The 384,162-nt window shown below is 68.0% G+C and carries 349 protein-coding genes, 6 tRNA genes, 1 pseudogene and 1 riboswitch (1 of these 357 cut by a window edge); of the genes and pseudogenes, 200 read left to right on the top strand and 156 right to left on the bottom strand.

Annotated features, from left to right (window positions below; translation table 11 throughout):
• The first annotated feature begins 140 nt into the window (after nucleotides 1–140).
• Both QTI68_RS25460 and QTI68_RS25455 read left to right on the top strand, forming a co-directional pair.
• Complete coding sequence (locus QTI68_RS25460; RefSeq protein ID WP_286525560.1) at nucleotides 141–1,187, top strand: histone deacetylase family protein; 1,047 nt, start codon at nucleotides 141–143, stop codon at nucleotides 1,185–1,187.
• 94 nt (nucleotides 1,188–1,281) lie between these two features.
• A complete protein-coding gene (locus tag QTI68_RS25455; RefSeq protein WP_286525558.1) occupies nucleotides 1,282–2,238 on the top strand; it encodes a Bug family tripartite tricarboxylate transporter substrate binding protein in 957 nt (318 codons plus the stop codon).
• A 6-nt stretch (nucleotides 2,239–2,244) separates the two neighbouring features.
• Here the strand turns inward: QTI68_RS25455 and QTI68_RS25450 are convergent, their stop codons facing one another.
• Nucleotides 2,245–3,087: a GNAT family N-acetyltransferase gene (locus QTI68_RS25450; protein ID WP_286525556.1), complete on the bottom strand. Its 843-nt coding sequence runs from the start codon at nucleotides 3,085–3,087 to the stop codon at nucleotides 2,245–2,247.
• A 48-nt stretch (nucleotides 3,088–3,135) separates the two neighbouring features.
• Between QTI68_RS25450 and QTI68_RS25445 the strand changes: the two genes are divergently transcribed.
• Nucleotides 3,136–3,354, top strand: coding sequence for a SlyX family protein (locus QTI68_RS25445; RefSeq protein WP_286525555.1), 219 nt, complete (start codon nucleotides 3,136–3,138; stop codon nucleotides 3,352–3,354).
• A gap of 87 nt (nucleotides 3,355–3,441) precedes the next feature.
• Nucleotides 3,442–4,299, top strand: a complete 858-nt coding sequence (locus QTI68_RS25440) for a DUF4399 domain-containing protein (protein WP_286525554.1) — start codon at nucleotides 3,442–3,444, stop codon at nucleotides 4,297–4,299.
• Here the strand turns inward: QTI68_RS25440 and QTI68_RS25435 are convergent.
• From QTI68_RS25435 to QTI68_RS25425, 3 genes are all read right to left on the bottom strand, one after another.
• Nucleotides 4,286–5,074 carry an HAD-IIB family hydrolase gene (locus QTI68_RS25435; RefSeq protein WP_286525553.1) on the bottom strand — a complete coding sequence of 263 codons (789 nt, stop codon included), beginning with the start codon at nucleotides 5,072–5,074 and terminating at the stop codon, nucleotides 4,286–4,288. The two genes, QTI68_RS25440 and QTI68_RS25435, sit on opposite strands and share 14 nt — an antisense overlap.
• Nucleotides 5,074–6,702 carry a peptide chain release factor 3 gene (locus QTI68_RS25430; RefSeq protein ID WP_286525551.1) on the bottom strand — a complete coding sequence of 543 codons (1,629 nt, stop codon included), beginning with the start codon at nucleotides 6,700–6,702 and terminating at the stop codon, nucleotides 5,074–5,076. Before QTI68_RS25430 ends, QTI68_RS25435 begins: the two co-directional genes overlap by 1 nt.
• Nucleotides 6,703–6,764: 62 nt before the next feature.
• Entirely contained in the window at nucleotides 6,765–7,409 is a 645-nt protein-coding gene (locus QTI68_RS25425) for a hypothetical protein (RefSeq protein ID WP_286525550.1), read from the bottom strand.
• Nucleotides 7,410–7,504: 95 nt separating this feature from the next.
• Nucleotides 7,505–7,574, top strand: a riboswitch (S-adenosyl-L-homocysteine riboswitch).
• 64 nt (nucleotides 7,575–7,638) lie between these two features.
• Between QTI68_RS25425 and ahcY the strand changes: the two genes are divergently transcribed.
• Genes ahcY through QTI68_RS25405 form a run of 4 tightly spaced genes read left to right on the top strand, consistent with a single transcriptional unit; the run spans nucleotide 7,639 to nucleotide 11,380 of the window.
• Nucleotides 7,639–9,078, top strand: coding sequence for an adenosylhomocysteinase (gene ahcY, locus QTI68_RS25420; RefSeq protein ID WP_286525549.1), 1,440 nt, complete (start codon nucleotides 7,639–7,641; stop codon nucleotides 9,076–9,078).
• Between the two features lie 10 nt (nucleotides 9,079–9,088).
• Nucleotides 9,089–9,901 carry a TlyA family RNA methyltransferase gene (locus tag QTI68_RS25415; protein WP_286525547.1) on the top strand — a complete coding sequence of 271 codons (813 nt, stop codon included), beginning with the start codon at nucleotides 9,089–9,091 and terminating at the stop codon, nucleotides 9,899–9,901.
• Nucleotides 9,879–10,712, top strand: coding sequence for a methylenetetrahydrofolate reductase [NAD(P)H] (metF, locus tag QTI68_RS25410; protein ID WP_286525546.1), 834 nt, complete (start codon nucleotides 9,879–9,881; stop codon nucleotides 10,710–10,712). The genes QTI68_RS25415 and metF overlap by 23 nt, the downstream gene beginning before the upstream one ends.
• On the top strand, nucleotides 10,709–11,380 hold the full coding sequence (locus tag QTI68_RS25405; RefSeq protein ID WP_286525544.1) for a septal ring lytic transglycosylase RlpA family protein: 672 nt from the start codon (nucleotides 10,709–10,711) through the stop codon (nucleotides 11,378–11,380). Before metF ends, QTI68_RS25405 begins: the two co-directional genes overlap by 4 nt.
• An 18-nt stretch (nucleotides 11,381–11,398) precedes the next feature.
• Here QTI68_RS25405 and QTI68_RS25400 read toward each other — a convergent pair whose 3' ends face one another.
• On the bottom strand, nucleotides 11,399–12,325 hold the full coding sequence (locus tag QTI68_RS25400; RefSeq protein WP_286525542.1) for a 23S rRNA (adenine(2030)-N(6))-methyltransferase RlmJ: 927 nt from the start codon (nucleotides 12,323–12,325) through the stop codon (nucleotides 11,399–11,401).
• 135 nt (nucleotides 12,326–12,460) lie between these two features.
• Between QTI68_RS25400 and QTI68_RS25395 the strand changes: the two genes are divergently transcribed.
• From QTI68_RS25395 to mdtD, 6 genes are all read left to right on the top strand, one after another.
• A complete protein-coding gene (locus tag QTI68_RS25395; RefSeq protein WP_286525541.1) occupies nucleotides 12,461–13,090 on the top strand; it encodes a hypothetical protein in 630 nt (209 codons plus the stop codon).
• Nucleotides 13,091–13,098: 8 nt separating this feature from the next.
• Nucleotides 13,099–14,346, top strand: coding sequence for a S1 family peptidase (locus QTI68_RS25390; RefSeq protein WP_286525539.1), 1,248 nt, complete (start codon nucleotides 13,099–13,101; stop codon nucleotides 14,344–14,346).
• A 181-nt stretch (nucleotides 14,347–14,527) separates the two neighbouring features.
• Nucleotides 14,528–14,959 (top strand): 50S ribosomal protein L13, encoded by a 432-nt coding sequence (gene rplM / locus QTI68_RS25385; protein WP_286370103.1) that lies wholly within the window; start codon nucleotides 14,528–14,530, stop codon nucleotides 14,957–14,959.
• Between the two features lie 12 nt (nucleotides 14,960–14,971).
• A complete protein-coding gene (gene rpsI / locus QTI68_RS25380; protein WP_183027376.1) occupies nucleotides 14,972–15,364 on the top strand; it encodes a 30S ribosomal protein S9 in 393 nt (130 codons plus the stop codon).
• 116 nt (nucleotides 15,365–15,480) lie between these two features.
• On the top strand, nucleotides 15,481–15,852 hold the full coding sequence (gene erpA, locus QTI68_RS25375) for an iron-sulfur cluster insertion protein ErpA (protein WP_286370102.1): 372 nt from the start codon (nucleotides 15,481–15,483) through the stop codon (nucleotides 15,850–15,852).
• A 74-nt stretch (nucleotides 15,853–15,926) separates the two neighbouring features.
• The gene (mdtD, locus tag QTI68_RS25370) at nucleotides 15,927–17,345 is read left to right on the top strand and encodes a multidrug transporter subunit MdtD (RefSeq protein ID WP_286525537.1); all 1,419 of its coding nucleotides are present in this window, start codon (nucleotides 15,927–15,929) and stop codon (nucleotides 17,343–17,345) included.
• Here the strand turns inward: mdtD and QTI68_RS25365 are convergent, their stop codons facing one another.
• Nucleotides 17,346–18,455, bottom strand: coding sequence for an anhydro-N-acetylmuramic acid kinase (locus QTI68_RS25365; RefSeq protein ID WP_286525536.1), 1,110 nt, complete (start codon nucleotides 18,453–18,455; stop codon nucleotides 17,346–17,348).
• A 39-nt stretch (nucleotides 18,456–18,494) separates the two neighbouring features.
• Complete coding sequence (locus tag QTI68_RS25360) at nucleotides 18,495–19,847, bottom strand: M23 family metallopeptidase (protein WP_286525534.1); 1,353 nt, start codon at nucleotides 19,845–19,847, stop codon at nucleotides 18,495–18,497.
• Between the two features lie 157 nt (nucleotides 19,848–20,004).
• Here QTI68_RS25360 and tyrS point away from each other — a divergent pair, with 157 nt between their 5' ends.
• Nucleotides 20,005–21,237 (top strand): tyrosine--tRNA ligase, encoded by a 1,233-nt coding sequence (gene tyrS, locus QTI68_RS25355; RefSeq protein WP_286525532.1) that lies wholly within the window; start codon nucleotides 20,005–20,007, stop codon nucleotides 21,235–21,237.
• A 21-nt stretch (nucleotides 21,238–21,258) separates the two neighbouring features.
• Here the strand turns inward: tyrS and QTI68_RS25350 are convergent, their stop codons facing one another.
• A complete protein-coding gene (locus tag QTI68_RS25350; RefSeq protein ID WP_286525530.1) occupies nucleotides 21,259–21,870 on the bottom strand; it encodes an OmpA family protein in 612 nt (203 codons plus the stop codon).
• Nucleotides 21,867–22,373, bottom strand: a complete 507-nt coding sequence (locus tag QTI68_RS25345) for a FecR family protein (RefSeq protein WP_286525528.1) — start codon at nucleotides 22,371–22,373, stop codon at nucleotides 21,867–21,869. Before QTI68_RS25345 ends, QTI68_RS25350 begins: the two co-directional genes overlap by 4 nt.
• 135 nt (nucleotides 22,374–22,508) lie before the next feature.
• Between QTI68_RS25345 and QTI68_RS25340 the strand changes: the two genes are divergently transcribed.
• Nucleotides 22,509–23,429 carry a cation diffusion facilitator family transporter gene (locus tag QTI68_RS25340; RefSeq protein WP_286525527.1) on the top strand — a complete coding sequence of 307 codons (921 nt, stop codon included), beginning with the start codon at nucleotides 22,509–22,511 and terminating at the stop codon, nucleotides 23,427–23,429.
• On the top strand, nucleotides 23,426–23,866 hold the full coding sequence (dtd, locus tag QTI68_RS25335) for a D-aminoacyl-tRNA deacylase (protein ID WP_286525525.1): 441 nt from the start codon (nucleotides 23,426–23,428) through the stop codon (nucleotides 23,864–23,866). Before QTI68_RS25340 ends, dtd begins: the two co-directional genes overlap by 4 nt.
• Before the next feature lie 24 nt (nucleotides 23,867–23,890).
• On the opposite strand, the gene ybeY is transcribed toward dtd, so the two are convergent.
• Both ybeY and QTI68_RS25325 read right to left on the bottom strand, forming a co-directional pair.
• Nucleotides 23,891–24,343 carry an rRNA maturation RNase YbeY gene (gene ybeY, locus QTI68_RS25330; protein WP_286525523.1) on the bottom strand — a complete coding sequence of 151 codons (453 nt, stop codon included), beginning with the start codon at nucleotides 24,341–24,343 and terminating at the stop codon, nucleotides 23,891–23,893.
• Between the two features lies 1 nt (nucleotide 24,344).
• Nucleotides 24,345–25,286, bottom strand: a complete 942-nt coding sequence (locus QTI68_RS25325) for a PhoH family protein (protein ID WP_286525521.1) — start codon at nucleotides 25,284–25,286, stop codon at nucleotides 24,345–24,347.
• Nucleotides 25,287–25,319: 33 nt separating this feature from the next.
• Here QTI68_RS25325 and ruvA point away from each other — a divergent pair, with 33 nt between their 5' ends.
• Nucleotides 25,320–25,892, top strand: a complete 573-nt coding sequence (ruvA, locus tag QTI68_RS25320) for a Holliday junction branch migration protein RuvA (RefSeq protein WP_286525520.1) — start codon at nucleotides 25,320–25,322, stop codon at nucleotides 25,890–25,892.
• Between the two features lie 9 nt (nucleotides 25,893–25,901).
• Here the strand turns inward: ruvA and QTI68_RS25315 are convergent, their stop codons facing one another.
• Nucleotides 25,902–26,336, bottom strand: coding sequence for a hypothetical protein (locus QTI68_RS25315; RefSeq protein ID WP_286525517.1), 435 nt, complete (start codon nucleotides 26,334–26,336; stop codon nucleotides 25,902–25,904).
• Nucleotides 26,337–26,423: 87 nt separating this feature from the next.
• Between QTI68_RS25315 and ruvB the strand changes: the two genes are divergently transcribed.
• Entirely contained in the window at nucleotides 26,424–27,479 is a 1,056-nt protein-coding gene (ruvB, locus tag QTI68_RS25310) for a Holliday junction branch migration DNA helicase RuvB (RefSeq protein WP_286525515.1), read from the top strand.
• Nucleotides 27,480–27,491: 12 nt separating this feature from the next.
• Here the strand turns inward: ruvB and QTI68_RS25305 are convergent, their stop codons facing one another.
• Complete coding sequence (locus QTI68_RS25305; protein ID WP_286525514.1) at nucleotides 27,492–29,213, bottom strand: lysoplasmalogenase family protein; 1,722 nt, start codon at nucleotides 29,211–29,213, stop codon at nucleotides 27,492–27,494.
• A gap of 112 nt (nucleotides 29,214–29,325) precedes the next feature.
• Here QTI68_RS25305 and QTI68_RS25300 point away from each other — a divergent pair, with 112 nt between their 5' ends.
• Nucleotides 29,326–30,207 carry a UDP-2,3-diacylglucosamine diphosphatase gene (locus QTI68_RS25300; RefSeq protein ID WP_286525512.1) on the top strand — a complete coding sequence of 294 codons (882 nt, stop codon included), beginning with the start codon at nucleotides 29,326–29,328 and terminating at the stop codon, nucleotides 30,205–30,207.
• Nucleotides 30,204–31,376 carry a glycosyltransferase gene (locus QTI68_RS25295; RefSeq protein ID WP_286525511.1) on the top strand — a complete coding sequence of 391 codons (1,173 nt, stop codon included), beginning with the start codon at nucleotides 30,204–30,206 and terminating at the stop codon, nucleotides 31,374–31,376. Before QTI68_RS25300 ends, QTI68_RS25295 begins: the two co-directional genes overlap by 4 nt.
• A gap of 15 nt (nucleotides 31,377–31,391) precedes the next feature.
• Here the strand turns inward: QTI68_RS25295 and QTI68_RS25290 are convergent.
• A tRNA-Met gene (locus QTI68_RS25290) sits at nucleotides 31,392–31,468 on the bottom strand.
• Between the two features lie 106 nt (nucleotides 31,469–31,574).
• Here QTI68_RS25290 and QTI68_RS25285 point away from each other — a divergent pair.
• Complete coding sequence (locus tag QTI68_RS25285; RefSeq protein WP_286525510.1) at nucleotides 31,575–32,249, top strand: RNA polymerase sigma factor; 675 nt, start codon at nucleotides 31,575–31,577, stop codon at nucleotides 32,247–32,249.
• On the top strand, nucleotides 32,246–33,280 hold the full coding sequence (locus QTI68_RS25280) for a hypothetical protein (RefSeq protein ID WP_286525508.1): 1,035 nt from the start codon (nucleotides 32,246–32,248) through the stop codon (nucleotides 33,278–33,280). The genes QTI68_RS25285 and QTI68_RS25280 overlap by 4 nt, the downstream gene beginning before the upstream one ends.
• Before the next feature lie 3 nt (nucleotides 33,281–33,283).
• Here the strand turns inward: QTI68_RS25280 and QTI68_RS25275 are convergent, their stop codons facing one another.
• From QTI68_RS25275 to QTI68_RS25260, 4 genes are all read right to left on the bottom strand, one after another.
• A complete protein-coding gene (locus QTI68_RS25275; RefSeq protein ID WP_286525507.1) occupies nucleotides 33,284–34,063 on the bottom strand; it encodes an enoyl-CoA hydratase in 780 nt (259 codons plus the stop codon).
• A gap of 41 nt (nucleotides 34,064–34,104) precedes the next feature.
• Nucleotides 34,105–35,898, bottom strand: a complete 1,794-nt coding sequence (locus tag QTI68_RS25270) for a M61 family metallopeptidase (RefSeq protein ID WP_286525505.1) — start codon at nucleotides 35,896–35,898, stop codon at nucleotides 34,105–34,107.
• The gene (locus tag QTI68_RS25265) at nucleotides 35,898–36,575 is read right to left on the bottom strand and encodes a DsbC family protein (RefSeq protein ID WP_286525588.1); all 678 of its coding nucleotides are present in this window, start codon (nucleotides 36,573–36,575) and stop codon (nucleotides 35,898–35,900) included. Before QTI68_RS25265 ends, QTI68_RS25270 begins: the two co-directional genes overlap by 1 nt.
• A 61-nt stretch (nucleotides 36,576–36,636) precedes the next feature.
• The gene (locus QTI68_RS25260; RefSeq protein WP_286525504.1) at nucleotides 36,637–37,752 is read right to left on the bottom strand and encodes an FAD-dependent monooxygenase; all 1,116 of its coding nucleotides are present in this window, start codon (nucleotides 37,750–37,752) and stop codon (nucleotides 36,637–36,639) included.
• A gap of 141 nt (nucleotides 37,753–37,893) precedes the next feature.
• Here QTI68_RS25260 and QTI68_RS25255 point away from each other — a divergent pair, with 141 nt between their 5' ends.
• The 3 genes from QTI68_RS25255 (at nucleotide 37,894) to QTI68_RS25245 (ending at nucleotide 40,620) form a co-directional block, all read left to right on the top strand.
• Complete coding sequence (locus QTI68_RS25255) at nucleotides 37,894–38,775, top strand: MOSC domain-containing protein (RefSeq protein ID WP_286525503.1); 882 nt, start codon at nucleotides 37,894–37,896, stop codon at nucleotides 38,773–38,775.
• Between the two features lie 70 nt (nucleotides 38,776–38,845).
• Complete coding sequence (ychF, locus tag QTI68_RS25250; protein WP_286525502.1) at nucleotides 38,846–39,937, top strand: redox-regulated ATPase YchF; 1,092 nt, start codon at nucleotides 38,846–38,848, stop codon at nucleotides 39,935–39,937.
• 8 nt (nucleotides 39,938–39,945) lie between these two features.
• Nucleotides 39,946–40,620 (top strand): glutathione S-transferase, encoded by a 675-nt coding sequence (locus QTI68_RS25245; RefSeq protein WP_286525500.1) that lies wholly within the window; start codon nucleotides 39,946–39,948, stop codon nucleotides 40,618–40,620.
• A gap of 7 nt (nucleotides 40,621–40,627) precedes the next feature.
• On the opposite strand, the gene QTI68_RS25240 is transcribed toward QTI68_RS25245, so the two are convergent.
• Nucleotides 40,628–41,101: a YqaA family protein gene (locus QTI68_RS25240; protein ID WP_286525499.1), complete on the bottom strand. Its 474-nt coding sequence runs from the start codon at nucleotides 41,099–41,101 to the stop codon at nucleotides 40,628–40,630.
• A 171-nt stretch (nucleotides 41,102–41,272) separates the two neighbouring features.
• Between QTI68_RS25240 and dusB the strand changes: the two genes are divergently transcribed.
• Genes dusB through purH form a run of 3 tightly spaced genes read left to right on the top strand, consistent with a single transcriptional unit; the run spans nucleotide 41,273 to nucleotide 44,180 of the window.
• Entirely contained in the window at nucleotides 41,273–42,331 is a 1,059-nt protein-coding gene (gene dusB / locus QTI68_RS25235; protein WP_286525497.1) for a tRNA dihydrouridine synthase DusB, read from the top strand.
• Between the two features lie 34 nt (nucleotides 42,332–42,365).
• Complete coding sequence (locus QTI68_RS25230; RefSeq protein WP_028249493.1) at nucleotides 42,366–42,602, top strand: Fis family transcriptional regulator; 237 nt, start codon at nucleotides 42,366–42,368, stop codon at nucleotides 42,600–42,602.
• Between the two features lie 6 nt (nucleotides 42,603–42,608).
• Nucleotides 42,609–44,180, top strand: a complete 1,572-nt coding sequence (gene purH, locus QTI68_RS25225) for a bifunctional phosphoribosylaminoimidazolecarboxamide formyltransferase/IMP cyclohydrolase (RefSeq protein WP_286525495.1) — start codon at nucleotides 42,609–42,611, stop codon at nucleotides 44,178–44,180.
• Here the strand turns inward: purH and QTI68_RS25220 are convergent.
• Genes QTI68_RS25220 through thiD form a run of 3 tightly spaced genes read right to left on the bottom strand, consistent with a single transcriptional unit; the run spans nucleotide 44,177 to nucleotide 46,904 of the window.
• Complete coding sequence (locus QTI68_RS25220) at nucleotides 44,177–44,650, bottom strand: hypothetical protein (RefSeq protein ID WP_286525493.1); 474 nt, start codon at nucleotides 44,648–44,650, stop codon at nucleotides 44,177–44,179. The two genes, purH and QTI68_RS25220, sit on opposite strands and share 4 nt — an antisense overlap.
• Before the next feature lie 5 nt (nucleotides 44,651–44,655).
• Nucleotides 44,656–45,945 carry a glutamate-1-semialdehyde 2,1-aminomutase gene (hemL, locus tag QTI68_RS25215; RefSeq protein ID WP_286525492.1) on the bottom strand — a complete coding sequence of 430 codons (1,290 nt, stop codon included), beginning with the start codon at nucleotides 45,943–45,945 and terminating at the stop codon, nucleotides 44,656–44,658.
• Nucleotides 45,945–46,904, bottom strand: a complete 960-nt coding sequence (thiD, locus tag QTI68_RS25210) for a bifunctional hydroxymethylpyrimidine kinase/phosphomethylpyrimidine kinase (RefSeq protein ID WP_286525491.1) — start codon at nucleotides 46,902–46,904, stop codon at nucleotides 45,945–45,947. The genes hemL and thiD overlap by 1 nt, the downstream gene beginning before the upstream one ends.
• Before the next feature lie 111 nt (nucleotides 46,905–47,015).
• On the opposite strand from thiD, the gene QTI68_RS25205 reads away from it, so the two are divergent.
• The 6 genes from QTI68_RS25205 (at nucleotide 47,016) to QTI68_RS25180 (ending at nucleotide 57,069) form a co-directional block, all read left to right on the top strand.
• Nucleotides 47,016–47,186 (top strand): rubredoxin, encoded by a 171-nt coding sequence (locus tag QTI68_RS25205; RefSeq protein WP_007838397.1) that lies wholly within the window; start codon nucleotides 47,016–47,018, stop codon nucleotides 47,184–47,186.
• 80 nt (nucleotides 47,187–47,266) lie between these two features.
• Nucleotides 47,267–47,662 (top strand): response regulator, encoded by a 396-nt coding sequence (locus tag QTI68_RS25200; protein WP_286505950.1) that lies wholly within the window; start codon nucleotides 47,267–47,269, stop codon nucleotides 47,660–47,662.
• A complete protein-coding gene (locus QTI68_RS25195) occupies nucleotides 47,662–48,027 on the top strand; it encodes a response regulator (RefSeq protein WP_286525490.1) in 366 nt (121 codons plus the stop codon). Before QTI68_RS25200 ends, QTI68_RS25195 begins: the two co-directional genes overlap by 1 nt.
• A gap of 32 nt (nucleotides 48,028–48,059) precedes the next feature.
• Nucleotides 48,060–48,593 carry a chemotaxis protein CheW gene (locus QTI68_RS25190; protein WP_286525489.1) on the top strand — a complete coding sequence of 178 codons (534 nt, stop codon included), beginning with the start codon at nucleotides 48,060–48,062 and terminating at the stop codon, nucleotides 48,591–48,593.
• A gap of 72 nt (nucleotides 48,594–48,665) precedes the next feature.
• The gene (locus tag QTI68_RS25185) at nucleotides 48,666–50,945 is read left to right on the top strand and encodes a methyl-accepting chemotaxis protein (RefSeq protein WP_503011733.1); all 2,280 of its coding nucleotides are present in this window, start codon (nucleotides 48,666–48,668) and stop codon (nucleotides 50,943–50,945) included.
• 16 nt (nucleotides 50,946–50,961) lie between these two features.
• Nucleotides 50,962–57,069 carry a hybrid sensor histidine kinase/response regulator gene (locus tag QTI68_RS25180; RefSeq protein WP_286525487.1) on the top strand — a complete coding sequence of 2,036 codons (6,108 nt, stop codon included), beginning with the start codon at nucleotides 50,962–50,964 and terminating at the stop codon, nucleotides 57,067–57,069.
• Nucleotides 57,070–57,090: 21 nt separating this feature from the next.
• Here the strand turns inward: QTI68_RS25180 and QTI68_RS25175 are convergent, their stop codons facing one another.
• Entirely contained in the window at nucleotides 57,091–58,596 is a 1,506-nt protein-coding gene (locus QTI68_RS25175) for a cryptochrome/photolyase family protein (RefSeq protein WP_286525486.1), read from the bottom strand.
• Between QTI68_RS25175 and QTI68_RS25170 the strand changes: the two genes are divergently transcribed.
• The 6 genes from QTI68_RS25170 to QTI68_RS25145 are packed head-to-tail and all read left to right on the top strand — an operon-like array spanning nucleotide 58,595 to nucleotide 63,098.
• Entirely contained in the window at nucleotides 58,595–59,194 is a 600-nt protein-coding gene (locus QTI68_RS25170) for a YqgE/AlgH family protein (RefSeq protein WP_286525485.1), read from the top strand. The two genes, QTI68_RS25175 and QTI68_RS25170, sit on opposite strands and share 2 nt — an antisense overlap.
• Nucleotides 59,191–59,628 carry a Holliday junction resolvase RuvX gene (gene ruvX, locus QTI68_RS25165; protein ID WP_286525484.1) on the top strand — a complete coding sequence of 146 codons (438 nt, stop codon included), beginning with the start codon at nucleotides 59,191–59,193 and terminating at the stop codon, nucleotides 59,626–59,628. The genes QTI68_RS25170 and ruvX overlap by 4 nt, the downstream gene beginning before the upstream one ends.
• Nucleotides 59,625–60,122 (top strand): bifunctional pyr operon transcriptional regulator/uracil phosphoribosyltransferase PyrR, encoded by a 498-nt coding sequence (gene pyrR / locus QTI68_RS25160; protein WP_286525483.1) that lies wholly within the window; start codon nucleotides 59,625–59,627, stop codon nucleotides 60,120–60,122. Before ruvX ends, pyrR begins: the two co-directional genes overlap by 4 nt.
• Nucleotides 60,122–61,084 (top strand): aspartate carbamoyltransferase catalytic subunit, encoded by a 963-nt coding sequence (locus QTI68_RS25155; RefSeq protein WP_286525482.1) that lies wholly within the window; start codon nucleotides 60,122–60,124, stop codon nucleotides 61,082–61,084. The genes pyrR and QTI68_RS25155 overlap by 1 nt, the downstream gene beginning before the upstream one ends.
• Complete coding sequence (locus QTI68_RS25150) at nucleotides 61,081–62,355, top strand: dihydroorotase (protein WP_286525481.1); 1,275 nt, start codon at nucleotides 61,081–61,083, stop codon at nucleotides 62,353–62,355. The genes QTI68_RS25155 and QTI68_RS25150 overlap by 4 nt, the downstream gene beginning before the upstream one ends.
• The gene (locus tag QTI68_RS25145; RefSeq protein WP_286525586.1) at nucleotides 62,352–63,098 is read left to right on the top strand and encodes a lysophospholipid acyltransferase family protein; all 747 of its coding nucleotides are present in this window, start codon (nucleotides 62,352–62,354) and stop codon (nucleotides 63,096–63,098) included. The genes QTI68_RS25150 and QTI68_RS25145 overlap by 4 nt, the downstream gene beginning before the upstream one ends.
• Nucleotides 63,099–63,354: 256 nt before the next feature.
• Here QTI68_RS25145 and QTI68_RS25140 read toward each other — a convergent pair whose 3' ends face one another.
• From QTI68_RS25140 to QTI68_RS25105, 8 genes are all read right to left on the bottom strand, one after another.
• Nucleotides 63,355–64,419 (bottom strand): NUDIX domain-containing protein, encoded by a 1,065-nt coding sequence (locus QTI68_RS25140; RefSeq protein ID WP_286525480.1) that lies wholly within the window; start codon nucleotides 64,417–64,419, stop codon nucleotides 63,355–63,357.
• A gap of 205 nt (nucleotides 64,420–64,624) precedes the next feature.
• Nucleotides 64,625–64,699: transfer RNA gene (locus tag QTI68_RS25135), tRNA-Arg, on the bottom strand.
• Nucleotides 64,700–64,726: 27 nt separating this feature from the next.
• Nucleotides 64,727–68,797: a translocation/assembly module TamB domain-containing protein gene (locus tag QTI68_RS25130; RefSeq protein ID WP_286525479.1), complete on the bottom strand. Its 4,071-nt coding sequence runs from the start codon at nucleotides 68,795–68,797 to the stop codon at nucleotides 64,727–64,729.
• On the bottom strand, nucleotides 68,798–70,684 hold the full coding sequence (locus QTI68_RS25125) for an autotransporter assembly complex protein TamA (RefSeq protein ID WP_286525478.1): 1,887 nt from the start codon (nucleotides 70,682–70,684) through the stop codon (nucleotides 68,798–68,800).
• 60 nt (nucleotides 70,685–70,744) lie between these two features.
• On the bottom strand, nucleotides 70,745–71,932 hold the full coding sequence (locus QTI68_RS25120; protein ID WP_286525477.1) for a vWA domain-containing protein: 1,188 nt from the start codon (nucleotides 71,930–71,932) through the stop codon (nucleotides 70,745–70,747).
• 6 nt (nucleotides 71,933–71,938) lie between these two features.
• Nucleotides 71,939–72,559, bottom strand: a complete 621-nt coding sequence (locus QTI68_RS25115) for a GNAT family N-acetyltransferase (protein WP_286525476.1) — start codon at nucleotides 72,557–72,559, stop codon at nucleotides 71,939–71,941.
• 2 nt (nucleotides 72,560–72,561) lie between these two features.
• Entirely contained in the window at nucleotides 72,562–72,822 is a 261-nt protein-coding gene (locus QTI68_RS25110) for a hypothetical protein (RefSeq protein WP_286525475.1), read from the bottom strand.
• Nucleotides 72,819–73,661 carry an AAA family ATPase gene (locus QTI68_RS25105; RefSeq protein ID WP_286525473.1) on the bottom strand — a complete coding sequence of 281 codons (843 nt, stop codon included), beginning with the start codon at nucleotides 73,659–73,661 and terminating at the stop codon, nucleotides 72,819–72,821. The genes QTI68_RS25110 and QTI68_RS25105 overlap by 4 nt, the downstream gene beginning before the upstream one ends.
• A gap of 130 nt (nucleotides 73,662–73,791) precedes the next feature.
• Between QTI68_RS25105 and QTI68_RS25100 the strand changes: the two genes are divergently transcribed.
• On the top strand, nucleotides 73,792–74,469 hold the full coding sequence (locus QTI68_RS25100; RefSeq protein ID WP_286525470.1) for a c-type cytochrome: 678 nt from the start codon (nucleotides 73,792–73,794) through the stop codon (nucleotides 74,467–74,469).
• 146 nt (nucleotides 74,470–74,615) lie between these two features.
• Here QTI68_RS25100 and QTI68_RS25095 read toward each other — a convergent pair whose 3' ends face one another.
• The gene (locus QTI68_RS25095) at nucleotides 74,616–75,050 is read right to left on the bottom strand and encodes a DUF1841 family protein (RefSeq protein WP_286525469.1); all 435 of its coding nucleotides are present in this window, start codon (nucleotides 75,048–75,050) and stop codon (nucleotides 74,616–74,618) included.
• Nucleotides 75,051–75,108: 58 nt separating this feature from the next.
• Here QTI68_RS25095 and QTI68_RS25090 point away from each other — a divergent pair, with 58 nt between their 5' ends.
• From QTI68_RS25090 to QTI68_RS25025, 14 genes are all read left to right on the top strand, one after another.
• Nucleotides 75,109–76,059: a LysR family transcriptional regulator gene (locus QTI68_RS25090; protein WP_286525468.1), complete on the top strand. Its 951-nt coding sequence runs from the start codon at nucleotides 75,109–75,111 to the stop codon at nucleotides 76,057–76,059.
• Between the two features lie 12 nt (nucleotides 76,060–76,071).
• Entirely contained in the window at nucleotides 76,072–76,443 is a 372-nt protein-coding gene (locus QTI68_RS25085) for a hypothetical protein (RefSeq protein ID WP_286525465.1), read from the top strand.
• A gap of 156 nt (nucleotides 76,444–76,599) precedes the next feature.
• A complete protein-coding gene (locus QTI68_RS25080; protein WP_286525464.1) occupies nucleotides 76,600–77,109 on the top strand; it encodes a cupin domain-containing protein in 510 nt (169 codons plus the stop codon).
• A 19-nt stretch (nucleotides 77,110–77,128) separates the two neighbouring features.
• Nucleotides 77,129–78,136 carry a hydroxyquinol 1,2-dioxygenase gene (locus tag QTI68_RS25075; RefSeq protein WP_286525463.1) on the top strand — a complete coding sequence of 336 codons (1,008 nt, stop codon included), beginning with the start codon at nucleotides 77,129–77,131 and terminating at the stop codon, nucleotides 78,134–78,136.
• A gap of 121 nt (nucleotides 78,137–78,257) precedes the next feature.
• Entirely contained in the window at nucleotides 78,258–78,719 is a 462-nt protein-coding gene (locus tag QTI68_RS25070; RefSeq protein ID WP_286525461.1) for a nuclear transport factor 2 family protein, read from the top strand.
• Nucleotides 78,720–78,772: 53 nt separating this feature from the next.
• On the top strand, nucleotides 78,773–80,236 hold the full coding sequence (locus QTI68_RS25065; protein ID WP_286525584.1) for an aldehyde dehydrogenase family protein: 1,464 nt from the start codon (nucleotides 78,773–78,775) through the stop codon (nucleotides 80,234–80,236).
• Between the two features lie 24 nt (nucleotides 80,237–80,260).
• Entirely contained in the window at nucleotides 80,261–81,520 is a 1,260-nt protein-coding gene (locus QTI68_RS25060) for an ABC transporter substrate-binding protein (RefSeq protein ID WP_286525459.1), read from the top strand.
• 4 nt (nucleotides 81,521–81,524) lie between these two features.
• The gene (locus QTI68_RS25055; protein WP_286525458.1) at nucleotides 81,525–82,244 is read left to right on the top strand and encodes an ABC transporter ATP-binding protein; all 720 of its coding nucleotides are present in this window, start codon (nucleotides 81,525–81,527) and stop codon (nucleotides 82,242–82,244) included.
• Nucleotides 82,241–82,972, top strand: a complete 732-nt coding sequence (locus QTI68_RS25050) for an ABC transporter ATP-binding protein (RefSeq protein WP_286525457.1) — start codon at nucleotides 82,241–82,243, stop codon at nucleotides 82,970–82,972. Before QTI68_RS25055 ends, QTI68_RS25050 begins: the two co-directional genes overlap by 4 nt.
• Entirely contained in the window at nucleotides 82,969–83,829 is an 861-nt protein-coding gene (locus QTI68_RS25045) for a branched-chain amino acid ABC transporter permease (protein WP_286525455.1), read from the top strand. The genes QTI68_RS25050 and QTI68_RS25045 overlap by 4 nt, the downstream gene beginning before the upstream one ends.
• Before the next feature lie 23 nt (nucleotides 83,830–83,852).
• Nucleotides 83,853–84,929 (top strand): branched-chain amino acid ABC transporter permease, encoded by a 1,077-nt coding sequence (locus tag QTI68_RS25040; RefSeq protein ID WP_286525452.1) that lies wholly within the window; start codon nucleotides 83,853–83,855, stop codon nucleotides 84,927–84,929.
• Nucleotides 84,913–85,785 carry an intradiol ring-cleavage dioxygenase gene (locus QTI68_RS25035; RefSeq protein WP_286525451.1) on the top strand — a complete coding sequence of 291 codons (873 nt, stop codon included), beginning with the start codon at nucleotides 84,913–84,915 and terminating at the stop codon, nucleotides 85,783–85,785. The genes QTI68_RS25040 and QTI68_RS25035 overlap by 17 nt, the downstream gene beginning before the upstream one ends.
• A 17-nt stretch (nucleotides 85,786–85,802) precedes the next feature.
• A complete protein-coding gene (locus QTI68_RS25030; protein WP_286525449.1) occupies nucleotides 85,803–86,570 on the top strand; it encodes a class I SAM-dependent methyltransferase in 768 nt (255 codons plus the stop codon).
• Nucleotides 86,571–86,743: 173 nt separating this feature from the next.
• Nucleotides 86,744–89,314 (top strand): ATP-binding protein, encoded by a 2,571-nt coding sequence (locus tag QTI68_RS25025; RefSeq protein WP_286525448.1) that lies wholly within the window; start codon nucleotides 86,744–86,746, stop codon nucleotides 89,312–89,314.
• Here the strand turns inward: QTI68_RS25025 and QTI68_RS25020 are convergent.
• On the bottom strand, nucleotides 89,295–92,975 hold the full coding sequence (locus QTI68_RS25020) for an alpha/beta fold hydrolase (protein WP_286525447.1): 3,681 nt from the start codon (nucleotides 92,973–92,975) through the stop codon (nucleotides 89,295–89,297). The two genes, QTI68_RS25025 and QTI68_RS25020, sit on opposite strands and share 20 nt — an antisense overlap.
• On the bottom strand, nucleotides 92,972–94,447 hold the full coding sequence (locus QTI68_RS25015; protein ID WP_286525445.1) for a metallophosphoesterase family protein: 1,476 nt from the start codon (nucleotides 94,445–94,447) through the stop codon (nucleotides 92,972–92,974). The genes QTI68_RS25020 and QTI68_RS25015 overlap by 4 nt, the downstream gene beginning before the upstream one ends.
• Nucleotides 94,448–94,643: 196 nt before the next feature.
• On the opposite strand from QTI68_RS25015, the gene QTI68_RS25010 reads away from it, so the two are divergent.
• On the top strand, nucleotides 94,644–95,291 hold the full coding sequence (locus tag QTI68_RS25010) for a GNAT family N-acetyltransferase (RefSeq protein WP_286525443.1): 648 nt from the start codon (nucleotides 94,644–94,646) through the stop codon (nucleotides 95,289–95,291).
• Nucleotides 95,292–95,301: 10 nt separating this feature from the next.
• Here the strand turns inward: QTI68_RS25010 and QTI68_RS25005 are convergent, their stop codons facing one another.
• The gene (locus tag QTI68_RS25005) at nucleotides 95,302–96,528 is read right to left on the bottom strand and encodes an ABC transporter substrate-binding protein (protein WP_286525441.1); all 1,227 of its coding nucleotides are present in this window, start codon (nucleotides 96,526–96,528) and stop codon (nucleotides 95,302–95,304) included.
• Nucleotides 96,529–96,696: 168 nt separating this feature from the next.
• Here QTI68_RS25005 and QTI68_RS25000 point away from each other — a divergent pair, with 168 nt between their 5' ends.
• Nucleotides 96,697–98,046, top strand: a complete 1,350-nt coding sequence (locus QTI68_RS25000; RefSeq protein WP_286525439.1) for a TAXI family TRAP transporter solute-binding subunit — start codon at nucleotides 96,697–96,699, stop codon at nucleotides 98,044–98,046.
• Between the two features lie 130 nt (nucleotides 98,047–98,176).
• Nucleotides 98,177–99,061, top strand: a complete 885-nt coding sequence (locus QTI68_RS24995) for a CsgG/HfaB family protein (protein ID WP_286525437.1) — start codon at nucleotides 98,177–98,179, stop codon at nucleotides 99,059–99,061.
• A 22-nt stretch (nucleotides 99,062–99,083) separates the two neighbouring features.
• On the opposite strand, the gene QTI68_RS24990 is transcribed toward QTI68_RS24995, so the two are convergent.
• Complete coding sequence (locus QTI68_RS24990) at nucleotides 99,084–99,869, bottom strand: IclR family transcriptional regulator (RefSeq protein WP_286525435.1); 786 nt, start codon at nucleotides 99,867–99,869, stop codon at nucleotides 99,084–99,086.
• Nucleotides 99,870–99,992: 123 nt separating this feature from the next.
• Here QTI68_RS24990 and QTI68_RS24985 point away from each other — a divergent pair, with 123 nt between their 5' ends.
• Genes QTI68_RS24985 through QTI68_RS24965 form a run of 5 tightly spaced genes read left to right on the top strand, consistent with a single transcriptional unit; the run spans nucleotide 99,993 to nucleotide 104,416 of the window.
• Nucleotides 99,993–100,694, top strand: coding sequence for a 3-oxoacid CoA-transferase subunit A (locus QTI68_RS24985; protein WP_286525433.1), 702 nt, complete (start codon nucleotides 99,993–99,995; stop codon nucleotides 100,692–100,694).
• Nucleotides 100,691–101,341 carry a 3-oxoacid CoA-transferase subunit B gene (locus tag QTI68_RS24980; RefSeq protein WP_286525432.1) on the top strand — a complete coding sequence of 217 codons (651 nt, stop codon included), beginning with the start codon at nucleotides 100,691–100,693 and terminating at the stop codon, nucleotides 101,339–101,341. Before QTI68_RS24985 ends, QTI68_RS24980 begins: the two co-directional genes overlap by 4 nt.
• Before the next feature lie 21 nt (nucleotides 101,342–101,362).
• Complete coding sequence (gene pcaF, locus QTI68_RS24975; protein ID WP_286525431.1) at nucleotides 101,363–102,568, top strand: 3-oxoadipyl-CoA thiolase; 1,206 nt, start codon at nucleotides 101,363–101,365, stop codon at nucleotides 102,566–102,568.
• Nucleotides 102,569–102,626: 58 nt separating this feature from the next.
• On the top strand, nucleotides 102,627–103,355 hold the full coding sequence (locus QTI68_RS24970; protein WP_286525429.1) for an SDR family NAD(P)-dependent oxidoreductase: 729 nt from the start codon (nucleotides 102,627–102,629) through the stop codon (nucleotides 103,353–103,355).
• A gap of 53 nt (nucleotides 103,356–103,408) precedes the next feature.
• Nucleotides 103,409–104,416 carry a Bug family tripartite tricarboxylate transporter substrate binding protein gene (locus QTI68_RS24965; protein WP_286525428.1) on the top strand — a complete coding sequence of 336 codons (1,008 nt, stop codon included), beginning with the start codon at nucleotides 103,409–103,411 and terminating at the stop codon, nucleotides 104,414–104,416.
• Between the two features lie 15 nt (nucleotides 104,417–104,431).
• Here QTI68_RS24965 and lhpI read toward each other — a convergent pair whose 3' ends face one another.
• On the bottom strand, nucleotides 104,432–105,358 hold the full coding sequence (lhpI, locus tag QTI68_RS24960) for a bifunctional Delta(1)-pyrroline-2-carboxylate/Delta(1)-piperideine-2-carboxylate reductase (protein ID WP_286525426.1): 927 nt from the start codon (nucleotides 105,356–105,358) through the stop codon (nucleotides 104,432–104,434).
• Between the two features lie 65 nt (nucleotides 105,359–105,423).
• Between lhpI and QTI68_RS24955 the strand changes: the two genes are divergently transcribed.
• Together QTI68_RS24955 and QTI68_RS24950 are read left to right on the top strand one after the other, a co-directional pair.
• The gene (locus tag QTI68_RS24955; RefSeq protein ID WP_286525582.1) at nucleotides 105,424–106,182 is read left to right on the top strand and encodes a sulfite exporter TauE/SafE family protein; all 759 of its coding nucleotides are present in this window, start codon (nucleotides 105,424–105,426) and stop codon (nucleotides 106,180–106,182) included.
• 55 nt (nucleotides 106,183–106,237) lie between these two features.
• Nucleotides 106,238–106,456 carry a hypothetical protein gene (locus QTI68_RS24950; RefSeq protein ID WP_286525424.1) on the top strand — a complete coding sequence of 73 codons (219 nt, stop codon included), beginning with the start codon at nucleotides 106,238–106,240 and terminating at the stop codon, nucleotides 106,454–106,456.
• 24 nt (nucleotides 106,457–106,480) lie between these two features.
• On the opposite strand, the gene QTI68_RS24945 is transcribed toward QTI68_RS24950, so the two are convergent.
• From QTI68_RS24945 to QTI68_RS24900, 10 genes are read right to left on the bottom strand one after another with little or no spacing between them, the layout of a single operon-like run.
• Entirely contained in the window at nucleotides 106,481–106,963 is a 483-nt protein-coding gene (locus QTI68_RS24945) for a MarR family winged helix-turn-helix transcriptional regulator (RefSeq protein ID WP_286525422.1), read from the bottom strand.
• 40 nt (nucleotides 106,964–107,003) lie between these two features.
• Nucleotides 107,004–108,734 carry an acyl-CoA dehydrogenase family protein gene (locus QTI68_RS24940; RefSeq protein ID WP_286525420.1) on the bottom strand — a complete coding sequence of 577 codons (1,731 nt, stop codon included), beginning with the start codon at nucleotides 108,732–108,734 and terminating at the stop codon, nucleotides 107,004–107,006.
• 10 nt (nucleotides 108,735–108,744) lie between these two features.
• Nucleotides 108,745–110,472, bottom strand: coding sequence for a tannase/feruloyl esterase family alpha/beta hydrolase (locus tag QTI68_RS24935; protein WP_286525418.1), 1,728 nt, complete (start codon nucleotides 110,470–110,472; stop codon nucleotides 108,745–108,747).
• Between the two features lie 23 nt (nucleotides 110,473–110,495).
• Nucleotides 110,496–111,224 carry an ABC transporter ATP-binding protein gene (locus QTI68_RS24930; RefSeq protein ID WP_286525416.1) on the bottom strand — a complete coding sequence of 243 codons (729 nt, stop codon included), beginning with the start codon at nucleotides 111,222–111,224 and terminating at the stop codon, nucleotides 110,496–110,498.
• Between the two features lies 1 nt (nucleotide 111,225).
• The gene (locus tag QTI68_RS24925; RefSeq protein WP_286525415.1) at nucleotides 111,226–113,037 is read right to left on the bottom strand and encodes a branched-chain amino acid ABC transporter ATP-binding protein/permease; all 1,812 of its coding nucleotides are present in this window, start codon (nucleotides 113,035–113,037) and stop codon (nucleotides 111,226–111,228) included.
• 1 nt (nucleotide 113,038) lies between these two features.
• Nucleotides 113,039–114,079: a branched-chain amino acid ABC transporter permease gene (locus tag QTI68_RS24920; RefSeq protein WP_286525414.1), complete on the bottom strand. Its 1,041-nt coding sequence runs from the start codon at nucleotides 114,077–114,079 to the stop codon at nucleotides 113,039–113,041.
• Between the two features lie 27 nt (nucleotides 114,080–114,106).
• Nucleotides 114,107–115,249 (bottom strand): ABC transporter substrate-binding protein, encoded by a 1,143-nt coding sequence (locus QTI68_RS24915; protein ID WP_286525412.1) that lies wholly within the window; start codon nucleotides 115,247–115,249, stop codon nucleotides 114,107–114,109.
• A 45-nt stretch (nucleotides 115,250–115,294) separates the two neighbouring features.
• Complete coding sequence (locus QTI68_RS24910) at nucleotides 115,295–116,059, bottom strand: SDR family NAD(P)-dependent oxidoreductase (protein WP_286525411.1); 765 nt, start codon at nucleotides 116,057–116,059, stop codon at nucleotides 115,295–115,297.
• 26 nt (nucleotides 116,060–116,085) lie between these two features.
• Nucleotides 116,086–117,996 carry a feruloyl-CoA synthase gene (locus tag QTI68_RS24905; RefSeq protein ID WP_286525409.1) on the bottom strand — a complete coding sequence of 637 codons (1,911 nt, stop codon included), beginning with the start codon at nucleotides 117,994–117,996 and terminating at the stop codon, nucleotides 116,086–116,088.
• A gap of 20 nt (nucleotides 117,997–118,016) precedes the next feature.
• Nucleotides 118,017–118,790, bottom strand: coding sequence for a crotonase/enoyl-CoA hydratase family protein (locus tag QTI68_RS24900; RefSeq protein ID WP_286525407.1), 774 nt, complete (start codon nucleotides 118,788–118,790; stop codon nucleotides 118,017–118,019).
• Between the two features lie 116 nt (nucleotides 118,791–118,906).
• Between QTI68_RS24900 and QTI68_RS24895 the strand changes: the two genes are divergently transcribed.
• On the top strand, nucleotides 118,907–119,773 hold the full coding sequence (locus QTI68_RS24895; RefSeq protein WP_286525405.1) for an amidohydrolase family protein: 867 nt from the start codon (nucleotides 118,907–118,909) through the stop codon (nucleotides 119,771–119,773).
• A gap of 9 nt (nucleotides 119,774–119,782) precedes the next feature.
• Here the strand turns inward: QTI68_RS24895 and kefC are convergent, their stop codons facing one another.
• Together kefC and kefF are read right to left on the bottom strand one after the other, a co-directional pair.
• Entirely contained in the window at nucleotides 119,783–121,636 is a 1,854-nt protein-coding gene (gene kefC / locus QTI68_RS24890; RefSeq protein WP_286525403.1) for a glutathione-regulated potassium-efflux system protein KefC, read from the bottom strand.
• Nucleotides 121,637–121,638: 2 nt separating this feature from the next.
• Nucleotides 121,639–122,277 carry a glutathione-regulated potassium-efflux system oxidoreductase KefF gene (gene kefF / locus QTI68_RS24885; protein WP_286525401.1) on the bottom strand — a complete coding sequence of 213 codons (639 nt, stop codon included), beginning with the start codon at nucleotides 122,275–122,277 and terminating at the stop codon, nucleotides 121,639–121,641.
• Nucleotides 122,278–122,355: 78 nt separating this feature from the next.
• Between kefF and QTI68_RS24880 the strand changes: the two genes are divergently transcribed.
• Nucleotides 122,356–122,997, top strand: coding sequence for a ParA family protein (locus QTI68_RS24880; protein WP_286525400.1), 642 nt, complete (start codon nucleotides 122,356–122,358; stop codon nucleotides 122,995–122,997).
• Between the two features lie 73 nt (nucleotides 122,998–123,070).
• Entirely contained in the window at nucleotides 123,071–123,529 is a 459-nt protein-coding gene (locus QTI68_RS24875; RefSeq protein ID WP_286525399.1) for a MaoC family dehydratase, read from the top strand.
• A 1-nt stretch (nucleotide 123,530) separates the two neighbouring features.
• Here QTI68_RS24875 and QTI68_RS24870 read toward each other — a convergent pair whose 3' ends face one another.
• Nucleotides 123,531–123,992 carry a tRNA (cytidine(34)-2'-O)-methyltransferase gene (locus QTI68_RS24870; RefSeq protein ID WP_286525398.1) on the bottom strand — a complete coding sequence of 154 codons (462 nt, stop codon included), beginning with the start codon at nucleotides 123,990–123,992 and terminating at the stop codon, nucleotides 123,531–123,533.
• Between the two features lie 26 nt (nucleotides 123,993–124,018).
• Nucleotides 124,019–124,735, bottom strand: coding sequence for a ComF family protein (locus tag QTI68_RS24865; protein ID WP_286525397.1), 717 nt, complete (start codon nucleotides 124,733–124,735; stop codon nucleotides 124,019–124,021).
• Between the two features lie 22 nt (nucleotides 124,736–124,757).
• Between QTI68_RS24865 and QTI68_RS24860 the strand changes: the two genes are divergently transcribed.
• The 8 genes from QTI68_RS24860 to QTI68_RS24825 all read left to right on the top strand — a co-directional run bounded on the left by QTI68_RS24860 (nucleotide 124,758) and on the right by QTI68_RS24825 (nucleotide 131,111).
• The gene (locus QTI68_RS24860; RefSeq protein WP_286525395.1) at nucleotides 124,758–125,672 is read left to right on the top strand and encodes a methyltransferase domain-containing protein; all 915 of its coding nucleotides are present in this window, start codon (nucleotides 124,758–124,760) and stop codon (nucleotides 125,670–125,672) included.
• Between the two features lie 123 nt (nucleotides 125,673–125,795).
• Entirely contained in the window at nucleotides 125,796–126,272 is a 477-nt protein-coding gene (locus QTI68_RS24855) for a DUF2244 domain-containing protein (protein WP_286506034.1), read from the top strand.
• Nucleotides 126,273–126,339: 67 nt separating this feature from the next.
• Entirely contained in the window at nucleotides 126,340–127,524 is a 1,185-nt protein-coding gene (gene coxB, locus QTI68_RS24850; protein WP_286525393.1) for a cytochrome c oxidase subunit II, read from the top strand.
• 36 nt (nucleotides 127,525–127,560) lie between these two features.
• Nucleotides 127,561–129,198, top strand: a complete 1,638-nt coding sequence (gene ctaD, locus QTI68_RS24845; protein WP_286525391.1) for a cytochrome c oxidase subunit I — start codon at nucleotides 127,561–127,563, stop codon at nucleotides 129,196–129,198.
• Nucleotides 129,199–129,211: 13 nt separating this feature from the next.
• Nucleotides 129,212–129,322 carry a cytochrome oxidase small assembly protein gene (locus QTI68_RS24840; protein WP_286525389.1) on the top strand — a complete coding sequence of 37 codons (111 nt, stop codon included), beginning with the start codon at nucleotides 129,212–129,214 and terminating at the stop codon, nucleotides 129,320–129,322.
• A gap of 19 nt (nucleotides 129,323–129,341) precedes the next feature.
• Nucleotides 129,342–129,974 (top strand): cytochrome c oxidase assembly protein, encoded by a 633-nt coding sequence (locus tag QTI68_RS24835; RefSeq protein WP_286525388.1) that lies wholly within the window; start codon nucleotides 129,342–129,344, stop codon nucleotides 129,972–129,974.
• Nucleotides 129,971–130,180: a DUF2970 domain-containing protein gene (locus QTI68_RS24830; RefSeq protein WP_286525386.1), complete on the top strand. Its 210-nt coding sequence runs from the start codon at nucleotides 129,971–129,973 to the stop codon at nucleotides 130,178–130,180. The genes QTI68_RS24835 and QTI68_RS24830 overlap by 4 nt, the downstream gene beginning before the upstream one ends.
• Nucleotides 130,181–130,229: 49 nt before the next feature.
• Entirely contained in the window at nucleotides 130,230–131,111 is an 882-nt protein-coding gene (locus tag QTI68_RS24825) for a cytochrome c oxidase subunit 3 (protein ID WP_286525384.1), read from the top strand.
• Between the two features lie 71 nt (nucleotides 131,112–131,182).
• Here QTI68_RS24825 and QTI68_RS24820 read toward each other — a convergent pair whose 3' ends face one another.
• On the bottom strand, nucleotides 131,183–131,404 hold the full coding sequence (locus QTI68_RS24820) for a twin transmembrane helix small protein (RefSeq protein ID WP_286525382.1): 222 nt from the start codon (nucleotides 131,402–131,404) through the stop codon (nucleotides 131,183–131,185).
• Nucleotides 131,405–131,440: 36 nt separating this feature from the next.
• Here QTI68_RS24820 and QTI68_RS24815 point away from each other — a divergent pair, with 36 nt between their 5' ends.
• Genes QTI68_RS24815 through QTI68_RS24790 form a run of 6 tightly spaced genes read left to right on the top strand, consistent with a single transcriptional unit; the run spans nucleotide 131,441 to nucleotide 136,501 of the window.
• Nucleotides 131,441–132,280, top strand: coding sequence for an SURF1 family protein (locus QTI68_RS24815; protein WP_286525381.1), 840 nt, complete (start codon nucleotides 131,441–131,443; stop codon nucleotides 132,278–132,280).
• Nucleotides 132,222–132,947: a redox-active disulfide-containing membrane protein gene (locus QTI68_RS24810; RefSeq protein WP_286525379.1), complete on the top strand. Its 726-nt coding sequence runs from the start codon at nucleotides 132,222–132,224 to the stop codon at nucleotides 132,945–132,947. Before QTI68_RS24815 ends, QTI68_RS24810 begins: the two co-directional genes overlap by 59 nt.
• An 8-nt stretch (nucleotides 132,948–132,955) precedes the next feature.
• Nucleotides 132,956–134,143 (top strand): COX15/CtaA family protein, encoded by a 1,188-nt coding sequence (locus QTI68_RS24805; protein WP_286525377.1) that lies wholly within the window; start codon nucleotides 132,956–132,958, stop codon nucleotides 134,141–134,143.
• Nucleotides 134,140–135,045: a heme o synthase gene (cyoE, locus tag QTI68_RS24800; protein ID WP_286525375.1), complete on the top strand. Its 906-nt coding sequence runs from the start codon at nucleotides 134,140–134,142 to the stop codon at nucleotides 135,043–135,045. Before QTI68_RS24805 ends, cyoE begins: the two co-directional genes overlap by 4 nt.
• A gap of 8 nt (nucleotides 135,046–135,053) precedes the next feature.
• A complete protein-coding gene (locus QTI68_RS24795) occupies nucleotides 135,054–135,659 on the top strand; it encodes an SCO family protein (RefSeq protein ID WP_286525373.1) in 606 nt (201 codons plus the stop codon).
• Nucleotides 135,660–135,664: 5 nt separating this feature from the next.
• On the top strand, nucleotides 135,665–136,501 hold the full coding sequence (locus tag QTI68_RS24790) for a DNA alkylation repair protein (RefSeq protein WP_286525372.1): 837 nt from the start codon (nucleotides 135,665–135,667) through the stop codon (nucleotides 136,499–136,501).
• Nucleotides 136,502–136,551: 50 nt separating this feature from the next.
• Here QTI68_RS24790 and rpoH read toward each other — a convergent pair whose 3' ends face one another.
• The 3 genes from rpoH to ftsY form a co-directional block, all read right to left on the bottom strand.
• Complete coding sequence (gene rpoH, locus QTI68_RS24785) at nucleotides 136,552–137,493, bottom strand: RNA polymerase sigma factor RpoH (protein WP_286506051.1); 942 nt, start codon at nucleotides 137,491–137,493, stop codon at nucleotides 136,552–136,554.
• 105 nt (nucleotides 137,494–137,598) lie between these two features.
• The gene (locus QTI68_RS24780; protein WP_286525371.1) at nucleotides 137,599–138,060 is read right to left on the bottom strand and encodes an Mpo1 family 2-hydroxy fatty acid dioxygenase; all 462 of its coding nucleotides are present in this window, start codon (nucleotides 138,058–138,060) and stop codon (nucleotides 137,599–137,601) included.
• A gap of 84 nt (nucleotides 138,061–138,144) precedes the next feature.
• Nucleotides 138,145–139,371: a signal recognition particle-docking protein FtsY gene (gene ftsY / locus QTI68_RS24775; RefSeq protein WP_286525370.1), complete on the bottom strand. Its 1,227-nt coding sequence runs from the start codon at nucleotides 139,369–139,371 to the stop codon at nucleotides 138,145–138,147.
• A gap of 29 nt (nucleotides 139,372–139,400) precedes the next feature.
• Here ftsY and QTI68_RS24770 point away from each other — a divergent pair, with 29 nt between their 5' ends.
• From QTI68_RS24770 to pcp, 8 genes are read left to right on the top strand one after another with little or no spacing between them, the layout of a single operon-like run.
• Nucleotides 139,401–140,864, top strand: coding sequence for a M16 family metallopeptidase (locus QTI68_RS24770; RefSeq protein ID WP_286525366.1), 1,464 nt, complete (start codon nucleotides 139,401–139,403; stop codon nucleotides 140,862–140,864).
• 17 nt (nucleotides 140,865–140,881) lie between these two features.
• Nucleotides 140,882–142,225 (top strand): M16 family metallopeptidase, encoded by a 1,344-nt coding sequence (locus QTI68_RS24765; RefSeq protein WP_286525365.1) that lies wholly within the window; start codon nucleotides 140,882–140,884, stop codon nucleotides 142,223–142,225.
• A 37-nt stretch (nucleotides 142,226–142,262) separates the two neighbouring features.
• Complete coding sequence (locus QTI68_RS24760) at nucleotides 142,263–142,916, top strand: RsmD family RNA methyltransferase (protein WP_286525364.1); 654 nt, start codon at nucleotides 142,263–142,265, stop codon at nucleotides 142,914–142,916.
• A gap of 45 nt (nucleotides 142,917–142,961) precedes the next feature.
• Complete coding sequence (gene coaD, locus QTI68_RS24755; RefSeq protein ID WP_286525363.1) at nucleotides 142,962–143,465, top strand: pantetheine-phosphate adenylyltransferase; 504 nt, start codon at nucleotides 142,962–142,964, stop codon at nucleotides 143,463–143,465.
• On the top strand, nucleotides 143,462–144,121 hold the full coding sequence (gene pxpB, locus QTI68_RS24750; protein WP_286525362.1) for a 5-oxoprolinase subunit PxpB: 660 nt from the start codon (nucleotides 143,462–143,464) through the stop codon (nucleotides 144,119–144,121). The genes coaD and pxpB overlap by 4 nt, the downstream gene beginning before the upstream one ends.
• Nucleotides 144,121–145,161: a 5-oxoprolinase subunit C family protein gene (locus tag QTI68_RS24745; protein ID WP_286525360.1), complete on the top strand. Its 1,041-nt coding sequence runs from the start codon at nucleotides 144,121–144,123 to the stop codon at nucleotides 145,159–145,161. Before pxpB ends, QTI68_RS24745 begins: the two co-directional genes overlap by 1 nt.
• On the top strand, nucleotides 145,151–145,888 hold the full coding sequence (gene pxpA, locus QTI68_RS24740) for a 5-oxoprolinase subunit PxpA (protein ID WP_286525359.1): 738 nt from the start codon (nucleotides 145,151–145,153) through the stop codon (nucleotides 145,886–145,888). Before QTI68_RS24745 ends, pxpA begins: the two co-directional genes overlap by 11 nt.
• A complete protein-coding gene (pcp, locus tag QTI68_RS24735; RefSeq protein ID WP_286525357.1) occupies nucleotides 145,885–146,532 on the top strand; it encodes a pyroglutamyl-peptidase I in 648 nt (215 codons plus the stop codon). Before pxpA ends, pcp begins: the two co-directional genes overlap by 4 nt.
• 2 nt (nucleotides 146,533–146,534) lie before the next feature.
• Here the strand turns inward: pcp and QTI68_RS24730 are convergent, their stop codons facing one another.
• On the bottom strand, nucleotides 146,535–147,245 hold the full coding sequence (locus tag QTI68_RS24730; protein ID WP_286525356.1) for an alpha/beta fold hydrolase: 711 nt from the start codon (nucleotides 147,243–147,245) through the stop codon (nucleotides 146,535–146,537).
• 72 nt (nucleotides 147,246–147,317) lie between these two features.
• Between QTI68_RS24730 and QTI68_RS24725 the strand changes: the two genes are divergently transcribed.
• From QTI68_RS24725 to glxR, 8 genes are all read left to right on the top strand, one after another.
• On the top strand, nucleotides 147,318–147,992 hold the full coding sequence (locus QTI68_RS24725; protein ID WP_286525354.1) for a histidine phosphatase family protein: 675 nt from the start codon (nucleotides 147,318–147,320) through the stop codon (nucleotides 147,990–147,992).
• Between the two features lie 134 nt (nucleotides 147,993–148,126).
• Complete coding sequence (locus QTI68_RS24720; RefSeq protein ID WP_286525353.1) at nucleotides 148,127–149,509, top strand: amidase family protein; 1,383 nt, start codon at nucleotides 148,127–148,129, stop codon at nucleotides 149,507–149,509.
• A gap of 35 nt (nucleotides 149,510–149,544) precedes the next feature.
• On the top strand, nucleotides 149,545–150,363 hold the full coding sequence (locus tag QTI68_RS24715; RefSeq protein ID WP_286525350.1) for a phytanoyl-CoA dioxygenase family protein: 819 nt from the start codon (nucleotides 149,545–149,547) through the stop codon (nucleotides 150,361–150,363).
• A 27-nt stretch (nucleotides 150,364–150,390) separates the two neighbouring features.
• Nucleotides 150,391–151,422, top strand: coding sequence for a LacI family DNA-binding transcriptional regulator (locus tag QTI68_RS24710; protein WP_286525349.1), 1,032 nt, complete (start codon nucleotides 150,391–150,393; stop codon nucleotides 151,420–151,422).
• 97 nt (nucleotides 151,423–151,519) lie between these two features.
• Complete coding sequence (locus QTI68_RS24705; RefSeq protein ID WP_286525347.1) at nucleotides 151,520–152,479, top strand: Bug family tripartite tricarboxylate transporter substrate binding protein; 960 nt, start codon at nucleotides 151,520–151,522, stop codon at nucleotides 152,477–152,479.
• 10 nt (nucleotides 152,480–152,489) lie between these two features.
• Entirely contained in the window at nucleotides 152,490–153,821 is a 1,332-nt protein-coding gene (gene gudD, locus QTI68_RS24700) for a glucarate dehydratase (RefSeq protein ID WP_286525343.1), read from the top strand.
• Between the two features lie 74 nt (nucleotides 153,822–153,895).
• Nucleotides 153,896–154,684, top strand: a complete 789-nt coding sequence (locus QTI68_RS24695) for an HpcH/HpaI aldolase family protein (RefSeq protein ID WP_286525341.1) — start codon at nucleotides 153,896–153,898, stop codon at nucleotides 154,682–154,684.
• Between the two features lie 13 nt (nucleotides 154,685–154,697).
• Nucleotides 154,698–155,576, top strand: coding sequence for a 2-hydroxy-3-oxopropionate reductase (glxR, locus tag QTI68_RS24690; protein WP_286525339.1), 879 nt, complete (start codon nucleotides 154,698–154,700; stop codon nucleotides 155,574–155,576).
• Here the strand turns inward: glxR and QTI68_RS24685 are convergent, their stop codons facing one another.
• The 7 genes from QTI68_RS24685 to QTI68_RS24655 form a co-directional block, all read right to left on the bottom strand.
• A complete protein-coding gene (locus QTI68_RS24685; protein ID WP_286525337.1) occupies nucleotides 155,577–156,911 on the bottom strand; it encodes a tetratricopeptide repeat protein in 1,335 nt (444 codons plus the stop codon).
• 13 nt (nucleotides 156,912–156,924) lie between these two features.
• A complete protein-coding gene (locus tag QTI68_RS24680; RefSeq protein WP_286525335.1) occupies nucleotides 156,925–158,331 on the bottom strand; it encodes an amidase in 1,407 nt (468 codons plus the stop codon).
• A complete protein-coding gene (locus QTI68_RS24675; protein WP_286525334.1) occupies nucleotides 158,328–159,821 on the bottom strand; it encodes an ABC transporter substrate-binding protein in 1,494 nt (497 codons plus the stop codon). The genes QTI68_RS24680 and QTI68_RS24675 overlap by 4 nt, the downstream gene beginning before the upstream one ends.
• A gap of 91 nt (nucleotides 159,822–159,912) precedes the next feature.
• Nucleotides 159,913–160,743: an ATP-binding cassette domain-containing protein gene (locus QTI68_RS24670; RefSeq protein WP_286525332.1), complete on the bottom strand. Its 831-nt coding sequence runs from the start codon at nucleotides 160,741–160,743 to the stop codon at nucleotides 159,913–159,915.
• Nucleotides 160,740–161,729, bottom strand: a complete 990-nt coding sequence (locus tag QTI68_RS24665) for an ABC transporter ATP-binding protein (RefSeq protein ID WP_286525330.1) — start codon at nucleotides 161,727–161,729, stop codon at nucleotides 160,740–160,742. The genes QTI68_RS24670 and QTI68_RS24665 overlap by 4 nt, the downstream gene beginning before the upstream one ends.
• A gap of 7 nt (nucleotides 161,730–161,736) precedes the next feature.
• Nucleotides 161,737–162,618, bottom strand: a complete 882-nt coding sequence (locus QTI68_RS24660) for an ABC transporter permease (RefSeq protein WP_286525328.1) — start codon at nucleotides 162,616–162,618, stop codon at nucleotides 161,737–161,739.
• The gene (locus tag QTI68_RS24655; RefSeq protein ID WP_286525326.1) at nucleotides 162,615–163,565 is read right to left on the bottom strand and encodes an ABC transporter permease; all 951 of its coding nucleotides are present in this window, start codon (nucleotides 163,563–163,565) and stop codon (nucleotides 162,615–162,617) included. The genes QTI68_RS24660 and QTI68_RS24655 overlap by 4 nt, the downstream gene beginning before the upstream one ends.
• A 63-nt stretch (nucleotides 163,566–163,628) precedes the next feature.
• On the opposite strand from QTI68_RS24655, the gene QTI68_RS24650 reads away from it, so the two are divergent.
• Nucleotides 163,629–163,922 (top strand): YfhL family 4Fe-4S dicluster ferredoxin, encoded by a 294-nt coding sequence (locus QTI68_RS24650; protein WP_286525324.1) that lies wholly within the window; start codon nucleotides 163,629–163,631, stop codon nucleotides 163,920–163,922.
• Here the strand turns inward: QTI68_RS24650 and QTI68_RS24645 are convergent.
• From QTI68_RS24645 to QTI68_RS24610, 8 genes are all read right to left on the bottom strand, one after another.
• Nucleotides 163,919–164,356 (bottom strand): hypothetical protein, encoded by a 438-nt coding sequence (locus QTI68_RS24645; protein ID WP_286525322.1) that lies wholly within the window; start codon nucleotides 164,354–164,356, stop codon nucleotides 163,919–163,921. The two genes, QTI68_RS24650 and QTI68_RS24645, sit on opposite strands and share 4 nt — an antisense overlap.
• A gap of 39 nt (nucleotides 164,357–164,395) precedes the next feature.
• Nucleotides 164,396–165,028: an aminoacyl-tRNA hydrolase gene (gene pth, locus QTI68_RS24640; RefSeq protein WP_286525321.1), complete on the bottom strand. Its 633-nt coding sequence runs from the start codon at nucleotides 165,026–165,028 to the stop codon at nucleotides 164,396–164,398.
• Nucleotides 165,029–165,106: 78 nt separating this feature from the next.
• Complete coding sequence (locus tag QTI68_RS24635; protein ID WP_286525319.1) at nucleotides 165,107–165,766, bottom strand: 50S ribosomal protein L25/general stress protein Ctc; 660 nt, start codon at nucleotides 165,764–165,766, stop codon at nucleotides 165,107–165,109.
• 85 nt (nucleotides 165,767–165,851) lie between these two features.
• Nucleotides 165,852–166,826 carry a ribose-phosphate pyrophosphokinase gene (locus QTI68_RS24630; RefSeq protein WP_286506086.1) on the bottom strand — a complete coding sequence of 325 codons (975 nt, stop codon included), beginning with the start codon at nucleotides 166,824–166,826 and terminating at the stop codon, nucleotides 165,852–165,854.
• A gap of 65 nt (nucleotides 166,827–166,891) precedes the next feature.
• A tRNA-Gln gene (locus QTI68_RS24625) sits at nucleotides 166,892–166,968 on the bottom strand.
• Nucleotides 166,969–167,040: 72 nt separating this feature from the next.
• Nucleotides 167,041–167,907, bottom strand: a complete 867-nt coding sequence (gene ispE / locus QTI68_RS24620; RefSeq protein ID WP_286525316.1) for a 4-(cytidine 5'-diphospho)-2-C-methyl-D-erythritol kinase — start codon at nucleotides 167,905–167,907, stop codon at nucleotides 167,041–167,043.
• Nucleotides 167,904–168,398, bottom strand: coding sequence for a lipoprotein insertase outer membrane protein LolB (locus tag QTI68_RS24615; RefSeq protein ID WP_286525314.1), 495 nt, complete (start codon nucleotides 168,396–168,398; stop codon nucleotides 167,904–167,906). The genes ispE and QTI68_RS24615 overlap by 4 nt, the downstream gene beginning before the upstream one ends.
• Nucleotides 168,395–170,185, bottom strand: a complete 1,791-nt coding sequence (locus QTI68_RS24610; RefSeq protein WP_286525312.1) for a tetratricopeptide repeat protein — start codon at nucleotides 170,183–170,185, stop codon at nucleotides 168,395–168,397. The genes QTI68_RS24615 and QTI68_RS24610 overlap by 4 nt, the downstream gene beginning before the upstream one ends.
• An 83-nt stretch (nucleotides 170,186–170,268) precedes the next feature.
• Here QTI68_RS24610 and mutM point away from each other — a divergent pair, with 83 nt between their 5' ends.
• From mutM to mutY, 3 genes are all read left to right on the top strand, one after another.
• Nucleotides 170,269–171,084, top strand: coding sequence for a bifunctional DNA-formamidopyrimidine glycosylase/DNA-(apurinic or apyrimidinic site) lyase (gene mutM / locus QTI68_RS24605; protein WP_286525310.1), 816 nt, complete (start codon nucleotides 170,269–170,271; stop codon nucleotides 171,082–171,084).
• 72 nt (nucleotides 171,085–171,156) lie between these two features.
• Nucleotides 171,157–173,115 (top strand): dynamin family protein, encoded by a 1,959-nt coding sequence (locus QTI68_RS24600; protein WP_286525309.1) that lies wholly within the window; start codon nucleotides 171,157–171,159, stop codon nucleotides 173,113–173,115.
• Entirely contained in the window at nucleotides 173,105–174,169 is a 1,065-nt protein-coding gene (gene mutY, locus QTI68_RS24595) for an A/G-specific adenine glycosylase (protein ID WP_286525308.1), read from the top strand. The genes QTI68_RS24600 and mutY overlap by 11 nt, the downstream gene beginning before the upstream one ends.
• A gap of 10 nt (nucleotides 174,170–174,179) precedes the next feature.
• On the opposite strand, the gene rapZ is transcribed toward mutY, so the two are convergent.
• From rapZ to QTI68_RS24580, 3 genes are read right to left on the bottom strand one after another with little or no spacing between them, the layout of a single operon-like run.
• Nucleotides 174,180–175,055 (bottom strand): RNase adapter RapZ, encoded by an 876-nt coding sequence (gene rapZ, locus QTI68_RS24590; RefSeq protein ID WP_286525307.1) that lies wholly within the window; start codon nucleotides 175,053–175,055, stop codon nucleotides 174,180–174,182.
• Entirely contained in the window at nucleotides 175,052–176,734 is a 1,683-nt protein-coding gene (gene recN, locus QTI68_RS24585; RefSeq protein ID WP_286525305.1) for a DNA repair protein RecN, read from the bottom strand. Before recN ends, rapZ begins: the two co-directional genes overlap by 4 nt.
• A 1-nt stretch (nucleotide 176,735) precedes the next feature.
• Nucleotides 176,736–177,632, bottom strand: a complete 897-nt coding sequence (locus QTI68_RS24580; RefSeq protein WP_286525303.1) for an NAD kinase — start codon at nucleotides 177,630–177,632, stop codon at nucleotides 176,736–176,738.
• Between the two features lie 28 nt (nucleotides 177,633–177,660).
• Here QTI68_RS24580 and hrcA point away from each other — a divergent pair, with 28 nt between their 5' ends.
• The 4 genes from hrcA to QTI68_RS24560 all read left to right on the top strand — a co-directional run bounded on the left by hrcA (nucleotide 177,661) and on the right by QTI68_RS24560 (nucleotide 179,739).
• On the top strand, nucleotides 177,661–178,668 hold the full coding sequence (gene hrcA, locus QTI68_RS24575) for a heat-inducible transcriptional repressor HrcA (RefSeq protein WP_286525301.1): 1,008 nt from the start codon (nucleotides 177,661–177,663) through the stop codon (nucleotides 178,666–178,668).
• Nucleotides 178,669–178,704: 36 nt separating this feature from the next.
• Nucleotides 178,705–178,781, top strand: a tRNA-Ile gene (locus tag QTI68_RS24570).
• 167 nt (nucleotides 178,782–178,948) lie between these two features.
• A tRNA-Arg gene (locus tag QTI68_RS24565) sits at nucleotides 178,949–179,025 on the top strand.
• Nucleotides 179,026–179,106: 81 nt separating this feature from the next.
• Complete coding sequence (locus QTI68_RS24560; protein ID WP_286525298.1) at nucleotides 179,107–179,739, top strand: DUF6538 domain-containing protein; 633 nt, start codon at nucleotides 179,107–179,109, stop codon at nucleotides 179,737–179,739.
• On the opposite strand, the gene QTI68_RS24555 is transcribed toward QTI68_RS24560, so the two are convergent.
• Nucleotides 179,734–179,901: a hypothetical protein gene (locus tag QTI68_RS24555; RefSeq protein ID WP_286525590.1), complete on the bottom strand. Its 168-nt coding sequence runs from the start codon at nucleotides 179,899–179,901 to the stop codon at nucleotides 179,734–179,736. The two genes, QTI68_RS24560 and QTI68_RS24555, sit on opposite strands and share 6 nt — an antisense overlap.
• Nucleotides 179,902–180,084: 183 nt before the next feature.
• Between QTI68_RS24555 and QTI68_RS24550 the strand changes: the two genes are divergently transcribed.
• The 5 genes from QTI68_RS24550 to QTI68_RS24530 all read left to right on the top strand — a co-directional run bounded on the left by QTI68_RS24550 (nucleotide 180,085) and on the right by QTI68_RS24530 (nucleotide 182,804).
• The gene (locus QTI68_RS24550) at nucleotides 180,085–180,900 is read left to right on the top strand and encodes a galactosyl transferase (protein ID WP_286525297.1); all 816 of its coding nucleotides are present in this window, start codon (nucleotides 180,085–180,087) and stop codon (nucleotides 180,898–180,900) included.
• A gap of 272 nt (nucleotides 180,901–181,172) precedes the next feature.
• The gene (locus QTI68_RS24545; protein WP_286525295.1) at nucleotides 181,173–181,508 is read left to right on the top strand and encodes a hypothetical protein; all 336 of its coding nucleotides are present in this window, start codon (nucleotides 181,173–181,175) and stop codon (nucleotides 181,506–181,508) included.
• 193 nt (nucleotides 181,509–181,701) lie between these two features.
• Nucleotides 181,702–181,893 carry a hypothetical protein gene (locus QTI68_RS24540; protein WP_286525293.1) on the top strand — a complete coding sequence of 64 codons (192 nt, stop codon included), beginning with the start codon at nucleotides 181,702–181,704 and terminating at the stop codon, nucleotides 181,891–181,893.
• Between the two features lie 87 nt (nucleotides 181,894–181,980).
• Nucleotides 181,981–182,337, top strand: coding sequence for a hypothetical protein (locus QTI68_RS24535; RefSeq protein WP_286525292.1), 357 nt, complete (start codon nucleotides 181,981–181,983; stop codon nucleotides 182,335–182,337).
• Nucleotides 182,338–182,390: 53 nt separating this feature from the next.
• Nucleotides 182,391–182,804 carry a VOC family protein gene (locus tag QTI68_RS24530; RefSeq protein WP_286525290.1) on the top strand — a complete coding sequence of 138 codons (414 nt, stop codon included), beginning with the start codon at nucleotides 182,391–182,393 and terminating at the stop codon, nucleotides 182,802–182,804.
• A gap of 5 nt (nucleotides 182,805–182,809) precedes the next feature.
• Here the strand turns inward: QTI68_RS24530 and QTI68_RS24525 are convergent, their stop codons facing one another.
• The 11 genes from QTI68_RS24525 to QTI68_RS24475 all read right to left on the bottom strand — a co-directional run bounded on the left by QTI68_RS24525 (nucleotide 182,810) and on the right by QTI68_RS24475 (nucleotide 191,029).
• The gene (locus QTI68_RS24525; protein ID WP_286525288.1) at nucleotides 182,810–183,271 is read right to left on the bottom strand and encodes a DUF6790 family protein; all 462 of its coding nucleotides are present in this window, start codon (nucleotides 183,269–183,271) and stop codon (nucleotides 182,810–182,812) included.
• A gap of 8 nt (nucleotides 183,272–183,279) precedes the next feature.
• Nucleotides 183,280–183,861: a transcription elongation factor GreB gene (greB, locus tag QTI68_RS24520; protein ID WP_286525286.1), complete on the bottom strand. Its 582-nt coding sequence runs from the start codon at nucleotides 183,859–183,861 to the stop codon at nucleotides 183,280–183,282.
• Nucleotides 183,862–183,984: 123 nt separating this feature from the next.
• Nucleotides 183,985–184,197: a hypothetical protein gene (locus QTI68_RS24515; RefSeq protein WP_286525284.1), complete on the bottom strand. Its 213-nt coding sequence runs from the start codon at nucleotides 184,195–184,197 to the stop codon at nucleotides 183,985–183,987.
• A gap of 152 nt (nucleotides 184,198–184,349) precedes the next feature.
• Complete coding sequence (locus QTI68_RS24510) at nucleotides 184,350–184,928, bottom strand: SRPBCC family protein (RefSeq protein WP_286525282.1); 579 nt, start codon at nucleotides 184,926–184,928, stop codon at nucleotides 184,350–184,352.
• On the bottom strand, nucleotides 184,925–185,641 hold the full coding sequence (locus QTI68_RS24505) for a YceI family protein (RefSeq protein WP_286525281.1): 717 nt from the start codon (nucleotides 185,639–185,641) through the stop codon (nucleotides 184,925–184,927). Before QTI68_RS24505 ends, QTI68_RS24510 begins: the two co-directional genes overlap by 4 nt.
• Before the next feature lies 1 nt (nucleotide 185,642).
• Nucleotides 185,643–186,218: a YceI family protein gene (locus QTI68_RS24500; RefSeq protein WP_286525280.1), complete on the bottom strand. Its 576-nt coding sequence runs from the start codon at nucleotides 186,216–186,218 to the stop codon at nucleotides 185,643–185,645.
• Complete coding sequence (locus tag QTI68_RS24495; protein WP_286525279.1) at nucleotides 186,215–186,778, bottom strand: cytochrome b; 564 nt, start codon at nucleotides 186,776–186,778, stop codon at nucleotides 186,215–186,217. The genes QTI68_RS24500 and QTI68_RS24495 overlap by 4 nt, the downstream gene beginning before the upstream one ends.
• Nucleotides 186,779–186,830: 52 nt before the next feature.
• A complete protein-coding gene (locus QTI68_RS24490) occupies nucleotides 186,831–189,083 on the bottom strand; it encodes a RelA/SpoT family protein (protein ID WP_286525278.1) in 2,253 nt (750 codons plus the stop codon).
• Between the two features lie 95 nt (nucleotides 189,084–189,178).
• Nucleotides 189,179–189,382: a DNA-directed RNA polymerase subunit omega gene (gene rpoZ / locus QTI68_RS24485; protein ID WP_019656435.1), complete on the bottom strand. Its 204-nt coding sequence runs from the start codon at nucleotides 189,380–189,382 to the stop codon at nucleotides 189,179–189,181.
• 32 nt (nucleotides 189,383–189,414) lie between these two features.
• Nucleotides 189,415–190,035, bottom strand: a complete 621-nt coding sequence (gmk, locus tag QTI68_RS24480; RefSeq protein WP_286369933.1) for a guanylate kinase — start codon at nucleotides 190,033–190,035, stop codon at nucleotides 189,415–189,417.
• A 55-nt stretch (nucleotides 190,036–190,090) separates the two neighbouring features.
• Complete coding sequence (locus tag QTI68_RS24475) at nucleotides 190,091–191,029, bottom strand: WYL domain-containing protein (RefSeq protein WP_286525277.1); 939 nt, start codon at nucleotides 191,027–191,029, stop codon at nucleotides 190,091–190,093.
• Between the two features lie 95 nt (nucleotides 191,030–191,124).
• Here QTI68_RS24475 and QTI68_RS24470 point away from each other — a divergent pair, with 95 nt between their 5' ends.
• Genes QTI68_RS24470 through recD form a run of 5 tightly spaced genes read left to right on the top strand, consistent with a single transcriptional unit; the run spans nucleotide 191,125 to nucleotide 204,312 of the window.
• Entirely contained in the window at nucleotides 191,125–192,276 is a 1,152-nt protein-coding gene (locus QTI68_RS24470; RefSeq protein ID WP_286525276.1) for a metallophosphoesterase family protein, read from the top strand.
• Nucleotides 192,273–194,933: an AAA family ATPase gene (locus tag QTI68_RS24465; protein WP_286525274.1), complete on the top strand. Its 2,661-nt coding sequence runs from the start codon at nucleotides 192,273–192,275 to the stop codon at nucleotides 194,931–194,933. Before QTI68_RS24470 ends, QTI68_RS24465 begins: the two co-directional genes overlap by 4 nt.
• Nucleotides 194,934–194,942: 9 nt before the next feature.
• Nucleotides 194,943–198,461: an exodeoxyribonuclease V subunit gamma gene (gene recC, locus QTI68_RS24460; RefSeq protein WP_286525272.1), complete on the top strand. Its 3,519-nt coding sequence runs from the start codon at nucleotides 194,943–194,945 to the stop codon at nucleotides 198,459–198,461.
• On the top strand, nucleotides 198,458–202,195 hold the full coding sequence (gene recB, locus QTI68_RS24455) for an exodeoxyribonuclease V subunit beta (RefSeq protein WP_286525270.1): 3,738 nt from the start codon (nucleotides 198,458–198,460) through the stop codon (nucleotides 202,193–202,195). Before recC ends, recB begins: the two co-directional genes overlap by 4 nt.
• A complete protein-coding gene (gene recD, locus QTI68_RS24450) occupies nucleotides 202,192–204,312 on the top strand; it encodes an exodeoxyribonuclease V subunit alpha (RefSeq protein WP_286525269.1) in 2,121 nt (706 codons plus the stop codon). Before recB ends, recD begins: the two co-directional genes overlap by 4 nt.
• 5 nt (nucleotides 204,313–204,317) lie before the next feature.
• Here the strand turns inward: recD and QTI68_RS24445 are convergent, their stop codons facing one another.
• From QTI68_RS24445 to QTI68_RS24430, 4 genes are all read right to left on the bottom strand, one after another.
• Nucleotides 204,318–205,076, bottom strand: coding sequence for an SDR family oxidoreductase (locus tag QTI68_RS24445; protein WP_286525268.1), 759 nt, complete (start codon nucleotides 205,074–205,076; stop codon nucleotides 204,318–204,320).
• Nucleotides 205,077–205,078: 2 nt separating this feature from the next.
• Nucleotides 205,079–205,558 carry a carboxymuconolactone decarboxylase family protein gene (locus QTI68_RS24440; RefSeq protein WP_286525267.1) on the bottom strand — a complete coding sequence of 160 codons (480 nt, stop codon included), beginning with the start codon at nucleotides 205,556–205,558 and terminating at the stop codon, nucleotides 205,079–205,081.
• 124 nt (nucleotides 205,559–205,682) lie between these two features.
• Nucleotides 205,683–206,564 carry an RNA polymerase sigma-70 factor gene (locus tag QTI68_RS24435; RefSeq protein ID WP_286525266.1) on the bottom strand — a complete coding sequence of 294 codons (882 nt, stop codon included), beginning with the start codon at nucleotides 206,562–206,564 and terminating at the stop codon, nucleotides 205,683–205,685.
• Nucleotides 206,565–206,607: 43 nt separating this feature from the next.
• Nucleotides 206,608–207,525 (bottom strand): YicC/YloC family endoribonuclease, encoded by a 918-nt coding sequence (locus QTI68_RS24430; protein ID WP_286525264.1) that lies wholly within the window; start codon nucleotides 207,523–207,525, stop codon nucleotides 206,608–206,610.
• A gap of 91 nt (nucleotides 207,526–207,616) precedes the next feature.
• Here QTI68_RS24430 and QTI68_RS24425 point away from each other — a divergent pair, with 91 nt between their 5' ends.
• From QTI68_RS24425 to QTI68_RS24390, 8 genes are all read left to right on the top strand, one after another.
• On the top strand, nucleotides 207,617–208,624 hold the full coding sequence (locus QTI68_RS24425; RefSeq protein WP_286525262.1) for a serine/threonine protein kinase: 1,008 nt from the start codon (nucleotides 207,617–207,619) through the stop codon (nucleotides 208,622–208,624).
• Nucleotides 208,621–209,526 carry a PP2C family protein-serine/threonine phosphatase gene (locus tag QTI68_RS24420; protein WP_286525260.1) on the top strand — a complete coding sequence of 302 codons (906 nt, stop codon included), beginning with the start codon at nucleotides 208,621–208,623 and terminating at the stop codon, nucleotides 209,524–209,526. Before QTI68_RS24425 ends, QTI68_RS24420 begins: the two co-directional genes overlap by 4 nt.
• 38 nt (nucleotides 209,527–209,564) lie before the next feature.
• Nucleotides 209,565–210,293: a ribonuclease PH gene (gene rph, locus QTI68_RS24415; protein ID WP_286525258.1), complete on the top strand. Its 729-nt coding sequence runs from the start codon at nucleotides 209,565–209,567 to the stop codon at nucleotides 210,291–210,293.
• A gap of 31 nt (nucleotides 210,294–210,324) precedes the next feature.
• Nucleotides 210,325–210,930, top strand: coding sequence for an RdgB/HAM1 family non-canonical purine NTP pyrophosphatase (rdgB, locus tag QTI68_RS24410; RefSeq protein ID WP_286525256.1), 606 nt, complete (start codon nucleotides 210,325–210,327; stop codon nucleotides 210,928–210,930).
• Complete coding sequence (hemW, locus tag QTI68_RS24405) at nucleotides 210,927–212,186, top strand: radical SAM family heme chaperone HemW (protein WP_503011732.1); 1,260 nt, start codon at nucleotides 210,927–210,929, stop codon at nucleotides 212,184–212,186. Before rdgB ends, hemW begins: the two co-directional genes overlap by 4 nt.
• Before the next feature lie 20 nt (nucleotides 212,187–212,206).
• A complete protein-coding gene (locus QTI68_RS24400) occupies nucleotides 212,207–212,881 on the top strand; it encodes a TetR/AcrR family transcriptional regulator (protein WP_286525255.1) in 675 nt (224 codons plus the stop codon).
• Between the two features lie 39 nt (nucleotides 212,882–212,920).
• Nucleotides 212,921–213,005, top strand: a tRNA-Ser gene (locus tag QTI68_RS24395).
• A gap of 470 nt (nucleotides 213,006–213,475) precedes the next feature.
• Nucleotides 213,476–215,443 carry an acyltransferase family protein gene (locus tag QTI68_RS24390; RefSeq protein ID WP_286525254.1) on the top strand — a complete coding sequence of 656 codons (1,968 nt, stop codon included), beginning with the start codon at nucleotides 213,476–213,478 and terminating at the stop codon, nucleotides 215,441–215,443.
• 251 nt (nucleotides 215,444–215,694) lie between these two features.
• Here the strand turns inward: QTI68_RS24390 and QTI68_RS24385 are convergent, their stop codons facing one another.
• Both QTI68_RS24385 and QTI68_RS24380 read right to left on the bottom strand, forming a co-directional pair.
• Nucleotides 215,695–216,168: a glycine zipper 2TM domain-containing protein gene (locus QTI68_RS24385; protein ID WP_286525253.1), complete on the bottom strand. Its 474-nt coding sequence runs from the start codon at nucleotides 216,166–216,168 to the stop codon at nucleotides 215,695–215,697.
• Between the two features lie 337 nt (nucleotides 216,169–216,505).
• Nucleotides 216,506–217,003, bottom strand: coding sequence for a GNAT family N-acetyltransferase (locus QTI68_RS24380; RefSeq protein WP_286525251.1), 498 nt, complete (start codon nucleotides 217,001–217,003; stop codon nucleotides 216,506–216,508).
• Between the two features lie 283 nt (nucleotides 217,004–217,286).
• Here QTI68_RS24380 and QTI68_RS24375 point away from each other — a divergent pair, with 283 nt between their 5' ends.
• Complete coding sequence (locus QTI68_RS24375; protein WP_286525250.1) at nucleotides 217,287–217,433, top strand: hypothetical protein; 147 nt, start codon at nucleotides 217,287–217,289, stop codon at nucleotides 217,431–217,433.
• 16 nt (nucleotides 217,434–217,449) lie between these two features.
• Here QTI68_RS24375 and QTI68_RS24370 read toward each other — a convergent pair whose 3' ends face one another.
• Genes QTI68_RS24370 through QTI68_RS24340 form a run of 7 tightly spaced genes read right to left on the bottom strand, consistent with a single transcriptional unit; the run spans nucleotide 217,450 to nucleotide 224,250 of the window.
• Nucleotides 217,450–218,412, bottom strand: a complete 963-nt coding sequence (locus tag QTI68_RS24370; protein ID WP_353506441.1) for a PDR/VanB family oxidoreductase — start codon at nucleotides 218,410–218,412, stop codon at nucleotides 217,450–217,452.
• Between the two features lie 2 nt (nucleotides 218,413–218,414).
• Nucleotides 218,415–219,143 carry an ABC transporter ATP-binding protein gene (locus QTI68_RS24365; protein WP_286525249.1) on the bottom strand — a complete coding sequence of 243 codons (729 nt, stop codon included), beginning with the start codon at nucleotides 219,141–219,143 and terminating at the stop codon, nucleotides 218,415–218,417.
• Nucleotides 219,130–219,891, bottom strand: a complete 762-nt coding sequence (locus QTI68_RS24360; protein WP_286525248.1) for an ABC transporter ATP-binding protein — start codon at nucleotides 219,889–219,891, stop codon at nucleotides 219,130–219,132. Before QTI68_RS24360 ends, QTI68_RS24365 begins: the two co-directional genes overlap by 14 nt.
• Nucleotides 219,888–220,925 carry a branched-chain amino acid ABC transporter permease gene (locus QTI68_RS24355; RefSeq protein ID WP_286525246.1) on the bottom strand — a complete coding sequence of 346 codons (1,038 nt, stop codon included), beginning with the start codon at nucleotides 220,923–220,925 and terminating at the stop codon, nucleotides 219,888–219,890. The genes QTI68_RS24360 and QTI68_RS24355 overlap by 4 nt, the downstream gene beginning before the upstream one ends.
• Entirely contained in the window at nucleotides 220,922–221,791 is an 870-nt protein-coding gene (locus QTI68_RS24350) for a branched-chain amino acid ABC transporter permease (RefSeq protein ID WP_286525245.1), read from the bottom strand. The genes QTI68_RS24355 and QTI68_RS24350 overlap by 4 nt, the downstream gene beginning before the upstream one ends.
• 16 nt (nucleotides 221,792–221,807) lie before the next feature.
• Nucleotides 221,808–222,992, bottom strand: a complete 1,185-nt coding sequence (locus tag QTI68_RS24345) for an ABC transporter substrate-binding protein (RefSeq protein WP_286525243.1) — start codon at nucleotides 222,990–222,992, stop codon at nucleotides 221,808–221,810.
• Between the two features lie 28 nt (nucleotides 222,993–223,020).
• Nucleotides 223,021–224,250, bottom strand: a complete 1,230-nt coding sequence (locus tag QTI68_RS24340; protein ID WP_286525242.1) for a Rieske 2Fe-2S domain-containing protein — start codon at nucleotides 224,248–224,250, stop codon at nucleotides 223,021–223,023.
• A 118-nt stretch (nucleotides 224,251–224,368) separates the two neighbouring features.
• Here QTI68_RS24340 and QTI68_RS24335 point away from each other — a divergent pair, with 118 nt between their 5' ends.
• Nucleotides 224,369–224,989, top strand: coding sequence for a MarR family winged helix-turn-helix transcriptional regulator (locus QTI68_RS24335; RefSeq protein WP_286525241.1), 621 nt, complete (start codon nucleotides 224,369–224,371; stop codon nucleotides 224,987–224,989).
• Nucleotides 224,990–225,019: 30 nt separating this feature from the next.
• Here the strand turns inward: QTI68_RS24335 and QTI68_RS24330 are convergent, their stop codons facing one another.
• On the bottom strand, nucleotides 225,020–226,183 hold the full coding sequence (locus QTI68_RS24330) for a citrate/2-methylcitrate synthase (RefSeq protein ID WP_286525239.1): 1,164 nt from the start codon (nucleotides 226,181–226,183) through the stop codon (nucleotides 225,020–225,022).
• A gap of 83 nt (nucleotides 226,184–226,266) precedes the next feature.
• Here QTI68_RS24330 and QTI68_RS24325 point away from each other — a divergent pair, with 83 nt between their 5' ends.
• The 6 genes from QTI68_RS24325 (at nucleotide 226,267) to QTI68_RS24300 (ending at nucleotide 231,778) form a co-directional block, all read left to right on the top strand.
• Complete coding sequence (locus QTI68_RS24325) at nucleotides 226,267–227,220, top strand: 2-hydroxyacid dehydrogenase (RefSeq protein WP_286525237.1); 954 nt, start codon at nucleotides 226,267–226,269, stop codon at nucleotides 227,218–227,220.
• A 5-nt stretch (nucleotides 227,221–227,225) separates the two neighbouring features.
• Nucleotides 227,226–227,948: a fumarylacetoacetate hydrolase family protein gene (locus QTI68_RS24320; RefSeq protein ID WP_286525236.1), complete on the top strand. Its 723-nt coding sequence runs from the start codon at nucleotides 227,226–227,228 to the stop codon at nucleotides 227,946–227,948.
• Nucleotides 227,949–227,953: 5 nt separating this feature from the next.
• Nucleotides 227,954–228,709 carry an SDR family oxidoreductase gene (locus QTI68_RS24315; protein WP_286525576.1) on the top strand — a complete coding sequence of 252 codons (756 nt, stop codon included), beginning with the start codon at nucleotides 227,954–227,956 and terminating at the stop codon, nucleotides 228,707–228,709.
• A 36-nt stretch (nucleotides 228,710–228,745) separates the two neighbouring features.
• Nucleotides 228,746–229,723, top strand: a complete 978-nt coding sequence (locus QTI68_RS24310; RefSeq protein ID WP_286525234.1) for a Bug family tripartite tricarboxylate transporter substrate binding protein — start codon at nucleotides 228,746–228,748, stop codon at nucleotides 229,721–229,723.
• 101 nt (nucleotides 229,724–229,824) lie between these two features.
• The gene (locus tag QTI68_RS24305; RefSeq protein WP_286525233.1) at nucleotides 229,825–230,964 is read left to right on the top strand and encodes a TIR domain-containing protein; all 1,140 of its coding nucleotides are present in this window, start codon (nucleotides 229,825–229,827) and stop codon (nucleotides 230,962–230,964) included.
• A 4-nt stretch (nucleotides 230,965–230,968) separates the two neighbouring features.
• Complete coding sequence (locus QTI68_RS24300) at nucleotides 230,969–231,778, top strand: N-acetylmuramoyl-L-alanine amidase family protein (protein ID WP_286525229.1); 810 nt, start codon at nucleotides 230,969–230,971, stop codon at nucleotides 231,776–231,778.
• On the opposite strand, the gene QTI68_RS24295 is transcribed toward QTI68_RS24300, so the two are convergent.
• The gene (locus QTI68_RS24295) at nucleotides 231,729–237,215 is read right to left on the bottom strand and encodes a DUF7379 domain-containing protein (protein WP_286525228.1); all 5,487 of its coding nucleotides are present in this window, start codon (nucleotides 237,213–237,215) and stop codon (nucleotides 231,729–231,731) included. The two genes, QTI68_RS24300 and QTI68_RS24295, sit on opposite strands and share 50 nt — an antisense overlap.
• Before the next feature lie 168 nt (nucleotides 237,216–237,383).
• Between QTI68_RS24295 and QTI68_RS24290 the strand changes: the two genes are divergently transcribed.
• From QTI68_RS24290 to QTI68_RS24275, 4 genes are all read left to right on the top strand, one after another.
• Nucleotides 237,384–239,342, top strand: coding sequence for a putative Ig domain-containing protein (locus QTI68_RS24290; protein ID WP_286525227.1), 1,959 nt, complete (start codon nucleotides 237,384–237,386; stop codon nucleotides 239,340–239,342).
• 127 nt (nucleotides 239,343–239,469) lie between these two features.
• Nucleotides 239,470–241,026: an aryl-sulfate sulfotransferase gene (locus QTI68_RS24285; protein WP_286525226.1), complete on the top strand. Its 1,557-nt coding sequence runs from the start codon at nucleotides 239,470–239,472 to the stop codon at nucleotides 241,024–241,026.
• Between the two features lie 52 nt (nucleotides 241,027–241,078).
• Nucleotides 241,079–241,531: an FHA domain-containing protein gene (locus QTI68_RS24280; RefSeq protein WP_286525224.1), complete on the top strand. Its 453-nt coding sequence runs from the start codon at nucleotides 241,079–241,081 to the stop codon at nucleotides 241,529–241,531.
• An 89-nt stretch (nucleotides 241,532–241,620) separates the two neighbouring features.
• Nucleotides 241,621–242,010 carry an FHA domain-containing protein gene (locus QTI68_RS24275; protein ID WP_286525222.1) on the top strand — a complete coding sequence of 130 codons (390 nt, stop codon included), beginning with the start codon at nucleotides 241,621–241,623 and terminating at the stop codon, nucleotides 242,008–242,010.
• A gap of 8 nt (nucleotides 242,011–242,018) precedes the next feature.
• On the opposite strand, the gene QTI68_RS24270 is transcribed toward QTI68_RS24275, so the two are convergent.
• From QTI68_RS24270 to QTI68_RS24260, 3 genes are all read right to left on the bottom strand, one after another.
• The gene (locus QTI68_RS24270; protein ID WP_286525220.1) at nucleotides 242,019–242,486 is read right to left on the bottom strand and encodes a hypothetical protein; all 468 of its coding nucleotides are present in this window, start codon (nucleotides 242,484–242,486) and stop codon (nucleotides 242,019–242,021) included.
• Complete coding sequence (locus QTI68_RS24265) at nucleotides 242,483–243,085, bottom strand: hypothetical protein (protein WP_286525218.1); 603 nt, start codon at nucleotides 243,083–243,085, stop codon at nucleotides 242,483–242,485. The genes QTI68_RS24270 and QTI68_RS24265 overlap by 4 nt, the downstream gene beginning before the upstream one ends.
• Before the next feature lie 174 nt (nucleotides 243,086–243,259).
• Nucleotides 243,260–244,267: an AraC family transcriptional regulator gene (locus QTI68_RS24260; RefSeq protein WP_286525217.1), complete on the bottom strand. Its 1,008-nt coding sequence runs from the start codon at nucleotides 244,265–244,267 to the stop codon at nucleotides 243,260–243,262.
• Nucleotides 244,268–244,446: 179 nt separating this feature from the next.
• Here QTI68_RS24260 and QTI68_RS24255 point away from each other — a divergent pair, with 179 nt between their 5' ends.
• The 13 genes and pseudogenes from QTI68_RS24255 to QTI68_RS24195 all read left to right on the top strand — a co-directional run bounded on the left by QTI68_RS24255 (nucleotide 244,447) and on the right by QTI68_RS24195 (nucleotide 255,911).
• Nucleotides 244,447–245,238, top strand: coding sequence for an SDR family oxidoreductase (locus QTI68_RS24255; RefSeq protein WP_286525215.1), 792 nt, complete (start codon nucleotides 244,447–244,449; stop codon nucleotides 245,236–245,238).
• Between the two features lie 19 nt (nucleotides 245,239–245,257).
• Nucleotides 245,258–246,496, top strand: coding sequence for a styrene monooxygenase/indole monooxygenase family protein (locus tag QTI68_RS24250; RefSeq protein ID WP_286525214.1), 1,239 nt, complete (start codon nucleotides 245,258–245,260; stop codon nucleotides 246,494–246,496).
• Nucleotides 246,497–246,510: 14 nt separating this feature from the next.
• Nucleotides 246,511–247,746, top strand: a pseudogene (locus tag QTI68_RS40180) (styrene monooxygenase/indole monooxygenase family protein); the annotation flags it as partial.
• Nucleotides 247,720–248,244, top strand: a complete 525-nt coding sequence (locus QTI68_RS24240; protein WP_286525574.1) for a flavin reductase family protein — start codon at nucleotides 247,720–247,722, stop codon at nucleotides 248,242–248,244. The pseudogene QTI68_RS40180 and the gene QTI68_RS24240, both read left to right, overlap by 27 nt.
• Before the next feature lie 46 nt (nucleotides 248,245–248,290).
• On the top strand, nucleotides 248,291–249,526 hold the full coding sequence (locus QTI68_RS24235; RefSeq protein ID WP_286525212.1) for a dienelactone hydrolase family protein: 1,236 nt from the start codon (nucleotides 248,291–248,293) through the stop codon (nucleotides 249,524–249,526).
• Between the two features lie 156 nt (nucleotides 249,527–249,682).
• Nucleotides 249,683–251,173, top strand: coding sequence for a DUF1254 domain-containing protein (locus QTI68_RS24230; RefSeq protein ID WP_286525210.1), 1,491 nt, complete (start codon nucleotides 249,683–249,685; stop codon nucleotides 251,171–251,173).
• Nucleotides 251,174–251,224: 51 nt separating this feature from the next.
• Nucleotides 251,225–251,458: a hypothetical protein gene (locus QTI68_RS24225; protein WP_286525209.1), complete on the top strand. Its 234-nt coding sequence runs from the start codon at nucleotides 251,225–251,227 to the stop codon at nucleotides 251,456–251,458.
• Nucleotides 251,459–251,481: 23 nt separating this feature from the next.
• Nucleotides 251,482–252,033 (top strand): OmpA/MotB family protein, encoded by a 552-nt coding sequence (locus QTI68_RS24220; protein ID WP_286525207.1) that lies wholly within the window; start codon nucleotides 251,482–251,484, stop codon nucleotides 252,031–252,033.
• Nucleotides 252,034–252,043: 10 nt separating this feature from the next.
• The gene (locus QTI68_RS24215) at nucleotides 252,044–252,868 is read left to right on the top strand and encodes a transporter family protein (protein WP_286525206.1); all 825 of its coding nucleotides are present in this window, start codon (nucleotides 252,044–252,046) and stop codon (nucleotides 252,866–252,868) included.
• A gap of 25 nt (nucleotides 252,869–252,893) precedes the next feature.
• A complete protein-coding gene (locus QTI68_RS24210; RefSeq protein ID WP_286525205.1) occupies nucleotides 252,894–253,739 on the top strand; it encodes a DUF2092 domain-containing protein in 846 nt (281 codons plus the stop codon).
• Nucleotides 253,740–253,750: 11 nt separating this feature from the next.
• Nucleotides 253,751–254,338, top strand: coding sequence for a hypothetical protein (locus QTI68_RS24205; RefSeq protein ID WP_286525204.1), 588 nt, complete (start codon nucleotides 253,751–253,753; stop codon nucleotides 254,336–254,338).
• Between the two features lie 8 nt (nucleotides 254,339–254,346).
• Nucleotides 254,347–255,141, top strand: a complete 795-nt coding sequence (locus QTI68_RS24200) for a DUF3313 domain-containing protein (protein WP_286525203.1) — start codon at nucleotides 254,347–254,349, stop codon at nucleotides 255,139–255,141.
• Nucleotides 255,138–255,911, top strand: coding sequence for a YfaZ family protein (locus tag QTI68_RS24195; RefSeq protein ID WP_286525201.1), 774 nt, complete (start codon nucleotides 255,138–255,140; stop codon nucleotides 255,909–255,911). The genes QTI68_RS24200 and QTI68_RS24195 overlap by 4 nt, the downstream gene beginning before the upstream one ends.
• Here QTI68_RS24195 and QTI68_RS24190 read toward each other — a convergent pair.
• Complete coding sequence (locus QTI68_RS24190) at nucleotides 255,901–257,724, bottom strand: two-component system sensor histidine kinase NtrB (protein ID WP_286525200.1); 1,824 nt, start codon at nucleotides 257,722–257,724, stop codon at nucleotides 255,901–255,903. The two genes, QTI68_RS24195 and QTI68_RS24190, sit on opposite strands and share 11 nt — an antisense overlap.
• 89 nt (nucleotides 257,725–257,813) lie before the next feature.
• On the opposite strand from QTI68_RS24190, the gene QTI68_RS24185 reads away from it, so the two are divergent.
• Nucleotides 257,814–258,473: a response regulator transcription factor gene (locus QTI68_RS24185; protein WP_286525199.1), complete on the top strand. Its 660-nt coding sequence runs from the start codon at nucleotides 257,814–257,816 to the stop codon at nucleotides 258,471–258,473.
• A gap of 3 nt (nucleotides 258,474–258,476) precedes the next feature.
• Here QTI68_RS24185 and QTI68_RS24180 read toward each other — a convergent pair whose 3' ends face one another.
• The 3 genes from QTI68_RS24180 to QTI68_RS24170 form a co-directional block, all read right to left on the bottom strand.
• The gene (locus tag QTI68_RS24180) at nucleotides 258,477–258,887 is read right to left on the bottom strand and encodes a response regulator transcription factor (protein WP_286525197.1); all 411 of its coding nucleotides are present in this window, start codon (nucleotides 258,885–258,887) and stop codon (nucleotides 258,477–258,479) included.
• A gap of 102 nt (nucleotides 258,888–258,989) precedes the next feature.
• Nucleotides 258,990–260,129, bottom strand: coding sequence for a BMP family ABC transporter substrate-binding protein (locus QTI68_RS24175; RefSeq protein WP_286525195.1), 1,140 nt, complete (start codon nucleotides 260,127–260,129; stop codon nucleotides 258,990–258,992).
• Between the two features lie 65 nt (nucleotides 260,130–260,194).
• A complete protein-coding gene (locus QTI68_RS24170) occupies nucleotides 260,195–260,923 on the bottom strand; it encodes a GntR family transcriptional regulator (RefSeq protein ID WP_286525193.1) in 729 nt (242 codons plus the stop codon).
• 247 nt (nucleotides 260,924–261,170) lie between these two features.
• Here QTI68_RS24170 and QTI68_RS24165 point away from each other — a divergent pair, with 247 nt between their 5' ends.
• Complete coding sequence (locus QTI68_RS24165) at nucleotides 261,171–262,253, top strand: DUF1989 domain-containing protein (protein ID WP_286525192.1); 1,083 nt, start codon at nucleotides 261,171–261,173, stop codon at nucleotides 262,251–262,253.
• A gap of 55 nt (nucleotides 262,254–262,308) precedes the next feature.
• Here QTI68_RS24165 and QTI68_RS24160 read toward each other — a convergent pair whose 3' ends face one another.
• The gene (locus tag QTI68_RS24160) at nucleotides 262,309–264,216 is read right to left on the bottom strand and encodes a hypothetical protein (protein WP_286525190.1); all 1,908 of its coding nucleotides are present in this window, start codon (nucleotides 264,214–264,216) and stop codon (nucleotides 262,309–262,311) included.
• A gap of 170 nt (nucleotides 264,217–264,386) precedes the next feature.
• On the opposite strand from QTI68_RS24160, the gene QTI68_RS24155 reads away from it, so the two are divergent.
• The 4 genes from QTI68_RS24155 to QTI68_RS24140 all read left to right on the top strand — a co-directional run bounded on the left by QTI68_RS24155 (nucleotide 264,387) and on the right by QTI68_RS24140 (nucleotide 269,045).
• Nucleotides 264,387–265,382, top strand: coding sequence for a 2-hydroxyacid dehydrogenase (locus QTI68_RS24155; protein WP_286525185.1), 996 nt, complete (start codon nucleotides 264,387–264,389; stop codon nucleotides 265,380–265,382).
• A 94-nt stretch (nucleotides 265,383–265,476) separates the two neighbouring features.
• On the top strand, nucleotides 265,477–267,240 hold the full coding sequence (locus tag QTI68_RS24150) for an esterase/lipase family protein (RefSeq protein WP_286525183.1): 1,764 nt from the start codon (nucleotides 265,477–265,479) through the stop codon (nucleotides 267,238–267,240).
• 204 nt (nucleotides 267,241–267,444) lie between these two features.
• Nucleotides 267,445–267,726, top strand: a complete 282-nt coding sequence (locus QTI68_RS24145) for a helix-turn-helix domain-containing protein (protein ID WP_286525181.1) — start codon at nucleotides 267,445–267,447, stop codon at nucleotides 267,724–267,726.
• A complete protein-coding gene (locus tag QTI68_RS24140; protein WP_286525179.1) occupies nucleotides 267,723–269,045 on the top strand; it encodes a type II toxin-antitoxin system HipA family toxin in 1,323 nt (440 codons plus the stop codon). The genes QTI68_RS24145 and QTI68_RS24140 overlap by 4 nt, the downstream gene beginning before the upstream one ends.
• A 74-nt stretch (nucleotides 269,046–269,119) precedes the next feature.
• On the opposite strand, the gene QTI68_RS24135 is transcribed toward QTI68_RS24140, so the two are convergent.
• Entirely contained in the window at nucleotides 269,120–269,584 is a 465-nt protein-coding gene (locus QTI68_RS24135) for a GNAT family N-acetyltransferase (RefSeq protein WP_286525177.1), read from the bottom strand.
• A gap of 152 nt (nucleotides 269,585–269,736) precedes the next feature.
• Here QTI68_RS24135 and QTI68_RS24130 point away from each other — a divergent pair, with 152 nt between their 5' ends.
• Nucleotides 269,737–273,468 (top strand): AsmA family protein, encoded by a 3,732-nt coding sequence (locus QTI68_RS24130; RefSeq protein ID WP_286525175.1) that lies wholly within the window; start codon nucleotides 269,737–269,739, stop codon nucleotides 273,466–273,468.
• A 2-nt stretch (nucleotides 273,469–273,470) separates the two neighbouring features.
• Here QTI68_RS24130 and QTI68_RS24125 read toward each other — a convergent pair whose 3' ends face one another.
• The 5 genes from QTI68_RS24125 to QTI68_RS24105 form a co-directional block, all read right to left on the bottom strand.
• Nucleotides 273,471–273,632, bottom strand: a complete 162-nt coding sequence (locus QTI68_RS24125) for a hypothetical protein (protein WP_286525173.1) — start codon at nucleotides 273,630–273,632, stop codon at nucleotides 273,471–273,473.
• A 182-nt stretch (nucleotides 273,633–273,814) separates the two neighbouring features.
• Nucleotides 273,815–274,150 (bottom strand): hypothetical protein, encoded by a 336-nt coding sequence (locus QTI68_RS24120; RefSeq protein WP_286525172.1) that lies wholly within the window; start codon nucleotides 274,148–274,150, stop codon nucleotides 273,815–273,817.
• A 65-nt stretch (nucleotides 274,151–274,215) separates the two neighbouring features.
• Complete coding sequence (locus QTI68_RS24115; protein ID WP_286525170.1) at nucleotides 274,216–275,460, bottom strand: hypothetical protein; 1,245 nt, start codon at nucleotides 275,458–275,460, stop codon at nucleotides 274,216–274,218.
• A 19-nt stretch (nucleotides 275,461–275,479) separates the two neighbouring features.
• Nucleotides 275,480–275,974: a hypothetical protein gene (locus QTI68_RS24110; protein ID WP_286525168.1), complete on the bottom strand. Its 495-nt coding sequence runs from the start codon at nucleotides 275,972–275,974 to the stop codon at nucleotides 275,480–275,482.
• Nucleotides 275,975–275,979: 5 nt separating this feature from the next.
• Complete coding sequence (locus tag QTI68_RS24105) at nucleotides 275,980–276,273, bottom strand: hypothetical protein (protein ID WP_286525166.1); 294 nt, start codon at nucleotides 276,271–276,273, stop codon at nucleotides 275,980–275,982.
• Nucleotides 276,274–276,902: 629 nt separating this feature from the next.
• Between QTI68_RS24105 and QTI68_RS24095 the strand changes: the two genes are divergently transcribed.
• Nucleotides 276,903–278,666, top strand: coding sequence for a winged helix-turn-helix domain-containing tetratricopeptide repeat protein (locus QTI68_RS24095; RefSeq protein ID WP_286525164.1), 1,764 nt, complete (start codon nucleotides 276,903–276,905; stop codon nucleotides 278,664–278,666).
• Between the two features lie 163 nt (nucleotides 278,667–278,829).
• On the opposite strand, the gene QTI68_RS24090 is transcribed toward QTI68_RS24095, so the two are convergent.
• Both QTI68_RS24090 and QTI68_RS24085 read right to left on the bottom strand, forming a co-directional pair.
• Nucleotides 278,830–278,988 (bottom strand): alpha/beta hydrolase, encoded by a 159-nt coding sequence (locus QTI68_RS24090; RefSeq protein WP_286525162.1) that lies wholly within the window; start codon nucleotides 278,986–278,988, stop codon nucleotides 278,830–278,832.
• A 52-nt stretch (nucleotides 278,989–279,040) separates the two neighbouring features.
• The gene (locus QTI68_RS24085) at nucleotides 279,041–279,367 is read right to left on the bottom strand and encodes an NIPSNAP family protein (protein ID WP_286525160.1); all 327 of its coding nucleotides are present in this window, start codon (nucleotides 279,365–279,367) and stop codon (nucleotides 279,041–279,043) included.
• Nucleotides 279,368–279,539: 172 nt separating this feature from the next.
• Between QTI68_RS24085 and QTI68_RS24080 the strand changes: the two genes are divergently transcribed.
• A complete protein-coding gene (locus QTI68_RS24080; RefSeq protein WP_286525158.1) occupies nucleotides 279,540–279,998 on the top strand; it encodes a hypothetical protein in 459 nt (152 codons plus the stop codon).
• 323 nt (nucleotides 279,999–280,321) lie between these two features.
• On the opposite strand, the gene QTI68_RS24075 is transcribed toward QTI68_RS24080, so the two are convergent.
• Nucleotides 280,322–280,609, bottom strand: a complete 288-nt coding sequence (locus QTI68_RS24075) for a DUF1330 domain-containing protein (protein ID WP_286525157.1) — start codon at nucleotides 280,607–280,609, stop codon at nucleotides 280,322–280,324.
• A 160-nt stretch (nucleotides 280,610–280,769) separates the two neighbouring features.
• Here QTI68_RS24075 and QTI68_RS24070 point away from each other — a divergent pair, with 160 nt between their 5' ends.
• Entirely contained in the window at nucleotides 280,770–281,081 is a 312-nt protein-coding gene (locus QTI68_RS24070; protein WP_286525156.1) for a hypothetical protein, read from the top strand.
• A gap of 112 nt (nucleotides 281,082–281,193) precedes the next feature.
• Here the strand turns inward: QTI68_RS24070 and QTI68_RS24065 are convergent, their stop codons facing one another.
• The 4 genes from QTI68_RS24065 to QTI68_RS24050 all read right to left on the bottom strand — a co-directional run bounded on the left by QTI68_RS24065 (nucleotide 281,194) and on the right by QTI68_RS24050 (nucleotide 283,888).
• Nucleotides 281,194–281,583, bottom strand: coding sequence for a thiol-disulfide oxidoreductase DCC family protein (locus tag QTI68_RS24065; protein WP_286525155.1), 390 nt, complete (start codon nucleotides 281,581–281,583; stop codon nucleotides 281,194–281,196).
• A complete protein-coding gene (locus tag QTI68_RS24060; protein WP_286525154.1) occupies nucleotides 281,580–282,125 on the bottom strand; it encodes a DUF4166 domain-containing protein in 546 nt (181 codons plus the stop codon). The genes QTI68_RS24065 and QTI68_RS24060 overlap by 4 nt, the downstream gene beginning before the upstream one ends.
• Nucleotides 282,122–283,249, bottom strand: a complete 1,128-nt coding sequence (locus QTI68_RS24055) for a saccharopine dehydrogenase family protein (protein WP_286525153.1) — start codon at nucleotides 283,247–283,249, stop codon at nucleotides 282,122–282,124. Before QTI68_RS24055 ends, QTI68_RS24060 begins: the two co-directional genes overlap by 4 nt.
• A 270-nt stretch (nucleotides 283,250–283,519) precedes the next feature.
• Complete coding sequence (locus tag QTI68_RS24050) at nucleotides 283,520–283,888, bottom strand: hypothetical protein (RefSeq protein WP_286525151.1); 369 nt, start codon at nucleotides 283,886–283,888, stop codon at nucleotides 283,520–283,522.
• Between the two features lie 992 nt (nucleotides 283,889–284,880).
• Between QTI68_RS24050 and QTI68_RS24045 the strand changes: the two genes are divergently transcribed.
• Both QTI68_RS24045 and QTI68_RS24040 read left to right on the top strand, forming a co-directional pair.
• On the top strand, nucleotides 284,881–285,240 hold the full coding sequence (locus QTI68_RS24045; protein WP_286525150.1) for a hypothetical protein: 360 nt from the start codon (nucleotides 284,881–284,883) through the stop codon (nucleotides 285,238–285,240).
• Nucleotides 285,237–285,848, top strand: a complete 612-nt coding sequence (locus QTI68_RS24040; protein ID WP_286525149.1) for a response regulator transcription factor — start codon at nucleotides 285,237–285,239, stop codon at nucleotides 285,846–285,848. Before QTI68_RS24045 ends, QTI68_RS24040 begins: the two co-directional genes overlap by 4 nt.
• A 138-nt stretch (nucleotides 285,849–285,986) precedes the next feature.
• Here the strand turns inward: QTI68_RS24040 and QTI68_RS24035 are convergent, their stop codons facing one another.
• The 8 genes from QTI68_RS24035 to QTI68_RS24000 all read right to left on the bottom strand — a co-directional run bounded on the left by QTI68_RS24035 (nucleotide 285,987) and on the right by QTI68_RS24000 (nucleotide 294,828).
• A complete protein-coding gene (locus QTI68_RS24035; protein WP_286525147.1) occupies nucleotides 285,987–287,231 on the bottom strand; it encodes a formylglycine-generating enzyme family protein in 1,245 nt (414 codons plus the stop codon).
• Entirely contained in the window at nucleotides 287,228–288,658 is a 1,431-nt protein-coding gene (locus QTI68_RS24030) for a DUF2252 domain-containing protein (RefSeq protein ID WP_286525146.1), read from the bottom strand. The genes QTI68_RS24035 and QTI68_RS24030 overlap by 4 nt, the downstream gene beginning before the upstream one ends.
• 32 nt (nucleotides 288,659–288,690) lie before the next feature.
• Entirely contained in the window at nucleotides 288,691–289,902 is a 1,212-nt protein-coding gene (locus tag QTI68_RS24025) for a hypothetical protein (RefSeq protein ID WP_286525144.1), read from the bottom strand.
• A gap of 23 nt (nucleotides 289,903–289,925) precedes the next feature.
• On the bottom strand, nucleotides 289,926–290,456 hold the full coding sequence (locus tag QTI68_RS24020) for a hypothetical protein (protein WP_286525143.1): 531 nt from the start codon (nucleotides 290,454–290,456) through the stop codon (nucleotides 289,926–289,928).
• Between the two features lie 230 nt (nucleotides 290,457–290,686).
• Complete coding sequence (locus QTI68_RS24015) at nucleotides 290,687–291,076, bottom strand: hypothetical protein (RefSeq protein ID WP_286525142.1); 390 nt, start codon at nucleotides 291,074–291,076, stop codon at nucleotides 290,687–290,689.
• Nucleotides 291,077–291,107: 31 nt separating this feature from the next.
• Nucleotides 291,108–293,600, bottom strand: a complete 2,493-nt coding sequence (locus tag QTI68_RS24010; protein WP_286525140.1) for an arylsulfatase — start codon at nucleotides 293,598–293,600, stop codon at nucleotides 291,108–291,110.
• A gap of 181 nt (nucleotides 293,601–293,781) precedes the next feature.
• Nucleotides 293,782–294,162 (bottom strand): response regulator transcription factor, encoded by a 381-nt coding sequence (locus tag QTI68_RS24005; protein ID WP_286525138.1) that lies wholly within the window; start codon nucleotides 294,160–294,162, stop codon nucleotides 293,782–293,784.
• A 21-nt stretch (nucleotides 294,163–294,183) separates the two neighbouring features.
• On the bottom strand, nucleotides 294,184–294,828 hold the full coding sequence (locus tag QTI68_RS24000) for an OmpA/MotB family protein (protein ID WP_286525136.1): 645 nt from the start codon (nucleotides 294,826–294,828) through the stop codon (nucleotides 294,184–294,186).
• Nucleotides 294,829–294,941: 113 nt separating this feature from the next.
• On the opposite strand from QTI68_RS24000, the gene QTI68_RS23995 reads away from it, so the two are divergent.
• Entirely contained in the window at nucleotides 294,942–295,505 is a 564-nt protein-coding gene (locus QTI68_RS23995) for a lipid-binding SYLF domain-containing protein (RefSeq protein WP_286525134.1), read from the top strand.
• Here the strand turns inward: QTI68_RS23995 and QTI68_RS23990 are convergent.
• Nucleotides 295,497–297,887, bottom strand: coding sequence for a response regulator (locus QTI68_RS23990; protein ID WP_286525132.1), 2,391 nt, complete (start codon nucleotides 297,885–297,887; stop codon nucleotides 295,497–295,499). The genes QTI68_RS23995 and QTI68_RS23990 overlap by 9 nt on opposite strands.
• A 94-nt stretch (nucleotides 297,888–297,981) precedes the next feature.
• Here QTI68_RS23990 and QTI68_RS23985 point away from each other — a divergent pair, with 94 nt between their 5' ends.
• Entirely contained in the window at nucleotides 297,982–298,962 is a 981-nt protein-coding gene (locus QTI68_RS23985; protein ID WP_286525131.1) for a Bug family tripartite tricarboxylate transporter substrate binding protein, read from the top strand.
• 1,187 nt (nucleotides 298,963–300,149) lie between these two features.
• Here QTI68_RS23985 and QTI68_RS23980 read toward each other — a convergent pair.
• Nucleotides 300,150–300,872 (bottom strand): response regulator transcription factor, encoded by a 723-nt coding sequence (locus QTI68_RS23980; RefSeq protein WP_286525128.1) that lies wholly within the window; start codon nucleotides 300,870–300,872, stop codon nucleotides 300,150–300,152.
• A 315-nt stretch (nucleotides 300,873–301,187) separates the two neighbouring features.
• On the opposite strand from QTI68_RS23980, the gene QTI68_RS23975 reads away from it, so the two are divergent.
• From QTI68_RS23975 to QTI68_RS23945, 7 genes are all read left to right on the top strand, one after another.
• Nucleotides 301,188–301,577 (top strand): hypothetical protein, encoded by a 390-nt coding sequence (locus QTI68_RS23975; protein WP_286525126.1) that lies wholly within the window; start codon nucleotides 301,188–301,190, stop codon nucleotides 301,575–301,577.
• 76 nt (nucleotides 301,578–301,653) lie between these two features.
• Nucleotides 301,654–309,573, top strand: coding sequence for a SpvB/TcaC N-terminal domain-containing protein (locus QTI68_RS23970; RefSeq protein ID WP_286525125.1), 7,920 nt, complete (start codon nucleotides 301,654–301,656; stop codon nucleotides 309,571–309,573).
• A gap of 7 nt (nucleotides 309,574–309,580) precedes the next feature.
• Nucleotides 309,581–310,213 carry a hypothetical protein gene (locus QTI68_RS23965; RefSeq protein WP_286525124.1) on the top strand — a complete coding sequence of 211 codons (633 nt, stop codon included), beginning with the start codon at nucleotides 309,581–309,583 and terminating at the stop codon, nucleotides 310,211–310,213.
• A gap of 43 nt (nucleotides 310,214–310,256) precedes the next feature.
• Nucleotides 310,257–310,454: a hypothetical protein gene (locus QTI68_RS23960; RefSeq protein ID WP_286525123.1), complete on the top strand. Its 198-nt coding sequence runs from the start codon at nucleotides 310,257–310,259 to the stop codon at nucleotides 310,452–310,454.
• A 35-nt stretch (nucleotides 310,455–310,489) separates the two neighbouring features.
• A complete protein-coding gene (locus QTI68_RS23955; RefSeq protein WP_286525120.1) occupies nucleotides 310,490–320,869 on the top strand; it encodes a Tc toxin subunit A-related protein in 10,380 nt (3,459 codons plus the stop codon).
• A gap of 78 nt (nucleotides 320,870–320,947) precedes the next feature.
• Nucleotides 320,948–321,259: a hypothetical protein gene (locus QTI68_RS23950; protein ID WP_286525119.1), complete on the top strand. Its 312-nt coding sequence runs from the start codon at nucleotides 320,948–320,950 to the stop codon at nucleotides 321,257–321,259.
• Nucleotides 321,260–321,840: 581 nt separating this feature from the next.
• Nucleotides 321,841–322,038: an AAA family ATPase gene (locus QTI68_RS23945; protein ID WP_286525117.1), complete on the top strand. Its 198-nt coding sequence runs from the start codon at nucleotides 321,841–321,843 to the stop codon at nucleotides 322,036–322,038.
• Nucleotides 322,039–322,078: 40 nt separating this feature from the next.
• On the opposite strand, the gene QTI68_RS23940 is transcribed toward QTI68_RS23945, so the two are convergent.
• A complete protein-coding gene (locus QTI68_RS23940; protein ID WP_286525115.1) occupies nucleotides 322,079–323,230 on the bottom strand; it encodes an NUDIX domain-containing protein in 1,152 nt (383 codons plus the stop codon).
• Nucleotides 323,231–324,060: 830 nt separating this feature from the next.
• Between QTI68_RS23940 and QTI68_RS23935 the strand changes: the two genes are divergently transcribed.
• On the top strand, nucleotides 324,061–326,424 hold the full coding sequence (locus QTI68_RS23935) for an arylsulfatase (RefSeq protein WP_286525113.1): 2,364 nt from the start codon (nucleotides 324,061–324,063) through the stop codon (nucleotides 326,422–326,424).
• A 119-nt stretch (nucleotides 326,425–326,543) separates the two neighbouring features.
• On the opposite strand, the gene QTI68_RS23930 is transcribed toward QTI68_RS23935, so the two are convergent.
• The 4 genes from QTI68_RS23930 to QTI68_RS23915 form a co-directional block, all read right to left on the bottom strand.
• The gene (locus QTI68_RS23930; RefSeq protein WP_286525111.1) at nucleotides 326,544–327,200 is read right to left on the bottom strand and encodes a YceK/YidQ family lipoprotein; all 657 of its coding nucleotides are present in this window, start codon (nucleotides 327,198–327,200) and stop codon (nucleotides 326,544–326,546) included.
• A 435-nt stretch (nucleotides 327,201–327,635) separates the two neighbouring features.
• Nucleotides 327,636–328,205 carry a GAF domain-containing protein gene (locus tag QTI68_RS23925; protein ID WP_286525109.1) on the bottom strand — a complete coding sequence of 190 codons (570 nt, stop codon included), beginning with the start codon at nucleotides 328,203–328,205 and terminating at the stop codon, nucleotides 327,636–327,638.
• Between the two features lie 37 nt (nucleotides 328,206–328,242).
• The gene (locus QTI68_RS23920; protein ID WP_286525108.1) at nucleotides 328,243–328,875 is read right to left on the bottom strand and encodes an ankyrin repeat domain-containing protein; all 633 of its coding nucleotides are present in this window, start codon (nucleotides 328,873–328,875) and stop codon (nucleotides 328,243–328,245) included.
• Between the two features lie 289 nt (nucleotides 328,876–329,164).
• Nucleotides 329,165–330,055: a helix-turn-helix transcriptional regulator gene (locus tag QTI68_RS23915; RefSeq protein WP_286525106.1), complete on the bottom strand. Its 891-nt coding sequence runs from the start codon at nucleotides 330,053–330,055 to the stop codon at nucleotides 329,165–329,167.
• Between the two features lie 94 nt (nucleotides 330,056–330,149).
• Between QTI68_RS23915 and QTI68_RS23910 the strand changes: the two genes are divergently transcribed.
• Nucleotides 330,150–331,469 (top strand): aminotransferase class V-fold PLP-dependent enzyme, encoded by a 1,320-nt coding sequence (locus tag QTI68_RS23910; RefSeq protein ID WP_286525105.1) that lies wholly within the window; start codon nucleotides 330,150–330,152, stop codon nucleotides 331,467–331,469.
• The gene (locus QTI68_RS23905; RefSeq protein WP_286525103.1) at nucleotides 331,466–331,963 is read left to right on the top strand and encodes a RidA family protein; all 498 of its coding nucleotides are present in this window, start codon (nucleotides 331,466–331,468) and stop codon (nucleotides 331,961–331,963) included. The genes QTI68_RS23910 and QTI68_RS23905 overlap by 4 nt, the downstream gene beginning before the upstream one ends.
• Before the next feature lie 315 nt (nucleotides 331,964–332,278).
• Here QTI68_RS23905 and QTI68_RS23900 read toward each other — a convergent pair whose 3' ends face one another.
• Nucleotides 332,279–333,163 carry a LysR substrate-binding domain-containing protein gene (locus QTI68_RS23900; protein ID WP_286525101.1) on the bottom strand — a complete coding sequence of 295 codons (885 nt, stop codon included), beginning with the start codon at nucleotides 333,161–333,163 and terminating at the stop codon, nucleotides 332,279–332,281.
• 185 nt (nucleotides 333,164–333,348) lie between these two features.
• Between QTI68_RS23900 and QTI68_RS23895 the strand changes: the two genes are divergently transcribed.
• From QTI68_RS23895 to QTI68_RS23865, 7 genes are all read left to right on the top strand, one after another.
• A complete protein-coding gene (locus tag QTI68_RS23895) occupies nucleotides 333,349–334,098 on the top strand; it encodes an SDR family NAD(P)-dependent oxidoreductase (protein ID WP_286525570.1) in 750 nt (249 codons plus the stop codon).
• Nucleotides 334,099–334,140: 42 nt separating this feature from the next.
• The gene (locus tag QTI68_RS23890) at nucleotides 334,141–335,172 is read left to right on the top strand and encodes a TRAP transporter substrate-binding protein (RefSeq protein WP_286525099.1); all 1,032 of its coding nucleotides are present in this window, start codon (nucleotides 334,141–334,143) and stop codon (nucleotides 335,170–335,172) included.
• A 121-nt stretch (nucleotides 335,173–335,293) separates the two neighbouring features.
• Nucleotides 335,294–337,174 (top strand): TRAP transporter large permease, encoded by a 1,881-nt coding sequence (locus QTI68_RS23885; RefSeq protein ID WP_286525096.1) that lies wholly within the window; start codon nucleotides 335,294–335,296, stop codon nucleotides 337,172–337,174.
• A 53-nt stretch (nucleotides 337,175–337,227) separates the two neighbouring features.
• Nucleotides 337,228–338,070, top strand: a complete 843-nt coding sequence (locus QTI68_RS23880; protein ID WP_286525569.1) for a transketolase — start codon at nucleotides 337,228–337,230, stop codon at nucleotides 338,068–338,070.
• Entirely contained in the window at nucleotides 338,067–339,065 is a 999-nt protein-coding gene (locus QTI68_RS23875) for a transketolase family protein (protein WP_286525094.1), read from the top strand. The genes QTI68_RS23880 and QTI68_RS23875 overlap by 4 nt, the downstream gene beginning before the upstream one ends.
• A 51-nt stretch (nucleotides 339,066–339,116) precedes the next feature.
• Nucleotides 339,117–340,007, top strand: a complete 891-nt coding sequence (locus tag QTI68_RS23870) for an NAD(P)-dependent oxidoreductase (RefSeq protein WP_286525093.1) — start codon at nucleotides 339,117–339,119, stop codon at nucleotides 340,005–340,007.
• A gap of 135 nt (nucleotides 340,008–340,142) precedes the next feature.
• Nucleotides 340,143–341,096 (top strand): AEC family transporter, encoded by a 954-nt coding sequence (locus tag QTI68_RS23865; RefSeq protein ID WP_286525091.1) that lies wholly within the window; start codon nucleotides 340,143–340,145, stop codon nucleotides 341,094–341,096.
• 339 nt (nucleotides 341,097–341,435) lie between these two features.
• Here the strand turns inward: QTI68_RS23865 and QTI68_RS23860 are convergent, their stop codons facing one another.
• From QTI68_RS23860 to QTI68_RS23835, 6 genes are all read right to left on the bottom strand, one after another.
• On the bottom strand, nucleotides 341,436–342,431 hold the full coding sequence (locus tag QTI68_RS23860; protein ID WP_286525089.1) for an ABC transporter substrate-binding protein: 996 nt from the start codon (nucleotides 342,429–342,431) through the stop codon (nucleotides 341,436–341,438).
• A gap of 617 nt (nucleotides 342,432–343,048) precedes the next feature.
• Nucleotides 343,049–344,008 (bottom strand): alpha/beta fold hydrolase, encoded by a 960-nt coding sequence (locus QTI68_RS23855; protein WP_286525087.1) that lies wholly within the window; start codon nucleotides 344,006–344,008, stop codon nucleotides 343,049–343,051.
• A gap of 23 nt (nucleotides 344,009–344,031) precedes the next feature.
• Nucleotides 344,032–344,853, bottom strand: coding sequence for an alpha/beta fold hydrolase (locus QTI68_RS23850; RefSeq protein ID WP_286525086.1), 822 nt, complete (start codon nucleotides 344,851–344,853; stop codon nucleotides 344,032–344,034).
• An 88-nt stretch (nucleotides 344,854–344,941) separates the two neighbouring features.
• A complete protein-coding gene (locus QTI68_RS23845; RefSeq protein ID WP_286525084.1) occupies nucleotides 344,942–346,009 on the bottom strand; it encodes an NHL repeat-containing protein in 1,068 nt (355 codons plus the stop codon).
• A 14-nt stretch (nucleotides 346,010–346,023) separates the two neighbouring features.
• The gene (locus QTI68_RS23840; RefSeq protein ID WP_286525082.1) at nucleotides 346,024–346,545 is read right to left on the bottom strand and encodes a DUF2306 domain-containing protein; all 522 of its coding nucleotides are present in this window, start codon (nucleotides 346,543–346,545) and stop codon (nucleotides 346,024–346,026) included.
• A 17-nt stretch (nucleotides 346,546–346,562) separates the two neighbouring features.
• On the bottom strand, nucleotides 346,563–347,384 hold the full coding sequence (locus QTI68_RS23835) for an alpha/beta fold hydrolase (RefSeq protein ID WP_286525081.1): 822 nt from the start codon (nucleotides 347,382–347,384) through the stop codon (nucleotides 346,563–346,565).
• A gap of 163 nt (nucleotides 347,385–347,547) precedes the next feature.
• Between QTI68_RS23835 and QTI68_RS23830 the strand changes: the two genes are divergently transcribed.
• A complete protein-coding gene (locus tag QTI68_RS23830) occupies nucleotides 347,548–350,406 on the top strand; it encodes an ATP-binding protein (RefSeq protein ID WP_286525079.1) in 2,859 nt (952 codons plus the stop codon).
• 62 nt (nucleotides 350,407–350,468) lie between these two features.
• Entirely contained in the window at nucleotides 350,469–350,744 is a 276-nt protein-coding gene (locus tag QTI68_RS23825; protein WP_286525078.1) for a hypothetical protein, read from the top strand.
• 683 nt (nucleotides 350,745–351,427) lie between these two features.
• On the opposite strand, the gene QTI68_RS23820 is transcribed toward QTI68_RS23825, so the two are convergent.
• Both QTI68_RS23820 and QTI68_RS23815 read right to left on the bottom strand, forming a co-directional pair.
• Nucleotides 351,428–352,588, bottom strand: coding sequence for an MFS transporter (locus tag QTI68_RS23820; RefSeq protein WP_286525077.1), 1,161 nt, complete (start codon nucleotides 352,586–352,588; stop codon nucleotides 351,428–351,430).
• A gap of 45 nt (nucleotides 352,589–352,633) precedes the next feature.
• Nucleotides 352,634–353,581 (bottom strand): AraC family transcriptional regulator, encoded by a 948-nt coding sequence (locus tag QTI68_RS23815; RefSeq protein WP_286525076.1) that lies wholly within the window; start codon nucleotides 353,579–353,581, stop codon nucleotides 352,634–352,636.
• 229 nt (nucleotides 353,582–353,810) lie between these two features.
• Here QTI68_RS23815 and QTI68_RS23810 point away from each other — a divergent pair, with 229 nt between their 5' ends.
• Both QTI68_RS23810 and QTI68_RS23805 read left to right on the top strand, forming a co-directional pair.
• Complete coding sequence (locus tag QTI68_RS23810) at nucleotides 353,811–354,143, top strand: hypothetical protein (RefSeq protein WP_286525075.1); 333 nt, start codon at nucleotides 353,811–353,813, stop codon at nucleotides 354,141–354,143.
• A gap of 125 nt (nucleotides 354,144–354,268) precedes the next feature.
• The gene (locus QTI68_RS23805) at nucleotides 354,269–354,640 is read left to right on the top strand and encodes a response regulator (protein WP_286525074.1); all 372 of its coding nucleotides are present in this window, start codon (nucleotides 354,269–354,271) and stop codon (nucleotides 354,638–354,640) included.
• A gap of 18 nt (nucleotides 354,641–354,658) precedes the next feature.
• Here QTI68_RS23805 and QTI68_RS23800 read toward each other — a convergent pair whose 3' ends face one another.
• Nucleotides 354,659–355,408, bottom strand: a complete 750-nt coding sequence (locus QTI68_RS23800) for an SDR family oxidoreductase (protein WP_286525073.1) — start codon at nucleotides 355,406–355,408, stop codon at nucleotides 354,659–354,661.
• Nucleotides 355,409–355,543: 135 nt separating this feature from the next.
• Between QTI68_RS23800 and QTI68_RS23795 the strand changes: the two genes are divergently transcribed.
• Complete coding sequence (locus tag QTI68_RS23795; RefSeq protein ID WP_286525067.1) at nucleotides 355,544–356,470, top strand: LysR family transcriptional regulator; 927 nt, start codon at nucleotides 355,544–355,546, stop codon at nucleotides 356,468–356,470.
• On the opposite strand, the gene QTI68_RS23790 is transcribed toward QTI68_RS23795, so the two are convergent.
• Nucleotides 356,454–356,633: a hypothetical protein gene (locus tag QTI68_RS23790; protein WP_286525066.1), complete on the bottom strand. Its 180-nt coding sequence runs from the start codon at nucleotides 356,631–356,633 to the stop codon at nucleotides 356,454–356,456. The genes QTI68_RS23795 and QTI68_RS23790 overlap by 17 nt on opposite strands.
• Nucleotides 356,634–356,810: 177 nt before the next feature.
• On the opposite strand from QTI68_RS23790, the gene QTI68_RS23785 reads away from it, so the two are divergent.
• From QTI68_RS23785 to QTI68_RS23735, 11 genes are all read left to right on the top strand, one after another.
• The gene (locus QTI68_RS23785) at nucleotides 356,811–357,506 is read left to right on the top strand and encodes a sigma-70 family RNA polymerase sigma factor (protein ID WP_286525065.1); all 696 of its coding nucleotides are present in this window, start codon (nucleotides 356,811–356,813) and stop codon (nucleotides 357,504–357,506) included.
• On the top strand, nucleotides 357,503–358,186 hold the full coding sequence (locus tag QTI68_RS23780) for a zf-HC2 domain-containing protein (RefSeq protein WP_286525064.1): 684 nt from the start codon (nucleotides 357,503–357,505) through the stop codon (nucleotides 358,184–358,186). The genes QTI68_RS23785 and QTI68_RS23780 overlap by 4 nt, the downstream gene beginning before the upstream one ends.
• Complete coding sequence (locus QTI68_RS23775) at nucleotides 358,183–359,424, top strand: S8 family serine peptidase (protein ID WP_286525062.1); 1,242 nt, start codon at nucleotides 358,183–358,185, stop codon at nucleotides 359,422–359,424. Before QTI68_RS23780 ends, QTI68_RS23775 begins: the two co-directional genes overlap by 4 nt.
• Nucleotide 359,425: 1 nt before the next feature.
• Nucleotides 359,426–360,121, top strand: a complete 696-nt coding sequence (locus tag QTI68_RS23770; protein WP_286525061.1) for a TorF family putative porin — start codon at nucleotides 359,426–359,428, stop codon at nucleotides 360,119–360,121.
• Nucleotides 360,122–360,190: 69 nt separating this feature from the next.
• Nucleotides 360,191–361,354: a TIGR03118 family protein gene (locus QTI68_RS23765; RefSeq protein ID WP_286525059.1), complete on the top strand. Its 1,164-nt coding sequence runs from the start codon at nucleotides 360,191–360,193 to the stop codon at nucleotides 361,352–361,354.
• Nucleotides 361,355–361,382: 28 nt separating this feature from the next.
• Nucleotides 361,383–361,922, top strand: coding sequence for a tetratricopeptide repeat protein (locus QTI68_RS23760; protein ID WP_286525058.1), 540 nt, complete (start codon nucleotides 361,383–361,385; stop codon nucleotides 361,920–361,922).
• Nucleotides 361,923–361,926: 4 nt separating this feature from the next.
• A complete protein-coding gene (locus QTI68_RS23755; RefSeq protein WP_286525056.1) occupies nucleotides 361,927–362,490 on the top strand; it encodes an SRPBCC family protein in 564 nt (187 codons plus the stop codon).
• Between the two features lie 134 nt (nucleotides 362,491–362,624).
• Nucleotides 362,625–364,721 carry a PASTA domain-containing protein gene (locus QTI68_RS23750; RefSeq protein ID WP_286525055.1) on the top strand — a complete coding sequence of 699 codons (2,097 nt, stop codon included), beginning with the start codon at nucleotides 362,625–362,627 and terminating at the stop codon, nucleotides 364,719–364,721.
• Entirely contained in the window at nucleotides 364,718–365,395 is a 678-nt protein-coding gene (locus tag QTI68_RS23745) for a hypothetical protein (protein WP_286525053.1), read from the top strand. Before QTI68_RS23750 ends, QTI68_RS23745 begins: the two co-directional genes overlap by 4 nt.
• Nucleotides 365,396–365,776: 381 nt before the next feature.
• Nucleotides 365,777–367,096, top strand: a complete 1,320-nt coding sequence (locus QTI68_RS23740) for a porin (RefSeq protein ID WP_286525052.1) — start codon at nucleotides 365,777–365,779, stop codon at nucleotides 367,094–367,096.
• Between the two features lie 135 nt (nucleotides 367,097–367,231).
• Complete coding sequence (locus QTI68_RS23735) at nucleotides 367,232–367,540, top strand: LysR family transcriptional regulator (protein ID WP_286525051.1); 309 nt, start codon at nucleotides 367,232–367,234, stop codon at nucleotides 367,538–367,540.
• A gap of 6 nt (nucleotides 367,541–367,546) precedes the next feature.
• On the opposite strand, the gene QTI68_RS23730 is transcribed toward QTI68_RS23735, so the two are convergent.
• From QTI68_RS23730 to nadB, 5 genes are all read right to left on the bottom strand, one after another.
• Entirely contained in the window at nucleotides 367,547–368,575 is a 1,029-nt protein-coding gene (locus QTI68_RS23730) for an AraC family transcriptional regulator (protein WP_286525049.1), read from the bottom strand.
• Between the two features lie 107 nt (nucleotides 368,576–368,682).
• On the bottom strand, nucleotides 368,683–369,519 hold the full coding sequence (gene panC / locus QTI68_RS23725; protein WP_286525047.1) for a pantoate--beta-alanine ligase: 837 nt from the start codon (nucleotides 369,517–369,519) through the stop codon (nucleotides 368,683–368,685).
• Nucleotides 369,520–369,530: 11 nt separating this feature from the next.
• The gene (panB, locus tag QTI68_RS23720; protein ID WP_286525045.1) at nucleotides 369,531–370,415 is read right to left on the bottom strand and encodes a 3-methyl-2-oxobutanoate hydroxymethyltransferase; all 885 of its coding nucleotides are present in this window, start codon (nucleotides 370,413–370,415) and stop codon (nucleotides 369,531–369,533) included.
• A gap of 10 nt (nucleotides 370,416–370,425) precedes the next feature.
• Nucleotides 370,426–370,827, bottom strand: a complete 402-nt coding sequence (gene panD, locus QTI68_RS23715) for an aspartate 1-decarboxylase (RefSeq protein WP_286525044.1) — start codon at nucleotides 370,825–370,827, stop codon at nucleotides 370,426–370,428.
• A gap of 48 nt (nucleotides 370,828–370,875) precedes the next feature.
• Nucleotides 370,876–372,453 (bottom strand): L-aspartate oxidase, encoded by a 1,578-nt coding sequence (gene nadB / locus QTI68_RS23710; RefSeq protein WP_286525043.1) that lies wholly within the window; start codon nucleotides 372,451–372,453, stop codon nucleotides 370,876–370,878.
• A 158-nt stretch (nucleotides 372,454–372,611) separates the two neighbouring features.
• Between nadB and nadC the strand changes: the two genes are divergently transcribed.
• Entirely contained in the window at nucleotides 372,612–373,493 is an 882-nt protein-coding gene (nadC, locus tag QTI68_RS23705) for a carboxylating nicotinate-nucleotide diphosphorylase (protein WP_286525042.1), read from the top strand.
• Nucleotides 373,490–374,614, top strand: coding sequence for a quinolinate synthase NadA (gene nadA, locus QTI68_RS23700; RefSeq protein WP_286525041.1), 1,125 nt, complete (start codon nucleotides 373,490–373,492; stop codon nucleotides 374,612–374,614). Before nadC ends, nadA begins: the two co-directional genes overlap by 4 nt.
• 92 nt (nucleotides 374,615–374,706) lie before the next feature.
• On the opposite strand, the gene QTI68_RS23695 is transcribed toward nadA, so the two are convergent.
• Nucleotides 374,707–381,117: a non-ribosomal peptide synthetase gene (locus tag QTI68_RS23695; protein ID WP_286525040.1), complete on the bottom strand. Its 6,411-nt coding sequence runs from the start codon at nucleotides 381,115–381,117 to the stop codon at nucleotides 374,707–374,709.
• Nucleotides 381,118–381,396: 279 nt separating this feature from the next.
• Between QTI68_RS23695 and QTI68_RS23690 the strand changes: the two genes are divergently transcribed.
• A complete protein-coding gene (locus tag QTI68_RS23690; protein WP_286525039.1) occupies nucleotides 381,397–381,609 on the top strand; it encodes a hypothetical protein in 213 nt (70 codons plus the stop codon).
• 83 nt (nucleotides 381,610–381,692) lie between these two features.
• On the opposite strand, the gene QTI68_RS23685 is transcribed toward QTI68_RS23690, so the two are convergent.
• Both QTI68_RS23685 and QTI68_RS23680 read right to left on the bottom strand, forming a co-directional pair.
• Complete coding sequence (locus tag QTI68_RS23685) at nucleotides 381,693–383,930, bottom strand: NADP-dependent isocitrate dehydrogenase (RefSeq protein WP_286525038.1); 2,238 nt, start codon at nucleotides 383,928–383,930, stop codon at nucleotides 381,693–381,695.
• Nucleotides 383,931–384,099: 169 nt separating this feature from the next.
• A protein-coding gene (locus QTI68_RS23680; protein ID WP_286525036.1) for a hypothetical protein crosses the window boundary here: on the bottom strand, nucleotides 384,100–384,162 show its 3' end. The gene runs 726 nt beyond the window's last position; the window shows 63 of its 789 coding nt (coding positions 727–789); its start codon lies beyond the right edge, outside the window; the stop codon is at nucleotides 384,100–384,102.

The raw sequence follows: 384,162 nt of genomic DNA, 5'->3' as shown, positions 1-384,162 counted from the left end.
TGTTTGAGCGAAGCGAGTTTGCGCGGACCCCGCGTACCGCGAGCAGCGCAGGGCAGCCGCGAAGCGGCCGGTGACGTCGGCCGGTCCAGGGCATACCGCCCGCCATCGCCGTCCCGAAACTTCAGCGTTACCCTACCGCCATGCTCACGATCTACAACCACCGCCACGCGCTTCATCACGGCAAGCTCGAGATGTTCCGCGGCGCACTCGTGCCATGCTTCGAGGTCCCTGCCCGCGCCGACTACGTCCTGCAGGAATTGCAGCAGCGCCGGCTCGGCCCCATCGAAGAACCCGCTGCATTCGACGACGCAGCGATCGCACGCGTCCATGCGAAGCGCTACCTCGACTTCCTGTCGACGGCCTGGGATGAATGGGTCGCCCTGGACCCGGCCAACGCCACACGCGATGCGCTGCCTTCCTATTGGCCGATCCGCACCTTCCGCTCGGACGTGCTGCCGGCGAGCTTCCCAGCGCGCATGGGTTTGTTCTCGTACGACGCCGGCACGCCGCTGACATCGGGCACCTGGACCGCGGCCCGCGCCGGCGCCTGCTGCGCGTTGACCGCCGCGGCGCGCGTGCTGCAGGGCGATCGTGCGGCCTTTGCGCTCACGCGCCCGCCCGGTCATCATGCGGGCGCGGACTTCTTCGGCGGCTACTGCTTCCTCAACAACGCGGCCGTCGCGGCGCAGTCGCTGCGCGATGCCGGCGTGGAGCGCGTCGCGGTGCTCGACATCGACTACCACCACGGCAACGGCACGCAAGCGATCTTCTACGAACGCGCCGACGTCCAGTTCACCAGCCTGCACGGCGATCCGCACACCGAGTATCCGTACTACCTCGGCTACGCCGACGAGCGCGGTGCCGGCGAGGGCCTGGGCTTCAACCACAACCTGCCGCTGGCGCGCGGCAGCGGCTTCGCGCTCTGGCGCGAGGCGCTGGCGACGGCGCTGCGCGGCATCGCCGCATTCAAGCCGGGCGCACTGGTGGTCTCGCTCGGGCTCGACACCTTCGCGGGCGATCCGATCGCCGGCTTCACGCTCGCCACGGCCGACTACCTGCGCGTCGGCGAAGACCTCGCCCGGGCGGGCCTGCCGACCGTGTTCGTCTTCGAGGGCGGCTATGCCGTGGCCGAGGTCGGTGCCAACGCGGTCAACGTGCTCGAAGGCTTCATGCAGCGATCCGGCTGACGCGGCGGCGACGCCACCCGGGGACATACCCGCTTGCCGCGCGAATGTCCCTGCGGCCCAATGCGGCCTTTCGAATCCGTTGCGGAGTTGCCCCATGTTTCGTCGTTCCCTCCTGTGCGCCGCGCTGCTCGGCGTCGCCGCCACCGCCGTCCACGCGCAGACCTTCCCGACCCGGCCGATCAAGCTGGTCATCGCCTTCCCGGCCGGCGGCCCGACCGACATCACGATGCGGCAACTGGCCGACAACGCGTCCAAGATCCTCGGCCAGCCGATCGTGGTCGACAACAAGCCGGGTGCCGGCGGCACGCTGCCGGCGCAGGCCCTGCAGACCGCGCCGCCCGACGGCTACACCATCGGCCAGATTCCGCTCGGCGTGTTCCGCCTGCCCTACACGACCAAGATCAACTGGGACCCGGTCAAGGACATCAGCTACGTCATCAACGTCACCGGCTACGCCTTCGGCATCGCGGTGCCGGCCGACAGCCCGTTCAAGACCTGGAACGATTTCGTCGCCTACGCCAAGGCCAATCCCGGCAAGCTCACCTACGGCTCGACCGGCAATCTCACCAGTCCGCACCTGACGACCGAGCGCATCGCCCAGCAGCTCGGCATCCAGCTGCAGCACGTGCCCTACAAGGGCAGCGCCGACCTGGCGCAGGCGGTGCTCGGCAACCACCTGATGGCGATCGCCGATTCGACCGGCTTCGCGCCGCTGGTCGAGTCGGGCAAGCTGCGCGTGCTCAATACCTGGGGCGAGAAGCGCCTCGCCAAGTTCCCGGACGCGCCGACCCTGAAGGAACTCGGACTCGACATCGTGCAGAACTCGCCTTTCGGCATCGGGGCGCCCAAGGGCACGCCGCCCGAGGTCGTGAAGAAGCTGCACGACGCCTTCAAGCAGGCCATGGAAGAGCCCAGCTACCTGGCGGCGCTCGGCCGCTACGACATGCTGCCGATCTACATGAGCTCGGCCGACTACACGAAGTTCGCGCAGACCACCTTCACCCGCGAGAAGGCGCTGATCGAGAAGCTGGGGCTGGCCAAGCCGCAGTGAGCGGGGCTATCCGAGCTCGAAGCTCGTGAGCCCATGGACCCGCTGCAGGTCGCAGGGCGGCGCGGCGCCGGCATACATGCGGGCGGTCTCGAAGACGCTGCGCATCCCTTCGGCCCGCGCCATCGCCACCGCGTCGGCGTTCGGCAGCGGGACGTCGATGTAGACCGAGTCACCGGCCGGCACCGCCGCACACAATGAGGCGAACAGCGCGCGTGCCACCTGCGGGTCGTCGGCCAGCAGCGGCGCGATCTTGTGGCCTTCGCGACAGCGGCGGATCAGCCCCCAGCCGGCGAGCCGCCCGTCCTGGAGCCAGGCCAGGCCGGTCGCATCGGGCATGCCGACCCAGGCGCGCAGAAATGCGTCGCGCGGCGCCGGGAACACGCGGCGATCGTCGGCCGCCAGGAGGCGGGGGTCGACAGTGGCCAGCGGGACGATCTGCGGCGGCGCGCTGCCGCCCCCTCGGGCAACACCGGCAAAGCGGGCGTTGTTCCAGGCCAGGGCAAAACCGCTGCGGCGATAGTTGTCCTGCTGCGCCGGGACGCCATCCAGTCCCACCACATGGCCGGCCAGCCGCGCCATGCCGGCACGCCAGAGCCTGAGCCCGACGCCCTTGCCGCGCCAGGCCGGCGCGACGATGTAGAGGCCGATGAAGCCGAAGCGGCCCGCGTACGAGACCGCGCCGATGCAGCCGATCGCTTCCCCGCGATGCTCGGCGACCAGGAAGCCGCCGGGGTCGGCGGCGTGAAAGCAGGCGCCATCGTGCAGGCCGGGGTTCCAGCCTTCGCGGGCGGCCATCTCGATGACGAGCGGCATCTCGGCGAGGCCGAGCGTTCGAATCGTCGGGTCCATTTCCGCATTCTGGACCGGCGCCGTGCCGGCTTCCTGTCCAATAGCGGCATGGACACCTCGCAAGACGCGCACCGCCGCCTGACCGAACTCGAGATCAAGGCGAGCTTCACCGAAGACCTGCTGGACCAGTTGAACCTGACGATCTACCGGCAGCAGGAACAGATCGACAGCCTGCTGCGGCAGGTGGCGCTGCTGCGGCAGCAAAGCCCCGATCCAGGCACCGGCGGCGCCCGCAACCTGCGCGACGAGTTGCCGCCGCACTACTGAAGACCTTTTTCACGCTTCCACCAGTCATGTGCGTTCACCGTTTAGTACTCTTTGATACACAATCAGATCAATACTTAAGGAGTAGATATGCGGCATCCAGAGCGTCGAGGGAGGCGGGCGATCGAGGCTGCGGCGGTGGCCGCGCTGATGCTGGGGGCGGGTGGCGTCGCCGCCCAGGCCGCTGATGCGCCGCCCGCAGCCGCGGCGCCGGCAGCCGACGGCACGGACGTCGTGGTCCACCCCTGGGTGGTGCCGCCGCCGAACTGGTCGCCCGAAGCCTACTTCACCAACCTGAAGGACGGCGCCACGACGGAGGCGCCGTTCGTCGCCCGCTTCGGCCTCTCGATGCGGGGCATCGTGCCGGCCGGCAAGACTGCGGGCTCGGCCGGCCATCACCACCTGCTGATCGATCAGCCGCTGCCGCTCGATTTCACCAAGCCGCTGCCCTTCACCGAGCACTACATCCACTTCGGCAAGGGCCAGATGGAGACCGTGGTCGACCTGCCGCCGGGCACCTACACGATGCGGCTGGTGCTGGCCGACCAGGGCCACATCCCGTATTTCGTCTACAGCAAGCCGCTCAAGTTCACGGTCAGCAAGCAGAACAAGGGCGTCACGCCGGCCAGCCTGCTGGGGACGCCGCGCGTCGAGCTGCTGAGCCCGGCCGACCGCAGCACGGTGCAATTGCCGCTGCGGGTGCAGTTCCATGCCAGCGGACTGAATGTCTCGAACGCAGCCCCCAAGGTGCCCGACACCGGGCACTTCCGGCTGGTGCTCGAACGCCCCGGGCAGAAGGCCGAGATCATCGAGCTGGAGGGCGGGCAGACCGAGCTGTGGCTCAATCCGCCCAAGGGCAGCTACAACGCGCGGCTCGAACTGATGAGCAACACGGCGGCCGGCAACGTGGTCGCACGGGCCAGGCCGGTCGCCTTCACCGTGCCCTGAGCACCGCCGCCGCGGCTTCGGCGAAGCCGGCGCCGCGCTCCCGGCTGGCGACATAGCGCGGCAGGTGGGACAGCGCGGCCTCGAAGCGGCGGACGTTGGCGACGCCGATGCTGTTGTCGAAGTGCTGGAACATCAGCGCATCGTTGGTCGAATCGCCGACGTAGGCCCAGCGCGGCATCTCCTCGTCGAGCCGGCGGCCCCACAGCTCGCGCACGATCCAGCGCGCGCCTTCGAGCTTGTTGTGGCTGCCGTACCAGCCGTTGACGTGGATGCTGCTGACGGTCGCATGCATGCCCTCGCTCTGCATCAGCGCCACCACGGCGGCGATCTGCGCATCGCCGAGCTGCGTGAACTCGCTGTGGTCGATCGCGATGTCGCATTCGCGGCCGGCCGAGTCGGTGGCGCGCCGGGCACCCGGGATCTCGCGCTCGAGGCGGTCCAGCACGGCCTGCATGCGGGCGAAGTTGCGTTCGCGCGTGGGCGCGTCCTGCTGGTAGCGCTTCTCGAGGCCGCCGCCGGGCAGCGGCAGCAGGGCGACGGCGCCGTTCTCGGCCACGATCGCGTCCACTGGCCAGACGTTCGCGAAGGGCTCGCTCCAGCCCACCGGGCGGCCGGTGATCGCCACCCGGTGCAGGCCGGCCGCGCGCAGGTCGGCCAGCGCCGCCAGCGCATCGGCGCTGATCGCGCCTTCGGTGGTCAGCGTGTCGTCGATGTCGGTGAAGACGCCGACCAGCGCCCGCCGCGCCGCCAGCGGCCACTCGCCAAGGGGAATCATCAGGAGGCGGTCTGCAGCGCCAGGCCGGCGTGCTCGCGCAGCGGGTGGAAGTGGATCTTCGGGAAGCGCTCCTGTGCCAGCCGGACGTCGTAGGGCGAGGTGCACAGGTAGGCGAGCGTGTTCGCCGCGTCGAGCGCCATGCGCTGCGGATAGGCATCGACGAAGGCGCGCAGTTCGGCCGGCGTGTCGGCCGTGATCCAGCGGGCGCCCGTGTACTGGCAGCCCTCGAGCCGGATGTCGGCGTCGTACTCGGTCTTGAGCCGGTGCTGCACCACTTCGAACTGCAGCTGTCCGACGGCGCCGAGCAGCATCGGGCCGCCGACTTCGGGCCGGAACACCTGGATCGCGCCTTCCTCGCCAAGCTGCGCCAGGCCCTGCTGCAGCTGCTTGGTCCGCAGCGGGTTCTTCAGGATCACGGTCATGAAGAGCTCGGGCGCGAAGAAGGGCAGGCCGGTGAACTGCAGCGAGGCGCCGTCCGTGATGGTGTCGCCCAACTGCACGCCGCCATGGGTCGTGAAGCCGACGATGTCGCCGGCGTAGGCTTCCTCGACCGCTTCGCGGCGCTGGCTCATGAAGGTCACGACGCTGGTCGGGCGCAGTTCCTTGGCGGTGCGCTGCACGCGCAGCTTCATGCCCGGCGTGTAGCGTCCGGAGGCCATGCGCACGAAGGCGATGCGGTCGCGGTGGTTGGCGTCCATGTTGGCCTGCACCTTGAAGACCACGCCCGCGAAATCTTTGTCCTCGGGCTGGATCTCCTTCACCACCGGCTGGCGGTTGACCATCGTGGTGCTGGTGCGCGACTGCGGCTGCGGCGCCAGGTCGACCAGCGCATCGAGCACTTCCATGACGCCGAAGTTGTTGACGCCCGAGCCGAAGAACACCGGCGTCTGCTTGCCGGCCAGGAAGGCCTCGCGGTCCCAGCTCGGCGAGGCGCCGGTGGCGAGCTCCATGCTTTCCGTCGCGTGGTCGAACTCGCGGCCGAAGCGCTTGTGGAGCGCCTCGCGGTCGGTCAGGGGAATCGTCTCGAAGTCCTGCGGCAGCTTTTCCTGGCCCGACTCGAACACCGTCATCGCCTGCGTGCGCAGGTTGATGATGCCGCCGAAGGTCTTGCCCTGGCCCACTGGCCAGGTCATCGGCACGCAGGGCATGCCGAGTTCGCGCTCGATCTCGTCGAGCAGCTCGAGCGGCTCGCGCACCTCGCGGTCCATCTTGTTGACGAAGGTGATGATCGGCGTGTCGCGCTGGCGGCAGACCTCGATCAGCCGGCGGGTCTGGGCTTCGACGCCGTTGGCGGCGTCGATCACCATCAGTGCCGAGTCGACTGCGGTCAGCACCCGGTAGGTGTCTTCGGAGAAGTCCTTGTGGCCGGGCGTGTCGAGCAGGTTGATGACGTGGTCGCGATAGACCATCTGCATCACCGACGAGGCCACCGAGATGCCGCGCTGCTTCTCGATCTCCATCCAGTCGGACGTCGCATGGCGCGAGGCCTTGCGGGCCTTGACCGAGCCGGCGATCTGGATCGCGCCCGAGAACAGCAGCAGCTTCTCGGTCAGCGTGGTCTTGCCGGCGTCCGGGTGGGAAATGATCGCAAAGGTGCGGCGGCGTTTGGTTTCGGAGGCGAAGGTCATGGTGAACGCGGTGCGCGCTCACGGGCGCGGTCTGCTGAAGGCAAAGCCCGCAATTTTACCGTTCACATCGGCGGCGTGAAGCCGTTGCGGCCCACCAGCAAGCTGGAGGCCGTCGGCTTGCCGTCCTTCAGCTGCGCCGTGACGACGACTTTCGCGCCCTGCACCACCAGCGCCTGCTGGTCGTCCTGGGCCGGCTTGAAGGTGACGATGGGCGTGCCGCGGGGCACGATCACGGTCTTTTCGCCGTCCTTGTAGCGCAGCACCAGCTTGCGGCCGCCCGGCACCGAGGACGGCGCGGCGGCGAGGGCCGAGACGGTGGCGTTGGTCATCGTGCCGTTGGGCATGTAGTCCCAGGGCCGGAAACCCTCGCCGGTGCCGCGCATGGCCTCCGGAAAGACCAGCACCTCGACCGCGCGCTGGGTGCCGTCGGGCTGGGGCAGCGAGCCGGCGCCGACGAAACTGTTGGGCTTGATCGCGTCCAGCGTGACCGGCAGCACCTCGACCACCCGCATGTCGGGCGGACGCACCATCGTGACGACCTCGCCGCTGCGGTCCTTGACGGTCAGCGAGGTGGCGTCGACATGGGCGATCACGCCGCGCACGCGCACCGGAGGCTGGGCCGCGCCCCCCTGGGCCCAAGCCGCGGTGGACAGAACGGCCGCTGCGGCGGCTGCAAGTGACAGGGCGAGGACGCTGGCTTTGGACATGGCGGAATTCGGTGCGGCAGTGGAGGGGAAGCGCAGTCTAGGCCGATCCGGCGCGCCTTGCTGGCGGCGGTCCGGCGGCTGGCGTTAAAATGCGCCGTTCCGAGGAGCGTTGCAGCGCCGTCAGGCGTGAGGCTCGGACCATCATCGCAACCACGCTCACCCGCTGTTCTCGCGGTGAGTCCGTTCCCCGAATGCAGTGGCCACTGTCAAACCCGCTTTGGAGCCCACAATGAGCGCTGTTCTCAAAACCACCCCCGTCTCGACCGCCGACCAGGCGATCGCCGACCTGTCCCTGGCCGCCTGGGGCCGCAAGGAAATCCGCATCGCCGAAACCGAGATGCCCGGCCTGATGGCGATCCGCGAGGAATTCGCCAAGGGCCAGGCGCTCAAGGGCGCGCGCATCACCGGCTCGCTGCACATGACGATCCAGACCGCCGTGCTGATCGAGACGCTGCAGGCCCTCGGTGCCACCGTGCGCTGGGCCTCGTGCAACATCTTCTCGACCCAGGACCACGCCGCCGCCGCCATCGCCGCCGCCGGCACGCCGGTGTTCGCGATCAAGGGCGAGTCGCTGACCGACTACTGGGACTACACCCACGCGATCTTCGAATTCGGCCCCAAGGGCTCGAAGGACGAAGGCCCGAACATGATCCTCGACGACGGCGGTGACGCCACCATGCTGATGCACCTGGGCCAGAAGGCCGAGAAGGACCTCGGCGTGCTGGCCAACCCGACCAGCGAAGAAGAACGCATCCTGTTCGCCGCGATCAAGGCCAAGCTGGCGGTCGATGCCACCTGGTACACCCGCAAGTCGGCCCAGATCATCGGCGTGACCGAAGAAACCACCACCGGCGTGCACCGCCTGAACGAGATGTCGGCCAAGGGCACGCTGCAGTTCCGCGCCATCAACGTCAACGACTCGGTCACCAAGAGCAAGTTCGACAACCTCTATGGCTGCCGCGAATCGCTGGTCGACGGCATCAAGCGCGCCACCGACGTGATGATCGCCGGCAAGGTCGCCTGCGTGGCCGGCTACGGCGACGTCGGCAAGGGCTCGGCCCAGGCCCTGCGCGCCCTCAGCGCCCAGGTCTGGGTGACCGAGATCGACCCGATCAACGCCCTGCAGGCCGCGATGGAAGGCTACAAGGTCGTCACGATGGAATACGCCGCCGACAAGGCCGACATCTTCGTCACCACCACCGGCAACCGCGACGTGATCCGCCACGAGCACATGGCCGCCATGAAGGACCAGGCGATCGTCTGCAACATCGGCCACTTCGACAACGAGATCGACGTCGCCTCGATCGAGAAGTACGAGTGGGAAGAGATCAAGCCGCAGGTCGACCACATCACTTTCCCCGACGGCAAGAAGATCATCCTGCTGGCCAAGGGCCGCCTCGTGAACCTGGGCTGCGGCACGGGCCACCCGAGCTTCGTGATGTCGTCCTCGTTCGCCAACCAGACCATCGCCCAGATCGAGCTCTTCACCAAGCCCGACGCCTACCAGGCCGGCAAGGTCTACGTGCTGCCCAAGCACCTGGACGAGAAGGTCGCGCGCCTGCACCTGAAGAAGGTCGGCGCGATGCTGACCACGCTGACGGACACCCAGGCCGCCTACATCGGCGTCGACAAGAACGGTCCGTACAAGCCGGACACCTACCGTTACTGAGCGCCGCGCCTTGCGTGCCGATCAGTTGCTCGTCGAACGCGGCCTGGCCGCTTCGCGCTCGCAGGCGGTTCGCCTGATCGCCGGCGGCTTGCGCTGGCGTGATGGCGCCGACTGGCGCGTCGTGGGCAAGAACCGCGACGAAATCCCCGAAGCGGCCGAGCTCGAACTGCTCGATGCCGCCGAGGCCCGCTACGTGTCGCGCGGCGGCCTCAAGCTGGAGGGCGCGCTCACCGCCACCGGCATCGACCCGACGGGCAGGCGTTGTCTCGACGTCGGCCAGTCGACCGGCGGCTTCACCGACTGCCTGCTGCAGCGCGGCGCTGCGCATGTGGTCGGCGTCGACGTCGGTCATGGCCAGCTGCACGCCCGCATCCGCGAGGATGCGCGCGTGACCGCGGTCGAGGGCGTCAACGCGCGCACCTTGACGGCCGAGGCCTGGGCCGCCGAATCCGACGCCGACGAGGCGCCGGTCGACGACAGCTTCGGCCTGATCGTCGGCGACCTGTCCTTCATCTCGCAGACGCTGGTGCTGCCCGCGCTGGTGCCGCTGCTGGCGGCCGATGGCGACCTGCTGATGCTGGTCAAGCCGCAGTTCGAGCTGCAGCCGGGCCAGGTCGGCAAGGGCGGCATCGTGCGCGACCCGGCGCTCTACGCGCTGGTCGAGCAGCGCCTGCGCGACAGCTGCGCGGCGCTCGGACTGCGCGTCGTGCGCTGGCTCGACAGCCCGATCGAGGGCGGCGACGGCAACCGCGAATTCTTCATCCATGCTGTTCCTGCGGACGGCCAACCAGGAGCCGGCCGTGCGCCTTCCGCTGAGCTTTGAGTTCTTTCCGACCAAGACGCCCGAGGGCGCGGTCAAGCTGCGCGCGGTGCGCCAGCAGCTCTACGCGCAGTCGCCCGAGTTCTGCTCCGTCACCTACGGCGCCGGTGGCTCGACCCACGACGGCACCTTCGGGGCGGTGCGCGAGATCCTCGCCGAAGGCGTGGCCGCGGCCTGCCACTTCTCCTGCATTGGCGCCACCAAGGCGACGGTGCGCGAGCAGCTCGGCGAACTCAAGGCGATGGGCGTCAAGCGCCTGGTCGCGCTGCGCGGCGACCTGCCGAGCGGCTATGGCGTGGGCGGCGAGTTCCTCTATGCGAGCGACCTGGTGGCCTTCATCCGCGCGGAGACCGGCCGCGATTTCCATATCGAGGTGGCCTGCTATCCCGAGGTGCATCCGCAGGCCCGTTCGCCCGACGCCGACCTGCAGGCCTTCGCGGCCAAGGTGCGCGCGGGGGCCGACTCGGCCATCACGCAGTACTTCTTCAGCCCCGAGGCCTACTGGCGCTTCGTCGACGACGCGCGTGCCCTGGGGCTCGACACGCCGATCGTGCCGGGCATCATGCCGATCACCAGCTCGACCCAGCTGATGCGCTTCTCGGACGCCTGCGGCGCCGAGATCCCGCGCTGGATCCGGCTGCGGCTGCAGGGCTTCGGCGACGACACGGCGTCGATCAAGGCCTTCGGCCTCGACGTGGTCGCGGCGCTGTGCGAGCGGCTGTGCGCCGGCGGCGCACCGGCGCTGCATTTCTACACGATGAACCAGTCGGTGGCCACGCTCGGCGTGCTGCAGCGGCTGGGTTGGGCCGAATGAGTTTGAGCCGCCGCATCGCGACGCTGTCGATGGCGTTGCTTGCGGCCGGGCTTGCGGCCTGTTCGCTGCAGCCCACCGCGCCGGGTGATGAGGCCGGCGGTGCAGGGTTCCGACTGCGGCCGCTGGCCCGGCAGCCGGCCTTGCCGCCCGGCGCTCCGCCGCGCTCCGCGGTGCCGTCGGTGCGCTATGACCTGGCTGTGTCGGGCGCGCGCGAACTCGGGCCCGACGACGGCATCCCGGGCGATGAGGGCGGGCGCGAGATCTTCGAGCGCGGCGGCGCGTCCTGGTACGGCATCCAGTTCCACCAGCGCAAGACCGCCAGCGGCGAGCGCTTCGACATGACGGCCCTCACGGCGGCGCACCGGACGCTGCCGTTCAACACCCGCGTCTGCGTCCGCAGCCTGGTCAACGGGCGCGAGGTGCTGGTGCGGATCAACGACCGCGGCCCCTATGCCTCGGGCCGCATCATCGACCTCAGCCGGGCCGCGGCGGAAGAAATCGGAATGCTCGGCATGGGCATCAAGACGGTGGCGCTGTCGATCGCCGACAAGGACACCGACCGCTGTGGCGGCACGGAAGTCGGCACGGTCGAGACGCCGGCCCAGGCGGCGCCGGAGCCGGCGCCGAAGCCGGCACTGAAGACCCTGCCGCTGCGCAAGCGGCGCTGATGCCAGCCGACGCCGACGCTAGCCGCCGCTGTCGAGCGAGAAGGTGGCGTTGCGGTCCTGCGCCAGCCGCTCGGCCATCTGCGGCAGGGCCGCCGCCAGCAGCGGCTTCAGCGTGTAGGGCGGATTGATCAGGAACATGCCGCTGGCTGGCAGGCCCGGCCGGTGCGTGGCACCGGTCGCATCGGTCGTGATCTTGCTCGACTTGACCGTCAGCGTGGCGTGCAGCCAGGACTTCCCGGCCTTGGTGGCCATCGTCTTGAGCCGGCGCGGCAGGTCGTGCGCTTCCGGCCGCGGGATGATCGGATACCAGACCGCATAGGTGCCGGTGGCGAAGCGCTTGAGCGCCTCGCCCACGAAGTCGAGCACCCGGGCGTAGTCGCTCTTGATCTCGTAGCTGGGGTCGCACAGCACCAGTGCCCGCCGCGAGGGCGGCGGCAGGAACTTGGTGGCGCTGCCGAAGCCGTCGTCGCGCAGCACCGTGATCTGGCGGCCGGCCTCGAGCTGGGCGATGTTGGCGTCGAGCGTCCGGGCATCGGTCGGGTGCAGCTCGAACAGCTTGAGCTTGTCGTGCTCGCGCAGCAGGTGATGGACGATGAACGGCGATCCCGGGTAGATCTTGGCGCCGCCCTTGGGATTGAAGTCGCCCACCACCTCGAGGTAGCGGGCGAGGGCGTCGGCCAGCGGGGCGTCGGGTGCGGCCTTGGCGCCCTTCGGTGGCGCCGGCTTGGCGCCGCCGCCGACCAGCCGCAGCACGCCGTCGGCGGCCTCTCCGCTGGTGCCGGCGTAGTCGCCGTCGAGCCGGTAGAGGCCGGCGCCGGCGTGGGTGTCGACCACCGTGAGGGCTGTGTCTTTCTCGAGCAGGTGTTCGAGCGTGGCAATCAGGACCGTGTGCTTGAGCACGTCGGCGTGGTTGCCGGCATGGAAGGCGTGGCGGTAACTGAACATGAGGAATAGTGCCTGGAAGATGATCGGGACGTCGCTAGACTCTCGCGCTGTAACATTAAATTACAAGGATCGAGGATGCGAGGAGCTGGATGGCGATTCTGGGGCCTGTGCGCATGCGCCGGCGTCCTCTCTATTTTGACCGGCTGTGCGTCGGTCACGCACGGTACCACCCAGTCGCTCAAGGTCGAGACCCTGACGTCCGACGGCAAGGCCATCGAGGGCGCCGAGTGCCGGCTGTCGAACGACAAGGGCGATGCACTCACGCAGTCCGGCCAGAGCGTGCTGGTGCGGCGTTCCGGCGCCAACCTGAAGGTCGAATGCACCCAGGCCGGGCTGCCGCCGGCGACCGGCCAGGCGGTGTCGCGGGTCAACGCCGGGATGGTCGGCAACATCGTGGTCGGCGGTGTGATCGGCGCCGCGATCGATGTCGGCAGCGGCGCCGGCTACAACTATCCGAGCTGGATGCAGCTCGTGTTCGGCGAGGAGCGCAGCTACGACCGCAGCGTGCAGCAGGGCGACCAGCCGGTCGCCGGCGTGGCGCTGGGCGTGACGCGGCTGGTGGCGCCTGCGCCGGTGCCTGTTGCTGCCGCGCCGGCGAAGGTCGCGGTGGCCGAAGTCGTGGCGCCAGCCCCCGCGGCACCCCCGCCGGCCCGCGTGGTCGCGGCAGCCGCGCCGCCGCCCGATCCGACGCCCGAGGCAGCGCCGAAGCCGGCCTCCCGCGTCTCGCTCGACGATCTCGGCGCCCTGCTGCCGGCCCGGAAGTGAGCCGCGCCATGACCCTCTCATGCATCGGCCGCACGGCGGCCTTCCTGGCCGGCGCCTTGGTCGCCTCGGGCGCCTTCGCGCTCGAGCCCGATGTGCTGTTCGCGCGGGTGTCGCCCGCTGTCTGGACCGTCCGCACCCTCGACGCGCAGGAGCGCCCGCTGCGCACCGGCAGTGCCGTGGTGATCGCACCGGGCCGCCTGGTGACTGCCTGCCACGTGCTCGCGAAGGCCGCCAGCTTCGTGATCCGGCAGGACAACGTGACCTACGGCGCGACGCTCGAACACCCGGACGTCGAGCGCGACCTGTGCCAGATCCGGGTCGCCAATTTCAATGCCGCGCCGGTGCCGCTGGCGCCGGCCGGGGCGGGGCGGGTGGGCCAGAAGGCCTACCTGGCCGGCAGTCCGCGCGGCGTCGAGAACACGCTGGGCGAGACCATGCTCACCGGCCTGCGTGGCGAGGACGGCGACGACCGGCAGCTGCAGCTGGCCGCGGTGCTCGCCGCGGGAGCTAGCGGCGGCGGCCTGTTCGACGCCGAAGGCCGCCTGCTGGGCATCACCAGCGCCGCCGGCCGCGACCCTGGCGCGCCCGGTTTCGCCGTGCCCGCCGATTTCGTGCCCGAAATTCCGGCCCGCGCCCAGGCCGCGCTGGCCCAGCGGCCGCGGGGGGACGTCCGAACCGCCGCGGCCGGCACCGCGCCGGCGAACGCCCTCACGGCGCCCCTGCGGCCCGGCGACGGGCTCGAATTCCAGCGCGTCGACCGCCTGACCGGCAACCGGTCGACCGTGGTCTACCGGGTCGATCGGGTCACGGGCGACGAGGTGATCTTCAACATGGGCGGGCGGGTCGAGAAGACCGACGGCCGGGTGGTCTCGGTCGCCTCGCCGGCCGGCGGCACCTACGACGCCTCGTCGCCGCCCGGCGGCTGGGGGCGCAAGGACCTCAAGCCCGGGATGCGCTGGCACCTGGACTACGTGGCGGTCACGGGCGAGAAATGGCGCCATGAACTCGATGCCACGGTGGTCGCCGAACGGACGATGCGCGTCGACGGCGTGGACCTGAACGTGGTCCAGATCGACTACGCAGGCTGGATCTACGCTTCCTACGGCACCGGCGCTTCGCCTGTCGGCACGCCCTTCAGGGCTTCGGCCTGGTATGCGCGCGACCTGGGCCGGGTGGTGCGTTTCGAGGCCGAGCACCGGCGCGGCAACGCGAGCAGCTCGAACGAATCCCTCGAACTGGTGCACGTGCTCCGATAGGGCCAGAGCCAGGGCCCAAGGGCCGGATTTGCCCTCCAGGCCCGATTCTTCATATAATGGAGGGCTTCGCAGCGCTTTTGTGGCCCCGCGGCGGAGGACAACCACCACCTAAGAGATTCCCGCAAGAGGAACGCCGACCGTGGAAAAGGGCCCGCCAAACCCTCTTCAAAAGAGAAAACTCATGACCAAAACGTTCAGCGCCAAGCCCGCTGACGTGACGCACGAGTGGTTTGTGATTGACGCGACCGACAAGGTCCTCGGACGAGTAGCCAGCGAAGTTGCTCTCCGTTTGCGCGGCAAACACAAGGCCATTTACACGCCTCACGTCGACACCGGTGACTTCATCGTCATCATCAACGCATCGCAACTCCGCGTGACCGGCGCCAAGCCGATCGACAAGGTGTACTACCGTCACTCGGGCTACCCGGGCGGTATCACGGCGACGAACTTCCGCGACATGCAAGCCAAGCACCCGGGCCGCGCCCTGGAAAAGGCCGTCAAGGGCATGCTGCCCAAGGGCCCGCTCGGCTACGCGATGATCAAGAAACTCAAGGTGTACGGTGGTGCAGAGCACCCGCATACCGCCCAACAGCCCAAAGTGCTGGAACTGTAAGGAGCCTTGAGAATGATTGGTGAATGGAACAATGGCACCGGCCGTCGCAAATCGAGCGTCGCCCGTGTGTTCATCAAGAAGGGCACCGGCAAGATCACGGTCAATGGCAAGGACATCCAGGCTTATTTCGGCCGGGAAACCTCCATCATGATCGCGAAGCAGCCGCTGTTCCTGACGAACAACGTCGAAACCTTCGACATCATGATCAACGTCGCCGGCGGCGGTGAATCGGGTCAGGCCGGCGCGGCGCGCCACGGCATCACCCGCGCGCTGATCGACTACGACGCGACGCTCAAGCCGGTGCTGAGCCAGGCTGGCTTCGTGACGCGCGATGCGCGTGAAGTCGAGCGTAAGAAGGTCGGCCTGCATTCCGCACGCCGCCGCAAGCAGTTCTCCAAGCGCTAAGGCGTTTGGGCTTACCGCTCGCAATGTCAAGAAACCGCCTTCGGGCGGTTTTTTGTTGATTGAAGTAGCATTGGTCGATCGGCCGCGAAGTTCGGCCCCACAGGAGTCCCCTCACAATGAGCGCCGTTGCAGAAACCATCCAGACCCCGGCCATGATGCCCGAGCCGATCGTCTTCACCGACAGCGCGGCCGCCAAGGTCGCCGACCTGATCGCCGAAGAAGGCAATCCCGACCTCAAGCTGCGCGTGTTCGTGCAGGGCGGCGGCTGCTCCGGCTTCCAGTACGGCTTCACCTTCGACGAGATCACCAACGAAGACGACACCACCATGACCAAGAACGGTGTCTCGCTGCTGATCGACGCCATGAGCTACCAGTACCTGGTCGGCGCCGAGATCGACTACAAGGAAGACCTGCAGGGCGCCCAGTTCGTGATCAAGAACCCGAACGCGACCAGCACCTGCGGCTGCGGCTCGAGCTTCTCGGCCTGACGTGCCGGCGCATCGCCGCCCGTGAAGAAGCCGCCTTCGGGCGGCTTTTTGCTGCCTGCCCATTTCCCTGATCGATGACTTCCCCCGAATCCCCGCGCAAGAGCCTGCTGTGGCTGGTGGCCGTCGGCTTCTTCATGCAGACGCTGGATGCCACCATCATCAACACCGCACTGCCGGCGATGGCCGCCAGCCTCGGCGAGAGCCCGCTGCGGATGCAGTCGGTGGTGGTGGCCTATGCGCTCACGATGGCGATGCTGATCCCCGCCTCGGGCTGGATCGCCGACCGCTTCGGCACCCGGCGGGTCTTCTTCTCGGCCATCGTGCTGTTCGTGATCGGCTCGGTGCTGTGCGCGCTGTCGCGCGGCATCGGCCAGCTGGTGGCGGCGCGGGTGGTGCAGGGCATGGGCGGGGCGCTGCTGCTGCCGGTCGGCCGGCTGGCGCTGCTGCGCTCGGTGCCGCGGGCCGAGTTCCTGGCGGCGATGAGCTTCGTCGCCATCCCGGGCCTCATCGGCCCGCTCCTGGGGCCGACCCTGGGCGGCTGGCTGGTGCAGTACGCCTCCTGGCACTGGATCTTCCTCATCAACGTGCCGGTGGGCCTGGCCGGCTGCGTCGCCACGCTCTACTTCATGCCCGACCTGCGGGCCGCGCTGCAGCGGCGCTTCGACGGCGTGGGCTATGCGATGCTGGCCTTCGGCATGGTGACGGTCTCGCTGGCAATCGACGGCGTGTCGGGCCTCGGGCTGCACGGCGTCGGCGTGGTGGTGCTGATGATCTTCGGCTTCGCCAGCATCACGGCCTACTGGCTGCACGCGCAGCGGCGGCCCGACCCGTTGTTCGAGCCGGCGCTGTTCGGCATCCCGACCCTGAGCATCGGGCTGCTGGGCAACCTGTTCTCGCGCCTGGGCAGCGGCTGCATGCCCTTCCTGGTGCCGCTGCTGCTGCAGGTGTCGATGAACTACTCGCCGCTGAAGGCCGGGCTCATGATGCTGCCGATCGCGCTCGCCGGCATGGCGATGAAGCGCTTCGCAACGCCGCTGATCCTGCGCTGGGGCTATCGCCGCGTGCTGGTGGTCAACACCGCGCTGGTGGGCCTGACGATGGCCAGTTTCGGGCTGGCCACGCCCGACCAGCCGGCGGTGCTGCAGCTCGCGCAGCTGCTTGTGTTCGGCGCCGTCAATTCGCTGCAGTTCACGGCCATGAACACGATCACTCTCAAGGACCTGGACGGCAGCATGGCCAGCAGCGGCAACACGCTGCTGTCGATGGTCCAGATGCTGGCCATGAGCATGGGCGTGGCGGCCGCCAGCGCGGTGCTGGGCGGCTACACCGAGGTGTTCGGCAGCGCCACCCCGCTGGCCACCCTGCATGCCTTCGAGGCCACCTTCGCGAGCATGGGACTGGTCACGCTGGCTTCGGCCCTGATCTTCTGGCACTTGCCGCCCGAAGCCCGGGCGGTGCAGCCGGCCCAGCCCGAGGTCTCGGGCCAGGGCTGATCAGGCGGGGTAGATGCCGCCCAGCGACCGCGGGCCGCGGGCGCCGGTGACGCTGGCGAGGTTGCCGGCTTCACCGTTCAGGGTGGCGCGCGCCAGCCAGGCGAAGGCCGCGGCCTCGACCTCCTGCGGCGGCAGTCCGCGCTCGGCGGACGACACCACCTCGACCGCCGGCAGCAAGGCGCGCAGCCGGGCCAGCAGGTGCTGGTTCAGCGCGCCGCCACCGCAGACGATCAGGGTCCGGCTGTCGGCGCCATGGCGCTGCAGATGCGCCGCGCAGGTGCTCGCGGTGAGCTCGGTCAGGGTCGCCTGCACGTCGGCCGGCGTCGCCTCGGAGGTGCCGAGGTGCGAGGCCAGCCAGTTCGGATGGAACAGGTCGCGCCCGGTGCTCTTCGGCGGCTGCTTGGCGAAATAGGGTTCGGCCAGCAGTCGGGCCAGCAGTTCCGGCAGCACCCGGCCGCTGGCGGCCCACTGGCCGCCGGCGTCGAAGGGCTGGCCGATGTGGGTCTGGCACCAGTGGTCGATCAACGCGTTGCCCGGACCGCAATCGAAGCCCAGCACGGTGCCTTCGCCGGCCGGCAACAGGCTCAGGTTGGAGATGCCGCCGATGTTCAGCACCGCCACCGCCTGGTCGGGCCGGGCGAACAGGGCCCGGTGGAAGCCAGGCACCAGGGGCGCCCCCTGGCCGCCCGCCGCCAGGTCGCGGCTGCGGAAGTCGGCCACCACCCGGATGCCGGTGAGCTCGGCCAGCAGCGATGGGTTGTTGATCTGCAGCGTGTAGCCGACCTCGTCGAACTCGCCCGGGCGGTGGCGGACGGTCTGGCCGTGGGCGCCGATGGCGGCAATGGCGTCGGGCGCCAGGCCGGCGTCTTCGAGCAGCTGCTGCGCCACCTGCGCGTAGACCCGGGCCAGGCCGTTGCCGGCCAGGGCGGCGCGGTGCAGTTCGTTGTTGCCGGGGGTGTTGAGCGCCATCAGCTCGGTGCGCAGCCCCACCGGGAAGGGCGCCGTCGCATAGCCCTGGACGGCGATGCCGTCGTCCGAGAGATCCGCCAGGACGCCGTCGACGCCGTCCAGCGAAGTGCCCGACATCAGGCCGATGAAGAATTCAGCCATGGGGCGGTCAGGCGGAGGATGAGGCCGCGCGGCCGGCCGTCAGTCGGCGCTGGCCTGGACGACCGAGAAGGCCGCCGACAGCTCGGTGCGCGTGGCGAGCGCCAGCCGCTCGAAGGCGGGGCGGTTGGCCGCGGTGATGGGCGCGCCGCCGTCCTGCTGGGCGATCGTGGCCGGGTCGTGGTACTCGCCATTGACCCGGAACTCGAAATGCAGGTGCGGACCGGTGGCCCAGCCGGTGGAGCCGACGGCGCCGAGCGTCTGGCTCTGGCTGACGCTCTGGCCGACCTTGACATCGACCCGGCTCAGGTGGGCGTAGGCGGTTTCCTGGTTGTTGTGGTGCTTCAGGATGACGATGTTGCCGTAGCCGTTCTGGGTGCCGGCGAACTCGACCGTGCCGTCGCCGACCGCGCGCACCGGGGTGCCGGTGGGGGCGGCGAAGTCGATGCCGTGGTGCTGGCGCCAGCTGTTGAGGATCGGGTGCAGGCGCATCGCGAAACCGCTGGTCACGCGCGAGAACTCGACCGGCGAGCTCAGGTAGGCGCGCCGCAGGCTGTCGCCGTTGGGGCGGTAGTAGCCGCCCTTCTGGCCGGGCTCCTGGTACCACAGCGCCTGGTAGAGCTTGCCGTTGCTCTCGAACTCGGCCGACAGCACGCGGCCGGTGCGCAAGGTCTGGCCGTCGGCGTCGAGCGTCTCGTAGACCACGGCGAAGCGGTCGCCCTTGCGCAGTGAGCGGAAATCGACATCGCCCGAGAAGACGTCGGCCAGCTGGCTGGCGACCGGATCGGGGATGCGGGCGTCGTCGGTGGCGGCGAACAGCGAGGTCCGGACGACGCCGCTGGCCAACCGGGTGCCAGGCGTCAGGGCATCGGTCTCGGTGCGGGCACGGAAGCCGGTCGGGGTTTTTTCGACCACCAGGCGCTTGAAGCCGCCGTCGCCATCGGGCATCCAGCGGGCGCTGAGCTTCTTCAGGGCGTTTTCCTGGGTCGCCTCGGCGGTCACGGTGCGGCCGGGACGGCTCAACAGCGCGGCCCGGGCGTCGGCGTTGCCGCGCACGAAGGCGGCGGCCGCCGGGTCGGCCAGGCCGAGGCGCTGCAGCAGGGCCTCGGCGGTATCGCTCGAGCGCGTGATTTCAGTGCGGAACAGCGTGAAGCTGTGGGCGTCGAGCGCCTCGATCTGGTCGGCGAAGGAGGTGGACGGCGCAACGGCCTCGAACACCTGCTTGACCGGGATCTCGGCCGCGTCGGGGCCGAGCGAGGCGACAGCGAAGGCACCGCCACCAGCGGACAGCAGCAACGCGGCGATCGCAGCCGTGATCTGCTTCGGGTATGTCCGAAATGTGTGAGCCACGCGCGAAGCAATCAGCTCCTCGGCGGCAAGAATGCCGTTGATCAAACTTCGAATTCCAGCTCAGGTTCTGCAAATCCGTACTGCGAGGGCCGTGTCGGACGGGCGGCAGGACGGTGCGTTCACAGCGCCGCTTAGAATCCGGCGCTTGGAAAAGTCGGGCTGAGTATAGCTTCGGCCATAGAGAAAACAGCCAAAGAGCCCCATGAACCCCGGTTTTGTTACATCCACAAGTCTGTCTGAAGTTGTAGGACAGGCCCTCGAAATTTCACTCCGTGGGACTGACGAGCTGCTCCCCCAAGACGAGTGGGTGCGCAAGCTCCAGCGCTCCGAAGCGACCGGGGCGCCGCTGCGGATCAAGCTGGGCCTCGACCCGACCGCGCCGGACATCCATATCGGCCACACCGTGGTGCTCAACAAGATGCGCCAGCTGCAGGACCTGGGCCATACGGTGATTTTCCTGATCGGCGACTTCACCACCACCATCGGCGATCCGTCGGGGCGCAACAGCACCCGGCCGCCCCTGACCCGCGAGCAGATCGAGGCCAACGCGCAAACCTACTACAAACAGGCAAGTCTCGTACTCGACCCCTCGAAGACCGAGATCCGTTACAACTCCGAGTGGAGCGATCCGCTGGGCGCCCGCGGGATGATCCAGCTCGCCGCCAAGTACACGGTGGCGCGGATGATGGAGCGCGACGACTTCAACAAGCGCTTCAAGGCCGGGCAATCGATCTCGGTGCACGAGTTCCTCTACCCGCTGATGCAGGGCTACGACTCGGTGGCGCTCAAGTCCGACCTCGAACTGGGCGGCACCGACCAGAAGTTCAACCTGCTCGTCGGCCGACATCTCCAGCAGGAATACGGCCAAGAGCCGCAGTGCATACTCACTATGCCGCTGCTGGAAGGGCTCGACGGCGTCGAGAAGATGTCGAAGAGCAAGAACAACTACATCGGCATCAGCGAGGCGCCGAACACCATGTTCGCCAAGGTGCTGTCGATCTCCGACACCTTGATGTGGCGCTGGTACACCCTGCTGAGCTTCAAGTCGCTGGCCGAGATCGCGGCCCTCAAGGCCGAGGTCGAGGCCGGGCGCAACCCGAAGGACGCCAAGGTCGCGCTGGCCAAGGAGATCACCGCGCGCTTCCACAGCGCCGCGGCGGCCGAGGCGGCCGAGCAGGACTTCATCAACCGCAGCAAGGGCGGCGTGCCCGACGAGATTCCGGAAGTCGCGCTGGGCGGCGCCCCCCTGGGCATCGCCCAGTTGCTCAAGCAGGCCGGCCTGGCGCCCTCGACCTCCGAAGGCAACCGCCTGATCGACGGCGGCGGGGTCCGGGTCGACTCGGCGGTGGTCAGCGACAAGGCGCTGAAGCTGCCCCAGGGCACCTACGTCGTCCAGGTGGGCAAGCGCAAGTTCGCCAAGGTGACCCTGAGCTGAGCCGCCAGGGCCCGTGCGGGGCTACCGGACTTCGATGGTCACGCGGCGGTTGCGCGGCTCGGCGACCTCGTCGGCCGTGCGCACCGCCAGGTCGCGCTCGCCGCGGCCCACGGCCTCGATCCGGACCGGCGGGAAGTCCCGGGCGATGAACAGCTGCCGGATTTCCAGCGCGCGGGTCAGCGACAGGTTGTCGTTGCGTGCCTGCGTGCCGACCGTGTCGGTGTGGCCCGTGACCACGATCTCGCCGCCGCTGCGCGCCAGGGCCGCCGCCAGGGCCTCGTTCATGGTGACTTGCGAGGCGGCCGTGAGCACGGTGCCGCCGACTTCGAAGTAGACGGTGAAGTTTTGTGCGGGCGGCGGCATCAGTTCGAACAGCGTCTTGTTCTGCTGCTTGACACGCTCGGGGTCGGCCTTGTCGACGTTCGGCGCCCCGTGGGCGCCCAGCTTGGCCGTCGCCCGCTCGTAGGGCTGCGACAGCGTTTCCGCGCCGTCCTCGGTGCTGACCACCACCGCGGACGGTTTGCCGTCGGCCTGGGGCAGCAGCACGACACGGGTGGTCGGCGGGGTGGAGCAGGCGGCGAGCAGGGCGGATGCCAGGAGGGTGACAAGCAGACAGAGGGAGCGAGGCGTCACGGCTGCGAATCCGCCTCGACGATGAAGTCGGTGCCGCGAATGCCGATGACCGCGCTTTGTGTCTCGACGCGCACGGCATCGGGATGGGTCTTGCCGATCAGGCCGGTGACCATGCGCAGCGTGCCGCGCAGCAGCGAGACCACCATGCCGCCGTCCTGGGTGGTCGAGTCGAAATGGAACTGCTTCAGGTCCAGCCTGGAGGACGGGCCGACCACCAGGGTCGTGCCGTCGCGCAGCACCACGCTGGCGCCGGAGTCGGCGCCGGTCTGCAGGCGGTCGATCGGCGCCACGGCGTCTCCGGCCATCGCGGCCCGCGCCTTGGCGCTGCCGCTGAGCAGCTGGACATCGCCGCGGACCGACTTGACGATGCCGGCGCGTTCCTCGGCGGCCGAGGGTTTGGACGTCTCGGCCGCGAGGGCGTTGCCGGCATGGATGATCAGGGCGCCGACGCCGGCCAGGGCGAGGACGAGGCCCCGCAGGACCTGGTTCGATTTCTTGTTCACAGGAGCTCCGCAACGATTCTGGGCGTTGCGGTCGATGGTACGCGAGGGGCGGACCGACCCCGATAATCCACCAGCGCGGCCTGCCCGGCCATTGCGCCTTTGTCCGCACTTTGCATTGTTGTTACCTTTTATCCCTTGAAATTCGCTTCGCTGACTCCCGCCCGGCTGCTGCGCGTCTCGATCGTGGTCGCCCTGGTCACGATCGTGCTGAAGGGCGCGGCCGGCTACATCACCAACTCCATGGGGCTGATCTCGGACGCCATGGAATCGTTCGTGAACCTGGCGAGCGCAACCTTCGCGCTGGCGATGGTCACGGTCGCGTCCCGCCCGGCGGACGACGAGCATCCGTACGGCCACCACAAGGCCGAGTACTTCTCCTCGGGATTCGAAGGGATCCTGATCATCGGCGCGGCGATCGCCATCATCTGGGTGGCGGTGCTGCGGCTGCTCTCGCCGCAGCCGCTCGAGCAGCTCGGCTGGGGGCTGGGGCTGTCGATCATCAGCTCGGCCTTCAACGGGTGGCTGGCCTTCGTGATGTTCAAGGCCGCGCGCGTGCATCGCTCGATCGCGCTCGAATCCGACGCGCGTCACCTGGTCACCGACGTCTGGACTTCGGCGGCGGTGGTGGTCGGCATCGTGGCGGTCCACCTGACCGGCTGGCTCTGGCTCGACCCGGTGCTGGCCATCGGCGTGGCGCTGAACATCGTGCGCGAAGGCCTGTCGCTGGTCTGGCGCTCGTCGCAGGGCCTGATGGACGAGGCGATCGAGCCCGAGTCGCTGGCCTTGCTGCAAGCCACGCTCGAACGTTTCGCGACCGGCGTGCCAGAGGGCGCGCAACTGCGCTTCGACGACATCGTCACCCGCCGGGCCGGCCAGCGGCGCTTCGCCGACCTCCACATGCACGTGCCGGGTGCCTGGTCGCTGGAGCGCGCCGCCGGCCTGCGCGACGGCCTGGAGCAGGCGCTGATCGACGCGCTGCCGGGCCTGCGCGTGACCATCCAGCTGCTGCCGCTGGGCATGGAGGCACGCGCCACGCCGAGGGCCGAGACGCTGTGAAGGCGCTGCTGCAACGCGTCGGCAGCGCGCGGGTCGACATCGCCGGGCGCACCGTGGGCGCGATCGATGCGGGGTTGCTGGTGCTGCTGTGCGCCGAGCGCGGCGACACCGATGCGGTGGCCGACCGGCTGCTGGCGAAGATCCTGAAGCTGCGCATCTTCGCGGACGACGCCGGCAAGATGAACCGCAGCGTTCAGGACGTCGGCGGCGGCCTGCTGGTGGTGAGCCAGTTCACGCTGGCGGCCGACGTCAGCGGCGGCAACCGGCCGAGCTTCACGCAGGCGGCGGCGCCTGATGAAGGGCGGCGGCTGTACGAGTACTTCGTGGGCCGGGCGCGCGATGCGCATCCGGTGGTGGCGACGGGGGAATTCGGCGCCGACATGCAGGTGCAGCTGGTGAACGATGGGCCGGTGACGATTCCACTGCAGATGCAGTAGTCAGCGCCGGGGCCGCGCGTCAGCTCAGTAGGGGTTGCGAATTCCGAGCCCCGCGAGGACCTCGATCTCGCGCGCCTCCATCTCCTCGGCATCGGCCTCGCCGGTCTCGTGGTCCCAGCCCTGCGCATGCAGCGTGCCGTGCACCAGCAGGTGGGCGTAGTGCGCGGCCAGCGTCTTGCGCTGCTCCTTCGCCTCGCGTGCGACGACCGGCGCGCACAGCACCAGGTCGGCCATCACGACCGGGGATTGCGCGTAATCGAAGGTCAGCACGTTGGTGGCGTAGTCCTTGCCGCGAAACTCGCGGTTGAGCTGCTGGCCTTCGTCGGCATCGACGATCCGCACCGTGATCTCGCCGTCGGCATCGAGTGCGTGCCGGATCCAGCGGGCGACGCTGTGGCGAGGCAGGGCGGCGCGATGGCGCTCGACGCCCTTGAAGCGGGCGAACTGGAGCGACAGCGACAGGTCCGGGAGTGCCATGTCAGTGCGCCGCGGTGCGCTTGCGCGCGTTGTCGTAGGCATCGACGATCCGCGCCACCAGCGGATGGCGCACCACGTCGGCGCTCGTGAAGCGCGTGATGGCGATCCCGTTGACGCGCTTGAGCACGCGCTCGGCGTCGATCAGCCCGCTGGGCTGGGTCTTGGGCAGGTCGATCTGGCTGACGTCGCCGGTGACCACCGCCTTGGCGCCGAAGCCGATCCGGGTCAGGAACATCTTCATCTGCTCGACCGTGGTGTTCTGCGCCTCGTCGAGGATCACGAAGGCGTTGTTGAGCGTGCGCCCGCGCATGAAGGCCAGCGGTGCGATCTCGAGCGCATTGCGTTCGAAGGCTTTCTGCACGCGCTCGAAGCCCATCAGGTCGTAGAGGGCGTCATACAGCGGCCGCAGGTAGGGGTCGACCTTTTGCGTCAGGTCGCCGGGCAGGAAGCCGAGCCGCTCGCCGGCCTCGACCGCGGGCCGGGTCAGAACGATGCGCTGCACCGCGCTGCGCTCGAGCGCGTCAACCGCGCAGGCCACCGCCAGGTAGGTCTTGCCGGTGCCCGCGGGGCCGATGCCGAGCGTGATGTCGTGGCTGGCGATGTTCTCGAGGTAGAGCGCCTGGGTCGGGGTGCGGGCGCGCAGGTCGGGGCGCCGCGTGGCGAGCACCGGGGCGTCCTCGTCGTCCATGGAACTGTCGCTGGCCAGCGTGAGTTGCACCACGGCCGGGTCGATCACGCGCTGGGCGATCTCGTAGAGCGCCTGCAGCACTTCCATGGCGCGATGGGCGTTGACCTTGGGGCCGTCGATCTTGAACTGTTCGTGGCGGTGCGCGATCTTGACATCGAGCGCTTCCTCGATGCGCCGCAAGTGCCCGTCGAGCGGGCCGCAGAGGTGGCCCAGGCGCGTGTTGTTGGGCGGGGCGAAGGTGTGTCGCAGAATCACGCGAGTTTCATTTCAAAAGCGAAAAGGGCACCCATGATAGGCAAACTCACCGGCATCCTGGCCGAACGCAATCCGCCGCAGGTGGTGGTGGACTGCAACGGCGTCGGCTATGAGGTCGATGTGCCGATGAGCACCTTCTACAACCTGCCGGGTGCCGGCGAGCGGGTTTCGCTGCTGACGCACTTCGTGGTGCGGGAAGACGCCCAGATCCTCTACGGCTTCGGCACCGCCGAGGAACGGGCTGCCTTCCGGCTGCTGATCAAGATCTCCGGCGTCGGGCCGCGCACCGCCCTGGGCGTGTTGAGCGGCATGAGCGTGGGCGAGCTGTCGCAGGCGATCACGCTGCAGGAGGCCGGCCGGCTGGTGAAGATCCCCGGCATCGGCAAGAAGACCGCCGAGCGGCTGCTGCTCGAGCTCAAGGGCAAGTTGGGCGCCGACATCGCGCTGCCCGCCCATGCCGCGACCGACGCGCAGGCCGACATCCTGCAGGCATTGGTGGCGCTGGGCTACAGCGACAAGGAGGCAGCGGCCTCGCTCAAGGCACTGCCCAAGGACGTGGCGGTGGGCGAGGGCATCAAGCTGGCGCTGCGGGCGCTGGCGAAGTAGCGGCCGGGTTCACCGGCTGTCCTGCAACGCCAGCGCGAGCGCGAACACCACGGTCTGCAGCACCACCACGATGCCGTGGCGCTGCATGGCCAGCCGCGTGCCCAGGACCCGATCGTCCAGCGCCCGCGCGACCTCGCCGCCGCGCCGCAGGCCCAGTTGCTCGAGCGTGTGGTCCAGCACCGGGAGCGAGGCGATCGTGCCCTGGGCCAGGCCCTCGAACAGGGCAGTGTCGACGCGCAGCCGCAGCGCCAGGTAGCGCTCCGGCAGGCCGGCCAGCGCGATCAACGCGAAGGTGGCCCAGGACGCTGCCGGCAGCGAGCGGCCGGTCAGGGCCAGCACCAGGCCGGCGATCAAGGCCAGCGCCAAGCCCCAGACCGCGATCACGCCGCTGGCGCGCAGCAGGCCTGCGGTGGCGGCGCAAAGCGCGCGGTCGTTGTCGTTCATGGGCGAATCGGCCTCCTTTCGCTGGCGCATTCTGCCGCAGCGGGGCCCCGAACAAGCTCTAAACTGCGTCCTCTTCCGATCCGCTCCATGACCATCCAGACCGACGACTTCGCCCCGGCCCCGCAACGCGTGGTGTCGGCCGCACCCGCTTCGCCCAACGAGGAGGCGATCGAGCGCGCGCTGCGGCCCAAGCTGCTCGACGAATACGTCGGCCAGGCCAAGGTGCGCGAGCAGCTGGAGATCTTCATCGGTGCGGCGCGCCATCGGGCCGAGGCGCTCGACCACGTGCTGCTGTTCGGCCCGCCGGGGCTCGGCAAGACCACGCTGTCGCACATCATCGCGGCGGAGCTCGGGGTGAACCTGCGCCAGACCTCGGGCCCGGTGCTCGAGAAGCCCAAGGACCTGGCCGCCTTGCTGACCAACCTCGAGCGCAACGACGTGCTCTTCATCGACGAGATCCACCGGCTGTCGCCGGTGGTCGAGGAAATCCTCTACCCGGCGCTGGAGGACTACCAGATCGACATCATGATCGGCGAGGGCCCGGCGGCGCGCAGCATCAAGCTCGACCTGCAGCCCTTCACCCTGGTCGGCGCCACCACGCGCGCCGGCATGCTGACCAATCCGCTGCGCGACCGCTTCGGCATCGTGGCGCGGCTGGAGTTCTATACGGCGGAAGAACTCGCGCGCATCGTGCGGCGCAGTGCCGGCCTGCTCGGCGTGCCGATGGACGATGAAGGCGGCCTCGAGATCGCGAAGCGCTCGCGCGGCACGCCGCGCATCGCCAACCGCCTGCTGCGACGGGTGCGCGACTATGCGCAGGTGAAGAGCGACGGTCGCATCACCATCGACGTCGCGCACAAGGCGCTGGCGATGCTCGATGTCGACCCGCAGGGCTTCGACCTGATGGACCGCAAGCTGCTCGAAGCCGTGATCCATCGCTTCGATGGCGGACCGGTCGGCCTCGACAACATCGCGGCCAGCATCGGCGAGGAGTCGGGCACGATCGAGGACGTGATCGAGCCTTACCTCATCCAGCAGGGCTACCTGCAGCGCACGCCGCGAGGGCGGATCGCGACGCTGGCGGCGTACCGGCACCTGGGTGTGGCGCCGCCGCAGCGCGATGGGGACATGTTCGGCAGCTGAGCGGGCGCCGCTTCAGCGCGCGCGCACCTTCGCCGCGATCAGCCACTGCGCCGCGTAGTAGGTGGCCAGTACCCACAGCGAAGCCACCGGCAACGGCTGCACGAAGCGGTTGGTGGCCAGCAGCGCATCGCTCAGCATGAACAGGCAGGCGCCCAGCGCCACCTGCCGCGCCCCGGCATCGCCGAGCACGGCCGCGCGGCCGAGCGCCTGCGCCGCCATGCAGGCGATCACCACCACGTACAGGCCGACCGGGATCCGCAGGCCGGCCGGCAGCCCGCCCCACCACAGGAAGGCGTACATCGAGACGCCCACCGCCAGCGTGGCGGCCAGCGCCCGACGGCGCGGAAAGAGCCCCACGCCTTCAGCGAACAGTGCGATGTAGGCCAGGTGCGCCAGCAGGAAGGCGACCAGGCCGGGAATGAAAAGCGTCGGCCACATCAACAGGACGTCGCCGGCCAGCGAGGCCGCCAGCCCCGTGAGCAGCAGCAGGACGAAGCGCCCCGGCATGGCGTCGCTGCGCGCACGCAGGCCGGCGAAGACGATCAGGATCGCGAGCGCCAGCGGCTTGGCGACGACATGCAGGCCGGCGATGCCGAGCGCGCCGCTCGCGGTCGCCAGCGCGGCGGCATCGACGAACAGCGCGCCGATCACCGGCAGCCGGCCCTGCAGCACGGCGCCCGTGGCCCAGAGCCCGGCGGTCAGCGCAGCGAGCCAGACCAGCGAGGTGGTGAAGGCGAGCGTGTCCGAGAACCACAGGAAGGCGGTGGCGCCGCCCAGCAGCGCGATGAACTGCAGCGCCGCGAAGGCCTGCACGCCGCGCGAGGCCGGCGGCTCGTAGCGCTGCACGCCGGCGATGTCGAAAGGCGGCTTCGGATCGATCGCCGCCAGGTCGGCCGGCCGCCAGCCGGGCGGCTTGAACCACAGCCGCAGCTTGTCGCTCCAGTGCCGGGTGCGCCAGCTGTCGCGCGCCAGCGATGCATAGACCTCGGCGTTGGCCCACAGCGGGTCCCAGCTGCGCAGCGGGTTGCGGGTGCCGTACACGCAGCGCTCGCCTTCTTCCTGGAAGCTGCCGAAGAGGCGGTCCCAGACGATCAGCACGCCGCCGTAGTTGCGGTCGACGTAGCGGTCGTTGACTGCGTGGTGCACGCGGTGGTTCGACGGCGAGCAGAACCAGCGGTCGAACCAGCCCAGCTTGCCGACCTGCTCGGTATGGACCCAGAACTGGTAGAGCAGGTCGACCAGCGCGACCACCCCGAAGACCAGCGGCGGCACGCCGGCGATCGCCATCGGCAGGTAGAAGATCCAGCCGAACAGCGCGCCGCTGGAGGTCTGGCGCAAGGCCGTCGACAGGTTGTAGTGCTGGCTCTGGTGATGCACCACGTGCGCCGCCCACAGCACGGCGCTCTCGTGGCCGAAGCGGTGCAGCCAGTAGTAGCAGAAGTCGTAGAAGACCAGCGCCAGCAGCCACCCGTACCAGCGGGTCCAGAAGTCGGTGTCGGGGAACAGTGCGAAGGCCGACCAGATGGCGGTGTAGATGCCGATGCGCAGCAGCCCGGTGAGGGCGGCGCTGATCTGGCTCAGCATGCCGAGGCCGATGCTGTTGAGCGTGTCGGGCAGGCGGTAGGTGTCCTGGCCGCTGCCGCGCCGCGCGCGCATCCGGCCGACGAAGAACTCGATGCCGATGAGCAGGAAGAAGAACGGTGTCGCGAGAACGATGATCTGGCCGGGTCGCATGAGCGGGATTCTCGGTCGCAATCCCACTGTCACAACCCCAGGCTTCCCCTGTCATGCGGGCGTCACCGCGGCGCCTCCGGCGCGTCACGGGCGGCTGCGATCGTGTCCGTCCATGCAACGCGACGACGCTTTCCTTCGCGCATGGCGCGACACGACCGGCCCGGCCGGTGGCACCACCGATGACGAAGAAGTCACGCGGCCGCCACAGATCTACCGAACCCTCTGGATCTCCGACCTGCACCTGGGCACCCCGGGCTGCCAGGCGCGGGCGCTGCTCGACTTCCTGAAGCACACGGAGTGTGAGACGCTGTTCCTGGTCGGCGACATCATCGACGGCTGGCAGCTGCGACGCCACTGGTACTGGCCGCAGGCGCACAACGACGTGATCCAGAAGCTGCTGCGCAAGGCCCGCAAGGGCACGCGCGTGATCTTCATCCCGGGCAACCACGACGAGTTCGCGCGCAAGTACCTGCAGCACAACTTCGGCGGCATCGACGTCGCGGAGGAGTGGATCCACGAGACCGCCGACGGCCGCAAGCTGTGGGTCATGCATGGCGACCTGTTCGACGGCGTGATCCAGTGCGCCAAGTGGCTGGCCCATGTCGGCGATTCGCTCTACGAGTTCACGCTGAAGCTGAACCGGCACCTCAACTCGCTGCGTGCGCGCATGGGGCTGCCTTACTGGTCCTTGTCGAAGTACCTGAAGCTGAAGGTCAAGCGCGCGGTCAGCTACGTCGGCGACTTCGAGAGCGCGGTGGCGCGAGAGGCCCGCCGGCGCGGCGTGCAGGGCGTGGTCTGCGGCCACATCCACCACGCGGAATTGCGCGACATCGACGGCATCCTCTATGCCAACGACGGCGACTGGGTCGAGAGCCTGACGGCGCTGGCCGAGCATGCCGACGGGTCGCTCGAGATCCTGCACTGGGCCAGCCAGTTGCCGACGCGGTCGGGCTTCGGGGCGGCGGCTTCGCGGCGCGCGGCGGTGCCCGCATGACGGCGATGTCCGGCGCGCGAACCGTCGACCTCGTCTACTTCAATGCCGGCGGCGGCCATCGCGCTTCGGCGCTGGCGCTGGAAGCGGCTATCGCGCGCGCTGGGCTGCCATGGACCGTGCGGCGGGTCAACCTGCGCGAGGTGCTGGACCCGAAGGACAGCTTCCGCAAGCTGACCGGCATGGACCCCGAGGACGTCTACAACAAGCGGCTGGCGCGCGGCTGGACGCTCGGCCTGGCGCAGGAGCTCAAGCTGCTCCAGGGCATGATCCGCTGGGGCCACGCGCCGCTGCTGCGGCAGCTGCAGCAGCACTGGCTGGCGACCGAGCCCGACATGGTCGTGTCGCTGATCCCGAACTTCAATCGCGCGCTGTGCGAGTCGCTGGGCTCGACCTTGCCGGGCGTTCCCTACGTGACCGTGCTGACCGACCTGGCCGACCATCCGCCGCATTTCTGGATCGAGCAGGGGCTGGACCAGCACCTGGTGTGCGGCTCGGCCAAGGCGGTGCAGCAGGCCCGCGCGGCCGGCTATGCGGACGCCCGGATCCATGCCAGCTCGGGCATGCTGATGCGGGCGGCGTTCCACGAGCCGCCCCGGGTCGACCGGGCGGTCGAGCGGGGGCGACTCGGCCTCGACGCCGACCGGCCGACCGGCATGGTGCTGTTCGGCGGCCAGGGCTCGAAGGCCATGCTCGGGATCGCGAAACGCCTGCCCGAGACCCCGCTCATCCTCGCCTGCGGCCACAACGCGGCGCTGGCGCGAGCCCTGCGCGCGCTGCCGGCGCGGGCGCCTCGGCTGGTGCTGGAGTTCACACCCGACATCGCGCACTACATGCGGCTGGCCGATTTCTTCATCGGCAAGCCGGGCCCGGGCTGCCTGAGCGAGGCGGTGCAGATGCAATTGCCGGTGATCGTGGTGCGCAACCGCTGGACGCTGCCGCAGGAACGCTACAACGCCCAGTGGGTGCGCGAGCAGGGGGTCGGGCTGGTCTGCAGCAGCTTCGCCAAGGTCGACCAGGCGGTCGACGCGCTGACCGGACAGCTGGACCGCTACCAGGCGGCGACGCGCAAGGTGCGCAACCGGGCGATGTTCGAACTGCCGGGGATCCTGGAGGGCATCCTGGCGCGGGCCGAGGCGCTGAATGAAGAAAGCCTGCTATCGGTGGGATAGCAGGCTTTCCGGGAGTGGTGGCTCTTCACGGACTCGAACCGCGGACCTGTGGATTATGATTCCATCGCTCTAACCGACTGAGCTAAAGAGCCGAGCCCAGGATTATAGCCTTTTCCGCGGCGTGTCGATCCAGCCCTCCAAAGTTTTATGAGCGGCGGCGATTTCGCAGGTCGCAGCGCATCAGGTCAAAATCCGCCGATGCCTTCGCCCGCCGCGATTCCCGACCCCTTCGACGCCCTGAGCGACGACCAGTTGATGCTGGCCTACGCCGGCGGCAACGTCCACGCCTTCGACGCCCTCTACGAGCGCCATGAGAGCGCGTTGTTCCGCTTCGTGCGCCGCCTGCTGGGCCTGCGGCTGGCGGCCGAGGTGGGGGAGGTGTTCGAGGAGACCTGGTCGCGCATCGTGTCGGCGCGGGACAGTTTTTCGCCCAAGCAGTCGAACTGGCGTGTCTGGGCCTTCACGATCGCCTATCGCATGGCGAACGAGCGGCTGCGGGTCAGCGGCCGCGAGGTCGCGTTCTACGCCCATGACGAGGACGGCGATGGCCTGGACGCGGCGCAGCTCTTCAGCCGCGGCCTGCTGCGCGACGGCGCCGCCGCCGCTGCTGCCAACGATGCCGCGCAGCCGTCGCCGGAGGAGATCGCCTTCTGGCAGGCGGCCGGGCGGCGCCTGCTCGCCTGCCTCGACGAACTGCCGGACGACCAGCGCGCCGCCTTCCTGCTGCACCAGGAGGAGGGCTTCACGCTGGAGGCGATGGCCGCCACCCTCGACATCGGCGCCGAGACCGTTCGCGGCCACCAGGGCCGCGCCTTGAAGAAATTGCGCGGCTGCATGGAGCGCTATCTTTCCGTATGGGTGCCCCACGCATGAGTGCCGCCAACGACGCGCCCGACGATCTGCGTGACGACCGCCTGCGCAAGGCGCTGCGCCACGCGCCCGACCAGAATGCGGCGCCCGACTGGCGGCTGCGCAAGGCGATCCTGCGCGAAGCCCACGATGCCGTCGGCGCGACCGACCCGGCCACCGACGCAGCCGAACTGGAGCGTGCCGCCCGCCCGTGGTGGCAATCGGAAGGGCGCGGTCGGCGCGGCAAACGATGGGGCGCGGTCTTCGCCATCGCCCTGGCGGCGCTCGTCGCGGGCGTGCTCTGGCAGCGCCCGCCGCCCGGTCCACGGCTCGATGCCGAGATCGCGAAAGATGCGCCCCTGGCTGCGCCACCGAAGCCGCCAGCGCCAGCATCTGCAGCCGCAGACGGGCCGGTCGCCTCGCTGTTGCCGTCGCTGGAGCCGATCCCCATGCCACCACCGCCACCTCCAGCGCCACCACCACCGGCAGCCACTGCGCCGCAGCGAACGCCGCCGCCGGCCCGGGCCGCGCCCCCAGTCGCCATGCCGCCACCCCCGCGCGGCCCTGTAGCGCTTCCCTCGATCGACGCGCGTGCGCCGGCGCAGGTCGCACCGGGCGTCGCCGCCGCGCTGCCGCCCAATCCGGCCCGCAAGCCGCCGCCCACCGTCCGCACCGACGAGACCGACCCCCCGACCTTCGACGCGCTGGCGACCTGGAGCCGCATCACGATCAGCCGGCGCGGCGGCGAGAGCCGCAGCCTGTCGCGGCCCGAGGCGCGCGAACTCAATGCGCTGCTGGGATCTGCCGCGCTGTCGGCCGTCGGGCCCCGCCCCCTCGCCGGCACGCCCGAGTGGCGGGTCACGCTGGAACGCGGTCCGGACTCGCTGGCCGTGTTCGAGATTTCCGGCGGCCAGGTGCGCTGGCGCGAAGGCCGGGCGCCGCCGGCCACGGGGGCGCCATCGCCGCAAGCGCTGGCGGCGCTGCGCCAGGCGCTGCAGGAGGCCGTGACGGCACCCGAAGCGGCCGCCGCACCGGAGCCGCCGCGCAATCCCTGACGACTATTCGTTCTTGAAGTCGGGCGTGCGCTTGGTCAGGAAGGCGTCCATGCCTTCCTTCTGGTCGGCGGTCGCGAACAGCGCGTGGAACAGCCGGCGTTCGAACATCACGCCGTCCGACAGCCCGCCCTCGAAGGCCCGGTTGACCGATTCCTTGGCCGCCATCACCGCGATCTGCGAGAAGCTGGCGATCGTCAGGGCCGCGCCGAGGGCCTCCTCGGCCAGCTTCTCGTACGGCACGATGCGGCTCACCAGTCCGGCACGCTCGGCCTCGGTGGCGTCCATCATGCGGGCCGTCAGCGCCATGTCCATGGCCTTGGACTTGCCGACCGCGCGCGGCAGCCGCTGGGTGCCGCCGGCCCCGGGAATGACGCCGATCTTGATCTCGGGCTGGCCGAACTTCGCGTTGTCGGCCGCGATGATGAAGTCGCACATCATCGCCAGCTCGCAGCCGCCGCCGAGCGCGAAGCCGCTCACCGCGGCGATCACCGGCTTGCGGATCTGGCGGATGGTCTCCCAGTTGCGCGTGATGTACTCGCCCTTGTAGACATCCTGGAAGCTGTACTTGGCCATCGCCGCGATGTCGGCGCCGGCCGCGAAGGCGCGCTCGCTGCCGGTCAGGATGATGCAGCCGATGGCCGGGTCGGCGTCGAAGGCCTTCAGCGCCTGGCCCAGCTCGGTCATCAGCGCATCGTTGAGGGCGTTCAGCGCCTTCGGGCGGTTCAGCGTGACGATGCCGACCTTCTCGGCCTCGACGCGCACTTCGATGTTTTCGTAGCTCATGGGTGTCTCCTTGAAACGAACAATCTGGGGCGGCCCTGCGGCTACTGCGGATGCAGCCAGGCGGCCATCCGGGCCGGGTCCTGCGCGAACAGGCGCCAGGTCGTGACGCCGCCCGGAAGCGTGAGCGGCAGGCGCAGCAGGCGGCGATCGCGGGCGACCAGGGCCGTCGCCTTGCGCAGCGGCCCGAGGTAGAGCGCGAGGTCGTCGAGCCGCGTCAGGCGCCAGCCCTGGGCCGGCCGGCCCTTGGCCGCCGGCAGCTCGATGCCGATCCATTCGTCGTTGGCCGAGAAGCCGGCCTGTTCGGCGGCGCCGCCGCGCAGCACCACCTTGACCTGGATGCTGCCGCCGCTCTCGGTGACGCGCAGGCCGAGCTCCTGCGCCCGCTGCGCCGGGTCGTCGAGCGCGGCCACGCCATGGGCGCGCAGCAGGTCGGCCAGGGGCAGCTCGTCGGTGGTGTGGACCCAGCGCGCGAGTTCGGCCGCGTACGACCGGCCGCCGACGGTCTCCAGCGCGGCGGCGACATCTGACTCGGCGATCGGACCGCCGTCGGTCTGCTTCCACAGCAGCCGCATCACGTCGTCGAGCGTGCCCTTGCCTTCGGCGCGCAGCGTGAGGTCGAAGCACATGGCGACCAGGGCGCCCTTGGTGTAGTAGCTCACCGTGGTGTTGGGCGTCTGCTCGTCCTGGCGGTAGTACTTGATCCAGGCGTCGAAGCTGGCCTGGGCCACCGACTGCACCAGCCGGCCCGGCGTCTGCAGGACCTGGTTGACCGTCTTGTTGACGAGGCGCAAATAGGTGGCGTCGTCGATGCGTCCGGCGCGGCGCAGCAGCAGGTCGTCGTAGTAGCTGGTGAAACCCTCGAAGAGCCACAGCAGCTCGGTGTAGTTCTCGCGGCCGTAGTCGTAGCGGGCGAACTCGACCGGCCGCAGGCGCTTCACGTTCCAGGTGTGGAAGTACTCGTGGCTGACCAGGCCGAGCAAGGTGGTGTAGCCCTCGGGCTGCTTGCGGGCACCGAGCTGCGGCAGGTCGCGCCGGGTGCAGATCAGCACCGTCGAATGGCGGTGCTCGAGACCGCCGTAGCCGTCGTCGACGGCGTTGAGCATGAACACGTAGCGGTCGTGCGGCGGTTTCGGGCCGCCGCGCTTGCCGACCCTGTCGCCATGCCAGAAGCGCATCTGCGTCTCGCAGATCGCCTGGGTGTCGGCGATCAGCCGCTCGCCGTCGAAGGAGGCCGGGGCGCCGGCGACCACGAAGCGGTGCGGCACGCCGCAGGCCTCGAATTCGGCGCTCCAGAAGGGGCCCATCTCGACCGGGCTGTCGGCCAGTTCATCGAAGTTCGCGGCCAGGTAGCTGCCGAAGCCCTGGCGGTCGACGCGGGTCGGCTGCAAGGCGGTGGCGCAGGACCAGCGCGCGCCGTCGGTGGCGGCGGGCGGCGCCACCACCTCGAGCGCATGCGGCGCGTCGACCTGGTCTTCGACCTGCAGGCACACGCTGGTGGCGTTGAAGAAGCCGCGGTCGGCGTCCAGCCAGGCGGTGCGCACCGAGTTGTCGTAGGCGCAGACCTCGTAGCGCAGCACCAGCGGCTTGCCCGGCGTGCAGTCGACTTCCCAGGCGGCCTTGTCGAGCTGGCGCACGACCAGCTTGCGGCGCCCCTGCTGGGCGCGCAGCTGCTGCAGGTTCTTCGAGAACTCGCGCAGCAGGTAGCTGCCGGGAATCCAGGCCGCGAGCGCCAGGCGCTGCAGCGCGGCCGGCTCGGCGACGGTGAGCGTGATGGCGAACAGATGCGCCTTGCGATCCGCGCACTCGACGCGGCAGTGGACGGCCGGCGTGGCCATCAATTGAGCGCGGCGAGTTGCTTCTCGACCTGCGCGGCGGGGATCGCGCCCGGTGCGCGCGTGCCGTCGCTGAAGATCAGGGTCGGCGTGCCGGTGATGTTGTATTTCTGGCCGAACTCGCGGTTGCGCGTGAGGGCCGTGGTGTCGCATTCGGCGGCCGCCGGCGCGACGCCGCGCTGCATCCAGTCGTCCCACGACTTGGCCTTGTCCTTGGCGCACCAGATGTTGCGCGACTTGACCACCGAGTCGGGTCCGAGCACCGGGTAGAGGAAGAGCTGGATCGTGACGTTGTCGACCTTGGTGAGGTCGCGCTCGAACTGCTTGCAGTAGCCGCAGTTCGGGTCGGCGAACACCGCCAGCCGGCGCTTGCCGTTGCCGCGCACGATCTTGATGGCGTCCTTGGCGGGCAGCTTGTCGAAGGCCACCTGGCTGAGCTTCTCGACGCGTTCTTCGGTGAGGTTCTTGCGTTCCTTGACGTCGATCAGGTTGCCCTGCAGCAGGTAGTTGCCCTGTTCGTCGGTATAGAAGATCTCGAAGCCGTTGACCCGCACCTCGTAGAGGCCGGGGATCGGCGCCTTCGTGACCTCGTCGATCTTGGCGAACTGCGGGATCCGCGCGGCGAGGTTCTTGCGGATCTCGGCCTCGCCGGCGGTGGCGTTCAGCGCCATGCCGAACATCAGGGCCGCCAGGGCGGCGAACAGGGGGCGGACAGGGTGCTTCATGGTGATGTTCCGGGGATCACTGCAGGCCCATGGCCTGGCGGGCGATCCAGTTCTTGACGAGCCGTGTGCGGTCGAAACCGCGCATGCCCCAGTTGCGCAGCGCCGGCAGGGGGTCGGCGCTGTGGGCGAAGAGTTGCTGCAGGCCGTCGGTGGCGAGGCTCATCGACAGCACGTCGGTGCGGCGTGCGCGTTCGTAGCGGCGCAGCAGCCGGGCGTCGCCCACGCTGCGCCAGTAGTCGCGGGTGCGGATCACCTCGGCCAGCGCGACGGCATCGCCCAGGCCCAGGTTCAGTCCCTGGCCGGCCAGCGGATGCACCGTGTGGGCGGCGTCGCCGGCCAGTGCCCAGGCGCCGCCATCGGCGAAGGCGCCGGTCCAGCGATCGGCGATGGCCCGCTGCAGCGGCCAGGCGGTGCGCTCGCTGGTGAGCCGGAACGCGCCGAGCGCGTCGTGGCTGGCTTCGCGCAGGGCGGCGGTGAAGGCATCGGCCGGCTGCGCCAGCAAGGTCGGGGCGTGGAACTGGTCGACCGACCAGACCAGCGCCAGCGAGCGGTCGGTGTCGCCGAGCGGCAGTAGCGCCAGCACCTCGCCCTTGTCGTTGAACCACTGGCGCGCGATGCCGTCGTGCGCCTGCTCGGCTTCGAGCCGGGCGGCGATCGCATGCTGGGGATAGCGCGTGACCTCGTAGCCCACGCCGAGCGCTTCGCGGGTGGCGCTGATGCGGCCTTCGCAGACCACGGTCAGGGGGGCGGCCACCGGCGCGGCGACGACCTCGACGCGGGGCTGGAAGCGCACCGCGTCGCTCAGCTGCTGTTCGAGCGCGGGCACGTCGACGATCCAGGCCAGCGCATCGACCTTCTGGCGGGCGGCGGAGAACTGGACCCGTCCGCCTTCGTCGCCATGCACCTGCATTTCGCACACCGGGGTGGCATGGGCCGCGGCGGGCCAGGCGCGCAGCGATTCGAGCAGGGTCTTCGAGGCGCTGTTGAGCGCATAGGCGCGAACATCCTGGCCGGCCGGCGGCGCAGCTGGCACGACCAGCGCCACGCGCACGCGTTCGCGGGCCAGCAGCAGCGCCAGCGTCCGGCCGACGATGCCGGCGCCGCGAATGCAAACTTCGGGGGGAAGAGCCATTCGGAGATTGTAGATGTGGCCCCCACGCTCGCCACTGCGTGTGGTTCGCTGCCCCCCGAGGGGGCCGCAGGCCACCTTGGGGCGGCCCGGCGCCGGCCTGACTCCCGCACAATCTAGTCCTTCCGAGAAGGGACCCAACCCGTGAATGCTGCCGATTTCGATCTCCAAGCCACCATCGCCCGCCTGTTCGTCTACCCGGTCAAGTCCTGCGCCGGCGTCGAGCTGGACGAAGCCCTGCTGATCGAGACCGGGCTGGAATTCGACCGCGCCTGGATGGTGGTGGACGCCCAGGGAGAATTCGTCAGCCAGCGCGAACTGCCGCGCATGGCGCTGGTCCGGCCGCAGCTCAAGCATTCCGAGATGGTGCTGCGCGCCCCCGGCATGCTGGCGCTGCACATCGCCTTCGACCGGGTCGAGCAGCCGGTCCGCGTCAAGGTCTGGAAGGACGAGGTCGCGGCCTACGACATGGGCGACATCGCGGCCCAGTGGTTCAGTGACTTCCTGTCGGAACCCGGGCGGCCGCAGAAGCTGCGCATGGTGCGCTTCGACCCCGAGCAGCGGCGCCTGTCGAGCCTGAAATGGACCGAGGGCGTCGAGGCCCTGAACCAGTTCGCGGACGGCTTCCCGTTGCTCGTCGCAAGCGAGGGCTCACTGGCGGAGCTGAACGCGAAGCTGGCGGCCGCGGGCCATCCGGCGGTCGGCATCGAGCGGTTCCGGCCCAACATCGTGCTGGCCGGCGTCGAAGCGCACGACGAGGACCGCGTCGAGACCCTGCACATCGCGACCGCCGAGGGCGAGGTGCTGATGCGACCGGTCAAGCCCTGCGCGCGCTGCCCGATCCCCGACATCGACCCCCAGACCGCCGTCAGCAGCCCCGAAGTGGGCGACATGCTGCGAACCTACCGCTCGGACCCGCGGGTCGACGGGGCGATCACTTTCGGCATGAATGCGATCGTGCTGGTGGGGCTGGAGCATGCACTCCGGGTCGGCCAGCCGGTCGGCGGCAACCTGCGCTTCGAGTAGCGCCCGGCGCCGGCCCGATGCCGGGCGCCTAAAATACCCGGTTACCCCCAGAATTCTGAAAGCACCCGCCATGAGCCTCCAGTGCGGCATCGTCGGCCTGCCCAACGTCGGCAAGTCCACCCTCTTCAATGCCTTGACCAAGGCAGGCATCGCGGCCGAGAACTATCCCTTCTGCACCATCGAGCCCAATGTGGGCGTGGTCGAAGTGCCCGATCCGCGGCTGGCGCAGCTGAGCGACATCGTCCAGCCCGAGCGCGTGGTGCCCGCCATCGTCGAGTTCGTCGACATCGCCGGCTTGGTCGCCGGTGCCAGCCAGGGCGAGGGCCTGGGCAACCAGTTCCTAGCCCACATCCGCGAGACCGACGCGATCGTCAACGTGGTGCGCTGCTTCGAGGACGACAACGTGATCCACGTGGCCGGCAAGGTCGACCCGATCTCCGACATCGAGGTGATCCAGACCGAGCTCTGCCTGGCCGACCTCTCGACGGTCGAGAAGGCGCTGCACCGCCACACCAAGACCGCCCGCTCGGGCGACAAGGAAGCCATCAAGCTGGTGGCGCTGCTCGAGAAGTGCCAGGCGGCGCTGAACGAGAACAAGCCGGTGCGCTCGATCGAGTTCAGCAAGGAAGACAAGCCGCTGGTCAAGCAGTTCTCGCTGATCACCGCCAAGCCGGCGATGTTCGTCGGCAACGTGTCCGAGGACGGCTTCGAGAACAACCCCTTCCTCGACCGACTGCGCGAGTACGCCGCGGCGCAGAACGCGCCGGTGGTGGCGATCTGCGCCAAGATCGAAGCCGAACTCGCCGACATGGACGACGAGGACCGCAAGATGTTCCTGGCCGAGATCGGCCAGGACGAGCCCGGCCTGAACCGCCTGATCCGCGCCGCCTACACGCTGCTGGGCCTGCAGACCTACTTCACGGCCGGCGTGAAGGAAGTGCGCGCCTGGACCATCCACATCGGCGACACCGGCCCGCAAGCGGCCGGCGTGATCCACACCGATTTCGAGAAGGGCTACATCCGTGCCCAGACCATCGCCTTCAACGACTTCATCGCCTTCAAGGGCGAGCAAGGTGCCAAGGACGCGGGCAAGATGCGCGCCGAAGGCAAGGACTACGTCGTCAAGGATGGCGACGTGATGAACTTCCTGTTCAGCTCCTGAGCGCCTGCATGATCACGGTCCACCACCTCAACAATTCGCGCTCGCAGCGCGTGCTCTGGCTGCTCGAGGAACTCGATCTGCCCTACGAGGTGGTGCGCTACCAGCGCGACGCCAAGACCATGCTTGCGCCGCCCGAACTCAAGCAGGTTCATCCGCTGGGAAAGTCGCCGGTGGTCACCACCGACGAGGGCATGACGCTGGCCGAGTCGGGCGCCATCATCGAGACCCTGGTCGAGCACTACGGCGATGGCCGGCTGTCGCCCGTGGCCGGGACGCCGGAGGCCCTGCGCTACCGCTACTGGCTGCACTACGCCGAAGGCTCGGCCATGCCGCCGCTGCTGCTCAAGCTGATGTTCGACCGGGTCGAGAAGGCGAGGATGCCGTTCTTCGCCAAGCCGATTGCCAAGGGCATCGCCGACAAGGCCCGCGCGGCCTTCATCCTGCCGAGCCTCAAGACCCACCTCGACTTCATGGAGGGCGAACTCGGCAAGAGCGAGTGGTTCGCCGGCGACGCCTTCACCGGCGCCGACATCCAGATGAGCTTTCCGGTCGAGGCCGCGCGGGCCCGCGGCGGCCTCGATGCCTCGCGGCCGAAGCTGATGGCGTGGCTCGAACGCATCCATGCGCGCCCGGCCTACCAGCGGGCGCTGGAGCGCGGCGGCCCCTACGGACTGTTGAGCTGACGCCGCCTCAGCTGTTCGGCCAGATGTAGAGCAGCGCCACGGTCATCGTGAGGTAGCGCGCGAACTTGCCGACCGCCATATAGAACACGCAAGGCCAGAACGACAGCTTGAGCCAGCCGGCGACCGCGCACAGCGGATCGCCGACGATCGGCAGCCAGGCCAGCAGGCAGGCCTTGGGGCCGAGCCGCTCCAGCCAGCCCAGCACCCGCAGGTGGTGCTTCGAATGCGAATACTTGTCCGCCACCTTGTGGGCGCCGTAGCCCATCCACCAGTCGACGACGCCGCCCAAGGTGTTGCCGATTGTGGCGACCGCGATGGCCTCCCAGAACATGTCCGGGTTGAGCTTGAGCAGGCCGAACAGCACCGGCTCCGATCCCACCGGCAGCAGCGTCGCCGACACGAAGGCGGCGATGAACACCGTACTGAGCCCGTACTGAGGAAGCGCCAGGAGCGCCAGGAGGGAGTCGAGCCATGCTTGCATAGGTGTGCGCGCAGTATAGAAAGTCGCGGGCCGGCCCGGGCGTAGGCGAGAACCCTCATCTCAGGGGCCCCGCCTGCGCGGCGAGGGTGCAAATCGTTTCAGCCGAAGCCGCGCCGCGCCGCTACAATCGTGCCTCATTTTTCAGCAGCCCAGCGCGCGCCAACCTCCTCCATGACCCTGCAGATCGGCCATATCGCGCTGGAAAACAGCCTGTTCGTCGCCCCCATGGCGGGCGTCACGGACCGGCCGTTCCGCATGTTGTGCCGCGAGCTCGGCGCCGGCTACGCGGTCAGCGAGATGGTCACCTCGCGCAAGGAACTCTGGGGCACGCTGAAGACCTCGCGCCGCGCCAATCACGACGGCGAACCCGGCCCCATCTCGGTGCAGATCGCCGGCACCGATGCCGACATGATGTTCGAGGCCGCGCAATACAACATCGACCGCGGTGCGCAGATCATCGACATCAACATGGGATGCCCGGCCAAGAAGGTCTGCAACAAGTGGGCCGGCTCGGCGTTGATGCGCGATGAGCCGCTGGCGCTCGAGATCGCCGAGGCGGTGGTCCGTGCCGCGCTGCCGCACGGCGTGCCGGTCACGCTCAAGATGCGCACCGGCTGGAGCGAGGACAGTCGCAACGCCGTGACACTGGCGCGCCGCTTCGAGCAGGCCGGCGTCCAGATGCTGACCGTGCACGGCCGCACGCGCGAGCAGGGCTACAAGGGCCTGGCCGAATACGACACCATCGCGGCGGTCAAGGCCGCGGTGCGCATTCCGGTTGTCGCCAACGGCGACATCACTTCACCAGAGAAAGCGCGCGACGTTCTGGCGCTGACCGGCGCGGACGCCATCATGATCGGCCGTGCAGCGCAGGGCCGGCCGTGGATCTTCCGCGAGATCGCCCACTTCCTCGATACAGGTACGCATCGGGCCCCGCCGCTGGTGGCCGAAGTGCGTCGACTGATGCTGGACCACCTGAAGGAGCACTACGCCCTCTACGGCGACTACAGCGGCGTGCGAACGGCGCGCAAGCACATCGGCTGGTATGTGCGCGCGCTTCCCGGCGGCGAGGCGTTCCGCACTGCGATGAACGCGATCGAGGATTGCGACGCGCAATGGCGCGCCGTGGCCGGGTTCTTCGACACGCTCGCGGGGCAGATGGACCGCATTCCTGCCGCAGCCGAGGGCGAACTCGATCAGCTGGACGAACAGGCAGCCGACGCATTGGCGTAAGAAAAGCAGAACAAGAGGAGAAGAAGAGAAGGCCATGAGCAAGAAACATATCGAAGACTGCGTACGCAGCAGCCTGGACAGCTATTTCCGCGACCTCCGCGGCACCGAACCCGACGGCATGTACGAGATGCTGGTGCGGGTGGTCGAGAAACCCCTGCTCGATGTCGTCATGACGCGCGCCGAGGGCAACCAATCCAAGGCCGCGCAATGGCTCGGCCTCAACCGAAACACGCTGCGCAAGAAGCTGGTCGAACACAAACTCCTGAAGTAATTCCCGATGAACGCACTGATCTCCGTATCCGACAAGACCGGCATCCTCGAATTCGCCCAGGCGCTGCACGCGCTGGGCATCCATCTGCTGTCCACCGGCGGCACCGCCAAGCTGCTGGCCGACGCCGGCCTGCCGGTCACCGAAGTGGCCGACCACACCGGCTTCCCCGAAATGCTCGACGGCCGGGTCAAGACGCTGCACCCGAAGGTGCACGGCGGCCTGCTGGCGCGGCGCGATGTGCCGGCGCACATGGCTGCCTTGAAGGAACACGGCATCGCCACCGTCGACCTGCTGGTGGTCAACCTCTACCCCTTCGAGGCCACGGTCGCCAAGCCCGGCTGCACGCTCGAGGACGCGATCGAGAACATCGACATCGGCGGCCCGGCGATGGTGCGCAGCGCGGCCAAGAACTGGAAGGACGTCGGCGTCCTGACCGATGCCTCCCAGTACCCGCTGGCGCTGGCCGAGCTCAAGGCCGACGGCAAGCTCAGCGACAAGACCAAGTTCGCCTTCTCGGTGGCTGCCTTCAACCGCATCAGCCAGTACGACGGTGCGATCAGCGACTACCTCTCCAGCATCCAGGAAGACGGCGCCCACGCGCTGTTCCCGGCCCAGAGCAACGGCCGCTTCGTCAAGCTGCAGGACCTGCGCTATGGCGAGAACCCGCACCAGCAGGCGGCGTTCTATCGCGACCTGTACCCGGCCCCGGGCTCGCTGGTCACGGCCAGGCAGCTGCAGGGCAAGGAACTCAGCTACAACAACATCGCCGATGCCGACGCGGCATGGGAATGCGTCAAGAGCTTCGACACGCCGGCCTGCGTGATCGTCAAGCACGCCAACCCCTGCGGCGTCGCCACCGGCAAGGATGCCCTCGAGTCCTACAGCAAGGCCTTCAAGACCGATCCGACCTCGGCCTTCGGCGGCATCATCGCCTTCAACCGGCCGATGGACCGGGCCGCGGCCGAAGCGGTCAGCAAGCAGTTCGTCGAAGTGCTGATGGCGCCGGGCTACTCGGCCGAAGCGCTGGAAGTCTTCAAGAGCAAGGTCAACGTGCGCATCCTCGAGATCGCGCTGCCGCCCGGCGGCAAGACCGACTGGGACAACGGCCGCAACGCGGTCGACGTCAAGCGCATCGGTTCGGGCCTCTTGATGCAGACCGCCGACAACCGCGAGCTGTCGATCGGCGAGCTCAAGGTCGTGAGCAAGAAGCAGCCGACCCCGCAACAGTTGCAGGACCTGCTGTTCGCCTGGAAGGTCGCCAAGTTCGTCAAGAGCAATGCGATCGTCTTCTGTGCCGACGGCATGACCATGGGCGTCGGCGCCGGCCAGATGAGCCGGCTCGATTCGGCGCGCATCGCCAGCATCAAGGCCCAGCACGCGAACCTGTCGCTGGCCGGCACCGCGGTCGCGAGCGACGCCTTCTTCCCGTTCCGCGACGGGCTCGACGTGGTGGTGGACGCCGGTGCGACCTCGGTGATCCAGCCCGGCGGCTCGATGCGCGACCAGGAAGTGATCGACGCCGCCGACGAGCGCGGCGTCGTGATGGTGCTATCGGGCGTGCGCCACTTTCGGCATTAATCGCTGCCGTCGGAGAAACGGTACTTCAGCTGGAAGCTGATGGCGCCGTAGAGCTTGTCCTTGATGCTGGGGATGATCGCGATGTTCAATCCCCAGTGCTTGCCCTCGATCGCCGCGGTCGGGATGAGCGCCGGGAACCAGCCGCCGTTGTTGGTCATCTGGTAGCCGTCGAAGCCGCCCACCACGGCGCCCAGCTTCACGCCGTGGAACTCGAAGGGCATCACGTAGAGGCCGATGTAGTTCGAGTAGTCGCGGTCGCTGTTGCGGAACCGGCCGGCGGTGGCCGAAAAGGTCTTGTCGATCGGCCACTCGATGCCGATGCCCGGGTTGGCGTCTTCCAGCCCCTTGTTGCGATCGAAATGCAGCGAATAGAAGCCCGGGTTGATCCAGACCTGGCTGATGTCGGCCTGGGCCAGCGCCAGGCCGGGCAGCAGCAGGCACGCGCCTGCCAGGAGCGAAGGCAGCTTCACGGCGGCTACAGCGTCTTGAAGATCTGGCGCGCCGCGTCGATGCTGGCGGCGATGTCGTCGTCGCTGTGCGCGGCGCTCACGAAGCCGGCCTCGTAGAGCGCCGGCGCGATATAGACGCCACGATCCAACAGGCCGTGGAACAGCGTGTTGAATTTCGTGCCGTCGCTCTTCATCACCGCCGTGTAGTTCTGCGGCAGCGCGTCGAGCAGGAAGAAACCGAACATGCCGCCTTCGCTGTCGGCGCTGAAGGGCACGCCCTCGGCGGCCGCGGCGGCCGTCAGGCCGTCGACCAGGGAGCGGGTCTTGGTCGACAGCGCCTCGTAGAAGCCCGGCTTGGCGATCTCCTTGAGGGTGGCCAGTCCGCAGGCGGTCGCCACCGGGTTGCCCGACAAGGTGCCGGCCTGGTAGACCGGCCCCATCGGCGCCAGCTGTTCCATGATCGCGCGCGGTCCGCCGAAGGCCGCCAGCGGCATGCCGCCGCCGATCACCTTGCCCAGCACCGTGAGGTCGGGCGTGACGCCGAGCACGCCCTGGGCGCCGCGCAGGCCGACGCGGAAGCCGGTCATCACCTCGTCGAACACCAGCAGTGCACCGTACTGCGTGCACAGTTCGCGGCAGCGCTTCGCGAAGGCCGCGCTGGCACGGACGAAATTCATGTTGCCGGCGATCGCCTCGATCATCAGGCAGGCGATCTCGTGGCCGTGCAGCGCGAAGGCTTCCTCGAGCTGGGCCAGGTTGTTGTACTCGAGCACCAGCGTGTGCTGCACCACCTCGGGCGGCACGCCGGCCGAGGTCGGGTTGCCGAAGGTCGCGAGGCCGGAGCCGGCCTTGACCAGCAGGGCATCGGCATGGCCGTGGTAGCAGCCTTCGAACTTGATGATGTATTTGCGGCCGGTGGCGCCACGGGCCAGGCGCAGCGCGCTCATCGCGGCCTCGGTGCCCGAGCTCACGAGGCGCACCATCTCCATCGACGGCACCAGCGCCAGGATGGCTTCGGCCAGCTCGATCTCGCGCTCGGTCGGGGCGCCGAACGAGAAGCCTTCGGTGACGGCGCGCTGCACCGCCTCGACCACGGCCGGATGCCCATGGCCCAGGATCATCGGGCCCCAGGAGCCGATGTAGTCGATGTAGCGCTTGTCGTCGGCATCCCAGAAGTAGGCGCCCTGGGCGCGCTTCACGAAGCGCGGCGTGCCGCCCACGGCCTTGAAGGCCCGCACCGGCGAATTGACGCCTCCGGGAATGACGGCGCGGGCGCGCTCGAAGAGGATCTCGTTCTGGTCGGTGGTGGCAGGCATCAGTGTCGGGTGTCGTGCGGGGGGAGGGCGAAGTCCGTGGGGGACGCGAGGTCGTCATTGTCCTCGTCCTCCTCGGGCTGGGCCCAGAACAGGCGGTCGGGCAGCACGTGGCCCATGCCGGGGCGGAAGCCGGCGTCGAGGCAGCGGTCCATGTAGCTGAGCGCCTCGCCGGTGGCCGCGACCAGGTCGGTCCCGCTGGCGAGCAGCGCCGCCAGCGCGGCCGACAAGGTGTCGCCGGCGCCGGCGAACACGGCGTCCAGCCGCTCGTACTTCTCGCTCGCGAGCACCGCCTGCGGCGAGGCCAGCACGTTGTCGATGAACTGGTCCGGCAGCATCAGCCCCGTGACCAGGGTGTAGGGCACGCCGAATTCCCCGGCCGCCATCGCGATGTCGCGCGCCGTCGGCGGCCGCTCGCCGCTCCAGTCGGGCAGCAGCCAGCGCCACAGCGTGCTGTGGTTGCCGACCAGCACCGTGGTCTGCGGCAGCACCAGGTCGCGGAAGGCATCCAGGTAGGCCTCGATCTGGGCGTCTTCCCACCACGAGAGGTTCGGCATGTAGGCGACCACCGGCACCTCGGGGTAGTCGGTCGCGGTCTCGGCCACCGTGCTGAGGTTCTCGGGCGATCCGACGAAGCCGACCTTGATCAGCTGCACCTCGACGTCCTCGAGGATCGAGCGCGCCTGCTCGGCCACCGCCTCTTCATCGAAGGCAAAGTGGTCGAAGATCTCGGCCGTGTCGCGCGCGTAGGCACCGGTCACGACCGCCAGCATGTGGGCGCCGACCGAGGCCATGGCCAGGGCGTCGCCGCCCAGGCCGCCGGCCCCGCTCGGATCGCTGGCATTGAAGACCAGCACGCAGGGTGGGTTCAAATCGGCGTCGTCGGCTTCGGTGTCGTCCGAGGGGTCGGTAAGATCGCTCACTTTGCGGTCGTGCTCTGGTGGTAGTAGATAAGTTTTCATACTCAAATCAGGGCTCAACAGATGGTGGCATAACTGAGACGCTTGTCACGCGAATTGTTGATACGTTTGGATACGATCGTTGCATTTGATGAACAGGGACCTTAAGCTGCGATGAATACGAAAACCTGGATGTGCCTGATTTGTGGGTGGATCTATGACGAGGCGGTCGGCGTGCCAGAGGATGGTATTGCGGCCGGCACGGCATGGGCGGATGTTCCGATGAACTGGACCTGCCCGGAATGCGGGGCACGCAAGGAAGATTTCGAGATGGTTGAGATCTGAAGCATGGCATAGGGCCGCGCTTCCTGCGATCCTGAGAGGGGGCGCAGCGGTCTGCAAGGTGTCATACAGGAGCGGTGCGAATGAGCGCGAATGGATCCGGCTACAAGGTGCTCGTCATCGACGACAGCAACACCATTCGGCGCAGCGCCGAGATCTTCCTGAAGCAGGGCGGCCATGAAGTGCTGCTCGCCGAGGACGGCTTCGACGCCCTGTCGAAGGTCAACGACCACAAGCCCCACCTGATTTTCTGCGACATCCTGATGCCGCGCCTCGACGGCTATCAGACCTGCGCCATCATCAAGCGCAACGCGACCTTCTCCAACGTCCCGGTCGTCATGCTGTCCTCCAAGGACGGCGTCTTCGACAAGGCGCGCGGCCGCATGGTCGGCTCGCAGGACTACCTCACCAAACCATTCACCAAGGACCAGCTGCTGCATGCCGTGCAGCAGTTCGGTCTCGTTCAGGAAACCCCGTAATGGCGATTCGCAAAGTGCTCGTGGTCGACGATTCGAAGACGGAACTCTTGTTCCTCACCGACCTGCTCCAGAAGAACGGCTTTTCGGTCAAGACGGCCGAGAACGCGGACGACGCGATGCGCCGGCTCGAGGAAGAGCAGCCCGACCTGATCCTGATGGACGTCGTGATGCCGGGCCAGAACGGCTTCCAGCTCACCCGCGCCATCGCCCGCAATCCGCAGTACGCTGCGGTGCCGATCATTCTCTGCACCAGCAAGAACCAGGAAACGGACCGGGTCTGGGGCATGCGCCAGGGCGCCCGCGACTACATCGTCAAGCCGGTGAATGCCACCGAGCTGATGGCCAAGATCAGCGCCCTGGCCTGATCGATCGAAACCCTCGTCCATCCAACCCGCCCATGGCCAACCGCGACGCTCTCCGTGCTTTCCAGTCCCGGCTCGCCAGCCGCCTGCAGGCCGCGCGCACCTCGGACGTTTCCGCCTCGTGGCTGGCCGTCGAGGCCGGCGAAGCGAAGTACCTGTTCCCGCTCGGGCATGCCGGCGAGATCTTTCCCTGGGTGGCGCCGCAGTCCGTGCCCTACACCGCGCCCTGGTTTCTCGGCGTGGCCAACCTGCGCGGCGGCCTGTTCGGCGTCGTGCAGCTGTCGACCTTCGCCACCGGCGCCGCCGCGCCACCGGTGCTGAACGAGGCGACCCGCGCGCAGTCCCGGCTGGTGGCGCTCAACGAGCTGCTCGAAGTCAACTGCGCCCTGCTGATCGACCGCCTGGTCGGCCTGCGCGGCGTCGACGCCTTCGTGGCCTCCGAGGCGCCGCAGGAAGAGTCCCCGCCCTGGCTCGGACATTCGTACACAGACGCCGCCGGAGGCCGCTGGCAGGAGATCAACCTGCAGGCGCTGTCCCAGCAACCCCAGTTCCTGAGCATCGGCGCCTGAGCGGCCAGCCGTGCACGTTTACAACCTGAAGGACCGACCGTGAGCTCGATCGCCGACAAGTTCAAGAAATTCATGCCGCAGGGCGGCAACCCGGTGGCGGTGGGCGGCGACAGCGCCGCCACCCTGTCGCTGGACAGCATCGAAACCGTGCAGACGGCGGAGGACAGGGTCGAGCACGTGCGACGCGACGCGGCGCCCGAGCCCGAGCCGGTGCCGCTGGAGGACACGGTGGTGCAGAGCGAAGAGGCGGCGGCGCCGGTTGAGAGTGCCGGTGCCGAGCGGCCGCCAGGCGCGCGCTCCAGGCGCTCGCAGCGCGCCAGCCCGGCGCGCCAGCAGCGGATCCTGGCGCTGGCCCTGGCCGGCGTGGTGCTGCTGCTGCTGCTGGTGGCCGGCTCCGCCATCCTGCGGGCCGAACGGCTGGCGCAGCAGGTGGCCGCCACAGGCCAGTCGCTGATGCAGTCGCAGCGGCTCGCCAAGTCGGTGTCGCAGGCGCTGGTCGGCAACGTCGGCGCCTTCACCGAAGTGCGCGACAGCGCCGACGACCTGACGCGACGCGTGCAGGGCCTGACGAACGGCGACGACGCGCTCAAGCTGGAGCGAGTGGGCAGCCAGTACGACACCGAGCTCGGCAAGATCAACCCGCTGGTCGAGCGCGCCGACAAGAGTGCCAAGGCCGTGCTGGCGCAGCAGAAGATCCTGACGCAGGTCGGCACCGCGCTGCGCGACATCAACCGCCAGTCGTCGGACCTGCTCGAGATGGCCGAGACCGTGGCGTCGCTCAAGATGCAGCAGAACGCGACCATCCCCGAGATCTCGGCCGCCGGCCAGCTCGTGATGCTGACCCAGCGCATCGGCAAGTCGGCCAACGAGTTCCTGACGGTCGAAGGCGTGAGCCCCGACGCCGTGTTCCTGCTCGGCAAGGACCTGAACAGCTTCCAGGAAATCACCCGCGGCCTGCTCGACGGCAGCCCGCAGCAACGCCTGCCGGGCACCCGCGACGCGCAGACCCGCCAGCAGCTCGAAGCGATCCTGAAGACCTACGAAACGACCCGCACGCAGGCCGGCGCCATCCTGGGCAACCTGCAGGGCCTGGTCGCCGCGCGCGAAGCGCAGGCCGCGATCCTGACCGACAGCGAACCGCTGCGCACCTCGCTCGGCGACCTGCAGGACAAGCTCTCGGCCCGCACCGGCCTGGGCGCCGGCACGGTCGTGATGCTGTTCGTGCTGTCGCTGGCCGCCCTGGCGCTGGCCGGCGCGATCGGTTTCGTGCAGGTGCGCGAAGGCCGCGAACGGGCCGCCGCGGCGGAACGCGACCGGGTCGAGGCCGAGCGCGTGAGCGAGGACGCGAGCCGCGTCAACGCCGCCAACCAGGCCGCCATTCTTCGCCTGATGAACGAACTGCAGACGGTGGCCGAAGGCGACCTGACGCAGGAAGCCACCGTGACCGAGGACATCACCGGCGCGATCGCCGACTCGGTGAACTACACGGTGGAAGAACTCCGCCTGCTGGTGGGCAACGTGCAGAACACGGCGACCCGCGTGGCGCAGACCACCTCGCAGGTGGAAAGCACCTCGACGGAGCTGCTGGCGGCCTCGACCGAACAGCTGCGCGAGATCCGCGAAACCGGCCAGTCGGTGCTGACCATGGCCGAGCGCATCAACGGCGTGTCCTCGCAGGCACAGGAATCGGCCACGGTGGCGCGGCAATCGCTGCAAGCCGCTTCGTCGGGCCTGCAGGCGGTGCAGAACGCGATCGGCGGCATGAACTCGATCCGCGACCAGATCCAGGAAACCTCCAAGCGGATCAAGCGCCTCGGCGAGTCGTCTCAGGAGATCGGCGAAATCACGGAGCTGATCTCGGACATTACCGAACAGACCAACGTGCTGGCGCTCAACGCCGCCATCCAGGCCGCATCGGCCGGTGAAGCCGGTCGCGGCTTCTCGGTGGTGGCGGAAGAAGTGCAGCGGCTGGCCGAACGCTCCGCCGACGCCACGCGCCAGATCTCGGCGCTGGTGAAGGCGATCCAGACCGACACCCAGGACGCGGTCGGCGCCATGGAGCGCTCGACCCAGGGCGTGGTCGAAGGCGCGAAGCTGTCCGACAACGCCGGCACCGCGCTGTCGGAGATCGACCGCGTGTCGCGCCGCCTTGCCGACCTGATCGAGCAGATTTCGCAGTCGGCCTCCCGCGAAGCCGATTCGGCCAACGTGGTGGCGGCCAACATCCAGCACATCTTCGCCGTGACGGAACAGACCGGCGAAGGCACGCGGACCACCGCGCAGCAGGTGCGCGAGCTCTCGCACATGGCCGAAGAGTTGCGCCAGTCCGTGTCTCGTTTCAAGATTGCCTGAACGCCGAGCGCCCAACGTGTCGATCCAAAGCCCCGCCACCGCCCAACCAGCCGGCCACGCGCCGGCCACCGAGGATCTTGGGCCGCTGGCCTGGGTATTGGGAGAAATCCAGAAGACGCTCGACGGGGTAGGCAAGACGCTGCGCCGCTTCGCCCGCGAGGCGGCCACGGCGTTGCCGGGTTCCGAGCTCGACACCGCGCCGCTGCGCCAGGCCCGCCTGCAATTGCACCAGGCGGTCGGCGCGCTCCAGATGGTGGGCCATACGGCGCCGGCCCTGGTGCTGGGGGCGATGGAGTTCGCGGTCCAGAGCTTCGCCTCCGAGCCTTTGCGCTGCAACGAGGCCGCGGTCCAGAAGATCGACCGCGCCGGCTTCGCGGTCGCCGATTTCCTCAACGCGATGATCGCCGGCAAGGTGGTCTCGTCGGTGGCGCTGTTCCCGCAGTACCGCGAGGTGCTCGAACTGGTCGGCAACGAGCGGGTCCATCCGGCCGACCTCTGGAGCATGACCTGGCGCTGGGTCGAGATCAAGCCGGCGCCCACGCAAACCGCGCTGGTCTATGACCCGGCGGTGCGCTCCAAGCTCGACCGCGAAGTGCTCAAGGTCGTCAAGAGCGGCGACGATCACGCCGCCCGCCGGCTGCAGGCGCTGTGCCTCGGTCTCGGACGCGGCGCCTCGGTGCCGCGGGTCGCGAGCTTCTGGACCCTGGCGGCCGGCTTCTTCGAAGCCCTGGCGCTGGCGCTGATCCCGGCCGATGCCCATGTGAAGCGGGCCGCCTCGCGCGTGCTGCTGCAGTACGCCACGCTGGCGCGCGGCGACAACACGGTCTCCGACCGGCTGGGCCAGGACCTGCTGTTCTTCTGCGCCCAGGCCGTGCCCGGTCCGCGCGACGAAGCCGCCACCTTGCGCGCGGTGCGCATCGCCTGGGGCGTGGCCAACGAGCAGACCGTCGACTACACGATCGAACAATTCGGCCGCTTCGACCCGCTGGTGCTGGCGCAGGCGCGCAAGCGCATCGAGTCGGCCAAGGAAATGTGGTCGGCGCTCTCGGGCGGCGACGTGAGCCGCACGCGGCAGGTGGCCGACACATTCGTGCAGCTCGGCGAATCGCTGCAGAAACTGCATCCGCCGAGCGCGCCGATGGTGCAGGCGCTCAACAATGCGGTCGAGGCTTCGCTGCGTTCGGGCCAGCCGCCGGCGACCGAGCTGGCGATGGAAGTCGCGACCTCGGTGCTCTACCTCGAGGCCGCCTTCGAAGACCTGGATCCGCACGACCGCCAGCTCACGGCGCGCACCGTCCAGCTCGCGGGCCGCATCGAGCGGGCGCGCGACGGCGGCCGCTCGGAGCCGCTCGAGCCCTGGATGGAGGAGCTCTACCGCCGCGTCAGCGACCGCCAGACCATGGGCACCGTGGTCGGGGAGCTGCGCAGCCACCTGAGCGAGCTCGAGAAGTCGCTCGACCAGTTCTTCCGCCGGCCGACCGAAAAGGGCCTGCTGCGCACAGTGCCGAGCCAGCTGCTGCAGATGCGCGGCGTGTTTTCGGTGCTCGGCCTCGACCAGGCCGCGCAGACCGTGCAGCGCATGCGCGAGAACGTCGACCAGCTGATGGCCGAGGAGTCGCCCGCCGACGAGATCCGCGCTTTCGATTCGCTCGGCAACAACCTGGGCGCGCTGGGCTTCCTGATCGACATGCTGAGCTACCAGCCGGCACTGGCCAAGCGCCTGTTCGTGTTCGATGCCGAACTCGGCGAACTCAAGCCCCTGATGGGCCGGCAAGCCGCCGAAGCCGGCGCGCCGGAGGCCGCGGCCGCGGCGCCGGCGCCGGCGCCGTCCTTCGCCTCGGCCTCCGGGCCGGTCGCCGTGACCGACACCGTGCTGAGCGTCGAGGAAGTCGACGCCCAGATCGCGGCCAAGCTGGCGGCCCTCGCCGCCCCGGGCGGGCGCAGCAAGCCGGCGCCGTCGCCGATCGAGGAGTTCAGCCGCGCGACCGCCAGCTGGACCGCGAAGATCACCGGACCGGCGCCGCTCGACGGGCTGATGCCCGACACCGAAGTCACGGAGCTCGAGGAAGACGACCTCCAGAACATCTTCCTCGACGAGGCGCGCGAAGTGCTGCACAACGGCCTGGCCGCGGTGTCCGCGCTGTCGTCGCGCCCGGACGACGATGGCGAGCTGACCGTGCTGCGCCGCGCCTTCCACACCCTCAAGGGCAGCTCCCGCATGGTCGGGCTGATGGACTTCGGCGAGGCCGCCTGGTCGTTCGAGCAGGTGCTGAACACCTGGCTGGCCGACCAGCGCCCGGCGACGCCGGAACTGATTGCCGGCACGCGCAGCGCACTGACCGATTTCGCCAAGTGGGTCGAGGCCATCGCCGCCAACCAGCCGCACGGCTGGCAATCGGCGCCGTTCCGCAGCATGGCCGAGGCCCTGCGCTCCGGCGAGCCGCTGGCGCCCACGCCGCGCGTGGCCGATGCCGACGCGCTGGTGGCCGCCGCGCGCCACATCGCGGCCGATTCGCTGGCCGAGGCGGCGCCGCCCGCTGTCGTGCCCGAGGCACCGCTGCCGCTGCTCGAGCTCCCGGAGCTTCCCGATCTCGAACTCGGACCGATCGAACTCGACCTGCCCGCGGTCGAGCAGCCGGTCGCGGCGGCACCCGTCGAGCCTGCGCCGGACGCCGAAGTGCCCACCGTCTGGTCGGGCCTGCAGGAGGCCTCCCGTGAAGAGGATGCGCCGCGGGTCCCGGACGATTTCGCGTCGACCGACTTTCTGGATTTCGACGGTACGCCGGCGCCTGAGGCGCCGCTCGAGCTGGGCACGCTGGAGGACGTCGATTTCCTGGAGACCGTCCATACTTCGCTCGAGCCCATGGCACGCCCGGCCCCGGCCGAGCCCGAAGCAGAACCGGCGCTGTCCTTCGAATTGAGGCTGGAGACCGAAGCGCCGGCCGAGCCGTCGCAGGCGGTTGAAACGATGCCCGAGCCCGAGCCGGAGGCGGAACCGGAACCGATGCCGGAACCGGAACCCGAACCGGTGCTCGAGGTCGAGCCCGTGATCGAACCGTTGTCATTGGCGCCGGTGGTGCAAGCCGCCGAGACGGAGGTCGAGCCCGAACCGGAGCCCGAACCCGAACCCGAACCCGAGCCCGAACCCGAGCCCGAGCCCGTCGTCCAGTCCGTTGCGGCCGAGGCCGAAGCGCCAGTGGCCGCGGCGCCGATCGAGATCGAACCCGAGCGCCCGGCCCTGCCGAGCGCCGAGGAGCAGGTCAAGGTCATCGGGCCGCTGCGCATCGGCATCGCGCTCTACAACGTCTATCTCAACGAAGCCGACGAATGGTCGCGGCAACTGGCCACCGAAGTCGGCGAATGGGCGCTCGAGTCGCACCAGCGGGTCGCTGACTCGACGATCGGCCTCGCGCATTCGCTGGCCGGCAGTTCGGCAACGGTCGGCTTCCAGAGCCTGTCGGGCATGGCGCGCCTGCTCGAGGCCGCCTTGCAGCATCTGCAGATGCAGGGCCGCGGCACGCCCCAGCAGGGCGCGGTGCTGGTCGGTGCGGCCGAAGAGCTGCGCCGCCTGCTGCACCAGTTCGCCGCCGGCGTCCTCAAGGATCCGGTCGAAGGCACGCTGCGCGCGCTGCGCGAAGTGGCGGCCTCGGTGCTGCCGGCCGAGCCGCTCGACACCCGTCCGGTCTATCCGCACCTGGTGCGCGACGCCATGGCCGACGTGGCGCTCGACGATTCCGAGGACGCCATCGACGTGGCCGACGCGGTCGACGTCGACCTGTTCCCGATCTTCGAGGAAGAAGCGGCCGAACTGCTGCCGCAGCTCGGCGCCGCCTTGCGCGACTGGGCGCAGCGCCCCGAGGACACGGCGCCGCGTTCGTCGACGCTGCGCACCCTGCACACGCTCAAGGGCAGTGCCCGGCTGGCGGGCGCGATGCGGCTGGGCGAGCGTGCGCACCGCATGGAATCCGAGATCGAAATGCTCGGCTCCGTGGGCGTCGACCGGGCCTCGATCGAGAAGCTGCTGACGCGCTTCGACGCCTTGCAGGCCACCTTCGACGGGCTGCGTGCCGCCGACGATGCGATCCAGACCGAACTGGTGCAGCGCGCGGTGGCCGCGCCGGCCTCGCCCCAGCCGGTCGAGCCGCCGTCGCTCGCGGCCGTGGCCGAAGCGCCGGTCGCCGTGGCCGCACCCGCGGCCGACCGCGCCGCGGTGGCGCTGCCTTCGCCGTCGGCCCTGACGCCGCTGCGCGCGGTGTCGAGCCAGGCGGTGCGCATCCGCACCCACCTGCTCGACCGCCTGGTGGCGCAGGCCGGCGAAGTCATCATCACCCGCTCGCGGCTCGAAGCCGAGATCGGCCAGCTGCGCAGCTCGCTCAGCGACCTGACCGGCAACCTCGACCGCCTGCGCCAGCAGCTGCGCGACATCGAGGTCCAGGCCGAAAGCCAGATGCAGTCGCGCCTGGCGCAGGCCAAGGATTCGCAGCAGGGCTTCGATCCGCTCGAGTTCGACCGCTTCACGCGGGTCCAGGAACTGACCCGCATGATGGCCGAGTCGGTCAACGACGTGGCGACCGTGCAGCGCACGCTGCAGAAGACGGTGCAGGCGACCGAAGACGATCTCAGCGCCCAGGCCCGCCAGACGCGCGAACTGCAGCGCGGCCTGCTGCGCACGCGCATGGTGGAGTTCGAGGGCATTTCCGACCGGCTCTACCGCGTGGTGCGCCAGGCGTCCAAGGACACCGGCAAGCAGGTGCGCCTGGACATCACCGGCGGCTCGATCGAGATGGACCGCGGCGTGCTGGACCGGATGACGCCGGCCTTCGAGCACCTGCTGCGCAACTGCGTCGCCCACGGCATCGAGGATGCGGCGGCGCGCGAGCAGGCCGGCAAGGATGCCAGCGGCCTGATCGTGATCGAGCTGCACCACGAAGGCAACGACGTCTCGGTGAGCTTCCGCGACGACGGCGCCGGACTGAACCACGAGCGGATCGTCGCCCGCGCGCAGGCGCTCGGCCTGGTGGCCCAAGGCCAGTCGCTCAGCCCCGCCGAAGCGGCCGAACTGATCTTCCAGCCGGGCTTCTCGACCGCGGAACAGGTGTCCGAGCTGGCTGGCCGCGGGATCGGCATGGACGTCGTGCGGGCCGAAGTCGCCGCCCTCGGCGGCCGCATCGAGACCCACAGCCAACCGGGCCAGGGCACCGTCTTCAAGCTGGTGCTGCCGCTGACCACTGCCGTGACGCACGTGGTCATGCTGCGCGCCGGCGGCACTTCGATCGGCGTGCCGTCCAACCTGGTCGAACTGGTGCTGCGCGCCAGCGCCTCGGACCTCGAATCCGCCTACCTCGAGCAGCGCTACGCCTTTGGCGGCGAGCAGGTCCCGTTCTACTGGGCCGGCGCGCTGCTGCAGTCCTCGGCGCGCAGCGAGCGTGCGCCGGCCAAGGCCAATACGATCGTGGTCGTGCGCAGCGCGGCGCAGCGTGTCGCGCTGCACGTGGACGAAGTGCTGGGCAACCAGGAAGTGGTGGTCAAGAACCTCGGGCCGCAGCTGTCGCGGCTGCCCGGCATGGCGGCGATCTCGGTCCTGGCCTCGGGTGCGGTCGCGCTGATCTACAACCCGGTGGCACTGGCCGCGGTGCATGGCGAGCAGGCGCGCGAATTCCAGGCCGCCGCCCGCCGCCAGCCGGCGCTGCGCGGCGCCGAGCCGGTGGCCGTGCAGGCGGCGGTGGTGCCGCAGGTGCCGCTGGTGCTGGTGGTGGACGACTCGATCACGGTGCGCCGCGTCACCCAGCGCCTGCTGCAGCGCGAAGGCTACCGCGTGGCGCTGGCGGCCGACGGCCTGCAGGCGCTCGAACGGCTGCAGCAGGAGCGGCCGGCGGTGGTGCTGTCCGACATCGAGATGCCGCGCATGGACGGCTTCGACCTGGCGCGCAACATCCGTGCCGACCAGTCGCTGGCCGACCTGCCGATCATCATGATCACCTCGCGCATCGCCGAGAAGCACCACGACCATGCACGGGCGCTGGGTGTCAACCACTACCTGGGCAAGCCGTACTCGGAAGACGAACTGCTGCGGCTGGTGCGGAGCTATACCGGGGTCGAGCTGCCGGCGGTGCTGGCGGCCTGATCTTGTCGGCCGAGGAGGGCGTCAGCGCTTCTCGCGCGGCGCCTGCGCCTTGACCACCGCATAGCGCTGCAGCGTGCGCTCGCGGGCCTCCGCATGGTCGACCACCGGCTTCGGGTAGTTCCGCCCGAGCTCGACGCCGGCGGCCACGAGCTCCACCGGGCTGGCGGTCCAGGGCGCGTGGATCGCCGCATTCGACAGCTTCGCCAGCTGCGGCAGGTAGCGGCGAATGAACTTGCCTTCGGGGTCGAAGCGCTCGCTCTGCGTGGTCGGGTTGAAGATCCGGAAGTAGGGCTGCGCGTCGCAGCCGCTGGAGCTCGCCCACTGCCAGCCGCCGTTGTTCGAGGCCAGCTCGAAGTCGTTGAGATGCAGGGCGAAGTAACGCTCGCCGCGGCGCCAGTCCAGCCCCAGGTCCTTGCAGAGAAAGCTCGCCACCACCATCCGCAGGCGGTTGTGCATGTAGCCGGTCTGGTTGATCTGCGCCATGGCGGCGTCGACCAGCGGATAACCGGTCTTGCCCTGGCACCAGGCGTCGAACAGCTGGTCGGCATGCTTGCCGTGGTGCCACTGGATACGGTCGTATTCGGGCTTGAAGCTGCGTGACTCGTCGCCTTCGGCCACGTGCGGGTGGTGGGCCAGGATCTGGAAATAGAAATCGCGCCAGATCAGCTCGCTGAGCCAGGTCGCCGCGCCGGCATCCCCCTGCAGCGACAGCTGGTGCGCCACGCCCGCCAGCTGGCGGATCGACACGGTGCCGAAGCGCAGGTGGACCCCCAGGTAGCTCGGGCCGCGCACCGACGGATAGTTGCGGGCCGCGTCGTAGCGGTCGATGCGCTGGAAGAAGTCGTCGAACAGGGCGGCGCCGCCCTGGCTGCCGGTCGGGATGTCGAGCTCGGACAGATTGCTCTTCTCGAAGCCGATGTCGGCCAGCGCCGGCACCGGCGCGCGCAGCGGGTCGGGCAGCGGCGCCAGCGCATCGGCGTGGCGGCGCACCGGGTAGGGCTTCAGGTAGAAGGCGTCGACCTTGGCCAGCCAGGCGCGCTTGTACGGCGTGAACACGCTGTAGGGTTGGCCGGTCTGGGTCAGCACCTCGTCGCGCTCGAAGATGGTCTGGTCCTTGTAGCTGTGGAAGGCCACGCCGGCATTGGCCAGCGCGCCCAGCACCCGGGCGTCGCGGGCCAGGGCCGCGGGCTCGTCGTCGCGGTTCGCGAACACCGCCTGGACGTCGAGTTGGCGCGCCAGCAAGGCGATCTCATCCTCGGCGACGGCATGCCGTACCACCAGCCCGCTGCCCAGGCCGCGCAGCTCGGCGTCGAGCTCCACCAGCGACTCCCGGATGAATTCCACCCGCCGGTCGACGCGCGGCAAAGGGTCGAGAATGGCGCGGTCGAACACGAACACGCACACCACCTGGCGACAGGACCGCAGCGCCTGGTAGAGGGCCGCGTTGTCGTCCACACGCAGGTCGCGGCGAAACCACATGAGGCCCTTGGGATAGATCTTGTCGACGGCCAGTAAAATGGGCGGCATGGCCCTTGATTCTGCACCGATGAACCTCACGCATCATTTTCTGATCGCGATGCCGGGTCTGGAAGACAAGGCCTTCAATCGCAGCGTGGTCTACCTGTGCGAGCACAGCGAACGCGGCGCGCTCGGGCTGGTGATCAACAAGCCCAGCGAAATCAACCTGGGCGTGCTGTTCGAAAAGATCGAGCTCCACCTGTCGCGTCCCGAACTCGGCAACGCGCCGGTGTTCCAGGGCGGGCCGGTGCAGACCGAGCGCGGTTTCGTGCTGCACGAGCCGGTCTTCTCCGATGCCGACAAGCCCAACGAATCGGTCTACGCCTCGACCATGACGATCCCCGGCGGCCTCGAGATGACCACCTCCAAGGACGTGCTGGAGGCCCTGGCCACCGGCGCCGGCCCGCGCAAGGTGCTGGTGTCGCTCGGCTACGCGGCCTGGGGCGAGGGCCAGCTCGAATCCGAACTGGCCGAGAACAGCTGGCTCACGGTCGGCGCCGACCCGGCCGTGATCTTCGACACCCCGGTCGAGCAGCGCTACGACAAGGCGCTGTCGCTGCTGGGCCTGGAGGCCTGGACCTTGTCGCCCGATGCGGGGCATGCATGAGCGATCCGGCGATGCCCGACCGCAACATGCCTTCCCCGCCCGTTCCCGCCCATTTCCAAAGTTTCCTGGCCTTCGACTACGGCCAGAAGCGCACCGGCGTCGCCAGCGGCAACCGGCTGCTGCGCAGCGCCACGCCACAGGCCACCATCAAGGCCGAGGGCGACGCCCGCTTCGCCCAGGTCGAGGCCCGGATCCGCGAGTGGCAGCCCGACGCGCTGGTAGTCGGCGTACCCTTTCACCCCGACGGCGCGCCGCACGACAACACCCGGGCCGCGCAGCGCTTCGCCCGCCAGCTGCACGGCCGCTTCCGCCTGCCGGTGTACGAGGTCGACGAGCGCTACAGCACCACCGAGGCGTTGGCCGGCGGCGCCCGCGACGCCGATGCCGCCTCGGCCTGCATCATCCTTGAACAGTTCCTGAGGAGTCTCCCGTGAACGCAATCCCCGACGCCGAGGCGCTCTATATCGAGCTGCTGCGCGGCGTGAAATCCCTGCTGCGACCCGACACCCGCCTGGTCGGCATCACCTCGGGCGGCGCCTGGCTGGTCGAGCGGCTGCAAAAGGACCTGGGCCTGGCCGGCGCGCCCGGCATCATCTCCTCGGCCATGCACCGCGACGATTTCGCCCGCCGCGGCCTGGCGGCCAGCGCGCAGACCACGCTGCCCTTCGACGTCAATGGCGCCGACGTGCTGCTGCTCGACGACGTGCTCTACACCGGCCGCACCATCCGCGCCGTGCTCAACGAGCTGTTCGATTTCGGCCGTCCGGCCTGCGTGCGGCTGGCGGTGATGATCGACCGCGGCGGCCGCCAGCTGCCGGTGGCGGCCGACTTCGCGGCCCAGAAGCTCGAACTGCCCGCCACCCAGCTGCTGGCCCTGGCCCGCGGCGACACCGGCGCCTTCAGCTTCAAAGTGGAGGAAAACACCTGATGCTCTACAAGCGAAACCCCCAGCTCAACAAGAACGGCGAACTGATCCACCTGCTGTCGATCGAGGGCCTGCCGAAGGACATCGTCACCCACATCCTCGACACCGCGGCCAACTTCACGAGCGTCAGCGACCGCGAGGTCAAGAAGGTGCCGCTGTTGCGCGGCAAGAGCGTGTTCAACCTGTTCTTCGAGAACTCGACCCGCACCCGCACCACCTTCGAGATCGCGGCCAAGCGGCTGTCGGCCGACGTCATCAACCTCGACATCGCGCGCTCGTCGGCCACCAAGGGCGAGTCGCTGCTCGACACCATCGCCAACCTGAGCGCGATGGCCGCCGACCTGTTCGTGGTGCGGCACAGCGAGTCGGGCGCGCCCTACCTGATCGCGCAGCACGTGGCGCCCCACGTGCACGTGGTGAACGCGGGCGACGGGCGGCATGCGCACCCGACGCAGGGCCTGCTCGACATGTACACGATCCGGCACTACAAGAAGGACTTCGCCAACCTCACGGTGGCGATCGTCGGCGACGTGCTGCATTCGCGCGTGGCGCGCTCCGACATCCACGGGCTCACCACGCTGGGCTGCGCCGAGGTCCGTGTGGTCGGCCCCAAGACGCTGGTGCCGAGCGACATGGCGCAGATGGGCGTGCGCGTGTGCCACACGCTCGAAGAGGGCATCAAGGACTGCGACGTGATCATCATGCTGCGCTTGCAGAACGAGCGCATGAGCGGCGCGCTGCTGCCGTCGTCGCAGGAGTTCTTCAAGACCTTCGGCCTCACGCCCGAGAAGCTGCAGCTCGCCAAGCCGGATGCGATCGTGATGCATCCGGGGCCGATCAACCGCGGCGTCGAGATCGACTCGGCGGTGGTCGACGGCCGGCAGAGCGTGATCCTGCCGCAGGTCACTTTCGGCATCGCGGTCCGCATGGCCGTCATGAGCATCGTCGCAGGTAACGAAGCATGAGCAACATCCTGATCATCAACGGCCGGGTGCTGGACCCGGCCTCCGGCCTCGACCGCCAGGCCGACATCGCGATCGCCGACGGCCGGGTGCAGTCCATCGGCGAGGTCTCGCCCGAGTTCCGGGCCGAGCGCACGCTCGATGCGCAGGGCTGCGTCGTCGTGCCCGGCCTGGTCGACCTCGCCGCACGGCTGCGCGAGCCCGGCTACGAGCACGAGGGCATGCTCGAGAGCGAGATGGGCGCGGCCGTGGCCGGCGGCGTCACCAGCCTGGTCTGCCCGCCCGACACCGACCCGGTGCTCGACGAGCCCGGCCTGGTCGAGATGCTCAAGTTCCGGGCCGAGAAGATGCAGCGTTCGCGCCTGTTCCCGCTCGGCGCGCTGACGCGCGGGCTGGCCGGCGAGGTGCTGACCGAGATGGCCGAGCTGACCGAGGCCGGCTGCATCGGCTTCGGCCAGGCCGAAGTGCCGCTCGGCAACACGCAGGTGCTGCAGCGCGCGCTGCTGTACGCGAGCACCTTCGGCTACACCGTCTGGCTGCGCCCGCAAGAGCGCGACCTCGGCCGCGGCGTCGCCGCCAGCGGGCCGCTGGCGACCCGGCTCGGCCTGGCGGGCGTGCCGGTGGCGGCCGAGACCATCGCGATCTTCACCATCGTCGAGCTGATGCGAAGCACCGGCGCGCGGGTCCACCTGTGCCGGCTGTCGAGCGCGGCCGGGGTGGCGCAGGTGCGAGCGGCCAAGGCCGAGGGTCTGCCGCTCACTTGCGACGTCAGTATCAATTCGCTGCACTTGGCCGACACCGACATCGGCTTCTTCGACAGCCGCGCCCGCCTCAGCCCGCCGCTGCGCCAGCAACGCGACCGCGATGCGCTGTCGGCCGGGCTGGCCGACGGCACCATCGATGCGCTGGTGTCCGACCACACGCCGGTCGAGGCCGATGCCAAGACACTGCCGTTCGCCGAGAGCGAGGCCGGGGCCACCGGCCTCGAGCTGCTGCTGCCGCTGGCGCTCAAGTGGGGCGAGCAGAGCGGCGCCGGACTGATGCGCGCGATCGAGGTCGTCACGGCGGCACCGGCGCGGCTGCTGGCTGCTCCGGGCGTCGGCAGCCTGGCCGCAGGCGGTGTCGCCGACCTCTGCGTGGTCGACCCGGTGCACGAGTGGCAGGTCACCCCCGAAGCGCTGAAGAGCCAGGGCAAGCACACGCCCTTCGGCGACTACGCCATGCGCGGACGGGCCCGCTTCACGCTCGTCGGCGGCCGGGTGGTGCACGGCTGATGCAGTCGCTCTCCGCCAGCTGGAGGCTGCTGCGTGCGATCGTGCACATGCTTTCAGGGTGGTGGACGATCCGCTTCCGATTCGAGCGCCTGTCGCCGGCCGAGCGTGCGCAGTGCGTCCAGCAATGGGCCGAGCGCCTGCTCAACATCATGGGCATCCGGCTCACGGTGCACGGCACGCCGCCCGCGCATGGGCCGGTGCTGGTGGTGTGCAACCACCTGTCGTGGCTAGACATCGTGGCGATCCACGCCGCCCGCCACGTTCGCTTCGTCTCCAAGGCCAGCGTCCGGCACTGGCCGGTGATCGGCACGCTGTCGACCGGCGCCGGCACGCTCTACATCGAGCGCGAGCGCCGGCGCGACGCGGTGCGGGTGGTGCACCACATGACCGAGGCGCTGCGCGCGGGCGACATCATTGCGGTCTTCCCCGAAGGCACGACCAGCGACGGCCACGGCTTGCTGCCCTTCCATGCCAACCTGCTGCAGGCGGCGATCTCGTCGGGGGCGCCGGTGCAGCCGGCGGCGCTGCGCTTCGCCGATGCGGCCAGTGGCCAGAACAGCGATGCGCCGCGCTATGTGGACGACGACAACCTGCTCGCTTCGCTGTGGAACACGCTGAAGGCGCCGCCGCTGCTGGCGATCGTGCATTTCGGCGAGGCCCAGCCGTCGACGGGGCGCGATCGCCGGGGGTGGGCGAAGTCCCTGCATGCCGACGTTCAGTCGCTGCGCCGCGAACTCAGATAGCCCTGGGCGACCGGCCCAAAAAAAGGCAGCACCCCGAGGGGTGCTGCGCAACGGCGCCGAGGGCGCCGGGAGGAGGAATCGTCGTTCAGAGAACCCCGAAAACCTTCAATCCGATGATCACGACGAGCGGCACGCCGCAGAGCCAGAGGACGATGCTTTTCATGAGGGGTCTCCAGTAGGTGTCAGTGCTTGCACCTTAGGGCGGCGCCTGCGCATCGGGTGCCGGAAAAAGCAACTGGAGCGCGTGGGTGCTTGCCTACAGGGCGGCCGGGGCAGGCAACAGGCCCAGGTAGTGGTCGAGCATCTGGAAGTGGTCGTCCAGGAACTGGTCTTCCAGCGCGGCCAGCGCCCCGATCGGCGTCCAGTGCGCGGCAGCGGCGTCATCGTCGGCTCGCAGCCCCGGCAGCTCGCGCTCTCCCAGGTCGAAGAAGTGACCATGGGTGATCGTGCGGCCGCGTGCGCTGCGGTCCGGGCGGTCGAACACGTCGGTGGCTCTCAGGCAGGCGCGCAGGGTGGCCGGCGGCAGCGCCAGATGGGTTTCTTCATCGAGCTCCCGCAGGGCCGCCTGCCGCGTGGTCTCGCGCTGTTCGAGGAAGCCGCCCGGCACCGCGAGCAGGCCCTTGCCGGGCGCCTGCCCGCGGCGGATCAGGAGCACGTGGCCGGCGCACCGGACGACGCAGTCGACCGTCACGAGGACCGGAGGGTAGGGCGCCGAGGCCCAGGACGCCTCGTACGCTCTCAACAGCGCCGCTTCCTGCGCCAGGGCCTCGAAATGCGGCCCGGTGCTCCAGGCGCGCAAGAAATCGATGGTGCCCGGAGGCAGTTCGCCTGCGAGCGTGGCCAGTGCCTCGTCCGGCGAGGCGAACAGCGCGTCGCGCATGCGGCTGGCACGGCGCACCGGCACTTCGTCCGCCCGCAGCAGCGTCCACGCCGGGAACGCGTCGAGGTAGTCGCGGGTGGCATCGCGGGCGTGGCCGACCAGCGTCAGCTTGGGCGCCGGGGACGCTTCGATGCTCCCCAGCGCATCCGCGACCGCATGGTGCACGTCCGCCAGCCAGCGGATCTCGTCGAAACGATCGCGCACCGGCACGCAGTGCAGCCGCGGGCGCTGCGCTTCGGGGAGCGCGAGGCGAATCATCTCGGCGCGTTCCTGCCAGGTGAAGGGAAGCTTGGGCGAGCGGGCCTGGTACGCCGAGCCGATCACCACGACCACGCGCGGCGCGGCTTCGAGTGCCCGCTCGACCAGCGACAGATGGCCGTCGTGGAAGGGCTGGAAGCGGCCAATGACGACCGCGGCGTCCGATGGATTGCGAGGGTGCACAGATGGCCTTGAAATCGGGAACGGCGCAGCCTGGCCGGCGGCGCGTCAACAGAACATGAATGCCAGGATGGCGGCATCGTCCGCCCAGTTCAGCAGCGCATAGCCGGCGAACCTGTAGGCCAGCACGGTCGCTTGGTTGATCAGGTCCTGCATGCTGGAACGGTGGCTGGCGCCGGATTTCTTCTTGTCGAATCGGTGACTTGGCTGGTGCCCTCGACAGGAATCGAACCTGTATCTGAGTCTTAGGAGGACCCCGTTCTATCCATTGAACTACGAGGACGAGCGCGCCCGAACTTTAACAGTTCGGCTAGTCGAACTGCACCGTGAAGATCAGGTCGACAGCGCTTTGCTGCCCCGCCTGTGCCCGCAAGGTCAGCCGCCGGGTCAGGTCGTAGAAGATGAACAGCGTGCCCAGCGTGCCGCCCAGGCCGCGCTCGTAGGTGACATAGAAATCCCGCGCGATGCGCTTGCCCACGGTGACTGTCGAGTCGCGGACGTCGCCGCTGCTGCCCGGACCTTTGAAGCCGATCTCGTCGAGCCCGAAGCGGCTTGCCAGCCCACCGCCGCCACTGCCGCCAAGACCTCCCAGCAGCGCCAGCGCGGCCTGCTGCAGCAGCACCGATTCGCCGCCGCTGGTGGCCGACGCCCGGCCCAGCACCAGCCAGCTGAGGGTTTCCTGGTCCGACAGCTGCGGCTCCGAATACAGCCGCACGCGCGGCGACTGCGCGGTGCCGGTGATGGCGACGCCGGCGCGCTGCGAGATGTTGGGACGGATCGCCAGGATGTCGAGCTGCGGGTTGTCGAACGGGCCGTTGAAGCGCGCGATCCCGGTCTCGATGTTGAGCGCCTGCCCGTAGGCGCGGTACTGGCCGGCGACGGTCCGGACCTCGCCGGTGATGCGCGGCGGTGCGTTCAGGGCGGTGCTGCGGATGTCCAGCTTGCCGGCCAGCCGGGTCGTGATGCCGCGGCCCTGGACCGCGAAGTCGGCGCCGAGGTCGAAGCTCAGCGCGATGTCCGGCGGCTTGGCGGTCTCCGCCCGGGCGACTTCGCTCTGGTTTTCGGCGGCCCGGCGCTTGGCCTCCTCGGCGGCTTCGCGATCGATCGCCGCCGAGCGGACCACGACGTCGCTGCCCAGGCTGGGCGCGGTCTCGTCGGGCAGGATGATGACCGCGCGGTCGGTCTTGATGTCGCCCCGCACCGTGAACTGGCCGCTTGCGAGTTGGGCCTGCAGCTTGCCCGACAGCGTGAGCTGTCGATCAGCACGCACCAGCACGCGCAGCGCCCGCAGATCGGCCTGGATCGACATCCGGATGCCGCTGCCGGCGCCGGCCACCGGTGCCGCGCCCCAGCCCAGTTCGCCGCGCGCCGACAGGGTGCCGCCGTCGCGCGCCGCCTCGCTGGCCGCGGTGCTGAGGTTGCCGCTCTGGCCCGGGATGCGCGTCTGCGCGCCGGCCCCGCCCTTGAGCGTGAATTCGGTGATCTCGACCCGGTTGCCCGCCAAGGTGGCGCGCAGCCGGCCGTCGCGCAGGTCCAGCCCTTCGACCAGCGCCCGCAGCGCCAGCTTGTCGGCGGCCAGGGTGCCGTTCCAGCGCGGCTCGCTGCGGTTGCCGGCGAGCGTGGCATCGGCGTCGAGCGTGCCGGCCATCCGCCAGCCTGGCGGCGCCAGCATCGACCAGACGCCCAGGTTCGGCATCCGCGCCGTGACGCGGCCGGCCAGCGGGGCGTCGTCGGCCCAGTGCCAGCCGCCCTGGCGCTGCTGCACCCGCGTGCTGGCCTCGATCCGGATCTCGCCCGCCCGCTCGCTGTCCCAGGCCAGGTTGGCGCGCACGGTGTCGCCTTCGGCGTCGAGGACGAACTCGGCGCGCTTCAGTCCGGCCGGCGTGCTGGCGCCGGGGCCCGCGGCATCCATGGTGCGTTCGCTGGCGGTGCCCGTGCCATGGCTGCGGATGCGCGTGACCAGCGCGGCCTCGCCGGCCTGTACCCGCAGGTCGCCGCTTTCGCGCGTCAGGCGGGCCTTGGCGCGCAGCGTGTCGCCGGCGTCGATGTCCCAGTCGCCGTTGAACAGCAGGTCGCCGCTGAAGCCGACCTGAGCCAGCGTCTCGCCGTTGCCGAGCAGCTCGGCCCAGGCCATCGGCAGGCCCTGCAGCCGGCCCTTGGACTGCAGCCGGAAGGCCCGCCCCGCCTCGGTGCCGGTGCGGCTGAAGCGCAGCGGCTGCCAGTCGATCCTGACCGTGCCCGGTGCCGGGCCCTTGAGGGTCGCTGCCGCGGCGGAGGCTTCGAGGTCGAGCCGCGGGTTGGCGCCGGAGGCCGTGCGCACCTTCAGGCTGACGGGGCTGCCGAGTTCCAGCACCCAGGGGGCGACATCCGGCCGCGCGCTGTCGAGTGCCTGCACGCGCAGGCTGGCGAGCGCCGCGCTCCACTGGTCCCGGCGCTCGATGCCGGCACTGGCCCGGGTGTCGAGCGTGATCTTGCGGCTGCCCGTCACGGCTTCGCCCTTCAGGGCCAATGTGGCCTTGGCGAGGCTGCCGGACAGCTCGGCACGCACACCGTTGAGCACGATCGGGCTCGGCGCCGCCGCCTCGGAGGGCGGCAGCCTCACCTCGAGCCTGGGGATAGCCAGCGTGGCCTGCAGCGTGGGTTCGGCGCCGCCGCGCGGCGCGGGCTCGTTGAGGGCCTGCAGCCGGCGCTGGACCGCCTGCCAGCCGCCCTTCCAGCTGGCGTCCAGCCGGGCGCTGCCCTGGAGCGCGGTGCCGCCGAAGAGGGGGCCGAGCTCGGGCAGGCCTTCGATCCAGCCCTGCAGCGCCGCCGCGTCGTCGATCCGGGCCTGGACGTCGCCGCCGCCCGTGTTCGGCGCGATCCGGCCGTCGACCAGCGCCGTGGCGCCGGGAACGGCCAGGTTCAGCCGGCCGCCAGCCGCTTGATCGTCGACCCGCACCTGCAGCCGGCCTTCGATGCTGGCGCCCCGGGCCTCGACGCGCAGGCTGCGCAGGTCGAGCACCTGGTCCTGCCACTGGCCCTTGGCGAGCGCCCGTTCGAGCCGCAGGCCCTGCAGCTCGCCCGCCCCGCCGGCGCCGCCCTCGGCCTGCAGCGCGACGTCGAACTGCAGGGCATCGCCGGTCTGGCCGGCCTGGATGCGGCCGTTGACCGGCGCGCCGTCGAGCCGGGTATGAAGTGCGCCGGGACTGACGCCGCGCACGGTGGCGTCGACTTGCCAGGGCGCCGGCGCGGGCCCCCAGCTGCCCTCGGCGTCGATGCGGCCGCCGCCGGCGCGCACGCTGAGCTGCGGCAGCGTCCAGGTGCTGCCGTCGAAACGGGCCCGGACGTCCAGCTGCTCGACCGGCAGCCTGGTCTCGTCCCATGGGCCCGGCAGCGCATTGCGAACCTGCGCGCTGGCCTGCCAAAGTGATTCGCCGGGCGCGGCGGTCGCGTCGGGACCGGCGTCGATCTCGCCGCTCAGCAGCGTGGCGGGCGCTTCGGGCCAGAGGGTGGCCAGGTCGATGTTCTGCAGCGCGGCCTTGGCGTCGATCACGGGCTGCGGCTGCCAGGGTGCCAGGGTGGCCTGCAGCTGCGCCTGCATGGGCTGGTCGGCGCTGGCGTCGACCGGATGGAGCTCGGCCGTCACCGCCAGGCGCGCGTCGGGGCCGGCGAGCTGGCCCTGGATTTTCGCCTCGGCCCGCACGTCGAGGCTGCGGTCCTGCGCCAGCAGCGCGCGCACCCGGCCGTTCAGCGTGGCGTCGAGCGCCATCGGCGCCGGCCCCTGCAGGCGCAGTTGGGCGCCGTAGTGGCCGTCGGCGATGTCGACCGCGGTGATCTCGAGCTGGTGGTGGGCGTCGCTGTAGCGATAGCTGCCTGCCAGCCCGGTCGCCTGCAGCGCCGGCGGCCCGGCCCAGCGCAGGTCGTCGATGGTGAAGGGCAGCTCGATCTCCACCGGCAGCACCAGCTGCTCGAGCGGCTCGACCGGCTTGCTTTCGGCCGGGGCGCGGCGCTCGATCAGCAGCTGCGCGGCGTGGACTTCGCCGAGCTGCACCCGGCGCCGCAGCAGGGGTGCCAGCTGCCAGCCGATGCGGGCATCCCGGACCTCGACCGCCAGGCTCTCGCTCTCCCAGCGCAGCCAGCCGATGCGGCCACCGGCGCGCAGCGACCCGCTCACGTCGCGGCTCTCCAGGGTCTGACCGGCCGGGAGGTAGCGCGCCGTGCGCGCCAGCGCGAAGGCCAGCGACTGGTCGGACCCCAGCCACCACCAGGCGCCCGCGCCCAGCAGCAGCACCAGCGCCACCAGGCCGGTCAGGCCCCACGCGAATGCGCGCAGCGCACGGCGCCCGCGCGAGCGCGGCGGCGGCGTGGCGGCAGGGGCGTCGGTGGCGTCGTCGGAGCGCATCTAGAAAGTGAAGCCGAGTCGGAGGTGAAAGCGGAACGCATGGACGTCGATGCCGTAGGCCAGGTCCATCTGGACCGGGCCGATCGGGCTGGCCCAGCGGGCCCCGACGCCGACCCCGATCTTGGCGCTCAATTCGGCCGGCCGGTCGGCCACCGCGCCGGCATCGATGAAGACCGTGCTGTCCCAGGCGGTCAGCTGGCCCTGGTAGACGAAGGGGCGCTGCCATTCGATGCTCGCCACGCCGAGGTAGCGCCCGGCGATGACCTGGCCGTCGGGCTTGACCGCGCCGATCGAGCGGTAGGCGTAGCCGCGCACCGTGGTGTCGCCGCCGGTGAGGAAGTTCAAGGTCGACGGGATCTGGGCCCGGTCCGCGGCGCTCACCACGCCGGCCTCGGCGCGCAACTGGATGCGGGCGTTGCGCCGCTGCGTGCCGTCGTCGTTGCTCACGCTGCCGGCCGGGACGAAGCCGATCCAGCGCACGTAGGTCCGGGTGAAGGGCAGCTGCTCGCCCGACAGCGTGTAGCCGCCAGCCAGTTCGAGCGCGACCCCCTGGCCGCGGGTCGGCGCCGCCGCGTTGTCGAAGTAGCGGCCGGTCCAGCCCCAGTTGAGGGACAGGGCCGAGGCCGATGGCGGCGGGTTGAAGCCTCGATTCACCGCATAGTCGTACTGCAGGAAGATGCTGCGGTCGATGTGGTCGCCGCCCTGGCTGCGGCCGCCGCGCAGGCGACCGCTGTCGACAGTGAAGCTGCCCGAGACTTCGCTCTTCAGCTGGCCCGATGTAAAGGAGCGCCAGCCGCTGTCGTCGGGGATCGCGGTCCATTCGGTGCCCAGCGATTGCATGTCGCGGTCGATTGTGAGCTTGGACACCGCGCGCCAGCCGAGCAGCGGCATGTCGTTGTGCGAATGGTCGATCGACAGCCGGGCGCCGCTGTCGGTGGTGAAGCCGACGCCGAGCACCACGCGCTGCAGCGGCGCCTCGGTCAGCTGGGCGACCACCGGGGCGGCCTGCGGATCGGTCGTGGTGTCCAGCGTCAGGAACACCGAGTTGAAGTAGCCGCTGCTGGCCAGCCGCTGCTGGGCGTCGAGCAGCAGCTGCTGGTCGTATTCGGCGCCGGTCGGCACCCGCGCCAGCCGCCGCACGTTGTCGACCGGATAGCGCTGGCTGCCGTTCACCACCAGCGGCCCGAAGCGGAACGCCGGGCCGGATTCATAGGTCGCGCCGAGCCTGGCTTCGCTGCGGTCGGCGTCGATCTCGGCCTTGCTGGCGAGGATGCTGCCGGTCGGGTAGCGCCGGGCCGTGAGCGTGCGCAGCGCCGCGGTCTTGGCGGCGTCCCAGGCCTGCTGGTTGAAGGGCTGGCCGGCGCGCAGCGCCCAGCCGGTGCGGATGGCGTCGCGCTGCGCCTCGGCGGCGGGGTTCTCGGCGATCGGCCCGCTGAAGTCGATCTGCACGCTGCTCACCCGCGTCAGCGGGCCGGGCTCGACCGTGATCCTGACCTCCCGCGGCGCCTTGCCGCCGGGCGTCTCGCGCAGCTCCAGCGTGAGGGTGGGCGTGAAGTAGCCCAGGGTGTTGAGCAGTTCGCGCGCATTGGCCTCGGCCGCCACCATCAGCCGCGAGATCTCGACCGCGCCGAGGTCGTCGAGCTCGCGAAAGCGCTGGATTTCGAGGTGGCGTTCGAGGAACTCGCGCACCGCGGCGGGGTCGGCCTGGACATCGACCGTGAACGCCGTGCCGGCGATGCCGCCTGCGCTCGCCACGGTGCTGGGGGTCGCGTCCGATTCTGCTGCGTCCTTCTGGGGCAACAGGCTGCAACCCGACAGTAGAAGAGCGGCTGCAAATAAAAACGCCGGCCACCACGCCGGCGCATGAACACGGACCACCCTAAGCATGCGGGGATTTTGACAGCATGCGCAGAGGCCCCCCGGAGGCCGGGTGCACCGGCGGGCGAGCTACTTCGAGAGCATCCGCATCGCGTCTTCGAGGCCGCGCAAAGTCAGCGGGTACATCCGGTGCGACACCAGCTGCTGGATCACCGCGATGCTCTGGCGGTACTGCCAGACGCCCTGCGGCTCGGGGTTGATCCAGGCGAACTTCGGGAACGCGTGCGTGAGGCGCTGCATCCACTCGGCGCCGGCCTCCTCGTTGTTGTATTCGACGCTGCCGCCCGGCTGCAGGATCTCGTACGGGCTCATCGTGGCGTCGCCGACGAAGATCAGCTTGTAGTCCTTGTTGTACTTGCGGATGATGTCCCAGGTCGCGAACTTCTCGGAGAAGCGACGCCGGTTGTTCTTCCACATGAAGTCGTAGACGCAGTTGTGGAAGTAATAGAACTCGAGGTGCTTGAACTCGGTCTTGACGGCCGAGAACAGCTCCTCGACGCGCTGGATGTGCTCGTCCATCGTGCCGCCGACGTCCATCAGCAGCAGCACCTTGACGTTGTTGTGGCGCTCGGGCCGCATCTTGATGTCGAGGTAGCCGGCATTGGCCGCGGTCGAGTGGATGGTGTCGTCCAGGTCCAGTTCTTCCTCGTGGCCCTCGCGCGCGAACTTGCGCAGCCGGCGCAGCGCGATCTTGATGTTGCGGGTGCCGAGCTCCTGGCTGTCGTCGTAGTCCTTGTAGGCGCGCTGGTCCCAGACCTTGACCGCGCTCTTGTTCTTGCCGGCGCCGCCGATCCGCACGCCCTGCGGGTTGTAGCCGCCGTGGCCGAAGGGCGAGGTGCCGCCGGTGCCGATCCACTTGTTGCCGCCTTCGTGGCGTTCCTTCTGCTCTTCGAAGCGCTTCTTGAGCGTCTCCATGAGCTCGTCCCAGCCCATCTTCTCGATCTTGGCCTTTTCCTCGGCCGTGAACTCGCGCTCGAGCGTCTTGCGCAGCCAGTCGAGCGGCACTTCCTTGGTGAAGTCGGCCAGCATCTCGACGCCCTTGAAGTAGGCGGCGAAGGCGCGATCGAACTTGTCGTAGTGCTTCTCGTCCTTGACCAGCGCGGTGCGCGACAGGTAGTAGAAGTCGTCGAGGCCGTAGGCGCCATCGGAGTTGGGGCCGACCACGTCGGCTTGCAGCGCCTCGAGCAGGGTCAGGTATTCCTTGACCGATACCGGCAGCTTGGCCGAGCGCAAGGTGTAGAAGAAGTCGATCAGCATCGCGAATCACTCCTTGGAGGAAGAGGGCGCGGGGGTGCGCGGCTTGTCCAGCAGGTAGAGCAGCTGGGCCTTGACCTCGGGCCATTCGCCCGAGCGCAGGCTGTACATCACGGTGTCGCGGATGGTGCCGTCGCGGCGCAGCGCATGGCCGCGGATCACGCCGTCCTTGCGGGCGCCCAGCCGCTCGATCGCCTGCTGCGAGGCGTGGTTGAAGTTGTCGGTGCGCCAGCCCACCACGTGGCAGCCCAGGGCATCGAAGGCGTGCGACATCATCAGCAGCTTGCAGGTGGTGTTGACGTGGGTGCGCTGGCAGCGCCGGGCATACCAGGTGTAGCCGATCTCTACCCGCTTCACGGCGGGCAGGATGTCGTGGAAGCTGGTCGTGCCGAGCACGGTGCCGCTGGCTTCGTCGGTGACGGCGAAGGCGAAGCGGTTGCCGTCCTCGCGCATCTTCAGGGCCGCCTCGATGTAGCTGCGGGTGTTTTCGGGCTCGGGCACCGAGGTGACGCGGATGTTCCAGAGCTCGCCGTCGGCGGCGGCGGCGCGCAGGCCGTCCTCATGGTGCAGCGACAGCGGCACCAGCGCGATGCCGCGCGACTTGAGCGTGACAGGCTCGACGAATGCCATCCTCAACTCCTGGGATTGCCGTATTTGCGGATGTACCAGGCCCGCGCGAGCTGGGCGCCCCCGCCGCCGCCGAGGCCGATCAGCAAGATGCCGAAGATCGCATTGTTGGTGTAGCCGCCGGGGCCGAAGGCGTCCAGCCCGAGCAGGAGCCCGACCCAGCGGCCCAGCAGCGCGCCGGCGATGAACAGCACCGCCTGTGCCACGCCGAGCAGCATCAACTGCTTCGTCGGGTGCTTGCCGGGTCCACCGGGCGTTGCGCTCATCGGTTGTTGCGCTGCATGAACACGAGCTTCTCGAACAAGGTCACGTCCTGCTCGTTCTTGAGCAGCGCGCCGACCAGCGGCGGCACCGCGACCTTGTCGTCCTTGCTCTGCAGCGCCTCCAGCGGGATGTCCTCGGCCACCAGCAGCTTGAGCCAGTCGAGCAGCTCGGAGGTCGACGGCTTCTTCTTGAGGCCGGGCAGGTTGCGCACGTCGTAGAAGGTCTTCATCGCGGCCGTGAGCAGTTCCTGCTTGAGGCCGGGGAAGTGCACCGCGACGATGCTCTTCATGGTCTCGGCGTCGGGGAACTTGATGTAGTGGAAGAAGCAGCGGCGCAGGAAGGCGTCGGGCAGTTCCTTCTCGTTGTTGGAGGTGATGAACACCACCGGCCGGTGCTTGGCGCGGACCAGCTCGCGCGTCTCGTAGCAGTAGAACTCCATGCGGTCGATTTCGCGCAGCAGGTCGTTCGGGAATTCGATGTCGGCCTTGTCGATCTCGTCGATCAGGAGTGCGACCGGCTGCTCGGCCGTGAAGGCCTGCCAGAGCACGCCCTTGACGATGTAGTTGTGGATGTCCTTGACGCGCTCGTCGCCCAGTTGCGAATCGCGCAGCCGGCTCACGGCGTCGTATTCGTAGAGGCCCTGCTGCGCCTTGGTGGTCGACTTGATGTGCCACTGGAGCAGCGGCAGGTCGAGCGCCTGGGCCACTTCCTCGGCCAGCATGGTCTTGCCGGTGCCGGGCTCGCCCTTGACCAGCAGCGGGCGCTTGAGCGTGATGGCCGCGTTGACCGCGAGCATCAGATCCTGAGTGGCAACGTAGTTGTCTGAACCCTTGAATTTCATGGATGGGCTTGAAGCGGAGGGTGGTTGAAAGAACACAACATCGATTCTTCGTCCGCAGGGCTCGCGAAGAGCCCCCATATAATCAAATGTTGATTTGAAACAAGTTTCTCCACGAGATTGTGCGCGCAAAATGAACAAGCTGTTGACCACGATGTTTGCCCTTGCTGTCGCCTGCGTGACGGTCTCGGCCCAGGCCCAAAAGATCACGGGGAACGCTGAGGCCGGTGCCAAGAAGACCGCCATGTGCGTGGGCTGCCACGGCATCATCGGCTACCAGGCCAGCTTCCCCGAGATCCACAAGGTGCCGATGATCGCGGGGCAGAGCGCCACCTACATCGTCTCGGCGCTCACGCAGTACAAGGGCGGCGAGCGCAAGCACCCCACCATGCGCGCCATCGCCGACTCGCTGAGCGAGCAGGACATCGCCGATCTGGCGGCCTACTACAGCCAGCTCGGCCTGAAGGAAGGCGACGCCCCCCCGGCCACCGCCAAGGCCCCCAGCGACACCGTCCACGCGCTGATCTCGCGCGACAAGGACAACGCCTGCACCAAGTGCCACGGCGCCAATTTCAACACCCCCAACGACGGCACCGTGCCCAAGCTGGCGGGCCAGTACGCCGACTACCTCTACGTCGCCCTGAAGTCGTACAAGGTCCAGAACGCCCACCTGGGCCGCGCCAACGGCGTGATGGGCGGACAGGCCAAGAAGTACTCCAACAGCGAAATCAAGGAACTCGCCGCCTACATCAGCTCGCTGCCGGGCGAACTGAAGACGGTCCCGGAGTCGCGCTTCCACCACGCCGATTGAAGGCCCCCACGCTCCCCCACTTCGTGTGGGTCGCTGCCCCCCGAGGGGGCCGCAGGCCGCCTTGGGGCGGCCCGGCGCCGGCCTGAGCCGCGCCACCATGCAAAAAGCCCGCTTCGCGCGGGCTTTTTGCATGGTGGCGGCGTGTTTCAGTCCCGGGTGGCGCGGCGCTGGACGCAGGCCACGTAGGCCTCGCCGTCCGGTGGGCGGCCGGCGCGCTGGCTCTCCCACATCATCTGGCCCAGGCATTCCATCGCCTCGTGGTGGGCGTCGAGCAGCGAGTCGCGGCGCGCCGCCAGCAGCTCGACCGCCTGGCGGATGCCGCGCGGCTGGTCGATCGAGCACTGTTCGCTGATGGACAGGTGCATCGACAGGTGGAGGAAGGGGTTCTCGCGCCCGTCCTGCCCGTCGTAGACGCGGGCCACCGCGGCATCGGCATCGGCCAGGTCGGCATGGTATTCGGGGTGCTCGTCGATCCAGCGGCTGGCGATGATCTCGAGGGCTTCCATCGGCTCGCCGCGGCGGCTCTTGGCGAAGACGCTGCAAAAGAAGCGGCGCACTTCCTCTTGGGAGGGATTGAACATCCGCCAAGATTAGCACCGCCTCGCCGGCACGGCCCCGGACCGCTACATTTGCGAAGCCATGGACCGACTGGAAAACATCGAGACCTTCGTGCGCGTCGCCCAGACCCAGAGCTTCGCCGAGGCCGCGCGCCAGATGCGGGTGGCGAAGTCGGTCGTGACCAGCCGCGTGAAGCAGCTGGAAGACCATGTCGGCGCGCCGCTGTTCCACCGCAGCACGCGGGTGGTGCGGCTGAGCGATGTCGGCCAGGCCTTCCTGCGCGACTGCACCGAGCTGGTCGGGCGGGCCAACGACATCATGGACCAGATGCGCGACGCCCGGGCCGGGCCGACCGGCACCCTGCGCATCCATGCTCTGACCGGCTTCGTGCTGGGCCATTTCGCGACACTGCTGCGGGCTTTCCAGGTCAGCTTCCCGGACATCCATCTGGAGCTGATCGTCAGCGACGCGGTGGTCGACCCGGTCAAGGCCGGCGTCGATTGCGCGCTGCAGATCTTCCCGGCGGCTTCGACGGAGCTGGTGTCGCGCCCGCTGTTCCCGGTTCGCCGCGTGTTCTGCGCCACGCCCGAGTACCTGCGCAGCCACGGCACCCCGGAAGACCCGCGCGACCTGCACAAGCACACGCTCGGCCTCTATTCGGGCTACCCGACGCGCGACCGCTGGACCTTCCACCACGCGGGCGAGCAGGTCACGCTCTACATGAGCGCCGCGCTCCTGACCAACAGCGTCCACCTGCTGCGCGAGTACGCGATGGAGCACGCCGGCATCGTCTGCCTGCCGACGCTGGTGGCCGGCGATGCGATCCTGCGCGGCGACCTGCAGGTGGTGCTGGCCGAGCACCAGCTGTCGTCGTTCTCGCTGAACGCGGTCTACGCAGGCACCTCGCGCAATGCGTTCAAGCTCAGGCTCTTCATCGAGCACCTCACCGCCGCCTTCACGCGAGTGCCGCCGTGGGACGCGGCCATGATCGACCGCGGCCTGCTGCCGGCCACGCTGATCGCGGACCCCTGAAAGGTCCAGCCCATGAACGACACCCCGACACCGCCCGAACCCGACGCCACGCCCCGGCCTGAACCGCGCGCCCGCACGCCGCTGCCGGCGGGCTACCGCGAAGGCATCATCACTGCGATCACGGTGATCATCGGCTTCTCGCTCTCCTTCGTGCGCTACTGGGCCTTCGAGGCGCCGGGCGACTGGACGGCGCGCTCCGTGGTGGCGCTGGTGGCGCTGCTGATCCCGATCGCGGCCGAGATCTACACGCTCTACCGTGCGCTGCTGGTCGAGGATGACGACGAAGCGACCTACAGGACCACCGTGAAGTGGTTCATCGGCTCGGTTTGCGGCATGCTGGTCTCGGTGTCGCTGGCGGCGATCGTCCTGTCGGGCAGGCCCTGACGCCGGGGCCGCTGGGCCCGGGTAAACCCTGCGGATTGACCGGATTCGCCGAACAATGCGGACCGGATTTGAGGCCTACCGGAGTCGCCCTCCGTTTCCTAAAGTGCAGACACCGCAGTCCACCGCTGCACCTTCCGGCACCTGAGGAGACAACCCATGACCGCTGCCTACCAGACCCGCTTCGGGTCGCTGAAGAACTACCAGAAGGGCCACGTCGAGCCGATCGCCGACGACGTCCGCCACTACGCGTTCTCGAACTGCTTCGACATCGCGAGCAAGAGCAAGCCTTATGAAAAGGTGGTGTTCGGCCAGAACCAGATCTACGTGCTGGAGACGCTGCGCGCCGAAGGCAGTTCGCCCTGGTACACCAGCGCCCACGACGAGTTCGCGCTGGTGATGGACGGCGAGATCGAGATCCACCTGGTCAAGCTCGATCCGAGCCAGGCCGTGGCCGACTCGGAGAAGAACGGCGCCGTGCTCGTCAAGGGCGAACCGAAGGGCCCGAAGATGGGCTGGATGAAGCTCTCGCGCGGCCACCAGGGGCTGCTGCCGAAGAACACCGCCTACCAGTTCCGCAGCGCCGGCGAGCCCGGCGTGATCGTGCTGCAGACCTGCAAGGGCGATCTCTCGGTCGAGAAGTGGGCCGACATCTGCCAGACGCACTGAGACATCGAGGAGCACCGCCATGAACGCACCCGCAGAACTCGCCAAGGTCATCGCGTCGCAACCCGACGCCACGCTCGGCTACAAGGATTTCTCGCTCGGCAGCTTCGGCTTCCGCCGCGACGAGTACTTCGCCCACATCACCTGGAAGACCCGCGACGGCCGGCCGATGAGCCACACGATGGACATCGGCAACTACCTGCGCGCCCTGATGCGCGACGTCGCCTGGGGCTTCTTCTACGGCTGGGTCAACTTCGACGACGTGGTCGGCACGGTCAACCACTACCAGTCGGTCGACCTCTACGCCGGCAGCTTCAACGGCACCATGAAGGACGCCGGCATCGACCTGCTGGAGAACTTCCCGACCGCCCAGATCCGCGCCACCTTCGAGGCCATGCTCGACGACTGGACCAACGAGAGCTTCGACCCGTTCTCCGCGCCGCAGGAAACCGGCTCGCCCTACGGCCGCAAGAGCGGCAACAACACGGCCAAGATCACCCGGGCACGCGAGCTGGCGACGCGCTGCGTCGGCCTCAAGGGCGACCTCGACCTGCGCAGCGACGAGCGCGGCGCGCCGGTCAACCGCGCCTTCGCCGACGTGCCGCAGGGCCAGCCCGAACTGCATCCGGAGCCAGGCTTCGAGAACGAAGTCCACGCCTTCAATCTCTTCGGCTTCCTGAGCCGCTCGCAGGTCACCTGGAACCCGAGCTTCACCTCGGTCGTGAAGCACAGCTACATGTGCCCGACCACCGAGGAGCACATCCTGCCGATCATCCACGGCAACGACCGGGTCGAATGGTTCTTCCAGATGACCGACGAGATCCACTGGGATTGCGGCGACAAGAACACCGGCCGGCCGATGGCCCGCGTGATCATGAAGGCCGGCGACATGGCCGCCATGCCGGCCTATTGCCGGCACCAGGGCTTCAGCCCGAAGCGCTCGATGCTGCTGGTCTGGGAGAACGGCTCGCCGAGTCTGGTCTACGAGATCCAGAAGGGCGAGAGCCCGGAAATCCCGGTCCAGTTCTAGGACGGATACCGAGGCCGCGCGGAAGACCGCGCGGCGCTCGCAGCGAAGCGACCTGAATCCGGCAGCCCCAACCGGCTGCGCCGGTGCGCCCTCACGTCAGCAGCGAAGAAGGAGACTCACCATGGCACTCACCCGTCAAACCATGACCGACGAGCAACGTAAGTCGGTGGCGCTCGAATACCTCAAGGCCTACGACAACGGCGGCGTCACCTCCAGCGGCGGCTCGATCCTCGATCTGTTCGCCGACGACGCCCAGGTGTACTTCCCCAAGTGGGGACTGGCGACCGGCAAGGCGCAGATCGGCCAGCTGTTCGGCGACGTCGGCAGCCGCGGCAAGTCGATCCGCCACGACTACGCGGGCTTCAACTGGATCTTCTCGGGCGGCGACCTGTTCGCCTGCGAAGGCACCAGCTTCGGCGAGCACGCGGATGGCCCGTGGCGCGCCGGCGTGCCCGAATGGGGCGCGGGCCGCTGGTGCGACGTCTTCGAGATCCGCGACTGGCTGATCCAGCGCTGCTTCATCTACCTCGACCCGGACTACGCGGGCAAGGACACCGCCCGCTACCCCTGGCTCACCAAGTGAATCATCCCATGACCCTCGCAGACATCCAGCAGGCCGCCGGCCTGAAGACGCCGATCCGCCACCAGCTCTTCATCGACGGCCGCTTCGTCGATGCCGAGTCGGGCGAGACGCTGGCGACCTTGAACCCGCACGACAACTCGACCATCGCCGAGGTCGCGCTGGCCGGCAAGGCCGACGTCGACCGCGCCGTGGCCGCCGCGAAGCGCGCCTTCCCAGCCTGGAGCCGCATGGCGGCGGCCGATCGCGGGCGCATCCTGCTCCGGCTGGCCGACTTGATCGAGGCCAACGGCGAAGAGCTCGCGCGCCTCGAGTCGCTCGACACCGGCCATCCGATCCGCGATTCGCGCAAGCTCGACGTGCCGCGCACCGCCGCCTGCTTCCGCTACTTCGGCGGCATGGCCGACAAGTTCCAGGGCGAGACGATTCCGGTCGAGGCGGGCTTCCTCAACTACACGCTGCGCGAGCCGGTCGGCGTCGTCGGCCAGATCGTGCCGTGGAATTTCCCGCTGATGTTCACCAGCTGGAAGATGGCGCCGGCGCTCGCGGCCGGCAACTGCATCGTGATGAAACCGGCCGAGATCACGCCGCTGAGCTCACTCAAGATCGTCGAGCTGATGGCCGAGGCCGGCATGCCCGATGGCGTGGTCAACATGGTGCCGGGGCTGGGCAGCGTGGTCGGCCAGTACATCGCCGAGCATCCGGAGATCGCCAAGGTCGCCTTCACCGGCAGCACCGCGACCGGCAAGCGCGTGGTGCAGGCGAGCGCGGGCAACCTCAAGAAGGTGCAGCTGGAGCTGGGCGGCAAGGGACCGAACATCGTGTTCGAGGACGCCTTCCTGCCCGCCGCGGTCAACGGCAGCGCCTGGGCCGTCTTCCACAACCAGGGCCAGGCCTGCATTGCCGGTTCGCGGCTGATGCTGCACGAGAAGATCGCCGACGCCTTCCTGGACCAGTTCATCCCGCTGGCGCAGTCGATCCGGCTCGGCAACCCGCTCGACGATGCGACCGAGATGGGGCCGCTCACGAGCGCGCAGCACCGGGAGCGCGTGCTGGGCTACGTCGAGGTCGCCAAGGGCGAGGGCGGCGAAGTGCTGGCTGGCGGCCGCTCGCCGGGCGGCGATCTGGCGCGCGGCTGCTATGTCGAGCCCACCATCGTGCGCGCCCGCTCGTACCGCGACCGCGTCGCGCAGGAAGAAGTCTTCGGCCCCTTCGTCACGGTGCTGACCTTCAAGAGCGACGAGGAGGCGATGGAGATCGCCAACGGCACCGACTACGGCCTGGGCAGCGGCCTGTGGACCCGCGACCTGCAGCGCGCCCACCGCGTGGCGCGCGACCTGCACGCCGGCATGGTCTGGGTCAACAGCTACAAGCGCGTGAACCCTGGCTCGCCCTTCGGCGGCGTCGGCCAGAGCGGCTACGGCCGCGAGATGGGCTTCGACGCGATGCGCGAGTACACGCAGGTCAAGAGCGTGTGGATCAATGTCGATGCCCAGATCCCGCCTCATTTTGTGCGCTGAAGACAACAACGAAAGGAGACTTCCATGACCCTCAATCGCAGACAGTTCACCCAGGCCGCGGCCGCCCTGGCCGCCGGCGGGGCGACGCCGCTGGTGTTCGCGGCCGACACGCTGAAGATCGGCTACGTCTCGCCCCAGACCGGGCCGCTGGCGCCCTTCGGCGAGGCCGACAAGTGGGTCATCGACCAGATGAAGACTGCCTTCAAGGACGGCATCGCCGTCGGCGGCAGGAAGTACGCGGTGCAGATCGTGCTGAAGGACAGCCAGTCGAATCCGAACCGCGCCGGCGAAGTCGCCAACGACCTGATCCTGAAAGAAAAGGTGGCGCTGGTGCTGACCGCCGGCACCCCCGAGACCGCCAACCCGGTCAGCGATGCCTGCGAGCTGAACGAGCTGCCCTGCATCTCGAGCGTGGTGCCGTGGCAGCCCTGGTTCTTCGGCCGCAAGGGCGATCCGGCCAAGGGCTTCAACTGGACCTACCACCTGTTCTGGGGGCTGGAAGACGTCATCGCCAACTTCACCAGCGGCTGGAAGACCCTGCCGACCAACAAGAAGGTCGGCGGCCTGTTCCCCAACGACGGCGACGGCAATGCCTGGGGCGACAAGGAGCTCGGTTTTCCGAAGCCGCTCTCGCAGATGGGCTTCACGCTGGTCGATCCGGGCCGCTTCCAGAACGGCACGCAGGACTTCAGCGCCCAGATCGCGGCCTTCAAGAAGGACGGCGTGGAGATCGTCACCGGCGTCGTCATTCCGCCCGACGCCAAGACCTTCCTGACGCAGGCGCGCCAGCAGGGCCTGCGGCCGAAGATCATCACGCTGGGCAAGGCGCTGCTGTTCCCGGGGGCGATCGACGCGCTCGGCGATCTGGGCGACGGGCTGTCGACCGAGGTCTGGTGGAGTCCCTCGCATCCGTTCACGTCGAGCCTGACGAAGCAGAGCGCGCAATCGCTGGCCGAGGCCTACGAGGCCGGCGCGAAGAAGCAGTGGACGCAGCCGATCGGCTTTGCGCATGCGCTGTTCGAAGTGGCGGCCGATGCCTTGTCGCGTGCCAAGTCGCCCAAGGCCGCCGACGTGCGCGACGCCGTGGCCGCGACCTCGCTGGCGACCGTGGTCGGGCCGGTCAAGTGGGGCGGACAGGGCCCCTTCCGCAACGTCAGCAAGACGCCGCTGGTGCTGGGCCAATGGGGCAAGGGCAAGAAGTACAAGTACGAGCTGACCATCGTGAACAACGAGGCGGCGCCCGCCATCCCGGTCGGCGGCGCGCTGCGCCCCATGCCCGCGTAGCCCCATGACGCTGCTCGCCCTCCATGCCGTCAGCAAGTCCTACGGCGCGCTCAAGGTCACGGACGCCATCACGCTCGCCGTGGCAGAGGGCGAGACGCTGGGCATCCTCGGGCCGAACGGTGCCGGCAAGACCACGCTGTTCAACCTGATCTCGGGCGACGTGCGGGTGGATGCGGGCCGGGTCGAGTACGCGGGGCGCGACGTGACCGGGCTCAAGCCGCACCAGCGCTGCCATGCGGGCATCGGGCGCAGCTACCAGGTGCCGCAGCCCTTCGGCCACATGAGCGTGTTCGAGAACCTCGTCACCGCCGCCTGCTTCGGCGCCCGCGAGCGAGAGCAGGAGGCCTGGCAGACCGCGCACGAGGTGCTGGCGCAGACCGGGCTGCTGGCGCGCGCCAACCAGCCGGCGGGCGGCCTCACGCTGCTCGACCGCAAGCGGCTCGAGCTGGCGCGGGCGCTGGCGACCCGGCCGAAGCTGCTGCTGCTCGACGAGATCGCCGGCGGCCTGACCGAGCCCGAGGCGCGGCAGCTGGTCGAGGAGCTGAAGCAGATCAAGGCGCGCGGCGTCACCATGATCTGGATCGAGCACGTGGTGCATGCGCTGCTGTCGCTGGCCGACCGGCTGTTCGTCATCAACTTCGGGCAGAAGCTGGCCGAGGGCGAGCCGCGCGCCGTGATGGACGACCCCGAGGTGCGGCGGGTATACATGGGGATGGAAGGATGACGACCCTTCTTTCGACCGAGGGCCTGCAGGCCTTCTACGGCGACGCGCAGGCCTTGTTCGGCATCGACTTCGAGCTGCAGGCCGGCGAGCTGCTGGCGATCATCGGTGCCAACGGCGCCGGCAAGTCGACCTTCCTGAAATGCCTGACCGGCCTGGTGCGCACGCCGCGCGAGGCGGTTCGCTTCAAGGGCGAGGCCATCGGCGGCCTCGCACCCGGGGAGATCGTGCGGCGCGGCCTGGCGATGGTGCCCGAGGGCCGGCGGCTGTTTCCCAGCCTCAGCGTCCAGGAGAACCTGCTGATGGGCGCCGCCAGCGGGCGCAGCGGCCCCTGGAACCTGGCGCGGCTTTACGAGATGTTCCCGATCCTGGCGCAGAAGCGCCACGAGCCCGGCACCTCGCTGTCGGGCGGCCAGCAGCAGATGGTGGCGCTGGGCCGCGCGCTGATGAGCAACCCCGAGCTGCTGCTGTGCGACGAGCTGTCGCTCGGCCTGGCGCCGATCGTGATCCGCGAGATCTACGCCGCCATGCCGCGCATCACGGCCGAGGGCATGACGGTGGTGATCGTCGAGCAGGACGTCGGCATGGCGCAGCAGGTCTCGCAGCGCGTCTACTGCCTGCAGGAAGGGCGGGTGTCGCTCACCGGGCGGTCCAGCGAGCTCACCCGCGCGCAGATCTCGCAGGCTTACTTCGGCCTCGAGGCACGTGCGGAGGAAGGGGCGGCGCCATGATCGAGACCCTGCTCCAGGGCCTGCTGCTCGGCGGCCTCTACACCCTGTTCGCGCTCGGCCTGTCGCTGATGTTCGGCGTCATGCGGCTGACCAACGTCGCCCAGGGCGACTTCATCATCCTGGCCGCTTTCGCCGCCATCGCCGGCGTGTCGCTCACCGGCAGCGCGCCGCTGTGGGTGGTGCTGGCGGTGCTGCCGATCGCCTTCTGCTTCGGCTACCTGCTGCAGCGCCACGTGCTCAACCGCACGCTGGGCAAGGACCCGCTGCCCTCGCTGGTCGTGACCTTCGGCCTCTCGATCGTGATCCAGAACCTGCTGCTGGAGCTGTTCTCGGCCGATCCGCGCTCGATCGAGATCGGCCCGCTGGCCACCGAGTCCGTGCGGATCGGCGATTCGCTGGCGCTCGGCCTGCTGCCGCTGGTCATCCTGGCGGTCGCGCTGGCGGCGACCGCCGCCATGCAGTGGATGTTCGCGCACACCCCGCTGGGGCGGACCTTCCGCGCCGTCTCCGACGATCGCGAGATCGCCGAGCTGATGGGGCTGAAGGCCAACCAGGTCTACGCGCTGGCCACCGGCATCGCCTTCGTGCTGATCGCGATCGCCGGCGCCCTGCAGGGCATGCGCACCACGGTCTCGCCCTCGGACGGGCCGCTGCTGCTGCTGTTCGCCTTCGAGGCCGTGATCATCGGCGGCATGGGCTCGTTCTGGGGCACGCTGGCCGGCGCCATGATCCTCGGCCTGGCGCAGCAGATCGGCTTCCGGCTCGATCCGGGCTGGGGCATCTGGGTCGGCCACCTGGTGTTCCTGGCGGTGCTGGTGCTGCGGCCGCAGGGACTGTTCCCCAAGACGCGCGGCTGAGGCCGCATGAGATGGACCCGTTCATGAACAACCCTCCGACCTTCGACGTGGTGCGCGGCACAGCCGCCAGCCGCTCTCTGCTGTGGGTCGCCGCCGTGCTGGTGATCGGCGCCGCCACGCTGCCGTTCTGGGGCGAATCGAGCTGGATGCGCGAATTCGTCGAGATCGCCTGCTACTTCATCTTCGCGATGATGTGGAACCTGCTGGCCGGCTACGGCGGCATGGTGAGCATCGGGCAGCAGGCCTTCTTCGGCTTCGGCGGCTACGTGATGCTGATGCTGGGCAACTTCGCGGGCATCAACCCCTTCGTCGCGATTCCGCTCGGTGCGCTGGCGGCCGGGCTGGTGGCGGTGCCGGTCTCCTTCGTCGCCTTCCGGCTGGCGGGCGGCTACTTCGCGATCGGCACCTGGGTGATCGCCGAAGTATTCCGGCTCAGCTTCGCCAACGTGTCGGCGGTGGGCGGCGGCTCGGGCACCTCGCTCACCGCGCTGCGCGGCATCGACAAGGCGACCCGCGAGAGCACCACCTACTGGATGGCGCTGGCCTGCGTGGTGGCGGCGATCGCGCTGGTCTACCTGTTCCTGCGCAGCAAGCGCGGGCTGGCGCTGCTGGCGATCCGCGACAACGAGGTCGCGGCCGAGTCGCAGGGCATTCCGGTGGCGCGCATGAAGCTCGCGGTGTACGTGGTCGCGGCCTTCGGCGCCGGCCTGGCGGGGGCGCTCTATTTCGTCGGCAACCTGCGCATCAGCCCCGATGCCGCCTTCAGCGTCAACTGGACCGCCTTCGCGATCTTCATGGTGGTGATCGGCGGCATCGGCCGGATCGAGGGGCCGCTGGTGGGGGCCCTCATCTTCTGGGCGCTGAACAAGTTCCTGAGCGACTACGGCACCTGGTACCTGCTCGGGCTGGGCCTGCTGGCGATCGTCGTCACCATCTTCTTCAAGCAGGGCCTGTGGGGCTATGCGCAGCAGCGCTGGGGTTGGTCGCTGTTCCCGACCCAGCGGCGGCTGGCAGTGCATGATGCGCCGGTCCCGAAGCGTTCGATGCCCGTCAGACGTCCCACCGACCTGGAGCTCCATCCCCATGCGAAACATCAATGAACACACCATCACGGCCGCCGTGCTCGAGCGCATGGCGGACTGCGAGAACCCCCGGCTGAAGGAGATCATGTCGGCGCTGGTGCGCCACATGCACGACTTCGCCCGCGAGGTGAAGCTCACCGAGGCCGAGTGGGCCGCCGGCATCGAGTTCCTGACCGCGACCGGGCAGAAGTGCGATGGCAAGCGGCAGGAGTTCATCCTGCTGTCCGACACGCTGGGCCTGTCGATGCTGACCGTGGCCATGAACCATGCCAAGAGCGCCCAGGCCACCGAGGCCACCGTGTTCGGCCCCTTCCACGTCCAGGGCGCGCCCCGGCTTCCGCTCGGCGGCGACATCTCGGGCGGCGCCGCCGGCGAGCCGCTGTTCGTGCGGGCCGTGGTGCGCGGGCGCGACGGCGAGCCGGTGGCCGATGCCGAGGTCGATGTCTGGGAGGCCGACGCCGAAGGCTTCTACGACGTCCAGCGGACGGGCCTCGACCGGCCGCAGGGCCGCGCCGTCTTCCGCACCGATGCCGAGGGCCGGCTGTGGTTCCGCGGCGTGATGCCGGTGGCCTATCCGATCCCCACCGATGGCCCGGTCGGCGTGATGCTGCGGGCCACCAAGCGCCATCCGTGGCGCCCCGCGCATGTCCACTTCATGATCCAGGCGCCGGGCTACGAAACGCTGATCACGCACGTGTTCCGCGACGGCGACCGCTACCTCGACAGCGATGCCGTGTTCGGCGTGCGCAGCTCGCTGATCGGCGACTTCGCCTCGCCCCCGGCCGGCGCCTCGCCTGACGGCAGCGTGCTGTCGACGCCGTTCCACACGCTGAATTTCGACTTCGTGCTGGAGCCCGCGGCGGTGGCCGGGTGAATGGCCATAATGGACCGATGCAAAGTCCTGGCTCGTCGCACCCTTCGTCCGAGGCGCTCGCGCCGCACACGCCGCTGCCGGCCTACTACGCCGACGAGGCGGAGCACGAGCAGTTCCTGCGCCGAATCTTCGACGACACCGCGCCCGACTACGACCGGATCGAACGGGTGCTCGCCTTCGGCTCGGGCCCCTGGTATCGGCGCTCGGCGCTGCAGCGCGGCGGCCTCGCGGCCGGCGCACAGGTGCTCGACGTCGGCATCGGCACCGGGCTGGTGGCGCGCGAGGCGCTGGCGCTGATCGGCCCAGAGGGGCAGCTGGTCGGCGTCGACCCGAGCCCCGGGATGATGGGCCAGGTGGCGCTGCCGGGCGTGACGCTGGTGCGCGGCCGGGCCGAGGCGCTGCCGCGGTCCGATGCCAGCAGCGACTTCGTCAGCATGGGCTATGCGCTGCGCCACATCGCCGATGTGAATGCCGCCTTCGCCGAATTCTTCCGGGTGCTGCGCCCGGGCGGCCGGTTGCTGGTGCTCGAGATCACCAAGCCCTCGGGCCGGGTCGGAACGGCCGTGCTCAAGGGCTACATGCGCGGCGTGGTGCCGCTGATCGCCAAGGTGGTGGCGCGCGGGCAGGACACGGCCGAACTGTGGCGCTACTACTGGGACACGATCGAGGCCTGCATTGCGCCGGAATCGGTGCTGGCCGCGCTGCGCGCCGCCGGTTTCGAGGACGTCAAGCGACACGTCGAACTCGGCATTTTTTCCGAGTACAGCGCATTCAAGCCGGCTTGAGCCAGCGCCGTCGGGCGCAGGTGCCCGGACAATGATGTGCAGGATCGCGCAATCAGTTACAAACCCAGCCTGGCGGGCGGGGCATGCGCGCCCTCGAACAGGAGCGGACATGGCAGTCGGAATCGGGATGGGCACGGTGCGCGGCACCGGAGGCGGGGTGACCGGGGTGGCGGATGCAGGCCACTGAGTCGGTCTATCGCTTCGACCATGCCGAACTGAATCCCGCCAGCCGCGAACTGCGGGTCGGCGGCGAGCCGGTCCAGCTCGGCGCCCGCGCCTTCGACGTGCTGCTGGCGCTGGTCACGCACCGCGAGCGCATGCTGACCAAGAACGAACTGCTCGACCTCGTCTGGCCCAACCTCGTGGTCGAGGAAAACAACCTCCAGGTGCAGGTCAGCGCGCTGCGCAAGCTGCTCGGCGCCAAGGCCATCGTGACGGTGCCGGGCCGCGGCTACCGCTTCGCCGCCGCGCTGGACGACGCGCCCGCCGCCGAACGGACGGCGGCCCGGGCCACGGTCGCGCCGCCGTCGGTGGCGCTGCCCTCCGAATTCGGCAACCTGCCGGTCGGCTTGCCGCCGCTGCTGGGGCGCGACCAGGACCTGGCGCAGCTGCGCGGCCTGGTGCGCGAGCATCGGCTGGTCAGCCTGCTGGGCGCGGGCGGCATCGGCAAGACCAGCCTGGCGCTGGCGCTGGCCCGCGACCTGGCGCACCGCTTCCGCGATGGCGCCTGGATGGTCGAGCTGGCCCATGTCTCGGACCCCGGCGCCGTGCCGGGCGCCGTGGCGCGCGCGCTGCGCATCGGCCTGCCCGGCCACGCCGACCCGGCGCGCGAGCTGGTCGAACGCCTGCGCGGGCGCGAACTGCTGCTGCTGGACAACTGCGAACACCTGATCGAGCCGGTCGCGGCGCTGGTCGGCCAGCTGGGAGCGGCGCTGCCCGAGCTGCACATCCTGGTCACCAGCCAGGAGCCGCTGCGGCTGGCGGCCGAGCGCTCGATGCGCCTCGGCACGCTGGCCGTGCCGGGCGACGCCGAGGTCGCCGACGCCGCGGCGCACGGCGCGGTGGCGCTGTTCGCGGCCCGGGTCGCTGCGTTGCAGCCGGGCTTCCGGCTCGACGCCTCGAACCTCGAGGCCGTGGTGGCCATCTGCCGCGCGCTCGACGGCATGCCGCTGGCCCTGGAGCTCGCGGCCGCCCGGGTGCCCCTGCTGGGCGTGCCGGGGGTGCGGCAGCACCTGGGCCAGCGCCTGCGCATCCTCAACAACGGCGCCCGGGATGCACCGTCGCGCCATCGCACCCTGCGCGCCACGCTCGACTGGAGCCATGCGCTGCTGAGCCCGCTCGAGCGCACGGTGTTCCGCCGGCTCGGCGTCTTCGTCGGCGGCTTCGGGCTCGAGCTGGCGCAGCAGGTGGCGGCCGACGACAGCATCGATGCCTGGGCCGTGGTCGACCTGCTCGGCAACCTGATCGACAAGTCGATGGTGGTGCTGGAGGCCGGTGCCACGCCACGCTACCGCCTGCTGGAGAGCGCCCGGGCCTACGCCCGGGAGCAGCTCGAGGCGGCCGGCGAATGGGAGCGCCTGCGGGCCTGGCATGCGCGCTGCATGCGGGCGGCGATCGACCGTCCGGAGCGCGCCGGGTGCATGGGCTTCGAAACCATGGACCAGTGGGTGATGGCCTGCATCCCCGAGGTCGACAACCTGCGCAGCGCGATCGAATGGGCCTGCGGCGAGCGCGGCGACCCGGCGCTGGCGCTCGAGCTGGTGAACACCGCCGCGGTGCTCATGTACCAGGCCGGCCGCTACGGCGAGGGCGTGCGCTGGATGCGCATGGCCGAACCCCTGGTCGATGCGCGCACCGCCCCTTTCGTGGTGGCGGATTTCTGCGGCGGCCTGGCCATGATCGGCCTGCACGGCGGGGTCAGCGCCCAGGAGCGGGAGAAGCTGCTCGAGCGCTCCCGCGCCATCTTCGAACAGGAGCAGGCCCACGGCCGGCTGGTGATCGCCCTGTGCATGAGCGCCTACGTGTCGGCCGTGACCGCCGACTTCGAGAGCGCCGAGCACCACCTGGCGCAGGGACGCGAGCTGATCGAAGCGCCGGCGATGCACGGCTTCCGCGGCCTCTGGCTCTACAACTGCGGCATGGTCCGGCGCTACCAGGGCCGCACCGAGGAGGCGCTGGCCGCCTTCGCCCAGGCGCTGCCGCTGGTGCGCAACGGCGGCGATGCCCGCACCCGGTTCTACGTGCTCAACAACCTGGCGGCGCTGCACCAGGAGATCGGCCACATCGACGAGGCGGTCGACCAGTTCCGTGCCGTGATCGAGCATCTGCGCCGCTCGCCCTTGACCGATGCCCAGATGCTGGCCTTCGCCCACAACTGGTACGCCCATGCCCTCACGGTGCAGGGCGCGCTGGCCGAGGCGCAGGCCCAGGTCATGCTGAGCCTGCCGCAGTGCCGGCGCACGCTCGGCATCCGGCATTTCGCCGGCATGCTGGCGCTGCTGGCGGCGCGCCAGGGACGGCTGCCCGATGCCGCGCTGCTGATCGGTTGCGACGACGCGGCGCGGGCCCGCCGCGGCGAGGTGCGCAGCCGGGCCGACACCCGCATGCTCGAGGCCACGCTGGCGCTGGTCGGCGCCGTCCACCCACCGTCCGAGTTGGCGGCGTGGCGCCTCGAAGGCGCCGGCCTCGACGAGGACGCCGCCATCGCGCTGGCCTCGGCCGGTCTCAGCGCGCTGCCGGGCTGACACTTTCGAGCTGCGCGATCAGCGTCGGGAAGACGTCGCGCGCGGCGTTGCGGCCGACGAACAGGTCCATGTGGGCATAGCCTTCGAACACATGGCGGGTGTAGAGCGACGGGTCGTTCAGGCGCGACAGCCAGGCCTGGGTCCGCAGGCTGCCCTCGGGGAAGAACAACTGGTTGTCGGCCCCGGCCACGAAGCAGATCGGCAGCGCCAGCCGCGGCGCGTTCGCCGGCGTGGCATACACATCCCGGCCCGCGCTGTCGACCGCCTTGGCGCGCTGCATGATCAGGCTCAGGTGCTCGAAGGGATGCAGCGCCACGCTGCCGAACATCTCCGCCAGCGCGGTGTGGGTGGCGTGGTTGAGCTGCGCGTGCGCATAGGAGGCGCCGAAGATCGAGAACACGCGATGGCACAGCGGGTTGTTGCACTGCTCGCCGTCCGGCACCGGCACCTTGAAGGCCAGGGTGTCGATCTCGCGGTCGAGCGCGGTGCTCCCGGGCACGCTGTCGAAGCGGCCGTCGAGCGGGGCGTAGCTTTCGAGCACGCGGGCCAGGCCGATGTCGGCCTTGGCATCGTTGAGCCAGCCCGTGACCGGGTGCAGCGTGAGCTGCGAGGACACCAGCGAGCGCACGCCGGTCATGCCGTCCAGCAGCGCCATCAGCAGGCTCATCGAGCCGACGCAGTGGGCGATCGCCTGCAGGTCGGCGGCGCCGGTGGCCTGCAGGATGAAGCGCACCGCGGCCGGCCAGTCGGTGCGCGCGATGTCGTCGATCGTGTAGGGCGCGATCGGACTGCCGGAATCGGGGCTGGCCCGGTAGTCGAACAGCCAGACGTCGTAGCCGCGCGCGCACAGCGCCTCGACCAGGTTCTGGTCCACCGTGTCGGTCGCGAACGACGAGGCCCGGACCGAGAAGCCCGGCGCCAGCACCACCGGCCCGAGCGTGCCGCCGGCGTAGCGCGTGAGCCTGATCCTGAAGCCGTCGCCGACCTCGACGCTGTGCGCCACCGGCGCGGGTGCGCGCAGGGCGCGGCGCGGCAGCTGCGCCAGGTCGAGCGCCGGGAAGTTGTGCAGGTCGGCCAGCAGCCCGCCGTAGGCCCGGAACAGCGTCATGCCGAAGAAGGCGCCGAAGCGGGCGAGGTAGGCGCTGGCGATCGCGCGCTCGGCCGCCGGCACATGGGCTTCGAGCACGCCGGGGAGGCTGGCCGGCGGCTTGACCTCGGCCGTCGAGGCCTGCCACAGCAGGTCCTCGAGGTCGAGCGTGAGGATGCCCTGGGCCACCATCCGTCCGGCCATGCCGTCGCCGTCGAAGACCCGCACGAACAGCGTGGTGGTGTCGGTCCAGGGCGATGCGCCGGGCCGCTGGTGCAGCACCTTGTGGCCCTTGAAGCGCAGCCGCGAGTCGCCGCGCCGCAGCACCATCTCGTAGGTCATGGTCCAGGTCTCGACCCGCTGCGCATCGGCCGGCAGCAGGTGGAAGACGCCGCTGGCCACCGGCATCGGCTCGCTCCACAGCGCCGGACAGGTCACGCTGCCTGAAATGGTGGCCGGGTGGGTCGGGTCCGACACCATCTGGTGGAGGTCGGCGGTGTGGATCGTGAGATCGAAGCGCATCGCCTGGCCCCGGGCCTTGCCCCAGGCGCAAGCGACCTCGTAGTCGCTTGCCAGCCGCTGCTGCGGGCCGGTGCGCGGCAGCACCGCGTCGGTACTGATCCAGCCGTGCATGGTCTCGGTGAACTGGAAGCTCGGGCTCAGCAGCGCCGGGTCCTTGCGGATGAGCGCGCCGATCGCCTCCTTGGCGAGTTCGACGGCGCCGGCCTCGACCTCGTCGACGGCCCGCCGCAGCAGGCCCGATGGCGGCGCCCCGGCGCCGGTCGACGCCGGCATGGGGCCGCGCGGCGCCATCCCGAGGTCCAGGGTCCAGCCGCGCCGGTCGCACAGCAGCTGGCAGGCACGCTCGGCCAGCGCGCTGATCGTCAGCAGCGGATTGACGCCCGCCGCGCCCGGCAGCACCGCGCCGTCGCAGACCAGCAGCCCCTCGTACACCGCCTGCCCGTCGCGCCCCGCGAACACCCGGCCCTGGTGGTCGACCACACCGTCGGCCGCGCTGTCGCCCATGCCGCAGCCGCCCAGCGGATGCACGGTGATCAGCTTGTGGCCGAGCGGCTCGCTCCACAGCGGGTTCGGAATGAACTGGCCCTGGACCGCCTCGTTGGCGGCCCGCAGCCACTGGTGGTCCTTGGCGATCACCGGGCGGGTGCCGGCGCCCGGCCAGTTGATGCGCAGCCGGTCGTCCTGCAGGCGCAGGCGGCCGCCGGCATCGTCCACGCTCATCACCAGGTAGGTCTGGGTGCGCGACACCGCGCCGCCATAGGCCGCCGCCGCGAGTTCGCCGGGGTGCTGCACCGCCTCGCCCATCGCCTGCGCATCCTGCAGGCGCGACCTGGCCTGGGCGGCGCCGTAGGCGAACTCGCCGCCGGTCATGGCGTCGGCGAAGAACAAAGCGGGCGTCAGCATCGACGCCAGGGCGCCGGGGATCACGCCTTCCTCGATCACCAGGCCGTCGCCGACCTCGGGCGCATCGCGCAGGTCGATCACGCCGGTGATGCAGGGCCCGGGCAGGTCGGCCGGGGCCAGCTTGTTGCGGCCGGTGCCGACGCCGTTGATCGGGCTGCGGACCGTGTTCCCGGCGGCGTCGGTGCTGGCCTGCCAGTCGTTGTCGTAGCCCAGCGCCAGCACGTCGCCGTTGCCCGAGAAGCGCGTGCCGAGGCGGTCCGACAGCGCCAGCCCGCGTTCCCTGGAGCGCAGCAGGATCTCGGTCGAGCCCAGCGCGCCGGCGCCGAGCATCACGATGTCGGCCGTGACGCTGCGCGGCGCGTCCGCCGCCGGCGCGCTCTCGCCGCGCAGCGCCACCGGGTCGAAGACCACGCGCCAGCGTTCGCCATCGCGCTCGACGTGGCTGACCCGGGCGCCGGTAAAGATCTCGGCGCCGTGGTTCGCCGCATCCGGCAGGTAGTTCATCAAGGTCGTGTTCTTGGCGCCGACGTTGCAGCCGCTGGTGCAGTCGCCGCACAAGGTGCAGCGCGGCTGGGGGACGCCGAAGGGATTCAGCTGGTCGGCGAAGTTGACCGCGATCGGCGGCCGCTCGAACGGGCGCTTCATCGCCCGGGCCGACTTCTCCAGCGCCTGCAGCTTGTTCAGCGGCGGGTAGTCGTCGGGGTAGGGGGAAGGGTCGAGCATCCGCCGCGCGCGCGCGATGTAGGGGTCGAGCAGGGCCGGGTCGTTGCGGAACGGCGCCGGCCAGGGCGTGGCCTCGAACAGCCGGGGGTCGATCTCGAGCGCGACGTTGGCGTTGATCAGCGAGGTGCCGCCGAGGCCGCAACCGACCATCGCGAGCATGTCGTCGTTGAGGTGCAGGTTGTAGAGCCCGTCGGCGGCGCCGAGCTTGCCGCGGGCGCCGTCGACCTGCATGTCGGCCCGGGCGCCGGCCATGTCGTCCGGGTAGTCGCCGGGCAGGATTTCGCGGCCGCGTTCGAGCACGCAGACCGACTGGCCCGCGCGCGCCAGCCGCGAGGCGGCGACGCCGGCGCCATAGCCGGAGCCGATCACGACCACCGTGTAGTGAGAGGCCAGCTGGGACAGCGGCCGGGCAATTCGCTTCATCATGGGGCGGTCGCCGGGGTGCGGCCGGGAACGTGGAAGAACTTGTCGAGCAGCCGGGTGGCGTGCGCCTCGGTGGCCGTCTGCGCCGAGCGCGAGAAGGCCTGCCAGGCCGGCGCCGTGCGTTCGATCCCGGCGGCCAGGGCGGCCAGCATCGGGTTGTCGCGGTCGCCGAAGCCGCCCACGCCCTGCGCCTGCACCGGGGCCATGCGGCCGTTGACCGGATCGTTGAAGAGCCGCAGCGAGGCCAGGTTCAGTGCCTCGTCGATGAACACCGCCGCGGCCCCCTGGGTCGAGGTCATGGTCGGCTGGTCCATGACCCAGCCGCCGGTATTGAAGACGCGCACGGGCCGGTCGAAACCCGCCACCGGCAGCTCGTCCTGGAACGGCTTGTGGGTGTGGCCGAAGACGAAGGCGAGATCGAGGCCGGACGGCTCCAGGCCGGCGCGCTCGAGCTCCAGCTTGACCGGGCCCGACAGGAACCAGCGCAGGTCGGCGACGTCGCCGGCGGTCATCAGGGCGAGGTAGCTGTCGCGCTGCGACTCGGCGCCCCGGCCCAGCGTCGCGTCGAGCAGGCCGAGCAGCAGCTGGTCGAGCGTGATGCCCTGCACCATCGGCATGCTGCCGCTGAGGCCGAAGCGCGTGCCGAGCCGGGCCACCAGCAGGGCCGACAGGCGTTGCGCGAAGCGCTGCGAGGCGCCGCCGTCGCGCATGACCTCGTACAGCGTCGTGGCCGCCGTGCCGGTGAGCCCGGCGCTGCCGAGGTCCGACCAGAGGAAATCGACCCAGGCGCCGTTGCGCGCCTCGAGCTGCGCCATCGTGGCCGGGCCGCGGCCGTGGAGACCCGGCGCCTGGGCATCGAGCGCGGAGACCAGGCGGTACATCGGGTCGACGTAGTGGCCGTGGTGCAGCACCACGCAGCGCCGGCGCTCGGCGTCGACCAGGCCGAGGTTGGGATAGGCGATCTCGACCCGGGTCTCGCTCAGCGCCGGATGGCGGTGGATCAAGCCGGTCAGCATCGGCGACGGGATGCCGCTCGCAGCGGGATCCTGGAACAGCGCCGTGTGGGCGATCAGGTCGCTCTCGATGCGGCCCTCGCGCAGGCTGTCCTGGAAGTGCTGGTCCTGGGCGATGCGCCACAGGTGGTGGTCGTGGTTGCCGGGCACGCACAGCACGCGCGGCGCGAACAGCGGCCGGTCGCCATCGAGCATCACGGCCTGGACGAAACAGTCGAAAGCGGCCGCGACGCTGCCCATCGGCGACAGGCCCATGTCGAGCACGTCGCCGAGCAGGACCAGGGTCGGCGGCGGCCCGTTGCCGAGCGCGGGCAGCAGTTGCCGCAGCGCCAGGCCCAGGGCCGTCAGCGTGGGGCTGGGCCGGGCCGGGTCGGGTTCACCGCGGGCGTCGGTGGCGGTGAGGGTGCTGTAGCCGGCGCCGAGATGCAGGTCGGAAAGGCAGACGTAGCGGGGGGTGCTCAAGGCGGGGCTCCTGATGATGTGCGACTGTGCCTGCTGGCGCGCGTGGCGTCCTGAAGCCGTCCTGAAGCGTCCTGAATCTCCCGCGCGAGCGCAAGGGCAGGCGTGCGCATTCAGCACGCTTCAGGACGCCTTAAGGACGGGCGGGCCGGCCGGCGCGAAGCTCGGGACTCCCTTTCACCAGCCCCGCCGAAACGCCATGCGCCAAGTGCCCACCTCTCCCGCCGTCGCCATCGCCGCGTCGCTGCGTGCGGTCGGCCATCCGCGCAGCGCGACCTTGCGCAACGGCGCACCGGCACGGATCCGGCCGCTGCGCACCGAAGATGCCCAGCGCTTCGGCGCCTTCGTCGGCCAGCTTTCGGAGGGGTCGCGCGGTTGCCGCTTCCATGCCGGCATCGGCGACTGCGAACCGGCCGCCCTGCAGCAACTGGTCAGCGTCGACGGCGTGCGCCAGGTGGCCCTGGTCGCCACCTTGCCGCTGGTCGACGGCGAGGCGCTCATCGGCGAGGCCCGCTATTGCGTCGGCGAGCCGCCGGGCAGCGCCGAACTGGCGATCGCCGTCGCCGATGCCTGGCAGCGCCAGGGCGTGGCCGACCACCTGATCGACTGCCTGCTCGAAGCGGCCCGCGACGCCGGCCTGCGCCGGCTGTACGGCGACGTGCTGGCGTCCCACACCGGGCTGATCGGCTTCCTGCACCGGATGGGCTTCCAGACCTGCGCCCAGGGACCCGGCGGCGGCCTGCTTCGGCTGGAGCGCGGAGTGGCGCCGCGGCCGCCGCAGCCGGAGCAGCGCCCGTTGGGCGCCCTGCGCCGCTGGCTGGCCGGCCCGTTCGCGCCGCGGCCCTAGCGCACCCGGGCTACAGCCCACCGGCCGCCTGCTTGCGCTGCACGATGCGGTTGCGGGTCGCGTCCTCCGCATGGGCGAAAGTGACCTGCCCGTTCTTCACCGTGCCGACGACCAGCATGTTGGTGCTCAGCGCTTCCTTGTCCTGGCTGCCGAAGGGCTTGTCGTAGGTGGTCACGACGCCGTAGTAGGGGCGCTTGGGCGCTTCGAGCGCCGCCTTGATGCCGGGCCCGTCGAGCCGGTCGCCGGGCAGGCTCAGCACCGCGTGGGCCAGCAGGTAAGTGGCGTCGTAGGCTTGCGCGGCGGCCATCGGCACCGGGATGCGCGGCCCTTCGAACTTGCGCGCATAGCGCGCGAGGAAGGTGGCGCGCCGCTCGTTGGTCGGCTCGGCGACGAAGCTCAGCGCCATCAGCGAGCCTTCGGCGGCCTCCTTGGCGCCGTCGATGAAGAGCGGGAACGACAAGGCCCAGGCGCCGACCTGGGGCACCTTCCAGCCCAGCGCGTGGCGGCCGTTGGCGATCACCGCGTTCTGCGGCGCGATCGTGTAGATGAAGATCACGTCGGCACCGGCCTTGCGCGCTTCCTTCAGCTGCTCGGTCACGTCGGTCACGCCGAGGTCGAAGCGCCCGACATAGGCCGGCTCCAGCTTCTTCTTCGCCAGCGCACGGCGCACGTCCTGCAGCCCGCTCTCGCCGTAGCCGGTGGTGTCGGCGAAGACCGCCACCCGGGTCCAGCCGCGGGCCACGATCTCGTCGACCATGAAGGGCGCCTGGATCGCGTCGGGCGGCGCGTTGCGGAAGATGTAGCTCTCGGCCGGCGGGAACCGGGTCGTCACCGGGGTGCCGGTGGTGCACGGAACGATCAGCGGCGTCCGGCTGGCCTGGAAGACGTCGATCGACTTCATCGCCACGCCGGTGTTGCAGAAGCCGATGGTGGCGATCACCTTCTCCCTGACCAGCTCCTGCGACAGCTTGAGCCCGAGCTCCGGGTTGGCCTGGTCGTCCTTGATCACCAGTTCGAGCGGCCGTCCCAGGTAGCCGCCGAAGGAGTTGATCTCGTCGATCGCCAGCTTCACGCCGTTGAGCATCGGCAGGCCGAAATCGGCCGAGGGGCCGCTCAGCGGACCGATCACGCCGATGCGGATGGCACCGGTGGTGCCCGGCGTGGCCTGTGCGCCGGCGGGGGCGGCCAGGGCCAGGGAGGCGAGTGCGAAGGCGATGGCGAAGACGGCGCTTTTCATGTCTCTGTCCTTTGTTCTGTGGTGGATTCGGCCGGGCGCATCGTGAGGGCCGGGTCGGCGCCGGAGGTCCGTGTTTGTCCGAGGTGCGATGCCGAGCCGGGCGCGATTCCGTGCGGTTTTGCACGGGCAGGCGGCAGAATCGGGCACCTTCACCCCCAGCTCCCCGGCATGAAGCCCCCCACCTTGCCCGTCCTGCCCACCGGCCGCCGCCTGCTGTACTGGCTCCTCGGCGTCGCCGTCCTGACCGCGCTGGGCTGGGCGATCGTGCGCGACATCAGCCCGGCCCCGCCGCGTTCGCTGGCGATGACCACCGGCGTGCCCGACGGCGCCTACCACCGCTTCGGCGAGCGCTATCAGGAGATCCTGCGCGCCAACGGCATCCGGCTCGATCTGCGGCCCTCGAGCGGTGGTGTCGAGAACCTGCAGCGGCTCAACGAAGGAACCGTGTCGGTGGGATTCGTGCAGGGCGGCACCGGCCTGCTGGCGCAGGACCCCGACGCACCGCCCGAGGCGACGCCGCTGCGATCGCTGGCCACCGTCGCCTTCGAGCCGGTCTGGATCTTCAGCACCGCCCTCGACCTGTCCAGGGGCCTCGGGCCGCTGGCCGGCAAGCGCATCGCGGTCGGCGTTCCCGGCAGCGGCAACTTCAAGGTCGCGACCGAGTTGCTGGCGGTCTACGGCGTGACCGACGGCGGCGCGCCGGCCACCCGCTTCGTCAGCGAAGGCGGCATGGCGGCGGCCGACCTGCTGACCCGCGGCGAGGTCGACGCGGCCATCATGATCGCCGCGCCGGAGGCGCCCGCGGTGCAGCGGCTGCTCGCCGACAGCAGCGTGCGGCTGGCCTCGCTGGACCATGTGCAGGGGCTTGCGCGGCGCTTTCCGTTCTTCCAGCCCGTGAGCTTGAAGCGCGGTTCAGTCGACCCAAAGCGCGACCTGCCGCCCCAGGACATCCAGCTGCTCGCCACCACCGCCAACCTGGTGGTGCGCGACGAGCTGCATCCGGCGCTCGCCTACCTGCTGCTCGAGGCGGCGCGCCAGGTGCACCGGCAACCCAGCATCATCAGCCGGCCGGGCGAATTCCCGAGCCCGACCGGCACCGATTTCCCGCTCTCGACCCAGGCCGAGCGCTACTTCAAGAACGGCCGCCCGTTCCTGCAGAACTACCTCCCGTTCTGGGCCGCGAACTATGCGCAGCGGCTGCTGCTGCTGCTGGTGCCGCTGGCGGCGATCCTGGTGCCGCTGATCCGCGTGCTGCCGGAGCTGATCAGCTGGCGCCGCCGCAGCCGCCTGTACCGCCGCTATGGCGAGCTCAAGTTCCTCGAGCAGGACCTGGCCTCGCGCAAGCTCGACGACCAGGAGCGCCGCGAGGCAAGGGCGCAACTCGACCGGATCGAGGAGGAGGTCGTCCAGACCAAGTTCCCGCTCGATTTCACCGACCGGGTCTACACGCTGCGCCAGCACGTGGACTACGTGCGGGCGCAGCTGCGGCGGCAGAGCGAGCCGGACGCGAAGGACTGAATCGGACTTGTCCTGGAGAAGATTGGGACGCTTCTCGCAGACCTGCAGGGGCTGCCTTCATAGACTGCCGAGCGCCTCAGAGGCTGGCCCTCGGCCTGTGCCTTCCCTGCATTTCGTCTCCTCCAGTTCAATGATCCTCACTCGACTTCCGCCTGCCGCCGCCATGGCCGCGCTCCTCGCACTGGCCGGCTGCCAGACCACCGACATGCAGATGGGCAGCCAGTCGGCCAAGACCGTGGCCACCGGTAGCGCCGCGGGCGGCAGCAGCAGCGGTGCCAACAGCCAGCTCCAGCGCTGCGACTCGCCGCTGGGCACGGTCTCGCTGGTCGAGAACCAGTCGGCCGGTTGGTACACCATCCTGCGCGACGAGTACAAGCTCCCGCCCACCGCCACCCTGCTGCGCCTGCTGGTACAGCAGTCGAACTGCTTCGTGGTGGTCGAGCGCGGCGGCGCCGGCATGGCGGCCATGGGCCGCGAACGCGCGCTGATGGAAGGCGGCGACATGCGCGGCGGCAGCAATTTCGGCAAAGGCCAGATGGTGGCCTCCGACTACGGCCTCTCGCCCGAGGTCATCTTCAACAACAACGATGCCGGCGGCGCCGGCGCCGCGATCGGCGGCCTGGTCGGCGGTCGCTACTCCGGCTTGATCGGGGCCATCGGCGGCAGCCTGAAGACCAAGGAAGCCTCCACCCTGCTGACCTTGATCGACAACCGCTCGGGCGTGCAGATCGCGGCCTCCGAAGGCAGCGCATCGAAGACCGATTTCGGCGGCTTCGGTGCCCTCGGCGGCATGAGCGGTGCCGGCGGCCTCGGCGGCTACACCCGGACCGCCGAAGGCAAGGTGATCGCGGCCGCCTTCATGGACGCCTTCAACCAGATGGTCGTCTCGCTGCGCGACTACAAGGCGCAGACCGTGCAGGGACAGGGCCTGGGCGGCGGCGGCCGGCTGGGCGTCGACGGCGCGGCCGCCCCTTCGCAGACATCGGCACCGGGCGTCAGGCGCCGCAGCAGGTAACCCAGCCCCGCGCGGCCCCGCTTCACAGCAGGCGAGAGATTTCCCGCGCCGCGGCCAGCAGGACCGGCAGCATGCTGTCCTGCATCACCTTGGCGCTGGTCCGGTTGGCCTGGCCGCTGATGTTGAGCGCCGCCACGGTGCGGCCGGCGCGATCGACGATCGGCGCGGCGATCGAGATCAGCCCTTCCTCCAGCTCCTGGTTCACCAGGCACCAGCCCTGCCGCCGCGCCTGCGCCACCTTGGCGAGCAGCGCGCCCACATCGGTCACCGTGTGCTTGGTGAAGGCTTCGCGCGGCGAGGCCTCGAGCCGCGCACGCCGTTCGTCTTCGTCGAGGTCGGCCAGCAGCAGCCGTCCCATCGAGGTGCAGAAGGCCGGCAGCCGCGAGCCGACGCCCAGGCTGATGCGCATGATCTTGTGGGTCGGCACCCGCATCACGTAGACGATGTCGGTGGCGTCCAGCACCGCCGCCGAACACGATTCCTGCACCTGCTGCACCAGCGCCTCCATCACCGGCTCGGCGCGGTTCCAGATCGGCATCGACGACAGGTAGGCAAAGCCCAGATCGAGGATTCGCGGCGTCAGCGCGAACAGCTTGCCGTCGCTCGCCACATAGCCGAGCGTCTGCAAGGTCAGCAGGATGCGGCGCGCGCCGGCCCGCGTCAGCCCGGTGGCGGCCGCCACCTCGCTCAGCGTCTGCCGCGGCGCGCCGGCGCTGAAGGATCGGATCACCTGCAGGCCGCGGGCAAAGGACTGCACGTAGCTGTCCCCGGGGGCCGGGACGGAGGGGGATTGCTGCTGTGTTGCCATGCGGGGTGGATTTCTCTAGAATTCATTATACGAACAGATGTTCGACATACGAACAATTTTGACGACCATCGAAGTCATTCCGGTGGCCGGGTTCGTTCTTCTTCCACTCCGGAGACAGATTCCATGATCGACAAGATCGCACGCTCGGTCGCCGACGCCATGGCCGGCATTCAGGACGGCGCCACGGTGCTGATCGGCGGCTTCGGCACCGCCGGCATTCCGAACGAACTGATCGACGGCCTGATCGAGCAGGGCGCCACCGACCTCACGGTGGTCAACAACAACGCGGGCAACGGCGAGACCGGCCTGGCGGCGCTGCTCAAGGCCGGCCGGGTGCGCAAGATCATCTGCAGCTTTCCGCGCCAGGCCGACAGCCAGGTGTTCGACGGCCTGTACCGGTCCGGCAAGATCGAACTCGAACTGGTGCCGCAGGGCAACCTGGCCGAGCGCATCCGGGCCGCCGGCGCGGGCATCGGCGCCTTCTTCTGCCCGACCGGCTTCGGCACCGAGCTGGCCGGCGACCGCGAGACCCGCGTGATCGACGGCAAGCACCATGTGCTCGAATACCCGATCCGCGGCGACGTGGCGCTGATCAAGGCCGAGCAGGGCGACCGCTGGGGCAACCTGGTCTACCGCAAGGCGGCGCGCAACTTCGGCCCGGTGATGGCGATGGCCGCGGCGCGCACCATCGCGACGGTGCACGAGATCGTCGAACTCGGCGCGCTCGACCCGGAGCACATCGTCACGCCGGGCATCTTCGTCCACCAGGTCGTCAAGATCGACCGCGTCGCCACCGAGGCCGGCGGCTTCAGGAAGGCAGCATGACCATGACCACCTACACCCGCCGCACCAAGGACCAGCTGGCCGCGCGCGTGGCCCAGGACATCTTCGACGGCGCGGTCGTCAACCTCGGCATCGGCCAGCCGACCCTGGTCGCGAACCACCTGCCGGCCGGCCGCGAGGTCATCCTGCACAGCGAGAACGGCATCCTCGGCATGGGCCCGGCACCGGCCGCCGGCGCCGAGGACTACGACCTGATCAACGCCGGCAAGCAGCCGGTCACGCTGCTCGCCGGCGGCGCCTTCTTCCACCATGCCGACAGCTTCGCGATGATGCGCGGCGGCCACCTCGACATCTGCGTGCTCGGCGCCTTCCAGGTCTCGGCCACCGGCGACCTGGCCAACTGGAGCACCGGCGAGGAGGGCGCGATCCCCGCGGTCGGCGGTGCCATGGACCTGGCCATCGGCGCCCGCCAGACCTGGGTCATGATGGACCTGCTCACCAAGAAGGGCGAGAGCAAGGTCGTCGCCCAGTGCAGCTATCCGCTGACCGGCCTCGGCTGCGTGAAACGGGTCTATTCCGACCTTGCTACGCTCGAATGCACGCCCGCCGGCCTGCGGCTGATCGACAAGGTCGACGGCCTCGGCCACGCGGAACTCGAAGAACTGGTCGGCCTGCCGATCGCCATCTGAACCCACTGCGGAGACATCACCATGAGCCAGCAAGCCTTCATCTGCGACGCCGTTCGCACCCCCTTCGGCCGCTACGGCGGCGCCCTCTCGAGCGTGCGAACCGACGACCTCGGCGCGGTGCCGCTCAAGGCCCTGATGGAACGCAACAAGAACGTCGACTGGCAGGCGGTCAGCGACGTGCTCTACGGCTGCGCCAACCAGGCCGGCGAGGACAACCGCAACGTCGCGCGCATGGCCGCGCTGCTGGCCGGCCTGCCGATCGAGGTCGGCGGCGGCACCATCAACCGCCTGTGCGGCTCGGGCCTCGATGCCGTGGGCACGGCGGCGCGTGCCATCAAGGCAGGCGAGTCCGGCCTGATGATCGCCGGCGGCGTCGAGAGCATGAGCCGCGCGCCCTTCGTGATGCCCAAGGCCGAAAGCGCCTTCAGCCGCAACAACGCGGTCTACGACACCACCATCGGCTGGCGCTTCGTCAACAAGCTCATGAAGGCGCAGTACGGCGTCGACTCGATGCCCGAGACCGCCGAGAACGTCGCCACCGACTACAAGATCGAGCGCGAGGCGCAAGACCGCATGGCGCTGGCGTCGCAGCAGCGCGCCGTGGCGGCCCAGAAGTCGGGCTTCTTCGACAGCGAGATCGTGCCGGTCAGCGTGGCGCAGAAGAAGGGCGACCCGGTCATCGTCAACAAGGACGAGCATCCGCGCGAGACCAGCCTCGAGGCGCTGGCCAAGCTCAAGGGCGTGGTGCGCCCCGACGGCACCGTCACCGCCGGCAATGCCAGCGGCGTCAACGACGGTGCGGTGGCGCTGCTGCTGGCGGATGAAGCCAGCGCCGCCAAGCACGGCCTGACGCCGCGCGCCCGCGTGGTCGGCATGGCGACCGCCGGCGTGGCGCCGCGCATCATGGGCATCGGCCCGGCGCCGGCGACGCAGAAGGTGCTGCAGCTCACCGGCCTGAAGCTCGACCAGATCGACGTCATCGAGCTCAACGAGGCCTTCGCCGCCCAGGGACTGGCCGTGCTGCGCCTGCTCGGGCTCAAGGACGACGACGCGCGCGTCAACATCAACGGCGGCGCGATCGCACTGGGCCATCCGCTGGGCGCCAGCGGTGCGCGCCTGGCCACCACCGCGATCAACCAGCTGCACAAGAGCGGCGGCCGCTATGCGCTGTGCACGATGTGCATCGGCGTCGGCCAGGGCATCGCGCTGATTCTCGAACGCGTCTGAGCGCGTTCGCCTCCGGGGCCGCCCTCGCGCGGCCCGCATTGAAAGTTCTGGAAGCAAGATGAGTCAACAAGAAGCCGCCCTGGTCACGGGCGGCAGCTCCGGCATTGGCCGGGCCACCTGCGAGGCACTGCTCGCACAAGGACGCACGGTCGTCAATCTCGACTACAAGAAGCCCGACTGGGGCCACGAGCGTCTCGTGTCCTTCCAGGCCGACCTGACGCAGGAAGCGCAGACGCAGGCGGTGGCGCACGAAATCACGTCGGCCTATGCCGTGACGGCGCTGGTCAACAACGCGGGCGCGACGCGGCCCGGCACGATCGACACGGCCTCCATGGCCGACCTCGACTACGTCGTCGGCCTGCACTTCAAGGCCAGCATGATCCTGATCCAGGCGGCGCTGCCGGCGCTGCGCGCCTCGGGCCGGGGCCGGATCGTGAACGTGTCGTCGCGTGCGGCGCTGGGCAAGCCCGAGCGCATCGTCTACTCGGCCACCAAGGCCGGCATGATCGGCCTCACGCGCACGCTCGCCATGGAGCTTGGCGGCGACGGCATCACGGTCAATGCGGTGGCGCCCGGTCCGATCGCGACCGAGCTGTTCCGCCAGAGCAACCCCGAAGGCGCACCGCAGACCCGCCGCATCATCGACAGCATCGTCGTGAAGCGGCTCGGCACCGCGGACGACGTGGCCCGCGCCACGATGTTCTTCCTGTCGCCCGACAACGGATTCGTCACCGGCCAGGTGCTGTACGTGTGCGGCGGCACCACGCTGGGCGTCGCACCGGTCTGATCCGGACGCCGTCCCTCTCGATTCTTCTTTTTCCCAGTTCTCCAAGGTTCCCCATGTCCCGTTTCCCTTCCGACGCCGCGCTCAAGCGCCGCAGCTTCGCCATGGCCGCCGCGGCCACCGCCGTCCTGGCGCTGTCGCCTCTGGCCGCCAGCGCCCAGGCCGCGTTCCCCAGCAAGCCCATCACGATCATCGTGCCGTTCTCGGCCGGTGGCACCACCGACATCCTGGCCCGCGTGGTCGGCCTGTACATGAGCCGCGATCTCGGCCAGCCGGTCGTGGTGGACAACCGGGCCGGCGCCGGCGGCAACATCGGCGGCCAGGCGGCGGCACGCTCGCCGGCCGACGGCTACACGCTGTTCATGGGCACCGTGGGCACGCACGCGATCAACCAAAGCCTCTACAAGAAGATGCCCTTCGATCCGATCAAGGACTTCGCGCCGCTCACGCGCGTGGCCATGGTGCCGAACCTGCTGGTGGCCAATCCGTCACAGCCCTTCAAGAACGTGAAGGAAATGATCGCCTACGCCAAGGCCAACCCGGGCAAGATCAACTTCGGTTCGTCGGGCAACGGCAGCTCCATCCACCTGTCGGGCGAGCTCTTCAAGCAGATGGCCGGCGTCGACATGCAGCACGTGCCGTACCGCGGCAGCGCGCCCGCGGTGTCGGATCTGCTCGGCGGCCAGATCGCGATCATGTTCGACAACATGCCTTCGGCCATTCCGCACGTGAAGGGCGGCAAGCTGCGCGCCCTGGCCGTGACCACGGCCAAGCGCTCGCCGGCGCTGCCCGACGTGCCGACCATCGCCGAAGCCGGCGTGCCGGGCTACGAAGCCACCTCGTGGTTCGGCCTGCTGGCCCCCGCGGGCACGCCTGCGCCGGTGGTCGCCAAGCTCAATGCGTCCATCCTCAAGGCACTGGCCGATCCGGAAGTGAAGAAGAAGCTGGCCGAGCAGGGCGCCGAGCCCCATGGCGAGAAGCCGGAGCAGTTCGCGGCCTTCATCGAGAGCGAGACGCTCAAGTGGGGCAAGGTCGTGAAGGAATCGGGCGCCAGCCTCGATTAGGGCCTGTTCGCACTACTAAGCCTGCCAGACGAGTGTCGCGGCGGCGAGGTCTTCCAGCGCGCTGCCGACGGCCTTGAAGACGGTGCGCTCGGCGGCCGCGCGGCGTCCCTGCCGCTCACCCCGGCACAGCTGCGCCAGCGTGCCCTGGATGGTCGCCAGCGACACCGCGCCGGCGGCGATGGCGTCGAGCAGGTCGCCGGCCTTGGTCGGGGCCTCGTCGGTGTCGACGTAGACGCGGGCGCCGGCAAAGCAGGCCGCATCGGCCTCTTTCATCGCCGGCGTGAAGCTGCCGATCAGGTCGAGATGGCTGCCCGGCGCCAGCCATTCGCCGCGCACCAGCGGCGCGGTCGCGAGCGTCGCGCAGCTGACGATGTCGGCGGCCGCCACGGCCGCCGCGAGATCGTCGACCGGCTGCGCGTCCCAGCCCGCTTGGCGCCATTCCGCGGCCAGGGCCTGCGCGCCTTCGGGGCGGTGGTTCCATACCCGGACTTCGCGGATCGGCCGCACGCTCGCGTGGGCCGCCGGCAGCAGGCGCGCCACCCGGCCGGTGCCCAGCACCAGCAGCCTCGAAGCCTCCTCGCGGGCGAGAAAGGCCGCGCCCAGCGCCGAGGCGGCCGCGGTCCGGTGGGCGGTGATCTCGTTGCCGTCGAGCTGCGCCAGCGGCACGCCCGTGTGGGCGTCGTAGAGCACGTAGGTCGCGTGCAGCCCCGGCAGGCCGCGCGTGCCGTTGCCCGGAAAGATGTTGATCGTCTTGATGCCGAGGAAGCCGGCCTCGCTCCAGGCCGGCATGATCAGCACGGTGCCGCGGTCGTCGCCCGCGGCGACCTGATGCACATGGCGCGGCGGCACCGTCGCTTCGCTGGCGAAGGCCTGGTGCAGGGCCGGCACCAGGCGCGCGAAGTCGAGTTGGCGGCGGGTCTGGTCGGCGTCGAGGATCTTCATGGCGGGCGTCGGGAGCTTGCTGCGTGGACAATGTAGCGCTCACGCACCCGACTCTCCCCCTCGACTTGAATTTCCCGATCATCACCGACCCGCAGTTCTATGCGGTCGCCGTCCCCGGCGTGCTGCTGCTCGGCGTCAGCAAGAGCGGCTTCGGCGCCGGCTTCGGCTCCCTCGCAGTCCCCTTCATGGCGCTGGTGGTCACCGTGCCGCAGGCCGCCGCCATCCTGATGCCGGTGCTGCTGCTGATGGACCTGCTGGGCCTGGCGGCCTTCCGCCGCGACTTCGATCCGCGGCTGCTGCGCTTCCTCATTCCGTGCGGGCTGCTGGGGACCGTGATCGGGGCCTTGCTCTTCAAGGCGCTGCCGGCGCACACGGTGGCGGGCATCGTCGGCGTCTTCACGCTGCTGTTCCTGGCCCAGCGCCTGCTGTTCCCGCCGCGCCCGAACGATCCCATGCCTTCGAAGCTGGGCGGCGCGCTGCTGAGCACCATCAGCGGCTTCACCAGCTTCATCGCCCATGCCGGCGGCCCGCCGGTCAACGCCTACGTGATTCCGCTGCGGCTCACGCCGGTGGTCTACACGGCGACGATGGCCTACTTCTTCTTCGTCGTGAACCTGAGCAAATGGGTGCCCTATGCCTGGCTGGGCCTGCTCGACTGGCGCAACATGGCGACCTCGGTGGTGCTGCTGCCGATCGCGCCGCTGGGCGTGTGGGTGGGCATTCGCATCGCGCGCCGCATCGATCCGGTCTGGTTCTACCGCTTCGTCTACCTCGGCATGCTGCTGACGGGCCTCAAGCTCAGCTGGGATGGCTTCCTGGCCTGATGTAAGGCAAACCTCTACGATTGCCGACCCCGCGCGCGATGGGCAGAATTTCGGCATGTCCGAACCGTCGACCGCACCCGGCACCCTGCAGGACGAGGAACTCCAGAGCCTCGCGACCGAGTGGCGCATGCGTGCGATGCAGGGCGACCAGCTGGCGCATCGCATGGCCCGGGCCCTCGAAGCCGAGCAGCGCCGCCGGATCCGCGATTCAGGCCTGCAGATCCTGGTGCCCGAGGCCTCGCGCGCCACGGCGCCCTGGTGGAAGTTCTGGTGATCTGCCGCAGCTGTCCCGCAAAGTTCAGTGATAGATTTTCTGCAGCAGCCTGATCAGCGTCTCGCGCTCGCGCTGCGTGAGGCGGGCGCTGGTGTCGGCCTCGAGCTGCATCACGGTCTGTTCGGCCTCGCGCACCAGCTGTTCGCCGGCCGGCGTCAGGTGCAGGCCGATCGCACGGCCGTCGTGCGGATGCGGCCGGCGTTCGATCAGGCCGCGGCTGTCCATCGAGGCGATCAGGCTCACCAGATTGGGCGGCAGGATGTCGAGCGTCGAGCACAGCTGGCGGGAAGTCGCGCCAGGGTTGTGCGCCAGCAGCGACAGCACCGAGAAATCGACCTGCTTGAGTCCGTAGGGCGCCATGCGTTCGGCGAAGACCTCGGTCACGACCAGCCAGGCGCGACGTGCGTTGTAGCCGACGAAGGTCTCCAGCACGCGGGTGTCGAGGCGGTCGGGGCGCGGTGCCGGGCCGTGCGTGACGGAAGGGGTTTTCTTGCGCGAAACTGCCATGGTGCAAGCGTAACCGGCTTGGCGGCCTGCGTCCTGCCGATCAGGCCGGCGCGCGCTGCGCGGTGACGGCTTCGCAGGCCCGCTTGACGATGCCGAGCCGCATCTCGAACTCGGGCAGCACCCAGCGGCGGAAGGCCGCCTCGGGCGCCGCCCAGCGGGCGTCCTGAGGCGCTTCCCGGCCGATCCGGGCCCAGGCCCATGCCAGCAGCGCGATCATCACCACGCGCAGGTAGTCGTCCGCCACCTCGTAGGGCAAGGCCGGCTCGGCCGCCGCGGCCATCGCCAGCGTGGTCGTGAGGTAGCGCAGCTGTGCCAGCCGCCGCTGCGCGTCGGCGTCGATGTCGCGCGAGGCCTCGAGCTCGTCGCGCACCTCGACCAGCAGGGCCGACATGCCGGCGCCGCCGTCGGCCAGCACCTTGCGCACCAGCAGGTCGATCGCCTGGATCTCGTTGGTGCCCTCGTAGATCATGGTCACGCGCGCATCGCGCACCACCTGCTCGATGCCCCATTCGCGCACGTAGCCATGGCCGCCGAACACCTGCAGGCATTCGCTGGCGCCATGGAAGGCCTGCTGCGTGCAGGCCGCCTTGAGCACCGGTGTGACCAGCGCGCACCAGCGCTGCGCCCGCTCGCGGGCCTTGGGGTCGGCGTCGTGGCGTGCGACGTCGAGCTGGACCGCGGTCCGGTAGGCGATCAGCCGGGCACCGTCGATCCAGGCGCGCTGGGTGTCGAGGATGCGGCGGATCGCCGGATGCTCGGCCACCAGGTCGGCGGCCTCGCTGCCGCGGCTGGCGGGGGCCGGGCCGGGCGCCCGCATCTGGCGGCGTTCGTGGGCATAGGCGTCGGCCTTCTGCCAGGCGGCGTCGAGCAGGCCGAGGCCCTGCAGCGCGACGTGCAGCCGGGCCGCGTTCATCATCACGAACATCGCTGCCAGCCCGCGGTTCGGCTCGCCGATCAGCCAGCCGGTGGCATCGTCGAAGCGCATCACGCAGGTCGAGCTGCCGTGCAGCCCCATCTTCTCTTCGATGCGCTCGCAGTGGACCGCATTGCGCGCGCCGTCGGGCAGCCGCTTGGGCACCAGCACCAGCGACAGCCCCTTGGGGCCGGCCGGTGCGTCGGGCAGGCGGCACAGCACCAGGTGGACGATGTTGTCCGTCAGGTCGTGCTCGCCGCCCGAGATGAAGACCTTGCCGCCGGCGACGCGGAAGCTGCCGTCGGCCTGCGCCGTGGCGCGGGTGCGCACCTGGCCCAGGTCGCTGCCGGCGTGGGCTTCGGTCAGGCACATGGTGGCCAGCCACTCGCCGGTGGCGATCTTCGACAGGTAGCGTTGCTTGAGTTCGTCGCTGCCGTGGTGCCGGAGGCATTCGTAGGCGCCGTGCAGCAGACCGGGCGCCATCGTGAGCCCATGGTTGGCGGCACTGAGCCATTCGTACAGCACCGCCTCGAGCACCGCGGGCAGGCCCTGGCCGCCATCCTCGGGCGCTGCCGACAGGGCGGGCCAGCCGCCGTCGACGAAGGCCCGGTAAGCGTCGCGGAAGCCCGGCGGCGCGAGCACCTCGCCATTCACGAAGCGGCAGCCGATCTCGTCGCCGTCGCGGTTCGGCGGCGCGATCACTTCGGCCACGAACTTGCCGGCCTCGTCGAGCACCTGGGCCTGCAGCGCATCGTCGACCTCCGCGAACGGTGCCAGGGCGCCCAAGCGCGCAGGTGCGCCGAGGACGGTGTTCAGCAGGAAGCGGACGTCGTCGGGGCGGGGGCTGTAGGTCGTCATCGCGGGGATCTCAAGGCGCGCGGCAGGCGAAGCTGGCCGCGGATTCGGTGTCGCCGCCGGTGTAGACAGCGACCTGCGGGTAGGGGCACAGCGGACGCGTGCGCCGGGCCGACCAGCTGGTCGGTACTTCGGGGTTGACGCTCGGCGTGCCGGGGCCGCGCGCGCTCGCCACCACCGACTCGGGCGCCCGGCCTTGCTCGACCCAGTCGACCAGCGCGCTCAGCATGTCGAACTGGTCGGTGGCGGGGCCGCCCGCGCAGTGGTTCATGCCCGGGACCGGGAAGTAGCGCGCGAACGCCGCGGCGTCGCCGCCATGGGTCGACTGCAGCCGCTCGTACCAGGCGGCGGTGTCGTCGGACGAGAACACGGGGTCGCTGGTGCCGTGGTAGACGATCAGCTTGCCGCCGCGGTCGCGCAGGGCCGTCAGCTTCGCGGCGTCGGGCGGCGACATGAACGCCATCGCCGATTCGCGATAGACCGGATCGGTGGCGTCGATCAGCGGCGCATCCCGGTCCATGTCGAAGCCGAGCGCGAAGGCCAGCCCGCCGGGCCGCGTGGCCAGTGGCGCCGAGGTGAAGATGAAGCCCACCGCGCCCGGGTCCCGGGTCTGGGAGCTCGAGAACTTCCATTCGCGCCAGTTGCTGCCGCCGATTCCGGCGTCGAAAGGGAAGCTGCTGTAGATCGGCTTGCCGGCGCTGTTGCGGGCGCCCGTGAACACGTTGGCGAGCGCGCTCTTCTGCGCCGCCGTCAGGCATTGGCCGTCGCGCGCGCCGCTGCAGCTCGGCACGTCGCGCTGCAAGTCGAAGTGCGCCTGGCAGGCCTTGACGTCGGAAACGATGCCGTCCGCCAGGCCGTCGAGCGCGTCGCAGCGCGCCAGCACGCGGTCGGACACCAGCTGCAGTTCGGCCGGCGTGAAAGCGCTTTGAAGGTCCGGCAGGCCTGCGGGCGTGGCCGCGGTCGCCACCTTGGCGTACTGCTGGGCGCCATAGAGCTGCGCCACCGCGGCGCGCGGCAGGTTGTAGCCGGGGTCGCCCGCGAGGATGCCGTCGTACTGGCTGGACGCGCGTGCGGCGGCCACCATCGCGTGCCGGCCGCCGTTGGAGCAGCCGCCGAAATAGGATCTGTCGGGGCCGCGGCCGTAGGCCTGGGCGATCAGGTTCGTGGCCATCGGCGTGAGCTGCGCGACCGCGTTGTAGCCGTAGTCGAGCCGGGCCTGCGGATCGAGGCCGAAGGCGGGCCCGAGCGCGCCGGGATGGCCGGCATCGGAACTGATCACCGCGAAGCCCATCTGCAGGGCGTTGGTCACTGGCGCACCGCCGCCGATGCCGCCGACCGCCGGCACAACCACGCCGTCGAGGCCGCCGTTGGCCTGGTAGAAGAAGCGGCCGTTCCAGGCCACCGGCAGCCGCATCTCGAAGCCGATCGCGTAGCGCTTGCCGTCGACCGGTCCGATGCGCTCGTTCATGCGGCCCTGGACCAGGCAGTGGGCCGGAACCGGCACGCTGGCGTTGCCCAGCGCGACCGTGCCGGCCGGCACCGCCACGGCCTGGGTGTACAAGGTGCCGGGCGGCGCCGCGCTGGCCGCGAGCGCGCTGCATGACAGCAGCGTGCCGGGCCGGGCCGCGGCCAGCGGCGCGGTCGGCGCAGTCCGGCCGACACCGGCACAGGCGGCGAGCAGGGAAGCGCCGGCCAGCGCCACGGCGCCGAGCTGGAGATGGCTGCGTGAGGGGGTCTTCATCGTGTCTCCTGATTGCCGGTCGCTCAGGCCCGGGCCGCGCCCAGGTAGGTATCGATCACGCGCGAATCGCCGGCCAGCTGGCGGGCCTCGCCTTCGGCGCTGACGCTGCCCATCTCGAGCACGTAGCCGTGGTCGGCGACTTCGAGGGCCGCGCGCGCATTCTGCTCGACCAGCAGGATCGTCACGCCGGTGGCGCGCAGCGCGCTCACGGTGCGGAAGATCTCCTGCACCACCAGGGGCGCGAGCCCGAGGCTGGGCTCGTCGAGCATCAGCAGCGTGGGCCGCGACATCAGCGCCCGGCCGACCGCCAGCATCTGGCGCTCGCCGCCCGACAGCGTGCCGGCCAGCTGCGTCCGGCGTTCCTTCAGGCGCGGGAACAGCGTGTAGACCTGCTCGATCTGGTCGCGCCAATCGCGGTTGCGCAGCCGCACCTGCCGGAACGCGCCGAGCACCAGGTTGTCCTCGACCGGCATGGTGGCGAACAGCTCGCGCTTTTCGGGCACCAGCGCGATGCCGAGCATCACGCGCTCCTCGAGCGACAGGCCGCCGATCGGCTGGCCGCGGAACTCGATGCCGCCCTTGGCGGGCAGTACGCCCATCAGCGCATTGAGCAGGGTCGACTTGCCGGCGCCATTGGGGCCGATCACGGTCACGACGCTGCCTTCGCCCGCCTGCAGGTCGATGCCGTGCAGCACTTCGGCACGGCCGTAGCCGGCCCGCAGGTCGTGGATTCGGAGGAGGGGAGTGCTCATGTCAGTGTTCGGTCCCAAGGTAGGCGGCGCGCACCTTCGGGCTTTGCTGCACCTCGGCCGGCGTGCCCTCCATCAAATGGGTGCCGAATTCCATCACCACGATGTGGTCGCAGATGTCCATCACCAGGTCCATGTCGTGTTCGACCAGCAGGATGCTCATGCCCGATGCGCGCAGGCTGCGCAGCACGTCGGCGAGCGCCTGCTTTTCCTTGTGGCGCAGGCCGGCGGCCGGCTCGTCGAGCAGCAGCAGGGCCGGGTCGGCGCACAGGGCGCGCGCGATCTCCAGCAGCCGCTGCTGGCCCATCGCCAGGTTGCCGGCCAGCTCGTGCACCCAGTCGCCCATGCCCACGCGCTGCAGCTGGCGCTCGGCCTCGCGCAGCAGCTCGCGCTCCTCGGCGCGGTCGGTGTGGAGCATGGCGGCGATCGCACCCTTGCGGCCGCGCAGGTGGGCGCCGAGCGCGACGTTCTCGAGCACCGTCATGTCGGGCACCATCTTCACGTGCTGGAAGGTGCGCGAGACGCCGCGCTCGGCGATGGCACGCGACGACAGCCCGCCGATCGCCTCGCCGCGAAAGCGCACGGCGCCGCCGCTCAGGCCCAGCACGCCGGTGACCAGATTGAAGGTGGTCGACTTGCCGGCGCCGTTGGGCCCGATCAGGCCGACCACCTGGCCGGCCCGGGTCTGGAAGCTGATGTCGTTGACCGCCACCAGGCCGCCGAAGGTCTTGCGGATCGCCTGCACGTCGAGCACCACCTCGCCGGCGGCCGGCTTGGCGCGCGCCGGGAGGTCGGGCGCATCGCGCCAGTCGACCGGGCGCTGCGGGCGCGGCAGCCGGCGGTCGATGAAGTCCCACAGGCCGTCGGGCAGGTACTTGAGCACCAGCACGATCAGGATGCCGAAGACGATCAGCTCGTAGCTGCCGCTGGTGCCGATCAGCTTGGGCAGCAGCACCTGCAGCTGGTCTTCGAGCAGCTTGACCACGCCGGCGCCGGCGATCGCGCCCCACACGTGGGCCGCGCCCCCGAGCACCGCCATGAACAGGTACTCGATGCCCATCTTGAGGCCGAAGGGCGAGGGGTTCACGGTGCGCTGGAAATGCGCGAACAGCCAGCCCGAGAGCGACGCCAGCAGCGCCGCCAGCACGAAGATGCCGACCTTGAAGCGCAGCGTGTTCACGCCCATCGCCTCGGCCATCTGCGAGCCGCCCGCGAGCGACCGGATGGCCCGGCCGCTGCGCGAATCGAGCAGGCGGATCACCGCGAGGCAGGCGAGCAGCGAGAAAGTCCAGACCACCGCATAGAACACCCGCTGCTGGCCGACCTCGAGGCCGAAGAGCGTAAGTCCCTTGACGCCCAGGATGCCGTCGTACTTGCCCAGCGCCTCGAGGTTGCCCATCAGGTAGTAGAGCGCCAGCGCCCAGGCGATGGTGGCGAGCGGCAGGTAGTGTCCCGACATGCGCAGCGTGATGCCGCCGATGACCGCGGCGCTGAGGCCGGTCAGCGCCAGGCCGACGAACAAGGTGAGCCATGGCGAGAGGCCGAAGTTCACGCTCAGGTAGGCGGTGGTGTAGGCGCCGATGCCCACGAACGCCGCCTGGCCGAAGGAGGTCAGCCCGCCGACGCCGGTGAGCAGCACCAGTCCCAGCACCGGCAGCGTGTAGATGCCGATGTAGTTGAGCTGGATGATCCAGAAGTTGGGCAGCGGCAGCAGCGGCAGCGCGATGAGCACCGCCACCAGCGCCAGCGGGCCCCAGGTGCGCAGGCGGCTCTTCGCGGGCGGCTTGGCCGCTGGAGGATTCAAGGTGGCTTCCATGTCAGTGCTCCTCGTCCGAGTGGGCGCTGGTCAGCGAGCGCCACAGCAGCACCGGCAGGATGATGGTGAACACGATCACCTCCTTGAACGAGCTGGCCCAGAACGAGCCGAAGGACTCGATCACGCCGACCGCCAGCGCGCCGAACAGCGCGCCCGGATAGCTCGCGAGGCCGCCGATCACGCCGGCAACGAAGCCCTTGAGGCCGATCAGGAAGCCGGAGTCGTAGAAGATCGTGGTGGTCGGCCCGATCAAGAGGCCCGACAGCGCGCCGATCAGCGCCGCCATCGCGAAGGTGAGCTGCCCCGCCGCCTGCGTGGAGATGCCCATCAGCCGCGCGCCCAGCCGGTTCACGGCCGTCGCGCGCAGTGCCTTGCCGTAGAGGGTGCGCTCGAAGTAGAGCCACAGCATCACGATCAGCGCCGCCGAGGCGAGGAAGATGATCACGGCCTGCCCGTTGACGTTCAGCGGGCCGACCGCAAAGCGGTCGTCCCAGAACGACGGGTTGCGAAAGCCCTCGGCACCGAAGAACAGCAGGCCCAGCCCGGTCATCGCGAAATGCACACCGACCGAGACGATCAGCAGCACCAGCGAACTGGCGCCGGCGAGCGACTGGTAGGCGACGCGGTAGACCAGCGGCCCGAAGGCCGTGACGATGCACAGCGTGAGGAAGGCCTGGACCGCCAGCGGCAGGTTGCGCGGCGCCGCCCACGCCGACACGGCGCAGACCACTGCCGGTAGCACAAACATGCGCGCGGCGGCCACCAGGGCCGGCGCAGCCCGGCCGCGGTGGCGCCAGGTGCTCACCAGTTCCATGAGCGCCGCCACGGCGGCGAGGATCAGCAGCAGCCAGACCGTGCCGGGCACCTTGCCGGTCTGGAAGATGGCGAGCGTGAGCGCGCCATAGGCGACGAACTCGCCCTGCGGAATGAAGATGACGCGGGTGACCGTGAACACGAGCACGATACCCATGCCCAGCAGCGCGTAGATCGCCCCGTTCGTGAGTCCGTCCAGCGTCAGGATGCTGGCGATTGAAAAATCCATGGCGGGGCTTCGGCGCTGGGTGCGCGTTTACTGCGGCTGCTCGACCTTGAACTGGCCGCCCACGACCTTCAGCATGACGCCGGTCTCGTTGGTGTAGCCCCAGTGGTTGTCGGGCGTCCAGTTCAACACACCGTGCGCGAGCACAGTGCGGCCCATGGTCTCCATCGCGTCGCGCAGCGCCGCACGGAATTCCGGCGTGCCGGGCTTGCCCTTCTTGAGGGCGATCGGCACCGCCTTCTCGAGCACCGTCAGCGCATCGGCGCCGTGGCCGGCGAACTGGTTGCGCGAGCCCGGGCCATAGGCCTTCTCGTACTGCTGCACGAAGTCGACCGCCGCCTTCTTCGACGGGTGAGCGTCGGGCAGCTGCTCGGCCACGGTGGCCGGGCCGGAGACGACGAAGGTGCCTTCGGCGTCCTTGCCGGCGGTGCGCATCAGGTCTTGCGTGGCGGCGGCGTGCGTCTGGTAGACCTTGCCCTTGAAGCCGCGCTCCATCACCGCCTTCTGCGGCATGCCGGCGCCGCTGCCCGAGGCGACGATCAGGATCGCGTCGGGGTTGGCCGAGGTGAGCTTGAGCACCTGGGCGGTGACGCTGGTGTCGGCGCGGCCGAAGCGCTCGGTGGCGACGACCTTCATGCCGTTCTTCTCGGCCTCGGCGGTCAGCGCCTTGAGCCAGAGTTCGCCGTAGGCGTCGGTGTAGCCGAGGAAGCCGATGGTCTTGACCTTCTGCGACTTCATGTGCTGGACCACGGCGTAGGCCATGACGTCGTTGGACTGCGGCAGCCGGAAGGTCCACTTGTCCTTGCCCGGCGGCAGCCCGGCCGGCGAGGCGGCGAGCTGCACGGTGCCCGATTCCGCGGCCACGTCGGCCATCGGGATCGCGACCGGCGTCGCGGCCGAGCCGATGATGACGTCGACCTTGTCCTCGGTCACCAGGCGCTGCGTGTCCTTGACGCCCGTGGTCGGGTCGGTGGCATCGTCGAGCACCACGACCTTGAGGTTCTCGCCGGCGATGGTCTTGGGCCACAGCGCGATCTGGTTCTTGACCGGGATGCCCAGGCCCGAGGCCGGGCCGGTCAGCGGCAGCACGACGCCGACCGTGAGGTCGGCATGGGCGGCGCCGAAGAGGCCGGCGGCCAAGGCGGCGGCGAGGATGCTTTTCTTGATGTTCATGATGTCTCCTGGAGGGGCGAACGAAGAAACGGGGTGGCGGCCGGCTCAGCGCGGCGCCATGCGCAGGGCGCCGTCGAGGCGGATCACCTCGCCGTTGAGGTGACCGTTGGTGACGATGTGGCAGGCCAGCGCGGCGAACTCAGCCGGATCGCCCAGCCGCGGCGGGAACGGGATCGAGGCGGCCAGCGACTGCTGGATCGGCTCCGGCAGGGTCTTCAGCAGCGGCGTCGCGAACAGGCCCGGCGCGATCGTGCAGACGCGGATGCCGTGCTGCGCGAGGTCGCGCGCCATCGGTAGCGTCATGCCCACCAGCCCGCCCTTCGAGGCGCTGTAGGCCTGCTGGCCGACCTGGCCGTCGAAGGCCGCGACCGAGGCGGTGAACAACATCACGCCGCGCTCGCCGCCTTCGTTCGGGTCCAGCCTGGCGCAGCGCGCCGCATAGAGGCGGCTGACGTTGTAGGCACCGATCAGGTTGATGTTGACCACCCGCACGAAGTCCTCGAGCGGCGCGGCGCTGCCGTCCTTGCCGACGATCCGCTTGGCGCTGCCGATGCCGGCCACGTTCATGAGGATGCGGGCCGCACCGTGCGCGGCCTCGGCCTTGTCGAGCGCGGCGTTGACGCTGTCGGTGTCGGTGATGTCGCAGACGCAGGCGACGCCGCCGATGTCGGCGGCGACCTTCTCCGCCAGGCCGGCATTGACGTCGAGCACCGCGACCTTGGCGCCGAGCCGCGCGAGCTCGCGCGCCGTGGCTTCGCCGAGGCCGGATGCGCCGCCGGTCACGAGTGCGGCTTGTCCCTGGATGTTCATGGCGTGTCTCCTTGTGGTCTGACGGTTCAACGGGGTTTGAGAGTGAATGGCAGGGTGCCGTCATGCAGGGCCTCGGCCAGCGCCGCACGGTGCTTGAGCACGGCACGCTGGTTGATCGAGCCCTTGTCGGTCACTTCGCCCCTGTCGATCGAGGGCGGCTCGGAAACGATGTGGGCACGCGCGATGCGGTTGGCGCTGCCGGTGCTGACGGCGCCGAGCCGGTCGAGCAGCTGCTGCAGCCAGGCTTGCACCGGCGCACTCTCGACCACCTGCTGCAGGCTCGCGTCGGGCGCCAGGCCGGCCAGCGTCCGGATGGCCGGGGTCGGGAAGATCAGCGCGCCGACTTCCTTCAGGTTGATGCCGGTCAGCACCGCGTCGTGCACGTAGGGCGCGCCGGCGGTGTTGATCTTCGCGCGCAGCGGGCCGACGCTCACGAAGGTGCCGGTGGCGAGCTTGAAGTCCTCGGCGATGCGGCCGTCGAAGCGCAGGCCGCGGTGGATGTCGGCGTCGTCGATCCAGCGCACGGCATCGCCGGTGCACAGGAAGCCTTCTTCGTCGAAGGCCTCGCGCGTGGCTTCCGACGAGCGCCAGTAGCCCGGCGTGACGTTGGGGCCGCGGTAGCGCACCTCGACCTTGCCGTCGACATCGATCAGCTTGAGCGTCATGCCGGGCGTCGGCACGCCGACGTCGCCGGCGCGCACGTCCGGGCTGTTGATGAACATCGCCGAGGGGCCCGACTCGGTCATGCCGAGGCCGGTCGCCATCACGATGCGCTCGCCGATCTCGGCTTCCTGGATCTGGTGCAGCAGGTCCCAGATCGGCTGCGCCAGCGCGGCGCCGGAGTAGAAGAACATGCGCACCCGCGAGAGCAGCGTCCGGCGCAGCTGCGCATCGGTCTGCATCGCTTGCGCGATGGCCTCGAAGCCGGTCGGCACGTTGAAGTAGACGGTCGGCGCGATCTCGCGCAGGTTGCGCAGCGTCTCCGCCATGCCCGCCGGCGTCGGCTTGCCGTCGTCGATGTAGAGCGTGCCGCCGTGGTAGATCGTGATGCCGACGTTGTGGTTGCTGCCGAAGGTGTGGTTCCACGGCAGCCAGTCGACCAGCACCGGCGGCTCCTCCGCGAGGGCCGGCATCGACTGCGCGATCTGCACCTGGTTGGCGCACCACATGCGCTGGGTGTTGACCACCGCCTTGGGCATCTTGGTCGAGCCCGAGGTGAACAGGAACTTGGTGATCGTGTCCGGCCCGGTGGCCGCCATGGCGGCGTCGACCGCGTGCGTGGCGGGCGTGGCGAGCAGGCTGTCGAAGGCGGTGAGGGCGCGGCCGGCCAGCTCGGGGGCGGCGGTGCCCGGGTCGCCGGCACCGCCGTGGCCGCGCTGCAGCACCACCTCGACATCGGCCGGGACCGCCGCCGCGATGGCGCGGCCGTAGCGTGCGCCGTCGCTCGCGAACACCAGCCCCGGGGTCAGCGTGTCGACGATGTGGCGCAGCTTCTCGTAGTCCTGGCTGACGGTCGAGTAGGCGGGCGAGGCCGGGCAGTAAGGAACGCCGGCGTAGATGCAGCCGAGCGCCAGCTGGGCATGCTCCAGGCTGTTCTCGCTCAGGATCATGACCGGCCGCTCGGCGTCCAGGCCGCGGTTCAGCAGCGCCTGGCCGATGCGGCGGGCGTCCTGCAGCGCCCGGGCGTAGCTCAGGTGCTGCCATTCGCCGGTGCTGCCGTCGGGAAGTTGCTCGCGGCGCGCCATGAAGCTGCGGTCGGGCTCGGTCTCGGCCCAGTGCATGAAGCGGTCGGTGATGCGTTCGGCGTAGGGGCCGAGCGGCTCGGCGGCCTCGAGGTAGCGCACGCCCGCCGCGCCCTCGCGCACGTTGACGCGGCGCACGCCGAAAGTCACGGGCCGATAGCGTGGCGTCTGGGTCGTCGGACGGGGGGCTTGCATGGGGAATTCCTCGGTGAGTCTCAGCTTTTCTGGACCTTGGCCGCCTTGCCGTCCAGGAAGGCGCGCACGCGCTCCTTGGCGTCGGGCGCGGCCTGCGCGATGCCGGCCATCAGCGCTTCGGTGAAGAAGCCGTGGTCGGCCGGCTGCTCGGCGATGCGCGGCAGCGCGTGCATCAGCGCGTAGTTGGTCAGCGGCGCGTTGGTCGCCACGCGCTTCGCGAGTTCCAGCGCCTTGTCGAAGGCCGTGCCTTCGGGCACCAGGTACTGGGCGAAGCCGGCGCGCTCGCCCTCCTCGGCGTTGTAGACCCGGCCGGTCATCATCATGTCGGTCATGCGGGCGGCGCCGATCAGCTTGGGAATGCGCACCGAGCCGCCGCCGCCGACGAAGATGCCGCGCGAGCCCTCGGGCAGCGCGTAGAAGGTGGTGCTGTCGGCCACCCGGATGTGGCAGGCGCTCGCCAGTTCGAGCCCGCCGCCGACCACCGCGCCGTGCAGCGCCGCCACCACCGGCACCGGGCCATGCTGCACCAGCTCGAGCGCCGCATGCCACATGCGCGAATGCCGCAGGCCCTGGCCGGCGTCGCGCTCCTTCAGTTCGGACAGGTCGAGGCCGGCGCAGAAATGCGGACCCTCGCCGTCGATCACCGCGGCACGCACCGTGGAGGGCAGCTTCTCGAAGGCGTCGCGCAGTGCCAGGATCAGGCCGTCGGACAGCGCATTGCGTTTGGCGCCCCGCGCGAGGCGGATGATGGCGATGTCGTCCTGGATGTCGAGGTGGAGGTCGTTGGAGGTCATGATTGCATTCCGGAGTACGATCGATTATGGTTATGAAAAATAATCAATTCAAGCCGCATGATGCTGTGTGGCGTAAGGATTTACCCTAGGCTTCAAACCGTTCGGAGACAACCCCCATGGACCACCAGAACCTGATCGCGATCGACACTCACACGCATGCCGAGGTGAGTTGCTGGAACCCCTTCGACAACTATGGCGAAGAGTACGACCGCGCCGCCGACAAATACTTCAAGTCGGGCCGCCGCCCGACCATCCAGGAAAGCATCGACTACTACCGCGAGCGCAAGATCGGGCTGGTGATGTTCATGGTCGATGCCGAGTCGAACATGGGTCGCCGCCGGATCCCGAACGAGGAGATCGCCGAGGCCGCGCAGAAGAACTCCGACATCATGATCGCCTTCGCCAGCATCGACCCGCACAAGGGCAAGATGGGTGCGCGCGAGGCCCGCCGGCTGATCGAGGAATACGGCGTCAAGGGCTTCAAGTTCCACCCGACGGTGCAGGGCTACCACCCCTACGACAAGATGGCCTGGCCGATCTACGAGGTGATTGCCGAGTACGCGCTGCCGGCCGTCTTCCACACCGGCCACAGCGGCATCGGCTCGGGCATGCGCTGCGGCGGCGGCCTGCGGCTGGAGTACAGCAACCCGATGCACCTGGACGACGTCGCGATCGACTTCCCCGACATGCAGATCGTGATGGCGCACCCGAGCTTCCCGTGGCAGGACGAGGCGCTCAGCGTCGCGACCCACAAGCCGAACGTCTGGATCGACCTCTCGGGCTGGAGCCCGAAGTATTTCCCGAAGCAGCTGGTGCAGTACGCCAACACGCTGCTCAAGGACCGGGTGCTGTTCGCCAGCGACTATCCGCTGATCACGCCCGACCGCTGGCTCAAGGACTTCGAGGACGCCGGCTTCAAGCCCGAGGTGATGCCGGGCATCCTCAAGGGCAACGCGGTGCGGCTGCTCAAGCTCGACCAGTAGGCCCCGGGTTCAGGGCAGGCGCTCTTCCTCGACCTTGTCGCGGTCCCAGTGGGCGCCGCTGCGCTGGCGCCGTTCCTCGCGCTCCCGCGCCATCTGCTCTTGGAACTGCTGGCGGCCCTTCTTGGCCACCGCGATCAGCTGGGCGCGGTCGCCCTTGTAGTGCGGGTAGGTCTCGAGCATCAGCTCGATGTTGCGGCGCCGGAAGCGCATCGCGTCTTCGCGCGCCTCGTGGGCCGGCCAGCCGATGGCCTCGAGCACCGAGCGGGCGCTGCGCAGCGACGACTCGAAGAGCTCGCGCTCGACGAACTCCACCTTGCGGTCGAGCAGCTGGTAGTAGTGCGTGACGTTGCGCGCCCGCACCACCAGCTTGGCCTGCGGAAAGTGCTTCTGCGCCAGGTCGACGATCTTGAGCGACTGCTCCATGTCGTCGACCGCGACCACCAGCACCTGGGCCGTGCCGGCGCCCGCGGTGCGCAGCAGGTCGAGCCGGGTGGCGTCGCCGTAGAACACCCGGATGCCGAATTCGCGCAGCGCCTCGATGGTGTCGGGGTCGTGGTCGAGCACCGTGATGCTCACGCTTTGCGAGTTCAGCAGCCGGCCGATGATCTGGCCATAGCGCCCGAAGCCGCAGATCACCACCTTGGCGTCCTGCTGCTCGGAGATCTCCTCCATCGTCGTTGGCTTGTGGGCGCCGAAGCGCGGCAGCACCCATTTGTCGATCGCCACCAGCAGCAGCGGCGAGACCAGCATCGAGAGCGCCACCGCGGCGATCAGGAACGAGGCCACGCCATGCGGCAGCACGTCGGGGCCGGCGGCCTGGAACACCACGAAGGCGAATTCGCCGCCCTGCGCCAGCAGCAGCGTGAACACCGGCCGCTGCTGGTAGGGCACCCCCATCGCCTTCGCCAGTGCGTAGATGACGACGAACTTGACCGCCAGGAAGGCGATCACCACCAGCGCCATCAGCGCCGGATGCTCCAGCAGCACGCCGAAATCGATGCTCATGCCGACCGCGATGAAGAACAGGCCGAGCAGGAGGCCCTTGAAAGGCTCGATGTCGGTCTCCAGCTCGCGCCGGTATTCGCTCTCCGCCAGCAGCACGCCGGCCAGGAAGGCGCCGAGCGCCATCGAGAGGCCGACGAACTGCATCAGCGCGGCGATCGCCACCACCAGCAGCAGCGAGGTGGCGGTGAAGATCTCGGGCGTGTTGCTGCGCGCGATCCAGCGCAGCAGGGGGCGCAAGGCGAGCCGGCCGCCGACCACGATGGCGGCGATCACGCCGACGATCTTCAGGCACTGGAAGGTGCGCTCCCAGCCGGTCATGTCTGGCGCAGCGGCCGAGCCGACCGCCAGCAGCGGCAGCAGCGCCAGGATCGGGATCGCCGCCACGTCCTGGAACAGCAGGATCGAGAAGCCGGCCTGGCCGCTGGGCGCGAGCAGCAGGTTGCGCTCGGCGAACACCTGCAGCGCGATCGCGGTCGACGACAGCGCCAGCCCGAGCGCCGCCACCAGCGACACGCGCCAGTCGGCGCCCGCGGCGCAGCCGACCAGGAACAGCACCGCGGCGCAGGCCAGCACCTGGGCCGAGCCCCAGCCGAAGATCGGCCGCCGCAGGCTCCACAGCCGCTTGGGCTCGAGTTCGAGGCCGACCAGGAACAGCATCAGGACGACACCGAACTCGGCGAAGTGCAGGATGTCCTCGACGTTGGTGACCAGGCCCAGGCCCCACGGCCCGATCGCGATGCCGGCCACGAGGTAGCCGATGATGGCGCCGAGCCCCAGTGCCTTCGACAGCGGCACCACGAGCACCGCGGCGCCCAGGTAGATCAGCGTGTTGATGAGCCAGGCGGGTGCGTGCTCCATGCTCAGCTTTCCTCCTGGACCGTCGGTCGGTCGATCTCCGGCACCGGGCAGCTGACGCAGACGTCGAGCCCCTCGAGTTCCGGCCAGTCCGGATAGCTCAGGAGCCGCTCCTTGAAGACCTCGACGTGGGCCGTGACCTCGGCCGCGGGCGCGCTGCGGGCGCCGTGGAACAGCAGCGGCGGCAGGAAGCGCATGCCGCACAGCGCCGCGGTCTGCTCGTAGGGCGGCAGGAAGGCGTCGAAGAAATAGCGGTTGTAGCTTTGCGGGTGGTAGCTGCCCTCGGGGCCGCCGGTGGTCGCGACCAGCCAGCAGTCCTTGCCCTCCAGCGCCCGGCCGCCGGTGCCGTAGGCCCAGCCGTAGTCGAGCACGTCGTCGATCCAGAGCTTCTGCAGCGCCGGCATCGAGTACCACTGGATCGGGTGCAGCAGCACCAGCAGGTCGGCGCGCGCCAGGCGGGCCTGCTCGACCTTGACGTCGATGGCGTAGTCGGGGTAGGTGTCGTAGAGATCGTTGACGTCGACGCCTGGCGTGGCCCGAGCGGCTTCCAGCAGACGGAGATTGACGCGCGATTCGCGCCAATGCGGATGGGCGGCAACCACGTAGATGCGCGCCGGACTGTTGTTGTTGGTGCTTGTCGACATGGCGCGAACATTAGCGCACTCCGGCGCGCTCCGCGCGCGGCTACCATGACGCCTTTGTTCAGCCTGTCGGAGTCCAACATGCCGGTAGTCCTGGTCGCCAATCCCAAGGGCGGCGTCGGAAAGTCCACCCTCGCCACCCACATCGCGGGCTACATGGCCAGCCGCGGGCATGCCGTGATGCTGGGCGACATCGACCGCCAGCAGTCGTCGCGGCTGTGGCTCGGGCTGCGGCCGCCGCAGGCGCGGCAGATCCTCAGCTGGGAGGCGTCCGAGGACGGCAGCGTGGTGCGGCCGCCGCGCGGCACCACCCACGCGGTCATCGACACCCCCGCCGGGCTGCACGGATCGCGTTTCAAGGAGGCGCTGGCGCTGGCCGACAAGGTGCTGGTGCCCTTGCAGCCGAGCATCTTCGACATCTACGCGACGCGCGATTTCCTCGACAAGCTGCTGGCCAATCGCCACGCGGGCAAGACCCAGATCGCCCTGGTGGGCATGCGGGTCGACGCCCGCACCTTGGCCGCGGACCGGCTGCGCGAGTTCGTGTCCGGCCTCGGCGTGCCGGTGCTGGGCGAGTTGCGCGACACCCAGAACTATGTCCAGCTGGCGGCCCGCGGGCTGACGCTGTTCGACATCGCGCCGGGGCGGGTGCAGCGCGACCTGGAGCAATGGCAGCCGATCATCGACTGGCTGGACGTCCGGGAGCCCGCCCGGCCGGCTTGAGCCCGTGTTTACCCCGAGCCCCGATGTCTCGGCGTGGACAGGGGCCGGGCCGGCGCGCCGCTACAGTGAAGCGATGAAAAAGACCTTCCAGACCCTCCAGGACCTTGCCGCGTGCGTCGGCCAGGAAGTCGCGGTGAGCGACTGGATCACCATCACCCAGGCGCAGGTCGACCAGTTCGCCGAGGCGACCGGCGACCACCAGTGGATCCATGTCGACGTCGAGCGCGCCAAGGCCGGCCCCTTCGGCGGCCCGATCGCGCACGGCTTCCTGACCCTGTCGCTGCTGCCGCGGCTCTATGAAGGCGCGTTCGACGTCGCCGAGTCGCGCATGGGGGTCAACTACGGACTGAACCGGGTCCGCTTCATGACGCCGGTGCCGGTCGGCGGCCGGGTGCGCGGCCGCATGAAGCTGCTGAGCTCGGAGCCGATCGCCAACGACGGGCTGCAGATGACCTGGGAAACGACCATCGAACTGGAAGGTTCGCCGAAGCCGGCCTGCGTCGCCGAGTCCGTCGTCCGGCGGTACAAGTAGCTCAGCCGAAGCCGTTCTGGCGCCAGGCCTCGAACACCGTCACCGCCACCGCGTTCGACAGGTTGAGGCTGCGCTGGCCCTCGCGCATCGGCAGCCGCAGCCGCTGCGGCGGGGCGAAGCGCTCTCGCAGCTCGGGCGCCAGGCCGCGGGTCTCCGACCCGAACACCAGCCAGTCGCCGGGCCTGAAAGCCACGTCGTGCACGCGCTGCGTGCCGCGCGTGGTGAGCGCGAACATCCGGTCCGGCGGCGGCTTCTGGCTGTCCAGCAGGGATTGCCAGTCGGCGTGGCGCAGCAGGGTCGCGTACTCGTGGTAGTCCAGCCCGGCGCGGCGCAGCAGGCGGTCATCCATCGAGAAGCCCAGCGGTTCGACCAGGTGCAGGGTGCAGCCGGTGTTGGCCGCCAGCCGGATCACGTTGCCGGTGTTCGGCGGAATCTCGGGTTCGACGAGAACGATATGGAACATGGCGCGATTGTCGGTCGCCGCCCGAATCAGTCCGGCGCGTCGGTCCGGGCCAGCACGATCGCGGTGATGCGGGCCGCGCCGGCGGCCCGCAGGACCTCGGCCGCCGCGTGCAGCGAGGCGCCGCTGGTCATCACGTCGTCGACCAGCACCAGGCGCCGGCCGTGCGCCGCCCCGGGGCGCCGCGGATCGAGCGCGAAGGCGCCGCTCAGGTTGTGCAGCCGGTCCTGTCGCGCGAGGCCGCTCTGCGGCGCGGTGTCGCGGGTGCGCAGCAGCAGCCGGGGATCGCACTTGTCCGGCGCCAGCCGCCGCGCCAGCTCGTGCGCCTGGTTGAAGCCGCGCTCGCGCAAGCGGGCCGGCGCCAGCGGCATCGGCAGCACGGTGTCCGCCTGTTCCAGCGCCGGCTCGACCCAGGGTGCGCTGCGCAGCAGCGTCGCCAGGGGTGCCGCGCGCCCGGCATCGCCACGGAACTTGAAGGCCGAGATGCATTCGGGCCACGGCCACGCATAGGCGCAGGCCGCCAGGCAGGCGTCGAGCGGCGGCGGCTGACGCTGGCAGTCACGGCAGCGGGTGTCGCCCGGGCCCAGCGGCAGCGCGCAGGTCGGGCAGCGCGCCACCGGCGCCGCGAAACGCGCCACGCAGGCCTCGCAGATCGACGCCGCGGGCCAGGCGCGGCAGACCGCGCACTGGCCCGGCAGCCGTGCCGCCAGGGCCGAGAAAGGCCGTGCGGCCCAGGGCTTGAACATCCGTCAATATACTCAGCGCCCCATGCCCACCGACTCCGCACAGCGCCCGCCGACCATCGATGCCATGGCGGCCGGTCGCTGGAGCCGGCTGGCGCCGGCTTCGCAATCCCCCTGGCTTCATGAGGAAATCGGCCGCCGGATGGAAGACCGGCTGCAATGGATCACGGCCAAGCCGCGCCACTGGGCCGACTGGTCGCCCCTGCGCGGCGGCCTGGAGGCCCACGGCCTGGTTGCGCGCCGCTACCGGGATGCCACGCCCTACGTCATCGAACCGGATCCCGTGCTGGCCGCCGCCACCGCCCGGTCGCTGAGCGCGCCGTGGTGGACCGCGCGCCGCTGGCAGGGCGCCCGGCCCAGCTTCGATCCGCCGCCCGAGGACGGCGTCGACCTGCTGTGGGCCAACATGGCGCTGCACATGGCGGCCGACCCGCAGGCGCTGATCGCGCATTGGCACCGGGGAGTCGCCACCGACGGCTTCCTGATGTTCTCCTGCTTCGGGCCCGACACCCTGCTCGAACTGCGGGCCCTGCACCGGCAGCTCGGCTGGCCGCCGGCCAGCCACGAGTTCACCGACATGCACGACTGGGGCGACATGCTGGTCGGCGCCGGATTCGCCGAACCGGTGATGGACATGGAGCGCATCGTGCTGACCTGGACCAGCGCCGACGCCGCCCTGGCCGAGCTGCGCACCCTGGGGCGCAACTTGCATCCGGCCCGCTTTCCGGCCTTGCGCGGCAGGGACTGGCGCCGCGCGCTCGGCGCCGCCCTGCCCGAGCTGGCGCCGGCCGAGGAGGGCGGCGGGCGGATCGGGCTGACCTTCGAGATCATCTACGGGCATGCCTTCAAACCGGCCCCCCGTGTCGCGCTGTCTGCGGAAAGTGCAGTTTCCTTGCGGGAAATGCGTTCCATGCTGCAGCGAGGTCGTGTAGGCAACTGAGGCCCGCTCGGTTGACCCGCTACAATTCGGCGCTGCGTGAACTCCCGGGTATTGTCCCGTGATCGAGGCCTGTCCGATTCATTTTTGACAGGGCGTCGACGCACCGATTTGCTGAACTCGCCCGTGTCGAATTCCGTGTTTCGTTTTGCCACTGTTTCTGGCCAGAGCATCCACTGGTTCCTGAAGCGCAACTGCTCGGTCACGCCGAGCCAGCTCGGCTGGCTCTACGCGTCGCTCTGCGTGGTGTCGCTCGGCATCGGGACGGTCTTCTGGCTGAACGGCGCGCGGCTCGTGTTGCCGTTCGCGTGGCTCGAACTCGCCGCGGTCGGGTTCGCGTTCGTGCTTTATGCGCGGCACGCGACCGATGGCGAGAAGATCGCCTTGCAGGGCGGCAGGCTGGTGGTCGAACTCGAGAACGGCGGGCACTACGAGCGCACGGAATTCTTGCCGCACCAGGTGCGGGTCGAGCCCCAGGACAGCGATCGTTCGCTGATCGAGGTCTCGGGTCAGGGTCGTTCGGTCAGGGTGGGGCGCTATGTGCGTCCGGAGTTGCGCGCGGCGCTGGCGCGCGAGATTCGCATGGCATTGCGGGCCGCCTGAGGGGGCGCTCGCAATGACGCACCGTGGGGACCGGTGGGGTTAACAGGAAAATGAAGAAGTGAACACGATGAAGAGCAATTGGCGGAACAAGATCTGGCCGGCGAATCTGCTGCTGGCGGCCGGCGCGGCGTTCAGCGGCGCGGCGCACGCAGTCAACGACCTGCCCGGCGGTCCGTCGGTTCGTCAGTTGAACCTGCCCATCGGCGTGACCAAGATCTCCCAGGAGCAGCACTTCCTGCACACGGTGATGATGGTGCTGTGCACGGTCATCTTCGTGGCCGTGTTCGCGGTCATGTTCTATTCGATCTGGAAGCACCGCAAGTCGGTCGGCCACAAGGCGGCCAACTTCCATGAATCGGTGGTGGTCGAGGTGATCTGGACCATCGTGCCCTTCCTGATCGTGATCCTGATGGCGCTGCCGGCGACCCGGGTGCTGGTGGCCCAGAAGGACACCACCAACTCCGACCTCACCATCAAGACCACCGGCTACCAGTGGAAGTGGGGCTACGACTACCTGAAGGGCGAGGGCGAGGGCCTGTCCTTCATCTCGACGCTCGACAGCTCGCAGCGCGCGATGTCCAACGCCGGCGCCCGCGGCGACATGCCCGACGACTACCTCCTGAAGGTCGACAACCCGCTGGTCGTGCCGGTCAACGCCAAGATCCGCATCATCACCACCGCCAATGACGTGATCCATGCCTTCGCGGTGCCTCAGCTCGGCGTCAAGCAGGATGCGATCCCCGGCTTCGTGCGCGACACCTGGTTCCGGGCCGAGAAGGTCGGCGACTACTACGGCCAGTGCCAGGAGCTCTGCGGCAAGGAACACGCCTACATGCCGATCCACGTGAAGGTGCTGGCTGCGGCCGACTACACCGCCTGGGTCGACGCCAAGCGCAAGGAAGCCGCCGCCAAGCAGGACGACCCGACCAAGGTCTGGACCCTGCCCGACATGCTGGCCCGCGGCGAGAAGGTCTACGCGGCCAACTGCGCGGCCTGCCACCAGGCCAACGGCCGCGGCGCAGGCCCGATCAAGGCGCTCGACGGTTCCCCGACCGTGCTCGACGCCGACCACCAGAAGCAGCTCCACGTGGTGCTCACCGGCCAGAACAACGGCGCCATGCCGGCCTGGAAGCAGCTGAGCGACACCGACATCGCGGCCGTGGTGAGCTTCACCAAGAACGCCTGGTCGAACAAGACCGGCCAGCTGGTGCAGCCGTCCGAAGTGCTGGCCGAGCGCGCCAAGTCCAAGTAAGCCGGCGCCCACGTAGAGTTTGCAAGGAATATCAAGATGAGCGCAGTCCTCGACCCCCACGGCCACGCACCAGGTCACGACGACCATGCCCACGACGACCACCACGGCGCACCGGCCGGCTGGCGCCGCTGGGTGTTCGCGACCAACCACAAGGACATCGGCACGCTGTACCTGCTGTTCTCGTTCACCATGCTGATGGTCGGCGGCGTGCTCGCGCTGTTGATCCGCGCCGAGCTGTTCCAGCCCGGCCTGCAGCTGGTCAACCCCGAACTGTTCAACCAGTTCACCACCATGCACGGCCTGATCATGGTGTTCGGCGCCATCATGCCGGCCTTCGTGGGCTTCGCGAACTGGATGATCCCGCTGCAGATCGGCGCATCCGACATGGCCTTCGCGCGCATGAACAACTTCAGCTTCTGGCTGCTGATCCCGGCGGCGCTGATGCTGGTCGGTTCGTTCTTCATGCCCGGCGGCGCACCGGCCGCGGGCTGGACGCTCTACGCGCCGCTCACCCTGCAGATGGGCCCCTCGATGGACGCCGGCATCTTCGCGATGCACATCATGGGCGCCTCGTCGATCATGGGCTCGATCAACATCATCGTCACCATCCTCAACATGCGCGCCCCCGGCATGACGCTGATGAAGATGCCGATGTTCTGCTGGACCTGGCTCATCACCGCCTACCTGCTGATCGCCGTGATGCCGGTGCTCGCCGGCGCCATCACGATGACGCTGACCGACCGCCACTTCGGCACCAGCTTCTTCAACCCCGCCGGCGGCGGCGACCCGGTGATGTACCAGCACATCTTCTGGTTCTTCGGCCACCCCGAGGTCTACATCATGATCTTGCCGGCCTTCGGCATCATCAGCCAGATCGTGCCGGCCTTCTCGCGCAAGAAGCTCTTCGGCTACGCCTCGATGGTGTACGCCACCTCGTCGATCGCGATCCTGTCGTTCATCGTCTGGGCGCACCACATGTTCACGACCGGCATGCCGCTCACCGGCCAGCTGTTCTTCATGTACGCGACCATGCTGATCGCCGTGCCCACGGCCGTGAAGATCTTCAACTGGGTCGCCACCATGTGGCAGGGCTCGATGACCTTCGAGACGCCGATGCTGTTCGCGGTCGGCTTCATCTTCGTGTTCACGATGGGCGGCTTCACCGGCCTGATCCTGGCGGTCGCGCCGATCGACACCCAGCTGCAAGACACCTACTACGTCGTCGCCCACTTCCACTACGTGCTGGTGGCCGGCTCGCTCTACGCGATGTTCGCCGGCTACTACTACTGGGCGCCCAAGTGGACCGGCGTGATGTACAACGAGACCCGCGGCAAGGTCCACTTCTGGTGGTCGCTGATCTCGTTCAACATCACCTTCTTCCCGATGCACTTCCTGGGCCTGGCGGGCATGCCGCGCCGCTATGCCGACTACCCGATGCAGTTCGCCGACTTCAATGCGGTGGCCAGCGTCGGCGCCTTCGCCTTCGGCCTGGCGCAGGTGTACTTCTTCTTCTTCATCGTGCTGCCGACCATGCTCGGCAAGGGCGAGAAGGCCCCGCAGAAGCCGTGGGAAGCGGCCGAAGGCCTCGAGTGGGAAGTCCCCTCGCCGGCGCCGTTCCACACCTTCGAGACCCCGCCGCGGCTGGACCCCACCGCGACCAAGGTGATCGGCTGAAGCGCGCCGCGACATGACGCCCGAGCAGAAAAGGAACAACCGCCGCATGGGGCTGACGCTGGCCTCCATCGCGCTGCTGTTCTTCGTCGGATTCATCGTCCGCATGGTCTGGATCGGCCGCTAGGCCGCAACGAGGGGACGGCATGGGCATCGGTCAACGCATCCGCCGCGAGAACGTCCGCATGGTCGGCAAGCTGGTCGTGGTCGCGGCCGGCATGTTCGGCTTCGGCTATGCACTGGTGCCGATGTACCGCGCGATCTGCGAAATGACCGGCATCAACATCCTGGCACTGTCCGAGCTCCAGGTGCCGGGCGGCGCCAGCGGCGGCGACCAGGTGCGCGTGCCCGACAACACCCAGGTCGACATGAGCCGCACCATCACGGTCGAGTTCGACGCCAACGTGCGCGGCCTCTGGGACTTCAAGCCGGCCCAGCGCTCGATGGAAGTGCACCCGGGCCAGCTCAACACCGTCATGTACGAGTTCCAGAACGTCCAGAACCGCCGGATGGCGGCGCAGGCGATCCCGAGCTACGCGCCGCAGCAGGCCGCGCCCTACTTCAACAAGCTCGAGTGCTTCTGCTTCAACCAGTACACGCTCGATCCGGGCGAGAAGAAAGAGTGGCCGGTCGCCTTCGTGATCGATCCGAAGATCTCCAAGGACGTCAAGACGATCACGCTGTCGTACACCTTCTTCGAGGTCGGCGGCAAGACCCCACCGGCCCCGGTGGCCGCCAACGGCGCGGTGGCCGTGCCTGCAACGGAGCCGCGTTCGTGAGCGTCTCGCCGTTGTCTCGCAAGGCTTCGCTGTGGCAGACCGTGAGGGCCGTCTGCTGGTCGTTCTTCGGCATCCGCAAGAACAGCGGCTATCAGGACGACCTCGCGAAGCTCAATCCCCTGCACATCATCGCGGTCGCCTTCGTCGCCGTGGCGCTGTTCGTGGCCGCGCTGATCCTGCTGGTGCGCTGGGTGGCCGCCTCCTGAATCAAGATCCCACAGAAATCGAAGCTAGAGAAGAAAACCAGGACCTGAAATGAGCTCAACCACCCACGGCACCACGCCTTACTACTTCGTGCCCGGGCCATCGGCCTTCCCGGTCATGGCCGCGACCGGCCTGCTCTTCGTCATCCTGGGCGCGGCCCAGTGGATCAACGGCCACCAGTGGGGCATGTGGTCGCTGCTGGCCGGCATGATCATCTGGCTCGGCACGCTCTACGTGTGGTTCAGCACCTCGATCCGCGAAAGCGAAGGCGGCCTGTACGGCCACAAGGTCGACCTCTCGTTCCGCTGGAGCATGAGCTGGTTCATCTTCTCGGAAGTGATGTTCTTCGGCGCCTTCTTCACCGCGCTGTGGTGGGCCCGCACCCACGCGCTGCCGGCGCTCGGCAGCCTCGACAACGCCTTGCTGTGGCCCGACTTCAAGGCCGTCTGGCCGACCACGGCGGCTGGCGTGACCGGTTCGCCCGCCGGCATCGTCGAGCCCTTCCAGACCGTTGGCCCGTTCTGGCTGCCGACCATCAACACCGCGCTGCTGCTGAGCTCCGGCGTCACGCTGACCATCGCCCATCACGCGCTGCGAGCCGGCCATCGCGCGCAGAGCGTGCGCTTCATGTGGTTGACCGTGCTGCTGGGCTTCACCTTCCTGTGCGTCCAGGGCTACGAATACCACCACCTGTACACCGAACTGAACCTCAAGCTCAGCTCCGGCGCCTACGGCTCCACGTTCTTCATGCTGACCGGCTTCCATGGCCTGCACGTGTTCATCGGCATGCTGATGCTGTTCTTCATCACCATGCGCCTGCGCCGCGGCCACTTCACGCCCGAACGCCACTTCGGCTTCGAAGGCGCCGCCTGGTACTGGCACTTCGTCGACGTGGTGTGGCTCGGCCTCTACTTCCTGGTCTATTGGCTTTGAGCATCGGCGACGGCACGACAAAAAAGCGCCGCAAGGCGCTTTTTTCATGGATCTCGTGGAACGAGCACCACCTACTTGCCGATCGGGAGGCCCCCGGGCTGGATGTAGCCGAGTTTCCACGCGAGGAGCACGCAGAGGAACAAAAGCACCGACAACCCGATCCGAACCGTGAGCGCGCGCACCATGCCGCCGCTCTTGGCGCGGCCGTTGCGCCCGTCCCTCAGCATGAAGAACAGCGCCACCGCGAGACTCGCCAGGATGCCCAGGAAGGCGAGGGCGACCAGATATTTCATGACCCCCATTATCGGCCGCCAGCGCCGCCTCCTGCCGTGAATGCGCAACCGCTCCAGACCTCTCGTCCCCGCCGTGCCGGCCGCTTCTGGTTCATCACCGCGGTCGCCCTGCTGATCCTCGCCGCCACCGTCTCGCTCGGCCGCTGGCAGTTGTCTCGCGCGGCCCAGAAAGAGGCCCTCCAGGCCGAGATCGAGGCCCAGAAGAACCTGCCGCCGCTCGATCCGCAGGCCTTCCTGGCGCTCGCCGACGCGAGCTCCGCGATGCACCGGCCGGTGCGCCTGCGCGGGCTCTGGCTGGCCCCGCACACCGTCTATCTCGACAACCGACAGATGCATGGCGTGCCGGGCTTCTACGTGCTGACGCCCTTCGCGCTCGAAGGCACCGAGCGGACGGTGCTGATCCAGCGCGGCTGGATCCAGCGCAATTTCACCGACCGGGCCAAGCTGGAGCCGATCGAGACGCCGAGCGGCCTGGTCGAGGTGACGGCCCGGATTGCGCCGCCGCCCGCCCATTTGCTGGAGCTGGGCAAGGGCGATGGTGCAGCGGTGCCCGCGCCGGCCGCTTCGGCCCCGGCCGCCCCGACAGCCGCGGCCACGCCCGATTCCGTGGGGTCTTCCCGCATCCGGCAGAATCTCGCCCTGGAAGCGTTCCGCGCCGAAACCGGCCTGCCCCTGCGGACCGACGTTTCCCTGCAGCAGACCGGTCCGGCCTCCGAGGGCTTGCAGCGCGACTGGCCGGCCCCCGCGCTGGGGGTCGAAAAGCACTACGGCTACGCATTCCAGTGGTTCGGCCTCTCGGCCCTCGTGGTACTCCTTTATGTCTGGTTCCAACTCATCGCCCCCTTCCGCCGTGCACGCCTTGCCCGCCGCGGCTGACGAGCCGCTCGGCCTGACCGTGCACTCGATGCCGTCGCCGCGCCAGGCGCTGGCGGGCGCCGAGGGCCGGCGCACGGTCCAGGGCCGCTGGAAGATGATCTTCGTGCTGCTGTGCTGCGCGGCCCCGGTCGTCGCCTCCTACTTCACCTACTACGTGGTGCGCCCCGAAAGCCGCAGCGTCTACGGCGAGCTGATCGACCCGCAGCGTCCGCTGCCCAACATCGAGGCGACGCTGCCGGACGGCACGACCCAGCGCCTGCCCTCGCTCAAGGGCCAGTGGCTGCTGCTGACCGTGGCCGATGCCGGCTGCGATGCGCTCTGCGAACAACAGCTGTACCTGCAGCGCCAGCTGCGCGAGAGCCTCGGGCGCGAAAAGGACCGGCTCGACCGCGTGTGGCTGGTCAGCGACGACAAGCCGCTGCCCGAGCGGCTCGCCAACGGCCTGCGCGGCGCCACCGTGCTGCGCCTGCCGGCGGCCGAGATCGCCAAGTGGCTGCCGGCTGCCGCCGGCCATGCGCCGGCGGAGCATCTCTTCGTGGTCGATCCGCTGGGCAACCTGATGATGCGGTTCCCGGCCCGCATGGACGCCGCCGGCGCCAGCCGCGGCAAGCGCGACCTCGACCGGCTGCTGCGCGCCTCGTCTTCGTGGGACGAAGCCGGCCGCTGATCCCCGCCATGGACACGACCTCGCTCTACGACCTCAAGCCGATCGCCTGGCTGCTGGCGGTCGGCGTCCTGCTGGCCCTCGGTCCCCTGGTCTGGGTCTGGCGCCGCAACGCCGGCGCCGCTGCCGCGCGCCGGCTGCATGCGCTGACCGTCCTGACCCTGTTCCTGACCTTCGACCTGACCCTGTTCGGCGCCTTCACCCGCCTGAGCGATTCGGGCCTGGGCTGCCCCGACTGGCCCGGCTGCTACGGCAACGCCAGCCCGGTCGGTGCCCGGCACGACATCGCGATGGCGCAGGCCGCCCAGCCGACCGGGCCGGTGACGCACAGCAAGGCCTGGGTCGAGATGGTCCACCGCTACCTGGCCACCGGGGTCGGCTTCCTGATCCTGGTGCTGGCGATCGCGACCTGGGTCGCGCGCCGCCGCCAACGCCGGCCCGACCACCGCGGCGAGCGTGCGCTCAGCGCCTGGTGGCCCGCGGCCACGCTGGCGTGGGTCTGCCTGCAGGGCGCCTTCGGTGCCCTGACCGTCACCTGGAAGCTGTTCCCGGCCATCGTGACGCTGCACCTGATGGGCGCCGTGGTGCTGCTGGCGCTGCTGTGCATCCAGGCCGTGCGCTACCAGCAGGCGGCGACGCAGCGCCTGCCGACGCCCCTGCCGTCGCCGCTGCGCAGCCTTCTTGTCGCCACCACCGCCTTGCTCGCGCTTCAGATCGCCCTGGGCGGCTGGGTCAGCACCAACTATGCGGTGCTGGCCTGCACCCAGTTCCCGACCTGCCAGGACAGCTGGTGGCCGCCGATGGACTTCGCCCAGGGCTTCCAGATCTGGCGCCACCTGGGCGAGACCGCCGCCGGCAGCCCGATCGATTTCGCCGCCCTCACCGCCATCCACTACGTGCACCGCCTGATGGCCTACCTCGTGTTCGTCGCCATCGGGCTGCTGGCCTGGCGGCTGCGCCGCATCCGGCCCTTGCGTGCCCAGTCGCGCTGGCTGGCTGGCCTGGCGCTGCTGCAGCTCGCCAGCGGCCTCGGCAACGTGCTGCTCGGCTGGCCGCTCGCGGCGGCCCTGCTCCACACCGGCGGCGCCGCCGCGCTCGCGGTGGTGCTGACCTGGACCCTCTGCGAAAGCCGTCGCGAAGGCGCGCGCAGCGCGGCCGGCGCCGGCGCCCGTGTTCCCAAAATGGAGGTGGCCCGATGAGCGCCCCCGTATCTGTCCCCGCCCCGACCACCGCCAGCGTGCTGCGCCAGTTCTATGCGCTGACCAAGCCGCGGGTGGTGCAACTGATCGTCTTCTGCGCCCTGATCGGCATGGTGCTCGCGGTGCCCGGCGTGCCGTCGCTGGCCGACCTGCAGCAAGGCGCACTCGCCTGCCTCGGGATCTGGCTGGTCGCCGGCGCGGCGGCCGCCTTCAACTGCCTGGTCGAGAAGGGCATCGACGCCAAGATGAAGCGCACGGCCTGGCGGCCGACGGCGCGCGGGCAACTGAGCGACAAGCAGGCGCTGACCTTCTCGGCCGCGCTCTGCGCCGCCGGCTCGGCGCTGCTGTGGTTCACCGTGAACCCGCTGACCATGTGGCTGACCTTCGCCACCTTCGTCGGCTACGCGGTGGTCTACACCGTCATCCTGAAGCCGTTGACGCCGCAGAACATCGTGATCGGCGGCGCCTCGGGCGCGATGCCGCCGGTGCTGGGCTGGGCCGCGATGACCGGCGACGTCGGCCCCGAGGCGCTGATCCTGTTCCTGATCATCTTCCTGTGGACCCCGCCGCACTTCTGGGCCCTGGCCCTGTACCGGGTCGAGGACTACCGCAAGGCCGGCCTGCCGATGCTGCCCGTGACGCACGGCAACGAGTTCACGCGGCTGCAGGTGCTGCTCTACACCTTCATCCTGTTCGCCGCCTGCCTGATGCCCTTCATCTACGGCATGAGCGGCTGGCTCTATCTGGTGGTCGCGATTGGCGTCAGCATCGGCTTCACCGGCTATGCCTTCGCGCTGTGGCGGAACTATTCCGACGCGCTGGCGCGCAAGACCTTTCGCTTTTCACTGATCCACCTGAGCGTGCTGTTCGCGGCGCTGCTGGTCGACCACTACCTCCAATGACCGAATCCATGAACAAGCGCCAAGCACTCCGGACCCTGGCCTGGGTCGGCGTCGCCGCGGCCGCGGGCGTCCAGCTCGCGGGCTGCACCGAGGCCAAGCCCAGCTTCAATGCGGTCGACATCACGGGCGCCGACTACGCCCGGGACTTCTCGCTGACCGATGCCGATGGCAAGGTCCGCACCCTGGCCGATTTCAAGGGCAAGGCGGTGGTGCTGTTCTTCGGCTACGCGCAGTGCCCCGACGTCTGCCCGACCACCATGAGCGAGATGGCGCAGGTCAAGCAGCAGCTGGGCGCCGATGGCGACAAGTTGCAGGTGGTGTTCGTCACGGTCGACCCGGCGCGCGACACGCCCGAGGTCATGAAGGCCTACATGGGCGCCTTCGACCCGTCGTTCGTGGCGTTGATCCCGACGCCGGACCAGCTCGCCGCGGTGGCCAAGGACTTCAAGGTCTACTTCAAGAAGGTCGACGGCAAGACGCCGACCAGCTATTCGATGGACCACTCGGCGGCCAGCTTCGTCTACGACCCGCAGGGCCGGTTGCGGCTGTACGCGCGCTACGGCGCCGGCGTCGCGCCGATGGTGTCGGACCTCAAGACCCTGCTCAAGTCCTGAACATAGTGGCGTCGGTCGACCACCTGAAGCAGCGCAAGGGCGCCTTCCGAATCGCGTTGATCCCGCCCGAGGTGCTGGACGCGCTCAACGACGGCCTGCTCGAGACCGTCAACCTCAACGAATTCATGGCACTGGAGCTGCCCCGGCTGGCGCGCAGCGTGGCGGCGCAGATCGGGCTCGACCCGGCCAGCGAACGGCTGGCCGACACCTGCGCCATGCTGCCCGCCTTCAAGCCGATGCAGCGCCACGGCCACATCGCGCGGGCGTTCTACGACCTGGCCGGCGCCCACCCCGAGCGCGACGCCGTGGCCCACCGCCTGGCCACCCATGCGAGCGACGTGGCGCGCTGCTGGGCCACGCACTGGCTCCCGATGTCGGGGCTCGCGCTGCCCGAGCAGCTGGCGGCGGTGCGCCGCTTTGCCGCCGATCCGCATTTCGGCGTCCGAGAGATGGCCTGGATGGGGGTGCGCGAGGCGACCATCCGCTCGCTCGACCAGGCGCTGGCCCTGCTCCAGCCCTGGACCGCCGATCTCGATCCGAACATCCGCCGCTTCGCCAGCGAGCTGACCCGCCCGCGCGGCGTCTGGTGCCCCCAGATCGAGAGCCTCAAGGCCGAGCCCTGGCTGGCCCTGCCGCTGCTGGAGCCGTTGCGCGCCGACCCCAGCCGCTACGTCCAGAACTCGGTCGCCAACTGGCTCAACGATGCCAGCCGGACCCAGCCGGACTGGGTCGAGGCCACCTGCGCGCGCTGGCTGGCCGACAGCGATGCCGCCGAAACCCGCTACATCGCGCGCCGGGCCTTGCGCACGCTGGCCAAGCGGCCCCCCGAAGAAGCGGACTGACAACGAAAAAGCCCGGCGCGGGCCGGGCTTGTTTCGGGGGGCGGAGGCGCTCAGGCGTATTCGGCCAGGGCCTTCTTCATCTTCTTCATGGCGGCGACCTCGATCTGGCGGATGCGCTCGGCGCTCACGCCATAGACCGCGGCCAGGTCGTGCAAGGTCATGCCGCCCGAGCCGTCGTCGTTGACCTTGAGCCAGCGCTCTTCGACGATGCGGCGGCTGCGGTCGTCCAGGGCCTCGAGCGCGGTCGAGATGCCGTCGGTCGACAGGCGGTCGCGCTGGCGCGATTCGATCTGCGCGGTCGGCTCCTGCGTGGCGTCGGCCAGGTAGGCGATCGGGCCGAAGCCTTCGTCGCCGTCGTCGGACGGGCTCGGATCGAGCAGCACGTCGCCGCCCGAGAGCCGGGTTTCCATTTCGAGCACTTCCTCGGGCTTCACGTTGAGCCGGGTGGCCATCTGCGACACCTCGTCGGGGCTCAGCGTCTCGCGGTGGGTGCCCGCATCGGCGGCGGCCGAATCGGCCTTGAAACCCTGCTTCATGGAGCGCAGATTGAAGAACAGCTTGCGCTGGGCCTTGGTCGTCGCGACCTTGACCATGCGCCAGTTCTTCAGGATGTACTCGTGGATCTCGGCCTTGATCCAGTGCATGGCGTAGCTCACCAGCCGGACGCCCTGGTCGGGATCGAAGCGCTTCACGGCCTTCATGAGGCCGACATTGCCTTCCTGGATCAGGTCGCCGTGCGGCAGCCCGTAACCCAGGTATTGGCGGGAGATAGACACAACAAGGCGCAGATGCGACAAGATAAGCGCACCGGCGGCTTCGAGATCGTTGTTGTCGCGCAATTTGCGCGCAAAGCCCTGCTCTTCTTCGAGCGTGAGCAACGGCAGGCGGTTGGCTGCCGAGATGTAGGCGTCCAAGTTACCCAGCGGCGGGACCATCGACCACGGATTGGCGACGGCGAGCTGGTTGGCAGAGGCTCCAGACAATGTTGTCATTCGGGGAACTCCTTCTTTCATGGCCATATTAGCACTCGGTTGGAGGGAGTGCTAAGCTAAGGGTTCCCACCTATTTTCTATGGGGGCGATAGCCTTTTCCCGCGCCTACCAGCGAATGCCGAGGCGAGAGAAAAGCAGCGACAGCACGAACAAAGGGCCGACCCAAAGGTATTGGATGTCCTCGAAGAAGGAAGGTTTCCGCCCTTCGATCTTGTGGCCGATGAACTGGAAGATCCAGGCCACCACGAAGATGGCGGCGGAAATCGGCAGCACAAGGTCCCCCATGGCGTGGACCAGCGCCAGTGCGGCGGCCGTGGCCGCGAGCATCGCCACCAGGAAGACCGGCGCCCGCAGCCCGACGTAGTAGACCGCGCTGGCCGCCACGAAGGTATAGGCCACCCAGGGATGGAGGGCGAACAGCAGCCCGACGATGCTGACCATGATCGCCGGGATCGCGACGACGTGGATCGCCTCGTTGGTCGGGTTGCGGTGGCTCTCGCCATAGTGGGCGAGCAGGCGGTCGACCTTGCGGTCGGCGCCGGCGAGGGGGGCGGAAGCGGTGTTCATGCGGGTCTCCGGGGCCTCTTGGCGGGCTCCGGCCATGATGCCAGAGCGCCCCGGGGCGCACAAACCAGGGCCTGTGAACAGGCCCTAGCCGAGGAGGGCCTGGGCGAACTCGCGCGCGTCGAAGGTTTCCAGGTCCTCGAGCTTCTCGCCGACGCCGATGAAATAGACCGGGATCGGCCGTTCGCGCGCGATCGCGCACAGCACGCCGCCCTTGGCCGTGCCGTCGAGCTTGGTCACGACCAGCCCGGTCAGGCCCAGCGCCTCGTCGAAGGACTTGACCTGCGCCAGCGCGTTCTGGCCGGTGTTGCCGTCGATCACCAGCAGCACCTCGTGCGGCGCCGTCGGGTCGGCCCGATTGACCACCCGCTTGATCTTCTTGAGTTCGTCCATCAGGTGGATCTGGGTCGGCAGCCGGCCGGCGGTGTCGACCAGCACCACGTCCTTGCCGCGCGCCTTGCCGGCATTGACCGCGTCGAAGCTCACGGCGGCGGGGTCGCCGCCTTCCTGGCTGACGATCTCGACCGTGTTGCGGTCGGCCCAGACCAGCAATTGCTCGCGCGCCGCGGCGCGGAAGGTGTCGGCCGCCGCCAGCAGCACCGAGGCACCCTCGTTGGCAAGGTGCTTGGTGAGCTTGCCGATCGAGGTGGTCTTGCCGGCGCCGTTGACGCCGGCGACCATGATCACGGTCGGCGTGTGCTCGCCGATGACCAGCGATTTCTCCAGCGGCCGAAGGAGGTCGGCGATGGCGTCCGCCAGCAGCAGCTTGACCTGTCCCGCGTCGCTCGCCATGGTGCTCTTGACGCGTCGGCGCAGGTCTTCGAGCAGGTGCTCGGTGGCCTTGACCCCGGTGTCGGCCACCAGCAGCGCTTCTTCGAGTTCTTCGTAGAGTGCGTCGTCGATCTGGGCGTTGACGAAGGTGGCGGCGATGCTGTTGCCGGTCTTGCGCAGGCCGTTCTTGAGCTTGCCGAGCCAGCCGCTGCGCGCGGGTTCGGCCGCGGGCGCGGGAGGGGGTGGAGGCGGGGGCGGCGGCGGTTCGGGCACCGGCGGCAACGCAGCGGGCAGGGCCGGCGCGGCCGCGGGCGGCGCAGGCACCGGGGCCGGCACCGCGACGGGGGTAGGGGCCGGTGCCGGCGCAGCCACGGGGGCTGGCGGCGGCGGCTCCACCACAGGCGCGGCCTTGCCGCCGAACCAGCTGGAGGGCGAAAAGACCGATTTGGGGGCGGGCGCGGGCGATTCGGCCGGCGGGGCCGCCGGCTCCGGAGCCGGCGCCGGGCTCTCGACCGCAGGTTTTTTCTTGAAGAAACTGAACATTGGGCGCTTTTTACAATCCGAGCCATTCTATGAAACACCCCTTGCCACGCCGCGCTGCGTCGGTCGCGGTGCTGGCTTCGGTGCTGTTGGCACTGCCGAGCCTGCCTGTGCTGGCCCAGTCCGCCCCTTCGCCCATTGCCGAGACGGCCGCGCCCACGGCGCCGGTTCCGGCCCGGCAGTTCACGCTTTCCAACGGCATGACCCTGATCGTCAAGCCCGACCGCCGGGCGCCGACCGCGGTCCAGATGCTCTGGGTCCGGGTCGGGTCGGTCGACGAGGTCGACGGCACCTCGGGCGTCGCCCACGTGCTCGAGCACATGATGTTCAAGGGCAGCAAGCAGCTCAAGCCGGGCGAGTTCTCGCGCCGCGTGGCCGCGCTCGGCGGACGCGAGAACGCCTTCACCACCCGCGACTACACCGGCTACTACCAGCAGATTCCGGCCGGCCAGCTGGAGCAGGTGATGAAGCTCGAATCCGACCGCTTCGCCAGCAACCAGTGGCCCGACGACGAATTCAAGCGCGAGATCGAGGTCGTCAAGGAGGAGCGCCGGATGCGCACCGACGACCAGCCGCGTGCGCTGCTCGGCGAACAGCAGAACGCGGCGATCTTCACCGCCTCGCCCTACCACCGCCCGGTGGTCGGCTGGATGAGCGACCTCGAAGCCATGACGCCGGCCGATGCCCGCGCCTTCTTCCAGCGCTGGTACGTGCCGTCCAATGCGGCGATCGTGGTGGCCGGCGACGTCGATGTCGACCAGGTGCGAGCCTGGGCCGAGAAATACTACGGCTCGATCCCGACCCGCGCCGTGCCGGAGCGCAAGCCGCGCACCGAGCCGGCGCAGCGCGGCGTGCGCCGGGTCGAATTCAAGGCGCCGGCCGAGCAGGCCTATGTGTCGCTGGCCTTCCGCGCGCCGCAGATCGCGACCGGCGACGCATTCGGCGCCGCGGCCGACAGCGACGCTTATGCGCTGGTGGTGCTGGCGGCTCTGCTCGACGGCTATCCCGGTGCCCGGCTCGACCGCGCCCTGACGCAAGGGCCCGACCGCGTGGCCGATTCGGCCGGCGCTTACGCAGGCTTCATCGGCCGCGGGCCGCAGATCTTCGGACTCGACGGCGTGCCCGCGGCCGGCAAGACGCCCGAGGCGGTGGAGGCGGCGCTGCGCGCCGAGGTCGCCAAGGTGGCGCGCGAGGGCGTCGGCGCGGCCGAACTGGCCCGGGTCAAGACCCAGTGGGTGGCCAGCGAGACCTACAAGCTCGACTCGGTGATGGCCCAGGCCCGCGAACTCGGCAGCAACTGGGTGCAGGGCCTGCCGCTGGACGCCAGCGAGCGGATCATCGCGAAGCTGCAGGCGGTCACGGCCGAGCAGGTGCAGGCGGTGGCGGCGAAATACTTCGGCGACGACCAGATGACGGCCGCCGTCCTGCGGCCGTTGCCGCCCGAACCCAACCGCCGCCCGCGCGGTTTTGCAGCGCCTGCGGGCGATCTGCGTTGAAACGAGGCTGCATCCCCATGTTCGACACACGACAGTTCGCGCTGCGCAGCCTGCTGGCCGGCGCCGCGCTTTTCATCGGCGCCACCGCCCAGGCCGCCATTCCGATCCAGCACTGGAGCCTCGCGAACGGTGCCAAGGTCTACCTGGCCGCCACCAACGCGCTGCCGATCGTCGATGTCCAAGTCGACTTCGACGCCGGCGGGCGGCGTGACCCGCCGGCCCAGGCCGGCCTGGCCTCGGTGACCGCGGAGATGGTCGAGAAGGGCATTCGTGCGAACGGCAGCGACCCCGCCTTGGACCAGAACGCCTTGGGCGAGGCTTGGGCCGATCTCGGCGCCAGTTTTGACGCCAGTGCCGGCTCGGACCGCACCAGCTTCACCCTGCGCACACTGTCCGACCCGGTGCTGCTCGACAAGGCGGTGCGCCTGGCCGCGCGCGAGATCGGCGAGCCGGCCTTCCCCGAGGACGTCTGGAAGCGCGAGCGCGAGCGCATCGGCGCCTCGATCCGGGAAGCCAACACCAAGCCCGCCACCCGGGTCGAGCGGGCCTTTGCGCAGGGCGTCTACGGCAGCCATCCCTACGGCCTGGAGACCACCGAGGCCACGCTGGCGCAGATCGACGTCGCCGCGATGCGCGCGCGCTATGCGCAGCTGATCGTGCCCTGCCGCGCCAAGATCAGCATCGTCGGCGCCGTCACGCGGGCACAGGCCGACGGCATTGCCGCCACGCTGCTGTCGCGGCTGCCGGCCGGGGGCGCTTGCGCCGCGCTGCCGGCGGTGCCCGAAGTGCAGCCGCTGGCGGCGCCCAAGGACGATCGCATTCCCTTCGATTCGGCCCAGGCCCATGTGCTGATCGGCCAGCCCGGCTATCGGCGCGTCGACCCCGACCACTTCGCGCTCACGCTCGGCAACTACGTGCTCGGCGGCGGTGGCTTCGTCTCGCGCCTGACCGAGCAGGTGCGCGAGAAACGCGGGCTGGCCTACAGCGTCTACAGCGGCTTCTCGCCGGGCCTGCATGCGGGCGCCTTCCGCATCGGTTTCCAGACCCGGCCCGACCAGGCCGCCGAAGCCGTCAAGGTCTCGAAGGACGTGCTGGCGAAGTTCGTCGCCGACGGCCCGACCGAGGCCGAGCTCAAGGCCGCGAAAGACAACCTGATCGGCGGCTTTCCGCTGCTGCTGGACAGCAACCGGAAGCTGCTCGGGAACGTCGCCAACATCGCCTGGAACGATCTGCCGCTCGACTACCTCGAGACCTGGACCGCGCGCGTGAACGCGATCACCGTGGCCGACGTCAAGGCGGCTTTCGCGCGCAAGCTCCAGCCGGAGAAGATGGTGACGGTGGTGGTGGGCGGCCAACCTTGAAGGCCCGGTGCAGGCGGCTGCCGTTAAGCTCCCGGGTGTGAAACCAAAGTCCCGAACACCCGCCCCCGCGGCACCGGCCAAGCCGGCCAAACTCGCCAAGGCACCGCATTTCGTCCGCATCATCGGCGGCCAGTGGAAGCGAACCCGCCTCGCGGTCGCCGACAAGCCCGGCCTGCGGCCGACACCCGACCGGGTGCGCGAAACCCTCTTCAACTGGCTCGCCAGCCTGGCCGGCGTCGGCGGCGGCGAGCTGCCCGGCTGGCAGTGCGTCGATGCCTTCGCCGGCACCGGCGCGATCGGCCTCGAAGCCGCCTCGCGCGGCGCCGCCTCGGTGCTGCTGTGCGAGCAGGACCCGGCCCTGGTCGCCCAGCTCCAGGCCCTGAAGGCCAAGCTCGGCGCCGACGCCGTGCGCGTCGAGCGCGGCAACGGCGTCACGGCGCTCGAGCGGTTGCCGGCCGGCAGCCTGCATGCGGTGTTCCTGGACCCGCCGTTCGAGAACCCTGCCTTGTACGAGCCGGCCCTGCGCGCGGCCCTGCGGGCACTGCGGGCCGAGGGCGTGGTCTACCTGGAGGCCGCCCGGCGCTGGAGCGACGACGAGCTCGCCGCGCTCGGCCTTTCGGTCTTCCGCTACCTGAAGGCCGGTGCCGTGCACGCCCACCTTCTGCAGCCCGCGGCAAGCCCCGCTGCATAATCCGCCGAACCTGGCCGACGGCGGCCGAATCAGGAGGAAACAAGCATGTCCAGCAACGTGATCGCCGTATATCCCGGCACCTTCGACCCCATGACGCTCGGTCACGAGGACGTGGTTCGGCGCGCGACCCAGCTGTTTTCGCGGGTCATCGTCGCGGTGGCAGCGGGACACCACAAGAAGGCCTTGTTCTCGCTGCAGGAGCGCATCGACATGGCGCGCGATGCCGTCAAGCCCTACAGCGACCAGGTCACGGTCGAGAGCTTCTCGGGCCTGCTGCGCGACTTCGTGGTCGCCCGCGGCGGCAAGGCGATGGTGCGCGGCCTGCGCGCCGTGACCGACTTCGACTACGAGTTCCAGCTGGCCGGCATGAACCGCTCGCTGATGCCCGAGGTCGAGACCGTGTTCCTGACGCCGAGCGACAAGTACCAGTTCATCTCCAGCACCTTCGTTCGCGAGATCGCGATGCTGGGCGGCGAAGTCGACAAGTTCGTCTCGCCCAACGTCCAGGACACCCTGCTCGCCAAGGTCCGCAGCCTCGGGCGCGAATGAGTCCCCCGCCGCTTCGGCTGCATTCGCTGGGCGAGGCCGCCTTGCTGTGCGAGCTGCCGGCGCCGGCGACGCTGGTCCAGCAGCAGCGCATCTGGGCGCTGGCCGCGGAAGCGATGCAGTGGCGCGGCGTGCAGGAGGTGCTGCCGGGCATGAACAACCTGAGCCTGCTGTTCGATCCGGCGCAGATCGATGTGGTCGAACTCGAGATGCAGGTGCTGTCGGCCTGGCCGCAACTGGCCGCGGCCGGCATCCAGGGCCGGGAGGTCGAGATTCCGGTCGCCTATGGCGGCGAGTCCGGCCCCGACCTGGCCGAGGTCGCCCGCCACACCGGCCTGTCGCCGGCCGAGGTCGTGAAGCGGCACAGCGCGGGTCACTACGTGGTGTACCTGCTCGGCTTCCTGCCGGGCTTCGCCTTCATGGGCGGCCTGCCGCCGGAGCTGGCGACGCCGCGGCGCAAGGAGCCGCGCCTGGCCGTGCCGGCGCGCTCGGTGGGCATCGGCGGCGAGCAGACCGGCATCTACCCGCTGGTCTCGCCCGGCGGCTGGCAGCTGATCGGCCGTACCTCGCTCGAGATGTTCGATCCGGGCGCGGCCGAGCCGACCCGCCTGCGGCCGGGCGACCAGGTGCGTTTCGTGGTCGAAAGCATGGAAGCCTGATGACGGCCGCTTTCGGACTCACGGTCCTGCGGCCCGGCATGCTGGCCTCGGTGCAGGACCTCGGGCGTCCGGGCCATCGCCAGCTCGGCATCTGCCCGGGCGGTGCGCTGGACACGCTGGCCCTGACCCTCGCCAACCGGCTGGCCGGCAACCCCGACGGCGCCGCCGGCCTCGAACTCACGATGGGCGGCTGCGAGATTCGCTTCGAGGTCCCGACCCGCATCGCGCTCGCCGGCGACGACTTCGGCGCCACGCTCGACGGCGTGCCGCTGTGGCCGTGCTGGAGCCTGCCGGTGGCCGCGGGGCAGGTGCTCAAGCTGGCCGGCGCCAACCGGTCGGCACTGAAGGCCGGGCTGCGCAGCTGGCTGGCGGTGGCCGGCGGGATCGATGTCCCGGTGATCCTCGGCTCGCGCAGCACCGACCTCAAGGCCGGTTTTGGCGGCCACCACGGGCGGGCCCTCAAGAAGGCCGACAAGCTGGCGCTCGGCACGACGGCACTGGACGCGCAGCAGCTGGCGCGGCGGCCCTTCGGCGTGCGCAGCCCCGATCCGGGCCGGGGCAGCGACGGCGCGACCGTGCTGCGGGTGATGCCCGGCCCCGAGTTCGAGCAGTTCACGATCGCGTCGCGCGAGGCGCTGTGGGGCGGGTCCTGGCGCCTGACGCCGCAGAGCAACCGCATGGGGAGCCGGCTCGAGGGCTTCGAGCTCAAGCGCCGGCGCGCCGTCGACATGCTGTCCTCGGGCGTGATCCCGGGCACGATCCAGGTACCGCCCTCGGGCCAGCCGATCATCCTGATGGGCGATGCCCAGACCACCGGCGGCTATCCGCGCATCGGCGTGGTGATCCGCGCCGACCTCTGGAAGCTAGCGCAGGCGCCGCTCAATGGCAGGCTGCGGCTGCAGCAGGTCGATTCGGCACAGGCGCTGGCCGCCTGGGACGAGCGCCGGCGCTACCTCTCGCAGGTGGCGCAAGGCCTGGCGTCGGCGGGGTGGATCGCACCGGCGCAGAATCCTCCCCAAGGAGAAAGCGATGCAGATTGACCTCAACGCCGACCTCGGCGAGGGATGCGACAACGACGAGGCGCTGCTCGGGCTGGTGAGCTCGGCCAACATCGCCTGCGGCTGGCACGCCGGCGACGCCCGCACCATGCAGCAGTGCGTGCGCTGGGCGATTGCCAACGGCGTCGCGATCGGCGCCCACCCGAGCTTCCCGGACCGCGAGAACTTCGGCCGCAGCACCATGCACCTGCCGCCCGAGGAGATCGTCGCCGGTGTGCTCTACCAGATCGGCGCGCTGGCCGCGATCGTCAAGGCCGAAGGCGGCCGGCTGGCCCACGTCAAGCCGCATGGCGCGCTGTACAACCAGGCGGTCAAGGAGCCGGCGCTGGCCGAGGCGATCTGCGAGGCGGTGCGCCGCTTCGATCCCTCGCTGCGCTATTTCGGGCTGGCCGGCAGCGGCATGATCGGCGCGGCCGAGCGGGCCGGCCTGCGGCCGGTCGAGGAGGTCTTCGCCGACCGCGGCTACATGCCCGACGGCAGCCTGGTGCCGCGCAGCCAGCCGGGCGCCCTGATCGACGACGAAGAAGCCTCGCTGGCGCAGACCCTGTCGCTGGTGCGCGACCGGCAGGTGCGCGCCATCGACGGCAGCCTGGTGGCGGTGAATGCGCAGACGGTCTGCCTGCATGGCGACGGCCCGCATGCGCTGGCCTTCGCGCGCCGCATCCGCGAGCGGCTGGCGGCCGAAGGCATCGGGGTCGCGGCGACGTGAACGTCCTGCTGACCGGCTTCGAGCCCTTCGACCGGGAGACGGTCAATCCGTCCTGGGAGGCCGTGCGCGCGCTCGACGGCTGGCGCCAGGGAGGTGCCGTGGTGCATGCGCGCCGCATCCCCTGCGTCTTCGGCGTCGCGCTGCGCGCGCTCGACGCGGCGATCGACGAACTGCAGCCGCAGCTGGTGCTGGCCGTCGGCCAGGCGGGCGGCCGCAGCGAGTTCACGCCCGAACGGGTGGCGATCAATGTCGACGACGGCCGCATCGGCGACAACGCCGGCCACCAGCCGATCGACCAACCGGTGGTGGCGGGCGCGCCCGCGGCCTACTTCTCGACTTTGCCGATCAAGGCCATGGTGCGCGACCTGCGGGCCGCGGGCATCCCGGCCGCGGTGTCGAACAGCGCCGGCACCTTCGTCTGCAACCACCTGTTCTTCGGGCTGATGCACCGGGCCGCGACCCGCCCGGTGCCCGGCATGCGGGCCGGCTTCATCCACGTCCCGTACCTGCCCGAGCAGGTGGCGCGACTGCCGGGGCAGCCGAGCATGGCGCTCGCCACCGTGGTCGCCGCGCTGCGCGTCTCGATCGCCACGGCGCTCGCGGTCGGTGAGGACATCCGCGAGACCGGCGGCCAACTGCACTGAACTCAGGGCGCGACCAGAAGGCGCTCCAGCCAGGGCCCCAGCGTGGCGTTGACGAGCTCCGGCCGCTCCATCGTGAGCATGTGGCCGCACTGCGGGACCCAGACCAGCTCGGCCTGCGGCACCAGGGCGGCGATCTCGCTCGAGCACTCGGGCGGCGTCAGGCGATCGCCGTCGCCGCACATCACCAGCACCGGGCAGCGCAGCGAGGGCAGGTGGGGGCGGGCGTCCGGGCGCGCCATCAGGGCCCGGTTCTGTCGCACCAGCTGCGCTGCGCCGGCATCGAGCACCAGTTCGACGTAGCGCCGCAGCAGTGGGGCATCGCCGCCGCGCGAGGTGTGGAAGGCGAAGCCGGCGTTCAGCTCGATCACGTCGCGGGCCTCGCCGTTCTCGAACAGCTCGATCGCCGAACGCCTCAGTTCGAACATCTCGGGCGTTTCGGCGCGCGCGTTGGTGCCGAGCAGGGCCAGCCCGGCGATGCGCGCGGGCGCCTGCCGCGCGACCTCCATCGCGACCATGCCGCCCATCGAGGCTCCGCAGAGGATCAGCGGGCCCGGGTGGTCGGCCAGCACGGCGGCGGCCATGGTCTCGATGCGGTCGCAGCGCATGTGGGCGTCGCTCACGCGGACATCGAGCGCCGGGGGCAGGGCCGGCCGCTGGGCCTCCCAGAGGCGTTCGTCGCAGGCGAGTCCGGGGAGCAACACGAGGCTTGGCATGCCCGGATTCTCGGTGAAGCCGCGAACGGTCGCGTGCCTGACACCGGCTGCGGGGAGAATAGACCCCTGCCTATGTCCACTCCCACCGAACTCATCCTGATCCGCCACGGCGAGACCGACTGGAACCGCGAGCTGCGTTTCCAGGGCCACATCGACGTGCCCCTCAACGACATGGGTCACGAGCAGGCGCGCCGCCTCGGACTGCGCCTGGCCGGCGAACCGGTGCAGCAGCTGATCAGCAGCGACCTGATGCGGGCGCAGCAGACCGCGGCGCCGGCCGCGCGCCAGCTCGGGCTCGAGATCCTCACCACCGTCTCGCTGCGCGAGCAGAACTTCGGCATCGTCGAGGGGATGCGCGCCGACGAGATCCAGGCCCGGCATCCGCGCGCCTGGGAGGACTGGCTGAAGTTCAGCGAGGACCATGCGATGCCCGAGGGCGAATCGCCGCGCCAGTTCCACGCCCGCATCATCGAGGCGCTGGGCCGCATCGCGACCGCGAACACGGGGCAGCGGTTGCTGGTGGTCACCCACGGCGGCGTGCTCGACATGGTCTGGCGCACCGCGCGCGGGTTGGGACTCAACGGGCCGCGACAGAGCGACATTCCCAATGCCGGCTTCAACCGCATCCGCATCGCCGAGGCCGCGAAGCCCGATCAGATCGAGATCGTCGACTGGGCCGATACCCGGCATCTGGCGGACCTGCCGGAGCAGCCGACGTACGACCAGCGACGGCATTTGAAATCCTGAGACCTTGCGGGACAGACCAAGAAACTGCGCAGCAGTTTTTGCTCTGTCCTCGACCTCCTGAGACCTTGCGGGACAGACCAACAAACTGCGCAGCAGTTTTTGCTCTGTCCTCAACTGACTAGAGGATCCGCCCCATGCACTACGCGACCACCCCCGAACTAGTCGCCGCCCTGCAGTCCGGCAAGACCTCCGCCGCCGCGCTGCTGGCAGATTCCATCGCGCGAATCGAAAAGTTCGACCCGGCGCTCAACGCCGTCGCAGTGCGCGATTTCGAGCGTGCCCGCGTGGCCGCCCTGGCCGCCGACGCCGCGCTGGCGCGGGGCGATCGCCGCCCGCTGCTGGGCGTGCCGGTCACGGTCAAGGAGGCCTTCAACGTCGAGGGCCTGCCGACCACCTGGGGCATCCCCGGCACCGGCCAGCCGCCCGCGGCCGAGGACGCGGTGCTGGTGCGCCGGCTCAAGGCGGCCGGCGCCATCGTCATCGGCAAGACCAACGTGGCGATGCAGCTGGCGGACTGGCAGTCGAGCAATCCGGTCTACGGCCGCACCAACAATCCCTGGGATCTGGCACGCACGCCCGGCGGCTCGTCGGGCGGCAGCGCGGCGGCGCTGGCGGCGGGCTACGTGTCGCTCGAGTTCGGCTCCGACCTGGTCGGCTCGCTGCGCGTGCCGGCCCATTTCTGCGGCGTCTTCGCGCACAAGCCCACGCACGGACTGGTGCCGATGCGCGGCAGCGCGCCGCCGGGCACGCCGGCCCTGTCGGCCGACCCCTGGGTCGACCTCGCGGTGGTCGGCCCGATGGCGCGCAGCGCCGCCGACCTGGGGCTGGCGCTCGATGTCGTCGCCGGCCCGGACGATGCGCAGGCGATCGCGTACCGGCTGGTGCTGCCGCCGGCGCGCCATGCCGCGCTGGCGGATTTCCGCGTGCTGTTGCTCGACACCCATCCGCTGGTGCCGACTTCCGCGGCGGTCCGTTCGGCCTTGCAGCGCCTGGCCGACGGCCTCGCGCGCGCCGGCTGCAGGGTCGAGCGCGGCAGCCCGCTGCTGCCCGACCTGGCGCGGGTGGCGTCGCTCTGGGGCCAGCTCTTGTGGGCCCAGCTCGGTGCGGACATGCCGGGCGCCGAAGCCGGCATCAGCCATCGCGACTGGATTCACGCCGACCGCATGCGCGCCGCCACGGCGCATCGGTGGCGCGCCTTGTTCGCCCAGTGGGACGTGGTGCTATGCCCGGTGTCGCCGACGCCGGCCTTCCCGCACGATACGGGCGAGATGGAAGCGCGGCGGCTGCGGATCGACGACTACGAGATCGCCTACAAGGACCAGTCGCCCTGGTCGAGCCTGGCGACGCTGACCGGGCTGCCCGCGACCGCGATGCCGATCGGCCTGAGCGAGGAGGGGCTGCCGGTCGGCATCCAGATCATCGGCCCGTACCTGGAGGACCGCACGCCCATCGCCTTCGCCGAGGCCGTGGAGCGCGCCTTCGGCGGCTTCGTCCCGCCGCCTGGCTACGGCGGCTGAACTGCCCATAATGGGCGCCTCCACGAGGTGCACACATGGCGCAATTGTCCGCACGAGAGATCGCGCAGTACCAGTCCGAAGGCTGGGTGATCCCGCAGTTCCGGCTGCCCGAGGCGCGGGTCGCGACGATGCGCGAGGCGCTCGACGAGCTGATCCGCAACAACCCCGGCGTGCGTCCCGAGAAGCTGGTCTCGGCGCATGTCGAGGGCGACAACGGCGAAGGCGTGCGCGGCAGCCGGCGCTTTCTCGAACTGGCGATGGACCCCGAGATCGTCGAACTGGTGTCGGGCGTGATCGGCGACGACGTGATCCTGTGGGGCTGCCACGTGTTCTGCAAGCCGGCGGCCGAAGGCTACGAGACCCCCTGGCACCAGGACGGCCACTACTGGCCGATCCGGCCGCTGGCCAACTGTACGGTCTGGGTGGCGCTGGAAGCGTCGACGGTCGAGAACGGCTGCCTGCGCGTCATTCCGCGCTCGCACCGCGGCCAGGTGCTGCACGCGCACCTGCATGAAGACCGCACCGACCTGACCCTCAACCAGCGCCTGGCGGCGGGCAGCTTCGACGAGGCCTCCGCGGTCGACCTCGAACTGCAGCCGGGCCAGATGTCGCTGCATGACGTCTACATGATCCACGGCGCCCAGGCCAACACCTCCGCGAAACGCCGAACCGGCGTCGCCCTGCGCTACATGCCCGCGACCTCGGTGTTCGAGCGTGATCTGCGGCCGGTCGACGGCAAGAGCGGCGTGGCGGTCGATTTCGCCCGCCGGCCGCTGTGGCTGCTGCGCGGCATCGACCGCAGCGGCCGCAACGATTTCGAGGTCGGGCACCGGGCGATGGGGCTGGATCGGTAGCGCTACCGCGGGCCTAGAATCCGGGCCATGAGCAATGAGGAGCCTCCGGTCCGACGGGCCCGCCGCGGCAGCGGCGCGGTCACGCTGCACGATGTCGCCAAGCTGGCCGGCGTCGCGCCGATCACGGCTTCGCGCGCGCTGAGCAGTCCCCGGCAGGTGTCGGCCGAGGTGCTGCAGAAGGTCACCGCGGCCGTCGAGCGCACCGGCTACGTGCGCAACGTGCTGGCCGGCGGGCTGGCGTCCACCCGCAGCCGGCTGGTGGCGGCGGTGGTGCCGACCATCGCCGGCCCGGTGTTCCTGCAGACGGTCCAGGCGCTGACCCAGGCGCTGGCCGAGCGCGGCTACCAGTTGATGCTGGGCCAGAGCGGCTACGTCGATTCGCGCGAGGACGCGCTGCTCGAGGCCATCATCGGCCGCCGTCCCGACGGCATCGTCCTGACCGGCATCATGCATTCGACCGAGGGCCGCAAGCGCCTGCTGGCGGCCGGCATCCCGGTGGTCGAGACCTGGGACCTGACGCCGACGCCGCTCGACATGCTGGTGGGCTTCTCGCATCCCGAGGTCGGCCGCGCGGTGGCCGAGTTCCTCCATGCCCGCGGCCGGCGCCGGCTGGCGGTGATCGCCGGCGACGACGAGCGCGCGTTCCGTCGGCTGCAGGCCTTCCAGGAGACCGCGCGGGCCATCGGCCTGCCCGAGGTGGCCGTGGTGCGGGTGCCGGCCCCGACCACCCTCAAGAGCGGCCGCGCGGCGCTGGCCGAGCTGCTGCGCGATGCGCCGGGCATCGACGCGGTGTTCTGCAGCTCGGACCTGCTCGCGCTCGGCGTCATGACCGAGGCGCAGGCGCGCGGCATCGCGGTGCCCGGGCAGCTGGCGGTGGTCGGCTTCGGCGACCTCGAGTTTGCCGCCGATCTCCACCCGGCCCTGACCACGGTGCGGATCGACGGCACGGCCATCGGCCGCCAGGCGGCGCAGTTCATCGTCGAGCGGGCCGAAGGCGGCCAGCGCGGCCCGCGGGTGGTGGACATCGGCTTCTCGATCATCGAGCGCGAGAGCGCCTGATCGGTACAAACCCCTAGCAGCTGTTTTGAGAAGGTAGCGCTATCATTCGGTACCAGAAGGTAGCGCTACCATTCCAATTCATCCGCAGGAGACAGACATGAAACGATTGCTCGGCACCCTCGCGCTCGGCCTCGCGGCCCTCGGCGCCCAGGCCCAGGACTGGCCCCAGAAACCCGTGACGCTGGTGGTCCCGTTCCCGGCCGGCGGATCGACCGACATGGTGGCGCGTGCCATCTCGCCCCGACTCGGCGAGAAGCTGGGCCAGTCCTTCCTGGTCGACAACAAGGCCGGGGCCACCGGCACCATCGGCGCCACCTTCGTGAAGCGGGCCGCACCCGACGGCGCCACCTTCCTCGTGACCTCGCTCGGCCCGCTGGTGATCGCACCGCACCTGATCAAGGGCATGCAGTACGACGCACTGAAGGATTTCGACCCGATCACGGTGGCGGTGCAGGCGCCCAACGTGCTGGTGGTCCCGGCCAAGTCGCCGTTCAAGACGGTGGCCGAGGTGATCGCCAACCTGAAGGCGCATCCCGGCAAGATGACCTTCGCGTCCTCGGGCAACGGCTCCAGCGACCATCTCACGGCCGAGCTGTTCTGGCAGCAGACCGGCACCAGCGGGCTGCACGTGCCCTACAAGGGCGGCGCGCCGGCGATCACCGACCTGCTCGGCGGCCAGGTCGATGCCTCGTTCCAGAACGTCAACGCGGTGGTGCAGAACATCAACGCCGGCAAGCTGCGGGCGCTCGCGGTCACCGGCGACAAGCGTTCGCCGGTCCTGCCCGACGTGCCGACCACGGCCGAGGCCGGCGTCAAGAACCTCGAGGTGTATTCGTGGCAGGCGATCGTCGCGCCCAAGGGCCTGCCGCCGGCGCTGCGCAGCAAGGCGCATGATGCGATGACCGCGGCGCTGAACGACCCCGCCGTGAAGCAGCAGTTCACCGCCATCGGCCTGGAGGTGGTCGCCAACACGCCCGAGCAGTTCGCCAAGTTCCAGCAGCAGGAGTCCGCCCGCTGGAAGAAAGTGATCGAGACAGGCAAGATCACCATCGACTGAGAGACCCGCCATGTCCCACTCCACTCCCCTCGTCACCGACTTGCGCGTGATCCCGGTCGCCGGCCGCGACAGCATGCTGCTCAACCTGAGCGGCGCCCACGGCCCCTTCTTCACCCGCAACCTGCTGATCCTCAGCGACAACGCCGGCCGCACCGGCGTCGGTGAAGTCCCTGGCGGCGAGAAGATCCGCCAGACCCTCGAGGACGCTCGCGACCTGGTGGTCGGCCAGTCGATCGGCCATTGCCAACGCGTGATGCAGCAGGTCCAGAAACAGTTCGCCGACCGCGATGCCGGCGGCCGCGGCCTGCAGACCTTCGACCTGCGCACCACGATCCATGCCGTGACCGCGATCGAGTCCGCGCTGCTCGACCTGCTGGGCCAGCACCTGGGCGTGCCGGTCGCGGCGCTGCTCGGCGAAGGTCAGCAGCGCGACGCGGTCGAGATGCTGGGCTACCTGTTCTATGTCGGCGACCGCGACAAGAGCGACCTGCCCTACGCCCGCGAGCCCGAGGCCGACAACGACTGGTTCCGCCTGCGCCACGAGAAGGCGATGACGCCCGAGGCCATCGTGCGGTTGGCCGAGGCGGCGCGCGACAAGTACGGCTTCAACGACTTCAAGCTCAAGGGCGGCGTGCTGCGCGGCGATGAGGAAGTCGATGCCATCGTCGCGCTGCACGAGCGCTTCCCCGAAGCGCGCGTGACGCTCGACCCGAACGGCGGCTGGCTGCTCAAGGATGCGATCCGCCTGGGCCAGCGGATGCGCGGCGTGGTCGCCTACGCCGAAGACCCCTGCGGCGCCGAGGAAGGCTTCTCGGGCCGCGAGGTGATGGCCGAGTTCCGGCGCGCCACCGGCCTGCCGACCGCCACCAACATGATCGCCACCGACTGGCGGCAGATGAGCCACGCGCTGGCGCTGCAGTCGGTCGACATCCCGCTGGCCGACCCGCATTTCTGGACCATGGCCGGGTCGGTGCGCGTGGCCCAGACCTGCCGCGACTGGGGCCTGACCTGGGGCTCGCATTCGAACAACCACTTCGACGTCTCGCTGGCGATGTTCACCCAGGTCGGCGCCGCCGCGCCGGGCCGTGTCACGGCGATCGATACGCATTGGATCTGGCAGGACGGCCAGCGGCTCACCAAAGAGCCGCTGCAGATCGTCGGCGGCCACGTGCAGGTGCCGAAGAAGCCTGGCCTGGGCGTCGAGCTCGACATGGTCGAGGTCGAGAAGGCCCATCAGCTCTACAAGCAGCACGGCCTGGGTTCGCGCGACGATGCGGCTGCGATGCAGGCGCTGATCCCGGGCTGGAAATTCGATCCCAAGCGGCCGGCGTTCGACCGTTGAAGACATTGCGGGACAGACCAAGAAACTGCGCAGCAGTTTTTGCTCTGTCCTCAACTGACTAGAAGGAGCTGTTCATGAGAGAAAACCGCCTGCGCACACTATGGAAATCGGGAGGCGCCGCGGTCAACGGCTGGCTCGCGATCCCGAACGGCTTTTCGGCCGAGACCATGGCCCACCAGGGCTGGGATTCGCTGACCATCGACCTGCAGCACGGCGTGGTCGACTACCAGTCGATGATCCCGATGCTGCAGGCGATCTCCACCACCGACACGGTGCCGGTGGTGCGCGTGCCCTGGCTCGACCCGAGCGCGCTCATGAAGACGCTCGATGCCGGCGCCTACGGCGTCATCTGCCCGATGATCAGCACCGCCGACGAGGCCGCCAAATTGGTGGCCTACACCCATTACGCGCCGCGCGGCACGCGCAGCTTCGGCCCGGTGCGTGCGCTGCTCTACAGCGGCGCCGATTACGCCCAGCATGCCAACGACACCATCGTCACCTTCGCGATGATCGAGACCGCGCAGGCGCTGGAGAACCTCGACGCCATCATGTCGGTCGAGGGCCTGGACGCGGTCTACATCGGGCCCTCGGACCTTTCGCTGGCGCTCGGCTGCCGGCCGGTGTTCGACGACGTCGACCCGCCGGCGGCGCAGGCGATCGACCACATCCTCGAACGCGCCAAGGCGCACGGCCTGGTGGCCGGCATCCACAACGGCACGCCCGAGGGCGCGCTGGCGCGCATCGCCAAGGGTTTCCAGTTCGTCACCGTGAGCTCGGATGCGCGCCTGATGGCCGCCGGCTCGCAGCAAGTGCTTTCGAAGATGCGCGCCGCACCGGCCGCGCCCGGCTCCACCTCCTACTGAAAGGGAACATCACATGAAGATCGGATTCATCGGCCTCGGCATCATGGGCGCGCCGATGGCGCAAAACCTCATGAAGGCCGGCCACGAGATGGTCGTGCGCACGCGCAGCAAGGTGCCCGACGCCTTGCAGGGCGCCACCGTCTGCAAGACCAACGCCGAGGTCGCGCGCGCGGCCGAGGTCGTCATCCTGATGCTGCCCGACACGCCCGACGTCGAGCAGGTGCTGTTCGGCGAGGACGGCGTGGCCGCGGGCCTCGGCAAGGGCAAGACCGTGATCGACATGAGCTCGATCTCGCCGATGGAGACCAAGCGCTTCGCCAAGAAGATCAACGAGCTCGGCTGCGACTATCTCGATGCGCCGGTGTCGGGTGGCGAGGTCGGTGCCAAGGCAGGCAGCCTGACGATCATGGTGGGCGGCGACGAGGCCGTGTTCGAGCGCGCCCGGCCGCTGTTCGAGGCCATGGGCAAGAACATCACGCTGGTCGGCGGCAACGGCGACGGCCAGACCACCAAGGTCGCGAACCAGATCATCGTGGCGCTCAACATCGCCGCGGTCGGCGAGGCGCTGCTGTTCGCGAGCAAGGCCGGCGCCGACCCGGCCAAGGTGCGGCAGGCCCTGATGGGCGGTTTCGCGGCCAGTCGCATCCTCGAGGTGCACGGCGAGCGGATGATCAAGCGGACCTTCGATCCGGGCTTTCGCATCGCGCTGCACCAGAAAGACCTGAGCCTGGCGCTCGCGGGGGCCAAGGAGATGGCTGTGTCGCTGCCGCAGACCGCTTCGGCGGCGCAGCTGATGCAGTCCTGCGCCGCCCATGGCTGGGACCAGCTCGACCATTCGGCACTGGTCAAGGCGCTGGAGCAGATGGCCGCACACCAGGTGGCGGCGGGCTGATCAGTCGAACGCGGGCAGGCCGAGCCGTGCGCAGACTGCCGCGACCTGCTTTCGCAAGCGCAGAGACTCCGGCTGGCGGTTGACCTGCTGCTGCAGGATGCCCTGGGCGCCGGCCAGCGAAGCCTCGGTGCCGAGGCGCACCAGTGCATCGAGGTACACCTGCTCGAACAGGTCGCGCTGGGCATGGCTGCCGCCGATCTCGACCAGCCGCGGCAGCGCCAGCCCCAGCCCATCGATCGCCGCCGCGAAGTCGCCGCGGGCATGGGCACGCAGCCCGTGCGCCGCCGGCACGCAGACCCGCTGCCAGGCATCGCGGCTCGAAGGCGGCGCATGCGGCGCGAAGGACTCGATGCTGCGCAGCAGCAGGTCGGCCTCGTCCCGGCCGGCACGTGCCAGGCCGTAGAGGTATTGCAGGTCCAGGAAGGGCAGCACGTGGTCGTCGAGGCGCCGTGCGAGGTGGCTGCACAGGTCCTGCCAGCGATCTCCGACCGGAATGCCCGCGAGCTCGAAGCGCGCCAGCAACGACACGGCGCCGATCTGGTCCTGCGAATAGTCCTTGACCACGCCCCAGACCTCCCGGTCGTAGACCTCGAGCGCCTCGGCGTCGCGGCCGAGGTCGATCAGGAACAGGGCCACGTGCCACCAGTTGTGCGTGACCATGAAGGAGTTGAGCCCGACCCAGGTGTCGCTGAGCGCGCGCATCACGGCCAGTCCTTCGGCCAGGCGCCCCTCGGTCAGCATCACGTGCGCGAGCGCGTGGTGCGCCCACGGCTCCTTGCGACGCATCATGATCGCGCGGCGCGCGCTGGCCTCGGCTTCGCGCATCAGGTGGCATTGCTCGTAGCCGAAGGCGGCCATGCCGTGCAGGTACGCGACGTCGCCGGCCGCCGGCAGCGCGGCCAGCGCGAGTCGCAGCATGCCGGGGCAGTCGCCGCTGTTGAAGCAGTGGTACTGGCCGAGCTTGAGCGAGGCCAGGTCGCGCGGATGCTCCCTGGCCTGCTCCTGGTGCAGCGCGATCGCGCGCGCGATGTCGCCCGCGGCCCAGGCCGCGACGGCGTCGATGTAGCGCTGCTCGCGCGGGGTGGCGCGCGACGCCCCGGCCTGGGCGCGTTCGAGGAAGGGGCGCGCATTGGCCACTGCATCCTTCGATTCGGCGAACAGGTGCAGGGTGGCGCAGTAGGCCTGCACCAGCGGGCTCGGGTCATGGGCGGCGGCCAGCGTGTCGACCGCCCGGGCCTCGCAGGCGATGAAGCCCTCGACGAAGGCATTGACCGCCGGCAGGCTCGCCGCGTCGTCCAGCGTGACCGGATTGCCGAGGCTGTCGGTGCTGCGCATGGCGTCGCGCCGCTCAGTCGCGCGGCGGTTCGGGCCAGGGCCGCTGCGGGTCGCGGATCTGCTCGAAGGCGCGCGAGACCTTCAGTACGCCCAGGTCGTCGAAACGCCTGCCGGCGATCTGCAATCCGATCGGCAGTCCGCCGCTGCTGTAGCCGCAGTTGATCGAGGCCGCCGGCTGCTCCGACATGTTGAACGGCACCGTGAAGCCGATGTGCTCCAGCGGGCGCAGCGGATCGTTGGTGGGCGACGGCGCCTCGGCCGCGGCCGGCAGGTTGGGTGCGGTCGGCGAGATCACGTAGTCGTAGCCGGCGCAGGCCGCCACAGCGGCGACGCGGGTCGCGTGGAACTGGCTGAAAGCCCGGAACACGTGTTCGCCGCTGAAGCCCTCGGCGCTGTCGGCCCACTGCCGGATATAGGGCAGCACCTTGGCGCGCTGGTCGGGGCGCAGCGCGTTCATGTCGACCCGCGAGCGCATGCGCCACAGGTGGTCCATGCCGTCGAGCATGGTTTGCGTCATGAAGGGCTGCATCGGCTCGATGATCGCGCCCGCGCGTTCGAAAAGCCGCGCCGCATGCTCGACCGCGGCGCGGATCTCGGGCTCCACCGCCAGGCCGCAGCCGGCGTCGAGCAGCAGGCCGATGCGCAGGCCGCGCAGGTGTTCGACCCCGACGTCGAAACCGGACCAGTCGATCGCCTCCGGCGGCAGGCTCATGCTGTCGCGCGCGTCGGCCAGCGACAGCGGCGCCATCATCAGCGCCGCGTCGGCCACCGTGCGCGTCATGGGGCCGGCGGCGCGCCCCATGTAGGGCGGGTCGATCGGGATCCGGCCCAGGCTGGGCTTGAGCGTGAAGATGCCGCACCAGGCGGCCGGCAGGCGCAGCGAGCCGCCGATGTCGGTGCCGATGTGCAGCGGGCCGTAGCCCGCGGCCGCCGCGGCGCCGGCGCCGGCGCTCGAACCGCCCGGCGTGCGCGACAGGTCCCAGGGATTGCGCGCCAGCGCATGGAAGCTCGACAGGCCGGAGGACAGCATGCCGTAGTCCGGCATGGTGGTCTTCGCGAGGATCACCGCGCCGGCTTCCTTGAGCCGTGCCGCGGGCGGCGCGTCGACCGCCGCCGGCCGCAGGTCGGTGGCCGCGGTGCCGGCCGGCATCGGGTCGCCGCGGGTCGCGATGTTCTCCTTGATCGTGGTCGGGACGCCGTCGAGCGGGCCCAGTGGCTCGCCGCGGGCCCAGCGCGCCTCGGCCGCGCGGGCCTGTTCCAGCGCGGCCTCGGGGCGCAGCAGCCAGGTGGCCTGCAGCCGCGGCTCCCAGCGCCCGATGTGGTCCAGCACCGACTGCGTCACCTCGACCGGGGAGAGGCGCTTGGCGCGGTAGCCGGCGATCAGTTCGCGCGCCGACAGGTCATGCAGCGCGCCGGTCACGACCAGGACAGCGCCGACAGGTCGTTGACGAAGATCGGCATGTCCTTCCACAGCCCCCGCACGCTCTTCTTCGCCACGGTCGGCCACTGGGGCTGGAACAGGAAGCCGTTGGCCGCATCGTTGGCCAGCAGGCGCTGGGCGTCGCCGAGCAGCTTGTTGCGCTCGGCCGCATTGCCGGTGGTCTTGATCTTGTCGAACAGCGCGTTGAAGTCCTTCGACTGGTAGCCCCAGTAGTAGTCGGCCTTGGCATAGTTGCCGAGGTCGAAGGGCTCGACGTGGGAGACGATCGTGAGGTCGAAGTCGTGGCCGCCGCCGTAGGTGCCGCTGAGCCACTGGGCCCACTCGACGTTCTGCACTTTCACGTTGATGCCGATCTTGGCCAGCTGGGCCACGATCATCTCGCCGCCCTGGCGCGCATACGGCGGCGGCGGCAAGGTCATCGTGAGTTCCAGCGGCGTCTTCACGCCGGCCTCGGCCAGCAGCGCCTTGGCCTTCTCGATGTTGAACGGGTTCACGCCCGTGGTGTCGACATAGCCCGCGGCGCCCGGCACGTAGTGGCTGCCGATCGGCACGCCGAAGCCGTCGACCGCGCCCTCGATCAAGGCCTTGCGGTCGATCGCCATCAAGATCGCGCGCCGCACGCGGACATCGTCCAGCGGCTTGCGCTTGTTGTTGATCGCCAGGATGGTCTTGGCCCGCGAGCCGCTCAGGATGACCTGGAACTGCGGGTTGTTCTTGAACTGCGGCACGACGCGCGTGCCGATGCGCGGGAAGGCATCGACGTCGCCGGCCAGCAGCGAGGCGGCCTGGGCTGCCGGGTCGGAGATGAAGCGGAAGCTGACCTTGTTGAGCTTGGCTGCGCCCGGGTTGCGGAAGCCGTCCCATTTGGAGAGCACCAGCGAGCTGCCCTTGTTCCAGCTGTCGAGCTTGTAGGGGCCGGTGCCGACCGGCTTGGTGGCGTTGGTGTCGGCGCTCTTGGGCTCGACGATGACGGCGGTCGCCTGGCCCAGCACGAAGGGCAGGTCGGGGTCGATTTCCTTGTTGATGATCACCACCGTGTAGTCGTCGACCACCTGGGTGCTGAAGTTGGCGAAGGTGCGCTTGTCCTTGTTGGTGCTCTTCTCGCCGCCGGCGCGGTCGAACGAGAACTTGACCGCCTGCGCATTGAAGGGCTCGCCGTTCTGGAACTTGACGCCGCGGCGCAGCTTGAAGGTGTAGGTGCGCAGGTCGGGCGAAACCTCCCAGCTCTCGGCCAGCAGCGGCGTGACGCTGCCGTCGGAATTGATCTTGGTCAGCGTCTCGAGGATGTTGTAGAGAACGATCTCGCCGATCGCCGAGGCGGCGCCTGCGGTCGGGTCCAGGCCCGGCGGTTCGAGCGCCATGCCGATCACCATCGCGTCCTTTCGGCCCTGCGCCAGTGCGGCCTGCGGCAGCGCGAGCGGCACGGTGGCGAGTGCGGCGGTGGTCAGGAGGGTACGGCGATTCAGCATGGTTCAGGGCTCCAGGGAAAGGCGGATGGGAAATACAGTGTTACATCATCGCGAACCGGCGCCCGCGCCGCAAGCATTTGCTCATGCGCGATCATGCCGAAGCCAGCGGTTCGGCGCGCGGCACCGCGTCCAGCAGCGCCCGGGTATAGGGATGCTGCGCGTGCGCGAAGAGATGCCGCGGCGCGCCGCGCTCGACCACGATGCCGCGATGCAGCACGCAGACCTCGTCGCACAGGTGGTTGACCACCGCTAGGTCGTGGCTGATCAGCAGGTAGCTGATGCCGAACTGCTGCTGCAGGTCCTGCATCAGGTTCAGCACCTGGGCCTGCACCGAGACGTCGAGCGCGCTCACCGGCTCGTCGGCCACGATCAGCTTCGGCCGCGTGATCAGGGCCCGCGCGATGGCGATCCGCTGGCGCTGGCCGCCCGAGAATTCGTGCGGGTACTTGTGCAGGTCGGTGCTGCGCAGGCCGACGGCGGCCAGCGATTCGCCGGCCCGTTCGCGTTGCTCGGCCCGGCTGGTCTCGGCCAGCGCCTCGAGCGGCTCGGCGACGATCCGCGCGACCGTCTGGCGCGGATCGAGCGAACCATAAGGGTCCTGGAACACCATCTGCACGTCGCGTCGCGCGGCGCGCAGTTCGTCTTTCGGCAAGGCGTGCAGGTCGCGTCCCATCAGCTTGACGTGACCGGAAGTCGGCCGGTCGAGCGCCATCACGAGCCGTGCGATGGTCGACTTGCCCGAGCCCGATTCACCGACGATGCCCAGGCTCTGGCCGGGCCGGACGCTGAAACTCACGCCATTGAGCGCCTTCACCATCGGCGCCGGGCCGAACAGCCGCTCGCGCGGCAGCGTGTAGTGGCGCACCAGGTCCGTGACTTCGAGCAGCGCGGCGGACTTCGGGTCCGGGTCGAACTGCGTCATGCGGCGGCTCCCGCAACGGCGGCGATCTCGTCGAGCCGTATGCAGCGCACCCGGTGGTCGCGCGGCAGCGAGACCGCCGGCGGGCGCGTGGCCTCGCAGGCGTCGACCGTGTAGCGGCAGCGGCCCGCGAACGGACAGCCCGGCGGCAGGTCGACCAGTTCCGGCACGCTGCCGCGGATGGTCGCGAGCTTGAGGCCGCGCGGCGCGCCGAGCGCCGGGCGGGCCGCGAACAAGCCTTGCGTGTACGGATGCGCCCGCTCGGCGAAGACCGCGGCGGTCGGCCCGCTCTCGACCACGCTGCCACCGTACATCACGAGCATCTTCGAGACGCTCTCGGCGATCACACCGAGGTCGTGCGAGATCAGGATCAGGGCCATCCCGCGCTCCGCGACCAGGCCGCGGATCAGCTCGAGGATCTGCTTCTGGATCGTGACGTCGAGCGCGGTGGTCGGCTCGTCGGCGATCAGCAGGTCGGGCCCGCAGGCCAGCGCCATCGCAATGCCGATGCGCTGGCGCTGGCCGCCCGAGAACTGGTGCGGATAGGCGTCGAGGCGCGAGGCCGCATCGGGGATGCCGACGCGCTCGAGCAGTGCCAGCGCCTCCCTGCGCGCGTCGGCGGCCGAGAGGCCGCGGTGCAGCCGCAGCGGCTCGCCGACCTGGCGGGCGATCGTGTGGACCGGGTTCAGCGCGGTCATCGGCTCCTGGAAGATCATGCCGATGCGATCGCCGCGCAGCTTGCACATCTCGCGCTCGGGCAGGCCGACCAGTTCGGTCCCCTCGAAGCGGATGCTGCCGCTGACCTTGGCGCTGGCCGGCAGCAGGCCCATCAGCGATTGCACCGTGATCGACTTGCCGCAGCCGGATTCGCCGACGATGCCCATCGTCTCGCCGCGCTCCAGCGTGAAGCCGATGCCGCGCACCGCCTCGGCCGGGCCGCGCTGCGTCTGCAGCTGCACATGAAGGTCGTTGACTTCGAGAAGAGGCATGGGAGGTTCAGCGGGCGCGCGCAAGGCGGGGATCGAGCAGGTCCCGCAGGCCGTCGCCCAGCAGGTTGAGGCCCAGCACCGCCAGCGCGATCGCCATGCCGGGGAACACGGCCAGCAGGGGGGCCTGGAACATCATGGTCTGGGCCTCGCTCAGCATGCGGCCCCACGAAGGCTGCGGCGGCTGCGTGCCCAGGCCGAGGTAGGACAGCGCCGCCTCGGCCAGGATCGCAACCGCGAAGCGGATCGTGATCTGCACGATCAGCACCGCCGAGATGTTGGGCAGCACGTGCTGCATCGTGATGGCGAACGCGCCCTTGCCGCAGGCGCGCGCGGCCGCCACGTACTCGCGCGACCAGATCGCGTTGGCCGAGGCCCGCGTGATGCGCGCGAAGGTCGGGATGTTGTAGATGCCGATGGCGACGATCGCATTGACGATGCCGGCGCCGAACACCGCGGTCATCATGATCGCCGACAGGATCGCCGGAAAGGCCATCGTGAAGTCGGTCAAGCGCATGATCGCTTCCTCGACCCAGCCGCGGCGAGCGGCGGCGAGCAGGCCGAGCGCGGTGCCGACCGTGAGGCCGATGCCGACGGCGATCACGCCGACCAGGATCGAGGCGCGGGCGCCCACCAGCAGCAGCGAGGCGACGTCGCGGCCGAAGGTGTCGGTGCCGAGCCAGTGCGCCCAGCTCGGCTTCTGCAGCTTGCTCGCGAGGTCCATCTCGTAGGGCGACCACGGGGTCCACACCAGCGACACGGCGGCCGCCGCAACCAGCAGCAGGCTGAGCACTGCGCCGATCGTGAAGCTGCGGTGCCGCAGCGCGCGGCGCCAGAAACCGGGCACCTTGAAGGCGGCCGCGCTGGGCACCGCAGTGGGTACTGCGCTCATATGTCGGAAGCCTTGATGCGCGGGTCGATCACGGCATACAGCACGTCGACCACGAAATTGACGATGACCACCATCGCGGCCAGCAGCATCACGCAGTTGCGCACCACGATCAGGTCGCGGTTGCTGATGGCCTGGAAGATCAGCCGGCCCAGGCCGGGCAGGTAGAACACGTTCTCGACCACGATGGTGCCGGCCAGCAGTTCGGAGAACTGCATGCCCATCACCGTGACCACCGGGATCATGGCATTGCGCAGCACGTGGCCCCAGAGCACCGCCCGCTGCGACACGCCCTTGGCGCGGGCGGTGCGCACGAAGTCCTCGCGCATCACCTCCAGCACCGCCGAGCGCGTGATGCGCGCCAGGATCGCGGCCTGCACCACGGCCAGCGACAGGGCCGGCAGCAGCAGCGACTTGAGCCCGGACAGGATGCCTTCGCCCCAGCCCTCGAAGCCGCCGGCCGAGAACCACTGCAGCTGGACCGAGAACACCAGGATCAGCAGGATCGCGAACCAGAAATTCGGGATCGCGATGCCGACCTGCGTGAGGCCCATCAGCCCGACGTCGCCGAGCTTGTTGTGGCGGGCCGCCGCCGTCACGCCGACCGCCAGCGCCAGCACGGTGGTGAAGGCCATCGCCAGCAGCGCCAGCGGCACGGTCAGGGCGAGCCGCTCGAGGATCAGGTCGAGGACTGGCGAGCTGTAGGCGTAGCTGTCGCCGAGCTGGCCGGTGAGCAGGCCGCCGATCCAGTGCCAGTAGCGGCTCCAGGCCGGCTGGTCGAGCCCCAGCTTGGCGGCCAGCGCGGCCACCGCCTCGGGCGCGGCATCCGGGCCCATGAGCATCTGCGCGGCATTGCCGGGCAGGATCTCGAGCACCAGGAAGACGATGACCGAGGCGCCGATCAAGGTGGCGATCAGGGTCAGGAAACGCTTGAACAGGAACAGACTCATAGGGCGGGGCGCAGCATAACCCGACACGCAACGTCCGTGCCCGAGAGCATCGATAATCGGGCCATGGCCTTGATGATCACCGACGAATGCATCAACTGCGACGTCTGCGAGCCGGAGTGCCCCAACGACGCGATCTACATGGGCGAGGAGATCTACGAGATCGACCCGCACAAGTGCACCGAATGCGTGGGCCACTTCGACGAACCGCAGTGCGTGCAGGTGTGCCCGGTCGCGTGCATCCCGACCAATCCCGCGCATGTCGAGACGCGCGAGACGCTGTGGCAGAAGTTCGAGCGGCTGGCGGCCGAGAAGGCGGCCAGGGCCGCGGCCGAGCCCGGGCCGGTCCCCGCGCCCTAGTCTTTCGCAGGGCGCTTTTTCTTGGGTGCTGCCGAGGGATCCCGCGGACTCAGGTACTGCGGGTCCTTGCGCGGCTTGCCCTTCTTCATCGAAACATCACGGGGTTCCGGCGCGGCCGCCCGGGCGCGCGGCGCGTTGTCGATCAGGATCGCCTGCCCGGGGCCCTGCGCGGCTTCGAGCCGCAGGCGATCGCGCTCCATGCGCTGGGCCTCGGCGCGGGCTTCGCGCGTCGCCTGGTCGGCTTCGCGTTTTCGCTCGGCACCCGGCGCCTCGTCGAGCGGCAGGGCCCGGCCGGTGTCGCAGGGCTGGTCGGTGTAGCTGTTGCCGCAGCGCCAGATGCCGCTGGCGCCCTGTGCCGTGGCGGCCCAGTGCAGGCAGGCGCCGGCCAGCAGCAGGCTGCCGCGGCTGGCGATTCGTGCTTGTGACAGACTCATTCTTGTTGTCTCCCTTTTCCTTCTTCTCGCTTGCTTCCGCTAGCCCGCGGCGGGTTCACCCCCGTCGCCGGGCTCGCGCCGCGGTGGTTTGGGGCGCGGCGGCTTGCTCGTGTGGATGAGCAGGGTCGCCTTGTCCATCTCGCCGGCCACCAGGGCCGGAAAAGCGTGCAGCGAGCGCACGATCGCGTCCTCGATCGCCTCGCGTTGTTCCTTCAGCGGCTTCTTGAGCACCCAGCTCACGACCTCGGACTTGACGCCCGGATGGCCGATGCCGAGCCGCAGCCGCCAGTAGTCGCCGGTGCCGAGTTGCGCGTGGATGTCGCGCAGGCCGTTGTGGCCTGCGTGGCTGCCGCCGAACTTGAGCTTGGCCTGCCCCGGCACCACGTCGAGTTCGTCGTGCGCGACCAGGATCTCGTTGGGCTCGATCTTGAAGAAGCGCGCCAGCGCGGCCGTCGACTTGCCCGAAAGGTTCATGAAGGTCTGCGGCTCGAGCAGCCAGAGCGGCTTGCCGCCGACCTGGGTGCGCGCCACCAGCCCGTGGTAGCTGCGCTCGGGCGCGAGCGTGAGCTTCAGGTCGCGGGCCAGCGCGTCGATCCACCAGAAACCCGCGTTGTGGCGCGTGGCCTCGTATTCAGGGCCCGGATTTCCGAGGCCTACAAACAGCTTGATCATGAGGACGGATTGTGACTTGGCGCGCCAACGAAAACGGCCCGCACTGGGCGGGCCGTTAGGGCGCGATCGCGAAGCGGATTACTTCTTCTTCGCGGGTGCCTTGGCGTCGGCCTTGGCGGCCGGTGCGGCAGCACCTTCGGCCGCAGCGCCTTCGGCGCCGGCAGCAGGCTCTTCGGCGACCAGCGGCGGCACGGCCGAGACCACAACCGGGTTGATCTTGCCGTGGCTCACGAACTTCACGCCCTTGGGCAGCTTGATGTCGTTGACGTGCACGGTGGCGTTCTTGGTCAGGCCCGACAGGTCGACTTCGATGAACTCGGGCAGGTCGGCCGGCAGGCAGCTGACTTCGAGTTCGTTCATCACGTGGTTCACGAGGTTGTGGTCGAGCTTGACGGCGGTCGACTCTTCTTCACCCTTGAAGTGCAGCGGCACCTTGACCGTCATGCGGGTGCGGGCATCGACGCGCTGGAAGTCGACGTGCTGCACGAGCTGGCGGAACGGGTGGTATTGCACGTCGCGCAGCAGCACCTTGGTGCTGGCGCCGGCGAGTTCCATCTCGAGGATCGACGAGTGGAAGGCTTCCTTCTTGAGGGCATGCCACAGCGCGTTGTGATCGATCTCGATCAGTTGCGGCTGGCCTTCGCCACCGTAGACGATGCCGGGCGTCTTGCCCGTGATGCGGAGACGGCGGCTCGCACCCGTGCCCTGCTTGGCGCGCTCAAAAGCGACGAATTTCATGGATAACTCCTGTGGAAGCCGACCGCGACCAGTGCGGCTCCGGTTTTCAAAATGGGCTTCCGCTGCGGGAAGCCCGGCTCTTTGCTCAGAACAGGTTTTCCTGGTCCGAGAACAAACTCATCACCGACTCGCCCTTGGCGATGCGCTGGATCGTTTCGGCGATCAGCGGTGCCACGGACAGTTGGCGGATCTTGGTGCAGCCGACGGCGGCGTCGGACAGCGGGATCGTGTTGGTCACGACCACTTCGTCGAGCGCCGAGCCCTGGGCGATGCGCTCGATGGCGGGGCCCGAGAAGATCGGGTGCGTGCAATACGCATAGACCTTCTTGGCGCCGCGTTCCTTCAGGACTTCGGCCGCCTTCACCAGCGTCCCGGCGGTGTCGATCATGTCGTCCATGATCACGCAGTTGCGGCCGTCGATCTCGCCGATCACGTGCATGACTTCGCTCACGTTGGCGCGCGGGCGGCGCTTGTCGATGATCGCCAGGTCGCAATTCAGTTGCTTGGCCAGCGCCCGGGCACGCACCACGCCGCCGACGTCGGGCGAGACCACGATCAGGTCTTCGTAGTTCTTCTGGCGCAGGTCGCCCAGCAGCACCGGCGAGGCATAGATGTTGTCGACCGGGATGTCGAAGAAGCCCTGGATCTGGTCGGCGTGCAGGTCCATGGTGAGCACCCGGGCCACGCCCACGGTCTCGAGCAGGTTGGCCACCACCTTGGCCGAGATCGGCACCCGGCTGGAGCGCGGACGGCGGTCCTGGCGCGCGTAGCCGAAGTAGGGGATCACGGCACTGATGCGCTCGGCCGATGCGCGCTTGAGCGCGTCGACCATGATGAGCAGTTCCATCAGGTTTTCGTTGGTCGGGGCACAGGTCGACTGGACCACGAACACGTCGCGGGCGCGGACGTTCTGGTTGATCTCGACGGTGACTTCGCCGTCGGAGAAGCGACCGACCCGCGCGGCACCCAGCGAAGTGCCCAGGTTGTGCGAGATCTCGGCGGCAAGGCCCGGATTGGCGTTGCCGGTGAAAACCATGAAGTCAGGGTGTTGAGCCTGCATGAGTGCGTCCCGGCAATGCGAATTGGCTCTTTCGGGAGAGCCGCCAAAATTCTCGTGAGTGAATTTGGCAGGGGAGAAAGGATTCGAACCTTTGCATGCTGGAATCAAAATCCAGTGCCTTAACCAGCTTGGCGACTCCCCTACACGGGTCGACGACCAATGTCGCCAACCGATATATGTCGCATCAGATCGCGTGAGCGACCTGATTATCTTCTCAGACCGCCCAACCCACGAGGGGGTGAACGGCCAGGTTGCTGCATTTGCGAACCTGCCAGCCCTCGGGGGCCTCGGCGAGTTCCGCGTCATGCGGCATCGCTGCAAACACCGAACTTCCCGAACCGGTCATCCGCGCTTCGAGTCCTTGGTGGCCGAGCCATTCGATGGCTTCGGTGACCGCGGGACAAAGCCGCTGGGCAACTGGCTGCAGGTCGTTTCTGCCAAAGCCCCATCCTTTTTCGATCTGGCCCTGACGCGATTCGCTATGTGCAGCAAAGCCCGAGATTATAGCAGTAGGAGTTGCGCGTTGCAGATCCTCTGCTGAAAAAATCTGTCGGGTATCGAGTCCCTCGGGCGGTTTCACGACCGCGAAGCAGCCCGGCGGGAGCTCGACGGGCGTGATTATCTCGCCGATTCCCTCGACCCAGGCGTTGCGTCCGCGCAAGAAGAAAGGAACGTCGGCGCCCAGTGCGAGGCCGATGCGCTCGAGCGTCGCGAGCGGCAGGTTCAGCCCCCAGAGACGATTGAGGGCCAGCAGGCAGGTGGCCGCGTCGGAAGAGCCGCCGCCCATGCCGGCCTGGGCCGGCACCTGCTTGGCGACCCCGATGTGGGCCCCCAGCGGCGTTCGCGCCTCGGCTTGCAAGGCCCTGGCCGCGCGAACGACCAGGTCGTCGGCCGGCAGCGGGGTGGTCAGGTCCTCGCGGCTGATCGCGCCATCGGCGCGGCACTCGACATGCAGCGTGTCGCACCAGTCGATCAGCATGAAGACCGACTGCAGCAGGTGGTAGCCGTCGGCGCGCCGGCCCGTGATGTGCAGGAAGAGATTGAGCTTGGCCGGTGCCGGCAGGTCGTAGAGCGCCTTCATGCGCGTTCGAAGACGATCCGCAGGTCGGCCCGGGGCGCCGGTGATTCACGCGTGGCCTGCAGGCGGCCCGCCGCCACTTGCGACAGGTCGGGCCGCCAGCCGGGCACCTGCTCGTCGCGGCCGGCCAGCCAGGCGAACAGCGCGCCGACCGGGATCGCGGCGCCGGTGGCGGCCTCGATCAGCGCGTCGACTGAGTCGTAGCGGCGGGTTTCGCTGCCGTTCCTGAGCACGGCCTCGCCGGGTGCCCAGTGGAGCTGGGCCAGGGTGCTGCCGATCGGGCTCGTGAGGATCAGGTCGCCGGCCCGCGGCGCACCGCGCAGTTCGAACAGGGCCGAGAAGCTCTGGCTGGCGTCGCCCTCGAGGCGCAGCGACAGGCGGCCGCTCCAGGCCTCGATGGCGGTGCCGGGTCCGGGCGCGCCGCCCGGACTCGCGCAGCCCGCCAGCACCAGCAGGCCGGCGCAGCCGGCCAGCAGCAACCCACGCCGGTTCAAAGCTTCACGTGCAGGCGCTTGAGCGTTTCCTGCAGCGTCTCGTTGTCCGCATCCGCGAGCGACGCTTCCTTCCAGATGCTCACCGCGCGATCGCGCTGGCCGGCGGCCCACAGCACCTCGCCCAGGTGGGCGCCGATCTCGGGGTCGGGCCGGCGCTTGTAGGCATCTTCGAGGATGCGCAGCGCCTCGGTCGTGTTGCCGAGCCGGTACTCGACCCAGCCCAGGCTGTCGGCGATGAACGGGTCTTCGGGCGCCAGCTGCACGGCCTTCTGGATCAGCGTGCGCGCCTCTTCGAGCCGCACCTTGCGATCGGCCAGCGAATAGCCGAGCGCGTTGTAGGCGTTCTGGTTGTCCGGCTTGAGTTCGATCACCCGGCGCAGCAGGCGCTCCATCTCGTCGAGGCGGTTGAGCTTCTCGGCCACCATGGCCTGGTCGTAGATCAGGTCGACGTCGGTCGGTGCCGCGGCGCTGGCCTGGGCCAGCATGTCGAAAGCGGCCTGGTATTGCTTGGCGTCGCGCAGCAGCTGCACTTCGGTGAGGAACTTCTGCTTCTTTTCGTCGGCGGTGCGTTCGGGCAGGCTGCGCACCAGTTCGCGGGCCTGCGGCAGCTTGCCCTGGCGGGCCAGCAGCGCGGCGCGGCGCGCCTGGGCGCCGACCAGGTCGTCGGTGCTGTCGATGCGGGCCAGCCAGCCGTCGGCAGCGGTGAAATCCTTGCGCCGCTCGGCCAGCTGCGCCATCAGCAGGTAGGCCTGGGTCAGGCCGCGCTCGCGCCCTTCCGGGTCGCGAATGTCGGGCGCGAGCGAGATGAAGCGGTTGAGCGAGGTTTCGGCCGCCTTGTCCTGGCGCGCCTGGGTCTGCAGGCTGCCGAGCAGCAGCCAGGGTTCGGGCAGCTCGGGGCGGGCGGCGGTGAGGGCGGCGAGCTCGCTCGAGGCCTCGGCGTAGCGGCGGCCCTCGACCAGGGCGCGGGCATAGCCCACGCGCATTTCGGGCAGGACCTTGGGGCCGGCGAGGTAGCGCTTGACGATCGGCTCGGCCAGCGGCTGGCCCGGATCCATGATCTCGAGCGCCAGCATGGCCGGGCCTTCGGAGGCTGGATCCAGCTGCTGGCCCTTGATGGCGGCGTCGAGCGCGCCGGAGGTGTCGCCGGCGGCCAGCCGCAGCCGGCCGACGGTGGCCCAGGCGGCGCCCGCGGTGGCGGGGTTCGCCAGTTCGTCGACCAGCGCCTGTTCGACCACCGAGGCGGCGAGTTTCTTGTCGGTGGCCCGCGAATAGTTGCGCGCGATCACGGCCATCAGGAACGGACGCTCGATCTGCGGCGTGGCGGCGATCTCGGCCCGCAGCGGCTCGACCGTATCGGCGATGCGGTTCAGCGCGATCAGTATCTGCAGCTCGACGCGGCGCGCCTCGCGCGACTCGGGCAGGCTGTCCTTCCAGGCCCGGGCGGCTTCGAGGGCCGAGTCCCCGGAGCGCGACTGCAGCGCGATCTCGACCGCGCGCTGGAACAGCTTGCCGTCGCGGGCGCGGCGGGCGGCGTCGAGCACCAGGCCGTAGGCGGCGCCTGGGTCGGAGCGGGCGCTGAGCTCGCCCAGCAGCACTTCGTAGAACAGGTCGGCGGTCATCGCCGAGGGCTGGGCGGGGGCGCTGGACTTGGCGGATTCCGGCGTTGCAGCAGCCTGTGCCGGATCGACGAGAGGGGCGGGGGGCGGGGTCTGGCCTTGCGCCGCAAGCGCGATCAGGGCCAGGAAAGCGGCCGCCGCAAGGCGGGATCGGCGGAGCGTGAAGGTCATCGCAGCCATAATAATCCAAGGCTTTTGCGCCATGGGACGTGGGGTCTCAACGCCGGCGTTTTTTCGTGTCAGCCTGCTCGCCCATGCCAGAACTCCCCGAAGTCGAAGTCACCCGCCGCGGATTCGCGGATCGCATCGCGGGCGCCCGGATCGAGGCGGTGCGGGTCGGCAAGCCGCTGCGCTGGGCGCTGGCGGTCGAGCCCGGCGACCTGGTGGGGCGCAGCGTGCTCGGCGTGCGCCGGCGCGGCAAGTACCTGCTGGTCGATCTCGACGCCGGCCTGCTGCTGATGCACCTGGGCATGTCGGGCAGCCTGCGCTTCGACACCGCCTTGCCGGCGCCCGGCACGCACGATCACTTCGACCTCGTCACCAGCCGCGGCACCTTGCGGCTCAACGACCCGCGCCGCTTCGGCGCCGTGGTCTACGTCGAGGACGAGGCTTCGCCGCTGGCGCGCAAGCTGCTCGGCGGACTCGGCATGGAGCCGTTGGGCGACGGCTTCGACTTCGAGGCCTTCCATGCCGGCCTGCGCCGCCGCCGGGCCCCGATCAAGCAGGTGCTGCTGGCCGGCGACGTGGTGGTGGGCGTGGGCAACATCTATGCCTCGGAAGCCCTCTTCCTGGCCGGCATCCGGCCGACCTTGTCAGCCGCGCGCATCAGCCGGCCCAGGGCGCTGCGCCTGCATGCGGCGGTGCGCGACATCCTGGCGCGAGCGGTCGAGCGCGGCGGCAGCACGCTGCGCGATTTCTCCAACGTCGACGGCCAGAGCGGCTATTTCCAGCTCGAGGCCACGGTCTACGGGCGCAAGGGCGAGCCGTGTCGGGTCTGCGCGACACCGGTGCGGATGATGCGCCAGGGCCAGCGGGCCACGTATTTCTGCCCAGTGTGCCAAAAGCACTGAATCCCAACGGCGAATGACGCGGTATGCAGCCTGCGATGCTATATTTTGTAAGTCGCCCTTACAAACCCTGCCTTGACCGATTCCTTCAATCAGCAATTCGACAAGCACGGCGCTTGGCGGCGCAACTTCGCGCACCGCCTCAAGTGGTTGTCCCGCTGGCTGAATGAAAACGACCTGCTGAACCAGAGCGTCGCCGAGCGGCTGCGCGACCTGGAGTCGCAGTTGCGCACCAGCAAGGTCATGGTGGCTTTCGTGGCCGAGTTCTCGCGCGGCAAGTCCGAGCTGATCAACGCCATCTTCTTCGCCGGCTACGGGCGCCGGATCATGCCGGCCAGCGCCGGCCGCACGACCATGTGCCCGACCGAGCTGGGCTACGACCCGGCGCTGCAGCCGAGCCTGCGCCTGCTGCCGATCGAAACCCGGCTCGAGGCCCATTCGCTCGCCCATTGGCGCGACGAGCCCGAGCGCTGGACCGAGATCGCGATCGACGTCGAGAACGCCGAACTGCTGTCGCAGGCGATGAGCAAGGTCGCCGAGGTGCGCTGGGTGCCGCTCGAGGAAGCGCGCGCGCTCGGCTTCTGGAGCGACGACGTGCCCGACGACAACCCGGTGCCCGATGCCGATGGCCGGGTCGAGATCCCGCGCTGGCGCCACGCGGTGCTGAACATGCCGCACCCGCTGCTGGAGCAGGGCCTGGTGATCCTCGACACGCCCGGACTGAACGCGATCGGCGCCGAGCCCGAACTGACGGTCAGCCTGATTCCGCAGGCCCATGCGGTGGTCTTCATCCTCGGTGCCGACACCGGCGTGACCCGCTCCGACCTGGCCATCTGGCGCCAGCACCTGGTCACCGAGGGCGACCTGAGCGAGACCCGCATCGTGGTGCTCAACAAGATCGACACGATGTGGGACATCCTGAGCACGCCGGCCCAGATCGATGCCCAGATCCAGCGCCAGCGCAAGGGCGCCGCCGAGCTGCTGGGCGTGCCGCTGGCGCAGGTGCTGCCGGTGTCGGCGCAGAAGGGGCTGCAGGCCAAGATCCGCCGCGACGTGCCGCTGCTGCAGGCGAGCCGGCTGCCGGCGCTCGAGGCGGTGCTCGGCGAAGGCCTGCTCGGCAAGCGCGAGACCATGCTGCGGCTTGCCGTCGACGCCGGCATCGTCGCGCTCAGGACCGAGGCGGCGCGCATCCTCAACGTGCGCCAACGCGACCTGTCCGAACAGGCGCTGGAGTTGCAGGGCCTGCGCGGCAAGAACGGATCGGTGATCCGCCACATGCGCAGCCGCATCGAGGCGGAGCAGACCGAGTTCGAAGGCAGCAACACCCGCATCCTGGCGCTGCGCTCGGTGCAGGGCAAGCTGCTGCGCGAGGTCTATGCGGTGCTCGGCAGCACCGCGCTCAAGGCCGACATGGGTCGCCTGTCGGCCGCGCTGAAGCGCCGCGGCATCAAGTTCAGCGTGCGCAAGGTCTATGGCGAGACCTTCGAGTCGCTGCGCAACAACCTGCGCGAAGTGCAGGCGACCAGCGCCGAGATCCAGTCGATGCTGCACGCCACCTTCCGCCAGCTCAACGCCGAACACGGCTTCACGCTGCAGGCGCCGCCCGAGCCCGACCTGTCGGGCTTCGAGCAGCAGCTCGACCAGATCGAGCGCAGCCATATCCACTACCTGGGCGTGGGCAACATGCTCAAGCTGGCGCAGCCCGACTTCTGCGACAAGCTGGTGCGTGCGCTGGCGAGCCGGCTGCGGGTGGTCAACGAGGCGGCCATGACCGAGGTGGAGCGCTGGAGCAAGGGCGCCGGCGCCCAGCTCGACGCCCAGCTCAAGGAACGGCGCCGCAATTTCACCAAGCGCATCGAGGCCGTGGAGCGCATCCAGGGCGCGGCGGGCAATCTCGACGAGCGCCTGGCCGAGCTGTCGGCGCAGGAAGCCAACCTGGGCGAGCTGCACCGGCGGCTGGCCGAACTCACCACCTTGCTCGCGAGCAACGAAGCACCGCACGCCCCCGCGGTGCGGACCGAACTTGTCGCCTGAAGTCCCGCAGCGAAGCGCCACGGGCTTTGCCGGGCGGATCGTCGCCTGGCAGGCCAGCCACGGCCGCAGCGAACTGCCGTGGCAGAACACCCGGGACCCCTATCGCGTCTGGCTGTCCGAGGTGATGCTGCAGCAGACCCAGGTGAGCACCGTGCTCGGCTACTTCGCGCGCTTTCTCGAGCGGTTTCCGAACGTGGCCGCGCTCGCCGCGGGCACCGAGGACGAGGTGTTCGGGCTCTGGAGCGGGCTCGGCTACTACAGCCGCGCGCGCAACATGCACCGCTGCGCGCAAGAGGTGGTCTCGCGCTTCGGCGGCGAATTCCCGCGCACCGCGGCCGAGTTGCAGAGCTTGCCGGGCATCGGCCGCTCCACGGCCGCGGCCATCGCGGCCTTTTGCTTCGGCGAGCGGGTCGCGATCCTGGACGGCAATGTCAAGCGGGTGCTCACGCGGCTGCTGGCATTTGACGGCGACCTGTCGTCCGCTGCCCAGGAGCGACTGCTGTGGAACGAGGCCACCGGGCTGCTGCCGCCGGCCGAGGATCGAAAGGCCATCGCTCGCTACACCCAGGGGCTGATGGACCTGGGCGCCACCGTCTGCCTGCCGCGCAAGCCGAGTTGCATGATCTGCCCGGTGAGCGACCTGTGCGCGGCGCGCAAGCAGGGTGCGCCCGAGCGCTACCCGGTCAAGACCCGCAAGCTGCGGCGCAGCGCGCAGTCGCTCTGGATGCTGCTGGCGCACGACGTCGATGGGCGCGTGTGGCTGGAAAAGCGGCCCGCGCGCGGGATCTGGGCCGGCCTCTACAGCCTGCCGGTATTCGACAGCCGCGAGGCGCTGTTGGAGACCCTGGGCGCCCGGGACCACGCCGGCGCCCGCGACGAACCGGCCTTCGTGCACGTGCTGACCCACAAGGACCTGCATCTGCATCCGGTCGCCGTCCACAGCCGTGGCGTGCGGCCGCTGGCGGACACGGGCGGCTGGTTCGCGGGCGCCGAATGGCGCGGCCTGGGACTGCCGGCGCCGGTGCGCAAGCTGCTGGGCAGCGAGCGCGGCTGAGGCCGGACGCTCAAGCCCCGTCGAGTTCGCGGTGGCGCTTGAGCGCCGCCCAGCGTTCGCCGAAGCCGCGCGCCAGCTGCTCGACCAGGAACACCGACCGGTGCTGGCCGCCGGTGCAGCCGATCGCCACCGTGACGTAGCTGCGATGGTCGCGCGCCAGCGCATCGAGCCAGCGCTGCAGGAACTGCTCGATGTCGCCGTACATGCGCGCCACGTCCTCGTGCTCGCGCAGCCACTCGATGACGGGCGTGTCGCGCCCGGTCAGGGCGCGCAGGGCCGGCACGTAGTGCGGATTGGGCAGCATGCGGACGTCGAACACGAAGTCGGCATCGAGCGGCACGCCGCGCTTGAAGGCGAAGGACTCGAACACCAGCGTCAGCGCGCTGTCGGGCGCCGAGATCAGCGCCTTGACGTAGCTCTGGAGCTGCGGCGGCCGGATGATGCTGGTGTCGACCACGTCGGCGCCGTCGCGCAGGTCGGCGAGCAGCTCCCGTTCGAGCTCGATCGCCTGCATCAGCACGCGCTGCTGCTCGGGCATGTCGGTGCGGCCTTCCTGGCGCGACAGCGGATGGCGGCGCCGCGTTTCGGAATAGCGGCGCACCAGCGCATCGGTGGTGGCGTCGAGGAACAGCGAGCGCAGCGAGACGCCCTGCTGGCGCAGCGCCTCCAGTTGCTGCGGCACCAGCGGCAGCGAGACGCCGCTGCGCACGTCCATCGCGATCGCCACCTTGGTGGCCTGCTGCTGCTGCTGCAGCGCGACGAAGGGCGACAGCAATTCGGGCGGCAGGTTGTCGACGCAGTAGTAGCCGGCGTCCTCGAGCGCGTGCAGCGCGACGGACTTGCCGGAACCGGACATCCCGGTGATGAGGACCAGTTCGAGGTTCACGATGCCGCGGCCTCCGTCTTCTGGCCCAGCATCTCGCGCGCATGGGCGAGCGAGGTGCGCGAGACGCGTTCGCCGCCGAGCATCCGTGCGACTTCCTGCGCCCGGCCCTCGGCGTCGAGCACCGCGACGCTGCTTTCGGTGCGTGCGGCGTCCTGTCCCTTGGCAGCGGTCTGCCGCTTGGCCACCACGAGATGGTGGTCGGCGCAGGCCGCCACCTGCGGCAGGTGGGTCACGGCCAGGACCTGGCGGTCGCGGCCGAGCTGCTTCATGAGCCGGCCGACGGTCTCCGCCACCGCACCGCCGACGCCGGCATCGACCTCGTCGAAGATCAGGGTCTGGGCGGCACCGAGTTCGCTGGTCGTGACTGCGATGGCCAGGGCGATGCGCGACAGCTCGCCGCCGGAGGCCACCTTGCCGATCGAGCGCGGCGTGCTGCCGGCATGGCCGCTGACCAGGAACGAGATCTCCTCGAGACCGGCGCGGCTGGGTTGCGCCAGCGGCTGCAGCGCGACCTCGAAGCGGCCGCCCTTCATGCCGAGCTCCTGCATGGCCTGCGTGACCGCCTGCGAGAGCTTCGGCGCCGCCTGCTTGCGGGCCTTGGCCAGCGCCTTGGCCTCTTTCAGGTAGGCCTGCCGCGCCGATTGTTCGGTGCGCTCGAGCGCGTCGAGGTCGCTCTGCGCATCGAGGGCCTTCAGTTCGGCCTGCCAGCCCGCCAGCAGGGCCGGCAGTTCGGCCGGCGGACGCCGGTAACGGCGCGCCAACGACATCCAGCTGCCCATGCGCTCGTCCAGTTCGGCCAGCCGCTCCGGGTCGGTGTCGGCCTGGCGCAGGTAGCTGTGCAGCGAGTGCGCGGCATCCGAGGCCTGCGCCACGCTCGAGGCCAGCACCTCGCCCAGCGCCTTGAATTCGGGTTCGATGTGCTCGCAGTTCTGCAGCAGCGCGACGGCGCGGCTCAGGGCCGCCAGGGCGCCGCTGTCGTCGTCCTCGAGGGCGCTGGCGGCGCCTTCGGCGGCATCGATCAGGGCCTGGGCATTCGAGATCCGGGTGTGGCTGGCCGACAGCTCTTCCCATTCGTCCTCGCCAGGCGCCAGCTTGGCGACCTCGGCGACCTGCCACTGGAGGCGCTCGCGCTCGCGCTGCAGCGAATCCTGGGCCGAACGGGCGGTGTCGAGCGCGCCGATCGCCTGCCGCCAGGCCTGCCAGGCGCTGTCGAGCGCGCCGGTGTCGACGCCGGCATAGGCATCCAGCAGGCCGCGCACGGCCTCGGGGCGGGTCAGGCTTTGCCAGGCGTGCTGGCCATGGATGTCGAGCAGCCGGTCGCCGAGCTCGCGCAGCTGGGTGGCCGTTGCCGGGCTGCCGTTGATCCAGCCGCGGCTGCGGCCCTGCAGGTCGACCGTGCGGCGCAGCAGCAGGGCGTCGCCGGCCTCGAAGCCGCCTTCGTCCAGCCAGCCGGCCAGGTCCGGGTCGGCGTCGAACTCGGCGCTGACGTCGAGCCGATCGGCACCCTCGCGCACCGCGCCGGCATCGGCCCGGTTGCCGAGCGCCAGCTGCAGCGCATCGATGAGGATCGACTTGCCGGCACCGGTCTCGCCGGTGAGCACCGTGAATCCGGCCGAGAAATCGAGTTCGAGGGCCCGCACGATCACGAAGTCCCGCAGCGCAATGCGCCTCAACGCCATCTCAAGATCCCCCTTCGTTCCAATGCAGTTTCTTGCGCAAGGTGTCGAAATAGCTCCAGCCCTTGGGGTGCAGGAAGCGCACCCGGTAGTCCGAGCGGCGCACCATCACCTGGTCGCCGATGGCCAGCGAGGCCAGCGACTGCATGTCGAAATTGGCGCTCGCATCGCGACCGCCCACCAGTTCCATCGTGACCTCGTCGGCGTCGGGCAGCAGCAGCGGCCGGTTCGACAGCGTGTGCGGCGCGATCGGCACCAGCACCCAGCCGCGCACCGCCGGATGCAGCAGCGGCCCGCCGGCCGACAGGGCATAGGCGGTCGAGCCGGTGGGCGTCGAGATGATCATGCCGTCGGCGCGCTGGTTGGCCACGAAGTGGCGGCCGACCGTGACCCGCAGCTCGACCATGCCCGAGGTGGCGCCCCGGTTGACCACGACGTCGTTCATGGCCAGGGTGTCGAACACCGACTGGCCGTCGCGGATCACCTTGGCCTGCATCAGGGTGCGCAGGTCTTCCTCGTACTCGCCGGCCAGCATCGGGATCAGCGTCGCCTGGTAGTTGTCGAGCGAGATGTCGGTGATGAAGCCGAGGCGGCCGCGGTTGATGCCGATCAGCGGCACGTCGTGCGGCGCCAGCTGGCGGCCGATGCCCAGCATCGTGCCGTCGCCGCCGACCACCAGGCCCAGGTCGCATTGCTGGCCGATCTCTTCGACCGTCAGCGCCGGATAGGGGCCGGTTTCGACCGGGGCGGTCTGCGACTTCTCGACGAACACCTTGCAGCCCTGCGATTCGAGGAAGGTGCCGATGCCTTCCATCACGTCGTCGTGCGCGCCGCATTGCGCCCGGGCGCCGGAGGCCTGGTATTTACCGATCAGTGCGACATGCCGAAAGCGGGAGCTCATTCACAAATTACAACATTAAAATCATTCGATGCTGGACGACCGTGCCAAGTTGCTGCTGAAGACTCTCGTCGAGCGCTATATCGCCGACGGGCAGCCGGTCGGCTCGCGCACGCTTTCCCGTGCGCCGGGCCTGGATCTCTCGCCGGCGACGATCCGCAACGTGATGTCCGACCTCGAGGTGCTGGGGCTGATCGCAAGCCCCCACACCTCCGCGGGTCGGATCCCGACCGCGCGCGGCTACCGCCTCTTCGTCGACACCATGCTGACCGCCGAGCGCGAGCAGTTCGCGTCGGCGCCGAGCCTGGCCGCCGACCAGCCGCAGAAGGTGATCGCCAATGCGGCCCACCTGCTGTCGAACCTGTCGCAGTTCGTGGGCGTCGTGATGGCGCCGCGGCGGGCCTCGGTGTTCCGGCAGATCGAGTTCCTGCGGCTGTCGGACCGCCGGCTGCTGGTGATCATCGTGGCGCCCGACGGCGACGTCCAGAACCGGGTCATCTTCCCCGAGGTCGACTACACGCAGTCGCAGCTGGTCGAGGCCGCGAACTACATCAACGCCCATTTCGCCGGGCTGTCGATCGAGCAGGTGCGCGACCGGCTGCAGTCCGAGGTCGAGCAGCTGCGCGGCGAGATCGCGGCGCTGATGCAGGCCGCGGTGCAGGTCAGCTCCGAGGTCATGACCGAGGCCCAGGACGAAGTCGTGATCGCCGGCGAGCGCAACCTGCTGGCGGTCACCGATTTCTCCAGCGACATGGGCCATCTGCGGCGCGCCTTCGAGCTGTTCGAGCAGAAGACGCAGCTGATGCGCCTGCTCGATGTCTCGAGCCAGGCCGAGGGGGTGCGCATCTTCATCGGCGGCGAAAGCCAGGTCGTGCCCTTCGATGACCTGTCGATCGTCAGCGCGAACTACGAGGTCGATGGCCAGGTCGTCGGCACGCTGGGCGTGATCGGCCCGACCCGGATGCCGTACGAGCGAATGATCCAGATCGTCGACATCACGTCGAAGCTGGTCACCAACGCGCTGAGCCACCGCAAGTAGGAAAGGGCGCCGCGCCCACTAGAATCCCTGGCGCGTGGGCCGTTAGCTCAGTTGGTTAGAGCAGCGGACTCATAATCCGTTGGTCCCTGGTTCAAGCCCAGGACGGCCTACCACCCGACTCCTCGCGACGCATGGGTTAGACTCCATGTGCGATCGAGAGTCTTCGCAGACTCGGTCTTCCCCGGTGACAGCCCGGGACGAACCGTCCGCATGTCGTTGAGCTTCATTCCGGCTTCTGGCTGGAAAGGTAGCTGAAATGCATGCTATAATCGCAAGCTGTGCGGCTGTAGCTCAGTTGGATAGAGTACTTGGCTACGAACCAAGGGGTCGTGGGTTCAATTCCTGCCAGCCGCACCAACTCTCAGTAAGCCCCTGATTTTGTTAAGAAATCAGGGGCTTTCCTGTTTCACACAGCACCCTCATACAAAGGGTGCATCCGTGCAGAATCTCTTTCGACGCCCGTCGGGCGTCTACGTCATCCGTCTGACCGTTCCGGAAAGACTGCGATCCACCGTGGGCAAGCGCGAGTTCGTGTCATCGACAGGTACTCGGGATCTCGCGGTCGCCAAGATCCTGGCGGCCACGCAGTTGGCCCAGTGGAGGCAGCAGTTTTTCGACCTGGGCCGTTTGGCCCAAAACCAGCTTCCCATGGACTACGAGAGCATCCTCACGATCAGAGATGGTCATCCCGCGCTCGCATCGACCGGATACTTGAGCCTCGACCTGGCTGCGGCCGGTTCAGGCATCAACGTTCAGCTGTTGCTCCGGGTCGTCTCGGATGGTCGCCTCCGGCTGTTCCATCGTCCGAGCGCCAAGCGCCGCGTCGAGTCTGGGATGCTGGCACTGCCCGCCGACGGTGCTCAAGCCGTCGCAAGTTGCTTCTTGGCTGGCATAGACGAGGCCGAGGTCGTCGCCTTCGATGCGGATGAGGTTGGCGTCGTCTTCGTGCCGGACGATCTCGTCAGGGTCACCCGGAGTTCCGTCGAGCTTGCCACGGTCGAGGTCGACACGTTGCGGCGCTCCATGCACGCGAGAACCACGCCCGCATCAAGTATTCGACGCGCTTTATGAAAGAATCGATCGAGGCACAGGTATAAGGCTTTCCTCGGGCGCGAATGCCGTGCAACGCGGCCAGCCGTAGCCGCCACGGGTCTCGGCATGGATGGCCTTGATGTGCACCAGCAGCGCATCGTCGCTCAGATGGCGGCGCTGCGTGCCGGTGGCTTTGCGCACGAAGTGCTATGAGATGGTATTGCCCGCCTCCAAGGCGGTGACTCAAGCATTAAGAATGTGAACTTCCGTATTGTTTCTTGAGCGCGATCGGTTATAACCGCCGCTACCGCTGTTAACGTCTCGATACGTTTCTCGTCGAAACTGCACGCGCAGTCACTTCCATATGCCCATGGGGTTCTTTCAATGCTGACCTTCATCGTGCCTGTACGACATCCGCAAAATGCGCGGGACTGGTCGAGTGTCAAACAGGTACTCAAACAGACGGCCACCTCAATCGCTGGTCAGCAGTCAGATGAGTGGCGCGCGGTCGTGGTCGCAAATACTGGCTCGGACTTGCCGCCTTTGCCGCCGCGATTCAGCGTGGCTTGGGTCGATTTCCCGCCAAATCCGGCGCATGACGTGAATGTTCCGACACCGGAGGACAAGTTCGAAATATTCAGGTACGACAAGGGCCAGCGCGTCGCAGCGGGCTTGGTACACGCCCCCGATAGTGACTACTATATGGTGGTTGATGACGACGATTTCGTGTCCTCGCGCTTGGCAGGGTTCGCTGCGCGCCATCCAGATGAACACGGGTGGTATATCGGAAACGGTTATTGCTGGTCGGAAGGCAGCCAGTGGACTTTCGCCCACCCGACGCTCCACAAGGCCTGCGGTACGACCCACATCTTGCATCGGGACTTGATGAAGATTCCACTGTCGGTGGCTGATGCGCCACGGCCACATGTGCGCTGGTTAGGGCAACACGGTCAAACTACGGAAGATCTCGTCGCTGCGGGGACACCGCTCCAACTCTTGCCGTTCCCTGGATCCGTGTATCGCATCGGGCACAGCAATGCTCACAGCTTGTCGCGTTCCATCTGGCGAACATTCATTTTGCGCAAGAATGTGCTGATGCGACCATACCTTCTGGTTCGCAATTCGCTACGCCTGAAACGCCTGACTCCAGCGCTGATCCGCGAATTCGGAATGGGCGAAGCAGTTGGCAAGAGCCGTTGACCTGAAGTATGGATTGTGGCGGAGTCGTCGGGCTGTTGAAACTGCTCATTAACTGGTGCTGTGTGCCAGGGGCGGCAGTCGTGGGTTCAATTCCTGCCAGCCGCACCACTCTCTCGAATGGCCTAGAGGATCATCTCCTCTAGGCCATTTTCTTTTGCGGGTCGTCAAGGACCCCGCCGTCGCCTCGACCCTTTGCCATCCGCCTGCCATCCGACGACACTGCGCAGCACGTCGCGCGCGACAGCCATGATGAATTCGAGGAGAGCATCCGAATGCGCATCGTCAACGACAGCGAGCACTGCCGCCGCTGGTGGGTTGGCTCCCGGGCCGGCGACGCCGTCCAGCGGGCGCTCGACGCCAACGCCGATGGCGCCATCACCCTCGGCGATTTCGTCGCCTGGGCCGTCTACATCTTCCATCTCCCCGCCTACACGGGAATGATCATCGTCGACAGCTTTCCGCTGGTGGCGCAGTTCTTTGCCGTCGACTGCAGGACCGGGTTCGGCTGGGGCGGCACGCTCTTCAGCCTCGTCGCCTGGGCCCTGCTGGCCACCAGCGTCGCAACGCCATCGAAGCCAACCGCCGCCAGGACCCGGAACCAGCCCTGAAAGTGCTGCTTTTGGAGGCACCGTGTCGCAGGCCCCGCCAGGCAACGATCTCGACCGAAGTCGGCACGGTTTTCCCCAGCATTGTCCCCAGGAATAAGGGAAAACCCGAGACTGGCCGATATGCCATCGCGGCCCGGCCGGACGGCTTATGGGCCACGCAAGGTGCCGCGGCCAGAATCAGCGGATGGAGTCGATGAGCGATGAAGAACTCGCCGCAGCGGCGTATGTGCAGCGAAAGCGGGCGGAGCTTGGCGATCCCGATGCCTTGAAGGCGGCGCATCGGCTGGAGGCGGAGTTGCGAAGGCGGCTCGGGTCGACGCCGTCGGGTCACGGGCCGCTCGAGCCGGAGGTCCGGCCGGCACGGCCCTGGTGGCGCTTCTGGTAGGCGATGCTTGCGCTCTTCGTGTGCCTTGGCAACTCGGCCGCTTGGCGGCAGACTGCGCATCCCCTATGTCCAACCGGGAGTGGCACGATGAACTCAGTCCTTCGTTCAACAGTGGGTGCGTTGCTGGCTGGCGGCGCGATGCTGGGCGCGCTGTCCGCGCAGGCCCAGTCCAACGCGCCCAATTGCGAGGATCCCCGCGTCGACCGGACCGCCTGCTATCGCGAGAAGGCGGCCGCCCAGGAAGCGAAGCGCCAAGGCCAGCTGAACAGTCCTGGCGGCTACGACCAGAATGCGCTTGCACGCTGCAAGCGGCAGCCTGCCAGTGCCCGTGAGGCCTGCGAGAAGCGCGTGCTCGGCACCGGCAACACCACGGTCAGCGGCAGCGTGCAGGGCGGTGGCAAGCTCCGCCGCACCGAAGTGCCGGTGCCGGCGCCGAAGAACTGAGCTTCGATGCGTCGCCTGCGGCTCGCCGGGGCCAACCTTCTGCCGGAGCCGCGATGTTCTCGCATGTCTTCGTGAGCGTGAGCGATTTCGAGCGCGCCCTGGGCTTCTATCGGCCGCTCATGGAGAGCCTCGGTGTCGCGATGCGCTTCTGCGAGCCCGAACGGCCCTGGGCCGGCTGGCATGCCGCGGGTGGCGCGCGGCCCTTCTTCGTGATCTGCAAGCCGCACGACGGCCGACCGCATGCGCCCGGCAATGGCCAGATGGTGGCCTTCGCCGCCGCCGACCGGGCGATGGTGCGCACCGCCCACGCGATCGCCCTCGCGCATGGCGGCCGCTGCGAAGGCCCGCCCGGCCTGAGGCCCGAGTACCACCCTCACTACTACGGCGCGTACTTCCGCGATCCCGACGGCAACAAGTTCTGCGTCGCCTGCCACGACCCCGAGTCCGGGGCGCCCGGCAGCGCCTGATCCGGTCAGTGCAGCGTCGACCAGCCGCAGAAGACGAGCAGCACCACGGCGGCGAAGAGGTCGGAGACCATCGCCAGGTTTTCCTTGGCGTTGCGGTGCCGCTGCAGGGCGTGGTTGATGCCGGCCAGGCCATAGAAGAGGCCGCCCACCAGGGCCGCCGGAACGACCCAGCCGGTGAAGAACAGGCTCAGCGTGCCGACGACGCCGATCGCGAGATTGCCGAAGCCCAGCTCGCGCACCAGCAGCAGCGCATCGTCGCCCTTGATGCCGAGGATGGTCTCGGCGGTGTAGCGCGGCTGCAGGATCTGCCGGATGCCGGCCAGCAGAAGCCGCAGGCCGACGGCCCAGAACACGTACCACTTGCCGATCAGCATGATGCCGAGGGGCGCATGTCCCGCGCTGGCCTCGATCGCGATCGAGAGCAGCGGAAACACCAGCATCAAGCCCGCGACGCTGAAGAAGTACATGGAACAGCTCAGCGCGAATCCGCGCCGGACGCGGGCGCCGGATAGCGCACCGCCAGCACCTCGACCTCGTGCACGCCGCCAGGGGTCGCGAGCTTGACCACGTCGCCTTCCCTGGCCTTGAGCAGCGCCCGTGCGATCGGCGAGATCCAGCTGACCTGGGCCTCGGCGCTGTTCGCTTCGTCGATGCCCAGGATGGTCACCTCGCGCTCGTCGCCGCTTTCGTCGGCGTAGCGCACGGTCGCCCCGAAGAAGACCTGGTCGCGGCCATGGTGCACCGAGGGATCGGTGACTTCGGCCACTTCGAGCCGTTTGGTGAGGAAGCGGATCCGCCGATCGATCTCGCGCAACCGCTTCTTGCCGTAGAGATAGTCGCCGTTCTCAGAGCGGTCGCCGTTCTTGGCCGCCCAGTGCACGGCCTCGACCACCTTCGGCCGCTCGTTGTCCATGAGATCGAGCAGTTCGGTGCGCAGGCGCGCATAGCCGGCCGGCGTCATGTAGTTCTTGCCGCCCGCGGGCAACGGCGGCAACGCGGCGCCACCGTCATCGTCGTCGCTGTCGGTGTCGCTCTCCTTCGTGAATGCCTTGCTCATGGGCCGAAGGTTGTATCACAGCCAAAATCTCGACCCACGCACCCGAGCGAGGTGCGTGCGTCAGGATGCCAATGGATACAAAAGATACCGGCGTTCGAACCCATGTCGGGGTCGGGCGAGCGCTCAGCCGGTCTGGGCCTGCGCTTCGGACGGGGTGTCGAAAGCCTGCTGTTGCACCTGAGCGGGCCCCGTCGCGAGGGCGGCCCGTTTGCCGGACGCGCCGGGCACGATGCCGCGGACCAGGTGCCTCGGCAGGCGGTGCGACTTCTGCAACAGAGCCAGGGCCTCGCTGCGTGCGGGCTCGGATGCCGGCAGGAACATTTGCAATGAGCTCATCGTGATCGCCCCATTGAGCGCCAGGATTCGGAACCGGCCCCTGGCTTGGCCGAGGGCGGATTATGGGCGTCTCGGGCGCGGCCGTCACAGGGCGTCCACCCCGGCTGTAGTGTTGATGGTTGCCGCCCGTTACAGATGGGCAGGCCGGCCCGTCAACGGGGTGCCGGCAGCGCGCCCGCGGCGGCATCGCGGCGCACGATCTCCTTGACCAGGGCGTTGAACTGCCGCGCCAACACCCGGCGCATGACCGCCCTCCCGATCACCGGCGGCAGCGGGAATTCGGGCTCCAGCAGGCCGGCATAGGAGAGCCGCACCTCGCCGCTGGCGAGCACTTCCAGGGCGTAGCGGCCCTCCATCTGACGGAGATTGCCGCTGACCGCGCGGGCGACGATGTGCTGCCGCGGCGACTCGACGACCTCCAGCCGGACGGCGACCGCCTGCTGGAAGAAGAGGAAGCCGAAGTGGCCGGCCTGGTCGACCAGCAGCCGGTCGCCGTCGCGTTGCACCACCCGCGAGCTCTGCATGTCCGGGATGAATTCGGCCAGGTGGTCGTAGTCCGAGATCACGCTCCATGCCGTGCGCGGGTCCACCTGCATGTCGGCGAACGCGGTGACCACGACCCCTTCGCCCTGGCTGGCGGACTCGATGCGCATCTGCTGCGCCTCAGCCGCCGTCCAGGTGCACGGCGCGCAGCCCAGTGCGAGGAGGGAGGCGGCGTCTCGTCGGTTCATGGCGACGGCGCGGTCGCCTGGATGCTGAAGCGCAGGCTCAGCCGATCCTGCACCTGGATGGCGCCGCCCAGGACCGAGAAGGGCGCGATGCCGAAATCGGACTGGTTGAATTCCAGCGTGCCGGCGACGCTGATCTCGCCGGGGCTCCGGGCGACCGGCGCCGGCACGGTGAAGCTGCGGCGCACGCCGTGCAGCATGATCGCGACGGCCAGCGGCCCGTCCGGCACGGGCCGGTCGACGCGGAGGGTCGCGAATGGGAAGCGCTGCACCTCGAGCACCTTGTCGAGCATGTTGGACCGGGTGCCGGCGATGTCGGACTCGCTGGGCTGGGTGTCCAGGCTCGCCTCGGCCCGCAGCGCCGGCTCGTCGACCGTGAGTTCGGCCAGCGGGATGAAGAGGTCGGCACGGCCTTCGCGCGGCGCGACATAGCCCTGCACGGCGCGGCTGGCGACGATGTGGTCGTGGCCGAGATGGCCCAGCGATCCGCCGCGCCGCACGGTGATGGCAACCAGCGACCGCGCGCTGTCGATGCGATAGACCGCCTCGCCCCGCGCGTAGTGCTCGGCGGGAAAGCCTTCAGGCACGGAGCCCTTCGCGGCCGCGGCCGGCGGCGCGGTTTCGCGCACCAGCGGCGCGCAGGCTGCGACCGCCAGTACGGCCGCGACGGCCCCCGCGGCCAGCCATGCGATGCCCGCGGTGCGCGGCGCGGCCACTTCAGCGGGCCTCGCGCAATTGAACGTGGAACTTCACGTTCACGTCGGCGCCGATGACGCTGGTCGCCGCCCACTCGCCGGTGCCGATCCCGAACAGGCTGCGCTTGACGCTGAACTCGCCGTCCAGCGTCGCGCCGCCGGCCGCCGCGGTCCAGGCGAGCGGCACCTCGAGCGGCTGCGTCACGCCCTTGAGCGCCAGCGTGCCGCGCGCGATGAAGCGCCCGGCTGGCGAGCCCGCAGGCGCGCGGCGGATCTCGGTGGCGTGGAACTCGGCCACCGGATGGCGGGCGACATCGAACCACTCGGCGCCGGCGATCGCCTTGTTGATGTCCGCGCTCGCCATGTCGGCGCTCGCGACCCGGATCGTGACGTCGAGCCGCCCGCCCGCCGGGCTGTCGCCGTCGAGCCCCAGGCGGACGTCGAAATCCTTGAAGACGCCCCGCGCCGGCGTCTTCTCGAACTGGGCGGCGAATTCGAGCCGGCTGCCGGCGGGCTCCATCTTCCAGTCGGCCGCCCGGGCGGGCTGGAGCGCGGCGAAGGCCAGCGCCAGGACGATCGAGCCGGCGATGGGGTTCATGTGCGAGGGGTCCTGGCGGGCAGCATCCGGGTCAGCACGTCGTCGCGCTTCGCGAAGTGGTGGCGCAGCGCCGCTGCGATGTGCAGCACCAGCAGCGCGACGAGGGCGATGCCGAGCGCGAAGTGCACCGCTGCGGCGAGCTCGGCGGTGTGCTCGTCGGGCGCGACGATGGCCGGCAGCGGGAGGCGCCAGAAAATGCGGAACGGGACGCCGGCGGCGGCACTGACGATCCAGCCGCTCAGCGGCAGGGCCAGCATCAGGCCGTAGAGCAGCGCATGGCTGGCGTGCGCGGCCGCGCGTTCCCAGGCCGGCATGCCGGGCGGCAGCGCCGGGGCGCGGGTCGCCAGGCGGTTCAGCAGGCGCAGCACGACCAGCGCCAGGATCAGCATGCCGACCGATTTGTGCCAGACGAAGAGATCGAGCTTGGTGGGCGACAGCCGCCAGCTGGCCGCCAGCCAGCCGAGCACGAACTGCAGCAGGATCAGCGCCGCGACACCCCAGTGGAAGGACTTGGCCGCGGCGCTCCAGGCCTGGGCGGGGGAGCTTCCTGGTCGCGCCATGCGTGCAACCCGTTGGAGGCGCTGGTCCGGCGGGGCTTCGAAGCCGCCGGCCTCAGGGCGCGGGCACCATGCGGGCCGCTGCGAGCACCGACGGGGTGCGCCGCGCCGCGCGCAGCACGGCATCGAGATGGTTGCGGTCGCGCACCGCGATCACGAAGCGCAGGTCGGTCGAATCCTGCGGCGTCTCGTCGGCCATCTCGACGTGCGTGATGTCGGCTTCGGCATCGGCCAGCGTCGCCGCCACCCGTGCCAGCACGCCCTTGTCGTTGCGCACCGTGACCACCACGCCGGTCTCGAAGGTGCGCACCGGCTCGTCGGCCCACTCGACCGCAAAGAAGCGCTCGCTGTCCTTGTAACGCAGCCGCTGGCCGACGCCGCATTCCTCGGTGTGGACCACCAGGCCCTCGCCGTGGCCCAGGTAGCCGACGATCGCATCGCCCGGGATCGGCCGGCAACAGAGCGCAAAACGCACCGAGGAGTTCTCGCTGCCGTCGAGCGTGACTGCCCCCTGCGACACGCCCTCGTGCGCCGTGAAGCGCTCGCGGCTCAGCATCAGGGCATCGGGCTTCTCGCCGCGTTCGGCCAGGAGCGCCATCAGCCGCTTGGCGACGATGCTCGCGATCCGCTTGCCCAGGCCGATGTCGGTCAGCAGTTCGGAGCGGGTGCGGTTGCCGGTGAAGCGCAGCAGCTTCTCCCACAGCGCCTGGTGCTCGGTGTCGTCGTCCGGCAGCTTGCCGAGGCCTTCGGCGCGCAGCGCCTGCGCCAGCAGCTTCTCGCCCAGGCCCTCGGATTCGGCATGCGCCAGCGTCTTCAGGTAGTGGCGGATCTTGGAGCGGGCGCGGCCGGTGCGCACGAAGCCGAGCCAGGCCGGATTGGGGGTGGACACCGGCGCCGTGATGATCTCGACCACGTCGCCGTTCTTGAGCTCGGTGCGCAGCGGGACCTGGTCGCCGTTGATGCGGGCGGCCGAGGTGTGGTCGCCGATGTTGCTGTGGATCGCGTAGGCGAAATCGACCACGGTGGCGCCGCGCGGCAGCGCCATGATCTGGCTCTTGGGCGTGAAGACGTAGACCGCGTCGGGGAACAGGTCGACCTTGACGTGGTCCCAGAATTCGGCGGCGTCGCGGGTCTCGTCCTGGATGTCGAGCAGCGACTGCAGCCACTTGGCGCCGAGCCGCTCGCTGGTGGCCGCGGCCGGCTCCTGTGCCTTGTAGAGCCAGTGCGCCGCCACGCCCGACTCGGCCACCACGTGCATCGCCTCGGTTCGCAGCTGGAACTCGACGTTGACGCCCGAAGGGCCCACCAGCGTGGTGTGCAGCGACTGGTAGCCGTTCAGCTTGGCGATGGCGATGTGGTCCTTGAACTTGCCCGGCAGCGGCTTGTACATCTGGTGCAGGATGCCCAGGCCGGTGTAGCAGGCGATCACGGTCGGCACGATCAGCCGGAAGCCGTAGATGTCGGTCACCTGGGCGAAGCTCAGGTGCTTTTCGTCCATCTTGCGGTAGATGGAATAGAGCGTCTTCTCGCGCCCGGCGATGCGCACGCTCATGCCGGCGGCGGCAAAAGAGGTCTCGACCTCCTGCTGCACCTTCTGGATCAGATCGCGGCGCCGTCCGCGGGCCTTCGCCACCGCCTTGGACAGCACCGAGTAGCGCCATGGCCGGAGGTGGCGGAACGACAGGTCCTGCAGCTCGCGGTAGGTCTGGTTCAGGCCCAGCCGGTGGGCGATCGGGGCGTAGATCTCGAGCGTCTCGCGCGAGATGCGGGCCCACTTCTCGCGGGGCGCGTCGTCCAGCGTGCGCATGTTGTGGGTGCGGTCGGCCAGCTTGACCAGGATCACCCGGACGTCGCGCGCCATGGCGAGCAGCATCTTGCGGAAGGACTCGGCCTGGTTCTCCTCGCGGGTATTGAAGCGCAGCTTGTCGAGCTTGGTCAGGCCGTCGACCAGTTCGGCCACCGGGGCGCCGAAGCGCTCGATCAGCTCGGACTTGGTGACGCCGCAGTCTTCGATCGCATCGTGCAGCAGGGCCGCCATCAGCGCCTGGGCGTCGAGCTTCCATTCAGCGCATTGCGCCGCCACGGCGATCGGGTGGGTGATGTAGGGCTCGCCGCTGTTGCGCAGTTGCCCCAGGTGGGCCTCGTCGGCGAAGCGGTAGGCGCGGCGGACCAGGTCGATGTCTTCGGCGCCGAGATAGTCGAGGCGGTCGGTCAGGGCGGCGAAACTGGCGGCGGCCGCATTCAGCGCCGCGGGACTCGGCCGCAGGACAGGGGATGCCCCGGTCAGGGGCTTGACGACCGCGCTCATGGGTACCACTTTAGCGTGGCCGCCGGATCGTCGCATTCAGCCACAAAAAAAGCACCGCGTACGGTGCTTCCTTGTTGCATGTGAGCATCAACTTCTCAGCCGGGGACCTTCTTGAGCATCTCGAGGCCGATCTTGCCTTCGGCGATTTCGCGCAGCGCGGTCACGGCCGGCTTGTTCTTGCTTTCGATCTTGGGCGCATGGCCCTGGCTCAGCATGCGCGCGCGGTAGGTGGCGGCCAGCACGAGCTGGAAGCGGTTCGGGATGTGAACGAGGCAATCTTCGACGGTGATGCGGGCCATGAGGATCTTTCGGTGCGGACTTTGGGGTCGTTTCAGGGGATGTTCAGCGCGGCGAAGGTGTCGGCGCGTGCGCGGCGCTGTGCGGAGTAGCGCAGCCGCTGAGCGTGGACGATCGCTTTCAGGTCGAAAAGTGCGCGCTCAAATACCTCGTTGATTATAACGAAGTCGAATTCCGATGCACGCGCCATCTCTTCGGCGGCATTCTGGAGGCGCAATTCGATGATCGAGGCGCTGTCTTCGCCGCGCCGTTCGAGTCGCGAGCGCAGTTCTTCCCAGCTCGGCGGCAGGATGAAGATCATCACCGCGTTGGCGAAGGTCTTGCGGATCTGCAGCGCGCCCTGGAAGTCGATCTCGAGGATCACGTCGGCGCCCTGGGCGATGCGTTCCTCGATGGCCTTCTTGGAGGTGCCGTAGCGCTGGCCGTGCACATGGGCCCATTCGACGAAGGCGTCGGCCTCGACCATGGCGTCGAATTCGGGGTGGGAGGCGAAGAAGTACTCGCGTCCGTGCTTCTCCTGGCCGCGCGGCGGGCGGGTGGTGTGGGAGACCGAGGGCTGGACGGCCGAGTCGAGCTCCATCAGCGCCTTGACCAGGCTCGATTTGCCGGCGCCGCTGGGCGCTGCGACCACGAAGATGTTGCCGGGGTAGTCCATGGATTCTTTGTTCGATGCCCAGCCGGCCCGGGCGCGAGGCCGGCCGAAGCGGGCGTCAGCGGCTGGATGCGGGGGTGTCGTCGCGTTGGCGGGAACCCGGTAGTTTATCAGCCGGGGTCGCCGGGGCCGGCGGCCGGTAGCCCGGCGCCAGCAGCGCGTTGGCCGCGCCGTAGAGCACCAGCGGGTCGCGTAGGCCGAGTGCGTACTCCGGGCCGCGCAGGCTGAGGTCGGGCGAGCAGTCGACATTCCAGCGCCGCAGCATGTAGCCGGCGTTGGCGGCCCGCACCCGGATGCGCAGCACGCCGTCGGGCATGTCGTAGTCGCGCCGGATGACGTCGGGGCGGGGGTGCGAGGGGTGGGGCAGCAGTTCGAGTTCGACGATCCGGCTCCACTGGACATCGTGCTCGGCGCTTTCCCGGGGGCCGACCGCGCTGTCGGCGAGCACCTCCGGCGACTCGATCCGGGTCAGCACGAAATCCCGGAACTCGGCCGACTTGCGGTCGAAGGCACGGACGTGCCAGCGCACGCCTGAATCGACCAGGGCGAAGGGGACCAGTTCGCGCTCGCCCGGCGGGCCGGACAGCGAGTGGTAGACCAGCCGCACGGCCTTGCCGCAGTGGATGGCGCGGGTCACGGGCGCCAGCACGTCCATGCGGGGCCGGCTGAGTGCGGTCGGGATCTCGCAGCGCAGCAGCGGCGACAGGTCTTCGGCCGCGCCCTGGCCGAAGCCCTGCGACAGGGCGCTCAGCACGCGCTGGGGCGCGTGCTCGAACAGCGGCCTGAACGTGGCGCTCGGCAGGTAGAGCTTGCGGGTGCCGTCGAAGTCGAGGTTGCCGGGGGCGGCCTCGCGGTACTGCGCGATGTCGCGGGTGGCCCCGGCCGGGCCCATGCCGAAGCGGGCGACCAGGTCGGAGCGCCGCAGTTCACCCAGGAAATAGAGCCGGAAGTCGATGTACGACAGGCGTTCGAGCTGGGCGCGGGGAATCGGCGGCATGGCCGGATGGTAACCCGATCGTCACCATAAAACATCAAAAAGCCGATTTAATGTCATCAAAATGATGATGTAATAGCGCAAAGGGACTTCGCACCATGACTCGCTTCCTTCATACCGCCGATTGGCAGATCGGCCGCCAGTTCGCCACCTTCGACCCCGAGCACGCGCCGATCCTCGCCGAAGCCCGCATCGCCGCGGTCGAGCGGCTGGCGCTGCTGGCCACCGGGCACCAGGTCGATGCCGTGCTGGTGGCCGGCGACGTCTTCGATGCCCAGACCGTGTCGGAGCGCACCGTGCGCCGCCTGTTCAACGCGCTGGCGGGCTATGCCGGGCCGTGGCTCATGATCCCCGGCAACCACGACGCCGCCCTGGCAGAGAGCGTCTGGACCCGCGCCCAGCGGCTGGGCGTGGTGCCGCCCAATGCCCATCTGCTGCTGGCGCCCGAGCTGCGGCTGTTCGAGGCGCAGGGCTTCGCGGTGCTGCCGGCGCCGCTGACGCAGCGCCACACCTACAACGACCTCACGGCCTGGTTCGACGCGGCCGAGACGCCGGCCGGCCTGCTGCGCATCGGCCTGGGCCACGGCAGCGTGCAGGGCATCCTGGCCGAAGGCATCGACTCGGCCAATCCACTGGCGCCGGACCGCGCCGCCAGCGCCAGGCTCGACTACCTGGCGCTGGGCGACTGGCACGGCTGCAAGCGCATCGACGCCCGCACCTGGTATGCCGGCACGCCCGAGCCCGACCGCTTCAAGGCGAACGACGCCGGGCAGGCGCTGCTGGTGGAGATCGCCGCGCCGGGCGCCGAGCCGCAGGTCACTCCGCTGGCGGTCGGCCAGTTCCATTGGCATCTGCTGGCGACCCACCTGCATGTCGCGAGCGACCTCGACGCACTGCTGGAAGAACTGGCCGGGCTCGGCGCGCAGGACGTGGTCGACCTGCGGGTCCAGGGGCGCATCGACCTGGCGGGCCGGCAGCGGCTGCAGGCCGCGGTCGGCAGCGCCGAGGCGCGGGCGCGCCACCTGCAGGCCGACCTGTCGGCCCTGCAGCTGGTGCCGACCGACGAGGACATCGCCGGCCTGCAGGCCGACGGCTACCTGGGCGAGGTGATCGCCGAGCTGCGCGAGGCCCAGGGCGGGGCCGAGCCCCAGGCGCGGATCGCCCAGGAGGCGCTCGCCCTGCTGACCACGGCGCTGGTGCAGCGCGCCCCGGCGGTGGCCATCGTCCCGATCGAGGCGGCGGCCGCATGAACCTCCAGATCACCCGGCTGCGCGTCGAGCAGCTGCGGCGCTTCCGCAAGCCGCTGGAACTGCGCGGCTTCGAGCCCGGACTCAACATCCTGACCGCGCCCAACGAGGCCGGCAAGAGCACGCTGGTGCGCGCCATCCGCGCCGCCTTCTTCGAGCGCCACCGCTCCACCGTGGTGGACGACCTGCGCCCCTGGGGCGAAGGCAGCGGGGCGGCACCGCAGGTCGAGCTGGACTTCGTGCTCGACGGCCAGCCGCACCAGCTGGTCAAGAGCTTCCTCGGCAAGAAGCGCTGCACCCTGCGCATCGGCGTGCGCACGCTGGACGGCACCGAGGCCGAAGACCACCTGGCCCAGCGCTTCGGCTTCGCCTTCGCCAGCAAGGGTGCCAGCAAGCCCGAGCACTGGGGCATCCCGGGCTTGCTCTGGGTGGAGCAGGGCACTGGCCAGGAACTCAGCGTAGACCCCGCGCGCGACCACTTGCACGATGCGCTGCGGGGGCAGGTCGGCGCCGCGGCGGGTGCGCTGGCGGCCACCGGCGGCGACGAGCTGCTGGACCGGTTCCGGGCCCAGCGCAACGAGCTGCTGACCAGCACCGGCAAGCCGCGCGCGGCTTACCTCGAGGCCGGCGAGTCGATCGCCGCCTGGCAGTCGCAGGCCGAGGCGCTCGACGTCCAGATCGCCAGCTATCGTCAGCAGGTCGACGAGCTGGCGGCGCTGCGGCTCCAGCATCGGGCCGACGATGCGGCGCGGCCCTGGGAAACGCTTCGCCAGGCGTTGGGCGACGCCCGGCGGCGCCAGCAGGTCCTGGAGGAGAGCCAGGCCCGGTTGCAGAACGACCGGACCCGGCTACTGCAGCTCGAAGGCACGCGCGGGCTGCTCGTCAAGGAGCTCGAAGGGCTGGCACGGCAGCAGTCCGACGCCGCCCAGCGCGAGCAGGCGCTGGCCCAGGCGGCCGAACAGCTGCAGGCGGCGGATGCCGCGGCGGCCACGGCGCGCGAGCACGCCGAATCGGCCCGCTCGCGCGCCCACGCGGCCCGCGAAGCCTCGCGCGTCGCGCGCCAGGAGGACCAGCGCGGCAACCTGCGCCAGCAGGTGGCGCAGGCCCAGGCCGAACTGGTCCGCAGCGAGGGCGCGCTGCGGCGCGCCGAGGAGGCGCAGCAGCGCCTGGCCGCGCTGCGCGATGGCGCGGCCGGGGTACCCACCATCGCCAAGGCCCAGGTGCAGCGCCTGATCGAGCTCGACCGTGCCGAACGCGACGCCTCGCTGCGGCGCCAGGCGGTCGCCACGCGGCTGCAGTTCGCGCTGCCCGAGGGCGTGGTCCTCGGCCTGAAGACGCATGCGGAAAGCGGGGAACTGCAAGCCCGCGGTGAACGCCTGCTCGACGCCCCCACCACGCTGCGACTGCCCGGCGGCGGCGAGCTGGTCATCACGCCGGGCGGCGACGACCTGGCGCAGCTGGCCCGCAGTCACGCCGAGGCGCAGCAGGAACTGCGCGCAGCCTTGCAGGCACAAGGCGTGGCCGACCTCGCCGACGCGCAGGCGCGGCTCGGCGCGGCGGCCGATCGGGAGGCCCAGCTGCGGCTGGCCGAGCAGGCGCTGGCCATCGTCGCGCCCAAGGGGCTGGAGCCTCTGCGGGGTGCGCACGCCGAGGCGCAGTCGCGCATCCGCGGCGCGCAGGAGGCGCTGGCGCGGCTGCCCGAAGTGCCGTCCGAAGCCGTGCTGCCGGCCGACCAGGCCGAAGCGGCGCAAGACGCGGCGACCGCCACCGAACAAGCCAGCGCCACCGCTTTGGCGCAGGCGCAGCGCCGCCAGGCGGCCGCGCAAAGCCTGCGTGACACCGCCCAGCAAGAGCATCTCGCGGCCCAGGCGGCACTGGCCGATCCGGCCCGCACGCAGCGCCAGTCCGAGGCGCAGGCGCAACTGCTGGCCACCGGTGCCGAGCACGCCGCGCTGGCCGCGCGGATCGAGGAAGCCAGCCTCCAGGTGCGCGAGGCCCGGCCCGACATCGTGGCCCAGGACATCGACCGCCTGCAGCGCAGCATCGAACAGATGACGCGCGGCCATCAGCAGCGCCGCGAGGACATCCTGCTGCTCGAGAACACGCTGCAGCAGGCCGGTGCCCAGGGGCTGGAAGAGCAGCGCGACACCCTGGCCGGCAAACTTGGCCAGGCCCGGCGCCGCCACGCCGAACTGCAGCGCCGCGCCGAGGCGCTCGACCTGCTCTGCAGCAAGCTCGACGCCAAGCGCCAGGCCACGCTGGCGCGCCTGCAGGCGCCCTTGCAGGCGCGGCTGCAGCACTACCTGCCGCTGCTGCTGCCGGGAGCCACGGTGCAGATCGACGCCGGCCTCGCCCCGGGCACCCTGGTGCGCTCGCAGGCCGACGGCGCGATCGAATCGGGCCAGGTGCAAGAACTGAGTTTCGGCGCCCGCGAACAACTCGGCCTGATCAGCCGCTTCGCCTATGCCGACCTGCTGCAGCAGGCTGGCCGGCCGACCCTGCTGATCCTCGACGACGCGCTGGTGCACAGCGACGCGCCGCGCCTGGCGCAGATGAAGCGCGTGCTCTTCGACGCCGCGCAGCGCCACCAGGTGCTGCTGTTCACCTGCCACCCGCAGAATTGGCAGGACATGGGCGTGGCGCTCCGCCCGCTGGCCTGACATCTCGCAATGACCGACACCGCTCTCTCTACCGGCTTCATGGCCGTGCACAGCAACCATCCGGAAGCGCTGCGCGACCTGATGCTCGCCTGGATGGCGCGCCATCCGCTGGCGCCGCTGGAGGACGAGTGGGTGCTGGTGCAGAGCAACGGCGTGGCGCAGTGGCTGCGGCTGTCGCTGGCGCGCGATCCGGCCCAGGGCGGCATCGGCATCGCCGCCGCGCTGCAGACCGAACTGCCGGCCACCTTCATCTGGCAGGCCTACCGCGCGGTGCTCGGCACGCAGGCCGTGCCCGCGGCCTCGCCCTTCGACAAGGCCCTGCTGGTGTGGCGGCTCATGCGCCTGCTGCCCGCGCTGCTCGAAGAGGAGGTGTTCGCGCCGCTGCGCCGCTTCCTGGCCGACGACGCCGACCTGCGCAAGCGCCACCAGCTGGCCGAGCGCCTGGCCGACCTGTTCGACCAGTACCAGGTCTACCGCGCCGACTGGCTGGCCGGCTGGGCCGAAGGGCACGACCGGATCGTCGCCAGCCGTTCGGGCGAGCAGCCGGTGGCTGACGAACTGCGCTGGCAGCCGCGCCTGTGGCGGGCGCTGCTGGACGACGTCGGCCCGGCCGGCGCCGCCCACGGTCGGGCCGCGGTGCACCAGCGCTTCATGGCCGCGGCCGCGGGCTGGCAGGGCGAGCGGCCGGCCGGGCTGCCGCGCCGGCTGGTGGTGTTCGGCGTCTCGTCGCTGCCGCAGCAGTCGCTCGAAGTGCTGGGCGCGCTGGCGCGCTGGATGCAGGTGCTGATGTGCGTGCACAACCCCTGCGAGCACGACTGGTCGCACATCGTGGCCGACAAGGACCTGCTGCGCGCCGAGCGCCTGCGGCAGCGCCGGCGTCCGGGCGGCGAGGGCTCCATCGCCGAAGAAAACCTGCACCTGCATGCGCAGCCGCTGCTGGCCGCCTGGGGCAAGCAGGGCCGCGACTTCATCCGCCTGCTCGACGCCCACGATGCGCAGGAGTCCTATGCACAGCACTTCGACGCCATCGGCCAGCGCATCGACTGCTTCGACCCCAACCCGCAGGACACGCTGCTGCGCCAGCTGCAGGACGACATCCGCGACCTGCGTCCGCTGGCCGAGACCCGCGGCAGATGGCCGGCGCTCGACGCGCGGGCCGACCGGTCGATCCGCTTCCACGTCACGCACGGCCCGCAGCGCGAGGTCGAGGTGCTGCACGACCAGCTGCTGTCGGCCTTCGCCGCCGATGCCACGCTGCGGCCGCGCGACGTGATCGTGATGGTGCCCGACGTCGCGGCCTACGCGCCGCACATCCAGGCCGTCTTCGGCCTGCTCGGCGCCGACGATCCGCGCCACCTGCCCTACACGCTGGCCGACCAGGGCCAGCGCCATCACGACCCGCTGCTGGGGGCGCTCGAAAAGCTGCTGGCCCTGCCGCAATCGCGCATCGCGGTGAGCGACCTGCTCGACTGGCTCGAAGTGCCGGCCCTGCGGGCCCGTTTCGGCATCGACGAGAACCAGCTGCCGCTGCTGCACCGCTGGATCTCGGCCGCCAACATCCGCTGGGGGCTGCATGCCGAGCAGCGCCGCCAGCTCGACCTGCCCGGGGCGCTGGCCCAGAACAGCTGGGACTTCGGCCTGCAGCGGATGCTGCTGGGCTACGCGGTGGGCACCGGCGAGGCCTGGGAAGAGGTCGAGCCGCTCGACGAAGTGGGCGGGCTCGACGCCGCGCTGCTCGGCCCGCTGGTGCAGCTACTGGCCGCGCTCGAATCGCATTGGCGCACGCTGGCCACGCCGGCAGCGCCCGCCGAGTGGGGCGTCCGGCTGCGGGCCCTGCTGGCCGACTTCTTCGCCGCCGACGAGGACAGCGACGGCTTCACGCTGAAGCGGCTCGAGATGTCGCTGCAGCAATGGCTCGACGCCTGCGCCAATGCGGCCATGGCCGAGCCGGTTCCGCTCTCGGTGGTCCGCGAGCACTGGCTGGCGCAGATCGACCAGCCGACGCTCAACCAGCCCTTCTTCGCCGGCGCCGTGACCTTCGCGACCCTGATGCCGATGCGCGCGATCCCGTTCCGCGTGGTGGCCCTGCTGGGCATGAACGACGGCGACTATCCACGCAGCCGCGTGCCGATGGATTTCGACCTGATGGGCCATGACTGGCGGCCCGGCGACCGCTCGCGGCGCGAGGACGACCGCTACCTGTTCCTCGAGGCCCTGCTGTCGGCACGCGAGCAGCTGCACATCAGCTGGGTCGGCCGCAGCATCCTCGACCATTCGGAGCGGCCGCCCTCGGTGCTGGTGGCCCAGCTGCGCGACCATCTCGCGGCCGGCTGGCGGCTCGCGGGCGACGAGGAAGCGCCGGCGGCGGACGCCGGCCGGCGGCTGCTGCATGCGCTGACCGTGGAGCACCGCCTGCAGCCCTTCCATCCGGCCTACTTCACGCTCGGCGGCGATGCGCGCCTGTCCAGCCATGCGCGTGAATGGCGGGCCGGCCTGGCGCCCCAGGCAACGGTGCAAGCCGATGCCGACGCACTGCCGCCCTGGCGCTTCGACGGCCCGCTCACGCTGCGGCTGCTGGCCGACTTCCTCAAGGACCCGGTGAAGAGCTTCTTCCGCCAGCGGCTGGGCATCCACTTCGAGGCCGACGATCCGGTCGGCGAGGACGAGGAGCCCTTCGCCATCGACGCCCTCGAAAACTGGCAGCTGCAGAACGAGCTGATCCAGGCCCAGCGGGTGGCCATCGAGGCCGGCGGCTCGCGCGAAGAGGCGCTGGGCACGCAGCTCGCCCGCATGGCGCGCCGCGGCGACCTGCCGGCCGGCCACTTCGCCGCCCTGGTCCAGGAGCGGCTGGCCGAGCCGATGGAAAAGATGTTCGCCGAATACGAGAAGGCGCTGGCCGAATGGCCCGAGCCCTTGCCCGATGCCGCGCTGGACTTCCTGCCCGAGGGCCTGCCCGAGCCGCTGCGCCTCGCGGACTGGCTCGGCGGCCTGCGCGCGAACCCGAATGGCGAGCGATGCCGCCTGCTGCTGGACAGCGGCAGCCTGGTCAAGGACCGGAGCTACAGGCTCGACAAGCTGGTGCCCTTCTGGATCGCGCACGTGGCGGCGCACCTGGAGGGCGGATCGATCACGAGCCGCATCGTCAGCAAGGCCGGCAGCGTGACGCTGCATCCGCTGTCCGAGTCACAGGCGCGTGCCTGGTGGTCGGTGCTGCTGGATGCCTGGCAGCAGGGCCTGGACCGGCCGTTGCCGCTGGCGCTGCGCAGCGCCCTGGCCTGGCTGGGCAAGGGCGGCACGCAGGCCGACGTCGACGCCGGCGCGCCGCGCGAAGCCGCGCGCGCCTGCTATGAAGACAGCGACCCGGCCTACGGCAAGTTCGGCGAGTGCGACGGCAACGCCTACCTGGCCCGCGCGCTCCGCGATTTCGAATCCTTGTGGGCCGACGGCGAGTTCGCCCGCTGGGCGCTGGCGCTGCTCAAGCCGATGAGCGATGCGGTCGGCCGGGCGCCGGCGAAGGAGGCCGAATGACCTTGCCTTCCTTGCTGGACCCCCTGCGTTTTCCGCTGCGCGGCAGCCGGCTGATCGAGGCCAGTGCCGGCACCGGCAAGACCTTCACGATCGCCGCGCTGTACCTGCGGCTGGTGCTGGGGCATGGCGGCGAGGCCGCCTTCACGCGGCCGCTCGCGCCGCCCGAGATCCTGGTCGTCACCTTCACCGAGGCCGCCACCAAGGAGCTGCGCGACCGCATCCGGGCCCGCCTGGCCGAGGCGGCAGAGGCCTTCCTCGCGGATCCCGCGACGGTGCCGCCGCAGCCACCGGGCCAGGACCTGCTGCACGACCTGCGCGCCGGCTATCCGACAGCGCAATGGCTGGCCTGCGCCCGCACCCTGCGGCTGGCTGCCGAGTGGATGGACGAGGCCGCGGTCTCGACCATCCACGGCTGGTGCAACCGCATGCTGCGGGAGCACGCCTTCGACAGCGGCAGCCTGTTCACGCAGACGCTCGAGACCGACCAGCGCGAGCTGCAGGCCGAGGTCATGCGCGACTACTGGCGCACTTTCTTCACGCCGCTGGCGCCCGCCGACGCCGAGCAGGTGCATGGCTGGTGGGCCACGCCCGACGCGCTGCTGAAGGCGGTCGAAAAGCTGGTCGGCCTGAGCGAGGTGCTGGGCGAGGGCATGCCGCCTGCGATGGCGCTGGAGGGCGCGCGCACCCACACCGGGCACGCGCTGTCGGGGCTGAAGGCGCCCTGGGCCGGCGACGACGGCTGGGCCGCCGGCTTGCTGGCCGGGCTCGAGGCCGCGGTCGCGGCCAGGCAGTGCAAGCTGCCCAAGCGCAAGGAATGGATGCAGAAGCTGCGCGACTGGGCCGAGGGCGATGCGCTGCTGCCGTCGTTGACCAAGACCGCGTGGGAGCGCCTCACGCCGGCCGGACTGGGCGATGGCTGGAGCGGCGACGCCGCGCTGCTGCGCCATCCGGCGCTGCACGCGCTGGCCGGCCTGCAGGACGCCGTCAGGGCCTTGCCCGACGGCCGCCAGGACCTGTTGCGCCATGCGGCCCGCTGGTCGGCCGAGCGGCTCGCCGCCGAGCAGGCGCGGCGCGCGCAGATGGGCTTCGACGAACTGCTGACCCGGCTCGACGCCGCGCTGCGGGGCCCCAACGGCGAGCGTCTCGCGGCCCTGATTCGGCGCCAGTTCCCGGTCGCGCTGATCGACGAGTTCCAGGACACCGATCCGCTCCAGTACCGCATCTTCGACGCCGTCTACGGCATCGCGGCCAACGCGCAGGACACGGCCGTGGTGCTGATCGGCGACCCCAAGCAGGCGATCTACGCCTTCCGCGGCGCCGACATCCACACCTACCTGGCGGCGCGGCGCGACACCCTGGACCGGCACGCCACGCTCGGCACCAACTTCCGTTCGACGCCGGCGATGGTCGAAGCCGTCAACCAGGTCTTCCTGCAGGCCGAGGCGCGCGAGACGGGGCAGGGCGCATTCCTGTTTCGTACCGATGGCGAGAATCCGCTGCCCTTCGTCCCGGTCCAGGCCCGGGGCCGCAGCGAGCGCTGGATCGTCGCCGGCGAGACCGCCCCGGCGCTGACCTGCTGGACGCTCGATGGCGATCCCCCGCCCGGCAATGGCGAGGCCCAGCGCCTGCTGGCCGCCGCCTGCGCCACCGAGATCGTCCGGCTGCTCGCCGACGGCCTGGCGGGCCGCACCGGCTTCGCCAAGGAAGGCGAGGCGCTGCGCCCGGTGCAGCCCGGCGACATCGCGGTGCTGGTCAACAGCGGCCGCGAAGCGAGCGCCGTGCGCCAGGCGCTGGCCACGCGCGGCGTGCGCAGCGTCTACCTGTCCGACAAGGATTCGGTGTTCCAGAGTCCGGTGGCCGCGGAGCTGCAGCGCTGGCTGGCCGCGTGCGCCGAGCCCGACGACGACCGGCCGCTGCGCGCCGCGCTCGGCAGCCCGGCACTGGCGCTCAGCTGGCCCGAACTCGACCGGCTCAACCACGACGAGCTGCAGTGGGAAGCCCGGGTGCTCCAGTTCCGCCGCTACCAGCAGACCTGGCGGCGCCAGGGCGTGCTGCCGATGCTGCGCCATCTGCTGAACGACTTCGGCGTGCCGCAGCGCCTGCTGGCGGCGGGCGACGAGCGCATGCTGACCGACCTGCTGCACCTGGCCGAACTGCTGCAGCAGGCCAGCGGGCAGCTCGACGGCGAGCACGCGCTGATCCGCTGGCTGGCCGAGCAGCGCGAGGACAGCGCGAGCGAGAACGAGGCCCGCAAGCTGCGTCTGGAAAGCGACGCCGACCTGGTCAAGGTGGTCACCGTGCACAAGTCCAAGGGGCTCGAATACCCGCTGGTCTTCCTGCCCTTCGGCACCGCCTTCCGCGCCGCCAAGGCCGACGACCTGCCGCTCAAGTGGCACGACGCGCAGGGCCGCCTGGTGGTGGCGCTGCAGGCCGACGCCGACGCGCTGGCCCGGGTCGACCACGAGCGCCTGGGTGAAGACCTGCGCAAGCTCTACGTGGCGCTGACCCGGGCCCGCCATGCCACCTGGGTCGGCGCGGCGCCGCTGGCCGGCGTCGAGCGCAGCGCGCTCGGCTACCTGCTCGGCGGCGGGGCGCCGCTCGCGGCATCGGCGCTGGCCGATGCGCTGCGCGATTGGGCGAAGACGTCCGCGGCCATCGCGGTCGAAGCCGCCCCCGAGGCCGACGATGCGCGTTACAGCCCGGTCGCCGATGCGCTGCAGCTGGCGCCCGAGCCGGCCCTGCCATCGGGTCCGCGCGAACGCTGGTGGGTGGCCAGCTATTCGGCCCTGAGCCGGGCCGGCGACCTGCTCGACGACGAGGCCGCGCTGGCCCTCGGCGAGCCAGCGACCCGGCTGGCGCTGCCGCCGACGCCGGCCAGCGCCGCCGAGGACATCTACGCCGACAGCCGCGGCGACGCCATCGCGCCCGACGACGACTTCGGCACCCCGGCGCCCAGCACCGGCAGCTTGCACGACTTCCCGCGCGGCGCCGGCCCGGGCAGCTTCCTGCATGGCCTGCTCGAATGGGTGGGCCGCCAGGGCTTCGGCCGCCTGCAGTCCGATGCGGCGGCACAGGCCGACCTGGCCGACCTGGTCGCCCGGCGCTGCAACCTGAGCGGCTGGAGCACCTGGACCGAGACCTTGCGCGGCTGGCTGCTGGGCTGGCTGGCTGCGCCGCTGGACCTCGGCGCGCTGGTGCCCGGGGCCGGCGCGGTGGCGCCGGCGGCGCTGGGCCGGGTCCAGATCGAGATGGAATTCTGGTTCGGCGTCCAGCAGGTCGACCTGCGCGCGCTCGACGCCCTGGTCTGCCGCCACACGCTCGACGGTGCGCCGCGCGCCGCGCTGCTGCCGCAGCAGCTCAACGGGATGCTCAAGGGTTTCATCGACCTGGTGTTCGAGCACGAGGGCCGCTACTACGTGGCCGATTACAAGTCGAACTGGCTGGGCCCGCGCGATGCCGACTACACGCCCGCCGCGCTGCGCGACGCGGTGCTGCAGCACCGCTACGAGTTGCAGTACGTGCTCTACGTCTTCGCGCTGCACCGGCTGCTGCGTTCGCGGCTCGCCGACTACGACTACGAGCGCCATGTCGGCGGCGCGGTCTACCTGTTCCTGCGCGGCCACGCGGCGCCGGGCCAGGGACTGCACTGCGAGCGGCCGCCGAAAGCGCTGATCGACGCGCTCGATGTCTTGTTCAGCGGCGCCGCTCTCGCTGCGGCGGAGCAGCCGTCATGAAAGCCCCGACCGTGTCCACCGACGTCTTCCTCGGGGCGCCGCCCGCGCGCCATGCGCCCTTGCTCGCCGACCTCGACCGCTGGGTCGCCGAAGGCTGGCTGCGCGCCCTCGACCGCAGCTTCGCCGCCTTCCTGGCGCAGAAGGCGCCCGAGGCCGACCCGTTGCTGGTCCTCGGCGCCGCGCTGGCCAGCCACCAGCTCGGCCGCGGCCATGCCTGCCTCGACCTGCAGGCGGCGCTGGCCGATGCGGGCCTGGCGCTGTCGATGCCGCCCGAAGGCGCGGCGCGCGCGGCCGAGGATGCCGCGCCCATCACCGCGCCCTCGGCCTTGCTGGCCGGCGTGACGCTGGCGCGCTGGACCAAGGCCTTGACGCATCCGGCGCTGGTCGGCGACGGCCCCGGCGCCACGCCGCTGGTGCGCATCGGCAGCCGGCTGTACCTGCGCCGCTATTGGCAGTACGAGCAGTCGGTGCGGGCCGCGATCGGCGAGCGCGTGGCGCGGCCCACCGCGGCGGCCGCGCCCGAGATGCGCGACACATTGGCAGCGGCACTCGACGTGCTGTTCCCGCACCGCGACGGCGCCGCGGCCGACTGGCAGAAGATCGCCTGCGCGCTGGCCGCGCGCCAGCACTTCGGCATCGTCACCGGCGGCCCGGGCACCGGCAAGACCACCACCGTGGTGCGGCTGCTGGCGGTGCTGCAGCACCTGGCGTTGGCCGGCGGAGAGGGCCGCCGGCTGCGCATCCGGCTGGCCGCGCCCACGGGCAAGGCGGCGGCGCGGCTCAATGAATCGATCGCCGGCGCGGTCGCCCGCCTGCCGCTCGAAGGGCTGGCCGATCCTGCGGCGGTGCGCGCGGCGATTCCGACCGAGGTCACGACCGTGCACCGGCTGCTCGGCAGCCGCCCCGACACGCGGCACTTCCGCCACGATGCGCGCAATCCGCTGGCGCTCGATCTGCTGGTGATCGACGAAGCCTCGATGCTCGACCTCGAGATGATGGCCGCCGTCTTCGCCGCGCTGCCGCCGCATGCGCCGCTGATCCTCCTCGGCGACAAGGACCAGCTGGCCTCGGTCGAGGCCGGCGCGGTGCTGGGCGACCTCTGCCAGCGCGCCGACGCGGGCCACTACAGCGCCGACACCGCCGCCTGGCTCGAGGCCGTCACCGGCGAGCTGCTGGAGCCCGAGCTGTGCGATGCCGCGGGCAGCCCGCTCGACCAGGCGGTGGTCAAGCTGCGCATCAGCCATCGCTTCAGTGCCGGCAGCGGCATCGGCAAGCTGGCCGAGGCGGTCAACGCGGGCGACGCCGGTGCGGTGCGGCGCGTCTTCGATCGCGGCCATGCCGACCTGGCGCAGCAACGCAGCCTGGACGACGCGGCGCTGCGCCGGCTGGTGGTCGATGGCGCGCCCGAGGGCTTCGCGGGCCAGGGAATGGGGCGCGTCGAGGGCGGCAAGGCCGTGCCGCCGCCGACCGGCTACCGCCACTACCTGGCGCGGATGGGCCAAGGCAAGCCCCGCATCGATGCCCCGCAGGCCGACTTCGACGCCTGGGCGCGCGAGGTGCTCGCGGCCTATGGCCAGTTCCAGCTGCTGTGCGCCCTGCGCAGCGGCCCGCAGGGCGTCGCGGGGCTGAACCAGCGCATCGCCGGCCTGCTGCGCTCCGAGGGCTTGCTCGAAGCCGACCATGGCGGCTGGTACCCGGGCCGCCCGGTGCTGGTCACCCGCAACGACTACGGGCTGGGCCTGATGAACGGCGACGTCGGCGTCACCTTGGCGATGCCGGCCTGGGTGCCCGGCGAGCAGCGCCCGCGCTGGACCCTGCGCGTGGCCTTCGCGGCCGGCGACGGCCAGGGCGGCATCCGCTGGGTGCTGCCGAGCCGCCTGCGCGCGGTCGAGACCGTGTTCGCGATGACGGTCCACAAGTCGCAGGGCTCCGAGTTCGCGCATGCCGCGCTGCTGCTGCCCGAGCGGGCCAGCCCGGTGCTGACGCGCGAGCTGGTCTACACCGGCATCACCCGGGCCCGCCACTGGTTCACGCTGGTGGCGGCGCCCGAGGTGATGCAGGGCGCGGTGCGCAAGCGGGTCGAGCGGGTCGGGGGGCTGGGCCTGCGCAGGCCCTGAGCCGGCTACTTCGAAGCCGCGGACTTGGCGAACCAGGCTTCGAAGCCGATCGATCCCAGCCACGGGTTCTTGCCGCTCGGCACCAGCGTGTCGTCTTCGAGCCGGGCGCCGAAGTAGCGCGCCTGCGGATCGGCCACGACCTGGCGCGGGTCTTTGGTCGCGGCCAGGTAGCGCTGCAGCAGCGCGGGCATCCGCACGCGCTCCGGCCCGGCGATCTCGACCACGCCGTTGACCGGTGCGCCCAGCGTGTACTCGGCCATCGCCGCCGCCACGTCGTCGGAGGCGATCGGCTGCACGAAGGCGGACGACAGATTCACGGTCTGGCCGTCGGCGCCCGACTGGGCGATGCCGCCGAGGAATTCGAAGAACTGCGTCGAATGGACGATCGTGTAGGGGATCGAGCCTTCGCGGATCAGCTTCTCCTGCGCGATCTTGCCGCGGAAGTAGCCGCTTTCGGCCAGCCGGTCGGTGCCGACCACCGACAGCGCGACATGGTGCTTGACGCCCGCGGCGGCCTCCGCGGCCAGCAGGTTGCGGCCCGCGGTCTCGAAGAATTCGAGCACCGCCTTGTCTTCGAACGAAGGCGAGTTCGCGACGTCGACCACCACTTGCGCGCCGGCGAGCGCTTCGGCCAGGCCTTCGCCCGTGATCGTGTTGACGCCCGAGGCCGGCGAGGCCGCGAGCACCTCATGGCCGCGCTGGCGAAGGTTGACGACGAGCTTGCTTCCGATGAGACCGGAGCCGCCGATGACGACGATCTTCATGGTCATTCCAATCCTGCCTTGTCGAGGCCGTAGGCCTTGTCGGCCGAGCCCGGCACGGTCGTGAAGGCGACGTTGAGCCGGTTCCAGGCATTGATCGCCATCACGGAGAAGGTGAGGTCGGAGAGCTCCTTTTCAGACAGTTGCGTGCGTACGCGGTCGTAGACGTCGCCCGGCACGCCGTGCTCGGGCAGGCGGGTCAGGATCTCGGTCCAGGCCAGCGCGGCGCGTTCGCGCGGGCTGAACAGGGTCGATTCGCGCCAGATCGGCAGATGGTAGAGGCGCAGTTCGCGCTCGCCGTGCAATTTGGCTTCCTTCACGTGCATGTCGAGGCAGAAGCCGCAGCCGTTGATCTGCGAGGCGCGGATGTGCACCAGGTCCAGGGTCTTCTGCTCGATGGCGCTGCTCTTCTCGAGCATGCTGAATTCGACGAACTTCTTGAACAGTTCGGGCGATTGCTGCATGGCGTTGATGCGTTGGGTCATGGTCACTTCCTGAGGGCCCCAGAACGGCTGAGGCATCCGTTTGCGAGAAGTCGCTGCATGGACGGATCTTTTGCATCCATGTCCACAAGACGCGCCAGCTCGCCGGTTTGTGACAGACCCCGCCTCAATGCCCCTGGAAAGCCGCCGCCAGCCGCGCCAGCTTCTCGGGGTTGCGCTGCACGTGGATGCGCGTGATGCGCTCGCCGTCGGTCTCGTACGACTGCGCGGATTCGAGCACCCCGTCGATGAAGCGCAGCAGCGCCCATTCGCCGTTGATCATCGCCAGCTCCACCCGCACGCCGCTGCCGAAGCGCAGGTGGGAGGCATAGAAGAGCTGCGCGATGCGCTGCCCGCCCAGCAGCGGCTTGCCGAAGCTCGGCACGATCCCGCCGCCGTCGCCGATCAGCTCGGCGTTCTCGGCCAGCATGCCGTTCATGGCCGCGAAGTCGCCGCGCGAGAGCGCCTCGGCGAAGCCGCGCATCAGCTGGTGGTGGGCGTCGCGCGAGACCGCGAAGCGCGGCCGCTGCTCGCGCAGCTGCGCCTTGGCGCGGTGCACGATCTGGCGGCAGGCGGCCTCGCTCTTGCCGACGGCCTTGGCCACTTCGTCGTAGTCGGCATCGAACACTTCGCGCAGCAGGAAGGCGGCGCGCGCCTCGGGCGCCAGCCGTTCGAGCATGAACAGGAAGGCGACCGAGACGTCGTCCGACAGCTCCTTGGTCTGCTCGGGCGTCGAAGGCGCATCGGTCAGCACCGGCTCGGGCAGCCAGTAGCCGACGTAGTGGGCGCGCTGCACCTTGGCCGCCCGCAGCCGGTCGATCGCGAGGCGGGTGGTGATGGTGACCAGCCAGGCCTCGGCGTTGTCGATGCCGGTCTGGTCCGATTCATGCCAGCGCAGCCAGGCGTCCTGCACCACGTCCTCGGCCTCGGCCACCGAGCCGAGCATGCGGTAGGCGATGCCCTGCAGGCGGGGGCGGAGGCGGTTGAAGGTGGCGGTGGGGTCGGTCATTGCGTCTCAGACGTTGGACGCCGGGCGTTTGTGACGCCCGCCCTCACTCGATGTTCTGCACCTGCTCCCGCATCTGCTCCACCAGCACCTTCATGTCGACCCCGATCCGGGTCATCTCCAGCGTGGCCGACTTCGAGCCCAGGGTGTTGGCCTCGCGGTGCAGCTCCTGGATCAGGAAATCGAGCCGTTTGCCGATCTCGCCGCCTTTTTTCACTAGCCGCTCGATCTCGTCCAGGTGCGAATCCAGCCGGGTCAGCTCTTCGGCGACGTCGATGCGGATCGCGAAAGCGGTGGCTTCCGACAGGGCCCGGTCCTGCGCCGCCTCGGGCGCGGTGGCGCCGGCGCCCAGCCCCATCGCCTCTTGCCAGCGTTCGAGGAAGCGGGTGCGCTGCTGCTCGACCAGCTTCGGCACCAGCGGCAGGGCCTGGGCTGCCAGCTTGCGCAGCTGGCCCAGGTGGTCCAGCAGCATCTTGGCCAGCCGGGCGCCTTCGCGTTCGCGCGCCGCCAGCAGGGCCTTCAGGGTCTTTTCGGTCAGTTCGGTGAGGTCCGGCCCCAGGTCGCCGCGCGGCGCCGAATCGCCGGCCGCCAGCCGCAGCACGTCGGCCACGCTCAGGTCGCGGGCGCTCGGCAGCCAGGACTTGATGTTGTCCTGGACCCCGTTCAGACGCTGCAGCAGCTTGGTCGACGGATCGGCGACGCCGGCGCTGGCGGTGTTCTCGAAGGCCACCCGCAACTCGACCTTGCCGCGCTTGAGCTGGCCCGTGAGCAGCTCGCGCAGCGCCGGTTCGTGCTGGCGCAGCTCCTCGGGAAGCTTGAAGGTGAGGTCGAGGAATCGGCTGTTGACCGAGCGGATCTCGACCCCGAGGCGGCCCGTGGGCTGGGGCCTGGCTTCGGCGTCGGAGTGGCTGCCTGTGGGGCCGTTCTGGCCGCTGGCATAGCCGGTCATGCTGTAAACTGGCATCGCGCCTCGCTGTGGTTTGTTTGCGTTTCACCGAGGCCTCGGCACTGCGTTCGCTTGCCGCACCATCGCCTTCGGGCGAAACTCCCGGATTATGTCAAAGGTCAAACCTTCGCCCCTGCTTCCCGACACGATGATCGGAGGCTACCGCGTCGTGCGGCGGCTGTCCGCCGGTGGCTTCGGCGTCGTCTACCTGGCTGTCGACACCAGCGGCCAGCAGGTCGCCATCAAGGAATACCTGCCCTCGTCCCTGGCCACCCGCGGCACCGGCGAGCTGGCACCCCAGGTGCCGCCCGAGAAGCTCTCGCTCTACCGTCTGGGCCTCAAGAGCTTCTTCGAGGAAGGCCGCTCGCTGGCCCAGATCTCGCACGCCTCGGTGGTCAGCGTGCTCAATTTCTTCCGCGAGAACGAGACCGTCTACATGGTCATGAACTACCTGGAGGGCGCCACCCTGCAGGATTTCATCGTCACCGCGCGCGACCTCAAGAAGCAGAAAGTATTCAGGGAATCGACGATCCGCTCGCTCTTCGACGAGATTCTGCGCGGCTTGCGCATCGTTCACCAGCACAAGATGCTGCACCTGGACATCAAGCCGGCCAACATCTTCGTCACCGACGACGACCGCGCCGTGATGATCGACTTCGGCGCCGCCCGCGAGGTGCTGTCCAAAGAGGGCAACTTCATCCGCCCGATGTACACCCCCGGCTTCGCCGCCCCCGAGATGTACCGGCGCGATTCGTCGATGGGCCCCTGGACCGACATCTACGCCATCGGCGCCTGCATCTACGCCTGCATGCAGGGCTATCCGCCCAACGACGCCCCCCAGCGCATCGAGAAAGACCGTCTCGGCCTGTCGCTCTCGCGCCTGCGCGGCATCTATTCCGACAACCTGATCGAGGTGGTCGAATGGTGCATGTCGCTCGACCCGCTGTCGCGTCCGCAGTCGGTGTTCGCGCTGCAGAAGGAGCTCAGCCGCGAAGGCGAGCGCCGCTACACCAAGCTCACGGTCGGCGAGAAGGTCAGGCTTTCCATCGACAACATGCGCTCCTTCGAAAAGAAGGGGCTGCCCAAGGCCGCAGCGCCCACCACACGCCCCGCATGAAATTCTCGGTATTCCAGGTCAGCCGCAAGGGTGGCCGCCTCAAGAACGAAGACCGCATGGGCTACTGCTACACGCGGGAGTCCGGATTGTTCGTGCTGGCCGACGGCATGGGCGGGCACCCCGAAGGCGAGGTGGCGGCCCAGCTCGCGCTGCAGACCATCGCGGCGCTCTACCAGCGCGAGGCGCGGCCGGTCGTCAAGGACGTCAAGGCCTTCCTGACCGCCTCGGTGATGGCCGCGCACCAGCAGATCATGCGTTATGCCGGCAACAAGGGCATGCTCGACACGCCCCGCACCACCGTTGTCGCGGCCGTCATCCAGGACAACTCCGCCAGCTGGATCCACTGCGGCGATTCGCGGCTCTACGTGATCCGCGACGGTGAGCTGCTGACCCGCACCCGCGACCATTCGCATGCCGAGCGCCCGCGCGCCAATGCTGGCCCCGAGGCCGTCAACCGCAACCTGCTGCTGACCTGCCTGGGCTCGCCGACCACGCCGCTGTTCGACGTCTCGGCGCCGCTGCAGCTGCAGCGCGGCGACCGGATCATGCTGTGCTCGGATGGCGTCTGGGGCGTGCTCGACGACAGCGTCATCGTCCACATCCTCTCGTCCGGCAAGCCGGTGTCCGACTCGGCGCCCGACCTGGCCGAGATGGCGCTGCGCAATGGCGGCGCCCACAGCGACAATGTCACCTTGATCGCCCTCGAATGGGAAACCCCCGACGCGCCGGGCCAGAAGCGCGGCGTGTCGACCGACAGCATCAGCGACGGCGTTTTCGCCTCCACCATCCAGGCCGGCATGCCTTCCGACAGCGAGCTCGACGACCTCGACGACGACGCCATCGAGCGTTCCATCGCCGAGATCAACGAGGCGATCAAGCGCTCGGCGGCTCGCAAGACCTAGTCTCCGTCTTTCATTTCCCCCTTTTCCCCATTTCCACGATGACAGTTTTCGTTCGAAGCGCCGGCCGTGCCGCCGACCAGTTGCGCCCGGTGCGCATCACCCGCGGCTACACCATCCACGCCGAGGGCTCGGTGCTGATCGAGTTCGGCCAGACCCGCGTGCTGTGCACCGCCTCGGTCGAAGAGAAGGTGCCGCCGCACAAGCGCGGCAGCGGCGAGGGCTGGGTCACGGCCGAATACGGCATGCTGCCCCGCGCCACCCACACCCGCAGCGACCGCGAAGCCGCCCGCGGCAAGCAGAGCGGCCGCACGCAGGAGATCCAGCGTCTCATCGGCCGCTCGATGCGCGCCGTGTTCAACCTGGCCGCTCTCGGCGAGCGCACCATCCACCTCGACTGCGACGTGCTGCAGGCCGACGGCGGCACCCGCACCGCGGCCATCACGGGCGCCTTCGTGGCCGCGCAGGACGCGGTCGACAAGCTGCTGGCCGCCGGCAAGATCCAGGCGACGCCGATCCTCGGCCACGTGGCGGCGATCTCGGTCGGCATCGTGCAGGGCACGCCGCTGCTCGACCTCGAATACACCGAGGACTCGGCCTGCGACACCGACATGAACGTCGTCATGACCGGTGCCGGCCACTTCGTCGAAGTGCAGGGCACGGCCGAAGGCGCGGCTTTCACGCGCGACGAGATGAACGCGCTGCTGGCCCTGGCCGAGAAGGGCATCGGCGAGCTGACCGTGCTGCAGACGCAGGCCCTGGCCGCTTGAGGATCGACCCCGCGCAGAAGCGCCCTGTGACATGAAACTGGTACTGGCATCCAACAACGCCGGCAAGCTCGCGGAGCTGCAGGCGCTGTTCGCGCCGCTCGGCGTCGAGCTGGTGCGGCAATCCGAACTCGGCGTCGGCGAGGCCGAAGAGCCCTTCCGCACCTTCGTCGAGAACGCGCTGGCCAAGGCCCGCCATGCCGCGGCGATTACCGGCCTGCCGGCGATCGCCGACGATGCCGGCCTGTGCGTCGACGCCTTCGGCGGCCTGCCGGGCGTCGACACCGCCTACTACGCGACGCAGTTCGGCTACGAGAAGGGCGACGCCAACAACGTGCGCGCCCTGCTCGAGCAGATGGCCACGGTCGACAACCGCCGCGCCGCGCTGGTCAGCACCCTGGTGGCGCTGCGCAGCGCCGACGACCCCGAGCCGCTGATCGCGGTCGGCCGTGCGCCCGGCGAGATCACGCGGGAGCGCATCGGCGACAACGGCTTCGGCTTCGACCCCGTGATGTTCCTGCCGCAGTTCGGCAAGACCTTCGCCCAGCTGCCGACCGACGTGAAAAACGCCAACAGCCATCGGGGCCAGGCCGCCCGGGCGATGCTGGCCCTGATGCGCGAACGCTGGCTGTCGCCGTGAGCATCGTCATCCCGATCGCTGCCGGCGCCGAAGAGGCGGCCGCGGGCGCGGCTGGCGCCAACGATGTGCTGCACCTGATGCGGCCCGGCCCGCTGCAGCTGGCGGCGCTGCCGCCGCTGTCGCTCTACGTGCACCTGCCGTGGTGCCTGCGCAAGTGCCCCTACTGCGACTTCAACTCGCACGAATGGCGCGGCGGCGGCAGCAGCGACGCGCTTCCCGAGCAGCGCTACATCGATGCCCTGGTGGCCGACCTCGACGCCGCGCTGCCGCTGGTGTGGGGGCGCACCGTGCACACCATCTTCATCGGCGGCGGCACGCCCAGCCTGTTCTCGCCGGCCGCCATCGACCGCCTGATCGGCGACCTGCGCGCGCGCCTCAAGCTGGCGCCCGACTGCGAGATCTCGCTCGAGGCCAATCCCGGCACCTTCGAGCGCGACCGCTTCCGCGCCTACCGCGCGGCCGGTGTCACGCGACTGTCGGTCGGCGTGCAGAGCTTCAATGACGAGCACCTGAAGGCGCTCGGCCGGGTGCACGATCGGGCCCAGGCCATTGCGGCGGTCGAAGAGGCGGCCGCCGCCTTCGACACCTTCAACCTCGACCTGATGTACGCGCTGCCGGGCCAGACCCTCGAAGGCCTCGACGCCGACCTGAGCCAGGCGCTGGCGCTGGCGCCGCCGCACCTGTCGGTGTATCACCTGACCATCGAGCCCAACACCTACTTCGCCAAGTTCCCGCCCACGATTCCCGAGGACGATGCGGCATACGAGATGCTCGACCGCATCACGGAACGCACCGCCGTCAACGGCCTCCAGCGATACGAGATATCGGCCTACGCCCGCACGGGCCATGCCTGTGCACACAATTTGAATTACTGGCAGTTCGGCGACTACCTCGGAATCGGTGCCGGCGCCCACAGCAAGTTGAGCTTTGCGCACCGGGTGGTGCGGCAGGTGCGGTTCCGGGAACCGCGCCTGTACATGGACAACGCGATCGCCGGCCGGGCGGTGGCGCAGAGCGAGGAGGTCGGGATCGCCGCGTTGCCTTTTGAATACATGCTCAATGCCCTGAGACTCAAGGATGGGTTTAGGCTTGCGGAATTCGGCGAGCGCACCGGCCTGGCCATCACCAGCATCCAGCGCGGCCTGGAGGAGGCCGAGCGCAAGGGATTGATCGAACGGGACTTAGCCCGTGTCTGGCCGACGACGCGCGGCTTCGACTTTTTGAGCGACCTGCAGTCCATCTTCCTGCCGGACTGAAGGGAATGACGACAAGCGCCATGGAACACAACGAAGACAGCATCGAACACACCGAGGCAGCGACCAAGCGCCGCTCGCGGGGCCGCCCGAGTCCCGAGCAGGCGGCTGCGCTGCGGGAGTCCTTCCTGGCGGCGGCGCTCGAGTCCTTCCTCGACAAGGGTTATTCGGCCACCAGCATCGAGGCCATCGCACGCGAAGCGGGCGTGGCGAAGATCACCATCTACCGCCAGTTCGACAACAAGGAAGCCTTGTTCCGCGAAGTGGCGCACCGGGCCGTGAGCAATGCCCGCGAGACCATGCAGAACACGCTGGTGCACCGCGGCAGCGACGAGCGCCAGACGCTGATCGACCTGGTCGAGCGCATGTACCTGAGCGCGAGCGAGCCCAAGACGCTGGCGCTGATGCGCCTGGTGATCGCCGAGGCGGTGCGCTTTCCGGAGCTGGCGAAGTCGCTCTACGCCGAGAACAGCTACGTGCTGGCGCCGGTGGTCGACTACCTGGCCGAGGCCCACCGCGCCGGCAAGCTGCGCGTGCCGTCGCCCGAACTGGCCGCCGTGCAACTGTCGACGCTGGCCTTCGGCGGCGTGCGGTTCTTCATCTCGAAACCGTTGGCCGGGCCCGACGAGCGGCGGGTCTGGGCAGAGGATATCGTCGACCTGGTGCTGCGCGGCTGGGCACCGGCCGCGAACGACTAAAATCCCGACCCTGCCGCCGTGCAACGCGACGGCAGCCCAGGAGAGTTGGGTGAGTGGTTTAAACCAGCAGTCTTGAAAACTGCCGACGGGCAACCGTCCGTGAGTTCGAATCTCACACTCTCCGCCGGAAGGGCAACCAGCGCCGTCCTCTTTCATCCAAAATTTTCACTTCGCACAGAGGGAAAACCTCTCAGCCACCGTCCAGACGCGTCCGCGCGCTCCTCGCGGTGCCTGCCGGGGCCGTGCGGGCGATCGCGCGATCAACGGCCTCAGCCGATTCGCCCGTTTCGCAAACCATGAGGCGTACATCAATCGTCGGCAAGGGCAACCCTTTATGAGCTTCTCTTGGGAGCGGTCAGGGGCCGATAGGGAGGGGGAGGTCTGGGGGCGGACCGCCGACCAAAGATGCGATACTTGGCCTCGGAGGCCGTACAGCACCGGATTGCCGATGCGACACGGGGGAATTTCCTCGTCCTACGGGAGTGAGCATGGGCAAACTTCCGGGACTTTACGGGGCAGCGCGGGAAAGACCAATTTTTGTCCGTCAAGGTTTGCCGCTCATGCTGTTGAAATAACTCTGAACGTACAACGATCTTGAGTGACTCCACTGCTGCGGCCCACTACAGGCCTGAAATAGACGCACTGCGGGCTTTAGCGGTGGTTGCGGTCATCGTCAATCACTTCAACAAAGACATCCTTCCCAGCGGGTATCTGGGTGTGGACATGTTCTTCGTCATCTCCGGGTTCGTCATCACGTCGTCGCTGGCGGGAAGATCGAGCCAGAACTTCGGTGACTTCCTCGCGGGGTTCTATGTCAGACGGATCAAACGCATCATCCCTCCGCTTGTACTGTTCGTCGTCCTGACGGGCGCTCTTCTATGCCTTTTCAATCCAGGTCCTGGCGAATCCATGCGGACCGGCGTCAGCGCTCTCTTTGGCGTGTCCAATCTCTACCTGCTGAAAGGGAGTACTGATTACTTTGCGGTGGCAGCCGAGATAAACGTGTTCACGCACACGTGGTCCCTGGGAGTGGAAGAGCAGTTCTATCTCTTGTTTCCGCTGTTGCTTTGGTGGGCAGGTGTCGGCCGGGTGACCGCCAGTAGGCCTGTGAGGTTGATGTGGGTCACCGGGGCGCTCTCCCTCGTTTCATTGGCTTCCTTCATCTACCTCTACCAGGTGAGCCAGCCCACTGCCTACTTCTCGATGCCGACCCGCTTCTGGGAACTGGCGGTCGGGAGCATGCTCTTCGTGAGCATGAAGGAATTTGGGCCGCACTTCCGCCTTCTCCAGACCGTACCGGCGTATCTTCTCGCCATTTCCTTGCTAGCTGTTCTGTTCACCCCCTTTCAGTTCGCAGTACCGGCAACCGTCGCTGTCGTCATGCTGACTGCATTGTTGATCGCACGTCTCGGCTTGCCGAATGATGCTCTCGGGATCTTCACTCAAAAGTGGGTTGTCAATATTGGGTTGATCTCCTATTCGCTCTACCTTTGGCACTGGGCGGTGCTGTCCCTCAGCCGATGGACCATTGGAATCCACTGGTGGACGGTGCCCTTCCAGGTCGCAGCCATGCTGCTCCTGGCTATTGCATCCTACAGATATGTCGAAACACCCCTGCGCCGTTCCGAGTGGTCCCCTCTACGCTGGAGGTCCATCACCTATGGAGTGAGCGCCACGGTCTGCGCCGCGGGGATCATGACTGGGATCTTTCTCGTCCGAGGCTGGCTCTATACGGGTGAGAATTACATGGGAGCCTCGCTGCAACAGGAAAACCTGATTGAGGGCACTTCCGTCGATCAGACGAACTGCATGCTCGCACCAGGCAATAGTTTCACAGAAAGCAATTTTGAAGCCTGCCACCTGACGGCGCGAGACGGTAAGCCGACGATCTTTTTCGTGGGGAGCAGCCATGCGATGCATCTGGCCGGGCTCGGGCAGGAGTTGCACGAAAGGGGATTCGGAGTGGTGTTCATGACGACGCAAGGGCACAACTTCTATCCCGAGGGGGGCGCGGACCCCGAGACCTTTGAATTCAAGTCTACCCAGGATAGAGCGATCTTCTCCATCCTTGAGAGTCATGCCGTTCCGGGCAGTGTTGTAGTCATCGGGAACAGGTATTTCCAGGATGGGTATGAGAAGGAATTCGTTGGTTCCTACTTCGAAGGCCTAAGCGCGCTCGCACGCAGGTTCGAACGAAAGGGAGTCACGGTCGTTCATATCCTTCCCCTACCTGAATTCCAGTTTCACGACATCAATCAGTGCGCCCATCAGTGGTTCAACGCGGGGATGAGACGCGCTGGGATTTGCCTGCCGAAGGACCCGCTGACTCGCCTTCGTCAGTCCAAGGATGTTGAGGCGCGGAGTCCTCGCTCCGAAAATTTCCTTCAATACGACCCGGTGAAGGTGCTGTGCCCTTCTGGAATGGCGGAATGTTACCCAGTTAATCCCACAAGCAAACTGCCTACGTTCCGGAACGGCGATCATCTCTCAAACTACGGAGCGTCCTTGCTCGTCGATGATTTCATCGAGTTCATCGGTCGTCATGGACTCCTACCGCCCTGAGTGATATCGCCTCGCGCTTCGGTGCTCGCTATCCTGCGAATCGAATCTGCCATTGGCGACCTGACTTGCGTCCGCGATCGGCAACCCCTGGCGCCAGCAATTCGGAGCGCGACACCAGGATGCCGGGCACCATCGGCGCCCAGAAGCTCAGTCCGCGAAAGAAGGGTTGTCCGACCGGCCCGTCCCTTGTCCAACAAGGATGCGTCTTGATCCACCCTGAAGAGATCGTTCGGGTGAAGATCATCGAGCCGCTACTTCGTCTTGCCCCCCGCCGGCTGCAGCACATCCCCCTTCAGCGTTACCGCCTGCCCGACTGGCGGCGCAGTGGTGCTCTTGACCGTGCGCATCGAGCCGTCCTGCATCCGCACGCTGACCTCGTAGGCCGGGTTCGTGTTTTTCTTCTTCTCGACCTTGTTGCCCGCGAAGGCGCCGGCACCGGCACCGGCGACGGTGGCGAGGGTCCGGCCCCTGCCGCTGCCGACTTGGTGGCCGACCACGCCGCCCACCACGCCGCCGGCCACGGCACCGACGCCAGAGGTCGGCTTCGTGCTTTCGAGCTTGCGCACGGATTCGACCTTGCCGCAAACGGAACAGGGCTTGGACGACGCAGCGGCAGGCGCCTGTTCCGCCCCCCAGGCCGGTTGCGCGGCCAGCATGGCGGCGAGCACGCAGATCGCTGGCACGCCGGCCGCAGCGTTCGGCCGTCTGGATGAAGTCGATGCCATGGCGGTCTCCCTTCAATCCCCCGATGCGAAGGCACCGGGCGCACTTGGAAGCATCGCCGATGCGCGGCGCCTGTCAATACGGAGTTGGTCCAGCGGGACGTGAGGAATCTATTGGAACCAGCGAAGACCGGCCCAGAATCTGTCGCCAAGGCGAGCCGCGCCCACGCCGCAGGCGACGACTGCGATGGTTACGAGCACGCACACGGCGAAGATGTCCAGGGGCCATAGCCGGACGCACAGGCCCAAGCCGACGACCAGGCCAAGCAGCGCGCCGCAGCAGAACCGCACTCTGTTCTCGAATGCGTCGGGCTGTCTGCCTGCGAGCACGGGGCCTGATTCAGTCTTCATGCGCGATGGCCGGGAGTTCATACCGCGCAAACGAAGTGGCGGCGATCTGAACAACGCTGTGCAGCGTGAAGCCGAAGCCTTCATAGAGGTTTCGCAGCCCCTGGCGGTCCGCGACGCAGTCCAGGCGAAGGTGCGCACGTCCAAGCTGTCGAGCGCGCGATCTGGCATAGGAGAGCAACTCGGTCGAAACCCCCTGCTTCGCCCACGCCCGGCGTACGGCGAGCTTGTGGACGAAGGCCGAGCTGCCCGGCAGAACCTCGGGCCAAAAGTGAGCGTCCTCCAACTCGAACTTCATGACGCCGGCCAGTTGCTCGCCATCGCGGGCCACGTGGAAGAGCCCGGCGCCCGTGTCTCGCAGAACGCGTTCATGGCTGGTCTCGGCTGTCGACCACAGCGCCCTGCCGCCGCTGGCGAGCCATTGCGCCGCCTCTTGCAGAACGGAGGCGATCATCGGCGCATCGGAGAGGCGCGCTTGCTGGATTTTCATGGCTGGCGATGAGGGTGAACGAGTGCCGTGGCGATGGTCCGGTGCTGGCCGGACTGTGCCATAGCGACGAAGACCGTCATCTGTTTCGGGGACGACAACCACAGGGCAACGGCGTACCTTGCGTCCAACGCGAAGGCTGCGCAGGGCGAAGGTTCGACAACTGGCGCTTCGCGTGCAGGAGCGTGTCATGTGCCCTCGAGTATTTCGTCCCCTGGTGATCGCATGCCTGGTCATTGCGAGTTCCGCGTGTCAGCCGCAGCGGCCGGGCATCCAGTCGAAGAACATGGGAAACGTCCTTGCGGGATACGTGGAGCCGGCAGGAGCGGGCCCGGCTGGAGCGCGCCCCGCCAGCTACCTCGGCGACATCTTCTCGGGAGAGGAAGCGGCGCTGGCGTCCAAGCCGCCGGAGATTGAATCGCCCACCTTCTGAGGCCCGCATGGGCATTTCAAATGTCCAGCACCAGCTCCCCCGACCTCGACCCCGAGCAGCAGATCATCATCGTCTGCCCCGCCGCCTTTTCTTCATCCGACAGCACCAGGTCGCGATGATCGGGCGTCCCCGAAATGACCCGCGTCTCGCAGAGGCCGCAGACGCCCTGCTGGCAGGACGAGGCCACCGCCACGCCGCAGCTGCGAAGGCTGTCGAGGATGGTTTGCCCCGGCGCGATCTCGATCACCCGGCCGCTCTTCGCCAGGCGGACCGCAAAGCCGCCCTCGGTGGCCGGCGCCTCCTTGGCGCCGAAATGTTCGAGGTGGACGCGCTCCGGCTCGATCGCCCGCGTCGCGGCTTCGAAGCCCTCGATCATCGGCTGCGGACCGCAGCAATAGAAGTGCGCGCCGGGCGGCGCCTGGCCGACGATCGACGCCAGGTCCAGGCGCGCGCCATCGCTCGCGTCGCTGAAGCTCAGGTGCACGCGGTCGGCCAGGGCGTTCTGCGACAGCTCCTCCAGCAGCGGCGCGTGCGAACGGCTGCGGGCGCGGTAGTGCAGCGTCCACGGCCGCTGCAGCGCCTGCAGTCGCTGCGCCATGCTCCACAGCGGCGTGATGCCGATGCCGCCGGCGATCAGCACGCTGTGGGGCGCCTGCTCCACCAGCCCGAAGTGATTGCGCGGGCCCGCGATGTCGATCAGCAAGCCCGCGCGGGCGCTGTCGTGCATCCAGGCGGAGCCGCCGCGGCTCGATGCCTCGCGCTTGACGCCGATGACATAGCGATGGCGCTCGACCGGATCGTTGAGCAGCGAATAACTGCGGTTGAGCCCGCCGGGCAGCTGCACGTCGACATGGGCGCCGGCCGTGAAGGGCGGCAGGGGACGGCCATCGGGTGCCCGCAGATCGAACAGCAGCACGTCCTCGCAAGCGTAGCTGACGGAGCGGATCCTGGCTTGCAGGGTGGCATCTTGAGTCATCATCTTCAGACCTTCTCGAGGCCGATGGCACTGTTCAGCAGCGCCGGATCGGCACGAAGCGCCTCGGTGCTGCCGCTGAACACCGGCAGGCCGCGTTCGAGCACCACCACCTCGTCGGCGAAATCCAGCACCACGTCGACATGCTGTTCGACCAGCAGGCAGCCGAGCCCGGTCTGGGTGGCCAACCGGTCGATGGCCTGCATCAGCTCGTCGCGAACCTTGGGTGCGAGGCCTTCGAGCGGCTCGTCGAGCAGGAGCACCCTGGGCTCCGCGACCAGCGCGCGGGCGACCGCCAGCATCTGCTGCTCGCCGCCCGAGAGCTGGTTGCCGCCATTGCCGCGGCGCTCGAACAGGCGCGGAAACAAGCCATAGGCCTTCTCGAGTGCCGGCCGGACCGCACGCCCGTGCATGGCAGCCACGAGGTTCTCCTCGACGGTCAGCGAGGCGAAGATGTCGCGCCCTTGCGGCACATAGCCCAGCCCGAGCCGGGCCCGCTCGAACGTGGGCATGGCGCCGACCGGGCGACCGCCCAGCCGCACCGCGCCGCGCTGCAGTTGGGCCAGGCCCATGGCCGTGGCCAGCGTGGTGGTCTTGCCGGCGCCGTTGCGGCCGATCAGGCCGACCCGCTGCCCCTGCCGCACGGAGAAAGACAGGCCTTGCACGACTGGCGCGCCGTTGTAGCCCGCGGTGACGTCGTCGAACACCAGTTCGAAGGATCGCTCAGTGGCTGGCATGCGTGGTTCTCCCGAAATAGATCTGCTTGACCTGGTCGTTGGCGGCGATCGCCGCCGGCGCGCCTTCGACCAGCAAGGCGCCCGCCGCCAGCACCACGATGTGGCGCGCGAACCGGAAGACCAGGTCCATGTCGTGCTCGATCAGCAGGATCGCGAGGTCGGCGGGCAGCTGCTCGATCGCATCGAAGATCCGGCCGCTCTCGCTCTGGGGCACGCCCGCGGCCGGCTCGTCGAGCAGCAGCACGCGCGGCCTCATCGCCAGCGCCAGCGCGATCTCGACCAGCCGTTGCTCGCCCAGCGCCAGGGTGCCGACGATGCGCCGGGCGATCCGCTCGAGCCCCAGCGCGCCGAGCGCAGCATGGGTGTCGTCCAGCACGCTCTGCGCCTGCGCGCCGCGTTGGAAGACACGGGCCGCCAGGCCGCGGCGATGCAGCACCGCGGTGCGGACGTTGTCCAGCACGGTCATCTCGCGGAACAGGCGGCTGATCTGGAAGGTGCGAACCAGCCCGGCGCGCACGCGGGTGTCCTGCGACAGCCGCGTCACCGGCACGCCATCCAGGAAGACGGCGCCGGACTGCGGGCGCAAGGCACCGCTCAGCAGGTTGACCAGGGTGGTCTTGCCGGCGCCGTTGGGGCCGATCAGCGCGGTGCGCGCGCCGGGCGCGAGCGACAGCGAGACGTCATCGGTCACCTTCAGGCCGCCGAAGGCCATGCGCAGGCCCTGCGCCTGCAGCCGGGGCGCGCTCATGGCGTGCTCCCGCCGTTGCCGCGCCGACGCCACCAGGCCGTGATGCCGGCGCGGAGCATGTCGACCAGCTGGATCAGGCCGCCGGGCAGCGCCACCATCGTGGCGACCAGCAGCACGCCCAGCACCAGCAGCCAATGGTGCGGGCTCAGTCCGGAGGCGACGTGCTGGATCACCATGTAGGCGATGGTCCCCATGATCGCGCCGGCCAGCCGCGAGGTGCCGCCGAGCACGACCATGATCAGGACGCCGGCGGACAGCTGGAAGTCGAGCATGCTGAGACTGGCCACCTTGGTGGTCTGCGCCGTCAACGCGCCAGCCAGGCCCGCCACCAGCCCGCCGATCGCGTATACGGCGAGCAGGTGCGGGTAGACCCGCCCGCCCAGCGCTTCGACGCGGCCTGCATCGAGGCGGATCGCGCGTGCGGTCAGGCCGAATGGCGAGGCCACGAGTTTTCGCAGGCCGAGGAACGCCACCACCAGCACGGCCAGGGTGTAGAGGTAGCCGGTGCGGCCGGCGAAGTCGAACTCGAACCGGCCGAGCAGGGGCGCCACGCTGAAGCCGGTCAGCCCGTCGTCGCCGCCCGTGATGTCGCGCGCCCAGTTGGCGAACTCGAGCAGGATCTGCGAGGTGGCGATCGTGAGCATCACCAGCGTCAGGCCCTTCGAGCGCAGCAGCACGGCGCCGCTCGCCAGCGCCACGGCCGCGCCCGCGAGCCCGCCGACCGCCAGGCCGAGCAGCGGTTCCGCCGAGACGTGCATCGCGAACAGCCCGGCCGCGTAGGCCCCCGCGCCGTAGAGCGCCGCGTGGCCGATCGATGCGATGCCGGCCTGGCCCAGCACCAGGTTGAGCGACAGCGCGAACAGTGCCATCGCGCAGATGTTGGTGAGCAGCCCGAGGTCGCTCGGAAACAGCCCGTAGGCGGCCAGGCCGAGGGCGGCCAGGCCGCATTCGGGCAGCAGTGGCCAGGGCCTGCGCGCCGCGGCCGGCGAGGCGGCGCGCGGGAGCGCGTCGAGGGTGGCGGCGGGGGGCGTCATGCGTGCCTCCCGAACAGCCCGTTCGGGCGCACCAGCAGGACCAGGAACATGGTCGCGAAGAACGCGATCGAGGAGAGTTGGGGAACCAGGTATTTCATGGTCGTGTCCACCATCCCCAGCAGCAGGGCGGCCAGGAACGAACCGAACAAGGTGCCGTGGCCGCCGACGGCGACCACCGCGAGAAAGGTCACGAGGTACTTCGATGCATAGGCCGGCTCCATCGGCAGCAGCTCGGCCCCGGCGATGCCGCCCAGCGCCGCCAGGCCCGCGCCGGCCGCGAAGGTGAAGGCATAGATGCGCGCGGTGTCGATGCCGACCGTCTGGGCGATCGGCGCGTTGTCCACCGCCGCCCGCACCTTGATGCCGAAGGAAGATCGTTCGACCGAGAACCAGAGCGCGGCCAGCACGCCCAGGCCGAGTGCGGTCACGACCAGGCGATGCACCGGCACCGAGCGGTGCCCGATGTCGACGCTGCCGGCGAGCGAGTCCGGCAGCTTGAGCGTCGTCAGGGCCGAGCCGAAGAGCAGGTCGGCCAGCGCGATCAGCACGAACATGATGCCGATCGTCACCAGCATCTGGTCGAGTTCGGGGCGGCGGTAGAAGCGCCGGATCAGCAGCCGTTCGATCGGCACCGCCGCCAGCGCGACCGCCGCCACCGCGACCACGATCGCCGCGTAGGGCGGCAGCCCGAAGCGCGCCGGCAGCGTGGCCGCGATGAAGCCCCCGAACATCGCGAAGGCCCCGTGGGCCAGGTTGGTCACCCGCATCAGCCCCATCGTCATCGACAGCCCGATGGTGATCATGAAGAGGATCATCGCGTAGGCAATCCCGTCGAGCAGGATGCTTCCCAGCAGCGTGGTCGTCACGTCAGGCCCCGGCGTGTCACTTCGCGGCCCGCAATTCGGGCGAGCGTCCGTGGTCGGGCTGCATGTCGAAGGTGAGGACCTCGCGATTCACCAGCTTGCCGGCCGCGTCCTTTTCCACCACCCGCACGTAGACGTTCTGCACCAGTTCGCGTGACACCGGGTCGATCTTGACCGGCCCGCGCGGGCTCTCCCATTGCCAGCCCTTGACGGCCGCCAGTGCCTTGGCGCCGTCGGGCCGCCCGTCGGTGGCCTCGATCATCTTGTAGATGACCGTCATGCCGTCGTAGGCGCCCACCGCGGTCGCGTTGATGATGGTCGAGGGCGAGATCTCGGCCGCCGTCTTGATGAACTGCTGGTTCTTGGCCGAGGGATGGACGGGCGAGTAGTGCAGCGCGGTCTCCAGGCCGAGCGCGGCGTCGCCGATGCCGGGCAGGTCGACCTCGCTGGTCTCGCCGGTGCCGATGAAGCGGATGCCGGCCTGCTTCAGGCCCGCTTCCGAGTACGCCTTGATGATGGCGTAGGTCGGCGGGCCGCCCGGGCCGAAGACGAAGATCGCATCGGGCTTGACCGTCTTGACCTTCTGCATGAAGGGCCCGAAGTCGGTCGTCTTCAGCGGCACCCGGATCTTCTCGACCACCTGGCCGCCGCCGGCCGCGAAGGTCCTGACGAAGGCGGTCTCGGCATCGAGGCCCGGACCGTAGTCGCTGACCAGCGTCACGACCGTCTTGACCTTCTTGTCCAGTGCGTACTTCGCCGCCGGCACCGTCACCTGCGGCAGGGTGTAGGAGGTCCGCAGCAGGAAGTCCGACTTGTCCAGGATCGACGAGGTGGCGGCATTGAAGATCACGCTCGGCACCTTGGCCTCTTGCGCAATGGCGGCGACGGCCAGCGCGTCGGGCGTGAAGAGCAGGCCGCCGAGGTACTGCACCTTGTCCTTGACGACGAGTTCCTGCGCCAGCGCCTTGGCCTGCGCCGGGTTGATGTCCGCCAGGTCCTTCCAGATCACCTCGACCTGGTGGCCGCCCGCGCTGGTGCCGTTGATCTTCTGGAAGGCCTTCACGGTGGTCTCCCACATCTTGCCGCTGACCGAGTAGGGCCCGGACAGCGGCGCGATGATGCCGACCTTGACGGTATCGGCCCGGGCGGCGGTGGCCAGGGCGACGGAAAGGGCAATGGCGCCCGCGAGCAGGTTGCGGATCATGGGGTTGTCTCCTCGGGTGGGGTGGCGGTCAGGCGGGCGTGGCTTCGCGAACGCCGGCCTCGGCGTAGAAGTTGCCCGAGCGGATCTTCACGAGCGCTTCGGATTCGTCGAAGTGCACGCCCAGCGGATCGCCGCCGGCGGCGACGATGGCGATCTGCTTCTTCATCATCCGGCGCAGCATGCCGACGCCGCGATCGCTGGTGGCCAGGTGCTCGTCCGAGTGCAGGTTGACCGGGCCCTGGCCGCCCTGGGCCTCGTAGTCGCCGGGGAAGTCCTGCTTCTCCTTTTCGGAGAGCTCCAGCCACGACTTGCCGTTGTGCATCTTGAACGGCTCGAAGCTGCCGCCCTTGCTCGTCCGCACCGCGAAGAAGCCGCGGAAGTGGGTCTCGTCGACCGCCACGTGCCAGCCGATCCAGCGTCCGCGGCCGGCCGACAGGTCGACCTCGGGAATCGCCGAGATGTTGGGCAGCAGCGCCGAGTTGACGCGGTCCATCGAGCGGCCGTCGGCGAAGTTGCGATAGGCGTGGTAGATCACGCCCGACTCGACCGGCTCGAACTCCACGCGCGGCATCACCTTGAAGCCTTCGGCGAACTGGATGCCGCTGAAGGTCGCATGCAGCACGTGCACGTGGTACGGGTCGACGACGTTTTCCCAGTTCTGCAGCCAGTGGTAGGGAATGTGGGGGTCTTCGACGCGGTCGGCGAAGCCGGCGAAGCCGTCGCCCACCACCTCGATGAACTCTCCGTCCTCGAGGTCTTCGAGGATGTCGTAGCGCGGCAGCACCGGCTTCTTCTCGGGCGGGCCCATGTAGGCAAAGACCAGGCCGTAGCGCTCTTCCACCGGATACCACGGCTGGCGGGCCGATTCGCGATGCTGGCCGCCGTCCGGCTCGCAGGGCTGGTTGAGGCAGTGGCCTTCGACGCTGAACAGCCAGCCGTGGTAGCAGCAGCGGATGCCTTCTTCTTCCACCTTGCCGAAATAGAGCGAGGTGCCGCGGTGCATGCAGCGCGGGTACAGCAGGCCCGCGCGGCCGGCCTTGTCGCGGAACAGCACGAGCTCCTCGCCCAGCACGCGGACCAGCTGCGGCCGGTCGGTCACCTCGCTCGACAGGCCCACGGGCTGCCAGTAGCGGCGCAGGTACTCGCCCGCGGCAGTGCCGCGCGAGACGCCGACGAGCGTGTCGTCGGCATGGGCGGGGGGGTGGTTGTAGGCGCTTCCCTGGAGTTGGGAGATGTCGCGGATCGGGATCGTCTTCATCGTGGGTTCCTCGCAATCAGGGGGTGGTCGAACAATCTGATGTAGGAAGAATATCAAGTATCTTGAAAATCAAGATACTTAGTTACCCCTATACTTTTGCAAAGGTCACCGATCCGCCATGCCCTCCAACACACGCAAGAAAACACCCCTTCCAGCCCCCGTCCAGGCCCATCTCGACCTGCGGGAAACGTTGGGCGGCACCCTCACGGAGCGCTCGGAAGGCCTGCAGGCCGACCCCCTCTGGGGCAATTCGGATGTGCTCATCGGGCAGTGGAGAACGCAGTTCGCGCGCGACGAGGTCGATCCGCTGACCTTCGCGATCCGCATCCGGCGCATCGCCATGCTGCTGGACGAGGCGTCCGCGCACGAATGCGACAAGGCGGGCCTGACGCTCAACGAGATGCTGTTGCTGATGGCCTTGCGGCGGGTCGGCCCGCCCTATGCGCTGCGCCCGACCGACATCCTGAAGATGCACAGCGTGACGTCCGGCACCGCCACCTACCGGATCGACCAGCTCACCAAGCAGGACCTGGCGGAGCGGATTCCCGACCCGAGCGACCGGCGCGGCTACCTGATCCGCCTCACGCCGCGCGGCCTCGAGATCATCGACGGCATCCTGCAGCGGCTGATGGTCGAGCATCGCCGGCTGCTGGCGCCGATGTCGGACATTCCCGGCGCCTTCGAAGTCTTCGAGGAGTCCTTGCGCCTCTACGAGCGCTGCATCGGGCCGCGCGACTGACGGGCCGCGCGAACACGCTGATCCGCTGAACTACGCCCTGGCCTGCTGCGGAAGCTCGGGCACCGGGCCCACGTAGCGACCGCGCGGGCGGATCACCTGGGTCCCGCCCAGTTGCTCCAGGCTGTGGGCCAGCAGTCCGACGCTGCGCGCGGTGGCGAAGAGGCCGAAGGCCGCGTCGGCGGGCAGCCGATGGTGCGCGACCAGTGCCGCCAGGGCGACGTCGATGTTGGGCCGCAAGCCGGTCTCGCGCGTCACCTTCTCGATGAAGCGCGCGATCACCTTCGGCGGCTCGAACAAGGCCAGCAGGGCGGCGGCGCGCGGATCGCCGTCGGGATAGAGGTGGTGACCGAAGCCGGCCAACGGCATGCCGGTCGACAGGTAGTGCGCCAGCACCTGGTCCTCGCCCAGCCGCTCCACTTCGCTGAACAGCGCCTGGACGCGACCCGAGGCGTCGCCGTGCAAGGGGCCCGAGAGCGTGGTCAGCCCGGCCAGCAGGCAGGCCGGCAACGACGCGCCGGTCGACGCCGCGATGCGGGCGACGAAGGCCGAGCTGGTCAACTCGTGGTCGACCAGCAGCACCATGGCCGTGCGCAGCAGCTCGGCCACCCGCGGCGTCTGCTTCCAGCCCTGCGCGAAGCGCAGGTGCAGCGGCTGGCGCCCCGGCTGGGCGCCGAAAGCGTTGGCCAGCAGACCCACCAGGCCCTGGCCTTCGGTGTGCAGCACCCGCGTCAGGCGCCCGCGGATCGAGTGCCCGCTGGCCGCCAGGCCGGCCAGGGCGGTGAAGGCTGCCACCCGCCCGGGCTTGCCCGAGCGCATCGGCGTGGCGCACGAGAAGTCGGCGGGCTGCTCGGCGTCCCACAACAGTTGCGCCACGTCTTCCAGGTGGGCCGCCCGGGCCAGTTCCACCGCATCCTGGCCGCGGTAGTACGGGCGCTCGCGAAAGAACGCGCACAGCGCGGTCGGGATGCTGGGCTCCGAGCCGAACAGCGTGTTGGCGGCCAGGGTCTCGTGCTTGCGGCCGGCCTGCTTGCGCTTGGCCAGTGCGGCCACGTCCTCGGCGCGGTACAGGCTGCGGCGCGTATCGGCCGGGTCGGGCGCGACCTCAAGCTTGCCGCGGCTGACGTAGGCGTAGACGGTCTGGGGCCGCACGCCGAGGAGGCGACAGGCCTCGTCCATCGATATCCAGGAAGCCATGGTCGGAATGCAAAGGGTCTAAATATGTTGATTATATAAATCAATATTGACGCTTATATCAAGCATTAATTAGCATGACCGGCATGAACTCCCAGGTCCTGCAACTCAATCCGATCCTGATCCCCGCGATCAACGACAAGCTCGCATCGCGCTATACCGTCCACAAGCACTTCGAGGCCGCCGACGGCGAGGCCTGGCTGCGTGCCCATGGCGCTTCCGTCGACGCCGTGATCACCGGCGGCCACACGGGCATCTCGCGCGCCATGCTGGAACAGCTGCCCGGCCTGAAGGTGGTGGCGGTCAACGGTGTCGGCACCGACGCCGTCGACCTGGCGTACTGCCGCGCGCGCGGCCTGCCCGTCACGGCGACCCTGGGTGCGCTGACCGAGGACGTGGCCGACCTGGCCATCGGCCTGCTGATCGCCGCCTGCCGCAACCTGTGCGCCGGCGACCGCTTCGTGCGCGACGGCCAGTGGGAGCGCTTCCCCCAGCCGAGCGCCATCCCGCTGGCGCGCCGGTTCAGCGGCATGCGCGTGGGCATCGTCGGCATGGGCCGGGTGGGCCGCGCCGTCGCGGTGCGGGCCGCGGCCTTCGGCTGCCCGGTCAGCTACACCGATTTGCGGGCGATGGACGACGTCGCCCATCGCTTCGTGCCGAGCCTGGTGGATCTCGCGCGCGACGCCGACGCGCTGGTCCTGTGCGCGGCGGCGGACAAGGCCGAGGGCATCGTCGACGCGGCCGTGCTCGACGCCCTCGGCCCGCGCGGCTTCCTGGTCAATGTCGCCCGTGGCCGGCTGGTCAACGAGGCCGACCTGGCGGCGGCGCTGACCGCCGGCCGCATCGCCGGTGCGGGCCTGGACGTGTTCGTCGACGAACCCCGCGTCCCCCTGGCGCTGCGCCAGTCCGACCGCGTCACGCTCCAGGCCCACCGCGCCAGCGCCACCTGGGAGACCCGGACCGCCATGGCCGAGATGGTGCTCGACAGCATCGCCCAGGCCCTCGCGGGCGAGCGGCCGGCGATGAGCCTGACCACCTGATCCGCATGACGGCCTTCGTCTTTCCGGCACCCGCGCCGGTCACGCTGCCCGTGGCGGGCCAGCCGGCGGTGTTCCCCGTCGGCCGCGTGTTCTGCATCGGCCGCAACTACCGCTGGAGCCCCGACGAGCCGGCCAGGCCGGTGGAGATGCCCGCCTGGTTCATGAAGCCGGCCGGCGCGGTGGTGCAGGCGCAGGGCCTGCTGCCCTATCCCCCGGCCACCGGCGACTTCTGCCATGAGATCGAACTGGTGGTCGCCATCGGCCGCGGCGGCTTCGACATCGACCCGGCCGAGGTCGAGTCGCAGAACGTCTGGGGCTATGCCGCAGGCCTGGACCTCACGCGGCGCGACCTCCAGCAACAGGCCAAGCGCGCCGGCGGGCCCTGGGAGGCCGCCAAGGCCTTCGATCACTCGGCGCCCTGCACGCCGTTGGTGCCGACGGCCGTCTGCGGCCACCCGCGGCAAGGCGCCGTGTGGCTCGCGGTGAACGGCGTCGAACGCCAGCGCGCCGACCTGTCCGGCCTCTTGTGGCCGGTGCCCGAGCTGGTGGCAATGCTGTCGCGCTCGGTGACGCTCGCGCCCGGCGACCTGATCTACACCGGCACGCCCGCAGGCGTGGGCCCGCTGCAGCCGGGCGATGTCGTCAGCGGGGGCGTGGCGGACATCGGCCGCTTCTCCATGACCGTGGGCGACCGTGCCGGATTCAACCCACCCAGGAGTCTCCCTTGAACGCAATGACCCCCCCGAAGATCGCGCTGGTCACCGGCGCCGGCAGCGGCATCGGTCGCACCGTGGCGCTCGGCCTGCTCGACGACGGCTGGGCCGTCGTGCTGGCCGGCCGCCGCAGCGAGCCCTTGAATGCGCTGGCGGCCGAGGCCGAGGCGCGAGGCCAGGCCGCCATGGCCGTGCCCACCGACGTGACCGAGCCCGACAGCGTGCAGGCACTGTTCGACGCCATCGAACGCCGCTTCGGCCGGCTCGACCTGCTGTTCAACAACGCCGGCGTCAACGCCCCGGCGGTGCCGATGGACGAACTGCCGCTGGACAAATGGTTCAGCGTGCTGAACACCAACGTGACCGGCGTGTTCCTGTGCGCGCGCGCGGCCTTCGGCCTGATGCGCCGCCAGCAGCCGCAGGGTGGGCGCATCATCAACAACGGCTCGGTGTCGGCGCACACGCCGCGCCCCTTCACCGCGCCGTACACCGCCAGCAAGCACGCGGTGTCGGGCCTGACCAAGGCACTGGCGCTGGACGGCCGTGCATTCGGCATCGTCGCCAGCCAGATCGACATCGGCAATGCGCTGACCGAACTGTCGGAGCGCATGACGCGCGGCGTGCTGCAGGCCAACGGCACGGTCGCGCCCGAACCCATGATGGACGCGAAGCACGTGGCCGATGCGGTGCGCCACATCGCCGCGCTGCCGCTCGGCGCCAACGTGCTGAACATGACCGTCATGGCCAGTGCCATGCCCTACGTCGGGCGCGGCTGAAGACCGGTTTCGATCCAACCCAAGAAGGAGACACACATGCCACGCACATCATCCCTGTTCAAGATCCTCGCCGTTTCGGCGACCCTGGCCGCGCTGCCGATCCTGGCATCGGCCCAGGCCTACCCGACCCATGCCATCCGGGTCATCGTGCCCGCTCCGCCGGGCGGCGCCATCGACACGATCGCGCGCGTGGTGGGCGACAAGATGGCGGCGTCGATGGGCCAGCCGGTGGTCATCGACAACCGGCCCGGCGCCTCCAACAACCTCGGCACCGAGGTGCTCGCCAAGGCGGCCCCCGACGGCTACACGATCGGCATCGTGGGCGGCAGCCACAACATCAACAAGTTCCTGTTCAAGAACCTGGGCTGGGACCCGGAGAAGAGCTTCGAGCCCATCGTCTACACCCACGTGGTGCCGCTGGTGTTCGCCATCTACCCGAAGATCCCCGCCAGGACGCTGCCCGAGTTCGTGGCCTGGATGAAGGCCAATCCGGAGCAGGCCAAGGTCGCCACCTCCGGCCGCGGCAGTGCCCAGGAAATGGCGGCCGAGATGTTCCGCATGGCGACCGGCGTGGACATGCTGCTGGTCCCGTACAAGGGATCTTCCGCTGCGCAGCCGGACCTGCTGGGCGGCCGCACCGCGCTCTACATCGACACCATCAGCGCCATCCAGACGCAGGTGAAGGCCGGCAACGCCCGGGCGGTGGCGGTGTCGACCCGCAAGCGCGCAGCGACGCTGCCGGACGTGCCGACCGCGGAAGAGCAGGGGCTCAAGGGCTACGACGCCAACACCAACGGCGGCTTCCTGGCGCCGGCCGGCACGCCCAAGGCGATCGTCGACAAGCTCAACGCCGAGATCAATGCCGCGCTCAAGCTGCCCGACGTGCGCGCCAAGCTGGAGGCCGCCGGCATCGAGATCCAGGGCGGCACGCCGCAGGAGTACGCCGCGCTGATCCAGTCCGACCTCGCCAAATGGAGCAAGGTGGTCAAGGCGGCGGGCATCCAGCCGGAGTGAGTCCGCGGGGGCATGAGGCTCCCCGCTGCATACGCCGTCCGCCAGATTGTGCCGAGGGCTTGCCGTGCGCGAAGATGCGCTGCGGGCCACGAGAGGGGCACATGCCAGACGCAACAGAAGAGGTCTTCTTCAGCTATTCGCGCAGCGATGAAGCGCTCGTGCTGAAGATCGCCTCGGCCTTGCGGCGGGACGGGCGCCGCGTCTGGGTCGACCAGATCGACATCGCCAAGGGCGCGCGCTGGGACGACGAGGTCGAGAAGGCGCTGAAGGCCTCCTCCTGCCTGCTGGCCATCCTCTCCCCGGCCGCGGTCGCCTCGCAGAACGTGATGGACGAGGTCTCGTATGCCCTCGGCGAGAAGAAGAAGGTCATCCCCGTCCTGTCGAAGCAGTGCGACATTCCCTTCCGCCTCAAGCGCCTGCAGTTCGTCGACTTCACCGGTGACTACGACAAGGGCTATCGCGAGCTCTCGTCCGCACTCGACGGTGGCGCGGCGCCGCCTCGCAAGGACGATGGCGTGCCGCCCGGCGCATCCAGCCGCCGGACGCAGCAGGCCCTGATCGGAGGCGCTGTCGTGGTGGTGGCGGCGGTCGCGGGCTATGTCGTGCTCGACCGACCGACCCCGGCGCCGGCGCCTGCGCCGGTCGTCGTCGCCCCGTCGCCGCCCGCGGTGCAGCCGGCACCCGTGGTGGTCAAGCGCGAGCCCGAGCCTGCGCCCGTGGCGCCACCGGTGCAGCCTGCGCCCGTCGCGCCGCCGCCGCCGGCGCCGCCACCGGTCATTGCGGCAGCGCCCCCACCCGCCCCGGTGTTCGTGCCCCCGCCGGCGCCCGCGCCCATGAAGCAGGCTGTGGCCTCCGACCGCCAGCTCACCGATTTCGTGCACCGCTACATCAGCACCCAGAACCGGTCGAGCCCCAACGACCTGGTGGCCTTCTATGCCGACGAGGTCGAGTACTTCAACGAGAAGCACGCCACCAGGGCCTTCATCCTGAAGGACCGGTTGAACTTCCAGCGTCGCTGGCCGGAGGTCGACAACCGGCTCGCCGGACCGATCGACATCGACCGTTCTTCAGGCGATGGAACGGCGGTGCTGTCGTACACGATCCGCTACGGCGTCCGCAGCCTGGAACGCGGCGACAGCAAGTCGGGCATGGCGCGCGACGAACTGCGGGTGCGCCCTGTAGACGGCCAGTTGCTGATCGTGGGCCAGCACCAGAAGATCCTCAACGCGCAGGCGAACTGAGGCGATGCGCACCATCCGCCGTGCGTTGGCGTGGCTCTGGCCCCTGCTGCTGGCCGCGACGCCCGCCGGGGCCTGCGACAGCGCCGGCTTCGCGATCGCCATCGATCCAGGGCACACCCGGGCCAACCCCGGGGCAACCAGCGCCCGCGGCGTGCCGGAGGTGCAGTTCAACGCGCAGCTGGCCGAGGTCGTGCTGCGCGAACTGCGGCGCGCCGGTTTCGAGCAGTCCTTCCTGACGGTCGAGGACCAGGCCCCGATCACGCTGCCCGAGCGCGCCGCCCGGGCCGAGGCGCACCACGCGCGCCTGTTCCTCTCGCTGCACCACGACGCGGTGCAGCCCCAGTACATGTCGGACTGGGAATACGAGGGCCGGCCGCAGCGCTACAGCGACCGGTTCAGCGGCTACTCGCTGTTCGTGTCGGCCAAGAATGCCGACGAGGCCCGCAGCCTGCGAATGGCGCAGCTGCTGGGTGCCGAGTTCCGGCGGCGCGCGCTGGCGCCCACGCTGCATCACGCCGAACCCATCGCCGGAGAGAACCGGCCCTTGCTCGATCCAGCGCTCGGCATCTACCGCTTCGACGACCTGGTGGTGCTCAAGCGGGCCTCGATGCCGGCGGTGCTGATCGAGGCCGGCCTGATCGTGAACCGGGCGGACGAGTTGCAGCTCGACAGCGCGTCGTTCCGGCAGACGCTCGCCGAGGCGATCACCGCGGCGGCCCGGCAGTTCTGCGACGAGGCGCCCGCTGCGCCGGCCGGCGCGGCCGTCAGGTCGAAGCTGTCTTCAGCCGCTCGAGCGTCGCCAGCAGCTCGGTGACCCGCTGGCGGACCGCCTCGGGCTGGTCCTTGCGCGACAGGCAGGGTTCGAGAACGAAGCGGGCCTGGTTCCAGACCGAATCCCACATGCGCGGCGACGGCACGCGCACCTTCAGGTCGCACAGCGTGGCGATGAGCCGGGGTGCGTCCTGGTCGAGGCGGCCGCGAACCAGCGACACCAGGATGTCGAGTTCGGTCTCGCCGACCACGGACCAGAAATCGGGCGCCTTCGCGACTGCCAGTTGCAGCGCATCGCGCACGTCCTGGATGCGCGCGTCCGCCAGCTCGGGCGGCTTCTTGCTCAGCAGCGCGGCGCGGACCTCGGCGTCGAGGTAGTTCTTGGCAGCATAGAAGCGCTTCACATTGCCACTGGTGCGGGCCGTGTCGTTGGCTTCGCGATAGTGCAGGCTGGCCTGCTTCAGCGCCGCCTTGGCATCGGCTTCCCGGCCCTGGATCGCCGACAGGGCGAGCGTCTTCCGCTTCCAGCCCGAGCCCAGCAGGGTCTCGCGTTCGTAGGTCCGCCCCACCGCCAGCACCTTCTCGAGCAGCATCAGACCTTCCTCGATCAGCGCGATGTCCCCGTTGGCCTCGCCGAGGCGGGTGAGCAAGTTGCCGAGCTGCTCGGCCGCCTTCAGCGAGGCCGTGCCGTCCTCGGATTCGACGGCCTTGCGGTACCAGTCGACCGCCTGCGCGCGGCGGCCGAGGTTCTCGTTCGCCCTGCCGAAAGCCTCCGCCACGATGCCGAGCTGGCCCCACATCGGGCCGAAGGCCTGCTCCAGGTAGAGCAGCTTGTCGCCAAGGCCCTGCGCGTCCGGCGACCGGTACTCGCCGTCGACCGCGATCCTCTCGAGCGCGAGCTCGAGCGACACCCTCGACGCCACGCCCGCGTACTCGTCCGACGGCGCGCGGCGGGGCGCCTGGGCACCCGCGTTGTCGCCGCGCCAGGTCCAGTCCGGGTCGCCATAGCACTGGTACGCGGCCCAGGTGTTGCCGTTGCGGTCGGTCTTCCAGGCGGCCTCGCGCGCGGCGCCGACGGCCTCGATGAAACGCGCGTTGTCGAGCAGCCTGGCGTAGAAGGTGGTGGCGAAGGTCGCTGCCGCCTCGTCGTCCACGGCCCAGCCGGCTGCGATCACGCAGCGCACGCCGACCTTGATCAGCGCCTCCGCGATGTTGGCCGCGAACGCGGCGCGGTCGTACGGCTTCGGGGGCGTGAGCACGGTCGATGCGTCGCGGCCCGCGAGGTGGCAGCAGTTGAGGAACACCAGCTGCGGCACCACCCGCATCGCCTCGATCTCGTTCGCACCGAGGTAGGTGTCGGTGCCCGACAACACGACGCCGCCGTTCGGCCCGAAGGCGCCGTGCCCGGCCACGTGCACCGCACGGTAGGGCCGGTCGAACAGCGCATTCACGACCGCCTGCGCATTCGGCTGGTCGAGCGCCACCACGGCGCTGGTGGTTCCGGCGGCACTCGCGGATCGCAGGAGGTTGGCGACCGCGGTGGCTTCGCGGCGTGCGCCCTCGAGGCTGGGGTACGTCGTGGGATCGCATTGCGGCTCGCCCACCACCAGGATGGCGGCCTCGGGCGTGGCGTCGCGCGGCTTGGCACGGAAGTCGTCCAGCCGCAGCTTGCGCAGCAGCTTGGTGCGGATCGCCCAGGGCCGCTGGTCGTCGGAGCTCGGGTCGGGATTGGAGTTGAGCAGCTCCCAGGGGATGCCGGCGGTCTTCGGTTCGAGCTCGATCACCATCTCGCTCTTGCCGCCGAGGAAGGGCTCCATCTCCACCGGCACCAGCAGGTTGAACAAGGTGCGGCCGATCGATGGATCGCGGTTGCCGTCGTTCGAGGCCGTGGCCACCATGTCGCGCAGCAGGTTGCCCTGGGCGCGCTGGGCACGGACTTCGGTCCGTGCCCGCCGGGTGTCGAGGGTGTAGGCGATCACCGGGTTCGCGGCGTCGCCGGCCTGCGGCGCCTGCAGCGCACTGATGAGGTCGTAGCTGGCGCCGCGATAGCCCGAGTCGACCATCCGCGTCATGGCGCCGGCGCCGGACTCGACGTGGCCGACCACCTTCAGCCGATCGGGCGTTGCGGTCTGCTGCACGTGCAGCGCGCGCCACGCGTCGCCGGCCCGGTCGAGGAACAGCTCGACCACGATCAGCCGGCTGAGCTGCGGCCAGCCGCTCTTCTGGAGCCGCTGCCTGGCCTCGGCCGCGCCCAGCGCCACCGCGATCGCGGCCCCGCCGGTCGTGATGCCCGTGCCGCCGCTGCCGATCAGCGTCGCGGCGAGTTCGAAGTCGGCCGGCGCGCCGCCCGGGTGCTCCGACAGGCGCTGGGCGTAGGCCAGCACCGCCTGGCGCACCGTGAACACCAGGTCCTTCGCCAGCAGCTTGCCCTCGGGCCCCAGCCCGCAGACGATCGCCGCGGCCGGGCTGGCCATGCGCTTCGGGTTCTCGGGGTCGCCGCGCCAGTTGCCGAAGATCTGGTGCGAGCCGACCAGGTCCGGATACAGGCCGGCATCGAGCCCCCGGCTCATGCCCTTGCCGACCAGCCGGTCGATCACGGCCTCGGCGCCGGTCAGCCGCATCGCGCTGTAGTGGCCGACCAGCAGCGCCGGCTGGACGAAGCGGATGTCGGCATTGAGCACCTGCACCTCGAGTGCCGTGGTGGGCGGCGGCCGCTGGTCCGCGGCCGACGAGACGCCGAAGACATCGGCATCCGACGACGGTGGCTGCGAGCCGAGCAGGCCGCGCGACGGCCGGCTGCGCACCACCGCGGCCAGCGGCGCCGCGCCGGCGCCGCGGGTCGGCGCGGCGAAGGCATCGAGCTGCGTGGTCTTGCCGGTCGTCAGCAGTTCGACATAGGCGGCCCATGCCTGCGACACGGCGGGCAGCTTGCCGTGCTCGGCATCGAGCTTCCAGGTGGGCACGCCCAGCTGCATCGCGCTTTCGTAGGTCACGCGGCCGTCGCCGGCGTCGGCCGAGCCGGTGTATTCGAGGCCGACGCCGCCGTCCAGCGCGTAGCCCGTGGGCGTGAACGGCGCCCGGCCCACCACCAGCACGATCTTCGACCTGGTGTCGCCGAGCGCGGCCACCTGGTCGTCGAGCTTGCGGCGCAGGCTGGTTGCCGCATCGAGCACCTGCTGCGGCGGCGGGCTCCAGTCGTACACGGCCTTCTGCGCATCGAGCTGGTGCCAGGTGCTGCGGGCCGCCAGGGCGTCCTTGTCGGCCTTGATCAACGCTTCCCATTTCTCGGCGCTGCCCAGGCCCCAGGCCGGGTCGAGCAGGCCGGCCTGCATCTCGAGCAGGCCCGGCATGCCGGCCATCATCCTGCGCGCCTCGCCGTTGTGGAACAGCGATCCGAAGGCGACCAGCGCATTGCCGAAGTTGTCGTCGCCCGAGAGGATCTGCATCGGTGCCCACGAGCCCCCGTTGGGCACGCCGAGCATCAGCAGGCGGGCGTCGGCATGCGCCATCAGGCGGTTCCAGGTCTTGGGCGACACGATCTGCATCGTGCGCGCGACCAGGCCGCCCATCGAATGCGCGACGATGCGCACCGGCTGCCCGCTGGCCGCACGCGCATCGAGCTGGGCATCGACCGCGGCCGCGAGCCGCTTCGCCTCGTCCTCGATGGGGCGCCGCCAGTCGAAGGCGAAGGGGAACACGGCATGGGTCTCGGCGAGGCGATCGATGAGGCCCTCGTAGCTGCCCTTGACCGGGCCGTCGGGCTGGACGTTGTCGGCGGTCGCCGGGTCCCAGCGCAGCTGCAGCAGCCCGTTGAGGAAGGCGAAGCCCAGCCAGACCCGCTTGTCGCCGACCTTGAGGTTCGAGCCGAGGATACCCGGCAGCACGAACACGGCCGGGCGCGCGGGATCGTTGGCCGGCACGCCGCCCCGGGTGCCCTCGGCGCTCTCGCCGCGCCACGACAGCGGGCCGATGGCGGCGAAGGCCGGCGGCGCGTTCTCCAGCAGCGCACCGACGATGCCGTCGACGGTGGTCGGATTGGCGAAGTAGTTGAAGTGGTTGACCTTGGCGCCGCGGTCGAGCAGGAAGCTGGCGCTGCCCGCCGCCGGGCCGGCGGCCCGCGGCACGCCGCCGTACATCGAGCCGGTCTGCACCACCAGGTCGTTGTCGGCCCAGTAGAACGCGTCGGCCATCAGGGTCTTGACCCAGGAGCCGATCGAGTCGCCCTGCATGTCGCCGGCCACCACGCGCAGGTCGCCCGGGATCTGGACGTTGCCCATGTCGAGCCACTTCACGAGCGCGCTCTCGGGCATCATCGCCTCGATGCCGGGCAGCTGCGTCGGATCGGCGCGGCGGCGCGCGACCTCGTGCAGGAAGTCGACCAGCTCGGGCGCGACCGGCACACTCGCCAGCTTCAGGCCCCACTGCAGCACCGACAGATAGGCGTCGAGACGGCCGGACGCCAGCGTGGTGCCGCGGGCCGGGCAGGCCACGCGCACCATGCGCTCGACGCGCAGGCCCTTGACTTGCGCCTCGGCCACCAGCGCCTTCAGGTCCTGTCGCTCATCGCCGTAGGCGTCGGCGACGAACAGCGCCAGTTCGTCGTCGCCCAGCGCGGCGCCGCCGCAGGCCCGCGCGAGCACCTCGGCCACCAGACCGCCGCGCGAGTGCGTCAGCAGGTGCAGCCGCGCGCCCGCGGGCAGCGCGCGCACCAGTGCCAGTGCGTTGCCGATCGGGCTCTTGCCCACCGTCGGATGGTCGAGCGCATAGACGCGGTTCTTGTAGCGGTCGAACAGCGTGCGCACCTTGTCAGGCTGCAGCCACAGCTTGCCGAAGGTGCTCACCGTGTCGACGAAGGTGCCGTGCACCAGCACCAGCAGCGGGCCACCGTCTTCCGCCGGCTCCACGGCGGCGGCGCGGATCGTGCCCTTCATGAAGGCGTCGGGCTGCCAGTCGGGCGGCAGCTTGTAGACCCCCTCGACGACCTTGCCATCGATCTTCTTCGTGACCATCGAGGCCACCAGCGTCGCCGCATCGGCCTGGAAGCCGGTGAGCACCTTGAAGGCCGAGAGCGCGACCTCGCCCATCCAGCCGCGGGTCGCGCTGCGGCTGGCGGCGGCTTCGAGGCCGGGCCAGCCCAGCTGCGCCTTGACGACCAGCGCGCCGGCATCCGTGGTCTCGACCGCGCCGCGGGTGCCGGCGGGCGCCTGCGCGCGCAGCAGGTCGGCCGCGCTCTGGGGACTGAGCACCAGCGTCGGGCCGTTGATGACGGTGAGCTCGACCACGTCCTCGCCGTCGCGCGCGACCACGCTGGCCATGTCGTCCTCGCCGCGTGCCGTGCCGATGCCGGGGACGGCCGTGGGCGCCACCGGCACCGCACCGCGCGAGGTGGTCGAGGCGGCCCGGTCGGCCGCCATGCCCGAGTCGGCCTTCAGCAAGCGATTCGGAACGACGAAGGTGATGTTCCTGACGGCATCGGCCAATGAGAACTCCTTGCGGCCATTCGGCGCAACGGCGGGTGGGCGACGCAGTATGTCGTCGAAGCCGGCGCGCGGCAATTATTGCTGGAGGCCTATGCCTTGGACATGACCCGTGACAGGCCGATGCACCCGCATGCATACTGCGAACCCTTCGTCGTTGAGGGGATCGGCATGCAGACGACATCTTGGTCCGGTGGCTTGCGCCTGCTGGCATGGGGCCTGGGCATCCTGGCGCTGCTGGGCCTGCATGCATGTGGCGGCGATGGCGGCAGCGGTTTCTTCGTCCCTGGCGTTGCCACGCCTCCCGCGGGCCTGCACTACCAGCGCAATGCCGTGGTCTACACCCTGGGCCGGGAGATCCGTCCGAACGCCCCGAGGAGCAGTGGCGGGCAGATCCTCCGCTACGTCGTTCGCCCCGCATTGCCCGACGGGCTCCAGATCGACCCGACCAGCGGCATCATCAGCGGCACGCCGCAGGTGGTCGCGGCCCCTGCGCTGTACACCGTCACCGGCAGCAACTTCGCGGGCGCGGTCACGACCGGCCTGCTGATCGCGGTCAGGTCCAGGACGGAGCCCCCTGCGAACCTGAGCTACGAGAACCAGAACGCGATCTACGTCATCGGCGTGCCGATCCGGCCGAACCATCCCTCGGTGGATGGCGGCGACGTCAGCAGCTTCACGGTGCAGCCGGAGCTCCCCGACGGCCTGGTGATCGACCCCGTCACCGGCATCATCTCCGGCACGCCCAGCCGGCTCGCTGCCTCGGCCAGCTTCACCGTGACCGCCGCCAACAGCGCCGGTGCGACCAGCGCCGTGCTGCAGATCGAGGTCAGCAGCCCGCCGACCAAGGGACCCAGCCTGCTGGTCTACGAGGAGCCGAAGGCCGTGTACGCCGCGGGCAGGCCGGTCATGCCCAATGTGCCGCACAGCGTCGGCGGCCCCATCGATGCCTTCGCCGTGTCGCCGGCGCTGCCGACCGGCCTGAGCGTCGATGCCTCCGACGGCGTGCTCTCGGGTACGCCGCAAGAGGTCAGCGCTGCCGCAGACTACACGGTGAGTGGCAGCAATGCGGCCGGAACGGCCTCCGCGACGCTGAACATCGAGGTGGTTCCCGCGGGTACAGGCGTGCCAACCGGCCCCATGAGCGTCGCGCGCGCCCATCCGACAGCCAGCCTGCTCGCGCTGGGCCTGGTGCTGATCGCGGGCGGCAACGACGACACCCATACGCTGGCATCGGCGGCGCTCTACACCCCCGGCACCCGCTCGTGGGCGTCGACTGGCTCGATGAACACCGCGCGCTATTTCCACACCGCGACGCTGCTGCCGGACGGCCGGGTGCTGGTCGCGGGGGGCGAGGATCTCAATGGCGTGTTCAACGCCTCGGCGGAGATCTACGACGTCGGCACCCGCCAGTGGTCGCCGACCGGCGCCATGGGCGTGGCTCGCAGCGGCCACACCGCCACCTTGTTGCCGACCGGCCAGGTGCTGGTGGCGGGCGGAACCAACGGCGGCTTTCTCGCGACCGCGGAGCTCTACGATCCCGCCACCGGCCGGTGGACGCCGACCGGCACCATGAGCACCGCCCGCAGCGTGTTCACCGCCACGCTGCTGGCGGACGGCCGCGTGCTCGTCGCCGGAGGCACCAGCGGCAGCCCGCTCGCCGCGGCGGAACTGTACGACGCGGCCACCGGCCGCTGGACGCCCACCGGGTCGATGCTCGCGGCCCGGCTGACGCACACTGCCGTGCTGCTTCCCGACGGCAAGGTCCTGGTGGCTGGCGGCAACGGCGGCGCCGCCGGCGGTGGCTCGCTCGCGACCGCGGAGCGCTACGACCCCGCCACCGGCGCCTGGTCGGCCACCGGCGCAATGAACACCGGGCGCACCGCCGCCACCGCGACCTTGCTGCCCGAGGGCCAGGTGCTGGTGGCAGGGGGCTATGACAGCAGCGGCCGCGCGCAGGCTTCGACGGAGCTCTACGAGCCCGCCAGCGGCCAGTGGACGGGCACCGGCGCCATGCGCGACGCGCGCTACTTCCACACCGCCACCCTGCTGCCCGATGGCAACGTGCTGCTCGCCGGAGGCACCAACGATGTCGCGGCGCTGGCCACGACGGAGTTGCACGTGCCGTAGCGCCGTCCGCGCACTCGTCTGAGGGTGTCACATGCATGCCTGCTTTCGTGTCAAGCCGCCGATGGGGGATGCAGGCGCCCCTCGGCGGGCTAGTCTGGGCGCTTTCGGGCCCGAGCGAGGTCGAGCAATGAAGCTGATCCTGTGCACCGCCATCGCGTTGACCCTTGCCGGCTGCGGAGGAGGAGGCGGCGGTGGCGGCGGCATCCCGGCGGTCGCTCCGGCCTCGGCGCCTGCCGCCAGCGCGGTCGTGGCCAATGCGGCGACCGTCGTCGCCGTGCGCCCGGGTGTCTCGCCCTTCATCGCCTTCGTCGACCTGCGGGTGGCGGCCGGCGAAGTGCTGAGCTCGGCCCACTACCGCATCGAGTCCAAGCCAGGCAGCGTCTCGCGCCCGGTCGATGTCGACTACGCGATGTCGTACCTGAGCCGTCGTGGCTATGCGGCCAGCCCGGGGAGCAGCGGCGGCATGGTGACGGTCCCGGTGTTCGGGCTCTATGCCAACTACGGGAACCTGGTCGACATCGAACTGCAGTTTGCCGACGGCGACGTGGAGCCGATCCAGGCCAAGGTCGACACGGCCGCATACACCGATCCGAACGGCATCTACGACCGGCCCGTCATCCTGAAGGCGCGAACGGCGGGCGCTGCGCTCGGCTTCGACTTCTTCTACATGAAGTCCGCGCTGGGCAGCCCGGTGGTGGTCGACACCGACGGCCAGATGCGCTGGGTGGTGCCGGCAACGATGTCGTCGCTCAGCTCGACAGTCCGGGGCAACGGCTTCGTCATCGGCGACCCGCAGGCGCCCCGGGTGCGGCGCCTCGAACTCGACGGCACGACGCACGACACCGCCCTGCAAGCGCCGGACGTCACCAACTTCCACCACAACATCGATCCCGGCAAGGTCGGCTTGCTCGGCGATGTGGATGCCATCCGCAACGGCGTGCAGGCCATCGAGAGCACGCTGGTCGAGTTCGACCCGGACAGCGGCGCCCTGATCAAGACCTGGGACCTGGGCGACACGCTGTCGCGCGCCATGCAGGCCGCGGGCGACGACCCGGCCGCGTTCGTGCGACCCGGCGTCGACTGGTTCCACATGAACGCCGCGACCTACGACCCGAGCGACGATTCGGTGATCGTGTCGAGCCGGGAGAACTTCGTCCTCAAGATCGACTATGCCAGTGGCGACCTGCTGTGGATCCTCGGCGATCCGGCCAAGTACTGGCATACGTTCCCCTCGCTGGCGGCCAGGAGCCTGACGCTCGGGTCCGGCGGGCTCTACCCGATCGGGCAGCACGCGGTGACGATCGCCCACGACGGTTCCCTGATGCTGATGAACGACGGCCTGGCATCTGTCAACCAGCCCGCCGGTGCGCCGGCCGGCGAGGCCCGCGGCTACAGCGCCGTGTCGGCCTACACGATCGACGTGGTGGGGCGCGGCGCGACCGAGGCCAGGCGCTTCGACTACGGGCAGTCGGTGTTTTCGTCGGTCTGCTCCAGTGCCTACGAGGCTGCGGCCGACGGCTCGGTGCTGGTGGACTATGCGGTGGCGGACAACACCACGCATGCGCGCCTGGTCGGGCTGGACCCCGGCCAGAACGTCGTGTTCGACTTCGAATACCCCACCACGGGCTGCAACACCAGCTGGAATGCGCAGCCGATCTCGTTCGAGGCGATGCGCTTCCAGTGATGCAAATGAAGCCCGAGTGCGCCGCTGGGCTGTCGAATTGAGGTGAGAATGCGTGCGCGCGCTCACGCCGCCTTTCATCACCATGCCGCTGCTCCTCATGACCACCGCCAGCGGCGAGACGCTGCAGGTCCCCCTCAAGCCTCACGACAACAAGGTCGGCCGGGGCACCACCAACGACGTGATCGTCGACTCGTCCCAGGCCAGTCGCGACCACGCCGTGATCGACGTCGAGCATGCCTTCGTCACCATCACCGACCTGGGCAGCCGCAACGGCACCTTCGTCAACGACGTCCAGATCCAGAGCCAGGTGCTCGCCGACGGCGACCTGATCCGGCTCGGCAGCTACGCGATCAAGTTCGTCGCCGCCGACCAGGAGTTCAGCCAGGTCGAGGCGCAGCGGATGATGACCATGCACGGGCTGCTGGTGAATATCGACACCGAGCGGGCCGGGCCCGAGGCGGCGACGGGCCCCGGCATGCCAAGAAGTACCCGCGGATCTATCTGATTTCCCTGCGGTTTCAGCCTCCAGTCAGGTTTCCGGCGGAGTTGATGTAACAATAAGGTGTTACACAATATTGCATCTGCCGAGGACGCATGCCGAAACTGATCTTGATGAAGGGTGTTGCCGCGACCCGGCAATTCTCCTTGCTCGCGAAGCAAACCACCATTGGCCGGGCGTCGACCAACGACGTCGTGCTCGACTCGATGCAGGTGAGCCGTCACCACGCCCTCGTGACGCTCGACGGCCCCTTCGTGACCCTCAGCGACCTCGGCAGCCGCAACGGCGTCTTCGTCAACGGCGTCAAGGTGCGGTCCCAGGTGCTGGTCGGCGGCGACGAGGTGTCGATCGGCACCTTCAAGATCCGCTTTCTTTCGGGCGACCATGATCCGTCGGGGATCGACGCGATGCGCCTCATGACGACGCCGGAACTGCTGGCAGACCTGGACCGGTCGCGCGAGACTTTGCACGCGTACGACGTCTGAGCGGGCCCCTACAGCGACAGCAGCCGTTCCAGGAACGCGCGGTCGCGTCGCAGCGCTACACGCAGTTCCTCGGTCGAGTCCGCCTGCTCGGCATGCGCCTCGATGCGGGTGCGCTCGCCGCTGAAGGAATCCGCCAGGTTGTTCAGCACCTGCTGCACCAGCTCATCCGCCTTTTTCACCGCCTGCCGGGGATCGTCGACGAAGCCGATCTGGACGGCGTCCCAGCCGCGGCGGAAGTTCTCCGCGACGTCGGCCGGGAAGAGGGGCTCCAGTGGCTCGACGTCGGTGCGCCGGCTGTCCGCTTGGCTATTGGCGGCGGCTCTCGTCGTCACCGGGTCGTCTTGGGGGTAGCCACCCCGGTCCACCCGGTCGGCTCGCACATCGAGAGCGGGCACTACTGCCGAAGGAGACTGGGCGAGAGCCTCTGATTCCACTTCGGCCTCGCTGGCCTGACGGCGCTTGGATTCGAAAATCATGATCTCACCTCCATGGGTCGGGTCGGCCGGATCGATGGCTGGGGCCTGGCCTCCGGCCTCAGCCCGCGCACTTCCAGCAATTCGTCGAAGAGCGCGCGGTAGTGCACCACGGCCTTGCGCAACTCTTCGGTCTCGACCTCGCCGCGCAGCGTCCGCCCGCGGATTTCCTGCGCTGCGCGGTAGTTGCTCACGACGGTGGGGTGATCGACCGAGATGTCCGCGGCCCGATGCTCGAAATCCGCCATCGGATAGCCACGCTTGGCCAGCAGCTCGCGCACCAGCGCATCGGCCTGGTCGACCACGCCCCGCGGGTTGTCGACGAAGTCGGCCTGCAAGGAGGTCCAGGCGGCGCTGAAGCGCGCGGCATCCGCGGCTGCCAACGGCACGATCGCCAAGTGCCCGACGCGCTCCTCGCGGCGTCGCAACTCCGCTTCGGCCCGGACACGGCTGCCGAGCGCCTCGACGGCACGGTCGTATTCAGGCCCGAAGCGCGTCCGCAGCCCCTGCGACTGCTTGCTGCGGTGGATGGCATAGGCAGCCAGCGCGATCACGATCACGGCTGCGACGATGGCGACAAGTGTCCATGTCTGAGGGGTCATTGCGTTCATTGCTCTCGTCTCCCGGGTATGAGCCACCGGCCGCACGGGGGCGTTTGGGGTCGCTGGCAATTTGATCCTGCGCCAGGGCACTGCGCCGTTGCCGCAGCCCAGGGGAGTTTCGAGAGTCGGAGAGGGCCTACGGACGCGGTGCGAATTACTCGCACGTCCTCGGGTTCAGCAGCCCCGCGCCCCGAGCGTCTCCGACGGCCTTTCCCCGAACCGCGCCCGGTACTGCGCCGCGAAGTGCCCCAGGTGCAGGAACCCGTACTTCTGCGCCACCTCGCGCACACCGCCCGCGGCAACGCCGGCGCATGCCTGGAGCTCGGCCCGCACCCGGTCCAGCCTGAGTTCGCGCAGGAACTCCATCGGCCCCTGTCCCGCATGCTGGCGGAACGCCACTTGCAAGGCCCGCGCGCTGCAGCCGACTTCGCGGCAGATATCCGCCAGCGACAGGGGCTGCTCCGCATGCGCCGCCATGTATTCCTGCGCCTTGCGCACCACGCGCGGCAGCAGGCTGCGCTGCGCCTCGCCGGCCAGCGCGCGCGAATGGTTGTGGCCCGCCGACATCAGCAGGCTCGACATCAGGTATTCCTCGGCATGCTCGCCCAGCCGCCCGCCCGATTGCAGCGCATTGCCCGCATCCAGCGTGAGCCGCAGGTAGTCGATGAAGTGCACCAGCGGCGCCAGCGCGGGGTTGTCCAGCGGCACGCCGAGGTCGAACACCAGCTGCTGCTTCACCGGCGCCTGCAGCAAGGATTCGAGCCGCGAGAGCAGGGCGGACCGGGCCAGCCGAACGATCAGATGCGGGCTGTCGTCTGACCAGCGCATCGACAGCGGCTCGGTCGGCGAGGGCAGCGACGCCAGGCTGGGTGTCGCCTCCACCTGCTGCGCGCCGCAGCGGATCTCGGCACCGCCGCGCAACGGAATCTGCAGCAGGAAAAAGTCCTGCAGGTAGCCCGGATCGATCTGCACGCCCGGCCCGTACTGCACGTAATTGAGGCTCACGTCCCGATGCAGCCGCGCACTGTGATGGCAGGCGTCGAGTTCGGTGCGCGGCCGCAGCATGACCAGCTTGTGCGGGCAGAACACGCGGGCCACGCTCTCGCGCGCCTCGTCCATGTCGTGGCTCTCGAAAAGTCGGTAGCGCTGCAGCGGCAGCCGTGAAGGGGTGGCGGTTTCCATGGGGCCAGGGCACCGTAGCAAAAACCGTCCCCGCCCACAATTCGGGCCAGCCCTCTGATGAAAGCTGCGCGCCACGGACTGCGCCTGCGTTTGCGGGACTCGCCAGCGGCCTCCCTGGCCCTAACGTTCGCTCCACAGGCCATCCCGGCCTGCCCGATCAACCGAGGAGAGCAAGCGTCATGTTCAAGGGACTCGAGGGCAAGAGCGCCATCGTCACCGGTGGCTCCACACTGATAGGCGCCGGCGTGGTGCGCGCACTGCACGCCGCTGGCGTCAAGGTCGTCATCGCCGACATCGATGCCGACAACGGCCAGCCGCTGGCCGATTCGCTCGGCGCCGGCGCGCGCTTCGTGCGCACCGACATCACCGTCGACGCCCAGGTGCAGGCCTGCGTGGCGGAGGCGGCCGCGCGGCACGGCGGCGTGCACTTCTTGGTCAACCTGGCGTGCTCCTATGTGGACGACGGCTTCAAGTCGCCGCGCGCCGACTGGCTGACCTCGTTCAACGTCAACGTGGCGAGCGCGGTCGCCATGCTGCAGGCCGTGCACCCGCACATGGTCGCGGCCGGGGGCGGGGCGGTGGTCAATTTCACCAGCATCTCGTCGCGCGTGGCGCAGACCGGGCGCTGGCTCTATCCGGTGAGCAAGGCCGCGATGGCGCAGCTCACCCGCAACATGGCGATGGACCTGGCGCCCGACCGCATCCGCGTCAACAGCGTGTCGCCAGGCTGGACCTGGTCGGCCGTGATGGACAAGCTCAGCGGCGGCGACCGCGCCAAGACCGATCGCGTGGCCGCGCCCTTCCATCTGCTGGGGCGCGTCGGCGACCCGGACGAAGTCGCGCAGGTGGTGCTGTTCCTGTGCTCGGACCACGCCAGTTTCGTGACCGGCGCCGACTACGCGGTGGACGGCGGCTATTCCGCCATGGGCCCCGAGCAGGCCGTGCCCGCCATTCCCAAGCTGATGAATTAACCGTATCCAGGAGCAAGCAATGAAACGAATCGCCATCGTCGGCGCAGGCCAGTCGGGCCTGCAACTGGGCCTGGGCCTGCTCGCCGCAGGCTACGAGGTCACGATGTACAGCAACCGCACGGGTGAGGACATCCGTTGCGGCAAGGTCATGTCGAGCCAGTGCATGTTCGGCGCCTCGCTGCAGATCGAGCGCGACCTGGGCCTGGACCACTGGGCGAGCGATTGCCCCACGGTCGACGGCATCAGCCTCGCCGTGCCCCATCCCGAGCAGAAGGGCGCCAAGGCCATCGACTGGGCCGCGCGGTTGAATGCGAGCGCGCAGTCGGTCGACCAGCGCGTCAAGATCCCGGGCTGGATGGACGAGTTCCAGAAGAAGGGCGGCGAACTCATCTTGAAGGACGCCGGCATCGACGATCTCGAAGCCTGCACCCGCAGCCACGACCTCACGCTGGTCGCCAGCGGCAAGGGCGAGATCTCGAAGCTCTTCGAGCGCGACGCCCACAAGTCCACCTACGACAAGCCGCAGCGCGCCCTGGCGCTGACCTACGTGAAGGGCATGAAGCCGCGCCAGCCCTTCTCGGCCGTGTGCTTCAACCTGATCCCCGGCGTCGGCGAATACTTCGTCTTCCCGGCGCTGACCACCACGGGCCCCTGCGAGATCATGGTGTTCGAAGGCGTGCCGGGCGGCCCCATGGATTGCTGGGCCGACGTGAAGACCCCGCAGGAGCACCTGGCGCGCAGCAAGTGGATCCTCGACACCTTCACGCCCTGGGAGGCCGAGCGCTGCCGCGACATCGAATTGACCGACGACAACGGCATCCTCGCCGGCCGCTTCGCGCCGACGGTGCGCAAGCCCGTCGCGACCCTGCCATCGGGGCGCCGTGTGCTGGGCCTGGCCGACGTGGTGGTGCTCAATGATCCGATCACCGGCCAGGGCTCCAACAACGCGGCCAAGTGCGCCGACACCTACCTGAAGAGCATCCTCGCGCGCGGCGAGGGCGCGGCCGATGCGGCGTGGATGCAGCAGACCTTCGACCGCTACTGGTTCGGCTACGCGCAGTGGGTCTCGCAGTGGACCAACATGCTGCTCGCGCCGCCGCCGCCCCATGTGCTCAATCTGCTCGGCAGCGCCGGCGCGATACCGCCGCTGGCCAGCGCCTTCGTCAACGGCTTCGACGATCCGCGCACCTTCTTCCCGTGGTTCGCGGACCCGGCGGAGGCGGAGCGCTACATCGAAACCTGCGCCGCCGTCGCTTGAGCCGGAGCCCGGGCATGAAGCGACGCGTGGCCATCGTCGGCGCCGGACAGTCCGGCATGCAGCTCGCGCTCGGCCTGCAGCGCGCGGGACACGAGGTGACGGTCTACTCGAACCGCACGGGGCAGGAGATATTCGACGGCCCGGTCATGTCGAGCCAGTGCATGTTCGAAACCGCGCTGCAGACCGAGCGCGAACTGGCGCTCGACGGGTGGGCCGGTGAATGCCCCATCGTGGAGGGCATCGGCATGGTGGTGCGCAGCCCCGAAGGCAGCAAGGCCATCGAATGGAGCGCGCGGCTCGACGGCCCCGCGCAGTCGGTCGACCAGCGCCTCAAGATCCCCGCCTGGATGGCCGAGTTCGAGCAGCGCGGCGGCCGGCTGCTGCTGCAGGACGTGGGGCTGGCCGAACTCGAAGCCTGCGCCGCCACGCACGAGCTCGTGGTCGTCGCGAGCGGCAAGGGCGAGATCTCGCAACTGTTCGAGCGCGACGCCGAGCGCTCGCCCTTCGACCAGCCCCAGCGCGCGCTGGCGCTCACCTACGTGAAGGGCATGAAGCCCGCCCAGCCGTATGCGCGGGTGTGCTTCAACCTGATCCCCGGCGTGGGCGAGTACTTCGTGTTCCCGGCGCTGACCACCACGGGGCCGTGCGAGATCATGGTGTTCGAAGGCGTGCCCGGCGGCCCGATGGATTGCTGGTCGGACGTGAAGACACCGCAGGAGCACCTGGCGCGCAGCAAGTGGATCCTGGACACCTTCCTGCCTTGGGAAGCCGAGCGCTGCGGCGACATCACCTTGACAGACGACAACGGCATCCTCGTGGGCCGCTTCGCGCCGACAGTGCGCAAGCCCGTGGCGACGCTGCCGTCGGGGCGCCGTGTGCTGGGCCTGGCCGACGCGGTGGTGCTCAACGACCCGATCACCGGCCAGGGCTCCAACAACGCGGCCAAGGCCGCCGACATCTACCTGAAGCGGATCCTCGAACACGGCGATGGGGCCTTCGACGCCGCGTGGATGCAGCAGACCTTCGACCGCTACTGGGAAGGCTATGCCCGCTGGGCCACCGACTGGACCAACAGCCTGCTCGCAGCCCCGAAGCCGCATGTGCAGAAGCTGCTGCAGAGCGCCACCCACATGCCCGCGGTCGCGAGCACCCTGGTCAACGGCTTCGACGACCCGCGTGTCTTCGCGCCCTGGTGGTTCGATGCCGCCGAGGCCGACCGCTTCCTGGAGGGCAGGGCGCGCGAGGCGGCGGCCGACCGTTTCGACCGGCGCGACTTCCGCAAGGCGCTCGGCCAGTTCACCACCGGCGTGACCGTCATCACGACCCGCGGCATCGACGGCCGCCGCGTGGGCATGACCGCCAACTCGTTCTCGTCGGTCTCGCTCGACCCGCCGCTGGTGCTGTGGAGCCTGGCCCGGCAGGCGCCGAGCGTGGCCGACTTCACCGGCGCCAGCCATTTCGCGATCAACGTGCTGGCGGCGCACCAGCATCACCTGTCGCGCCAGTTCTCGACACCCCAGCCGGACAAGTTCGGCGGCGTGGACTGCTGCGACGGCACGGCCGGCGTGCCGCTGCTGAATGGCGTCATCGCCCGCTTCATCTGCCGTAACGTGAGGCAATATGACGGCGGCGACCACCTCATCTTCATCGGCGAGGTCGAGCGCTACGACCGTTTCGACGGCGAGCCGCTGGTATTCCATTCGGGCTATTACCAAGTGACGACCCGACATCCGGAATGCGTGCAATGAGCGCGCGGCCCGCACACCCATCCACCCCCTGAACGGAGCACTTCACATGCAGGACCCAGCAGCCACCAATTCTCCGCGCCACATCCGCATCCAGGCCAGTGACGGCAGCGGCAGCTTCAACGGCTACCTGGCCGTGCCGCGCTCGGGCAGCGGGCCCGGCCTGGTGCTGGCGCAGGAAATCTTCGGCGTGAACCAGACGATGCGCGACGTGGCCGACTACTACGCCGAAGAAGGCTACGTGGTGCTCGTGCCCGACTTGTTCTGGCGCCAGCAGCCGGATGTCGAGCTCGGCTATTCACCGGACGACTGGCAGCGTGCCTTTGCCTTCTACAAGGGCTTCGACGAGGCCCGCGGCATGGAAGACATGCAGGCCGCGATCACCGCGCTGCGCGGGCGGCCCGAGGTGCAGGGCGCAAAGGTCGGCGTGCTGGGCTTTTGCCTGGGCGGCAAGCTGGCCTACTTGGCGGCCTGCCGCACCGACGCGGACGTGGCGGTGGGCTACTACGGCGTGGGCATCGACGCGGCGCTCGACGAGGCCGACCGCATCCGCTGCCGGCTCGCCCTGCACGTGGCCGAGCTCGACGGCTTCTGCCCGCCCGAGGCCCGCGAGCGCATCGTGCAGGCGCTGCGCGGCCGGCCGAACGTCGAAGTGCATGTGTACCCCGGTGTCGACCATGCGTTTGCGCGGGTGGGCGGCGAGCACTACCACCGCGCCTCGGCGCTGATGGCGCACGAGCGCAGCATCGCGGCGCTGAAGAGCGCCATCGGCCCGCACTACGACCTGGCCGCGCTGTGGGACAAGCATTGCGAGTACGAGTTCGCGACCCGCAACGTCGACGACACGATGAGCACCATGGTGGCCGAGCCCTACGTCAACCACATCCCGACCATGACCGGCGGCGTGGGCTACAAGGCGCTGCACCACTTCTACACGCACCACTTCGTCAACAGCAACCCGCCCGACACCTCGCTGGTGCCGATCTCGCGCACCGTGGGCGCGTCGCAGGTGGTCGACGAGATGCTGTTCTGCTTCACGCACACGACCGAGATCCCGTGGATGCTGCCGGGCGTGGCGCCGACGGGCAAGCGGGTGGAGATCCCTTTGCTGGCGGTGGTGAAGTTCCGGGGGGACAAGCTCTACCACGAGCACATCTACTGGGACCAGGCGAGCGTGCTGGTGCAGGTGGGGTTGCTGGATGCGGCGGGGTTGCCGGTGGCGGGGGTGGAGACGGCGCGGAAGCTGCTGGATGAAAGCTTGCCGTCGAACACGTTGATGGGCTAGGGTGAACAGGCCCTAGGCAAAGCCCCCAACAGCCGCTTGGCTATTGGCCCAAAGTCCTATTTCCCCTCCGCGCCTCGGCGGCTAGGCTCCCACCACTCGCAAAGCCGAGCACGACCTGCGCACAAGCCCGGGCGAACGACTTGAGGAAGCAATAACATGAAGAAAAACACGACGCGCCGCGACGCGGTCCTCACCATGACCCTGGGTGCGCTCGGCGCCTGGGTGCCGGGTGCGCATGCGGCCGATGGCCTTTTGATCGATGCCAAGGAGGCCGTCGAGGAAGGCCTCGCGGAGGTCGAGACCGACGTCAAGGCGCGGCAGGCGCGCGACCTCGCGATCGAGGCCTACATCTACGCCTACCCGCTGGTCACCATGGAACTGACCCGCCGCAGCCTCACCAACGTCGCGGCGCCCGATGACAGCAAGGCGCCGATGGGCCAGTTCCTCAAGCTGCGCGGCTACCCCGCCGTGGACAACCACGCAGTCACCGCGCCCAACGCCGACACGCTGTACACCATCATCTGGCTGGACGTGACCAAGGAGCCGTGGGTCATTTCGACGCCGGACATGAAGGGACGCTTCTTCCTGCTGCCGATGCTGGACGGCTGGACCAATGTCTTCGAGGTGCCGGGCAAGCGCACGACCGGCACCGGCGCCCAGAAGTTCGCCATCACCGGTCCGGGCTGGAAGGGAACCCTGCCGGCGGGAGTCAAGCAGTACAAGTCGCCCACCGGCATGGTGTGGATGCTCGGCCGCATCTACTGCACCGGCACGCCGGAAGACTACGCGGCGGTCCACGCGCTGCAGGACGAGATGACGGCCGTGCCGCTTTCCTCCTACGGCAAGTCCTTCACGCCGCCGCCCGGCACGGTCGACCCGAGCGTCGACAGCAAGACCGCCGTGCGCGAGCAAGTCAATGCAATGGATGCCGCCAGCTACTTCGCGCTGTTCGCGCAGCTGCTGAAGACCAATCCACCGGCCGCGGCCGACGCCCCGATGGTCGCCAAGCTGGCGAAGATCGGCATCGTCCCGGGCAAGGATTTCGATGCCTCGAAGCTCGACGCGTCGGTCCAGAAGGGGCTGTCGAAATCGCCCAAGCCGGCCCAGGCCAAGATCATGGGCTGGATGAAGAAGGGCCTGCTCTCCGGCGACCTGAAGCTCAAGAACGGCTGGACCTTCACCACCAAGACGGGCCTCTACGGCACCAACTACATCCAGCGCGCCTTGATCACCGCGATCGGCCTCGGCGCCAACCGACCGCAAGACGCCGTCTACCCCACGTCCACCGGTCCCGACATCCTGCAGAAGTACCACGGCTCGAAAAAGTATGTCCTGCGCTTCCCGAAGGGCCAGTTGCCTCCGGTCAACGGCTTCTGGTCGCTGACGATGTACGACACCGACTACTTCTTCGTTCCCAACCCGATCAATCGGTACACCGTCAGCCAGCGCAACCAGCTCAAGGCCAATGCCGACGGATCGGTCGACCTCTACATCCAGAACGAGTCGCCCGGCGCGGACAAGGAAGGCAACTGGCTGCCGGCGCCCAAGGAGGGCTTCATCCTCATGATGCGGCTCTATTGGCCGAAGGACACGCCGCCGAGCCTGCTCGACGGCAGCTGGACCATTCCGCGCGTCAAGCCGGTCTGAGCGGCTCGCAACGCTTCCCTGTGTCCCATCGATTTACCAGAGGAGACTGCCATGAAGCACTTCGTTTTCTCCGCATCGGCCGTGATCGCATTCGCGTGTCTCGCCCCCGCGTCGTCCTGGGCGGTGACCTGCGCGAAGGGCGTCTACCGAGAGGGCTGCGCGGGTCCCAACGGCGCCGCGGTGGTCAGGAAGCCACCGCCGCCGGCGACCGTGACCTGCGCCAAGGGCGTCTACCGCGAGGGCTGCGCCGGCCCGAACGGCGCAGTGGTACGCAGGCGCTACTAAACCGGCAACACGAGGAGAACAGCATGAAATCAACCCGATTCGTCCTGGCGCTGTGCGCCGCACTGGTGGCAGCCGGCTGCGTCACCAAGCAGACCTACAACACCGAGGTCCAGAAGGCCGACAGCTATGCCGCGCTGAGCCAGAAGCTCTCGGGCGAGCTGAGCGCCGATCAGGCGCAGATCACGCAGCTGCAGAACGAGCTCAAGGTGACCCTGGTCAACGAGATCCTGTTCCCCGAAGGCGGCTGGTCGCTGAGCCCCAAGGGCGAACAGACGCTGGACAAGATCGCGCCGACGCTGGCCAACCTGAAGGGCCAGCAGATCGTGGTTCAGGGCTTTACCGACAACGTGCCGATCGGGCCCGAACTGAGGGGCCGCTTCCCGTCCAACCTGGAGCTGTCGTCGGCCCGGGCGGACAACGTGGCGCGCTTCCTGACCTCGAAGGGGGTGCCGCAGAACACCATCTCGGCGCAGGGCTTCGGCGAAGCACGCCCGGTGGCGAGCAACGACACGCCGCAGGGCAGGGCCAAGAACCGGCGCGTGGAAATCGTGATCTCGGCGGCCAATCGGCCGTAGCGCGCCGGTCATGCGAACCAGGTTCCGACTGCCATGCGTGAGCCTGGGCGTGGCGGTCGGCATGGTGCTCGTCGCTTCGCCTCCGGCCCGCGCCGAGATGAGCGCCGAGGAACTCGCCAAGCTGGCGCAGAACCCGGTCGGCAACCTGATCAGCGTGCCGTTCCAGAACAACACCAACCTCAACTACGGGCCCGAGAAGGGAACGCAGAACATCCTCAACATCCAGCCGGTGGTCCCGATCTCGGTCAACTCCGAGTGGAACGTCATCACGCGCACCATCCTGCCGGTGATCTCGATGCCTTCGCTGGGCCCGGGCATCGACAGCCTCAGCGGGGTTGGCGACGTGGTGTTCACCGCCTTCCTGTCGCCGGCCAACCCGGGCAAGTGGATCTGGGGTGCGGGCCCCGTGGTGCAGATTCCGACCAACAGCAACTCGGAGCTCGGCAACAAGAACTGGGGCATGGGGCCGGCCTTCGTCCTGCTGCACTTGGATCACGGCAGCCCGTGGGTCTATGGCGCGCTGGTCAACAACATCTGGTCGGTGAGCAGCAGCAAGCAGGGCGGCTCGTACAACAACGGCACCTTGCAGCCCTTCGCCAACTACAACTTCCCGGGCGGCTTCTACCTGACGACGGCGCCGATCATCACGGTCGACTGGAACGCCGACAGCAGCCAGCGCTGGACCGTGCCGCTGGGCGGTGGCATCGGCAAGATCTTTCACCTGGGCAAGCTGCCGGTGAACACGCAGCTCTCGGCCTACTACAACGTCGTCAAGCCCGACAACGGTCCCAACTGGCAGATCCGCCTGCAGGCGCAGTTCATGTTTCCCAAGTGAAGCGTTCGTCAACTTGAAAGCACCCATGATCAACACCCGAATTCTCGCAAGCGCCGCGCTGCTCGCAGCGAGCCTGGCGCTCGGCCCCGGGGCGGCTGCGCAGACGCCCACAGCCACCAAGCCGGCGACCCCTTCGGCCAGCGCCGCCGCCAAGGCCGCGCCGCAGCTCGACGCCAGGGCCATGGACCTGCTGAAGGGCATGAGCGGCGCGCTCACGGCCGCGCAGTCGATGGCGTTCACGGCGGTCGTCACCTACGAAAGCCCGAGTAGCGTCGGCCCGCCGCTCGTGTATTCGACATCGTCCGAAGTGCTGCTGCAGCGTCCGAACAAGCTGCGCGTCATCACGCTGGGCGACGGCCCGGCCGCCGAGTACAGCTACGACGGCAAGACCATCACGGCGTTCGCGCCGGCCGAGAACCTGGTCGCGGTCACGGATGCGCCGCCCACCATCGACGCGATGCTCAAGGCCGCCTTCGACAAGGCGGCGATCTACTTTCCGTTCGCCGACATCGTCGGTGCCGACCCGTTCGGCAACATCGCGGACGGGCTGACCAAGGCCTTCTACATCGGCCAGTCGAAGGTGGTCGGCGGCACCACCACCGACATGATCGCGGTGGTCAGCAACACCGTCTTCATGCAGATCTGGATCGGTGCCCAGGACAAGCTGCCGCGCCGCATGCGCGCGGTGTTCCGCGGCGACCCGCTGATGCTGCGGCACGACGTCGAGTTCTCCAACTGGAAGCTCGATCCGGTGATCGCGGCCGAAGCCTTCGCGGCGGTGAACGCGGCCAATGCCAAGAAGATCGACTTCGCCGCACCGAAGCCGACGCAGCCACCGAAGGCCGCCCGGAAGCCGGCGAAGGCCAAGTGAGGAGACGAAACATGACGAACACCAAGGCCCTTCTTCCGCTGCTGGCGGCATGGCTCATCACGGCAGGCTTCCACGCACCGGCGGCCGCCTGGGCCAGCGCCAATCGATTCGGCGGCCACTCCTACGGCGGCTACGGCAGTGCCACGCATGACAACCGCTGGGGCGGCTCGACCTCCGCCAATGCCTTCGGCGGCTGGAGCCATACCAACGCCGAAGGCGGCCACAGCGAAGGGGTCGCGGGCTACGGCGCAGTGCACACCACGGCCGGCGGCTTCAGCACCTACCATCCGCCGGCCTATGGCTATGGCGGCTACGCGCCCTACCACGCACCGGTGGCGGTGCCTTACTACCACGCGGGCTGCTACGACTGCGCAGGCGCCGTGGCCGCCGGAGCGGTGGTCGGTGTCGCGGCCGGCGCGGCGGTCGCCAGTGCCGCGCGCCCGGTGTATGCGGTGGGCGTCAACTACGCGACGGTGCCGCCCGGCGCGGTGATCGTGAACCAGGCCGGCATCAACTACTACCAGGTCGGCAGCACCTGGTTCCGGCCGTACTACGGCGCCAACGGCGTGTACTACACCGTGGTGCCGGCACCCTACTGACCATGAACATGAACCCACCCCACGTCACTCCGCTCGCGCTCGCCTGCCTCGCACTCGCGGCAGTCCTCGTCACCGGCTGCGCAACGCCGGGGTCGGGCAACGCCGGCATCACGGCCTCCGAGAACAACCTGGCCAAGGTCTCCAATGTCGGCTTCCTCAGCGAGCCCGGCAAGCTCAAGGTCCAGCCCGCCAACGGCGGCTTCCTGTGCTGGCGCCAGGCCGGCGTCGACTGGCGCAGCTACGACAAGGTCATGATCGAGCGCATCAAGGTCTATGTCACGCCGGCGACCGAGCAGAGCCCGGTCGACCCGACCGACCTGAAGGCGCTGCTCGACTACTTCCACAGCGCTCTGGTCAAGAACCTGTCGCCCGAGGCGAAGATGGTCGATGTCGCCGGCCCCGGCGTGCTGCGCGTGCGGCTGGCGCTGACTTCGCTGGTGCCGACCAACACGCTGGCCAGCATGGCCGGCACGGCGGTGCCCTATGGCTTCGTCGCCGAGATGGGCTCGGGCGCGGCCACGGGCCGCCCGGTGGGCTCGACACCGTACCTGGGCAAGACCGGGCTCGAGGCGCAGTTCCGCGATGGCGCCACGGGTGCCGTGCTGGCCGAATGCGCCGACACCCAGATCGGGCTCAAGTACGCGGCCGACCTGAACAAGGGCGCGACCACCGCGGCAGAAGCCTGGATGAACGGCTACGTGAGCTCGTTCACCAGCTGGAGCTACGCCGAGGACGCCTTCAACAAGTGGTCGGCGGCATTCGCCCGCCGCTTCGCCGAGCTTCGCGCTCAACCGCCGCAATGAACGCGCCCCGCTTCACCACCCGCCGCCTAACCCGGGCCATGGCCGGCGTTGCCGCCGCGCTGGCGGGCCTGCCGGCCCTGGCGCAGACCAGCGTGGCGCCCGCCAACGAGTGGCAGTTCGAATTCGTTCCCTACCTCTGGCTGGCCGGCATCCGTTCGGACCTGAAGCTCGGGCCCCTGCCCGGGAGCACCGTCTCCGTGAGCTCGAGCAGCGTGCTCGAGGCGCTCGACTTCGGCGCCATGGGCACGCTTGAAGCGCGCAAGGGCGCCTGGGGCGGCCTGCTCGACGTCCAGTACGTCAAGCTCGGCGTCGGCAACCAGCTGGCGGGCGGGCTGCTGGGCGGCTACAACGTCAAGTTCGAGCAGACCATCGCCACCCTGGCGGGCTTCTATCGCGTGGTCGAGGCGCCGGTCGTCGTCGATGTGCTGGCCGGCGTGCGCTACGTCGATGCCGAGACCCGCGTCGACATCGCGCCCAGCCTGCGCGGGCTCGGCGGGCAGATCGAAGACTCGGCCGGCGCGGCCGACGGCATCATCGGCGTGCGCACCATCGTGCCGGTCGGCGACAAGTGGTCGCTGCTCGGCTACCTGGATGTCGGCGAAGGCGGCTCGACATCCAGCTGGCAGGCGATCGCCGGCGCCAGCTACCAGTACTCGCCCACCACCTCGCTGAAGTTCGGCTACCGCTACCTGAGCTACAAGCGCGACAACGGGCTGCTCGACAAAGTCGCGATGGGCGGCCTCTACTTCGGCGCCGGGTTCAGGTTCTGACCGCTGCGCCGTCGCCCCGGGCGGCCGGCTCGAGCGGCAGCACGACGCGGAAGGTCAGGCCGCGGCCCTGGTTGCGCTCGACGTCGAGCGTGCCGCCGTGCGCTTCCAGGATCGAGCGGCACATCGACAGGCCCATGCCGAGGCCCTTGGCCTTGGTCGTGTAGAAATGATCGAAGACCTTGTCGATGTCCTCCTCGTCGATCCCCGGGCCGCTGTCGCGGACCTCCACCCGGACCCGTCGCCCGCCGCTCGGCGCGACCGATACGTGCAGGGCGCGCGACCCCCGGGGCTGCTCCGTCATGGCCTCGTTGGCGTTCATCGCCAGGTTCAGCACCACCTGCTGGAGCTGGCCCTTGTCGCCCAGCACCACGCAACCGGGCGCCATCGACCGCGTCACATCGACGCCTCGCTCCAGGAAGTCGCTGTGCATCAGGTCGACGACCTCCTGCACGCAGGCGCCGATGTCGACCTGCTCGCGTTCGGTCTCCTGCCGCCGCAGCATGGTGCGCAGGCCGTTGATGACGGCGCTGGCGCGCTTGTCGTCGCGCACCACGTCCTGCAGGATCTCGCGCAGGTCGGCAATATCGGGCGGGTCCTGGGCCAGGAAGCGCAGCCCGGCCTGCGCGTTGCTCAGGATCGCGGTCAGCGGCTGCGACAGTTCATGTGCCAGCGATGCCGCCAGCACGGCGGTGCGCGCCACCCGGTCGGCATGCCACACCTGGCGGCGCAGCAGGTACATCTCGCGCTCGTTCCGGCGCAAATCGGTGACGTCGGTGAAGACCCCGCACATCGCATCGGCGCTGCCGTCGCGGTTCAGCAGCGGAAACTTGAGCGAAGCGAAGATGCGCGGCTCGCCGTTCCCATTCCCGCCCTTGCGTTCCTCGCTGCGCACCGTCTCGCGCTGCTGCAGCACGCGCCGGTCGCTGGCCAGCATCGCCTCGGCCTGGTCGCTCGTGAAAAGCTCGCGGTCGGTCTTGCCGATCGCCGATCCGCTGGCCAGGCCGAACAGCTCTTCGTAGACGCGGTTGGTCATCAGGTAGCGGCCGTCCTGCAGCTTGACGTAGACCGCGGCCGGGATGTTGTCCAGGATGCCGCGCACCCGGTCGCGGCTCCGGCGCCGCTCGCGCGCGAGTTCGAAGTCCAGCAGCACGACCAGTGCGAGAAAGGTGAACTCTGCGACGTGGACGCCGGGAACCCATTGGAGGTTCACGAGGTGGTTGTAGAGCACGCCGCCGATCAGCAACAGCAGGCAGGCGGCCAAGGTCAGGCTGCCGCGCCGGTTCTCGCCGGCCCGGAACCGGCGGAACGCGGCAAAGGCGCACCAGCCGAAGATGAAGTAGAAGCCCAGCACGCCGACCACGAACCAGGGCGTCGGGTGGAAGACCCGCAAGTCGGTCACGCGCTCGCCCCAGGGCAGCGTGATCTCGGCCGCGGCCGGCATGGCTGCAAAGGCCAGACCCCACGGCGACCACAGGTTGGTGAAGAACAGCAAGACGCAGGCGAGGCTCATCGCGGCCTGCAGGCGGCGAGCGCGAATGTTCAGGTAGGCGCCGACGAACCAGGGGAGCACGCCCGCGAAGACGATGCTGGCGCCGATCTCGACCCTGCGCATCCGGACCAGTTCGTCGGGCGTCGAGGCGCGATAGGCCCCGGTCTTGGCGCCGACGTATACCGTGATGGTTGCGCAGATGACCGCGAACAGCAGATGGGTGCGGTGCACCGGTCGCTGCAGGCCGACGATGCCGTTGTGCAGCGCCGCATAGGCGACGACCCCCGCCAGGGCGCACAGAGTCAAAACGAGGGGTTCGCTCATCGCCCCGAGCTTAGCCGGGCGCGGCGACATCGCGAAAAGTGCGCGGCGACGTACTATTCCGCCGTCGTCACTTCCAGAGCACGCGCCGCATGACCACCGACCGTCCTGCCGTTTTCGTCGTCGACGACGACCCCTCGGTCCGCACCAGCATGGAGCGGCTGATCCGCTCGGTCGGCTGGAAGGCCGAAACCTTCGCTTCGGCCGAAGCCTTCCTCGAACGGCTGCCCCTCGACGGCAGCTGCTGCCTGCTGCTCGATGTCCACATGCCCGGCACCACCGGCACCGAGCTGCTGGACATGGTGTGCGCCCAGGACTGGAACCTGCCGGTCGTCTTCCTGACCGGGCAGGGCGACGTCCCGACCTGCGCCGCATCGATGAAGAAGGGCGCGGTCGACTTCCTGCTCAAGCCGGTCGACGAAGAGCTGCTGCTCGACGCCCTGCGCCGCGGGCTCGAGCGCCATGCCGCGCAGGGCGAGCGCGAGGCGCGGCGCAGCAGCGTGCAGTCCCATCTCGACAGCCTCTCGCCGCGCGAGCGCCAGGTGATGGACGGCGTGCTCTGCGGCCGCCTCAACAAGCAGATCGCCGGCGACATGGACATCTCCGAGAAAACCGTCAAGGTGCACCGGGCGCGGGTCATGGAAAAGATGGGCGTGCGCTCGGTGGCCGAACTGGTGAGCCTGTGCGGCGCCGACATCGTCGCCCGCGCGGCGACCGCACAACAGCGCGGCGGCGGTGCGGAGGCTGGCTGATCGTCAACGCGGCGGGGCCGCCGGAGGCGCGGCACCGCCGCTTGCGGTGACCCAGTCGATGGCGTCCAGCAGGGCCTGGTCGTCGACCGGCTTGCGAAGAAAGAACCGGGTGCCCAGCGCGCGCGCCAGACGGCGCGTTTCGTCGTCGTCGCGCGCCGACAGCGCGATCACCGGGATGCCGACCGCGGCCTGCGTGAGCCGCTCCTGGACCTGCAGGCCGTTGATGCCGGGCATCGAGATGTCCAGCACCACGCAGCCGACAGCGCCCTGGGCCGCCTGCGCCAGGAAGGCCTCGCCGCAGTCGAAGGTCATCGCGCGATGGCCGACCGAACGCATCAGGCGGGCCAGCCCGCTGCGCACCGATGCGTCATCGTCGACCACGTACACCACCAAGTCGGCTGCGGATTTCACCATGGGGCGGAGTCCTTCGCTGTAGCCGCACACGATGCGCCCGCTGGCGGCCGAGTGGTATTGGACTTTGGTCCCATCGGGCCGGAGGCCGGCGCAGCGGCTGTGTCAGCCCAGCGTGCCGGCCACGCCCTCGACCAGGTAGTCCATCTTTTCGAGCACCGGATCGTAGTTGCCGTAGCCCTTGTCCAGCACCACCTTGCCGCTGTTGCTCTTCACGGGACCGGTCCAGATCGGCTTGCCGGCCTTCAGCTCGGCGATGGCGGCGGCGGCGGCGTTGCGCGCCTGCTCGCTCGCGCCGGCGCCGAACGGGGTGCTCAGCACCATGTCCTTGTCATAGCCGCCGAAGAACTGGTTGGGCAGCTTCTTGCCCGCACCGACGTCGGCGGCGAAGGACTTGTAGACCGTCTCCCATTTGTTCTCGGCGCCGGTGATGAAGCCCTTGGGCGCCAGTTGCGCCTGCGAGGCGTTGTGCCCAAGCGTCTTCGCGCCGGCCTTCTCGGCCGTCTCGATCACCACCTTGGGGCTGTCGACATGGCAGGCGATCACATCGTTGCCGGCGGTGATCAGGGCGTTGGTGGCCTCGCCCTCGCGCACCGGCATCGACCACTCGCCGGTGAACACCAGCTGCACCACCGCGTTCGGGTTGACCTTGCGCACGCCCATCGCGAAGCTGTTGATGTTGCGCAGCACGATGGCGATCGGCTTGGCGGCGACGTAGCCGATCTTGTTCGTCCTGGTCGACAGGCCGGCCGCGATGCCGTTCACATAGTGCGCCTGGTCGAGGTAGCAGAAGTACCCGCCCAGGTTCATCGGATGCTTGTCGGGCGACCACAGCGAGGTGGGATGCCGGAACTCGACCTTCGGGTACTTCTTCGCCATCTCGACCATGAAGGGATCGAAATAACCGAAGGAGGTGCCGAAGACCAGCGAGGCGCCGTCGCCCTGGATCATGCCCTCGATGGTCTTGCGCACGGCCACGGTCTCGGGCACGTTCTCTTCCTCGACCACCTTGACGCCGGGCACGGTCTTCAGCGCCTGCGCGGCCACGGCATGGGCCTGGTTCCAGCCGTAGTCTCCGCGCGGCCCGACATAGATCAGGCCGACCGTGACGCCCTTGCCCTGGGCCTGCGCGGCGGCCGCACCGAACAGGGCCGGCGCCACGGCGCTGCCGGCCAGTGTGCTGCCGACGGCCGAGCCGAGGGTGGTGCCGAGAAAGCGGCGGCGGTTCCAGGACGTGTTCGACATGGTGAGTTCCTTCGTCAGGTGGGGGGCGAGTGGAGTGGAGGACAGGGGAATGGGTGGTGGGGATCTCAGGCCGCCCTGGGCCGCTTCGCAGCCGCCGGGCGTCCCGCCGCATAACGGCCGAGGATGCTGCCGAGGTCTTGCGCCAACGGCTTCTTCTCGGGCGCCAGGGCGCGTTCCTGCACGCTGCACAGATGCGAATCCATCAGGCGCACGGCGGTCTTCTCGTCGCCACGGCGAAAGGCCTCGATCAGCGTCTTGTGCTCGTCGATGCCGCACTGCGAGGAATGCGGATGGCCGTAGATGGCCAGGATCAGCGAGCAACGCGACACCAGCTCCGAGACGTAGCGCTCGATCACCGGATTGCCCGCCATCTGCGCCAGCCTGATGTGGAACTCGCCGGCCAGCCGCGCGCAGACGGCCGGCGGCTGGGCGCGCGCGGCCTCTTCCTCGCTGCGCACATGCCCTTCCAGCGCAGCGCCCATGGCAGGGGTCCAGTGCGCGATGACACGGCGCACCACCTCGCGCTCCAGGCAGGCGCGCGCCTCGAACACGCTCTGCGCCTCGGCGCGCGACGGCTGGGCGACCGTCGCGGTCCGCTTGCGGCCGGCCTCGACCAGGCCTTCCGCGGCCAGCCGGGCCAGCGCCTCGCGCACCAGGGTGCGGCTGACACGCAGATGGGTGGCGAGCTGGTCCTCGGGCAGCTTGGTGCCCGGGGTCAGGGCCTGCTCGATGACGGCATGCTTGAGCGCGAGGTAGGCGGCTTCGGACTTGCCCGGTTCGGTCGGGAGGCTCATGGTGTACAGCGCTGGTATTTCTGAAGGATGACCGGCTGTATGCGAAAAGCGGGCCAGCCACTTCGCCAGCCGCCGCGTCGCCGGATGCACCGCGACCGGCCGCGAGCGCACGAAGCGCGGCCCAGACGCACCCATATGGCCCTCCGGACGATGGCCATGCACCAGGTCCGTACCGGTGTTGCCCGCGGCGATTGGCAGATATCTTGCATACCTGTGGTCGTCCATCAGGTACACAGAAGGAATCGACATGAGCGCCCAGACCCTGCGCCTTTCCCTGAACCAGCAGCAACTGGAACTCCTGGAGCGCTGCGTCGCCCGTGGCGATGCCGCCGATCTCCAGGCGCTCGCCCGGCGCGCGTTGCACGAGTGGAAGGAGGGCGTGCCCTCGGCCAGGCCGCCGTCCGCGGCCGGACCCGACCTGTCGAAGCTCTCGGACCGGCGCGAATGCCTCGCCAGCCTGGTCATCGCGCCGGGCACCGGCAAGGCGCTGGAAGTGCTGCAGGGCCACGTGGTCCGCATCTCGCAGGTCGAAGGCGGCCAGTGCGCCGACTTCAATTGCTTCAACCTTCACGACTACCGGGAGTTCATGCACGTGGGCCGCACGCGCACGCTGCATGGCTTCAACCCCGGGCCGGGCGACTTCCTGTGGTCGGCGCCGCCGCGCGAGCGCGCCATGATGTACATCCTGGCCGACACGGTGCGCGCCAACGACGTGATGTTCCCGCGCTGCAGCGCCAACCTGTACGAGTCGGTCTACGGCTTTCGCCGGCACACCAATTGCCACGACATCCAGTCCGAGGCGCAGCGCGAATACGGGCTCACGCCGGACGACGTCCATGACTCTTTCAACCTCTTCATGGTGACGCGGATCGCCGGCGAGCGCGGCCGCATCGAGCGCCAGACGTCGAAAGCCGGCGACCACGTGGAGTTTCTGGCGTTGATGGACGTGCTGGCGGTGCCCAATGTGTGCGGCGCCGACGTCATGCGCACCAGCAACTTCTCGCTCAAGCCCCTGAGGGTCGAGGTCTTCAGCGCCTCGGAGCGCGACCTCGCCAGCGTGCCGCCGCTCGCGGTCTACGAATCCAATCGCACGCCGGCGCAGTTCGCGCAGCCCCGCATCAAGGCCGACCGTGCACTGCAGCGCGACGCGGCCTACGTGCCGCAGTTCATCAACGTGCCGATCGTGCAGCGCGAGCACGACGTGCAGCTCAGCGAGGCCGAGTGCGAGTCCCTCGAGTCGTTCGGACTGCGCCAGTTCTACGGCGCCGACCGCGCGGCGCAGTTGCGCGACGTGCTCTTCAGCTGGTGGGAGAGGCGTTACATCGGTTGATGCTGTTGCAGGCGCCGCCGTTTCAAGCGTGGCTGGCTCGGCGGCGCCTCGAACATCAAGGCGTCACCATGCTGGCGCCCGCTCCATCGACCTTGAGTTGTCGCCAGAAGGTGTCCGTCGTCGTGGCACTGAAAGTCTGCCAGGTCGCCTCGAAGACCGGGAACTCGAACTTGTAGGAAGCAGTGCCATCGGGTCGAGTCGCGACATCCGCCCCCTGATTCGAGTAGGTGTGCTCGGGGTCCGACGGGCTCCAGACTGCCATGGCGAATTGCGTTGCGAAGTCCCGGTTGACGATACCGGCGACCGAAAGCGTCATGGGTCCGCCCGTGTACTGCGTGGTCGGCACGGACGGAGTGATCACAGGAAGCGGCGTCGCAACGACCTCGGCCGTCGTCAGCGGTCGACGTGGCACGCTGCGCGTGTAGACCATGTCCGCACCTTTGTACTGGACCGGTTGACCGCTTGCGTCCAATGCCCTGAAGACATAGCGGGCGTCATCGGGGATTGCCGTGATGGCGGCTTCGTCCCCCGACTTCTGGCCGATCGCCGGGTTGCTCGTGCAGTCGACTTGCATGACGTAGCCTGCGTTCGGCACCTGGGGCCAGGCGGGATCGAACCAGAACCAGTTGGTGTCGCGCAGGTTGAGGGCGGGGACAAACTTCAGGCCCGCTTGCGGGAGGCCCGGGCCGTTCACGACAACCGCTGCCACGGCGCCGCTGTTGTCGGCGTTGTGGTCCTTGATGATGATGTCGAAACCGGTTTTCGCGCAGCTTCCAGTCCCCGCCCACGAGGCCTGCGCATGGATGTCGAGTTCGAGCGGCTGTCCGTCACCGGCCAGGCGCCAGGCACCGTCCTCACCCTTCACCACGCGAACATTCTGCTGCCGGCTGAAGGCGACGCCGTTCTTGTCCCTGTGCGTGAAATCGACCACGACGCTCGACTTGTCCTTGTCGAAGCCGACCGGGGTGACGTCGGTAAAACTGCCGCCCACGAGATTGGGGTCACTCACGACTTCAGCGCTGAACTGGGTGGCGTCCTTGTCCTGGAAAAGGAAGTCGTCGGTCAAGAGCGGCAGCACGGCGGCGGCAACGGGTGCTCCGTTGGCGAATTTGGACGAGAAGTCCTCGAACACCTTGCGAATCTGCAAGATGTCGTTGCCAGCGGAGGCCATGCCCGCACCGTCCATTGGCGTCACGCCGGTCTCGGCTGCGGCTCGCGTTGCCAAGTCGTCGTCGATTTGCTGCCGGGTGACCAAGTTGAGGATGTGGGCCACGTTGCTGGCCGGGTCCACGCTGATGCGCAGCACGTCCAGCGCCGTGTCCAAGGCACTCGCGAGCGGCGTGAACGAGGTACGCAGCAGGTCGACGCTCGCATCGACGCCAAGAGCGAGGAGGGCAGGCAAGAGCTTCGCCTTGAGGCCGCTCACCTCGGCGTCCAGGGCCTCCTTGGTCAGCGTGCTGTAGTCGCCGCTTTCAAAGTACTTCGATGCCACCTGCCCGGCAATGTTGGCCACGATCAAGTCCGTGAACGGCGTGATGTTGATGTTGCCGTTGACATCGGCAGAGGTGCCGGCCGAGACGAGCGTGTACTGTGAACTGCCCGCACGCCCCTGAGCGATGAAAAGAAACGGGCCGGTCATGCCCGTGACATCGACCGAATAGCCGCCGATGGACGACAGCGGGACCGTTTTGGTCGCGCCCTTCGCATCCCGTACCATGACCGTGCCAATGAGCGGCAGGCCGGCGGCAGCGGTCCCCGAAATGGTTCCGGCTGCGATCTGTTGTGTTTGGCCGCCAGTGCCGGAACCGCCGCCTTGCGCAGGCTGGCCAGTCACAGGAAATGAACCGCCTCCGCCCCCGCCACCGCAAGCGGTGAGTGCGAGCGCGGCTGCCACTGCGCAGGCGATGCCCGAGCGCTGGAAAAGCCGCGAGGACGGGAGAGCGAAATCTGGAATGACTTTCATCTGTTGTCGATTGAATTGATATGAACGCGAAGTCCGGATGACCTCAAGTCGGTGCGCAGCACCGATTTGGGGCCCAACGCCTCTATCGGCAGCGCCGGGCAATCCTTGAGGGTCGAGTTGACAGAAACCGGCCGATGGCCCAATGCTGTGGGCCGCGCCAAGGAGATTTCATGAAGACAGCCGTGTTCAGTACAAGAAGCTACGACAAGGCCTTGCTGACCGCGGCGAACGCCCGGGCCGGGCATGAACTGACCTTCCTGCAAGACCGGTTGACGGCCAGCACGGCGTCGCTGGCCGCCGGCTGCGAGGCTGTCTGCGTGTTCGTGAACGACAACGTCGATGCCGAAGTGCTGACCCTGCTGGCCGCGCAGGGAACGCGGCTGGTTGCCACCCGTTCCACTGGCTACAACCAGATCGACGCCGCGGCTGCCGCAGGGTTGGGCATCGAGGTCGTGCGCGTCACCAACTACTCGCCGTATTCGGTGGCCGAGTTTGCGGTCGGCCTGCTGCTGGCGGTGAACCGCAAGATCGCGCGGGCCAGCGCGCGCACGCGCGACGGCAATTTCGAACTCGACGGCCTGATGGGCTTCGACCTGCACGGCAAGACGGTGGGCGTGATCGGCACCGGCAAGATCGGCACCATCTTTGCGCGCATCATGCTGGGCTTCGGGTGCACGGTGCTGGGCTATGACCAGTACCGAAACCCTGCCTTCGAGGCCATGGGCGGGAACTATGCGAGCACCGTGGACCTGGTTCACGACTGCGATGTCATCTCGTTGCATTGCCCCCTGACCGACCAGACCCGGCACATCGTGAATGCCGAGTCGCTGGCACGCGCCAAGCGCGGTGCCATCCTCATCAACACCAGTCGCGGCGCCCTGGTGGACACCGAGGCTGCGATCGCCGCGCTGAAGACCGGGCAACTCGGCGGACTGGCCATCGACGTCTACGAACAAGAGTCCAACCTGTTCTTCCAGGACCTGTCGTCGACCATCATCGAGGACGACGTCATCCAGCGGCTGGTGTCGTCTCATAACGTGATCGTGACGGGCCACCAGGCCTTTTTCACCCAGGAGGCGATCGGGCAGATCATGCAGACCACCATCGAGAGCATCAGTGCCTTCGAGTCGGGGGCCGAACTGGTCAACCGTGTTCCGGTCGGCTGACTGCCTCGAGTCCTGGATAGCTCCTTCGGCCAGTTGAGCAACCGCGCCCGGTCGAACATAGTCCCCCTGGATCATTGAATCCGGAGGAGATGCCATGGCCACAGCAGAAGCCGCCGTCGAAGCGTTGTCGACGGCGAAGCGGTACCCGATCATCTACGTGCGAGGCTTCGCCTTCAGCGCCAGCGAGCGCGATGAGACCGCTGCCGACCCGTACTGCGGCTTCAACGTCGGATCGACCGTCGCACGCGCGACCGCCGACAAGAATCGGCCCCAGGCCTACTTCTTCGAGTCGCCCATCGTGCGACTGTCGCTGGACCACAAGTACGAGGTGATGTACACCGACGGCATCCAGATCCTCGACCCGACCTGGAGCAACGGACCGATGGGCCAGGCCCGGGTCGACAAGGGCATCCCGATGAACTCGATCATCATCCATCGGTTCTACGACGCCGGGTCGAACCTGGTCGGCACCGGGAAAAGCTCTTCCATCTCCGACTACGCGAAGGAGCTGGCAAAGCTGATCGCGACGGTTCGCCTCCTCGTGCGAAACCACGAATCCCACAAGGATGGCTCCACCTACACCGATGCCGACTTCCGGTGCTACCTCGTCGCGCATTCGATGGGCGGCCTGATCGTCCGGGCACTGCTGCAGAACAAGGCCAACGAAGTCTCGAAGATCCTGGTGAGCGACGGCGAGGTCAAGGTCGCCCCGGTCCGCGACACGGTCGCGAAGGTCTTCACGTACGCCACCCCGCACAACGGCATCGAGCTGGGGGGCTTCAACGTGCCGCGGGTGCTCCCCGGCTTTCTCAAGGATGCATCGACATTCAATCGGGACGTGATGCGCGCCTACCTCGACAAGCAGCTCATCGGCGGCAACATCAACTACCTCCCGGAGGACATCTTGCCGCCGCCGTCCCACTGGTTCTGCATGGTCGGGACCAACCGCCTCGACTACGAGGTCGCCGCGGGGCTCTCCCGCAACTTCGTCGGACGCGGCAGCGATGGCCTGGTCCGCATCGACAACGCCACCCTGTGGTATCAGGAGAAGGTCGGCGACGGCGAAGACGCGCCGCTCATTGCCAAGCCGACCGCGACGGCCTACGCCTATCGCTCGCATTCGGGCAGCTTCGGAATCGTCAACTCCGAGGAGGCCTATCAGAACCTGGTGCGTTTCCTGTTCGGCAACTTCCGGATCGACCTGTGGCTCGACATCGAGAGTGCGACGCTGCCGGCGATCGTGCAGCAGCAGGAAGACGCGGGGCGCAGAGTCGATGCCGTCTACCAGATCGAGCTGACCGTAGGAACGCGAGGGAAGACCTGGGCCTTGAGCCGGCGCAAGTCGGAGGACGATTCACCCGCTTGCCGCACGTACCAGGATCTGAAGAAGCTCAAGGCAGGGCAGGTGGAATCCGTCCACTTGTCGACGGTCTTCCTCATCAAGTCCGCCAAGGTCAACAGCGACCGACCGGGCATCTCCTACTCGGTGACCCTCGGCATTCGTGCGCCGGACTACGAGGTGGACAAGGCCTTCTGGCCCGATGGCCACTACGAGGGCGTCCAGCTCTTCCGGGACTCCTTGGTGGTCACGCTCTACGACCCCGCCGACTACCAGAAGCTTCTTCTCAGCCAGGGCAACGCGGCAGCGCCGCCGGAAGGCAGCTGGATGGTCAGCTACGACTGGCTGGAAGACAAGCTGCCCCCCGACAAGCGATCGTGGTCGCAGGAGTTCAGCCCGGAGGCGATCGCCAAGCCGATGCCTGTCCTGATCGACCTGCATCAACCCGCGCCGGGCACTGTCGCCCAGAACGGCTCGGTCAAGGCCAGGCTGCGGATGGTGGCGAGCGGATGGGACTGAGCCTGTAGCGGACGCACCGTCCGCCGGGCGTCGAGTGCAGAAAGCGCCCGTCGGGGCGCTTTTTTGTTCACCGTACCCTTGCCATGCGGCGCAGCCCAATGTATGCTGTATTTGCCATAAATGAAGTATCGAAAGCCTGGATGTTTCGACAATCCACAGGAGAAAATCCGCTTGAGCCTGGAATATACATAGCAAATAGAGCATATGAATAGCTTGCCTGACCTTGGCCGTGCGCTCGCGCGCTTGCGCAAAGAGCGCGGCTTGACGCAGAAGGAACTGGCTGCCGCCTGCGGCATGGGCCAGTCCACGCTCGCGCGCTTCGAGACGGGTGGTGTCGCTGAGTTCGGGTCGCGCAAGCTGCTGCGCCTGTTGGAGGTTCTGGGTTACGAGATGAGCTACGTCCCGGTGAATCGCAGCTTCACGCTCGACGACGCGCTGGCCGAACGACAGCGTGAAATCGCCGGCGACAGCGAAGCGCGCCGATGAAACTGCACGTGTTCGTCCATGACAAGCCGGTGGCGACCCTGGAGTCCACCGACGGCTTCCGCCACGTGATGGCGTATCACCCGGACGTCGAGCCCGGGCAGTTCGCCTCGCTGCTGATGCCTGTGCGCACAGAGTCCTACGCCTATCCCGACCTGCACCCCGTCTTCCGCATGAACCTGCCGGAAGGCTTCCTGCTGTCGATCCTGCAGGAGCAGCTGGGGCCGCAGGTCGGTGCATCGCCGCTCAACCTGCTGTCGGTGGTGGGGCGCAACGCCATCGGGCGTGTCAAGGTCGCGATGCCTGGCGCAGACCCGACGCAGCCGCCCGTGCCCTTCGAGCTGGCGGGCATCCTGCGGGGCGACAACTCCGAAGCGGCCTTCGTCGACCTGGTGCGCCGCTACGCCGTGTCGGGCGTGTCTGGCGTCGTCCCCAAGTTCCTTTCGCCCAACACCCTCGCGGAACACGGCAAGGCAACGCTGGCCACCGACCGGCACATCATCAAAGGCACGACCTCCCGGCTCCCCGGCGTCGCGCTCAACGAACACCTCTGCATGGAGGTGTCGCGCCAGGCCGGCATACCCACCGCGAAGACCGAGGTCTCCGATGACGGCCAGGCGCTGGTGGTGCATCGCTTCGACTTCGAGGACGACGGCGTCACGCGCAAGGGCATGGAAGACCTCTGCAGCCTGCTGTCGCTGCGGCCCGAAGAGAAGTACCAGTCGACCTGGGAGCGCGTGGTCGGCCGCATCAAGGACGTGGTGCCCGTTGCCGCGCAGCAGAACGCAGCGCTGTCGCAGCTGGCCGACCTGCTGCTGCTGACCTACGCGCTGCGCAATGCCGACTGCCACACCAAGAACATCGCGCTGCTCTACAGCTCGCGCGAGCACATCGCGCTGGCCCCCGTCTACGACATGCTGACCATCTCGGTCTACGAAGACTATGCGAAGAATCCGCCCGGCATGCCTGTCGATGGGCGCAGCACCTGGACGCCGGGAAAGGCGCTGGAGCGCTTCCTGCAGACGCGCTGCGGCGTGCTGCCCGCGCAGACCCGGGAGCGCGTCGAGCGCATCTGCGAGGCGATCGTCCAGGTGACGCCGCAGGTGGTCGAAGCGGCTCGCCGCTACCCCGGCTTTCGCGAGACGGGCCCGCGGATGCTGCATGCATGGAATGCCGGGATGAACAGCATGCGGCTGCAGAAGAGCTGGAGCCTGCCATCGCTCGAAGGTGCCATCGCGCAGGCGGGGTTCGCGGACGTGGAGCCGGCGGTGCCGACACCGCGGGAAAAGATCGGGAGATCGCCGTTGTTGGGGAAGCGCTGAAGGTCGCCCCAGAACGGCTCGGTCAACGCCAGGCTGCGGATGGTAGCGAGCGGCTGGGAGTGAGCCTGTCGGGATCAATCGAGCGCTTTGCGCATCAGGGCATTCTGGAGGGTCACGCCCCGACGCACCGGAAATCGCCGTTCGACCACCTTGAATCCGTGGAGCGCAAAGAACGGCTCGGCGGTCATGCTCACATCCGACGTCAGCTCGCTCAGGCCAAGAAGCCTGGCCTCTTCATGGATACGGGCCATCAGCCGGGTCCCGATGCCTTGCCGCGGATGGGCGCCCGACACGAAGAAGTGGTCGATGTACCCGTCGTGCTGGACGTCCGCGTAGCCGACGATCTCGTCGCCAAGCAAGGCGACGAAGGGTTGGATTCCCTGAACCCGGCTTGCCCAAAGCGCCGGGTCGAGGTCCGCTGGCGCCCATGCGTCGAGTTGCTCGGGCGAGTAGTCACCGGAGGCAATCTCGTGGATGGCCGTGAAATACACGCGAAACAACGCAGCTTCATCACCCAGCCTGAACCGGCGAATCTCCATGAGGCCCTCATGACGCGACAAGTTGAAGCGCGAGTCTGTCACACCAGGGCGCCAGGAACTGGCGGCTGCTCCCGCACGCCTTTCGCTACGATGGCGGCACTTCGTTCGTCATCCATCCCCCCACCCGACTGCCAGCCGCGCATCGCTCCACCATGACCACACCCGGGCCGCCATGGCGTCGACGCACAACCAGGGCGCTGCTGTGGGCGGTCGGGCTGCTGCTTGCCGCGGCCCTTGGGCTGATGCTCTTCCTGAAGACACGCGACGCCGATGTCTACCAACGCGCCTTGGAGCGAGAGCTTTCATCCGTCCTGGATCGGCAGGTGTCGATAGGCAGCGTGTCGTTCGACCTCGCCCTGCGACCGACCTTGTCCGTGCGCGACCTGCGCATCGCCAACCCGCCCTGGGCATCGCGACCTGACTTCGTGACTGCCGCGAAGGGCGAGGCGCGCCTCGATCTCGTCGCCCTGTGGAAGGGTCGGGTCGAATTGCGCGACATGCGCCTGGAGGGCGTGGACCTGCTGCTCGAGCGCAATGCGGAGGGCGAGGGCAATTGGCCCTTCGGCACGCCCCGTCAGAGCACCCAGCGCGCGGTATTGCCAGACTTCGGCACCGTATCGCTGACTGATGTCCGCATCGGCTGGCGGCCAGGCGGCGGCGCCGTCGAGCAAGTTCGTCTCGATACCGCCGAGGCCACGATCAGCGACGGCGTGCCGTTCCGTATTCAAGCGCTTGCCAAATATCGAGACACTCCGATGCAGCTCAAGGTGGAGGCCGACGCCTCGCTGCAGGCTGCAATCGACGGCGCGCCCTGGCGCCTGTCCGTCGGCCTGCGACCGAAGGGGGCGGCCCTCACGCTCGACGTGCGACTGGCATCGATCGCGTCGCTCGAGGGCGTTGAACTCGGCATCGAGGCGACGGGCGAACAACTCGACGCATGGTCCGGCGTCCTGGGACGGGCATTGCCGGGATGGGGCCCCTATCGCTTGTCTGCACAGGCTCGCAACGCACAAGGCAGCCTGCAGGTCGACGGCCTGAGCCTGTCGCTCGACGGATTGCCGATGCAGCCGTCGCACCTCGAGATCGGGTCGGGCAAGGCGGTGTTCGGCGCGAGCGTGGACACGCGGCTGACGCTCGCGGGCAAGCTCGGCGATGCGGCGCTTTCGCTCGAGGCCAGCGGCGCGCCATGGCCTGAGCTGCTGAAGACCGATGGCGGCGCGCCCCTGGCGCTGCGCGCCGAGCTCGCGGGCTTCACGCTCAGCGCCGATGGAAGCATCACGCCTGCGGCCGAAGCCATGGACTTCGACCTGGCGCTGACCGCCCGGGGCGACGCGCTGGCGCCGCTGCGGCTGCTGGCGGGCCTGCGCCCGGGCCAACCCCTGCCGGTGGATCTTGCGGCTCGCGTGACGAATTCCAAGGAAGGCTATTCGGCCAAGGACATCCGTGGCCGGGTGCTCGCCACGGCGGTGTCGGGAGATCTCGCCTACGCCAGCGCGCCGCGCGCGCTGCTCAGCGGGGCGCTGAACCTCGGCCAGCTGGACTTGAATCAGCCCGAGCTCAAAGCACTCGAATCGGCCGCCCGCGAGTCCCGGCCACGGGAAGTGCCCGGTGCGGGTGCGCCGGCGTGGCTGCGCGGATTCGAAGCGGATCTTTCCCTGCGGATTGCAGGCGTCACCGGCCTGCCGGTCCCGGCCAGGAACCTGAGCAGCCGGGTGCGCTGGCGCGACGACGTGGTTCACCTGCAAGGGCTTGCCGCCACGCTGGCCGGCACGGACGTCACGGGAGACGGCACGCTTCGCTGGCGCGATGACCGGCCGCAGATCGATGGCAAGGCGAGCATTGCGGTGCTCGATTTCGCGAGGCTTGGCGGCAGCGTCACGAAACCAGGACCGCGCAGTGCATTCGACGAACCCCTGCCGCTGGCGCCGCTGCGTACCTTCGATGCCAGGCTGGATGTCGACATTGCCCGCATTGCCGGCGCACCGGTCCCGATCGGCAAGCTGGCTGCGCTCGCCAATCTGCGGGGCGGCAAGCTCGCCATCGACCTGACATCCGCCACGGTCGCCAACGCGCAGGTGCAGGGCCATGTCACGGTCGACGCGAGCGGGCGGGCATGGCGCGTCGATGCCGACGCGAAGGCCGACCGCATCGACGTGGCGGCGCTGCTGCGGACGCCGAATCGGCCGGACACGATGCGCGGCGCGATCCAGGGGCTGCAAGTCCAGTTCGGCTCGCAGGGCACGAGCGTGCGCGAACTCATGAAGCAGGCGAAGCTGTCCGCTCGCACCGCTCCCTTCACCCTTTCGGTAGGGCGCGACCGCTCCCCGGTCCAGGTGCAGCAGGCCGGCATCGAGGTCGAGCCGGGCGGCCCGGTGCGCGCGAGCGGGGCGGGCCATGCGCTCGGCGCGCCGATCGACCTGACGGTGGTCGCCGGGCCGCTGGCCGAACTGCTGCGCCCCGAGACCGCGTGGCCGAAGATCGAGGCGAACCTGGGCACCGCCCTGGACGGCGACAAACTCCACGTGCTCGCGACCAGCGGGCCACTGCAGCGGCTGATCGGCCTGCGTGACGTGCCGCTGGCGTTGCAGGCGACACTGCCCGGCGCGCGCGCCAGCCTGGAGGGCAACGTGGGCAACCTTGCGGCGCCGACGGGCACGCGGCTCGCCGCCCGGATCGAGATCGACGACCTGGCGAAGACGGCGACGAGCTTCAGCGCTTCGCGCCTGCCTGCGCTCCCGGTCAGCGCCTCGGGACAGGTCACGCTGGGAGACGGCGAGGTGGCCGTCGACGATCTCAGCGCACAGGCCGGCAAGTCGGATGCGGCCGGGCGGCTGCGAATCCGGTGGCGCGACCGGCCAAGCGTGTCCGCGAATCTCACGTCCAGGCTGATCGATACCACGCAATGGACAGAGCCCACGCCCGACGAGACGCCGGTGCTCGACCGGCCCATCCGCATGCCGTTCCTGCTGTCGCGCGACGCGCAGTTGCAGCTGCGCGCCGAGCGCCTCCTCTTGCATCGCTACGACCTGGCGCAGCTGCAAGTCGATGGCACCCTCACGAACGGACTGATCCAGCTGTCGACCGCGGCGGCCGAAGGCGAGATGCACGGGGAACTGCGCCTCGATCTGCGCCAGGAAGTGCCTGGTGCGGCGCTGCGCCTGTCACTCAAGGACGTCGATACCGAGGCGCTGTACACGGCTCGATCGGGGCCGCCGAGCGGGGCCGCCACGCCCCGGCTGTCGATCAATGCGCAGCTTGCTGGCGCCGGCACCACGATGCGCAACATGCTCACGGCCGGGCGAGGGGAGTTCCTGCTGACTGCCGGCGCGGGCACATTGCCCATCCACTCGGGCTATGGCTTCGAGAGGGTCGCCGGCAACCTCCTCCTGGCGCTGCTGCCCGGCCGCAGGGCGGCGCAGCACACCCAGCTCGAATGTGCGGCCGCGCGCTTCGCCATTGCCGACGGCGTCGCCACCTCCAGCGACGGCATCGCGCTGCGCCTGCAGCACCTGGACATCCTGGGCGGTGGCGCGGTGAACCTGAAAACGGGCGAGATCCTGTTCGGGTACCGGGCGGTGCGACGCGAGCTCTTCCAGCTCAGCTTGATCGGCCTGACGAGCGGCGTCGCGAAGGTCACTGGAACGCTCAGCAACCCGACGGTCGAACTGGACCCCAGCGGCGCGCTGCTCGTGGGCACTGCGGCCTGGGCCACCGGGGGCATGTCGCTGCTGGCGGGCGACCTGTGGCGCAAGCTGCAGTCGACCGCCGACCCCTGCGCCCGCATCGCTGCCGGCGCTCAGCTGTCGAACGATCCGCTCGATGTGCTGATTCGATCGGTGCCGTCAGTGAAGTTGCCTTCGCCCTTGCGGTCAAGCCTTGATTGAACTCACCGCTCAAACGCTGGGGCGAAGTCTTCCAGCTCGTTCGCCTTGAGCCCAACAGCGGCGGAGACAGCCACGGCCCGCCACTGCTCCACAGCGCTCGCAACCTCGGCGAGAACCTCTTCGGCCTGCTTCGCATCGAGCTCGAACCGGCTGGCTTGGCCCATGAGCTGCTCAACCGAGGTGATGGGGCCTGTGTCTTCGCTCAGCCAAGTCTTCGACTCTCTGAGGCACGCCTGCAGAGAGAGATGGCATCCATATTTGGGCACTTGCACTGCACAAGCACTCGTTTGAGAGCGTCAAGGCGCTACATTGGTGGCGTCCAAGCCCCAACCAAAGGGCAAAGCATTCAAGGCGCCTTCCCCGCCCCCCCAAGCGACACCTCCGCATCCTCCAACGCATCCGCCGCCAGCACCGGCGCCGGCAGGCCCGACAGCCCGATCACCAGCACGCAGCGGATGTCGTCGCATTCCTGCGAGACGACCTTGCCCGCGACCTGGGTCGATGCCTTCTTGAACGTGACGCTGACCGATGCGCCGCGGACGATCTGGCGCTGCTTCGCGAGGGCCGCAGGCATGCTCACCAGTGCGGCCAGCGTGTTGGCCGGCGCGGTCACCGGCTTGGTGGTGGCGGCCACGTCGGCCCGGGGCTGGCGTCCCGCGATCAGCACCAGGATGGCGATCACGAGCAACGCGTGCAGCCCCAAGAAGAACCATCGCAAGACAGAGACGTGCCGAACGCCTTTCATCATCATGGCGCCGGGTGCTGGAAGACGACATTCGTCTTGCTGTTCAGGATCGACAGCCGGCTGACCTCCGCCCACGCGTCCTTCTCTTCGTCGGTGCTGGCCGGCAGCGGATGCCGAAGCGCCGCAAGCAGTTCGAACCGGTGCAGGTCGATGGCACTGCGCACCGTCTCGGCAAAGCCCGAATAGCTCGCATGCACGATGCCGAGCCATCCGTAGGCCACGACCGGGCCCAGTCCGATCACGGCCAGGGCCGTCCACAACGAACGCCCATCGAACAACAGAAACACCGACCAGGCAAAGACCGTGGCCACGGTCAGCGTGAGCGTCAGGATCGAGAAGTCGAGCTGGATCTTGGCCATCGCCAGCGAGTCGCTGAGCTTCGCGTCCTTCTGCACGACGAGCAGGAAGCGTGGCCAGAAGAAGTCGAACTCGATGCCGTAGCGCGTCAGGCAGTAGCTGCGCAGCGCCGCCGCGTCGTTGCCGAGGCGGGTCGGCGCCAGCTCCCTTTCGCCGAACAGGCGCTCGCGCTCGGCCAGCGCCTGTTCCTCGATCTGCTCGGCCCGGTCGAGGGCATAGGGCGCCAGGTGGCGCACCATCTCTTCGTGCAGCTCGTGCAATCGCGACGCCTGCTGCTTTTCGGCGGCTTCAAGAAAAAGACCCGCGTCGGCGCAGTTCTCCTGCAAGGCCTTCGACAAGGCGCGGCGCGCGCTCTCGAAGCGCTCGGGCGAGATCACGCGGTTGAACCAGCGCTCGGTGCGCAGCCGCGCGATGTCCTTTTCTGCCGCGTCGATCGCCCGCCGGTTGCCGATCTTGCGGTGGCGGGCGCCCACGGCCCGATCGTCCTGGAGGGCCTCGATCACGGCGCCGGACTTGGGCAGGGCGGCACTCAACGCGAAATCGCGCCGGTACGCGCTCTCGAGCGCGTCGCGCCGCAGGGCATGGGTCACGATCGTGAGATGGGCGACCCATTTCCACATCGTCGCGCCTTCGAGGAAGCGCGTGACGAACTGCGCCAGCGGCGAGGTCGCATAGGCGATCACCCAGATCGCCAGCATCGCGATGACCAGGTCGAAGACGCGTCCGGCCGGGGCCGCATAGGCCTGCGCCGCGAAGGCGCGCACGGCCGGGAATTCGAGGCAGGCCAGCACCAGGTTCGCTGCCGCGAAGAGCAGCCAGGGCACATAGCGCGCGAGCAGGAAGGCGCGCCCGAAATAGGTGTCGAGCTTGTCGAGGACCTGGCCAAACATGAGGTGGCCGTTCGCGCGTTCAGCGCAGCGGTGCCTTGTGGAACGGGCACTGCCCGCCGTAGGTCTTGTAGTCCCGCTCGTCGTAGCTCTCGCCACCGACGGCGCATCGGTACTTGCTCCCGACCAGCCTCATGTCGTACTTCGCGTCGACGTACGCCATCACGATCGGCCGGCCGTCGGCGCCTTGCACCTGCTGCGTCACCAGCGCGTCCACGTGCAGGCTCTGGCACAGGTTGGCAACGCCGCGGAGCTCCGGGGCGAAGGGATCGAGGCCGGCGTTCGCCGCCATCTCGGCCGTCAGCTCTCGCGCCAGCAGACCTCCGGCGCGCACGAGGGGCAGTCCCCCGGTCCTGCCGGCCAGGCCCATGAGATCCGCGGCCCGGTGCAGCCTGTAGCCATCCGGCGCGATGGACACGACGCCGGCGAACCGGGTGAGAGCCGGGTTTTCGAACGCCGCGGAGGCGGGCGCGTCGGCGTCGAAAAGCGGCAGCGCGACGGGTCGGAAGTCCGCCATGACGCTCAGTCCTTGTCGTTGTCCGCGCGGTCGATGTCAGAAGCGATCCGGCCGATCAGCACATAGACGCTCGACTGCAGGCACTCGGCGGTGTTCGAGCGGTTCCAGTCATAGCTCAGCGACGGGGTGTCCAGCTTGAGCCGCGCCGCGACGTCCTGCAGGAAGGTGCCCATGCTCGCCTGGTCGAAGGCGAGCCCGCCAGCCGCATTCATGAGGTCGCCGTATTTCCACACGACGGCCGGCTTGTCGCGCGCCAGCTGCAGCCGCACCGCCGTATCGATTGCCGCCATGACGCTCATGCAGGCTCCTCAGGGTTGGTGCGCGCATTTTGTGGCAACTGGCACGAAAAGGAAACACTTTGGCTTACTGGCGACGCGAGCCTGCACTCATCAAGGATCGACCGGGGCGGAGTTACTCCTCGCCACCCCCTTTTCGTCATAGACGCGCAGCGTCGATACGGGAACGCCGGATTGCTGCGCCACCTCGGCAATGTCCGGGTGTCTCACCCTCTTGATCTCGAGTCGACTTGAAGTTGCACTGTCCAGCTTCCTGCTGGATGGTCGGTGACGCGGATGAACGTGACATCGGCCACTCCTTGAACCAACCTGCCTTCGAGCCAGACAAGTCAGCCGGGCAGCTTGGACTCCTTGAAAAGACAAGATCCCGGGACGGGAGATCGAAGTCGATGGGAGGATCGGTGGGCGGCCCATGCGCGGGGTCGTCGGAGATGGAAGGGATCGCCACCACGCACAAGAGCGTGCGGATCAGGCAACGGCCGATCTTCGCAGTCGTGCCGGCACCGGGGCGGGTTGCGTTTTGCATCCTCACGAAACCCCCCCATCCTGGTATGTAAAGATCAAAATGCGGTGTGGTGGCCGGTGTGTCGACGCTAGTGCTGGCGGGCACGCGGCGCCCGAGGGGTGGCCGAATGAACGACGAACGATCGACGATCAATCACCGAATCGGCGACGGGCCCCCGATGGGTGCACCCGACGCCGTCGGCGATGGCATCGCGGCCTTTGCCGGCTTCGAGTTCGATTCGCGGCGCGACGAACTGCGCAAGGATGGCGTCGCCATCTCGATGCGACCCAAGCCACGCGCCTTGCTGCGCCATCTGCTCGACCATCCGGGCCGGCTGCTCGGAAAGGAAGAACTGATCAGGGCCCTGTGGGGGTCGGTGGTCGTCGGCGACGACTCGTTGGTTCAATGCGTGGGCGAACTGCGTGCGGCGTTGGGAGATCGGGGCGTGTTGATCAAGACGCTGCCGCGCCGCGGCTACATGCTCGACACGACGGTCGAAAGGCTGGCCACCCGACCTCAGGAATTGCCACAGCCCGAGCCGGCGATGGATGGACCGAAACGCACCAGTCGGAATCCGGACCGGCGATGGTGGCTCGTCCCGTTCATCTGCGCATTGCTTCTGGGCGTCGCTGGTGCCGTCTGGAAGATCCGCCAGCCCCCGCCGTTGCGCATCGACGACGAGCTGACTGCGCGTCATGCCGTTGCGGTGCTTCCGCTGGTCGATGCCGACGCGCCTGGCGGCACTTCAGTGCTCGGGAACGCCCTGGCTGACGATATCAGCGCGCAGATCTCGCTGCGGCATGGAATGCGTGTGATCGGCCCGGCGTCGACCGCGCGCTACAACGCGCCTGCGCCCGACATCGCGCAAATCGGGCGCGAACTGGGGGTCCGCTACGTCATTGGCGGTCGCGTGACGCGCGATGGCGGCGCCATCGTCATCGATTCGACCTTGACCTCGGTCGAGACCGGCGAGGTGATCCGATTGAACCGTTCGACCTTCCCGACGCCAGCCGATGTCCAACATTCCAACCTGGACCAACGCGTTGCCAGTGCGTTTCGCATGCAGTTCTTCGAGATCGACAACGTGCGTGCCAATCGGCCCGGTCACGTGGTCGATGCCGCCGACCTGACCAGTCTGGGCTGGCGCGACCTGAATCGCTTCGCGACGCGCGACGACGTGTTGCGGGCTCGCAGCCGCTTCGAGGCGGCACTGAAAGTCGATCCCGATTCGGTGGCCGCGCTCCAAGGGGTGGGTTCCAGCTACCAGATCGAGATCGCCAGCTACTTCAGCCGCGACCCGCAGAGCCTGGTCGAACCCGGCAAGAAAGCGCTCAAGAGGGCGATGGAACTGCGTCCTGACGTGCCAGAGAACCTCCTGCCCTGGGGCAGCCTGCTCGGCCTGAGCGGACAGCTGGCCGAGGCGATGGCGATGTACAAGAAGGCATTGGAGATCAGTCCGAACTACGCCTTCGCCCACCTCTTCGTGGCGCGCCAGCTGATCTGGGAGGGCCGCTTTGCCGAAGCCCAGCAGGAAATCGACAAGGCCCGCGGGCTCAGTCCGGCGGACGCCCGCCTGTTGTATGCCGTCTATTCGCTGTCGGCGATCGCGAATTTCGTGCAGGGCAGGGACGACGAAGCCTACAGGTGGGCCATGAGGTGGGTTGCCGAATATCCGAACAGCGGGCAACCCTATGCGATGCTCGCCGCCATCGATGCGCTGCGCGGACATGACGCCGAGGCTGCTGCCCACATGGCCAGGCATCGCGAACTGCTGCCAAACGACTCGATCGCCTATGTCGTGTTCCTCAGTCCCTCGACCGACCCCGTCTTCCTCGCGCAGCGCGCGCGGCTGATCGAGGGCCTCCGCAAGGCCGGATTGCCTGATGGATGAGTCGCGGGCATCTGCGCGCACATTGGCGTAGCCGCGCGCGAATTTCCCTCGCCGAAACGCGATCCCCCTCTTGCTTCAGGGCACCTCTAGTTGGAGAACTTCCATGCCGTTCGAGCGGCGCAGCTCGCGTCGACCGGCCCGGTCGGGCTGTCGAGGAAGGCGGTCATGATGCGACCCATGCCGGCGCGGTGGCGGCGTCGAACATGCCTTCGAGGATCAGTACCGGCGCATCGCTCACGACCGGGGCGCTGACCGACGGATCCGCCGTTCCGACTTTCCAGCCGGGGCATTCGGTGAAGAGTCGTCCCTGTTTGGGCTGCACCCGAAGCACGCGCTCCGGAAAGCCGGGAAGCGCGACCTTTGCCTTCGCCAGCCTATTTCGCAGGCGAGAAAGAGGTTGGCGCCAAGAACGAGTTGTCCATCTTCGCAACAATCGGTCCGGCTGCCTCGCTCGTCTTTCTGACCTCGACCCATTCGGGATCGACGACAAACGTGCCCCACTTGGCCTCACGATCGGCCAGGCTCTCCCAGACAAGCATGTAGGTAAGCGCGTTGCTGTCAGGTCCGACTGCAGTCGTCCAATATCCGAGTTGACGAATTCCCAGCCGGTTCCAGATGCCCACGGTGTGATCGCGAAATCTGGCAAGAACTTCAGGTAGCCGGCCAGGCATTGCGGTGTAGACGCGTAGTTCGTAGATCATCGACATCAGTCCTGAAAAGGTTGTTGCGAGTTGACGGGGTGGTGGGCGTGACCGCCAAGCTCACATTGTGCTGCCCAGGCGCGGCCGGCGGAACTTTGGAAACTCGACAGGTGCAATATTGGATGCGGCGCTCGTAAGCTGTTGATTTTCCTGGATTGAGGGACGCCAAGCCATGACCGATGCAGTTTCCGCAGCCCTGCAGGCCTGTGAATCGTCTGCGCAATATGAGGCGCTGAAGTTCGCGTTTGCCTGTGAATGCGTGCAACGAGTCCGTCACTTGCTTGAGGACGAGGGTGTCGCGCGCTGCCTCGACATCCTGGAGGCGTACGTCAAGGGGGAAGCGGATCGAGGATCGCTCGATCGGGCCGCGGCTGAAGCCGCGGTCTTGGCCAATCGGCATCAAGGCTCTCGATCATTGGACGGGGTGGGTCACGCAGCTGTATCAGCAAGCTATGCCGTGGCGAATGCACTGGGCGGCCGTGTTGTTCAGGCGGCAGACTACGCCGCGTACGCTGCGGTCTACGGCGACGGCGGCTATGGCGCAGTCTGCGATCCCGAGTCATTTGTCGCTGAGAGGAATTGGCAGCTCGCAACACTGGAGCGACTTGCGAACGCTCTCGGAGTGCGATGAGCGGTACCGACGAGCGAAAGGCTACAGTCGGCGGCCAGCTCCCGCACTCCATGCGACCAAGAAGCCGTCAGAGGCTATGGCTGGCGTTGGGGTATGGCGGCAAGATGGCATCCCCCGAAACCTTGCGCTACTGGAAAACCGCCGACCGGACGTGGACGATCGTCGCCCCTCAGGGCGATGGGGTCGCTGCTGGACTTAGCCGGCCCCAAGCGTGAAGGCAGCAAGCTCCCAATCTCCGGTGTTCTCGTCGCACCGAAGGACGTACAAATGCCCACGCGGGCATCTGCGCCGGTGCAGGCGCAAAAAGCCCAGCTCACCGTGGCTCAGCAGCCCTCGACCGCTACCAGGTAGTCGGTGGCTGCTTGTTGGCGCATGGCCAGCAGCGGCGCGTACTCGGGCGAAGCGAACCAGTCACGGATGTGCTCCATGGAAGGGAATTCAATCACCACCAATCTGCCGGGCGTCCAGTCGCCCTCCAGTACTTCGAGGCTGCCACCACGCACGATGAAACGGCCGCCGAACTTCTGAATGATGGGTAGGACCTGCTCCTTGTACCGGCCGTAGGTCTCGTGGTCGTGGATTTCCGTCTGAGCGATGAGGTAGGCAGTCACGACGTTCCCCTTGGGCTGTTGCCATCTTGCCGGACAACGGACGCGTGCTCCAGTGTCTCAGTGCAGTTGCACCTCCGAAGTCCCGCTGCTACCCCAATCGGGTTCTTGGCGGGAGGGCAGAATGCGGGCAACACCAGACATTTTGTTCCAGGACTCAGCGATGCCTTCCAAACCGCGAGATTGGCCATTCGACAGCCCACCCAACGTGACCTGTCTGACAGTTCGGTCGATTGTCGAGGGCGTGAAGCCGGTCCTCATGGCTTCACGGGATGCGACAGATGGCGGCTGGCAGTTTCTCACCGGCGACGCCTTCGACGCAGCGGACGAGATGCTGGTCTCTTTGGCAAGCATCGTTGACCGGGACCCGACCCTGCTCCAGCTTGCGGACGTGCAACCAGGCTGGATGGCATGGCGCGAGCATCGCCAAGCGCCCTGGAACCGGCAGGCCGAGGCCCAGCAAACAGAGGAGTAGCGCGACGGTCAGAATGCGGCCAGAAGCGGCCGCTCGAGGAAGACCCAGAATTCGCCCGAAAGCAGTCGGTCGGCTGACCGGGCGGGTGCTGCCAACCTACATGCCTTGGCCGTCAATCCAAGAAGCGTTCGGCGTAGTCGAGAGGTGGCATCGCGCATGTTTCGGTGCGGCCGAACAACCAATATCGGTTTCGCGCGACCCACCGATAGAGCGTGTCGCGCAACGGCGCCGGCACCAGCCAGGCGCCCCAGGCGAGGCGCCATGGCCATCCCAGCGCATGGAGAACGCGTAGGATGGCTGATGTGTGTTGCCACGTGCGTGCCCCGTCAACCACGAGCAGCGTTTGCAAGCCATCTACTTTCAAACCCGCCTCGGCGAGCAAGCCCTTTCCGGTTGCACCTTGGATTGAAGCGAACCGAACGACACCCTGTCGGTCGTGTTGCAGCAGAAACTGCACCCAACCGTTGCAGAGCAGGCATTGCGCATCGAAGACAACAATCACGCTGGTTCCTTCTCGCTGATGGTCAAGTGTCCGCGATAGCTTGCCACGGTGCCAATCGCGGGCAGCGAGGCTTGAACTCGAAAGTGAAGCCGGTCACTTTGCCCCGTCTCCTTCGCAACTACCTTCGGGAGTAGCCAGCGCGGGCATCGCACTCCAAGGAAGTGCAGTTCGATCAACCGCATCTCAAGCTGGCCTCCTGCCTCGCAGAGGTTAAAAGTCAGCCGTGCGGCGCCGAGGTGTTCGACGACCTGACGCGCATCGAGGCGCATGCGGGAGGTCATCTTCTGGCCTGGGAAATGACGGGTCCATGTCTCAGCCTCTGGAGCTGCGTGGAGCTCGAATCGAATGGGGCCGCTTGTCGCCCGACGAGGTGTTCCAAGGCAAAGCGCGAGGAGCCTCGCCGCGAGCGTTGACGGTGCATCGGTGTCGACCCAGCCGTGAAGCTCTTGCCGGCCGACCAATGTGTGAAAGCGCTGCACGGCGAGCGGAAGACTGTTGAAACTCTCTCCCAGGGCCTGCTCGTACATCGACGCGGCTTTCATGCGGCTACCTCTGCCATGTGGATGTTCAGGCCTCGCGCTTCTTCTTCAAAGTCTTCAAGCGACAGGCTACCCACACAGGGCATCGCGCCAGCGGGTAGTCCGTCGCCTGTAGCGAGCTTTCGAACCAATGCGGCTGCAGCCAACGTCGGAACGTAAGGTCCGTCGCCATGCGTTGCGACCAGGCTCCAGCTGCGCGACGCCTCGACGTCGTTGTTCCGAAGCCCAGAGACCGAAACGTGCATGGCTCCCGCATCGGACCCCCAGCCCTTGAAGATGTCTGCGGCACTCTTGAGCCAGCGCGCATGCGAGGACCAGTCACGGACGAGGCCATGGCGAGCGGCCCACGCCATGGCGTTCATCCCCCTGTGCAGGAACGAAAGCTCGAGGCCGGCTCCAAACCGTACGTTTGGCGCGCCGGGATACCGACGTGGCAGCAACGCGAGGTCCGGGACATCGCACGGTGACAGCCAGCGACTTCCGACCGGCGCTGGGTAGCGATGGCGACGAGACCCGCTCCATCCAATCATTCGAGTCGGGCCATGGGTGGGTATCGCCTTTCCGCAGTAGCTGAGGATGGCCTTCACAGTCGACAGACCTCGCTCGGTCCTATTGCCAGGACTGATGCCAATGTCGATGCCGCAAACGGTCGACATGCCTTGAACGAGGTGGTCCACGGCCGCGCTGGATAAGGCTGGGACCGAACTTGCCCCGCTGCTGACGAACACGCCGGCTGCCTTGGCGTTTGAGTCGAGCTCCCGGATTCCGACCACGAAAGCGCGCGCATCAGCCAGGTCGATGTAGTTCGCGCCGACCGATATACATGTTCGCGCGACCCGGTAGTCCTGGCCTTGGAATGGGCCGGAAGCGAGAACGACGGTGGTGGGGGAAAGGCGCTTGAGCTCCCGAGGCAAGTCCGCGGACATGGCGTCCACGACGGCGGCGCCAAGGCGCGCCTTCGACTGCAGGCGCAATCGCTCAACCAAAGCTTGAGCATCCTGAAGGGAGCGACCAGCAACAACGACGTGAGTGTTCGGCTGCGACGAAAGGCGTTCTACCAGTCGACTCCCGAAAAAGCCGTACCCGCCAATGACAACCACGCGGTGTTCAGTGAGTTCTCGGCTCATCGACTAGATTCAAGCTTGGGGTGAATGAGCATACATGAGCCTCGGAAGGACTTGACGGTTTCTTGGGTCGGGGTCGGTGTGCAAACCCGGCCAACAGTTGCCGCTCGCCGTCGTTTAAGCTCCGCCGACCTGCTTCTTGAGGTTTTCCGCCATGCTGATGGGTGCAGGGCCTCGTCTTGACGCTTCGGCTCACGGCCAGGAACGGACATTCGGGTCGACGGACGCGTTTGCTTGACATGCATAACGCGCATCGCGGCGCGACCGACCTACCTATCGGACGCTCTCAACCCAACTTCCAAGAGTTCCGTTCGCCGACAATATCGCAAGCGCTCCATCGCGTCTGACCATCGTGTAGCAATTCTCCGTGGGCGCTTGCTTGTTCCAACTCAGACAAAAGCCATTTGGTTCGGCTGGCCGCCAGCGGCCCACATCGTTGTAGTCGACGGCCACGATGGCCTTGCCGCCATCGCGCAATTGCATCTCGTAGACCTTGCCTGAGGTCGACTTGACCCTCATGGTTTTGTTTACAACTGAAGCTTGGAACTCATCGGCCGTTACGGCGAGGTCTTCCGCATGAGCAATGGATGCTCCAGCGATGACAGCGATAGCCACGCAGAGCTTCCATGGTTGGTTGGCCATTTCCATCCCCTCGAAGTTCGTTGGCCAGCCTAGGTTCGACAACCGCTCCAGTCATCCCCACCGAAGATGATGACGCTTGGGCAGAATCCAGCCGACCGAAACTTCGACCGGAGGTCGCATTCAATGCCTGCCTCGCCGCAGGCGAATAGCGTCGAACGCAGGAGCAACTCGTTGAAGTTCTAGTGCCGTCTGAGGACTCTGCGAAGCTTTTTTAGCCCACATGCACGGCGCGAGTGTGGCCAAGGTGCTCGAGGAGGTCGGAGCCAAAGTCGTAAGTCTTACGGGTGTCCATTGCACACCGGGGTTGGAGTTTTCGGAGTGAAGGCCCTGCGCCCTGCATAAGGCAGCAGGCTGCCCCTTCAGCAAGCATTGACGGCCGAACTCATCAGGGCCATCAAAGGCGAGCTTGAAAAGGCCGACACACCAGTGGACTTGGTCGAACAGCTCACAGGGAGCATTGCATTTGCGGTGACCTCAGTCTTGGACGATGTCGGAGGGTTCGAGGCGAATGGCCGTCCCGTTTTGCCAATGCTGACATTCCAAACCGGCGACGAAACGCTGGAAGGCGCTGGAGGCAACTCGTTCCAATGGTGCGCGGCAGAGCGGTCGTTGGGTCGCGCTGAACGACGCTTCAGTCGCTGTCGATGAGCCCTTGAGGGAGGGAGGAGGAGGAGAAGAGCGGGCTGCCGAAGGGCAGTCTGGGCCGTATGACTTAGGGGAGACTTTGGGCGGCCCAGAAACGGCCCCTCGTCCCTTTCGCCGACCCTCGTCTGCGCGGCGACTACGACCGAATGCCGAGCACTCGCAGGCGATTCCCAATGCGCTCCGCCTCGCTCGGAATGACATCAGAAGGGAAATTCCAGTCGGGCGAGCGCGAGCGCGAATGTCACCCCTCGGTGCAATGCAAGGCGTGCGACCCACCTTCTTCATTGCCACCCAGCAACACTCCGAATTCATTTCATAGGGGATTTCCATGATGGGTACTACGAAGTGTGTACCTGCAAACCATGGTGTGCCGCAATCGTGAAACAGCAGGTCGGTATATTGGCCGTCAGCAATCGCGAACGCAGCAAATGTCTTCTCACGCTTGGGTCGAAACCCTCTACATCGCACACGGGCACCCCGACCGCCGGGTGTATGCCATTCCTTATCCAATGAGCTTGAATCAAAAACCAGGCGACATGCTGCCGAAAGACCAGCAGGACTGGCGCGAGGTGGCAAGGTTGAGCAGCGATTCGCATCTCGTCTACATCGAACCGGAATACGCAGACCTGGCTGGCAACATCGTTGGCAAGGCGGGCGGCACCCATTTTCATGTGGCCCGGAATGCGACGGAGGCATGCGTCGCATGAACATCTACGTCGTCGACGACCATCCAATGATGCGAGAGGCCGTCGCCATGGTTCTACGGCGCCTTCGCCCAGGCAGAAACATCGTCGAGCTCGAACGGCTTGGCAAGTTGAGGCCGGCGGTGTCGGCACACGGTCATCCAGACCTCATCACGCTCGACCTGAACCTTCCTGACACGAAGGGCGTCTCTGGTGTGCTGGAGGCTCGGGACTTGTTCCCTTCTGTGCCGCTGGCCGTCTATTCGGCCTCGCCTGCGGATGAGATGGAGGACCAATGCCTCCAGTCCGGCGCGGACGTCTACATCGACAAGGCCGCTGGCGTTACGACGCTGTCCAACGCTCTCAAGAGGCTGTTTCAGGGCAACGTCGACCCCGACGTCCAGGCGCTTCCGACCGCCAACTCTGTTGCTGGGCTCTCCTTGAGCAAGCGCCAAACGCAACTTCTGGCGTGCCTCGAACGAGGGATGAACAACCGGGAAATTGCAGAGCAACTTGACATCAGTGAGCACACTGTCAAGGTGCATCTGTGGCGTTTGTTTCGCAAGATTGACGTCAACAGTCGGACCCAGGCGCTCTTCTTCGCCCGAACCCATGGGCTGATTCCCAGCTGACAATGCGATCGGCCATTGAATGGGAGACGCTGGCGCTCAGGCGCGGTCGGTAAGGCTGTCGGATTGCGGACGTCTACATCGACATCACGGCCTGCTACGGGCGCTCCTGACGACAGTCTCGTCGCGCGCATCGTCATCTCATCGATCGGCTCCATCGGAAGGCAGCGTCGCTCGACGTTGGGTCCATGTGTCAGCATCCATCACGAGCCGGAAGCCGAGGTGCGACATGCTGGTGTAGGGGTCGGTGCCGCGCCGCGCGCTCGGGCGGTAGCTCATGCAATAGTCCTCGTTGCAGAGGAAAGAGCCACCGCGCGTCACGCGCCTGGGCGCGCCGACCGGGACGCCAGGCTCACTGGGGTCCCAACTGTCCGGTGGCCCCTGTGAATCGACCTCCACGTTGCCGCTCCTGAGCAGCCGCGCGAACTGGTCGGCGCGATACCAGTCGGCCACCCACTGCCAGGCGTTGCCGGTCATGTCCTGGAGCCCGTAGCCATTGGGCGGATAGGTGCCGATCGGGCTGGTGCCAACGGCACCACCGGCCTTGGCGCTGACCACCGGGAACGGTCGGCTCTGCTGGCCTTGCCAAATATTGGCCATGCGCTTGCCGCCCGGCGCAAATTCGTCACCCCAGACGTACGTGGCCTGTTCGAGCCCGCCCCGAGCGGCGAACTCCCATTCGGCCTCCGTGGGCAGGCGCTTTCCGGCCCACTTCGCGTAGGCCAGCGCATCGTCGTAGCTGACCTGCACCACCGGGTGTTCGTCCTTGCCCGTGATGCTGCTGCTTGGGCCCTGCGGATGGCGCCAGTCGGCGCCTGGCACATAGCGCCACCAGCGCGAGAAGTCGGGGTAATCCACCACGGCGGTCGTGCCAACGAACACCATAGCGCCGGCCACAAGTTCCTCGTCTGGCGGGCGCGGCGTTCCAGGCATCACCTGCGGCGCGATGGTGTCCCAATCGGGTTTGCGCTCTGCAGTGGTGACGTAGCCGGTGGCATCGATGAAGCTGCGGAACTCCACGTTGGTCACATGGTGGCGGTCCATCCAGAAGCCTTTGACGCGCGCGAGGTGCGCTGGGCGTTCGTTGGGCTGAGCCAGCTTGCTGTCGCTGCCCATGCGGAAGTCGCCGCCGGGCACCCATACCATGTCAGCCGGACCCTGCGTGCCGGCAGGTTCACCGCGCGCCCACCACTGGGCGACTGCGAAATAGCCGGCCGCTGCCGGGAGCACCGTCGAGATCACCAACGCCGCTACCGTTCGCCAGCCGCGCCCCGAAGCCCGGACTGGCCGCGCGTGGATCTTCGATGGCGTTGCTACCCGAGTCTTGCCCGCTTTGGGCTGAGCGGTTGGCGTGCGCCTCTTGCTTCGCTTGCTCATGGCGCTCATTCGGGCTCGATGACCACGTCTACCCGCCCCGACTGCACTGCCTTTCTCAAGATCTCGTGATCGCGCTCGCTCTGGTCCGCGTAGGCCGTGGCGAACTTGGCGATCGCTTTGTCGAAGACGTCACCTTTGCCAAGGTAGCCACTGATAGCGGCTGGCTCTCCGGAGCGGGCGTGTGCACGCGCCAGTGTCCATGCGCACATGGCCGCATAGTCGATCATCAAACTTGGCGTGAAGAGTTCAATGAGGGCGCCGAGCTTCATGTCTCGTAGTTGGCGAATGTAGAAATGCCGGCCGAGATTGCCCCGTGTCCATCCGAGGAAGATGTCGCTCGCCGACTGAATGAGCCTGTATCCGTTGACGACCCGCTGGCCATGGTTGGCGTGCAGGCTCTTGCCGGCATACGGCTCGAGCACGGATGCCCGAGCCTCCTTGACTTGAAGAAAAAGTGGGTCGCCTTCGCCCGCCATCAGCAATATCACGGCGCAATAGGTGCCCACGCTGCCAACACCCACCACCTTCATTGCCAGATCCTTGAGGTCGTATCGGTCGAGCAGCCAGCGTCGGTCTTCCTGCATCGATTCCCGATAAGCAGCAAAACCCTCTTTGGCACGCTCAAGGTAGTTTTCCGACTCCTTGCCGGCCAAGTGGAAAATCAGGGGCGGGTTGTCCTTGATCCGGGGCACTTCGCCCGCCATCTCGGCAAGCTTTGGAAAGTCATGCTCGAGCACGCTGCGCTCGCGCGCCGCTGCAGTGCGCTTCTGGATGCGCTTTCGGGCGTCCTCGTCCGTCAATGTGGCCATTGCCTTCTTGACATCGATGCTCGAATACCAGACCTCCAGTGCCGACATATTGCTGTATTCGGCCATACGCTCGCGATACGAGCGGGCGCAGGTCAGAACGGTGTCGCGCGCCATGTCCTCGCTGAAGTGAACGTTGCGACAGGCCAGCACGAAGCTGGCGGCCAGGCGCTTGACGTCCCATTCCCACGGAGCCGGCAGCGTCTCGTCCATGTCGTTGATGTCGAAGATGGCGCGCCGCTCCGGCGTCGCGAAGGCGCCGAAGTTCATCAGGTGGCAGTCGCCGCAGGCCTGTACGCGAAGCCCGGTCGCCGGCAACGCCGCGAGGTCGACGGCCATGTTGAGTGCCGCGCCTCGATAAAAGGTGAAGGGCGAGCGCACCATGCGTCCGAAGCGGATCGGGATCAGATCTGGCATTCGTCCAACATTGGATTCCTGCAGTAGCTGCAGGGGGTCTGGCCGATCGGCGGGCGGCTTCCAGGCCGCGAGGGACTCGCGCGGACAAGTGCCGCGAAGTCTCTTGCCCGTCGCCTGAAGATCGGCGCGCGAAGGACGCGGGGGGCGTGGCTCGTCAGCAAGCTTCGACCGCGCTCTTGACGCGCCATTTGTCTTGTTCAGATCATTCGCCATGAGGGGCTCCTTCTGGACTGTCCAGTCCAGGCCTATACGACCACCTTCAGCAATGCATCGAGCATCTGTTGCGGCGAGAACATCGTCAAAGTAAGGGGAAGGACTGGAAGCAGCGTGGTTGCCGCAAGGTGCAGTACCGTCCTCCAGGTGAACGGCGCCCATCGCATCCCCTCCACGATCGCGAAGCTATTGCCCATGTCCGCCATCGACTGGATGTCCGCGCTACCGAGCGGAGGCTCACCGGCACTCGTGCCTCCGCGCAGCCACTTGCGCTCGAATTCGCGCACGTACCGGCTGGCCAGCGCCCCATACTCGAGTTGGCCTTTGCGCCCAGCCGCCTCGAGCTGAGGGCTGAACACCAGCAGGGGTCCGAGTATCACGAACACCATGAATGCGACGACTGCGACAAGTTCGACTTCGAACTGAACGAGCCGGGCATCGGCGAAGAGGATCCTGTCGGCCATCATTCCGGCCAGTACCGTTCCCTGCGCGAACAGGAGCGGCGCAAACGCAACTCGCACAAGCGAGAGAAACCCCAAACCACCGCAACGGTCCGGGTGGCCCGCGAGAAGATTCAACTTGATGCGCGAGACCTGCCAAAGGAAGCGCGCCCATATGAAGAGCCTGAAGTACCAGCGCAAGAACAGGAACTGGAACATCGGCATGCTCACGCAGGCCAGCCACCAGCCCGCGAGCGTCAACTTGATCTGGCCATTCGCGACACTGCCGTACCAACTCGACACATCGAGCGTCAATGCGTTGCGCCACACGACCAGGATGCCTATGCCGTACACGATGGCAATGAGGAGCAGTTCCGCGCCGATCGAGTTCCGCATTCGCATCGCCGAGGCAACGGCCAGGTCGAATTGCTTGCGCCGGTCGTCCGGGATCAGTCCATCGTCCAGAAACGGCCTCACGACCGAGCGCACGCGCTGATGGACGACGAGTTCAGAAACGATCAGCAGAGGCAGCGCGATGAGCAGACGAACTTGCAGTTCGAGGTCACGAAGGAACGGAAGATGGACCTCGGAGTCCCACGCGCGGCCTTCGGCAATGGACAACACAAGTAGCGGCATCCAGGCAAGAAGCACCATGACGACCGACCGCCGGTGTGACAGGCTTCCCGCATCGTCGGCGAGGCGAGCACGCCGCCAGAACTGAAACAAGGGACCACCGAGCACGAGCGAGAACTCGTCCGGATCAAGATCGCCCGAATTGTCGACGCTCGCAATGACAATGGGCATTGCATGCGCTCCCCGTGTCACCTTCAGCGAATGACGGCTCGGCGGTAGCTCCGTCGCGCCGCGCCGGCATACGACACCGGCGTCATTGGCATGCCGATGACATCGATGAATACCGAGACCTCGGCGCCCCTTGCGGGCATGTCGCCCTCAAGGATCTGTACCGTATAGGACAGGTCGCCTCCTTTCAATTCCGGGGCCTTGAGCACTGCAATGACCTGCCGCAGTTCCTTGCCCTCGAGAATGGAGATGTCTGCATTGGGCGGATCGGAAAGGAAGCTGTCCTTGCCTTGGCTCCAGAACGGGATAAACGCCGAGGTCTTCATGTTCCCCGCAATCCGCTCGGGGCGATCGGAGAAGAACACCGTCACCGGGCTCACCCCGTGCAGGGTCAACTTGCTGCTCCCCTTGTCAAAGCTCATGCTGTTCGCCGTTTGCACGAACAGGAAGTCAGGTTGCTTGGCAGGCTGCGCAGCGTCCTGCGCCATTGCGGGCGGGAGCGCTGTCACTGATGCGAGCAGGGTCGCGGAAGAAACAAAGGTGCGTCGGGTCGTCATAGCCATCTCCAGAAAGTTGAACCGTCCAGGAACCAGTCGATCTGTGTGATCGCTGGCGCCGCGCATGTCATGGAATCATTCCGAACTCGAACATCTTGTTTGCAATCGGCGCGGCCACCCTGTTGAGGAACTCGGTGCGGGCCGTGGGTGGCACGAGTCGCTTGTTCATGTCGTACTCCTCAATTCCGTCGTTGAAAAAGACGTATCGGCAGCACCAAGGCTGTGTTTGCCTAGATGATTCCCGCTCGATTCGCGTGTCGCGTGTCGCGCCTCCGCATCCAGATCAGCAGGGCAATGACGACGTGAAGCAAGGCGGCCAGCCACAACAACGGGCCTGCAATGTGCACGGCCGCACCGACATAGCCGAACAGCAGAGCGACCATGGTGTTGTAGGTGAGCATGGCTCGGAATGCGGCGGGGCTGACATCCGGGCCATGTTGCTCAGGCCAGCACGCCATTCCCAGTGAAAGAAGCGCAACGCCCACGAACCGGCCAAGCCATGCCGCCAGGTCCGTGGTGTTCTCCCGAATCAGCAACGGGATGACGACAGACGGTGCGATCATCAGCGCGATTCCTGTGCCGGCCTCCGCTGCTGCGGAGAAGGCGAGGATCTGGCGCAACCCGACGAGTCCTGTAGGAGTCATGTCACACCTAGTCTCTCGCCCTGGCGAGCGCGTGGGCGCGCGCCGGAGCCTGCTTTTGCTCTTCCTTCGTCATTTGAGCGGGCTTGAGGTCGAAGGTCAGCTTGTCGATCGTGCCGGTGAACTTGAATGGAGGGTCGTAGCGGTACTCCACCAGAGCCACTCCGGTACGCGTGTCCTGGCCGACGTCGAAGGTTTCGTCTTCCGGCAACGTGATCGGCATGGAGTTCTTCATCGTGTTCCTGGCCACTTCCTTGCCATCCACCGAGAGCACGCCTGTCCCTCCCTTGCCCAATCCCGGGCCATCGACCTTGTAGTCGAACACGATGGTGTGTTTGCCCGCGACCAGCTCAGGGCCGGCCCACGTCGTGCGCTCGAGGTCGAGAAGGTTGTAGATGAACACGGGCTTGCCTCTGCGAACGCCCCCCACACCCTTGCTCAACAAGAGTGCGTAGCCGCCGAAACGCCCGCCGTCCGTGACGATCACGCCTTCAGCGCCGCCTTTGGGAATCGTGACCTCGGCGGTGATCGTGTACGACTTGTTCAGGATGCTCGGTGCGCCGCTGTTGGGAACACCGGTCAAGACTCCGCTGTACGTAAAGACCGTCCTTCCTGCAGTCAGGTTCGGTCTCGGCGAGTTCCAGCGCGCCAGCGACGAGTTGTCGAGCGGCAGCACGTCATGCTTTTGTGCCTCGGCGTAGAAGACGTCCTGCAGTTGCTTGAGCTTTTCCGGCATCTTGGCCGCGAGGTCGGTGGACTCCGTGGGATCCTCCGCGACGTTGTAGAGCTCCCACTTGTAGCCGGTGATCACATCGGGCGGCGTCCCTGAACTCAGCTCCCACGGCAGCGTCGCCGGCGTCGTGGCGGCCACCCAGCCGTCGTTGTAGATCGCGCGGTTGCCGAGCATCTCGAAGTATTGGGTCGGCCGCCGACTCGGGGCGCTGGCGTTCGCCTTGTCCCATGTGTAGGCCATGCTCACACCGTCCATGGCGCGCTGCTTGATGCCGTTGAGCGTCTCCGGCGCGGGAATGCCGGCCGCTTCAAGGATCGTGGGCGTGATATCGATCAGGTGATGAAACTGGCGGCGGATACCGCCCGCGTCCTTGATGTGGCCAGGCCATGACATCGCCATGCCCTGCGAGGTGCCGCCGAAGTGCGATGCGACCTGCTTCGTCCACTTGAACGGCGTGTCCATGGCCCACGCCCAGGGCGCCGCGAAATGCGGGAAAGTCCGCTCGGACCCCCAGAACTCGTACCAGAGCAACTGAGCCTTGACCGGCACGGCAACGCCGTTGAAGGTGGTGAACTCGTTGGGCGTGCCATTGAGCATGCCTTCCGGGCTTGCACCGTTGTCGCCGCTGATATAGATGATCAGGGTGTTGTCGAGCTGGCCGAGATCTTCAACGGCCTGGATGACGCGGCCGATTTCGTGGTCGGTGTAGGCGAGATAGGCCCCGTACACATCAGCCTGCTTGATGAAGAGCTTCTTCTCCAGGACGCTGAGCGAGTCCCACTGGGGGAGTTCCTTCGGCCAGGGGGTCAGTTTGGCATTGGCAGGCATGATGCCCAGCTTCTTCTGATTGGCGAAGATGGTCTCGCGCAGCTTGTTCCAGCCGGCGTCGAAGAGATGCATGTCGCCGATCTTCTTGATCCACTCCGGCGTCGGATGGTGCGGCGCGTGCGTGCCGCCGGGTACGTAGTAAAGAAGGAACGGCTTGCCGGGTGCGATGGCCTGGTTCTGCTTCATGTACTGGATCGCCTCGTCGGCCATGGCCGTGGTCAGGTTCCAGCCCGGCTTGCCTTCGAAGGGATAGATGGCCGTCGTGTTGCGGTACAGGTTCGGCTGCCACTGGCTGGCGTCGCCGCCGACGAAGCCATAGAAGTATTCGAAGCCCAGACCGACCGGCCACTGGTCGAAGGGGCCGGCCTGGGTCGATTGGAAGGAGGGCGTGTTGTGGTTCTTGCCGAACCATGAGGTTGCGTACCCGTTCTCCTTCAGGATGGCGCCAACCGTACCGTTCTCCTTCCTGATGACCGAGTTGTAGCCAGGAAAGCCGGTCGCGATTTCCCCCACCACGCCGGTGCCCGCCACATGATGATTTCGGCCGGTGATCAGCGCCGCGCGCGAGGGAGAGCAGAGCGATGTGGAATGGAAATTGGTGTAGCGCACGCCGCTCTTAGCGATGCGATCCATCGCCGGCGTGGGAACGACGCCGCCGAATGTGCCCGGGGCGCCGAAGCCTACGTCGTCCGTCATGATGAGCAGGACATTGGGCGCCGCTTTCGGTGGCACGACGCGTGGAGCCCACCACTCCTTCGACTCCGAGGCCTTTTGCTTGATCTCCCCGCCGAACTTCGGATCGGGTGGCGGGAGCTGCCTGCCATCTAGCGTCGTCACGGCGCCTGCTGCACCCGGGACACCGGTGACTTGCTGGGCGAGCGCCGTCCCGCTTCCAAGAAGGGCGATCGTGATTGCGCCGGCCAATATCTTGGGAATCGACATGGTGTGTTCCTTCTCCATACTTTCGATCGAAGTTCAGGGCAACCAGGGCAAGGGCTTCACGGCCCTTGCCGTACGGGTAGCTGCGCTGGTATTCGGCGCGCCGTGCCTGCATTCATCAATACGACCATGGTGTTATGCGACCCATGGCCCACGCTTTCGGATCTTCAAGCCCCATCGGCTTCTAGTGACCGAGGTCCAGTCCGCCTCCCGCAGAAGCCAGATCAAGCGCCTCCAGAAGGTCTTCCTTGGTGAATGGTTTTCGAAGTACCGCCACGGGATGGAGTCGGGCGAGTTGCGCATCGAGCCCTTCGCGCTCAGATGCCGTGATGAAGATCGTCGGGCGGTCACGTCCGGCCTCGACCAGCGCCTGCTTGAATTCGATGCCGCCGGCTCCCGGCATGTCGACGTCGAGGACAAGGCAGGCTTCGTGCTCGAGCGACCCGGAGTCCAGCAGGGCCTCGACGCTCGCGAACGCCTCGACTTCGAAGCCCGCAAGCCGCATCAACCGTACCAGCGCGCGGCGCAGCGAGGCGTCGTTGTCTATGAGCAGTACGCGTCGCATTGAGCAGTCCGCGGCGGGCGACTAGGGTCGGCTCGCTGCGGCGATCACGATCTCGACGCGACGGTTCTTGGCCTTGCCCTGTGGCGTATCGTTGCTGGCTACCGGTCGCGCTTCGCCGAAGCCCTGCGCCGAAATGCCGTTTTGTGGCACTCCCTTCGAAATGAGGAAGCGCGTGACCGCGTCCGCCCGGGCCGATGAGAGTTCGAGATTGGATGGGAAGCGTGCCTTCAGCGCCGGGCCGATCGGCTCGTTGTCGGTGAAACCCTGGACCACGATCTGCTGGCCAGGCAGGTTCGCCAGCGTCGGAGCGATCTTTGCGAGTGTCGCTTCGCCCTTGGCGTTGAGCGCCCAGCCGCCTTCGGGGAACAGCAGCTCGTTGACCATCGTCACCTTGAGCTGGTTCTGCAACTGCGTGATCTGCGCCTGGTCACTGCTCAGTTCGCTCGACAGCTTGGTATTGAGCGCCTGGTAGTTGGTCGCAGTGGCGACTTCGGCGTTGTACTTCTTCTCCGTCACGCAGCCGGAGGCCAGCACCGCGGCACACAACAGGACGATGAGCTTGACTGATTTCATGATGACTCCTTGTGGCGTTGAAAAAAGAACTACCGCCCCTCGAGGGATGCGCTCGACCCGTGGCGGGTCCGGTGCGGGAAGGGTGGCAATCAAGGGCCGACTGTCCGCCGTCCGCGCACACTGCGGAATACGACCATGGTCTTATTTGAGAAGACAGCAAACAGCATGATCCTGGGCTCCGACGTTCAACTGAACTGGAGGCTCATATGCGCAACCTTCTCGCCCTGATGGCGTTTGCAATGCTTGGCATGTTCGGGCCAGCAAATGCCGAGTCCAGCAAGGTCGAACGCCAGCAGGAAGCGCGCAGCATGGCCCAGGCGACACTGATCCATCTCTACACCAGCGCGCCGAGCGCAAGGAAGGCCGTCGAGGGTGCGGCAGGCTATGCAGTGTTCAGCGACGTCGGAGTGAAGATCCTGATGGCTGGCGGCGGGACCGGCCACGGCATCGTGATCGACAACAAGACGAAGCACGAGACCTTCATGAAGATGGCCGAGCTTCAAGCGGGTCCCGGCTTCGGCGTGACAAAGTTCCGGGTGGTATGGGTATTCGAGAAGAAGGCGGACATGGATCGCTTCGTGAACTCCGGATGGGAGCTGGGTGCGCAGAGCACTGCCTCGGCCCAGGTGGGCGGCAAGGGAACGGACCTGTTCACGGGAGCTTTGTCGATCACCCCAGGCGTCTGGCTCTATCAGATCACCGAAAACGGTCTCGCAGTCGATCTGACGGCAAAGGGCACCAGATACTACAAGGACGACGAACTAAACTGACGTCCTGTGCAACGCGATGCGCTCTGCCATTCGGACCAGATCGGCGACGGAGCGGGCGCCCATCTTCTCCATCATTCGGCCGCGATGGATCTTCACTGTCGGCTCCGCGATACCCAGGCGGTCGGCGATGAGCTTGTTGAGCAAGCCGGCGACCACGAGGTCGAACACTTCATGCTCGCGCGGCGACAACGATGCATGCCTTGCCAAGGTCTCTGCGTCCCGGCGGCGGTCCTGATCGCCCCCCTGGCTCCTCGCCAGGGCATCCGCCACCGCTGCAAGGAGTTCACTCTTCGCGAATGGCTTCGGCAAGAAGGCAACGGCCCCAGCCTTCATGGCATGCACGGTCGTCGGGATGTCGACGTAGCCGCTTATGAACACGATGGGCCACCCCGAGCTCGCACGCGCGAGGGTCGCCTGCAGATCGAGGCCGCTCATGCCGGGCATGCGAACGTCGCTCACGATGCACGCGACATCTGCCCGGGGGGCGCGATCGATGAAGGCTCGAGCATTGGCAAAAGCCTCAACCTCGTAGCCCGCGCCTTGCAGTTGGCGCTCAAGTGCCCGTCGCATGGCGTCGTCGTCGTCAATGAGGAACACCGTTTGTCCAGTAGCGGCCGGGAGCTTTGCAGGCGGCGCAAGCTTGATCGACAGTGGCGGGCGCGAAGGCAGGTCGATCCGGAACACCGAGCCTGCGCCCGGCGTGGATTGGGCCGAAAGCGTTCCGCCATGGGTAGCGACGATGGTCTGGCTGATCGACAGGCCCAGCCCCATCCCGGCCGCCTTGGTAGTGAAGAAGGGTCGAAAGATGCGGGCGAGCGTCGCCTCATCCATGCCGGCGCCGCAATCAATGACCTCGATGCGAACCCCGTGCTCTGACGGACTTGCGCGCAGCTCCACTGCGCGCGAACCGGGGTCGAGTCCTGCCACCGCCTCGAATGCGTTCAGCAGCAGATTGATCAGAACCTGCTGAAGTTGTATCCGGTCGCCCACGATGTGCGGCAGCTCTTCGGAGCCCTGCAGCATGATCGCGATGCCCTGTCGGGTTGCTTCCGGTTTGACGAAGTGCAGCACTTCGGAAAGAAGGGCGGTCAGATCGAATTCGCGTCGCTCTGCTTCGCCATGGCGCAGGAAGCGTCGCAATTTCTGGATCATCTCGCCGGCACGTCGGCCGTCCGCGACGATGTCCGATACAGTCGCGCGCAGATCTTCGAGATCGGGGACCTGGACGCCAAGCAGATCTACCGCAGTCTCTGCATTGGAGAGGCTGGCGGCAAGCGGCTGCGTGAGTTCATGCACCAGCGATGCCGCGAACACACCCATGGTGCCGACGCGTGCCGCGTGAGCTGCCTCTGCTTGCGCCATGTGTTCGCGACGCTCGGCTTCCTGTCGCGCGAGAAAGCTGGCAAAGGCCTCGCCGAGCAGCTGCACCCGAGCCACCAGTTCGCGCGGCCACTCTGGCCCCTCCCGCACAGTGCCGATAGAGAGCGCTCCGACAACTTGGCCCGACAAGCGCAACGGCACGATCACGGCGGCGCCTATCCGCAATCTACGGAGCGCCTCGACATCGGTCGCGGCCGACGGAGGTAGCTCGTCATGCCTGGCGAAGCTCACGACTTCTCCGTGTTCGAGCTGGGCACTGATCCAGGGGATCGTCGGCATGCGCACGTCGTCTGCGGGTACGGGAACGCCATCGGCCAACCAGCGGTGTGTCTTTCGGAACAGTCCTTCCGCCTCGACACGCTGCCACAGCGTTGCACGATCGGCGCCGAAGACACGCGCCACGTCCCTCAGTCCCGCCTCGAGCAAGCTGTCTTGTTGCGCACGGGATGCCCCGAGCAGTGCACTCAGGATCTCTGACGCCTTGCGCTCGAACTTGATGGCAGCGTCGAGCTCTTCCTGCGTTCGCTTGTGCGCGAGTGCGTTGGCGAAAACCTCGGCGAGGATGCGAACTCGTTCGACCAATGCTTCAGGCCACTCGCGCTCGTGCCGTAGGCAGCCGAACGCGAGGGCGCCTTCGACCTGGCCGGCAACCTTCATCGGAACCGTCAGGTTTGCCTTCGTCCCCGGCACATGGAATGACGCCTTGTCGACCGCCGCTTCCGGGGGCAAGTCGTCAACCCTTGGGATGACCACCGCCGCGCCAGCACGAACCCGGGACAACAACCAGGGGAAACTGTCTCCGATGGATTTCGGTGACACGGGCGGCACGCCGGCGACGGCCCAAGAGTGCGACACGCGCACTTCGCCTGGCAACTCAAAACTCAACAGTTGGGCTCTGTCTACGCCAAGCATCTTGACGATTTGACGCAGGGCGTCCGTAATGGCGCCATCGACCTCTTGGGTCGGCAGAATGAGGAAGCGGGCCGACAGCTCTGCCAGCATTCGTTCGAACGCGACATGATCCTGCGTGGGCCTCGCAGGGCGGACTATGGGGAGTTCGGGCATCTAAGTGGCAGTTCGGCGGCTAACCAGAGGCATGCGCCTGCATCACATCACAACTCCGCTGCTCGCGCTAGCCATTGCGATCGCGCCCGCAGTCGCCGAGAAGCAGTTCGACCGCGAGCCGCCGTTACGGATCGTGGTCTCGGTGCCAGCCGGTGGCATTTCGGACCATGTTGCGAGACTTCTTGCGGAGGAGCTTCAACCGAGCCTCTCGCGGCCGGTCATCGTCGAGAACAAGCCAGGGGCCGGCGGCCGCATCGCGGTCGACGTGTTGACGCGCTCCGCGCCCGACGGCTCGACGGTGTTGCTGGTGCCGATCATCGTGCCCGTCATCGGCCCGCTTGTCTTCAAGGACCTGAACTACAACCCGACGCGCGATTTGGCCCCGGTCTCACAGGTCGCAACTTATCAATTGGCGTTGGCTGTCGCCGCCAATCATCCGGCCCGTACGCTTCGCGAATTCGTTGCCTGGGCGAAGGCAAATTCCCGGCAGGCGACATTCGGAACCCCGGCGGCCGGGAGCCTGGCCCACTTTCTGGGCGTCGCGCTCGGACGGGATTCCGGCACTGAACTGGTCCACGTTCCCTACCAAGGCGCCGGGCAGCTCGAAGTCGATCTGATCGGCGGCGAGGTCGCCTCCGGAATCGCGGCGCTGGCGGACCTTGCGCCGCGCCATCGAGAAGGCCGTATCCGTATCCTGGCCACATCCGGCCCGGAGCGGTCAATGCTTCTTCCGGCGGTGCCGACCTTTCGCGAGCAGGGATTCGAGACAGCCGAAGCCACAGGCTGGCATGCGGTCTACGCGCCAGCAGCCACCCCGGCGCAAGTGATCGACCGGTTGTCGGGCGCCATCGTCGCGGCGCTGGGGACCCCCGAACTGCGCGCCAAGCTTGTCGCGCTGGGTCTCGAACCCACCGGGACGACGCCGGAGCAGCTCGCGTCGATCATGGCCGCCGACACCGCGCATTGGACGCCAATCATCAAGGCCGCTGGATTCAACGCTTCACGGCAGTAACAGAGGAGGAGGGAAGCCCCCGCCCGATAGGGAAATAGATTGAACCGCAGCTCTGCCCAAAACGCCAGCTACGCCGTTTGCATACTGTTGTGTTGGAGTCCGCTTTTTTCCTCTCCACTCGAGCTTTCGGTAGCCCGCTTCGGGCCCATCTGCGACATTCGGGCGTGACCCTCGCCGTTGCGAAGCAGTCTTTGCAAGACCGTGGACTATTACGTCGCCGGTGCAGTTCGCACGAGGTCCAAGGGCTGCTCGATGCCCCGCGCTCGCGATCATTGGAAGCGCTTCGTCAGCAACCGCATCACGAGTCAATCCGCTCCTTGGCCGGATTGGCGAGGCGATCTCGATCTACGCGCTCTCCCCGACTCCCTGCTCGTATTCTTACGAGTATCCGACGGGGGCATGCCGATCTATTCTGACGATGCAACCTAGGACAGGCACGCTCGGTCGCCTGGATCGAGGCCACGCAGAAACCAAACCGAGGAGCATGATGACGAATACGACAACGACTCCGGCAGCGTCTTACGTGCACGTTCCGGACACGATCTCGCAGGAAGCGCAGGATTTCCGCCGAACGATGAAGGACCCCCACCTCACCCCCCGGTTCCCCGACCCCGGCGACCTCGCGAGGTGGACAAAGGTGTCGACCGTCTCCTCTTGGCCGTCAGTACCAGTTCGAGGTCCAAGCTCGAACGCGTACTTCAGACTGGTTGCCGCCATTCACGTTTGAAGCCCGGATGGCAGGGGAGGGCCCGGTGCGGTCCTTCAGCAACAATAGAAGCTGACCCTCGTCATAGTTACTGAACGGCCCAGAAGCAGACCTCCAGTTTCCTTCGCCAGACCCATCCCCAAAGCCGCCACTCGACGCCATCGAGGCCTGGTGCTGCCATCCCCGCCAGCCGATCCGGCGGCGGGCACATCGCCAGCCCGCCGACCCGGCGCGCGGCCTCCAGCGCCGCACGAGCACTGTGCCTCAGTTCCGTGGCGCTCTCAGAACTCGAAAAACCAGCTTGAGACAGAACTCCGTTCATCGCGATGGCGCGCCTGCAGAATCGACACTCTGACTTCACTTGCTCACTACCTGATCCTGCTGAGATTGCTCGCCAATCAAGTCCTCGCAAAGGGTCATCCGTGCCAAAACCGATGCCGGCTGCGGCCTCGCATAGGTTCAGCACAAATCGGGCGCAACACTAGTTGGTGGTTGCGGCGGCGGCGACTTGATGAGGCTCTGAAACTGCTCTACCGCCAAACGAAGAAGAACGTGACACCGGTGGTGACGAAGCGATCCACGGCGTGTCGCGAACTCTGCGCATCGCCTGGGCGCGTCTGCTCACGCCCAGCTTATCGAGCACGTTGTGCACATGGTGCTTAATGGTTGCGAGACTGAGGCAAAGCTCGCGCGCAATTTCCTTGTTCGATAACCCGCGGCCAATGAGCTGTAGCACTTCGCCCTCGCGCTGCGTCAACGACTCTGCAACGCGAGACTCTGATTCGTCTGACATCGTGCGATAGAGCGCCCGTAGTAGCCCACCTGAAATCGCCGAACTGCAGGCGAGCCGTCCGGCCACGATGTCGGGCAACGCATTGCACAGATCGTCGATAGACGAACTGCGAGAGAGATAGCCAACGAATCCTGCGCGGCCGCAGCTAACTACTTCTTGGCATTGTTCCCGCAACCCTAGCGCAACGAGCGCCACGGTCGGATGCTCGGCAGCAACCGCGCGCACCTCATCCAGATTGATGCCCTGCGTAACGTCGACAAGGACAACCTCGATCTGCTGGGAGGACAACGCATCACGCAGGGCTCGCAGATCAGCCACGGTCGACTGCAGGCGCACTCCCTCTCGCCCTGACAGACAAGCAGCAAGGCCGTCGCCAAGTAGGCGTACTGGTGATACCAAAAGCAGGTCCATCAACGTCTCCCCGCAATGCGCAACCGACCGCAGCTTGCGCGTCAACCGGCATGGCGGCGTCCGCATCTGGAACGCGCCAACGCCACATCTTGCCTCGGTTCGACGTCACTTTCGTCCCAAAATTTGGGGACGAGAGGCCGCGGTAAGCCCTCGATCGAAGGATCTAGGAAAAGATCACTTCGCGGCTCAGTCTTTCGCAGATTCCGTGCCGTTCTGACGCGATTGAGCAGTCGGTCATCTGTGGATCGACGCGATTGTCGACACGAACGGCGTCGCCCTTCCAAATACGGCTTCGACCTCGTTCTGGAAAGACGCATGTTCCCTGTCTTGGTTGCGACGTCATCTGGCGACCTCACAGCCGAAGTCATTTCGGCCGCGGTCGCGCGCCGTGACGACATGAGGCTGATGGGCGATCGTGTCGTATTGCTTCCGGAGATTGAAGGGCTGCTAGCTCAATTACCTCCCCAGTCCGCCTGTGCCTTGTTTCTGGTGGGACGCGCAGCGGAGGTAGAGGAGATTGAGCGCTGCTGGCTGAGCCGCTTGAAACGGCTCATCGTCCTGCGCATCGACATTGTCGACGATCTTGTGCGTGTTGCTGCACGGCAAGTTGGCATGAATGGCCTGTTTGGCGCAATCCGCAGTTTGGGGCGCGACGAGGAAGGCGGCAATGACTGTGTGGCGGGAAGCGCCACTTCCGCTGATTGAGCGCATGATGGAATCTGCAAACTCCGGCTCGCCAGAGCGAGACACGCAGGGCCCCTCGCCTATGGTCGCACCTCAGGTGAACCTGCCGAAGGGCGGCGGGGCGATCAGAGGGCTGGGCGAGAAGTTTCAGACCAATTCTGCGAACGGGACCGCGTCACTCACGGTCCCCGTTCCGTTGAGCAAGAGCCGCGGCGAGTTTCAACCTGCACTGGCACTGTCCCACAGTTCAGGGTCAGGCAACGGCCCCTTTGGCCTCGGCTGGACACTCGGCCTGCCATCGATCTCGAGACGAATGGACAAGGGCGTTCCACGCTACGCCCCATTTGCACGCCGTGAAGAAGACGTCGCTGCTGCGGATACCGCCGCAGACATCTTCTTGCTCTCCGGGGCAGAAGATCTCGTGCCGATCTGCGACGACAAGGGGCCGTGGCTTGCGCACCGGGAGACGAAGGGATACTTCGTACGAGGCTACCGGCCGCGCATCGAAGGGATTTTCTCGCGTATCGAGAGCTGGACACGCATCGCAGACGGCGATACGCACTGGCGCACCATCTCCCGCGACAACGTTCTCACTGTCTATGGAGAAGGCGCTGAGTCGCGTGTCGCCGATCCCGAAGACGGGCGGCGCATTTTCGAGTGGCTTATTTGTCGGAGCTACGACGATCGCGGCAACGCCATCGAGTACGAGTACGCAGCGGAAGGCGGCGATGGTGTTGATCTTTGCCGACCGAACGAACGGTTCCGTTCGCGTGATGCAAACCGATATCTGAAACGCGTTCGGTACGGAAATCGCGAGCCGGTGCCTGCCGATCGTACAGTTGGTGCGGCGAGTAGCCGTCACTTGCCGCGCCCGCACATCGATTCAGAGACCGGGTGGCTGTTCGAAGTCGTGTTCGACTACGGCGATGAGCCGTTCGCCCATGAACCGGACGCGGACGGATTCGAACGCGTGAGCTGGACGCACGCTTCACCGCTCACAAGGCCTTCGCGCCGCGATCCATTTTCGGTGTCTCGGGCCGGCTTCGAGGTTCGTACCTATCGATTGTGCAAGCGTATTCTCGTCGCGCATCGCATGCCGGAGATGCTTGGGGCTGCGCGAACGCTCGTGCGCGCCGTCCACCTGGACTATGACGAGAGGCCCAACGGCACGCGACTGTCGAGCATCACGCAATCCGGCTACCGGATGCTCGACGACGGATCGTATCGCCGCCGATCACTGCCCTCGCTGTTGCTGCGCTACGCAGCGAGTCCGCTCGATGATCCGGCGCCAAGGAACTGGTCCATTCGACAGCTACCGAGCGAAAGCCTGGAGAACCTACCCAGTGGGATTGGCGGGCAGGGCTATCAATGGACGGATCTTGACGGCGAAGGAATCGCGGGCGTGCTTGCCACGGAGCCTGGTGCTTGGTACTACAAGCCGAATCGCGGAGAAGGGCGATTCGGCCCCGTTCAGGTGGTTCGCACAATGCCCGCGAGCGAGGGCGGGCGATCGCAACTCATCGACCTTGACTCGGATGGTCGGCTCGAGTTCGCCATGCTTGAACAGGGCATCGGGGGATACTTCGATCGCACGGCCGACGCCGGGTGGACGCCCTTTCGTCCGTTCCGCTCGTTCCCGCTGGTTGACTTCGCAGATCCGAACGTCCACCTCGCCGATCTGTCGGGTGACGGGCTCGCCGACATTCTGATCACGGACGATCAGGCAATTACTTGGCATCCTTCACTGGGCGACGGCGGATTCGGCGAGGCGATCCGCGTTCGCGTTCCGTGGAACGAAGAGGGCGGTCCGCGAGTCCTGCTGGGGCAGGCAGACCAGTCAGTGTTTCTCGCTGACATGTCCGGCGATGGACTGGCGGATCTTGTACGCATCCGGAACGGCGAAGTCTGCTACTGGCCAAACCTTGGTCACGGACGGTTCGGGCCGAAGGTTACGATGGACGCCTCGCCCTGGTTCGATGAGGAGGGGTTGTTCGACGCGCGCCGCCTCCGCTTCGCCGACACGGATGGCTCCGGGCCGACCGACATCCTCTACGCGAGCCGCAAGGGCGTCAAGATCTACCTCAACGAGAGCGGCAACGCACTGAGCGAGCCGCGCACCGTCTCCGAAATGGTGCTCGTCGAAGGCGTGTCGCTCGACGTTGTCGACCTGCTCGGCCGCGGGACGGCCTGTCTGGTTTGGTCGACAGCACTTCCGGGCATCGCATGGCGTCCGGTGCAGTACATCGACTTGATGTGCGGCGAGAAACCGCATCTGCTGGTGCGCTCAGAGAACCAACTGGGCGCCGAAACGCGTTTGGAGTACGCATCCTCCACTGAGTTCTATCTCGCCGATCAGGAAGCCGGCCGGCCTTGGCTCACGCGTTTGCCATTCCCAGTGCATGTCATCAAGCGAATGGAGTCGATTGACCATGTCAGTCGCAATCGATTCGTCACTCGCTATGCCTACCACGACGGCCACTACGATGGCGTGGAGCGGGAGTTTCGCGGCTTCGGCATGGTGGAGCAGTGGGACACGGAACAGTTTGAAGCGCTGAGCGAAGGCAATATTCCGGCAGACAACATCGCCGCGGCATCGCACGTGCCGCCGGTGCACACCAAGACCTGGTTTCACACCGGAGCCTGGCTCGGCCGGGAGCGCATCTCTCGTCAAATGGAGGACGAGTACTTTCGGGAGCCGGGGCTCACTCGGAGTGCCTCGCGGTCGCTGTTGCTTGAAGACACGATTCTTCCACTCGGCCTGACGCCAGAAGAAGAGCGCGAAGCCTGCCGCGCTCTTAAGGGTTCGATGCTGCGCCAGGAGGTCTATGCGGACGACGCCGAGCATCCCGGCGCAACGCCAGCGCAGATCAGGCGGGCCCGTACACCCTACACCGTCAACGAGCAGAACTTCCGCATCCGCACTCTGCAGTCCCGCGGAGCCAACCGGTACGCAGTCTTCTTCACTCACGCGAATGAGGCTCTGAGTTACCACTACGAGCGCAACCCCGTCGATCCTCGCATCCAGCACGCGCTGACGCTGGAGGTTGATGGCTTCGGCAACGTGCTCAAGCAGGCGGCCATCGGTTACGGCCGACGCGTCTCGCCCCTGTCGGAAACGTGGGATCGCGATCGCCAGACGACGGCTCTGCTCACCTACACGGAGAACCGCGTCACCAATGACATCGCGGGCCCCGACACCTACCGAGCACCGCTGCCCTGCGAGGCAATCACTTTCGAGCTGACTGGCTACACGGCCACAGGCCCCGCCGGTCGTTGCAAGTCCACTGACTTGGTCGAGCCGGATCCCGCCGCTGCCGGACGTTTCCGCCACAAGTTCACCACCCCTGAAGTCGCCTACGAAGCCATTGCTAGCGGAAGCCAGCGTCGCCGTCCCATCGAATGGCTGCGGACCCTCTATAGGCGCGACGACCTGACCGGAAATCTGCCGCTGGGTGAGCTGCAGTCGCTCGCGTTGCCGGGCGAGAACTTCAAGCTTTCCTTCACGCCAGGTTTGCTTGACCAGGTCTTTCGGCGTCCACGCCAAGGACAGCCGGATGAGCTCTTGCTGCCCAATCCCACCGTGGTTCTCGAGGGCCAGGCAGGTGACCGCGGTGGCTACCTACGAAGCCAAACACTCAAGGCAGATGGCCGCTTCCCTGCGAGTGACGCGGACGATCACTGGTGGATGCCATCTGGACAGGTTTTCTACAGCGACGATCCTGCCGACGACACTGCAACCGAACTCCAGCGAGCCCGCCAGCACTTTTTCCTGCCCCGCCGCTACGCGGACCCCTTCGGTCAACTCGCTTTCGTCGACTTCGACGCCTACGACCTGCTCATGACGGAGACGCACGACGCGCTCGGCAATCGCGTCACCGTCAACGCCAACGACTATCGCGTCCTGCAACCGCGCCTGGTCAGCGACCCGAACCGCAACCAGACCGAAGTCGCCTTCGACTCGTTGGGCATGGTGGTCGGCACCGCCGTCATGGGCAAGCCGTTGCCCGCCCTTGCCGAAGGCGACTCGCTCACTGGCTTCGTCACCGACGTCGCGCAAGCGCAGCTCGACGTGTTCTTCGGTGCGGCGGACCCCCACACAGATGCCCCGGTATTGCTGCGCGACGCCACCACGCGCATCGTCTACGACCTCGACCGTTTTCGCCGCACGCAACAGGCCAATCCCAACAACCCGACGAAGTGGCAACCCGCTTGCGCCGCAACGCTCGCTCGTGAGACTCATGCAAGAGCCGCGCTGCCGCCGCAGGGCCTCAAGATCCAGCTCAGCCTTTCCTACTCCGACGGCTTTAGCCGCGAAATCCAGAAGAAGATCCAGGCCGAGGCCGGGCCGCTGGTAGAAGGCGGCCCCGTGGTCAACCCGCGCTGGGTCGGCAGCGGCTGGACCATCTTCAATAACAAGGGCAAGCCGGTCCGGCAGTACGAGCCCTTCTTCAGCGCCACGCACGGCTTCGAATTCGGCGTGCAGGTCGGCGTCAGCCGGGTGCTGTTCTACGACCCGGTCGAGCGTGTCATCGCCACGCTGCATCCAAACCGCACTTACGAGAAGGTTGTCTTTGACACCTGGCAGCAGACCACCTACGACGTCAACGACACCTGCGCACCGCGCAATTCGCAGACCGGTGACCCGCGCACCGACCCCGACATCGGTGGCTACGTTGCCAAATACTTCAAAGCACAGCCGGCCACCTGGCAAACATGGCACGTCCAGCGCATCGGCGGTGCCCTCGGACAAGACGAACGCAACGCCGCCCTGCGCGCGGCAGCGCATGCCGATACGCCCACCACCGCGCACTTTGACGCGCTGGGCCGCCCCTTCCTGACCATGGCGCGCAACCGCGTCGTCTGTGCCCGCCACGACCTCGACGGTAACGAGGAGAACTTCGCCACCCGCGTCGAGCTGGATATCGAAGGTAACCAGCGCACCGTGCGCGACGCCATCCTGCAGGCCGGCGACCCGCTCGGCCGCATCGTCATGCGCTACGCCTACGACATGCTCGGCAACCGCACCCACCAGCTCAGCATGGAGGCGGGCGCGCGTTGGCTGTTGAACGACGCGGCTGGCAAGCCGATCCGCGCGTGGGACAGCCGGGGACACGACTTCGCCACCAAGTACGACGCACTGCGCCGTCCGTTCGAGAAGTATGTTCGCGGCACGACAGTGGATTCTGACCCTCGAACGCTGAACCAGGAGCTGCTGGTCGACAAGGTCGAATATGGAGAACCTCCAGCCGGCGCAACCCAAGCGGAACTGGATCGCGTATTGCACCTCAACCTCCGCACCAGAGTCTTCAGGCATTTCGATTCGGCAGGCGTCTCCACCAGCGCGCGCCTGGATGCCGATGACAGCCCAGTTGAAGCCTACGACTTCAAGGGCAACCTGTTGTGCAGCGTGTGTCGCCTAATCAGCGACTACGCGGCCATCCCGGACTGGCTGACTGTCCCGTCGCTCGACACCGAAACGTTCAGCGGCAGCACCCTCTTCGACGCGCTCAACCGTCCCACCCAGGCGATCGCTCCCCACAGCGGTCGGGCCGGCACCAAGCTCAACGTTTTCCAGCCGGTTTTCAACGAGGCCAACCTGCTCGAGCGCGTGGACGTCTGGCTGGCACGCGCGACCGAGCCAGCCAAGCTGCTCGACCCGGTGCTGGATGCACCCTCGCCGGTCGGCGTCGCCAACATCGACTACGACGCCAAGGGCCAGCGCCAACGCATTGACTACAAGAACGGCACCTGCACTTTCTACGACAGCGACCCGCTGACCTTCCGCCTGACCCGCCTCTACACCCGGCGTGCCGCGGCCGTTGCGGCAGACTGCGTGAACTCGCAGCCGCCGCCGCACTCGAGCGCCGCGCCCGATGCGTCGCCCAAACGCAGGGCCCACGGACTTCAGAACCTTCACTACACGTACGACCCCGCGGGCAACATCACCCACATTCGGGACGACACACAGCAGACCATCTACTTCCGCAACCAGCGCGTCGAGCCGAGCAACGACTACACCTACGACGCCCTGTACCGGCTGGTCCAGGCCACGGGTCGCGAGCACTTGGGGCAGTCCGGCAACCTGCCCGATCCACCGACCGCACCCGATGCCTTCAACGCATTCCACACGCGGCTCGATCATCCTGGCAACGGCAGCGCCATGGGCAGGTACATCGAGCGCTACGTGTATGACGCTGTCGGCAACTTCCTGCAGATGCAGCACCGCGGCAGCGCCCCGATGCATGCGGGCTGGACACGCTGCTATGCCTATGCCGAGACAAGCCTGATCGAAGACGGTAGCGCGGGCGGAGGGGTGTGCAAAAGAAGCAATCGCCTCAGCCACACCATGCTAAGCCCCGAGGGGACTGCGCCGCAGGTGGAACCTTACGAATACGATGCCCACGGCAACACGGTGCGCATGCCGCACCTGGGCGGTGGGCTGCCGGCTCCAAACACGCATTGGGACTACAAGGACCAGTTGCACCGATCGGACCTCGGTGGTGGCGGCACGGTCCACTGCGTATACGACGCCTCAGGCCAGCGCGTGCGGAAGGTGTGGGAGAAGGCACCTGGCCTGGTCGAAGAGCGCATCTACCTCGGCGGCTTCGAAGTTTTCCGCAAGCACAACGGCGCGATGGGAGCGTCCACCGCAGCGCTCGAGCGCGAGACGCTGCACGTGATGGATGACCGACAGCGCATCGCCTTGGTGGAGATGCGCACGCTGGACACGGAGGGAGTCGACAAGGCACCAGCCCGGTTGATTCGTTACCAGTTTGGGAATCACCTCGGCTCAGCCAGCCTGGAGTTGGATGACCAGGCGCGCATCATCTCCTACGAGGAATACGCGCCATACGGAAGTTCGACCTACCAGGCGGTACGCAGCGAGACGGAGGTGCCAAAGCGCTATCGCTTTACAGGGATGGAGCGAGACGAGGACAACGGACTTGAGTATCACTTCGCCAGGTACTACATGCCGTGGCTGGGAAGGTGGGCGAGTTGCGATCCGATCGGAATACAAGGAGGCATCAATCGATACGAATACTGCAATGCCAATCCCGTCAGATTGAGAGATAAGAACGGCACTCAGGCTTCCGCAGCATGTCTCCTGGGCGGACCGGAGACGCCATGGTGCTGGGCGGGTGTTGCAATTGACGCTTGGGACATTCTGTTTGGAACGGCGGTCGTGGTTGGCACCGGCGTTGCCATACATGAAGCGACCAAGCCTCTTGAGTTCAGTTCCGAACCGTGGTCGCCACCGCTCGCTCCTCCGATTCCGGCACCTACGCCAAGGCCCGCGCCGCCGGTCGAGCCGTCGCCGGCACGGCCTCCTGTTGCACCGCCGGTGCCCGCGCCACCCATAGGGCCCCCAGCGCCACCCGCGGCCCCTCCAGTGCCGCCTCTTGCGCCACCGGTTGCTCCGCCTCGCCCACCGACACCCGTGGCACCGCCAATTGCCCCGCCGCGCCCGGCACCCCCGACGTCGGGGCCCCGTTCGGAGCCACCACGAACCGCGCCCGACAGGGGCCGGCGTCCCGAAACGCAGCCGAAACCCGAGCCGAAGCCGGTACCGCGTGACCCGCCTCAGCCTGCACCACGGGATCGAAGAGCGCCTCGCGAGCGGGTCTTCCTGGACACGGGCGCGCTCATCGGATTGGCGCAAGGACGCCCCGACATCGTCGCGGCCATTGCCGGCCGCCAAATCGCGACGAGCATTACCGCATTCGGGGAGTTAACGCGCTCGTGGATGAACGCAGCCGGTCCGACGGAGATCGCCGGAACGATCGCCGTCCAGGGGATGCTTGTTGGAAATATCGTGCCGGACATTCCGTCGCCGCGAGTTGCTGGGCTGACTCAAACCGGGGGGATAACGCCGGGTGACCAGCTCATTTTCGGAACCGCTGACGCATTGAATCTTCAGATCATCACGGGCGATGCAAGATTCGTGAACTCAGCCGCCGAGCAGGGCGTGATTCTCAATGCGATCGTCGTTCCTCCCTCGAGATTCACAGGAAGGTGACCGAATCATGAATACTGAGAATGGCAGCCCCAATGGCCCGGATGGACTGCGCCGCTTCCACAGGATGCTGGCCGCCACGTACGGCGCGGAGATTCCGGCGGGCGACTATCACGCCGTCGTCCTCCTGCTCGACGACCTAAGTGTCTCCCTGCGCGGCATCGTGGAACTGATGAGTCGATTCACGCCCCATCCGCGGGGCCAACTCATCAACGATGTCAACGGCGTCGTCGGGGGAGAGGTCCCCGCTGTGGAAAGGGATGTCTCGCGCGTCAGGCAGCTGTTGGCTCTGCATGGCTACGACGAGCTCCTCCGCGAGGCGTTGCCACGGTGGGTGAGTGGATCGACACTGCTTGACCCGCTGGACCCGCGTGTGCCTAGCGAGCAGAGGCGGTATTGGAGCGCACTGCTGCAGGTGTTCCCGAACGGTCTTCAGACGCCCAAGGACTATGTCACGGTGCTCGCGGTGCTGCGAGACGAGCAACTGTCGTCCGCCTGGATCGAGACATTGGTCTCTGCGCTCCTGAGCAGGCCAAGGGAGCTCATCGCCCGGGACATTGGAAGGCTCGGCACAGTGCTCAACGCCACCGAAGAGGACAAGGCGCTGCTGAAGCAGCAGCTGTCTCTTGGTCGAACGGAATGACGGCGCGTTGATGCGTTCGACAACTTTGCTGGAGTAGAGGCAAATGACCACCACGCAGAAAGCGAAGGCGGCTCAAGAGTCCACGGGAAGTCCGGAGGCGGCTGCGAGGAAGGCGGAGCGTTCGACTCAAGATGACGCGTCGGCGACCGAGCGGCCGGATGACGTAAGGCTGGTCGAGATCAGCGCGGACTCGATGAACTTCGACTCCCAGAAATCCGATGTGGTGATGCGCACTGACTGATCGCATTAACAGCAATTAGCTAAGGAGTCACCTTCATGCCACAAGTCATCCTCGTCCGCCTCGCGCCGATGAAGCCGACCAGCGGCGCCACGTTCAGCGGCTATCTGACGAACCTTTCGATCCGCGCGTTCGACCTGTCGTTCGGCAATACGGCCGATGGCACACTCGTCGGGCAGGCAAGCGGGGCATGGGTCGCAGGTGGCCCAGCATTCGATCCCAATGCACAGCGCATCCTGCAGCACTTCTCCGTCTACCTTGTCGAAAACCCGCCGCTATCAGGGATCTTTGTCAACGAGGTACGCCTTGAAGCGGTGGCGACCGCAGTCATCGAGCTGAATCCTCCACCGGCCACCGAGTTCGCTACGCCTGATCTGCGGCTAGAGATCAAACAGGGCAATGAAGTTGTGGCGTATGGACGCCTCGACTTCAACGTAAAAGTTGAGCCAAATGCTCCGATTTCGAACGATCCGCTGATCTACATCCCGGTTCTGGAATGGGGTGCGCTGATTGGAAATGTGGAAGAGCCGGCCTTCGTCGTGACGTTGCCTGATCCAGGAGTGGCTCTGGATCCCAATGCGGCGTTCGTCGAGCTTCCGGCGGACGGCACGCCGCCAAAGTTCTCGCCGCTTCGCTCCGCGATCGACAAGGTGCTCGCACAGGACCCGGCCGGCGGCGCCACGCTCGGTAACCGCAGTCCATTGACCGGGGCCGAGGCACGCCAAGTCGCGCGCGAGATCATCTGGAATCCCAAGGTCGTTCCGCCGCCCGACCGTCCGAACAACCGGCGACTCGAGGAGATGTACACGCGCCCGCAGACCGATACGTCGTGGGACGACGACAAGCGAGACAAGGCGGACATGGATCGGAAGCAGTACGAGGCCAGCCTGCAAGGCTACTACGCCCTGCAGAACGCGAACTCGGATCGGCTTGCGCAATACGTCTTCGCGGCTTCCGCGGCCGTGTGGGCCGAAAAGCAGAGTTCGGCGCCGGTGCGTGCGAGTCTGCATTTTCCGGTCGAAACCGGCACACCGCCGACGCCGGGCTCGACGTTCAGGCAAGCCGATGTCGTCATCGAGGACAACGGTGCCCTGGCACTGACACTCAACTTCCAGGTGCCCGCGGACTACTTCTACGCGCTCTCGGCGATGCTCTCGGCAAACGTCACCGCCGATCAACGTTACCGCTTGGCGACAGACGATGACGAGTCGCGCAGCATCGCGGGGATCAAGGCCGCGATCGATGCGAACACCATCGCGGTTGCGGCGATCTCGCCTGAGAATGCCGCACGGCGCTTGGTCGCAATCGGACACGGGCGTGTGCAGCGGCCGCCACTGTGTCCACTCAATCCGGCAGTGAATGCACTGGTGACCGCCTGGCTCGCAGACATGAACGTGTCGATCGATCCGTTCTGGCAGCAGGGCCCGTTCCCACCGGCGCTCGTGCCGGGCCATCTCGATCTCGTGTTGGCCGTCGTCACTCAGCAGACCGTTGTCACTGCGAACTCGACTGCGTTGATGACGACGATCAAGGCAATCCCGATCGCCAACACCGTGCAGCTGAAGGCGCTGACTGTCCAGGATTGGATGGCGTTCTTCCTTCCCGCAAATGTAGCTTTGCTGCCAAGCTTCACAAGTCCTGGCACTCCCGAGGAACGTGTGCAGGCGTTCGTTCGGCAAGTCCGCAAGTACTTTGACGTGTTGTCGATTTCGCCGGCGCCGGTATTGGGCGCGGGCGGTGACGCACTGTCGATCCCGATCGCCGACAACGACCTGTTCGGAGCGTTTCTCGCGGCGGCACCTGGATTTGCGTTTCCCGTAGCGAATTGGAATGCGCCCCTCATCGTGAATGCGTTGCAGGCGGTGTTCCCCGGCGACTCAAAGGCGCAGGCATGGCTGCTCAACGCGCTCCAGACCATTGACGAGCTACTGCTTGCGACTGCCGGAGTAGGCCCCGCATCGCTGCAGTTCTCTCTACTCGAAGCGCTTTATGCGCGCGGATTCACTTCGCGCGCGCAGATTCAGGCGCTGTCGCCGACAGAGTTCGCGTACGCGCTGACGGGCACAGTGGCGTATCCGTTCGCCGGCGCCATTCAGACCGCGGCGGGCGGCTCGGTCGCGGGTGTACCTCCGGTGCCCCCCGGTCCGTTCACGCCGATCAATCCGGACGGATCGCTCGTCAACTGCATCCCGCCGTGGCATCTGTCGCCGCTGGGTCCAGTGAACTACCTGCACGATCTGTTGGCCACCGGCATCGGCGCGACATGCGATCACCCGGCAGCGACGGACGATACGCTCGGCAACTTGATCGCGCCTCGGCGCGGCCCGCTCGGCGATCTGCACGCCACCGCCGCAAACGTCTGCACGACGCTGCCGCTCATCGACATCGTCAACGAGAACCTTGAGGCGCTTGTCGACGGCAGCGCGGCGGGCGTCGTGTACGACAGCAACGGCACGTCGCTCGGTGACCACGCGCTCAAAGCGCCCGATGACAAAGAAGGCGCGGGCCACGTGCCGAATGTGCTCTTTGCCGCACTCCCGGAACACTCGACACCTGCAACTCCCGTGGCAAGGCCGGGCGCCTACGCCAAGGTTGAAGCGGACTTCTCGTCGCCGTTGCTGCCTTACTCGCAGCCACTCGACATTTCGCGCTCGTATCTCTGCGCGATGGGCACGTCGCGGTTCGCGACGATGCGGGCGTTCCGCGAGCAGATCACCGAATTTGCCATCGACGCGAATGAGGAAGCGCTGGACTTCCAGAAGCAACTGTGGCGCTATCCGGTCCGCATCGAGCTCGCGATCGAGTACCTCGGTCTCTCGCCGGCGGAATACCTGACGCTCTATGTGAACCCCATCAGCGCGGCCGAGTTGCGCGACATGTACGGGTTCCCGGTCGACCTGATCAATGGCGTCGACTGGAAATCGATCGTCGTGCATGTACCGGAATTCCTGAAGCGCACAGGGGTTGAGTACTGCGAATTCCTCGAACTGTGGAAGGCAAAGTTCGTGGAGTTCGAACGGGAGGTTCCCGATCAGTTGAACGCTGACGGCAATCCGATCGGTTTGCCACAGGACACAGGCTTTCCAAATTGCGAACCGTGTTGCCCCGAAGACCTCATAATTCGGTTCACCAATCCCGCAGGATCGGATGACGGGCTACGTCGGCTGATGATCTTCATCCGGCTCTGGCGATCGCTCAGGTGCCTGCGTGGCGCCGGCTACAGTTTTGCGGATCTTCGCGACATCTGTCTGGTGCTCGGACTGTTCCAAGGCGGCAACGTCAACGCTGAGTTCATTCGTCAGCTCGCGTCGTTTCAGATTCTGCGAGACGACTGGCAGTTGCATCTTGGCACCGATCCGGCCGTTCCGAATGCCACAGGCGCAACACGCACGCGGCTGCTGGGTCTGTGGAGTGGCGGACCGGCTTCGTCGTTCGACTGGGCTGTAGCGCATCTTCTCAGACGCATCGAAGATCGGGCCGAGCGCGAGCACGCGCCCGGACGGCGTCCGGGCAGCCATCGTCGGCATCGGCCGCCGGAGTTCATGAAGATCCTGCACGAGAATCTGGAATCGCTCGCGTTGCTGAGTGGTTTCGATCCGGCCGCGGCGCGGTGGAATGCGCAGCCAGCCAGCACACTTCGCTTCGCGGAGATCTTGGCGAAGATCTACGGCTCGTCGTTCACCACCGGCGACCTGCTGTATCTCTTCTCGGTCGATCAACATCTCGACGGCGACGATCCATTCTTCCAGCAGGATGCGAACGAAGCTCTCGATCAGCCCTTCGATTTCCCTGAAGAGGGGCATCCCTTCGATCTGTGGACGCTGCGTGACAAGTTGCTGCAGGTCCGGGCGAAAGATGAGGACTGCGCCGCTCTGACGTGGACAGCGCTTACGGCGACGATGCGCACGGAGTTCGGCTACAACCCGGCGCCGGGAACGGACCCGCTGCAGCAGCTTGGCGAGCACTTCTTCCCGGAGACACTCGCGCGATCGGGCGTCGCCACGGCAGCGCAGGCGCGCCAGTACCGCACCGGACTTGCGGGCACAGTTGCGGGGATGTGGAATTTCCCGCATCCGGGACCGTTCCAGTATGACGCGGCCGCGCAAGCACTCGTCACGTCGTTGCCGCTTCGCGATGCAGACGTGTTCCAAAAGCTCAACGCGATCGAGCAATTGACGCTCAACGAGCGTGCCGCGGTCCAACAGCTGTACTTTGCCCCGCGTGCCGAGCTGGCGCGGTTCTCCTTCCTCTTCCCCAGTCTTGTCGAGGCCGAGAAGGCGCTTGTTGAAGAGGCCGACGAATGGAAGCGGTGGGAGTATTTCCGCCGCGCGTTCGCAACGTTTGCACTTCGCGCGCGAGTCGTCGCGGAACACTTGGCCGGTCACGTTGCCTATGCATCGGATAAGGGTGAGGTGGAGATCGATCTCGCGTCGCTGATTCTTCGTCGCCTGCTGGGTGACGAGAATCTCGCGTTGGGCCCCTGGGAGCAGGACAACGGCCAGCTGCCAGCGGGCTTCACTTGGACGCAGCCGACCGGCGGAGCGTTTGCGGCCCTGACCGCCCTCGCTGGCACCGGCCTGCTCGGAGAAGTTAAAGGTGCGAGCGGCAGCACGTGGCCCGAACTGACCGGTGCGATGAGCGTATTCAGCAATGCCGAAAGCGAGTGGAATGCTCCGGTCCCCACGATCGTTCCGGGACTGGATTTCACGCTTCCGAACACAGAGCACGAGTTTGCATTGATACGGAACGGACTTGCGCTTCGCGAGACCGACGGCCTGCCGCTCGCCGGCGCAGAGGGATTCACGGCGCACTGGTCGGGCGTGCTCATCGTCGAGAAGGCGGGCACTTACACGTTCTTTGCCGGCGCGCCGACGCCGGACTGCGAACCTCCCGACTTCGAGAAGTGCAATCACAACAAGTGGCGGGTCAACCTGCGGCGAGGGCAGAGGACATTCAGGCTTCTGAACTACCGCTGGGTGGATGAGCAGGCGCCGGATCGCATCTCCGGCCCGCTGCCTTTGAAGCGCGGCGCCTACTTCATCGACATCGATTTCGAGGAGACGCCGCCGGAGTTCGACGAGAAGAACGAGCTGGTGCGTGCGCGCACCGGCTTCACCGTGAAGTATCAGGGCCCGGACACAGAAGACCGCATTGCGGCGTTGCCCGTCGAGCGCCTGTATCGCGACGTCACGACCGGTCCGTTGATGAGCCAGCAGGCCGTAGCGCCGTCGGCGACAGAGTATCTTGCCCAACAGTACACGAGCAGCCTGCGTGACATTCGCCGAACCTATCAACGCGCGTTCAAGGCGCTTCTCTTCTGCCATCGACTGCGCTTGTCGGCAGGTCTGGTTGCGCGGGCCAGCGTTTCCGAGATCGAGTACATGCTCTCGTCGCCGGATTTGTTTGCTGGCTGCACTTACGTGGCTGGTGCGCCGTTCACTTCGCACCGAGCTTTGCTGGACTTCAATTTCCTGCCGATCGGCGATGTCTACGATGGCGATCCGGAACGCAATCCGCCGGCGCCGTTTGACGCGCGCGCTACGCCGTCCGTACGCCGCCGGCAGGCGTTGCTCGACTGGTTCGAGCGACTGTACGACTACGCCCAGATGAGGAAGGCGGTTCGCAAGCACACCGAGCGGCTCGCATGGCTCTGCTTCGTCGAAGCGTCGAACCAGCAGCCGAACGATCCGGTGCCTTTGCTCATGGATCTGGGAATCGATCTGGATGAAGCGCCGCTCGTCTTGGACTTCCATGACGGCGTCACAGTCGATTGGACGAAGCTCTGCGACGATCGCTGGGCCGTTCGCTGTTGGCATGCATCGTTGTGGGTGCGCAAGCTGCTGCAGTCCTTCGTGCCGCTCGATCTCGCGTTCGCGCAGCCCGACGTCTGGGCCTCGAGCACGGCAGCAGCGATGGCCGGCGGCAATGCGAACCTGACGAAGTTCTATCGCGACGGAATGATCGAGCGCGTCCCGAGGCGTTATGCCGATCTCGAGCGTCTCAACAATCTGTTGCGCGAGCGCGGGCGCGCGGCCTTGCTCGCTTGGCTCACCGGAATGGATCGCGTCCCCTTGCCCTTTGCGCCGGGCACGTTCGCGACGTCGGCCAAGGACATCGGCGCGCTGCTGCTCCTCGATGTCGAGGCCGGGATTTGCGAAAGGGCGAGCCGCATCGAGGAAGCAATCACCGCCGTTCAATCATTCGTCGAGCGCGCGCGACTCTCGCAAGAACCGAGCTTCACGATCACGCTGGAGTTTGCGGTGGCGTGGGACAAGATTTTCGCGACGTTCCGCATTTGGCAGGCGTGCCGCCGACGCGAGCTGTACAAGGAGAATTACGTCGAGTGGAGCGAGCACGAACATGCGATTCAGACGGAAGCGTTCCGCTTCCTCGAATCCGAGTTGAGGCGCGCTACGCTGACGGCGCCTGAGCCGGGCGGCATGGAGTACTGGCCGGCGCCGTATTGGCCCGCGCATCCGTCACTCGTTTCCCTGCAGCATCGTGAGCCGTCGCACCTGAAGCAGGTGGCGCAACCCGAGAATCTCGGCTTGATGGGCCGACCCGAGCGGCATGCGCGACCAAGCTGGCTCGCACCGTCGCAACTGCAGATCGCAGGCGGCGGTGGCGACGGGCAACCGAACCCCGATGGCAACCCGAACGATGGTCCGGTCATCGCGCTCGCTGCAGTGGCGACGGGCGCGGCGAACGGCAACGGCGATGACAATGGGGACGGCAACCCGAATGGAGCGTCGCCGCCGCAGCTTCCGCTCTGGCTGCAGGCCGCGGTCCGACTCGGCACTCGCTTCCTGCGTATTGCTGCGGCTGGAGAGCCGCCGGCTACTTCGTCGTTCATACCGGCGGTGACCTCGATTTCGACATGCTGCTGCGATTGCGGTCGCGTGCATCCGCCGGTGATGGACGAGTACTACTTCTGGCTCGTGAACTCGGAGTACTACGATCCGACCGATCTGAATGTGGCGGACAAGACGCTGTATCAAGATGCCGACTGGGGCGCCGCAGCTGGCGACATGACTTCGGATTGGCACCGCCCCAGTCAGCTTCCAAAGCTGCTCGCCTGGCCAAAGAAGCCGATGGTGAAGCTCGCGTGGGTCCGCGTGCACAACGGCGAGTTCCAGACGCCGCGGTACTCGGACGACGGCGCACACGTGAATCTTGCGGCAGGTGAACCGCAGCTTGAGTTCGATGGACGCGAGGAAGACTCGCTGCGATTCCGGGTCACGAATGCCGACGTGCTTCCGCTCGGATACATGGATCCGTCGCCCTGGGGGTTCCGGTACGACATCGCGCTGGACACGGCGGCCGTCCTGCCTGAGGTGAGCGCGACACCGCCAGCGCCGTGGGCGAACAGCACTGCGTACCCGGTCGGCTACAGAGCTATCGACACTGCGGACGGTTCGATCTGGTTGTGCCTCGCGAACAACACGTCTGCAAACGCACCAACAACGTTCGCGCAAGATCGTGCGAACCATCCAGCAAATTGGCAGCCTGCCGCTTTGTTCCTTGGCTCATTGCCTTCGTATCCATTCTTCGTCTTTTTCGCGCCTGGCGCGCCGCTGGAACCTTCGATCTATTCAACCGCGATGACTGTCGCAGGAACGCTGCGTGCTCATTGCCGCTACGAGGCGGCACTGAAGTGGTACGAGCTCTCCTTCGCACCGGGCGACAAGGATCTGCGCTGGGCGACCTGCCGCAAGCCACCGCGCGGCGGAGGCGACGTACCGGGTGTACCGGCCGGCGACGGTGACAACGTGCCGGGTGTACCGGTCGGCGACGGCGACAACGTGCCTGTCGTGCTGGCCGCAGTGCGGGGTGTCGTGCGAACGGACCAGGATCCGTGTTGCAACACCCTCGTGCGGACAGATCTCGCAGCCCGGCAACGCAGTGTCGTGCTGTCTTATCTCGAGACACTGATTCAGTACGCGCAGGCGGCGATGTGCAAGAACTCGCCCGAAGGTTACGCAGCCGCGAAGCTGCGCCTCGATACTCTGTTCAGATTCCTCGGCGAGCGGCCGCGCACGATTTTCGGCCAGGATGACGGCCAGGATCCGCAGACGGTGGACGCCTTCGTGCCCCGGTTCCCGCCGCTCAATCCCCGTCTCATGGAGATCTACGACAACGTCGTCGATCAACGCGATGCGCTCCACGAATGCCTGACCAAGGCGAGGCTCAAGGGTGGGGTCCTGCATGTGGACACGTCGTACTGGGGCGACGATCCCGTACGACGCGGCTGGAGGACCTCAGCCTCGAATTGTGTGGACGATGACGGCTGCTGCTGTCCACCCAGCCCGTACCGCTTCCAATTCCTGCTTCAACGCGCGCTGGAAACGGCCGGCGAGGTGCGGGCGTTCGGCGGGGAACTGCTTGTCGCGTTCGAGAAGGGGGATGCCGAATTCCTCGCGGCGATGCGCGCCCGGCATGAGCGGCAGCTACTGAACTTGACGGAAGAGATCCGTCGGATGGAGTTCCGCGAGGCGGACTGGCAGGTCCAAGCGCTGCAAAAGTCCAAACAGGCTGCCCAGGCACGCCGGCAGAACTACGCAGACCTGATTGCCAATGGGCTCATCCCGAAGGAGCAGGGCTACGAGAACCTTACGGGCGTCTCGATGAGCACGCGTGCTGCAGGCAATGTGGTCGAAGCAGTGGGACAGGTGATGAACCTGATTCCGGACATCACCATAGGCGCCGCCGGCATTGCCTCTTCGCCGGTGAACGTGAACCAGCTGCCGATCGGCACGAAGCTGGCCCACGCCTTCTCCGCTGCGGCCAGGATTCTCTACACGGTGGCAGACATCACTGGCACGCAGGCTGGCCTGTCACTGACCGAGGGTGGATGGGATCGCCGCGAAGCCGACTGGGTCTTCCAGGTCACGGTGCTGGATATCGAGATCCAGCAGATCGAACGGCAGATTCTGGCGGCAGAGCGCCGCCGCGATTCAGCGCTGCGCCAGTTGAACAATCTCGCGCAGCAGAAGCAGCAGGCGGCGGAGATTCAAGACTTCTTGCGCGACAAGTTTACAAATCACGCCCTCTACCTGTTCCTTCAGCAGGAGACAGCGGCCCTGCATCGTCAGATGTACGACATCGCATGGTGTTGGGCGCGCCAGGCGCAGCGGGCATTCCAGTTGGAACGCGAGCTAACAACGCAAACCTACCTGCCGCAGAACATCTGGGACGGGTTGCATGAAGGGCTGCTTGCTGGCGAGCGTCTGTCCACTGCGATGCGAGCCATGGAGAAAGCGTACTTCGATCAGAATCGGCGCGAACAGGAGTTGGTCACGCGACTGTCCCTGCGGCTCGATTTTCCGCTCGCGTTCCTGCAGTTGAAGGCGACCGGCGCCTGCGAGATCGAGATTCCGGAATGGCGGCTCGACCGAGAGTATCCGGGTCACTACCTGCGTCGGATAAAGGCAGTCAGTCTGACCATTCCTTGCGTCGCCGGGCCGTATACGGGCGTTCACTGCAAGCTGACCCTGTTGAGCAGCGCAACCCGTGTCGAACCTACGTTGCTCGACATCGAAGACTGCTGCCCGGGCGAGTGCACGTGTGGCTGCTGCGATCGCCAGCGATACGAGAGCATCAAGGTCGATCCGCGCATCGTGAAGCGCTATGGCGCGACAGAGGCAATTGCCACATCCACAGGTCAGAACGACGCCGGGTTGTTCGAGTTGAACTTTCGGGACGAGCGCAAGCTACCCTTCGAGTATGAGGGCGCTCATAGTCGCTGGCGGATCGAACTGCCGATCGAGACGAACGCATTCGACATCGACACCGTAAGTGATCTCATTTTCCAATTGAGTTACACAGCTCGCGAAGGCGGATCCCTGCTACGAAAGGCCGCCTGGGCGGCGGCCTCTTGTCTGCTCCCCGGTGGCGGGCTGCGCTTCTTTGATTGGAGACAGGACTTTGCCGATGCTTGGCAAAGGTTCAAGGCGCTAGCGCCGGCCTCGGAATCCGAGCGCGACGCGTGCGCACGCTCGCTAAGTTTGCGGATGTCTCGCGGCATGTTTCCGTACTTACCAGGGCATCGACCAGTCCGCATGCGACGCGTTGAGCTGTGGTTCGAGGCACAGGCATGCGAAGGCGTGCGGAATCACGAGATTGAGTTCGTGCCGGATCGCAATCGCGAATGGGACGAGGAGGACGGCGAGTGCTGCGACCGCTACTTCCTGACGTGCGTGGCGAGTGAAGACTGGCCTTGCCTGTTTCACGGCGTTATCGAATATCCGTTCCCGTACCTGTGCGACGAACGGCCGCTCATGATCGGTGACTTCCTGTTCCCGAGACAGATTGGATCGATCCACCGTGCATACCTAGTCTGTTCGTACGAAGCAGGTCCGTCCGAACGCTGCTTGCCGAAGCCCGCTCGTTGCGAAAGCGACTGCGCAAGCGTTTGCTAGTTGACGACTTCGAGGGTCCGGGCAAGCGCCACAACGACGTCCGAGCTTTCATGCTCGGTTCGACATAGGAGTCAGGCAATGCGGAAATCCGATGATGCAAAGACACGACCTTCTCCCCAAGGAGCTGCAAGCAAAGCCCGTCCGGCCGAGACGCTCCGCCGTCAAATGGGAGAAGCGACAAAGCTCGTGGAAATAAGGAGTGGTCTTTTCCTCAACGTGGACCAGATCGTCACCTTGCGAGTATTGCCGCAGGAGGATGGCGACACCTACGCGATCCTGCAGCTTTCGAATGGCGACAAGCTAAACCTCACTCGGGTCGAGTTCGCATTGATCAGCGGTACGGAACCTCGCTTACCCGTCCAGCTGCCGCAGGGTTATCGAGCGACGTAGTGCTTCAAGTCCCCATGTCGACCGGAGCCGCGTCTGCTCCGCTCGAATTGTGATTCTTGCAACGTCCCCTCATGCCCTTTGTGGGAGCGACGTTGAGATAGCAGAGTCGATCCGAGCCACCGTTCACTCTTCAGCTTGGTGCCCCTAGCACCTCTGGACGGCGCAACTTGCAAGTATGTGGCTCCCCAGCGCGCCAGCGCGGCGTTGTCGGTCGCATCGTGCGGACGTTGAGCGCCGTCGAGCCGGGGGCCTAGGCGGCCCAGACTGCATCGAGCGACTGCTTCGCGGCAACCACGTATGGCCACCGGACGAGTGTCACGTCGTCGGAGCGCTGCCTGAGCTCGTCACCCTGAAGCTGTCAGCTGCAACCGGGATGCCTCGCGAACCTGACGTTGCTTTCTGCGATCCGGCCAACCGCTGCCGCGGCGCCGCTGCCGGCGGCGTGCTGCTGCAACGCTGCAACAGCTGGGCTGCGCCGTCAAAGACAATGGCGCCTCTGGCACGGTGCACCGACGGACGGCGCGCCAGGGCGCGCCGCCCTTGCGCCACACGCGTCCACGTCAACCCGATGCGGACACACCATGAACATCGAATCGATCCACCTCAAGAGCTTCAAGGGTTTTCGTGACTACCGCCTGATGGACGTTCCGTGGTGCCTGATGGTCGTGGGCGCCAACGGCTTGGGCAAGAGCACGCTATTCGATGCATTCGGCTTTCTGCACGACTGCCTCAAAGGCAATGACCGGCAGGCGTTGACAGCCTCTACGGCCCCCGCCTAAGAGCGCGGGCTGAAACGACGCAGTCGAGCGAGCAACCCGGTCAGCGGCCCGCCAACCATCTTCGCTTTTCGTCGGCCGCCTCCAGCAGCTTCTTGTTGGCTTCAGGATAGGCAATCTCGTAGGCAGCCTTGTACGAATACCACTTGCTGCGGCGCAGCCGATCGGTCGGCTTCCACTGCTCCAGCTCTTGCATCAGGTAGTACTGGACACGCACTTCTTTCTCTTCGCCCTCGGGTCGATACGTCGAGACCGTGAGAACTGTCTCGATACGTGCGAACACGCCGGTTTCCTCGCGCACCTCGCGCACCGCAGTAAAGAGCGGATTTTCCTCGGCCTCGATGTGGCCCTTGGGCAGCACCCATTTGTTCGGGTCGGCCTTGGCCTCGACGAGCAGCCACTCGACGTCGCCTTTTGCGCTCCCGGCATCTCTTGCTTTCCTGTAGACGAGACCGCCGGCATGGGTCGGCTCATCGGCCTCTCGATCTCCTGCAGGGAAGGCAATCTTGCGGGCGTGGCCCTCGAGCGCGATAACGGCCCAGTACGCCTGGCTCGACGCCTTGTGCCGCTGCTCCATGTAGCGCCAGAACGCCAGTAGCAGGAAGACGAACCAATAGATAGCGAACGAGTGCCGCCGATCGGGGCCGACGGCAAACGGCAGCAGGAGGAGAACGACGACGAGGCTGCGAAAGAACTTCGAGTCGGCCTCGAACCTCTGCACGGGCGCCAGCACCTCCGGCTTTTCCAGAGCCAGGCGCAGCTTGGCCCATTGAAACGTGTTGACGGCGTCGGCTGCCTGCAATGGATTCAGGTAGTTCCTCTTGATCGCCCCTACTCGATCGACCGCTTGATCCTTCTCGCGCTTGAACACCAGCCAGAGCAGAAACCGCTGCCACTTGGGGCGCAGCGTACCCCACCGGGCGAGCTCTTTCAGCCGCTGCGTCTGGGTCGTCCGGCGAGCCATGTCGTAGAGTTCGTCGAACCACGATCCCATAAGAAAGATGTAGTGGCCGAGAAGATAGCTGCTGAAGAAAAAGACGAGCCAGGCCTCTGGCACGCCCATCGCGCTGAAGCTGCGGTCGAGGACCCGCGAACCGACGCCGTCCTTAATGGCATACGACAGCAAGGCGCCGGGCAGCAGGATCGAGAAGAAGTCCATCAGGCCGATGAAGAACTTCTGCGGCTCGAAATTCATGGCGCCTCCATGTCTCGGTGCCGCGACGATACGCCTTAACCCAGGGGGTAGTCGATAGCAGTCACAGCCTTTGGGGTGGACAGCGGGCGGAGACCTGCGCATCGCGCGGCGCAGAACCTGTCGCCAAGGCGCATCAGCAGGGTCATCTGCCGGTAAGCCCAAAATGGTCTGCCAACTTGGCGAACGTCGGAATTCTCCACCCGCAGCTGAGCCAATCGGCCGGCCGTCGCCGTGAGCACGGTGGAGTCGAGTTGTCATGCGTCAGCATCCTCGCGCGGAGGCGCCGGCACCACCATCGACCGCAGCTTGGCCTCCGGCGCCAGCACGCCGTGGAAGCAAATCAGGTACAGGCGCGGGCGGGAACCGTCGCAGCCAGGCGCTACATGAGCCGACTTACATTCTAGAATTGCGTTTAATTTGAGATGGCACGCCCTTCCAACTATTGGCAGAACTTTGTTACGCGACCGTCCGCTTTGAGGTCAGTACGCCGGGGCAGCGAATGTCGCTGATGGGTCGAGAGCGGCGTCGAGCGGCTGCTCTCTGGCATCCACTTAAATGGCCGGTGATGGCCGGTAGGCCCAGTTCGACGGCCCGGCTCGAAAGCGTGCTTCAGACTGGTTGCTGCCGGTCGCATGATCCGTGGCTGTCGTTGATGGGCCCTGAGCGGAAGGCGAACAACGGCCAAAGGGGAAGTTCGGGAAGGACTGTCCTACTGCGCTGAGAAGCGCTTGGGCAAGTAGGCACGAAGCGGGGCCTGCGTAAGACAATTCCTACGCGCCTTCAGCATGGACGCTTCCATACTGCGACGGCTACATCAACCAGGAGCACCCATGGCAAGGAATCCCAAGAAGGTAGCGATGTTTCCAGAAGCCGCTGGCGCAGTGAATCCGGCTTCGACTCCGTCCATCTTGCCGCGGCCGGACTTCCATTTCGAGGGCGAAGTCGGCCGCACGTTCCTCGACTCCGATCCCGCATCATTCCCGCAGCCCGTCAAGGCGCCAAGGGGTGCGCCGAACATCGTGCTGATCCTCATCGACGACTGCGGCTTCGGCCAGTACGGCACCTTCGGCGGCGGCATTCCCTCGCCCACCATGGACAGGCTCGCGGCCGAAGGCCTGCGCTACAACCGCTTCCACACCACCGCGCTGTGCAGCCCGACGCGAGCAGCCCTGATCACCGGGCGCAACCACCACTCAACTTCGTTCGCCGGCATCACTGAAGTCGCCACCGGCTACGACGGCTATTGCTGCATCCTGCCCAAGAGCTGCGGCACCATGGGCGAAGTGCTGCGCCAGAACGGCTACATGACGGCCTGGATCGGCAAGAACCACAACACGCCGACCTGGGAGACCAGTGCGGCCGGCCCCTTCGACCGCTGGGCCAACAGCCTGGGCTTCGACTACTTCTACGGCTTCAACGCCGGCGACATGAACCACTGGAATCCGATCCTGTATCAGAACCGGGACCTGGTGCCGGCATCGAAGGACCCGGACTACCACCTCACGACCGACCTGGCCGACAAGTCCATCGCCTGGCTGCGGCAGGCCAAGAGCATCGCGCCCGACCGTCCCTACTTCCTCTACCTCGCCACCGGTGCCACGCATGCGCCGCACCACACGCCCAAGGAATGGATCGCGAAGTTCAAGGGCCAATTCGACGGCGGCTGGGACAAATACCGCGAACAGGTCCATGCGCGCCAGCTCAAGCTGGGCGTGATCCCAAAGGGCACCAGGCTCACGACGCGCTCCAAGGGACTGCCGGCCTGGAGCTCGCTCAATGCCGACCAGAAGCGGCTCTACGCACGCATGATGGAAGTCTTCGCCGGCTATGCGGCGCACTGCGACCACGAGCTCGGCCGCGTGGTCGAGGCCTGCAAGCAGGTGCCCGACGCCGACAACACGGTCTTCATCTACATCGCGGGCGACAACGGCGCGAGCGCCGAAGGCGGTCTCGAGGGATCCCTCTGCGAGAACATGTTCTTCAACGGCTTCGCGGAGAAGTGGGAAGACAACCTCAAGGCCTTCGACGATCTCGGCGGCCCGAAGCATTTCAACCACTTCCCCGCGGCCTGGGCGCACGCGATGAACACGCCCTTCCAGTGGACCAAGCAGGTGGCCAGCCACTTCGGCGGCACGCGCAACCCGATGATCATCTCCTGGCCGGCGCGCATCAAGGACAAGGGCGGACTGCGCGACCAGTTCATCCACACCATCGACATCGTGCCGACGATCTACGAGCTCTGCGGCATCACCGCACCGACCGATCTCAACGGCGTGCGGCAGAAGCCCATCGAAGGCGTCAGCTTCGCCTCGACCTTCGGCGATGCCGCCGCGCCGAGCAGGCGCAAGACGCAGTACTTCGAGCTCGGCTGCAACCGCGGCCTCTACCATGACGGCTGGATGGCCTCCTCGCCTTCCTTCGTGCCCTGGGACCCGAACCGCGCCGAATGGGACCCGGACAAGGCGCCCTGGGAGCTCTACAACATCGAGGAGGACTTCTCGCAGGCGAACGACCTGGCGAAGAAGTTCCCGCAGAAGCTGCGCGAGTTGCAGGACCTGTGGTGGGTGGAAGCCGCGAAGTACAACGTGTTGCCACTCGACTGGCGTGCCAGCATCCGCATGAATTCCGAGCTGATGGGCCGTCCCAGCCTGGTCCGCGGCCGAAACCGCATGACCTACTACCCCGGCACCATCGGCCTGCCGGACGCGGCCTCGCCGCCGATGTGCAACAAGTCCTGGACCATCACCGCCGACATTGAGCTCCTCGACGACAAGACGGAGGGGATGATCGTCACGCACGGCGGCCTCGAAGGCGGTTACGGCCTCTACTTCCGCGACGGTGTGCCGACCTTTGTCTACAACTTCCTCGGCGCCGAGCGACCGACCTTCAAGGCCAAGGCACCTATACCCAAGGGGAAGATCAAGCTGGTCGTCGACTTCAAGTACGACGGCGGCGGCATGGGCAAGGGTGGCAAGGTCACGATGAGCGCCAACGGCAAGAAGCTCGCGGAAGGACGGCTCGAGCGCAGCATCCCCGTTCAGTTCTCGCTCGGCGAGGGCCTGGACATCGGTATGGACATCGGCTCGCCGATCGATTTCACGTACGACCTGCCCTTCGTCTTCACCGGACGGATCGGGAAGGTTGACGTGGAACTCGGGCCAATTGCGGTAAAGGCAGCTGCGAAGAAGGCGTAGTCAGCTCTGAAGGGCCGCTATGTGGAAGACCGCATCCTGTCACATCCCCGCCGGCACGGACGGCCCGAAATGTTCCAGGTGCTCAATGATGCGCGTCTTCAGCTTCCGGTCCTTCTTGGTCAATTTCCACCGGCCGCTTCCTTCGAGCAGTTGCCGAACTCGCAGCGAAAGGCAAGTGTCTGGCCGTTAGAGCATTCAACGCTGTATCGCTCGAAGCCAGGCCCTTTCTCTTCAAGAACGGCCCGCGGCACGGCGCTGCAGTTCATGCCCTTTGCAAGCTTCTCGGCGACGTACGTATCCCGGCCCGTCTTGAGGGCTGGCGATGGAGGTCCAATCTGCGTGGCGGCGACATGTGTGACCTTCACGTTCGGGTCCATGTTCTTATAGCCTTTACGGGCCATGCAATCGACCAAGGCCGATTGCTGCAACCTCGGCTCCGCGCGCTCGCCGCTCGGATATGCCTCGTCGTACACCGCAGTTGCGATACCCCCGACCAGGGCCGCGCCCACCACCGCTACAGGAAAGACGATGGCCGCGCCAATCACGATGACGTCCGAAGTGTCGCTGCCGTACCTCTTGGTGCGCTGCACTCGCAGATTCGACGCTACGGTCCGGCATGTTTCAACATCCCTGGCAAAGACATCGACCTGAACACCCTCCATATCGACCATCGGAGCATAGGCCGCGCCTGAACCTTGACCAGGCACAGTCGACGGTTGGGTTGCGCAGCCGCAGGCGAGCAAGACCGCGCAGATTGCACTCAATGTGTTTTTCACAGATTCAGAACGGTGGCGATTGTTGCTTGACAGCTGTCAGTGCGCAAGCGCGGATACCGAGCATGTATGTCAGGCCCGCGGATAGTACAGATGTCGAGGGGGTGCGGAGGTCCGGTCCTGGCCGACTGCCGTCCCGATGCGCTGTGGCGCCTGCGCAGAGCGATTGTTGATTGAACAAAAGAAGGCCCGAACGAAACGGGCCTTAAGGGGTTGGTCCTTGATGCCTACCCAGGGAGAAACCAAGCCCTCACGGTATTCCGATTGACGTCAATCACAAGTCGGCTGAAGGTTCACACTGTTGGCACTATTTCACGAATCCGGCCTATTTGGAGGCAAACCAAGTCGCGGGTGAGGTCGAAGGACTGCGTCTGGCCGATTCTCGTCGTAGAGGCTTGCCTCTGGACGGCGCTCATATGTGCGCGAGGTATTGACCAGCTACGCAGCCGGCAGCGTCTCGGGGTAGGGCGGCACATGACCGCCAAGTGCGAGATAGCTGCTCACCATCAGCATCAGTTCGAGATTCACCTGTTCCGGGTCCCGAGGAACCAGGTCGTAGTGACACAGGGTGCCAAGAATTGCGCCTGTCGAGTCCATCACAGGCACGCCGCAATACGTCAGCACGGTGTCCCTCGCGGGGTGAGCGGAAACGCGCTCATCGAGCAAGGAATTTGGAGTTTTGAACGGTTGCCCCGACTCCCTCACGTAGCAGCAATAGGTTGCCGTGTCGGCGACTTCCGTGGCGCGCGTGGTTTCCGGCGACTCCTTGTCGAAGTGCACGGCCGCATTCGCCTTTCCCTCGGAAAACCGCCAGATGCCGATGTATCGGTACTCCGTCAGGCTGAGCAGGTAGGCGAGCGCGTCGCGCAGTCCCCCGCTTCTATGGGTGACGACGAAGTTCGCGAACGCCGTCGACGTGGGGACAGGGGTATTCATGCGGTTGATTTTGCCAGCGAGCGACGGCCTCCGTTCTGGCTGTTTCCATTCCTCTGCAGTGGGCTTCAGCATCCGCCCGGACCCCGCCAGGTGCTTCCGGGCCGATGCCCTACTTGGGCCTCGTGTTCCTAAGGCCGTCCAGGCGGTTGATGAGCTGTTCCGGCAGACGCCTTGCCCGTGCGATGTCCACTGCGTCGCGACCTTTGAAGTCGGCAATGGAGGAATCCGCCCCAGCCTCAATCAATAGGTTGAGTGTCTTGAGCCTCTTGAGCCTCGCCGCATAGAAGATGGGCGTTTCACCATGCACGCGCAGGTCTAACTTGGGCTTTGCAGTGAGCAAGGTCTGGCACATTTTCTCGTCATCGCGCCACACGGCCGCCCAGAGTGAGTAGCTTGCGTTTGCTCCCAGCTTCACAAGGAAATCGACCAGCGGCAAGTTCTCGCCGCGTGCGACTGCGTACCAGAGCGGTGTCGCACGAAAATCACCCTCATCCCCTTCCATCGGCACCTCGTCCTCGAGGTCAGCGCCGGCGCCGAGGAGCGTAGCTACCGTCTTGAGTCCGTGCGCTTCTCCGAGTTGCGAGCTGCCGGGTTTCACGGCGCAGGCAAGGTGCAGCACCGTACGACCCTTGGGGTCGCTCGCGCTGACCAACTCTGGCGCCCTGGCCAAGGTCGATGCGACCTCGGGCTCGTCCCAGCGCTTTGCAGCGGCGAAAAGTGATGTCCTGGACGGCTGGCGCATTCAAGTCTCCAAGCTTGGTCTCTGTCAGCGTACGGCGTCATCGCCAGCGCGGTATTGCGCGGCCGTCGTGACGACATGGGACGCGAAGCTGGTTTGAGTGCGGTTCATCGCATCGGCAAGCGCTCGGTTGCGCGGTCGCGGGTCGGTCGTCAGCAGATTGGCCAGCGTCACACCGACTGAAAGTGGACGTTGATGCTTGCGTACAGCTTCGAGTCTGGAACCTGGCACGGAGCTCAATCGTCACTGGACCGAGGTGACCGATCCCCCGTCCGGTGCTCTGAGGATGACCCTATCCTGCTTCTCGCTCGCGAATTTCATCCAGATAGTTGTAGATCGTAAAGCGTGACATATGGAGCGCTGCTGCTGCCCGGCCCACTGCGCCCTTGACGATGAAGAGGCCCCGTCTGAGCATTTCTTCGACGGCGTGCACCTTCTCGTCCTTTGACATGAACTGCACGGGCTTGCCAAATTTATGCACGGCTGACTGAATGATTTCGCCCATCAACGCATCCATGTCGGGCGGATCGCTGTGCACCTCATTCGCCGTGGCAGAGGGCGGCCTGCCATGAATGGATTGCTCGAGCCAGGCATGGGCAAGCTTCAGCACCGTAAGGTCGGCGTTCATGCACAGCGCAGCAAAGGGGATGCCCTCCGCGTCCCTGTAGACAACGGTCGCAGATCGCAGGGGTGTTCCACTCGGGCTGAGAGTCGGATAGGCATCGACGACCGAATGACCGCTCTGCGCTGTATCAGTGGCCGCTGTCAATGCAGCGGAGAACGCCCGGTCGTCCTTCGGTCCGGTGAGGATGGGGCTGCCAACCTCGCGACCCGAAACGTGGCCATTTGCGATCGCGGTGACCGACGCGCTGGGATTGGTGAGGTCGTGGAGGACCAACTCGATGTTCGGGCCCAGCATTGAACCCATCATGTGCACCACAGGCTTGAGAACTTCCATGATTCGCCGACGCTCTTCCTTGAGGGCCGCAGGAACTGGTGCAGCTTCGGCGTTGCTGGATGTTTGTCGCTTGGTACGCCGGGGCTTCAGAGTAGCCGTTGGCGGGGGCGAAGTCTGTGCGTTGGTTGGGGAGCGGGGCATAGCGAGTGAAATCCCTAATCGACGTTTCAACAAAATGTAGAACAATTGAACTTGGTGTTGAATTTTGGCATAGGTCTTGCTCAACCCCAGCTCGGCCTTGGACGAGTCGCCCCACTGTAGGGCACTTACGCGCCAAGATTCAACATATTGTTGACATCATCAACATGGAGTTTCAAATATGAGCGATTCGGAAAACACGACAGCGCATGCTACTTCTCGGCGTCGCTGGCTGAAGACTGTGGGCAGCGCGTCGGTAGCGGGCGTCCTGGGCGGACAACTCGCCGCTTGCGGCGGCGGAGGTGGCGCTTCGGGAGGAATTCTGCCTATCGGCACAGCAACAGCGGCCGAACCCCCTGCGCCCACGCCGACGCTGCCGGCGAAGGCGCTCTTCCCTGGCGTGGCCGACCGCGTCTTCCTGAACGGAGCCGCTGATCACCCATGGAACACCTATGCCAAGGATGCCCTGGCGTCGTATGCGCAGTCGAAGACAACGCTTGCGGGCGGAAGCGCGACGGCCACGGCGAAATTCGCGGCCCTGATCAATGCCGATGCGGATGAGGTCACGTACGTTCCGAGTACATCGATGGGTGAGTACCTCGTCACGAAGGCCCTAGGTTTGCCCGAGTCTGGTGGGCGGGTAGTGACCGACGCGCTTCACTTCGTCGGGTCCTTCTACATGTACGAGCAGTATCGGCTTCGGGGAGTGGACGTCATCACTGTTCCAATGGACGCGGACTACCGCATCTCACTTTCCGCGCTGGATGCGGCGATCTCGCCTGGAACCAAGCTTGTTGCGATTTCGCATGTGTCGCTGTACAACGGATTCACTCATGACCTCAAGGCGGTTTGCGACCTGGCGCACTCGCGTGGGGCGCTCGTGTACGTCGACCTGATTCAGTCCGCTGGCAACATGCCTATTGACGTCAAGGCTGCAGGTGTGGACTTTGCCGCATGCGGTACGTACAAGTGGCTCATGGGCGATTTCGGCTTCGCGTTTCTGTACGTGCGCAAAAGCCTTCTGCCCCAACTTGGGCGCCCGTGGTATGGCTATCGCCAGACCCGCAACTTTGCGGCTCCGATTCTTCATGTGTATCCGCTTGATCCGCCGGGCAGCGTCCCATACGAAAGCGTTCAGATCAACTCAGTCGCTGGGTACTTCATGGGATCGTTCCCAGCAAGTGCGATCGAAGCGGCCTGCGCGGCCTCGATCGACTGGATTCAGAGCGTGGGCCCCGACAAGATTCAAGCCTATCGAAAGCCCATGACCGACGCTTTGCAGAACGGCTTGAGGGCCAGAGGCTTTCAAGTGGTGACGCCGACCGATTCCAACTCGGCCATCGTGACATTCGCCTATCTGAACGCATCCCAGTTGGCGCCGCGGCTTGCACCCGCGAAGATCGAGATTACTTTGCGCGCAAATCATGCACGCATCTCGCCATCTGTCTTCAACGACATGAGCGATATCGAAAAATTTCTTGTAGCGATCGGTGCCCCATGAGTTCCAAGCACTTTCGATCAAATCCACTGTCTTGCGGCTATGGCGCCGCCGGCCGCTTGCTACTCCCCATAGCGCTTGCTGGCCTCGCAATCTTTTTGGTTAGCGGTTGTGCGGCTCCGAAGCATTTGAACTCCGGAAAGGTGCTTCCCACAACACTGCCATTCTCCGAGGCAGTGCAGGTGGGCCCGATACTCTACCTGTCAGGCCAGATCGGCAACATTCCCGGGAGCCTCAAGCTGCCCTCTGGTGGCATACAGCCGGAGGCCAAACAAGTGATGGAGAACATCAAGACATCACTGGAGGCGCATGGATACACGTTGGCCGATGTAGTGAAGTGCACCGCGATGCTGGCCGATATGAATGAATGGAACGCCTTCAACGACGTCTACAAGACCTATTTCGCGGCGGGGAAGTTTCCGGCACGTAGTGCGTTTGGATCAAGCGGCCTGGCGTTTAACGCTCGCGTCGAAGTCGAGTGCATCGCGGCTCGCTGAGTTGGTGACGCATCGAGGCGACTCGAGCGCCTCACAGCTGGCGCAAGTCGCCCTGTTGCGGCATGTGGGTATGGCCTGCCGGGGGTCGGTTCGTTCAATGAGTCGGCTTGAGGTGCGCGTGGCAAATGACCGCTTTCTGCCGAAAAATTCGAGAATTCCAAAGTCGCAGATGGGCCCGGTGCCGTCTTTCGTTTGGGAATCCACAAGGTCCGCTGCAACGGAAAGCGGGCGTTCGCAAAGCACGCAACGCGCCGCATGGGCTTGGCAGTGAAATGCTCCCTATGGCCAGCGCTGAAGTTAGCGCCGTGAGTGCGATCAGCTTCTTGCCGCTTCGCCGTGGATCCATTCCAGAAACGCCTTGACGGAGGGTCGCTTGGCGTGCCGTGGTGGATACACGGCGAAGTGCGCCTTGACCTTGACGGCTTGATCGAGGCCGAACACAGGCTTCAGCTTGCGCTCGGCGATATGCTTGGCGGCGATCGTCGTGCTTTCAAGCGCGACGCCGAGGCCCTGAGTGGCGGCATCGAGCGACATCTGGGCCCGATCGAAGCGCACGGCGAACCAGTCCGGCGCCCGCTTGTCGCTGAACTGCCCAAACCAGTCCGACCACTGCACCACGCTGACATTGCTCTGAATCAGCTTCACGGTGGAAAGCTGATCGATGCGTTTCAGGCCGTGCTGCTTGATGAACGCAGGACTGGCGAGCGGCACGATGCGTTCCTCGAACAAGGGTTCCACCACCAGGTCGGGCCAGTTCGGTATGCCGTAGCGGATGTCGACGTCGGACTGTCCGAGGGCGAAATCGCTGGGCGTGTGCGCAGCTGACAAGTTGAGCGAGATGTCCGGGAAGGCCTGCGCGAAGCCGCGCAGCCGCGACATCAACCAGAGGCTCGCGATGCTGGGCGCCGAGTGCACATACAGGCTGTTGCTCACGCCTTGGCGCAAGTCGTCTGTCGCGGATGCGATGGCCAACAGCGCGCCGCCAACTTTCGACAGGTACATGTCCCCCGCAGCGCTCAGGCGCACGCCGTGCGCGCTGCGCTCGAACAACCTCACGCCGAGATGCGCTTCGAGACGCGAGACCTGATGGCTGATGGCCGAGGCAGTGAGATTGAGCTCAGACGCTGCAAGCGCAAAGCTTCGTCGACGCGCTACCGCCTCGAACGCCTGCAGGTTGGTCACGGCGGGCAATGTGGACATAGGGTCAACCCGGTCGTTGGATGAAAGAACGTCATCTTAGGCTGAAAACACTTCGCTTGTCGTCATGCTCGCACCGGACGACCATTGGCCCCAATGCAACGAGACCACTTCGCTGCAGGCGGTCACAGACAACAAATTTGCATGTCCGCGCCGCAGCCGCTTCACACCACTCTGGAGACAAATCGATGCTTCTCAAAGACAAAGTTATCGTCATCACCGGCGGCGCCGGCCTCAACGGTCTCGGATTCGCTACGGCGCGCCTGATGGCTGCCCACGGTGCACGGGTCGCCGTGCTCGACCTGGAGCGCGCCGACCCGGCGGCGGCGGCCGCGCAACTTGGCCCGGGCCATCTCGGCATCGTGGCCGATGTCACCGACAAGGCTTCATGCGATACCGCTGCCGCAGCGGTGCTCAAGGCATTCGGTCGCATCGATGCGCTGGTCAACAACGCGGGCATCACGCAGCCGGTGAAGACGCTCGACATCAGCGGTTCGGACTACGACCGCGTACTCGACGTGAGCCTGCGCGGCACCTTGTACATGTCGCAGGCCGTCCTGCCGGCCATGCAGGAGCAAGAGAGCGGGTCGATCGTCTGCATCTCGTCGGTTTCCGCGCAGCGCGGCGGCGGCATTCTGGGCGGTCCGCACTACTCCGCGGCGAAGGCCGGTGTGCTTGGCCTGGCACGCGCGATGGCACGGGAGTTCGGTCCAGTCGGTATCCGCATCAACAGCATCACGCCCGGCCTGATCGGCACCGACATCATCAAAGGCAAGCTCACCGAAGAGAAGAAGGCCGAGATTGCCGAGACCATCCCGCTCGCCCGCCTGGGCCGCGCCGAGGACATTGCTGGCGCCTGCGTATTCCTCTCCAGCGACCTGTCGCTGTATTGCACGGGCATCACGCTCGACGTCAACGGCGGCATGTTGATCCATTGAGTCATCAGCGACCGCTTTCACTTCTACAACCAGGAGACAGACATGACCGATCCCAAGCTCGCCCCTACCAAGTTCAACCGTCGGCAACTGCTGGCCGCAGGTGCAGCACTGCCCCTGTTCTCGATCCTCACGCGCCGTGCGGACGCGGCCGAGTTCGAACTCAAGTACGCCACCGGGCAAGACCCGACGCACCCCGTCAACGTGCGTGCCAAGGAAGCGCTCGACCGCATCCGCGAAGCCACCTCGGGTCGGGTCAACATCAAGCTGTTTCCGGCCAATCAGTTGGGCAGCGATACCGACCTGCTGACACAGGTGCGCAATGGTTCGGTCGAGTTCTTCAACCTCTCGTCGTTGATTCTGTCGACCTTCGTGCCAGTGTCGGGCATGACCAGCGTCGGCTTTGCCTTCAAGAACTATGACGACGTGTGGAAGGCGATGGATGGCGATCTGGGCAACCATATTCGGGCCGAGATCGCGAAGACGCCCATCTTCACCGTGTCGAAGATCTGGGACAACGGCTTCCGTCAAATCACCTCTTCCGGAAAAGAGATCAAGACCGCAGCCGACCTGAAGGGCTTCAAGGTGCGCGTGCCTGCTGCGCCGCCGCTGACCTCCCTCTTCAAGGCGCTGGAGGCCGCCCCGTCGCCCATCAACTTCAACGAGGTCTACACCGCATTGCAGACGAAGGTGGTGGAAGGCCAGGAGAACCCGCTCGCCATCATCGCAACGGCGCGGCTCTATGAGGTTCAAAAGAGTTGCAGCCTGACCGGCCACGTCTGGGACGGCTACTGGGTGCTGGGCAACAAGCGAGCATTCGACAAGCTGCCGGTGGACGTGCAACAGGTCATCAAGCGGGAGCTCGACAAGTCCGCGACCGATCAACGGGTCGACGTTGCCAAGCTCAACACCAGCCTGATGACCGACCTCAAGGCCAAGGGCATCACCTTCCTCGACGTGCAGCAGGAAGACTTCCGCAAGAAGCTGGCGAGCACGGGCTTCTACGGCGAGTGGAAGTCAAAGTACGGCGCGGCGCCGTGGGAACTCCTCGAAAAGGTCTCCGGCAAGCTCGGTTGACAGGTCGCTGCCTCGCTCCGGATGTCTCCGGGGCCCGGTGGATCATTCATTCATTCATTTTGATCGGTGAGCCGCGCCTTGCTGCGCAGGCCCTCGGCCACCGTTCGCCCGAAAGAAAGCCATGAACATTAGTAGTGATGAGCTTGAAGCGGCGAGCGCCGTGGCCAGGCGCGAGCCGATTGCCTGGCTGGAGACGCTGAACAAGGTGCTTGGCACGCTGATCGAAATTCCGGCCGCACTGTTGGTGCTGGCCGAGGTCGTCGTGCTGCTGGCAGGGGTGACGAGCCGCTACGTCTTTCACGAGCCGCTCGTGTGGTCTGACGAACTGGCATCGATCCTGTTCCTGTGGCTGGCGATGCTGGGGTCGATCGTTGCCTTCCAACGCGGCGAACACATGCGCATGACGGCGATCGTCGGCAAGCTCGAACCCCGAAAACGAGCCTTCCTGGATCTGGTCGCCATCGCTGCGGCTATTGCGTTCCTCGCATTCGTGGTTCATCCTGCCTACGAGTTCGCGCAAGACGAGGTCTTTGTCACGACGCCGGCGATGGGCATCGTGAACTCCTGGCGGGCTTCGGCGTTGCCGATCGGCCTCGGGCTGATGTTGCTGGTCGGCGTCATCCAGATGTTCCGAATCGCCCGACTGAAGGACGCGCTTCTGGCGTTGGGCCTCGTCGCCCTCGTCATTGGGGCGATGGCGCTGGTAGGCCCGCTGTTCGCGAAGCTCGGCAACTGGAACCTGTTGCTCTTTTTCGTGGTTGGCGTTGGTGCACTGGTGCTGCTTGGGGTGCCGATCGCGTTCTCGTTCGGGCTGGCGACCTTCGGCTACATCGCGCTGACCACCACGACGCCGACTGTCGTTGTCGTCGGCCGCATGGACGAGGGCATGAGCCACCTGATCCTGCTTGCCGTTCCGCTGTTCGTGCTGCTGGGCCTGCTCATCGAAATGACGGGCATTGCCCGCGCCATGGTCAACTTCCTGGCCAACCTGCTGGGGCATGTGCGCGGTGGGCTGTCCTATGTGCTGATCGGCGCGATGTACCTGGTCTCGGGCATCTCGGGCTCCAAGGCGGCCGACATGGCAGCCGTGGCACCAGCTTTGTTCCCGGAGATGCGCAAGCGGGGCGCGAAGCCTGGAGACCTGGTGGCCCTGCTTTCGGCAACGGGCGCGCAGACTGAGACGATCCCGCCGTCGCTGGTGTTGATCACGATCGGCTCCGCGACGGGCGTCTCGATTGCAGCCCTGTTCACTGGGGGCCTGCTGCCGGGTGTCGTGGTGGGGGCGACGTTGGCCGCACTCGTGTGGTGGCGCTATCGGGGCGAGAACCTCAAGGGCGTGCGCAAGGCTTCCGGTCGTGAGATCGCCAAATCTTTCATGATTGCGATCCCGGCACTTGCTCTTCCGGTCGTCATCCGCGCAGCGGTGGTCGAGGGCGTCGCCACGGCGACCGAGGTGTCCACAATCGGCATTGTCTACGCGGTGATTGCCGGGCTTCTCGTGTACCGTCAGTTCGACTGGAAGCGGGTCTATCCGATGCTGGTGAGTACAGCGTCGCTCTCCGGCTCGATCTTGTTCATCATCGGTGCCGCCACTGGCATGGCCTGGGCGCTGACGCAATCGGGATTCTCGACCGCTCTCGCCGACGCGATGAAAGCCTTGCCGGGCGGCGGGATCACCTTCATGGCGGTGTCGGTGGTGGCTTTCATCATCCTCGGCTCGGTGCTCGAAGGCATCCCCGCCATCGTGCTGCTTGGACCGCTGCTGTTCCCCATCGCCCGCCAAGTCGGCATCCACGAAGTGCACTACGCGATGGTCGTGACCCTTGCGATGGGCATCGGTCTCTTTGCGCCGCCATTCGGCGTCGGCTACTACGCGGCGTGCGCCATCAGCCGGATTCATCCGAACGAGGGCATGAAGCCTATCGTGGGCTACATGGTCGCCTTGTTCCTCGGAACGGTTCTTGTCGCGGCGATCCCATGGATCTCCATCGGCTTCCTCTGACCCCTTCACCTCCCCGCTCACCCTCCCAACTCACCTCTAGCAAGGAGATTTTCATGTCTGATTTATCGTCGCTTCAACAAAGCGCCTACCGCATTCGCCGATACGCACTGCAGATGGGCGAAGTTCAGGGACAGGGCTACATCGGCCAGGCGCTCGGCTGGGCCGACGTCCTGGCGGTCGCCTACAAGCACGCCATGACCTACAAGCCCGAGGACCCAGAGTGGGAAGGCCGTGACCGCTTCCTGCTCTCGCACGGCCACTACGCGATCGCTGCCTATGCCGCACTCATCGAAGCCGGGATCATCTCCGAAGAGGAACTCGAAACCTACGGCAGCGACGACAGCCGCCTGCCGATGTCGGGGATGGTCACCTATACGCCCGGCATGGAAATGTCCGGCGGTTCGCTCGGCCAGGGTCTTCCAATCGCGGTCGGCATGGCGCTCGGTCTGCGCCTGAAGAACAACCCAGCGTTCGTCTACAACTCGATGTCCGACGGCGAGCTGGACGAAGGCTCGACCTGGGAGGCTGCGATGGGCGCGGCCCACCATCGCCTCACGAACCTGATCTGCCTGATCGACATCAACAACCAGCAGGCCGATGGCCCGTCCGGAAAGATCATGGGCTTCGAGCCGCTCGCCGACAAATGGGCAGCGTTCGGCTGGCACGTGCAGCGCGTCGATGGCAACGACCTGGCCGCCGTCATGGGTGCCTTCGATGCGGCCCGTGCGCTCAAGGATGAAAAGCCACGCGTCATCCTCTTCGATACCTTGATGGGCAAGGGCGTGCCCTTCCTCGAGAGCCGCGACAAGAACCACTTCATCCGCGTAGACCCGCCTGAATGGCAAGAAGCCATCGCCCATACCGACCGCACACAAACCGAAGGAGCCGCATCATGAATGCCACCATTGAAAAGAAGCCGCGTCTGAAGACCTCGGCGATGATTGCTTCCATCGCCGGCGAGGGCCAGCGTGTCAAGGCGGCGCCCTTCGGCAAAGCCATGATCGAGCTGGGCCGCAATCGCCCGGAGGTCGTCGGCATGACGGCCGACCTCGCCAAATACACCGACCTGCACCTGTTCGCGAACGAGTATCCCGAACGCTTCTTCCAGATGGGCATGGCCGAGCAGTTGCTGATGGCGGCCGCCGGCGGCATGGCCAAGGAGGGGTTCATTCCCTTCGCGACGACCTATGCCGTCTTCGGAACGCGTCGGGCCTTCGACTTCGTGCACCAGGTGATTGCCGAGGAAAACCTCAACGTCAAGATGTGCTGCGCGCTGCCGGGCCTGACCACCGGCTACGGACCGAGCCACCAGGCGACCGAGGACCTGGCGTTGATGCGCGGCATTCCCGGCCTGACGATCATCGATCCGTGCGACGCGCTCGATGTCGAACAGGCCGTGCCCCAGATGGCCAATCACCAGGGCCCCGTCTACATGCGGCTGCCGCGCGGCAACGTGCCGATGGTGCTGGACGAGTACGACTACAAGTTCGAACTCGGCAAGGCCAAGCTGATTCGCGACGGCAAGAGCGTGCTGGTGATCGCCAGCGGTTTCATGACGATGCGCTCGCTGGAGGTCGCACAACAACTGCAGGCCGACGGCATCGATGTCGCGGTCCTGCACGTTCCGACCATCAAGCCGCTCGACGAGGCGACGATCCTGGCCGAGGTCCGGCGGATGGGAAGGCTCGTCGTTGTGGCGGAGAACCACTCGGTGATCGGCGGCCTGGGCGAGGCGGTAGCGACGCTCCTCATGCGCTCGGGCGTCACGACGACGTTCCGCCAGATCGGATTGCCGGATGCGTTCCTGGACGCGGGCGCGCTGCCGACCCTGCACGACCGCTACGGCATCTCCACCCAGATGATGGGCCAGCAGATCAAGCGCTGGGTCTAAGGCCTGAACACGCGCCGCCGCAGCTTCAAGCATCTTCTGGATCCAGACATCATGAGTATCAAGACAAAAGTGGGATTCATCGGTCTCGGCGCCATGGGCCGCGGCGCGGTCAGCAATCTGCTGGCAAAGGGCTTTGACGTGGTGGGCTGCGATGTGCGCTCCGACGCGCTCGACTGGCTGCGAGCGCAAGGGGGAACGCCTACATGCTCACTTGCAGAGCTGGCGGCCCAGGTTCAGATCGTCGTGTGCTTCGTCGTCAACTCGCAGCAGACAGAGGCCGTGCTGTTTGGCGACGACGGACTGGTCGGGGAGCTTGCAGCGGGTGCCGTCTTCATCGCTTGCAGCACCATGGATCCGTCCTACGTTCGCGCACTCGAAGGGCGACTGGCGAGTCACGAAATCTCGCTGATCGATGCGCCTGTCACGGGTGGCGCGGTCGGTGCCGAGCGCGGGACGTTGACCATCATGGGTTCGGGGACGCGTGAGGCCTTCGATCTGGCGCTTCCGGTGCTCCGGACTTTTGGCTCACGCGTGCACTACCTTGGCCCGGCGGGCTCCGGTGCGCAGATGAAGGTTCTCAACCAACTGCTGTGTGGCGTGCATCTGGCTGCTGCGGGCGAAGCGCTGGCGCTTGCGAAGCACCAGGGTCTGCCGCTCGATCTGACGCTGGAGATCCTCAGCAGCGGGGCGGCCAGCTCCTGGATGCTCGCCGACCGAGGGCCGCGGATGGTCGCTGGCCAGTTCGACGACATCTCCTCGGCGGTCGACATCTTTGTGAAAGACATGTCGTTGGTGCTGGACGCGACACGCGAGTCGCGTTTTCCCGCGGCACTCGCGCACGCAGCCTACCTCGCTTTCCTTGGTACCACGGCACGAGGACTGGGTGCAAAGGACGACTCAGCCGTCACGACACACTACGAGCTAGCCGCGGGGATGCCATAGAAAACGTTGCGCACGAGCTTGCGGATTCGGATACCGTCGGTCCGTCAAGGATCTGCCGGCCACTTGGCACGCTCAGTGCTTTGAAGAACCTTTGCGCGTCGAAATCCGTCACGACGGACAGGCGACGCTGATTCCATGTTGCAAACACTGGCCATCACGGGCCCCATCTACCTCGTCATTGCGCTCGGCTTTCTGGCCGGGCGCGCCGGCACCTTCAGCAAGCTAGACATGCGCGTGCTCGGCACTTACGTTGTCAAGTTTGCACTCCCCGCGCTGGTGTTCACGGCGCTGTCCCAGCGCCGGGTCGACGAGGTCATGAATGGCCGCTACGTGCTCGGCTATGCCGTCGGGTCGCTCGTCGTGATGATGGCCGCCTTTGGCTGGGCCTGGCGCTGGCAGGGCAAGAGCTTTACGCTGAGTGCGCTGTGCGGGCTCGGCTGCTCAAGTTCGAACAGCGGCTTCATCGGCTACCCTATCGCCATACTGGCGGCCGGGCCGTCGTCGGCTGCGGTCGGCCTCGCGATGTGCATGCTGGTCGAGAACTTGCTGATGATTCCGCTCACACTGGTGATGGCGGACAGCGGCCATGCGGGCGCGGGCAAGTGGTATCGCATCCTCATGCAGTCGCTCACCCAGCTGTCGCGAAATCCGGTCATCCTGGCGATCGTGGGCGGCCTTGCCGTCTCATTGATCGGAATTCCGATCACCGGCGTGCTGGCGCGCACCATCAACATGCTGGCGATGTCCTCGGCAGCAGTGTCCCTTTTCGTCATCGGGGGCACATTGACCGGATTGAAAACCAAGGGTATGCGGCGGGACGTGACCACCATCGCCCTGGGCAAGCTCTTGTTGCATCCCCTGGCGGTGGGACTGATGATGTGGCTGGTGCCGCCGAACGACCCGACATTGCGGGCCGCAGCCGTGGTGTTCGCTGCCACGCCGATGCTCAGCATCTATCCCATCCTGGCCCAGAAGTATGGCTTCGAGGAAATGTGTGCGGCAGCGCTGTTGCTGGCAACCGTTTTGTCGTTTTTGACAATCAGCATCGCCTTGTGGGTGCTGGGTCCGGTTCTTGGATGGGCAGCGTAGTACAACGGAATTTCGAGGCCTCAGATCTATCGCATGGAGTCTGCGCGGCAGATGGACTCGGCACTGCGCATGAAGAGCACGGCCAGATCGTCAGCGAGCGCAAGTCTATGTCGGCTTGCAGGGCTTGACTTGCCCTTCGCTTCGCGCAGCCCAAGGACCGGTCATGGCCGCGAGCACCAATTCGCGGCCGTGCCCGACAGCTGACCTTCGGCGTGACGCCCGATTGGCCAAGGACTGTTATCGGCGAGTTTGGCGAACAGGCAGTCCCGGCCAGGAGCCGACCTTCGCGACAGTCGGCTGCAGGCGAAGAGGCCGGCGGTCACAGCGCCCCGCAGCCTCTCAACGTACGACCTCGTCGGCGCGCAACAAGAGACTTTTGGGCACCGCGACACCGACCGCAAGGGCAGTCTTCAGGTTAATCAGCAGTTCGAACTTTAGCGGCTGCTGGACTGGGAGGTCGGCGGGCTTGGCGCCCTTGAAGATCCGGTCGACGTAGCCGGCGGCGCGGCGCGCCAGCGCGGCGTAGTCCGCCCCGTACGTCAGCACGGCGCCACCGACATGGTGGTAGCGCTCCACGCCGATGGTCGGCAGGCGTGCCTGCGTCGCTGCGGTCACCAGCTCGGCGCTCGAGTAGACATGCCAGGGCGCTGGGAGGATGAACAACGCGTCGGTGCGCGTGCGCCCTAGTGGCGGGATGACAGCCGCGATGTCCTCGACACGGTTCAGCTCGACCCGCCGGATGCGGATGCCGAGCCGAGGCGCCAGCGCCTCGATCTGCGTCAGCTCGTTGCGGTTGGCCACCCAGTCGGGCATCCACAGCACCGCGACCTCGCGGGCCTGCGGCAGCAACTCGCGCAGCAACTCGACCCGCTTGCCGTGCAGCTGGTCGTCGACGGCCGACATGCCGGTGAGGTTGCCCCCGGGGCGCGCCAACGACGGGACCAGGCCGCTCATGACCGGATCGCTCACCCCTGCGAACACGATCGGGATCGCGCTCGTCGCACGCTTCGCGGCCATCGCCGCGCCGGTGGTAAGACAGAAGAAGAGGTCGACGCCGTCCGCCACCAGTGCGGCGGCGTGCGCGTCGAAACCCTCCGGCTTGCCCCCGGTGTCCCGCCAGTCCATCACATAGTCGCGGCCCTCCTCGTAGCCCTGCTCGCGCATGCCGGCGAAAAAGGCATCGAAGACCGGCACGGCGCCGGGGCTTGGCCGCGGAAAAAACGAGATGTAGCCGATGCGCCGCGGGCGGTCGGCTGGCCAGACGCCAAGCGCGATGCCGGCTGCCGCACCGAGGACGATGAGCCGGCGTGCAAAGCCGTCCGGACGCGGATTCATGCGCCGAGATTACCTCCGAACCGCCCTCACCGCAAAGCGGGTGCGGGGCGACGGAGCGCTCAGCTGGTCGGGGTAGTCTTCGCAGATCCAGCCGCGGCCTTAGCACAAGGGGCAGCTCGAACGCTAGGCCGTCGTCTCGGAGATGGGTGCTGGCTATGGTGTCGGCTTGCGGGCTGCCGGCAGTTAGCCCATTCGCCGGGCCCTTCCGGCAGGTTGCGCATCTCAAGCGAGCTGACTGTCAGGCTCCGCGCCAGAGAAGCGCTGCTGCGCCTTGTCGTGTGACAGGCGCGTTATGGAATGGGAGCATAGGGCGCATGAAGGTCAAGGAATGCCCGCTACCTTTTCGACTCCGCAAAGCGGACGCAGGCCAACGTCGCCAATGACGCGGCCCTGAGCTGCTAACTAATGCTTCGCGACGAGATCGAGTTGAACGGCCGCTTCGACATCCAGCGAACTGGCGTTCGGGGCCCAACTCAGTCCTTCAATCCAACGCTCCGGGCGTCTGCACTACTGGCGCGAGCGGTCGCCCAGCGCGGCATGTTCGATCTGACAACGCCCCAGTGTGACCGCGCAATGCGAGGCGGCTTTGCTACCTTTCGGAGGGGCGCGGGTACAACTCAAGGATTCGCGTCGTGACGAAATGATTCACCAGACTCGACGAACCTGAGCACTTCGTCCGCGAACTCCTCCGGGTACTGGAAGAGAAATCCGTGTCCGGAATCCGGATAGACGACCAGTTTCGCGTTCGGCAACTGTTGAGACATGGCATAGGAAGCGTAGGTAGGGACCATGACGTCGTGACGCCCGTTGGCAATCAACACCGGATGCCGTACCTTACTCAACCGAGGAAGTAGCGAGGTGCTCTCAGATCCAACCGCCCTGGCGGCCTTCAGCTGGGCCTGCCAGGCCGCCGGCTCCACGTGCTTCACGAAAGCATCCTTGCGTGCGCTCAGGCGAGACAGATAGGCCTGCCCGGCAGAGCGGCTCGTCGGCGTCGGCTCGAAGAACAAAAACAGGAAGTCCTGGTCGTCGTTCACGGGTTTGGTCGCGATCTGCCATATGGAGGCGTCGGCAGTCTGGCTTGTCGCTGGAGCGTCTGCAACATGGCCCGGCCCCGACCCCGCAATCACCAGGCGGCGCACGAGGCCTGGATGGTCGAGTACCAGCTGCAAGGCCACGGTGCCGCCCATCGAGAACCCGAGCACATCGATCTGCGAATGGTCCAAGGCGGCTGCCACGCGCGCCGCCATGGCGGCGAAATCCTGAAGCGAATCCGCAGGTACGCCGGACGAGCGCCCGAATCCGGGCTGGTCGAACATGATCACCGTTCGTTTCGTCGCGATTCGATCGATCAGCGTCGGGTCCCAGTGGTCCATGGTGCCGCGAAAGCGATTGAGCAGCAGCAGAGGCGCACCAGTTCTGGCCCCAATGACGCGGTACGCAATCTCCTGCCCATCGACATTCATGCGCAGCGTGGGCGCGGTGGTGGTGGGCGAGTTGGGCCCGGCCGCGCAGACAGGCGGCACCATAGGCAAGAGGCCGAGCATTGCGGCCACGGAGAGCTTGGAGGCCTTCATGATTGGTTCCGGACACGCGCAGATCAGCCTTTGATGAATGCGAGCAGGTCGGCGTTGATCACGTCGGCGTGGGTCGCGCACATGCCGTGCGGCAGGCCGGGATAGACCTTGAGCTTGGCGCCTTTCACCAATTCGGCCGACACCAGCCCCGAAGCGCCGATCGGCACGATCTGGTCGTCGTCCCCGTGCATGACGAAGGTTGGCACGTCGACTTTCTTCAGGTCTTCGGTGAAGTCAGTTTCAGAGAATGCCTTGATGCAGTCGTAGTGCGCCTTGATGCCGCCCATCATCCCTTGCAACCACCAATGCTGGCGGATGCCTTCGGAGATCTTCGCGCCCGCGCGGTTGTAGCCGTAGAAGGGCAGCGTGATGTCGCGGTAGAACTCGGCCCGGTTGCCGGCGACACCGGCGCGGATACCGTCGAACACATCGATCGGCAGGCCGCCGGGGTTGGCCGCTGTCTTGAGCATCAGCGGCGGCACCGCACCGATCAGCACGGCCTTGGCGACGCGCTTCGTGCCGTGGCGCCCTAGATAGCGCGCCACTTCGCCGCCGCCCGTGGAGTGCCCGACGTGGATCGCATCCTTCAAATCTAGTGCGGCGGTGAGCGCGGCGAGGTCGTCGGCGTAGGTGTCCATCTCGTTACCGGTCCACGTTTGCGTCGATCGGCCGTGCCCGCGCCGGTCGTGGGCGATCACACGGTATCCCTGCGCCAGGAAGAACAGCATCTGGTTGTCCCAGTCGTCGGCCGACAGCGGCCAGCCGTGGGAGAAGACGATCGGCTGGCCCTTGCCCCAGTCCTTGTAGAAGATCTCTGTGCCGTCCTTGGTCGTGATCGTGCTCATGATGTTCCTTCCAGTGATGTGTCGCCGCGCGAAAGACTCTTGGACGCCGCGCGCGGATTCGGCGGTTTGGCTTTCAAGCCACGCGCGGTCAGCGCATGGCGTCGGGGATCCTGAAGCGGACCAAGTTCCACCGGGTTACCCGCTCTTCCCATTCGTCGCCCTCGGCAGCGGTCAGCGGCAAGGCAAGGTTCGTGACCACCATCCAGTCGCCCTGCACGGCGGTGGTGGCGGGAAACAGCAGGCCTCGCGGCGCACCGTCACTGCCGATGCCTTCGAACTCGCCGGCACGAACGAGCGTCCGGCCTTTTTCATCCAGTCCGAGGACGACGTCGGCCTGGTTGGACGCGATCCACAGAAGTCCCTTATGGAACAGGAGGCCGTCGGCGCCGAACACGCTCTCCGCGACGATCTCGACAGCGCCGGTGGAAGGCTTCATGCGCAGCAGCCGGCCGTCCCCGGCGTTGTTGACGTAGAGAGCGCTCTCATCGGTATTGAAGGCCAGCCCGTTGGCGCCGAAGGGCAAGGCACCAGCAGTGGCCAGCAGCGGGTCTCGCGACAGCACCTGCAGCGCGCACGGTGCGCAACTCGTCGCCCGCTCGATGCGGTAGACCGCACCCTGGAACGAGTCGGAAATGTAGAGGTTGCGCGCCTTGTCGAAGACCATGCCGTTGGGTGCCGCGAAGCCGCTCGACCCGAAGGTGATGACGTCCTTGCTCCCGTCGGGGTTCGAGATCGATCTGGGCGATGGCGCAGACGGCGTCAGTGCCTTGAACTCGACCAGGTCCTCGACCGGAGTCGAGGCGGTGAACCCGGCGTCGATACGCTGCAGCTTCGACGCACCGAAGTTCAGGATGTAGAGCTTGCCGTCGGCAAACTCGATGCCGGTCAGGGGGGTGGCTCCGAAGCTCTTTTGTGCCAGCAGTCGACCCTCCTGCGAGTAGCGAAGAAGTTGGTTGTTGCGCGCCGCCTCGGGCATGCGCGCATCGAAGGTCGCGACGTAGATCTCGCGGTTCGTCGGGTTGGAGGTCAGGCCTTCCGGATGGCGGACGTTGTCGGGAAGGCTGATGAAGGGCTCCACACGAACGCGGATCGGACCTTGGTCAGCCGCCTGCGCTACGGCGGCCAAGCCGAGCAGCACGCACGCAGACGCAAGCATGCACCTGAACGCGATCATGGCCGTGCACCTTGGCCCGCCGGCATTGAGGCTTGCGAACGCAGCCCGATGAGGCGGCGAACCTGCAGGATGGCCCCGGCGACAAAAAGGACGAAGCAGATCCCGACGGTCTTCTGCAGGGCCGGATCCTCGGGGCCCGAGAACAGGGGGGCCCCGAGCGGCAGGCGGGTGAAGGTCTCGGTCAGTCCCGGAATCATGTGGAAGAACAAGGTCGCGCTATAGCCGATGGTCGCCACGTAGGGCGAGGCGTCGCCGAAGACGCGCCGCCTTGTCGCCAGCCCGGCCAGCCCCAGCACAAAGAGCGTGACCACGCCCAGCGCATGCGGCTGGCCGAAACCGCCGTGCTGGAAGATGCCGAAGCCCGTGAGGCAGGTCAGCACCGTGGACCAGACGTAGACGCGCCCGAGCCCAGTGGCGGGCGAAATCTCCAAATGGCGTACCAGCGCGAGTACGCCCGACGCCAGCGCCATAAGGCTGATGGCCGTGTGGATCGTGCCCAGGGGTGTCAGTCCAAGCATGGTGTTCTCCTTTGAGTTCAGTCTTCCAAAAAAGCTAGCAGGTCGGCATTGACCCGGTCTGCCTGCGTCGAGCAAATGCCGTGCGAGCCGCCCGCGTACACCTTGAGCGTCGAGTTCCGCACACGCTTCGATGCTGCCGAGGCGGAGGCAACGAAGGGCACGATCTGATCGTCGTCGCCGTGGATGAACAGCGTCGGCACGTTGAACTTCCTGAGGTCCTCGTTGAAGTCTGTCTCTGAGAAGGCCTCGATGCAGTCGTATTCGGGCCGGATGCCGCCCCGCATACCGAGGAGGCAAAACGAATCGATCACTCCTTGCGAGCGCGTCGCGCCGGGCCGGTTGTAGCCATGGAACACCATGGCGAGATCCAAGAAGAATTGCGGTCGGTCGGTCGCGATGCCGGCCCGGATGCCGTCGAACACGTCGATCGGCAGCCCTTCCGGATTCGCGGCCATCCTCAGCATGAGCGGAGGCACTGCACCAATGAGCACGATCCGCCCGATCCGCCGGGTGCCGTGACGGCCGACGTAGCGGGCCACTTCGCCTCCTCCGGTCGAGTGACCCACCAGGGATGCGGACTTCAGGTCCAGTGCCTCGATCAGGGTCGCGAGGTCGTCCGCAAAGGTGTCCATGTCGTTGCCGGCCGCCGGTTGATCCGAGCGCCCGTGCCCGCGGCGGTCGTGCGCGATCACGCGGTAGCCGTTGTGCAGCAGAAACAGCATCTGCGCGTCCCAGGCATCCGCGTCGAGCGGCCAGCCGTGGGAGAAAACGACGGGCCGACCCGTGCCCCAGTCCTTGTAGAAGATCCTCGTTCCGTCCCGGGAAGTGACGTAGCTCATGGTGTGCTCCTGATCCAACGGGCGATGGCGCAAAGGTACCGGAGCACCTTCTGGGTGTCCCGGATGCGCGCTGGCGAAACCTGAAAACACCTGAAACCTTGGCATGCACCCCGGGCACCCGCGCCCTTAAACTGCGCCCACCCGGCTAAGCCCTCTACCCAGGATGAAACTCGCCGCTCTCCCGAGCCCCTCGTTCGTATTCGGCCGCTGCCAGGTGTCTGTCCAGCGGCGCGAGCTGCTGCGCGAAGGCCGCCCCGTCAGCCTGGGCGGCCGGGCTTTCGACATCCTGGTCGCCCTTGTCGAGGGACGAGGCGGCGTGGTCACCAAGGACGACCTCATCCTGCGGGCCTGGCCCGGCCGAATCGTCGAGGAGAACACGCTCGAGGCGCAGATCTCGGCGCTGCGCCGCGCGCTGGGTGAGGACCGGACGGTGATCCGAACCGTCGCCGGCCGCGGCTACCAGTTCGTCGCCGAGATCGCGGACGGGCTCGGCGCGCCGGAGGCCGAGCGCGTGCAGGCCGCGTCGCCCGTCGCCTCGGCGGTGCGTGCGCTACCGATGAGCGTGACGCCTCTGATCGGGCGCGAGGCCGCGCTGCGGGAGATCGTCGACCTGGCCGCGAGCAGCCGGCTGATCACCCTTGTGGGAGCCGGCGGGGTCGGCAAGACGCGGCTGGCCATTGAGGCCGCCCGCAGCCTGGCAGCCGGCTTTCCCGATGGCGTGTCGATCGCCGAGTTGGGGCCCGTGGGGGCTGCTGAGTTTCTACCCGCCACGGTGGCCGAGGCCCTCGGCTTTCCGCAGGGCGCAGGCACTCCGTCGCTGGATCGCATCGCCTCGGCGATCAACCATCGACGCATGCTGCTCGTGCTTGACAACTGCGAGCATCTGGTTGACGCCGCGGCGCAGATCACCGAGAAGCTGTTGCGCGCCGGACCGTTCGTCAGCGTCATCGCCACGAGCCGCGAGGCGCTCAAAGTCGACGGCGAGTACGTCTACCGAGTCGCGTCGCTCGATGTACCCGGCGAGGAGGTCCGGGACGTCGACCAACTGCTGGCCTTCGGCGCCCTGCAGCTTTTCGATGCCCGCGCCGCTTCCGCCGGTGGCGAAGAGTATGCCGGCAGGGCGCCGGCAGCCGAGCTCAAGGCGCGCATCTGCCGGCATCTCGACGGCATTCCGCTCGCCATCGAACTGGCCGCGGCACGCGTGCGGGTCTTTGGACTGGAGGGCGTTGCAGACCGCATCGACGACCGGTTCAATTTGCTCACCGGTGGCGCCCGGACGGCCCTGCCGCGGCAGAAGACGCTTCGCGCCACCTTGGACTGGAGCTATGAACTCCTGTCGGAGCAGGAGCGCCAGGTGCTCGGCAGGCTGGGCGTCTTTTCCGGTTCGTTCTCCATCGAGTCGGCCGCGGCCGTTGCTTCTTCCGCGAGCATTCCGCCAGTCACAGTGGTGGAGTGCCTCTCGCAGCTGGTGGAGAAGTCTCTCATCGCGGCGGATGGTGCGACTCGCGCAAAGTACCGCCTGCTGGAGACCACCCAGGTGTATGCGCGCGAAAAGATGCAGTCTCGGGGTGTCCTGGGGGAGTATTCGCTGCGCCACGCGCAACACCACCGCGACCTCTTCGTGCGCGCCGAAATCGAGTGGGAGACTCTGCCCACGGCCGAATGGGTCGCCCGATACGCCGGCCATCTCGAGGGTCTGCGGGCGGCGGTCAACTGGAGCTTTTCGCCGGAAGGCGACGCATCACTCGGCGTCTCGCTGACCACGAGCGCGGTGTCGCTCTGGATCCAGTTCGGGCTGCTGGAGGAATGCCTGGCGCGCGTGAACCAGGCTCTGGCCCACCTCGACGACGAGGAGGTGGTGGACAGCCGTTCACGGATGAAGCTGTACGCCGCGAAGGGCGCCTCCCTGCTCTACCAGGGCGTCGGATCGGAGACCGGCGCCGCCTTCAGGCGCGCACTCGACTACGCGGAGAGGCTGGGCGACGATGAGTACCGGCTGCGCGCGATCTGGGGGACGTGGAGCGTCACATACCTCAACGGCAGCTACGAGGCCTCCCTGGCGCTGGCCCGACGCTTCTCGGCACTGGCCGACGCGCGGCCCCACAAGGCCGACCGTCTCATTGGCAGCCGGATGACAGGCATGTCGCTGCTGTGTCTGGGACGCTTGGGCGAGGCCCGCGACGGGCTGCAACGCGTGACCGAGCGCTACGAGGCGCCGGTTCGCCGCTCACACCAGACCCGCTTCATCTACGAGCAGAAGACGATTGCGCTGAGTTCGCTGGCGCACACCCTGTGGCTGCAGGGCTTTCCGGAACAGGCCATGCGTGCGGCGCAGCAGGCGGTGGAAGGCGCACGCGCACTCGACCACGCGCCCTCGATTTGCTACGCCCTTACGGAAGGGCTGTGCGCGATCACCGTCCTGACCGGCGGCGTGTCTTCGCTAGGGGATCCGGCCGCAGCGGCCGTCGCGGCCACGCGTCGCCACGGCATCTCGACCTGGAAGGCCCGCGGGCGCATGTGGAACGGCCTGCTCGCGCTGGGCACCGGCGACACCCTGGCCTACGAGCGTGACCTGCGTCCAGCCTTCGACGAGATCGGCGAAGCGCTCTACGTACTGCACTACACCGGTTTCGTCTCGGCGGTCTGCGAGGCACTGGGGCAGATCGATCGCGAAGACGAGGGGATCGAACTGGCTACGGCTGGTATCGAGCGCGCGCGGCGTTTCGAGGATCGATGCTCCTTGTCGGAACTGCTGCGCGCGAAAGCGAACCTTATGGGCCGGAGGTCCGAGACAAGCCACTTGGCAGAAGCTCTGCTGGTCGAAGCGGTGGAGACATCCCGGCAGCACGATGCCCGGGGCTGGCGGCTTCGATGTGCAACGAGCCTGGCGGGCCTGTGGATGAAGGAGGGCCGGCTGGAGGATGCGCGCGGCTTGTTGCGGCCGGTGTACGAAGAGTTCTCGGAGGGATTCGACACGCGTGACCTGCGGGCGGCAAGGCGTCTGCTCGAGGCGATGCGCTAGCGGCGAAGTCAACTCAAGTTCCGCCCCATAGCTGGCGGAGGTCGTATTTCCGGGCAAAAGCGGTGCCGACTCCCTTCGCGCGCGGTTCGCAATCAGGCCTGAAGCTGACGGACAGGTTGCTTGAGCGAAGGACCGTTCGTGGCCGGCAGTTCCAGTTCGAGGTCCAAGCTCGAAAGCGTGCTTCAGACTACTGGTTGCAGCCGTTCGCTTTCGAATCGCGGATGTCGCAGATGGGCCCGAAGCCGTCCTTCGACCCCGAGGAAATCGCCGAGCACGACCGCTCGATGAAGATGAGCCCGCTTCCGGCCAGCAGCACGAATAAAGCCTGGGAGCCCTGAAGGCGCGTCTCAAGCGCCACTTGGGGGCATCAGCTGCCAGCGTTTTCCATGCGGTAAACCTGACAGGCGTAGGTCCCAGGGTGGGTCGAACACACGGTGGCTTCCGAAGGGGGCGGCATGCCAGAACAGCCCGCCACAAAGGTGATCAGGGCGCACAGCAGGACAGCGTTCGCGAGCTTTGACATTTCTTCTCCATGGTTCGGGAGGCTCACGCCAATTGGGGAGCACGCATGCATCGCGGGAGTCTACGCCTGAGCCATGCTATGGATTGTCGGTCCATATAGTTTGTGGACGAACCACCGAACCACCTCCGCTACATCAGCGTGTTCGTTGACGAGCCCGAGTCAGGCGCTGCGCTTGGCCGGTGCGCGAGGGCGGTGTGAGCCGTATCCGACCGCGTCTGCCAGCGGGCACCCCGCTTAGAGGATCACAGTTACGCTCGGCCGACCTGTGGACTTGCCAGAAGCAAGGTACGAGATGTTGGCGTCTCCTCAGTACTCCGCCGGCGCTCACATCGATGAACGTGTCTTCGAGAACGGACCTGGGCGGTCGTAACCATCTCCGAACGGCAACCACCAGCACGGCTAACCCCGCGGCGAGGCCAAGATAGACCGCAAGCACGGCGAGGTGCCCCGCCTCGAGAGGCGTCAGCTTCCAATAGCCGAGAGGTAGAGAAGGGCCTGCTAAGAAATGCCTTCTGAGCGTCTGACAGTCGGTGCCTCATCGCGATATACGGGGTGTCCTTTCGAAGGGACTCGCAGTTCCGAATGGGGGAAAAGGGCAAGGGAGAGCCACCCCATGCCGATGGCCACCAGCGCGAAGCCTGCCGTCAGGGATTCGCGTGCCCCGTATCGCAACCAGCGTCCGGCGCTCGTGGCGGTCACGATGACGATGCCGCAGAGCGGGAGGAAGGCGGAGCCCGACGCCAGCGGGCTGAAGTTCAGGATCGACTGGAGATAGAGGTTCCCGATGAAGAACATCGGAAAGATCACCAGCTGTCCGATGCCGGCGTACACCAAGGCCTCCATCAAACCGCCATTCCTCCAGGTCGCCGGAGGAATCAACGCATGGGCGATGGCCCTCTGACGGATCAGGAACCCACCCAGCAACACTGCGCCGGTGAGCACCAAGAGCCACAGTACGCGGGTATCGCTCTGGGGTTCACCGAACTGCACGATGCCCCATGCGAGCAGGGTCTGGCCACCGATCAGAAGCAGGCCCCCAAGTCCATCGGCTCGCCCGCGACGCGCGCCACTGCCGAACTTCGAGAACACGGCAAGCGAACAGAGCAAGAGCAAAGCCGGTATTGCGACGCTGATCCAGAAGGTCGACCGCCAGCCGAGCCACGCGGTCAGTGCGCCTCCCAGGAAGGTGCCCATCGCGCCCCCGAGACCGCCCATCGCTGCCATCAACCCAAGAGCCTTGAATCGCGGCTCGCCCTGGAAAGTGGCCAGGATCAAGGCCAGGCTGGCAGCGGCGGACAACGCGGATCCAAGCCCTTGGATCGCGCGTCCCGTGATCAAGAGTTCGGGCGTCGACGCCAACGCGGACACGGCGGAGCCGATGGCGAGCACCAACAGGCCGGCCTGGAAGATGCGCGTCCGGCCAAGAATGTCCGCAATCCTTCCAGATGCCAGCAGGGCGCCACCGAAGACGGTCAGGTAGGCGTTGGCAATCCACGATTGGCCGGTTTCGGAGAATCGAAGCTCTCCGGCGATGGTCGGAACGATGACATTGATGATCGAGGCATCCACGATCAACAGAAGTTGCGTGGTTGCCAGGAGAAACATCAAGCCTTTGAAGTTCTGTGCGGTGTGGGCTGCGGATGACAAGGTGCGCTCCATGACGAATCTGGAGCCAAGGCTAGAGACCCACCCCGAAACGCTCAACTAACCAGCGTCTTGAATTTGATAGCGATCGTCCAAGTGAAGGCCGAGTGACGATCGGGTCGAACGAAGTGCGAGATACAAGCCCACCGTGCTTTCATATCCGACCCGGTGTGCAATTTCCTCTCTGCTGAGCCTTGTCGTTCTCATGAGCGCTTGCGCATTCGACACCCGAACCTTCGAGAGATACCGAGCGGGCGCGCATCCGGTCGCCTGGCGAAATGCGAGGCTGAAGGCGGACCTCGACATGCCGGCGGAGGAAGCGATGCCTGCGACTGTCGAGCGTTCCTTGTATTCCGTGTGCATGTACAGGAGTGCGTTCGCGATGCGAGGGTCTCGCAGGGCGCGACTCATGGACGTGGTGGCCGATTCGACATCGAGCGCGACCCGAAGCCCGAGCACGTAGATCAGCTCCAGGCCGCGCAGGAGAGCGAAGCTGCTCCCCACATGAAAGCGCTCGACTTCGCGCAGCAGTCCGTCGATCGTGCCTTGAAGCAGCGGCTCGCGCTCTATCTGGTGCTTGCGGATGACGATGATTTCCGGAAGCAGCTTGTACAGCGGGGTCGAGGCATGGCCGCCGCAATGCAGGCCGATACACAGGAACAACGCAGGTCCATCGGTCCCTGGGATTTCCACTCTGACGAATCCTCCTTTGCGCGGGCTGGGGAGAATCTGTTCGAGCGCCAGGGAAACCGCCGGTGTGGAGCTGCCGATCCGATGGGCGCCGCCGTGCGGGAAGATGGCCAGGTCGCCGTGGTTCAGGGGGATGGTGGCATTCGGGTGTCCGATGTCGATCGCCATCGATCCCTCTTCGACATAGTGGAAGAGCGCGCAGGCTTCGCGCGGTCCTGCAAAGGACCAGTCGCCCCCGGTTCGCCAAGCGCTCACGAAAGCGCCCTCCAGGCGAAGCGGGTCGACGATCATCGAGAAAAGATCCTCGGTCGCTTGCATGGGCCCTCCGGTCCGTGGTTCGGGCTGCGACATGGAACCCGTGACGCACAGACTAGGGGTGACCGGGTGCGGCTTGGTCCGCAAGGCGCGTGCGAGGTTTCTCCTTTTCGGCCGCACACGCCCGGTGTCCCGAATCAAGCAACCTCCCGCCTCTCCCAGCTTCTGCCGTACAGTCGGATTCCGCTGGGGGACCGGCCGCGGCCGTCACCGGCCATATCAGGAGCGAAAGATGGGCAACCCAAACCAGGCCGGAACAGCATCCACGTCGACGATCGAGGAAGCGCTGGACAAGAACAAGAACGCCACCGAGGAGGTCAAGAAGGCTGCCGATGATCTCCTGGTCGTGCACACGGTCCTCAAGGAAGAGCTCTCGCAGGACGCCCAGGCCGAGGTGGTCGGCCGCGCGGTCGAGCAGGCGGGTGAACTCGAGAAGCGGCTGACCAAATCGGCAGAACTGCTTGATGAGGTCAACGAAACCCTGGAGCAGGTTGCCCAGGGCGGCGACGGCTCCGGCGGCGGTTCCGACCGCAATCCGCCGACACAGGGTGCCCCTCGCCATTGACTCGCAGTGATCCGTAGCTGTTACAAGCTGTTGGCCTACATGGGGGCGGGTGACGTTCTGCGCTAATTGCTGGAGCTAGAAGGCCCGCGCGGCGACTCCCAACCAGGCGCCCTTGGCGTTCCACGATGCCGCTCAGAACGATCCTCATAGAGGACAGCGAGACGATTCGCGAAAACCTCATACCGACGTTGGCAGAGATGGCCGACGCGAGCGTGATCGAGATCGCCGAGACGGCTTCGGAAGCGATCGCCGCACTGGATCGGCACAAGCAGGATTGGGACCTGGCCATCGTCGACCTGTTCCTGAAAGCGGGCTCCGGGTTGGGCGTTCTGCGTGCCGCGCGTGACCGATCGCCGCATCAGCACATGGTCGTGCTGACCAACTATCCCACGGCAGAGATCCGTCGAAGGTGTCGAGACCTCGGTGCGGATGGCGTCTTCGACAAGTCCACCGAACTCGAAGCCTTCTTCGATCTCTGCCGCTCCTATGGCGTCTAGCCCGCTACTGGCCGCGCCTTAGAGGTTGCTCATCCCGCCGTCGATCACCAGTTCGCTGCCGACGGTGAACTTCGACTCGTCCGAGGCGAGGAAGACCACCGCCTTGGCGATCTCCGAGGGCTCGCCGAAGCGGCCGGCCGGGATCTGGCCGAGGATGGCGCCGGCCATCTTGTCGAGATCGGCCGCGGGCAGGCCCAGCTTGCCGTAGAGCGGCGTCGAGATCGGGCCCGGGCTGACCGCGTTGACGCGGATGCCGCGGCCGATCAGCTCGCCCGACAGCGTGCGCGCCAGCGTGATCAGGCCGCCCTTGGTCGCCGCGTAGACGCTCGAATTGGGCATGCCCACGCGGGCGTTGATCGAGGTGTTGAGCACGATCGACGTCGGATTCGCCAGGATCGGCAGCAGCGCCTGCACCAGGAACAGCGGGCCCTTGAGGTTGACCGCGATCGAGCGGTCGAAGCCGGCTTCGTCCCATTGTTCGAGCGGCCGGAAATCGGCCACCCCCGCGTTGATGAAGACCGCATCGATCTGGCCGAAGGACTCCTTCAGCGCCTGCGCCAGGTGCTTCTGGTCCGCCACGCTGCCGGCGTCGACGCGCAGGATCAGCGCTTCCTTGCCGAGTTCGGCGCGGGCCCGCTCGATGGTCTCGGGGTTGCTGCCGGTGACCGCCACGCGGGCACCTTCGGCGATGAACTGCCGTGCCGTCTCGAGGCCGATGCCGCTGGTGCCGCCGGTGACGAGTGCGCGCTTGCCGTTGAGTCTGTTCATGATGCTTCCTTCAGTTTGGGTGGTTGATGCGGCGCGATGTCGTGCCGTGAGATGAACTGTAGGGTTCATCTTCCTTGAGGTAAATGGGCTGAACAAGCACAATTCATTCAGCTTTTGTGAATCAAGGAGAGATCCATGGACCGGCTGCGCGCCTTCGAGGTGTTCGTCGCGGTGGTCGCCAGGCAGGGTTTCGCGCGCGCGGCGGAGGCGCTCGACACCTCGCCCGCCAACGTCACGCGCTATATCGCCGAGCTCGAGGCCCACCTGGGCACGCGGCTGCTCAATCGCCACTCGCGCAAGCTCTCGCTGACCGACAGCGGGCAGGCGCTGTACGAGCGGGCGCGCAGCATCCTCGACGAGGTGGCCGAGGCCGAGGCGCTGAGTGCCTCGAGCACGCTGCAGCCGCGCGGGCGGCTGCGGGTCAATGCGCCGGTGAGCTTCGGCATCCTGCACATGGCGCCGCTGTGGCCCAAGTTCCTGAAGAAGTACCCTGACGTGGAGCTCGAGGTGTCGCTGATCGACCGCGTGGTCGACCTGGTGGAAGAGGGCTTCGACCTCGGCATCCGGATCTCGCGCACCGGGTCGACCACGCACATTGCACGCAAGCTGGCGGCGTCGCGCAACATCGTCTGCGCCGCACCGGGCTACCTGCGGCAGCACGGCCGACCGAAGTCGCCCGCCGACCTGGCCGACCATGCGTGCATCGGCTACACCTTCTCGGCCACCGGCGACGACTGGCACCTGCTCGATGCGCACGGGCTGGAGCATGTGGTGAAGGTGCCGTCGGTCATGCGCGCCAACAACGGCGACACGGCGCGCGCCGCCGCGCTGGCGGGCGTGGGCGTGATCTGGCAGCCGAGCTTCCTGGTCGGCGACGACCTGCGGGCGGGGCGGCTGGTGCCGCTGCTGCCCGGCTACCGCATGGCGGACATCGACATCCTCGCGGTGTACCCGAGCCGGCGCCACCTGAGCGCCAAGGTGCGCGTGATGATCGATTTCCTGGCCGACGCCTTCAAGGGGACGCCGCCATGGGATCGCCCGGCCGCTACCGGGTCCCGATGACCAGGCAGATCGCCAGCACCGCGACCAGGCCGGCGAGCAGGAAGCCGATCACGCGCTCCTTCGAGCGGGACGGCGCCCTGGGCACATGCGTCTGGTCCGCCCGGTTCAAGGACGCGAAGCTGCTGAAGCTCTGAGTTTGGGAGTCGGCAGATGGACGTGACATGTAGGTCATTGTGGCTACTCTCCCGGAGCGCTCCAAGGAACTAATGCACGCTTAAGTACGCAGTTCTGTGACGCCGTCCGGCCGGCGAGCATTGAACCGATCCTGCGTTTCCGGGAATGAACAGACCGGGGCGGCAGCCGCCGCCCGGATCATCGAGCCAGCCCGCCTGGAGGCCCCATGGACATTCCCCCGCAGTCGGCCGCCCGCCACCCGACCCGTCTCGACGGCCGGGAGTACAGTGCGCCGTACGTCCCACGCGTCGAGTCCCCCATGCCGAGCATGCCCCGCGATGCCGTTCGGCCATCGGCCGAGGGGGCCGCCTTGGCCGAAAGCGCCGAGGCCCGGCTGGTCGGCCGCACCGCCAACGGCGACCTGCAGGCGTTCGAGCAGCTGTACCGCGCCTACCACCCCCGCCTGTCGCGCTTCCTGGACCGCGTGATGCGGCGCTCCGGCCTGGTCGGCGAGGTGCTCAACGACACCATGCTGGTGGTCTGGAACCGTGCCGCCAGCTACGACGGTCGCAGCAAGGTCTCGACCTGGATCTTCGCGATCGGCTACCGCAAGGCCCTCAAGGCGCTCAGCCGCCTCGACGAGCCGATCGACGACGAGGGCGACGACCAGCCCGCGCCGCCGGAGGCCGGCCCCGAACACCGCGCCGCCCGCTCGCAGATGTGCACGGCGCTGGCGCAGGCGGTGGACCAGCTCTCGCTCGAGCAGCGGGCGGTCGTCCACCTGGCTTATTTCCACGGCATCGGCTGCCGCGAGATCGGCGACATCGTCGGCTGCCCGGTCGACACCGTGAAGACGCGCATGTTCCACGCCCGGCGCAGGCTCAAGACCCTGCTGGCGGGCCGGCTGGAGGATTGGCTGTGAGCGGGCAGGTGGTCCCCCTCGGCAGCGATGTGCACCTGAAGGTGCAGTCGTTGTTGCCCTGGTACGTCGGCGCCACGCTCGACGCGCAGGAGCGCGAGGGGGTCGAAGCCCACCTCGCCGACTGCCCGCGCTGCCGGGCCGAGCTGGCCGTGGAGCGGGCGCTGCAGGAAGCCTATGCGGCCACCGGCAGCGATGACGCCCCCGGCGATGCCGACCAGGGGTTCGCCGCATTGCGCGGGCGCCTCGTCGGGGGCGCGGCGCCGCCGCCGCCGCCGCGGCGTCGCGGCTTGCTGGCGGGCCTGCGCGATCGCTGGCGCGAGAGTCCGCCGTGGACCCGCTGGGCCCTGGCCGGCCAGTGGGTGCTGGTCGCGGCCCTGGGTGGCTTGCTCGTGCTGCCGTTGTGGCCCGAGCCGCGCTACCGCGCGCTCGGCGAGCCCGCGGCCGTGCCGGCCGGCGCCGACGGCGGCCAGCTGATCGTGAGGTTCCGGCCCGACGCCACCGAGCAGGAGATGCGGCGCGTGCTGCGCGACAGCAGGGCGCGGCTGGTCTACGGGCCGACCGCCACCGATGCCTACCTTCTCGCCGTGCCGGCCGGTCTCGAAACGGCCGCGGTGCAGCGCCTGCGCCAGGAAAAGGCGGTGCTGCTGGTCGAATCGCTCGATCGCCGGGCGGCGCCATGAAGCGCTGGCTGGTCGCATGGCTGCTCGCGCTGGCCGCGCTCCAGCCCCTCGCCGGCGCGGCGGCGGCCGACCCGGTCGAAGCGCCGGCCGCCGCTCCCCACCAGGTGCTGCTGCTGTTGCGCCTGCCGCCGGAACACTACCGGCCCGAGAGCGGCTATTCGGGCGGCTATGGCGGCGGCGCGGCGCATGGCGCGCGGCGCCGCGTGGCGGCCGAGCTGGCGCGCGAACACGGGCTGACCCTGGTCACCGACTGGGCCATGCCGCTGCTGGGCGTGGATTGCTTCGTGCTGACCGTGCCGGACGACCGCCCGCCCGAGGACGTGGCGCAGGCCTTGTCGCGCGATCCGCGCGTCGACTGGGCCCAGCCGATGAACGAGTTCCGAACCCGCGGCCACGACGACCCGCTGGCCCCGCTGCAGCCGGTGGCGCAGGCCTGGCACCTGGAGGAACTGCACGAGATCGCCACCGGCCGCAACGTGCGCGTGGCCGTGGTCGACAGCCGCATCGACCGGCACCATCCGGACCTCGAAGGCCAGGTGGCGCTGGAGGAGGACTTCGTCGACGGCCATGGCGACCAGCCCGAGGACCACGGCACCGCGGTCGCCGGCATCATCGCCGCGCGCGCCGACAACGGCGCGGGCATCCTGGGGGTGGCGCCGAACGCGCGGCTGCTGGCGCTGCGCGCCTGCTGGCAGCAGAGCAGCCAGTCCACCGTGTGCACCAGCCTGGGCCTGGCCATGGCGCTGCACTTCGCCATCACCCACGGCGCCGAGGTCATCAACCTGAGCCTCAGCGGGCCGTCCGACCGCCTGCTCGACAGGCTGCTGGACGTGGCGCTGGCGCGCCGCATCAGCGTCGTCGCCGCGGTCGATCGAAGCCGGCGGGATGGCGGATTCCCGGCTTCCCATGCGGGCGTGGTGGCGGTCAGCGACGAGAACGAAGGGCCGGCCTTGCCGGGCGTGCTGGTGGCGCCGGGGCGGGACGTGCCGACCACCCTGCCGGGAGACCGATGGAACCTGGTGTCGGGCTCGTCGTATGCCGCTGCCCATGTGGCGGGCCTGTTCGCCCTGATGCGCGAGCCGTCGCCGACACGCGCGGGGTTGCCCTCGACGGCCGGTGTCGTGTCCCTTCCGGGTGGAGGGATCGACGCCTGTGCCACACTGGCCCGCGTCGCAGGCGGCGGCGCCTGCGTCCGCACCGTGACGCGCTCCACGACACCCTCCAACCTGCGCCAGTGACATGCCGGCCGCCGGTCTGCGTGTCGCGTTCGGCCCCTCGCTCTTCCTCGCCTGCGGCGTCGCCCTGGCGCAGGCCGGCGGCAGCATCGCGCTGCTGTCGGACTACCGCTGGCGGGGCGTTTCGCTCAGCGACGACCGGCCGACCTACCAGCTGAGCGCCACCTACGACCATCCGGGCGGCTGGTTCGGCGGTGCCTCGCTCACCGGCGTGGCCCTGGGCCCGTACGACCGGCGCCAGGTGCAACTGCTCGGCTACGCCGGCTATGCGGGCCGGCTGTCGGAGCGCCTGGGCTGGGAGGCGGGCGCGACCGGCGTCCACTTCAGCGTCGATTCGCGCTACGACTACGGCGAAGCCTTCGCCGGGCTGAACGGCGAGCGCTGGAACATGCGGCTGCACTTCGCGCCCGACTACTTCGGGCGCGGCATGCGCACCGCCTATGCCGAGTTCAACGTCGGCGTTCCCCTCTCGGCCCTGGTGCGGGCGACGGCCCACGCGGGTGCCCTGGTGCGGGTCGGCGGCGCGCCGACCGAAGACGGACGCACCGACCTCGACGGCAGCATCGGGATCGCGGTCGCCCGCGATGCGTGGGAGGTGCGGATCGACTGGATCGCCGGCGGCCGCAGCAGCATTTACCCGACCGGCTACGGACACGCGCCGAACGCCACGCTGGTGTTGAGCGCCTCGTTCTCCTTCTGAACTGCAGGCCGATGAACCTTCGGGCCCGGGCGCGGAATACACAGAGCCCAGCCCGAAAGGAAACGCAACATGACCAGCACCTGCCGCTTGAAGTTGTACGGAGTCGCTTTTGCGAGCGCGATCGTGGTGGCCGCCTGCGGTGGCGGCGGTGGCTATTCCGGCGGCATGGCGTCGGTCATCGCCCCGCCTGCCGCTGCCCCTGCCGGCGGCGGCGCGGCCGTCATGGCCAAGGGCTTCGTCGCGACCAACCTGGTGTCCGACCTGCCGGTCGCGAACACGCTGTATGCGAACGCCAACGCCGATCCGACCCTGGTCGACGCATGGGGCGTGGTCTTCAACCCGCGGGCCTTCGTCTGGGTGGCGAACCGGTCCACCTCGACCTCGACGCTGTACGACGGCGCCGGCGTGCCGCAGTCGCTGGTGGTGTCGATCCCGCCCGGCACTGCGGGCAGCGCCAGGCCGACGGGCATCGTCTTCAACGGCCATTCGGACTTCATGGTCACGGCCAACGGCATGTCCGGCGCGAGTGCCTTCATCTTCGCCGGCCTGGGCGGCACGCTGTCGGGCTGGTCGCCCGGTGTCGACCAGACCCATGCCATCACGGCCTTCGACGGCGGCAACGCCGGGGCGGTATACACGGGGCTGGCGCTCGCCAGTCGGGGCGCGTCGGACTTCTTGTACGCGGCGGATTTCCGGAATGCGACGGTCGACATGTTCGACGCGACATTCAACAAGGTCGGCGGCGCGGGCAGCTTCGTCGACCAGGCCTTGCCGGCCGGCTATGCGCCCTACGGCGTCCAGGCGATCGGCGACCAGGTCTATGTGAGCTATGCCAGGCAGGGCGCGCAGGCGGGCGTTGCTGTCCCGGGCGCCGGTCAGGGCGCGATCGATGTCTTCGACACGGCCGGCAACCTGGTCAAGCGGCTGGTGTCACCCGGCGGCGCGCTCAACGCACCGTGGGGCATGGCCATGGCGCCGGCCGGCTTCGGCAACTTCGGCAACGCCTTGCTGGTGGCCAACGTTGGCGACGGAAAGATCAACGCGTTCGACGCCTCGACCGGTGTCCTGCTGGGCACAATGTCGATGGCGGACGGCAACCCGATCGCCATCGACGGACTGCACGGGATCGCGTTCGGCAACGGCATCGGCAACCAGCCGACGAGCACGCTTTTCTTCGCCGCGGGCCCCGGCGGAGGAATCCATGGCGTCTACGGGCGCATCGACATCCGCTGAGGCCTGGGCCATGAAGGAGCAACTCACCATGAAACGCGCAATGACAGTCTTCGTTTCCGTCGCCTCGCTGGCCTTCAGCCTGTCCGCGCTCGCGGCTGGGGGAGGGGGTGGAGGCGGCGGTGGTGGCGGCGGTGGTGGTGGAGGAGGCGGCGGCGGCGGTGGACCGGGAACCAGCGAGCAAGTCAATCCCGATCCCGACTTCAGGGCCGGCATGACGGCCGTCAAGAAGGAGGACTGGCAGCAGGTCGTGGTCCACATGACGGTCTACGTGCTGCGCGCGCCGGGCGACGCCGATGCCTGGAACGAGCTCGGCCACGCGCACCGCAAGCTCGGCAACATGGACCTGGCGCTGAGCGACTACGACAAGGCGCTGAAGATCAACCCGAAGCATCGGGGCGCGCACGAATACCTCGGCGAAGCCTACCTGCAGATGGGCGACCTCGGCCGGGCCGAGCAGGAGCTGAAGGTGCTCGACGGGCTCTGCTTCTTTCCGTGCGAGGAGTACACCGACCTGAAGGCGGAGATCGCGAAGTACCGCAGCCAGCAACGCGCGCAGTCGGGATCGTGACGCCTTGAAGCCGCATGCCGCCGCCAGGGTCCTGCTGCTCGCCGGGGCGCTGTGCATGCACGCCGCGGCCGGTGCGCAGCAGGTCGCGATCGAGACCAACGGCCAGGGCGAGTCGATCACCGTGACGGCGTCGGCCGAGATGCGGGTGGACCCGCGCACGGTGTGGGGCGTGATCACCGACTACGACCATCTCGCCGAGTTCATTCCCTACATGCGCAGCTCGCGCGTGGTGTGGCGCGGCGCCGACCACGTCATCGTCGAGCAGACGGGGGAGTTCGGCTTCCTGTGGTTCAGCCAGCCGGTGCAGGCGCGGCTGGCGGTGGTCGAAGTGCCGCCGCGGTCGGTCGTGGCGCATGCGGTCGGCGGCAATCTCAGGGAGATGGAAGGCCGCTACACGGTGGCGATCATGCCCACCGGCACGGTGCGGCTGAGCTATTCGGGCCGGCTGGTGCCCGACTTCGCGGTCCCGCCGGTGATCGGCAAGATGGTGGTGCGCAACGTGCTCGCCGATCAGTTCCGGGCCATGGTCGAGGAGATCGTGCGCCGCGATGCGGAGAAGGCGCAGTAGCCCGGTCACACCCTCAGTTGTGATGATGGCCGTCCGGCGGAGCCCGGTGCGCCGAATGGCCAATGGACAGCCACTGCGCTGGCTGGGACCATCCTCCTGCATGCACACCGTGCGTGCGGTCGAGGAGGTGCTCCATGCGCGAACGCCCGTCAGGCCGATCGCCCGCCAACGCCCTGGCCCAGGCCCTGGTGTGGCTCGCGTTGGGCATGGGCGCATCGTGGGCGCAGGACGCACCGGTGCAGCCGATCGATCGCTCGAAGCTGCTGCAGAAGCGGGTGCCGGCGCAAGCGCCGACCGAAGCGATGACGCAAGTCCCGGCGCAGGGCGCGACCCGGGCACGGGTACCGACACCGGCACCGGCACCGGCACCGAAACCGGCACCGGGGACGTCTGACGCAGCCCCGCCTGCGGCCCAGGCGCCGCCGCAGCGTCCTTCGGAGCGGGACCGGTTCACCAGGGCCCTGGCGGAGGCCGCTGCCGCAGCTGCCGCCGCTGCTGCCGCCGGGCACGCAAGGACGCCGGATCCCGCCAGCCCGCCTCGGCAGCCGGCGCCTGATCGACCCGCTCCGCGCACGCCCGACCCGCCGGTGCAGGTGCCTCGGTACCGGGTGCCGGACCTGGCCGGCCAGGACTGCATCGGCGCGCGCCAGGCGGTCATGAACGCGGGGCTGATGCAGTTCCAGTGCGAGGTGGTCGCGGGCCCCGGCACGCTGCCTTCCGGCCGCATCTACAGCCAGTCGCCGGGGCCCGGCACCATCTTGAACGAGCAGCGGCCGGTGCAGGCGCGGCAGCAACCGGTGCAGGTGCTGGTGCCGAACGTCGTCGGCATGCCCGAGGCCCAGGCCGCGGCTGCAGTGGCCCAGCGCAACCTGAGGGCGTCGATGTCCGGGCCGGCCGCGAGCACCGGCCGGCAGGTGGCGAACCAGTCGCCGCAGGCCGGCGCTGCGGCCCTGCCGGGCAGCAGCGTGAGCCTGACGCTGGCCTTGACCGTGCCGATGCTCGACGGCCTCGACTGCGATGCGGCGCGTGCCAGCGCGCGTGCCCATGGCTTCGATGCCTTCGGTTGCGAGCCGCGATTCGCGGGCGCCTCGCAGCCCTTGCACAAGGTCTTCGAGCAGCTGCCGAGGGCCGGCGCCGTGCTCGCTTCGCCGCAACCGGTGCAGGTGGCGGTCGCCAAGGCGGTGCAGGTCCCGAACGTCGTCGGCCTCGGACTCGGGAAAGCGCTGGCCGCGCTCGACGGCGCCATGCTGCAGGGCCGCCCCGACGGCAGCGATGGCGATCGCGACGTGCGCACGCAGCGTCCTGCGGCGGGCAGCGAGGCGCCGCCGCACAGCGCGGTCGAGCTGGCGACGCTGCGCTTCGTGAAGGTGCCGGCAGTGGTCGGGCTGTGGCTGTCGGATGCGAAGGTCCGGCTCCAGGGCGCGGGGCTCACTGACAAGCCGGACCATGCCGACCGCCCCGACGCGCGCAAGATCGACCACCAGCAGCCGCCGGCGGGCGAGCGCGCCGCGGCCGACACTGCCGTCGCGCTGTCCACCCATGTCGAGGTCGTGGTGCCGGACGTGCTGCTGAAGAGGCTGCCCGCGGCCATGGCGACGCTGCGGCAGGCAGGCCTGCTCCCCAAGCCCGACCCGGAGGATCGCGACAAGGATCGCGACCCGGAGCGCGAAGTGCGCTCGCAGACGCCGGCAGCGGGCACCTTCGTGCGCGAGAGCAGCGACGTGGCGCTGGCGACCATGCGGCTGGTCGTGGTGCCGGCCGTCGTCGGCCAGACCTGCGACAGCGCCGTGCAGAAGGCGCGCGACGAGGGCATCGCGTTCCGATGCAAGGTCGACAGCCTGCTGCCGGTGACGCTGGGGCAACCGGTGGTCACGTCGCAGCCGAGTTTCGACAAGCCGGTCGACCAGGGCACGCTCATCGAAGTGCTGGCGGAGCCGCCATGGTGGTCCACGCCGGCGCTGCTGACGATGCTGGTGTCGGGCATCGGCGGGTTGGGCTGGGGCGGCCGCCGGTGGTTCCGGTGGCGGCCGATCGCGGTGCCGCCGCCGCCGCCAGCACCGACGCTGTATTGGCGGCTCGCGCCTGACATTGCGCCGGCGCTCAGCCTGCACCTGGGCGGGGCCGATGGCGGCGCGCGCGATCGCGAGTCGGGCATGGGCTGGCGCGTGGCGGGCGGCGAGCCGCTCGTGTGCCTGCGAGGCCTGCAACCACTGGCAGGAGAATCGAAATGAGCGTTGTCGAACTGAAAAGCGATCAGGCCCTGCACCAGTTGCTCGCGGTGGTCGACACCGGCGAAGGCGTGAAGGAGGTGCGCCGCCTGGCGGCCCTGAGCGTGGGCAACGTCGATGCCAAGGGCGCCTCCATCCTCGGAAAGACAGTCGCCGACTGGGCGACGGCAGACCTCGAGAAGGAAATCGAGAAGGCGTTTTCTCCCGACCCCTTCGCACTGATGGCCAAGGCCTGGGCGCAGGTGCGCGAGGTTCGCAAGGCGATCGACGCCAGCCGCGGCCCGCCGCCGAAGGCGCAGACGGTGGCGCTGCTCAAGCACGAGATCGAAGCCAAGATGGAGCCGAGGCTGGTGCTCAACGTGACCGGCGTCGACTGGTGCGACGTCAAGCTCGCGCTGTCGCTGAAGATGAGCTTCGAATCGGTGCAGATCGAACTGAACGATGGCCGCATCAGCGCGTTGAAGCTGGGCAACCCGAGCGGCAGCATCAGCCTGAAGTGCGCCGGGGAGGAGGTGGCGGCCTTCAAGCGCGAGATCAAGATCGCGCGTGCCTACAAGTTCGCGGCACCGGTGCCGATGCCGGCGGCCGTGCCTGAAGCGCTGGCGTCGCCCGAATTGCCGGCGATGTCGCCATCGGCCGCGCCACTCATCAGTCTTGGCGTCCCGATCATTGCCTGAAGAAATTGGGACTGTATATTCAGATATTTCTTGCTTTTTAATAGGAAGTAAATACCTGACGCGCAATGCGCAGGTGTGATTGGCAATCAATGCCAATGCAATGAATCGCAGTCGACAGCGAATGAAGCTGTCATTCGACGCGCGATGACTGGCTCAATGCCATGTCGCAATACAACAACGCAACTCCAATTAGTTGAGGTCGACTTTGCATAGTCGCTGGTTGACTTTGCATGAATGACGCTGCCCTGAATAAAGGCCTCTGATGCAATAGCGACAACTTCCCAAAAGGAGGTTGGCCCGGGGTCTGGTGGGAGCAAGAAGTGCCAGTCACTCACAGCCCTTCGCACCGGAGCCCTATGTTTAACCTTGGAGAAACTTGCAATGAAAAAATCTCTAGTTGCCCTGGCTGCCCTGGCTGTCGCCGGTATTGCTTCGGCCCAGTCATCGGTCACCCTGTTCGGCGTGGTCGACGCGACCATCAGCGGCTTCTCGAACAAGTCGGAAGACCGGAACGCCCCCACCCTCGAGAGCCTGGCGAACCAGACCTTCGTGAACCGCGGCACCGCCACGACCAGCCAGACCGTGCTGCGCAACTCGGGCTACAACTCCAGCCGCCTGGGCTTCCGCGGCACCGAAGACCTCGGTGGTGGCCTGGCTGCCAGCTTCTGGCTCGAAGGCGCCCTGAACAACGACGACGGTACCGGCACTGCTGTCGGCGGCGGCCAGAACTGGCAGCGCCGTTCGACCGTCAGCCTGTCCGGCAACTTCGGTGAAATCCGCCTCGGCCGCGACTACACCCCGACGTTCTGGAACGACAACGTGTTCGATCCGTTCGGCCTCAATGGCGTGGGCGCCAACCTGATCTCGACCGCCAACGGCTACAACAACCCGGGCAGCGTGATCTCGCAAGGCGGCTTCACCGCCAACACGACCTACTCCCGCGCCAGCAACTCGATCGGCTACTTCCTGCCGCCGAACCTGGGCGGCTTCTACGGCCAGTTCATGTACGCCATGAACGAGAAGACCAGCTACGATCCGGGCGGCCTGACCCCTCCCGGCTCGGCGGCGGTCGTGAACGACCCCGCGCTGCTGCGTGTTTCTGGCAACGAGCGCGCCGGCCGCTACATCGGTGGACGCGTTGGCTATGCCAACGGTCCCCTGGACGTCGCGCTCGCCTACGGCGAAAGCACGGTCGGCTCGAACTTCTACGCCGGCACCACCGACAGCCTCGACACCTGGAACCTCGGCGCTTCTTACGACTTCGGTGTCGTCAAGCTGTTCGGCGAATACTCCAACGCCAAGCTGAAGCGCGACGCGTCGACGGTCTTCGTGCCGACCGCCGCCGACCCGTTCGGCTTCCGTCAGCCCAGCGCCGACGGTTGGCTGCTCGGTGCGACCGTGCCGGTCGGCCCTGGCCTGATCCGCATGTCTTACTCGGCGGTGAACTACAAGAACACCGGCACGTACATCGACCAGGTGCTGGGCTTCCGTCCCGACCCGAAGGCCGACAAGTTCGCCCTGGGCTATGTCCACAACCTGTCGAAGCGCACGGCCCTGTACGCGACGGTGGCGCGCGTGAACAACAAGGAAGGCTCCGACCTGACGCTGGGCGGCCCGGCGTTCGTGACCACCGCGGCAGGTGCCACGATGACCCCGAAGACCTCGACCGGCTACGACCTCGGCATTCGCCATTCCTTCTGATTCGAGGCGCAAGCCCGGATCAAGCAGCTAGCTCCGCAAGGCTGTCCGGTCATGGCCGGGCAGCCTTTTTTCATTCCAGGCCAGGGGGAGTCTCCAATGCAGAACGATGTTTCATCGAGCCACGCTGCGGGCGCCATGATCGACCTCAACGATCTCCGCGTCTTCGCCTATGTCGCCTCGCTTGCCAGCTTTTCGTCGGCAGCCGATGCCTTGCAGATCCACAAGTCGAGCGTGAGCCGAAGCGTCACCCGCCTCGAAACCATGCTCGACGCGCCTCTGCTCCAGCGCACGACCCGCAAGGTCTCGTTGACCCCGCGCGGCCGGGAGCTGAAAGAGCGTTGCGTCGACATCCTCTCGCGCATCCACGAGACGATCGGCTACGTCGGGCCAGTCAACCAGAGGCCGACGGGCGTGCCAGCCCGGCGCGCGCGCTTCGACGCCTAGTGCGGCCTAGTGCAGCCCGCCGCGCAAGGTCTGCCGCATCTTGCTCGGCGGCACGCGGTACCAGCACTTGAACTTGCGGCTGAAGTTGGTGGGGTCGTTGTAGCCGAGCTGCGATGCAATGGCCTCCATCGACAGCTCGGTGTGCTGCAGGTACCAGGCGGCGTGCGTCTTGCGCAAGTCGTCCTTGATGTCGGAATAGTTGAGCCCCGCTTCGGCCAGCCGGCGCGCCAGCGTCCGGCCCGAGATGCCCAGGTCGGTGGCGAGCTCGCCGACCTCGGGGTTGGCCGTCAGGCGTTCGAGCAGCGTGCGGCGAACGCGCGCCACGAAGTCCCCGTGCCCCAGCTCCGACTCCATCTTGCGGCATGCCTGCGCCGCCTCGTGGAAGGCGTCGGCGTCGGCGGCGGTCGAGCGCACCCGAAGCAGCTCGATCGGCAACTGGAAGCTGAGGTGCTCCTGGTCGAACTCGACCCGCCGGACATAGCGCAGGCAGGGGATGTCGTTGCCGGCCGGGCGAGGGTAGGGCAAGCCTGCCGCGAGCTCGTCGGCCGGCCGTCCCAGGATGGCTTCGAGCAGGCGGCAGTAGGCGCCCAGGATCGATTGCATGACGAAGACATGGGTCTCGCACAGGGGGCGCATCGGCTTGACCCTGAGCGTGCTCCAGCGCGGCCCGTTCTCGATCTTGACATCCATGCTGCGAAACATGAGCCTGGCATGCCGGCTCATGATCTGCAGGCCCTGGCCCAGGGTGTCGCTGGTCACGGCGGCGATGCCGACCGGGCTGTGGTACGGCTGGAGCATCGACCCCGCCATCAGCCCCAGCGCGGGTTCGCCGCTGGCCTGGATGGCGTGCATGACGAAGCGGCGGAAGACCGAGAAGTCGACCATCCGCTGGCCGTCGCTGAGATCCTGCCAGGCCAGGCCGGCGCTGGCGAGCACGTCCGACGGCCGAACGCCGCGGCTGTTCAGGCAGTCGACGATGCTGCGGATGTAGACGGGATGCGCGAACGGAATGGCGACTTCGCCTTGGACTGTCACGGTCGATCGGGGGTAGAGGTTGGAGCGCGTCCAATCTACCCCGCGTCGCTCGGACGCCATGCCTGAACTTGTCGCGAATCTTCCCTTTGGTCGGCAGACCTTTCTCGTCAAGCCGCTTGCGGGATCTCCAGGTTGTCGATCAGACGGGTGCTTCCCAGTCGCGCCGCTGCCAGCGCCACCAGTGGCTCGCCCGCGGCCGGTGCCTGCAGGTCGGTGCGCCGGCGCAGCACCATGTAGTCGGGCTGCCAGCCCCGCGCGCTGAGCGATTGCATCGCGCGCGCCTCGATCGCGGCGAAGTCGCGCTCGCCCGCCTGCACCGCCGCGGCCATGGCCTTCAGCGCGAGCGACAGCTGCACGGCTTCGGCGCGCGCGGCCTGGTCGAGGTAGCCGTTGCGCGAAGACAGCGCGAGCCCGTCATCGGCGCGCCGGGTCTCGCTGCCCACGACCTCGATCGGCAAGGCGAACTGCCGCACCATGTGGCGGATGACCAGCAGCTGCTGGTAGTCCTTCTTGCCGAACACGGCCACGCGCGGCTGCACGCAGGCGAAGAGTTTCATGACGACCGTGCAGACGCCGACGAAGAAGCCCGGGCGGAAGTGGCCTTCGAGGATGTCGGCCAGGGCGCCATCGGGATGCACCTTGCAGGTCTGGGGTTCGGGGTAGAGGGCACGCTCGTCGGGCGCGAACAGCAGGTCGCAGCCGGCCGCCTGCAGCTTCTCGCAGTCGCTGTCCCAGGTGCGCGGATAGGTGTCGAAATCCTCGTGTGGAAGGAACTGAAGGCGGTTCACGAAGATGCTGGCGACCGTGACGTCACCCCGCGGCCTGGCCTGCCGCACGAGCTCCAGGTGGCCGTCGTGCAGGTTGCCCATGGTGGGAACGAAGGCGGGGCGCTCGAAGCGGCCCAGGTGGTCGCGCAGTTCGGGGAGGGTGCGGATGACGTGCATGGTCGGGGCGCCTACCAGGCGTGGAGTGAGTCGTCGGGAAAGCTGCCGTCCTTGACGGCCCGGACATAGGCCTGCATGGCCTGCGCGATGCCTGGCGCATCGGCCATGAAGTTGCGGACGAACTTCGGCAGCTTGCCCAGTCCGACGCCCAGCATGTCGTGCATCACCAGCACCTGGCCCGCGGTGCCGCGGCCGGCGCCGATGCCGATGGTGGCGCAGTGCTTCAGTTCGGCCGTGAGTTCGGCGGCCAGCGCGGCGGGCACCATCTCGAGCACCAGCATCGCGGCGCCCGCATCCTGCAGCGCATGCGCCTGCTGCTTGAGCAGGGCCGCGGCCTCGCCGCCACGGCCCTGCACGCGGTAGCCGCCGAGCGCATGCACCGTCTGCGGCGTGAGGCCCAGGTGGGCGCAGACCGGAATGCCGCGCTCGACCAGGAAGCGCACGGTGTCGGTGGTCCAGCCGCCGCCTTCGAGCTTGACCATGTGGGCGCCGGCCTGCATCAGCACGGCAGCGCTGTGCAGCGCCTGTTCGCGCGAGGCGTGGTAGCTGCCGAAGGGCAGGTCGGCGATCAGCCAGGCCGTGCCCTGGACCCGGCGCAATCCGCGTTCGACGCTTTCGGTGTGGTAGCGCATGGTGTCCAGCGACACGCCCACGGTGCTGTTGAGGCCCTGGCAGACCATGCCCAGCGAGTCGCCGACCAGAAGGCATTCGACACCCGCGGCATCGGCCACGGCGGCGAAGGTGGCGTCGTAGGCGGTCAGCATGACGATCTTCTCGCCGCGCGCATGCATGTCGGCCAGCCGCGGCAGGCTGAGGGGCTTGCGCGTGGCCGGCGGCGAGGCCGGGGGCAGGGTGCCGTAGGGGATGGCCGCGTCGGCGGCGGCAGGGGTTGCCATTGCGGCTCGCTCAGGCCGCGACGGCCTCGCCGGAGGCGGCCTGCACGGGGATGTGGGCGCGCTCTTCCTTGATGCGGTTGGCGCCGTCGACGAACACCAGCTTCGGCCGATGGCCGGCCACCTGGTCTTCGGGCACCAGGCCGAAGGCGGCGATGATGATCAGGTCGCCGACCGAGGCCCGGCGCGCGGCCGAGCCGTTGACCGAGATGATGCCGCTGCCGCGCTGGCCGCGAATCGCATAGGTCACGAAGCGTTCTCCGTTGTTGATGTTCCAGATGTGGACCTGCTCGTTCTCGGCCAGGCCGGCGGCGTCGAGCAGGTCTTCGTCGATGGCGCAGGAGCCTTCGTAGTGCAGTTCGCAGTCGGTGACCGCGACACGGTGGATCTTGGACTTGAGCAGGGTGCGGAACATGATGCGAAAGCTCTTTCTCTGTGGACGAAAAGACGAAGGGCGTCCGCGTCAGAGCGCGGGCGGCACGAGGATGGTCGGCGCCGCGGGCGCGGCGAGCGCCGGGTAGTCGCGGCTGAAGTGCAGGCCGCGGCTTTCGCGCCGGGCCTGCGCCGAGCGCACGATCAGGTCCGCCACCTGCACCAGGTTGCGCAGCTCGAGCAGGTCGCGCGTGACGTGGAAGTTGCCGTAGAACTCCTGCACCTCGCCTTGCAGCAGCGCGATGCGGTGCGCCGCGCGTTCGAGCCGCTTGTTGGTGCGCACGATGCCGACGTAGTCCCACATGAAGCGGCGCAGCTCGTCCCAGTTGTGCGAGATGACCACCGTCTCGTCGGCATCGGTGACGCGGCTGTCGTCCCAGGCCGGCAGCGCGGCCTGGGGCTGCCGGGGTGATTCGACGATGGCCGCGGCGGCGGCGCGGGCGAACACCATGCACTCGACCAGCGAGTTGCTGGCCAGCCGGTTGGCGCCGTGCAGGCCGGTGCAGGCGGTCTCGCCGATCGCGTAGAGGCCGGGCACGTCGGTGCGGCCGGCCAGGTCGGTGAGCACCCCGCCGCAGGTGTAGTGCGCGGCCGGCACCACCGGGATCGGCGAGCGCGTGATGTCGATGCCGAGCGCGGCGCAGCGCGCCAGGATGTTCGGGAAGTGCTCCTGCAGGAAGGCCGGGCTCTGGTGGGAGATGTCGAGGTGCACGCAGTCGAGCCCGTGCTTCTTCATCTCGAAGTCGATGGCGCGAGCCACGATGTCGCGCGGCGCGAGTTCGGCGCGTTCGTCGTGCGCGGGCATGAAGCGGGTGCCGTCCGGCAGCAGCAGCCGGCCGCCCTCGCCGCGCACCGCTTCGCTGATCAGGAAGGACTTGGCATCGGGGTGGTACAGGCAGGTCGGGTGGAACTGGATGAACTCCATGTTCGCGACCCGGCAGCCCGCGCGCCAGGCCGCCGCGATGCCGTCGCCGGTGGCGGTGTCCGGATTGCTCGTGTAGAGGTAGACCTTGCCGGCACCGCCCGTGGCCAGCACGGTGTGGGGTGCGCGAAAGGTGAGCACCTCGTCGGTGGCCTCGTCGAGCACGTGCAGGCCCAGGCAGCCGGTGTCGGCGAGCCCGAGCTTGCGGCCCGTGATCAGGTCGACCAGCGTGTGCTGCTCGAACAGCGTGATGTTGGGCGTGCGCCTCACCTGCTCGATCAGGGTGCGCTGCACCGCGGCGCCGGTGGCGTCGGCCGCATGCACGATGCGGCGCTGGCTGTGGCCGCCTTCGCGCGTGAGGTGCAGCGCGCCGTCCTCGAGCGAGAAGGGCACGCCGAGCCCGCGCAGCCAGGCGATGGCCTCGGGTGCATGCTCGACCACGAAGCGCGTGGCGGCCAGGTCGCAGAGGCCCGCGCCCGCCACCAGCGTGTCGTCGACATGCGACTGCACGCTGTCGCCCTCGGCGAGCACCGCCGCGATGCCGCCCTGGGCCCACTGGCTGGCGCCATCGTCCACCGCGCGCTTGGTGATGACGGCCACGCGATGGGTGGCTGCGAGATGCAGTGCGGTGCTGAGTCCGGCCAGGCCGCTGCCGACGATCAGCACGTCGAATTCATGAAAAATCACAGGTCGTCACTCTTGCTTCGGATGTCGAACGGGGCGAACCATAACCGACTCTTGCGCTACGCCTGCGTGCATTTGCGCGGGCCGACCGGTGTCGGCATCGCTGCTACGATCGCGCCCATTCGCTGCTTGTGCGCGGCCTCGCGTTTCCGATGATGAAGATGGACAGTACCCTCGATTTTTCTTCCGCCGAGTGGGCCGCCGTGGTGCGCGCCGATGCACTGCGGGCCCTCGATGAAGACGTGGGAGGCGGCGATCTCACGGCCTCGCTGATCGATGCCGATCGCCGCGCGGTGGCGCGCGTCGTCGCCCGCGAGTCCGCCGTGCTGTGCGGCATCCCCTGGGTCGAGGCGGTGGTGCGGCATCTGGCCCCCGATGCGCGGATCACCTGGCATGTCGAAGAGGGCGCCCGCTGCGCGCCGGACCAGGTCGTGCTCGAACTCGCGGGTGCTGCCAGGGCGCTGCTCACGGCCGAGCGCACCGCGCTCAACTTCCTGCAGCTGCTGAGCGCGGTCGCAACCAAGACCGCGCTGCATGTCGATGCCGTGCGCGGCACGCGGGCCCGCATCGTCGACACCCGCAAGACGCTGCCCGGCCTTCGGCTGGCGCAGAAGTACGCGGTGCGCGCCGGCGGCGGCGTCAACCATCGCATCGGCCTCTACGACGCGGTGCTGATCAAGGAGAACCACATCGTCGCGGCCGGCGGCGTGAGCGCGGCGCTGGGTGCCGCGGCGCGCGTCGCGGGCCGTGCGAAGTTCGTGCAGATCGAGGTCGAGACGCTGGCGCAACTCGACGAGGCGCTGGCAAACGGCGCCCGCATGCTGCTGCTGGACAACATGGACCTGCCGACGCTGCGCGAGGCGGTGCGCCGCAACGATGCCGCCGGCGATGCCCGTGCCGTGCTCGAGATTTCGGGCGGCGTGACGCTCGAGGGCTTGCGCGCCCTGGCCGAGACCGGGGTCGACCGGATCTCCATCGGTGCCTTGACCAAGGACGTCAAGGCGGTCGATTTCTCGATGCGATTCCAGGAGGCCTCGGCATGAGCTTCGCGATGATCGACGTCGACTACGAGCAGCCGCTGGCCGCTGGCGACGGCAGCACGGCATGCGACACGCGCCATGCCTGGGCCCGCGTGCCGCCCGAGCCCGGGCCGGCCGAGCGCGAGGCCTTGAAGGCACGCATCCGCCGCCTGCTGCGCGAGCGCGATGCGGTGATGGTGTCGCACTACTACGTCCACCCCGACCTGCAGGACCTGGCCGAGGAGACCGGCGGCCTGGTGAGCGATTCGCTCGAGATGGCGCGCTTCGGCCGCGACCATGCGGCGCGGACGCTGGTGGTCTCGGGCGTGCGCTTCATGGGCGAGACTGCCAAGATCCTGTCGCCCGAGAAGCGGATCCTGATGCCCGACCTGGACGCGACCTGTTCGCTCGACCTCGGATGCCCGGAAGAAGACTTCGCCCGCTTCTGCGCGCTGCATCCCGACCGCACGGTCGTGGTCTATGCCAACACCAGCGCCGCCGTGAAGGCGCGCGCCGACTGGCTCGTGACCTCGAGCTGCGCGCTCGACGTGGTGCGCGCGCTGACGGCGCAGGGGCAGAAGATCCTGTGGGCGCCCGACCGGCACCTGGGCGACTACATCCGCCGCGAGACCGGCGCCGACATGGTGAGCTGGGGCGGCGCCTGCATCGTGCACGACGAATTCAAGGCGCTCGAACTCGAGCTGCTCAAGCAGGCGCACCCCGGGGCCCGCGTGCTGGTGCATCCCGAGGCCCCGGCCGATGTGATCGCGCTGGCGGATGCGGTGGGTTCGACCTCGGCCATCCTGAGCGCGGCGCAGCGCATGGAGGCCAGCGAGTTCATCGTCGCCACCGACAGCGGCATGCTGCACAAGCTGCGCACCCTGAACCCGGGCAAGACTTTCATCGAGGCGCCCACGGCCGGCAACTCGGCCACGTGCAAGAGCTGCGCCCACTGTCCATGGATGGCGATGAACGGCCTCGCCGGCTTGGCCCACGTGCTGGAGACCGGGGCGGGCGAGGTGCATGTCGACCCGGCATTGGGGCGCCGGGCGCGGGTGCCGATCGACCGCATGCTGGCTTTCACGGCCGCACTCCGGGGCGGCCAGCCGGTCGATCACCTGGTCGCAGGCATCGGCGCGGTCTGAGCTAGCCCCCACGCTCCCCCACTTCGTGTGGGTCGCTGCCCCCCGAGGGGGCCGCAGGCCGCCTTGGGGCGGCCCGGCGCCGGCCTGAGCTGTCAGGCGCGCTTGAACAGCCGCTTGAGCCAGCCCTTCGGCTGATTCGCCGACTCCTCGACCGGCGCCGGTTCGCCCTCGGGCAATGCGATGCCGCGGGCGAGTTGCGCCAGCGACTCGAAGATCATTCGCCGGGCTTCCAGCCGGACACCGCTGCGGCGGTGGAAGGCGATGACGGCCCGGCTGACCTGGAGCGAGTCGCCGCCGAGGTCGAAGAAGTTGTCGGTGCGCATGACGGCGTCGCCGTCCACCCCCAGCAACTCGCACCAGATCGCGGCCAGGGAGCGCTCCGCCGGCGTCGAAGGCGCATCGGCGGCGCTCGCCTGGGGCCGCTGTTCGGCCCGTGGCGCCGGCAGCGCGAGCCGGTCGACCTTGCCGTTGGGCAGCAGCGGCATGGCGTCGAGCGCGACGTAGTGCTGCGGCAGCATGTAGTCGGGCAGCTTGATACGCAGATGATCCCTGAGGGCCGCAGCGTCGAGGTCGCCGCCGCGCAGGACGACATAGGCCACCAGGCGCGCATCGCCGGGGCGGTCTTCGCGCGCCATGACCAGGCACTGCGCGACATCGGCATGCGCCTGCAGCCGGGCTTCGATCTCGCCCGGCTCGATGCGATGGCCGCGCACCTTGAGCTGGAAGTCGAGCCGTCCCTGGTGCTCGAGCAGGCCGTCGTGGCGCCAGCGCCCGCGGTCGCCGGTGCGGTACATGCGCGCCTGCGGGTCGGTGCCGAAGGGGTCGGGGACGAAGCGTTCGGCGGTCAGTTCCGGCCGGTGCAGGTAGCCGGTCGCGACGCCTTCGCCGCCGATGAAGATCTCCCCCGACACGCCGGCCGGGCAGCGCTTGCCCCGTGCGTCGAGCACATGGATGGCGGTGTTCGCGATCGGGCGGCCGATGGCGATGGTCTGCGCGTCCGGCGGCACCCTCCAGCAGGTGGACCAGACCGTGGTCTCGGTCGGGCCGTACAGGTTCCAGAGTTCGCTGGTCCGCGCCGAGAGCTGCCCGGCCAGCTGCGGACTGAGGCTCTCGCCGCCGACCAGCGCCTTGAAGGACGGCGAGCCGTGCCATCCGGCATCGATCAGCAGCCGCCAGGTCGCGGGCGTGGCCTGCATCAGCGTGGCCCGCGACCGGGCGAGCAGCGCGCGAAGCGCCTCGCCGTCGACGGCCTGCTCGCGGGTCGCGAGCACCAGGGTCGCGCCGGCGAGCAGCGGCAGCAGCAGTTCGAGCACCGCGATGTCGAAGCTCAGCGTGGTCACGGCGACGACCACATCGTCCTGTGCCAGACCGGGTTCGCGCTGCATCGACAGCAGGAAGTTCACCACGGCGCGGTGCGGCACCACCACGCCCTTGGGCTTGCCGGTGGAGCCCGAGGTGTAGATGACATAGGCCGGGTCCTGCGGCCGTGCGTCGCGCGCCGCATCGGCCGGCAGGGCGGTGGCGGGCTGCGCCAGCAGTTCTGGCTGGGCCTGGTCGAGCAGCAGCATCGGCACGGCCAGGTCCCGCCACGGCGCGGCGAGAGATTGCTCGGTCACCAGCAGCGTCAGCGCGGCGTCGAGCGCCATGTCGTGCAGCCGCTGCAGCGGATAGGCCGGGTCCAGCGGCACATAGGCGCCGCCGGCGCTCAGGATCGCGAGCTGTGCCACCACCATCGCCGGCGTGCGCTGCACGCAAAGGCCCACCAGGCTGCCCCGTTGCACGCCGCGCGCGCGCAGCACGCGGGCCAGGCGGCGTGCCCGCGACCAGAGTTCCGGGTAGTCCAGGGTGCCGCCGGGCATCTGCGCGATGGCGGTGCCGGGCGCCTCGCAGCGGGCTTCGAGCAGGCGGTGCAGGGTGAGCTCGCGCGGACAGGCGCGCTCGGTCCGGTTCCAGGCCGCGAGCCGGGCCAGGTCTTCGGGGCTGGCGGCCGCATGGTCGTGCAAGGGCCGTTCCGGCTGCGCGATGAAGCGCCCGAGCAGATGCATGTAGTTGTCCAGGATCGCCTGGGCGGTCTCGGGTGTGAACAGCTCGGTCGAGTAGGTCAGGGAGATCGCGTGCTCGCGCTCGGTGTCGATCGTCAATTCGAGATCGAACAGCGTCGCGTGCAGGTCCGTGCGCAAGACGCTCGCCTCGAGCCCCTCGAACTCCGAGCGCTTGCGCGGGGTGTTCAGCACGTTGAACAGCACGCGGATCTCGGGCGCCCGGGTTCCGGCCCGCTGCTTGTGCAGGCTGTCCATCAGGTAGTCGAACGGGATGTCCTGGTGCGTGAACGCCGACAGGCAGGTCTCGCGCACCTGCTGCGCGAGTTCGTGGAAGCTCTGCGTCGCGCGCACCTGGCTGCGCAGCGCCAGCGTGTTGACCAGCGAACCGACCACTTCCTCGGACTCGATGCGCATGCGCCCCGCGATCGGCGTCCCGACCACGATGTCCTCCTGCCCGCAATAGCGCGACAGCATGGCCTGGAATGCCGCCAGCAGCGTCATGAACGGGGTGAGGCCCACGCTGCGGCTGAAGCGCTGGATGCCGGCCAGCCAGTCATCGGGCAAGGCCAGCCGGACACGCTCGCCGCGGCTGCTGTGGCGCTGCACCGCGGCAGTGTCGGAGCTCAGGTGCAGGGGGCTCATGCCGGCCAGCTGGCCCAGCCAGTACTGCGTCTGGCTGGCGAGCATGCGGTCGCCGATGTGGGCTCGCTGCCAGCTGGCGTAGTCGACGAAATCGAAGGCGCGCGGACCCTCGCTGCCGGCGTCGCCGCGCAGCTCGGCGGCGTACAGGTCCTGGAGTTCCCGCAGCAGGATGTTCCATGACCAGTCGTCGCCGATGATGTGGTGCATCACGAGGACCAGGACGTGGTCGTCGGCGCCGAGCCGCATCAGGACGAAGCGATGCAGGGGCCCGCTCGCCAGGTCGAAAGGCGCGTTGGCGATGCGCCCGGCATGGCCTTGCATCGCGCGATCGCGATCGCTCTCCGGGACGTCCGACAGGTCGAGCTCGATGACGTTGGCCGGCTGCACCTTGCCGATGAAGGCCGCGGGTTCGGTGTCCACGAATTCGAAGGTCGTGCGAAACGCCTCGTGCCTGGCGACCAGGCGGTCGAAGGCCCGGCGCAGCGCGGCGCGGTCCAGCGGTCCGCGCAGGCGCATCGTGTCGCGCATGTTGTAGGCGGCGCCCTCGGGGTCCAGCTGGTTCAGCACCCACATGCCGCGCTGCGAGAACGACAGCGGCAGGGGCCCCGAACGCGAGACGAGCTCGATCGGCGCCAGCGGCGCGGCGGCGTCGGCGGCCGGACCGGAGGCCAGCTGGCCCACGGCCTGGGCCATCTGCTCGATCGTCGGGTGATCGAAGATTTGCCGCAGCGGGAACTCCACCCCCAGGGTCGAACGGATCCGCGACACGATCTGGGTGGCGAGCAGCGAATGCCCGCCCAGGTCGAAGAAGTTCGCGCGCATGCCGAAGCCCGACTTGCCCAGCACATCGCTCCAGATGTCCAGCAAGGCGGATTCGATCGGCGATCGCGGCGCGAGCCGGTCGAGCGTCGACGCATCGGTCTCGGGGCTGGGAAGGCGGCCCCGGTCGAGCTTTCCGTTGGCCAGGCGCGGCAGCTCCGGCAGCATCACGAACGCGCTCGGGATCATGTAGTCGGGCAGCCTGGACTTCAGCGCCGCGCGCAGGGAGTGCGGATCGGCGGGCGCTCGGGGCACCACGTAGGCGACCAGCTCCTTGCGGCCGGCGGCCACTTCGCGCAGGACCACCGCGCTCACTTGCACCTGCTCGCAAGCCGACAGCGCGGACTCGATCTCCCCGAGTTCGATCCGGAAGCCGCGCAGCTTGACCTGGTCGTCCTGGCGCTCGATGAACTCCACCACGCCATCGTTCAGCCAGCGCGCCGAGTCGCCGGTCCGGTACATCGTCTCGCCTGGCCGGAAGGGGTTGGGCACGAAGCGTTCGGCGCTGAGTTCGGGGCGGCGGTGGTAGCCGCGCCCGACGCCGAGGCCGCCGACGTACAGCTCGCCGGCCACGTTGACGGGCTGAGGCTGCAGTTGCGCATCGAGCACGTACAGCTGGGCGTTGGCGATCGGACGGCCGATCGGAACGATCGCCCGCTCGGGCAAGGGCTCGCCGACCTCGTACCAGGCGCTGTCCACAGTGGCTTCGGTGGGGCCGTAGAAGTTGCCGAGCCGGACGCCCGGCAAGGCCTGGCGTAACGACACGGCCAGCGCGCGGTCCATGGCTTCGCCGCCGCTCAGCACGTAGCGAAGGCCCGGGCAGGCGGTGCGGTCCATCTCGCCCAGCATCACGCGCAGCTCGGACGGCACGAACTGGGCAACGCTGATGTCCTCGTCGCGGATCACCTCGGCCAGCCGGCGCATGTCCTGCTGGACACCGGGCTCGGCGATGACGAGCGTCGCGCCGCAGCACAGCGGCGAGAAGAACTCCCAGAGCGAGGCGTCGAAGCTCGACGAGGTCTTCTGCAGCACGCGGTCGCCCGCCGTCAGATCGAGGGCGTCGATCATCCACAGGACGTGGTTGCTCAGGCCGCCGTGCATCAGCTGCGCCGCCTTGGGGGTGCCGGTCGAGCCGGAGGTGTAGATCAGATAGGCCAGCTGGTCCGGGCGCGACGGGGCGGCCTGTTCGGCCTGGGGCTGCCGCGGGACTTCGCCGCCGTCGTCCGGAACCACCAGGGTCCGGGCCGGCACGGCGGTGTCGATCTGCCGCAGCCGATCCGCCAGGGCCGCCTGCGCCAGCACCACTGCGGGCGTCGAGTCGTCCAGCATCGCCTGCAGCCGCTCGGTCGGGTGGGCGGGGTCCAGCGGAAGAAAGACGCCGCCGGCCTTGAAGATCGCCATCAGGGCCACCGCCATGCCGATGCAGCGCTGCATGCAGAGGCCGACGACCACCTCGGGCCCGACGCCCAGCGCGCGCAGTTCGCCGGCGAGCCGGTCCGACAGCAGGTCGAGCTCGCGGTAGCTGGTGCTGCGTGCGCCGGAACGCAGCGCGACGGCCTCGGGCGTCGCTCGCGCCTGGGCTCGGAAGAGGTCGTGCACCGGCAGCTCGCGCGCCACGGCGGGGAGCCGGTGGTTCCATTCGACCAGCATCCGATGCCGCTCGGCGGCATCCATCAGCGGCAGGCGGTCCAGCGGGCCGTCGGGATCGGCGACGATGCCGCGCAGCAGATGGACGAAGTGCGACGCCAGCCGCTCGATGGTCTGCGCCTCGAACAGGTCGGTGCGGTACTCGAACAAGGCCTCGAGTCCGGCGCCGGACTCGACCATCGTCAGCGAAAGATCGAACTTGGAGGTGCGGGCATGGACGCGGACCTGCTCGTTCGCGAGTCCGTCGAGTTCGAGCAGGCGATGGGGAAAGTTGTCGAGCGCGAACGCGACCTGGTAGAGCGGATTCCGGCTGGCATCGCGTTCCGGGCTCAATTCGGCCACCAGCCGATCGAAGGGCATGTCCTGGTGGACCAGCGCCGCGCGCGCGGTCCGGCGCACGCGTCTCAGCAATTCGGTGAATCCGCTCCCGCCTTCGAGGTGGTTGCGCATGACCACCGTGTTGGCGAAGTAGCCCACCAGATCGCGCAGCTGGGCCTCTTGGCGCGCCGCCACGGGGACACCGACTGCGATGTCGCTCTGCCCGCTGTAACGCATCAACAGCACGTTGAACGCCGCCAGCAGCGTGGTGAAAGTGGTGGCGTCCTGCTGCCTCGCCAGGGCCCGGAGGTCGGCGGCGAGCGCGGGATCGATGGCCAGCGACAGGGTCCGGCCCTCATAGGCCATCTGCAACGGCCGGTTGTGGTCGGTCGGCAGGTTCAGGGTCTGCAGCTCGCGCAGGTTCTCGCGCCAATAGGCGAGCTGGGCCTGCAGTCCATCGCGTTCGAAGCGATGGCGCTGCCACTGCACGCAGTCGGAGAAGCGCAGCGGCGGCGCGGCCAGGCCGGCGTCATCGCCGCCCTGGGCATAGAGCTGGCCGAGTTCGCGGCGGATGACGCTCATGGACCATCCGTCGGCCACGATGTGGTGCACGATCAGCACCAGGACATGATCGTCGGGTGCGATCCGCAGCAACTCGGCGCGCAGCAGCGGGGCGCTCGACAGGTCGAAGGGCTGGGCGATGCTGGCGCCGATGCGCGCCAGGAGCGTGGTCCCGGCGGTGTCTGCCGGCCCGAGCTCGACCTGCCCCAGCCTGAAGCGCTGCTGCGCCACGGGCGCCGGCAGGACCCTCTGCCGGGGCGCTTGCCCGGAGGTGTGGAACTCGGTGCGCAGGCTGTCGTGGCGGGCGATCAGCGTGCGCAAACTGCGTTCGAGCACTTCGGCATCCAGGGGCCCGCGATGCCGGCTTGCCGAATGGATGTTGTAGGGAGCGCCCCCCTCGGCCATCTGATCGAGGAACCACAAGCCTTCCTGCTGGAACGACAGGGGGGCGCTCTCTGCCGAGAAGTCGGACAAGACTTCTCTTGACGCTAGTGGTTGCTCACACATGGAATGCGTAACATTTTAGTACACATTAATCCAGCGTGAATCGACCCGGCGTCAGACAAGCTCCCTGGGTCCTGAAAGGAAGCGTCCTCAGTGGTGACAGCGTTTCGCACGGTAATGCAGCGGCAGTCGCGCCGGCATCACCAGAAAGGAGGTTGACATGAGGATTTTGCAGAAAGATGTGTACTTAAGTTTCGAAATCGTTCATTATTGCCGCCCATTAGGCAATTGCCGGCTCAGAGCAACCCAATGGACTCTCCACTCCCTGCTGACAACCCCGCGTTCCATCGATGGACCGAGGTCACCGATGCCTTCGCCAGGGAATTCAATCGCCTCCAGGCCGGGGACCAGGGCGCGCTGGCCGAGGTGCGACGGCTGTCCGGGGAACTGCAGCGCATGGGCCGGGCGCTCGGGCTCGAAATGCCGACCGCCTCGAGCCGCCCGCCATCCTTCTCGAAATGAGGGCGGACGGCCAAGAAAAAGGCCCGCCGAAGCGGGCCTGGATCGTGGTGCCGACCTGAACCAGCGGTCGGCGGGGTGCTCGCTCAGGCGGCCGCGGAGGCCAGCGCCGCGTTGAGGGTGGCGCTCGGCCGCATGACGGCCGCGGTCTTCTTCGGATCGGGCATGTAGTAGCCACCGATGTCGGCCGGCTGCCCTTGCACCGCCTTGAGTTCGTCGACGATCTTCTGCTCGTTGGCGGCCAGGGTCTTGGCCAGCGGCGCGAAATGCGCCTGCAGTTCCTTGTCTTCGGTTTGCGCCGCCAGGGCCTGGGCCCAGTACAGCGCCAGGTAGAAGTGGCTGCCGCGGTTGTCGAGCTCGCCGGTCCTGGTCGACGGGCCCTTGTTGTTGTCGAGCAGCATTCCGGTGGCGGTGTCGAGCGTCTCGGCCAGCACCTTGGCCTTCTTGTTGCCGGTCTTCTGGCCCAGGTCCTCGAGCGACACGGCCAGCGCCAGGAACTCGCCGAGCGAATCCCAGCGCAGGTGGTTTTCTTCGACCAGCTGCTTGACGTGCTTCGGTGCCGAGCCGCCGGCGCCGGTCTCGAACATCGCGCCGCCGGCCATCAGCGGCACGATCGACAGCATCTTGGCGCTGGTGCCGAGTTCCATGATCGGGAACAGGTCGGTCAGGTAGTCGCGCAGGATGTTGCCGGTGACCGAGATGGTGTCCTTGCCGCGGATCACGCGCTCGAGCGTGTAGCGCATGGCGCGCACCTGCGACATGATCTGGATGTCCAGGCCCTTGGTGTCGTGGTCCTTCAGGTAGGTGTGGACCTTCTTGATGAGCTCGGCCTCGTGCGGGCGGTACTCGTCGAGCCAGAACACGGCCGGCATGCCCGACAGGCGGGCCCGGTTGACGGCCAGCTTGACCCAGTCGCGGATCGCCGCGTCCTTGGTCTGGCACATGCGCCAGATGTCGCCGGTCTCGACGTTCTGCTCGAGCAGCACCTCGCCGGTGGCGATGTCGACGATGCGGGCCACGCCGTCTTCGGGCACCTCGAAGGTCTTGTCGTGCGAGCCGTACTCTTCGGCCTTCTGCGCCATCAGGCCGACGTTGGGCACGGTGCCCATGGTCACGGGGTTGAAGGCGCCGTTGGTCTTGCAGAAGTTGATCATCTCCTGGTAGATGCGGGCGAAGGTGCTCTCGGGCATCACGGCCTTGGTGTCCTTCGGACGGCCGTCCGGTCCCCACATCTTGCCGCCCAGGCGGATCATCGCGGGCATCGAGGCGTCGACGATGACGTCGTTCGGCGCGTGCAGGTTGGTGATGCCCTTGGCCGAGTCGACCATCGCCAGCTCGGGGCGGTGCTCGTGGCAGGCGTGCAGGTCCTTGACGATCTGGTCGCGCTGCGAGGTCGGCAGGTCCTTGATCTTGTCGTAGACGCTCGACAGGCCGTTGTTGACGTTGACGCCGAGTTCATCGAACAGCTTGCCGTGCTTGGCGAAGGCGTCCTTGTAGAAGACCTTGACCGCGTGGCCGAAGACGATCGGGTGCGACACCTTCATCATGGTCGCCTTGACGTGCAGCGAGAACATCACGCCGGTCTCGCGGGCGTCTTCCATCTCGTCCTCGTAGAACTTGAGCAGCGCCTTCTTGCTCATGAACATGCTGTCGATGATCTCGCCTTCGAGCAGCGCGACCTTCTTCTTCAGCACGATGGTCTGGCCGCTCTTGGTGACCAGGTCCATCTGGACGTCGCGCCCCTTGGCGAGCGTCAGGCTCTTTTCGCCGGCGTAGAAGTCGCCGCCGTGCATGTGCGAGACGTGGGTGCGCGAGGCCGGGCTCCACTTGCTCATCGAGTGCGGGTTCTTGCGCGCGTTGCGCTTGACGGCCGCGGGGGCGCGGCGGTCGGAATTGCCTTCGCGCAGCACCGGGTTGACCGCGCTGCCGAGCGCCTTCGAATAGCGCGCCAGCAGCGCCTTCTGTTCGTCGGTCTTGGGATCTTCGGGGTAGTCGGGGATCTTGTAGCCGCGCGACTGCAGTTCCTTGATGGCTGCCAGCAATTGGGGCACCGAGGCACTGATGTTGGGCAGCTTGATGATGTTGGTGTCGGGCGACTGGGTCAGGCGACCGAGCTCGCCCAGGTTGTCGGGCACCTTCTGCTCGGGCGTCAGGAATTCAGGGAACTCCGCCAGGATGCGGGCTGCCACCGAAATGTCGCTGGTCGCGACCTCGATCCCTGCCGGCGCGGCGAACGTCTGGATGACGGGCAGCAGCGAGGCCGTGGCCAGCAGCGGCGCCTCGTCGGTGAGGGTGTAGATGATCTTGGATTGAGCGGTAGCCATTGTGTGACCTCTGGAGCTTGGCGGATGTGCGGGATGCCCGCGGCAGGCAGGTGGCCGCGGGCCGTCGTTTTCGACGCGCGCTAGTCTACTTGAGGGGTGTTTCGCCTCGTGGTAGAGGGTCTAAGGGCAGAGCATGGATCGTGCCGATCCGGATGCTCTCGATGGCGACTCAGCCCATCAGGCTGGGGTTGCGGCGCGCCTCGTCGATCTGGCGCTGGCGAATCGCTTCGCG

The organism is Variovorax sp. J31P207, assembly GCF_030316965.1.
Lineage (GTDB): Bacteria > Pseudomonadota > Gammaproteobacteria > Burkholderiales > Burkholderiaceae_C > Variovorax > Variovorax ginsengisoli_B.
This window is presented reverse-complemented; position numbering and strand designations above follow the sequence as displayed.

Excerpts from the sequence above, each read along its gene's own strand:
- QTI68_RS25460 (WP_286525560.1), top strand. The coding sequence starts at position 141 with ATGCTCACGATCTACAACCACCGCCACGCGCTTCATCACGGCAAGCTC.
- QTI68_RS25455 (WP_286525558.1), top strand. The coding sequence starts at position 1,282 with ATGTTTCGTCGTTCCCTCCTGTGCGCCGCGCTGCTCGGCGTCGCCGCC.
- QTI68_RS25450 (WP_286525556.1), bottom strand. The coding sequence starts at position 3,087 with ATGGACCCGACGATTCGAACGCTCGGCCTCGCCGAGATGCCGCTCGTC.
- QTI68_RS25445 (WP_286525555.1), top strand. The coding sequence starts at position 3,136 with ATGGACACCTCGCAAGACGCGCACCGCCGCCTGACCGAACTCGAGATC.
- QTI68_RS25440 (WP_286525554.1), top strand. The coding sequence starts at position 3,442 with ATGCGGCATCCAGAGCGTCGAGGGAGGCGGGCGATCGAGGCTGCGGCG.
- QTI68_RS25435 (WP_286525553.1), bottom strand. The coding sequence starts at position 5,074 with ATGATTCCCCTTGGCGAGTGGCCGCTGGCGGCGCGGCGGGCGCTGGTC.
- QTI68_RS25430 (WP_286525551.1), bottom strand. The coding sequence starts at position 6,702 with ATGACCTTCGCCTCCGAAACCAAACGCCGCCGCACCTTTGCGATCATT.
- QTI68_RS25425 (WP_286525550.1), bottom strand. The coding sequence starts at position 7,409 with ATGTCCAAAGCCAGCGTCCTCGCCCTGTCACTTGCAGCCGCCGCAGCG.
- ahcY (WP_286525549.1), top strand. The coding sequence starts at position 7,639 with ATGAGCGCTGTTCTCAAAACCACCCCCGTCTCGACCGCCGACCAGGCG.
- QTI68_RS25405 (WP_286525544.1), top strand. The coding sequence starts at position 10,709 with ATGAGTTTGAGCCGCCGCATCGCGACGCTGTCGATGGCGTTGCTTGCG.
- QTI68_RS25400 (WP_286525542.1), bottom strand. The coding sequence starts at position 12,325 with ATGTTCAGTTACCGCCACGCCTTCCATGCCGGCAACCACGCCGACGTG.
- QTI68_RS25390 (WP_286525539.1), top strand. The coding sequence starts at position 13,099 with ATGACCCTCTCATGCATCGGCCGCACGGCGGCCTTCCTGGCCGGCGCC.
- rplM (WP_286370103.1), top strand. The coding sequence starts at position 14,528 with ATGACCAAAACGTTCAGCGCCAAGCCCGCTGACGTGACGCACGAGTGG.
- rpsI (WP_183027376.1), top strand. The coding sequence starts at position 14,972 with ATGATTGGTGAATGGAACAATGGCACCGGCCGTCGCAAATCGAGCGTC.
- erpA (WP_286370102.1), top strand. The coding sequence starts at position 15,481 with ATGAGCGCCGTTGCAGAAACCATCCAGACCCCGGCCATGATGCCCGAG.
- mdtD (WP_286525537.1), top strand. The coding sequence starts at position 15,927 with ATGACTTCCCCCGAATCCCCGCGCAAGAGCCTGCTGTGGCTGGTGGCC.
- QTI68_RS25365 (WP_286525536.1), bottom strand. The coding sequence starts at position 18,455 with ATGGCTGAATTCTTCATCGGCCTGATGTCGGGCACTTCGCTGGACGGC.
- tyrS (WP_286525532.1), top strand. The coding sequence starts at position 20,005 with ATGAACCCCGGTTTTGTTACATCCACAAGTCTGTCTGAAGTTGTAGGA.
- ybeY (WP_286525523.1), bottom strand. The coding sequence starts at position 24,343 with ATGGCACTCCCGGACCTGTCGCTGTCGCTCCAGTTCGCCCGCTTCAAG.
- ruvA (WP_286525520.1), top strand. The coding sequence starts at position 25,320 with ATGATAGGCAAACTCACCGGCATCCTGGCCGAACGCAATCCGCCGCAG.
- QTI68_RS25315 (WP_286525517.1), bottom strand. The coding sequence starts at position 26,336 with ATGAACGACAACGACCGCGCGCTTTGCGCCGCCACCGCAGGCCTGCTG.
- ruvB (WP_286525515.1), top strand. The coding sequence starts at position 26,424 with ATGACCATCCAGACCGACGACTTCGCCCCGGCCCCGCAACGCGTGGTG.
- QTI68_RS25305 (WP_286525514.1), bottom strand. The coding sequence starts at position 29,213 with ATGCGACCCGGCCAGATCATCGTTCTCGCGACACCGTTCTTCTTCCTG.
- QTI68_RS25300 (WP_286525512.1), top strand. The coding sequence starts at position 29,326 with ATGCAACGCGACGACGCTTTCCTTCGCGCATGGCGCGACACGACCGGC.
- QTI68_RS25295 (WP_286525511.1), top strand. The coding sequence starts at position 30,204 with ATGACGGCGATGTCCGGCGCGCGAACCGTCGACCTCGTCTACTTCAAT.
- QTI68_RS25285 (WP_286525510.1), top strand. The coding sequence starts at position 31,575 with ATGCCTTCGCCCGCCGCGATTCCCGACCCCTTCGACGCCCTGAGCGAC.
- QTI68_RS25280 (WP_286525508.1), top strand. The coding sequence starts at position 32,246 with ATGAGTGCCGCCAACGACGCGCCCGACGATCTGCGTGACGACCGCCTG.
- QTI68_RS25275 (WP_286525507.1), bottom strand. The coding sequence starts at position 34,063 with ATGAGCTACGAAAACATCGAAGTGCGCGTCGAGGCCGAGAAGGTCGGC.
- QTI68_RS25270 (WP_286525505.1), bottom strand. The coding sequence starts at position 35,898 with ATGGCCACGCCGGCCGTCCACTGCCGCGTCGAGTGCGCGGATCGCAAG.
- QTI68_RS25265 (WP_286525588.1), bottom strand. The coding sequence starts at position 36,575 with ATGTTCGGCATGGCGCTGAACGCCACCGCCGGCGAGGCCGAGATCCGC.
- QTI68_RS25260 (WP_286525504.1), bottom strand. The coding sequence starts at position 37,752 with ATGGCTCTTCCCCCCGAAGTTTGCATTCGCGGCGCCGGCATCGTCGGC.
- ychF (WP_286525502.1), top strand. The coding sequence starts at position 38,846 with ATGAGCCTCCAGTGCGGCATCGTCGGCCTGCCCAACGTCGGCAAGTCC.
- QTI68_RS25245 (WP_286525500.1), top strand. The coding sequence starts at position 39,946 with ATGATCACGGTCCACCACCTCAACAATTCGCGCTCGCAGCGCGTGCTC.
- QTI68_RS25240 (WP_286525499.1), bottom strand. The coding sequence starts at position 41,101 with ATGCAAGCATGGCTCGACTCCCTCCTGGCGCTCCTGGCGCTTCCTCAG.
- dusB (WP_286525497.1), top strand. The coding sequence starts at position 41,273 with ATGACCCTGCAGATCGGCCATATCGCGCTGGAAAACAGCCTGTTCGTC.
- QTI68_RS25230 (WP_028249493.1), top strand. The coding sequence starts at position 42,366 with ATGAGCAAGAAACATATCGAAGACTGCGTACGCAGCAGCCTGGACAGC.
- purH (WP_286525495.1), top strand. The coding sequence starts at position 42,609 with ATGAACGCACTGATCTCCGTATCCGACAAGACCGGCATCCTCGAATTC.
- hemL (WP_286525492.1), bottom strand. The coding sequence starts at position 45,945 with ATGCCTGCCACCACCGACCAGAACGAGATCCTCTTCGAGCGCGCCCGC.
- thiD (WP_286525491.1), bottom strand. The coding sequence starts at position 46,904 with ATGAAAACTTATCTACTACCACCAGAGCACGACCGCAAAGTGAGCGAT.
- QTI68_RS25205 (WP_007838397.1), top strand. The coding sequence starts at position 47,016 with ATGAATACGAAAACCTGGATGTGCCTGATTTGTGGGTGGATCTATGAC.
- QTI68_RS25200 (WP_286505950.1), top strand. The coding sequence starts at position 47,267 with ATGAGCGCGAATGGATCCGGCTACAAGGTGCTCGTCATCGACGACAGC.
- QTI68_RS25195 (WP_286525490.1), top strand. The coding sequence starts at position 47,662 with ATGGCGATTCGCAAAGTGCTCGTGGTCGACGATTCGAAGACGGAACTC.
- QTI68_RS25190 (WP_286525489.1), top strand. The coding sequence starts at position 48,060 with ATGGCCAACCGCGACGCTCTCCGTGCTTTCCAGTCCCGGCTCGCCAGC.
- QTI68_RS25185 (WP_503011733.1), top strand. The coding sequence starts at position 48,666 with ATGCCGCAGGGCGGCAACCCGGTGGCGGTGGGCGGCGACAGCGCCGCC.
- QTI68_RS25170 (WP_286525485.1), top strand. The coding sequence starts at position 58,595 with ATGGCCCTTGATTCTGCACCGATGAACCTCACGCATCATTTTCTGATC.
- QTI68_RS25175 (WP_286525486.1), bottom strand. The coding sequence starts at position 58,596 with ATGCCGCCCATTTTACTGGCCGTCGACAAGATCTATCCCAAGGGCCTC.
- ruvX (WP_286525484.1), top strand. The coding sequence starts at position 59,191 with ATGAGCGATCCGGCGATGCCCGACCGCAACATGCCTTCCCCGCCCGTT.
- QTI68_RS25155 (WP_286525482.1), top strand. The coding sequence starts at position 60,122 with ATGCTCTACAAGCGAAACCCCCAGCTCAACAAGAACGGCGAACTGATC.
- QTI68_RS25150 (WP_286525481.1), top strand. The coding sequence starts at position 61,081 with ATGAGCAACATCCTGATCATCAACGGCCGGGTGCTGGACCCGGCCTCC.
- QTI68_RS25130 (WP_286525479.1), bottom strand. The coding sequence starts at position 68,797 with ATGCGCTCCGACGACGCCACCGACGCCCCTGCCGCCACGCCGCCGCCG.
- QTI68_RS25125 (WP_286525478.1), bottom strand. The coding sequence starts at position 70,684 with ATGCTTAGGGTGGTCCGTGTTCATGCGCCGGCGTGGTGGCCGGCGTTT.
- QTI68_RS25120 (WP_286525477.1), bottom strand. The coding sequence starts at position 71,932 with ATGCTGATCGACTTCTTCTACACCTTGCGCTCGGCCAAGCTGCCGGTA.
- QTI68_RS25115 (WP_286525476.1), bottom strand. The coding sequence starts at position 72,559 with ATGGCATTCGTCGAGCCTGTCACGCTCAAGTCGCGCGGCATCGCGCTG.
- QTI68_RS25110 (WP_286525475.1), bottom strand. The coding sequence starts at position 72,822 with ATGAGCGCAACGCCCGGTGGACCCGGCAAGCACCCGACGAAGCAGTTG.
- QTI68_RS25105 (WP_286525473.1), bottom strand. The coding sequence starts at position 73,661 with ATGAAATTCAAGGGTTCAGACAACTACGTTGCCACTCAGGATCTGATG.
- QTI68_RS25100 (WP_286525470.1), top strand. The coding sequence starts at position 73,792 with ATGAACAAGCTGTTGACCACGATGTTTGCCCTTGCTGTCGCCTGCGTG.
- QTI68_RS25095 (WP_286525469.1), bottom strand. The coding sequence starts at position 75,050 with ATGTTCAATCCCTCCCAAGAGGAAGTGCGCCGCTTCTTTTGCAGCGTC.
- QTI68_RS25090 (WP_286525468.1), top strand. The coding sequence starts at position 75,109 with ATGGACCGACTGGAAAACATCGAGACCTTCGTGCGCGTCGCCCAGACC.
- QTI68_RS25085 (WP_286525465.1), top strand. The coding sequence starts at position 76,072 with ATGAACGACACCCCGACACCGCCCGAACCCGACGCCACGCCCCGGCCT.
- QTI68_RS25080 (WP_286525464.1), top strand. The coding sequence starts at position 76,600 with ATGACCGCTGCCTACCAGACCCGCTTCGGGTCGCTGAAGAACTACCAG.
- QTI68_RS25075 (WP_286525463.1), top strand. The coding sequence starts at position 77,129 with ATGAACGCACCCGCAGAACTCGCCAAGGTCATCGCGTCGCAACCCGAC.
- QTI68_RS25070 (WP_286525461.1), top strand. The coding sequence starts at position 78,258 with ATGGCACTCACCCGTCAAACCATGACCGACGAGCAACGTAAGTCGGTG.
- QTI68_RS25060 (WP_286525459.1), top strand. The coding sequence starts at position 80,261 with ATGACCCTCAATCGCAGACAGTTCACCCAGGCCGCGGCCGCCCTGGCC.
- QTI68_RS25055 (WP_286525458.1), top strand. The coding sequence starts at position 81,525 with ATGACGCTGCTCGCCCTCCATGCCGTCAGCAAGTCCTACGGCGCGCTC.
- QTI68_RS25050 (WP_286525457.1), top strand. The coding sequence starts at position 82,241 with ATGACGACCCTTCTTTCGACCGAGGGCCTGCAGGCCTTCTACGGCGAC.
- QTI68_RS25045 (WP_286525455.1), top strand. The coding sequence starts at position 82,969 with ATGATCGAGACCCTGCTCCAGGGCCTGCTGCTCGGCGGCCTCTACACC.
- QTI68_RS25040 (WP_286525452.1), top strand. The coding sequence starts at position 83,853 with ATGAACAACCCTCCGACCTTCGACGTGGTGCGCGGCACAGCCGCCAGC.
- QTI68_RS25035 (WP_286525451.1), top strand. The coding sequence starts at position 84,913 with ATGCGAAACATCAATGAACACACCATCACGGCCGCCGTGCTCGAGCGC.
- QTI68_RS25030 (WP_286525449.1), top strand. The coding sequence starts at position 85,803 with ATGCAAAGTCCTGGCTCGTCGCACCCTTCGTCCGAGGCGCTCGCGCCG.
- QTI68_RS25025 (WP_286525448.1), top strand. The coding sequence starts at position 86,744 with ATGCAGGCCACTGAGTCGGTCTATCGCTTCGACCATGCCGAACTGAAT.
- QTI68_RS25020 (WP_286525447.1), bottom strand. The coding sequence starts at position 92,975 with ATGATGAAGCGAATTGCCCGGCCGCTGTCCCAGCTGGCCTCTCACTAC.
- QTI68_RS25010 (WP_286525443.1), top strand. The coding sequence starts at position 94,644 with ATGCGCCAAGTGCCCACCTCTCCCGCCGTCGCCATCGCCGCGTCGCTG.
- QTI68_RS25005 (WP_286525441.1), bottom strand. The coding sequence starts at position 96,528 with ATGAAAAGCGCCGTCTTCGCCATCGCCTTCGCACTCGCCTCCCTGGCC.
- QTI68_RS25000 (WP_286525439.1), top strand. The coding sequence starts at position 96,697 with ATGAAGCCCCCCACCTTGCCCGTCCTGCCCACCGGCCGCCGCCTGCTG.
- QTI68_RS24995 (WP_286525437.1), top strand. The coding sequence starts at position 98,177 with ATGATCCTCACTCGACTTCCGCCTGCCGCCGCCATGGCCGCGCTCCTC.
- QTI68_RS24990 (WP_286525435.1), bottom strand. The coding sequence starts at position 99,869 with ATGGCAACACAGCAGCAATCCCCCTCCGTCCCGGCCCCCGGGGACAGC.
- QTI68_RS24985 (WP_286525433.1), top strand. The coding sequence starts at position 99,993 with ATGATCGACAAGATCGCACGCTCGGTCGCCGACGCCATGGCCGGCATT.
- QTI68_RS24980 (WP_286525432.1), top strand. The coding sequence starts at position 100,691 with ATGACCATGACCACCTACACCCGCCGCACCAAGGACCAGCTGGCCGCG.
- pcaF (WP_286525431.1), top strand. The coding sequence starts at position 101,363 with ATGAGCCAGCAAGCCTTCATCTGCGACGCCGTTCGCACCCCCTTCGGC.
- QTI68_RS24970 (WP_286525429.1), top strand. The coding sequence starts at position 102,627 with ATGAGTCAACAAGAAGCCGCCCTGGTCACGGGCGGCAGCTCCGGCATT.
- QTI68_RS24965 (WP_286525428.1), top strand. The coding sequence starts at position 103,409 with ATGTCCCGTTTCCCTTCCGACGCCGCGCTCAAGCGCCGCAGCTTCGCC.
- lhpI (WP_286525426.1), bottom strand. The coding sequence starts at position 105,358 with ATGAAGATCCTCGACGCCGACCAGACCCGCCGCCAACTCGACTTCGCG.
- QTI68_RS24950 (WP_286525424.1), top strand. The coding sequence starts at position 106,238 with ATGTCCGAACCGTCGACCGCACCCGGCACCCTGCAGGACGAGGAACTC.
- QTI68_RS24945 (WP_286525422.1), bottom strand. The coding sequence starts at position 106,963 with ATGGCAGTTTCGCGCAAGAAAACCCCTTCCGTCACGCACGGCCCGGCA.
- QTI68_RS24940 (WP_286525420.1), bottom strand. The coding sequence starts at position 108,734 with ATGACGACCTACAGCCCCCGCCCCGACGACGTCCGCTTCCTGCTGAAC.
- QTI68_RS24935 (WP_286525418.1), bottom strand. The coding sequence starts at position 110,472 with ATGAAGACCCCCTCACGCAGCCATCTCCAGCTCGGCGCCGTGGCGCTG.
- QTI68_RS24930 (WP_286525416.1), bottom strand. The coding sequence starts at position 111,224 with ATGAGCACTCCCCTCCTCCGAATCCACGACCTGCGGGCCGGCTACGGC.
- QTI68_RS24925 (WP_286525415.1), bottom strand. The coding sequence starts at position 113,037 with ATGGAAGCCACCTTGAATCCTCCAGCGGCCAAGCCGCCCGCGAAGAGC.
- QTI68_RS24920 (WP_286525414.1), bottom strand. The coding sequence starts at position 114,079 with ATGGATTTTTCAATCGCCAGCATCCTGACGCTGGACGGACTCACGAAC.
- QTI68_RS24915 (WP_286525412.1), bottom strand. The coding sequence starts at position 115,249 with ATGAACATCAAGAAAAGCATCCTCGCCGCCGCCTTGGCCGCCGGCCTC.
- QTI68_RS24910 (WP_286525411.1), bottom strand. The coding sequence starts at position 116,059 with ATGAACATCCAGGGACAAGCCGCACTCGTGACCGGCGGCGCATCCGGC.
- QTI68_RS24905 (WP_286525409.1), bottom strand. The coding sequence starts at position 117,996 with ATGCAAGCCCCCCGTCCGACGACCCAGACGCCACGCTATCGGCCCGTG.
- QTI68_RS24900 (WP_286525407.1), bottom strand. The coding sequence starts at position 118,790 with ATGACCTCCAACGACCTCCACCTCGACATCCAGGACGACATCGCCATC.
- QTI68_RS24895 (WP_286525405.1), top strand. The coding sequence starts at position 118,907 with ATGGACCACCAGAACCTGATCGCGATCGACACTCACACGCATGCCGAG.
- kefC (WP_286525403.1), bottom strand. The coding sequence starts at position 121,636 with ATGGAGCACGCACCCGCCTGGCTCATCAACACGCTGATCTACCTGGGC.
- kefF (WP_286525401.1), bottom strand. The coding sequence starts at position 122,277 with ATGTCGACAAGCACCAACAACAACAGTCCGGCGCGCATCTACGTGGTT.
- QTI68_RS24880 (WP_286525400.1), top strand. The coding sequence starts at position 122,356 with ATGCCGGTAGTCCTGGTCGCCAATCCCAAGGGCGGCGTCGGAAAGTCC.
- QTI68_RS24875 (WP_286525399.1), top strand. The coding sequence starts at position 123,071 with ATGAAAAAGACCTTCCAGACCCTCCAGGACCTTGCCGCGTGCGTCGGC.
- QTI68_RS24870 (WP_286525398.1), bottom strand. The coding sequence starts at position 123,992 with ATGTTCCATATCGTTCTCGTCGAACCCGAGATTCCGCCGAACACCGGC.
- QTI68_RS24865 (WP_286525397.1), bottom strand. The coding sequence starts at position 124,735 with ATGTTCAAGCCCTGGGCCGCACGGCCTTTCTCGGCCCTGGCGGCACGG.
- QTI68_RS24860 (WP_286525395.1), top strand. The coding sequence starts at position 124,758 with ATGCCCACCGACTCCGCACAGCGCCCGCCGACCATCGATGCCATGGCG.
- coxB (WP_286525393.1), top strand. The coding sequence starts at position 126,340 with ATGAAGAGCAATTGGCGGAACAAGATCTGGCCGGCGAATCTGCTGCTG.
- ctaD (WP_286525391.1), top strand. The coding sequence starts at position 127,561 with ATGAGCGCAGTCCTCGACCCCCACGGCCACGCACCAGGTCACGACGAC.
- QTI68_RS24840 (WP_286525389.1), top strand. The coding sequence starts at position 129,212 with ATGACGCCCGAGCAGAAAAGGAACAACCGCCGCATGGGGCTGACGCTG.
- QTI68_RS24835 (WP_286525388.1), top strand. The coding sequence starts at position 129,342 with ATGGGCATCGGTCAACGCATCCGCCGCGAGAACGTCCGCATGGTCGGC.
- QTI68_RS24825 (WP_286525384.1), top strand. The coding sequence starts at position 130,230 with ATGAGCTCAACCACCCACGGCACCACGCCTTACTACTTCGTGCCCGGG.
- QTI68_RS24820 (WP_286525382.1), bottom strand. The coding sequence starts at position 131,404 with ATGAAATATCTGGTCGCCCTCGCCTTCCTGGGCATCCTGGCGAGTCTC.
- QTI68_RS24810 (WP_286525379.1), top strand. The coding sequence starts at position 132,222 with ATGTCTGGTTCCAACTCATCGCCCCCTTCCGCCGTGCACGCCTTGCCC.
- QTI68_RS24805 (WP_286525377.1), top strand. The coding sequence starts at position 132,956 with ATGGACACGACCTCGCTCTACGACCTCAAGCCGATCGCCTGGCTGCTG.
- cyoE (WP_286525375.1), top strand. The coding sequence starts at position 134,140 with ATGAGCGCCCCCGTATCTGTCCCCGCCCCGACCACCGCCAGCGTGCTG.
- QTI68_RS24795 (WP_286525373.1), top strand. The coding sequence starts at position 135,054 with ATGAACAAGCGCCAAGCACTCCGGACCCTGGCCTGGGTCGGCGTCGCC.
- rpoH (WP_286506051.1), bottom strand. The coding sequence starts at position 137,493 with ATGACAACATTGTCTGGAGCCTCTGCCAACCAGCTCGCCGTCGCCAAT.
- QTI68_RS24780 (WP_286525371.1), bottom strand. The coding sequence starts at position 138,060 with ATGAACACCGCTTCCGCCCCCCTCGCCGGCGCCGACCGCAAGGTCGAC.
- ftsY (WP_286525370.1), bottom strand. The coding sequence starts at position 139,371 with ATGTTCAGTTTCTTCAAGAAAAAACCTGCGGTCGAGAGCCCGGCGCCG.
- QTI68_RS24770 (WP_286525366.1), top strand. The coding sequence starts at position 139,401 with ATGAAACACCCCTTGCCACGCCGCGCTGCGTCGGTCGCGGTGCTGGCT.
- QTI68_RS24765 (WP_286525365.1), top strand. The coding sequence starts at position 140,882 with ATGTTCGACACACGACAGTTCGCGCTGCGCAGCCTGCTGGCCGGCGCC.
- coaD (WP_286525363.1), top strand. The coding sequence starts at position 142,962 with ATGTCCAGCAACGTGATCGCCGTATATCCCGGCACCTTCGACCCCATG.
- pxpB (WP_286525362.1), top strand. The coding sequence starts at position 143,462 with ATGAGTCCCCCGCCGCTTCGGCTGCATTCGCTGGGCGAGGCCGCCTTG.
- QTI68_RS24745 (WP_286525360.1), top strand. The coding sequence starts at position 144,121 with ATGACGGCCGCTTTCGGACTCACGGTCCTGCGGCCCGGCATGCTGGCC.
- pxpA (WP_286525359.1), top strand. The coding sequence starts at position 145,151 with ATGCAGATTGACCTCAACGCCGACCTCGGCGAGGGATGCGACAACGAC.
- QTI68_RS24730 (WP_286525356.1), bottom strand. The coding sequence starts at position 147,245 with ATGCCAAGCCTCGTGTTGCTCCCCGGACTCGCCTGCGACGAACGCCTC.
- QTI68_RS24725 (WP_286525354.1), top strand. The coding sequence starts at position 147,318 with ATGTCCACTCCCACCGAACTCATCCTGATCCGCCACGGCGAGACCGAC.
- QTI68_RS24720 (WP_286525353.1), top strand. The coding sequence starts at position 148,127 with ATGCACTACGCGACCACCCCCGAACTAGTCGCCGCCCTGCAGTCCGGC.
- QTI68_RS24715 (WP_286525350.1), top strand. The coding sequence starts at position 149,545 with ATGGCGCAATTGTCCGCACGAGAGATCGCGCAGTACCAGTCCGAAGGC.
- QTI68_RS24710 (WP_286525349.1), top strand. The coding sequence starts at position 150,391 with ATGAGCAATGAGGAGCCTCCGGTCCGACGGGCCCGCCGCGGCAGCGGC.
- QTI68_RS24705 (WP_286525347.1), top strand. The coding sequence starts at position 151,520 with ATGAAACGATTGCTCGGCACCCTCGCGCTCGGCCTCGCGGCCCTCGGC.
- gudD (WP_286525343.1), top strand. The coding sequence starts at position 152,490 with ATGTCCCACTCCACTCCCCTCGTCACCGACTTGCGCGTGATCCCGGTC.
- QTI68_RS24695 (WP_286525341.1), top strand. The coding sequence starts at position 153,896 with ATGAGAGAAAACCGCCTGCGCACACTATGGAAATCGGGAGGCGCCGCG.
- glxR (WP_286525339.1), top strand. The coding sequence starts at position 154,698 with ATGAAGATCGGATTCATCGGCCTCGGCATCATGGGCGCGCCGATGGCG.
- QTI68_RS24685 (WP_286525337.1), bottom strand. The coding sequence starts at position 156,911 with ATGCGCAGCACCGACAGCCTCGGCAATCCGGTCACGCTGGACGACGCG.
- QTI68_RS24675 (WP_286525334.1), bottom strand. The coding sequence starts at position 159,821 with ATGCTGAATCGCCGTACCCTCCTGACCACCGCCGCACTCGCCACCGTG.
- QTI68_RS24670 (WP_286525332.1), bottom strand. The coding sequence starts at position 160,743 with ATGACGCAGTTCGACCCGGACCCGAAGTCCGCCGCGCTGCTCGAAGTC.
- QTI68_RS24665 (WP_286525330.1), bottom strand. The coding sequence starts at position 161,729 with ATGCCTCTTCTCGAAGTCAACGACCTTCATGTGCAGCTGCAGACGCAG.
- QTI68_RS24660 (WP_286525328.1), bottom strand. The coding sequence starts at position 162,618 with ATGAGCGCAGTACCCACTGCGGTGCCCAGCGCGGCCGCCTTCAAGGTG.
- QTI68_RS24655 (WP_286525326.1), bottom strand. The coding sequence starts at position 163,565 with ATGAGTCTGTTCCTGTTCAAGCGTTTCCTGACCCTGATCGCCACCTTG.
- QTI68_RS24650 (WP_286525324.1), top strand. The coding sequence starts at position 163,629 with ATGGCCTTGATGATCACCGACGAATGCATCAACTGCGACGTCTGCGAG.
- QTI68_RS24645 (WP_286525322.1), bottom strand. The coding sequence starts at position 164,356 with ATGAGTCTGTCACAAGCACGAATCGCCAGCCGCGGCAGCCTGCTGCTG.
- pth (WP_286525321.1), bottom strand. The coding sequence starts at position 165,028 with ATGATCAAGCTGTTTGTAGGCCTCGGAAATCCGGGCCCTGAATACGAG.
- QTI68_RS24635 (WP_286525319.1), bottom strand. The coding sequence starts at position 165,766 with ATGAAATTCGTCGCTTTTGAGCGCGCCAAGCAGGGCACGGGTGCGAGC.
- QTI68_RS24630 (WP_286506086.1), bottom strand. The coding sequence starts at position 166,826 with ATGCAGGCTCAACACCCTGACTTCATGGTTTTCACCGGCAACGCCAAT.
- ispE (WP_286525316.1), bottom strand. The coding sequence starts at position 167,907 with ATGAAGGCGCTCTACGACCTGCCGGCACCGGCCAAGCTCAATCTCTTC.
- QTI68_RS24610 (WP_286525312.1), bottom strand. The coding sequence starts at position 170,185 with ATGACCTTCACGCTCCGCCGATCCCGCCTTGCGGCGGCCGCTTTCCTG.
- mutM (WP_286525310.1), top strand. The coding sequence starts at position 170,269 with ATGCCAGAACTCCCCGAAGTCGAAGTCACCCGCCGCGGATTCGCGGAT.
- recN (WP_286525305.1), bottom strand. The coding sequence starts at position 176,734 with ATGGCGTTGAGGCGCATTGCGCTGCGGGACTTCGTGATCGTGCGGGCC.
- QTI68_RS24580 (WP_286525303.1), bottom strand. The coding sequence starts at position 177,632 with ATGAGCTCCCGCTTTCGGCATGTCGCACTGATCGGTAAATACCAGGCC.
- hrcA (WP_286525301.1), top strand. The coding sequence starts at position 177,661 with ATGCTGGACGACCGTGCCAAGTTGCTGCTGAAGACTCTCGTCGAGCGC.
- QTI68_RS24550 (WP_286525297.1), top strand. The coding sequence starts at position 180,085 with ATGCTGACCTTCATCGTGCCTGTACGACATCCGCAAAATGCGCGGGAC.
- QTI68_RS24545 (WP_286525295.1), top strand. The coding sequence starts at position 181,173 with ATGCGCATCGTCAACGACAGCGAGCACTGCCGCCGCTGGTGGGTTGGC.
- QTI68_RS24540 (WP_286525293.1), top strand. The coding sequence starts at position 181,702 with ATGAGCGATGAAGAACTCGCCGCAGCGGCGTATGTGCAGCGAAAGCGG.
- QTI68_RS24535 (WP_286525292.1), top strand. The coding sequence starts at position 181,981 with ATGAACTCAGTCCTTCGTTCAACAGTGGGTGCGTTGCTGGCTGGCGGC.
- QTI68_RS24530 (WP_286525290.1), top strand. The coding sequence starts at position 182,391 with ATGTTCTCGCATGTCTTCGTGAGCGTGAGCGATTTCGAGCGCGCCCTG.
- QTI68_RS24525 (WP_286525288.1), bottom strand. The coding sequence starts at position 183,271 with ATGTACTTCTTCAGCGTCGCGGGCTTGATGCTGGTGTTTCCGCTGCTC.
- greB (WP_286525286.1), bottom strand. The coding sequence starts at position 183,861 with ATGAGCAAGGCATTCACGAAGGAGAGCGACACCGACAGCGACGACGAT.
- QTI68_RS24515 (WP_286525284.1), bottom strand. The coding sequence starts at position 184,197 with ATGAGCTCATTGCAAATGTTCCTGCCGGCATCCGAGCCCGCACGCAGC.
- QTI68_RS24510 (WP_286525282.1), bottom strand. The coding sequence starts at position 184,928 with ATGAACCGACGAGACGCCGCCTCCCTCCTCGCACTGGGCTGCGCGCCG.
- QTI68_RS24500 (WP_286525280.1), bottom strand. The coding sequence starts at position 186,218 with ATGAACCCCATCGCCGGCTCGATCGTCCTGGCGCTGGCCTTCGCCGCG.
- QTI68_RS24495 (WP_286525279.1), bottom strand. The coding sequence starts at position 186,778 with ATGGCGCGACCAGGAAGCTCCCCCGCCCAGGCCTGGAGCGCCGCGGCC.
- QTI68_RS24490 (WP_286525278.1), bottom strand. The coding sequence starts at position 189,083 with ATGAGCGCGGTCGTCAAGCCCCTGACCGGGGCATCCCCTGTCCTGCGG.
- rpoZ (WP_019656435.1), bottom strand. The coding sequence starts at position 189,382 with ATGGCCCGCATCACCGTCGAAGATTGCCTCGTTCACATCCCGAACCGC.
- gmk (WP_286369933.1), bottom strand. The coding sequence starts at position 190,035 with ATGGACTACCCCGGCAACATCTTCGTGGTCGCAGCGCCCAGCGGCGCC.
- QTI68_RS24475 (WP_286525277.1), bottom strand. The coding sequence starts at position 191,029 with ATGCCGCCGATTCCCCGCGCCCAGCTCGAACGCCTGTCGTACATCGAC.
- QTI68_RS24470 (WP_286525276.1), top strand. The coding sequence starts at position 191,125 with ATGACTCGCTTCCTTCATACCGCCGATTGGCAGATCGGCCGCCAGTTC.
- QTI68_RS24465 (WP_286525274.1), top strand. The coding sequence starts at position 192,273 with ATGAACCTCCAGATCACCCGGCTGCGCGTCGAGCAGCTGCGGCGCTTC.
- recC (WP_286525272.1), top strand. The coding sequence starts at position 194,943 with ATGACCGACACCGCTCTCTCTACCGGCTTCATGGCCGTGCACAGCAAC.
- recB (WP_286525270.1), top strand. The coding sequence starts at position 198,458 with ATGACCTTGCCTTCCTTGCTGGACCCCCTGCGTTTTCCGCTGCGCGGC.
- recD (WP_286525269.1), top strand. The coding sequence starts at position 202,192 with ATGAAAGCCCCGACCGTGTCCACCGACGTCTTCCTCGGGGCGCCGCCC.
- QTI68_RS24445 (WP_286525268.1), bottom strand. The coding sequence starts at position 205,076 with ATGAAGATCGTCGTCATCGGCGGCTCCGGTCTCATCGGAAGCAAGCTC.
- QTI68_RS24440 (WP_286525267.1), bottom strand. The coding sequence starts at position 205,558 with ATGACCCAACGCATCAACGCCATGCAGCAATCGCCCGAACTGTTCAAG.
- QTI68_RS24435 (WP_286525266.1), bottom strand. The coding sequence starts at position 206,564 with ATGACCGACCCCACCGCCACCTTCAACCGCCTCCGCCCCCGCCTGCAG.
- QTI68_RS24430 (WP_286525264.1), bottom strand. The coding sequence starts at position 207,525 with ATGCCAGTTTACAGCATGACCGGCTATGCCAGCGGCCAGAACGGCCCC.
- QTI68_RS24425 (WP_286525262.1), top strand. The coding sequence starts at position 207,617 with ATGTCAAAGGTCAAACCTTCGCCCCTGCTTCCCGACACGATGATCGGA.
- QTI68_RS24420 (WP_286525260.1), top strand. The coding sequence starts at position 208,621 with ATGAAATTCTCGGTATTCCAGGTCAGCCGCAAGGGTGGCCGCCTCAAG.
- rph (WP_286525258.1), top strand. The coding sequence starts at position 209,565 with ATGACAGTTTTCGTTCGAAGCGCCGGCCGTGCCGCCGACCAGTTGCGC.
- rdgB (WP_286525256.1), top strand. The coding sequence starts at position 210,325 with ATGAAACTGGTACTGGCATCCAACAACGCCGGCAAGCTCGCGGAGCTG.
- QTI68_RS24400 (WP_286525255.1), top strand. The coding sequence starts at position 212,207 with ATGGAACACAACGAAGACAGCATCGAACACACCGAGGCAGCGACCAAG.
- QTI68_RS24385 (WP_286525253.1), bottom strand. The coding sequence starts at position 216,168 with ATGGCATCGACTTCATCCAGACGGCCGAACGCTGCGGCCGGCGTGCCA.
- QTI68_RS24380 (WP_286525251.1), bottom strand. The coding sequence starts at position 217,003 with ATGAAAATCCAGCAAGCGCGCCTCTCCGATGCGCCGATGATCGCCTCC.
- QTI68_RS24375 (WP_286525250.1), top strand. The coding sequence starts at position 217,287 with ATGGGAAACGTCCTTGCGGGATACGTGGAGCCGGCAGGAGCGGGCCCG.
- QTI68_RS24370 (WP_353506441.1), bottom strand. The coding sequence starts at position 218,412 with ATGATGACTCAAGATGCCACCCTGCAAGCCAGGATCCGCTCCGTCAGC.
- QTI68_RS24365 (WP_286525249.1), bottom strand. The coding sequence starts at position 219,143 with ATGCCAGCCACTGAGCGATCCTTCGAACTGGTGTTCGACGACGTCACC.
- QTI68_RS24360 (WP_286525248.1), bottom strand. The coding sequence starts at position 219,891 with ATGAGCGCGCCCCGGCTGCAGGCGCAGGGCCTGCGCATGGCCTTCGGC.
- QTI68_RS24355 (WP_286525246.1), bottom strand. The coding sequence starts at position 220,925 with ATGACGCCCCCCGCCGCCACCCTCGACGCGCTCCCGCGCGCCGCCTCG.
- QTI68_RS24345 (WP_286525243.1), bottom strand. The coding sequence starts at position 222,992 with ATGATCCGCAACCTGCTCGCGGGCGCCATTGCCCTTTCCGTCGCCCTG.
- QTI68_RS24340 (WP_286525242.1), bottom strand. The coding sequence starts at position 224,250 with ATGAAGACGATCCCGATCCGCGACATCTCCCAACTCCAGGGAAGCGCC.
- QTI68_RS24335 (WP_286525241.1), top strand. The coding sequence starts at position 224,369 with ATGCCCTCCAACACACGCAAGAAAACACCCCTTCCAGCCCCCGTCCAG.
- QTI68_RS24330 (WP_286525239.1), bottom strand. The coding sequence starts at position 226,183 with ATGGCTTCCTGGATATCGATGGACGAGGCCTGTCGCCTCCTCGGCGTG.
- QTI68_RS24325 (WP_286525237.1), top strand. The coding sequence starts at position 226,267 with ATGAACTCCCAGGTCCTGCAACTCAATCCGATCCTGATCCCCGCGATC.
- QTI68_RS24320 (WP_286525236.1), top strand. The coding sequence starts at position 227,226 with ATGACGGCCTTCGTCTTTCCGGCACCCGCGCCGGTCACGCTGCCCGTG.
- QTI68_RS24315 (WP_286525576.1), top strand. The coding sequence starts at position 227,954 with ATGACCCCCCCGAAGATCGCGCTGGTCACCGGCGCCGGCAGCGGCATC.
- QTI68_RS24310 (WP_286525234.1), top strand. The coding sequence starts at position 228,746 with ATGCCACGCACATCATCCCTGTTCAAGATCCTCGCCGTTTCGGCGACC.
- QTI68_RS24305 (WP_286525233.1), top strand. The coding sequence starts at position 229,825 with ATGCCAGACGCAACAGAAGAGGTCTTCTTCAGCTATTCGCGCAGCGAT.
- QTI68_RS24300 (WP_286525229.1), top strand. The coding sequence starts at position 230,969 with ATGCGCACCATCCGCCGTGCGTTGGCGTGGCTCTGGCCCCTGCTGCTG.
- QTI68_RS24290 (WP_286525227.1), top strand. The coding sequence starts at position 237,384 with ATGCAGACGACATCTTGGTCCGGTGGCTTGCGCCTGCTGGCATGGGGC.
- QTI68_RS24285 (WP_286525226.1), top strand. The coding sequence starts at position 239,470 with ATGAAGCTGATCCTGTGCACCGCCATCGCGTTGACCCTTGCCGGCTGC.
- QTI68_RS24275 (WP_286525222.1), top strand. The coding sequence starts at position 241,621 with ATGCCGAAACTGATCTTGATGAAGGGTGTTGCCGCGACCCGGCAATTC.
- QTI68_RS24270 (WP_286525220.1), bottom strand. The coding sequence starts at position 242,486 with ATGATTTTCGAATCCAAGCGCCGTCAGGCCAGCGAGGCCGAAGTGGAA.
- QTI68_RS24265 (WP_286525218.1), bottom strand. The coding sequence starts at position 243,085 with ATGACCCCTCAGACATGGACACTTGTCGCCATCGTCGCAGCCGTGATC.
- QTI68_RS24260 (WP_286525217.1), bottom strand. The coding sequence starts at position 244,267 with ATGGAAACCGCCACCCCTTCACGGCTGCCGCTGCAGCGCTACCGACTT.
- QTI68_RS24255 (WP_286525215.1), top strand. The coding sequence starts at position 244,447 with ATGTTCAAGGGACTCGAGGGCAAGAGCGCCATCGTCACCGGTGGCTCC.
- QTI68_RS24250 (WP_286525214.1), top strand. The coding sequence starts at position 245,258 with ATGAAACGAATCGCCATCGTCGGCGCAGGCCAGTCGGGCCTGCAACTG.
- QTI68_RS24235 (WP_286525212.1), top strand. The coding sequence starts at position 248,291 with ATGCAGGACCCAGCAGCCACCAATTCTCCGCGCCACATCCGCATCCAG.
- QTI68_RS24230 (WP_286525210.1), top strand. The coding sequence starts at position 249,683 with ATGAAGAAAAACACGACGCGCCGCGACGCGGTCCTCACCATGACCCTG.
- QTI68_RS24225 (WP_286525209.1), top strand. The coding sequence starts at position 251,225 with ATGAAGCACTTCGTTTTCTCCGCATCGGCCGTGATCGCATTCGCGTGT.
- QTI68_RS24220 (WP_286525207.1), top strand. The coding sequence starts at position 251,482 with ATGAAATCAACCCGATTCGTCCTGGCGCTGTGCGCCGCACTGGTGGCA.
- QTI68_RS24215 (WP_286525206.1), top strand. The coding sequence starts at position 252,044 with ATGCGAACCAGGTTCCGACTGCCATGCGTGAGCCTGGGCGTGGCGGTC.
- QTI68_RS24210 (WP_286525205.1), top strand. The coding sequence starts at position 252,894 with ATGATCAACACCCGAATTCTCGCAAGCGCCGCGCTGCTCGCAGCGAGC.
- QTI68_RS24205 (WP_286525204.1), top strand. The coding sequence starts at position 253,751 with ATGACGAACACCAAGGCCCTTCTTCCGCTGCTGGCGGCATGGCTCATC.
- QTI68_RS24200 (WP_286525203.1), top strand. The coding sequence starts at position 254,347 with ATGAACCCACCCCACGTCACTCCGCTCGCGCTCGCCTGCCTCGCACTC.
- QTI68_RS24195 (WP_286525201.1), top strand. The coding sequence starts at position 255,138 with ATGAACGCGCCCCGCTTCACCACCCGCCGCCTAACCCGGGCCATGGCC.
- QTI68_RS24190 (WP_286525200.1), bottom strand. The coding sequence starts at position 257,724 with ATGAGCGAACCCCTCGTTTTGACTCTGTGCGCCCTGGCGGGGGTCGTC.
- QTI68_RS24185 (WP_286525199.1), top strand. The coding sequence starts at position 257,814 with ATGACCACCGACCGTCCTGCCGTTTTCGTCGTCGACGACGACCCCTCG.
- QTI68_RS24180 (WP_286525197.1), bottom strand. The coding sequence starts at position 258,887 with ATGGTGAAATCCGCAGCCGACTTGGTGGTGTACGTGGTCGACGATGAC.
- QTI68_RS24175 (WP_286525195.1), bottom strand. The coding sequence starts at position 260,129 with ATGTCGAACACGTCCTGGAACCGCCGCCGCTTTCTCGGCACCACCCTC.
- QTI68_RS24170 (WP_286525193.1), bottom strand. The coding sequence starts at position 260,923 with ATGAGCCTCCCGACCGAACCGGGCAAGTCCGAAGCCGCCTACCTCGCG.
- QTI68_RS24165 (WP_286525192.1), top strand. The coding sequence starts at position 261,171 with ATGAGCGCCCAGACCCTGCGCCTTTCCCTGAACCAGCAGCAACTGGAA.
- QTI68_RS24160 (WP_286525190.1), bottom strand. The coding sequence starts at position 264,216 with ATGAAAGTCATTCCAGATTTCGCTCTCCCGTCCTCGCGGCTTTTCCAG.
- QTI68_RS24155 (WP_286525185.1), top strand. The coding sequence starts at position 264,387 with ATGAAGACAGCCGTGTTCAGTACAAGAAGCTACGACAAGGCCTTGCTG.
- QTI68_RS24150 (WP_286525183.1), top strand. The coding sequence starts at position 265,477 with ATGGCCACAGCAGAAGCCGCCGTCGAAGCGTTGTCGACGGCGAAGCGG.
- QTI68_RS24145 (WP_286525181.1), top strand. The coding sequence starts at position 267,445 with ATGAATAGCTTGCCTGACCTTGGCCGTGCGCTCGCGCGCTTGCGCAAA.
- QTI68_RS24140 (WP_286525179.1), top strand. The coding sequence starts at position 267,723 with ATGAAACTGCACGTGTTCGTCCATGACAAGCCGGTGGCGACCCTGGAG.
- QTI68_RS24135 (WP_286525177.1), bottom strand. The coding sequence starts at position 269,584 with ATGGAGATTCGCCGGTTCAGGCTGGGTGATGAAGCTGCGTTGTTTCGC.
- QTI68_RS24130 (WP_286525175.1), top strand. The coding sequence starts at position 269,737 with ATGACCACACCCGGGCCGCCATGGCGTCGACGCACAACCAGGGCGCTG.
- QTI68_RS24125 (WP_286525173.1), bottom strand. The coding sequence starts at position 273,632 with ATGGGCCAAGCCAGCCGGTTCGAGCTCGATGCGAAGCAGGCCGAAGAG.
- QTI68_RS24115 (WP_286525170.1), bottom strand. The coding sequence starts at position 275,460 with ATGTTTGGCCAGGTCCTCGACAAGCTCGACACCTATTTCGGGCGCGCC.
- QTI68_RS24110 (WP_286525168.1), bottom strand. The coding sequence starts at position 275,974 with ATGGCGGACTTCCGACCCGTCGCGCTGCCGCTTTTCGACGCCGACGCG.
- QTI68_RS24105 (WP_286525166.1), bottom strand. The coding sequence starts at position 276,273 with ATGAGCGTCATGGCGGCAATCGATACGGCGGTGCGGCTGCAGCTGGCG.
- QTI68_RS24095 (WP_286525164.1), top strand. The coding sequence starts at position 276,903 with ATGAACGACGAACGATCGACGATCAATCACCGAATCGGCGACGGGCCC.
- QTI68_RS24085 (WP_286525160.1), bottom strand. The coding sequence starts at position 279,367 with ATGATCTACGAACTACGCGTCTACACCGCAATGCCTGGCCGGCTACCT.
- QTI68_RS24080 (WP_286525158.1), top strand. The coding sequence starts at position 279,540 with ATGACCGATGCAGTTTCCGCAGCCCTGCAGGCCTGTGAATCGTCTGCG.
- QTI68_RS24070 (WP_286525156.1), top strand. The coding sequence starts at position 280,770 with ATGCCTTCCAAACCGCGAGATTGGCCATTCGACAGCCCACCCAACGTG.
- QTI68_RS24060 (WP_286525154.1), bottom strand. The coding sequence starts at position 282,125 with ATGAAAGCCGCGTCGATGTACGAGCAGGCCCTGGGAGAGAGTTTCAAC.
- QTI68_RS24055 (WP_286525153.1), bottom strand. The coding sequence starts at position 283,249 with ATGAGCCGAGAACTCACTGAACACCGCGTGGTTGTCATTGGCGGGTAC.
- QTI68_RS24050 (WP_286525151.1), bottom strand. The coding sequence starts at position 283,888 with ATGGCCAACCAACCATGGAAGCTCTGCGTGGCTATCGCTGTCATCGCT.
- QTI68_RS24040 (WP_286525149.1), top strand. The coding sequence starts at position 285,237 with ATGAACATCTACGTCGTCGACGACCATCCAATGATGCGAGAGGCCGTC.
- QTI68_RS24035 (WP_286525147.1), bottom strand. The coding sequence starts at position 287,231 with ATGAGCGCCATGAGCAAGCGAAGCAAGAGGCGCACGCCAACCGCTCAG.
- QTI68_RS24030 (WP_286525146.1), bottom strand. The coding sequence starts at position 288,658 with ATGGCGAATGATCTGAACAAGACAAATGGCGCGTCAAGAGCGCGGTCG.
- QTI68_RS24025 (WP_286525144.1), bottom strand. The coding sequence starts at position 289,902 with ATGCCCATTGTCATTGCGAGCGTCGACAATTCGGGCGATCTTGATCCG.
- QTI68_RS24020 (WP_286525143.1), bottom strand. The coding sequence starts at position 290,456 with ATGACGACCCGACGCACCTTTGTTTCTTCCGCGACCCTGCTCGCATCA.
- QTI68_RS24010 (WP_286525140.1), bottom strand. The coding sequence starts at position 293,600 with ATGTCGATTCCCAAGATATTGGCCGGCGCAATCACGATCGCCCTTCTT.
- QTI68_RS24005 (WP_286525138.1), bottom strand. The coding sequence starts at position 294,162 with ATGCGACGCGTACTGCTCATAGACAACGACGCCTCGCTGCGCCGCGCG.
- QTI68_RS23995 (WP_286525134.1), top strand. The coding sequence starts at position 294,942 with ATGCGCAACCTTCTCGCCCTGATGGCGTTTGCAATGCTTGGCATGTTC.
- QTI68_RS23990 (WP_286525132.1), bottom strand. The coding sequence starts at position 297,887 with ATGCTGGCAGAGCTGTCGGCCCGCTTCCTCATTCTGCCGACCCAAGAG.
- QTI68_RS23985 (WP_286525131.1), top strand. The coding sequence starts at position 297,982 with ATGCGCCTGCATCACATCACAACTCCGCTGCTCGCGCTAGCCATTGCG.
- QTI68_RS23980 (WP_286525128.1), bottom strand. The coding sequence starts at position 300,872 with ATGGACCTGCTTTTGGTATCACCAGTACGCCTACTTGGCGACGGCCTT.
- QTI68_RS23975 (WP_286525126.1), top strand. The coding sequence starts at position 301,188 with ATGTTCCCTGTCTTGGTTGCGACGTCATCTGGCGACCTCACAGCCGAA.
- QTI68_RS23965 (WP_286525124.1), top strand. The coding sequence starts at position 309,581 with ATGAATACTGAGAATGGCAGCCCCAATGGCCCGGATGGACTGCGCCGC.
- QTI68_RS23960 (WP_286525123.1), top strand. The coding sequence starts at position 310,257 with ATGACCACCACGCAGAAAGCGAAGGCGGCTCAAGAGTCCACGGGAAGT.
- QTI68_RS23955 (WP_286525120.1), top strand. The coding sequence starts at position 310,490 with ATGCCACAAGTCATCCTCGTCCGCCTCGCGCCGATGAAGCCGACCAGC.
- QTI68_RS23950 (WP_286525119.1), top strand. The coding sequence starts at position 320,948 with ATGCGGAAATCCGATGATGCAAAGACACGACCTTCTCCCCAAGGAGCT.
- QTI68_RS23945 (WP_286525117.1), top strand. The coding sequence starts at position 321,841 with ATGAACATCGAATCGATCCACCTCAAGAGCTTCAAGGGTTTTCGTGAC.
- QTI68_RS23940 (WP_286525115.1), bottom strand. The coding sequence starts at position 323,230 with ATGAATTTCGAGCCGCAGAAGTTCTTCATCGGCCTGATGGACTTCTTC.
- QTI68_RS23935 (WP_286525113.1), top strand. The coding sequence starts at position 324,061 with ATGGCAAGGAATCCCAAGAAGGTAGCGATGTTTCCAGAAGCCGCTGGC.
- QTI68_RS23925 (WP_286525109.1), bottom strand. The coding sequence starts at position 328,205 with ATGCTGAAGCCCACTGCAGAGGAATGGAAACAGCCAGAACGGAGGCCG.
- QTI68_RS23920 (WP_286525108.1), bottom strand. The coding sequence starts at position 328,875 with ATGCGCCAGCCGTCCAGGACATCACTTTTCGCCGCTGCAAAGCGCTGG.
- QTI68_RS23910 (WP_286525105.1), top strand. The coding sequence starts at position 330,150 with ATGAGCGATTCGGAAAACACGACAGCGCATGCTACTTCTCGGCGTCGC.
- QTI68_RS23905 (WP_286525103.1), top strand. The coding sequence starts at position 331,466 with ATGAGTTCCAAGCACTTTCGATCAAATCCACTGTCTTGCGGCTATGGC.
- QTI68_RS23900 (WP_286525101.1), bottom strand. The coding sequence starts at position 333,163 with ATGTCCACATTGCCCGCCGTGACCAACCTGCAGGCGTTCGAGGCGGTA.
- QTI68_RS23895 (WP_286525570.1), top strand. The coding sequence starts at position 333,349 with ATGCTTCTCAAAGACAAAGTTATCGTCATCACCGGCGGCGCCGGCCTC.
- QTI68_RS23890 (WP_286525099.1), top strand. The coding sequence starts at position 334,141 with ATGACCGATCCCAAGCTCGCCCCTACCAAGTTCAACCGTCGGCAACTG.
- QTI68_RS23885 (WP_286525096.1), top strand. The coding sequence starts at position 335,294 with ATGAACATTAGTAGTGATGAGCTTGAAGCGGCGAGCGCCGTGGCCAGG.
- QTI68_RS23880 (WP_286525569.1), top strand. The coding sequence starts at position 337,228 with ATGTCTGATTTATCGTCGCTTCAACAAAGCGCCTACCGCATTCGCCGA.
- QTI68_RS23875 (WP_286525094.1), top strand. The coding sequence starts at position 338,067 with ATGAATGCCACCATTGAAAAGAAGCCGCGTCTGAAGACCTCGGCGATG.
- QTI68_RS23870 (WP_286525093.1), top strand. The coding sequence starts at position 339,117 with ATGAGTATCAAGACAAAAGTGGGATTCATCGGTCTCGGCGCCATGGGC.
- QTI68_RS23865 (WP_286525091.1), top strand. The coding sequence starts at position 340,143 with ATGTTGCAAACACTGGCCATCACGGGCCCCATCTACCTCGTCATTGCG.
- QTI68_RS23860 (WP_286525089.1), bottom strand. The coding sequence starts at position 342,431 with ATGAATCCGCGTCCGGACGGCTTTGCACGCCGGCTCATCGTCCTCGGT.
- QTI68_RS23855 (WP_286525087.1), bottom strand. The coding sequence starts at position 344,008 with ATGAAGGCCTCCAAGCTCTCCGTGGCCGCAATGCTCGGCCTCTTGCCT.
- QTI68_RS23850 (WP_286525086.1), bottom strand. The coding sequence starts at position 344,853 with ATGAGCACGATCACGACCAAGGACGGCACAGAGATCTTCTACAAGGAC.
- QTI68_RS23845 (WP_286525084.1), bottom strand. The coding sequence starts at position 346,009 with ATGCTTGCGTCTGCGTGCGTGCTGCTCGGCTTGGCCGCCGTAGCGCAG.
- QTI68_RS23840 (WP_286525082.1), bottom strand. The coding sequence starts at position 346,545 with ATGCTTGGACTGACACCCCTGGGCACGATCCACACGGCCATCAGCCTT.
- QTI68_RS23835 (WP_286525081.1), bottom strand. The coding sequence starts at position 347,384 with ATGAGCTACGTCACTTCCCGGGACGGAACGAGGATCTTCTACAAGGAC.
- QTI68_RS23830 (WP_286525079.1), top strand. The coding sequence starts at position 347,548 with ATGAAACTCGCCGCTCTCCCGAGCCCCTCGTTCGTATTCGGCCGCTGC.
- QTI68_RS23820 (WP_286525077.1), bottom strand. The coding sequence starts at position 352,588 with ATGGAGCGCACCTTGTCATCCGCAGCCCACACCGCACAGAACTTCAAA.
- QTI68_RS23815 (WP_286525076.1), bottom strand. The coding sequence starts at position 353,581 with ATGCAAGCGACCGAGGATCTTTTCTCGATGATCGTCGACCCGCTTCGC.
- QTI68_RS23810 (WP_286525075.1), top strand. The coding sequence starts at position 353,811 with ATGGGCAACCCAAACCAGGCCGGAACAGCATCCACGTCGACGATCGAG.
- QTI68_RS23805 (WP_286525074.1), top strand. The coding sequence starts at position 354,269 with ATGCCGCTCAGAACGATCCTCATAGAGGACAGCGAGACGATTCGCGAA.
- QTI68_RS23800 (WP_286525073.1), bottom strand. The coding sequence starts at position 355,408 with ATGAACAGACTCAACGGCAAGCGCGCACTCGTCACCGGCGGCACCAGC.
- QTI68_RS23795 (WP_286525067.1), top strand. The coding sequence starts at position 355,544 with ATGGACCGGCTGCGCGCCTTCGAGGTGTTCGTCGCGGTGGTCGCCAGG.
- QTI68_RS23790 (WP_286525066.1), bottom strand. The coding sequence starts at position 356,633 with ATGTCACGTCCATCTGCCGACTCCCAAACTCAGAGCTTCAGCAGCTTC.
- QTI68_RS23785 (WP_286525065.1), top strand. The coding sequence starts at position 356,811 with ATGGACATTCCCCCGCAGTCGGCCGCCCGCCACCCGACCCGTCTCGAC.
- QTI68_RS23775 (WP_286525062.1), top strand. The coding sequence starts at position 358,183 with ATGAAGCGCTGGCTGGTCGCATGGCTGCTCGCGCTGGCCGCGCTCCAG.
- QTI68_RS23770 (WP_286525061.1), top strand. The coding sequence starts at position 359,426 with ATGCCGGCCGCCGGTCTGCGTGTCGCGTTCGGCCCCTCGCTCTTCCTC.
- QTI68_RS23765 (WP_286525059.1), top strand. The coding sequence starts at position 360,191 with ATGACCAGCACCTGCCGCTTGAAGTTGTACGGAGTCGCTTTTGCGAGC.
- QTI68_RS23760 (WP_286525058.1), top strand. The coding sequence starts at position 361,383 with ATGAAACGCGCAATGACAGTCTTCGTTTCCGTCGCCTCGCTGGCCTTC.
- QTI68_RS23750 (WP_286525055.1), top strand. The coding sequence starts at position 362,625 with ATGCGCGAACGCCCGTCAGGCCGATCGCCCGCCAACGCCCTGGCCCAG.
- QTI68_RS23745 (WP_286525053.1), top strand. The coding sequence starts at position 364,718 with ATGAGCGTTGTCGAACTGAAAAGCGATCAGGCCCTGCACCAGTTGCTC.
- QTI68_RS23740 (WP_286525052.1), top strand. The coding sequence starts at position 365,777 with ATGAAAAAATCTCTAGTTGCCCTGGCTGCCCTGGCTGTCGCCGGTATT.
- QTI68_RS23735 (WP_286525051.1), top strand. The coding sequence starts at position 367,232 with ATGATCGACCTCAACGATCTCCGCGTCTTCGCCTATGTCGCCTCGCTT.
- panC (WP_286525047.1), bottom strand. The coding sequence starts at position 369,519 with ATGCACGTCATCCGCACCCTCCCCGAACTGCGCGACCACCTGGGCCGC.
- panB (WP_286525045.1), bottom strand. The coding sequence starts at position 370,415 with ATGGCAACCCCTGCCGCCGCCGACGCGGCCATCCCCTACGGCACCCTG.
- panD (WP_286525044.1), bottom strand. The coding sequence starts at position 370,827 with ATGTTCCGCACCCTGCTCAAGTCCAAGATCCACCGTGTCGCGGTCACC.
- nadC (WP_286525042.1), top strand. The coding sequence starts at position 372,612 with ATGGACAGTACCCTCGATTTTTCTTCCGCCGAGTGGGCCGCCGTGGTG.
- nadA (WP_286525041.1), top strand. The coding sequence starts at position 373,490 with ATGAGCTTCGCGATGATCGACGTCGACTACGAGCAGCCGCTGGCCGCT.
- QTI68_RS23690 (WP_286525039.1), top strand. The coding sequence starts at position 381,397 with ATGGACTCTCCACTCCCTGCTGACAACCCCGCGTTCCATCGATGGACC.
- QTI68_RS23685 (WP_286525038.1), bottom strand. The coding sequence starts at position 383,930 with ATGGCTACCGCTCAATCCAAGATCATCTACACCCTCACCGACGAGGCG.